The organism is Mycobacterium cookii, from assembly GCF_010727945.1.
Taxonomy (GTDB): domain Bacteria; phylum Actinomycetota; class Actinomycetes; order Mycobacteriales; family Mycobacteriaceae; genus Mycobacterium; species Mycobacterium cookii.
The window spans coordinates 3,203,052-3,656,346 of the sequence record NZ_AP022569.1 but is presented as its reverse complement, the minus strand read 5'-3'; the positions used below and the strand labels follow the sequence as shown (position 1 = coordinate 3,656,346).

The following is a 453,295-nucleotide window of genomic DNA, read 5'->3' as shown; positions in this document are numbered from 1 at the left end:
GCGGTCACGGTGACGGCCGGCGTCTCCCGAGCAGCGGTCAGGCCGTCCTTGGTGGCTGCGAATTCGAAACGGCGACCGTCGATTTCGATGCGGTAGGACGTGGAGCGATCCGATGCCCGGGCCGGGTCGAAGCCGAGCAGGATGCCCGCCAGGAAGCCGTTCAACGGGGTCAGTGCGCTGTCGCTGGGCTCGAGCAGAGCCAGTCCGAACGTGGCGACCGCCCGGATCACCGGCGGCACTTTGCGCCAGCCCTCTTCGCTCAGGGTGTAGACGGTGCGCGCTACCGGCGGAGGCAATTCGGTCCGGCAGATCAGCCCGGCTTCTTCGAGCTCGCGCAACCGGTCGGCGAGCAAGTTGGTGGCGATGCCCGGAAGTGCTGCGCGCATATCGCCGTAGCGGCGTGCGCCCCCGATGAGCTCGCGCAGGATCAGCAGCGTCCACCGCTCGCCGAGGACGTCGAGCCCGCGCGCAATCGGGCAGTTCTGGTGGTAACTCTTGCGACCGGCCACACCAGCGAGTCTAGCGTATCGACGTTTTAATAAAACTATTGCTTGATTTTCTTGTCTATCGAGTTTACGGTTCAGTCTATGAGCATCGACGTCCGCCGCACGGCGTTCCCTGGCCATCCGATCGCCGCTCTGGCCGTGATTTGCTTGAGCGTCTTCGTCATCAGCGTCGATGCCACCATCGTCAACGTCGCTCTGCCCACGCTGTCTCGCGATCTGAACGCTGACACCGCGCAGCTGCAATGGATTGTCGACGCCTACACGCTCGTCATGGCCGGCCTGCTGCTATCGGTGGGAAGCCTCAGCGACCGATATGGCCGGCGCGGATGGCTCAGCGGCGGACTTGCCGTGTTCGCCGTGACTTCCGCCGTTGCGGCGCAGGCACATTCGGCGGAATCCCTGATCGCGGCCCGCGCCGCGATGGGCGTTGGCGCCGCGGTGATCTTCCCGACCACGCTTGGCCTGATCACGAATATCTTCACCGATGCGGCCACGCGGGCCAAGGCGATCGGCGTGTGGGCGGCGATGGTCGGTGTCGGCGTTGCCGCCGGCCCGATCACCGGCGGCTGGCTGCTTGAGCACTTCGCCTGGGGCTCAATCTTTCTGGTGAACGTCCCGGTCGCCGCGACGGCCATCGTAGGCGGAGTGCTGTGCGTTCCTACATCGCGTGATCCGGCCGCACCGAAGGTCGACATACCCGGGCTGCTGCTGTCCTGCACTGGGGTGACCGCCCTTATTTACACGGTCATCGAAGCGCCGAATTGGGGATGGGGTAGCGCGCGAGCCGTGGCAGGCTTCGGCATCGCCGTGGTCGTTCTCGGCGCCTTCGCGCTCTGGGAGCGGCGCAGTTCGCACCCGATGCTCGACGTCTCAGTGTTCGCGAACCGGCGATTCTCCGGCGGCAGCCTGGCGGTGACGGCGGGCTTCCTCACGCTGTTCGGCTTCATCTTCGTCATCACCCAGTATTTCCAATTCATCAAGGGCTACAGCGCATTCGAGGCAGGTGTGCGACTGTTGCCGGTCGCGGTCTCTATCGCCGTCGCCAGCGTGCTGGGTCCGCGCATTGTCGAGCGAGTGGGCAGCACGGCGGTCGTCGCGGCGGGCTTGACCCTTTTCGCGGCTGGGCTGGCATGGGCATCCACCGCCGATGCAGCCACGCCGTACCTGCAGATCGCCGAACAGATGGTTCTGCTTGGCGGCGGCCTCGGCTTGACGACAGCGCCGGCGACCGAGGCGATCATGGGCTCACTGTCTGCCAGCAAGGCCGGGATCGGTTCGGCCGTCAACGACACCACCCGAGAGTTGGGCGGCACGCTGGGTGTCGCGATCGTCGGCAGCGTGTTCGCATCCGTCTACTCCGGCCGGCTCGGCGCGGCGGCGGCTCTGACGACGCTCCCGGCGGACGTCCGGTCCACGATGACAAGCTCGATGGCCGCCGCCTACCGCGTCATCGGACAGTTGCCCGCCGCCCAGGCGGCCAGTGTGCGCGGCGCCGTCGACCATGCGTTCCTCGGCGGCTTGCAGATCGGCTCCCTGGTCTGCGCCGCTATCGCGCTGGCCGCGGCCGTCGTGGTCGCGGTTGTGCTGCCTGCGCGAGCACACCGATCGGCGTCCGAGATCACCGAGCAGGCCCAGCCAGAGTCAGTCACCACGTAACAAGCTGCAGTACAACGCATTTCCCACAATCACAAGTCAAAGGAGCATCCCTCATGAGCGCACTGCCAACCATCTTGGTGACCGCTGCGGCGGGCAAGACAGGCCGCCATACTGCCCTATCGCTGCTGTCGCGTGGCTTTCCGGTTCGCGCGATGGTGCATCGCGACGACGCCCGATCGGCGGCGTTGCGGCAACGGGGAGCCGAAGTCGTCGTCGGGAACGTCAGCGACGTGAACGATGTCCGCGCCGCGCTGCACGGCGTGCAGCGTGCCTACTGGGCTGCCCCCGGGGTACCGAGCGCGCTGGAGGCCGCCACCCTCTTCGCCGCGATCGCCGAGGAGGAACGGCTGGAAGTTGTTGTGGCGATGAGTCAATGGCTGGCCGATCCCGGTCACCTGTCGGCACAGACCCGCGCCACGTGGCTTGCCGATCGGGTGTTCGACTGGATGCCGAGCGTCGGCGCGATCACCGTCAACCCCGGGTTCTTCGCGGAGAATTACACCTACACGCTGGACACGGTGGCGCAGTTCGGTGTGTTGACGGTTCCCTTCGGCGACGGGCTCAATGCCCCGCCGTCTAATGAGGACATTGCCGCCGTCGCGAGCGCGCTGCTCGCAGATCCCGGACCGCACCTGGGACTCAGCTACCGTCCCACCGGCCCAGAATTGATCAGCCCCAGCGATTACGCCGAGATACTCGGCCGAGTGTTCGGACGCACGATCCGATACGTCGACATTCCATTTACGTTGCTGGCCAAGTCGGCTCGTTCGATCGGTTTCGATGAGTACACCCTCAACCAGTTGCACTGGTACATCGACGAACTCAAACGCGGCACCTTCGCCGTTCATGCGCCGACCGATGTCGTGCAACGGCTCACCGGCCGGCCGCCTGAGGACATGGAGACGATCGCCCGCCGCTATCTCACGACCATGCCGGGCACCAAACGCGGACCCTCGGGAATGGCCCGCGCAATGCGCCTGCTCGCGAGATCGATCGTCGCCCCGGCTCCGAATCGCAAGCAATACCTGCGCACCTTCCAGGACGGCGCGGCCATCGGGACACTGTCGATCGACTCCGAGCAATGGCAGGCCACTCACGACCCCAGCCGGGCACTCAATGCGCAGCGGCCGCGGATCAGCGCGATGCCGGCGGTCGCACGATGACCGCCGCGCCAGCTGCCGGCGCCGCGGCGCAATACGCCACCGGGGGAGTACGTCAGCGCATCGAAGCCGCATTGCGCTCCACTGGAAAGGATTTGGCTACGCTGACGCCCGCCGACCTGGCAGCCGGTTTGGCCTCGTTCGAGCACTTCCACTCCCTCGGCCGTCTGGGCACCGTGGCGCTGCTGGAGGCCGCGCATGTCACAGCGGCCGACCGTGTTCTCGACGCCGGCAGCAGTATCGGAGGTACCTCCCGCCTGCTTGCCGCTGAACACGGCTGCCGCGTGACCGCGGTCGATTTCACGGCTGAGTACTGCGACACCGCGCGGTGGCTGAACGGCCTGGTAAACCTCAACGACCGCATTGACGTGATTGAAGCAGACGTCACCGATCTACCATTGCCGGACGCAAGCTTCGATCTGGTTGTCAGCCAACACGTTCAGATGAACATCGCGGACAAAACGCGACTGTACAGCGAAGCCCGCCGCGTTCTGCGCGCCGGCGGGCGTCTTGCGATCTGGGATGTCACCGCGGGATCCCGCCAGCCCCTCGTTTTCCCGGTGCCGTGGGCCGACGTCCCCGAACGCAGCCACCTCGTCACGTCCGATGAGCTCGCCACCGCGCTGCAGAATGCCGGATTCGCGCTGGAGGTGTGGAACGACCTGACCGAGTTCACCGTCGAGGCCATGGCCCCGATATTGGCGGCGCCCGTGGATCCGCTCGGGCTTCAACTGGTCGTCCCCGACATCAACACCAAGGTCGCAAACCTGCTCGCGAATGCCCGGGAAGACCGCGTGCGGCTGATCCAAGCCGTCGCGATCGCCGGGTAGCCAGTGTCGCGAGACGGCAGCCAGGGCTGCGATTTGCGCCCGATAACGACCCTCACTGCTGTTTCGCGCCACTTCAACGTCGACGGACCGCGATCCGTCCGCCGTCCTTCGGGGTGTAGGCCACACCGCGCGAATGATACTTCTCCCCCGGGGCATCTGTGGTTTCGATCGTGAAGTGGCGCAACACCGTTCGTAGCACCACGTCCATCTCCATGTTCGCGAACACCGCGCCCACACAACGCCGGGCGCCACCACCGTAAGGCAGCCAACCGAAGCTGGGCGGTTTGGTGCCGACGAAGCGCTGGGGGTCGAAACGATCCGGGTTCGCGAACAGCTCCGCGTCGGTGTGTAGCCGCGCGATGCTGACGATGATGCTGTACCCGTGCGGGATGGACCAGTCGCCGAGATCGAAGGCCGGCGCGTGGACGTGCCGGCCGGCGGCGTCGATGACCGTTCGTTGTCGCTGCACCTCGAGGATCGTGGCCTGACGCAGCTCGTTGTCGCCGGTTTCGGCCTCGGCCACCAACGCCGTCAGTACGTCAGGGTGCCGACTGAGCCGTTCGAATGCCCAGCCCAGCGTGGACGCCGTCGTCTCGTGTCCGGCCGCCAGCAGGGTGAGCAGTTCGTCGCCGATGTCCTTGCGCGACATAGCCGAACCGTCCTCGTACGTGCTGCGCAGCATCAGCGCAAGCACGTCGGTCCGATTCTCGAAGTCCGGGTCAGCTCGTTCGTTTGCGATCAGCGTGTCGACGATCGCATCGTAGCGCCGCCGGTACTCGACCAGCCGGCCCCACGGCGAATAACGACCAAATGTTCGAGAAGGGTTGGGTATCATAGCCATCCGCGATCCCAGCGTGACCCACGGCGGAATGATGCGGCGCAACTCGTCGAGCGCGGCACCCTCGGCGCCGAAGACCGCACGCAGGATCGCGTTGAGCGTGATGCGCATCGTCGACGGCAGGGTGGGAAACGCGGTGCCCTGCGGCCACTCGGCGATCTCGCGCAGCGTCTCCTCTTCGATGATCGACTCGTAATTCTTGATGCTCTTTCCGTGGAACGGCGGTGCCAGCAGCCTGCGCCGCTGCCGGTGTTCGTCGTTGTCCAGCGCGAACACCGACCCGGACCCGAGCAGTCTGCTCAGGTTCGGCTGAATGTTGCCGAGCACATCTGGCGCGGCGGTGAACACCTGCTTGGCCAGTTTCGGGTCGGCCACCACGACCAACGGGCCATAGATCGGCACATGCAGCGAGAATGCGTCGCCGTAGCGGTCCGCCATCTTGAACATGAACGGTCGCCTGCCGAACGCGAAAGCGGCACCCTGCAATGGTTTTGGAATCCGAGGTCCCGGGGGCAACGAGATGGCGGGCGGCGCCGGGGCGGCGGGCGTTTCGACGGTGCTCACAACTGTGCACTCCCAATTTCGATGCGGTACCGCGCCGTACCGCGACTCATTCCGGTACGGTACCGTCTGGTACCAAGTGCTGGCAAGGGTCGGACCGAAGGAGGCGCGGTGAAGGCGACCGTCGCTGACGATGCGGCTTCGAGCGCGCCTTCCGATGCCGACACGTTTCGGCAACGGCTGCTCGACGGGCTGGCCGCCTCGATCACCGAGCGGGGTTACCGCGCCAGCACCGTTGCCGACATCGTCCGGCACGCCCGCACCTCCAAGCGCACCTTCTACGACCAGTTCCCGAGCAAGGAACAGTGCTTCCTCGAACTCCTGCACGCCGACGTCGGGAAACTGGCCGAGAACATTCGTGACGCCGTCGATCGCGACGGCGACTGGCAGACCCAGATCCGTCAGGCCGTCGAGGCGTACGTCGACCACATCGACGCCCGGCCGGCGCTGACGCTCAGTTGGATCCGCGAGCTGCCCTCGCTGGACGCCGCGGCGCGGCCGTTCCAGCGACGCGGCATGCAGCTACTGACCAGCCTGCTGGTGAACCTCAGCGACAACCCGGGCTTTCAGAAGGCCGGCCTGCCGCCGCTGACTCGGCCCAAGGCGGTCATCCTGATCGGCGGTCTGCGTGAATTGACTGCTCTGGCAGTCGAAGACGGGCACAGCGTGCGCGACATCGTCGAACCCGCGGTCGAGGCATCGGTGGCGATGCTCGGGTACCGCCACTAGAGCGCGAGGAACGCCCGCAGCCGGTCGAGCACCAGATCGGGACGCTGCTCGACGATCCAATGGCCGACGCCGTCGACCAACTCGACGTCGAAATCACGGACATGCGAGGCATACCCGTCGATCAGGTCGGGCGTGAGCACCGGGTCTTGGGTGCCGCTCAGCCAGCGCACCGGGACATCGACGGGCACATCGTCGAATTCGCCTCGCAGCCAACGCATCATCTCGGTGCTCTGAAAAGTCCGGTACCACCGCGAGCCGGCGACGGCGTGGCCGGGTTGGCGCATGCACTCGACGTACAGTGCGACGTCGTCATCGGGAACCCGGAATCCGCCGCCCACCCACGACGCCAGCATCCTGAAATAGCGGGCCTTACGGTCGGCGATCAACCGCGGCCCGATGACCGGCAGCAGCATCGGAATCTGATACCAGAAACGCCAGATGTTACGGATCGCCGACAGATCGCGCTGCACGTAGGGCGCCGCGGTGTTCAACCCGAAAAAGCCGGTCACCTTCTCCGGATGGCGCAGCATCATGATGAATGCGACGGGCCCACCCCAGTCGTGCGCCACCAGTTTCACCGGGCCGACGCCCAACCGGTCGAGCACGGCCGCCAGGTCGTCGGCCATATCGTTCTTGAGGTATCGGGATCTTGGCGCCGAACTCCAGCCCGCACCGCGCAGGTCGGGGCAGAGCACCCGGTAGCCGTCGGCGGCCAGTGGGCCGATCAGTTCGTGCCATTCCCACCAGTTCTCCGGGAAGCCGTGCACCAGCATCACCGGCGGTCCCTCGGCGGGCCCGGCGTCGGCGACATGGATCGTCACCCCGCCACCCAGATCGACGAACTTGTGATCGACACCGTCCAGCGCGGGCAGAGGAACCATGGGTGCAAGGTAGCCGATGTGCCGTGCTTACGCGGCGACCCGCTCACGATCCTTCGGTGTGGTCTCGGCGCGATCCTTCGGCGGCAGCGCGAGTTTGACGATCTTGCGCACCACCGTGCCGAACTGCCGCAGCAGCGGGCCCTTGTTGTAGGGGATGCCGTAACGACGGCAGATCTCTTCGACCTCGCCGGCGATCTCGGAGTAGCGCTGAGCCGGGATGTCCGGGAACAGGTGGTGCTCGATCTGGTGCGACAAGTGACCCGAGAGGATGTGAAACAGCTTGCCGCCGGTCAGGTTCGCCGAGCCGAGGACCTGGCGGAAGTACCACATGCCGCGCGACTCACCCTGTGTCTCTTCGACGGTGAATTCCTGTGTGCCGTCGGGGAAGTGGCCGCAGAAGATGATCATGTAGGACCACACGTTGCGCATCAGGTTGGCGGTCAGGTTGCCGCTGAAGACGAACGGCGCAAACGGCCCGGCCAGCAGCGGGAAGGCGACGTAGTCCTTCAGCACCTGCTTGCGGGTCTTCTGCCAGATCGCCTGTAGGACCTCCCGCTTGTCGGCCACCGAGATCTCGCCGGCGCGGATGCGCTCGGTCTCCAACTCGTGCAATGCGACGCCGTACTGGAACAGCACCATCAGCAGGAATGCATAGAGCGGGTTGCCGAGGAAGTAGGGGCTCCAGCGCTGGTCTTCGCTCATCCGCAAGATGCCGTAGCCGATGTCGCGGTCCATGCCCACGATGTTGGTGTGGGTGTGGTGCATGTAGTTGTGCGAGTGCCTCCACTGGTCGGCTGGGCAGGCGGTGTCCCATTCGAACTCGCCGCCGCGGATGGTCGGATCACGCATCCAGTCGTACTGGCCGTGCATGATGTTGTGGCCGATCTCCATGTTGTCCAGGATCTTCGAGATCCCCAACATTGCGGTTCCGGCCAACCACGCCGGCGGGAAGTACAGCAGGGCGCGGCCACCCACTTCGAGTGCGCGCTGCGCCTTGATGACGCGGCGGATGTAGTCGGCGTCGCGCTGGCCGAGGTCGGCCATAACACGTTCTTTGATGGCGTCGAGTTCGCGGCCGAATGCGTCGGCCTGCTCGGGTGTCAGAGTGATCTTGGTCTGTGTCATCGTGATGTCTCCTGTGTCTCTAGAGCGCAATGTCGACGTCGCCGACGGGAACGGACACGCAGATCTGCACGTCCTCGCCCGCGACGGTCGACACCGCACCGGTGGTCAGGCTGCGCACGACACCGCTGGTCTTGCGGCGGGTGCAGGTGTGGCAGATGCCCATCCGGCATCCGCTCTTTGGGTTGAGGCCTGCCGACTCGGCCTGCTCGAGCAGCGGGCGGCCATCGTCGACGACGTCAACGCTGCTGTCCGAGAACGTCACTCGCCCGCCGGACGGCTTGGCCGGCGACTCCAGTGCCGGCGCCACAAAGCTCTCCGAGTGCACATTGTCGCAATGCTCGCGGACCGCGTCGACCAAAGCTGTTGGACCACAGACGAACACGGCATCTGGTGTCGGCATCGCCGCCGCCAGGTGTTCGCGGCCGAACCGGCCGTCGAGGTCGCCGCCCGTCGACCGGGTGTAGCCGTGCAGCACCCGCACACCGGGCATCGCCGCGAGCTCGTCGCGGTAGGGCGCTTCGGCCCGGTTGCGTGCGTAGTGGACGAACGTGATCTCGCCGTCGTGGCCGTCCCGGACAAGGGTGCGCAGCATCGCCATGACGGGCGTGATCCCGCTGCCACCCGAGACGAACAGGATCCGTCGCGGCCGTTGCGCCGGCAGGGTGAAGTCGCCGCCGACCGCGCCGAGTCCGACCACCATGCCGCGCCGTGCCCGCTCGTACAGGAATGTCGAGACCAGGCCGCCGTCGTGGTGTCCGATCGTCAATTCGATCTGCGCGGAGCCTTCGGCGTTGGCCGGCGAGTAGCAGCGGGTGTGGCGGCGCCCGTCGATCTCGACGCTGACGTTGACGTACTGCCCCGCCTTGACGGTGCCGGTGAAGGCGTCGTTGGGCGCCAGGACGAGCGTGACACTGCGTGAGGTGTTGCGCCGCACGTCGACGACCTTGGCGCGGCCCTCGGCCAGCGTCCAGGTCGGTGCGACCAGCTCGGTGTACCGGTCGACGCCGTGCGGACCGGTCAGCAGGTTGACCAGGTCAGAACCTAGCACCCGCCGTTTCAAAGTTTGAGTGAACATGTGTACACAGTCCTCTGGTTTGCCCCAGTTCGTCAAGGGTTTTCCCAGCGCTGTGATAGCCTTCACACGGTGAACAGTCGTACTCCTAGCTCACATCCGCACCGATCGGGGCGCGGTCGCAGGAGCGAGGGCCCGTCCCGTGAGGAACGCAAAGAGGTGACCCGGCGGGCCATTGTCGCGGCGGCGCTCAAGCTGCTCGACGAACACAGTTTCAGTGGCCTGAGCCTGCGGGAGGTGACCCGGGAAGCCGGGATCGTCCCGGCGGCGTTCTACCGCCACTTCGAGTCGATGGAGGCCCTCGGGCTGGTCCTGATCGACGAGTCCTTTCGCACCCTGCGGGACATGTTGCGCGGCGCCCGCGCCGGCAAGCTCGACCCCAACCGGGTCATCGAGTCGTCGGTCGAGATCGTCGTCGCGAGCGTCACCGAAGGCCGCGAGCATTGGCGTTTCATCGGCCGCGAACGCTCCAGCGGCGTCACCGTGTTGCGTTACGCGATTCGGACCGAATTCCGGCTTCTCACGTCAGAGTTGGCCACCGACCTGGCCCGGTTCCCGGGGCTGAACGAGTGGAGCACCGACGACCTCAACATCCTGGCCACCCTGTTCGTCAACTCGATGATCGTCATCGCTGAGGCCCTCGAAGACGCGCAGAGCGCCGAGGCGATCGAGGAGATCCGGATCACCGCCGTCAAGCAACTGCGGATGATCGTCGTCGGCGTCACCGGTTGGCGTAGTAAGCCCTAGCCCTCGACGTTCTCCGCACACCGAATCAGCAGCTCGGCGATTTTCTGTCGGTCTCGCGACGAAATCCCTTGCAGCATGTCAGCTTCCACGCCGAAAACCGCGTCGTGCGCGGCATTGAGCCGGCGCGAGCCCAGACGGGTCAGTGCCAGCGACCGCGACCGACCGCGCGGCGGCGCGGCGGCGGTCTCGATCAGGCCGTCAGCGCGTAAGCCGGCCAACACGTCCTGCAGCGACTGCCGCGTCACGAAACACAGCCGCGCCAACTCCGCGGCCGAGGCATCCGGGTGTTCATGCAGTGCCCGCAGCGTCGAGTACTGCGCCATCGACAGACCGGTGGACTTCAGCGCGCTGTCGCATCGGCGGCGCAGGCCCTGCTGCACCCGTTTCACCAGATACCCGACCGAGCGTTCGGCGTCCGAGGGTTGCATGACAGGAACCTTACACCTATGGTTTGAGTCAGGAACCTGACAAAGGAGAACACCATGTCGACCATCACCGCGCACGCCGACCACGCCACGCTGATCAATGTCTTCACCGTGCAACCCGAGCGGGCACAGGAGCTCGCCGATCTGCTGACCGCGGCCACCGAGGACGTGATGCAGCACATCGACGGGTTCATCTCGGCGAACATTCACGTCAGCACCGACGGCACCCGCGTGGTCAACTACGCGCAGTGGCGCAGCGCCGAGGCGATGCAGGCAATGCAGCAGAACCCCGCCGCCCGCGAACACATGGCGCGCTGCGCGGAGGTGGCCGACGGCTTCGAGCCGCATCTCTACACGGTCGAGTCGGTGCATTCCGCGCCATGATGGAGCGATGGCCACCACGATGCGAGAGCTGCTCGGCAGCGCGCTGACCTCGCTGCGCTATGAGGCGTGCGAGAAACGTCTGCGGATTGACCTGGACGGCGAGCCGGTCGCCGACACCGTCAGCGGCCTGCTGGTGTGGGAGCCGCGGCGCCTGGTCCCGACGTACGCGGTGCCCGACTCCGACGTCACGGCGACGCTGGAATCTGCCGGCCGGATCGACGATCTGCCCGATTCATCGCTGCTGTTTCCGAACCAGCCGTTCGCCACGCATAGCTGCACCGGCGAGATGTTCGATGTGGTCGTCGGCGACGTGCGGCTCCCGTCGGCAGGGTTCCGGCCCGACCACCCCGATCTGGCCGGCTACGTGTCGTTCGATTTCAGCGCGTTCGACTGGCTCGAAGAAGACGAGCCGGTCGTCGCCCACCCGCATGATCCGTTCAAGCGCGTCGACATCCTGGCCAGCAGCCGACGGGTTCGCGTCGAGTGGGACGGCCGGCTACTGGCCGAGTCGACGCGTCCGCTGTTGTTGTTCGAGACGCTGCTGCCGGTGCGGTTCTATCTCCCGCGTGCTGACATCGTCGCCGACCTCGAACCGAGCGACACCATCAGCTACTGCGCCTACAAAGGGCGGGCGTCATACCTGTCGATCCCGGGCGGGCCCGCCGACGTGGCGTGGACCTACCCCGACCCGCTGCGCGAAGCCGAACCCATCCGGGACTACGTGTCGTTCTTCAACGAGCGGGTGGACATCGTCGTCGACGGTCATCGCCGCGAACGGCCGGTGACGCACTGGTCACCTGTCGACGTTGAACAGTGAGTCGCCGTCCTCGGGGGTTCCGTCGATCTGGCCGCGATGAACACGATCGGGTCGTTCGGCAGGTGGCCCGGCGTTGGGCAGCACGTCGGGTTCCTCGGCACTCAGTTTGTAGTCCAGCGATTCGCCCTCAAGCTCTTCGCGCGCTGTCATGCCGAACTTGTTGGCCTCGCTCCAGTCGTCAGGCGGGTCGACGACGATGTCGCCGTCGTCGTTGCGCACCTCGTCGGAATCGGTGGACTCGCTCGGGCTCAAGGTGTCGTCATCAGGCATAGCGGTTCGGTTCTCCTTTTCTTCGAACGCTAACCACTTACCGCGGCCTACGCCACATCGGCCACAGGGTGGGGCCGCCGTCGGGAATCACGATCTCGCCGGTGACTTCGAAACCGAATCGTTCGTAGTACGGCACGTTTTCCGCCTTGCTGGATTCCAGATAAGCGGGCGCGTGCTCGGCGTCGACGCGGTCGAGGCGAGAGCTCATCAGCGCCTGCCCGTAGCCTTTGCCGCGCACCGAGGGGTCGCTGCCGATCACCGCGAGATACCAGTGCGGCTCCTCCGGGTGCTGCGACTTCATCTGCTCGAGCAGTCCGCTGAGTTTGCGGCCGAACGACAGCCGCGGCCCGAACCCGACGATGAACGACGGCAGCATCATCACTTGTTCGCGCGTCGACTGCTTCCACCGGCCGGGCGGATCCCAGAGCGCGGCCGCGCCGATCGTGGACCCGTCGGTGGCCACCTCGACACCGCCGCCGGCGAGGTGGTGGTGTCGGGTGACGGTCGCGAAGAACTTCCGCAGGTGCGCTGCCCGGACTTTGTCGTCAGGCATGATCCACACCGACACCGGGTCGTCGTAGAAGGCGCGGCCGAGGGCGTGCGACAACTCGCTGACGTCGGCTTTGCGCCCGGGACGCGTTGTGATGGTCATCGGCCGCCAGAGTAGTAGCGTCGGAAGTCGTGTGGGACTTCGAAACGGACCCCGAGTACCAGGAGAAGCTGGACTGGGTCGAAGAGTTCATGGTCAACGAGCTCGAGCCACTCGACTTGGTGGCACTCGATCCCTACGACAAGCAGAACGCCGAGACGATGGCAACGCTGCGGCCGCTGCAGCAGCAGGTAAAGGATCACGGGCTGTGGGCGGCGCACCTCAAACCGGAGCTCGGTGGTCAGGGCTACGGCCAGGTGAAGCTGGCGCTGCTCAACGAAATACTGGGCCGGTCGCGGTGGGCCCCGTCGGTGTTCGGCTCGCAGGCCCCCGACTCCGGCAATGCCGAGATCCTGGCCCTGTTCGGGACCGACGACCAGAAGACACGTTATCTGCGGCCGCTGCTCGACGGCGAGATCACGTCCTGCTATTCGATGACCGAGCCGCAGGGCGGCTCGGATCCGGGCCTGTTCGTGACCCGCGCCGAGCGCGACGGCGACAGCTGGGTGATCAACGGCGAGAAGTGGTTTTCCACCAATGCCCGGCACGCGACGTTCTTCATCGTCATGGCCGTCACCAACCCCGACGCACGGACCCGCGACAAGATGTCGCTGTTCATCGTTCCCGCCGGCACACCGGGCCTCGAGATCATCCGCAACGTGGGAGTCGGCACGGAATCGAACGCCACCCACGGCTACGTGCGCTACGCCGATGTCCGAGTGCCGGCCGAGAACATCCTCGGCGGCGAGGGGCAGGCCTTCGCGATCGCGCAGACCCGGCTGGGCGGCGGCCGCATCCACCACGCCATGCGGACCATCGCGTTGGCGCGGCGGGCCTTCGACATGATGTGCGAGCGCGCGGTGTCGCGCCAGACCCGGATGGGCCCGTTGTCGAATTTCCAGATGACGCAGGAGAAGATCGCCGACAGCTGGATTCAGATCGAGCAGTTCCGGCTGTTGGTGCTGCGCACCGCCTGGCTGATCGACAAGCATCACGACTACCAAAAGGTGCGGCGCGACATCGCCGCGGTCAAGGTGGCGATGCCGCAGGTGCTGCACGACGTTGTGCAGCGGGCCATGCATCTGCACGGTGCGCTCGGTGTCTCCAACGAGATGCCGTTCGTCAAGATGATGATCGCCGCGGAGTCGCTGGGCATCGCCGACGGCGCGACCGAACTGCACAAGATGACCGTCGCCCGTCGTACGTTGCGTGAATATCAGCCGGTGTCAACGCCTTTCCCGTCGCAGCATCTGCCGACCCGGCGCGCTGCGGCGCAGGCCAGGCTGGCCGAACGCCTCGAGCACGCGGTCGCCGAGTTCTGACGGGCGCTCCTCAACGAGTGTTGTTGCGTTCCGGTGTCCAGGTCGCCGGCAGACGTTTGATGCCAGTCACAGCCCACGCCCGCCAAGGGGTCCAAAGGCGACCCGATCAGGGGACGAATGCCCCGACGGCGTCCTATTCACGCGGTTCTAGCGTCGAACGGCCTGCATTGGTTTACTCCCTCGGTCGCGTGGGGTAAACAACGGCGTTCCGGAGGCCGCAGAGGAGCCGCAGTGGAGATGTCGAGCGTGCACGACGCCGTCAGGAGATATGCCCGCGCAGTGCAGGAAGCTGACATCGGCGAACTGCGTCACATGACGTGTGGCGTTCTGCACGAACAATTCTCGATCGAGCAGACCTCGGTGCTGGCGGCCCAACTCGCGGCCGACAGATGTCAGCACGGCTCGATAAGCGTGAGCGATTTCCGGGATGTCCATGTGGACGCCGAGCGGTGGTGGATCACCGCGACGCTGAGCTTCGAATACGCGCCGCCGTTGGATGTGCGGTTCGGGTTGATCGAACAGCGAGGCCGGTGGCTGCTGGTGGGCGCAGACACCCAGACCCGTTACGCGAGAAGTCCGCTGTCCAGCGGACCATCCGTTGCGGCTCTTGCCGGTTGATATTCGAGCGAAGGGCTCAGGCCGCGACCGCCACGTAGACCGATAGATGCTCGCCGACGGCATGTGCGGCCGGCCAGTCACCGGCCCGGACAGCTTCCGCGAGATCGTCGACCAGCGGGCTGTCGGCGCCCAGTTCAGCCAGCCACGCCGACACGGTCGGACGAATTGCGTTGCCCGGCACGCAGACGGTGCGTCCCTCGTGCAGGCGATCCGTCACGTGATAGAGGATTGTCGGTGACAGCGCGGCGCGCCGATGCAGATAGTGCCCCAACGACCATGAATGTCTGCCTTCGCTCCGAGATGTCGAACCCATGATGGCCTCCTCGTCGAACGACGCTGCGTAGCCGATTCGACCATCCGTACGCACAGTGCCCCTAGAGTGCAAAGCCAATGCATCGGGGGCCTTTAGCGGTCGGGTCGACCTCGCCGAAGTCCCGGGTGTTCGGGGACTTTCGCCACCCGGAGGGACTTTCGGCCACCGCAGTTCGGGCCCTCATGCCCTCCCCCGGGCAGGCCGGCCACCTGCACCATTGAGCGTGCGAGGAAAGGGGTGTTCATGAAGGCTCAGGTTGGCGACTGGCTGGTTCTGAAAGGCACCACGGTCGATAAGCCCGACCAGCGTGGACTGATCACCGAAGTCCACTCCTCGGATGGTTCGCCGCCCTATGTGGTGCGGTGGCTCCAGACCGACCATGAAACGACGGTGTTTCCCGGCCCGGACGCCTTGGTCGTCAGCGCCGAGGAACAGAATGCGGCCGATGAGCGGGCGCGGCATCGATTCGGCGTCGTTCAGTCGGCTATCTCCCACACCCGATAAGCCGAAGATGGTGGCCGCCCACAGCTAGAAGACTGTGGACGGCCGCCTGGGTCCGAGCCTTCGTACTACTTGCTGGCAGCCTGGCCGGCACTGCGTACCACGTCGCGGAAAAATTCGATCTGCGTAGTGACGAGTTCCTCTGCCAACTCCAGCGCAGCGTCGATGACGGACTTACGCCGCGACTCTTCGTCAACCGCCGGAGTCACCTCGTCGACGAACTTGCGGACGGCCTCGATACCTCTCTTACGGCCGGCCTCAAGCGATCCGAGGACATCGTCGGAGAGTTCAGCCCAGCGTGGCTCGTTTTTCTGTGGCGCTTGCGTCATGATCTGTCTCCTTGTTCGATTGTGTTGACACCTCGACTTTATGACCGGGCCTTGGCTGCCACGAGTGCCTAAAGTCCTGCATGACAACACTGTTCGGCACTCATGAGGCTGCGTCACAACCACTGCCTGGTGACCTTCGGCGGGACGTAAGCCCCTACTACGACCTGCGAAATGGTCTTAGCGTCAGCCACCATGGCCACCCCTTCCGGCGACGGCGCGCGGCGACCCCAACAGCGGAGCCAGCCCGGTACGGCGTTGGATGGTGCGATCCGTCCGCTGCTGCGAACCGCTCGCTTCGTTGCTCAACCGTGGCTGAAATCCCCTTATGACCAATCGGATGAGCTTCCGATCGCCCGGCCTACGCTCGCGCTGGCGGGACAAGCTCTCCGCGACGAGGTCGTCCTGAGGGGACTGAAGGTACGCCGCCCCGTCAGTGCACCGCGCGCGTTCGCACGAATCAACCGCGAAGTGATCGCGGCATTGAAGTTCTACGAAGACAACGGATGGCTGGACAGCCCGCGAGGATTCTTCGCAAAGCCCCCCGCGCCTAAGGATGTCACCGTCAGCCAGGTGAAGGGAGGCCGGCACGACTTTCAGCGCATCGACTTTCGGAGCGGCTATGCACCGCGTCCGGGTGAGCCCGGTCGGGAGCGGTGGCTGGGGTATACCGCCAACGACCGCGAGTATGCACTGTTATTGCGGCATCCGGAGCCGCGACCGTGGCTGGTGTGCGTGCACGGAACTGAAATGGGCCGCGCGGCATTTGATCTCACGGCGTTTCGCGCTTGGCAGTTGCACGACGAATTCGGCCTGAACGTCGTCATGCCCGTCCTGCCGATGCACGGCCCTCGCGCCCGGGGACTACCGAAGGGAGCCGTATTTCCGGGTGAGGACATCCTCGATGACGTGCACGCGACGGCGCAGGCGGTCTGGGACATCCGGCGGCTGTTGGGCTGGATACGTTCGCAAGAGCCGCAGTCGCAGATCGGCTTGAACAGTCTGTCGCTGGGAGGCTACATCGCGGGTTTGGTCGCCAGCCTCGAGAGTGGTCTCACCTGTGCGATTCTCGGCGTGCCGGTAGCCGACGTGGTCGACGTGTTGTCGCACCATGCTGGTCTCGCCCACAACGATCCCCGCCGTCGCACGTTGGAATTGGCTGCGCCGCTGGGCCGAATGGTGTCGCCGCTGTCACTTACTCCCCTGGTGCCCCCGCTGGGCCGTTTCATCTATGCCGGCGTCGCCGATCGGCTGGTGCATCCACGCGAACAAGTGATCCGGCTCTGGGAGCATTGGGGCAGACCGCAGATCATGTGGTATCCCGGCGGCCACATCGGGTTCTTTCGCTCGCGACCGGTACAGGGATTTGTGCGTGATGCCCTGACGCAGTCCGGTCTGCTGGACTGTCCACCGGATCCGCGTGCGCGCCCTGCCTAACCGCTGACGCGGTCGACGTGGGCCAGGAAGTGGGTCAGCACCGCATCCGGTGCCTCGAGTTGCGGCCAGTGCCCGATGTCGTCGGCCAGCATCACGACATCGGCGTCGGGGATCACCTCGGCATAGCGACGGGCCATGTGCGCACCGGAGTTGGGGTCGATCGGTCCGTCGATCAGCCGCATCGGGACCTCGGTCTCCCGCATGGCCCGCACCCACCGATTCCGGTGCGTATACCGGTCTTTGATGAATCGGCCGACCTTGTGCAGCACCCGGCGACCGTCGTTGTAATCCAGGATCTGGTTGAACACACCCATCATGTGCGGCGTCGGTTTGGTATTGGGGCCGAACATCTCCCGGATCGTCGGCTCCAATACGCGGCGTGACAGGGCGCTGTTCTGCACCGGGCTGAGGATGTCGCCCAACGGGGTCGCCGACATCAGCTTCTGCGCGGCGCGCGGCGTGTAGGTCTCGACGAACATGCCGCCGTTGAGCCAGGTGATCGAATCGATGCGCAGCGCGCCATAGACGTGCTGGCGAAACTCGTGACGCGCCAACAGTTCCTGGCCCACCGAGTCGCCGATGTCGTGGGCCAGGATGTGTGCGTTGCCGATGCCGAGGTGATTCAGCAGCGCTTCGTGCATGTCGGCGTGGTCGTGCACCGAGTATTCGTAGGCGAACGGTTTCGCGGAGAAGCCCATCCCCATCATGTCCGGCGCTATGACGGTGAACCGCTGAGTCAGCGTCGGCCAGATCGGTTCCCAGTCAAAGGAATTGAACGGGTAACCGTGGATCAGCAACAGCGGCGGGCCACTGCCCTCCACCCGGTAGAAGATGTCGAAGCCGAGATAGTCGAAGTGCTGTCCGGCGTCCAGCCACGATGCCAGTTCGGCGTCCATGCGCTCGCCTAGGAGATGTAGCGAACGACGCTCTCAGCCACGCAGGCCGGTTTATCCGAGCCTTCGACCTCCACGGTGGTCGACACGGTCGCCTGCGTTGCACCGTTACCGAGGTCCTCGACGCCGACCAGTGTGCTCTTGGCGCGCACCCGCGAGCCGACGGGAACCGGCGCGGGGAAGCGAACCTTGTTGAGGCCGTAGTTGATTGCCAGCTTGATGCCTTTGACGGTGTACATCTGATGCTGTAGCCGCGGCAGCAGCGCCAGCGTCATGAATCCGTGGGCGATCGTCGTGCCGAACGGACCCTTGGCCGCCCGCTCAGGGTCGACGTGGATCCACTGGTGATCACCGGTCGCGTCGGCGAACAGGTTGACGTCTTCCTGGCTGATCGTCACCCAGTCGCTCTCGCCGATGGTTTGCCCCTGGATCGCGGAGAGGTCGGCGACTGATTCGAAGGTGCGCATTGATTGTCTCCTGTGTCTCGGCCCGACGGCGATGGGGGCCGCGCTGCTAAGCAGCATGCCACTGCGCCACCCCGGCCACGCCACCGGGATGTTTCGGCTGGAATCAAGCCCGGGTAACCACGCTTGATCAATCAATGGCACCGGAAGGAGCCGAGCATGGCTGACCCGAAGGGCCACAAGACCGAATCATCCGTTCACGACGACACCGATATGGCCTGGTCCCGCAAAGGGCGCGACCAGGACGGCAGCTACGTCGGGCGGACCATCGGCACCGACGACGCCCTCGACGTCGGCGAGACCGGCGCCGAAGCGCGCCGGATCGACAGCAGTAAGGACGAATAGCGGTCGGTCCGGGTGGAAGATGGCCGGGTGAAACTGCTGTTGATCGCCGACACCCACGTCCCGCGACGTGCGCGCGATCTGCCCGCTCAGGTCTGGGAGGAAGTGGCCGACGCCGACGTCGTCATCCACGCCGGCGACTGGGTTGTGCCTGACTTGCTCGACGACTTGACGACCAGGTCCGCGCGGCTTGTGGCGTGCTGGGGCAACAACGACGGGCCGGAACTGCGCTCACGCTTGCCCGAACGTGCCGACGTGGTCCTGGGCGGGCTGCACTTCAGCGTCGTCCACGAGACCGGCGGGTCGGCCGGCCGCGAGGCCCGGATGTCGCGCTGCTACCCCGACACCGATGTGCTGGTGTTCGGCCACAGCCACATCCCGTGGGACACCACGACCAGCACCGGTCTGCGACTGCTGAATCCCGGGTCGCCGACCGATCGCCGCAGGCAACCGTTCTGCACGTACATGACCGCACACGTCGTCGACGGCACCCTGACCGACGTCGTCTTGCATCGGCTCGGAAAGTAGCTCGCTGCTAGCCCAGGCATAGCGTCCACACATATTTAGCTCGTAAACAGAGACAAGTGGACACTCTCATCGACCCCGTCACCGAGTTGTCGCGCGTCGTCGGCAGATTCCGCCGTGAACTCCGCCGATCGGCCGGGCGTGGCTTCGACTCGGCACGGCTCACCGAGTCGCAGTCGGAGTTGCTCTGGCTGGTCGGCCGGCAACCGGGCATCTCGGTCAGCGCTGCCGCCGCGGAGTTGGGGCTGATGGCTAACACCGCCTCGACGCTGGTCTCCAAGCTGGTGGCCAGGGGCTTACTCGTCCGGACCGCCGGTGAAACCGATCGGCGTGTCGGCCGGTTGCGTCTCGCCGGGGCCGCCCAGCAGGTGGTCGATTCATCACGCGCGGCGCGGCGAGCGGTGCTCGCTGAGGTGATCAACGAACTCGACAGCGACCAGATCGACTCGCTGGCAAGGGGTTTGGCGGTCCTCGACACTATGACCCGACGATTACAGGAGCGACGACAATGAGCGGATCACTGCCGATGGCGGTCGACGGCCGGAACCTGACCCACCGCTACGGCAAGTTCACCGCCGTCGACGACGTGACGTTGCAGGTGCGGCCGGGCGAGACGATGGGGCTACTCGGCCCCAACGGCGCGGGCAAGACGACGGTGGTACGCATGCTGACCACGTTGACCCCGGTCCAGCACGGCGAGCTTCGCATCTTCGGCCTGGACGCCCGCGACCGAACCGTGGACATCCGCAGCAATATCGGTTATGTCCCCCAACAACTTTCGATCGAGCCTGCGTTGACGGGCCGGCAGAACGTGGCCTGGTTCGCGCGGCTGTACGGCGTGCCCCGAAGCCAGCGGTCAGAGCGGGTGGACGAGGCCCTCGACGCGATGGAGTTGCTCGACGTCGCCGACCGGCCGGCGGGCACGTATTCCGGCGGGATGGTGCGTCGCCTGGAGGTGGCGCAGGCGCTGGTGAACCGCCCGTCGCTGCTGGTGCTCGACGAGCCGACCGTGGGGCTGGATCCGATCGCACGCGACCGCGTGTGGGCCCAGGTGCTGAAGATGCAGGCCCTGTTCGGCATGACCGTGTTGCTGACCACTCACTACATGGAGGAGGCCGACGCGTTGTGCGACCGGGTGGCGCTCATGCATCACGGCACGCTGCGCGCGGTCGGAACGCCCGCAACGCTGAAGTCGACGGTGTCGCCGAGCGCGACGCTGGAAGATGTCTTCCGGCACTACGCCTCATCCGACTTGTCGAGTCAGGCCGAGGCGTCCGAGTCCTTCCGTGAAATCCGTTCCAGCAGAAAGGTTGCCAGTCGTGTCGGTTGACAGTGCCATAGCCTTGTCCTCCGCTCCGCGCGGCTGGCAGCGCTTCCCCTCGACATTCGGCCGGGTCGGTGCGTTCGCGATCGTCGAGATGCAGAAGCTGCGGCACGACCGCACCGAACTCGTCACCCGGATGGTGCAGCCCGCGCTCTGGCTGCTGATCTTCGGCACCACGTTCAGCAAGTTGCGCGTGATCAACACCGGGCCGGTGTCGTATCTGGCCTTCCTGGCCCCGGGGATCATCGCTCAGTCGGCGTTGTTCATCTCGATCTTTTATGGCATCCAGATCATCTGGGACCGCGACGCCGGTGTGCTGGCCAAGCTGATGGTGACACCGGCGCCCGCGTCGGCGTTGATCACCGGCAAGGCCTTCGCGGCGGGCGTCCGGTCGGTCGCCCAGGTCGTCGGGGTGCTGGCGCTGGCCTACGTCATGGGTATTGGTATGACGATCAACCCGCTGCGTATCGCGGCCGCGATGGCGATCGTCATGCTCGGCTCGGCGTTCTTCGCCTGCCTGTCGATGACGCTGGCCGGACTGGTGCGTAGCCGCGACCGGTTGATGGGAATCGGTCAGGCCATCACCATGCCGCTGTTCTTCGCGTCCAACGCGCTCTACCCGGTCGACGTGATGCCGTCCTGGCTACACGGGCTGAGCACGGTCAATCCGCTGAGCTACGAGGTCCACGCGCTGCGGGCGGCGCTGATCGGCACCCCGTTCAGCGCTCTGGACATCGTGGTGTTGCTGGCCGCGGCGCTGCTCGGAATTGCAACTGCGTCAATGCTTTTGCGACGCCTCGTCGCCTAGATCACGAATACATAACGCCCCCTGCCGAATTCGCCTCGGCAGGGGGCGTTTTCGATTCGTTATCGTCAGGTAACGCTGCGAGCCTCAATCGTTAGCGAACCGCGATCCCCCACCCCGAGGCGAGTCACAAGCGTGTGGTTCGTTCCGTGTTTGACTGCCACAGACAGCTATTCGACCGCATCGTGCGGCATATGAAAGTTGGGATGTGTAGGAGCTATGAAGTTCGCAGAGAAGTTCCGCGGTGCGGCAGGGAGTTTGCCGCGCCGGTTGGCAATCGCGATCATGGGCGCGGCGCTGCTGTCCGGCCTGGTCGGTGCTATCGGGGGCTCGGCGACCGTAGGGGCGTTCTCCAAAAAGGGTCTGCCCGTCGAGTATCTGCAAGTGCCGTCGGCGGCCATGGGCCGCAACATCAAGGTGCAGTTCCAGGGCGGCGGACCGCACGCGGTCTACCTGCTCGACGGGCTGCGCGCCCAAGAAGACTTCAACGGCTGGGACATCAACACCCCGGCGTTCGAGGAGTACTACCAGTCCGGCCTGTCGGTGATCATGCCGGTCGGTGGACAGTCCAGCTTCTACAGCGACTGGTACCAGCCGGCCTGCGGTAAAGCCGGCTGCCAGAGCTACAAGTGGGAGACGTTCGTCACCCGCGAGCTCCCGGCGTATCTGCAAGCCAACCGTGGCATCTCGCCGAACGGCAATGCCGCGGTGGGTCTTTCGATGTCCGGCGGTTCAGCGATGATCCTGGCCGCGTACTACCCGCAGCAGTTCTCCTACGCCGCGTCGCTGTCCGGCTTCCTGAACCCGTCAGAGGGTTGGTGGCCGACGCTGATCGGCCTGGCGATGGGCGATGCGGGCGGCTACAACGCCACCAACATGTGGGGCCCGACGAGCGACCCGGCATGGAAGCGCAACGACCCGATGGTGCAGATCCCCCGCCTGGTGCAGAACAACACCCGCATCTGGCTGTACTGCGGCAACGGAACTCCGAACGAACTCGGCGGCGACAGCATGCCGGCCAAGTTCCTGGAGCAGTTCACGCTGCGCACCAACGAGCAGTTCCGCGACAACTACACCGCGGCGGGCGGCCGAAACGGCACGTTCAACTTCCCGCCGAACGGAACGCATGACTGGGGTTACTGGAACCAGCAACTGGTCGCCATGAAGCCCGACATCCAGCGGACACTGAGCGCCGCTCAAGCCGCCACCTGATAGATCCCCCCAACACATCGGCAGCAGCGCACCCCCCGCGCTGCTGCCGATGTTCTTGTCCGGAGAGCTATTTCAGCAACGCGCGGCGGTCTTGATGAAAGTAGGTGTATGCGGTCGTTACCGCGCACACCGCAGAGGCCACGACCAGCATGCCGGTGCCGTTGACGACCAGGCTGATGGCACCACCCGCGGTGGCACCCAGGGTGAAGCTCGCGAACAACAGAAAGTAGCCGAGCCAGTCCGACAGCTCTCCCCCGGCGATGTGACGTTCGATGCCCTGGCCCATCTTCACCAGCGTGCCGGTCACATAACTGAGCGGCACCGACACTTCGCCGTCCTTGACGAACGAGGTGTTCAGCGCGCCAATACCGAAGGCCACCAGGAAGATCGGCGGGAAGTCCAACTCGTTCTGGTACCAGCCCAGGTCGAAGACGTCGACGACGGTCGCCGCAATGAGGCTGACCGTGGTCAGCACGGTCGGCCCGTGCGGGTGTGCCACCCAGAAGTGCCGCCTGCACACCGACGCCACCAACACGCCCGACACGAACGCGACGATCAGCAGGCCGGCGCTCACCGACAAGGTCACATCGTCGCGGAAGTAGCCCAGGGCCGCGCGCTGCGCGTTGCCGGTCATGAACGTGACGAAGTACCCCGCCGAGTGGGTGAAGGCGGTCGCGCCCAGGATGCCGGCCAACCCCGCCAGCACGTACGACAACCGCGCTTCACTGTCGAATGTCTCCCGAAGCATGGCTCAATGCTTGCACCGCAGCAAAGAAGACGGCAGGGCGGGGACAGCGATTCAGGCGAGACTCACATCAATTTGCTATCAACTTGGCGATCGATCGCAGCGGAATGGGCAACCACCCGGGCCGGTGCCGCGATTCGTAGCCGGCCTCATACACCGCCTTGTCCAATTCGTAGGCCGCCAAGATCAGCGCCGAATCCCGCGGATCGACACCGGATGCCGCGGCGTAGCCATCGCAGAACGCGGTTCGATTGCGCAGCACCCACTCTCGCGCACGCGCCGCGAGTTGCTTGTCGGCCGACTGATCCACCAGCGGCCCGAATGCGGCGTACTCGAATGACCGCAGCACGCCCGCCACGTCCCGTAGCGGCGAATCCGGCGCCCGCCGCTCCTCCAGCGGCTGACCCGGCTCGCCTTCGAAGTCGATCAGCAGCCAGGTCTCCGGTGTGCGCAGCACCTGACCCAGGTGCAGGTCCCCGTGCACTCGCTGCACGGTGACGGTCTCCTCAGCCAGCTTCTGGAAGCGCTCCTCGATGCTCGCCGCGTACTGCTCGAGCTCGGCAACCGCGCCGGTCGCCGCCGCCAACCGCGCCAGCATGGTGTCGACCGGGAACGGCGCCTGCGAGGTGCCCAGGGCGTCGGCGAGCCCGGCGTGCACGGACGCGACGGCCTCGCCCAGGCGGTAGGACTCGCCGGCGAAGTCGCCGCCGACCTCATAGGCATACAGATCACCCTCGGCGAACAGGTCGCGCACGCTGGCCGTGGCCATCGCCCAGCCTTCGGCCGCGTTGGCCTCGTATTCCGTCGCCATGCCAAGCGGGCTGCTGGTGGCAGCGTCCTGCGCGGTCAGCTCGTAGCCGCCCAGCAGCCGCGCCACATGCGGGTTCCCAGCCCGGCCCAGCACCCGGTTGAGCTCGATGTCGGGGTTGATACCCGGGCTGACCCGGCGGAAGACCTTCACGATGGCGTCACGCTCGAAGATCACGCTGGTGTTGCTCTGTTCGGCGTCCGACACCCGCGGATAGGCACCCACCGGCAGCGTCACGTCCGGCTCCTTGGCGAACGACACGTCGTCACGCGTCTCCGACGAGTCGATCAACGACAGCAGGAACGACGCCGCGGCCGGGTCGTACAGCGCGTCGTAGCCGACGCGGTCGCCGTCGGCTCCGATGGTCGCGACAGTGCTGTACTCGGCCGGCGGCTCGGAATCCCAGCCGACCAGCACCTGGTAGCGCTCGGTTGAGCCGTCGGTGTAGGCGACGTCCACCAGCGCCAGGTCCAGACCGTCGCGCAGCGCAACGACATGGCCCGCCTCGGCGGTGGCCAGCTCGCGGCTGCGGCCGGCATACCAGCGTTGCTGCGGCAGCCATTCCGACCACGGCAGATTCATTGCGACTCCTCGGCCCTGCACAGCTGGAACCAGTAGAACCCGTGGCCCGGCAGGGTCAGCAGGTAGGGCAGGTGCCCAATGGGCGGAAACTTGACTCGGCCGGTCAACTCGACCGGGACGTAGCCGTTCCAATGCTGCAGGTTGAGTTCGATGGGTTGCGGGAAACGCGACAGGTTGTTGACGCAGACCACCACGTCTCCGTCGGACACCCGGGCGTAGGCGAGCACCGACGGATTCGTCCCGCCCAACTCCTGGAACGACCCGATCGCGAAGGCGTCGTGTCGCCTGCGCACCATCAGCATGGTGCGAGTCCAGTTCAGCAGCGACGTTGAGGTGTCCATCTGCGCCTCGACGTTGACGGCCTGGTACCCGTAGACCGAGTCCTGGCTGGCCGGCAGATACAGCCGACCGGGATTGGCCTTGGAGAATCCGGCGTTACGGTCCGGGGTCCACTGCATGGGGGTACGCACGCCGTCGCGGTCGCCCAGCCAGATCACGTCGCCCATGCCGATCTCGTCGCCGTAGTACAGCACCGGCGACCCGGGCAGCGACAACAGCAGCGCGGTGAACAGCTCGATCTGGTTTCGGTCGTTGTCCAGCAGCGGAGCCAGCCGGCGCCGGATCCCGACGTTCGCCTTCATCCGCGGGTCTTTGGCGTACTCGGAGTACATGTAGTCACGCTCTTCGTCGCTGACCATCTCCAGCGTCAGCTCGTCGTGATTGCGCAGGAAGATCCCCCACTGCGCCATGTCCGGAATCTCCGGTGTCTGCCCGAGGATCTCCGAGATCGGGAACCGTGACTCGCGGCGGACGGCCATGAAGATGCGCGGCATCAGCGGAAAGTGGAATGCCATGTGACACTCGTCGCCGCCGGTGCTGGCATCGCCGAAATATTCGACGACGTCCGCCGGCCACTGGTTGGCCTCGGCCAGCAACACCCGGCCCGGGAACTCGTCATCGACCACTTTGCGGACGGTTTTGAGGAAGGCGTGCGTCTCCGGCAGGTTCTCGCAGTTGGTGCCCTCACGCTCGAACAGGTAGGGCACCGCGTCCAGCCGGAAACCGTCGATCCCGAGATCGAGCCAGAAGCGCAGCACGTCGATCATCGCTTCCTGCACGGCCGGGTTGTCATAGTTCAGGTCCGGTTGATGGGAGAAGAACCGATGCCAGTAGAACTGCCGGCGCACCGGGTCGAAGGTCCAGTTCGATTCTTCGGTGTCGACGAAGATGATGCGGGCGTCGGTGTACTTCTCGCTGGTGTCGCTCCAGACGTAGAAGTCGCCGTAAGGGCCGTCGGGGTCGTGCCGTGACTCCTGAAACCAGGGATGCGACTCCGACGTGTGGTTCATGACGAGGTCGGTGATGACCCGGATCCCGCGCTCGTGCGCCGCGTTCAGCAACGAGACGAAATCCTCCACAGTGCCGAATTCCGGTAGCACCTTGTAGAAGTCGCGGATGTCGTAGCCACCGTCGCGCAGCGGTGAGTCGTAGAACGGCGGCAGCCAGATGCAGTCGACGCCGAGCCACTGCAGATAATCCAGGCGCTCCATGAGCCCCCGCAGATCGCCCGATCCGTCCGCATTGCCGTCGACGAAGGCGCGGACGAGCACCTCGTAGAAAACCGCGTGTTTGAACCAGGTCGGGTCGGCGGGCAGTGACTTGGCGTCGCCGAATTCGTCGGCACTGGGATGTTCGACTACGCCGGCTTCGACGTGACTTCCCTCTGCTGGATCGTGCGCAACGGTGTCGTCTGAGTCGCTCGTCAAGTCCACGATTTTACACGTACCCTAGGCACACGATCGAAAACCTTGCCCGCCAAACGAATTGGCCACAGCATCGGTAGCTGCGGCGTTGGGATCAGCCCGGCGGACCGCCCGCCAAGGTCACGTTGGCGTCCCGTCCGCCCAGTCCCACGTTGACACTGTCGCCGGGGTGGTGCTGGTCGAGGATATTGGTCAGCGCGGTCGCGGAGTTGACCGGCTGACCGTTGATGGCGGTGATCACGTCACCGGGACTGATGCCGGCCCCGGCGGCCGGGCCGCCCGGAATCACCTGGCGAACAATGGCACCGCCGGGGGCGTCGTTGACGCCGACACCGAGGAACGCGGTCGGGCCGATGTGCACCGTCGGCGAGCCGCCACCGGACCTGATCTGCCCGGCGATGGCCATGGCCTCGTTGATCGGAATCGCGAAACCCTGACCGCGGCCCAGGTGGTAGTTCTGCGAGGCTGCGGTGTTCATGCCGATCACCTGGTTGGCGCTGTTGACGGTCGGTCCGCCGGAGTCCCCGGGTCGGATATTCGCATCGACCTGGATCAGGCCGTTCAGCGTCTCGGTGCTGCCGGTCAGCGCGTCGTTCGCCGACACGGTCTGGTTCAGTGCCGAGATGCGGCCCGGCTCGACGCTGGGCGCCCCGCCGGCACCGCCGGCGTTACCCAGTGACACCACCGGCTCGCCCACGCTGATTGAGTCGGAGTTGCCGATATTGGCGACCGGCAGTCCGCCGCCGGCAAGCTGCAGCACGGCGATGTCGTGCTGGCGGTCGTAGCCGATCACCGTGGCCGGATAAGTCTGGCCGGTGCCTATGGACCGCGCGGTGAGGTCGGTAGCACCAGCGACCACGTGATTGTTCGTCAGGACGACACCGCCCCCGTCGATCACGATGCCGGTGCCGGCGCCGATCGCGCTCTGGTAGCCCAGCTTGGCGTCGATGTCGACGATTTGCGGACCGACCTGGGCGGCGGCTGCTGCGGCGTCTCGTGGCGCCGGCGGTATCGAGGGTGATGCGTGCACGGGCGCCGTGGCCACCCCCAACGCCATTGCTGCCAGCAGACTGAGCAAGCGCAGCGACCGTCGCGGTACACGGCGGTGCGATCCGCTCATCCCGTCACCTCCCGGATAGGTTCCACCCGTATCGGGCTGGAATTGCCACAACATATTTACGTTGACGGCACAACTTTGTGTACTCAACCGTAGCTTGCGTTGTTCGAACGGGCATATCAACGTCGGGTTCTCGCCCGCTACCAGCCGTTAGGTAGCTTCATTAGCGTCCGGCCGGACGGCCACTCGACAGCAAAGGTGTCTTTTCCATGAGCGTGCTCGATTCTTTCCGACTGGACGACAAAGTCGTGGTGGTCACCGGCGCGTCGTCCGGGCTGGGCGTGTCATTCGCCCAGGCGTTCGCCGAGGCCGGCGCCGACGTCGTGCTGGGTGCACGCCGCGTCGACCGACTGGCCGAGACAGCCGGGCTCGTCGAGGCCGCCGGGCGCAAAGCGCTGACGGTCGCCACCGACGTCGCGGTGCCCGAGCAGTGCCAGGCCCTGGTGGATGCTGCGATGCAGACGTTCGGCCGGGTCGACGTACTGATCAACAATGCCGGCGTGGGGACCGCTCATCCGGCAACCCGTGAGACGCCCGAGCAGTTCCGCTCGGTGATCGACGTCAACCTCAACGGTGCGTACTGGGTGGCTCAGGCCTGCGGGCGCGTCATGCAACCGGGCAGCTCGATCATCAACGTCGCCAGCGTTCTCGGCATCACCACCGCAGGACTGCCGCAGGCGGCCTACAGCGCCAGCAAGGCGGGGATCATCGGGCTCACCCGCGATCTGGCACAGCAGTGGGGAGCGCGAAAAGGCATTCGGGTCAACGCATTGGCGCCGGGCTTTTTCAAGACCGAGATGACCGACGAATACAAGCCGGGATACCTGGAGAGCCAGGCGCATCGCCTGATCCTCGGCAGGCTGGGCGACGGACGTGAACTCGCCGCCACCGCGGTCTGGCTGGCGTCGGCGGCCGGCGGCTACGTCACCGGCCAGACCATCACCGTCGACGGCGGCCTCACCATCACCTGAGCCTCGTGACCGACTTCGACGCTACGACTCGCTTCGCGCAGGCACAGGTTGCCCGCCTGGCGACCGTCGCGCCCGACGGCGGGCCGCATCTGGTGCCGGTGGTGTTCGCCGTCGACGCCGAGATCGTCTACACCGCAGTCGACGCCAAGCCGAAAACAACCCGACGGTTGCGCCGGTTGGCCAATATCGCAGCCAACCCGCGGGTGAGTCTGCTGGTCGATCACTATGACCAGGACTGGACGCAGCTGTGGTGGGTTCGCGCCGACGGCATCGCCGAGATCCACTACGACGGCGCCGCGATGCAGCACGGACGCGACCTGCTCCGCGCGAAATACGCCCAGTACCAGTCTGTTTCGTTGGACGGTGCCGTCGTGGCGGTCACGGTCGGGCGGTGGATCAGCTGGCACGCCTGAGCATCGCCGCCATCGGCTCTTGTGCTCGGCGTCCGCCAGGAGAAAAGTGACCTGCATCACGTTCCCTGGGCATGAGGAGTGGCACGTCATGGCTGACAAATCCCACGGTTCGCAAGGCGCAGGAGCCGCACCCGCCGTAGCCGATCCGGCCGCCGTCCGGAACGTGGTCCTGGTGGGCCCGTCCGGCGGCGGCAAGACAACCCTGGTGGACGCGCTGCTGGTGGCTTCCGGCGTGTTGTCCCGGCCCGGCTGCATCGCCGACGGCACCACGGTCTGCGACCACGACGACGCCGAGATCCGCCAGCAGCGTTCGGTCAGTCTGGCGCTGGCGTCGCTGGCCCACGACGGCATCAAGGTCAACCTCGTCGACACTCCCGGCTACGCCGACTTCGTCGGGGAGCTGCGGGCCGGGTTGCGCGCGGCGGACTGCGCCTTGTTCGTGATCGCGGCCAACGAAGGCGTCGACGAACCGACGAAGTCGCTGTGGCAGGAGTGCAGCCAGGTGGGGATGCCGCGGGCGGTGGTGATCACCAAACTCGACCACGCCAGGGCCAACTACCAGGAAACGCTGACCGGGGCGCAGCATGCGTTCGGCGACAAGGTGTTACCGCTCTATCTGCCCGCAGACGACGGCCTGATCGGATTGTTGTCGCAGACGCACTATGTGTACGCCGACGGCAACCGGACCACCCGCACGCCGGACTCGTCGTACGCCGACCAGATCGAGGATGCCCGCGGCACGCTCATCGAGGGAATCATCGAGGAATCCGAAGACGAATCGTTGATGGAACGTTATCTCGGCGGCGAGAAGATCGATGAGGCGGTGTTGATCGACGACCTGGAGAAGGCGGTGGCGCGTGGCTCCTTCTTCCCGGTGATCCCGGTCTGCAGCAGCACCGGTGTCGGCACGCTGGAACTGCTCGAGGTCGCCACTCGCGGATTCCCGTCGCCGCGCGAACATCCACTGCCGGAAGTCTTCACACCGCAGGGCGCCGCCTTCACCAAAGTTGCCTGCGGCTCCGACTCACCGCTGCTGGCCGAGGTGGTGAAGACGACGTCCGACCCCTATGTGGGCCGGCTCAGTCTGGTCCGGGTGTTCTCCGGGACCATCATGCCCGACACGACAGTCCATGTGTCGGGCCATTTTTCGTCATTTTTCGGATCCAACGGCTCCAGTCATGCCGACCACGACGAGGACGAACGCATCGGGGCGCTGTCCTTTCCGCTGGGCAAGCAGCAGCGACCCGCATCCGTCGTGCTGCCCGGTGACATGTGCGCGATCGGCCGCCTGAGCCGGGCCGAAACCGGCGACACCCTGTCCGATAAAGCTCAACCGCTGGTGCTCAAGCCGTGGGTGATGCCGGAATCGCTGCTGCCGGTGGCGATTCAGGCGCACGCCAAGACCGACGAGGACAAGCTGTCGGTTGGGTTGGCCCGGCTTGCGGCCGAGGACCCGACTCTGCGGATCGAGCAGAACCCGGAGACCCACCAGGTGGTGCTGTGGTGCATGGGCGAAGCACACGCCGGTGTGGTGCTCGACGCGTTGACCAACCGCTACGGCGTCACCGTTGACACCGTCGAGCTGCGAGTGCCGCTGCGAGAAACATTCGGCGGCAAGGCGAAAGGCCATGGCCGGCACGTCAAGCAGTCCGGCGGGCACGGTCAGTATGCGGTCTGCGACATCGAGGTGGAACCGCTGCCGGAGGGGTCGGGATTCGAGTTCGTCGACAAGGTGGTCGGTGGCGCGGTGCCTCGTCAGTTCATCCCGAGCGTGGAAAAGGGGGTGCGCGCCCAGATGGAACGGGGCGTGCACGCCGGTTATCCGGTCGTCGACATCCGGGTGACGCTGCTTGACGGCAAGGCCCACAGCGTGGATTCGTCGGATTTCGCCTTTCAGATGGCCGGTTCGGCGGCGTTGAAGGAGGCGGCCGCAGCGGCGAAGATCAAGCTGCTCGAACCGATCGACGAAATCGCCGTGCTGATACCCGACGATCTGGTCGGCGCCGTGATGGGCGACCTGTCCGGACGCCGCGGCCGGGTGCTCGGGACCGACACCGCGGGCAACGATCGGACGCTGGTGAAATCCGAAGTGCCGCAGGTCGAATTGACCCGCTACGCGATCGACCTACGCTCGCTCTCCCATGGCGCGGCCTCGTTCACCCGCTCGTTCGCCAGATACGAGCCGATGCCGGAGTCCGCCGCATCCCGGGTGACGTCCGCCGACTGAAACTGCATCGTTGTTCGCTTGCCACACCAAACCCGATGCAAAGAATTCAGGGTCACACCCAGCCCGGGATCATGCCCTCTACCAGCTGAAGTGGTCATCATTTCGGCGAATTCATCACGACTTGGGCAATATTCAGTCAGTTTGCTGAAAGCTCGATAAGGTACATATTAGAGAAACAGAATGTGAGCGCTACCGGCTTGCATCATTTCGGAGGGTGAACACCGTGGGTAGAACGATGCGATGTGTGGGCCTCGCGGTATTGATAGGTGTCCTGGCCGTGGCGGCATCCGGCGCCCCAGGCGTGGCGGCAATCGCACCGCCGATAAACACCGACAGCGTCGCGTCGATCCAGCCGGCCAACGGCGCCGTTGTCGGCGTCGCCCACCCGGTTATCGTCACCTTCGCTGCGCCGGTCGGCGACCGGGCGGCGGCTGAGCGGGCGATCAAGATCGCTCCGCCGAACCACATGACCGGGCGATTCGAGTGGGTCGAGCCCAACGTGGTGCAGTGGAAGCCGGACGGCTACTGGCCGGCCCACAGCCACGTCGGCGTCCAGGTGCACGCGTTGTCAACGGGTTTCGGCACCGGCGACGAAGTGGTCGGCGTTGCCAGCATCTCCGCGCACACCTTCACCGTCAGCCAGAACGGCGAGGTGCTGCGCACGATGCCGGCGTCGATGGGCAAGCCCAGTCGCCCGACACCGATGGGCAACTACTCCGCACTGTCCAAAGAGCGCACGGTGGTGATGGATTCGCGCACCATCGGCATCCCGCTCGAGTCCTCGGACGGCTACAAGATCACCGCGCAGTACGCCGTGCGGGTGACGTGGAGCGGCGTGTATGTGCATTCGGCGCCATGGTCGGTGGACTCTCAGGGCTATGCGAACGTCAGCCACGGCTGCATCAATCTCAGCCCGGACAATGCCGCGTGGTACTTCGACACCGTCCACATCGGCGACCCCATCAACGTGGTGGCCTGACGTCCGATTCGTAAAGCCATCCGCGGAATACATCCGCGCGAGGCCGAGTTGCGGCGTGCATGACACCTTCACCGGCACGAGCGGTTCGTTTCGATCGATACGGCGGGCGTGACGTGTTGTACGTGGCCGAGATCGACCGACCGGTGCCCGGCGCCGGCGAGGTGCTCGTCGAGGTCCGGGCCGCCGGGATCAACCCGGGTGAGGCCGCCATCCGCAGCGGCGCGCTGCACGAGCAGTTCCCGACCGCCTTTCCCTCCGGCGAGGGCAGCGACCTGGCCGGTGTCGTCCTCGAGGTCGGTGACGGGGTCGACGAATTCGCCGTCGGCGACGAGGTACTCGGATTCAGCTTCCAGCGATCCAGCCACGCGACGCATACGAATGTCCCGGTCGATCAGCTGACTCGCAAACCGGCCGAACTGAGTTGGGAGACCGCGGGATCGCTGTACGTGGTCGGTGCGACGGCCTACGCCGCCGTTCGCGCCGTGGCCCCGCAGGCCGGCGAGACCGTCGCGGTGTCCGCGGCGGCCGGCGGCGTCGGAAGCCTGGTCGTGCAACTGTTGGCCCTGCGCGACGTGCGGGTACTGGGCATCGCATCGGCGGGCAACGCCGAGTGGCTGCGCGCCCACGGTGTCGTACCGGTCGAATACGGCGACGGGCTGGCCGACCGGCTGCGGCAGGCCGCGCCGGAGGGCATCGATGCGTTCATTGACTTGTTCGGACCGGACTACGTGCAACTGGCGGTCGATCTCGGCGTGCCACCCGACCGGATCAACACCATCATCTCCTTCGCGAAGGCCGCTGAAGTCGGCGCGAAGACCGAGGGCAGCGCGGAGGCCTCGACACCCGCCGTGCTCAGCGAGATCGCCGGGCTGATCGTTTCTGGCGCAGTCGATTTCGACGTCGCGGCGAGCTACCCGCTGGACCGCGTCGCCGACGCTTACGAAGAGCTCGAACAGCGGCACACCCACGGCAAGATCGTTTTGCTGCCCTGAAGGGAAGTGCCCGCGGGCGTTCATTAACGCCTAGGCTGGAGATCATGACCATCACATTGCAAGATCCACGGGTCGCCGACGTCCTGGACCGGATGTACGCCGCATCGCAGGCCCAGATGTCGCAGCTGCGTGAGCGGGCACCCGACATGTCCGCGGCACGGACCGTCAAAGAGCGCGCCGACGCGATGAGCGATTTCTACATCCCGGTGACGCCCGAAGCCGGTCGGCTGCTGTACTCCCTGGTGCGCGCTGCCCGTCCGGCGACCATCGTGGAATTCGGTATGTCCTTTGGTATTTCGGCGCTACACCTGGCGTCGGCAGTGCGCGACAACGGCACCGGCCGGGTAATCACCACCGAGATCAGCGAAACCAAGATCGCCGCCGCCAAGCAGACGTTCATCGATACCGGGCTCGACGACCTGATCACCGTGCTCGAAGGCGACGCCCTCGCCACGCTGGAAAGCCTGGACGGGCCAGTCGATTTCGTGTTGCTGGACGGGTGGAAAGAGCTGTACCTGCCGGTCATCAAGTTGCTGGAGGGCCGGCTCTCACCCGGCGCTCTGGTGGTCGCCGACAACGCCTCGACCGAGAGCATCGGGCCCTACCTCGATCACGTGCGCGACGTCGAGAATGGCTATGTGAGCGCCAATTTCGCCGTCCGGGAGAGCGACAGCATGGAGATCAGCAGCTACGCCGAAGCATAGTCACTTCGTGCGCAGCGACTGTTCGAGCCACGGCGTCAGCCACTTGACGCCTTCATCGGTGAGGTGGACGCCGTCGCTGCGGACCGGGATGTCGTCGACCTTGGCGGTGTAGACGCCGTCCGGGCAGAGCTTCTTCTTGAAGTCCAATATCTTGACGTCCGGACGGTTGCCAATGGTCCTGCCCAGCAACGTGTTCCATTCGTCGACCCGGTGCGGGTCGTCCTCGGGGTACAGGCTCCCGTTGGGTCGTTCACCGCGCCTGCTGTAGGGCAGGTTGGTGACGGTCAACGGCGCACCGCCGAAGCTGAGGATGTCCACTGCCCGCCGCAGTTCGCCGGCAATGTAGGAATCGAAGGCCGGGTCGCCGATGTGGGTCCACTTGCCTTCGTTGACCCGGTCCACCGTCTCCCAGCGACCGACGACCAACAGCACGGCGTCCGGTTGGTCGATGGCGACCTGCGATGCCCATCGGCCCGGCCACGATTCGCATTCGTTCTTCTGATCGAGGGTCTCGTCGAGGTAGCGGTAGGGGCCGCCGCGCACCAGGCTGCAGCCGATGACGGTGTGGTCGATGAATTGGAATCCCGGCGTCGCCGGCAGGAAGTGCATCAACGTCCAGCCGATCGAGTCGCCGAATACCGAGACGGTGAACGGCCGGTGCGGGTCTCGGTGCCCGACGGCGCCCGCGGGCCGCACGCCCTGCGGAGGTGACGGCGAGACGACCGCGACCGGCGACACGCCGGGAGGCAAGCTGCTGGCCAGTGGACCGCTGATCTTGGGGACCACGGGGACGACCAGCATCGTCACCGCGGCGGCGGTCGCCACGGTGGCACCGGCCAGCGGCAGCAGCGGCACCCGCACCGGACGCCATTTCCGGATCGGCTGTTCGATCGCCCACCACGACACCGTCGACACCGCCAGTGTGGCGGCGCACCGAACGGCGAACAGCGGCAGTCCCGACCAACCGGTCCGCTGGCCGTTGAGCACCAGGAAGATCGGCCAGTGCCACAGGTAGACGCCGTAGGAGATGGTGCCCAGCCACGCCAGCGGGCCCCAGGCCAGCACGGCGGCGACGGGACCACGCTGATCCAGCGCCACCGGGGCGATCACCAGCACCGCCGCGATCGCGACCACGATCAGCAGGCCGCCGCGGAACTCACCGGCGCTGCCGGTGGCGTAATGCGCGGCCGCCCCCAACATCGCCAGCCCGATGACCGGCAGTAGTCGGGCCACCCATTTCCCGGTCCGCGACCGGATCAGCGACCAGCCACGGTTCAGCGACGACCAATCGCCCACCAGCAACGCCGACGCCGCCGCACCCACCAGCAGCGCCTGGGCCCGGGTGTCGGTGCCGAAGTAGACCCGGTCGCGGGTGGCATCGGTGGCCAGCAGGATGGCGGCCGCGGCGGAGCCCGCCGCCCCCAGCGTGGCCAGCACGAACACTGTCAACCGGACGCCGCCCAGGGTGGCGCGGGTGTTCCGGCGACGCGCCCGCCTCGCCAACCCCACCGCCACCGCGACCAGCAGCAGCGGCCAGACCAGGTAGTACTGCTCCTCCACGCCGAGCGACCAGGCGTGCTGCAGCGGCGACGGCGGAGCACCCCGGGTGAAGTAGTCGGTCTTGTCGGCGACGAACATCCAGTTGGCCGCCCAGAAGAACGCGGCCACGGCGTCATCGCGCAACCGGGCGACGGCTTCGGGCGAGAAGAACTGCCGCCCGACGGCGACGGTCAGCACCATCAACACCAATGCCGGCAGCAGCCGCCGGGCCCGCCGAATCCAGAAGTTGGCCAGATCGATGCGGCCGGTGCGACCCAATTCGTCCAGCAGCAACGACGTGATCAGGAAACCGCTGAGCACGAAGAAGACGTCGACGCCGAGGAATCCCCCCGTCATGCCGGCCACGCCGCCGTGATCGGCGAGCACCAGCGCGACCGCCAAGGCGCGTACGCCGTCCAGTGCGCGGATCCCCGGACGTCGACCTGTGGTGTCAGATGTCCGGCGTGAGGTGGACCGAAATGCGGGCGGCGGGGCGATCCACCGTGGTCGCCGAGCAGAAGGAACCGGCGCGGGGAACGCCCCGGCCGGTTGACTGCTCACCTTCCCAGCGCTGCGACCAATGTCCTGGTCGGCGCCCATTTTGCCGGCGATACTGCGGTGCCCCTCCCTACTGATTTCACGGGTCAGTTTAGGGTCACAGCAGCCCCATCAGCCGCAGACACGGCGCGGCCGAAGCCGAAAGAATGCAGCCGCGAATCGGCTATGCCACTTCGGCTTTAGAGCCCGGCGAAATCGATGATGCCGCGAATGTTGCGGCCTTCACGCAGGTCAAGGAACGCCTCGTTGATCTGGTCCAGCTCGTAGTGGCGGGTCACCAGCTCGTCGAGCTTCAATGCACCCGCCTGATACATCGACAACAGCAACGGCACGCTCGTGCGCGGATTCATCCCGCCGTAGAGCGCACCCTTGAGTTGCTTGGACGACAGCACCATCTCCTGCAGGATCAGCGGAACCACCGGCTCGGTGTAGGGGGTGATGCCGGTGACCACGCAGGTTCCGCCCTTGCGAAGCAGCCGCATGGCCAACGGGATCAAGTCCGCGTGCAGAACACCAGGCGTCAAGATGACGCGGTCGGCCATCACGCCGGCGGTGATGTCGGTGACCACCGGTATCGCCTCCTGCGCAGAGACGGCGGTGTGCGTGGCGCCGAAGATCTTCGCCGAATCCCGCTTGGACTCAACCGGGTCCACCGCGACGACATACGTCGCGCCGGCCGCGCGCGCGCCTTGCAGCGCATTCATCCCGACACCACCGGTACCGATGACGACGACGGTGTCACCGGGCTCGGTGCCCGCCGACACCGTTGCGGAGCCCCAGCCGGTGCTGACGCCGCACGACACCAGCGAGGCCGCATGGAACGGGATCGCGTCGTCGATCTTGATGACCGACCGTTCGGTGAGCACCGCGTACTCCGCGAAGGTGCCGAGTTGACCGTAAGCCATCAGGTTTTCGTCGCCGAGATGACGACGACAGGTTCCGTCGGTGGGCATCTCCCTGGAGAACAAGCTTGCGCCGGCGTCGCAGATGTAGCTCTGACCGTTCACACAGAACCGGCAACTGCCGCAGGCCGGAATGAACGACATCGCCACGTGGTCCCCCGGCTGCAGCGTCGTCACGCCCGGGCCGACTTCTTCGACGACACCAGCGCCCTCGTGACCACCGAGCATCGGAAACCAGTCCGGCTCGGGGATACCGGTTGAGGCCCGCACCTCGGGGGTCGGCAACACGTCGCCGGTGACAAGGTGGTCATCGGAGTGGCAGATGCCGGCAACGACCATCCGCACCAGGACTTCACCGGCGTGCGGCGGATCGAGATCGACCTCGCGGATCTCCCAGTCCTGCCCGACCCCGCGCAGCACTGCAGCACGACACTTCATAGCGATCTCCCTTGGTGGCTGCGGCTATTCGGGCGCGTATCCCAATGTGCTCTTGACCTCTAAGTACTCCTGGAAGCCGGCCTCACTCCACTCCCGACCGTTGCCGCTGCGCTTGTAGCCGCCGAACGGCGCGTTCAGGTCGAAAGCATGGTTGATCGTCACCCACCCGGCCCGGATCTTGCGGGCAATGTCGCGAGCTTTCTCGAGGTCGGCCCCCGAAACGTAACCGGCCAAACCGTATTCGGTATCGTTGGCGATCTCGACGGCCTGGTCGAGATCGTCGTAACCGAGGATGCACAACACCGGCCCGAAGATCTCCTCGCGCGCAATCGTCATGTCGTTGGTGACGTTCGCGAAGACGGTCGGCTTGACGTAGTACCCGGTGTCCAACCCGGCGGGTCGTCCCGGACCGCCGGCGACCACGGTCGCGCCCTCGTCGATGCCTTTCTGGATCAGTCCCTGCACCTTGTCGAATTGGGCCTTCGACGCGACCGGCCCGATCGCGGTCGCATCGTCGCCACCAACCTTGACCTTCTGGGCGGCCTCGCGAGCGATCGTCATGGCTTCGTCCATACGCGAATTCGGGACCAGCATGCGTGATGGCGCGTTACAACTCTGCCCGGAGTTCGGCATCATGTTGGCCACACCGGCGCTGACACTCTGAGCAAAGCCACTGTCGTCGAGGACGATGTTGGGGCTCTTGCCGCCGAGTTCTTGGGTTACTCGCTTCACCGTCGAGGCGGCATTCTTGGCCACCTCGACACCGGCGCGGGTGGAGCCGGTGAACGACACCATGTCGATGTCGGGATGGCTCGCCAGCGCCACACCCACGCCCGCGCCGTCACCGTTGACGAGGTTGAACACCCCGGCCGGCACACCTGCGGCGTCCAGGATCTCGGCGAAGATGTAGGGCGAATACGGCGCAACTTCTGATGGTTTCAGGATCACGGTGCAACCGGTCGCCAACGCCGGGTAGACCTTGACCGCGACCTGGTTGATCGGCCAGTTCCAGGGCGTGATCAAACCGCAGACGCCGATCGGCTCTTTGGCGATCAGGGTCTGACCGTGGTGCTCCTCGAACGGAAAGTTCTTCAGCACGTCGATGGCCGTGTTGAGATGCGCGATCCCGAGAAAGACCTGCGGTCCGGCCGCCAACGAAGGCGGCGCCCCGATTTCCTCGGTGACCGCCTCGGCGAGATCGTCGGCGCGCTTCTGGTATTCGGCGAGGATGGCCTGCAGCAGGTCCAGGCGCTGCTCGCGGGTGCTTTGCGACCAACTCGCGAAGGCTCGCCGGGCGGCTTGGACCGCCAGGTCGACATCGGCCGCCGACCCCAGCGAGATCTTTCCGGATACCTGCTCGGTCACCGGGTTGTCGACGTCAAAAGTGTTGGGCCGCAACGGGTCGACCCACTGTCCGTCGATGTAGAACTTCAGGTATTCGCGCATTGGATCATCCTTCTCTTACTGGGTGCCTTCGGCGTACCAGGTCCGGAATCGGTCGTACTTGGGCATTTCCTCGGAGTTGGCCTTCGGGTCGATGCACACGTGCACCACCCCGACTTTGCCACTGGCGTAGGCGCGGGCGATCGCCGGGACGATCTCCTCTTCCTTCTCGACGTACTCACCGTGGCAACCGAAGCCCTCGGCGACCTTGTCCATCCGGACGTCCTTGCTCCAGTGCACACCGGGCTGCGGCGACGGCTGGGTGAAGGTGCGCTTGTACACACCCACCTCGAGGCCCCACTGGTGGTCCACGCCGACCACGCACACCAGCGGAAGATTCTGGCGCGCAGCGGTTTCCAGCTCGGCGATATGGAAAAGGAACGCCGAATCGCTGGTCAACAGCATCACCGGGCGCTTACCGCCCTCGGCCACCGATGCCCCGACCGCGTACGGCAGGCCGGTGCCGAGGTGGCCGAAGTTCTGGTTCCAGATGACGTCGCGCGGCTTGGACTGCGAATAGGTCCACTGGAAGATCACGGTCGCGCCGCCGTCGCGCACCAAGATGCCGTGCTCGAGTTCGTTGAACGCCTTGGTGGCCTCGACGACGTAGCGCGCCGGGTGGATCGGTGAGCGTCCGGACGGCGCCGATTCCGCCATGTCCGCAAGCTCTTTCGCATCCTTTTCGATCAGGACCTGCAGCGCGGGTGCGGGTTTGCGCGGAGCATCCTTGAGCGCCTCGACCAGCTGCGGCACCACACCGCGCAGATCGCCGACCAGCGCCACGTCGAACCGGCGGTTGACGCCGATGGCGGTCGGGTCCTGCTCCACGTACACCCATTTGCGGTTCGCGTCGTTGCCGGCCCAATGCTGGGTCCGGCCGTAGTGCATCGGCTCACCGAGTTCAGTACCCAGCGCAACGCACAGGTCGGATTCCTCGACTGCCTCGTTGGCGGCCGGTGAGAACAGGTAGGGGAACGTCCGCTCCTGCAATCCCGGAATGAACGAGGTCCCGCCGGAGGTCTGAATCACCGGGCAGGCCATCAGCTCGGCCAGCTCCTTGACCTCCTGTTGGGTACGTGAGGTGTGCACGCCGTGGCCCACCAGCAGGATCGGGCTCTTGGCCTCGCGGATCAGCTTGACCGCCTCGGCCACCTCGCGGGTACCGGCGCCCTGGCTGACCAGCCGGTAACTCGACGGGCTCGGCGCCTCGGCGACATCGAGCTCCTCGAGGATCACGTGCGACGGGAACTCGACGTAGGACGGCCCCGGAGTGCCGGACATCGCCCTGCGGATGGCCTCGTGGATGATCTCGTCGGTCTGGTCGGCGTACTCGATCGAGCTGCTGTACTTCACCGATGCGGCGAAAAGCGGTTCCTGCTGGACGAATTGGATACGGCCGCGCCGCACCCGGCGCTCGGTGACGCGGGCCCGCTGCCCACCGAGGAAGATCACCGGTGAGTTCTCGACGAGCGCGCACTGAATCGCCCCGGCGATATTGGCCATGCCCGGGCCGAGCGTGCCGATGCACAAGCCGGGCTTGCCCGTCATGCGTGACGCCGCCTCGGCCATGAATCCCGCGCTCAGTTCGTGATGCGGCGCCACCACCGACCACCCGCGAGCGTCGGCCTCTGCGAACATGTGCACGAAGTTCGGGTCCGGGATGCCGAACAGCGTGTTGACGCCCTCGGCCTCGAACAAGTCGAGTATGCGCTTGTAGACCGGAACGGCCATTGTTCGAAGCTCCTTCGTTAGCAATATATTTCGTTGGGTAAGCGCTATCCCGAGCCCGCCACACCGTCGACCGCCAGGCCCAGCTCGTCGAGGATCGCCGCGGTGTCTGCGCCGAGTTCCGGCGCCGGCCCTGCGACCCGGCCCGGCGTGTGCGAGAACCAGGTGGGTACGCCCGGGAAGCGCACCGGTCCGTACGGGGTATCCACCGTTTCGAACATGCCGACGGCGTTGAGGTGTGGATCGTCGAACAGCGCACCGGGCGTGTTCAACGGTGCGGCCGGTATCTCGAGTTCGCGCAGCAGATCCAGCCATTCCTGCGTCGAGCGTTGTTTCATCGTCTCGGCCAGCAGCCCGTAGATGATGTCTATCTGACCGGCACGCTGCGCGAGCGTGGCGTAGCTCTCGTTCGCCCACGGCGGGCGGACGGCGTCGACGAACGCATTCCAATGCTTGTCGTTGTAGATCAGCGCGGCGATGTGGCCGTCGCTGGTGCGGTAGGGACGCCGGTTGGGCGCCACGGTGCGCGGATACATCGCGGGTCCCAGGGGCGGGTCGAACAGTGCGCCGTTGGCGTGCTCGACGAGCATGAACGACGCCATGGTTTCGAACATGGCGACCTCGACTTCCTGGCCCTCCCCGGTGCGTTCACGGTGGAATAGCGCCATGGTCGTGGCATACAGCGCGGTGAGCCCGGTGACCTTGTCGGCGATGATCGTTCCGACGTAATCAGCTTCGCCGGTCAGTTGCTGTTGGACCGCCGGCAGGCCGCATTCGGCCTGGATGGTGTCGTCGTAGGCGGGTCGGTCGCGGTCGGGTCCACGGCGCCCGTATCCGTAGCAGTTGGTGTAGACGATCCCGGGGTTGATCGCCGCCACGTCGTCGTAGCCGAAGCCGAGTTTGGCGATGGCCCTGGCGCGCATCGAGTGGATGAACACGTCCGCGGTCTCGAGAAGTGCGCGCAGCGCCCGTGTTCCGGGGTCGGTCTGCAGGTCCAGCACCACGCTGCGCTTGCCGCGGTTGACGTTGACGAAAACGCCGCTCATGCCCGGCACCGGGCCGACCGAGACGTAACGCGTGTCATCACCTTGTGGCGGTTCGACTTTGATCACGTCAGCGCCCATGTCTGCCATGATCTGCGTGCAATACGGCCCCATCACCATCGCGGTGAGGTCGATCACCCGCACCCCGGCCAGCGGTCCGCTAGGCATGGTGGGCCTGTTGGGCGGCCATGCCGAAGCTGTACCGGATGTGGTCGTTGTGCCCGTCAGGCAAGACAGGAAAAACCAACGGCGCCTCGATGTTTCGAATCGAGTCGAGATGCTCACCCACGTCGTCGACTGTCCAGGACGGACGGTGCACACCGGGGCTCTCGGCGAAGACCGCCCGGGCCACCCGGCCCGCCAGCGCGATGAACATTTCGCCGCTCACCGAACAGGATTCGTGTGCCAGCCAGCCCACCACCGGTGCGACGAGCTCGGGGCCCATCGGCGGATAGGCCGACGTGTCGATCCCCTCGGCCATCCTGGTGACCGCGGCCGGCACGATCACGTTCGACTTCACGCCCTCGGCGGCGCCCTCGAGAGCTGCGACAGCCGAGAGCCCGATGATGCCGGCCTTGGCTGCCGCATAGTTGGCGACGCCGTGGTTGCCGTACAGGCCGCCGATCGACGAGGTCAGCACGATCCGCCCGTATCCGGCCGCACACATTACTGGAAATGACTGCCGCACAACGCTGAATGCGCCGCGCAAGTGCACGTCGAGCACCGCGTCGAAGTCGTCGTAGCTCATCTCCTTCAGCGTTCCCCGCCGCACGTTGCCGGCGTTGTGGATCAGGATGTCGATGCGGCCGTAGCGCTCGATCGCGGTCTGCACGATGGCCTCGGCGCCGTCGCGGGTGGCGACCGACGCGGTGCAGGCGACGGCTTCTCCCCCGGCTGCCCTGATCGCATCGACGACCTGCTCGGCCGGCCCGGCGTCGACCCCGTGGCCGGCCAGGCTGCCGCCGACGTCGTTGACGACGACCTTCGCTCCACGCTCGGCGAGCAGGCGGGCGTAAGCGCATCCCAGCCCGCGTCCGGCACCGGTCACCACGGCCACCCGGTCGTCAAACCGCAACTCGCTCACGAAAGCTCAAGGCCTTCCAGGTCACCCCTGGCGCGCCACTCGGCGATCAGGTCGCCGAAAGCGTAGAAGCCCGGCGAGTAGAAATCACCGAGGAACGCACCATTGTCTTTGGCGCCACCCTGACCCTCGTTGTTGTAATAGCCAGGGGTGCAGGACATCTCGAAGGCCGAGTTGTCGATTGCGAGTTCGGCGACCGCTGCGACCCAGCCGTCCTGACCCTCCTGACTGGGTTCGACGGTGGTCGCGCCGCGGTTCTGCGCCTCGGCGATGATGTAGGCGATGTGCTCGGCCTGTTGCTCGAACATCGCAGTGGTGTTGGCCGAGACGCCGCCCTGGATGAAGCCGGTGAAGAACTGGTTGGGGAATCCGCGGGTGGTCATGCCGTGCAGCGTCTGGTACCTGTCGTGCCAGTAGTCGAACAGCGACTGCCCGCCTCGGCCCTCGATGACGTCGACCGCGAAGCGCCGACTGATCTCCGTGGAGATCTCGAACCCGCTGGCGAATACGACGCAATTGACCTCGTACTCGACGCCGTTGGCGACAATGCCCTTCTCCGTCAGACGTTCCACGCCTTTGGATTCCGACACGTCCACCAACGTCACGTTGGACAGGTTGAACGCCGGCAGGTACGTCTCGCTCGAACACGGCCGCTTGCACATGAAGCGGTAGTACGGCTTGAGCGCCTCGGCGGTGTCGGGGTCGGCGACCAGGGCGGCCACCCGCCGCCGCAGCCGCTCCATGATCTTGTAGTCCTCTTCTTCCCGGATCAGCATCATCTGCTCGATCCCCAGCGAGGCGGGATCCGGGCTGGCGGCAATCCGGGCGGTCATGTTGCGGCCTAATTCGGTCCAGAAGTCGCACACCAGATCCGGTTCGCCGAAGACCACCCCGACAAACGGTGACCAGTTGTGGAAGTTACGCTTGCGCTCCTCCTGCCACCCGGGCTGCAGGGTCGCCGCCCAGGCTGGGTCGGTGGGCGTGTTGGCGCGCATGTCCACCGACGACGGGGTGCGCTGGAACACGAAGAGCTGCTGGGCATCCCGGCCGAGATGTGGCACCAACTGGACGCCGGTAGCCCCCGTGCCGACGAGTGCGACCCGCTTGTCGGCCAGCTTGTGCAGGCCGCCGCCGGCATCCCCGCCGGTGTAGTCGTAATCCCAGCGCGCGGAATGGAACGCGTGGCCGCCGGCGTCCAGGTACTCCTTGATACCGGGGATACCGGGCAACTTGGGCTTGTTGTACGAGCCCTGCGCCATCACCACGAACCGCGCGCGGATGTCGTCACCGCGGTTGGTGGTCAGCCGCCAGCGCTTGATCTCCTCGTCCCAGCGCATGGTCTCGACCTGGGTGGAGAAGATCGCGCCGTCGTAGAGGTCGAAGTGTTTGCCCATGGCCTGGCAGTGCGCGAAGATCTCGGCGCCGTCGGCGAACTTCTTGCTCGGCAAGAAGCTGAGTTCCTCGAGCATCGGGATGTAGCAGTAGGCATCGTTGTCGCACTGGATGCCCGGGAAGCGGTTCCAGTACCACACTCCGCCGAAGTCCCCGGCCATGTCGATGACCCGAACATCTTGCACGCCGGCCTTTTTCAGGTATGCGCCCGACAACAATCCGGCGAACCCGCCCCCGAGGACGACCACCTCGATGTCCTCGTCGATCGGGGCGCGGTCGGCCACCGGGGTGTACGGGTCTACCTCGTAGAGGTCGGCCAGGTCACCGTCGAGTTCGAGGTACTGCGCGCCGCCGTCCTTGCGGAGGCGCTTCTCGCGCTCCTGGGCGTACTTGGCCCGCATCGCGTCTATGTCGACGTCCTGCGGTACATCGGTGGGCCCGCAGGTGTCAGGCCGCCCATCCAACTGGGTCATCTGTCTCAAAGCTCCTGTGGTTCGCCGGTGCCCATGTATTTCGACAGTTGGTAGTGCAGGTTGACCGTGCTTCGTTCGCGGTAGGGGTTGGGCTTGGTGCCGGGGAAGCCGAGTGATTTCATGCCCTGCTGCACCGCGGCCATGTTGGAGAAGTCCTGCGGTAGTACTGAGCGCCACCGGGGATCACCCACCGGGGTGTATTCCCAATCCGTCTCGGGCTCTTCATCTTTCGGGTACAACTCGAATACCGAGACTTCGAAGATGCACTTGTCGGGGTTGTAGCTCGGGTCTGGCCGCGCGCCATAGCACAGCGCGCTGGTCAGGCCTTGGCCGATCTGGAAGTTCGGGAACACCTGCCACGCGGTGCCGGCCTGTCCGAGGATGTCGGCCGGGATCGTCGGCCAGATGACACCGCGTGCCTCATCGTCGCGGCGCGCCGACGCGAGCCAATGCTCGAGAACCTTGTCGGCCGGTGTGCCCTCGGGCAATTCGTCGACCAGTCGCTTGGCGGCGTTGACCAGCGTCTGGGTGGTGGTGGCGTTGGTTTCCTCCATCGTGTACACCTGCATCTGCGCGGTCGAGACGCGGGGATCGGCGCCTGTGCCGAGCCGGATCTTGGACTTGGTGGCTTCCAAGTCTTTTGGAGCGTCATAGCCGATGTTGCTGTGCTTGCCCTGCGCCTTGGCCCAGCCTTTGAATTCGCCGAACTTGTTGAACTCCGGGTGCGTCGTGAAAACGTGGTAGGTCTCGTTGAAGGCCTCCAGCGCCACTTTCCAATTGCAGTCGAAATTCAGCCATTTGCGCCACTTGAAGCGCATGTTTTCCAAACCGAACGGGTCGAGAATCTTTGCGGCCGGAAACAGATAGTCGGCCAGCGGCTCGCAGTCGGGATCCATGTTGATCCACAGCCAGCCGCCCCAGGTGTCGACGTTGACTGCCCGCAGGTGGGTGTTGTCGGGGTTCAGCGCTTCCCGCCAGTCCTGCTGTTCGCGAATATGCGTGCACGCACCATCCAGGCCGTAGGTCCAGCCGTGAAAGCCGCAGACGAACGACTTGCGAGCCCGGCCGCAGGCGTTCTTGGCACCGTCGGGGGTATCGATCAGTCGTCGGCCGCGGTGCATGCAGACGTTGTGGTGGGCCCGAAATTCGTTGTCGCCGCTGCGCACCACGATGATCGAGTCGTCGAGGATGTCGTAGGTCAGATAGCTGCCGACTTCCGGCAGTTCTTCCACCCGGCCCACGTGCTGCCACACCTTGCGCCACAGCCTGTCTCGCTCGGCGCGGGCGTAGTCCTCGGACAGATACGCCTCGACGCCGATCGTCACCGGTGCGGAAAGCTGCTCGGGCGCTTCGACTTTGATGTCGGTCATCACGGTCTCCTTATCGCCGCTCGGAAGGACTCGTCCTTGAGAAATAGCGAGGTGTTGTCGGCGTCCAGATGCGACCATTTGAGGTCCAGGCCGCCGTCCACCAGCAAGGTCTGCCCGGTGATGTAGCTGGACAGGTCCGACAGCAGGAACAGAATGGCGCCGGCGATCTCCTCCGGTCGGCCGCGCCGGCCCATCGCGATGGCGCGACGGTCGCGGTCGGCGTCCTCGCCGACGTAGGTCAGCGACGCCGGCGTCGCGGTCACCCCGGGCGCGACGGCATTGACCCGGATGTCGTCGAGCGCCAATTCGACGGCCATCGTGCGCGTCATCGCCGCGACCGCCGCTTTGGCCGTGCCGTAGGCGATGTGGAACGGCGCGGTGTTCATGCCGCTGATCGACGAGATCGACACGATCGACCCGCGGCGGTTGTGCGCCTTCAATTCCGCGGCGACGGCCTGGCTCATGAAGAACGCGGTTTCCAGATTCTGGGTGAACAGATCGCGCCAGTTGCTACGAGTCACCCGGGTCGAAGGCATCCAGGTTTCCGGCGCCGCCCCGCCCGCCACGTTGACCAGGCCGTGCAGGTCACCGTCCACCCGCTGGGCCTGCTCGATTGCGGTGGCGACACCGTCTTCGGTCGCGATGTCAGCGGCGACCGGAACGATCGACAGGCCCTGCTGCACGAGCGGGATGATGTGGTCGTCGAGGTTCTCCTTGGACCGGCTCACGGCGACAACCGTCGCGCCGGCTTCGGCGACCAGCCGCGTGACGGTGGTGCCGATGCCGCCACCCGCGGCGCCGGCCACGATGACCACGCGCCGCTCGAGACTGAGCAGGTTATCCGACGCCAAAATGTATTCGCCTAATTGTCCGGACAAAATAGCTGAATGTGCATAATTGAGAATATGATTCTCTGCAAATGGCTGAGCGTCAAGTGCCGTCGGTTCAGCTTTGCCTGCCTATTGTCTGGACCACGGGCGGTTGCTAACGTGAACCGCCGCGACGCCTAGGCCCGGAGGTCTACACCGATGTTGCTGCAAGAAGGCCGCGCAGGTGCGGCCTTTGACAAAGAGGATTCGACCCTCGCCGAAGGCTGGCGCGTGGAGCGGCTCACCCCGCCGAGCCGGCTGTTCGGCGCCAACGGCCTGCGCACCGGCCCCGACGGCCGGGTGTACATCGCACAGGTCACCGGTAGCCAGATCAGCGCGCTCGACGTCGACAGCGGCCGACTCGAGACCATCAGCCCCAAGGGCGGCGACATCATTGCCCCCGACGACGTGGCCTTCGGCCCGCACGGCGACCTCTACGCGACCGAGGTGATGGACGGCCGGGTCAGCGTCCGTGGCGCCGACGGCCGGACCCGGGTGCTACGCGGCGACGTACCGTCCGCCAACGGCATCACCGTCCATCACGGCCGGTTGTTCATCGGTGAATGCCGGGAGGGCGGAAGGCTTCTGGAGCTCGACCTGAACGGCGGCGAGCCGCGGGTGCTGCTGGACAATGTGCCGTCGCCCAACGCGATGGAGGTCGGCCCGGACGGCTTGCTGTACTTCCCGGTGATGGGTGCCAACGAGATCTGGCGCATCGGCCTGGACGGCGGGACGCCCGAGACGGTCGCCTCCGGTCTCGGCGTGCCCGATTCGGTGAAGTTCGACTCGGCGGGCCGCATCGTCTCGACTCAGGTGCATAGCGGACAGGTGTTGCGTATCGACCCCCGCAGCGGCGAGCAGACCGTGCTGGCCGATCTGACTGCGGGACTGGACAATTGCACGTTCGTCGGCGACCGCCTGTTCGTGTCGAACTTCACCGGCGAGATCACCGAGATCCTCGACGGCGGCGCGACCCGGACCGTGCTGCCGGGTGGACTGAACTGGCCGCTGGACCTGGCCGTCGGCTTCGACGGCAATCTCTACGTCGCCGACGGGACGTACTTCTACGTTCTGCTTCCCGATCGCTCGTTGCAAACGGTGGGCATGCTGTTCAGCCCGGGCTATCCGGGATTCCTCCGTGGCCTGGCCCCGGCAGGCCCGGACGAATTCGTCGTCACCACCTCGGGCGGACAGGTATCCCGGTACCGGCCGGCCAGGTGCGAAAGTGAGGTGTTGGCAGACGGATTCGACCAGCTGTACGGCGTGGCGATCGACGGCGACGGCACCATCGCGGCTGCCGAACTCGGAACGGGACGGGTGTTGTCCATCCGGCACGGGCAGGTCGACGTTGTCGCGACCGGACTGAATGATCCGGTCGGCGTGGCGGTCGCGCCCGACGGTGGCTGGTTGGTCTCGGAGGCCGGGGCCGGGCGGGTGGTCAGGCTCAAGGGATCCGGCGTCCACACCGTGGCCGCCGAATTGGTCCGCCCGCAAGGCATCCTGGTCGACGGGAGGCAGCTCTATGTCGTCGACGCCGACGCCAAGGCGTTGATCGCCGTCGACCTGGAAGACGGCAGCCGGCACACCATCGCCACCGGACTGCCGGTGGGCGCTCCACCCGGTGTCAATCCCAAACCGCTCAAGGGCATGCCGCCGTTCTCTGGGCCGCAGGGACCGTTCGCCGGTATCGCCGCCGGACCGGACGGCACCGTGTACGTGTCGGCCGATGGCGACGGCAGCGTGCTCGCATTTCGACGGGACGGCCACGATGGCTGACACCGAAACCACCGACCACCGTTACCTGCAGGTGGCGCGGACGCTGCGGAAAGAGATCGTCGACGGAGTGTACCCGGTGGGATCTCACCTTCCCACCGAACATCAACTGTGTGAACGCTTTTCGGTCAGCCGATACACCGTCCGGGAGGCGCTGCGGCGGCTGCGCGACGACAACCTCGTCGCATCCCGGCCACGGGCCGGCACGATGGTGGTGCCCCGGCCCTCCTCGGACTCCTACGTCCAAGACGTGGTGTCGATCAACGACTTGCTGGCCTTCGCGACCGGTGCGCGGTTCGCGATCGAATCCACCGGAATGGTCCGCATCACCAACGAACTGGCCACCCGAACCGGCCTGGGCAGCGGTGAAGAGTGGTTGGTGGTCAAGGGCTTTCGCCGGATCGAAGGCGCGGAATTCCCGGTGTGCCGGACCGAGTACTACATCAACCGGGCATTCGCGGCGGTCGGCCGACTACTGCCCCGGCACACCGGTCCGATCTTCCCGCTGATCGAAGACCTCTTCGGGTTGAGCATCGTCGGGGTGCGCCAGGAGATCGCAGCGGTGCTGGTGTCGACCGAACTGGCCGACCAGCTCAGCGTCGACGCCGGGACCCCGGCGCTCGAGGTGCACCGGACCTACAGCACCTCGGACTGCGAAGTGGCCCAGGTGACGATCAACACGCATCCCGCGGCACGTTTCCGTCACTCGATGACGATGCGACGGGTCCGCGGCTGACCTGCGATGAAACAAGCATGTCCAACACCAGACTGATCGGTGGGCGAAGAGTCCGCTGGGACGACGAGCGGGCCGCCGAAGCCTATGCGCGTGGCTGGTGGGTGCACGGCACCCTGGCGGAGTCGCTCGCCGAGGCCGCGCGGCACAGCCCGCAACGAACGGTCGTGATCGACGGCGACCATCACGTCGACTGCGAAAATCTGTACGCCCAGGCGACGGCGCTGGCCCAGGCGATGCTGAGCCGAATGCCCACCGGCAGCGTGGTGTCGTTCATGCTGCCCAATTGGCACGAGGCGGTCGTCGTCTACCTGGCGGCGACGATGGCCGGCATGGTGGTCAACCCCATCCTGCCGTCGCTGCGGGATCGTGAACTGCGCTTCATCCTCGATGACGCGAACACCCGAATGGTATTCGTGCCATCGGTTTTCGGGCGGCATGACTATGCGGCGATGCTGACCCGGGTCGTCGCCGAACTGGACTCTCCGCCCGAGGTCGTCGTGGTGCGCGGCGATGTGGCCGACGGCCATACCAGCTTCGGGTCCTTGATGCACGGCCCACCGGCCGAGCTGCCGACGCTCGATCCGGACGCGATTCGGATGATCCTGTACACCTCCGGGACCACGGGTCGGCCGAAAGGTGTTCTGCACAGCCATAATTCGTTACACGCGCTGATCTGCCAGCTTCGCGACCACTGGCAGGTGCAGCTCGGTGACCGGTTCCTGGTGCCATCGCCCATCGCGCATATCGGCGGCTCCATTTACGCATTCGAGTGCCCGCTGTTGCTCGGCACCTCCGCGGTGCTGATGGATCGCTGGAACGCCGACGACGCCGTCGAGCTCATCACCACCCACCGCTGCACTCATATCGCCGGCGCGACACCGTTCCTCGAGCAGCTACTCGCGGCCGCCGAACGCGCAGGCACCCGTCTGCCCGAACTCAAACTCTTCGTCTGTGGTGGGGCATCGGTGTCCCCGTCGCTGATCCGCCGGGCCGCAGGCTATTTCGAGCATGCCGCGGTGACCCGCGTTTACGGGTCGACCGAGGTCCCGGTGACGACGGTCGGCGCTCCGCTGGACGCTGACCACGCCGCCGACACCGACGGGCGGCCCGGGTTCGCGCAGGTCAGGTTGTGCGGGCCCGCCGGTGAGATCCACGCCCGCGGACCGCAGATGCTGGTCGGCTACCTGCATCCCGACGACGAAGACGAATCGTTCGACGCCGACGGATATTTCCGCACCGGCGACCTGGCCCGCTGGGTCGACGACGATTATCTCGTCGTCACCGGAAGGGCCAAAGACGTGATCATCCGCAACGGCGAGAACATCGCACCCAAGGAGATCGAAGACATCCTCATCGGCCACCCCGGTATCGCGGAGATCGCGATCGTCGGTCTGCCCGATGCCCGCACCGGGGAGCGGGCCTGCGCTGTGGTGGTACCCACCGACCAGTCGCATCCCGACGTCGAGAGCCTGCGCGGCTTCCTGCAAGACCGGGGCGTCGCCACCTTCAAAGCGCCTGAACAGGTTGTGGTTTGGCAGGCGCTGCCCAGAAACGACGCCGGCAAGGTGCTCAAGCACCAGATCCAGTCGGCCCTGACCAAAACGGACGGATGACATGCAGGTAGCGATCGTGACTGGCGCGAGCGGCGGTATCGGGTTCGGGTGCGCGACCAAGCTGGCCGAAGCAGGCATTGCGGTGCTGGCTACTGGCCGCAACGAGCAGCGACTGGCCGAGTTGGCTTCAGCCATCGGTGATCCCGACCGTGTCGAGACCATTGCGGTCGACGTGACGGCAGACGACGGGCCCGCCCGGATCGTGTCGGCGGCCGTCGAACGTTGGGGCCGGGTCGACTTCCTGATCAACAACGCCGGAGTGGGTAATCCGACCCCGCTGCACGGCACCGATGACGAGACCTTGGACTACTTCCTGAACGTGATGCTGCGCGCACCGTTTCGACTAGCGCGAGATGTATTGCCGCACATGAAGGCCGGCTCGGCGATCATCAACATCACGTCGACCTTCGCCGTCGTCGGCGGCCTGCGCGGCGGTCCGTATTCGGCGGCCAAAGGCGGACTCACGGCGCTCACCACGCACATCGCCTGCCAGTACGGCGCGCACGGGATCCGCTGCAACGCGGTCGCTCCCGGCGTGATCCAGACAGCGATGACCGAAGAGCGCCTGCAGGATCCGCGGTTTCGCCGGATGCAGATCGAGATGACTCCCCATCAGCGTCTGGGCACGGTCGACGACGTGGCCAGCACGGTCGCGTTCTTGTGTTCGCCGGGCGGCAGTTTCATCAACGGCCAGACCATCGTGGTCGACGGCGGCTGGAGCTCGACCAAGTATTTGTCGAACTTCGCCCTGAACTCGGAGTGGACGGCCAAGTGAATCTGTTCGCGCTGCTCGATCAGGCCGCGCGGCAGTTTCCCGACCGCGGCGCGGTGTATCACGGCCGGCATCGCTGCAGCACCTGGTCGGAACTGCGGGACCGCGCGCTGCGACTGGCGGGCGCCCTGCGCGGGCGGTACCCGGCCGGCGCACGCATCGCGATCGCCAGCGAGAACCGCCCAGAGATCGTCGAGCTGCTCTACGGGATCTGGGCCGCCGAATGCGTCGCGGTACCGATCAACTACAAGCTGCATCCGCGTGAGATGGCCCAGATCCTCGACGATGCGTCGGTGTCGCACGTCTTCGCGTCGCAGGCGATTGCCGACCAGCTGGACAGCGGCTATCCGGTGGAAAACGTTGAGGGAGAAGACTACTCACACTGGCTCACCGGCGCCCCGGTTGCAGCGCCGACCACCGACCCGTCGACGCTGGCCTGGCTGTTCTACACCAGCGGCACAACCGGCAGGTCGAAGGGCGCCATGCTCACGCACCGCAACCTGATGGCGATGACAGTGGCTCATCTCGCAGACATGGACAGCCCCGATGAGCGGTGCAGCCTGATTCACGCGGCGCCGATGTCGCACGGCTCGGGGCTTTACATCCCGGCCTACGTCGTGCGTGGCGCCCGCCAGGTGATCCCCGAGGGCGGCGGATTCGACCCGGCCGAATTCCTCGATCTTTGCGAGCATCATCCAGGCTCCAGCGCTTTCCTCGCGCCGACGATGGTGCAACGCGTCATCGCGACAGGCCGCCCGCGGCCGAGCGCACTGCAGACCATCGTCTACGGCGGCGGGCCGATGTATGTGGACAGCATCAAAAAGGCGCTCGCCGCGTTCGGTCCGGTGTTCACCCAGATCTACGGCCAGGGCGAGTCTCCGATGACGATCACCGGATTGCGCCGCGCGGATTACGACGACGCCGACGACGCGATCCTTGGGTCGGTCGGGCGGGCGCGGACGGGTATGGAAGTCGCCGTGCTGCGCGGCGACGACACACCGGCTGCGGTGGGCGAGATCGGCGAGATCGTTTGTCGCGGTGATGTTGTGATGTCTGGTTATTGGCGCAATCCGGTGGCCACTGGCGAGACGTTACGCGGCGGCTGGCTGCGAACCGGCGACATGGGCTCGTTCGACGCGCGCGGGTACCTGACGCTGCACGACCGTTCGAAGGATGTCGTGATCAGCGGCGGGTCCAACATCTATCCACGCGAGGTGGAGGAGGCCCTGCTCGAGCATCCCGCGGTGTCGGAAGCGTGCGTGGTCGGGGCACCCGACGCCGAGTGGGGCGAGATCGTCGTCGCCTTCATCGTCATCGGCGGAGCCGATGAGATCAGCACAGCCGATCTCGACGCTCATCTGCTGCAGCGGATTGCCCGCTTCAAACGCCCTAAGCGGTATCTGGCCGTGGACGACCTGCCGAAGAACAGCTACGGCAAGGTCCTGAAAAAGGATCTGCGTCAACGACTCTCGAAGTGACTGCGGATGCCGGCCAGCATCGCTGCGTGCGCCTTGACCGCTTCGCCCTCAGTCATCGGGGCGAGCAGTCGGGGGGCAGCGATCCGGATTCGTTCGGTGAGGCGAGTGCCTGAGTCGATCGGCTCGAACGACACGACACCGTTCAGCCGCACCCGCGGGAACTGCCGAGCCTCGGTGATCACGTCACCGTGCACCGGCACGTCGAGACTCGCCCGATAGCTGATCCCGATCGACAACGGCCCCAGCGGAATACGGTCACGCACGCGATAGGTCTGGTGATAACCGTCGGCGGTTTCCTCGCGCGCGATCGTCTGCACCGAAACCACCAGCGGGTGAACGACTTTGATGTTCTCCAGGTCGACATAGAAATCCCGGACCTGATCGGGCGGCGCCGGGATCTCCTCACTCAGCGTGTGTTCGGCGTGGGCGATCCAGAGGCTCACGAGCGGCCGCGGGCGAGCGATTCGAGGAACGCGTTGATGCGGCCGCGGGTGTCCTCCGATATCCAGCTGGCCCGCACGTCGGCGTCGGTCGCGGCGCCGGCATCGATCGCGGCGCGTACCGGCCGGTGCAGTTGCTTCTTGGTGGCCGCAAAGGCGGCCGGCGAGTATCGACCCAGCTCTGCGGCGATGGTCACCGCCCGGGCGACCACCTCGTCGCCGGGAACGACCGCGTCGAGCCACCCGCGGGCCAGCGCGGTATCCGCGTCGATCGTCTTGGCCTGCAGCGCCGCGCGACTCGCAGTGACCCCCATCGCGTCGCGGCAGATCTCCAGAGCGGCCACCGGAAACGGGACGCCGACGGCGAGCTCGGTGAGCCCGATCGTCCCGCCGGACATCAGTCGCACGTCGGCGCACATGGCCAGAACGCACCCGCCTGCGATCGCGTGCCCGTTGATCGCCGCGACCACCGGCGCCGGGTGGTCGTAGATCGCGAGAAAGGCCTCCGACAACGCGGTGACGAAGCGACCGGCGTAGTCGGTGCCGCCGTCGGCGAGGGCGCGCAGGTCGACACCGGCCGAGAAGCTACGGCCCGCACCGGTCAGGACGACCGGTCCCTCGACGCTGCGCATCGACGCGATGATGACTTCAAGCAGGTCCAGGTCGAGCGCGTTGACCGGTGCGTTGTCGAATCGGACGATCGTGACGCCGTCGGCTGTTTCGAGATCTGTCACGTCTCCTCCGATCCCCCACCCCGTTGCGGGTCTACGCTGGCGAAGAATAGCATTCTCGTTATCTGCAAATGCATGTCTCAGGGCTCGCGACGAAGGGGGCTCGGCCGCCGGTGACCGATACGCTGACCGTACAACGGCCGCAGGCCGGTGTGGCCGTGCTGAAGCTGAACCGGCCGAAGCAGCTCAACGCGATCAACGACGCGATGGTCGGCGAGCTCAGCTCGACACTTGCTGCCCTGGGAGCGGACGGCTCGGTCAACGCCGTCGTGCTGACCGGCGCGGGACGCGGATTCTGCTCGGGCATCGACATGCGCGACTTCGGCCCTCGCGTACCGGAGGCGACGGCGCCGGCGATCGAGCGCCTCCGGTTCCAGGAGACGATGGCCGCGCTGCCGCAGGCGATCCGCGTCATTCCGCAACCGGTGATCGCGGCGGTGAACGGACCCTGTGTCGGCGCGGGCCTGGCGCTGTGCCTGGCTGCCGACGTCAGAATCTGCTCGACCGCAGCGACATTCGGTAATGCAGCGATCCTGCTCGGCCTGTCCGGTGCGGAGATGGGGATGAGTTACTTCCTGCCGCGCATCGTCGGGACCAGCGTGGCCGCGGACTGGATGCTGACCGGCCGAACCGTCTCGGCCGAGGAAGCCGACCGCCGCGGACTGGTGAGCGAGCTGGTCGCTCCCGACGACCTTCTCGGCCGCGCCATCGAAATGGCCGCCCGGATAGCCGAACTCACGCCGCTCGGGGTGCAACTGACCAAACGCGCGCTGCAGATCAACGTCGACTCGGCCGGACTGGACGCAGCCCTGGAGCTGGAGAACCGCAACCAGGTGCTCAGCCATGCGACTGACGAAGCGGCAGCTCGTCGGCAATCGTGGTCGTCGTAACGACCAGTATCGAAAGGACGACCGTTGGCTTGGGACTTCTCGACCGACCCGCAATGGGCCGAACAACTCGCGTGGGTCGACGAGTTCGTCCGCTCGGAATGTGAACCGATCGACCTGATCGTCAAGGAATCTCACGACCTCAACGACCCGGTCCGCCAAGCGCTCATTCCTCCGCTGCAGGCCATCGTCAAGGAGCGCGGGTTGTGGGCGACGCACCTGGGCCCGCACCTGGGCGGGCCAGGCTACGGCCAGGTCAAATTGGCGTTGCTCAACGAGATTCTCGGCCGGTCGGAATGCGCGCCGATCGTATTCGGTTCCCAGGCACCGGATTCCGGCAACAGCGAGATCCTCGCCCACTACGGCACCCCGGAACTGAAGGCGCGCTATCTGGAGCCGCTGCTGGACAACCGGATCATCTCCTGCTTCTCGATGACCGAGCCGCAAGGCGGCGCCGATCCGAAGGTGTTCACCACGACCGCCACACCGGATGGCGACCACTGGGTGATCAACGGCGAAAAGTGGTATTCGTCGTTCGCATCGATGGCGTCGTTCATCATCGTGATGGCCATGACCGACCCCGAAGCGCCGCCTTATCAACGGTATTCGATGTTCGTCGTGCCTGGCGACACACCCGGTATCAACGTGCTGCGCGACGTCGGGCTCGGCTACCAGCCGCTCGGCGGTGGCCGGGAGGGCTACGTCCGCTACGAGAACGTGCGCGTGCCTGATGACCATATGCTCGGCCCGCGCGGCGGCGCGTTCGTGGTGGCGCAGACACGTCTCGGCGGCGGCCGTATCCACCACGCCATGCGGACGGTGGGCCTGGTGCGGCGCATCTTCGACATGCTCACCGAACGCGCGGTGTCGCGCTACACGCAGGGCGAGCTGCTCGCGAACAAGCAGATGGTGCAGGAGATGATCGCCGACTCGTGGATGGAGATCGAGGCGTTCCGGCTGCTGACCCTCCAAACCGCTTGGAAGATTGACAAATACAATGACTACAAGGCCGTCCGCGCCGACATCTCGGCAGTCAAGGCGATGATGCAGAAGGTGCTGCACGACGTGTCGTCGCGGGCGCTGCAACTGCATGGCTCGCTGGGGACGTCGCACGAGATGCCGTTCGTGCAGTATCTGACCGAGTCGTTCGTGCTGGGTCTGGCCGACGGGCCGACCGAGGTACACAAGGTCACCTTGGCGCGACAACTGCTGAAAGACTGCAAGCCCTCGCCTGGCCTGTTCCCGTCCGAGCACCTGCTGCGTCTTCGTCAAGCGGCCGAAGCCAAGTTCGCCGACCAGCTCGCGGGAATTCCGCGCAGCTAGCCGGGTACGTGCGCGGAGTTGCCGTTGCTACGACTGAACCGGGCAGCACGCTTACGGATACGGTGCCGCCGATCCCGAGTGCGACGCAACGCCGCGACCGGCCGCACCGACTCGGCATAGAACAGCTTCTTCGCCAGCTCGACCAGAATCAGATACACAAGGACAAACCCGGCCAGTGTCACGAAGAACGGCCACGGCAACGGGGTGAAACCCAATGTCCGAGCCACCGGTGAGATCGTCAGCACTACGCCGCAGGCGACCACGGTAAGGCTGGTCAACGTCAACCACGCGCTCGGTCGGCTGCGAAAGAACGGCACCTTACGGGTGCGGATGGCGAAAATGATCAACGTCTGCGTGGCAAGCGATTCCACGAACCAGCCGGTGCGGAATTCGGTGGGGCCGGCGTGCAGCACGCCGAGCATCAAACCGAAGGTCAGAAAATCGAACAGCGAACTGATCGGCCCGAACGTCAGCATGAACCGACGGATGAACGCGACGTCCCAATGCGACGGCGCCTGCAGCTGGTCGACGTCGACGTTGTCGGTGGGAATGGCCAGCTGTGAACTGTCGTAAAGCAGGTTGTTCAGCAGGATCTGGCTCGGCAGCATCGGCAGGAAAGGTAACAACGCCGAGGCGGCGGCTGCGCTGAACATGTTCCCGAAATTGCTGGAAGTGCCCATCAACACGTACTTGACGGTGTTGGCGAAGATGCGCCGGCCCGCGGCGACACCCGTGGCAAGCACACCCAGATCCTTTTCCAGGAGCACCACATCAGCCGCGTCTTTCGCGACGTCGGTCGCACTGTCTACCGAAATCCCCACATCGGCGGCATGCAATGCCAGCGCGTCGTTGACGCCGTCACCGAGGAATCCAACGGATCGCCCACCGCGGCGGGCTGATTCGACGAGGTGCGCTTTCTGCTCCGGCGAGATACGCGCGAAAATGGTGTGAATTTTCACGGCCTCGACGAACTCGTCGTCGCCGAGATTGTCCAACTCGGTACCGGTGATCGTGCCCTTCGATCGCAAACCCAGGTCAGTACAGACCTTTTCAGCGACCCGCGGGTTGTCCCCGGTCGCGATCTTCACCTCGATGCCCAGCGCGGCCAGATCATCAAGTGACTGGCGTGCAGCGATTTTGGGCTCGTCGGCGAAAACCAGGAAGCCGGCCAGGTCCAGGTTGGATTCGGCATCGGGCGTGATACTGGTCAACTCGGGCGCGGACCTCACTGCTACAGCCACCACCCGCCGCCCCGCGTCAAACAGGGCGTCGAGAGTTCCTGCTGCGTCGTCGCTCGACAGTCGGCATCGGGCCAGCACCTGTTCCGGAGCGCCTTTGACCACCAATACCCGATTCCCGTTGTCGTCGATCAGCGCCGACGTTGCCCGGCGATCGGGATCGAACGGCAAGAGGGCGCGGCGCACCGCCCCGCCTACCAGCGTGCGCGCTTGGGGCGCCGCCCACAGCGCGGTATCGAGCGGGTTGGCGCTGGCACCGCCGGATCGGAGATCGACGTCGGTGGCGAGCAACCCCAGTCGTTGGACGGATGAGTCGTGCGCGCCGGTGGGATCGACCGTGTCGATCAAACTGATTCGGCCCTGGGTGAGCGTGCCGGTCTTGTCCGTGATGAGGATGTCGATATCGCCGAGGTCCTCGATACACACCAACCGTTTGACCAATACCTTCAGCTTGGCAAGTTCGCGCGATCCGGTCGCGAGGCTGGCACTGACCACCGCGGGCAGCAGTTGCGGTGTGATGCCGACCGCAATAGCCAGCGAGAACAGCACCGAATCAATCACGGGCTTTCGCAACAACAAGTTGCTGGCCAAGATGATGACCACCAACGCGGCGGCCACCTGGAGAAGCAGGTAGGAAAATCGGCGCAAGCCCTGCTGAAATTCGGTCTCGGGCTGAGCCTGTCCGAGACCTGCTGCGATGCGACCGAATTCAGCTTGTCTGCCGGTGGCGTACACCACTCCGAGACCCTCGCCGGCGCTGATGATCGTGCCCATGAACGCCACGCTGCTCGACTCGGCCAAGACCGTTCCCGCCGGCACCGGCTCGGGTGATTTCTCCGCGCCCATCGACTCGCCGGTCAGAATGCTTTCGTCGCATTCCAGGCCACTGACCTCGACGAGTCGCACGTCGGCAGGCACCGCCTCGCCCAGCGACAGCCGGATGACGTCTCCAGGTACCAGATCGACGACGTCGAGCTTGACGAACCCTCCGTCACGGCGCACGACGGCACTGTGACGCATGGCCGAATGCAGCGCGGCAGCGGCTTTCTCGGCCCGGTACTCGTTGACAAAGCCCAGCGCGACGCTCGCCGCGAGTATCACACCGATGATGAGCGCCTGCATGCCGTCGCCGAGGAAGAACGACACGATCGCCGTACCGGCAAGCAGGATGAGCACCGCGTTGCGCAATTGACGCCCCAGCACGGCAATCGCACTGACGTGGTGGGTGCTGACCGCATTGTGGCCGTATCGCGAGATACGTTCAGCCGCATCGGAACTGGAGAGCCCGTCGGTCGAGGTGGCCAGCCAGCCCATCACCTCTTCGACAGCAGCCGCCGCAACTCTGGGCGCGGTCAACACTGGGGCGTCAGATGTGACGCCGGTCCCCGTGATCATCAGAATTCCGGGATCCACAGATGGCGAGCGGGCGTGCTAGCGAGGATCACTCAGCCATCGTGGTACAGAATGACGCGCGCGCCGTAGGGGAAAAAGGCCCCATCGCCTGCATCGACGATCGAGTGGTGACACCTGGCCCTAGCCCACGCCGAGAAAGCCCGCGAAGCTAGCGATCGACCCACTGCCGGAACGAATGGTACGGCCAGTGGCCAACGTGCGGAGTGCAGATTGCTAGCCCGGATATCGCGGCTCGTCGACCTTGCCTTGGTCACGTCCACGGTAGGCGCTTTGGCGGCCGGCGGGATCGCCTGGCTGGCAGGGTCGCCGGCCGTTGCCGATCGATGCTGGATCGCGGGCACGGCGATCGCGGTGCCCGCTGCCCTGACGTGGGCGGCGCTGGCGATGCGCGCCGGTCGGGTCGGAGTTGACCTCATTGCGGTGTTGTCGTTGATCGGGACGCTGCTCGTGCACGAATATCTTGCCGGTGCGTTGATCGGCGTGATGCTCGCCGGTGGCCGGGCGCTCGAGGCGGCGGCCGAGCACCGTGCATCTCGTGATCTGCGTGCGCTGCTCGAGCACGCGCCTCGGGTCGCGCGCCGTCGCACCGGGTCGGAGCTGTGTCTGATCCCGCTGGACGAAGTCTGCGTCGACGACCTCTTGGTCGTCGGCCCCGGCGAGGTGGTTCCGGTGGACGGACACATTGTCGGCACGGCCGCGGTGCTGGACGAATCCGTTCTGACCGGGGAGCCGCTGCAAGTCGACCGCGCCGCCGGCGAGCCGGTACGCAGCGGAGTCGTCAACGCGGGTAACGCATTCGAGCTGCGAGCTACCGCAGTCGCTGCCGCCAGCACCTACGCCCAGATCGTGCGACTGGCCGCGCAGGCCGGAGCAGAGAACGCCCCGGTGGTGCGACTGGCTGATCGGTACGCGGCCTGGTTCTTGCCCGTGACGCTGTTGGTGGCCGGTGCCGCGTGGCTGGCGAGCGGGTCACCGGTGCGCGCGGTCGCGGTGCTCGTGGTGGCGACTCCGTGCCCGCTGCTGCTCGCCGCCCCGGTGGCGATAGTCTCTGGGTTGTCGCGCGCGTCCCGCCACAATGTGCTGATCCGCGGCGGTGGCGCATTGGAAACCCTCGGCCGCGCAACGACCCTGGTGATGGACAAGACAGGGACACTGACGGTGGGGTGCCCGGTGGTGATCGACGTGACGTCCGCACCTGACCGCGATGCCGCGGAGGTTCTGCGCCTGGCTGCCTCGGCGGACCAAAGCTCGTCACACGTGCTGGCCCAAGCGATCGTCACCGAGGCACGCACGCGCGGACTGCAACTGTCGCTGCCTGCAGATGTCACCGAGGAGACCGGGCGCGGCGTCACGGCCACCGTCGACGATCACAGCATCCGGGTCGGCAAGTTCGCGGACGCCGCTGCCGACCTCGGTTGGGCTCGCGCCGCCGTCAACCGCGCACGGTTGGACAACGCCGCAATCGCATGGGTAGTCGTCGACGGGCATCCGGCCGGTACCGTGCTGCTGTGCGACCCACTGCGGCGCGACGCGTCGCGCACCTTGCGCCGGCTACGGGCCGCCGGCTTGGACCGGTTGGTCATGCTCACCGGCGATCGCAGCGAGCCCGCGAAAGAGGTTGCGACGGTGTTGGGGATCGACGAGGTGTACGCCGAACAGGACCCGGCCGACAAGGTCGCAGCGGTGCGGTCCGAGAAGGAGCGCGGGATCACAGTGATGGTCGGCGATGGTGTGAACGACGCGCCGGCGTTGGCCGCGGCCCATGTCGGCGTGGCCATGGGCGCGCGCGGTGCCACTGCTTCGTCCGAAGCCGCCGACATCGTCTTGACCACCGGTCAACTGGAGCGACTGGCCGACGCGATGAACATCGCACGCTGGTCGCGGCATATCGCCGTGCAAAGTGCGACTGTCGGAATGGGTCTGTCGCTGGTGGCGATGACCGTGGCCTCGATCGGATGGCTGCCACCCGCGCCGGGAGCTCTGCTGCAGGAGGGCATCGATGTTGCGGTGATCCTCAACGCCTTGCGTGCTCTTCGCGGTAATCCGGGCGATACGGTCGATCTTCCCGCGCATACCGAACAGATGTTGCGGCGCTTCGATGCCGAGCACGATGAAATGCGCGACGCCGTCGGTACATTGCGCGCCGCGGCAGACCGGTTGGCCACCGCGTCCGATCTGGTTGCCCTGCAAGCGGTTGAACGCGTACACGCATTGCTCACGCATCGGATTCTTCCGCATGAACAGGCTGAGGAGACGCAGCTGTACCCGGCGTTGGCGTTCCCGCTCGGCAGCCGGGAAGCCACCGCGACCATGAGCAGAACCCACGCGGAGATCCACCGTCTCAGCAGCCGGATCGGCGCGCACGTGTCGCTTGCCAAAGAGCGCGGGGCGATCGACGCAGACCAGGTGGGCGACCTGCTCGCGTGCCTGTACGGCCTGTATGCCTTGCTGCGCTTGCACTTTGTACAGGAAGAGGAGAACTACTTCACCCTGGCCGAAGCCGAAACGCACAGCGCAGCAAAGACTTAGTCGAAGTTCAGCGCAGCCATCCGATTTCGCGCAGAAACGGTTGGGTGTGGGCGATCCGCCCAGTCATCGATTTCGGGTCGGCGGTGACCAAGGTCAGCGCGGTCTGCGTGATGAGCTCGATGTCTTCGGTGTCGGTCTTGGCCAGGTCGAGGGCACCGGCACCCTCGGTGGCCACCGGGTTGGACGGGGCTGCGGCGTTGACCGCGATGCCGTCGTCATAGAGTTCTGCCGCAAAGCTTTTCGTGAGCCTGTTCAGCGCTGCCTTGACGGTGCCGTAGACACCGAAACCGGCGGTCCGGTCGAACTCGGAGAACGGCGGTCCGTCGGGCAGATCGCCGCCGACCGAGGTCACGTTGAGGACCCAGCCGCGGCCGCGTTCGCGCATCGCCGGAATCGCCAACTGCGTCAGATGCATCGGCGCCAGCACGTGCATCTCGATCATCAGCCGTGCCCGCCGGTCCGGGAACTCATCGAGCGGACGCAGGAACGTCACCGCGGCGTTGTTCACCAGAATGTCTGGCGCACCCGCGCGTTCGATCAACTCCGCGAAGAGTTGCTCCCGGTCTTCGGGCTTCGATAGATCAGCCTGAATGGCGATCGCAGCGCCGCCGGCCGCGGTGATCTCGTCGAGTGTCTGCTGGAGCGATCCGTGGTACTTGGGATCGGGTTCCATGGTGCGGGCAGTCAGGCCGACCGTCGCGCCCTCGCCAGCCAGTCGCCGGGCGATCGCCTTGCCCAATCCGCGGCTTGCGCCGGTCACCAACGCAACCTTGCCGTCACACGCTCCTGGCAACTTCGCTCGCCTCCTCGACGTTGAGAACGCCTTCTCCATTGAAGAGAATCGGGTTATCCGCCGCCCGGGAGTATAAGCCTGTGACGTGAGGCTGAGACATCCCTGAGGTCGTGTGCAGATCGACCGGACGGGCCGGGGCTTGGCGCAGGCCGAGACGGTCCGTCTCAATCCATTCGTGAGATGCGAACACGGCGCCAATTTCCATTGATAACCGATTTAAAGTTTGCTGCAAGGTTCCTGGCAGTCCCCTGAAAGCCTGAGAATTTCAAAAGATTTTCCTTTCAAAAAGGACTTACCCGTGAGTAATGTGCGTCACGTTACTCGGGGGTAATGAACACACGTAGAAGGAGCAGTACAGATGCATCGTCGCTTGTACCTAGCCGGAGTGGCAGCCACTGGAGGGCTGTTGAGCTCGGCATTCTTGCAGGTGGCCGTCGCCGCCGCTGACGTCGGCGCCGACGGCGCGGACGCTTTCACGATCGGCAGCTACACGTTCGACCCCTTCACCTCACCTGGCGTCGAGGGCTGGGACCCGGTCAGCCCGCTCAGCGCCGCCCCGCCGTTGCTGACGCTCGGCGGCGGGACCGTCCTCGGCATCTTGCCCCTCGCACAGCAAAACCTCGAAGTGTTCGATCCAACCAGCAGAGCGGATCTCGGAAGCATTCAGGGCAACGAGACCGTGACGAGTCTGTTCGGTCTGACCAACGCCGAGTTCACGGTGGCCAGTGGCACCCCGGCTGACGGCGCAACCGCGGCGCTACCTACCGACGGCTCGGTGTACGACGTATTCAACCTGGGCCACGGATACGAGAACGTGTACACCGCGATCCCAGGAGTCGACGGTGCCAAAGACACCGTCACGGACACCTTTGTGACGCCGTTGGGCAGCTACAACCTGGACTCGCTGTTCGGCAACATCGACGCGGCAGCACTGATGCAGCCCGGGGATGCCTTCACTGGCCTCGAGGTTGGCAACATCAGCGGCGCTGCGGACGCATTCAGCATCGGCGGCTTCACGCTCGACCCGCAGTTGGCGGCGGGTGGCGAAGGCTTCGACGGAGTTACGCCGCTTGCCACCTCTCCGCCGCTGCTGGAGATCGGCGGCTCGTCAATCGGCAATCCCGACAACCCCGGCAATGACTTCGCCACCCAGAGTTTCGACGTCTTGAGCGGTGGTTCGAGCAGCACGGAGCTCGGAACGATCACGACCGGTGAAGACGTCACGAACCTGTTGGGCTTCACCAACACTCAGCTCGTCGTCACGGGTGCGACAGCAGCCGAGGGTGGCAGTGCATCGGATCTGCCGACGGTGGGATCGGTCTACGACGCGTTCAACCTCGGGCACGGCTTCGAGAATGTCTACACCGCGATCCCGGGTGTCGACGGCGCGAAGGACACCGTCACCGACACGCTGGTGACGCCGTTCGGCAACGTCAACCTCGACTCGCTGTTCGGCAACATCGACGCCGCCGCACCGCTGAACCCGGGCGACGCCTTCACGGGTCTGGCCGACACCAGCGTCGGCGCCGATGCGTTCAGCATCGGCAGCACCACCTTCGACCCGATCACCACAGCCGGGACCGAGGGCTACGACACCGTCTTCCCGATCATCGGAGCACCGCCGATATTGGAGATCGGTGGTGGCACACCCAATTTGGACGGCTTTACGCTCCCGCTTGCGCCGCAGGACTTCAACGTCTACGACAGCACCGGGACCGAGGTCGGCAGCATCGTCGGCAACGAGGATGTGACCGAACTGTTGGGTCTCACCAACACGGAGTTCACTGTCGCAAGTGTGACCGGCACATCGGCGGATCTGCCCACAGTGGGTTCGGTGTACGACGTCCTCAACCTCGGTGGGCTCGAGAACGTCTACACCGCGATCCCGGGCGTGGCCGGAGCCGCGGACACCGTCACCGACACATTGGTGACGCCGTGGGGCAATCTCGACCTGAGTTCGCTGTTCGGTGGGATCGACGCCGTCTCGGCACTGAACCCGGGCGATGCTTTCACCGGCGGTCTCGAGGCGTTGACCTCCGCGGCCTCTGCTGTCGACCCGCTGTCGTTCCTCGGTCTGTAATCCCGGCGGACCGAAACCCGAACGGCCCAGGCCCTTTCCGGCCTGGGTCGTTCGGCGTCAGGCCGGCGCCTCCGCTGGAAATGATCGTCGCCGTTCATCTGTTGCAGGCTCTGACCCGCAAACAGATCGAGGCGATCGGGCGGCGCGTAGCGCGCGCCGCCGCCATCACCGGCTGATCCGCAGGTCACGTGAACAGTTTGTTACATGGGCTAAATACTTGTTATGCTAACTAAGTAACGTCCCGACTTACCGAAGGAGCACGCACATGCCGCGCACCGATAACGACACCTGGGACCTCGCGACCAGTGTTGGAGCAACCGCCACGATGGTCGCCGCGGCCCGGGCAGTCGCCACCAAGGCCGACAACCCGCTGATCAACGACCAGTTCGCCGAACCGCTCGTGCGGGCCGTCGGCGTCGACTTCCTCACTCGCTGGGCCTCTGGCAACCTCGATATCGCCGATGTCGACGACGACGGGTCGCACTGGAAACTGCAGCAGATGCCGGACGCGATGGCCGCCCGCACCCGTTTCTTCGACGCGTTCTTCGCCGACGCGACAAAGGCCGGCATCCGCCAGGCCGTCATTCTGGCCGCCGGTCTCGACGCCCGGGCCTACCGGCTGGACTGGCCGACCGGCATGACCGTCTTCGAGGTCGACCAGCCCGAGGTGATCGCGTTCAAGACCGAGACCCTCGCCGACTTGGGCGCGGCCCCGACCACCGAACGCCGCACGGTCGCCATCGACCTGCGTTACGACTGGCCGGCCGCGTTGACCGAAGCCGGCTTCGACCGCAGCCAGCCCACCGCATGGATCGCCGAGGGACTACTCGGCTACCTCCCGCCCGAAGCGCAGGACCGCCTGCTGGACAACGTCGCTGCCCTCAGCGCCCACGGCAGCCGGCTGGCCACCGAGGCCATCCCGGACATGGCTGACGTCGATCATGACCAGGCGCGGGAAATGATGCGCAAGGCCACCGAGAAGTGGCGAGCCCACGGCTTCGACCTGGACTTCCACGAACTCGGTTACCAGGGCGACCGCAACGACGTCGCCGCCTACCTGGACACGCTGGGCTGGACGTCGGTCGGCAAGCCGATGAGCCGCCTGCTGGCCGACTACGGACTCCCGCCGGTCCCGCAGGGCAACGACTCGGTGTCGATGGCCGACACGATCTACTACACCTCGACAAAATGACGCAGGCGCCGCAGCGTCGCGGCTTCAACGACTTCGTCACGCGGTTCTGGGGTGTAGCCGCACCGGCCTACAACCTGCCGGTTCTCCAACAGTGGGTGTACCGCCCGGCGCACGACGAGGTGGTCGCGCAATTGCGCGACCACCAGTCTGCGCGGGTAGTCGACATCGCCTGTGGCACAGGGATTTTGGCTGATCGAATCGAACGCGAGCTACACCCCGCGCAGGTGTACGGAGTGGACATGTCCGAGGGCATGCTCAACCAGGCCCGCTCCCGGTCGACGGCGGTGCAGTGGCTTCGCGGCCCCGCCGAGCAGCTGCCCTTCAACGACGGGGCGCTGGACGCCGTCGTGACGACGTCGGCGTTTCACTTCTTCGACCAGCCCGCGGCGCTGCGCGAATTTCACCGCGTGCTGGCACCGGGCGGTCTGGCCGCGGTGTCGACGCTCAGTGCGCGGCATTCGTTGCTGCAGGGCCCGTCGAGCACCAAGTGGAAGCCGTCGCACAATCCATCGCCGGCCGAGATGCGACGGCTGTTCGAGGACGCCGGGTTCACCCTCGCGCAGCAGCACCGGGTCCGGCGGCCGCTGTGGACGCGGGCGATCTCGGACCTGATCACGGTCGGCATCAAGGGCTGACGAACTCGTCCCAGTGGTCGACGTTGACGACCTCGCTCAGCGGTCGGCGACGCACTGGCCCGTGCCGCCCTTTGGGCCAGCCGACCACGACATGCCCGGCCAGCATCCAGTCGTCGGGAACACCGACCGCATCGCGGAGTAACTGCTCACCGCCATAGGCGCGCCAACTGGTCAGGCATGCGCCCAGCCCCTGCGCGCGGGCGGCCAGCAGGAAATTCTGCATCGCCGGAAAGATCGACCCACCGAGCAGCAGCTCGGACGCCGTCGGAAAGTACTTCTGCGCGAACAGGACTGACGTGAATTCACCGGCCCGGTCGTGCAGTTCATAGGTGGCCCGATTGGTGCGGGCGCGCCTGCTGTTGTCGTCGTCGGCGGGTCGGCTCATCCCGTAGACGGGTTCGATCACCTCCAAAGCACGGTCAGCCGCCTTGGCCACCACGGCTCGCTGCTCCGCCGACCGCAGCACGACGAAGCGCCATGCCTGAGCGTTGGCTCCCGACGGCGCCCACATCGCCGCTTGCAGGCACCGTTCCAGCGTGGCGTCGTCGACGGGCTGGTCGGTGAACCGCCGAATGGTTCGCGCGGTCGACATCGCTTCCCAGACATCGGTGGTCGGTCCCGGCATGGCTACTTCCTTCCAGTCCCTGCTGGATTCCTGTCCGGAAGAGAACCTACTGCCGACGGTTATCGCGGCGGCCGCTGGTCGTTGGGATCGTTCGGATCAGGCTCACCGAACCAGCGCGACGGCTCACGCTCGCCGTAGCTGTCGTGCCAGTCCCACCATTCGTACGGCGGGCTCTGTGGATAGCCCTCGGGCGAGTCCTCCCAAAGTTCCTGCCGCCCCAGCGGCGTCATATCCAGAAAGCTCCAGGTGTTGCCCAGCACCTCGTCGCCTCGTTGGTTGATGAAGTAGGTGCGGAACACCCGGTCGCCGTCGTGGATGAACACGTTGGTGCCGTGCCATTCATCGACGCCGAAATCCACGTCGAAACTGTCGGTGATCGTGTACCACGGCATCTGCCAGCCCATTCGCTCCTTCAGCCGTTCGATGCCCGGCTGCGGCGCGCGCGAGGCGAACACCAACGTGGTGTCGCGGGCGTTGAGGTGGGCCAGGTTGCCGATGTGATCGGCGATCATCGAGCAGCCGCGACAGCCGTGATCGGGCCAGCCGTCGATGTCGGGTCCGACGAAGGCCCGATAGACGATCAGCTGCCGACGGCCCTGAAACAGGCCCAGCAGGTCGACCTTTCCGTCGGGTCCGTCGAACTGGTACTCCGTGTCCACGGGCAGCCATGGCATCCGCCGTCGCTGGGCGGCCAGAGCGTCGTGGGCGCGCATCACCTCCTTTTCCTTCACCAGCAGTTGCTGGTGGGCGGCCGCCCAGTCCTGGGCCGACACGATCGGGGGTGTGTGCATGGTGTTGTCCGCCTTTCGATTTCAGTTGTTCGCGGCCAGCGCCGACAGGCCTGCCGCGGTGAGGAGGTAGGAGCCGTGATCGCGGTGCCGACCCGTGGCGAGCTCCAGTACCGACCGGCCGACCTGCTCTGCGGTGAGCGCGGGCCCGCCGGCCTTGACGAACGTCTCGACATCGACGCCCTGCCGGCCGGCGTAGGCGGCCACCGCTGCCGCGCCGAGATCCGTCGCCGGTGTCAACCGCGGCAGCACCGAGGTGAAGCTGATCCCCAGCCCGGCCCGCTGCGACTCGATCTCGGCATAGTCGGCGATGAACTTGACGGCCGCCTTGGCGCCCGCGTAGCCGCCGCTGAGCGGCGAGCCGTTGACGGCGGCCCCGCTGGACATCGCGATCACCGAACTGCCCGGCGCGAGCGGGCGCCGCAACGCCAGCCGGCTCCAGTGAAATGCCTGCGCGACATCCACGTTCCAGGTCTGGCTGAAGCTTTCCCACGTCTGCTCCTGCAGCGGCCTCATCGTGGGGCTCGCCCCGGCGCACAGCACCAGCGTGCGCGGCCGGTGCTCGTCGATGAGCCGACCGGCCACGTCCGGGTCGGCAGCGTCGGCGGCCACCGGGCTGAACGCGTCGCCGAGCTCGTCGCGCAGCTCATCGAGTTGCGGCCTGCCGCGGGCGACGCCGACGACGTGCGCACCGGCGGCCACCAGCGCCCGCGCGATGCCGCGGCCGAACCCGCGGCTGACTCCGGTGACGATCGCCGTCGCACCCGCCAGCGTGTCGGTGTGGTTCTCAATCGGTTGTTCAACAGTCATAGTGAGTTCGATACGTCGAGCGGCCGGAATTCATCGCTGCGCCACCGATGAATTTCCCGGGCCGGATGTCTCTATATCGACGAAGGGTGCACACCCGCGACAGGAGAGCAACCGTGCCGGCCCCGGAGGAATTCATCGAGCAGGCAGCGCCGTTTCGCGGCGAGTTGATCGCGCACTGCTACCGCATGCTCGGCTCGGTGCACGATGCCGAGGATCTCGTGCAGGAGACCTATCTGCGCGGCTGGCGGGGCTATTCGGCGTTCGAGGAACGCGCCGCGTTGCGAACGTGGCTGTATCGGATCGCCACCACCGCGTGCCTTCGCGCACTGGAGAACCGGGCCCACCGGGTGCTGCCCGCCGGGCTGGGTGCCGGTTCCGACGATCCGGACGCCGACCTCGACGCACACCACGGGAACCATCACTGGCTCGAGCCGCTGCCGGACACGTTGTCACCGGAGGCCGCCGTCAGCACGCGCCACAGCGTGCGGCTCGCGGTGGCCACCGCGCTGCAGGAACTTCCGGCGCGTCAACGCGCGGTGCTGATCCTGCGCGACGTCGTGCAGTTCAACGCGGCCGAGGTCGCGGAGTTGCTCGAAACCACTCCCGCTGCGGTCAACAGCGCGCTCCAGCGAGCGCGAGCGCGCCTCGCCGAGGTGGCACCGAATGAAGAGGACGCGGCCGAACCCGGTGACGCGGATCTGCGCGAGTTGGTCGACCGCTATTGCGCGGCCTTCGAGAACGCCGACCTCGCGGCGCTCACCGCGCTGCTACAAGACGACGTGCGACTCGAGATGCCGCCGCTGCCGGTGTGGTTCACCGGACGCGACGCGGTCACCCGCTTCCTCGCCCGCCGCGCTTTCGCCGATCCCGGCGACATGGTGCTCGTCCCGACCGCGGCCAACGGGCAGCCGGCTGTCGCGGAATACCGTCGCGCCGCCGACGGCGTCATGCGGGCGCACTCGATCCACGTCCTCGATGCCGGCCCGACGGGAATCGCCCACATGGTCGTCTTTCTTGATCCGACGCTGTTTGCCGTCTTCGGTCTGCCGCCACGCCGATGACGTGTCTCGGACCGATTCCGCCAGCACCGTCGGCAGTATCTGCTTAGCTTTAGCGCGGGGGACGACCGCCGCACAAAGGAGCCAGTGTGTCCCTGTCAGAATTCCTGCCGCGTCGAGTGGTCACGGGAGTGATCGGCGCCGGGGTGATCTCCGGCGCTCTGTTGGCCGGCACCGCCGGCCAAGCCGCGGCCGATCCGCCGACCCGGCCGCCCAACTGCTCAGCTGCCGACGTCGCCGGTGTGGCGGCCAGCGTTGCCACCACGCTCTCGGCCTACCTGTTCACCCACCCCGACGTGAACGGGTTCTACACCGGTCTTGAGGATCAGCCCAAAGACCAGATCGGCACCGATGTGCAGAACTACTTCGGCGCCAACCCGCAAGAGCAAGCCGACCTCGAGAACATTCGTCAGCCGATGGCCGACATCAGGGAGCGTTGCCACTGGACACCGTTGCTCGGACAGGCCACCCCGTGACCCCGCGACTCGTCGAGATGCGCTCGTGGTTCGCGGCCGTCGCCGCAACAACCGCGGTTCTGTGCGTGCCGGTCGTGCAGTCCCCCGGCGTTGCCAACGCCGACGTGTGCGCGAGCGTGGGCAGGCGCGTTTCGGTGAGCGGGTGCACCAACGTCGCCGACACCGTCAACGCCTACGCCCCGCCGCCGGCCGCCTATGCGCCGCTGCCGCAGGATTTTCCACCTCCACCTCCACCGCCTCCGGTCAGCGTCTGCGTTGGCGCCGGCAGGCGGATCCATGTGAGCGGGTGCACCTAGACCCGTATCGCTCACGCACGGCTGGGCGCGGGCGTAACACGTACGCTCGTGTGATGACGCCGCCGCGGTCGTCCAGGGCTGTTTGACGCCCGATGACCACCCCGGCCGGCGATGCTGTCTCGGCGCGCGGCCGAACGGGTAGTCGGATCGCGGCGCTTCTCTGCGGCTGAAACCAGCGGTGTGCGAGCGGGTGACACAACTCGACGTTGTGAAGGGTAGGTAATGAGGGTTCCTGGTGTGACCGCCGTGGTCGGCGGGATGACCGGCGGAGCGGTGCAGGTGTTGCAAGCCGGGGTGCAGGGTGTGGCGTCGGTGGCCGACACCGTGCAGGAGCTGACCGGCCCGGTGCTGGACTCGGTGAGTCAGTCGACGTCTCGCCTGCTCGGCGGCCGCCATTCGACAAACGGTAGCCGAGACGGGGCCTCGGCAACCGTGCGCTGGCAGAGCGGTCGACGGGTGCACATGGACCTCGACCCGTTGCTGCCGTTCCCACGCTGGCACGAGCATGCGGCCGTGGTCGAAGAGCCGGTCCGCCAGATTCCCGGCGTGTCCAGCGCGCACGTCGAAGGCGCGCTGGGCCGACTGGTCGTCGAGATCGACGACGACGTCGACGACGACGACGTGTTGGAACGCGTACGCACGGTGGTGAACTCGGCCGCCGCCGACCTGGTCGCCGCGGGCCCGGAGCTGCAACTGCACATCGCGCCGTTCGCCGACCCCGGTAATCCGCTGGCGCTGCTGGTGCCGCTCACCGCGGCAGCGTTCGACATACTCGCGGTCGGCGCCGCGGTCACCGGCTGGGTGGTCCGGCTGCCGGCTGCGCCGAAGACGACCCGGGCCGCCGCCGCGTTGCTCAAAGATCAGCCCCGGGTGGTCGGCGTGCTGGAGTCCCGACTCGGTCGAGTCGGCACCGACCTCGCCCTGGCCGCCTCGTCGGCAGCAGCCAACGGCTTGACCCAAGCGGTCGGCACACCGCTGCTCAATCTCGTCGAGCGGGTCCTGCAGATCAGCGAAGCCGAAGCTCATCGCCGTCGCTGGCGGGACCGCGAGCCGGAGCTGGCCTCACCCAACCGGCCGCAAGCGCCGGTGGTGCCGGTCATCTCGTCGGCCGGCGCCAAATCGCAGGCCGCCCGGCACCATTGGGCGGCCGCCGCGGCGGGCGAAGCGTCACACGTGGTCGTCGACGGAGCCATCGACGCCGCCCTCGACTCCGAGAAGGGGTCGATGGCCGGGCCGGTCGAGGAGTACGTCGACCAGGCGGCGAATGGTTCGCTGATCGCCGCCGCGAGCGCCATGGTGGCCGGCGGCGGCGCCGAAGACGCCGCGGGCGCCGTGCTGGCCGGCGTGCCGAAGGCCGCACACATGGGACGTCAGTCGTTCGCCGCGGTGCTGGGCCGCGGGCTCGCCGAGGACGGGCAGATGGTCCTCGACCCCGGTGCGCTGCGTCGGCTGGACCGGGTCAAAGTCGTCGTGATCGACGGCGCCGCGCTGCGCGGCGACCACCGGGCCGTGCTGAAGTCCCGCGGCGACGTTCCGGGCTGGGACGACGACCGCGTCTACGAGGTCGCCGATGCGCTGCTGCACGCCGAGGAGCCGCCCGAACCCGACCCCGACGAGTTGCCGGCCAACACCGCGCGGTTGCGCTGGTTACGCGCAGCCGGGCCGTCCGCCGCGCCCGCGCAGGGCCTCGAGCACGCCGACCTCGTCGTCGACGGCGAGACCGTCGGCCATGTCGAAGTCGGCTGGGAGGTCGACCCCTTCGCGGTTCCGCTGCTGCAGATCGCCAACCGCACCGGCGCCCGCGTCGTGCTGCGGCACGTCGCCGGAACCCAGGACTTGGCTGCCAGCGTCGCGGCGAGTCATCCCAGCGGTACTCCCCTGCTCAAATTGGTCCGCGATCTGCGCGCCGACCGTGGGCCGGTGCTGCTGATCACCGCGCTGCACCGCGACTTCGCCTCGACCGACACATTGGCCGCGCTGGCCATCGCCGACGTCGGGGTCGCGCTGGACGATCCGAAAGCCGCCACGCCGTGGAGCGCGGACATCATCACCGGCACCGACCTGGCCGCGGCCGTTCGGATCCTGTCCGCGCTGCCGGCCGCGCGCCAGGCCAGTGAGTCATCGGTCAATCTCGCCAAGGGCGGGACCACGCTGGCCGGACTGTTGCTGGTGACCGGCGACCCGACCGTCACCAACCCACTTGCTGTGCGCCGCTGGTTGAATCCCGTCAACGCGGCGGCCGCGAGCGCCCTGGTGTCCGGCGCGTTCTCCGCCAACAAGGTGCTACGTCAACCCGATCCCACGCCGCAACCGCTGACCGCGTGGCACGCGCTCGACCCGGAGATCGTCTACTCGCGGCTGGCGGGCCGGACCCGACCGCTGTCCGCCGTCGAAACCGCACCGGCCTGGCGGCGAGTTCTGGAAGACCTGTCCTACAGCCCGTTGGTCTCGCCGATGCGCGGGCCTGCCCGTCGGGCCGGCAGACTGCTGTCTGCCACCAAGACTGAGCTCTCCGATCCGCTCACCCCGATCTTGGCCGTCGGCGCCGCGGCGTCGGCGATCATGGGCAGCAATGTCGACGCACTGCTGGTCGCCGGTGTCATGGCGGTCAACGCGCTGACCGGCGGAGCGCAGCGGTTGCGAGCCGACGCCGCGGCCGCCGAGCTGTTTGCCGAGCAGGACCAGGTTGCCCGCCGCGTCGTCGTCCCGACCGTCGCGACATCGCGACGCCGGCTGGACGCGGCCCGTCGCACCGAACGCACCGTAACGGTGGCGGCAAGTTCGCTGCGGCCCGGCGACGTCATCGACCTGGCTGCGCCGGACGTGGTGCCCGCCGACGCGCGTCTGCTGGTAGCCGAGGATCTCGAGGTGGACGAGTCGCTGCTGACCGGCGAGTCGTTGCCCGTCGACAAGCAAGTGGATCCCGTTGCGGCCGCCGACACCGAGCGCGCCAGCATGCTGTTCGAAGGCAGCACGATCGTCGCGGGTCATGCCCGGGCAATCGTGGTGGCCACGGGCGTGGGAACCGCCGCACAGCGGGCGATATCCGCGGTCATCGACGTCGAATCCTCCGCCGGGGTGCAGGCGCGGTTGCGTGAGCTGACCGCCAAGGTGCTTCCGCTGACGCTGGCAGGCGGGGCGGCGGTGACGGGTCTGGCGTTGCTGCGTCGCGCGACACTGCGACAAGCGGTTGCCGACGGCGTCGCCATCGCCGTGGCCGCCGTGCCGGAAGGTCTGCCGCTGGTGGCGACACTGTCCCAGCTGGCCGCCGCGCAGCGGCTGTCGACGCGCGGCGTGCTGGTCCGCGCGCCTCGCACCATCGAGGCGCTGGGCCGCGTCGACACCGTGTGCTTCGACAAGACCGGCACGCTCACCGAGAACCGCCTGCGCCTGCGCCTGGTGGTACCGGCGGCAACTCCGCCCAACGGTCCGTTTCCCGGCGTCGACGACCCGGCGGCCGAGCAGGTGCTGCGCGCCGCCGCACGCGCGTCCGCTCAGCCGCACGAGGCTCAGGGCCACGCGCATGCCACCGACGAGGCGATCCTCACCGCGGCCGCATCGGTCAACGGCGACAACGATCCGGACTGGACCATGCTCGCCGAGGTCCCGTTCGAGTCGAGCCGTGGGTTCGCCGCTGCGGTCGGGACTCTCAACACGAATGGCACCGGGCCGCTGTTGTTGCTCAAGGGTGCACCCGAGGTCGTCTTGCCCCGCTGCAAGTTCGCCGACCCGCAGGTCGACCTCGACCATGCGGAGTCGCTGGTTCGCAATCTGGCCGAACAGGGACTGCGGGTGCTGGCCGTGGCGAAGCGCACCTGGAATCGCGCCACCGACGACGACGACACCGATGCCGACGCCGTCGACGCCGCCGCGCAGGATCTCGAACTGATCGGCTACGTCGGGCTGGCCGACACCGCACGACCGTCCGCGCGCCCGCTGATCGAGGCGCTCGAAGACGCCGGCCGCAATGTCGTGCTGATCACCGGCGATCACCCGGTGACAGCGCGGGCGATCGCGCGCCAGCTGGGCCTGCCCGACGACGCGCGGGTGCTCACCGGCGCCGAGCTGGCCGGCCTCGACGAGGACGCGTCGGCCAAGGTCGCCGCCGACGTCCAGGTCTTCGCCCGGGTGAGCCCGGAACAGAAGGTTCAGATCGTCGCGGCGCTGCAGCGTTGTGGACGGGTGACGGCCATGGTCGGCGACGGGGCCAACGACGCCGCCGCGATCCGGATGGCCGATGTGGGCATCGGGGTGAGCGGCCGCGGATCGTCGGCCGCTCGCGGCGCCGCCGACATCGTGCTGACCGACGACGACTTGGGCGTGCTGCTCGACACCCTGGTCGAAGGCCGCAGCATGTGGGCTGGCGTGCGTGACGCGGTGACGATCCTGGTCGGCGGAAATGTCGGCGAAGTCCTGTTCACCATCATCGGGACCGCTCTGGGGAGTGGGCGCGCGCCGGTCGGCACCAGGCAGCTGCTGCTGGTCAACCTGCTCACCGATATGTTCCCGGCGCTCGCCGTCGCGGTGACCCCGCAGTTCGAAGAACCCGACGCCGACGAATACGACACCGAGGAAGAAGCGCTCGAGGCGCGGCGTGCCTATCAGCGATCAGTGCTGACCGCGCCGACGCCGTCGCTCGACGTCCAGCTGATGCGCCAGATCGTGACGCGGGGAGCTGTCACGGCCGCCGGCGCGACCGCGGCCTGGGCAGTCGGACGCTGGACGCCGGGCACCGAACGACGGACGTCGACAATGGGCTTGACCGCGCTGGTGACGACGCAGCTGGCGCAGACGCTGCTGGACCGGCGGCACAGTCCGTTGGTCGTGGCGACCGCGCTGGGCAGCTCCGCGGTGCTGGTGGCCATCGTCCAAACGCCGGGCGTCAGCCACTTCTTCGGATGCACGCCGCTTGGCCCAGTCGCCTGGACGGGTGTGGTCGGGGCGACCGCGGCGGCAACCGGGCTCTCGGTGCTGGCGCCCAATTTCGTGGCGAAAACGGCGGGCATCGTGCAGCCCGAGCTCGCCGAGGCCACGGCGGACGGCTAATAAACCAGCAAATTCACGTTTTGGCCATCTAGCGGTGGGCACTCCCAGCAAGATCAATCCGTACGAGGTTGCTCGACGCCGAAGGAAGTCCGATGAGCCAGACCAGCACCCCGACTAAGGCCGCCAATCTCGCGCAGCTGTTCCTGCAGCGCGTCGAGAAGTCAGGCGACAACGAGGCTTTCCGCATTCCGGAGAAAGGTGACTGGAAGTCGGTCACCTGGAAGCAGGCGGCCGAACGCGTCGAGACATTGGCCGCCGGTCTGCTGTCGCTCGGCATCGAACCCGAGGATCGAATCGGCATCGCCTCGACTACCCGGCTCGAGTGGATCCTGGCCGACCTGGCGATCTTGTGCGCCGGTGCGGCAACGACGACCGTCTACCCCAGCACCAACGCCGAAGACACCGCCTACATCCTCGCCGACTCCGCGTCGAAGATCGTCTTCGCCGAAGACGACACCCAGCTCAAGAAGCTCACCGAGAAGCGCAGCGAGCTGCCGGATCTGACCAAGGTCGTGCTGTTCGACGGCAGCTCGGACGACGACTGGGTCATCACCCTGGACGACCTCGCCGATCAGGGCGCGAAGTATCTGGCCGAGCACCCGTCGTGCGTCCGAAACGTCGCCGACGAGATCCAACCCGAGCACTTGGCGACGCTGATCTACACCTCGGGGACCACCGGCAAGCCGAAAGGTGTGCGGCTGCGTCACGCAGCCTGGTTGTACACCGGCGGCGTGATCGCCGACATGGGACTGCTCCGCGATGACGATCTGCAACTGCTGTGGCTGCCGCTGGCGCATGCCTTCGGAAAGGTGCTGATCTCCGCTCAGGTGGCCTGCGGCTTCGCCAGCGCGATCGACGGACGCGTCGACAAGATCGTCGAGAACACCGGGGTGGTGAAGCCGACGTTCATGGGGGCGGCCCCGCGGATCTTCGAGAAGGCCTACTCCAAGATCATCACGCAGCAGAAAGGTGCGAAGGCCGTGCTGTTCGGCTGGGCCTTCGCGGTGGGCAAGGAGGTCGCCCGTCGCCGCCGCGAGGGCAAATTCGTATGGCCACACTTGATCTGGCAACAGAAGCTTTTCGACCGCCTGGTGTTCGCCAAGATCCGTGACGTGTTCGGTGGGCGGATCCGGTTCTTCGTGTCTGGCTCCGCGCCGCTCAATCGCGACATCGCCGAATGGTTCGAAGCCGCCGGCGTGCTGATCCTGGAGGGCTACGGGCTGACCGAGTCGTCCGGTGCGGGCTTCATCAACCGGCCGGACAATTACAAGCTCGGCAGCGTCGGCCTGCCCTTCGAGGGCACCGAAGTCCGCATCAGCGACGCCGGCGAAGTCCAGTTCCGTAGCGACTGCGTGATGGCCGGCTACCACCACCTCGACGACGCCACCGGTGAGGCGCTGAAGGACGGTTGGCTGGCCACCGGAGATCAGGGCAAGCTCGACGACAACGGCTTCCTGACGATCACCGGCCGGATCAAGGAACTGTTCAAGTTGTCCAACGGCAAATACGTTGCGCCGCCGGCCATCGAGGCGAAGTTCGCGACGCTGTGCCCGTACGCCAGCCAGTTCATGGTGTTCGGCGAGGGCCGCAACTTCGCCGCCGCCTTGGTCACGCTGGACGAGGACTCGATCAGCGGGTGGGCCAAAGACCATGGCTTGGGCGACAAGCCGTATGAGGAGCTCACCAAATCCGATGCCGTGCACGAGATGCTCGACGAATGCATTCAGAAGCTGAACTCCAGCCTGAATCGCTGGGAGACGATCAAGAAGTGGGCTGTGCTCGACCACGACCTCACCGTCGACGGAGGCCAGCTGACGCCGTCGCTCAAGGTGAAGCGCGGAGTCGTCGCTGAGCAAAACAAGGAGACCTTGGATGGCTTCTACTCCTGACCCTGTCGCCGAGCACTCGGCACAGATCCCGGACGCCGCCAACGCGGCCCTGCCCGGACACCTGCTACGCGCGCTGGAATGGCGCACCGGAATGGAATACGTTTCCGCCCGGCTGGCGATGCGACGCATCGCCGGCTGGCCGCAGGGCGACGGCCATCCCGTCCTGGTTCTGCCGGGATTCCTGGCCGGCCCGTCGTCGACTCAGCTACTCCGTGATGTGCTGCGCCAGTTGAACTATCGCGTCTACGACTGGGGGCTGGGCCGCAACATGGGCTACCGGGCGAGCATGAGGCAGTCGTTGCCCGCGCGGTTGCACCACATCCGGGAGCGGGCCGACGGGAAGAGGGTCAGCATCATCGGCTGGAGCGCCGGCGGAATCTACGCGCGGGAGTTGGCGCGTGCCTTTCCCGACGACGTCCGGTCGGTGATCACGCTGGGCTCCCCGTTCCGGGGCAACCACGAGGCCAGCACCGCATGGCGGGTCTGGCGTCTGGTCAACCGCGGAGACGACGCCAGCGAGGCCATCGCCGAACAAGCGCTGAGTCGACGAGCCCGCCCGCTGTCGGTGCCGACCACCTGCATCTACAGCAAGTCCGACGGCATCGTGGCCTGGCAGTGCTGCACCAGCCTGCCGGCCGCCGAGACGGAGAACGTCGAAGTACGCAGCAGCCACCTCGGATACGGCCACAACGTGCACACGCTGTCGGTGATCGCCGACCGGCTGGCTCAGCCGGAGGGCGGCTGGCGGCCGTTTCGTCGCTGAGACCGCCTTGGGCCGGATGTCGGGACGGCGAATCACGCTGGGCCAACCGGTGAACGGCGTGCGAAAACCGCTCTTGGTGAACCGGTTTGGCGCGTCGTCGTTTGCCCGGCCGATCCGTGCTACGTCATGATCGGTGGCATGGCCGACATCGACTTCTCGCTGCTCGACGTGCCGCGGCCAGAGCCGGTGGACGACCCGGAGGCCTATCTGCGCGCCGCGGTCGCCTGGCACTTCGGTGAACAGACGGGCAGCACGTTCTGGTTGCGGGCGGCCCGCACGCTGGATTTCGACCCGCTGACCGACGTCACCACCGTCGCCGACTTGCGGCTGTTCCCCAACCTACTGAGCGAACTGCGCACTGTGCCCGTCGCGGATCTGATCCCCCGCGGTTACGGGTCGCCGCCACCGGTACCGCAGATCTTCGAGTCCGGTGGCACCACAGGCGCACCGAAAAGGACTGTGCAGCTGCCGGATTGGGTCGAGCAGATCGTCGAATGGCAGACCGAGGACTTCGCCACCGGCGGCTTCCTGCCCGGTCGTGAATTCCTGTGCATGATGCCGAGCGGGCCGCACGGCGTGGGCTTCTTCTCCCGGCTGGTCTCGCAACGGCTCGGTTCGGCTTTCCACGCCATTGACCTGGATCCGCGCTGGGTGAAGAAGCTGACCGCTCGCAACGCCGCAGCCGAGGTCGCGGCCTATGTCGACCACGTCGTCGAACAGGCCGTCCACGTGCTGCAGACGCAGCGCGTGGCGAATCTGCACACCACCCCGCCGCTGTTGGAGGCCATGGCACGCAATGACGCCGTGGTCGAGTTGATCAACGAGAAGGTCGGCTACATGCTGCTCAGCGGCGCGCACGTCGACCTCGACACGTTGGACCTGTTCGGTGCGATCTTCCCGCGCACGACGATCACCATGGCGTTCGGCAGCACCATGATCATGTCGCAGGCAACCACCCGCCGAGGTGATGACGACTCGTTTGTCTTCGACCCGCGCAGCCCCTACGCGACCTTCTGGGTGGTGGACCCGGACACCGGCGAGGACGTGCCGTACGGGCAGCGCGGGCAGGTGGTGATGAATCACATCAGCAAGGGCATGTTCATCCCGAACAATCTGGAGCGGGACAGCGCAATTCGGATACCGGGGCCCGCGGGACAGATTGGCGATTCGGTGAGCGAGGTGCGGCCCGTCGCCGCCTTCGAAGGCGAGCCGGTCATCGAAGGCGTCTACTGACATGCTCGACGTCGACGCGCTCGGTCCCCAGGGCACGTACCGGACCCGCAACCGTGAGCCGGTGGCGACCATGGCCGGCGACGTCGTCGCCGAGCTCAGCATCGCGCCGCCGCTGTACGTATCGCGGGCGCTGCGCGCTCAACGCAGCGTGCGCGCGCTGCCGGTGCACGAGCGGGAAGCCGCGCTGGCCAAGGCCGCTGACATCTTCGCCACCGGGGTGATCGCCGGGTTGGACTTCGAGGGCTACGCCGCGCTGGCCAGCCGGATTTCCGGCGTGCCGATCTCGGTGACCCGCGCCGGGGCCCGCAGCGTCATCAGCGGTGTCGGCGCTGCGTTCGACGCGGTGGGGCCGGCGCGGCCGACCGGCGCGGTGCAGGACTGGCGCGATGAGCGCACTCGCCAGGGTGCCGCGGTGTGGGCGCGGCGGGGCGAGGTGTTCGCGGTGCTCGCGTCCGGCAACGGCCCTGGGGTGCACGGGCTTTGGCCGCAGGCGCTGGCGCTGGGCTACCGGGTCGCGGTCCGCCCGTCACGCCGTGAACCGCTCACGGCGCACCGGCTGGTACATGCGTTGCGGCAGGCCGGTTTTCGGCCGGAGGACGCGGTGTACCTGCCCACCGATCATCGCGGCGCCGACGAGATGATCCGCTCGGCCGACCTCGCGATGGTCTACGGCGGTCAGAGCGTGATCGACAAGTACGCCCACGACCCGACGGTGTTCGTCAACGGACCGGGCCGGGCAAAGATCCTGATCACCGCCGACCGGGACTGGCGGGAGCACCTCGACGTCATCGTCGACTCGATCGCCGACCTGGGTGGCGTCGCGTGCGTCAACACCACCGCCGTGCTGTTCGAGGGCGATCCTGCTCCGCTGGCCGAGGCGATCGCGGCACGATTGTCCAGCATCGCGGTTCGCCCGGCCGACCACGACGACGCCGTGCTGCCCACCCAGACCCTCAGCGCCGCAACCGCTTTGGCCAAGCAGCTGGCCGTCGCCGCCGAGGGCACCACGGCGCTGCTCGGCGCCGATCAGGTCGTTGCCCCGCTGAGCGACAACTGCGCCGCGCTGCGCCCGGCCGTGCATCTGCTGAGCGGGCCGGACGTCGCCAAGCTCAATGTCGAGCTGCCGTTCCCCTGTGTCTGGGTGGCGCCGTGGACACGTGGCGACGGGATGGCGCCGCTACGGCAATCGCTGGTGCTCGGCGCGATCACCGGGAACGACAACCTGATCGACGACCTGCTGGCCGAACCGACCATCGCCAACGTCTACCGCGGCGGTCATCCGACGCACCACACGGCCCCTGACATCCCGCACGACGGCTTTCTCGCCGACTTCCTGATGCGCAACAAAGGCTTCATCCGCGACTGAATTCCGCTCTACGGTCGGCGCTTTGCCGCGGCGACCATCTTCTCGTTGTAGACGGGATAGATGTCGTCATAGGCCCCGTCGCGCTCGGCGAACCGAAATCCCCTGGCGCGCTTGACCACGATCTCGTCGGCCTGGGGCTCGGTTTCCAGCAGCGTCATGGTCTCGCTGATGTATTCATCAAGCGGCATGCCCTCGAACCCGCGCTGACCCTGCAGCGCCGTCTGCACTTGCGGCGGGATGAGTTCGATCACCTGGACAGCGCTGTCGCGCAACTGAAAACGCAGCGACTGCGTATAGGAGTGCAGCGCTGCCTTGCTGGCGCAATAGGTCGGGACGGGGGCGGTCGGCATGAAGGCCAATGCCGACGTGACATTGAGGATCGCCGCGTGCGGCTTGCCGAGCAGCTGATGCAGCACCGCCGCAGTGAGCCGAATGGGTCCGAGTAAATTGATCGCGATCGTCAGCTCCGCCGTTCCGGGGCCGCCGCTGGTGATGTCCTCGACCCGCTGGATACCGGCGTTGTTGACCAAGACGTTGACGTCGGGATGGTGGTCTTTCAGCTCGATGGCGAATCGCCGGATGTCGCCGGCATCGCCCTGATCCAGCGACATGTACTCGATGCCCGGGTTGGCCTGCGAGACCTCCTTCAGCAGTTCGAGGCGCCGGCCCGCGATGACGACCTTGTTGCCCAACCTGTGGAAGGCCTCAGCCAGGCCGCGGCCGATCCCGGTGCCTCCTCCGGTGACCAGAACGATGTTGCCGGTCAACTGCATGGCGCTGTTTCCTCTCCGTCGCTGTCTGATACCTGCATACTCGCGCCACCGGGGTCGCCGCGCGACTACCACCGAGAAGAACCGGCAAACGTGTCGGGCCGCTGAACTAGCCTGTACCCGTGGCGCAGTTTCCGCGGACTCGCTACGCCAGCTGCAGCGAGGTTGACATCGCCTACCAGGTGCTCGGCGATGGGCCGACCGATCTGCTGGTGCTGCCCGGGCCGTCCATTCCGATCGACACCATCGATGCCGAGCCGTCGATGTACCGCTTTCACCGCCGCCTGGCGTCCTTCAGCCGGGTGATCCGGTTGGACCAGCGCGGCATCGGGCTGTCGTCGCGGGTGCCATCCCTGGACATGATCGGGCCCAAGTTCTGGGCGAAGGACGCCGTTTCGGTCATGGACGCGGTCGGGTCTGAGCGGGCGACGATCCTGGCCCCCTACTTCGCGTCGATGACGGGACTGGTCCTGGCGGCCGACTACCCCGAACGGGTGAACAGCCTGGTGGTCGTCAACGGGGCGGCCCGCACCCTGCGCGCCGACGACTATCCGATGGGATACGAGATCGCCGAGGCCGATCCCTATGCCACCGTCGCGATGGAGCCCGATGCCGTCGACCAGGGCGTCGACATCCTCGGCGTGATCGCGCCGAGCGTCGCGGGCGACGAGGCCTTCCGATCCTGGTGGGACATGGCCGGCAACCGCGCCGCCTCACCCAGCATGGCCCGCGCGGTCATCGAGACGGTGCGCCAGGCCGACGTGCGCGACACCTTGACCCGCATCACCGCGCCGACGCTGATCATGCACCGCGACAATCCGGATTTCACACCGATCGCCAACGGCCGGTATCTCGCCGAACACATCGCCGGATCACGCTTCGTCGAACTGCCGGGCCACGACGCACTGTACTGGGTCGGCGACACCGCGCCGATGCTCGACGAGATCGAGGAGTTCATCACAGGTGTACGCGGCGGATTCGGCGCCGAACGGGTGTTGACCACGATCATGTTCACCGACATCGTCGGCTCGACAGAGCGTGCCGCGATCCTGGGCGATGACCGATGGCGCGACCTGCTCGACAACCACGACCGCATCGTCCGCAATGAACTCGAGCGATTCAGCGGACGCGAAGTCAACACGGCCGGTGACGGATTCGTCGCCACCTTCATCAGCCCGAGCGCGGCGATCGCCTGCGCCGACGCCATCGTCGACGCGGTCCGCGTGCTCGGTATCGAGGTGCGGGTCGGCATTCACGCCGGCGAGGTCGAGGTACGTCACGGCGGGTCGAAAGAAGACGTCGCCGGGATGGCGGTGCACATCGGTGCACGCGTTGCTGCCATCGCGGGCGCCGGTGAAGTGCTGGTGTCGTCGACGGTCCGCGACATCGTCACCGGCTCACGACACCGGTTCACCGACCGCGGTGAGTACGCGCTCAAGGGTGTGCCGGGTAGTTGGCCGCTGTGTGCGCTCGTCCGGGAGCACTCGGCCGTCAAGCAGTAGGACGGCAGCATCACCGACGAGTCGGCATTGTCATTCGTCGACGCTGATGGCGCGCTCAGGACAGTTCGCAATCGCCGTCAGCGCTTTGTCCTGCCATTCCGGTGGGATGTGCTCGACAAGAACGACCGCCTTCGCGTCGTCGTCAACGTCGAAGATCTCTGGGTATGCCAAGGCGCAGCGGCTGTGACCCTGGCAAGCGTCGACGTCTATCCGTAGTTGCATCGTTCACCCTCCGCGGCAGCCGAATCACATTGCATCTCGAGCGGCCCTTAGTCGATACCCGTGAGCCGAGTGCCGACCACAGATTCGGCGATGAGCGTCTCGATCGCCGTTTCATCCAACCCGAGCAGTTCCGTCAAGATGGTCTCGTTGTGCTCTCCGACGGTGGGCGCCGGGGACCGGCACCATCGATCGACACTGCGGAATCGGAATGGAATGGTCGGCACCTGATGCCGACCGACGATCGAGTGATCCACCTCTTCGAAGTAGCCGCGCGCGACCAACTGCGGATGTCGAGGGCTGAGCCGCGCGTCGTACAGCGGTGAGGCAGGAACTCCGGAAGCCGACAGCACGGCCGCAGCCTCGGTGCAGTCTTGGCCAGATGCCCACTGCTCCAGCTCCTTATCGATCAAATCGTGTGCACTCCAACGCCCTTCGTGTGTATCGAGCGAGCGGTCCGCTGCCCAGCCCGGCTGACCTAACGCTGCCTTCAAAGCCGCCCACTGCTCGTCGGATGCGACGGAGACAGCCAACCACTGCTCGTCACCGCGACACGGGTACAGACCCTGCGGCGCCGCGTCCCTGCTCCGGTTGCCCAACCGCGACAGTATGGTGCCGTAGGCGGTGTACTCGATGGCTTGCTCAGCGGCAGCGTTCAATGCCGCCTCCACCATGGACACTTCGATGAATGAGCCGCGACCGGTCTGCGCGCGCCGGCTCAGGCCGACAAGCATCGCGAAGGCGGAATGCATACCTGCCAACGGATCACATGGGCCACGCGGGATCCGCGGTTGGTCGTTTTCATGGCCCGTCACCCAAGCCATGCCGGTCATCTGCTCCATGGTCTGGGCGAAACCGACGTTGTTCCGCCATGGACCGTCCAGACCGAAGGCGGGCATGCGGGTCATTATCAGCCGCGGGTTGACAGCCCTCAATGCTTCCCAGGTGATGCCGAAATTCTCGAAGACGCGTGGTGAAAAATTCTCCACCACCAGATCGACGTGCTCGACAAGCCGGAAGAACAAGTCCCGGCCTTTCTCAGATGAAAGGTCGAGCGTCAAACCCTTCTTGTTGGTGTTGGTGGCCAGGAACATGGCCGAGCGTTCCCACCAGTTGGGTTGTTGGATGAATGCTGCGGCCGTCATGCGCGCGCCATCCGGATGCTGAATTGACTCGAGGTGAATTACGTCGGCGCCCAGTGCGGCAAGGATGTGGCTGGACGAGGGCCCAGCCCACCAGGCGGTCGCGTCGATGATCCGGATGCCCGCCAAAGGGAGGCTCTCAGTTGCCTGAGTCACCTTCGCTTTCCTTGGGCCCGTGGGAATTTGGGAAGCATTGAGCTCGCCGAGGCGCGGTGCCCGCTTGGGCCGACTGCCCGGCCTCGTCCCGTCGATTCGATAGGGCGGTAGCGGATGGGTGAATGAGCCGTCGGCGCTGACGCTCCAGACGCCACGGGCGTTGAAATGCGGGTGGTCCAGAACGGTCCGGCCATTGTTGACCTGCGCGACCGGAATCCGAAGTGACGACGCGAGTTCGACGATCTCTTCAGTGGTGTGGCGGGTGGTCCAGCCACGCACGATCTTGTTCCATTCCTCCATTCGCTCGAATCGGGTCGGAGCAAGAGCCCAGGCCGCATCCTGCTCGAGCAGATCGTCGCGCTCGATCATCAACAAGAAGGATTCGAACTGCTGTCGGGTATTGGTGTTGAAACCAACCCAGCCGTCGGCCGTCGGCTCGATCGAGGGCAGTTCGGTCATCCGCGCCGGGCCCGGTATCGGTGGACTGCCGGCGAGTGCGTAATACAGGTCGATGAAGCCGCTGGCGCTGAGATGGCACGCTTCCATCAGCGAACAGTCGATGATCTCGCCACGGCCTCCTTCGCGGGTTCGAAATAGCGCAGCCAGCGCACCGACAGCCGCGTAGCTTCCGAGGACCCACTCGAAGACGCGGCCGCCGGCTTGCAGTGGCGGTTGATCCGGCCGGGCCCGCAGACCCATGGTTCCGCTTTCCGCCTGCAACGTGAACTCCGTGGCGGGCTTGTCGCGATACGGACCGGTCAGGCCGAACGGTGACAGCACGACAATCACCAGATGGGGTGAGCGGCGCAGAAATTCGTCATGATCGATCGGGCCGCAGGCTCCGGCATCGATCACGATGTCAGCTCCGGCAATCAGATCATCGACATGCGATTCTCCGTAAACCCCTACCGCCGAGCGTTTTCCGGCGTTCAGAAATGTGAACAGAGCCCCGTCGTCGTCCGCGTGCCGTCCCGTCCCCCTTCGACGCAGCCGATCGCCCTGCGGCGACTCGACCTTGATCACCTCGGCGCCAACGTCTGCGAACAGCTTGCCGCAGTACGGTCCGGCAATCTCGTCGGCGATCTCGACGATCCGCACCCCTTGCAGGATGTTCATTCAGATCACTCCGTCGCGGTGCAATTGCGCGAGTTCCGCCTCGTCACAGCCGCCCAGCTTCGTGAGTACCTCGTCCGTGTCCGACCCGACGTCTGGCGGACGCGCGGCGGCGAATGGACGTTCCGGCTTGGACTTGATCGGCGTTGCGATGAGACGCAACGGTGGCCGGTCCGTTGCGGGGGATTCGTACACCATGCCGCGCGCTCGGACGTGTTCGTCGTCAAGCAGGTCGTCGCTGTCGAATGCCGGAGCACCGGCGATATCGGTGGCGATGAAAAATTCAGTCCACTCACGACGACTGCGGCTCTTGAAGATTGCGGTGAGCTCACCGCGCAGGCGTTCATCGGCGTGCGGATCTTCGCCCAGGCGTACGCGGCCGGGCTCGTATAGATCCATCCTGTCCAAAGCTTCGCAGAATCGCTGCCAGAACTTATCTTCCAACGCGTTGAAAACCACGTAGTTGCCATCGCCGGTCTCGTAGTACTGATAGCGCAGCGAAGCGAACGCACCGTCCGAGTAGCCGAACAGGTCGTTGGCGCGAGCCGTCAGTTGCTGAAAGTTCCATGCGATCGCCGCGTCGACTTGAGCGATCTCGACGTACTGCGCTCGCCCGTCGCGGCGTGCGCTGTGCAGTGCAGCCAGCACCGCCATCGCGGCGTAGAGCGGACCGGCCAACACCCCCGTCGTGCCGGTGGCACCCGCCGAGAGGCGCGGGGTGCCGTCGGCTTGGATCTGCGGCGGGTTCAGGCCGGCAAAGCAGTCAAAGGAGAGTCCATGTGTTGGAAGCTTCGCGTACGGGCCGTAGCTGCCCATCCCGTTGAGACTGCAGTAGACAATGGTCGGGTTGAGTTCGACGACGTCGTCGTAGCCAATGCCGAGCCGTTCGGCGGCGCCCGCCCGCAACCCGTCGATCACCACCGTGGCTTGCGCGGCAAGGCGGCGAAAGATCGCAATACCCTTGTCCGACTTCAAGTTCAGCGTGACGCTCTTCTTGCCGCGGTTCCACTGCAGGTTTTGTACATTATCGGTCGGGAAGAGCCCCCCACGAAAGCCGCCGCCCCCCGGTTGTTCGATCTTGATCACCTCGGCGCCCAGATCGGCGAGATGTCCGCCGAGCGCGTCGGGCGAGAAAAGTGATACCTCGAGCACTCGAACATCGTGAAGCACGGCGGTCGACCTTTCAGAGTTCCGATGCCGGTGTGAACTGGAATATCACATCACCGAGATCGACTTGATCTCGGTGAACTCCTCGAAGCCCCAGCGGCCCTGCTCGCGCCCGAGACCGCTGTGCTTGAACCCACCGAATGGACCCCCGCCGTTGAACATTCCCCGCGCGGGCACCGACCAGCCTGGGCCCTGGCCGTTGCCCGGATTGGGACCGGGATCGGGCGGGCCGCCGCCACAGCACTGGACGATGATTGTGCCGGTACGGATTTGGCGTGCGACGTTGAAGCCGCGCGCGGCATTGCGTGTCATGACCAGCCCTGCGAGGCCGAAATCAGAGTCGTTGGCGATCCGCACCGCCTCGTCTTGACTTTGGTAGGTCTGCACGGTCAGAACCGGGCCGAATACCTCTTCCTGGCAGATCCGCATGTCATTGCGGCAGTTGACGAACGCCGTCGGCTCGTAGAAGAAGCCCTTGCTCAGATGTGGGGGCCGCTTGCCGCCCACCACCAGCGTGGCTCCTTCGTCCAGCGCCGATTGCACATAGCCCTCGACTCGCTGCCGCTGCTGTTCACGGATCAGCGGGCCCACCACGGTAGCCGGGTCGCGGGGATCACCGATCGTGAGGTTCGGCGCCATCGCCTTCACACCGTCGATGTAGGAATCGAGCAGGCGCTCCGGTAACAACAAGCGCGACGCGGCAACACAAGCCTGCCCCGAATGCATGAGCACCTGTCCGAAACCGATTCCGGCGACGTCGGATTCGGTCACGTCGTCAAGTACGATGTGAGCACTCTTGCCGCCCAGTTCCAATTGGGCCCGCTTCATCGTCCGCGCCGAAACCTCACGGATGCGCTTCCCGGTCGCAGTCGACCCGGTGAAAGCGATCATGTCGACAAGGGGGTTGGTCGACAACTCCTCCCCGACATCACCGCCACCCACCACCACGTTGAAGACACCCGCCGGTATGCCGGCTTCTTCGCCTATGCGGGCGAGTTCCAGTGCATTCATCGGCGTCCACGGGTGTGGTTTCAAGACCACGGTGCAGCCGACCGCCAGCGCCGGCAGGCACTTTTGCAGGTTGATCGAGAAAGGGAAATTGAACGGTGTGATCACGCCGACCACTCCGACGGGCTCACGCACGACGACAGTGCCGCCGAGCCCGGTCGGTGACACAGTGGGTCCTCCCGGAGTCTCCACCCACGTGACGTCATGTTCGGCGAAATCGCTGTAATAGTGCGACGCTTCGATCGCGCCACCCACCTGGAGAAAATCGGTGAGGAAGCCCACCGAGCCGATCTCAGAGACGATGAGCTCACGAAGCTCGTCGTGCCGCTGCTCCATGATGTCGCTGAAACGCTTCAGGATTCTGGCGCGTTCGCGCACTGACATCCACGGCCAAGGACCTTCGTCGAACGCCCGGCGCGCGGCTTCGATGGCCATGACCGCTTGCTTGGCGCCACCGTCGAACACACGACCAACCACCTCCTCGGTGGCCGGGTCGATCACCTCGATCCGGCTTCTGGCGTTGTCACTGGTCCAGCGGCCGTCAATGAAGTTCTCGTACTCGCGGATTGCCACGCTGTTCCCTTCGTTCAATGCGTAGCGCGGCTGCCGCTACTTTGCGACCGGGTACGGAGCAGGTTCGAAGTTGAAGACCCGCCGCGCATTGCCTTGCAGCACCTTGTACTTGTCCGCATCCGATCTACCCTCGAGACTCTTGAGAGCGGCCTCTAACGAGTGCGGCCACAAGCTGTCGGTGTGCGGGTAGTCGGTTTCGATCATCACGTTCTCGACGCCGATGTAATCGAGGTTGACAGCCCCGAATTCGTCCTCGATGAAGCAGCCGTAGATGTGATCGCGGAACAACTGCCGAGGCGACTCCGGGAAGATGGCCGGGTCCGCGGCGACTGCGCTCATTCGCATCGTTGCCGGGTCGACCGTCCAATTGTTGGCGCGCAGATAGCGATACTCGGAGGCGACATGCTCCGCGCGTTCGAGCAGGTACGGAATCCACCCGATGCCGCCCTCGGCCAGGACGATCTTGAGGTCCGGGAACTTCTGCAACTTGCCCGAGAACAGCCAATCCGTCGTGGAGTGTGCCAAGTTCAGACCGATGTTGACCGACTGCACACCGAATGGCGCATCCGGTGACGTGTTCGGGCTGACTGACGACGACCCGATGTGCGTGCAGAGCGGCATCTTCGTTTCGTTCGCTGCCGCGAAGAATCCGTCCCATTCCCCCGAGTGGATCGACGGGAAACCCAGCGCGTGGACATTCTCGGAAAAGGCGATCGCCTTCGCACCTTTGGCTGCACACCGGTGCACTTCGGCGACGGCCAGTGCGGTGTCCCACAGCGGGACGATGATCATCGGGATGTAACGACCCGGCGCCGCCCCACACCACTCGTCGATGATGTAGTCGTTGTATGCCTTGAGGCATTTCAGACCAAGTTCCCGGTCCTGAACTTGCGAAAATACCTGTCCGCAAAAGCGTGGAAAGAACGGGAAGTTCAACCCGGCGATGACGTGATCCTGGTCCATGTCCGGGATTCGGGCTTTCGGGTCGTAATAGACCTTCGGCAGATCGTCGTAGTTGACCGATAGCGGAGAGTAATCGTCGGGCTGCTGGTGGGCGGCCACCAAGATGCCCATGACGGTTGCACGGTGTCTTTCGTAGACCCACGTGTCAACACCGTCAATGCGTTCGACGTGGGGTACCCGGTCGCGATCAGCGGCAGACGCGCGGTCGACCCACACGTTCGGGGGCTCGATGATGTGGTCGTCGACGGAGATGAGCCATTGCAAATCTTGTTCCACGGATGCTCCCTAGACAGCAATTGTGTGATCGTGTGCCTGCTGCGCGTCGGGCCCGTGGGCCGAACGCGTGTCATCGCTCCCAGTCCCAAACACCTCGGACACTATGAGCGACCATCGAGCTTGTCAAGTAACACTTGATAACTTTCGATCAGCTTATCGAGTGCCACTTGACGGCTCTTTTCGCGGCATCTATCGTGCGAAAACACGGTTCTCGGCTGCATCTTTCGGCCAGAGCCCGACGCGCAGCAGGAAGACCGCGCATCGAAGCCGCGACGCCGATGTGGTGGTCGCATCGAGAGAAGGACGACGCGCCAGTGCCCAAGTCACTCGAGGACCACGCCGAGAACTTCGATCTCCGCCATGAGGACTTCAACGATCCGGAGTTCTTGTACGAGGTGTATTCGCACATGCGCGACAAAGCGGCTGTCGCGCACACCGACTTTCCGTTCCTCGTCGCACGCGATGACGGCGCCTGGGTCGCACTGCGCTACGACGAGTGCTACGAGGTGCTACGAAATTGGGAAACCTTCTCCAGCAGTCCTTCTGGAGACGCTGCGCAGCAACTCCCCGGGGATGTCGTGATCGCCCTCGATCCTCCGCGACAACAGCAGTTACGGAAAGTGCTCAACCCCTACTTCTCCCCCGGCAGGATGAAGCAGCTGCAACCGCAGATCCGGGCCGAGACCGACGCTCTGATCGACACCTTCATCGAGGATGGTCGCGGCGATCTGGCGATGGTCGCATGGCAACAACCCGGCATCGTCTTCTTCAAGTACGTCCTGGGCATGCCGGTCGGTGATGTCCTCCTGTGCATCGAGTTGACGGACACCGCGCTCAACGGGGCCACCGAAGAGATCCGCATGACGGCGTGGGGCGGGCTCTTCGAGCACATCACCAACGCTGTCACGACCCGGATGAAGGAGGGCCCAAAAGACGACTTGATCGACGTGCTGCTGTCAGCCGAAATCGACGGTACCAAGCTGGAATTCCTGAGCGTCGTGTCGAATGCCATGCTGCTGGTTCAAGCCGGCTTGGAAACCACCGCCAGCGCAATGTCATTCGCGTTGCACTACCTCGGGACGCATCCCGCGGAACGCGACCGATTGATCCGCCAACCCGAGATCATGCCGACCGCGATCGAGGAGTTCATTCGATTCGCCGGATCCATACACGGCATCCCCCGCACGGTGACCAAGGAAGTCGAGCTCGGCGGCCAGAGGCTTTGCCCGGGCGAATCGGTGGTGGTCAACTACGCCTCGGGCAACCGCGACAGTCGCGAGTTCCCGGATGCAGACAAGTGCATCCTCGACCGTGAAACCAACCGCCATCTTGGATTCGGCGCCGGTGTCCACCGCTGCCTGGGGTCGAACCTCGCCCGGCTTGAGTTCCGTATCGGTGTGGAGCAAGTGCTTAGCCGCATGCCCGATTACACGGCATCAGATGCCGAGTCGGTCTTTCACGGAAATTCCGTGACTCGCGGGTTCCGTGAGATTCCGGTGGTGTTCACGCCCGGACCGCGGGTCACGCTGGATTAGGCGTCACTTTCGTTGCCGCTCAATGCTCGTGGATGATCACGCCGCGAATGTTCCGGCCCGCGAGCATATCGTCGTAGGCGTCGTTGATATCGGCGAGCTTGTATTCGGTGGTGACCGTTTCATCCAGTAGCAGCTTGCCCTCTCGATAAAGGCTGAGCAGACGCGGGATGTCGGAACGCGGATTGGCTTCGCCGTAAAGGCTTCCCAGCAGTCGCTTCTGAAAGAGCGTCACCATCGCGACCATCGACATCGGCAGCGTCGCCGTCATGTCGAGCATCGAGCCCAGCGCGGTGATCACAACAGCGCCGTTCTTGCTGACGATGTTGAGCGCGTCGACAATCATCGGGGCTTCCACCAGTCCGACGGTCACAATCGCGGAGTCGGCCATCACTCCGCGAGTCGCGTCCGCGACCAGCGCCGTCGCCTCGGGCATCGACGTGGCGAAGTGAGTGGCGCCGAACTGAGAAACGATGTCGCGCTTCGACTCTGCGATGTCCACGGCGATGATCTTCTCGGCCCCGGCCAAGCGCGCACCCTGGATCGCGCCACTGCCGATACCGCCGCATCCGATCACCACGACGGTGTCACCCGGTCTGACTCCCGCGGTGTTCACCGCCGAGCCCCAGCCGGTGGTCACGCCGCAGCCGACAAGACAGGCCCGGCTCAACGGGATGTCCTCGTCGATCTTGACCACCGACGCCTCCGGCACCGTTCCGTATTGCGCAAAGGCGCCCAGCCAGGCCAGCGCACCGATGTCACGGCCCTTGGCGTGACGGCGGAAACCGCCGTCCAATTGCTCGCCGGTCGCCATTTGAGCACCGAGGTCACAGAGATTTTGGTGACCGGTCGAGCACCAACGACAACGACCGCACGCCGGCAGGAACAAGCCCACCACATGATCGCCGACGTTCAGGTTCCGCACGCCGGGTCCGACCTCTTGAACGATGCCGGCTCCCTCGTGCCCGCCGACCAACGGGAGCGCCAGAGGAAGGTCTCCCTCGCGGACGTGGTGATCGGAATGGCAGAGCCCGGTCGCCTCGAAGGAAATGAGCACTTCGCCTTCTTGTGGGCCGTCGAGGTCGATCTCTTCGACGCTCCACTCTTGGTGGATGTCCCACACCACCGCCGCATTCATCTTCATTGTCGACGCATTTAACGACGTCGCGAGAATGATGTCAAGCGTCACTTGATACGGATCGGCCCGGCGAACGTAGGGGAGCCGCGTTACGGCCGCAGGCTGCGCCGTCGCGTTACTGTGTCCCAATGGCCACAAGCCGCGCCAAGCGTGTCCGAGATAAGGACGGCAAACAGCGCGCCCTCGTGGAGGCGGCGGCTGAAGTATTTGCCGAACAGGGCTTTGACGCGGCAGTGACGAAGGAAATCGCTCGACGCGCCGGCTGCTCGGAGTCGATGCTCTTTCACTATTTTCGTGACAAGCAAGGCATCTTCGAACAAGTTGTCTCGCGTCAGATCGCGGAAGGTGTGACCGAAGCAGAGGACAAAGTCTTGGAGTCCCTGCCGGACGAATTCGTCGAATTCGTCCGGCAGCTGTTTTTGACGCGCCTTACGGTCCACCAGCAAAATGGCACGGTGCCGGGCTGGGACATCGCCGGGCGTGCCCTATCTGACCCCGCCTTCTCCCTTCGCGTCATGCGTCCGAATCACGATCAACGTGTGTCGGTGATCGCCGAGGGCGTTGCCCATTACCAGCATCTCGGCCAAGTCTCCCCGCACGTCGACCCAGCTACTCTGGCCGAACTGCTCGCTAATTTCACGATCTTCACCGCGACCGTCGGTCCACGTTGGTTCGGCACTTCTGAGCGCGAGATTCGCGCGCAAATAGAACTCGGCGCGCAAATCTTCGCCGAAGGGGTACGCAGCCCGGCGGCAGCTGGTGGAAATACCTCCCGTTCCAGTCGTAGTCGTCGTTCACGCTTGCGATCGACCACGTGAGCCGTTGGTGAATCGGCGCGGCGCCACCACAGCTTCACAGCTGGGTCACAACTGACGTCACTAGGCTCGGTGACATGCCAGCGCGACTGAACCTGTTCACTAATCGCCAGCGCGCCAACTCATTTGGCAGCGCGGCCCACAATTACGACGCCTTCCGCCCGCGTTACCCCGACCAGTTGATCGACGACGTGTTGGCTTCCGAAGCTCACCGTGTCCTCGAGGTGGGTGCCGGCACCGGCATCGCCTCGATGCAGCTCATCGAGCGAGGCGCCGACCTGCTTGCGGTCGAGCCCGATGCCCGCATGGCCGCGGTCGCCCAAGCCAAGGGCATCCCGGTCGAGATCGCGACATTCGAGGAGTGGGAGCCCGCGGGCCGCCAGTTCGATCGGGTCGTGTTCGCCGCATCCTTCCACTGGGTCGATCCGGCCGCAGCACTGCCGAAGATCAGCGAAATCCTCAACGACGGCGGACGATTGGCGCTGATCTGGAATCGGCTGCGACCCACCAACCCGACCCGTGCCGAATTCGAGTCGATCTACCGGGACTACATGGACGTCGAAACCCACAGGGGCGACGGCAATCCCGACGAGGTCGTCGAGCTGATCGCTGACGCGGGCTTCACCGTCACCCAGCGGCGCTATCCGCACGACGTGCACTACACCGCACAGCAGTGGGTCGATATCGCCTTCACGTTCTCCAACCAACTGATACTCGCCGAAGACAAAGCAGCGCAGTTGCGCGCGCGGTTGCTCGAGCGCATCGGATCCGCGGGCGTTTCAGTCGGCGGCGATGCGGTGGCGATTCTCGCCACACCGGTGTAGCCGACTACACCGTCAACGTTGTCCCGGTCTCTCGCTCGCCGAACTCGACAACCCTTGCGGCGGTGTCATAATCGCAGGCCAATGGCGACCGTCCGATCAGCACGGGGCCGCCTTTCAGCCCGAAGCGGCCGTCGACACCGACATAACTGCCGGGCGGAATCGGCTCGCTGATGCAGTACAGCGTGGGCGCGGCGCCCTCTTCGATGTCGTTGCCGAACCTGCCGGCCAACGTCGTCACCGCCCGGTGAAACCCGCCCATCAGCGGCGTGCTCGACACGTTGGAGAGATTCGACGAGACCCAGCCCGGATGCGTGAGTTGGGTGGAGATTGGGGATTTCGCGGCCCGCAGCCGGCGATCCAGCTCGAGGCCCCACAGCATCACCGCAAGTTTGGAACGCGCATACGCGGGATAGGCGGCCCACCGGTTCGATCGCAGATGCATGTCGTCGAGCCGCAGCGTCGCCGATTTGTGGGCGTCGGATCCGACGTTGATGATCTGCGAGCGGATGCGTCCCAACAGCAGATTGGTCAGCGCGAACGGGCCCAAAAAGTTTGTGCCGATGGTCATTTCGAAGCCATCGACGGTTTCGGTTCGACGCTGACTGAGTCCCCCGGCATTGTTGATCAGGATGTCGACGTCGCCGTCGAGGAGGTCAGGGAATGCGCGTACTGATGCCAGATCGGCGAGGTCGAGTTTGACGATCGAGGTGGAGCCGCCGATCTCGGCAGCCCGCTTGGCGCCCAACTCCGTGTTGCGGACGGCCAAGATCACGTGTGCACCCGCGTGGGCAAGCAGACGTGCGGTGCCCAACCCCACCCCGTTGGTCGCTCCGGTCACGATGATGCGCTTGCCGGTCAAGTTACCGAGTCTGCTCGGCGACCAGGATGTCGTCACCGTCTGAGACTAGCGTCGCCTATCAGCATTCACCGGCCCGATGGGAAGAGGGCTCGCACGCCATCGGGAATCGGCGCGACCGCGTCGGGCCCGCGGATCGCCGCTTGCAGCAGATAGCCGGGCAGCACGCAGAGCAGAGTCGTGGCCAGCACGTCAGGGGCGAGTTTCACACCGTTCGACGACGCCCGCGCGGTCTCGGCCAACTCTTGACCTGCCGCGTCAAACGAGTCGCGTAACCGGGCCGCCAGCACCGGGTTGCGCAGGGCTTCCGACCACACCACCAGCGCGATCGCCGCGAAGCCGTCCTCGGCGTGGCGTTTACTCGCGAACTCCAGCGCAGCGGCCAGCGCCTCGCCCAGATCGGCGCCTCCGGCGACCGACTCTCGGACGATCGCGACGATCTGGTCCAGATTCTCCTCGGCGATCGCGACGATCATCTCGTCCTTACTGGCGAAGTACCGATACACCGCACCAGAGGACATTCCTGCCTCGCGGACCAGATCCTGCATGGATGTCTGGTGAAAGCCGTCGCGCACAAAGCAGCGTCGAGCGGCGGCCAGAATGTGGGCCCGTCGCGCGTCGCGGTATTGCGCTGAAACCCTGGGCACGTCGAGAGCTTAACTAAAAAGCACGAACGTTCGCTATTGACAGGCGGACGCCTTCCGATGCACGCTGGCGTGAAGGAAAAGTGAACGATCATTCTCTTAAGGAGGCCGGCACATGTCCGACTTCGGCACATTCGGTCGCTACACCGAGACTCCAGCTGACCGCATGCCCGCTGAGATGAGATCCGCCTACGACTTCACCCGCGAGCTACGCGGACTGGTCCCCGGGCCGCACAAGATCTGGCTGGCCAACCCGCGCCTGTCCCGGACGATCGCGCCGACCGGCGCCTACTTCCAGACCGACTCGACGTTGACCAAGGCCGAGATCGAGATCGTCACCAACCTGACCACCGGGCGCTGGGCCACGCCCTACGCCAACTACGAGCACGAAAAGATCGGCGTGCAACAGGGCGGCCTGGCGCCAGAGACGGTCGAGGCGTTGATCGCCGGGCGCCCGGCCACGTTCGACGATCCGCGTCAACAAATCGTGTACGAACTCGCCGCCACCCTCGTCACTCCCCGTTTCGTGCCGCTGGGGCTGTATCGACGCGCCAAGGCCCTGATCGGCGATGCCGGCATCGTCGACGTCACCGTCCTGATCGGATGGTTCACCGCGGTGTCGATGACGCTGGCGGCCTTCGACGTTCCGGCCAACGCCCAAGGACTGGACCAATGATGCACGGCGACAACACCATTCACGCGAAGGAGGATCCGTCATGCCAATGCCCGCAATTCCCGACGTCACGGTGACACCGGTCGCCTATTTCGATGAGAAGTACTTCCTGGAGAACCTCGCCGTGCGCCGTGACGGCTCGGTGTTGGTCACTGCGGTGCTGCAAAAGCAGCTGTGGTGTGTCCCTGGCCCGGAACCGCACGCCGATGTCGCTCCGGTGCTGGTGCACACGTTCGAACACATGGTGTCCGGCATCCTCGAGATCGAACCCGACGTGTTCATCGTCTGCGTCACCGACGCCTACGCCAGTCAACGATCTCATCTGGCGCGCATCGATCTGACCCGCTGGACGCCCGGCGAGCCCGTGACGCCCGAAAGTATTTATGCCTTCGACGATCTCGCGACAGGGCTGAACGGCAGCTGCTTGATCGGGCCCGGTGTGATGCTGGTTGCCGACAGTTTCGGCGGTCTCCTCTGGCGCATCGATGTGGGGCCGGGCGGCAGAACCGCCACAGCGCGGGTCTGGCTGGCTGACGACACGATGGCCATGGACCCCGACAGCGGCGTGCCCTGGCCGCCGCAGCCAGGTGTCAACGGTGTGCGATTCGGCGCACAAAGCGGATACGTGTTCTACACCTCAACCGCGCAGCAGGTTTTCATGCGCGTCGCGGTCGACCCGACGACGCTGGAGCCGGCGGGTCACCCCGAGTTCGTCGCCGCGATCGACAACGCGGACGACTTCTGTGTCGACGAAGATGCCGGTTTCGCCTACGTCACCCGGCATCGCGCGAACACGATCGACCGGGTGCCACTCGAACCCCGGCACGGCAGCGAGGTCCGCCACATCGCAGGAGACCCGTTCGACCAAGCCCTCGTCGGCCCGTCCAGCGCGGCGTGGCGTCGCCGTCCCGGCGACACCGGCCGGGTCGCCTACGTCACGACCGACGGTGGCACCACAGCCCCACCCGACGGGGTCATCCGCAAAGCCGCACTGCTGCGCCTCGAACTGCAACCGCCGGTCGCCTGACCTGCGACGGGTGAAATCATCCGACCCCTCGGCGTAGGCTTCCAGCACCGGGCCACTCCACTACGCGTCACGGTGTGGGCATCGTAAACAATTGCAGAACAACGTATTTCGTCGAAGGAACACAGATGACCGATCTGAGCACGATGTTGCCGCCCGCGCTTCGTAAGGCGCTGGACCTACTCACCGACCCACCGGCGGAACCGGATGTCAGCAAGGGCTACCTCGACCTGCTCAACACGCCGGAAGATGACGACGTCGCCAAGAACACCGGCGTCATCCAGGCAGCGTGGGCATCGACCATCGGATCTTTCTTCTACGACAACGTTCAGGCGCTGAGTCGCCGGTTCATCGCGGCGTGGCAACTGCCCATCGACTGGCTGAGCATCCCGCCGGGCGGCACCGCCCTCGACGTTGGCTGCGGTCCCGGTTCGATCACCGCGCAACTGGCTCGCGCGGTCGGACCTGACGGGCTGGCGCTGGGCGTCGACATCTCCGAGCCGATGCTGGCGCGCGCCGTAAACTCCGCGGCCGGATCGCAGGTCGGCTTCTTACGGGCGGACGCGCAACGACTCCCGTTGCGCGACCAGACCGTCGACGCCGCGGTGTCGATCGCTGTGCTGCAACTGATTCCCGATCCGGCGGCGACGCTGGCCGAGATCGCCCGCGTACTGCGGCCCGGCGGACGCCTGGCGGTGATGGTGCCGACGCTGCGCCCGCCGATCGACCTCGGGATCAAGCTGCCCACCGGCGGGGCTCATCTGTTCAGCGAAGACGAGATCGGCGACATCCTCGAGGACCACGGCTTCGTCAGCGTGCGGACCAAAAGCATCGGGCAGTTGCAATGGGTGCGCGGCAAGCTGGGCTGACGCTCGTCAGATCGACGGGTGGTTTTCCCGGACCCCGCCGTACATCCCACGCCGGACGATCAGCGGCATGACGATCCGTTGCACCGACCACGACGGTAAGCGGAACGCCTGACCCGTCGGCAGGAAGACCTCCAGGCCGTTGCGCTGTATCCCCAGCAACGAACCCCAGCGTCGGCCCGGGGCTTTGTAGCTGCGCAACGGCTTGCCGTCGAACTGAGCGCGAATGTTTCTGGCCACCAAGGCATCTCCGCGGTTGCGCGCGGAACTGCGCAGCGGGTCGGTCGCCGCGACGTCACCGGCCGCGAACACGCCCGGATGGCCGGGCACCTCGAGCTCAGGCGTCACGCGCACGAAGCCGTGCTCGTCCAGCACGTCGGCGGGTAGCCAATCGGTGTTGGGTTGTACCCGCCCTACGGCCCAGAGCACGGCCTCGGCGGTCGCCGGGGGTTGTCCGGTGGTCCATTGCACGGGACCGCTGGTGATCTCGTCACCCGCGAAGCCGTCCTCGACCGCGGCGCGATGCCCCGGGTGCAGGCCCACCCCGAGGTCGCGCAGCCGGCCGCTGATCCGCTGCCAGGTCTTCGGGTGATAGCCGACGAGGGCCCGCTCGCCGGGGAAGTACAGGTCGATTCGCTTGTCCGGCCAGGTGGTTGCCATGTTGGCGGCACTGCTGACCGCTGCCGCTCCGCCGCCCACGACGATCACCGACCGGACGGCGGCCAATCGGCCATGTGCGGCACCGAGATCGCCGCCGATGTCAGCGGCCGATTGCAGGGTCGGCCGACGCCAGAAGCCGTTGCTGACCCCGGTGGAGACGACCAGCGCGTCGTAGCCCTCGGTGAACGTCGAGCCGTCGTCGAGCCGGCCGGAGACGGTCTTGGCGGCCAGGTCGACGCCGGTCAGGGCGCCCTGAATGATCCGCACCCGGTCCAGGCGGCGAAATCTGTCGAACGGGATCCAGTAGTCGCGAGCCCAGTCGCGAGGTCGGGACAACCGGACGCCGAGTTCCTGGCCGCTGACCAGGCCCGGCTTGACCGAGATGCCGACAACATCGGCGTGCCGCGCGAGCCGCATCGCGGCGAGGATGCCGACGTCCCCGAGCCCGGCGACCACGACGCGCTTGCGGGTCATGTCGTCGCCGTGTCCACCGGGGTGAACCCGAATGATGTTAAGGGACAGGGCTTTTGGTCAGACTGAGGCATTGTGGATGACGACGGTGCGATCATCTCGACCTCCTCACCGCCAAACTGTAACACGTTCTAGTTTGCCGTTCGTGGACGGACAATTGCGCCGGATGCTTCCGATATCGAACACAAGCTGATTAGAATCCCGCGTGTGATGACCCCGTCGACCCCCTGGGGGCACGAACGTGGGCATCTACCGCGGCGGCTGCAGATTCGCAATCAGGTCGTCGGTCGCCGGCAGGCACGCCGGCTGAGTCGGCGCTTCGCACGGGTCGGCGTGACAACCCCTCCCGATCGGCTCCAGATGATGCTGGCGGGTTCGCCGGCCGCTCACGCCGAGATGGCCGATTTCAATTTCGGGTTGATCGCGACGCGACTCAAGCGTGAACAATTCAGCGCGCGGGTCCAGCGGATGAAGCGGCGCGGCACTCGCTCGCTGCTATTTCTGGGCCTGGTCCTGGTCACGCTGAACTTCCTGTTCTGCATGGCGTGGGCCTTGTTCAGCCTGACCCTCGAGGCTGCCCCGCTCTAATCGTCGAGGTTCGGGAAACGTCGCGGCCGCGAGTTGCACGATCTCCTCGCGATCGGCGACCAAGATGAACCCCGCCTGGATCGCCGCGTCCAGTGACGCGGTGAAGCGCCCCAGATAATCCGCGGCCCCGCCCGGGTAGAGCCGACGCACGGTCGCGGCATCGAAGGGCTCGCCGGAACCGAAGATCGACGACATCGTGGTCTCCTCGCCCCCGACGCCAGAGGTCCGGGCCAGTGGCACATCGACCCACGGCGTCCGGACCCCGCCCAACGCGAGCCCGTGCTCGTCGAAAACTGGCTCACCGTCCTGCAATTCGATGGGTGCGCCGCTGGGCGGTAGCCAGCCGGTGCGCACCCAGTCGCGCAGCTGCGACAGCGCAGCCTGCAGCACATAGTGGTGCTGCGGCGCGAAGTTGATGCAGTGATCCAGTTGCTGACCCATCAGCAGGTCGGTCGGCGCATAGGCGGCGACGATGTCGGCCAACGCCGCGAACCCGCTGTCGATCGGCGCCACCTGAATCGTGTAGTTGTCCGCATGTGCCGTGCCGGCGATCTCCCACACCCGAAGCCGTTGGGTGTCAGGCTGTCTCGCGCCGTGGTAGCCCGGGCGCCGGGCGCCGAACAGGTCGGTCTCGGTGATGATCGTGAAGACCGGAACACGTAGATCGGGGCGGAACCTGATGGCCGGCGAGGTGGGATCTTCCAGCGCGCCGAATATCGAACCGCCGTCCAGTGGGGCGGCGGGCCCGAATCGCGAGTGCACCAGGAAGCCTTCGTAGACCTGCGCGAGCGGGTCGACGGCGTTGATGTAGGTCGTCAGGAACAAAGCCGACTGCGACTCGCCCACCGCGATGAGGTGCTCGACCTCCAGGTCGCTCAACACATCTCGGACGAGTTGCCCGGCGAGTGAGAAGATGTCATAGGAGTAGCCGTCGCCAGGATGGTGCAATGGCGAATATCGTTGCTTGTCTTGACTTTTCAGTGACATATCGATGCCCATGAGATTCGCGCCGCCTTCGACGCCGACGCGTTGGGCAGACACCGCCACGTAGCCGTAGCCCGCGCGCATCATCTCGCGATGCGCCATCATCCACACCGCGGGTGCATCGATGCCGCCGCTGACGTTGAGCCACTCGACGAGCACGGTCCCGTTGAACCGGGCGCGATCGGCAGGTGTCAACACGACGATCCGGGTGGTGAAGTCGGCCGTGTCCGAGGGTGTGACGGTCCAGCGGCCGTCCGGGCCGAGCTCGGTGACCGGGCTGTACGACGAAGCCGTTCCGGAGACGAAGAACTCCTCGGCGGCGTAGCCCACGTCGGCCATATCGAACGCGCCCAACAGGAGTGCGGGTTTCCCGGGCATCGGCGTGAACGCCGGCAGAGCGTCACCGATCGGCACGTGCGCATCCTATCGCCGCTGTGGAACAGTGGCGGCCAACCGGTGCCGGACGCCGGCACCGTTCGCGACCTCTTCCCGTCGCTGTCGCCGGTCGCCGAGGTGAATTGCGTCACCGTGCGGGCCCCGTGGCTCGACGCCGGCGGCGACGGATGGCGGGTACCCCGCCGGAATCGCGTCATCGGATTCGTTGGCGCCAACCTGATGAAATTCGGTCCACTGCTCGGCGAACTGCTCGCTCACGCCGTGCTGAACGATGAGCTGCCCGCCGACGACACCGGATTAAATGCGTTGCGATCGCCGCTCGACCGGGAATAACTTCCCAGGCGTCGTCGTCGTGTCAGATCGCGACCTCCAAGCAGAAAGGCAGCCCATGAACCGGCCGACCAGCCTGCTGCGCGAGCCGCAACCGGCCTCGGCCGCACCTCGGGTGAACGTCGAGTTCGGTGCCGTTCTGGCTGTCCTGCTGGCGACCGGATGGGTGGCCAACCATTTCGTGGCGCTGATGCCCGCGATCAGCGATCGGCAACACCTCAGCACTGCCACGCTCGACGCGATCTTCGGCATCTATGCGGTCGGACTGCTACCCGGCCTGCTGTTGGGTGGTCGCGCCTCGGACGCGCTCGGGCGGCGCGCGGTGGCTCTGACCGGTTCGGCGACCGCGGCCGCCGGAACGGTCGCGATGCTGCTCTCTCAGCAGCCCGACGTGTTGACGGTCGGACGGTTGACCGTCGGCATCGGTGTGGGTCTGACGATGAGTTCGGGCACCGCGTGGGCGTCGGACCTGAAAGGCCCCGCCGGGGCGGCCACCGCGGGGGCGGTGTTGATCGTGGGCTTCGCGGTCGGACCATTCGCCGGCGGGCTGATCACCGGCGCCGGTGAGCCCGGCGTTCAGATGTCCTTCGCCGTTGCCGCCGTTCTGGTCCTGGCCGCGATGACCGTCGCGGTCCTGGCCACGCGGCGCTCACCGACAGCCGTTGCGGACGAGTCTCGCGGCCCCGCGCAAGAGACCGCGTCGCGTCAGGGCATCACCCGGGCGTTGAGTTGGGCCCTGCCCCTGGCGCCGTGGGTATTCGCCTCGGCAACACTGGGATTCGTCACCATCCCGGCTCGGGTCCACACCGGGCTGGCCGCGCCGGTGGCCGCCGGGTTGGCCGCCCTGACCGTCAACGGCGCGAGTGGGGTCATCCAGATCATCGCCCGTGCGGCCAACTGGGGACCGCGCGCCGGCACCACCGGCGCCGTGCTGGCGGCACTGAGCTACGCGCTGATCGCGGTCGCTCCGCCCACCATGACGCTCGCGATGAGCCTGCCGCTCCTGCTGATCCTTGGCTGTGCATCCGGCCTTTCGCTACGCGAAGGTTTGATCGACCTGGAAGCTGCTGCGCCGCAACATGTCCGGGGAACGCTGACCGGGGTGTTCTACTCGGTCACCTACATCGGGTTCGGCTTGCCGCTGCTGTTGACCACCGGAGGATCCGACGTCACGATGCTCGTGCTCGGGATAATGGCCATCCTGGCATCGGTCGCGGCGGTCAGCCGAACGATGCGACTACGCCGAGACAGTCACCGGCAGAACTGAATCGGGACGCCCCGAATCAGGCGGCCACCACCTTGCGGGTCCGAACACCGGCAACCGGAATGGGGTCGTTACCCACCACGCTCAGCCCGGCCAGGCGTCGCCACGACCGGATCGCGTTGCGGGTGACCTCCACGATCCGCGCGGCCCCGGCATCGTCGTTCGCCAGCCGGTGTGCGCGCAGGGCATTACCGGTCACCGCATCCAGGGTGTCCCAGTCGTCGGTCTCGACGAGCGCGGTGGACTGGCAGGCCGCCCGCACCGCATACAATTCGGCGCCTTCGGAGGTCTCACCGGCTGCGCGCGCCGCGTGAGCGGCCTTGTCCCACTGCGCGATTGGTGGCATGTCGCCGGGCGCGAGTCGCCGATGCAGCTCGGCGATTTCGGTGATCGCCTCGGCCGCCGCGCCCGCGGCGTATCGAACGACGCCCCACGGCGGGCTGATCAACAGCTTGGTGACCCAGATGTGCATGACCGCGTCGGCGACGTCGGCGGTGCCCACCGTCAGCCAACCGAGGTCGAGTACGAGCAGGCTGTCGGCCGGGGTGAGGTAACCGTCGGGACCGGCCAGCAGGTCGTTGCACAACTGCACAAACGACGCGAGCGGGCGGGCGGAGGTAGCGGGAAAATCGGTGATCTGTTCGTCGCCGTTGATGTAGGAGATCACGTTCATCGCGCACCCCTTGCCCGAGCCCGGCTGGTGCGAGCCCCTGGCCAGTCGCAGCGGGTTGGTGATGCGGTCGAGGTCCATCGAAAAGCAGACTATGACTAAAGGAGTCGGCTCCCGAGGTCCGACACGGCCTTACAATTCGCCGGAGAAGTCGGCGGTGATCCAGCGGTCGGGGCGAATGGTGAACAGCACGCTCTGTTGTCCCTCGAGGCTCTTGACGAAGGCGCGCCCGCCGTCCTCGCCCAGGTACCGGATCGCGATGTCCTCGCGCACGTTCAGCGGCGTCGGCGTGGTGGTGTCGACGACAGTGCCCTCGACGACGACATACTGATACGGTGGCTCCTCGCGCTGGACGACCAGGCTCACCGCGCCGGCCTGCTCGATCAGCCTGGCCTTGCGTGACGACGCCCCGGTGCTGATCAGGATGTTGCCGCCAGGTGTGTAGCCGTACCAGATCGGGACGCTGGCCGGCGGGCGGTCGCCGGCGGCAACTGACAACACGCCGACATGTAAATCCGCGAGGAACTCCTGGCGTTGGGTCTCCGAAAATGCGGTCATGTCGGGGCGCAACCAACGAACCGCCGCCGAGTATTCCCGTTGTCAGCGCAGTTCTTCGGTCCGCACCCCGTAGCGATCCTGATATGCCCGCACCCGGTCACGGACTTCTGCGGCGTCCAGACCGGTGTCCGACCAGGTGTAGCGACCGCGTCCGCCGTCGCCGGGATTCGCGGCCAGGAAATCTCGCATCTTCGTGGCGGCCTCCGAACTCAGTTCGCGGCCGAGCGATGTGTAGATGGCTTTGATCGTGGCCCACGGGTCACTCATGAAGTCGGAGAACTGGACGTCGATCACGCGGTCCGCCGGGACGGCGCCGCTGTCGCGCAGCGCCATCGCACGATCGAGGCCGACCACGATCTCCTCGTAGGACTGAGCCGCACACTCGGCGATGCTCGATTCGTCGCTACCCATCCGCCGCAGGTGGTGCGTCAGCGCGGCGATCGACGAGATGACGTTGAGCGGGTCGCGGTGTGTCTGCACGATCAGCGCGTCCGGGTACACAGCCAGCAGGGCGTCGAGCTGCCACAGGTGCGCCGGCGATTTCAGCAGCCATTGGCCTGGAACACCGGACTGCAAGTGCTGCAGGAAGATTCGGTGATACCGGTAGGCGCCGGAATGGTCGGCGTCGTACAGCAGCCAGCGGTAGTAGTTCGGCAGCCGGTACTGCACCGAGAAGATCATGCTGGTGAACTCGCTGGCGGTGATGCGGACGCACTCCTGACCGACCAGCGCCCCCATCGGGTGAAACGCCAGAAATCCCGGGATGATCTGCTCCGAGAGCTCAATGCTGGCCTGCGTCTGGGCAATTCGCGGATCGCTGTGATAGGTCTCGGGCTGCGGCACCGGGCAGGGCGCGTCGACCTCCCATGTCAACGGCGCGCGCAGTTGCGGGTCCTGGGCCAGCAGGTCGTAGAGAATCGTTGTGCCGGTGCGGGGTTGGCCGACGATGAAGATCGGTGCGGTGACCGGCTGCTCGGCGATCTCCGGGTGCTGCCGGCGCCAGGCGATCACCTCGAGCCGGTTCTTCAGGGCACGGATCATGTCGAGGTACGCGATCTCGACGCCGATCGCCGACAGCCGGGCCTCGCTGACAAGGTCGTCGGTGACGCGTGTCAAGCCAGGCTGCCAGCCGTCGTCGCCGAAGTCGTCGCTGCCGGCTTGCGCGCAGGCAGCGGCGACCAGCGCGTCCGGCTCGAATCGCTCGCCGAGGGTCACGCCGGCTCCTCACTGCGCCGGACTGTCGCCGTCACGGCGGGGGGTTCGGGGTTCTCCAACCAGCGCAGCACCACGAATCCGCGCTCGCGGCCGCCGGTGTCGAGCCAGTGGCCAAATCCGAAGTCGGACGCCGAGATAGCGACGCGCACGAGCCCGTCATCGTCGGGCCGCACCGCGCGGTTGGTCACCGAGCTCCGCCGGCGACGCGGCTCCAGACACTCATGCCAGATGCTTTCCAGCGTGACATTCCAGTATCGGGTGTCGGGTGGTCGCAGCTCGAGCACCAGGGCTTGATCACGTTCGAGCCGGAAGGTGCCCATCATGTAAAGGTTGTCCGGGGTGGTGTCGGCAGCACCCAGATCCGCGGCCTCGGCCGTCAGCAACGTGTTGGGCTTGTCGAGAAGCTCCGGTTTGATCGTGCGGTGCAACGTGACGAGCTTCATCAGGGTCCACGCCATCGCGGTGAACTGCTCGGCGAGCTCGTCGTCGGAGAGCGGCAGCAACGGGTCGGGATCGAAGACCTCGATACGCATCGTCGCCAGCTCCTCGGCACTGCGATCACCGATGTATTCGCGGACGACGACCGACGACGCATCCTCGGGAATCTGCACCCACTGCGCGCCGTAGAGCTCGGCGGGTTCAGCGGCCGAGAGCACAAGGTCGAATTCGCCCGCCCTGAGCGCTAATTCGACGTCGCTGAGGTATGCCGCCATCCGCCGCGGCGTCAGTCCGGTGCCGGCCAGAACCTGGAAGCCGAGATAGGCGCTGGTGCCGCGGGTACCGGTGATCCGATAGTGCCGATCGCCGCGGATCATCGCCAGGTAGTAGTTGCCGTCGGGGTTCGGGCCACCGATCATCCGGTTCGGCGAGCACATGTCGAAGAACGCCGGGCGGCTGAGGTCGGCCTCGACCGACAACTGCGCGCACAGCGACGAGACCCGGGCGATGACTCGCAGCCCTTCGAGGAGTTCCCGCTCGGATTCGGCGTCCTCGGTCACGATCCGGGTGACGTCGGCGACCATCTGCTGGTAGAACTGCCACGCGGCGCGGCTCCTCGGCGCGATCTCGCCGGGCGGTTCCGACGCATGAGTCATAGCCACTACTTCCAGGCGAAGACGGGTTGTTCCAGCTCGTCGACCGGATCGTGGCGGCCTTCCAGGCCGAGCCAGCGAAGCTGCAGCAGCACGGCACCGGTCGGGGCATGAATGAGGTCGTTGCCCAACGGTATTTGGACCACTTGGCGTGGGCTTTCCGGAATGGTGATGAATCGCGGCGAATCCGCCCGCTGCAGCTGGTGCAGTCCCACCCGGTAGACCGCGACCACCTCGGCGGGCGCGGGTTGAGGGTCGAGCCGTCCGCCGCCCCAGATCACCACCGGGGTGATGACGTAACCCGACCGCGTCGGATAGTCGTCGAGCAGGCCCAGCACCGCCGTGTCGGTCAGTTTGACGCCGACCTCCTCGTCCAGTTCTCGAAGCGCCGCGGCGACCGCATCCTCACCCGGATCCAGGCGCCCACCCGGAAGGGCCCACTGCGCGGGGTGCGAGTTGAGCCGAGAGGTTCTGCGACACAACAGGAATGCTGCACCGCCGGACACGTCGACCATGCGGCCGTCGAGCGACGCCGGCATCGGGCGGCCGGCAATCCGGTCGTCCACCGGCGCCGGGTCGATCCTGTCCTCCCCGACCTCCGAATCGACGAGCAGCACTGCGACGGCTGCATGGCGCTTCGTCGGATCGGCCACGACACGACGGTCATGACCGGCCAGATGGTCGCGGATCCGCTCGCGCAGTGCCTCGTCGTAGAGGATGGTCATCACCCGAACCTAAGCCGATGGGACGCCGGTCTTCGACGACCGGTCGGCGTGACCTATTCAACTCGCCCGGCGCTGTCCCATCAAGAGCAAGCTAGGTACAGTCGTCTATATCCAGCGATCGGGCGGACCCGGTGTTCCTGTCGATCGGTCACCGAAGGCAACCGCGAGGCGGACGTGAGAACGACGACGCAGTCAGCCGCAACGGTTGTGGTGGTATCCACCGCGGCATTCCTGGCCGGCCTTGACCTGTTCATCGTGAACATCGCCTTCCCCGATATCCGCCACGCGTTCGGCACGGCCGACTTCGGAGCGATGTCGTGGATCCTGAACGCCTACACGCTCGTCTTCGCGGCGTTGCTGAACCCGGCCGGCCGACTCGGCGACCGATACGGCCACCGCAGGATTTTTCTGTGCGGGCTGGTCGTGTTCACGCTGGGCTCGGCGGCATGCGGGCTGTCCGGATCCTTCGTCGGGTTGGTCGCGGCGCGTGCCGTTCAGGCGGTGGGCGCCGCGATGCTGATGCCGAGTTCGCTCGCGTTGCTGCTGGCCGCCGTCCCGGCTGCACGGCGTGCCGTTGCCGTCAGCACCTGGTCGGCTGTCGCCGCGATGGCGGCCGCGCTCGGGCCTCCGGTCGGCGGTTTCCTGGTCGAGTTGTCGTGGCGGTGGATATTTTTCGTCAATGTGCCGGTCGGGCTGGCTGCGCTGGTCGCCGGATGGCTGGTGCTCGCCAAGACCGCGGGCACCGGCACCGGCATTCCCGATCTGTTCGGCGCACTGAGCCTGATTGTGGGTGTCGCGGCGTTGGTCTGGGCGCTGATCGAACTGCCGGTGATGGGTTGGAACTCGCCGACGGTATCGGGTGCCGCCGTCGGCGCCGGTGGCGCAGTCGCGCTGGCAGTATGGCGTTCGCTGCGCCATCCGTCGCCTGCCCTCGACCTGGCCGCGATGCGGGTGACGCCGATGTGGTCGAGTTGCGTTGCGCTGTTGATGTTTTCAGCGGCACACGGCGCGATGCTGCTGGGCGGCGTCATGCTGCTGACCACCGTGTGGGGTCAGACGCCCGCGATCGCCGGCTTGTGCCTGTCGCCAGGCCCGATCGTCGTCGTGGTCGTTTCGCTGTCGCTGGCCGGACGGCTGATCGACCGACTCGGCATCGGCGTGGTCGCCGCGACGGGCGCAGCGCTCTACGCGATCGGGATCGTGATCTGGTTGTGCACCATAGGGCCGGTGCCGCACTACTTCGCCGACTATCTGCCGGCCCAGCTGTTCACCGGGACGGGTGTGGGTTTGGTGATGCCGAGCCTGTCCGCGGTGACCGGTGTGGCGCTTCCGTCGTACCGGTGGGGGGCCGGGTCGGCGGTGACGAATACCGCGCGGCAGTTGGGCATGGTGGTGGGCACGACCGCGCTGACCATGCTGTACCAGCCCAGTATCGATCTCGCCGCGATCCGGCGCGGGTGGATATTCGTCACCGCCGCAGCGGGCGGCGCAGCGCTCATCGCGACGGTTCTGGCGGTTTGGTGGAGAGGTGCAACTGCGGATTCGCGTGAGGTCGCTGAAGTCCAATACGTTGGCAGCAGTGCTGATTAACTTGGACGGCCGGGAGCGGAGCACTCAGAGGAGGTTGTGAGTCGGATGGCTGACATCACCATGTTGATCCTCGCCGACCATGACTGGTTTCGCGAGCAGTTCGCCCAGCTGGATTTTCTGCAGGGCCAGACACCGGTCAACCAGCGTGCGCTGGAACGGGTTTGGCGTCCGCTTGCCGACAAGCTAGACGTACATGCCTTCATCGAAGAGAAGATCTTCTACCCGCAATTGTTGCAGCGCGGCACCGACGATCCGGAGGGCGAAACGCTCGACGCCATCGGGGATCACAACGAGATACGTGACGGCGTGCGTGACGCGAACGCCGCGGGAGTGGGGACCGAGGAGTGGTGGGCGGCGGTCGGCCGAACCCGCCTCGCCAACGACGATCACATGGGCGAAGAAGAGCGAGAAGGCTTGGCGGACTTTCGCCGCCACGCCCCGGCCGGTCTGCGCGAAGCACTCGGGCGCCAGTACAGCGAGTTCATGGCCCAGCACCCGACGACGCGTGGACTGCCGATCGTCGACCGCGACCCGCAGAGCTACGTCGAGGACAACCAAACCGGCACGCGTCCCGCGCGCACGGACTTCTCCCTCGGCATCGGCAGCCTCAAAGGAAAGTAAAGGCCCGTGCGGCCTGGTCTCCCAGGCCGCAGGGCCAGTTACTCGATAAGGGGATCAGCCGTGGCCGGAGCCGCAGCCGACGCCCGGAAGGCATCCGGTACCGCCGGGCAGGCCACCCGGACCCGCGAACTGGCCACCGGACCCGCAGCCGACGCCCGGGACGCAGCCCTGTCCGCCCGGCCCGCCGCCGGGACCCTGGTCAACGCCACCGGAACCGCAGGTGCCGTTCGAACAGCCGCCGCCGCCCGGGTCCAGCTTGACGATCACGTGAGTGGGTGCCGAGCCCGTGAGAGTACCCACAGACGCCTCAGCTGCCGCAACCGGCATCACTGCGATCGCTGCAGCCACAGCACCACCAACGACAAACGGTTTCATGATCTTGAATTTCTCTAACATGGGCCGAAAAATACCCACTTCCACATACGTTCAAAACATCATTCCGGCGACTTTTTTGCGCCCGGATTTCAGTGTGGGTGGCTGACAACGTTGATGACGTTGCCGTCCGGCGCACGCACGAAGAACCGCCGTAGGCCCCACGCCTCGGCGCGTAGCGGATGCACGATCTCGTACCCCAGTTCCCGCGCCTCGGCGTACGCGCCGTCGATGTCGTCGGTGCAGACCGAAATCACCGAATCTTCGGCGGCGGTCAGATCACGGGTCACCAGTTGCACACTCGCCTGGGCGTCGGGTGAGGAGCAGCGTGCCACCCAGCCCAGGTTGAATTCCTCGTTACTCAACCCGAGGTAGCCGGCGTAGAAGCCCTTGGCTGCTTCGATATCCGCGACCCGGAGGTTGGCGAATACTTTCGTGGCTTGCATAGATTTCTCCTTCGGATAGCCGCCGCGGTACCGGCTTGGCAACCAGACACCCACGCTAACGGCCGAACAACGGTTTAATCTGGCGGCCGTGAGCGGCAAACGAGTACCCGGCGGGGTGGTGCACAAGCTGCCGACCGATCTGCGTGAGGCGCTGGTGGCTGACGCGGCCGCGCTCGCCGCCTGGAAGGACATCACGCCGCTGGCCCGCAATGAGTTCATCTGCTGGGTGGAGGACGCCAAGCAGAAGGCAACCCGCAGCCGGCGCATTCGGCGGACCCGGGAAGAGCTCGAGGAAGGCAAGCGGCGACCGTGCTGCTGGCCGGGCTGCAAGCACCGCGATCGCACCGGCAGCTAAGGCCTGGATCAGGCGACCCGATGCCGCTAGGCAGGACATGATGTCGGCATGACGACCGACATCCGCGTGCTGGACAGCGAAGCTGACCTGATCGCCGCGGCCAACGTGTTTCGCACCGCGATGGTCGGTTTCCCGCCGCTGGCCGATCTGTCGCCCGGCCAGATCACCACACTTCTCGAGCCCGGTCGCACCTTTGGTGCATTCGTCGACGGGCAACTGGTGGGCACCGCCGACGCCGTGACGAGCGGACTGACGCTGCCCGGCGGCTCGATCGTGGGGCACGCCGCGGTGACCCACATCGGTGTTCTGCCCACATTCACCCGACAGGGAGTCGCGACCGACCTCGTCCGTCATCAGCTCCGTGACATCGCCGCCCGCGGTGAGGTGGTGGCGTCGCTGCGGGCCTCGGAAGCGACCATCTACGAACGGTACGGCTACGGCGTCGCGAGCTCATCGCAGAGCGTCGAGGTCCAGACAGCGCGCGCAGCACTTCGTCCGGGCGTCGGAACGGGCGGTCCGGTCCGCCTGTTGGACACCGCTCGCGCGTGGGACGTGCTGCCGCGCATCTGCGCCGACAACCGCCCGTCGCGCCCCGGAACCGTCGGCCGCGCCGACGTGTGGTGGCAAGCACTGCGGATGCGCACCGAATCATCAACGGGGCCATGGTATGTGGCGGTGCACGGTGAGCCTGGTTCGGAATCCGGCTTTCTGCGCTACCGCCCCATCGACACCGGGACCTGGTTCGTGAGCGACCAACGCACCGTCGTCGTCGAGGATTTCTTCGCACCGACCACCGAGGCGTACCTCGGGTTGCTGCGATTCCTGCTCGGGCTCGATCTCATTGACCGAGTGGTGTTTTGGATGCTGCCGGTCGACGACCCGCTGCCGTTGCTACTTCTCGACCGCCGCGCCGCGCGTGTCACCGCCGTGCACGACGAGACCTGGCTCCGCGTCATCGACGTCGAGAAGGCATTGACGGCTCGCCGATACGCCGGCAGCGGCGCCGTCACGATCGCCGTCAATGACACACTGCTGCCGACCAATTCGATCAGCATGGCCATTAAGGCGGACGGCGCCGAGCGGACCGACCGCCGTCCCGACATCCAGGTCGGCGTCGAAGGACTCGGGACCGTTCTACTCGGCGGTGCAACGTGGCGCAGCCTGGCTGTCGCCGGACTGGCCCGCGCCGGTGACCCGGCGGCCTACGACCTGGCCGACCAATTGTTCGCCGTGCGGGATGCGCCGTACGCAGGCTTCTACTTCTGAGCGCGGCGACTGACGGCGTAGACAATTGTGCCGACGAGAAAGACGCCGGCACCGAGAATCACCGCACTGAGCGGCAACGCGAAGGCGACGACCAGACAGCCCGCGAGGCCCAGCGTCGGGACAAGGCGTCCGCCGAGCGTCCAGGCCGCGGCGTTGGCGATCGCGTAGTACACCAGAACCGCAAACGACGAGAACCCGATCGCACCGGCCAGGTCGACGGTTCCGGCCACTGCGGCTACCACCAGGCCGACGGTGGCCTCGGCGAGCACCGGCGTCTTGTATTTCGCATTGACTGCCGAAAGCTGCTGCGGCAGATAGTGATCGCGCGCCATCGCGAACACCGTGCGTGACACACCCAGCAGCAACGAGAGCAGCGAGCCCAGTGCTGCCAGCACGGCCAGCACCCGCACGGCGGGCACAAAGCCGGTGACGCCCGCAGCCCGGACCAGGTCGGCGATCGGCGCCACCGAATGGGCCAGTCCGGAAGAGCCCAGCACCGCGAGCGCCGCAACCGCGACGGTCGCGTAGACGACCAGAGCGATACCCAGTGCGAGCGGAATGGCACGCGGGATGGTGCGGGCCGGGTCGCGCACTTCTTCACCCAGCGTCGCGATTCGCGCATAGCCCGCGAACGCGAAGAACAGTAGACCCGCCGCTTGCAGCACACCGTGGATGCTTGCACCGGTGACGGCGAACCGGCCGAAGTCAGCGCTTGGAGCCGTCAGCCCCAGTCCCGCCGCCGTCGCCAGTCCAGCAAGGACGACGCCCACGATGATTCGGGTGACGAGCGCCGACTTGTGAACGCCGCTGCAGTTCACCGCGGTCAGGGTGACTACCGCCGCGACCGCGATCGCGTGGGCGTGAGTGGGCCAGGCGTAGCTGCCCACGATCAAAGCCGTTGCCGCGCAAGAGGCCGTCTTGCCGACGACGAAACCCCAACCCGCGAGATATCCCCAGAACGCGCCGAGCCGTTCACGTCCGTAGACATAGGCGCCGCCGGATTCGGGGTACTGGGCCGCACACCGCGCCGTCGACGTCGCGTTCATATACGCCACCACCGCCGCAGCCGCCAGCCCGATGAGCAGGCCCGTCCCGGCGGCGCCGGCGGCCGGCGTCAGTGCGGCGAAGATGCCCGCGCCGATCATCGAACCCAGACCGATCACCACCGCGTCGGTAACGCCGAGACGGCGATCCAAATGCGGGTGGTCGGTCATCGGACACCGAGCATGCCGGCCAGTTCACTTGCCGAATACTGGCCCGGCCCAGCCTCATTGCTCACCGCGGTACGGGCCGCGCGTGCCAACGCGGTGTTGAGTGGCGCCGCGATGCCGTGCCGGTGTGCGATCCGGACTATCTCGCCGTTGAAGAAGTCGGTCTCCACGTTGCCGGTGTTGCGAGCCAGCGACTGCCACGTCGAGTTGCTTGCGCCGGTGTCATGGCCCGGCACCGACCGCGGGGTCGGACCGTCGGCCCGGGCCGCATTGGATATCTCGAATGAGACGAATTCTATTCCAGTGCAACGCAAGACATGTTCGCCCTCGGCGCGGACCGCTTTGGCGATGTCACTGAGGTCGGCGCCCTGCGCCGACAACGCGCCTAGAGCGTTGGCCAGATTGCTCAGCAGCTTGTTGTACTTCCAGGGAGCGACGTCGTCGACAACACGCACCTGGATCCCCGCCGAGCTCCACGCCTCCGTCACATCCTGCAGTAGATCGGTGTCGGCGGGTGTGCGTAGCGACGCCGGCCACCGTCCGATTTGAAACTGCCCGACCGTCGGCCACGACCGCACGATCACTTCGCCGGGTTCGAGGTGCACGGCGGGCATCCAGACGCAGACGCCGAACACCTGCCGGAAATAACGCAGCGCTTTCTCTTCTGCCGCAACGCCGTTGAGGGCGGTCAGTGCCGGCAGCAGCTCGCCCGCGGTACCGACCACACCCTCGGAGCCATGGACCGGCTGGTCCACCCACTCCTGCAACGCCGCGTCGATCTGCTGGGTCTTGGTGGTGAACACCAAGACGTCGCGCTCGGTCAGCGTCAGCATCTCGGGTCCGGATACCGCCGTGACCGGCGTGTGGAAGGAACCGTCCGGCGTGGTCAGCGTCAGGCCCTTGGCCGACAGGGTCTCGGCGTGGCGACCCCGGGCCACCAACACCGTGGCGATCCCGGCCCTGGCCAGCACCCCGCCAACCGTGCCCCCGATGGCGCCCGCACCGACAATCACGTACCGCCGGTTGGAAGTCATTGCCCGAGAGTACGGCCGCCAACTGGACGAGAGTTAAACCAGGTAGTAATAGCTCTTGGCGTCCCCGTTGGCGGCGACGGCAACCGCGGGGACGGCGTCGCCGGATTCATCGAAGCCGCGCAGGGCGTGGGCGTAGCGGACCGCCTTGAGCGTCGCGGAGAACTCCACTTCCTCTTCGGGGAAGACCCGCTCGGACGGGAACCACTTGTCGAATCCGACGTTTGTCAGCAGGGTCCACAGATCGGCTTGGACACCCGCGAGCAGGACGGTCACGCCGCGGTCGGTTTCCTCCCGCACGAATTTCTCGATCCGCTGGATGACGACAGCATCCGGGTGACGCACGCGTTTGACCCGCAGCACCAGGTACTTGATGTCGTCCTGCTTGATGCGTTCGCTGAGCGCCTCGAGGTATTTCTCGAGTTCCGGTGCGGCACCGAAGAACAGCTCACCCTCGAAGTCGTAGATGAGCGTCCACGGGTCGGACGGATCGGACGGCACCCGCTCACGGACCACCCGTTCGGGCGCCACCACCAATTCTCGCGCCTTGAGCTTGGCCGCCCGTGGCACGAACAGCAGGATCGACAGCGCGACGCCGAGGAGCACCGCGGTGTCCAGATCGACCAGCACGCCGACGAGTGCGGTGAGGATCACCAGCCCCGCGTCGTAGCGTGACGCCCTGATCGCGTAGCCCAATCGCTTGACGTCGATCAGTCGTGCGGCGGTGATCAGCAGCAGCCCGGCCAGCGCGGCGCGCGGCATGTAATGGAACAGCGGCGCGAACAGCAACACGGCGATCGCCACACCGATCGAGGCGATGACCCCGGAGAACCGGGTCACCGCGCCGGCCTGGAAGTTGATCGGGGAGCGCGTCACCGAGCCCGAGCCGGGCACGGCCTGGAAGAAGCCGCCGGTGAGGTTCGCCAGGCCCTCCGCGATGATCTGCCGGTTGTAGTCGATCTTCTGACCGCTCTGGTAGGCAATGGCTTTGGCGATCGACAAGGCCTCGAGCAAACCGATGAATGCGATGGCCAGCGCCCCCGGGGCCAGCTGAGTCACTTCGTTGAGTTGCACCGACGGGATGTGCGGCAGTGGCAGACCTCGCGGGATTTTCGCGGTCAGGGTGACCGCGGTCTTGCCCGTGTGATCTTCGGTCGACCAACCGGCGAAATACGCGATCAGGGCACCGATGATCAGCACCGCCAGCAGGTCCACCTGCGGCAGCCCGAAGCGTTTCACCAACCGGCGCAACAGGATCGCGAGCACGACGGTGGCGACGCTGATGATCAGCGCGCGGTAGTTGAACGCCTCACCGTGGAACAGCGTGAGATACGTGCGTTTCAGCACCGACTGGTGGCCGTTGCCCTGGTCCTTCACGCCCAGCGCGTTGCCGAGTTGGCCCAACCCGATCAGGATGGCGGCCGCCAGCAGAAAGCCGAGAATCACCGATTCGGAGATGTATCGAGTCAGGTCGCCGAGCTTGAACACCGCGATCAGAATCTGGAAGGCACCGACCAGCACCCCGAGCAGAAACAAGGCCTCGAACAAGACCGTCCGGTTCTCCGGGTCCAGGAAGGCCAATGAGCTGAACACCAGGAGCGAGATCGCACTCGTCGGGCCGTTGACTAAGTGCGACGACGAGCCGAACACCGAAGCGACGAAGGTCACCACGATCGCCGAGTAGACGCCGAATTTCGGGTCGACACCAGCGACCAGCGCGTAGGTAATGCCTTGCGGCAGCGAGACCGCGGCGACCGTGAGTCCGGCGATCAGGTCTCGGCGCGCCTTATCGCCGTCGTAGTTCAGGCTTTTCGCTTTGTCCACAATGCTCATCGCGTCTTGGCCTTTCACCGCGAGTATGCCGACGCGACTCTGGCCGGAGCCGAGGACACCACGTCGTAGATGCCGTTACTGCCGAAGAACTTCTCCTGCGCGTCGTACCAGCTCTTGGCGACCGCGGTGACGGGGAACAGATTGATCGGCGGCAGCCGATCCGCATGCTTGGCCAGGATGTCCGGCTTGATCGGACGGTAGCCGTATTGGGCGACGGTTTCCTGGGCGGCGTCGCTGTAGAGGAACTCCAGATACGACTTGGCGTAGGACGCAAGCTTTTTGTCTTTGAGGTTGGCGTCGACCCAGGCGACGGCCGGCTCGGCCAGGATGCTGACTGGCGGATAGACGATCTGGAACTCGTCCTTGTTCTCCGCGACTTCACGCAGGGCTTCGTTCTCCCAAGTCAGATGCACGTCGCCGATCTTTTCCACCGCATAGGAAATGGCGGCGCCGCGCGATCCGGTGTCGGCGACCTTGACGTGGCTGAGCAGCGACCTGACGTAGTCGGCAGCCGCCTGCTCGCTGCCGCCCCGCGTCGTCACCGAACCCCAGGCCGCGAGGACGCTCAGCTTTCCGTTACCCGATGTGCGGGGATTCGGTGACACGATCTCGACGCCATCTTTGATGAGGTCGGGCCAGTCGTGGATCCTCAGTGGGTTGTCCTTGTGGACGACGAACACGATCGTCGAGGTGTAGGGGACGGAGTGGTTCGGCAGCCGCTTTTGCCAGTCGGATGCGATGAGCCCGCGCTTGCGGAGCGCGTCGACATCGCTCGGTAAGGCCAGCGAAACCACGTCGGCCTTCTCATGGCCCTTGATGACTTCGGAAGCCTGCCGCCCCGAACCGCCATGGGACTGTTTGACTTCCACCGTGACGCCGGTCTGCTTGCGGAACTGGTCGACGAATGTCTTGTCGATCGCCGCGTACAGCTCCCGGGTCGGGTCGTAGGAGACGTTGAGGATCTGGTTGGGCGAATTGTCGTGGTGCAGATTGTGGACGGCGATCAGACTTGCCGCCCCGAGGATCGCGACGATCCCGAGGATGTTCAACCGCGATACCGTAAACGGCAGTCTGCCGCGGCGCTTTTCCGGCTGCGCGGGCTCCGTCATAGCCGCCTCCTGGTGTCGGAATCTGGGAGTTGCCGGTCACCGGCGATGGACTGCATTAGCCGCTGGTTCGTTCTGACCAGCTATTCGGATTTGGAGCGTATCGACCGCGCTGCTGAAAGACAGCTGTGTAAATCAGCATGATTGCAATAAGCCCGCCGAACCGCCCCGACCAGCAGATACGGCTAGATCTTGGTCGGCACGTAGCCCATCAACCCGCCGTCGACGACGAACTCCGACGCGGTTGCGTACGACGACTCGTCGCTGACGAGAAACACGACGAAGTTCGCGATCTCAGCCGGTGACGCGCCGCGACGCATCGGAATCGGCGTCATGAATTCTTTGGTCACGCCTTCGCTCAACGGCGTGTGCACCAGGCCGGGATGAATCGAATTGACCCGAATGTTGTAGCGCGCCAACTCGACCGCGGCGGATTTGGTGATGCCGCGCAGCCCGAATTTCGCTGCCACGTAGGAGTGCAGATTGGCGCTGCCCGCCAACCCCTCGACCGACGACACGTTGACGATGGATCCGCAGCCGGCAGCGATCATCGGCTCGATGACCGCACGCATCCCGAGATAGGCCCCGGTGAGGTTGACGTCCAAGACACGCTGCCAATCCGACAGCGACGAACCTCGCAGCGGCCCGAGTTTGACGATTCCGGCGTTGTTCACCAATCCGTCGAGCCGGCCGAACCTCTCCAGCGTGGCGGCGACAGCCTGGTCCCACAGCGCCGGATCGGTCACGTCGAGGTGCACGAACAGTGCTGCCTCGCCGAGCTTTTCGGCGACTGCCCCACCGGCGTCGTCGAGAATGTCGCCGATCACCACGCGTGCACCCTCGGCCACCAGCGCCTCGGCATGGGCCTCGCCCATACCTCGCGCTCCGCCGGTGATCAGGACCACCTTGCCTGCGACCCGCGCCATGGCCGGCTACCGTACGCCCACCGCGGCACGCAGCTGCTCCAGCATGCGGTCGTCGTCGTAGCCGGGGATCAGGTAGTGGCACAACGAAAGTCGCACCAGAGCCTGCGCGACGGTCTCCGGGTCGGGGACTTGCTTGGCCAGGACCGGGACCACCAGGTCAACCAGCACCGGCAGCGACGTGGTCATCTGTTCGAGCACCAGGCTCGGCTCGATCTCGATCAGGCCCCGCATCTGGTACGAGGTGTAGAAGTCGACCAGGAAATCCAGCAGCGCGTCGACACGGTCGCGGCCGCGTCGGCCGGCGATCGCCCGATCCAGGTCGTGACGCAGCAGCTCCAGCTCGAATTCGCTGAATGCCGAGAGTAATTCGTCTTTCGACTTGAACGACTTGTACAACGTCGGACGCGAAATCCCGGCCTGCGCCGCGACATCGGAGAGGTTCAGTTTGCCGTAGCCATGGCGGCACAGCACTTTGAACGTGGCCCGCAGGATGCGGTCGCGCATCGGGTCGTCTATCGCGTCGGGATCAGGCATTTACACCCTTTACTTGATTTGTAAGCGATGTTAACGTCGCGCCATGCCGTCTGTACACCCCTTGGGCACCACCGATTACAGCGACGTCGACTTCTTCAGCGATCCAGGACTGGTCGCCGATCCGTACCCGTTCTACGACTACCTGCGGACGAAGTGCCCGGTCACCCCGGTGCCCCGCAGCGGCGTCGTCGCGGTCACCGGCTATGCCGAGTTGACCGAGGCGTCATGACCGCCACCGACGACATCCAAAGCTGGATCGACAAATCCGCATTGACCGAACTGGTCGCCAGGTTGTCGGCCGCGGTCGACCGGGCCGACAAAGATGGGATCGTGGACTGCTACGCGCCGCAGTCCTACGACGACCACGGCGCCTTCAAGGGATCGGGTTCGGAGTTCGCCGAGATGATCTGCGCGCCGACCGGCCGGGCTCAGCAGTTGACCATGCACCACCTGCTCGGCCAGTCCGTGTTCGATGTTTACAGCGACGAAGCCTGGGGCGAAACGTTTTTCGTGATGCATGCGCTGATCGCCGGCCAGGTCGCTGTCGGGTACGGCCGCTACATCGACTACTTTCGGCGTATGCAGGGCGCGTGGAAGCTCGCCTACCGGCGGGTGGTTCCGGATGTCACGATTCCCGGTGACGACGCCAACCTGTACTGGCGTCCGAGCCGAGACCACACCGATCCACGCTACGACCGCCTGACCGCGCCGCCGACTCGGTGACGGGCTGACTGATCAGTCCTGATCTCGGCCGCGGCGCCGCGCGAGCAGATAGCGCACCGGCCGCAATTGTTGGTCGTCGCGTCCCGGCGCCCACAGGCCGATCACCACAGCACTGACGGCGATCACGATGCCCAGTACCAACAGCGACGAATGCATCGCGTCGATGAATGCCACCTTGCTGACCTCGGACAGCCGGCCACCCGCGGGTCCCAGTCGCCGCGCGACCTCGAGCGCCTGGGCCAGTGACGTGGAGGCGGCGTCGCCGACCGATTTCGGAAATCCGATCAGGTTGGGAGCCAACGTCTTCGCGTACCGCCCGGCCAACATCGACCCGGCGAGCGCGATGCCGAGCGCGGCGCCGATTTCGCGGCTGGCGTCGTTGACCGCTGAGGCCACCCCCTGCTTCTCGTCGGGAGCGGTGGTCATGATCACCGAGGTCGTCGGTGCGGTGCACAATCCGATGCCGACGCTCATCACCAGCATCGGCCAGGCTGCCCGCCAATAGGGTGAGCCCACTTCGATGCCGAGCATGCATAGCGAGCCGGTCGCGATCAGCAGGAGCCCGCTGAAAACCACTGCGCGCAAGCCGAGTCGGGGCAGGTACCAGAACGAGAGCACGGACAGCAGCAGCATCGGACCCATGATCGGCGTCAGCGCAATCGCCGTCTTGTTGGGGCTGTAGCCGAGGATCATCTGCATGTACTGCATGAGCAGGAACATGTAGCCGAACATCGACAGGAAGAACACCGTGATCGTGGCCGCGCCGGTCGCGAATGCGGGCACCGCAAACAGCCGGACATCCAACAGCGGATAACGTTGCCGCACTTCGACAAATCCGAATGCCAAAGCCAGCAGCAGCCCGACGCCGATGCTGGTCATCACCAGTGGGTGTGTCCAGCCGCGCACCGGCGCCTCGAGGATGCCGAAGACCAGCGTCGCCACCGCACCGCCAATGACCAACGCGCCGAACCAGTCCAACGGCTTCGCATCGGCGTCCCGCGAACTCGCGATGGTCAGGGTCAGGATGAAGATGGCCAGCGCCGCGACCGTGAAAGCCCAGAAGATCGAATGCCACGACCAGAAATTCAGCAGGCCACCGGATCCGAGCATTCCGATGATGGCACCCGATCCGGCGACGCCGGCCCAGATGCCGACTGCCTTGTTCCGCTCCTCTTTCGAGTACGCGGCGGTGATCAACGACAGCGTGGCGGGCATGACGAGCGCCGCGCCCGCTCCGGCGGCGCCGCGGGAGAAGATGACGACCGAGGGGTCGGACAGCATTGCCGGTATCAGAGACGCCGCACCGAATACGGCGAGACCCACGAGCATCGCGCCGCGCCGACCGTAACGGTCACCCAGCGCGCCGGCCGGCAGCAGCAGGCAGGCCAGGACCAAGGTGTAGCTGTCCACAATCCAGGTGAGCTGGGTCTGGTTGGCCGACGTTGCCATGGCGATGTCGGGAAGCGCCGTGTTCAGCGCCACCATCGACGAGATCACCAGCAGCACGCCGAAGCACGCCACCGTGAGTAACCAGAGCCGGGCCCGTTGTGACAAGCCGGAAAGAGCGAAGTCGCTGTCTTGGCCCGGCTGGATCAATGCATTGACCACCCGCCACCCCCTTCAGCGTTATAGCCGCACCGTCAGACCCCCACTTCATACGAGACTAACAGTCTTGTTTCTCGCGGGCACGGCGCGATTATGTCGGCGCCGGCCCGACCAGCAGCTGCGTGATCACCGGGGCTGCCCAGCGGCTGAGCTCTTCGCGGCTCAGGCTGGCCACCGGCGGATTCACCAGGACATACCGGGTGATCGCAAGGCCGATGACGAACGCACCCATCAGTCCGATCCGCTGCACGGGATGGTCCGGCGTCGCGGTGATCAGCTTGGGCGCGACCTGCTGCGAGAACACCTGCCTCAGGGTGTCGGCCGCCAGCGGGCTGGTCATCGCGGCCCGCAGCAGGGCCAAGAACGTCTCGTCCTCTTCCCACACCGCGAAGAATCGCGGCAGCAGAATCCCGGCGACGTCCCCGGGATCGACACCGGCGAGATCAGGCAGGTCGATCGCGAAATCCGCTGCGGCCGCGAACAGGTCCTGCTTGCTGCCGAAGTACCGGATCACCAATGCCGCATCCACCCCGACATCGGCGGCAACCGCCCGCAGCGTCGTCCGCTCGTAGCCGTCGGATCCGAAGCGTCGACGCGCCGCCGTCAGGATGTCGGCGCGGGTTTGTGCGGCGTTGCGCGGCCGGGTGACCGTCACGACGGCGCCGGCCCGACCAGTAACTGCCGAAACACCGGCGCCGCCCACTGCCGAAGTTCGTCGCGGCTCAACTCAGCCGCTGGGAGATTTCCCAGCACCGATCGGGTGGCGGCCAGGCCGATGACGAAAGCGTCGGTCAGGGCGATCCGCTGCTGATCGTGGTCGGGGGTCGCGGCCTTCAGGGTCGGCGCGACATGGGTAGCCAGCGTCTCGTTCAGTGTGTCGGCGGCGACCCTGCTCGTCATCGCGGCTTGCAGCAGCGCCATGAACGAGTGGTCTTCTTCCCACACGGCGAAGTACCTCGGCAACAGCATGTCCGCGATCTCGTCGGGTTCGGCGTCGGTGAGATCGGGCAATTCGATGGTGAATTCGGTGGCGGTCGCGAACAGGTCCTGCTTACTGCCGAAGTAGCGGATCACCAGCGCCGCATCCACCCCGACGTCTGTCGCGATCGCACGCAGCGTCGTGCGGTCATAGCCGTCTCCGGCGAATCTGCGGCGCGCGGCGGCCAGGATGTCCGCCCTGGTCTGCGCCGCGTTGCGGGGTCTTTTGGTCATCGCCACTACACGATATGTCATCACCCGTTGACTAGGCCAACCGCCGCGCGTATCTTTAAGTCACCGATTGTTGACAAAAGTCATCGTTCGTTGAGTTAACTGCAGCGGGAGGCATCGATGAACCGGAAAGGCCTCGAGACCGTGACATGTTGTGAGGCCTCAAGATTTAGTCACCGATGTCAGCAGCGGCAATGGAGCCGGCACGCCACGTCGTCCACGAAAGGTGAGTTACATGGGGGTTCCTATGAGCCGCAAGAAGTTTCGGGCCCACAAAGCCGGCAGCGTAATAGCAGGCGTGCAGGGCGCGTTGCCCGAGCATCGCTATGCCCAGCACGAGATCACCGAGACGCTTGCCGCGCTTCCGGCGTTCGAGGGGTATGCCGACGCGCTGCGCAAGTTCCACGCCAGCTCCAAGGTCGACAGTCGCTATCTGGTGCTGCCACTAGAGCAATACGCGTCGCTCACCGACTTCGGCGACGCGAACAACGTCTGGATCGAGAACGCGGTCGAGCTCGGATGCGCGGCGCTGTCCGCTGCGCTGGACGAGGCGGGGCTGCGGCCAGAGGACGTCGATGTCATTTACTCCACGACCGTTACCGGCCTTGCGGTGCCCTCGCTGGAGGCCCGCATCGCAACCCGGATGGGACTTCGTCCCGATGTGCGACGGGTGCCGATGTTTGGCCTCGGCTGCGTGGCAGGTGCCGCCGGCATCGGACGACTCAACGACTACCTGCGCGGTGCGCCCGACGACGTGGCGGTGCTGCTGTCGGTCGAACTGTGCTCGCTCACTTTCCCGGCGACCGGTCCGTCGTTGGCGTCACTGGTCGGCACCGCGCTGTTCGGTGACGGCGCCGCGGCGGTCGTCGCGGTCGGCGAACGTCGCGCCGAGCGGATTGGCGCCCGCGGACCCGAAGTCCTCGGCTCACGCAGCCATCTCTACCCCGACTCCCAGGACACCATGGGTTGGCGGATCGGCTCCACCGGCTTCGGGCTCATCCTCTCGCCGGACGTGGCCACCGTCGTCGAGAAGTATCTCGGCGACGACGTGTCCGGCTTGCTGGCCGCGTACGGCCTCGGTATCGACGACGTCGCCGCATGGGTGAGCCATCCGGGCGGGCCCAAGGTGATCGAGACCATCGTGTCGTCGCTCGGATTACCCGATGACGCACTGGAATTGACCTGGCGGTCGTTGAGTGAGGTCGGCAACCTGTCGTCGTCGTCGGTGCTGCACGTCTTCCGCGACACGATCGCCAAGCAACCGCCGAGCGGCAGCCCGGGGATCATGCTTGCGATGGGGCCCGGCTTCTGCTCCGAGCTCGTCATGCTGCGCTGGCGGTGAGTCGGCCATGACCTGGTATGCGCTCTTGATCGCCGCGGTCGCGATCGAGCGGCTGATCGAAGTACGCGTCGCCGAACGTCACCGAGTCGTCAGCAAGTCACACGGTGGAGTGGAATTCGGCTCCGGACACTACCCGGCGATGGTGTTGTTGCACACGGTCCTGCTGGTTGGATGCCTGGCTGAGTCAATCCTGTTGCACCGCAACTTTATACCAGCTCTCGGCTGGCCGATGTTTGCCATCGTGGTTGCGGCGCAAGCGCTGCGGTGGTGGTGCATCACCACCTTGGGCTACCAATGGAACACCCGCGTGATCGTGATCCCGGGCGCGCCCCGTGTCACCGGTGGCCCGTACCGGTTGATACCGCATCCGAACTATGTCGCGGTGATCGCCGAAGGTCTCGCATTGCCGCTGGTGCACAGCGCGTGGATCACTGCGGTGGTGTTCTCGGCCCTCAACGCGTGGCTGCTGAGCACGCGGGTCAAAGTCGAGAACACGGCACTGGCGGGCCTGACATGATCGACCTCCTCGTCGTCGGCGGCGGCCCCGCAGGGCTGGCGACTGCGATTCACGGGGTTCGGGCCGGGCTGGAAGTCGTTGTCGCCGAACGGCGTCAGGGTGTGATCGATAAAGCCTGTGGCGAAGGGCTGATGCCGCATACGCTGCGCCATCTGGACCGACTTGGGGTGCATCCGCACGGCAAGCCGATCCGGGGGATCAGCTATCGCGATGGATCGCGGCACGTCGATGCGCAGTTCAAGCATGGCGCCGGCCGCGGCGTGCGCCGGACGGTGCTGCACGGTGCATTGCTCGACGCCGCCGTGGAAGCCGGCGTGCAGATCTGTCACCACGAGGTACGCGAAATCACCCAAGACTGCGACAGTGTGCGCGCCGGACGGTGGCAAGCGCGGTACCTCGCCGCGGCCGATGGGCTGCACTCCCCTATCCGTCGTTCCCTGGGCCTGGAGCAACCGAGCCCGGGGAACCGCCGGTGGGGCATCAGCCGCCACGTGCAGACCGAGCCGTGGTCGGATCACGTCGAGGTGTACTGGGCGCCGGGAGCCGAGGCCTACGTGACTCCGGTCGCCAACGACTGTGTCGGCATAGCGCTGCTCACCTCGCAACGGGGCGGATTCGGTTGCCGCTTAGCCGAATTCCCCGCCCTTCGGGATCGCATCGACGGCTGCGCGCACGAGCCCGACCGTGCGGCCGGCCCGCTGCGACAGAAAGTGTCGCATCGCACGGCCGGCCGGGTGCTGCTCGTCGGCGACGCTGCCGGTTACGTCGACGCGCTCACCGGTGAGGGTCTCGGCCTGGCGTTCGGTGCGGCCGAGGCGGCGGTGGACTGCGTGCTCGCCGAGCGTCCGGCAGATTACGACCGGCAATGGCGCCAGCTGACTCGGCGCTATCGGATGCTGACTGCGGCGTTGCTGCAAGCGAGCGCCTACGGGCCTGCCCGGTCGCGCATCGTGCCAGCCGCGGCGGCCATGCCTGCCGTCTTCGCCGGCGTCGTGAATCTGCTTGCGCAGTAAGGCTTACGGATGCGTTACAAGATACGTCTCGTTCTTGAGTCCGCTGGAGAGCTCGTCGACGTCGAACGGACGCCTGAGTCGAGCGTTGAACGTCTCCGGGTCGACTAGCAAACCGATCTCCGCGGTCTGGCGCGCGAAAAGTCTCGCGATGAAGGGATAGACCCGACGCATCACTGCTCGCTCCGCCGGGGTGCAACGCGATGCGCAGTAGCCGACATGACCAATCTCGTCGGTGAGGATTTCGCTGTAGAGCATCTCGATTCGGTTCGCGACTTCGGGCTCATCGGCGAACAATTCAACCCCCACCCGGCGCAGTTCGTCGAACAGCACACAGCCCGCCATCTCTGACGCCCCGACGAACGCGAAACCAAGTCGCTGCGGGATGAAGACTGCCATCTTGACGAACTGGCGCATCACGAACGGCGGCGGCACTACCTGGAACGTCAGATCGAACATGTCCAATACGTATGCGAGCAAACGAGTGTGGTAATGCTCTTCGAGTTCGAGATAGACCCGCTCCGGTGGCACGCTGTCGTCGCTGTTGTGCCCGTAGGTCTCCCCGAGACCGACACCGAACCGCTCCGCCTGGTTCAACTTGGCCGTGGCCAACAAGAACAGCATCTTGCCGTCTAAGCCCGGCTCGGGTAACCGGCGATGAAGATTCCGCGTGAAGGCTCTCCTGTCGGCTGGGCTTTTCGACCGGACAGGATCGGAAACCAGGCCGTCGAAGAACTCCTCGCGATTGGCCAGACGCCGGTTGAGCAGGTCGGCTTCTCCGTCACGTTTCTGCAGATACTCTCGATATCCTTCGATTGTGTTGGTGCTCATCGTTTCTCCAATCCCTTGACAACTGTTCTGACGTAGCGGCTCAAGAGCGCATCCGGCGTGCCGGAATCGTGCGCCCCGGTGGCAAGCAGCGCGAAAAGTCCGGTCAAGACGAAAACCGCGATCTCAGCCGGGTCTGCGTCGCCCACGACCCGGCCCGCCTGTTGGGCTTCAGCGAGTACGCCGATCAGGAATTCCGCCAACGGGTGCCGAGCCAACTCAGACTCGACGGGTCGTGTCGACGAGAAGTGCAGTGCCAGCATTTCTCGGAATACCCGTACGCCCAAGCGGTGTTTAGCCGCACTCACACGCTGCACAAGCGTGGACAACATCGTCTCCACGTCGTCGGCCTCGGCCCTCAGTGCGGTGAGCTCCTCGACGATCTTGACTTCTTCGTTTCGCTCCAATTCGACCAGCACATGCTCTTTGGTCGGGAAGTGAAAATAGAACGTTCCCCGGACCACCCCAGCAGCTTTCGCGATGGCGCTGACGTCGGCGCCGGCTAAACCTGATCGCGCTATCTCGGTCAGCGCAACGTCGAACAGACGCGCTCGGGTCTGGAGCCGTTGCGCCTCTCGCCCACCGCCGACCGAGGTTCCGCGCTCTTCGACGGCCTGTCGCGTTGCCATGGATGGACGATACGACGTTGACTGACGACCGTCAATGACGACTGTCAGTAAGCGCCGCGACTCAAGACGAGCAGCGCGCCGGTTAGAGCCTCCTCCTCGAGAAGCGCTCCGATTCGAGAACTTTGACGCTCGGACACTTGCCATGCCTCGGTGTCGCCGTACCGCTCGTTGAGCTCTCTGTCGATCTCGTCCATCTGCTCGGTCCACGTTGCGGGCATTTCGGGCAGGTTGGCGGTGCTCAGCCACTGCTCCAACCGCAGCGACGCCCGCTCCACCATGCCCAGCAGTCGGCTCGACCTCGGAAAGTGATTACCCTCGGATTCGCTGCTCGACATGTCTCGCTGCGCAACAAAGACGAGCAGTCCGATCCGTCCGCCCGGGCGCACCGCGCGACGCAACTCATCGAGCAACTCTTGCTGTTGTGGCGTCGTGCACAACACGCCGAGCGCCCAGGCCGCGTCGACACTCGAGTCCGCTATCGGCAGTGTCGACCCCGCAGCCTGCAGCACTGGGTAGTCGAACAATCTCGTCGCGGCCCGGCACGCTCCCGGTTCGGGCTCGACCAGGACCGGCAGCGTGCCGCGTGATCGTGCGGCGTACGCGGCCGGACCTCCGACACCCGCACCGCAGTCCAGCAATGTGGCGCCCGGTGCCAACTGCATCCCGTCGATGAGCCAATCCAGCGCTGCCGGGCTGCCGCTGCCTCGACAGCCGGCCGGCACGTAGTAATCCGGGCCGAGGTCCATGGCTACCTGCGCGGTCCACTCGGCGACGGTGTCGAATTCAGCGTCCATCGCGTCGCTCATGTGCGCCCCTCCTCCTCGTCGCGTTGCCCCGCATCCTTGCCGGCGCGTCTCATGTGCGCCGCACCTCCTCCCGTATCCGGCGACCGACCTCTGCCTTGATCTCGGCGCCGAAACGCCCGCCCGCCGCCGACGCCAACCCCGACACGTTGACGCCGTCGACACCGTCGATGGCCAACAGCGCCCGCGCCTCGACGAGGGCCGCCTCGATCCCGGCTGCCACCGGATCGCTCGCATGCAGGACCATTTCCGTCGCAGCCGGGTCGAGTTCGAGGCCGGGCAGACCCTGCAAGACCGCCGCCGACATCTCGTCGGTGAACACCGCGACGGCAGCGATCACCGGAATCGCCAGACCCGCCGACCGCGCCGTCGCCATGAATCCGGCGATCGTGTCCGGGAACGGCACGTGGTTGAGCACGGCCAGGCCGGCACCGGCGCGTTGCTTTTCCACCAATCGGGCAGGACGCGCGTGCACCGGCGGCGCGGTCGGTGTTTCCGGCACTGCCGGGATGACACCGACCGAGGCGGCCAGGGCGACCAGGCGCGGGCCGTCCAAGTCGAAGGTTTGCGTCACTTCCGGGCGGACGTCGTAGCCACGACCGTCCCCGGTCACGCACAACACCGTGCCGACGCCGACGCTGCGAAGGCCGCGCAGTTCCTGCTCCAGCACGACCCGGTTGCGGTCCCGGCAGGACAGCGTTATCCACGGCACAACACCCGCGTCGAGCAGAAACGATCCCATCAGCGTGGGCGGGAAGTCCGGCCTGTTTTGATGCTCGCCGACCAGCACCGCGTCGCATCCGGGGGCCAGAACGGCGGCAGTGGCGGCGACGTCGTCGCGATTGAAAGGTAGGCAGCTGAAGTCGGTGAGCACTAACGGCGCGCGGGCAGGCCGCGTCGCAGGCCGATCTCCCGACCACGCCACGACGTCGCTGAATGTGCACGGACCCGGACGCATCTCGCATTGCCCGTCGGGTCGCACCCCGCCGCACGGCCCGAATTGCATGCGCTTAGGACAATCCAGACCAGCCGACATAACATGTTCCTCGCTTACGCGTGCTTGGAGGCGGGTACCCGGCAAATTGCCTGTGCAAGCAACCTCAATCCGCGACGCGCACGGCACCGAATCACCAGATGGCGCGATAGCCCGCCCGTCACAACTACGCTGGTCCTCATTCAGACATCGTTAGGAACGAACAGTGAGTAACACCTCAGGCGCAACGCCCACCTCGACACCTACCGCCGAGTCCAAGTGGCTGTCCAAGTCCGCGGCGCAAACGCGTGGTTCGGACAAGAAAGAAGTGCAGTTCCACTACGACATCTCCAACGATTTCTTCCGGTTGTGGCAGGACCCGTCCCAGACCTACAGCTGCGCGTACTTCGAGCGCGACGACATGACGCTGGAAGAGGCGCAGCGGGCCAAAGTCGACCTGTCGCTCGGCAAGCTCGGCCTGAAGCCCGGCATGACGCTGCTCGACATCGGCTGTGGCTGGGGCTCCACGATCATGCGCGCGGTCGAGAAATACGACGTCAACGTCATCGGGCTCACGTTGTCGGAAAATCAGAAGCAGCACATCGAAGACCACTGGTTCGCGAATTCGACCAGCAAGCGCAACATGGAAGTGCGTCTGCAGCCCTGGGAGGAGTTCGACGAGCCGGTCGACCGGGTGGTTTCGATCGGTGCTTTCGAACATTTCGGCTTCAACAAGTACGACGACTACTTCAAGAAGACGTTCAACTTGATGCCCGAAGACGGGGTGATGATGCTGCACACGATCATCATTCCGAGCGACGAGGAGATCAAAGAGCGTCAGCTGCCACTGAAAATGTCGACGGTGCGGTTCATCAAATTCATCATGGACGAGATCTATCCCGGCGGTCGTCTGCCGCTGGCCGCCCAAGTCGAAGACGCCGCGGTCAAGGCCGGCTACTCGGTGACGCTGAAACAGAAGCTGCGCCCGCATTACGCCCGGACCCTGGACACCTGGGCGAGCAATCTGGAGTCGAAGAAGGACGAGGCGATCGCGGTCACGTCCGAGGAGATTTACGAGCGATTCCTGCGCTACCTCACCGGTTGCGCCGATCTGTTCCGTGACGGTTACACCGATGTCTGCCAGTTCACCTGCGAGAAGGCGCCCGCTTAGCTGAATCTGAGTGACTGCGTTATAAAGTTCGTGTACAACAGATCCACTCTGGCGACACGGACAGAGCGACCCGAAAGGTCAATTTTGATGGCGGACAACGGGTCGGGCGACTCGACGCAACTGCGGCCGGCTTACGAAGACGTCCAAGCCCACTACGACCTCTCCAACGAATTCTTCGGGCTGTTTCAGGATCCGACGCGCACCTACAGCTCCGCGTACTACGAACGCGACGACATGACGCTCGAAGAGGCCCAGATCGCCAAGATCGACCTCGCGCTCGGCAAACTGGGCCTGCAGCCTGGGATGACGCTGCTCGACGTCGGCTGCGGCTGGGCCTCGGTGATGAAGCGCGCCATCGAAAAGTACGACGTGAACGTCGTCGGGCTGACGCTGAGCAAGAACCAGCGCGCTCTGGGCCAGCAGATACTCGACCAGGTCGACACCGACCGCTCCCGTCAGGTGCGGCTGCTCGGCTGGGAGGAGTTCGACGAGCCCGTCGACCGCATCGTCAGCATCGAAGCGTTCGAGGCGTTCCCCAAATCGCGCTACAAGGCATTCTTCGACACCTGCTACCGCGTCATGCCGAGCGACGGCCGGATGGTTTTGCAGACGATCATGGGGCACCCGCTGAAGCGCTGGCCGGAGATGGGCATTCCGATCACCATGAGCGACCTCCGGTTCATGCGGTTCATCGCCGCGGAGATCTTCCCCGGCGGCGCGGTGCCGTCCGATGAAGACGTCGTCGAATATTCGCGGAATGCCGGCTTTTCGGTGGAAGAACTGCAGAAGATCACCCCGCACTATGTCCGCACCCTCGACACCTGGGCGCAGAAGCTGGAAGCCGCTCGCGAGGAAGCCATCGCGGTCACCTCGCAGGAGGTCTACGACCGCTACATGCGTTACCTGCTCGGGTGCTCAGACTTCTTCCAGCGCAACATCTCCGAGGTCGGACAGTTCACGCTGGTCAAGAACTAGTCGATCAGACCTGATTGAATCCACCGTCGGCATCGACGGTGGATCCGGTGCTGAAGCTGGATAGGCCGCTCGCGAAAAACACTGCGGCGGCGGCGATTTCGCGAGGATCAGCGAAGCGGCCCAGCGGTATGGTCGCGGTGCGCCCGGCGCGGAAATCTTCGATCGAGGCATTGGGATCGGTTTGCGCAGCGAGCTTGTCGCTGCCCGGGGTGGCGGTGGATCCGGCGACGACGACGTTGACCCGGATGTTGCGGTCGGCCAGTTCGTTGGCCCACGCCCGTGCGAGCGAACGCACGGCGGCTTTGGTTGCGGCGTAGATACTCAGCCCCGGGCGACCACGGTCGGCGGTGGAGGAGCCGATCAGAACGATCGAGGCGCCGTCGTTGAGCAGCGAGAGCGCCTTCTGCACCGTGTACACCACACCCTTGACGTTGGTGGTCAGCAGCGCGTCGAGGTCGTCGTCGGTGATCTCGCCGAGCCGCGCGACCCTGGTCGAGCCGGCGTTGGCGACGACGGTGTCCAGGCCCCGGCCGGCTGCGGCCACCTCGGCGTAGAGCCGGTCGAGGTCACCCGGTATGCCCACGTCGCCTCGCACGGCGACGGCGCGTGGACCCAATCGTGCGGCAGCGGAATCAAGTTCGGCTTGCCGTCGACCGGTGATGAACACCTGCTCGGCCCCTTCAGCGATGAAGCGCTCGGCGGTGGCCAGTCCGATACCGGAATTGGCGCCGGTCACGACGGCGGTCTTGTGGTCAAGCAGTCCCATCGCGGCCTCCTGGTGACGTCGCGCAGATCGTCGATATTCTCCGACAGAGCCAACTGGGCATTGGTTTAGTTAACGGGGTTATTCTGACGAACATGACCGCGACATCCGATGTTATGACGCTGCACGGGCGCTCGACGGACGGTGATCGGTCGCTCACCCACGAATGGTGCCCGATCGAACGCGCACTCGAAGACATCGGAACCCATTCCGCGTTGCTGCTCCTTCGCGAAGCGTTTTACGGTACAAGGCGCTTCGAAGATCTGGCCCGCCTGGCCGGTATCACCGAACAGATGGCGGCGATACGACTCAAACAACTCGTCGAAGCCGGCATCTTGACCAAGCAGCCCTACAAGACGCCCGGCCAGCGGACTCGCTACGAGTACGTGCTGACCGGGCGTGGCCGCGAGCTCTTCCCCGTGATCGTCAGCCTGATCGAGTTCGGGCTGCTGCTACAGGGCGACACCAAGCGGCTGGACCTGATTCACGCCGACGGATGCGGCGCGGCCATCGTTTCGCAGGTCCAGTGCGCCCACGGTCACGTCGTCCCGCTGGCTCAAACGGAAGCGCGAATCAAACGCCGCCGGCGCTGACTAGGCGACCAGCGGTTTCGGCGTATCCACAATCGAGTAGTCGCTGGCGTCCCCGGACACGCTCCGGCTGTGTTCACCGTGCACACTCACCGGAATGTCACCCGCAAGGGTGATCCGGTGCATAGCGCGACGTTGCTTGCCGTAGTCCGATACCGCGTAGTGTTGCGTCGCGCGGTTGTCCCAGATCGCGACATCGCCGAGCTCCCAGTTCCACCGAATCGTGTTCTCCAGCCAGGTGATCCGGTCTTGGAAGATCTGGAACAACGCGCGCGACTCGGCCCCGTTGACGCCCAGGATGGCCTTGACGAAGTTGCCCAGCAGCAGTGCCCGCTCACCGGTCTCCGGGTGCACCCGCACGACCGGATGGTGCGTCTCGTAGTGGGTGGAGTGAAATTCGTTGGCGTGCTTAGCCATCGCTTCGGGGTTGGCCTCGATCGCAGCCAGCTTGGCGGGGTCGACCTGCGCATAGTCGAAGGCGTTGTTGTGCATCGCCCACAAGCCATCGGCAAGCTGCTGTAGGGGCTGTGGGAGCTGCTGGTACGCGGCCACCGTGGACGCCCAGGTCGTCGTGCCGCCGTAGGCCGGCAACTCGACAGCGCGCAGGATGGACGCTTTCGGCGGACGATCGACGAAGGTGACGTCGGTGTGCCACTGGTTGGCTCCGCCACCCGCGATGGACTCGAGACGCATCACCTTGCTGCCGTCGAACTTCAGCGTCGGGTGCGGAGTCGTGGGCACACCCAGGCTTTCGGCGAGGGCGTAGTGGGATTCGTCGTCGAGATGCTGCTGGCCGCGGATGAATACCACCTTGTGGGTGTTCACGGCGGTGTTGATCGCGGCCGCCGTCTCGGTGTCGAGCTCACCGAGTCGCACTCCGTCGATGCGCGCGCCGATGTTCTCGCCCAGCTTCACCACGCGGAACTCGTTGGTCACTGCTACTCCTTGTTGTCGTTGTCGAGTGTAGGCAACTGTCTACACCACGGATATCCGCTACTGTACACACATGACTACACCGGGCGCAACGGTTACGAGCACGTCGAAACCAATGGGGAAGGACGAGGTGATCGCAGCCGTCCTGGAGGCGGCGAGCGAGCTGTTCGCCGAGAAGGGCCCGGCCGCGACGTCCATCCGCGAGGTCGCGGCCCGAGCCGGCGTGAATCATGGCCTGCTACATCGCCACTTCGGGAGCAAGCACCAGCTCCTGGCCGCGACGTTGCAACATCTGGCCGACTCGACCGCGGCGCTTCGCGAGTCCGGTGCCCCGCCGGAGCAATTGGAAACCGCCTACGAGCTGCAAGCGCGGGTCATGGTGCGCTCGACACTCGATGGATTCGCCGTCGAAGAACTCCAGCAGCGCTTTCCCGGCATGGAAGCGTTCCTGGATGTGGTGCGGGCCGATCACAGCGACGAGCGGACGGCGCGACTACTGGCAGCCCACGGGATGGCGCTTCAAGTCGGGTGGGCGCTGCTCGGCCCTACGCTGCGGGTCGCCTTCGGACTGCAAGACCTCGACGACGCCGACATCCGCGCGGCGGTCGCCGAGCAGGTCGCGAAAATTGTTGCGAGTCAATAGTCCTCAGCGCGGCCGATGCGCCCGCATTCCTGCACCGGACCGCTCTCGAACTCCGATGTCGCTCTGTTACCTGCCCGTGGCCGGTATGTGCCCGTTGCTGGGCTACCTTTACGACTCGACGATCGCGGTCTTTCGTCGCTGTGGCGGTGCGGGACCCAAAAGCGATGACCGGCAAGGAGTTCTATGGATTTCGAGGGCGCTCACGCCCGCGACCTGATGTCGCTGGTCCACCGGGCACTGCGCAGTGACGACGTCGACAAAGGCTCGCTGTGCACGGCGGCGATCAAGGTCATCGACAACCCTCCGCGCGATGGCGTCTTACGCAGCCTCGCCGACCATGTCTGCCAATCGGTATTCGACTGGGCGTGTTTCGACGGCTCGCCGGCCCGATTGGAGGGCGTCGTCAAAGGCTACGAGACGGCGGCGGTGGCGCTCAAAGCACTTCAGGTCGAGCACGGACTCGGCACGCTGCGCCACTAGCTACGTCAAGGTCGCCGTCAGGTAGCCCGAGCCGCTGCCGAAGGCGGCCAACTCGTCGTCGGGCGGCTCGAATCCGTTGGCGGCGTATACCTCTGCGGTGGTTTGCGTGTTGACGCGCCAACCGCGCGCCCCGAGGTAGTCGGCGGCGGTATTACGGTCACCGGTGTAGAACAGCTCGGCGAGGTTGATGTCGGAGCCGATGCGTCTCGACCGCTCGGTGAGTCGCTCGGCCCAATCCGGCGGAACGTCGCGCATGTCCATGTGTTCGGTCGCGATCCGGCTGCCCGGCGCTGACAGGGCCGCAACGTTGTCGAAGAGACGGTCCTGCGCTTCCGGTGGCAGGTAGACGAGCAGACCCTCGGCGCTCCAAGCCGTCGGCTGCCGGGTGTCGAATCCGGCCGCGAGCAGTGCCGTCGGCCAGTCGTCGCGCAAATCGATTGCCACCGTTCGCCGTTGGGCCGTGGGTTCAGCACCCAGGTCCGCCAGAGTCCGCGTCTTGAATGCGATCACCTGAGGCTGGTCGATCTCGTAGACGACCGTCTCGGCTCCCCAGGGCAGCCGGTAAGCCCGGGTGTCCAAACCTGACGCCAGAATCACGGCCTGCCGGATGCCCGACTCGGCCGCGTGCACGAAGAAGTCGTCGAAGAAGCGGGTACGCACGGCGATCTGCTCCCTCATCGCACGACGATTCGGCAGCGGGTCGTCAGGCTGTCCGGCCTCGGCGTCGATCAACTTCACGAAAGTGTCGATGCCGACCGCGCGGACAAGCGGATCCGCCCACGGATCGTTCAGCAGGGCATCCGGATTCTGCGATGCGATCGCTCGTGACGCGGCGACCGCGGTAGCGGTCGCGCCGACACTTGACGCCAGATCCCAGGTGTCGTTATCCGAACGAGTCATCAGCCTGAACCTCCGTTACCCCAAGACTTACTTAGCCTAATTAAGTTTATCACGGACCCGCGGCCCGATTCGTGGCCGGCAAGGCCCTGCGCTGCGTCCGCGGTGTTAGAGCCCTAATCTGTCTCTTATGCCGACGCAGAGCACCCGTCCAATGGTCCGTGCCGGGATACGGGCACTGCTGAAACTGCTGATGACATGCCTGCTGCTCGCGGGCTCTCTGGTTTCGACTTCCGCGGTCGGCGGTGCCGCCGACGGCGAACCGTGCCCCGACGTCGCGGTCATCTTCGCCCGTGGCACCCTCGAGCCGCCGGGTGTCGGCGCCACCGGACAGGCCTTCACCGACGCCCTCAACGGCCGCTTGGGCAACACCCCCGCCGCGATTTATCCGGTCGACTATCCGGCTTCGCTCGACTTCAACCAAGCGGGCGCGGGCGTGGCTGACGCGGCCAACAGAGTCCTCGGCATCGTCAATACCTGCCCCGCGACCAAGATCGTCGTCGGCGGCTACTCGCAGGGTGCTGCGATCGCGGCCTACATCACCGCCGACAGCGTCCCGCCAGGCTACGACTTGCCGGCCGGCATCACCGGACCGTTGCCGGCGAATGTCGCCAACCACGTCGCCGCTGTCACCCTGTTCGGGAAGCCCTCGAGTGGCTTCCTCAACCTGGTGGACCACAACGCTCCGCCGATCAACATCGGGCCCAGGTATGTCAGCAAGACCATCGACCTGTGTGCGCCCCAAGATCCCGTCTGCACCAGCGGCGGCGGGTTCAGCCGCGCCGCACACAGCGCATACAAGTCCAACGGCATGACGGATCAGGCAGCGGACTTCGCTGCGAAAGCGGTCGGGCGCTGACTCAGGCGCCGAACGCAGGTCCGTCGAAACGCTCCCGAACGGCAAGCTCGGCGAGGGGCCGGCGACGCAGTTTGGTGACCCGGCGTGCCGGCTCGCCGAGCGGGACCACTGCGGCCACCGCATACGAATCGGGAATTCCCAGAAGGCTTTTGACGCGCGGTTCCTCGGCGACCGCCATGGTCGTCAACACCCCGCCGAACCCTTCATTGCGGGCCGCTAGCAACACGTTCCACACGAGCGGATAAACGGACGCCCCCGGCGTCACCGCGACGCGGTCGAGGTCCTGGTCCACCGCGGCGACCACCGCCAGATCCACACAGAACACCAGCACCACCGGGGCGTCGCGGAACGGCGCCGACATCTGCTCGGGCGGCTCCGTTGCCGCGATCGTCGACGCGTCCACGCCGGGCGGCTGCAGAGGATTCCACGGTGATTCGCCGTTGGCGACTTGCGCGGCGTAGCGGCGTGCGGCCGGTAACGCCAGTTCCGCCAGTGCTGCCCGCGAATCCGCATCGCGTACGATCACCACCCGGGTACCTTGCCTGTTGCCGCCGGACGGCGCGAAGCGGGCATTGTCCAGAATTCGGCCGACGACGTCGTCGGGAAGTGGTCCGTGGGTGAATTGACGGACCGCGGGCGTCGATCGCATCACGTCGTAGAGTTCCATGCTCACCAGAGTGCCGCATGGGACGAGGTGGCGTAGATCACTCGGCCGCCCCGGAATCGCGGGGTATCCCTGCCACTTGTAGCTGGCAGTACAGCGAACGCAACAGAACGAGGACGGGGAGTCACGTCATGAGCAGACCGCCGGTAGCCCGACGGGGCACCCTGATGAGCCGGGTCACCCGGTCCACGATCGTCGCCACGTTCGCTCTGGCCGCATTCTTCACCGGCGGTCTTGTTCCAGCCGCCTCAGCGAATGCGGCAGGCGACTCATGCGCCAACGTTGAGGTCGTATTCGCCCGCGGCACCCTGGAAGCGCCCGGTGTCGGCGCGACGGGCCAGGCTTTCGTCGACGCGCTCAACCCCAGGCTGCAAGGCAAGTCCGTCGACGTCTACGGGGTCGACTACCCGGCATCGCTCGACTTCGGTCGCGCCACCGACGGAATCGCCGACGCGAGCAACAGGATTCAGTCGATCGCGGCGAATTGCCCGGCGACCAAGATCGTGTTGGGCGGCTATTCACAGGGCGCCGCCGTGGCCGGCTACACGACCGCAAGCTCGGTGCCCGCCGGATTCGCCCTTCCCGCAAGCATTTCCGGGCCGATGCCCCCGGCCGTCGCCTCGCACGTCGCGGCAGTGGTCCTATTCGGAACGCCCGACGAATGGTTCCTCGGTCTCGCCGATCACAATGCACCCCCGATCAGCATCGGACCGCTCTACGGCGCAAAGACCCTTCAGCTGTGCGCGGCCGGTGACCCGGTCTGCTTCCCCGGTGGCACGGATCGCGGCGCCCACTCGTCATACAAAGTCAACGGAATGGCCGGGCAGGCAGCGGACTTCGTCGCACACCAGCTGGGCGTCACAGCTCCTGCGGCGCCGGTGCTGCAGGCTGCGGCCGTGGTCGGCCCCGACCAGGCGGCGGGCTGAGACCGCCACACGCTCGTGGTTGATGCTGTTCCGGTGAACTGGGTCTCCCGGGATGGCCGCGACTGGCAAATCGGCGCGGCAGCGGACGTCGCGTGGATCGATGCAGGTACCTCGGTAGGGACGACGATCACCTCGGGCATTCCACCCGTCTTCGACGACTACGCAACCGTCGTCCTGCCCGAAAACCCCTCAGAGCAAGAGCGCCACGATCACGCGTTGATCTCGTTGCTTCGAAGGAGCGGGTCTTCGCAGCGGTGGTGGCTGGGATACCTCGAAACCGGCGGCAGCGACATCGTTTTCCCCGAGGCGCCCAGAGTGCGCCTGTACCCGGGTTGGCCGTACGTATTGGTGCTGGCCGGACCCGAGCATGCCGCCAGCTGGCGCCTGCTACCGGACCTGATGTTCCCGACGGACCGATCCTGGTTGGTCTCCACGCTGTGGGACGACACCTGGTCCTGTGTCGGAGGGCCGGTCTCGTTGGTGGACTCGCTGCTGAGCCATCCGGATCTCGGGCCGCGGGTGCGACGAGTGGGTGTCGACGAGAACACCACACCGCCTGGGCATCAAGCGATCTGACCGACAACTAGGCGGCTACGTCCACCGGATAGAGGCTGTACGTTCCCTGAAATCCCTTGAGTTCCGCCTCGCGAGGTTCGCTGAACTCGATGCCGGACGCACCGTCGACGGCCTCGCGCACCGACTCGCTGACCAGGATCTCGCCACCGTCAGCCTGCCCGGTAATCCGCGCGGCCAGAGCGACATTGCGTCCGAACAGGTCGTCGCCGCGCCTGACCGAGGGCCCCAGGTGCATCCCGATCCGCACTTTGATTCCCTCCCAGCGATCGGCGTCGTCGAGCGCCTGTTGTATTTCGACAGCGCACCGGACGGCTTGGCCCGCATCGGCGAAAGCGATCATGAACCCGTCGCCCTGACTCTTGATCACGTGACCGCCGTGATCGGCGACGTGTTTTTGGACGAGGCGGTTGTGCCGCTCCAAGATCTTCAGCCACCCCCGATCGCCCAGCGTTTCGTTGCGCAGGGTGGAGTCCTCGATATCGGAGAAGGCGACCACGACGTCGCCGTCGGCCGTCAGCCGGGCAAGGTCGGGACGTTCGACTTGAGCCCACCCCGCGAGCTCTTCGACGGAGTTACGGACCGTGGCGCCAATGCCTTTCGAGATCAACGAGTCGGCGGTCTTGAACGCGGTCCGGATTGCCAACGGTGCGACACCGCGACGCCGACGTCGTCGACCGGTCTCGAGCCTTTTCTTGCGCTCCAACTGGATTCGGGTGTTCTTCAACTGTCGACGCGAGACGATCAGCAGAACTGCCAGCGCGATGATCCCGCCGAGCTCGAGCGCGGCCGCGGCTCCGAGCAATTCGGACGACGTCATGGTGTGGCTACCGTCATCGGCTGATTATCGCCGATCCGGCACATGGACTTTTCGCACGGCATCCAATGAGAAGTCGACACACGCCTGGTGATATTTCACGCGAAGCTTTTTGATAGCGCAACAGCTGCGTTACGGATACCGTCGTTCGCGGCTCACACAGCGTGACAGCGCTACTGGCGACGAGGCGCCGATGCCGGGATGCCGGATCTACCGGCTGGAAATGGGGAGGGAGACGCAAGGGTGAAGGCGTGGCTGTGGGACGGCGCGGCAGGGATCGAGCACATCCGCCTAGAGGAGACGCCAGATCCCGTCCCAGGCGATGGTGAAGTGATTCTGAAAGTCGACTATGCCGCCTTGAACCCGGCCGACCGCATGATGGCGGAGAGGCGATATCCATACCCGGTGTATCCGCCGGCCCCGCACGTCCTGGGACGCGACCGTATCGGGACGGTCGTGAGAATCGGTGCAGGCGTCGACGACGTTCGCGTCGGAGACCAGCGTGTGCTTCTACGCAGCCAGGTGGGGCTGTTCCGGTGGGGGATGTTTGCCGAGCAGGTCTCTGTGCCGGCGAACGTCTTGGCTGAGCTCCCGCCCGGTTGGACCCCAGAGCAGTGCGCGGGTGCGGCGGTGGTCTATCTGTCGGCATACCGCGCGCTCACCATGTGGGAGCCACTCGAGCCTGAGTCGGTAGTGCTGGTAACCGGTGGATCAGGGGGAGTGGGCGTCGCCACCGTACAACTCGCCACTGCGATGGGACACACGGTTATCGCGCTGTCGCGCAGTCCCGAAAAGCAACAGCGCCTCGCCGAGCTGGGAGCGACCTTCACGTTGAATCCCGAGGACCCCCACTGGCCTGACCGCGCAAAGGAGCTCGTGGGCCCGCGAGGCGTGAAGCTGGCTGTCGACACCATCGGAGGCACGCAGCTACCCGCCGTCATCGAAACCATGGGCGACCACGGAAGACTCAGCCTGGTAGGACAACTCGGCGGTGTCGTCCCCAATTTCGACACTGGAACGTTGTTTTCGCGCTGGCTGAAGATCGGCGCCATGGCGTTGAGCATGTACACGCCCGAACAACATCGCGGGGCGTGGCACGACACGACCTGCTCGACATCTTGGCACGATCGGATGCACGACCACTCGTCGACCGCGTATTCCCATTCGATCCGCTTTACGGCAAGCCTTCGACCACCTCACCAGCGGGCCGATGGGCAAGGTGGTGCTCAGGGTGCAGCCTTGAGCACACGAAGCAACGGACGCGGCAAAGAAATGTTCTCAGGGGCGGCGGAGCGTCACAATGCTGACGTCGTCGTGGGTGTTCTCCGACATCACCGTCCTGATCCAGGATACCGATGCATCACTTACCCGCCCGATGGCGTCGGCCAAGCGGTCCATGTTGTCGTCGATCGACTCGCCGCGGCGCTCGACCAGTCCGTCGGAGTAGATCACCAAACCATGCCCGGGCTCCAGCTCGAGGAGCTCGTCGACGTTCGCGCTGACCTGACGCACCTGGAAGTCCGACTCACGTACGACCGCGAGCACACCGCGCGGCTGGATGCTGCCGGGGATATGGATCGGTTCGCGAGCACAGTTGTCGAGATCGATGGGCGTGCCGACCGGGACGAGGTCATCGGTGCGCTCGGGCTGCGAGTGTTCACGGGTCACCCGGTCACAGCCTCCTAGGCGCGGTAGGCCGCGAGGTTGCAGGCGAGCTCGTCGAACAGCGCCTGGTTCAATCGGAAGGCCAGCTTGACTTCGTTCACCACCTGCTCGACTTGCTCGGGCTGCAAGGTGAGGTCATCGAGGTGAGCGCGGTATGAGTCCTTGTAACGTTTCGCGTGTATCGGAAAGTCGTAGAACATCAAACCGACACCGCCCAGGTTATACACGCGGTCCAGCGCGCGGCGGATGACTCGGCCACCGGACAGGTCCCCTAGGTAGCGGGTGTAGTGGTGGGCCAGCAATTCGCCGCCTTCGACGCCCTCGAGTCGGCTCTGATAAGCCTCTGCCGCAGGCGAATTGGTGCCAGGTGGCATGCCATCGGCCCAGTGGCGCAGATCCGCATCGATGGCCGGCAGTCGTTCGAGGGCCGGGTCGTAGACGACCGCGACCAGTGGGTCGTCACGGTGCGAACGTATGGCACTCTCCAATGCGGCGTAGACCACCCGCAAACGCAGCAGGTAATCGACGTAGGCGTCTTTGACGAGGTTGCCGCTGAGCAGTTCGGCGATGAACGGCGACTGCTCGGCCGCTTCATGCTCGTCACGGGAGCCCGCACGCATCGCGGCGGACAATGGCCGAACCGACTTGGTCACAACAGAAGCTTGCATCAACGTGCTCCACGCGTCGCGTTCACGGTGACAGACACTTTTACATTTGGCCGATTCGGACAGTCTGGCAGACCGTGGCCGGCAATTGCTTGAGCAATTTCCGCGCCGCGGAAATAAACCTTCGTGTTCTTTTCGTTAGGCAGGTTTAGTTCCGCCGTGACCCGGCAAATCACATTGATGTAAGTAACACCAGTCGCACATGACTCACAGGAGCCTGAAAAGGACACCCGCCCATGAATACAGTCCTCTACTTCAGTCCTGGTGGCCCCGTCTATGAAACCCGTGCCTACAGCAAATCCGATATTGCCGAACTCGTTCAGAACTACGGACTCGAAAGCCTGACCAGTGCTGATCGACAGTTCGACTTCTGGTTCACGCCTTCGACCCGGCACTGCCAGCGCACGGTCAACCGCAGCGCCACTGAGACGCTGTTGTCGACGACCGGCTTCACCGCCAAGACGGTGCCGTTGCTCCGCGGCGGCGTCGTACTCGCCACCCACGACTCTGACGGCGACCTCGACGGCCTCAGCTGGCAACAGCTCGACCGCCTGATCACGCTGAGCTCCACGATCACCCGTCGCGATGACCGGGTGCTCAACCGTCGCATCGGGCGTGACGAACGACGCCAGCAGCGCACCCTGGACGCACACGAAGCGCCGGTACCCACCCGCGCGGGAGCCCAGCACGCGGCCCGGCACTGACAGCCTTCCTCGGCTATTGGGACAGACCGAAGACGTCGAAACGGTCGAATTGACCGCCGAGTAGCGTCGCTGCACGTGCGGTCGATTCCCGTGATCTGTTTGACCGGCCACCTCGGCGCCGGCAAGACGAGTCTGCTCAACCACGTGCTGAGTGCCCCGGGAGCCCGGATCGGTGTGATCGTCAACGACTTCGGTGAGTTGAATGTCGATGCGATGCTGGTGTCGGGGCAAATCGACGAGCCCGTTTCCATCGCCGGTGGCTGCATCTGCTGCTTGCCCGATGACGGCGGCATCGACGAGGCGCTGGCCAAGCTCGCCGATGCGCGGCTCGACCTGGATGCCGTGATCGTGGAGACGAGCGGTTTGGCCGATCCCGTCGCCGTCGTCCGGATGATCGGATTCAGCGAAGTGACCGGCGTGCGATTCGGCGGGCTTGTCGATGTCATCGATGCCACAACACATTTCGACACCATCGACGTCGGTGAGGTGGTACCGGCCCGCTACGGCGCGGCATCTCTGGTGGTCGTCAACAAGCTCGATCAACTACCGGGCGGCGACCGGACCGTCGTGGTCGACCGTGTCAAACAACGGGTGCGAGAACGCAATTCGCGCGCGAGTGTGGTTGGGACCGTTGGCGGGAGAATCGACCCCGGACTGCTCTACGACATAGCTGAATCCCGTGACGTGATCGGCCAGCTCTCGCTACGCGAACTGTTCGTCGAGGCCGCCGACCACGCTCATTTGCACGCCGACTCCGTGTCGGCGACCAGCGACGGTGAAATCGACCCAGGGGCGCTCCTCGACCTGCTCGAGGATCCGCCGTCAGGGGTGTACCGGCTCAAAGGAGCTGTCGTGATGCGCTACGGCTCCGCCGCACCCACCTTTGCCGTCAACCTGGTCGGTACGTCAATCCACATCGCGAACGCACCCGCTGGGGCGTCTGCCAATTGTCTGGTTGCGATCGGGATGGATCTCGACACCGAGGCAGTTAGCGAACGACTCGCCACCGTGCTGCGACCCACCGTCGAACCGGCGACACTCGCCAATGCTCACCGACTCCGGCAGTATCGCCGGCGCAGCCTTTAGGAAACGATGCAGCCATGACGATTCAACCCTTGCAGGTATACCTCTATCGTGTTGGACGACATCGGGTGTCGGCTCGCCGGCCGACGTGACGATCAGCGGACCGCGGCGGCGCGGCTCCAGGCCGATCGGCGCAGCAGACGTAGCCCGTTGAGCCCCACGATCACGGTCGAGCCCTCGTGCCCGGCAACGCCGAGCGGCAGCGGCAAGGTGCCGACGAGATCCCAAATGACCAGCATCCCAATGAAGGTGGCAGCGATCGTCAGGTTTGCGATCACGACCCTGCGCGCTCGCCGCGACAGCGCGACGACGGCGGGAATCGTCGTCAGGTCGTCGCGCACGACGACGGCATCGGCGGTTTGCAACGTGAGATCCGATCCCGCACCGCCCATCGCGATGCCGATGTGCGCGGCTGCCAGTGCGGGAGCATCGTTGATGCCGTCACCGATCACAGCCAGCCGTTGACCGCCGGCCTGTAACTGCTGTACCGCGGCGACTTTGTCGTCGGGGAGCAGACCGGCACGGACATCGGCGATGCCGACCTGCGCGGCGAGTTGGTCGGCGGTTGCCTGGTTGTCACCGGTCAGCAAAACCGGTGCCGCGCGGGTCAACCGGCGTGCGGCGCTGACGGCGGCCGCGGCTTCGGGGCGCAACTGGTCGGTGATGGCCAGCACCCCGACCGCCCGGTGATCGCGGGTGACGACCACCGCGGTGTAGCCGCGATCTTGCATCGCCGTCACCGCGGCAGTAGCGGTGGCGTCGAGGTCGGCCAGCAGGGCGTGCGGAGACCCGACGCCGATGAGCCGGCCGTCGACGCGGGCGGTGACGCCCCGGCCCGGGTGGGCTGCGAACTCGTCGACATCGGGCACGGCCAAACCCTTTGTGCGTGCGGCGTTCACGATCGCCGACGCAAGCGGATGTTCGCTGGGGTGCTCGGCCGCAGCTGCCAGGGCCAGCAGTTCGTCATCGCCGAGACCCGTTTCAAGACAGTGAATTTCGGCGACACCGGGTGTCCCCCGGGTCAGCGTGCCGGTCTTGTCGAATGCGAACTGGGTGGTCGCCCCGAGTCGTTCCATGACCACCGCCGACTTGGCGAGCACACCGTGGCGGCCGGCGTTGGCGATCGCGGCCAGCAGCGGCGGCATCGTGGCAAGGACCACGGCGCACGGCGAGGCCACGATCATGAATGTCATCGCGCGCAACAACGCTGGCTGCAGCAACTCCCCCGCAAGCAGTGGGATGGCGAACACCGCAATGGTGGCGGCGACCATGCCGATCGAATAGCGCTGTTCGACCTTCTCGATGAACAGTTGCGTGCGGGCCTTGGTGCGGCTGGCCGTTTCCACCAACGTCGCGATGCGGGCCACGACGGAGTCCTCGGCGCGCCGGTCCACTCGAATCCGCAGGGAGCCAGTGCCATTGAGGGTTCCCGCGAATACCTCGTCGCCAGAAATCTTGTCGACCGGCAGCGGCTCACCGGTGATCGTGGCCTGATCCACCTCGCTGGCACCGGCGATCACGGTGGCGTCGGCCCCGATCCGCTCTCCGGGCCGCACCACCACGACATCGCCGACAGCCAGATCGGCGCTGTTGACCATTTCCTCGCTGCCGTCGGCGCGGACGCGGGCCACCGTTTCGGGTGCCAGGTCGAGCAGTCCGCGTACGGAGTCTTCGGTGCGTGCGGTCGCCAACGCCTCCAACGCGCCGGACGTCGAGAAGATCACGATCAGCAGTGCGCCATCGGTGATCTGCCCGATCGCCGCCGCGCCGATCGCCGCCGCGACCATCAGCAGGTCGACGTCCAAGGTCTTGTCCCGGAGCGCCTGCAAGCCGGCCAGGCCCGGCTCCCAGCCGCCGGCTGCGTAGCAGCCCCAGTACAGCGTCCACCACAGCCAATGCGGACCGCCCGCCAGCTGCGCCGCCAAGCCGGCCAGAAACAACGCCAGAGCGATTGCCGCCCAACGCATTTCCGCGAGCGCGAACAGCTTGGTGTGCCGGACAGGCGCAACCGCGGGGGCAAGCGGGGAACGGCTCGGCGCTGTGGTCGGCGCGACCATGAATGACCTCCGGACGATGAGCTGCCGACGATACCAGATCGTATGAATACGTCTTCATGCGTCGACGGTTCGGGTATTCTGCCTGCTTATGGGACATGGAGTCGAGGGCCGAGATCGCCCCGCGGCCCGGCTTGATACCGATGCCGTAGCCCATATCGCCAACACGCTGCAGGCCTTGGCAACTCCGAGTCGACTGCTGATCCTGACCGAACTGAGGCAGGGTCCGCTGGCGGTGACCGAGCTGGCCGACACGATCGGCATGGAGCAGTCTGCGGTGTCCCATCAGCTTCGGTTGCTGCGCAACCTCGGGCTGGTCACCGGCACCCGGTCGGGCCGCAGCATCGTCTACGCCCTTTACGACAACCACGTCGCCCAACTGCTCGACGAGGCGATCTTTCACAGCGAGCATCTGCGACTGGGACTGACGGATCGTTCTCAAACCGCAGGGTAATCGGTAATTTACCGAAATATAGTGAACACTTGTACACTCGCCGTAGTACCTCAACTGATCGGAGCGCAACGTGGCGGAGTACAAAACCATCGTCGTCGGCACCGACGGCTCGGAGACCTCTCTTCGCGCAGTCGACAAAGCAGCGGCGATCGCCGCGGAGGCGAACGCGAAATTGATTGTGGCGTCGGCGTATGTGCCGACGGATTCGCATTCAGCCGGGACGGACCCCGATCAACTCTCCGGCGAGGGCTACCGGACCGAGGGAAACGCGCCGCTGTACGCGATGTTGCGCGATGCGGGTGCGAGGGCCAAGGACGCCGGTGCCCACGATGTCGAGGAGAAGGCGGTCGAAGGTGCTCCGGTGGACGCGCTGATCAGCCTGGCCGAACAGGTTGGCGCCGATCTCATCGTCGTCGGCGACGTCGGGCTGAACTCGGTGGTCGGACGGCTGGTCGGATCCGTTCCGCGAGCCGTCCGTAACCGCGCGAAGACCGAGGTTCTGGTCGTCGAGACGAAACAGTAGTCAGGCCGGGTGCGCGGCGAACCAGTCGAGCAACAGATCGGCGAGCTTGTCGGGTTCCACGTCCGGTATCCAGTGCGAGACGCCGTGCAGGATCTCGAACCGGTATTCCCCGCTGACGTACCGAGCGGTGTCGTGAGCTGCTTTCGGCAGTAGCGCGATGTCCCGGTCGCTCCACACGTACAGCGTTGGGACAGCGACCTTTCCGGTGCTGGCTCGTGGATTGGACAGTGGCAGTGCGCGATACCAGTTGATCGCCGCCGTCAGCGCGCCGGGCTCGCTCATGGCCTGCCCGTCGCGCTGCGCCGCCGCCGGCGTCTGACCTCCTCGCCTCAGCACTTCAGCCACCACCGCGCCGCGTCGGCGCGACAGCAGCCACTCCGGCAAGCGCGGCAACTGGAACAAGTACATGTACCAGGACGCCAGGCCCTGGCGACTGGTGACGAACGACTTGAGGAACGCGGCGGGATGCGGCACCGATACCGGCGAGACCGTCGCAATCCGTTCGGGCATCGCGGCCGCGACGGCCCACGCGACGGCGGCACCCCAGTCGTGTCCGACCAAGTGCACCCGCCGCGCGCCGCTGGCATCGATCAACGCGCCGACGTCCGCGACCAACTCGGTCATGCGGTAGTCGCGACGACGGGCGGGCCGCGCTCCCGATGAGTAGCCCCGTTGGTTGGGCGCCAGGCAACGGAATCCCTGTGCCGTCAGCCGGTCGATGACGCCGTCCCAGCTGTCATTGTGTTGTGGGAAGCCGTGCAGCAGCACCACGACCGGCCCGTCGGGCGGTCCGGCATCGCGGACATCGAAGACGAGGTCGTCGCGTCGGTATTGCTCCATACGTCAGGCCTCCCGGCTACAGGTTCGCGGCGGTGCGCCTCTGATACCCAAGCACGTCGCCACGAGCGAGCGCTAGGGTGGTCGTGGCGCAAGGCGAGGAGCGCAGGTGGGTCGACGCAGGCTGGTACTGATCGCGCTGGGCGTGCTGGTCGTCGCGTTCGCCGCAGTCATGCTGTCGCGCAACCACTCTCCCGACTCGGCGCCGAGCGGTGGCGACGGCGGGACGACATGTCCGATCAGCAGCCTGCCGCCCGAAGTGGTCGACACCGTGCGGCGTATCCACGCCGGCGGTCCGTTCCCGTTTCCACACAGCGACGGAGCGGTGTTCGGCAACCGCGAGGGGCATCTGCCCAAGCAGCGCAGAGGGTACTACCACGAGTACACCGTGGTCACGTCGCGCGCTCGGGATCGGTCAGTCCGGCGAATCGTCACTGGCGGAACCCCGTTGACCGATCCGGCGCAGTACTTCTATACCGGCGACCACTATGACTCTTTCTGTCTGGTCACTGACGCGGGAAGGCAACGATGACGCGAGATCCAGCCGACAGCCCGCCCGTGATCTTCCGAATCGACGGCCGAAAGATCAGATCCGTCAACGACTTCTACCGCGAGATCGGATCGGCCGTCAACGGGCCCGGCGGATACTTCGGACGCAATCTCGACGCGCTCGCCGACTGCCTGCGAGGCGGATTCGGCACTCCTGAACATCGGCCTTTCGAATTCGAATGGCAGCACAGCGCGCTGTCGCGGCGCTCCCTCGGCGCGGTACGCCGCGGGCAGAACTCGTTGTTCGAGGCGATACAGGACGTTTTCGACGACGCCGGTGTACCGCTGAAGCTCACGTGAGTTCGGCCGCTGTTGTCAGGCAAGAGACAAGAACAGCTTTTCCAGCTCGTCTTCGGTCAGAGGTGGTGGTGTGCCCGACTCGGCGCTGGTGATGCAGTGCCGCATGCCGGAGGCGACGATTTTGAAGCCCGCCCGGTCCAAGGCGCGGGATACCGCCGCCAGTTGGGTGACGACGTCTCTGCAGTCGCGGCCTTGTTCGATCATGGAGATCACGCCGGCAAGCTGACCTTGCGCACGGCGCAGTCTGCTGAGCACGGCGTCCATGCGGTCGGCGTCATCGATCATCGGTCCTCCAGCGGAATAGGTTGTCTGCCATTCTACCCCCGGGGGTATCGCGGTGGCGGTGTTGCATCTCAGTGGCGCCCCGCGGTGACCGCGTCGCGGGTGTGACCGGCCTTCGGCAGCGGGCGTGTCGGCGGAGGCGGTGTGACGGGTCGGCCGCCCTGCTCGGCCGGCCGCGGCCTTACCCGCTGAGGCCACCAGAACCAACGCCCAAGCAGCGCGGCGATCGACGGCGTCATCAGTGAGCGCACGATGAGCGTGTCAAACAACAGGCCCAGCCCTATCGTGCTGCCCGCCTGACCAATTGAGCGCAAGTCACTGGCGACCATGGACATCATGGTGAACGCGAACACCAGGCCCGCTGCGGTGACGACTCCGCCGGTCTCGCCCATCGAGCGGATGATGCCGGTCTTCAAGCCCGCGCCGATCTCTTCCTGGAACCTGGACACCAGCAGCAAGTTGTAGTCGGACCCGACAGCGAGCAGGATGATCAACCCGAACACCGGCGCGATCCAGTTCAACTCCAAGCCAAAGAGATGCTGCCACACCAGCACTGACAGCCCGAAAGCAGCGCCGAGCGATAGCAGCACCGTCCCGACGATCACCATCGATGCGACCAGAGCGCGAGTGATGATCACCATCACGGCGAAAATCAATGTCAGCGCCGCGATTCCCACGATCAACAGGTCGTAGTGGGAGCCTGACTCGATGTCGCGGTAGATTGCCGCCGTTCCCGCGAGGTAGAACTTGGCATCGGTCAGCGTCGTTCCCTTGACCGCTTGATGCGCCGCGTTCAACTCGGGCATGACCGCGGAAATGCCCGCCGGCGTCGCCGGATCGGTGTCGTGAATGACGATGAAGCGGGCAGCCTTACCGTCTGGCGACAGGAAAAGCTTCAGACCGCGCTCAAAGTCAGCATTCTTGAAGGCTTCTGGTGGCAGGTAGAAGTAATCGCCGCTTCTTGACGCGTCGAACGCCTGGCCAATGGCGCTGGCGGTGTCGGTCATTTGCCCCATCTGGGTGACCAGTCCCGAGAAGCTGCTGTGCATGGTCAGCAGCGTGTCCTGCATGGACTTTGCGACAGCGATCATCGGCGAGAACTGAGCGACCATCTGGGGCATGATCGCGTCGATGTTGTTCGTGTCGCTGATCAGCGTGCTCATGTTGTCGCTGAACTTGTCCACACCGTCGGTCGCCTCGAACACCGACCTGGCCGCCCAGCAGACCGGGATGTTGGCGCAGTGTTGCTCCCAGTACAGGTAGCTACGGAACGGTCGGGCGAAATCGTCGAAGTCCGCCAGGTGATCCCGCATCTCGTCCAGCGTAGATTGCATTGCGTGCATATCGCCGATCGTGCGGTGCGTCGCAGTGCCGATCTCCCCCACAAGATCTCGCATCCGCTGCATCGAACCGATCATGACGCCGAGGTCGTTGCTCATCGTGAGCATGTCGGCGGTCCGGTCCTTCATGAATCGGAGGTTTTCCTGGATCGGAATCGACTGCGCACTGATCTGGAAGGGTATCGACGTGTGCTCGATCGGGCCGCCCAGGGGCCTAGTGATGCTCTGCACCATGGCGATTCCCGGTGCGCGAAAGACCTCCTTGGCCAGCCGGTCCAGGATGATCATGTCGGCACTGTTCCGCATGTCGTGGTCCGTTTCGACCATGAGGATGTCGGGATTCATTGTGGCGGCGCTGAAATGACGCTCTGCGGCCGCGTAGCCGACGTTCGACGGCAGGCTGCGCGGGATGTAATAGCGGTCGTTGTAGCTGATCTTCATCGTCGGCACGATGAGGATGCCGACGATGGCGCTGGCCAGTGACGCTGCGAAAACCGCACCGGGCCAGCGCACGGTGGCGGCACCCAGGCGGCGCCACCCGCGCGTCTTGATCATCCGCCTCGGTTCGAGCAATCCAAAGCGAGTCGCGACGGCGACGACGGCCGGCGCCGCGGTCAGCGCGCCCGCGACGACGACGATGAGCCCCAAAGCTGATGGGATGCCGAGTGCTTTGAAATAGGACAGCCGAGCGAAATGGAGACAGAAGGTGGCTCCGGCGATGGTCAGGCCTGAGCCCAAGATGATGTGAAAGGTCCCGCGAAACATCGTGTAGTACGCGGTTTCTCGATCCTGACCAGCTTTACGCGCTTCCTGATAGCGACCGATGAGGAATATCGCATAATCGGTTCCCGCCGCGATCGCCAGCGATGACAGCATGGCGACGACGAACGTCGAGAACCCGAGGAGACGCTGACTCCCGAGAAGTGCGACTAACCCTCTGGCCGTTCCCATCTCGAACCCGACCATCACCAGAATCAGCAGCATCGTGCTAACCGAACGATAAGCGATGAAGAGCATGATCATGATGACCAGGCCCGTGACGCCCATCATGGTGAACATGCTTTTGTCGGCGGCCTCGTTCATGTCCGTGGTGAGCGCCGCAGGCCCGGTGACGTACGCCTTCAGACCTGACGGTGGTGGCGATCGGTCGACGATCTTGCGGACGGCGTCGACGGACTTGTTGCCCGCCGTGCTGCCCTGGTTGCCGGCCAAATTGAGCTGGACGTAAGCGGCTTTGCCGTCGCGGCTCTGGACTCCGGCGGCGGTGAGCGGATCTCCCCACACGTTCTGGACATGCTGTATGTGCTCAGGGTCGGCTTCCAGCTTTTTCACCAAGCTGTCGTAATAGTGGTGGGCCTCCTCGGAAAGCTTCTCGTCGCTTTCCAGGACGATCATCGCGATGCTGTCGGAGTCCGATTCGTGGAACTTCTCACCGATGTGCTTCGCGGCGATCATCGCCGGCGCGTCCTGCGGAGACATCGTCACCGCGTGGTTCCTCGCGACCGACTCAATCGGCGGCACAAGCACATTCAATGCAACCGTCAGCAGGAGCCACGCCACGATAATCGGCACGGCGAAGGTGCGGACGAACCGCGTGAATCTCGGGCGGTCGGCGTCGGCGTTCATCCGGCTTTCACCAGACAGGATGTTTGCGCGTTGCGGCCGGTTGCCGATTGCGCGTCCCTGATCACCCCGTCCACAGTGATCCGGCAGGCAATGTTGTCGCTATTGCCCTGTGCCACAACGCTCGCGAGCACGGCAGGTGCCATCGTCGTGATGGTGAAGGTCCATGGCAGACCGGTGAAGTCGGCCTGTTGCGGTTGGGCACTCTTGTCCACGTAACTCACGCTTCCCACTGTGCTGCCGGGGCCATCGACTTCGTATGTCACCTGCTTGCGATGGGACGGTTGAAGCGGTTCGGCGCTACCACCGGTCGCGTGGAAAATCTTCTCCGAGCCGAAGGCGCCGCGGAGCCGGCCGACCGCGACACCACCGAGGACAACCGCCACCACGACGACGAGCGGTACCCACCCGCGTCTGAGAAAGGTCAACATCCAAGTTTCCTCACTGATGGCCTCGTCGTTGTCGCTTCTACTTCACGCTCGGATCGGTCGACCAGACAGGGTCATTCGGCCCTTTGCCCGGGTGACGTTCGCAGCACGTTGACCGCCAATGTACCCTAGGGGGTATGGTATGTCATCAGCGAGGTGTTGTTGGGAAGGTAATTGCACCCCCGACGAGTCGATGGTGAATCCTTGTTCGATACTGAGGATTTGAAGATTCAAGGAGTAGAGATGGCTGGCATGGAGTCGCTGGATCGGCGCGACGACGCGGTGACGTTATGGCTGGACCCGGTCTGCCCGTTCTCCTGGAACACCGCTCGCTGGTTGACGGCCGCGGCCGAGAAGGTCGGGTTCGATATCGAGCTACGCCTGATGAACCTGGCGATCCTCAACGAGGGACGCCAGCTGCCGCCACCTCAGCAGGCCCGCATGGACGATTCCCAGAAGGTCGGCCGGCTGATGGCCGCCCTGCGCGACGAGGTCGGCATGGTCGCGTTGGCCAAGGCCTACTTCGCCTTCGGCGAGCTTTACTTCGACCGCTCGGCGGCAATCGACGACGATCTGGTTGACCAGGTGGTCAAGGCAGTGGGTGCACGCCGGACCACCGCGGCAGCGTTGGCCGATGCCTCGCTGGACGCGGCGGTGCGACAAGCCCACCAGCTCAGCCAGAACGCGCTGGGCGACATCGGCGGCAGCCCGCTGATCACGATCGGCGGGCGCACGATCTTCGGCCCCGTGTTCAGCTCGGTGCCCGACCCCGACCGGACACTGACGGTATTCGACGCGGTCACGACCCTGGTCCTCACGCCTCAATTCAGCCAGCTCCAGCGCCCCCGAACCCACGCGTAAGCGAATAGCCGCGCCTCCGATCGCGGCCAGACGGCGGCGGTAACTCCGATTGGCCCCTGTAGTAGTCTTGGGCCTGTTCACGATGTGCGCTGGTTCAGCCGACAGCCTCACGCGCAGTTAGCTAGTGAGGATGTGGCCCGCTATGGCTCAACGAGAACACGCACACAACGGATTGATGGTCGTCGAGCAGGATGCCGGCGTTGCCGTGGTGCTTTCAGCTGCCGGCACGATCGACATGGTCACGGCCCCGCAGTTTCAAGTGCACGTGGACTCGGTTCTATCCCGTGAACCCTCGGCCCTCATCATCGATTTGTCGCGCGTTGAATTTCTAGGCTCCGCCGGCATCGGGGTGCTGATAAACGTGCACAACAACGCCGGAGACATGGCCTACGCGGTGGCAGCAGACGGGCCCGCCACGAGTCGGCCGCTGCACCTATTGGGTATCGGTGATCTGATCCACATTTATCCTTCTGTGGCCGATGCCATTCGCGAGTTGGGCTTAGCCGCGGGAGAGACCGGGTAGCCACCGACGGTGAGCGAGGAGGCGATCGCCAGCACAGCTGGCACCTGTACCCACAGCGGATACGCGGACGGTGACACGGTGGTCGAGTTCCGCGAGCGACTCCGCGCCTGGTTAGAAGATTCCGTCGATCTCGATCCGGAACGTGTGTGCGACATCGTGTTAGCGACCGACGAAGCGCTGACCAACGTGGTGGACCACGCTTACCAGGGGATCGGCCGCACCGGCGTGGTGACCCTCGATCTGTCGTACGACGCCGATGAGGCCGTCATCAACATTCGCGTCACCGATCGGGGCCATTGGCTCGAGCCCACCCCCACCCCGATCACTGCCATCCGCGGGCGGGGTTTGATTTTGATGCAGGCGCTGGCCGACAGTTGCACCGTCGATGGGCGTGCCGACGGCACATCGGTCTCGCTGATCTTCCGGAACTGCCCTGCCCTGGAACACTTGTCGTCCCGGTTCGGATGACGCCGGACAGCGGCAATAACTCCGACGGCAGGCAACCAGCCGCACTGTCGGACCTCGACGGTCTGCGCGCTCTCGGCGAGACGGAGTTCACCGCACTCGACGTGCTGTGCCGGTCGCTGCACGTCACGAATGCCGATCTCGAAGGCACATTGCTGGCGATTCTCAACGCGGCGACCGCCGCCATCAGCGGTGCAGACCAGGCCGGACTGAACTTGTTTGCCGGTGGCCGATTCGAACCGCAAGCGACTGTCGGAAGCGCGCCACCCGCACTGGACGCCCTACAGCAGCACACCGGCAGCGGGCCGTGCATCGACGCCTCCCGAGACCAAGTGCGCATCCACATCGACGACTGCGCGACCGATCAGCGGTGGCCGAAATTCGCGGCGGAGGCGGTGCGCCTGGGCATTCACGCCATGCTGTGCGTCCCGCTGTGGGTTGACGACCGCCGACTCGGCTCGCTAAGCCTCTACGCCCGCGCAACGGGTGCATTCGACGACGCTGCCAAGCGACTGGCCGACCTCTACGCGACGCATGGAGCGCTGGCGTTACTGGAAGCCCAACGCGCGGACCAGTTCCAGCGCGCGATCGACAGCCGCGATGTCATCGGGCAGGCCAAAGGCGTGCGCATGGAACGTCACCGGGTGACCGCCGATCAAGCGTTCACCCTGCTCAAAGGGGCCTCACAAAAACTCAACCTGAAAGTTACCGAGGTCGCGCGAAGCCTTGCCGCGACCGGCGAATTCCCCCGCGTCCATGGCGCAACGCCCAGCCCCTGAGCCCGAGAACCGTTTCCGAAGCAACCGAAGCGGGTACAAGTTGGACGCATCACGCCAGCCCCGCGGGTGACCCACGCATCGAAATGCCGGAGTACTGCCATGCCCCCCGCACACGATTCAGATCTCACCGTCGCTGCACGTGCCGACACCCGAACAGATAGCGCGTCGATCGCACGGCCGTTCAGCCACCGCGAGGACGGGACCGACGAGTCGACCTGGCTGCTCGATGCTCGCTGGGACACTGTTGCCCGGCTTGGGTTTGATTCACTACTCGAGCATTACCCGCACGTCCTGCTCCTTGCGCCTCACCCCGACGACGAAACTCTGGCCCTGGGTGCCACCCTGGCCGACCTGACGGACAAAGCCGAAACAGTGACCGTCGTCGTCGCGACCTACGGCGGCAGCGGATCAGGCTCGACGGAGCGCCGCGTCGAAGGAGAGCAGGCGCTTGCGGCCCTGGGTTCGCACATCAAGACAATCTGGTGGAATCTTCCTGACGGGCTCCTGCGCAATGCAATTGACGAGATGGTCGACCGGTTGGTGGAGCTCGTCGACGCTAAAACCCTGCTTTTTGCCCCGGTGGAATGCGATGGGCACGCAGATCATGAGGCGGTAGCCGCAGCGGCCGAGGCGGCGGCGCGCGAACGGGAAGCGGCGCTGCTTTATTACCCGGTGTGGCTGTGGCACTGGGCAACACCGGACGATATCGAGTGGCCGCGAGTACGCACCATCGCGCCCTCTCTACAGGCGCTCAAGTCTAAAGCGGCCGCATTAGACTGCTACACAAGCCAACTCACCGCGCCTGACGGCTATCCGATCATCGGACCAGCGCTTCGCGACCGGGCTCGACGGGTCATCGAGACTGTTCTCGTACCCGTGCCGCACGATCTCGCCGCGCGCGCCGAGGGCCACATCGCCGCGGTCCGCTCGCGGGCGCAGATCGCCGCCCCCTTCGACACCATGCTCGACCACGGTGTCACCGACCCCTGGCGCCTCGACGAGTCGGAATACGAAAAGCGGCGACTGGCAATAACACTCGCCTGCCTGGGGCGCACCCGATACTCAAGCGCATTGGAAATCGGTTGTTCCACCGGCCAACTCTCCGCATTACTTCGCGACCGCGTCTCCGACGTCGTCGGGCTGGACGCCAGCGAGATGGCGCTCGACGTCGCGCGAGAACGTACCTCGGCGGTGCGGTGGGTCCTGGGTGCGGCGCCGATCGACATTCCCGACGCGGACTTCGACCTGATCGTGCTCTCCGAAGTCGCCTACTTTCTCGACGGACCCGAGCTCCTGGCCACGCTTCGCGGCGTCCGTCGCCGGTTGCGCCCCCATGGCGAGATCCTCATCGCCAACTGGAGCGCTCCGACCGAGAACATCCCGCTCGACGGGCCCACCGTCAACGCTCAGGCCGCCGCGATATTCGACCTGCCACTGCGGGCCCGCTATCACGACGTCGACCTGACGATCCAGGTGTGGGGCGAGCCTGTTTCGGTGTATCGCGAAGGCGCGGACAGCGCATGACCTCCCTGCGCCGCATCACGGTCGTGGTGCCGGCCCGTAACGAGCAAGCACATGTCGCCGCGTGCCTGGACAGCCTCCGGACGTCGGCGAACCAACTGCGGCGCGAATACCCCGGCATCTCGTGTGATGTCGTGGTCGTCCTCGACTGCTGCACGGATCAGACCGGCACGCTCGCCGACGGTCGCGGTGTGCGCACCATCGTCAGCACGATCGGCCGCGTCGGCGCCGCGCGCCACCTCGGCGCGCTCGACGCGGTCGCAAAAACCCGGCGCGCGGGACTCCCCGACGACGCCGTGTGGCTGGCTAACACCGATGCCGACACCACTGTGCCTCCCAATTGGCTCGCCGCCCAGGTGCAGTTCGCCGACGCAGGCTTCGATGCAGTGATCGGCACAGTCACGCCGGACGGACTCGATCGGCCGACGGCTCGGCTCTGGCAGCAACGACATCGACTCGCTGAAGGGCACGATCACGTACACGGAGCCAACTTGGGAATCCGCGCGGACCTGTATATGACCGTCGGCGGGTTCGCCGCTGTGTCTCTGCACGAGGACCTCGATCTGGTGAACCGCGTGAAGGCTCATACCCGGCGCTGGACCACGACGCACCGGACGAATGTGCGGACGTCTGCCCGTAAGAACTCGCGAGTCGAAGGTGGATTCGCCAGCTACGTGGCAGATCTCGGGTCGGAGGGCTCATCGTGCGCATAGCCGTGTACGTCGAAGCCAGGCCGAACTCGCGGCAACTCTCACGCCAGTTATGACTTCGCGGTGAGCGAGCGTCGCCTCAGCTTTTTGATCGGTCCGGACAATGCGGTAGCCCAGAATGACGACTCCTCCAGTGGCCGGCGAGGAATCGACTCTGAGAGTGCAATCGAAGGCATGGCCGAATCCGAAACGGTCGGCTCACGTTCGCCACCGGTTCGGCCGGCGTCTGCGGGCGATACGTCGTCGCGAACAGAACCGTGGCCCAGCGCCGCGTCGGCCGAAAGGTGAACGGCCAGCGCGTCGCTGAGTTCGCAAACCTCGACGATCCGCCTGATACCTCGCCGTGCGCGGTAGCTGCGGCAGCTTCGCTGAGCAGCAGCCGCCAAGTGGAATCGTTGCGAGCATCGACCTCGCCGCCCGCGTACACGATGATCGCGGACTCACAGCGTTGGACGAGCGCCCTCAGGGTGCTGTGCGGGGCACCGAGTTCGCGGATGAGCTGTGGACTCAGGCTGACTTGAGTGGCCATGACACTCCTCCCCGCGCTCAAGCCGCATGGTCCGTAACTAGTACACATATCGGCGCTCGGCTAAACGACATTTCGCTCGATACCTTTGGGCTAACGTCGCCGACAGGGAAGCGCCCGGCCGCTGGGAGGGATCGGATGAAGCACCGCCCACACCGGGCCGCCGGGCGACCAGTACGCAACCTCAGCCGAATCGGCACCGCATTCATGTTGGCCTGCCTCGGCCCAGTTTCCGCCGGATGCGCCCACACCGTTATGGAAGGGCGCGCGGCCTCGATGCTGTATGACCCCGACCGGGTCGGTGGTCTGGCGGCCACCCATGGTTTGAGTGGAGTGCGCCCCGATGCCCCCGCACCGCAGGGCGTCGTCGAGGGCACCGACGGCGGCGGCGTCGATCGGCTTGCATTGTTGGCAGTCAACGACATTCAAGACTTCTGGGCGTCGACCTATCCTCAGTCGTTTCCCGGGAACTACACCCCGGTCTCGGCCATCAGGTCCTACGACTCGACGAATCCGACGAGCGGCCGCGTGTGCGGGAAGACCGTCGTCTATGGCGATCCCAACGCGTCGTACTGCCGACGCGATGACTCGATATCGTGGGACCGCGGCTCTCTCATCCCCAACGCGCGCAAGTACTTCGGAGACGTCGCGGTGGCCGGCGTGCTTGCGCACGAATTCGGTCATGCCGTGCAGACCAGAGCGCACAGCGTCCACGTGCTGACCCGCACCATCGTCCGTGAGCAGCAGGCTGACTGCTTCGCGGGGGTCTACCTGCACTGGGTGGCCCAGGGCAACTCGACGCGCTTCGCGTTGAACACCACCGATGGCCTCGACCATGTGCTCGCCGGTGGCATCACTCTGCGCGACCCCACAGATGAATCCGAAAATGCGCCTGGCGCACACGGTTCCGCGCTCGACCGGGTCGGCGCTTTTCAGGAGGGATTCGACGGCGACGCCGCCACCTGCGCGGCCATCGACCATGACGAGATCGCGCGCCGCCACGTGGGCCTTCCTCCCGGGCTGCAGAATTACTCGTCGGGCGACTCCGATCGCGGCGAGATGGCGATCACCGGGGATTCATTGGCGCTGTTGATGGAAACCCTCGGTCAGATCTTCCACCCCGACAGGGCTCCGACGCTGGCGGTGGCCGGCAACATCGCGTGTGCCGACGCCCGACCCAGCCCGCCGGCGTCGTACTGCCCGGCCACCGACACCATCAACGTCGACCTTCCCGGCCTGCAGGCGATCGGCGCCTACACCGACAGCAAGAACCGTGAACTGCTGCAGGGCGACGACACCGCGTTCTCCGTCGTCACATCCCGGTATATGCTCGCAGTCCAACGCCGACAAGGTGTTTCGCTGACCGGTGAACGCGCGGCGCTGCGCACCGCATGCCTGACCGGGGTGGCCCAACGCAACATGGCCGCCCCCGTTCCGCTGCCCTCCGGTCGCACACTGGTGCTCACTGCCGGCGACCTCGACGAGGCGATATCCGGTTTGCTCACCGACCATCTCGTCGCCAGCGACACCAACGGCGACAGCGTGCCCGCCGGATTCACCCGCATCGTCGCGTTCCGCTCCGGCCTGGTCGGCAACGCCGCTCAGTGCTACGGGAACTTCCCGTGAACGATCCGCGGCAGCCGGGCCCCGGACGCGAACCCCGCCCGGACGCGCCCTGGTATCGGCGCCGTCCCACTTCGGACGACGAAACCGGCGCCCTGCCGCGACCGATCCCCCCGCCGCCGTATCGCCGGCCTCCCGCCGGTAACCGCCCGCCACCACCGGCAGACATTCCCTGGTACCTGCAGCGTCCGCAACGCCCACCGCCACCGGTCGCTCACCAAAAGCCCACTGCCCCCGCAAAAGAGAAGGGTACCGCCGATCGCAGGACGGTTCTGCCCTGGCTGCTGATCGGTGCCGGCGCTCTCGCCTTGCTGATCGGGGCCGCCGTCGTGGTGGGCCGGCACGGGGCTACCGGGGGCAGGTTCCTCGACGTGGCCAAGGTGCAGACCGGCGTCCTGCAGACGCTGTCGGATCCCGCCAGCGGCTACGGCGCCAACACCGTCACCGACGTCAGCTGCAACAACGGCCACGACCCCAGCGCCGACAAGGGGACAACGTTCACCTGCGAAGCCGTGGTCAACGGCACCCAACGGCATGTCACGGTCGTCGTGTCAGACGACCAAGGGACCTACGAAATCGACGGTCCGCGTTAGCATTACGTACCCCGGCCGGTGCTTTGCTGCAGGTCCTCGATCAAGTCGGACGCCTCGGCCTTCGTCAGGTCGTCAGGGACTTCACGGCCCGCCTCCTGGCCCAGGGTGTGCAGGTAACTTCGCTGCGGTCCGGTCATGGGCTCGTCACCGGTAACCCAGTCGGCAGTGTCCTTTTCCGCCGTCTCATGCGGTGCTTGTTGCACGTTGTCGCTCATGTCGCGATCACCTCCGACCGCGGAGTAGCCGTCGCACACTTGTTCGAAACATCAAATCGTCTCGTGCTCGCCGGAAATGAGTACTGCACTACTCACGCAATTCTCCCGACAGCGGCAGACACTATGTTTAGCCCGCGACGAGGTCGGGCCTTCGATTAACGGGAGCGAACATGCTGATCGCGATTCTCAACCAGTCGACACTGGTGTCGAACGATGACGCCGCCACGATGACCCAGGCGATCGCCGCCCAGGTCAAACTGGACGTTGCCCCGCTCTGGGATCGAGCTCCCGCGGCGGTGATCTTCTACACCAACCCCCAGGACGTACCCGCTGCGGCGCACGGGATCGCCTTGGTCGACACCATCAAAGACCAACCCCAGGGGGTGCTCGGATTCCACACCGAGGACCAAGGCGGGAAATTGTGGGGCGTGGTCGCGGCCAAACCGGAGCTGGACAACGGCGGCAAGCCGACGACTGAAGATTGGAGCGTCTCCAGCGTTCTGTCGCATGAGGTGCTCGAGATGTTCATCGACCCGAACTGCAACCTGTGGGCCAACGACAGCGCTGGCAAGTCGTACAGCTTCGAGGTGTGCGACCCGGTCGAGGCGCCGACCTACGCGGTCAGCGGCGTCTCGGTCTCCAACTTCGTCACGCCGGCCTGGTTCGATCCGCTGTCGGATCACGCCACCGCGCAATACGACAAACTCGGCAAGCTGCACGCACCGTTCAGCATTCTCAAAGGCGGCTACGTCGTGTACGAATCCGCCGGTGCCGAGCACCAGAAGTACGGCGACGAATTCCCGACGTGGCGTAAGAAAATGAAGTCGGGCAAGCTGGCCCGCACGCAGCGCCGGCTCAAGCAGGCCGAGGCTTTGTTCGCGCACGCAACGGCGTGACGAGGACGCGACGATGAACGCGCCGCAGCCCGCTGATTCCGACGACTGTTCTCAGCCCGCGGTCGAGCTACGGCTCGCGGTTGCGTTTACCGGGGGCGTGAGCCTTGCGGTCTGGATGGGCGGAATGGCCCGGGAGATGAACCTGCTGGTGGCTGCCAGTCGGTCACGACGGGAGCGGGTCGCCGATACCTCCGCGCAGGGCGGCAAGGTGCGCGAGCTGTATGCGGACCTGCTCACGTTGCTCAACGTCGACGTCGGCATCGATGTCATTTCCGGCACGAGCGCCGGCGGCATCAACGCCGTCATCCTGGGGCTGGCGAACGTCCAAGGCTTCGACCTCGATGGCCTGCGCGAATTGTGGTTCAAAGAAGGAGCTTTGGGCACGCTGTTGCGGGATCCGTCGGACAAGAATCCCGCCTCGCTGCTCTACGGCGACAACGTGCTGCTGAAAGGGCTTCGCGAAGGCTTGGACGCGCTCGCGAGCAGGTGGCCGAAGAACTCCGCGCCGGAGAAGGACCCGACGCGTGTGTTCATCACCACCACGCTGCTGACGGGCAAGGCCAGCACATTCACAGACGAGTACGGCACGCTGATCAGCGACACCGACCATCACGGGCTGTTCAGCTTCACCAGCGCACAGCTGACGGCGAAAAATGTTGCAGCGCTTGCGCTTGCGGCGCGCTGCAGTGCGTCCTTTCCGCTGGCATTCGAACCCGGTTTCATCCCGATCGGCACCGACGGCGGCAACAGCCACCCGAACATGGCCGATTTCGCGGGCATCAAATCTGCGCAATTCGCGGCCGACGGGGGCCTGCTGGCCAACCGCCCGCTCGGCCCGGCGCTGCAGGCGGTATTCGACCGCCCCGCCAATCGTGAGGTGCGACGGGTACTCGCGTTCGTGGTGCCGACGGTCAGCAGCGGCGCGCAGCCATCGTCGCCACCCACCCTGGCCGATGCGCCCGACCTTGCGGGAGCGTTGGCGGCAGACGTCGGTGCGGTGCTGGCGCAGACAATTTCCGGTGACCTGACTTCGATCGCGGCGCACAACCAACGGGTGCGCGCCCGCAGCGACGCCCGGCAGCAGCTCGCGCTCCTGGGCACGCAGATGCAACTCCTGGTACCGACGAAACCTCGTCTCGGCGAACTGTTTTACCGCCGCTATCGCGAGTGTCGCGCCGCCAGCATCGCGCGGGCCGCGTCGGATGACGTCATGACGCGGATGACGACGGGCCAAGGAGCACCCGACGATCGCCAGGTCGGCTTGGGCACCGACGCTGACGAGGCCCTCAAGGCAGCCAACGCAGAAGCAGAGAATGTTCTGGCGTCCGAACTGCCGGAGGTAGGCCGGTACGACCAGATGAACGCGGCGGGCCGGGAAGCGCTCGACGAGGGCAGGGCGACGGTTCTCGCGCTACTGACCCGTACCTACCAGCTGCTGCCGTCCGCAGAGGGCAAGCGGGCGCTCGGACGACTCCGGGCGCGGGTGAGCGACGCGATGCCGCAGCGCGCAGCGCCGACTCGCGAGGACGCGGCATCTGACACCGTTCCCGGACTCGACACGCTCAGGACCGAGGCGGCCTCGGCCGCGGCTGGGCTGCTGGGTGCCGACATGGCGACCACGCGCCAGCCGTGGCAGGACCTCGCCACCGTCGTGATCGACCTGCGTGGTCTGCTGCCGCAGCGCGATGCGTCCGCGCCGGCCCCGGACAGCACACCGGTCTCGGCCGGCGAATACGTCTGGGATGTCATCGATTACCTGGCCGGGTCGCCCGGCGACTCGGCGGACCTCGTCGCGGCCAGGCTGTTCGATCTGCATGTCGCGCGATACGCCTTGCAGCCGGACGAGGTTCTCGCCGATCAAGCGCTCGAGCTGGTCCAGATGAGCTCGGACACCCGCACCAACCTGGATCCCAGAAAGCTGGCCCAGGAGAAGCTCACCGGCATGGCGTTGCACCATTTCGGCGCGTTCTACAAAGCATCGTGGCGGGCGAACGACTGGATGTGGGGGCGGATCGACGGCGCAGGGTGGCTGGTGCATTTGCTGCTCGACCCGCGGCGGCTCCGCCAGCTCGCGTCCGAGTCCGACGACCCGACGTCATTCGGCAAGAATCTACGGCTCAACCTCGAGCAGATCGCCGGTGGTGTCGCGCCGCCCGGCATTTGGGAGCGGGCCAAGCCTGCGAAGGCCGCCGAGATGGAGTTCCTCACCGACACCACCGTGACGCTGCCCAAAAGCCTTCCGCTGACTGCGATGTGGGTCGCGGCCGGCATCCAGCGGCTCATCGCCGGCGAGGAACTCATGCACGTCGTCGACCAGATTGCCAGGGACAAGGACGACGGCGCCGACGAAGATGCGGCCGGCGACTTCGTTTCTGCCTACCACGGCGCGGTGGGCAACGCGGGCGGCGTCGTGCCGGAAACGAAGGTCGACGAGGTTCTGCGCGCCTGCCAAATACCCGCGGAGAAGATCACCAGCGAGACGGACAGCCGCCAGTTCGCTCAGACTGTCACCCGCGCCGCGGCTGTCGCGACGAAGATGGTCGACCTGGGCAACACCACCCCCGTGTCCCTTCGCCCGGTGCTCACCACCGCGCGCACCGTCACCTCACTCGCCTACCGGGTCAGCACCGTCGGCCCCGCGGCGCGGCGCCCATTTTTCGCGGGGCTGTTTCTCATCGCGCTCGGCGTGCTCGCCAGCACCAGCACCATCCACGTCCTCGACGTCGCCGGCCTGTTGGCGGTGCTGGTCGGAGTGCTGCTTGTTGCGGTGAGCAATGCCAACCGGATCACGCTGGCCCTGGCGATCGTCACCACTGCGCTGGGCGTGGCGCTGGCAACGGCCGCGTACATGCCCCTCCTGCGCGATCACCTGTTCCCGTGGTTGCAGAACGATGTCGTCCCCAACCTTGCGAGACACCCGGCTCAATGGGCGATGGTCGTGACATTCGTGCTGCTGCCCCCGATATGGACCGTCGTCTTGATCATCGAAACGATGATCAAGAAATCGAGGGTGCGCAAGACCGCAGCCGCAGGCAGGGCACGTTAGCTGGGTATAGCGTACTATATTCAGGGTGACGTCTCAGCTGCCCCGCCGTCTTGCCGATCACCCGACGGTGCGGAAGGTGATCGCCGACCGGGCCGATCGACCTCCGCGACCCGACGTGCTCGATGCGGACTGGCTCCGGGATATCTGCCTGGCAGCCGGCGCCGACGACGTCGCGTTTGCGGCGGTGGACAACCCCGATCTGGCATCTGAGATGCCTCACGTCGAACAGGCGCTGCCCGGTACACGCAGCTATATCTCGCTGGTGGTCAAGATGAATCGCGAGAACGTCCGATCGACGGCTCGCAGCGTGGCGAACCAGGAGTTTCACCGCAGCGGCGAAATCCTCAACGAGGCCGCGCACCGCATCACCCGCACCTTGGAAGACCGCGGCTATCGCGCGCTGAATCCGTCGGCCACCTTCCCGATGGAGATGGATCGCTTCCCGGGCCGGATCTGGGTGGTGGCCCACAAACCGGTCGCCGTGGCTGCCGGCCTCGGCGTTATGGGCATACACCGCAACGTCATTCATCCGCGATTCGGAAACTTTGTCCTGCTGGGCACGATTCTCGTCGACGCTGCGATCAGCTCCTACGGGCAGCCGCTGGACTATTCGCCGTGTCTGGAGTGCAAGCTCTGTGTCGCTGCGTGTCCCGTCGGCGCGATCGGCAAAGACGGCGAGTTCGACTTCGTGTCGTGCTCGACCCACAACTACCGCGAGTTCATGGGTGGCTTCACCGACTGGGTGCAAACCATCGCGGACAGTTCTGATGCACAAGATTTCCGCACGCGCGTCAGCGACGCAGAGAACGCGTCGATGTGGCAGAGCCTGTCCTTCAAGCCCAATTACAAAGCGGCCTACTGTCTTGCGGTGTGTCCGGCCGGTGAAGACGTCATCGAGCCGTACCTCGACGACCGCAAGGCTTTCATGGACCAGGTCTTGAAGCCCCTTCTGGACAAGCGCGAAACGTTGTACGTCCTGCCGAATTCGCCCGCGAAAGCGCACGCCGAGAAGCGCTTTCCGCACAAGACGGTCAAGGTTGTCGACGGCGGAATGAGGCGGTAGACCCGGGAGCCGCGCCGAGCGTCGATCAGCAAATAACGGCATTTACATCACGACGGGCCGAGCACGTCGCTATCGTCATGGCTCCGGCACGGTGCTGGCATCTCTGTCGGGCAGCATCAGGCAACCGAAGGGACGCCAGGACAAATGACCGATCTGTCGCCTGCTGAGGATTACGCCGCCGATGCCGGTCCGCAGGCCACCAGCCACCGGCGGGCCAGGATCCCGGATGCGAAGCCAAACGGGTGGACGGCCGCTGCGCTGACGCTCGCGGTACTCGCCACCGCGCTGGCCATCGCCGCATGGTTCAATCCCCTGCACCGCCCACCGCACTTCTCCGGCCAGCAGACCGCAGATGCGAAATCCGCTGTCTGCCAGGCCTACACCGTCGTCTGTCAAAGCGTGATCACCAACACCCACCTCGGCAATCCAGCTCCGAATGATCCCGTCGGAGAACTCGCTATCGCCGTCAACGCCCGGCTGGCGCTGCTCGGTGGCGGTGCCTTCCTCACCAACCGGCTTGCGGCGCAACCCGCCACACCCGCTGACCTGTCCACGGCCATCACCGCAATGATCAGCACCCTCGAAGAACTCGGGAACGGCTACCTGGCCGGCACCGGCTCCACCCTCGACCCGCTCCGCCACACCCTCGACGATCAGATGACCGAACTGAATCGTCTCTGCTCCTAACACCGCGTCGGGGGCTAAGACCTGCATTCAAGTGCTGTGACCTCCCGTCCAGAGCTGAAGAGCGCACGCGTCGCAGACGAAAACCTCACGTGCCGTGGGTAAGTCAACTATGTGCCGACCATGGGGATGGGATATCTTGCGGACTCTTGCTCGCTTTGGTTCGGCTTCGACATATCCGTCACGGCCAGAAGCTACGCGCAATTTACCGGCATCCTCGCGGGCTTTGCCTTTGTCGTCGCACTGCTCGTCCAGAGCGCGGCGGTGTCGTTCAAGGAAGGTATGGAAGTGCCGTTCGCCGGCACACCCAATCCGGAATGATCCGGACAGGCGGCAGGCCTGGCCGACGTGGTCCGCGAAGGTGGTGTAGGCATCACCGCGAAGGGTGGTGCCTGCACCGTTTCTGTATCTCATTGGCACAGTTGATAATTCGGTTTGCCTCGAAGCGCGGAGCAAAATGCCGACGTACTGTCCAAAAGGAGTCCAATCATGACGATCACCGACCCGCTGAATCAGCAACTTGTGCCCGCGAGCGAAGATCGCGTCGCGCGGTCGCTGGCACTGCGCACGCAGATCACCGGAGCTGATTCGTTTGTTGCCAGCCCGAACCAGATCGACAACGGCGACGAAGCTCTCTACGCCGACAAATCCGGCACCTACAGCAAAGGCGTACTTCAGGAGGGGATCGGGCTGGTCGACCTCGCCGCGTACAGCTCCTTCAAACACGCGTTGAGCAGCGGTGCCCCAGAAGATTTCGACAAGATCGTCCTCGGCGGTCCGCGCACACTGAACGGCCCGCAGGGTGGCCTGGCCTTCTACCTCGACTGCGAAGACGCCAGTCAATTCGCCGTGCCGCCGGCGCCGGCGCTCGCGAGCGAGGCGTACGCAACCGAGTTGGTCGAGTTGTACTGGGCATCGCTGCTGCGCGACGTTGCCTTCACCGATTACCCGTCCAACCCCACGGTGGCCAAGGCCGCCGCCGAACTGTCGGCGATGCCCAGCTACGCGGGACCACGTGACTCCAGCGGTCAGGTGACCCCGCAACTGCTTTTCCGCGGCGTCTTCGCCGGCGACACGACCGGGCCGTACATGTCTCAATTCCTGCTGCAGCCGACCGCGCTGGGCTCGTTGCCGATCGTGCAGAAGTACCAGACGAACAAAGCCAGCACCGGCCCCACCTCAGGCGCGGATTTCATGCTCTCCCCGTCGGAATTCCTGCAAGTGCAAAACGGCCAGCCGACCGGTAAAAGCCTCACCAACCTCCCACAGCCGCGGTACCTGCACGATGGTCGCGGACTCGCCGCCTACACTCACGGCGACGTGCTCTACCAGGCATACTTCATCGCCTACCTGGTGCTCAGCACGATCAACAACGGCGGATCGGTGCCGCTGAATCCCGGCAACCCCTATGTCGGCAACACGACTCAAAATGGCTTCGCCACGTTCGGGCCACCCGACATCGCAGCCACGCTGGCCGCCGTTGCCAACGAGGCACTCAAGGCGGTCTGGTACCAGAAGTGGTGGGTGCACCTGCGTCACCGTCCGGAGTCTGGCGGCGCGATCGTCCACCTCCAGAAGACCGGCCAGGGCGGGTCCATCCAAGGCCACGTCAGCGACACGGTGCTCAATTCCCAGGCAGTGGCCAGCAGCTTCGCCGCGAACAACAGTTACTTTCTGTCGCAAGCCTTTCCCGAAGGATCCCCGACGCATCCCGCCTACCCGACCGGACATGGCACGGTCGCGGGCGCGTGCATCACGGTGCTGAAATTCTTCTTCGACGGCGGCGCCACGATCACCAACCCGGTGGTCCCGGCATCCGACGGGAAATCGACAACGGCGTACGTCCCGCCGCCGGGTGAGGCGGCGCTGACTGTCAACGGCGAGCTGCACAAACTCGCCAACAACATCAGCTTCGGGCACGGGATCCACGCCGGAATCCATTGGCGCAGCGACACCGAGGAGTCGATCAGGTTCGGCGAGGCCGTCGCCCTGAGTTATCTGCGCGACCGCGCCCACACCTACAACGAACCCTTCAGCATTTCGCTCACCAAGGTGGACGGCTCGACCGCGACCATCTCGAACCAGTAAGCCAAAGGCGGGGGCTTCCCGACACCTCGCAGTCGGGAAGCCCCCGCCTTTCCCACAACCCGGGTCAGAACATGTTGGTCAGATACAGCTCCAGAGACTGGAATACGCTCTCGAGCAGTCCGCTGCCGGCGGCCCCGTGCTCGAATACTGCACTGAGCCATGCGTCAGCGTTGTTGATGTTGTCGGAGATATCGACAAGCGTCAGTTCACCATTCGTCGACACGGTCGCATTCGCGAGCTCTGCCGGAGTCAATCCCAAGTACTCCACGTGCTGGATGAACAGATGCGAGATCGTGCTCAGCAGTCCGCCGGACTCAAAGTCCTGCTGGAAGTTGGCGACCCCATCACTGTTGAGCGTGTAGATCGTCGTCGGGTACAGATCCGTCGGCGTCAGATTGCCCAGGACGCCGTCGAAGCCGAGGTCGGTGAGTAGCTTGTCCGTCAGGGTCGATCCGAAGATGGAGTCCAGGTCGGGAACAAGATTGGGCCATATCCCGGTGCCTTCGAGGGAGGGGTCACCGATGAACACGAAGTGCAGGTCGTTCAGCGGTATACCGTAATCGTGAAGCTGGGTCATGGCGATCGACTCGGCGGTGGCGCTTTGCGAGTATCCGAAGATTGTCAGCGGGTGCTCGGCGTCGAAAGCGCCTGGGTTCGCGTTGAATTCGTTCTCCACCGCAAGGGTGACGTCGTCGGCGGCGGTCAGACTGCTCGGGCCCTGTTGGATCAGTTCCGGCGTCGTCAGCACCTGCAGCGGCGCCGCGCACGGGTCTGTCCCGACCATGTCGCACACCGTCGAGGACATTGCGCCACCGTCGAACCCCAGAGCGTTCAGATACAGATTCTCGGCGGCCTGCGCGAAGGCGAGTGACGGCGTCGGCTCGGTCGTTCCGCCGAGGATGATCGCGGTGTCGCTCCCGGCCAGCGGATCGCCGAGGGGCAGCAGGGTGTCGTCAGCGTGGGCGGCTTGGATGCTCAACGCACTCGCCGCGCCGGCGATCATGGCCCCGACGGCGACTTTCGCGGGCATCTTGGGTCCGTTCACAGTCGCACTCCCTTGCTGTCAACCGACGTGACACGCGTCACCGCACCTCTTCTTATCCGAAGTTAATGGCGGATACAAGGAATTCTCAGTCTCGGACTAAACGGCCCACCGCATGTGGGCGCTCGGCACCTCGCGTAGCTAGGCCTTGAATCGGCCTGCGAACGCCCGCAGCGGCAGGTCGGCGCTTGTCAGAAGTCCCGGCGGTGCGTCGACGACGGACTTGATGGCGTTGAGGGCCGGCAGGCCGGTGACGGTCATGCCGATGGAGGCGAAGTTGTCCGGATTGGACAGGTCGACGCCGGGCTTGGGGAAGATCATGTGCTTGTTGTAGACACACGGATCGCCCTGGATCTGAGTGATGTAGCAGCCCTTGATGTTCCAACTGGGATCGGTGTGCGGCGTCATCTGCCATTCCAGGTGCGTCTCCACCTTGGGCACGCCGTCGACGATGCCCTGGTACTTGATGTAGTTACCGCCCAGCGAGCCTTTGGGCATCTGGTACCAGCCCAGGTCGACGTCTTTGGTGCACGCGCCGAGCTCGTAGCTGAACTTCACCTCGTCGAGTTCGAGGTCGAAGCAGTCGGCCATCATCAGCACGCTGTCGGCGAAGACGCGGGTGTACTTCTCCAGCCTGCCCGGGATGCTCGGGTCGTCCACCGGCAGGCCATAGCCGACCTCGATCCAGGTGTCCTTGCTGTGGTGACAGGACACGTCGACCGATTCGAGGGTCATGACGTGCTCGATCTCGGCGACGTCGGCGGAGCACACGATGCCGAGGATCTGGTTCAGGCCGGGGTTCATACCGGTGCCGTAGAAGCTGGACTGACCGTTGTCACAGGCTTCGGCCAGCAGTTGTGACACCGGCTTGCCGGACGGGTGGGGGTGGTTCGTGTCGCGGTGCCAGCCGGTGATCCAGTCGGCTGTCGTGACGATATTGATCCCGGCCTCAAGGACTTTCACGTAGAGGTCCTCGTCGGGAAAGACGCCGTGGAACGTGAGCACATCGGGCTTGGCCGCGATGATCTCGTCGACGGTCCCGGTGGCTGTTACCCCGATCGCCGGCAGCCCGACGATGTCGCCGGCGTCACGGCCGATCTTCTCCGGCGAATAGCAGTGCAGCCCAACGAGTTCCAGATCGGTGCGGTTGCCGAGGCGCTTGATCATCTCGGAGCCCACGTTGCCGGTGGCTACCTGGAAGACGCGGACGGGAGCATTCATTCGATCGGCCTTTCGGTTGGGGTTGCCGTGTCAGCGGGCTTCGGTGGTCGCGGAATGCAGGTCGGCGGCGCTGCCGCCCCGGCCGTCGGGGTAGAACTGGCGAGCCCACTCGCGAATTGCGGTGAAACCTTCGAACTCCGAGGACGATAAAGCCGGCGGGTCCGAATAGCGTTGATGCGACCAGATCTCGATGTCTTGCCGGAACTGCCGGATCACCTCTTGGCCGAACTCCTGCGCCTTCATCTCGTGCCGCGGGGCGTCCTTGCCGGGAGTGCGGCCGATGTACACGGTGAACCGGACATCCGAGGTGTGCTCGTCGACCGGCGTGACCGCCGAGATGGTCCGGTTGTCGACCATGCCGGAACTCTTCGTCACCGCAATGCCCAGGCCGCCGTTGATGGCCTCCACGCCGCTGTCGACGTCGTCGATCGATTGATTCTCGTCACCCTCGAAGGTGATGGTGAAGTCGACATAGGACACCGGCTGTGAAAAATCGTGCCGCGTGAACACCGGCACGATCGGCGTCTTGTGCACGAATTTGAAGTGAGCGACGTCAACGCCGTTCTCCAGCACGTATTGCGGGTGCAGTTCCAATCCCGGCTCATACAGGCTCTGCCGAGGGTAGTAGTCCGCGAGACTGCTGCCGTCTTCGAAGCTCGTGAAGACGTCAGGAACGTCGAACAGCGGCTCACGGCCGTCGACGTCGTGCCAGATGTAGACCGATTCGTTGCGCTCGACCACCGGATAGGTGCGCATCTTGCGTCCACGGTTGGGCCGTTTCTCGTAGGGAATGCAGACGTTTCGGCCTTCGTGGCTCCACCGCCAACCGTGGAACGCGCACTCGATGACTTCGCCCGCGACGTGACCGCCGAAACCCAGATGGGCGCCGAGATGTTCGCAATAGGCGTCCATCACCGTCAGCCGTCCCGACTGCGCCCGCCAGGCCACCATCTCTTGGCCGAAGTAGTGCACCTTGTGCACGTCGCCGACGGCGATCTCATCGGACCACGCGATCTGGAACCAGCCGGTCGGCTTCATCGACAGCGGCGGTTTCGCCATCTGAACTCCTCGGGAGTGGCGCACGGGAAGACGTTCAACCGGAAAGCATAGTGGGATCAATGAAAAAATCATAGAAGGTTCTGTGTATCTTGTAGCATCGGCAGGATGACCGACGCGGGCGTTGCGCCGCAGCGCACCAACCGGCGCGGCGATGCCAGCCGGGAGAACATGTTGGAAGCCGCCCTGAAGGCCCTGGCTACCGGCGATCCCGGCGCGGTGTCGGCCAACCGGATTGCCAAGCAGATCGGCGCCACCTGGGGTGTCGTCCAGTACCAGTTCGGCGACGCCGACGGCTTGTGGGCCGCTGTGCTGCACCGCACCGCCGAGCACCGAGCCGATGTCTTCGAACAGACCGATGCTTCGGCGCCATTGCGGCAACGCGTCGCGGACATCATCGACACCCTCTACGACGGGTTGACGGCGACCGACTCCAAGGCGATCGAAAACCTGCGTGCCGCGCTGCCCCGCGACCCTTCCGAACTCGAACGCCTCTACCCGCGCACAGCGGCCGAGCTCCAGTCCTGGGGACGGGGGTGGCTGGCGACGTGTCAAAACGCCTTCGCCGGATTGCGCGTCGATCCCGCACGAGTGCGGGAAGTGGCGACATTCATACCGGGTGCGATGCGCGGGATTACCTCAGAGCGTCAGATCGGTAGCTACTTCGATCTGGACATGGCGCGGCGCGGGCTGACCAACGCGATCGTGGCCTACCTTGAAGCGTCCGATTCGGATGGCTGACGAGCTGCGCGTCGTCCAGTGGACCACCGGCAATGTCGCCGTCGAGGTGGTCAAGGCGATAATGCGGCGCCCCGATATCGAACTCGTTGGGGCGTATGCGTATTCGGCCGACAAAGTCGGCGTGGACATCGGGCGGTTGTGCGACATCGGTCGGGATCTAGGGGTCTGCGCCACCAATAACGTCGACGCGCTGCTGGCGCTCCATCCCGACTGCGTCATCTATACGCCGCTGCATTTCGGCGTCGACGAGGTGCAACGCATCCTGCGGGCCGGCGTCAACATCGTCACCAGTGCGGAGTTCCTGACCGGGCGGAACCTGTCCGAGGGCGATCGGGCCGCCGTCGACGGCGCGGCAAAGGACGGCGGCGCAACGATTTTCGGTAGTGGGATGAACCCGGGCTTCGCACAGTTGGTGGCGGCGATAGCAAGCGGGGTTTCCACCGATGTTCGCCACGCGTCGCTGACCGAATCCGTCGACGTCTCACAGTTTATCGGGGACGCGAACTTCCAGTCCGTCGGCTGGGGTCGCCCGAAAGACGATCCCGGGCACGCCGACGATGTCCGCCGCGGGACGGCGGTGTTCGCAGAAGCCGTCGACGTTCTCGCCCGCATGATGCATGTCGACCTCGAGAAGATCGGGTGCGACGTTGCGTTCGCCTATGCCACCGAAGACGTTGTCGCTGACGGAGTTTCGATCCTGGCCGGGCATGTCGGTGGCATGGACGTGAAATGGTACGGCACTGTCGGCGACCAAGAGGTCCTCACGGTGCAGCAACGCTGGGTTGCCTGCCAGACATTGGAGCCGCCATGGCGGATCGAACATGGTTACCGGGTGGAGATCGTCGGGGATCCGAATGTCTACGTGAAGGTCGACCTGATGCCAACCGCAGCAGATCTCGCCGACTTGACTGCTGACCGGATGCGCGGCATCGGACTTCGTATCACCGCCGCTCCGCTGGTCAATGCCATTCCGGCGGTATGCGCGGCGCGCCCGGGAATCGTGACTTACGCCGAGTTGCCGACGGTCGCGGCCCGTATATTCGCGCGCTGAAAGGCTGCGGATCAGCTCACTTTGCGTTGTCGAGGTCCACACTGTCGGCGAAGACCAGGCCACCGGCGTCGAGCTGCACCGCCCATCGCCGGCTGGGTTCAGCGATCCGGACGTCGCCGACGGTCACCGCTCGGCCGGGCGTATCGCCGAAGTCCTCAACGATGACGCCGGCGCGCTGTTGACCGTCGACGGCTTTCACCCGTACCCGTTGGCCCACCGACCAGTCGCCACGTTTCGCCACGTCCCGAGCGTAGTCGGCATCGATCCATTGACACCGAATAATCTTTACAAGAGCCGCAATTGATACCGACCGTTGATGTCTCCGATATCATCGCCGAGTTAGGTCTGTTGGCTAGGCGAGACCCGCCGCAAGGGCGCGAATTACGCTGCGGCTCAGCGATGGTCGCACACGAGGCACCGTGTTGCGCCCTGAAGGAACGACCTGCCGCCACGTCGGGGCAGGTCGTTCCGGGGCGCATCAGCCAGTCATGAACTCCTGATAGGCCGACTCTAGATTCGGCGGCAGCGCAGTCACATTGCACTGCCGTTCGGTGTCGCCGATCGGGGCCAAAACACCGCGCAGGTCGTAGTACTCACTGGCATGCGCGGTGAAATAGCTGCGCAAATCAGCTTCCGCCTGGGGGCGAGGCTGGCCATAGGCATTCATCACGACCTGGTTGGCGCCAGGGTGCGCGGCGAGATAGTGCTGCGCCGCGTCGGTCGCCGAGGACACGGTCGTATTCACGCCGGCCGGGCTGCAGTCAGGTGCCGCGAACACAGGCGGTGCCGCTAAGATTCCAATTCCCACGGCTCCGCCGAGAAGGCCTGCGCCGATACCGGCGATGCGTCGGCGCGCGCGAGGGCCACTAATTTTCATCATCAGGGTTGTCCTTCGATTCGATCTGAATTGACGGCGGGAACACTGCTCGTCCCTGATTCCAACGTACCGAAGCGGCATGGGCACCGAGGTGCGAAAATCTCAGTACGCAAACCCATCTGGAGGTATCGGGCCGGATCAATAGGCAGTTTTGTGTGCGTTGCACGACAAATCCGGGGCCTATTCATTGGGATTCGCCACAAATGCCACGGAACGCCGTGACCGCATTACGACCTCATTGTGATGCAGCCGTGACCTGCCGAAGTGAAGCACGGCTCGGATGCCGACATCCCGCGCCACGAAGCGGCGGATCGAGCCGCCCTACGGCCGTCGATGGATCGGCGGGGTATCGAATCGAACTCGGCCAGCGAGGCTACACCATTAACAGCAGTCACATTGTTAACATCACGCGGTGCATGACTCGTCGGCGACTGCCAGCGTCCGGCTGTCACGTCCGGTTTCCCGACGTGACGCACTGCGCTCCGCCGCCGCTCTGTCGGCGTTGGCCGGACTGGGTGCGGCATCGGTAAGTGCGGCCACCCCCGCTGCGGCGGCCGCTCCTACCCTGATCGACTTCGCCATGCACCAGATTCCGGCCCAGGACATCCGGGCCGCGGGGCACTCCGGCGTGGTCAACTACGTCTCGCTGTCGCGTCCCGGCTCGTCGTTCGGTGCCAAGCCGATCACCCGCCCCTACGCCGAATCGCTCACTGCCGCTGGGCTGGTGATCGTCAGCAACTACCAATACGGCAAGCCGGGTGGCTCAGCACCGTCGGACTTCACCCGCGGATTCAACGGCGGCGTCGCCGACGCTCACACCGCCTGGCAGCTGCACACCGCTGCAGGTGGCGGCCAGAGTGCGCCGATCTTCTTCACCGTCGACGACGACATCAACCGCGACACCTGGAACAACGTTGCGCTGCAATGGTTTCGCGGAATCAACTCGGTGCTCGGAGTGCAGCGCACCGGCGTCTACGGGGGTATCAACGTCTGCCAGTGGGCCGCCGCCGATGGCGTCATCGGGAATTCGCGCACGGCCGGGCACCGGTGGGCCTGGCAGACGCGGTCGTGGTCGCACGGCCAGGTCGACCCTGCCGCGGTTCTTTACCAGCGCATCGTGAGCACGGCGTCGACTCCGGGACCCATAGTCGGGGGGCAGGAAGTCGACGTCAACGACGTTCTGGCCCAAGACTGCGGCCAGTGGAACTTACATCCGTGATGGCGACGTCGCCAGTTCCATCAGCCGCGTCTCGCTGATCTTGTCAAGCAACTCGCGGGGGTCTTCGAAGACGTCGATGGCCCCGGCATGTCGAAGCTCGTCACGCCCGGCGCCGCCGGTGAGCACACCGATGCACGGTACTTCGGCACGAACGCACGCCTCGACGTCCCAGACGGCATCTCCGATGAACACCGCTTGTTCGGCGGTGACACCGGCTCGCTCAAGCGCGACCTCCACGATGTCCGGCTGCGGCTTCGCCGTGTCGACATCGCCTGAGTTCGTGACGTGAGCCACCACGTCGTCGCAGTCCAGCACTTCGCGCAGCAGCGCGAGCTCACTTTCGGGCGCCGAGCTCGCGAGCACCACTTGGAGCCCGAGCTCGGTTACGTGACGCAGCAACGCCCGCGCGCCGGGCAGCGGTCGCAAAAAGCCCGCGACGTCGCGGTAGTGCTGGCCATGCAATTCCGATAGCCGCTCCTGCATTTCGCTGTCGACGCCACCGGACAGGTCGTTCACCAGTGTCGATCCATCCATCCCGATACTGCGATGGATGCGCCAGGCGTCGACGGGAACGTTTTGCTCGGCGAAAGCTCGCTGCCAGGCGTACACATGCAGGTAGTTCGAGTCGACCAACGTTCCGTCGACGTCGAATAGCACCGCTGGAGCACCTGTTTTCGTAGCCATCCACAGCCTTTACCCGATAATGACGTTGCTCACTCGGGCAGTCGCAATCAGCGCTGGCGCCGTTCGGCAGTGAGGTCCTGTGTCGCCGGCCCTTCGAGGAGGGTGCCGTCCGGGGCGAAGCGCGATCCGTGCAATGGGCATTCCCAGGCCTTGTCGGCGTCGTTCCAGTTCACGATTCCGCCAAGGTGCGGGCACACGGGCGAGACGCGGTGCTCGGCACCGTCGACCCGGCATCGGGCTTCGAGACGCCAAGGGGGGCCGCTCACGACACCGCCCTCGTCCTCGTTGGGGTTCCGACGGCCCAAACGAGTCGACGGCGTGATCCACCCTCTCGTCAGAGTGAATCCGACCTCCAGGTTGGATTTCATCGCTGTGCGCAGGCCGAAAATTTCATGCGGGCTCCAGCTCGCGAACGCACTCGACCAATCCATCCGCCCGCCGAGCACGCGGCTCGACAGCGCCAGCGCAGCAGCGGCACCGTTCGTCATGCCCCATTTGTTGAAACCCGTTGCAACGTAGATGCTTTCGCTGCCCGGCAGGATGGGGCCAACATAAGGCAGATCATCGATCGGCGTGTAGTCCTGTGCTGACCAGAAATGGGTTTGGTTTGCTCCCGGGTAGTGTGTGCGCGCCCACGCCGACAGTTCCTCCAGCGCTACCGAGGGGCTCTTCTCGCGGCCGACGGTGTGGCCCGCGCCGCCCAAGATCAAGCGCTCCCCGTCGGCAACGGGCGCGTAGCGCACCGACCGAGTGGGCGAGTCGGTCGAAATCATCATCGGACGGGTGATATTGCCGGGGACTTCAAAGGCGAAGCAGTAAGACCGGCTCGGCTTGACGCGGGCGAAATAGCCGCCGCGGTCGAGTATGGGAATCCCGGTGGCGAGAACCAATTGCTCGGCTTCGAATTCCACATCCTCGTGTGCCGCGTTGTTGACGTGGACGCGAAGCCGCTTACCGTGGCTCGAGACCCGGCGGACACGGGCGTGTTCGACCAACCGTCCACCGTGGCCGAGCAGCTCAACGACCAATGCGTCCAACAACGACATCGGATCAAATTGCGCCTGCCCGGCCAGGCGCACGCCACCCTGATAGGGAAACGGGACGTCGGCGTCGTCTTCCCATGTTGCAGGTAAGCCCGCCGCGTGGCATGCGTTCAGCTCGGCGCGCACGGACGACACGCCATCGCTGGACTGCGCATAGGTATACGCATCCTCACGCTGTACCGCTACACCTTGCGATGCACAGTAATTGAGCAGCCAACTCTGCCCTTCGCGATTCCCGTCTACGTAGGCACGCGTCACGCTTCTGCCGTGCTTGGACAGGATCTTCGAAAGGTGGCTGCCCTGCAGCAAACTGACCTTTCCGGTGGTATTCCCGGTGGCGCAGGCGCCGACCGTGCGCGCCTCCAACACCAACACGTCCTTGCCGGCGCGAGCAAACAGAACCGCGGTCATCAATCCGGTGATCCCCGCACCGACGACGACGATATCGGCACGTTGTGGATCCGCGTCAAGGTCAGTTGCAGCCCAAGGCTGTTCGACGCGGTCGCTGAGCCATAGGGAAGTCACGGCACAGGTGGTACCCCGGCAATTCCGTCGGGAAACGGACGGCGGGTCCCATCGTGTGGACGGCAGGCACCGCTGTTTCGCCGCCGCAGCAGGCAGCGTCGTCGAGGACGTGGTCGACGGGTTACCAACGTGCGCGGAAGGGTATACCGCGCCATTGTTCGCCTTGAGGGGGCCTGGCAGATGAACGGAAGCGATATGACGGAACCCGTAAATGAAGACCCGCTCAGTCGGGCTGACGAGCTGAAGAGCATCGTCGATGACCTCGATGAGAAGGTTGCCAATGAACGCGAAGCGGAGGGTGTTCCCGGCAAACCCAGCGACAGGGAAGACGCTGCTCCCGTCCGGGTGTCGGAAGACGAGCCGCCCGATTAGCGCTCGCGTCTCCGCAGGGGCTCCGGCCGGGCGGTGGCAGCGGTGGTCGCGCCCACACTGAAATCATTACGGCCGGTTTGGATTTCGGTCCCCATGGGAGGCGAGAAATGTGTCGATGCGTAGGGTAGTCGCTTGTCCGCAGCGATTGACAACTTGGCGTTCGGGGCGTTTTCTGGAGAGTGCTGACAACACAGCCGGCCTGGGACCGCTGCCGCCGCCTGATCTGAGTCCGCGGCACGGAACGCGCAACAGCACCGCCCAGATTGAGCCTTGATGCTCACGGAGGTCGCTGTGTATGCCGTGCGCGAAACCTGGTGCGCCGAAGGTCCCGGACGACATGGTCGCTGCGCTTCCGAAGCGGTCCTGCCCAATCGCCAGCTAAGGGACGACATCTAGAGGAATGGCCGTGGCGATTACCGACATCAGGGCTTACGCCCACCTCACCCAGGCCGACGTCGAGGAATTGAGTCGCGAGCTCGACGCAATCAGGGCCGATATCGAGGAGTCGAGGGGCGAGCGAGACGCGCACTACATACTTCAGGCAATCCGGCTGCAGCGGGCGTTGGCGGCGGGTAGCCGACTCGTGTTATGGGCAAGCAGGAAGCGCCTTGGCTGGATTCTGGGCACGGCGATGCTCGCCGTCGCGAAGAGCATCGAGAACATGGAACTCGGGCACAACATCGGCCACGGTCAATGGGATTGGATGAATGACCCCGAGATCCACTCCACCACCTGGGAATGGGACATGGCGGGAGTTTCGTCGCAGTGGCGCTACTCCCACAATTACCGCCATCACATGTTCGCCAACGTCGTCGGCGTGGATGACGATCTCGGATTCGGCGTCCTGCGGGTAACCCGCGATCAGCCCTGGAATCCGGGTCATCTAGTGCAGTTACTGCGAATGCTGGTGTTGGCCATAGGTTTCGAATGGGGCATCGCACGCCATGGCCTGCACTCCGAACGAGCCCGTGTCACAACAGATGCAGCGAAGTCGCTGCAGACGAAAGCCTTATACCGCAAGATCGCCCGCCAAACCGGCAAGGATTACCTCGTCTTTCCGCTACTCAGCTGGCGGGGCTGGCGACGTACGATGGCGGCAAACTTCACCGCCAACGTGGCTCGCAATCTTTGGACGTATCTGGTCATCTTCTGTGGCCACTTTCCCGACGGAGCCGAAAAGTTCACTCCCGATGTGCTGGATGGCGAGACGAAGCCCGACTGGTATCTCCGGCAGATGCTCGGGTCGGCGAACTTCCGCGCGGGGCCGCTGCTGGCATTCATGAGTGGCAACCTGTGCTACCAGATCGAACACCACCTGTTCCCGGACCTGCCCAGCAACCGTTATGCCGCAATGTCGACGCGCATCAGAGCTTTGTGCGAGAAGTACGACCTGCCTTACGCCACCGGATCGCTGACCCGGCAGTATCTGCAGACGGTCCGGACCGTCCTCAAGCTCTCCGTCCCCAATCAATTCCTCCTCACGACCCGCCACGACGCGCAGACCGCCGTGGCGCCGAGGCAGTAGCACCCCACCGCGCACCAGCCGCTCGATCGCGGCGCCACGCGACAAAGAACTAGTCGGCTTGGGCGCTGTGGAAGACTGTCTCGACGAAGCGACTGGAGGGACATATATGTCGGGCTGGACGAGAGCAAGCCTTTCCGCCGCTCTACGGGCAGTCGGGGTGGTTTCGGTATTCGGCTGGGTGCTGATGCTGGGCGCAGGTACGGCGCTGGCGGATCCGCCTCCCGGCGATCCAGGGGGTCCCGGTCCGGGGCAGGACCCGACACCGTTCACCGGCACGGCACCTTTCGGGCCGCCGAGACTCGTTCCTGCCAACGGCGCGACGGTGGGTGTGGGCCAGCCGATCATCATCAACTTCCCGGGGCTCGTCGACGATGCCGGTGCAGCCGAAAACGCCGTCCACATCTCGTCGGTCCCGCCGGTTCCCGGCAAGTTCTACTGGATGAAGCCCACGCAGCTGCGGTGGCGCCCGCTGAGCTTCTGGCCCGCGCACACCGCCGTGACCGTCGACGCGGGTGGCACAGTCTCCAACTTCCAAACCGGCGACACCCTGGTGGCCACGGCCGACGACGCCACACACCAGCTGACCGTCACCCGCAACGGGGCCGTGGAGAAGACCATTCCCATGTCGATGGGAATGGCGTCCGGCGGCCACCAGACCCCGAACGGCACCTACTACGTGCAAGAGAAGCTGCCGACGGTCGTGATGGATTCCTCGACCTACGGCGTTCCGGTCAGCTCGACGTACGGCTACAAGACGACGGTCGAGCTGGCCGTCCGGTTCGACGACAGCGGCGACTTCGTCCACAGCGCTCCCTGGTCGGTGGATGACCAGGGCAAGCGCGACGTCAGTCATGGCTGCATCAACATCAGCCCGACCAACGCGAAATGGTTCTTCGACAACTTCAACGCCGGCGATCCCATCGTGGTGGTCAACTCCGGGGGCGGCACCTACTCAAGGCACGACGGCTCGAACGACTGGCAGCTCTAAGCTCGCGGCGCTGCGAGGAGATTCCCTGCTCAGTTCGACCAGGGGTACGCAAACAACGGCCCGGTGACTTCCGATGTCAGGAACCACACCGTTGCGCACAAGATCAGGAGCCAGATCAGCCGACCGAGGAGTCGGAACTGGTTCGCCGACACCAGCTCGTACCGAATGACGCTGCTCAGGCCTTTCAGATCGCCGGCAGTCAGGAACACTTTTCCCGTTCCAACCCTCAGCATGTAGCCGCGGGTCCCGTCCGGCCGATCCACGCGGAGGAGAAGGAGCCGGTCCCCGTCGCTGTCTCGCAGGCCGATGAGACTGGTTAGCTCAGGTTGTCGCACGGCGTTCCCCTTACGTTGGGTTGGGACTTCCTGCGCTTTGGGACGCTAACCCTACTCGCCGTGATGATTGGGCACAATACTATCTCTCACAAGCGATTTCGTACTGCTTCGAAACCGGTCAAGCCGCATCCATCCGGCGGGCATCTCGTGCAAACGACGTGCGCTGAATTAGAGTGTCGGCATGGTGAGCACGACTGCGCCGCAGTTGGAGCCGGTGAAGTCGTTCCGGTTCGACTGGGCCGAATGTGCCGGAGCCGTAGGTGATCTCGGTGTCCTGGTGCCGATTGCCGTGGCGTTGATCGTGAAGAACGGCCTGACTCCGACCGCGGTGCTGTTGCCGGCCGGACTGTTGTATGTCGTCGCCGGCCTGGTCTATCGACTTCCGGTGCCGGTCCAACCGCTGAAGGCATTCGGTGCGATCGCGATCGCACATGGCTTCGGCGCCGACGACATCGCCGCGGGCGCGCTGCTGATGGGGATGATTTTTGTCGTGCTCGGCGCGTCGGGGCTGTTGGATCGGGTCGCGAAAGTGTTCCCGCATCCGATCATCCGCGGCATTCAGCTGTCCGTGGGGCTGCTCTTTTGCCAGCTGGCGTGGCGGCTGGTGTCCGCGACACCCAAAGCCTTTGCCGATCATCGACATTCATTCTGGTGGCTGGCGGGTGCCACGCTTGTCGTCATCCTGGTGGCGTTGGTCTTTCGGCATCGCGAGATCGCCCTGCTCCTCGTTCTCGTGGCCGTGGTCGCGATGGCGCTGACGTTTCACGGTTCGGTGACGTTCGGTCCGTCGGCGGTGCATACCCCGCATCTGAGCCGGGCCGCATTCGCCGCGGCTGCAGTCGCATTGGTGCTCCCCCAGGTGCCGTTGTCCTTCGCCAATTCGTGTCTGGCCACCGCCGACACCGCGCGCACATACTTCGGGGATGCCGCCTACCGGGTTCGTCCCGGGCGGCTGGCCATCACGATCGGCGTAGCCAACCTGTTCGCCGGTGGCATCAGCGGAATGCCGGTGTGCCACGGCGCCGGCGGCATGACCGCACACCGCGCCTTCGGCGCCCGCAGCGGCGGCGCACCGGTCATGCTCGGCGGTGTGGTGATCGCGCTCGCGCTGGCGTTGGGGGCGACGATGACCACGGCGCTGTCCGGCTTTCCGGTGCCCATCCTGGCGGGTCTGCTGATGGTCGCCGGCCTGTTGCACATCACGCTGCTGAAAGACCTACGCCACCTCGCGCATTGGGCGCTGGCGGTCGCGGTCGGCATCGTCGGCTTCCTGAGCAACCTGGCCGTCGCCCTGGTGGGCGCGCTGGCGGTCTGGTGGCTGGTCCGCGCTATCGGGTTGAGGCGCGCCAACCGCACTGCCGCTTAAGGCCGGTGGTCGTGGCCCGCGATCTGGTCGAGAGCATGGGCAAGCACGTCGGTGAGCACCCCCAGGCCGTCGCGCACACCACCCGGTGACCCCGGCAAGTTGACCACCAGCGTGCGCCCGGCCACCCCGCAGACACCGCGGGACAGCACCGACGTCGGAACCTTCGGCAGGCCGGACCGCCGGATCGCGTCGGCCAGGCCCGGGATTTCGTAGTCGAGCAATGCCGCCGTCTGCGCGGGGGTGGCGTCCGTCGGCGAGATGCCGGTTCCGCCGGAGGTGATCACCAGGTCGACACCATCGGCGATCGCCGCACGCAACGCGTCGCCGACCGGGTCACCATCGCTGACCACGACTGGTTCAGTCGACGAGAACCCTTGCCGTTCAATCCATTCGACTATCAGCGGCCCGCACCGGTCCTCGTAGGCCCCGGCCGATGCGCGAGTCGACGCGACGATGACACGCGCAGACCGGCGTACCGTCATCGCACCCACGACCCGTGGCGGCCGCCGTCCTTGCGCAACACCCTGACGTCGTCGATGCGCGCCGCCGGATCCACCGCTTTGACCATGTCGTAGAGCGTCAGCGCCGCCACACTCACCGCGGTCAGTGCCTCCATCTCAACCCCGGTGCGATCGGTGCTGCGCACCGTCGCGGTGATGTCGACATCTGTTTCGCCGATGGTGAATTCGACTTCGACGCCGGTTAATTCCAGCTGGTGGCATAGCGGGATGAGCTCGCTGGTGCGTTTGGCCGCCAGAATCCCCGCGACGCGCGCGGTGGCCAGCGCGTCACCTTTGGCCAGTCCACCCGTCGAGATCAACTGCACCACCTCCGCGGTGGTGCGAAGCGTGCCCGCGGCAACCGCGGTGCGGTGCGAGGGCGTCTTGTCGGTGACGTCGACCATGCGAGCCGCACCGTGATCGTCGATGTGCGAGAGCGGACCGGATTCAGCCACGGGTGTCATTCTGTCAGGTGTCTAGCGCAGGTCCCAGATCTCGATGTGATCGCCGGCCGGTATCTGGGTGACGTCGACCGGGAAGTCCAGCAGGCAGTTCGACGACGCCAGCCACCGCAGGTGGTGCGACCCCGGTGGGCCCTGACTCGCTACAGTGCCCGCGGCGTCATCGAAGATGCCGCGACGAAACTGCCGTTTGCCGGCCGGCGCGGTCAGTGTCTCGGTCAACACCGCGGACCGGCGCGGCCGCTCCGCATCGGGCAGCCTCATGGCGGAGCGCAGCGGCGGGCGGATGAACACCTCGAAGGACACCAGCACGCTGACCGGGTTGCCGGGCACCGTGACGATGGGTTTGCCGGCCACCCGCCCTGCGCCCTGCGGCATGCCCGGCTGCATCGCCACCTTGGCGAATTCGACGCCCTGATCACCGGTTCGGCCGAATGCGTCCTTGACGACTTCGTAGGCGCCGGCGCTGACGCCGCCGCTGGTGATGATCAGATCCGACTCGGCGGCGTAGCGGTCCAGCAACGCGGTGAACTCCGCGACGTCGTCGCTCGCAGTCGCCACGGCGACCACCTCGGCGCCGGCCTCGCGGATCGCGGCGGCCAGCATGACGGCGTTGGACTCGTAGATCTGGCCGGGCCGCAACGGTTTACCCGGGTCCACCAACTCAGAGCCGGTCGAAATCACCAGCACCCGTTGACGCGGAATCACGGTCAGCACAGGCAATCCCAACGCCGCGGCCAGCCCGATCACGGCCGGCGTGACGACCTGACCGGCCCGTAGCACCGTGGCGCCTGTGGTGACATCCTCGCCGGCGCGGCGGATATAGCCGCCCTCGGCGCTGGGCGCGGTGATGCTCACGACGTCGGTTCGCCCGTCGGTTGCCTCCACGGCCACCACCGCGGTCGCCCCGTCCGGGATCGGCGCGCCGGTCATGATCCGATGCGCCGTCTTTGGCTCGAGGATTAGAATGTCGCTGCAGCCGGCCGGAATATCCTCGGCCACAGTCAGTTTCACGGGTGACGCAGCTGTGGCCGCGACGACGTCCTCGGCGCGCACTGCGTAACCATCCATCGCGGAGTTGTCGAAGACCGGCAAGTCGAGGGTCGCTGTCACGTCCTCGGCCAGCACAAGACCCTCGGCATCGGCGAGCGCGAGCGTGCGGGCGGGTCGGGCCGTGATCAGCTCGGCGACAATGCGTTGATGTTCCTCAACAGACCGCATGGTGTTCGTCAATATAGTGGGTGGCGATGACGCTGGTAGTGCGTGCCGTGCTGACGGATCAACCGATTGTGCTCGCCGAGCACCAAGACCTGGTGAGCCATCCGGCCGCGGGGGCCGTGGTCGGGTTTGTCGGGATGATCCGCGACCACGACCACGGACGCGAGGTGCTCCGGCTGGAATACTCGGCCCACCCGTCGGCGCCCGACGTTCTTGCCGCGGTGGTGGCCGAGGTCGCCGGACAATCCGCCGGGGTGCGTGCGGTTGCTGCGAGTCACCGGGTCGGTGTGCTGGAGATCGGCGAGGCCGCGCTGGTGGTTGCGGTCGCCGCCGACCATCGCCAAGCGGCGTTCTCCACCTGCGCGGACCTGGTCGACGCGATCAAGGCACGGCTGCCGGTGTGGAAGCGGCAGTTCTTCGCCGACGGCACCGACGAGTGGGTCAACTGCGCTTGACCTAGCCGCCGGCAAACGGGGGGAGGACGTCGACGGTGTCGCCGGCCGTCAGCGATTGGCCGCGGTCCAGAACCGCTATCCCGTCCAGCAGGAACGAGCACTGCGAAAGCACCCGTGCCAAATCCCCGTCGCGGTCACCCAACCCGGTCACAAGATCGTCGACCGTGGCGCCCGACCGCATGGTCAGCTGCTCGGAGTCGGATCCTACGGCAGCGCGTGCTGCCGCGAAATACCTGACCGTGATGCCGATTTCGCTCGTCACGTCAACCGCCGATCGCGCTCATCGGGCGACGCGGCTGGACGAAGTCCGGGTCGTTGATGCCGTGGCCCGCCGGCTTCCCCCACATCGCTGTCCGCCAGGCGGCCTCGACTGCGGCGTCGTTCGCGTCGCCGCGCAACAGTCCCCGAAGATCGGTCTCCTCGTTGGCGAACAAACAGCTGCGCAGCTGCCCATCGGCGGTCAGCCGGACACGATTACAGGTCGAGCAGAACGGGTGCGACACCGACGCGATGAGACCCACCATCCCCGTCGAGCCCGTCGCGGTGTCGGTGATGCGCCACAGCTCAGCCGGTGACGCGCCGCGCGCCACGGGATCAGGCTCCAGCGCGAAGCCGTGACGGCGCAACTGGGCCAGCACGTCGCCTGCCGTCACCGCGTCCGCACGCCGCCATTGGTGACCGGCATCCAGCGGCATCTGCTCGATGATGCGCAGCTGGAAGTCGTGGCGCAGGCAGTAGCGCATTAGCGGAACCACGTCGTCCAGGCCGGTACGCGGGTCCAGCACGGCATTCACCTTCACCGGCCGCAGACCCGCCCTGTCGGCGGCCTCCAAGCCGGACAGCACGTCGGCCAGCCGGTGGCGGCGGCTGATCGCCGCGAAACTCGTTTCGTCGACGCTGTCCAGCGACACGTTCACCCGATTCAACCCGGCCCGCGCCAGGGACGCCGCACGTTCGGCCAACAGAACGCCGTTGGTGGTCAGCGTGATTTCGGGTCGCGGCTGCAGCGTCGCAGTAAATGCCACCACGTCCTCTAAGTGCTTGGCCAGCAACGGTTCTCCGCCGGTGAAGCGCACCTTGGTGATGCCCAGCCGCGTCACGGCGATGCCGAGCAGCCTAACGATCTCGTCGGTCCGGAGCAGCTGCTCGGCCCCCAACCACGGCAGGCCGACGGCGGGCATGCAATACGTGCAGCGCAGATTGCAGCGGTCGGTCAGCGACACCCGCAGGTCGGTCGCGATCCGCCCGTAGCTGTCCACCAGAGGGCCGGTGGCGGGGGCATGCGACGATGGCGCACCGTCGATCCGATGCGGCACCGACGGCACCCCCAGCGTCGTGATCGTCATCGCAACTGCCAATCCCCTCACGCGGTCTCGTCCGGCCCATTATCCACGGAGTGCCCCTCGGTGGCTCGTCGTCGCCTCGTGCCTCGTGACGGGTGGCCCTCGTGTCGCCGCATACCGAAGATGACATCGCGCTACACCGTTAATCTGTTCGCGTCGTCCTGCGGGCTCGACAGCTACTTGCGGCGAAATCGGCCGCGACGGAATGCAACTCGTAGCGACCAACTAATCGTTGTGCAGAAACAGCGCCGCGAGTGCCCCCGCGACAGCGGTGCACGCCAGGATCATGGCGGCAACCGCTGTCCAGCCGCGGGCGTCGAACGCCACCCCTCCCAGCCATCCAATAGCGCTCGAACCGCCGTAGTAGAACAGGTTGTACAGCGACGAAGCTTGCGCCTTGCCGACCGGCGTTTGGCCGGTCCAGCCGGACGCGGTCGAGTGTGCGCCAAAGAAACCGGCCGTCGCGACCAGCAGTCCGCCAAGAACGGTGATCACGTTGTCGCTGAGAGTCATTGCGACACCGATCATCATGGCCACCACTGCGGCCAAGAGAACATGCTTGCGGCCGAGCCGGGCGGCCTCGGCGCCCGCCCGTGATGATGCCCAGGTGCCGGCCAGATAGGCCACGAATATCAGGTTCACCACCGAGGGCGCGAGGTTGAAGGGTGCGCCCAGCAGGTGGAAGCCCAAGAAGTTGTACAGCGCGACGAATCCGCCCATCAGGAGGAATCCCTGTGCGAACAGCACCAACTGGCGCGGTGTGCGCATGTTGAGTACAAGCCGATGGCCAAGGCTGCCTTCGGGATTGGCGTCGAGGCGCGATGCCGGAACAAATCCGCGCGGATCGGGTGCAAGCTTGACGAAGCCCATCGCCGCCATCCCGCAGATCACCGCGACCGTGAAGACACCGACACGCCAGCCGGCGACCTCGGCAACGGGTCCGGAAACCAGACGTCCAAGCAGTCCGCCGATTGTCGTTCCACCGACGAAGATGCCGGCCGCCCGGGCGGCGTGCACCGGATCGACCTCTTCGGTCAGGTACGCCACCGCGATGGCCGGCACACCGCCGACCATCAGACCCTCGACGAATCGGCCCGCGAGAAGTAGCGAGAACGCCGGGCTGAACGGCACCAACATCCCCACCAGCGTGGCGACACTGACCGAGATGGTGATCGCCTTCACTCGGCCAATGCGGTCGGCCAACGCCGACCAGGGGATGACGCCGATCGCCAGGCCCACTGTCGACGCGGAGACGACCAAGGCGGCTTTCGCCGCTCCGACGCCGAGACCCGTCGAGATCAACGGCAACACGGCCTGGGGCGAGTACAGCTGCGCGAATGTTGCGACGCCGGCGCAGAATAGCGCGGCGAGCAACCGCCCGTAGGCCGCGGATCCGCGGGTATGCCCGGTCCAGTCGTCCCCTTCCGATTGCTCGCCGGTCACAGACTGAACCGTAGGAAAGTGCGGAGTGCCGTGTCCACTGCGTGAGCCACAGATCACGCGTTCAAGTTGTCAGGCCGACCTCCTACACCGCCCGTGTCACTCACCACCACGTGAAGGAACCCCGATCGACGGATTCGATGCCGACGAAATTTCGTCCAGTTGCTCGACCGGTGCTACGTCGTGCTGGGTTGCTCTGTGGATCTCGTTCCCGCTGCGTGTTGTCCGATGAACTCGACCCCGGCCTGAATAGCGGGGCGGTGGCGCAGGATTCGGTAATGAGCTAATCGGCCGAGACCTCGCGTGGTCACTAATCGTGCGCCTTGCCATAACGTGGCCAGTCGCTCACTGGCAGCGTAAGGGCTGTCCGGGTCGTCGGGGTCATGGATGAGAAGCAATGGCGGGTAGTTGGCTCGTCGACCGATCCGCGTCATGTTCGTCTCTTCTAGCGGCATGTCGATCCGTTTTTCCAGACGACGGTGCAGACCCGCGAGGATCCGGCGGCCGAAGTTGTGGCGCGCGGCGAACAGGTCGAGGTAGAGCGGAAAATCACCCATGGGCGCTAAGAAGACCAGGCGCCCTACGGGTGCGCCCTGCGCCGCCGCCAACGCAGTCGCGTTCGCACCGAGCGAGTGCGCCACCACCGCGTAGGCGCGTCCATGGGTCTCGATCATGGCCGCGATCGCGTCGGCGCACTCAGTGGCCGTGGTACGCCCGGGCGCGAGCGCGCCCGGATCGGATTCGTTATGGCTGGGCAGGTCGAACGCAACGACCCGATACCCCGCCTCCACCAGCGGTTTGACGAACACCGCCAAGTGCGCGCGCTGGCCGCCCCAACCGTGTACCAGATATATCGGCGGCCCCTCGCCCCATTCCTCACCGGCGACTCGGTGCCCATCCCAATACGCTTCAATCGGCCTGCCCGGCGACACACCCGGCGGCATGCGCAGACTCGACTCGAGAACCGGTGGGGTGCACCACAACTCGACCGCCCACCGCGATCCAAGAAAGGGTGCCGACCGCTCGAGCAGCCAAAAAAGTCGGCGCACTCGGTCAGCGACCGGGGGCAGGACTCCGGAGCCGACGACATCGAGCGGGGGAACCTCGCCCGCCTGTGCTTGCCCCGACACCGGTCCTTCCGTCATGAACCGCGATCGTAGTGTGGGCCGGCCCGGATCAGGGCGTGAGGATGACCTTGACGGCACCGTCCTGCTTTTTCTGGAAAATGTCATAGCCGTGCGGTGCCTGGTCCAGCGGCAGGGTGTGGGTGGCAAAGGTGTCGACGCCGAGCGGGTCGTCGTCAGTGAGCAGCGGCATGATGTCGTCGACCCATTTCTTGACGTTGGCCTGCCCCATCCGCAGCCGAATCTGTTTGTCGAACAAGGTGAGCATCGGCAGGGGGTCGGCCATACCTCCATAAACACCGATCAGGGAAATGGTGCCGCCGCGGCGCACGATGTCGATCGCTGCGTAGAACGCGTCGAGGCGGTCCAGCCCGGCTTTTTGCATCATAGGCTGGGCGACGGCGTCGGGTAGCAGGCCGGTGACTTGCTGCGCGAGTTTGGCCACCGGCGATCCGTGCGCTTCCATCCCTACCGCGTCGATGACGGCGTCGGTGCCGCGCCCATCGGTCATCGCGCGGATGGTGTCGCCGAGGTCGCTGCCGTTATCGAGGTTGAGAACCTCAACGCCGCGGCCTGCCGCGCGGGCGAGGCGCTCGGGCACCCGGTCGACGGCGATCACACGGTAGCCCAAATGGGTGGCGATCCGGGCGGCCATGTCGCCGATCGGACCCAGGCCGAGCACGGTGACCGAGCCGCCCTCGGGAAGGCCGGCGTAGGCCACTGACTGCCAGGCGGTGGGCAGTACGTCGGACAGGTAGACGAACCGCGAGTCCGGGGGGCCGTCGGGAACCTTGATGTGGGTGAAGTGCGCCTGGGGCACCCGTAGTAGTTCGGCCTGTCCGCCGGGCACCTCGCCGTAAAGCTGGGAATAGCCGAACAGCGCTGCACCCATGCCCTGGTCGCGGACCTGCGTGGTCTCACACTGGGTGAACAGCTGCTGATTGCACATAAAGCAACTGCCACAAGAGATTTGGAACGGGATCACGACGCGGTCGCCGACCGCAAGGTTGGTCACGGCATCGCCCACTTCGCGGACAATGCCCATCGGTTCGTGGCCGAGGATGTCGCCGGCGGTCATGAATGCGCCGAGCGTTTCGTAGAGATGCAGGTCGGATCCGCAGATGTTGGTCGAGGTCACCTCGATGATCGCATCGGTCGGTTCTTCGATTTTCGGATCGGGCACGGTCTCGACGCGGACGTCGCGTTTACCGTGCCAGGTGACGGCCTTCATTTGGGTCTCCTTCAGTGGCGTTTCCGCCTGTGCCGGTCAGTCTGCTCCGCGTCAGAACTCACCCGGGGGCTGGTGGGCGCGCTTCGTGCACCGACGTGGTCATCGGAGATGTACCCGTGGAGTAGGGCGAGAAACACGTCGACTGATCAAAATTCGTCGCGGCCGCTGCATAATTCGCTGGGAATACGTCCGGGCCAGCGTGTCGGGCGGGCCTGCCGGTGCGGCGTCAGAGACTCACGTCGCCGCGCGACTGGGCGTAGCCGCGGTTTCGTCCTTCTCGGTTTGGGCGTCGGATCGTCGAACGTAGGCGGCGTCGCGCACGGCATCCTCGGTTTCCAGCGCTGCGCCCAGTGCGCCGCCGATCATTGCTAATGAGCAGGTAAACCACGCGAGGTCGACATAGTCCCGCAGTGAGGGCGGGTGGCTGACCGCGTTGGTGAAGACCTGCGGCACGACAAACCAAAACGCCGCGAGCAGCGCCAGCAGATACAGCACCGCATACAGCGCAGCGACTCCGATGGCGACCGTGCACACGGTCGCGATGTTGAACAGCAGCACCTGTTTTCGCACGGCAGCCGCGGCGTCGTGCTCCCACAGATCCGCCCCGACGATCAGCGTCGCCGCGGTCGCGCCGATCGACAGCAGCGCAGTTCCGGCGAGCCGCCACCATCCATATGCGTCGGACAGTCGCCATACATCGGAGGTGACCAGGCCGATCACACCGACGGCTACCGCCCCGGTCAGGGCGCGCGAGAGCCGCAGGGACAGTTTCCAGGGCTGGTTGGCCGCCACCATTCCGCTGAGCAGCACCAGGTTGCCGGTCAGCACGCGTGCGGTGAAAGCGAACGCTCCGCTGGCGGTGTCGGTCCCCAACTCGCGGACCCGTTGGATCGATAGCCGCCGCGGAGTCCCGCGCACGCCGTGCGAATCTGCGCTGTGGCCGTGCGATCCGATGAGTCGTTCCAGCAGTCGCACGATCGGTTCGCGGATTCGTTGCCGGGCGCCGACGACACCGAAAGCCGGGACCGACACGATCGCGACGTTTTGCACCGGGTTGGCGTGGGCGACGACGGGGCGTCGGTGAACGTGCAGCGGGAGGTCGGTCAGACACACCACCACATCCCAGCCGCGATCCAGCAGTAATCGCCGGGCCGCGTTGACGATTGCGGCATCTGTGGCCGGCGGTTTCACCAGGCGCGTTTCGACGACCTCGACGCGCCAAGTGGCACCGGGCAGCCGCCGGTCGAGTTCGTCGCTCAGTCCGGAGTCGGCCAGTTCGCGAGCCAGCAGGAATGCGGTGCCCGGTGCCCCTACGAGGCCCAGGACGATATGCGGGTCGGTGTCGGCACGCGGAGCCTCTGTCGTCGTCGTCATGGTGTCATCGTCACATCTGCGGCGCGAAGGAGTGGCTTCTCATCCGCCGGTGTTAGCGGCGTTACACACGGCCGGCCGGCGGTCACCGTGTCGCGTCGGGAGGGCAAACCGCATCGCGTCGGAGGCTTTAATGCACTGTGCTGCAACGTTTTTGATGCTCGGCTGGCCGTGCGAGACCCTGCAGGGTCGGCGGCACCGTGCGGAGGCGGCGCAGGCATATCGTCATCGATATCGGTGCGGTCAACGACTGGCCGCGGCATTCGCGCGCCGCCGTGCTGACATTCGCGCGCCGGGTATAGCGCCGCATCGATGACATCGGCACCTGACGTTTGGCGACGACGCCGATGGGTTATTAATCGCGGGTCCACGCTTGAGCAAGCACAACAGAAGGAGTGATGTGATGAGTACACGGCGGCTGGTTCTTCTGGGCGGCGTCATTCTCTTGGCCGCCGGCGTGATCGGGTTGTTTGTCCCGGTGTCGATCTCCGGCGGTGTCGGGTGCGGCAGCGCGGTGCACTCCGACCTGTCGGCGGCGCGCGAGCAGGACAACCGCAATGTCGGCAACTCGCCGGTCGTGCAGCAGATCCCCATTGCTAACCAACTCGCCCCCAAGAGCGAATTCGTCGCATCGTGCAACTCAGCTTTGGGCACCCGCCGGCTATGGACGATTCCGCTGGCTCTGGTCGGCCTGGCCGGCACCGGGTGGGCGGTTGCGCAGCGGCGGGAGAAAGTCGCCGGTGGCATCTGAGCCGCACGCGCTTAGGGGCCTCGCGTCAGGGTGATGCGAGGCCCCGTCGGTCGGCGCCGCCGCCGCGGAGCTAACCGCCTGCGAAATTCGGACCGCCGATATACCCCTGGGCCTCGTGGACGTCGAGGCTGATGTCGCACGGTGAAATTTGGTATCATCAAATGCGTTGCCGCACAACATACTCTAGCCTACTGCCGCGTTCCACGAGACTACTTCCTACGAACGTCGCTGCCACACAGTGCATTCCAAGCAGACCTGCGCAACGACGAGCCAGGTGCCGATGAACGGATAGTCACACGCGTACGCATCCCGGCGGTCGCCACGAGGATGGCCCTGACGCTCCCGATCGGATGGGCCTCGCCCGGTGCGACGGCCGGCTCCATCGGCGGTCGGCGGGGGCGGACGGGCCGGGTAGCGCGCTGCCGTTGAGCATGTTCAAAATTTCTTCGTTTCCTACTTGCACTCGCTGCGACCGAGTGCTAAATAAAAATCTGTGCCAATTGGCACAGATAACCCAGTTGGCGACGCATAGATGGCACGAGGGAAAGGACAGACGGAGGTGGCCACCATGCTGATGCGTACCGACCCATTCCGCGAGTTGGACCGCTTCACCCAGCAGGTGCTGGGGACCGCCGCACGGCCAGCGGTCATGCCGATGGATGCCTGGCGCGAGGGCGACCAATTCCATGTCGAATTCGACCTTCCGGGAGTGAATCCGGACTCGCTGGATCTCGACATCGAGAACAACGTGGTGACTGTGCGCGCCGAACGCGCACCGGTGGACCCGTCCCGAGAAATGCTGGCCGCTGAACGGCCCCGCGGGGTGTTTTCCCGTCAGCTGGTGCTGGGCAGCAACCTCGACACCGGCCGGATCACTGCGGACTACTGCGACGGGGTGTTGCGGCTGGTGATCCCGGTGGCCGAGAAGGCCAAGCCCCGCAAGATCACCGTGAACCGCTCCGACGCAGGGCAGGTCATCGACGACACCAGGGTGATCACTGAGAACGGCGACCCGGTCCGCGACTTCACTGCCGCTAAGGAGCCGGTCAGCGTCTGAGCGGCCACGACGCCCGACGGTCCGCGCCGGTACCCCGGGTGACCGGGCTGCTTGTCTCTCCGCAGCCCGGTCACCCCGACCCGCGATCGGCCGAACCCCCGTCGACGGTGGATGCGATCCCGCGGCTGTGCCTCACACATGGATGGTCGGTGTGCTGACAGTGAAAGGAGGTAGCTATGACGCAGTGCAACACGATGGCGGCGCCGGCACCGCCTGGCACCATCGAGCCAGATGCTCTGGCCACGACCCTGGGCATGGATGACCCGTTAGTGGTGCTGGCGCTGATCGCCGAAGTCGACGCCATCTTCTGCGCCGCTGAGGCTTCCCTCTGTCAGCCGCCGGCACCACCAGCGGCCGGATGTGCCCGTTGTGGGCCCCGGCGTGCTGGTCGGGCTTTGCATCGCGCAGCACGACGACAGCACCGACAACCGGCGCGGCGGGTCGACCCGATGCAGCGCAGCCCTCCGCGCAACGGGAAACCCGTGGAACTCGACCACCGCAATGACCAGCAACACATGGAAGCGAGGTGATGGCATCACCACCGTGACGGCCGGGCCGGCCCGCCAACCGGGTCACACCATGGGCGCTCCTACGCGCAGGGCGCGCCGATGCCCAACCTAGGCAACACTTCCCATGGCGGGCGGCCCGCCACCCAACCAGCGATGGATGTGCGCTCGCGTTTAGCGGCGGCGCTCTTCGCTTGGGGATCGGCATGCCCGGCCGGATATTCGGCGCGCGATCTAACTCGACGAGATAAACGGCAAGTTGCCAGCCGAAGCAAGCCGCCACGTTAAACACTCATTTCCTCGACTTCTCAGGACGCGCCCGACACGGACGTTGGGTCTTCGGCGGCCGAATCGCCCAGCCAGGTAGGCGTTGCGCTGGACTACGACGGCGGACGGCACCGCGATTTCGTCGAGATAGCACTATTTCTCCTCGCGGGTTTTACGAAAGTCACAGCCATGCAACCATTTTCGCTTGTTCGATGCATTGGACGCGATCACTCATGCTGTCAAGGAACGCGACGGGCAGTGTTGCGTCTTACTGACGGGCCGTCGCGCGTCGGGGCCTGAGATCCTCGATGCGGTCGAGGACCTCATCGAGTGCCGTTTCCAAAGGAGCGGGGTCGCGGCGAACCTGCGCGAGCATGATGCCGCCTTCGACCGCGGCCAACAACGCGGTCGCCAGGCGGTCGGGGTTGGCCTTGCGGCGCAGATCGCCCCGGCCCCACATGGCCTGTAGACCCTTGCGGATCGCCGCTTCCCACTGGTCGAATCCACCAGCGAGGTCAGCCCGACACTCTGGGAAGCGTTCGGCCAGTTCCCCGACCAGCGACCCGACCGGGCATCCGCCTTCGCAGTTCTGCTGGCGATATGTGTCAACGATGAAGTCTCGCCAGGCTCGCAACCCCTCCATGCTGTCCAACCCCCCGAGCGTTGCCAGGAGCGCGTGGATGCGGTGGGCGATGACGGCCCTGATCAGGGCTTCCTTGTCCCCGAAGTAGTAATACACCTGCGAAGGACCAACGCCCGCGGCCTTCTGGACGTCGCCAAGACTCGTGCCCGCGACACCGCGGTCGTACATCAGTTGCGCTGCGGTCGCCACGATCCGATCCCGCGTGGCGCGTCCCTTGGGGGTGAGCCGTTGCGGCTCGGTGACCGATTCGTTCGCTGCCATCACTTGGCCAGGTCTGGCGAGATCCGCCGCTGCGGGCCCGCTGACCTGATCCCCCTTTCCGATTCATCTGATCCTGTCCGCCGTTCCGCGCGGACCTGCTCGCGGCAACCCGGAAGTCAGAACAGCTTCACGGCGATATCTTTTTGCAGTATACACTACATAAAGCAGTTGCGCTTGCCTGCCGTTGCTACGGCGTCGCTTCGCCGTTAGGCGCGTCTCGTTCTTGCTGATAAGCATCGAAATAGACTCCACCGCAGCGTCATAAAGATGAGGAGCGGCCATCTATGCCAGACGACCCGACATTTGACATCGGCGAACTTAAGCGTGATTATGTAGCATATGCTACAAATTTAATGCGCTGATGAAGCTCCCGGTACAGAAGTGACGAAGCCGAGTGACCAGCTCGTGCCGGCGCGAAGTCTCTATCGAAAGGAAATCACAGCATGGCTGCGAGGTCGTTCAAGGCGGTTCTGATCACCGGTGCCAACGTGGGGCTCGGCAAGGAGGTGGCGCGGCAACTCGCTCTTGCCGGCGATTTCGACAGGATCTACCTGGGGTGTCGCAACACCGACAGCGGGCGGTCCGCGGCCGCCGAGCTGGAACGCCTCACGGGCAGGTCCATCTTCACGGTCATTCGAATGGACCTGACCGATTTGGACTCAGTGAGGTCAGCGCTGAGCGCGTTGGATGGCGCACTGCATTCGGTGGTCATGAACGCCGGCGGCACCGGCGGCCCAACACCGCAGGCGCTCACCGCGGATGGCGTCACGCATCTCTTCGGTTCCAACGTACTGGGCCACGTTGTCCTGCTGGAGAATCTCATCGACGCCGGGGCACTAACCAACACCGCGGTACTGGTGGGTAGCGAAGCCGCGCGCGGTGTTCGCATGATGCGGATGCCGCGGCCGACGTTCGCGGACCACTCGGTGGAGGAGTTCGTTAGCGTCATCGACGGTTCGTTCTTCGAGCAGCGGAAATACAACACGTTTCTCGCTTACGGACAGGTGAAATACCTTGGTGCGTTGTGGATGTCGGCACTGGCGCGAAAGCATCCCGGCCTGCGGCTGCTCACTGTGAGCCCGGGCAACACCGCGGGGACGGACGCATTGCGCGACATGGGCCTGCTCACTCGGACCTTGATGAATCATCTTCTGTTGCCCTACGTCCTTCCCGCACTGGGGGTCGGACACCAGCTGGAGAAGGGCGCCCAGCGACTGGTCGATGGGGTCACCGACGAACAGTTGCGCAGCGGCGTGTTCTACGCCAGCCGACCGGGCGCCGTCACCGGGCCCCTCGTGGATCAGTCGGAGATCGTCGCCGACTTCCGTGACCCCGCAATACAACAACATGCCGACCAAGCCATTCATCGCTTCGCGAAGAACCCACGCTCACACCAAGAACCGCCTCCTCGCGCTATCGGTGCGGATGGCGCGTCGTCTGGTCGCACTGAAAGAGGGTTGTCATGACCAGCGCCGATACCGTCACCCTGCAAGAAGCAGCATCGCTGTCCAGCCACGAGCGCGGCCTGGTGGTGGTGTCGACGTTGCGCGCCAACGGCACGATCCAGTCGTCGCTGGTCAACGCCGGCGTCCTGGCCTATCCCGCTACCGGGGAGACCATCTTGGCCTTGGTCGCGTCAGCTCCTGTCAAGCTGGCGAACCTGCGGGCTCGACCCCAGATCACGGCCACCTTCCGCAACGGTTGGCAATGGGCGGCGGTCGAAGGGCGCGCCGAGCTCGCCGGACCCGACAACCCCCAACCCTGGCTGGACGCCGAAGGGCTGCGGCTTTTGCTACGCGCGATTTTCACCGCAGCCGGCGGTGAACACGACGACTGGGCCGAGTACGACCGGGCGATGGCCGAACAGCGCCGGGCGGCGGTGTCGTGGACGTGCGTGCTACGACGGTCGGACGATAGGTGACTAGCTGCACCCGATCGCGACCGCGACTGCCGAAATGCCATCGCCACCTCGTGTCGATGCCTACCGCAGACTATCGGCGTCCGGCCTACCGGCGGACATTTCTGCTGAGCGCGACGATCGCCTGGGTCAGCGTTGAGCGGTCTGCGTTGAGCGTCCCGTTGATCCAGCTCGTGACGGCGTCGGTGACACCGGAGACGATAATTCGTGTCATCAGTTGATGTTTCAGGCTTGCAACTGCTCCGGTGTCGTCGTCGCGGGCGATCAGGTCGGTGAATGCGACGATGGCCTCGTCCCGGCGTTCCTGCAGGGTGGGTATCGCGGGGGCCTCGGCGTAGAGCCGGGCGCGTCGTGGGTCGTCGCACAGTGTCGTAACGAACACTGCGGTGACGGTTTCTGCTCGGGCGTCGGGATCGACGCTATCGATGGCGTCGCGGATCTTGCCGATCAACTCGAAGAACATCTCGTCCAGCACGGCCAGAAGTATCGCCTCGCGGCTGGCGAAGCTTTCGTAGAAGTAGCGCTTGGTCAGCTTCGCCCGGGCTGAGACGGATTCTGCCGTCACAGCCGGGGTGCCTCCGGCCCCGATGAGATCGAGACAGGCCTCGATCAGCACGCGACGTCGTTGCTGTCGCCGGGCGTCGGCAGAGACGCCCCGGTAGCTGCGCTTGACGTCGCTCACCACCACATCTTGACACGGTCGTGGGTCACATACTATGTTGACACGGGTACGTATCAGATTACGTCGGAAGATGAGACGAACCACGATGGTTGCCAGGACGCACGACGCCACCTTGTTGATCAGGGATCCAAGCCAGATCAGCGATGGGTGGCTCGGTGAGGTCCTTGCCGTCGACGATCCGACCATCCTGTCGGTCGAACGCATCGGCACCGGGCAGATGAGCCAGAGTCACCGCGTACGTTTCCGCGCGTCCGCCGGCTCGGGATCGGTGATTGTCAAACTTGCCAGCGACAATGCGAGCAGCCGCTCCACCGGTGTGGGCATGGGCGCCTACTACCGCGAGGTTACGTTTTACCGCAACGTTCCCGACGGGTTCGACGGCCCGCTGGCGCGCTGTCATCTCGCGGTGTTCGACGAGTCGGCGGGCTGGTTCACCCTGGTGTTGGAGGACATCGCCGACGCGACGGTGGGCGACCAGATCCGCGGATGTTTTAACCAGCAAGCGCAGCTGGCCATCGGCGCGCTTGCCCAGCTACATGCGCCGGCCTTCAACGACGCCGCCGAGGGTTTGCGTGACTACCTCAACCAACCCAACCCGCTGAACCAGGCAGCGTTGTCGGTGTTGCACGCCGACGTCTGCCGCGCCTTCGTCTCCGTTCTCGACGGCTGGGCCGCCGACCGTCGCACCCCACTGGGACTGATCCACGGCGACTACCGACTAGACAACCTGCTGTTCACCGCTGATTCCTGCACGGTCGTCGACTGGCAGACGGTGTCGTGGGGGCCGGTGATGCACGACCTGGCCTACTTTGTGGGCAGCTCTCTGATCGTGGCGGACCGACGCGCCCACGAGCACGACCTAGTGCGGTTCTACTACGACGAGCTCGTCCGCCGCGGTGTCACCAACTTCAGCTGGGATCAGTGTTGGGCTGAGTATCGACGGCAGAGTTTCGCGTGTCTGGTGATCACCATCGCGGCCGGTGTCGTGGTCGAGCGCACCGACCGTGGGGACGACATGTTCGCCACGGTGCTGGCCCGGGTGTGTCAGCAGATCCTGGATCTCGACGCGCTGAGCCTATTACCTGCAGCCAGCTCGCCGCCGGCCGCGCTGCGCCCAGAACCGGCCGACGAGGGCCGCCACACACCGGGTTCAGAGGCGTTGTGGAACGAAAGCTGGTACTTCGACGCCGTCGACGCCACTGAAACGCTCGGCGTCTACGTGCGACTCGGGCTGCAGCCCAACCTGGGAGCCTGCTTCTTCGCGGCATCCATCGTCCGGCCGGGCCAACCCACCCTGATGGTGGTCGACGAGCGGGCTCCACTACCCGCCGATGGCGGCTCCGTCGAGATCGTTCACACGGAATCCCTTCGAGCAGTACAGCATTGCGTCGAGCCGATGACGCGATTCCACGTCACACTCGACGCCACCGCGCAGGCATTCGCCGACCACGCGGCGCCGCTGCGCGACGAGACCGGTGAACCGGTCCCGGTGTCGATCGACCTCACCTGGGAAACCGACGGCGTCCCGTACCAGTGGCGCGTCTCGACCCGCTACGAAATCCCTTGCCGGGTCACCGGTGCCATCCGTATCGGTGATCAGCAATTCGCGTTCGCGGGCCCCGGGCAGCGCGACCATTCCTGGGGATCACGGGACTGGTGGGCCAACGACTGGATGTGGAGCGCCTTCCACCTTGACGACGGCACCCACACCCACGCCGTCACCGTTCCCGGCATGCCCGGTGGCCGGGCCGTCGGCTACACCCAGCGCGGCGACACACTTACCGAAGTCCAGACCGGAGCATCCACCGAGACAGCCGGCACTGACGGGTTAATCAGTGCCGCACAGGTTCTCACCCAACCCGAACATCTCGTCCTCGACGTGCAGAGGCGCCCGACGGGCGCATCACGCACTTCCATCGCGCCATGGCCCGCGTCCGCGCCGAGGATGGACGTAGCGGTATCGGTTGGATCGAATGGAACCGCAACCAAGCTCGCGCCTGTAGACCCTCCCCGATCAATAGCGGGATGACTGCGATCGACTGTGCAACAACACAATTTACCCACCACGCAGGCTTTGCACTTGGTTATTCAGCGAACTCCGCTTGACGCTTGCCCATACCATCGGCCGACCCGACATGGCCACCGGCAGCCGCGACGCCACCGGTCTGCAGCGCGAGATCCACAGCGCCGAAGTCTTCGCCGCACTTAGTGAATGGCTATCGGGAATCGCCACCAAAGAGGTCGTCGCCCTTTTCGGTGGACGGGTCCCGATTGGGCCGGTCAACACCGTCGCCGACATCTACGCCAATCCCCACGTGGCAGCCCGGGAGATGCTCGTGCAAGTCGAACAGCCCGGCAGCAACCGGCCCATCGCCCTCGCCGGCCAACCCATCAAATTCACCGACACCCCAGCCGGCGTCGACCGACGCGCACCCCTGCTCGGCGAACACAGCCTCGACGAATTCCTCAGCCGATGGAGCGGGCCGCACCTGGAGGCTCCCCAAAGCTAATTGCGTTAAACCTGCACCGCCGCAGATGAATTCGTGTGGGGTGGTCGCGCGCTGGGTGTCATTGCCTCTGGGGAAGCTTTGCGATGTCCTCGTCGGTGCGATCGCCGTGGATTTGGATGCTGGCCAGTTCTGCCTCGATTCGGCTGAACTGCTCGTCGGTGAGCTCGACCTCGGCGGCCCCGAGATTTTCTTGGATTCTGTCGAGTTGACGTGATCCGAGGATGGGGACGATGAAGTCGTTTTTGTGCAGCATCCACGCCAGGGAGATCTGGGCGGGGGTGGCCCCGTTCTCCTGGGCGAAGCCGGTGATGAGATCCAGCAGGGGCTGGTTGGCTGCGATGTTGCGGGGATCGAAGCGGGTGATCACCCGTCGCACGTCGTCGCCGACGTATTCGGTGTCGGCTTCGACTTTTCCGGAGAGAAAGCCACTGGCCAGCGGGCTGAACGGAACAAACCCGATGCCTAGTTCCTCGCAGGCGGGAATGACGTCTTTCTCGAATCTCCTTTCCATGATGGAATATTCGCTTTGCACCGCGGTCAGCGGCGTGACGGCATGCGCGCGGCGTACCTCATCCTCAGTAGCTTGCGATTGACCCCAACCCCAGGATCTTGCCCTCGCCGATAAGCTCACCCATGCACGCCGCCACGTCTTCGACGGGGATGTCCTTGTTGACCCGGTGCTGGTAGTAGAGCTCGACGTGATCGGTGCCCAGCCTGGAAAGCGACGCTTCGAGGTGTTCGCGGATCTGGCGCGACAGGTCGTTGCGGGTCATGTCGTCACCGGTTTTGGTGATGAACAGCTTGGTGGCGATGACGACCTCGTCCTGCATCGGTGCCAGGGCTTGTCCCACAAGTTGTTCGTTGGCGCCGTGGCCGTAGCGCTCGGCGGTGTCGAAGAACGTGCAGCCGATGTCGTGGGCCTGCCGGATCAGCGTGACCGCCGCGCGTTGTCCGGGCCGGGGCCATAGCCGTGACTGAACCCCATACAGCCCAGGCCTACCGCCGAAACCTCAAGGTGGGCAAGTTTTCTCATTCTCATGTAAACGTGCAATTGGTGGGCAGCAGCAAAATGACTGGCCAGAGCAAGGATGCCCCCAGCCATAACGCGGGGTCGCCGAGGTGTCCGGGAACCGCAGTGCCCCAACTATTTTGCAACGCTTGAATTGTATCGGGATGGGTGGTGGCCCAAGCCATGCCGATCACCACGTGCGGGATAAGCAGCCATAACGCGATCTCGATGAGTGCGGCCACGCTGAGCGGTCTGGCCAGCATCCGCCGCAACCTGTCCATGGACACACGGAACTCCTGTCGACCTCAGTCAGATCAGCGCCGCGCCGCGCGCCACCCGCCGGCGCACGTCACCCAACAGCACCCAGCTACCGCCCTGGCGCAGGAACGGCGGCAGGAAACGATTCACGAACGACACCAGCAGGAAGAGCAGCTCGAAGCGGCGTTGCTGGCGCGGACTCCACGACAAACCGAGCGCGTCACGAAAAACCGGCGCCAAAAATCCCGTGGTCAGAAACCGCAGCAACCGCCGAAACGGCAACCGCAGCAACGGATTGATCATTTTCAGGTCGATCAAATCCTGAAGATAGCCACGCACCGTGTCATCCATGCTCACGCTCAGACAGGCCTGATTCCAGTAGTCATCGAACTCCGCGCGGGTCGGCGGCCACTGGTCTTCGCGGACCTGCAAGGTGGTGCCCAGCGTCCAGGCCGACCGGTAGAACACCTCCGACTGCTCGGCCGTCATCGGTCCGCGCAACATCCGATACGAGTCCTCGAGACCCACGAACAAACACGCCGCCACCCACATCTGCAGGTTGCGGTCAAAAGCGTTGTAGGACAACGGACTCGATGGTGTCGACTTCACCTGACGGTGCGCGGTGTCGACCGCCTCCCGGTAGGCGCGGCGGTCATCCTCATCACCGAACACCGCGACAGCCAGGTACTGAAATGTGGTTCGGGCGCGCTTCCACGGATGTTTGAGCAGGTTGCCGGAGTCGACCTTCGACTCGACTACACCGTGCCCGACGCCGGGTTGCGACAGCTGCATGATCACGTTGGCCGCGCCGGCGGCAAACGACCAGAAGTCCATCGCGTCGGCCACGCTAACGGGCCGTTCATTCCAGCGTGCCGCCCCGTACCGGACGCTGATCCGGGTCCCGGTGGTGGGCAGCGCGTCAGCGTCGATCCGCTTATGGGATGTCGTCATCGCGTTCCCTCGAGGCCGTCCGGTTCTCGCCGGTGAAAACGGCGGCTGCGGTCGAGTGGAGCGTCTCACACTAAGCGCCGCCACGCAATTATGTAAACGGTTATTCTTCGTCGGGAGGCCACACGCGGGGAGCGGTCGGAGGGGATGGCGGGCACAGTGATCTGCATCGTGATGCGAATACGTGGCCGCCCTACGTCCGTCATCGATTCAAGATCGGGGGCTGAAGTGATCAATAATTCGCCACATACCTGCAAGCAGACACTCCGCGCGCCGAGCCGAGGCCAAGACGCGCCACCGTTGCCGTCACTGTGAGCCGGGTCGGCGGTTAGCGTGAGCGCTATGACAGGTGGCGAGCCGGCGCGGGTGCCGGCAGCCATCCGGCGCCGGCCCAAAGATCGCAAAGCGCAGATCGCGCGCGCCTCAGCCGATGCCTTCAGCGCGCAGGGCTATCACGCGGTCAGTATGGAAGACATCGCCTCGCGGGTCGGCATCTCCTCCTCGGCCCTCTACCGGCACTCACCCAGCAAGTACGACTTGTTCCGCGAGGCGATGTTGTCGTTGAGCGGACAGCTCGTTGCGGCCACCGCCTTCGCGGAGGACTTCACCGCCGGGGAGTCCGCGTCGGTGCTGTCGGAGCTGATCACCTCGCTGGTAGCCATCACGATGGACAACCGCACCGCAGGCGGACTGTATCGCTGGGAACGCCGATACCTGCGACCAGGCGACAAAGACGCCCTCAAGCGCGATCTCGACCTGGTCAACCGCCGACTGCAGCGACCGCTGGCCGCTCAACGCCCCAAGCTCAGCACCGCTCAACTGTCGACATTGTCGGCCGCCACGCTTTCGGTCATCGGCAGCATCACCGACCACTCGACCCCGTTGGCCTCCGGCGAGGTCCGTAACTTCATGTCCCAGATGGCCGCCGACATCCTGGCCGCCGACCTGCCCGCCAACCGCGCCAACCGCGGCCCGTATTACTCCCGCCCAGTTCTGACCGCGGCTGGCGGCACCTACGAGTTCGTCCTGCAAGAGTCGATGCGTCTGTTCTACGAGCGGGGATTCCGCGACACCGGCATGGAAGACATCGCCGCCGCCGTCGACATGCAGCCATCAGGGCTCTACCGCTACTTCCCGGGCAAAGCCGACATGCTGGTTGCCTCCTACCGCCGCGCCGCCGACCGCACCTCCGGAGACGTCGCCACCATCGTCGCCCGCCACCCCGAACCCGAAGATGCGCTGGCCGCCTTGATCACCGCGTATGTCACCCGGTCCTTCAATTACCCCGAAATTGCCTACGTCTACTACACCGAGCGCTATCACGTTCCTGACCACGAGCTCGTCATGCTTGACGCGATACAGCAGTCCACCGCCGACGCCTGGGTCCGCCTGGTCACCGCCACGCGCCCCGAAATGACCGCTGCCCGAGCCCGATACGCCGTTTACGCCGCCTACGCCGTCATCGTCGACCTCGGGCGCGTCGTCCGCCGCGCTGACAGCGCCGGCGTCCGCGCCACCGCGCGGCGACTCACCGAAGTCGCTCTCCTCGGCCGCCCCGCCCGCACCGGAACCACCGCGCGCCGCGGCCGATAACAACCAACACCGCGGCCCTCATCCGCGTTGCCCACACCGCCAGCGATCCCAATCGATACGCGCCACCACCGATCAACTGCAGACGATCGACAGCGCAATCGACAGCGCCCGACCAAATCTGCGAACACTCGTGACAACGGTCCGAATAGTGATTAACTTAAGTCGGCTTGACTCACGACGATGTGGCCGCTAGAACACTTAATGAGATCCGGTGGCGCCAGCTGCGTCTAGAACCGTCGTGCACAACACCTGGTGCTGGTCACGGCGGATCGGACGACGACGGGAGTGTGGGTTGCTCGCCAAACTTCGACAAATACTCAGCTACGAACTCACTGTGGCGGAATGGATCGGACTTGGACTGGTCTTGGGGACCCCGTACCTGATCATCGGGCTGATCTGGTCATCGACCCACACCGACCATTTGCACTCCATGCGCGGCGCCGACCTGATCGTGTCCTTCCTGGGTTCGATCGTCTCCTGGCCCGTTTTGCTGTTCTCCAACGTCTGCATGACATGACCTCGCGCGAACCCCTCATCGGCCGGACCGCCGGCGTGATCGGCCTCTGCGCCACCATCATCGCCGTCGCCCTGCTGGTGATGAGCTTCCCGGTATCGCTGAACACCTACGACCGCTGGGGCTTTACCATCGTGTGCGGCAACGCATTCAAGCTCGATACCAGCCAAGCAGCACTCGCCGAACACCCCGGCCCCGCGATCGGGGAAACCCACACCTACGTCGAGCAGTGCCGCCACGCAGTTGCGCTGCGACGCCTGTGGACCATTCCCCCGGTGGCCGTGGCCGGGACAATCCTGTGCACCTACGCCTGCGCCGCCGTGCTCAACAACGACCGGCGACTGCAACGCCGCAGGTCGCCCGCATCCGCGCTGACCACCTCGCCGGATGCGGCAACCTGCCACTCCGATACCGAGCGCCGCCCACAACCCTCAATGACGGCGCGCGGCGACGACACCCTGCTCGACTAAGACACGAGGGCTGCACCGACGAGTTCTTCGTCGAAGTAGGGGGCGTAACCCTCGGCGGACTTGACGAAGAAGGTGACGCCGGCATCGGCGGCGCCGCGGAACACGGCGATCATCGCGTCGCGTCACCGGGGTTGGGTCCGTAACACTGCCCTCGACAAGAGGATCGGAGCGGTTGTGCCATGCGTCGATCCGGGGAAACGGGGGTTCGTGAGTGCACGATCGTCGTGAGTTCGGTGATCACACGGGCACGATGGGGACGTAGTCGAACGCCATGTAGCCGTGCGCAACGAACGGCAGTCGCGCCAGATGTGCCTTGACGTCGTCCAGATCGGTGCCGTGCACGATCCCGACGAGGCCTTGCCCGTCGGTGCGGACGTAAGCGGCGGAGACGACGCCTTCGGCGCGTAATTCGTTGAGCGCCTGCTTCTCTTCGGCTTGATAGGCCTCGGCTTCGGCGGTAAGTCCGGGTGCGGCGGTGACGAAGAAGTCCATGAGAATGCTCCAGGATGGTCGGTGTTGGGGTTGGTTGCTGTCAGCTGATCTTGTTGAGCTTGCGCATCTGCTGGTCGAACGCCCCGGCGGGCAGGATGCGCTTCATGGTCGCGGCCAGGCGGGCCTGCGAGCCTGCGGTGTAGCGCAGTTTGGGCTTCTTGTCGGTAGCTGCGGCGACGATGACCTTGGCGACGACAGCGTTATCCTCGCCGTTCTCGACGGCATCGGTGATGAGGTTCTCGGCGACCTTGCGGCGGGCGTCGTAGGTGTGCAGTGGTGCCGCGATCTGCAGACTGTTGACATCGAATCCGGTTTTAGTCCAGGCCGGTTCGACGGTCACGACGCGAATGCCGTATTCGCGGACCTCATGATCCAGCGACCACGAGTACCCCTCGTTGGCGTGCTTGGAGGCCGAGTAAATCGCCATGAACGGCATCGGAATGAAGCCGACGACCGACGACAGGTTTACGATTCGGCCGCCGCCTTGGGCGCGCATATGCGGCAGGACCGCCTTGATCATGCGGATGGTGCCGAACACGTTGATCTCGAAGGCGGCGTGATCCTGGGCCAGCGAGGTCTCCTCGGCGGCTCCGGCGGATCCGACGCCGGCGTTGTTCACCAGGACGTCGATGCGTCCGAAACGCGTGAGCATCTGCTCCACCGCGGCTGCCACCGAATCGTCCTTCGACACGTCGAGTGGGACGAACGTCACCTTGCCGTAGGGCGCCGAGCCTTCGACGTGGCGGCTGGTGCCGACCACCTCGTATCCCGCGTCGACGAGTTCCAGGGCAGCCGCCTTGCCGATACCGGAGGCGGCGCCTGTCACAAGTGCTACTGGTCGATGTGATGCCATGATCATTTCCTTTGTGTGAGTGTGCTTTTCGATGTCGTGGTGCCGTGTTGGAGGGTGGTCAGCTCTGCTGGCTGGCCACACCGAGGTAGTGCCCGAGATTGCGTTCGAGTTCCTCAGCACCGATCAGCCGCGCGCGGTATTCCGCCGGGCCTGACAGCAGGTTCAGGCGCGGTCTTTTTGGAGTCAATGTTTAAGATGGAACCGGTTGCGCACCTGCTGGTTTCGCTCATCCGTCGAAGGGCCGATGCCGCAAGGTTGTGTTCCGACACGGCGATCTTGCATCCGTGCCGGGACTGCCAGGACCCGCCTGCGGCTGACGTTCTCGCTGGCGCGTTTCGTCAAGAACGAGAGTCTTCAACGGGAACCCTTCGAATGCCGCACGCGCAGCGTCGATCGACTAATCCATAACGGCCGGATATAGATCCTGACCGACCGCTCGAGTTTGGTTCGCGCGATGAAGGCCCTGCCGCGAGCGTCCGAATGTGTGCGGTCGGGAAGGCGTGGACGTTTACCCGCCGCGGTCCTGGCGAAAAGGAGCGCGGGCAAGGTCGTCATGACTGGCCAACGGGTGATCGGTGACCGGTGTCGGGAAGAGTCGTGCAGCGTTGCCGCGTTCGATGGCATGGCGCTCGCCGGGGGTCAGGTCGAGCGACTCGAACCCGGCGACGTTCTGTTGTACCGCGATGTCTGGCGCGAAGGGCCAGTCGCAGGCGAACAGCACGTGCTCCAGGCTGGATACTGCGCGCAGCGCGCCGATGGCGTTGGGGTGCGCGGAGATCGCCAAGTCGTAGTAGAAGTTCGCGATGTGGGCGATGGTGTCGTCCATGGACGTGGGTGACGGGTTGGAGCCGTAGAAGGCGCTCATCGACTGCACCCGGGTCGCCACCATCGGTAGTGCCCCGCCGGCGTGGGCAAGGATGAAGCTGACGTCGGGGCAACGCCGAATCGTCCCGGAGTACATCAGATCTATCGCGGCGCGGGTGGTGTCGAACGGCCACTCTGCCACGGGGGCCATTCTGACCTGTCCGTAGGCGGGGTCGGTCGGGTGGACGAAGACGACGGCCTTGCGCCGGTTCAGCTCGTCGAAGATGGGAGCGAAACTCTCGTGTCCCAAGTAGGTTCCACCGACGTTCGACATCATGCAGACGCCTTCCATCTCGAGTTCGTCCAGGCAGTAGTCGATTTCTGCGAGGGTCGCCGCAACGTCCAACATGGGCAGTGTCGCGAAGTTGCCGAAGCGGCCGGGATTGTCGCGGGCGACCTCGGCGGCGGCGTCGTTGAGCGTTCTGGCCATGGCGACGCTGTCCGCAGGTTCGAGAAAGTTGACGCTAGGGGTCGAGACCGACATGACGCCCACTGCGACGCGGTATCTGTGCATGTAGTCCAGCGCGGCCTCGACGCTCCACCGGTCCGTGGTGATGTGGCCGCCGGACTGTCTGACGCGTTCGGTGTAGAACGCCGGAGAAAAGTGGAACTGGACATCGATGCGCCCGAGGCGTTCTGTCGGTGCGGTCACGCGGGCTCTCCCCTGTCTCGGATGCGGTCTTGCGTTGCGATATACGCTATCGTATCGTATCGTATATCCGAGACAACGCACCGTCAGAGAGGCGATCGTGACAGAACCTCAGCAGGTCACCGATTGGGACGCGATCTATCAACAGAAGTTTGATGGTCTCGAGGGGCCACCGGGATGGAACATCGGTGAGCCGCAACCCGAGCTGGCCGAACTCATGCGCCAAGGCAAGTTCCGCAGCGACGTGCTCGACGCCGGCTGCGGCTTTGCCGAGGCATCGCTGCATCTAGCCCAGCAGGGCTACACGGTGGTAGGTGTGGATCTCACCCCGACCGCGGTCGCTGCAGCCACCCAAGCCGCGGCCGAACGTGGCCTGACCACCGCCACCTACGTCCAGGCCGATATCACGACGCTCACCGGCTACGACGGACGCTTCTCGACGGTCATGGACAGCACGTTGTTCCACTCCCTGCCCGTGGAACTGCGCGACGCCTACCTGAAGGCAATACACCGGGCAGCGGCGCCGGGCGCGTCGCTGTTCATTCTGGTGTTCGCCCACGGCACATTTCCGGTGTCCCTGGAGCAAGGACCCAAGGCCGTCACCGAAGAGGAGCTACGCCAGGCCGTGCAGAGGTACTGGGTCATCGACGAGATCCGACCGGCCTTCATCCACGCCCACGTGCCCCGGGGACTGCCCATGCCTGACCATGTCGCCCTTGACGACACAGGTCGCGCCAAAATACCGGCCTGGCTGCTGACCGGCCACAAAGCGGCATGACCAAGCCGTCGCCCCGGCACTCGACACCTTTCACCGAAGAAACCCGTCGCCGCCCGGACCGTGACTACCCACACGATGCGAGACCCTAGGAACATGCAGACAACCCAGACCCGAACCGGCCGGCCACGCGACGCCGCACGCCACGACGCGATCCTGCGGGCCACCCAGGATCTGCTCGCCGACGTCGGCTACGACCGCCTGAGCATCGAATCGGTCGCCGCCCACTGCGGCGTCGGCAAAACCACCATCTACCGGCGCTGGCCCGACAAAGCCGCCCTGGTCGCCGACGCCGTCGCCGTCGCGTCGACCCACCTCGGTCCGAAAATCCCCGACACCGGAGTCCTCCGCGACGACATGATCCTGTTTGGCGCCGGCTGGCACTCACCTGACAGCCGCCGCGACGGGATCGTCGCCGGTCTCCTGACCGCCATGCGTCATCACCCCGAACTTCAGACCGCCGTCGATGACGCCCTCGCCCGACCCGGCCAGCAGGCTTTTCGACTCATGGTGCAACGCGCCGTCGAACGCGGGGACATCCCCGACCCACCCGACACCGACCTCATTGCAGAAGTGCTGCCCGCCATGGTCTTCCATCAGATCACCGCACTCAACGCCCCCGTCGACCGGGACTTCATCATCGCCGTCATCGACCACCTCGTCCTCCCCGCACTGCGCGGCTAAAGAAACGGGAACGTGGAGTTGTCGAACAGGTTCATTGACCCGAACAGGGCGCCGTCCTGGAACATGGCGCCGAACAGGGAGCGGATGTCGTAGAGCTCTTTGGCCGAGCACTCGGTGATGCCGGTGCCGTCGACCATGATCGAGCCGCGCTCGGGGCGCAGCAGGCCGATCAGCGACGTCAAGAAAACGGACTTACCGGTACCTGAGGGGCCCAGCGGCCCGCTGACCTCTCCCTCGGGAATGTCCATCGTGACGTCTTCCCAGATTCGCTAGGCACTGAAGGACTTCGTCAGCCCATCAACCTGAATACCGATACCCATGGGAAATCCTCCCGTCTTGCAGTCGATGCGGTTGGACCCTGGCCGGGTGCATTGGTCGGCGGCCGCAGCAAGACTTGGCCGGGCCGCTTGTCTTCGCTGCTGTTTCGCCACCGCTACTGCGGCGGTGGCTGGTAGCCCACCGCTGAATTGCGCCCCTGCCAATCTGTTCGGGCACAACAGCTTGACCGCGATGGAGACTAGTTCGCCGCGAACATAAGACGGCAGCCAACGCCGATAACGATCAGACACGTCGACCGTATCGTGATACTCAGGCAGTCGCGGACGTGCCTCCATCGACGGTGAGAACTGCACCGGTTGTGCCTGGGGAGGCGGCGAGATAAAGGGCGGCTTCGGCCACGTCCTCGGGAGTGCCCTCATGGGGAAGGGGGCGGTCGTTGCGCATTCTGGTACGCGTTTTGTCCACGAATTTGTCGACGGCCTCCTCGCTGAGACCTAAGCCTTGTACTGAAGATGCCAGGATAGGCGTTGGAATCCCCCCGGGTGCAATGCAATTGACGCTGATTCCTTTGGGTCCCAGCTCAGTTGCCACGCTCTTGCTGAAGTGGATGACCGCGGCTTTGGAGGCGCGGTAGGTCATGACGCCGCCGCCGGCCTGCAACCCTCCGATAGAGGCAATGTTGATGATGGCGCCGCCGCCATGGGTGCTCATGTAGCGCGCAGATTCCCGGGTACCCAACATGACCCCGAAGAGGTTGACTGCCATGACTTTTGAAAAGTCTGCGAGATCGTCCTCGAGAAAGCTCCTGTGCATTCTGGTGGAGATCCCGGCATTGTTGACCATCACATCCAGGCCACCAAGGCGTTCAGTTGTCTCCAGGATCAGAGTGCTCACATTGTCGGCGTTGGCTACGTCGGCGTGGCTATAGTGCGCCCGCGGCCCGCAGGAGTGCGCCAGGTCCTGTCCGAGTTTGTCGTTGACGTCCGCGATGACTACCTCGGCGCCGGCTTTGATGAAGCCTTCGACAATTCCGCGGCCGAGACCCGAGGCTCCGCCGGTCACGATCGCCACCTGGCCGGCCAGTGACGGGCTCATTGGTGCCTCCGTTCCGGATATTGACCAAAACTGCGTGAAAGTCATGGGCCGATCAAGCCGCACAGCACCACATCTCAGTGGCAAGTATCAGGTACTTGACATTAGGTCGGTCGGAGGCGGGGGTCAATACGCGGCCGCTTACCGGACTCATCAGGGAGTTCGGTCGCCCGCTGCCACCACTGCGCATCGTACGAACGCCCGTCACTGTGCAGCGCTCGCACGTCGGCAAGTGAGGCATGTTTGTCGAGAAACGCTCGCGTCGTGGTGATGAACAGCTGGGCGTCGGAGGACGACCCAGTCACCGTCGCCCCTGCGCGGGTTCCTCGTTCTGTATGCCGAAGGTGTTGACCGCCAACGCAAGCAGCAAGTAACCCCCAATGATGAAGGTCAGATCCATGCATTGCTGATGGGTGAGGTTGTCGCAGAGCTGGTCCCAGGTGTGCTGATTGATAGTGGCGTCGGTAGTGAGATCGTCGACAGCCTGGATGACCAGTTGGTCGGTGCTGTCGGCACAGTGGCCAGATCGGATGCCGTCGATGTCGGCGGTCGTCAGCCCGGCACGCGCTGCCAGCGGCACGTGATGCGTCCACAGATAGTCGCAGTTACTCCGGTAGACAACGCGCAGCACCGCCACTTCGCGTGTCCGCGGGGACAGCGTCGATGCGGTAAGCAGGTACGCGTTGAACGGAAGGTAGGCCGCGGTCAGCGCGGGGTGGCGCAGCATGGTCGACAGGACGTTGCCGGCGCCGCGGACGTTGGCCCGTTCGGCCGGGATCAGCGAGGACAGCGCTGCGCGAGACTCGTCGTCCCACTCAACGTCTGGCAGCGGAGTCAGGCGAAGCGGGTGGATCACGCGGTGGTTTCACCCACGAATGTCAGATAGCGCTGGACGGGAGGCGGTTGCAACTGGACAACGTCGGGTCGGGACATCTGACCGGCTTGCAGCGCGGCTTTGAGGTTCGCTCGGGCGGTCTCGACATCGGTGTCGATCTCGTAGAGCGTGATGAAGGATTCACCGTCGTCGGCGTGCCAGCGTCGCGCCGAAACGAACCCATCGACGCTGAGCATCTCGGGGATGTGCGTGCTCTCGTGCCACGCGTGATAGTCGTCGACCTGCTCGGGTGAGGCGGGTTTGCTTTCGACGAACAGCAGTGCTTTGGCCATGGCTTCTTCCCTCTACTGGATCGGTTCGTCACCGAGAACAGTGGTGCGCAGCATCTCGCGTTGTGAGTCGGGGTCGTAAGGGGCGGCGCGATGCAGCACGCCTTGGTTGTCCCAGATAACGGTGTCGCCAACCGACCAGGAATGGCTGTAGACCCTGTCCGGCAAGGTGGCTCGCACCAGCAGCTCATCGAGTAGCGCACGGCCGTGCTCGAGATCCACGCCGACCACGTAATCGGCGGAAGCGCCGAGCACCAAGGACTTTCGACCGCTTCGATGGGTCCACACCAGCGGGTGCTCATGGGTACGCCGCGCACGCCAGCGCTCTACTTGCTCCGGCGTGGGGTCGGGGTATACCCGCCGCTGCGATGCCTCCAACGAATGGACCACACGCAATGCCCCCAAGCGCTCCTTCTCCTGCTCGGTGAGTGCGTCGTAAGCTGCATAGGAGTTGGCGAATTCGGTTTCGCCGCCCCATTCGGCAACCTGAACTGCTGAGAGCACCGTCGCCTTTTGCGGGCATTCCTCACCCAGTGGCGTGCAGCCGTCGATATGCCAGTCGAACGTCGCTTTCAGGTAGGCCGCGGAGGCGTTCTTCGACTTGTCCAGGGTGATCGGGTAGATGCCCGCCACCGGGTGGTGTCCGTCAGAGGAATGGTCGATCTCGCCGAGGCGCCGGCAGAAGTCGACTTGGGCTTCCGGATCGAGTCGCAGGCCGCGGAACACCAGAACTCCGTTGTGCTCCAACGCATCCAGCACGGCCGCGCCGACCAAATCGTCACCTCCGAGCCCGGCTGGGTCCAAGCCGTGAACTTCGGCTCCGACGGAGTCGGTGAGTTTCGTGATAGTGAGCAGGCTCATGAACACTCCTTTTCGGAAGCCAGCGGATTGATCACGGGATTGGTTCGCCAGTACGGATCATGACCGCGTCGGCGGCGTCGACCGGGGCGGGCTGGTGCATGATTTCCACCGCCATGGCCACCATGATCAGCGAGTAGATGAGGTGCAGCAGGTGCAGCGCGTCGTCGGGTAAGTCGTCGAGCGGGAACTTGTCGCAATACTCGATCGCTTCTTCCAGGCGCGGGAAGAACGCGTCGTAGAAGTCGTGCAGTTCAGGCATCGACGCGTTGACACGGGCGTTCCATCGCTCGGTTTCTGTTGCCAGACACCAGGTCTGGGCGTAGCTTTCGAATTCGGCGAACGCGCTCGGCAGCCGGGTTTCTCCCACGGTCATACTCCTACCGGGGCCTGGGTGCGGCGGTACGCCTCGACCCAGTCGACGACCACCTTGTGCAGGTGGCGCACCAGGATCTCTTGATCGTTGAGTGGAAAGTCGTCGACGATCCCGTATTCCAGCGCTGCCTGAGTTCCGCCGAGCATGCCCGCGTCCTGCAGTGCGAACTCCTTGAGCACCACCGAGGCGACTTCGTGCTCCACGCGTTCTCGTACGGTGCGGGCAGGCGAGAAGAATGTGTAGGCCTCGAAACGGTGGGTGTTGTGCGATGTGGGCCAGTATCGGTACAGCAGATACCAGCCGCCGTAGATGAGGATTTCGGTGTTGGGGAAGATCTGGAAATTACTGATTCCCCAGGGCTCGATGTTGCCGGGGTTGAGCCCGTCCGGAAGCTCACCGATATCGGGGGTACGCCACGGTCCGACCAGTCCACTGCGGGTAGCCTGCTCGATCGGATACATGTATTCGGGGGGCAGCAGCCAGCGGCGCGTACCGGCGGTGGATACCAGTCGGTGCGGGCCGTCGAGTTGGAAATGGCCGCAGGTGAATCCGGCGTTGGGTTCACGTACCTCTGCGGGCACTTGCTGGGAGTGCAGCGAGGGGACGTGGTAGTACTCCTGGAAGGCGTCGGCGAAGATCTTCCAATTGCTGTTGTTGTGCGCTACCCATTCGTAGCGTTCAGTCAGTTTCGCAAAGGGGTAGTCATCAAGCCCGGTGATCATCGGGCCCAAAAAGTCGCGCAGGCTCTGGTCCGGCTCGGGGTCGAAGTTGATGAATATGAAGCCGTTCCACACCTCGCAAGGCAACGGACGTAAGCCGTAGTCGGCCAGGTCAAGGTCGAAAAACTCCGACTGCTGCTGAACGAATTTCAGGGCACCCTGCAGGTCGTACCGCCAACCGTGATACTTACAGGTGAACTGGCGGCACGTGCCTCGGGTCTCTTCGCCAGGAAAGTCGTTCCACACCAACTTGTTTCCACGGTGCCGACATACGTTGTAAAAGGCGCGAACCCGTTCGTCTTTGCCCTTCACCAGGATCACCGACGTTCCGACAACTTCAATTTCTTTGGTGAGATAGCTGCCGGCCCGTGGAAGTTCCTCGACGCGCGCGACGTTCAGCCAGGCCTTCTTGAAGATTGCCTCGCGTTCAAGGTTGTAGAACTCCTGGGAGGTCGAATCCCTGAAGGAGATCGGGCCGGTGCCGAGCTCGGGGTAGTGCTCGGTCCAGGAACCTTCCGGGGGCCTTCCTGATCGTGTCATCGAAACCTCCAGTCGTCATCGGTCGTCACATCACCGCTCCCCCGTTGACGCCGAGGGTTTGGCCGGTGATGTAGCGGGCTTCCTCTGAGCACAAAAATCCCACTGCCGCCGCGATGTCGGCGCCGGTGCCCAGGTAGCCCAGTGGGATGTTGCTGGCAAGCTGCTCGTTGGAGGGTAGGTATCCGGCGGCCTGACCCTGGTGTTGCATCGGGGTTTCGATGCCTGAGGGTGGGATGTTGTTGACGGTGATTCCGTATGCGGCGTATTCGCGGGCCAACGACTTCGTCAAGGTGATCACCGCCCCCTTGGAAGCCGCGTAGTGCGCCGCGAAGGGGGATCCGCGCTGGGCGCTCGACGACGAGATCATCACGATCCGGCCCCACCGCGCGTCGACCATGTCGGGCAACGCAACCTGGCAACAGTGGAACGTGCCGGTCAGGTTGACATCGATCATGCGAGACCAGGATTCGGTGGTGATATCGGCGAACGGCGAGAATCCGAACATGCCGGCACTGGTCACCAAGATCGTTACCGGCCCCAGTTCGCTGCGCACCTTCGCGAAGGCCTGCTCAACCGCTGGCCGGTCGGTGACGTCAGCGCCTACCCCGAGCGCGGTCACGCCGTCGGCCCGCAGATCCTCGGTCACACGTTGTGCGGCGACCTCATTGGCGTCCAAGACCGCGACTTTTATCCCGCGCCGGCCTAGTTCGTGACACGTCGCCTCGCCCATGCCGGAGGCCCCGCCGGTCACCACCGCCACCTTGCTCATCAGTTGCGATCCATCGCGGTCAATACCTCCGGTCGGTCATTCATATTCCACCCGCACAGTGCAACTGGTGGGCAACGCCTGGCATGTCAGCACCCAGCCTTCGTCCACCTCATCCGGCTCGAGCGCATCGTTGTTGAGCATCCGGGCGCTGCCGTGGGTTATCCGAGCCATACACGTGGCGCACGAGCCGATTTCACAGGACGACGGTGCCTGCAGACCTGCCATGCGCGCCGTCTGCAGAATTGTGTCGCCGGCGGAGTACGGCGCTGCGGTGGTGCGCCCGTCGAGCTTGATCGTGATCTCGTCCGGCACGGCGCCGGCGGCGGCCGTTGCGACCGGTCCGTTACGTAAGGGCGTGGGCTCGTCACTCATCCCGGTCAGAGTATCAACTACTTGTGACTAATCTCAAGTACTAGATACTAGGTTCACCGGAACGGCGCTCACGCCAGCGAGCAGGGGGTTAACTCTCGACGTGATCGATGAAGAGTTCGTGGCCGGTGCCTTTTTCGACCACGCGGCCCAGTAGTTCGCGCAACGTCTGCTGCTCATCGGCGGTGAGGACCCCGAACACGTCCTGATGCGCTGAGATCGCCTCGCTGACAACGGTTTCAGCGACCTTGCGTCCTTCACCGGTGAGGTGCGCCCGCAAGATGCGTGCGTGCTGGGGATCTTGTTTGCGTTCGACGAAGCCGCGCTTCTCCAGCGCGGTGAGGGCGAGCTGCACACCTTGAGGGCTGATCAGTAGTCGCCGGGCCAATTCAGCACCGGAGAGGCCTGGTTCGTTGCTGAGTTGGCGCAACACACCGATCTGGGCGGTGCTCACACCGTGCATCTTCATCGCGTCGTTGATGGTAGTCAGCGAGTAGTAAAACGCCTGCTTGAGCAGCCAGAGGATGTTGTCGGTGAGTTCCAGACCCGCCTGCGTGTCCACTGTCTGCGGACTCCGCCTGCGGGATCGCTGATCAGCCACGACTCGACGTTATCGCACGTGGCGACATGTGGGGTGTCCGCGCTCTGTTCATGGGCATGCGGCGGGCGACTTGTGGATCTGCCCGTTCTTCATGACAAAGCGGACGTCGAGGGTGGCGGCGATGTCGGTGAAAGGATCGCCGGGCACGGCGATGATGTCGGCGAGGTAGCCCGGTGACAGCCGGCCCAACTCGTCGTCGGCCTCGACAAGCTCGGCGGCGACGATGGTCGCCGCCTTGATTGCCTGCGCCGGTGTCATACCGCGTGTCACCAGCGCGCCGAGCTCCTTGGCGTTCTGGCCGTGCGGGATGGCGGGAGCGTCCGTGCCGCACGCGATTCGTACGCCGGCCGCAATTGCCTTCGGCAACATGGCTTTTGCGCGCGGGAACACCTCCAGCGCTTTCTTGCGCAGTTCGGGTGCGATGCGGTCGATCGCCATGGCCTCGGTCAGATAGGTGGTCGACACCAGGAAGGTGCCGTGGTCGACCATCATCTGGATGGTGTCGTCGCTGGCAAGAAAACCGTGCTCGATGCAGTCGATGCCGGCCCGGATGCAGGCCCGGATGGCGCTGTCTCCGACCGCGTGGGCCGCGACGCGCACACCGGCGCGATGGGCCTCGTCGGCGATGGCGGCGAACTCGGCATCGGAGTACTGCTGCGCGCCCGGCGCAGTGCTGTGCGACATCACACCCCCGGAGGCGGACACCTTGATCAGCTTGGCGCCGTGCCGAACCTGGTACCGCACGCAGGCGATCACGTCCGGCACACCGTTGGCGATGCCCTCCCCCACCGACAGCGGCATGATGCCGGGTGCGAGCCGTTGAAACACCGTCGGGTCGAGGTGACCGCCGTAGGGGGTGACGGCGTGGCCGGCGGGATAGATCCGAGGCCCGACGTGCCAGCCTTGATCGATGGCACGCTGCAGCGCCACATCGAGCAGGTAGCCGCCGGTCTTGACCATCAACCCTAGATTGCGCACGGTGGTGAATCCGGCGTCGAGTGTGGTGCGCGCGTTGACCGCGCCGCGCAGCGTGCGGTAGGCCGGATCGTCTTGGACGCCGTGCATCGGCGACGGCAAACCCTCGGGGCCGCCGGGCCCGCCGATCAGCAGGTTGAGCTCCATGTCCATCAAACCCGGCAGCAACGTCAGGTCACCCAAATCGACGATAGTGGCCGAATCCGGCAGCGGCGCTTCGGGATTGATAGCCGCAATACATTCGTCCTCGACGACGACCACCGCCGGTGTACGGATCTCGCCGGTGACGACGTCGGCCCATCGCGCCGCCCGCAGAACCGTGACATCGCTCACGGAGCGGGCTCGGACACGCAGTTCAGGGTGGAGGCACCCGAGTCGGGCACCCGGGGCTGTTTCCAGCACTCCACCGGGAACGACACCATGATCATCGAGTACAGCAAATGCATCAGGTTCTCGACATCATCAGGTAGTTCGCTGAGAGGAAATTTGTCGCAGAACGCCAACGCCTCTTCGGCTCTCGGGGTGATCGCGTCATAGAACGCCTTCATCTCAACCATGGAGCTGGCCAGCCGCTTGGCATAGCGTTGCGGCTCACTGGGCAGACACCACTCCGTAAACGGCTCTAAGTCGGCGAACTCGACGGGAAGCATAGGTCACACCCCCGCCGTGGTCATCTGCCGGTACTGCTCAATCCAGGCCGCCGTCTCTTTGTGGAGATGACGGAGAAGGATCTCCTGATCGTTGAGGACGAAGGTGTCGATCACCCGCGATTCGATCATCGACTGCGTCGCTTCGAGAGTGTTCGCATCCTGCAGCCCGTATTCCTTGAAGGAGACTGCCGCCAACTCCTGAGCCACCCGCTCGCGCGGCGTGCGGGGCGCCGGGAAGTACAGCGTCCCTTCAAAGACGTGGCTGTTGTAGGACGTCGGCCAGTAGTGGTATGTCAGATACCAGCCCTGGCCCCAGAACAGGATGACGAAATTCGGGAACAGCTGAAACGAATCCAGGCCCCACGGATCACATTTCGCCGGGTTCAGCCCGTCGGGCATCGGCCCCAGATCAGGCTTGTCCCACGGGCCGAACAGCCCGCTCTGGCAGATGTCCTCGATTGGCTTGCGCATCTCGGCGGCCATCTCCCAGGCCCGCACCCCCGAGGTGCTGACCAGCCGGTGCGGCCCATCCAGCCGATAGTGCGGGGCTTCAAAACCCGCCTCGGCCGCGGCTTTTGAGTACGCGGTCGGTGACTGGTTCGCATGCAATACCGGTGCGTGGTAAAACTCCTGAAAGGCGTCCATGTAGAGCTTCCAGTTCGCTTTGACTTCCGATCGGTAGCACCAGCGCGAGGTCATCTGGTCGAAGGGATAGCCCTCCAGCGCGGTCACCATCGGCCCGAGGAATTCGCGCAATGACTGCTCGGGCCTCTTGGCGAAGTTGACAAAAATGAATCCCGCCCAGACATCGCAGTGCACCGGTACGAGGCCGTAGCGGCTCTTGTCGAGGTCGAAGAATTCGCCTTCCTGCTGCACAAACGTCAGGTTGCCGTCCAAGTCATAGCGCCAGGCGTGGTACTTGCAGGTGAACTGCCGGCACACACCGCGGGTCTCTTCCAGCGGCATGTCGTTCCACACCAACTTGTTGCCGCGATGCCGGCACACGTTGTGGAACGCCTTGACCTCACCTGATCCCGTGCGCACCAGAATGATTGACGTATTGACGACCTTCAGTTCCTTGGTGAAGTAACTACCCTTGCGGGGAAGCTGTTCAACACGACCGACATTCAGCCAGGCTCGTTTGAAGATGGCCTCGCGTTCGAGGTCGTGGATCTCGGGACTGATGGAGTCTTCATAGGACACCGGCGCCGTGCCGAGCTCGGGATAGTGCTCGGTCCAGCTGCCCTCCGCCGGCTTCGGGAAACGCGCCATGATCGCTCCTCGTGCAATCCGATTAGCAAGGACCTGCGGCAACCGGCACCGTGATCGACCGGCCCCTGCGACCCCATCGGAGCCGACGGTATATCGTCGGCACTTCAATAGCAAGTAGTTGATATTAGTCGATGACCGGGAGGTTCTGATGGCGTTGCAGACTCGGCGAGACGTCCTGTCAGTGATATCGCCGCACACCGAAAAGGTCATCGCCGAAGTCGATGCGGCAACCGTCGCGGACATCGACCGTGCTGTCGCCGCGGCACGCGCGGCCTTCGACTCCGCGGTTTGGGGCCGTAGCGAACCGGCCGAACGAATCGCCATGGTTCGGCGCCTGGCCGACACCTACGACCGCCGCCGCGACGAGATGGCTGGCATCATCAGCGCCGAGATGGGCGCCCCGATCAGCTTCGCCAAGCGCGCACACGTGGGACTGCGCCATGATGATCCGCGCGTTCTGCGACCTCGCCGAAGGTCATCAGTGGCAGCAGGACCGGCGCGGCTTCTTCGGGGCCGATGTGCGCGTCCGGAAAGAACCGGTCGGCGTCGTCGGCGCGGTCGTGCCGTGGAACATGCCTCAATTGCTCATCATCGCCAAGCTCGTGCCTGCTCTACTGGCCGGCTGCGCCGTCGTGTTGAAGCCTGCGCCCGAAAGCCCCTTGGATGCATTGCTTTTGAGCGAGATGATCACCGAAGCGGGCCTGCCTGCCGGGGTGGTGAGTGTCGTCGTCGGCGGCAGCAAGGTGGGTGCGGCCCTCGTCGCGCACCCGGGCGTGGACAGAGTCTCGTTCACCGGATCGACCGCGGCGGGCCGCGCCGTGGCAATGGCCTGCGCAGCCAACCTCACCAAGGTCAGCCTCGAACTCGGCGGGAAGTCCGCTGCGATCGTGCTCGAGGACGCGTCCCCTGAGAAAGTCGCCGCCGGAGTCCGATCGGCAAGCCTGTCCAACAGCGGGCAGATCTGCAACGCGCTCACCCGCGTCCTGGTACCTCAAGCGCGTCACGACGAATACGTCGACGCGTTAGCCGCCGAGATGTCGAATCTGCGGGTCGGCGACCCGAGCGACCCCGACACCCATCTCGGCCCCTTGGTGTCGCGGCGCCAACAGCAGCGCGTCCACGACTACATCCAGATCGGGGAACATGAAGGTGCGCAACGGATTGCCGGTGGCGCAGATATGCCCGACGGCCTCGACACCGGCTGGTATGTCCGGCCCACGTTGTTCGCCAGCGCCGACAACACCATGCGGATTGCGCGCGAAGAGATCTTCGGACCGGTCATCACCGTCATCCCCTACCGCGACGACGACGAGGCCATCGCGATCGCCAACGACTCCGACTACGGCCTGGCCGGCTCAGTCTGGTCCGATGACACCGAAAGGGCGTTGGCGATCGCGGCGCGCATTCGCACCGGAACCGTTGGTATCAACCAGGGCTACACCATGGACCCCTTCGCGCCGTTTGGCGGCGTCAAAGCCAGCGGCTACGGCCGCGAACTGGGCCCCGAGGGCATCGACAGTTACCTGGACACAAAGTCCATCGCGATCTTGAGCGAAGCATGACAGTGGTGACGGCCGCGACATTCGACGGCTGCGTCGCGGTCAAAACCGCACGAGGCGGGGCCGTTCGCCGCTGGCGTGCCACTGGGCCAAGCCGCCGCGAGGGTGCAGGCTGGCCCAGCCAGGGCGCCGCGTCACCGCCACTCGCGCCGGCGCCGGTATCTCCCGTCGCCCACGGGACCACGCGGTAGGACGAAGGTTCCATGTGTTCCCCGAGCCCGAAGATGCAATCGGGCCTTTTAGCAAGCTGGTGCCATTTGCTAATCTTCGCTGCATAAGTACTGGTTAAAGGTGTTTCGCCAGTCGGCCGCCCGTCTTTGTCACTGGGAAAGCGGGTGGGTCATGGTGTTATGGGGCGCAGGGTAATCGGCATCCCGTCGAGTGGCAGGGGCATCCCGCTGTATTCCCAGTGTGGTTGGTAGTCGGGTCGGGTGAGTTCCAACCGGTATCGCCGAAGCAGCCGGTGTAGGACCGTCTTGATCTCGAGTTGGCCGAACATCATGCCGATGCATTTGTGTGCGCCGCCGCCGAATGGTGAGAAGGCGTAGCGGTGACGTTTGTGCTCGCAGCGTGGCTCGGCGAACCGCTCGGGGTCGAATTCATCGGGGCTGGTCCACAATTCGGGTAACCGGTGGTTCATGCTGGGCCACACCACGATGGTGGTGTCTTTGGGGACGTAGTGCCCCAGGATGTCGGTGTCACGCACGGTGGATCGCACAGCCAGGGGTAGCGGCGATACCAGCCGCAGCGATTCGTTCATCACCAACTCGAGGGTTTCCAGCTTTTCCAGTGCCTCGATGTCCAGGGGTCCGTCGCCGAGGCGAGCTGACTCGTCTCGGGCACGTTGCTGCCAGTGTGGTTGCGCGGCAAGGTGATACGCCATGGTCGTCATGGTGGATGCCGAGGTGTCGTGTGCGGCCATCATGAGGAAGATCATGTGGTTGACGATGTCCTTGTCGGTGAATGCGTCGCCCTCATCGGTGGCGGCGTTGCACAGCACCGACAGCATGTCGGTGCTGGGTTCTTGTCGCCGTGCACCCTGTATCCGTGGGGTGAAGTACTCCTCGAGTAGCTTGCGGCCTTTCACGCCGCGCCACCATTTGAATGGTGGCAGGGGGAACCGGATCACCGCGCCGGGGGCTTGGACGGTGTCGACGAACGCTTGGTTGACCTTGGTGAGCTGTGCGCTGTCGGCTCCCGGGGGGTTGCCCATGAATACCACGGACGCGATATCGAGGGTCAGCTCCTTCACCGCAGGATGCAGCAGGAACCGACTATTGTGGGTGGGCCACTGCCCGACGACGTCGGTGGCGACGGTGTCGATGTGTTCGACATAGCCGGCCAGCCGGGTCCGCGTGAACGCCTGCTGCATGATCAACCGGTGCTGGTGGTGCTCCTGGAAATCGAGCAGCATGAGGCCGCGATTGAAGAAAGCTCCCACGACCGGCACCCAACCCTGCTGGGAGAAATCCTTGCTTTTGTTAGTGAAGACCTCCTGGGTGCCGTCTGGGCCCAGTACCGCAACAGCTTTCATGTACGGCGACCCGTACCAGCTAACCGGCCCGCGCTCGTTGTAGAGGGCCCGGGCAAAGTCAGGTCCGCTACGAAACTGCTCGATCATGTGGCCTAAGACCGGCAGACCGAAGTCGCCCATGACGGGTTTGAGCCCACTGCCCGCGGCGGCTCAGCGAAGGGCACCTGCTCCCGCGCCCGCGTCCGTAGCCGCTGCTCGATGTAGCCCAGACCCGGCAGTGTGCTGACGGTGGGAAGGCGGCGCTTTGCCCGAGCTATGAATTGTTCGGTGCTGCTGATTGTCGCCATGGAGATTCGGCTCCTTTGTCGGATCGTGGTCGACTGTTGTCGGTGACTTTCTGCGAACGGCGCGATCAGATAATGGTGGCGGCGCTGGCCGCGCTGCGTTCGTCGATATCGTTGTGCGCAAGCAGTTCTCGGCCAAGGTGTTGGGCGATGCGGTCGGTCCAGGACGCGTCGGCGATGAGGTGGCGGCGGGTGTGGCGGACCGCGATGAGGGTGGAGCGGGCTGAGGTGTCGTCGCGGGCGGCGTGTTCAAACAACAACGCCGACATGACCGTTCGGCACAGCAGCTGCGACAACCTGATGGCGTTGGCTTCAGCCGCGCCGGGCCCGGCTTCCGCGATCTGGGTGACGCGCCGTGCCAGGTGGTTGCGGGCGATCTGAACGGCATGCAGTTCGGGGACCGCCCAGCCCGCGGTGTGGTGCTCGGCGGTGGACAGGGCGTCGTCGATGCGGGTCAGTACGTCGTGGTGGGCGCCTTCGCGGCCGATGGCGCGCAGCACGTCGAGGGCGAGGATGTGTTCGGTGCCTTCCCAGATGGGGTTGGCCTGGGCGTCACGTAGCTGTCGGGCCAGCCCGAAGTCGTTGCTGTAGCCGTTGCCGCCGTGCAGTTCGAGTGCTTGCGCGGCCGCGGACACACCGAGTCGGCACAGATGCGATTTGGTTGCGGGGATCAGCATGCGCGGCACGCCGTGTCCTGTCGGGTAGCGATCGGAGTTGCATTCGAAGCCAAGTGCGGTGGCGGCTTCCACGTCGACGAGCAGATCGACGAGTTGTTCACGGATAATCGGAAGATCGATCAGTAAGCGTTCCTTGACTTTCCAGTGATGCGTTTGGATCGCCGATTCCAGCAGGCCGCGGCGGGCGGTGCCCAGGCCCATCATCGCCACGCCCTGTCGGCAGGCGTTGGTGACGTCCATGGCGTCGCGCAGGCCGGTAGCGCCGGCGTCCTGCAGGCGTAGCGGCCATCCGATGGATCGGTCGAATTCGATCTCACCGGTCGGGCAGCTTCGGGTGCCGAGCTTGTCTTTGAGTTTGCGGACCCGGATGTTCAGGGTGCCGTCCTCGCGGCGCCGCGGCACCAGGAACAGGCTCACCGGTGCGTCGGGGGCATTGCGCGCCATCACCACCATGACGTCGGCGTCGGCGTCGGAACAAAACCATTTCTCGCCGGTGATCTCGACCAGGCCGTCACCGATGTCATGCGCCCGGGTATGGACGGTGTTGTTGAGATCCGAACCGCCGCCACGTTCGGTCAGAAACAGCCCGCCGACGAAGGCGTCGGGGTCTTCGGTACTTAATCCCGCCACGTACATGTCGCGCAAGGCAACTGGCCCGTACTGGCCGATGAGGCGGGCGACGATCGGGTTGATCCCCAGGTTCAGGGTCAGACCGGTGTCGGCGCCCAGCCCCCCTCACAGTTGCGCTGGCGATAGGTGTCGACGACTAAATCTCGCCAGGCGCGCAGCCCTTCCATGCTGTCCAGCCCCCGAAGCGTTGCCAGCACAGCGTGCAGGCGGTGGGCAATGACCGCCCTGACCAGGGATTCCTTGTCCTCGAAGTAGTGATACACCTGCGAGGGGCCAACCCCGGCCGCTTTGTGGACGTCGACCAGACTGGTGCCGGCGACACCGTGGTGATACATCAGTTGCGCTGCTGTTGCCACGATCCGCTCCCGGGTCGCCCGCCCTTTGGGGGTGAGCCGGTGCGGCTCGGCGACTGATTCGCTTGCTGTTATCACTGTGCCCAGGTTTGGCTCCCGCCCTCCCGATCCCCCTTTCCGATTCATCTGATCGCCTCGCGTGCACTAGCCGGAAAGACCGCCGCCACCGGCCAGCTCGCGCGGGCCAGTTGGTCGGCGCACGCGTCTTGGCTGCCACCTGCCCGCCCGAGGTCTCGGGCTGATGGGGAGCTGGCCGCTACGCCCGGGCGCACAGGCGTAGCGGCCACCCCCCGGGTCCGCCGCCGCGGCGACTAGCTACTGGAAACGCTGCGGCGTGGGGTGAGCGCGGTCATCACCGACGCTTCTGGGGTGGTCGTCGTGGTGGGCGCGCAGGATGCGTTGGGTCTGCAGGTAGACCTGGTCCTGCAGGTGCTCGGTGCGGGACTTCTTGGAGGACTTCTTCTGCTTGGAGGGCGTGTGGTAGCCGCCGGTGACGGTGGCCAGGCCGGGGTCGGTCATGATCCGGATGACCCCGGCGGAGCCTTTGCTGGCGTGGCCGTAGAGCGGTGAACCCAGCTTCATCATCAGCCCGAAGGTTCCGCCAGCCTTGGCGCCGAAACCGCTGTTCACGCTGCCGGGGCTGACCGCGTTGACCGTGACCCCGTGACCGTCGAGCCGGCGAGCCAAGGCGTAGGTGTAGAGCAGGTTGGTCAACTTCGCATTGAAGTAGGCCTGAGTCTGGGAGTACCTGCCCGGATAGGACCAGTCGGTCTCAACTTTGCCGCGCCCCTCGATCAGCGCGGTCATGTTGGCTACCCGCGACGGTCTTCCCAAGGCGCCGGCACCGGCCTGCAACAGGTCCAGGAGTGCATCGGTCAAGGCGGCGACCGCCACGTGGTTGATGGCCATGGTCATCTCGAAGCCATCGGGGGACAGCCGCCGCTCGTTGAACCCGGCGCCGGCGTTGTTGACCAGACCGTGGATGCCGTGGGGGGCTGCGGCTCGGGCGACGTCTGCCAGCTGCTGGGCGCCGGCGATTGAGCTCAGATCGGCGGCGACCGGGATGAACGTGCCCGCTCCGTTGCCGTCGACTGTGAGGCTGCCGACGCTGGCGCCCGCCGCTTGTTGGGTGCGGCCGTGGGTCAGGACGGTGGCTCCCTCGTCACCGAGAAGGCGGGCGGTCTCATACCCGATGCCACCCTTGGTGGTGCCGGTGACCAGGACGGTCTGGCCCTGCATCCGGCCGCTGGGCGAGGGGTTCTTGCTCATTGAAGTCTCCTAATCGTGTGAGGTTTTAGCGTGAAATTGCGGGCGTTGCGCCCGGGATCATGGCGCGGCCGGTCGACCCGGGATCGGCTCGACGCCACCAGTGAGGACCGCGGGGGCGGCCGCGTGCAGCGCGATGTAGGCGACGGCGAATTGCGGTGATGTCCCGGCCGCCTCCGCCTGCCTCCCGATGGTCGAACTCCGAGTAGTCATGCAACCGCCTCCCTGCCAGGTTGGAATGACTACTTCACAAAACCGCATAATGTTTGGAATGTCAACACCAGAATCAGGGGGCCCTCCCGCGATGAGTACTCGCACAGGCTGCACCACCCCGGAACGCATCCTGACCGCCCGTATCACGTGGTAAACCATATGATCTGCAGCGATATTGTCAGCGATTCCGCCTGATGCACGCTGGTGGACGTCTACATGGCCTTAACGGCGCTAGTCTCTCGTTACTGAATTGAGCACTCTAGAAAAATAGGATTTCTTTGGAACTTACATACCAAAGAAGGCTATTCTTGTGAGATGATCACGCGCAAGGGCCAAGCCACCCGTGACCGCATCCTGGCCGAGGCCGCGGCCCTGATGTTCCAGCAGGGAGTAGCTGGCACCAGCTTCGAGGATCTCCAGGCCGCCGCCGGGGTCAGCGCGTCGCAGATCTACCACTACTTCGGCGACAAACACTCCCTCACGTGCGCCGTCATCGGGTATTGGAGCGACGCGAACCTCGGGTTTCATAAACCCCTGCTCGCCCACCTCGACGACATCGACGCATTGCGCGCCTGGGCCCAGGCGATCGTCGCCAGCGCGCGGGCCAACGACTTTCGCGGAGGATGCCCGTTGGGTTCGTTGGCAAGCGAGCTCGCCGACAGAGACGACGTCGCACGAAACGACGTCGTGGTCGGTTACCGGCGATGGCAGGGCGCCATCCGTGATGGCCTGGGAGCGATGAAGGCCCGCGGCGCACTCGTCGAAAGCGCCGACGTCGACCAACTAGCCATGGCATTGCTGGCCGCCCTGCAGGGCGGCCTGCTGCTGGCCAAGACCTTCCGCGACGGCGAGCCACTGAGGACCGCACTGAACACGACCATCGATCACATCGCCTCCTTCGCCACGCCGCAACGGCGCAGCTGAGGCGCCGTGCAAGGCCTTGAATGGGCTTTCGATCAGCTGCCGCCTGCGGCGCGCCTAGATCGTCGTTCTGGTCGCGCTTGTTGTGGGCGCACGCGCGTCGTCTGATGCGCTGATCAGGACTGGGCTATCGCCAGCGCGATATCCAGGGTGGTCTCTATTGTTCGATTCTGTTGCGCGTCATAGCGATACGAGTTCAAGGTTCCTTACCAAGTACCAACCAGTGACGGCCGGCCGGCTATCCGCACGATGCCCGGCCAACGCCATATCCAGCGGTCCTACGCCGTGAAAAGCGCTGTGACAACCAGCGGGCCGTTGGTCACGAATCTCATTGCGGTGCTCGGCAGCTGCGTTCCCGTGATGAACAGAAGCAGTGCCACGATGCCCACCATCAGGTAGGCACCCAGCTTGGCGCGATTCGAAGGACTCCTTGCACTATCTTCGATCTCCGGTAATTTGCACGCGCTTTCACGAGACTAGATCTCAGATTAACGTGGGCAGAAATTGTTGTGCAACAGTAATTTTCGTCTAGAAGTTGACCGCCGGCTACACCGATAAAGGCGGGGCGTTCTAAGAACCAGGGGCCCACCGACTCCCGCCTATTTGCGTCGCGCGTCTCACTCGGTTGTCCAATTGGACACGCAGTGGACATTTCATTTGAGAATTGGACACGGGATTTGAGAACCTACACTCACCGCGCCATGTTGGCGAAGCGCGACAGGTGCAGCTGGTGAGCGACGGTCACCGTCTTGGTCGGGCCGTTGCGGTGCTTGGCCAGAATCAAGTCCGCCTCGCCACCGCGAGGATCATCGCGCTCGAAGGCATCGGGCCGGTTCAGCAGGATGACCATGTCCGCATCTTGTTCGAGGCTGTTATGGGCTGAAATGCCTTGTGCCACAAAGTTATTCGTGCCAGGGACAGTTCCATCATAAACATCTTGTTCGCCTATGCTGCTGATCTCCACAATCTTGTCCCAAAATACATGGCTAGTAGCCAATGCATGGATTTCGCGGTCCTCCAGCATCGCGGCGACGCTGTGCAACCGCGGCCGACCTGGTGCAAATCTGCGTGTCGCACCAGCAAAGGATGCGTTAAGCGAAGCCGAGAGTTCGCGGTGCGTGATTCCTTTGGCAGCCAGCGCTTCTCCGATTTTGATCCACACCTCTTTCGGTACTGTGTCAGAGCCTGGACGACCGCTGCGAGTGTCCAGCTTGGCAAGAACCTCTCGCGCAGCGGCCCCTCGAATGCCGTGCACACCGACGCTTCGTAGGAACCTGCTCTGGTTCTCTGCCCTGTCGATATACAGATGCCAGCAATCACGGTAGCCAGACTTCGGCACGCGCGCTATCCGCGAGCATACGCCGAGACGCAGTAGCAGCTGCATGACATCGTCGACTAGTTGCCGGCTCGTAGACGCGTAGTAGATCTGTGCGTGGTCAGACGACTGATTCCAGAGCACCGATCCATCGGTCGCCCAGAGATGCCGCAGGAATAGCGCTACCTGATCGTTCGGCAATGCGAAAACTGTCTGCGGCACGAACTTTTCGTAGCTCCGCAACCCGAACAGCCCGAGCTTGTCCAGCCATGCGGCGATCGGATTACGTCGACCATGCGTCAACCGATACGGAGCGGGCAACCGCAGCGTAGTAACCCTGGCGGCGGGGTAGTCATCACGCACCGCAGTCACTCCGAAATACGCCGCCGAAACGGCCACCGCAGCGAGGTTGGCCTCGTCGATCGACGCATACCGGATCGGCTGCTTCTTCACACACGAGCCGTCGCCGATCATGTGCGCCAGCAGAACGACCTCGGAGTCGGCCATCCGCTGTGTGCCAACCGGCTCCGGAATCCGGCGCGGCACCGCCAGCCGGTCGCCAATCGTCAACTCTTCCAACGGTGTCCACCCGTCAAGCGTCCTGAACGGATGATTGCCGGTGGCCTCGACTTCGCGCCCAGAAGCCAAGCGCAGCCGGAACACCTCCTTGCGGCCGCTCGGGAACACGTTCGTCATCGGCCGGGCCACCGTTCGCAGCTGCTCGTCCAGCGACCACACCAGGGGCCGCTCACCCGTGCGCATCAGCTCGCCGAACGTCACTTCGGCACCGGTGTCGGCCCGCAGGATCCGCGTCGCAGCGGTCAGGCATCCCGATTCACGAAGGTCCGACAGCATCGGTTTCTTGTCGGTGCGTTGCTCGGGACCACGGTTGAGCTGGCTGATCGCGATCACCGGAACCTCAAGCTCCTTGGCCAAAAGCTTGAGATGCCTTGAGAATTCAGACACTTCGAGCTGCCGTGACTCGACCTTCTTGCCCGATGACATCAGCTGCAGGTAGTCCACGACGACCAGGCGCAGATCGGCTTTCTGCTTCAGCCGACGCGCCTTGGCGCGGATCTCCATCATCGTCAGGTTCGGCGAATCGTCGATATACAGTGGCGCCTCGCTGATTTCGCTCATCCGCCGCGCCAGCCGTGTCCAGTCGTCGTCGCTCATTCGGCCCGACCGCATATCGCCGAGTTTGATCTTGGCCTCGGCGGACAGCAGCCGCATCACGATCTCGGACTTGCTCATTTCCAGCGAGAAGATGACGCTGGCCATCCGGTGCTTGATCGAGCACGACCGCATGAAATCGAGACCCAGCGTCGAGTTGTGCGTCGGCACCATGCCGCGGCCGGCCAGATACAGGTGCGAGGCGTTGTCGACCTGCACACACCGCACCGGAACGCTCGTGACCGGGCGAACTTTGTCGACTTGCAACACCGGAGCCATCACAGTGGTCGCGCCCGAACGCCCCGCGGAAGGCACGACGGATCCCGCAGCGGAGATAGTATCCAGGCCGCTAATTAATTGGCCCGTTGTGCGGATGCCAAACGCCGTCGGCCACGGGTGCTCAGCGTCAGCGACGATCACCGTGCCATCGGAGAACTCCACCTCGTAGCATGGCCGGCCCAGCATGATCTCGGTCGCGGCCACGACGCGCGTCGGACGTCCGTCTGGGCCCATCAATTCATCGCCGACGGCGACGTCGCCCATGGTCGTCCAGCCGGTCGGCGTCGGCAGCGGGGTATCCAGCGCCAGCGCCTTGCCCACGCCAGGCCTGGCCGCGACGATGATCATCTGCCCGGGGTGCAGCCCATTGGTGACCTCGTCGAGTTCCGTGAACCCGGTCGGCACACCACGCGCCAGACCGCCGTTGGAGGCGATGGCGTCGATCTCGTCCATCGTCGGCTGCAGCAGGTCTTCCAGCGGCACGAAGTCCTCGGACAGCCGCCGCTCGGTGACCTCGTACATCTCGGCCTGCGCGCGGTCGACCACCTCGGCGACGTCGGCGCCGTCAGCGCCGGCGTAGCCGTACTGCACCACCCGGGTCCCGGCCTCGACCAGCCGTCGCAGCAGCGCCTTCTCCGCGACGATCCCGGCGTAGTAGCCGGCGTTGGCCGCGGTCGGCACCGTCGAGATCAGCGTGTGCAGATAGGGCGCCCCGCCGATTCGGCGCAGCAGCCCGCGGCGATCCAACTCCGCGGCCACCGTCACCGCGTCGGCCGGCTCGCCGCGGCCGTAAAGATCCAGGATGGCGTCGTAGACGTTCTGGTGCGCCGGGCGGTAGAAGTCGCTGGGCCGCACCCGCTCCAGGACATCGGCGATGGCGTCCTTACTCAGCAGCATGCCGCCCAGCACCGACTGCTCGGCGGCGAGGTCCTGCGGCGGTTGACGCCCGTAGTCCTCGCTGGGGACGTCCGCTCCGGCACGACCCAAATCGTCTACTACGGCCACTGAATCTCCCGCCTCCTCCGCACGATGATCGAACGCGCATTCGAAACCGGCGACCTGACGTTAGGTCATGCCACCGACACCGCTCGACTCAGCCCGACCGCCCGAGTGGCCCCCGTCTAAACGGGGGGACCCCCCACCCCGGGCGCATCGTCGGCCTTCGCCCTCGTGACCAACTCGAGCCCACAGTCGGCGGGACTCCCACCGCGGGCCGCGCTGTCGGTCTTCGAACGCCGGCATCACCTCACGACGGGTCGACGTTAAAGGTTGCTGGCGAGGACAACAAACGGTGTTGTTCATAGACCTGTGCATCGTGTGTGCATATCCATCCGCGCCCGTGTTGAGGGGTTGTGGAGAACTTGTGGAGCAATATGCGACTTTGCAACATCACTGCAGATAAGCGCACCACACAGCTGCGGATTTTGTGTGGATGGGAATCTCTACGGCGTGTCGTGACTGGTAGCCACTTCGGGCGTGTTGCGTTTCAGCCAATGATTAACCGCGTTAACGGACGGTAACGTTCGCTATATCTGACCGACGCGGGCGAGTTCGCCACAGCGTCAACCGTGCTTTCTGCCCCGGTCCGGGCCGGTGACGGCTGAACCGGGGTAGGGTGTCGAACCTCTAGCCTTCGGCGACGACGTCGAGCGCGACCTGCACGTCGACCTCGGGGTGCACATGCAGCATGATGGGGTGGCTGCCGACGGCCTTGATGTGGCCCTTGGGCAACCGGACGACCCGTTTGTCGAGGTTGGGCCCGCCGGCCTTGCGGATCGCGGTGACGACGGCACCGGCGGTCACCGAGCCGAACAGCTTGCCCGAATCGCCTGCGGTCTTCACCGGCAGCGCAACCGAACCCAGCGCCTCCAGCGCGGTCTTGATTTCGTTGGCGTGCTCGCGGTCGCGGACCTGCTTGGACTCGCGGGCGCGACGGATGTCGGCCACCTGCTTCTCAGCACCGCGGGAGGCGACGATGGCCAGGCCGCGCGGCAGCAGGAAGTTACGGCCGTAGCCGTCTTTGACTTCAACGGTGTCGCCGACGGACCCGAGGTGGTCGACGTCGGCGGTCAAAATGAGCTTCATTGTTTCGCTGATTCCGTTCTGCGCTTAGCGGTTACCGCGACGCGGAGGTGAAGGGCAGCAATGCCACCTCGCGGGCGTTCTTGACCGCGATCGCAACGTCGCGCTGGTGCTGCACGCAGTTACCGGTCACCCGGCGGGCGCGGATCTTGCCCCGCTCGCTGATGTAGGTGCGCAGCAGCTGGGTGTCCTTGTAGTCGATCGGCTGGCCCTTCTTGGAGCAGAAGATGCACTTGCGGGTCTTGATCGGCTTCTCCGGCGCCGGGCGCCGCTTGTTACTGGACTTGGCCATGTCTGTCTCTTTCGTTCTGTCGTAAAAAGTTGGTTAGAAGGGTGGCTCGTCGTCGCCGCCGCCGAACGAGCCCGATGCCGGGGCACTGCCCCACGGGTCGTCGCCGCCGGCTGCTGGTGCTGCGCCGCCGCCGCTCGGGGCCGACTGACGGGATCCGCCGCCACCACCGAAACCGCCGCCGCCACCGCCGCTGCGGCTGGCCTTGTTGACCTTCGCGGTGGCGTACTTCAGGCTCGGGCCGATCTCGTCGACCTCGAGCTCGACCACGGTGCGCTTCTCGCCCTCACGGGTTTCGAACGAACGCTGCTTGAGCCGTCCGCTGACGATCACCCGCGAGCCACGGGTCAGGCTCTCGGCCACGTTCTCGGCGGCCTCGCGCCAGATGTTGCAGCGGAGGAACAGCGCTTCGCCGTCCTTCCACTCGTTGGTCTGGCGGTCGAACATGCGCGGCGTCGACGCGACGGTGAAGTTCGCGACGGCCGCGCCCGACGGTGTGAAACGCAGTTCGGGGTCGGCGGTCAGATTTCCGATGACCGTGATGACGGTGTCACCAGCCACTGTGAACTCCTCAGTCCTTCTGGGCACGCCGGAAGCGGCGCATGATCATGAGCGGTGTCTCGCTGAGCCTACGCAACGGCTCCGACGCGACGCGGTCAATCGTCAACAGGTCAGTCAGTGCTTGTCGGTGCGCATCACCTTGGTGCGCAGCACCGACTCGTTCAGGCTGAGCTGGCGGTCGAGCTCGGACACCGTCGCGGGCGCGGCCTTCAGATCGATCACCGCGTAAATGCCCTCGGCGTGCTTGGCGATCTCGTAGGCCAGCCGGCGCTTGCCCCAGATGTCGACCTTCTCCACCGATCCGCCGTCCTTGCGGACAACGTTGAGAAAGGTCTCCAACGAGGGAGCCACGGTGCGCTCGTCGAGAGTGGGGTCGAGGATGACCATCAATTCGTATGGACGCATGGGAACCTCATCACCTCCTATGGTCGTGTGCGGCCACGGGGTCCCCGTGGCAGGAGGGTCGCCTGCGTCGGCAACCGCCATAGGTTACCGGACGGGGGCCGAGCTGACGAAATCCGCTTCGGGCGCATCGGCGGCGACCGGCTGCTGACGGCGGCCCGGGCGCAGCAACGGCGGCAGCCAGCTCGGCGGTGCGTCGGGTGCACGGTCGAATTCCCCGCCCGCCGGATCGTCGACCCGGCCGCCCCAGCGGACCAGATCCTCCTCGGGCCGATAGATCTGGCGGACCACCAGCGCGCACAACCCCAGCACCGCGAGGTCGCGCAGCAGCACCGTCGCGGTGAACCACTGCTCGGGCAACCCGCGATCGGGCACGCTGTACAGGTAGTACATCCGCGGCACCCACACCAGCGCGTCGATCGTCATCCAGGCCAGCAGAATCCGGCGGTGCGGCAACGCCAACACCGCCAGCGGTACCAGCCACAGCGAAAACTGCGGGCTCCACACCTTGTTGGTCAGCAGAAACGCCACCACCACCAGGAACGCCAGCTGCGCCACCCGCGGGCGCCGGGGAGCGGTCAGCGCGACGAAACCGATTGCCGCACAGCACACCACGAACAAAACCAGCACGACGGCGTTCAGATGCTCAGGCGGCTGCCAGAAACCGAGGTTGGTGTCGAAACCCCGCCAGCCGGTAAAGGATCTGACCACGTTGTACAGCGAATCCATGTCCTCGCCGCGGCGCGCGTTGAGCCGGAAAAATTCCGACCAACCCCGCGGAAACAACACCAGCACAGGCAGATTCACCAGCAGCCAGGTCAGCCCCGTCGTCGCCGCAGCGCGAGCCACGCCGCGCAGCCGCCCGGCTCTGATGCCCAGCACCAGCAGCGGACCCAACAGCAGCAGCGGATACAGCTTGGCCGCGGTGCCCAGGCCGATCAGCACCCCTGCGAGCACCGGCCGTCGTCGCGCCCATGCCAGCAGGCCGCCGATCGCCAAAGCCGTTGCCAGCGAATCGAAATTGGTGAAGATTTGAAAGATCACCAACGGTGACGCGGCCACCAGCGCGGCGTCCCAGACGCGGCGCCCGGCCAGGCCGGCGGTGGCCCACACGGTCGCCAACCAGGCCAGTGCCAGCCCGAGCGCGGCGATGTCGAAGAACACCACCACCTCGGCAACGACGGGTAGCGGGATCAGCTTGCTGAATGTGGTGTAGGTCTTGGCCAGCGACATCGCGACGTATTGGTAGACGCCGGTGAGGACCGGATATTCCATGTAGCGCACGGCGGGCAGGCCGTCATAACGGGTCTGCGGTTTGCCGCTGCCGTCCTTCTCGATCCAGCTGGACTTGTACGGAAACTTGCCCTGACTCAACAACTCCGCGCCGTACAGCGGCACGGTGTCGGAATAGCACAGTTCGTAATAGGCCCGCTGGTTCTCCCAGTTGGCGACCCGCTGGTCGGGCGGCCCCGTCCCGATGGTCTGCAGGCACGGCGCCTTCGTCGACCACCCCAACGCCAGGAACACCAGCGCGATCATGAACATCACCCGCACGGGCGTGAACACGGCCGTGCGGCCGATGAGCGCGTGCCGGCCCACCGGGCCGCCCACGACACCGGACAGCGCTGCGCCGAGAAAGTCGGTGCGGCTCGGGCAATCCCGGTCATCCGCCGACCGGAGATCGGCGGCCAGCCGCCGCGGCGAAATGGCGGCGCGGTCGGTCACGGCGGCGGTGCAGGTGCAGGTGCCGGCTCGGGCCCTCCCGGCGGCGCGGGCGGCGGACCGACGGGAACCGTGGTGGGCGGTCCGATCGGGATGGTGATGCCCGGCGCGATCTCCATCGTGGGCTGGATGACGGTCATCGGGGGTGGTGCAGGTGGTGGTGGTGGCGCGGCGGGGACGCCGGCGGATCCGCCGATTTCGGTGGGCTTGGGAAACGACTCGATGGACGTGCCCTTGAGGGCCCCATCCATCGTCGCCTTCCAGATGTCGGATGGCAGACCCGATCCATAGATCGCGCCTCCCCACTTGCTCACCAGCGGAATGTCACCTCGCGTGGTGCCCACCCACACCGCGGTCGCCAGCGACGGCGTGTAGCCGACCATCCAGGCGTCCTTGTCGGCGTCGGTGTCACCCAGCTGCGTGGTGCCCGTCTTGGCCGCCGACGGCCGGCCGCCGGCCAGATTGTGTCCGCGCGAGTACCCCGCGATCGGCTGCATCGCCGAAGTCACGTTGTCAGCGACGTCCTTGGGGATGCGCTGCTCGCCGTTGTTGTCCGAGCTGCCGGCGTCGAACAGCACGCGGCCTTCGGCGTTGACCACCTTCTGCACAAAGTGCGGGCGGTGGTACACCCCGGAGTCGGCCAGCGTGGCGTAGGCCGAGGCCATGTCGATCGCCCGGGTTTGATACTGGCCCAACACGATTCCGTTGTTGGGTGGGCCGCCCTTGCCGTCTTCGGACAACGTGTGCGCCACGCCCGGGAAGCTGGTCGCGATGCCCGCCTGGTGTGCGGCCTGAGCGACGTCCTCGGGGCCGTTCTTCAGCTTGAGCATCAGCCGGTAGTAGGAGGTGTTCAACGACCGCTTCAGCGCCTCGGCGATGTTGCAGACCCCGCAGCCTTCGCCCTCCACGTTGGTGATCTTGATGCCGTTGACGGTCAGCGGCGAGCTGTCCACCTGGTAGCCCAGCCCGATGCCCTGCTCGAGCGCGGCGATCAACGCAAACACCTTGAACGACGATCCGGTCTGCAGCCCAGCCTGGGCGAAGTCGAACCCGTTGGCGTCGGACCCGCCGTAGTAGGCCTTCACCGCGCCGTTGTGCGGGTCGATCGACACGACCGCGGTGCGCATGTCGGGGTTCTGGCCCTCCATGTACTTCGACACCGCGGACTCGGTGGCCTTCTGCGCCGTCGTGTCGATCGTGGTCGTGATCTGCAGCCCTTGGGTGTTCAGCGTCTGCTCGTCGATGTTGAACAGGTCCATCAATTCGCGGGTCACCTGACGTTGGATCAACCCGTTGGGGCCCGTCGTCTGGTTGCGCGCGCGGGCCTGCTCGGGCGGCACCGTCGGCGGAAACTGCTGTGCCGAGCGGTCCGTCGGTGAGAGGGCCTTGTCGTCGACCATGCCGTCGAGCACCCAGTTCCACCGCTCGGTGGCACCTTCCAGGTTCACCGCGGGGTCCAGCGTCGACGGCCGCTGGATCAGCGCCGCCAGCAGCGCGCCGTCGGCGATGGTGAGCTGCTCGACCGGCTTGCCGAAGTAGGCCTGCGAGGCCGCCGAGATGCCGTAGGCACCGCGGCCGAAATAGATGATGTTCAGATACGCCTGCAGCACATCGTCTTTGGACCACTCCCCCGACATCTTGGTGGCGATGACGAGTTCCTTGGCTTTGCGGACGAGTCCGCCGACTCCGGCGCGCTGCGCTCCCACCAACGCGTTCTTGACGTACTGCTGGGTGATCGTCGAACCGCCCTGGGTGTCGCCGCCGAAGAGGTTGTTCTTGAACGCCCGCGCGAATCCGCTGAAGGAGAAGCCGGGGTTGGAGTAGAAGTTGCGGTCCTCGGCCGCGATCACCGCCTGACGCACATGCACCGGTACCTGGTCGATGTTGACGTCGACCCGATTGCCTTCGGGCGGAACGATTTTCGCCAGCTCGGAGCCGTCGCTGGCCAGGATGGTCGAGACCTGATTGGTGCGGATGTCGCCGGGCTTGGGGATGTCGACGATGAAGTAGGCCATCGCAAACGTGACGATCGGCAACAGCAGCAGCACCACGGCGCTGACGTAGAGGCCGCGACGGACCCAACGCCAGTTGATGTGCTCGAGCCGACTCCAGTCGATCCGTTGCAGCCAGCCCCAGTCCGGCAGCGGTGGCTTGCCGCTCGGCGGACGCCCACCGGGCGGGCTGCCTGCCGCGTGCTGGCGACGGGGCGGCGGTGCGGCAGGGGGAGGCTGACGCGGCCCGCGGTCGTCGCGGTCCGCGCCGCGGGGGGTGGGCCGGCCGTCCAGCGCGGCCTTGACCGCTTCGATCGGATCGCGCAGATGATGCGGCACGTCGTCGCGGTCACGCACCGGCGGCAGGATCGTGGTCAGCCGATCGTCGGGCGGGATCGGGGGTCGCTTCCGCGGGCCACCGGGTTTCGGGCCGCCAGCAGCCCCTGACGAACGATCAGCGGCTGACTGGTCTTGCGGCCCTTCGCTATTCACTGGCCGTGCGGGCGCCATCGCGCGCCGTCCGTGTGCTGCGCGGCTTCCGCGGCGGACGAGCCGTCCGGGCCGCGCCGAGCACATACGACTTGACCAGATGATTCCAGCTGCAAGTGCGGCATACCTCCACCACGTGTACGGCGAACTCCTCGAATCGGGTCGCCAGCATGACCAACTCTTCGGCGGTGCGCGCAGAGCCGGACACGGCGCCCAGGTGCTCGCCGAACACCCACGACACCAGCGTCAGCTGCTCCTTGCGGCAGATCGGGCACATCACCGAGCTGGCCTTGCCGTGGTACTTCGCGGCCCGGAGCAAATAGGGGTTGGCGTCGCAGACCTCGGACACCCCCGTCCGGCCCGAGTACACCTCGGCCAGCAGCGAGCGACGTCGAAGGGCGTAGTCCACCACCTGTCGCTGCAATCGCACGATGACCAGAGTACGTCCGCCCGGCCGGTGTCGAGATGTAGGTCGGTTACGTTTCCGACGCGCGCGGCGTGAGCAGCAGCGTCGCCGTCAGACTGCGGTCGGGCTATGAAGCACTGACGTCACCGAGCCGGGGCAGGAACGCCGATCGAACGGGCTCGGTCGAGCGTCCGGCCGCGTCGAGCAGCCCGCGCTGGGCCAGCAGAGGTCGCACACCCTCGCCGAAGATGTAGGCCTCCTCGAGGTGTGGGTAGCCGGACAGGATGAAGTGGTCCAGGCCCAGCGCGGCGTACTCGGCGATGCGATCGGCTACCTCCTGGTGCGAACCGACCAGCGCGGTGCCCGCGCCGCCGCGCACCAGGCCGACGCCGGACCACAGGTTGGGATAGATCTCCAGCTGACGGGCGTCCGCACCGGCCGCGAAATCCTCACCGCCGCCGTGCAATTGGCGCATCCTGCGCTGGCCCACCGATTCCGAGCGGGCCAGCGACTGCTGGGCGGCGGCCACGGTCTCCGGGCTGAGCCCGCTCAGCAGCCGCTGGGCCTCTGCCCACGCCTGCTCGCTGGTATCGCGAGAGATGACGTGCAGCCGGATGCCGTAGCTCAATTGCCGGCCCTGCGCCGCGGCAAGGCCACGGATCCAGTCCAGCTTCTCCTTGACCTGTTCGGGGCGCTCACCCCAGGTGAGGTACGTGTCGGCGTAGCGGGCCGCGACCTCGCCGGCCTCCGGCGACGAGCCGCCGAAGAACACCGGCGGCAGCGGATCGGGGTGGCGCGCCAAGCTGCCTTGCTCGACCTGCAGGTGCTCACCGGTCACGCTGACCGGCTGCTCGGACGTCCACAACCGCCGGACGATGTCGAGGAACTCTCCGCAGCGGGCGTAGCGGGCCTCTTTCGGCAGGAAGTCGCCGAACGCTCGCTGCTCGCTGCTCTCGCCGCCGGTGACCACGTTGAGCAGCAGCCGGCCCTGCGACTGCCACTGGAAGGTGGTCGCCATCTGCGCGGCAAGAGTCGGGCTGACCAACCCAGGCCGGAACGCAACGAGATACTTCAGCGTCTCGGTGCTGTTGATCAGCATCGCGGTGGTCAGCCAGGCGTCTTCGCACCAGAGTCCGGTGGGCGTGAGCACCGCTTCGAAGCCGTTGATCTCGGCGGCCTGGGCGAGCTGGGTGAGATATCTCAGGTCGGCGGGCCGGTCGCCGCGCATGTTGCTGCCGTGGCCGCCGGCGATCAGGTCGCGCGAGTCGCCGTAGGTGGGAAGAAACCAGTGAAAGTGAATTGGCACGTTGTCTGGTTATGCCTGCGGGATGCCGACACGAACAGGCTTGCAACCAGGGTGATTCCAACTCGACGGGCTTCGGTGTATTCGTCCTGACACTGCGGCCACGGCCGGCTGAACGTAGGGTAGACGCCAACTGGAGTGATCGCTAATATATCGGGGCGATACTATGGCGCGAGACTGTTAGCCGACATAGCAGCGTTGCACAAAACCGAGCAAAGGAGGTGACTCGATGCTGGAACTCGCCATCCTGGGACTTCTGCTCGAGTCGCCTATGCATGGTTACGAGCTGCGCAAGCGGTTGACCGGTCTGCTCGGAGCATTTCGGGCCTTCTCGTACGGGTCGCTCTATCCCGCGTTGCGCCGGATGCAGTCCGACGGCCTGATCGCCGAGAACGCCGCCCCGACCGGAACGCCGGTGCGTCGCGCTCGACGGGTGTATGAACTGACCGACTCGGGCCGGCTGCGTTTCAGCGAGCTGGTGGCCGACACCGGCCCGCACAACTACACCGACGACGGCTTCGGCGTGCACCTGGCATTTTTCAACCGCACACCGGCCGAAGCGCGGATGCGCATCCTGGAGGGCCGTCGCCGCCAGGTCGAAGAACGTCGCGAAGGTCTGCGTGAAGCAATTGCGCGGGCCAGTAATTCGCTGGACCGCTACACCCGGCAGCTCCATCAGCTCGGGCTGGAATCCAGTGAGCGCGAAGTCAACTGGCTCAATGAACTGATCGCGGCCGAACGTGTAGCGCAACGCGGCGCTGAGCAGGCCTAGAGCCAGGCACCCCACCACATCCACTGCACGGATATCGAGTAAAGGAGAACGCCCAATGAGTGAGCAGAACGCGCCCCAGGCGTCCACCGAGGTACGAGTCGCCATCGTCGGCGTCGGGAACTGCGCTTCCTCACTGGTCCAGGGCGTCCAGTACTACTACGACGCGGACGAGAACAGCGCCGTGCCGGGCCTCATGCACGTGAAGTTCGGTCAGTACCACGTCCGCGACGTCAAGTTCGTCGCAGCGTTCGACGTGGACGCCAAGAAGGTCGGCTTCGACCTGTCCGAGGCGATCTTCGCGTCGGAGAACAACACCATCAAGATCGCCGACGTGCCGCCGACCAATGTGACGGTGCAGCGCGGCCCGACCCTGGACGGCATCGGCAAGTACTACGCCGAGACCATCGAGATCTCCGACACCGAGGCCGTCGACGTGGTCAAGGCGCTCAAAGACGCCAGGGTCGACGTGCTGGTCTCCTACCTTCCGGTGGGCTCCGAAGAGGCCGACAAGTTCTACGCCCAGTGCGCGCTCGACGCCAACGTGGCATTCGTCAACGCGCTGCCGGTATTCATCGCGTCCGACCCGGTGTGGGCCAAGAAGTTCACCGATGCCGGCGTGCCGATCGTCGGCGACGACATCAAGAGCCAGGTCGGTGCCACGATCACGCACCGGGTGATGGCCAAGCTGTTCGAAGACCGAGGGGTACAGCTCGACCGCACCATGCAGCTCAACGTCGGCGGCAACATGGATTTCCTCAACATGCTCGAGCGTGAGCGGCTGGAGTCCAAGAAGATCTCCAAGACGCAGGCCGTGACGTCGAACGTGCAGCGCGAGTTCAAGACCAAGGACGTGCACATCGGCCCGTCCGACCACGTCGGCTGGCTCGACGACCGCAAGTGGGCCTACGTCCGGCTCGAGGGCCGCGCGTTCGGCGACGTGCCGCTGAACCTGGAGTACAAGCTCGAGGTGTGGGACTCGCCGAACTCCGCCGGCGTCATCATCGACGCGGTGCGGGCGGCCAAGATCGCCAAGGACCGTGGCATCGGTGGACCGGTGGTGCCCGCGTCGGCGTACCTGATGAAGAGCCCGCCCAAGCAGCTGCCCGACGACATCGCGCGGGCGCAGCTGGAAGAGTTCATCAGCGAGGGCTGATCTTGTGCGAACCGGCCCGTCACCGACATGGTGGCGGGCCGGTTCGGCTTTGTGGGATGTGTCGACGTGCCCACCTCCGAGCGACAAATTCGGCGGAGACAGTGCCGGGGAAGCGCGTTGTCGCTGTGAGGTGGGCACATCGACACATGGTCGCCAGATGTTCGATTCCATCAACACGGCGCTGTGCAGGTGCTTAGCATCATCTTTCGATGAAGGTTCAGCCCGCCGCATTTCTGCGCACCAGCCTGCCGTTGGATCTGACTCGGCTCGATGAACTGGACGGCGGCCGCTATCACTCGATCTGGCTGCCCGACCACATGGTCAGCTTCTGGCCGGACTCGATCTGGACTCCCGAATTCACCGATCTGGCCAGCGCGTCGCCGTCACCGCATCGCCACCTCGACGGGCTTGCAGTCGCGGCCGCTGCGGCGGCACTGACCAAGAACGTCCCGCTGGTCTCCGCCGTCGTCGACACCGTCCGCCGCCATCCGGCCATGCTGGCCCAGACCGCGCTGACCATCGATCACCTCGCCCGCGGCCGATTCATCCTCGGCCTCGGCAGCGGCGAGAGCGAGAACACCCTGCCGTACGGCTTCGACTTCGCCCGACCGGTCAGCCGCTTCGAGGAAGCCCTGCAAGTGATTCGGCTGCTCTGGGACAGCGACGGCCCGGTCGACTTCGACGGCCGGTTCTACACACTGCACCACGCCCGGCTGGACACCGAGCCGTGCGACGGGCACCTGCCGCCGATCTGGATCGGCGCCAGCGGCCCGCGGATGCTCGACATCGCCGGTCGATACGCCGACGGCTGGTGGCCGGCCGGGGCGTGGACCCCGGAGCACTACGCCGCCATGCTCGGCCAGGTGCGGGCATCGGCCGAACGCGCCGGCCGCGATCCGATGGCGATAACACCGTGCTTCATCCAGGTGTGTTTCATCGGCAAGGACGACGCGGCGCTGGCCGACATCCTGCAGGCTCCGCTGGTCAAGGCGTTCCTGTTACAGGTATCCGCAGAAACATTGCGCGACTTCGGTTTCGAACATCCAATGGGCCCGTCCTGGCGTGGATTTCACGACATCGACCCCGCGGTGCTGACCCGCGAGCGGATCGTCGAGTTCCTGGCCAAGGTGCAACCCGAGATGCTGCTCGCCCTGGTCCCGCACGGCACGCCCAAGCAGGTCGCGACGACGATCAAGTCGTTCGTCGACGCCGGTCTGCGCGTACCGAAGATCCTCGATTACGGCGCGATGGCCGGCCTCGACCACGCCGCAGCGTCGGCAGCCAATGTCCTTGCGGCCGAGGATGAATTGCTGCGGCTGTGCGGAGATCTTCGGTGACTCTCGACGCCGCGGAGTTGCTGGCCGCCGCGACCGCGGAAACCGGTTTGGCTGATTTCGGCGACGCGACACTGCCGGAGCGCTTCGCGGTGGCCGTCGAACATCTCAACGCCCTCGGCATGGACGACGCCGGCGTCGCCGCGGCGGCGCAGGTGTGCCGGTGGCTGCTGACCTCACGACTGGTGTTCATCGAAGACCGCAACGCCTATCCGATCGCCGACGAAGTGATCGAGGCACCGATGTTCGTCACCGGCGAACCCCGTTCGGGCACAACGCTGATGCACGCGCTGATGGCGGTCGACCCGGACGCGCGGGCGCTGCGGTTCTGGGAGGTGATGTACCCGTCGCCGCCGCCCGGCGTGGCCGGTTCGGACGACCGGCGACGCGAGCAGGCCGACGCCGACTGGCGCGAGATCAACGCCAAACTGCCGAAGTGGTTGCACAGCCATCCCTACAACGACATGCTCGGCGACGGCCTGCCCGAAGACGAGCGCACCTGGGCGTTCGATTTCCGGGTGATGACGCCGACGGCGTGGTGGCGGGTGCCGATGCAGTCGCTGGTCGGCGGCCTGGCCAGCGACGCCAAGGCGCAATACTGGCTGCACAAAGCCATGCTGCAGCAGTTGCAATACCATCGGCCGCGAAAGTACTGGGTACTTAAGGGTTTTCACGGCTTCCGGCTTGCGGAGATGTTCGAGGCGTACCCCGATGCGGGGTTGGTGTGGTTACACCGCGACCCGGTGCAGGTCGCCGCGTCGCGCACGATGATGATGGCCGACATCGCCGAAGGCATCGTGGGGCCGGTCGACCTGCACGCCGAGGCCAAGAAGCACCTGGAGATGACCCGCGCCAGCATCGCCAACACCATGACCAATCCGATGGTCGACGATCCGCGGATCCTGCATGTCCGCTACGCCGACTTCATCGCCGATCAGGTCGCCACGGTGCGGCGCTACTACGAGTTCGCAGGCCGGGAGCTGACGGCGAAAGCCGAGGCGGCGATGCGCGATTATCTGGCCACCAACCGCGGCGACCGGCACGGCAAGTTCCGCTACTCCACCCAACTGCTCACCGACATCGGCGAAGACCTCGACGCGCTGCACGAGGAATTCCGGCCTTTCCGTGAGCGATTCGGCGTCGAGATCGAGAATAGGGCGTGACCCACCAACGCTTGTCGGTGCACAACGTCACCTTCTACGGTGCCACGCTGCCCGAGCTGCAGAAGTACTGGACGGATCTGGGTGTGCGCCGGTTGAGCATCCTCGATAGCCAGCTGCTGGACCCCGAATTCCCAAAATTATTGCAGCACAACGACTATACGGTCGAGGCGGTGTATCACCTGTTCAGCGGCGCAACCGCGCTGGAGCCGGTCATCGACGCAGCGGCAGACGCCGGGGCCGGCACCGTGTACATGCTGACCGGTGGGCGAGGTGACCGCTCCTGGCGGCAAGCCGCCGAGCGATTCTGCGAGATGATCGCGCCGTGTCGGCAGCGTGCGGCCGATGCAGGCGTGGCGCTGGCGATCGAAAACGCCTCCAGCCTGTACGCCGACCTGCACATCGCCCACACGCTGCGCGACACCATCACACTGGCCGAGATGACTGGGCTCGATATCTGCATCGACATCTTCCACTGCTGGGCCGAAGGAGAGCTCGACGTCCTGCTGCAGCAGGCGCTGCCGCGGACCCGGCTGATCCAACTGAGCGACTACGTGCTGGGTGACCGGGCACTGCCGGGCCGCGCAGTCCCCGGCGACGGCGCCATCCCGATCGAAGCGATCATCAGGCAAGCGTTGGCCGGCGGATACGCCCACGGGTTCGACCTGGAGTTGATCGGCCCGCGCATCGACGAGGAAGGGCACCTCGAATCCGCCCGGCGCGCATGCGAAGTCGTGGGTTCGATGCTCGACAGATTGGGCGGTTGAGCGATGGCATTCGGCGACTGCCCCGACGACGCCGCCCTCGAGTCGGCGTGGACGGCGTTCTGCGCACAGCTACAGAGCGCCGGGGCGCAGGTGTTCAAAGACGCCAACGCCGCCACCGCCCTGCAGCGCGTCGACGCGCTGCGGTTTCTCACCCAAAACGTTGGCCAGGCTTTCGATTTGGCGCTGGAGACCCGCGACACCCGCTACCCGGCGTTGCACGCATTCTGCGGCCCGACCCGCAAACTCGGCGGCGACTGTGGTGATTTCACCTACCAGCAGGCCTGGATCGACGGGCAGTCGACGTACCGGCTGACCGGCAGCCGCGGCACCGCCCGCTTCTTCAACGTGACCGTTCAGGGAGCACGCACCCCCGGCCCCGGCGTGCTGCACGAACCTTTCGGCGACACACCGGAAGCCAACATCTCCGGCGAGCGGCTCGACGTCGGCGCCGACGGCCAGTTCGAGCTGTACATCGGCGGCGCACAGCGCGGTCCGAATTGGCTGCCGACCACCGTTGATTCGCGAAAACTGTTCATCCGGCAGGGATTCGACCGCTGGGACGAACTGCCGGCGCAGATCCGGATCGAGCGCGTCGACATGTCGACGCCCAAGCCGCTGCCCACCGCCGAGGTCATGATCGAGGCGATCGGCTGGGCGGGCGACTTCGTCACCGGCCTGATGTCGGACTGGCCGGAGTTCCCGTTCAGCTACGGCGGTGTGGACGCCGCGCACCCGAACACTTTTCCGCGCGTCGACACCACCGGCGCCGACGCCAAGCGGGGCCGGGCCGCGGCGAACATGTACTGGGAGCTGGGCCCTGACCAGGCGCTGATCGTCGAGTTCGACGCCCACGACGGCCTGTGGATGCTGACCAACATGGGCGTCTTCTTCAACAGCATGGACTACCTCTACCGGCCGGTGAGCTACACGCCGAGCCGGGCCAGCACCGACGCCGACGGGCGCGTCCGCTTGGTTATGGCGCACCGTGATCCCGGCGTGCGCAACTGGTTGGACACCCAAGGCTTCGAGCGCGGCAACCTGACCTACCGGCACATGCTGGAAGGTCAGCCTGCGGTGCTCAGCACCCGTCTGGTCGGTTACGGCGAACTGCTCGGCGCCCTGCCCGCGGACACCGCCACGGTCACCGAAGCCGAGCGAGCCGCCGAGATGTGGCAACGATTCCGGGGCATTCGCCGCCGGTACGTCCTCTAATGTCGGAGGCCATGAGCGATATCTCCCACGACGAACTGGTTGGGCTGTCCGAGTTCGCGCTGCTGCCCGAGAATGCCGAGCAGGCCGGCGTCACCGGCCCGCTACCCACCGTGCGCCGGGTCGAGGCGGACGGCGTCAGCGCGCTGCAGTGGGGCGACGACGCGCCGCGGGTGGTGTTCTTCCACGGCGGCGGGCAGAACGCGCACACCTGGGACACCGTGATCGTGGGCCTGGGCGTCCCCGCGCTGGCGGTCGACCTGCCCGGCCACGGGCATTCGGCGTGGCGCGAAGACGGCAACTACTCGCCGCAGAACAACGCCGCAGCGGTGGCCCCGGTGCTGAGCGACCTCGCGCCGGACGCCGACTTGATCGTCGGTATGTCGCTGGGCGGGCTGACCGCGATCGGCCTGGGTGCCGTTGCGCCGCAACTGGTCCGCGAGCTGGTGCTGGTCGACGTCACCCCGTCGGCGCTGCGCAGGCACTCCGAGCTGACCAAGGAGCAGCAGGGCACCGTGGCGCTGATGCAGGGCGACCGGGAGTTCCCCAGCTTCGCCGCGATGGTCGAGCTCACCACCGCCGCGGCCCCGCACCGCGATCCGAAATCGCTGCGCCGCGGCGTGTTTCACAACTCCCGCCAGCTGGACAATGGCGCGTGGACGTGGCGCTGGGACACCATCCGGGAGTTTCCCGACTTCGACAGCCTCTGGGATGACGTCGCGGGACTGTCTGCACCGATCACGCTGGTGCGCGGCGGCACCTCGGGCTTCGTCACCGACGAGGACGCCGCCGAACTCGGCCAGCGCGCAACGCAATTCCGCGGTGTGCATGTCGTCGAGAACTCCGGCCACTCCGTGCAAAGCGACCAGCCCCTGGTGCTGATCGACCTGCTACGCGGAGTGCTCGACGGCGATTGAACCGCCTACTCCGGCCAGCTGTTCCCGAGAATGTTGTCGACGAAGTTGTCCCGGGTGAACGTCGGGTCGAAGCGCTCCAGAACGTCGGCGTTGCAGGTGCCGAATGTGGTCTGCGGGCGGTGCTTCATCCCGTCGTTGAATGCCGCCAGGATCTGCTGTTTGAAGTCGGGCCGCGGGTGGGCGGCGGTGACGGCGTCCAGCGCCTCGGGCGGCAGGTCGTCACGGCCGATGCCGAGCACATCGGTCTCGACGCCGGCCGTCACCAAGGCCGTCTCCGGTGCCAGGAATTCGGGCACACCGGGCGTGGTGTGCAGCGCGATACCCAGCCACACCTTGTCGACGTCGGCCTGCTCGACACCGTGCTCCAGCAGGAAGTCGCGCGCGGCGTTGGCGCCGTCGACCTCGAAGCGCAGCGTCGAGTCGCGGTAGCGCTCCGTCAGGCCGATGTCGTGGAACATCGCCCCGGCGTACAGCAATTCCGGATCCGGCTGCAGTCCACGGCGGCGACCCTGCAAGGCCCCGAAGATGAACACTCGTCGCGAATGGTTGAACAATAGGTCGTCTTCGGCGTCCCGGATGTGCGCAGTTATAGCCCTGACCAGCGCAGTGTCGGGAATGGCGATGCCAGCGATGCTGTCGGACATATGTTGCTCAGCCTATCCCCGCGCCTACGGTAGAGGCCATGACTTCTTCCGGCCGGCCGATCCGCATCGGCGTTCAGTTGCAGCCCCAGCACACCACTGACTACAAGAACCTGCGTGACGCCGTCCGCCGCTGCGAGGACATCGGCGTCGACATCGCCTTCAACTGGGACCACTTCTTTCCGCTCTACGGCGATCCCGACGGTGCGCACTACGAATGCTGGACCATGCTCGGCGCCTGGGCCGAGCAGACCTCGCGCATCGAGATCGGCGCACTGGTCACGTGCAACTCCTACCGCAATCCCGAACTGCTGGCCGACATGGCCCGCACCGTCGACCACATCTCCGGCGGACGGCTGATCCTGGGCATCGGGTCGGGCTGGAAGGAGAAGGACTACGACGAGTACGGCTACGAGTTCGGCACGGTCGGGAGCCGGCTCGACGACCTGGGCGAGGCGCTGCCGCGGATCAATTCGCGGCTGGCCAAGCTGAACCCGGCGCCGACCCGCGACATCCCGCTACTGATCGGCGGCAAGGGCCCGAAGAAGACGCTGCGGCTGGTCGCCGAGCACGCCGACATCTGGCACGGGTTCACCTCGGTCGACAGCTACCCGCACGCCGCCGAGGTGCTGGCCGGACACTGCGCCGCGGTCGGTCGCGACCCGGGAGAGATCGAGCGGTCCGCCGGCGTCAAGGAAGGCGACGAGTTGATTCCCAGCGCCGAAGGCCTGACCGCGCTGGGCGTCACGCTGCTGACCGTCGGCGTCAACGGCCCCGACTACGACCTGAGCAACGCCGAAGCACTATGCCGATGGCGTGGTCGGGGATGAGAGTCCGCTCGTCGCAACTGATCGCGCTGCTCGCCACCGTGCTGCTGACCTATTGTCTGGCTCCGATGGCGCCGGCGGCGGCCGACAACCACATGTGCAAGCCGTCGGGCATAGCGGGCGCGATGGCCCTGCCGGAGAAGCTGGTCACCGCCAGCCCGCCGGAGGAACGCGATTACACGACGGCCGACGTCGAGCCGTTGAGTTCGGTGAACATCGACGCGCTCGGTTTGCGCACGCCGCGAACGCTGACCATCGGCACCCAGCCGGGCGGTCCCCCGACCAGCTGCCTCAACAGCACGGGCCGCTACACCGGCTATGACAACGAGCTGCTGCGCGCGATCGCCGCCAAGCTCGGACTGAACGTCGTCTTCGCCGGCACCGAATTCGCCGGCCTGCTCGCACAAGTGGCGACCGGACGTTTCGACGTCGCGTCGTCGTCGATCGTCGCCACCGAATCGCGCCGCCGCACAGTCGGATTCACCAACGGCTACGACTTCGGTTACCTGTCTTTGATCGTGCCGTCCGGCTCGCCGCTGCACGGCTTCGACCAGCTCGGCGCGGGCCAGCGGATCGGCGTTATTCAGGGCACCGTCGAAGAGGCCTACGCCGTCGAAACCGTGCATGTGCAGCCAGTGAAATTCCCCGACTTCACCACCCTGTACACCTGCCTGAAGAACCACCAGATCGACGCGTGGGTGGCGCCGGCCATGGAGGCGGCCAAAGTGATGCGGCCCGGCGACCGCGCCACCGTCGCCGGATACACCTACAGCCCGGGCAGTTTCATCGCCTTCCCGGTCGCCAAGGACAACCAGCCGCTGATCGATGCGCTGAACGCCGGCTTGGACGCCGTCATCGCCGACGGCACCTGGTCGCAGCTGTACACCGACTGGGTTCCACGGCCCTTGCCGCAGGGTTGGAAGCCGGGATCGAAAGCGGCGCCGACGCCGCACCTACCGGATTTCGCGGCGATCGCCGAACGCAACCACCGCGAGGCGCCCGGGGCCGCACCGCCGAAATCCACGTTGGCCCAGCTGCGGGACCAGTTCTTCGACTGGGACCTCTACAAGCAAGCCATCCCGGCCATGTTGACGACGGGCCTGCCGAACACGCTGATCCTCACTGTGTCGTCCGCCGTCATCGGGCTGGTGGTGGGCATGGCGCTTGCGGTAGCAGGGATTTCGCAATCGCGCTGGCTGCGCTGGCCGGCGCGGATCTACACCGACATGTTCCGTGGCCTGCCCGAAGTGGTCATCATCCTCGTGATCGGGCTTGGATTCGGGCCGATCGTCGGAGGGTTGACGCACAACAACCCGTATCCGCTGGGCATCGCGGCGTTGGGGCTGACTGCGGCCGCCTACATCGGCGAGATCTTCCGCTCCGGCATTCAAAGCGTGGAAACCGGGCAGCTGGAGGCCGCCCGGGCGTTGGGTCTGAGTTACCGGACCGCGATGCGACTGGTGGTGATCCCGCAGGGCATCCGCCGGGTGCTGCCCGCGCTGGTCAACCAGGTCATCGCGCTGCTCAAGGCCTCGGCGCTGGTGTACTTCCTCGGCCTGATCGCGGGCCAGCGCGAGCTGTTCCAGGTCGGTCGCGACCTGAACGCGCAAACCGGCAGCCTGTCACCGTTGGTCGCGGCGGGCGCGTTCTACTTGATGCTGACCATCCCGCTGACCCATCTGGTCAACTATGTCGACGATCGGCTTCGCCATGGCCGGCCCGCGCGCGACGTCGACCCGCTCGCCACCGCCCAGGAGATCATGTGACAACGCCGCAGCCAGTGTCGTTGGCAGGCAACGACATTCACCTGTCCTTCGGAGACAACCCGGTGCTGTGCGGCGTCGACATCGAGGTACCCGCGGGCCACACGGTCGCGGTCATCGGCCCGTCCGGCTCCGGCAAGTCGACGTTGTTACGCACGTTGAACCGGTTGTACGAGCCCGACAGCGGGGACGTCCTGCTCGGCGGACGCTCGGTGCTCGGCGACGATCCCAATCGGCTTCGGCAGCGGATCGGCATGGTGTTCCAACACTTCAACCTTTATCCACATCTGAGCGTGCTGCACAACGTGATGCTGGCGCCGCGCAAGCTCAAACGGCTGTCCGGCGAAGAGGCCTGCGAGTTGGCGTTGGCACAGCTGGATCGGGTCGGCATGAAGCACAAAGCGAACTGCCGCCCGGGCGCGCTGTCCGGCGGTCAGCAGCAAAGAGTCGCGGTCGCACGCGCACTGGCAATGACGCCGCAAGTCATGCTGTTCGACGAAGCGACCTCTGCGCTGGATCCCGAACTGGTCAAAGGCATCCTGGCGTTGATCGCCGATCTGGGCTCGGAAGGCATGACGATGCTGGTGGTCACCCATGAAATGGGTTTCGCCAGGTCCACATCCGACGCCGTGGTCTTCATGGATCACGGCAAAGTGTTGGAAACCGGCCCGCCCGCGCAGATATTCGAGGCCGCGCGCACCGAGCGGCTGCAGCGCTTCTTGTCACAGGTACTTTGATCCCGACAGCCATTAATGGGCCGCGGCGAGAGCGACAGGTTAGACTAGCGAACTATGGCGGAGACTGAAGCCACCGTGCCCGAGCTCACGGAGCTGGCGGAGGGACTTCACCGCACGCTTTCCAAGCTGTTCTCCATCCTGCGGCGCGGCGATCCCAGCGCGGGAGCGGCCCAGGCCAGCGACCTCACCCTGGCGCAGCTGTCGATCCTGGTCACCCTGCTGGACCGGGGACCGATCCGGATGACCGATCTCGCCGCACACGAACGCGTCCGCACACCCACCACCACGGTGGCGATTCGACGGCTAGAGAAGATCGGCCTGGTCAAGCGCTCCCGCGACCCGTCGGATCTACGTGCCGTGCTCGTCGACATCACCCCGCGGGGGTTGGCCGTTCACCGCGAATCGCTGAGCAACCGGATCAGCGCACTGGTCGCGCTGCTCAGTCAGCTCAGCACGCCCGAGCTGGATTCGCTGACGAAGGCGCTGGCGCCGCTGGAGCACCTGGCCGCCAGCGAGTCGGTGGCCAGCCCGGCCGCCGCGGCCAATGGGGACGCGACCCCGTAAATCCTTGCTGCCCTAGACTGCTGGGGCCGACCCGCTGCGCCCGGCTGCACCGGGCTTGCGATCGGCCCTAGAGTTCAGGCATGCACACCGCGCTCATTACCGGTGCCAGCCGTGGGATCGGCGCTGCCATCGCCGCGGCCTTGGCGCCGACGCACACATTGGTGCTGGCCGGACGGCCCTCGCCGGCATTGCAGCAGACCGCCGAACGGCTCGGCGCCACGACGCTGCCGCTGGATGTCACCGACACCGACGCGATCCCATCCACCACGGCCGCGATCGGTGAGCTCGACGTGCTGGTGCACAACGCCGGCGTCTTCCTGCCGGGACCGGTCGCCGAGTCGACCGTCGAAGACTGGCGTACCACGTTCGACGTGAATGTGGTTGGCGCAGTGGCAGTTACGCTGGCGCTGCTACCGGCCCTGCGCCGGGCCGGCGGCCAGGTCGTCTTCGTCAACTCCGGCACCGGCCGCAAGGCGTCGGCGACCATGGCGTCGTACTCGGCGAGCAAGTTCGCGCTCCGCGCGTTCGCCGATTCGCTGCGCGAGAGCGAACCGGACCTTCGTGTCACGACGGTGTACCCCGGCCGCGTCGACACCGACATGCAGCGGGCGCTGGTGTCCTTCGAAGGCGGCGAGTACGACGCTTCGAAGTTTTTGAAGCCAGAAACCGTTGCCGCAGCGGTCGCGCAGGCCGTGGCCACGCCACCCGACGGCCATCTGCATGAAGTCGTCCTCAGGCCCCGTGGCTAAACAACCCGCACGCTGACGATGCGGGCCCTCGGCCCGAGGAGGAGGCGGGCTAGACAACCAAGTTGACGAGTCGCCCCGCGACCACGATGACCTTCTTAGGCGTGGCGCCGGCCAACGATGTCTGCACCTTTTCGTCGGCCAGCGCGGCGGCCTCCACGGCGTCGGCATCGGCGTCGGCGGCCACCGTAATCCGGCCCCGCACTTTGCCATTCACCTGCACCGGATACTCGACGGTGTCCTCGACCAGGTAGTCGGGATCGGCGACCGGGAAGGGTCCGTGCGCCAGCGGCGTCGTACTGCCCAGCCGCTGCCACAACTCTTCGGCCAAGTGCGGCGCCACCGGCGCCACCATCAAGATCAACGGCTCGACCGCCGCGCGCGGGACAGCGTCGCGGTGCTGCTTGGTGAGGTGGTTGGTGTATTCGATCAGCTTGGCCACCGCGGTGTTGTTGCGCAGTGCCGCATAGTCTTCGGCGACACCGGCGATGGTCTTGTGCAGCAGCCGCAGAGTCTCGGTGTCGAGATCTGAGCCGTCGGTGGCCCGCAGTTCGCCGGAGTCCTCGTCGATCACGAGCCGCCACACCCGCTGCAGAAACCGGTGCGCCCCAACCACGTCCTTGGTTGCCCAGGGGCGCGACGCCTCCAGCGGGCCCATCGACATTTCGTACACCCGCAGCGTGTCGGCGCCGTAGTCGTCGCACATCTCGTCCGGTGAGATCGAATTCTTCAGGCTCTTACCGATTTTGCCGAACTCCTGAAAGACCTCGACTTCGCCGTTCGAACCCGGGTGGAAAAACTTGCCGTCGCGTTCGACGACGTCAGCGGCCGTGACGTAGGACCCGCGGGCGTCGGTGTAGGCGAACGCCTGGATGTAGCCCTGGTTGACCAGCCGGCGGAAGGGCTCGCGGGAGCTGACATGGCCGAGGTCGTAGAGCACCTTGTGCCAGAACCGCGAGTACAGCAGGTGCAGCACCGCATGCTCGGCGCCGCCGACGTAAAGGTCGACACCGCCCGGGTCGTCGGGACCGTGCTCGGCAGGCCGCGGGCCCATCCAGTAGGCCTCGTTCTCCTTGGCGCAGAACCGTTCTGTGTTGTGCGGGTCGGTGTAGCGCAGCTCGTACCACGAGCTGGCCGCCCACTGCGGCATGACGTTGGTATCGCGGGTGTAGGGCTTCAGGCCGTCGCCAAGGTCCAGCTCGACGTGCACCCAGTCGGTGGCCTTGGCCAGCGGCGGCGAGGGCTCACTGCCGGCGTCGTCGGGGTCGAACAGCACCGGCGAGTAATCCGGGACGTCCGGCAACTCAACCGGCAGCGCGGCGTCATCCAGTGCGTGGGCGCGTTCGTCGCTGTCGTAGACGATCGGAAACGGCTCACCCCAGTACCGTTGCCGCGCGAAAAGCCAGTCCCGCAGTTTGTATTCGATGCGCGCCGTACCGCGGCCGTCGGCCTCCAGCCGTGCGGTGATGGCTTCCTTGGCGGACGCGACGCTCAACCCGTTGAGATAGTCCGAGTTCACCAGGGCGCCGTCGCCGGTGTGGGCCGCCTGCGAAATATCGCCGCCGGCAATGACTTCGACGATCGGCAGGCCGAACTCGCGGGCGAACTCCCAGTCCCGTTGGTCGTGGCCGGGTACGGCCATGATCGCCCCGGTGCCGTAGCCGGCCAGCACGTAGTCGGCGATGAAGATCGGCACCCGTTCGCCGTTGGCCGGGTTGACCGCGTAACTGCCCAAGAAGACGCCGGTCTTGGTCTTGTTCTCCTGACGCTCCAGGTCGGACTTTGCCGCGATGGCCTGCCGGTAGGCGGCGACGGCCTGTGCGGGTGTGGCGGCGTCCAGGGTCCAGCGCGGGTCGACCCCGTCCGGCCAACTCGACGTGACCAGATCGTCGACCAGATCGTGTTCGGGCGACAGCACCAGATACGTTGCGCCGAACAAGGTGTCCGGCCGGGTGGTGAACACCTCGATCTCGCCCGCCGATGCGGAGAACATCGCGGCCGCGCCGGAAGACCGGCCGATCCAGTTGCGCTGCATGGTCTTGACCTTCTCCGGCCAGTCCAGCACGTCGAGGTCGTCGAGCAACCGGTCGGAGTAGGCGGTGATCCGCATCATCCACTGCCGCAGTCGTTTCCGGAAAACCGGGAAGTTGCCGCGCTCGCTGCGGCCGTCGGCGGTGACTTCCTCGTTGGCCAGCACGGTGCCCAGCCCCGGACACCAGTTGACCATCGAGTCGGACCGGTAGACCAGGCGGTGCGCGTCGATCACGTCGGCGCGCTGTCCCGCCGGCAACGCCGACCAATCGCGGCCGTCATCCAATGTGCGTGCGCCGGAGTCGAATTCGGCGATCAGCTCGGCGATCGGGCGGGCCTTGTTCGCGGCGGTGTCGAACCACGCGTTGTAGATCTGCAGGAAGATCCACTGCGTCCACTTGTAGAACTCGACGTCGGTGGTGGAGAAGCTTCGCCGGTTGTCGTGGCCGAAACCCAACCGGCCCAACTGCCGCCGGAAGTTGACGATGTTGGCCTCGGTGCGGGTGCGCGGATGGGTGCCGGTCTGTACCGCATACTGTTCGGCGGGCAGGCCGAACGCGTCGAACCCCAATGCGTGCAGCACATTACGGCCCGTCATCCGGTAGTAGCGAGCGTAGACATCGGTGGCGATGTAGCCCAGCGGATGACCGACGTGCAATCCCTCACCCGACGGATACGGGAACATGTCCTGCACGAACATCTTGTCGTCAGGCAGTGGCGAGCCGTCCGTCGGCGCCAGCGAGCCGACCGGGTTGGGCACGTTGAACGTTCCCCAGCGCGTCCAGTTGTCCTGCCAGGTGCGTTCGATGCGGCCGGCCAGGTCCGCGGTGTAGCGAAACCGCGGCGCGTCGGCCTGCCCTTCGGCGGCCTGGCCGGCTGCGGCGGTCGGGGAGTCGGTCACGTCCAACAGGTTATAAGGGCCGAGTCGAGCGACCCGCCGACCACCGACGGTCTCGGTTGCATTGCAGACCGATCAGGGCTTGGTCCCAGGTGTGTTCCAGGTCGATTCCGGTGCTGGTAGCCGTGACTTCGTCCTGGTTACAGTCGCTTTCTGCGACGTCACGCTCTACCGACCCGCGCGATGTGAAAGGACCGACTCTCATGAAGCAGACAGCCTCTAGCTGGCGAGTAACGGTCGCGGGTCTCGCCGTCGGCGCGTGCGGTGTGTTGGGCCTGGCGAGCCCGGCCGCGTCGGCCGATCCGGTCTTCCCGCCCCGGCCCATCCCCGCGCCGATCCCGGCCCCCGCCCCACAGGCCGTCGCGCTGAACCCCGGGGCCCTCGCCAACCCCATGCCGGCTCCGGCGCCGCAGGCCGCACCCGCGGTGGCCCCGGCAGCACCCCCGCCGCAGGCCGCGCCGCCCGCCCCGCCGCCTCCGCCGGAACTCGCACCGGCCGCCGCCGGGACATTGCGTGAGTTCTTCGGCAGCAAGGGCGTCAAGATGGAGCCGCAGAAGGCGCCCGGCTTCAACGCGCTGGACCTGGTCTTGCCGATGCCGCCCGGGTGGACGCAGGTTCCCGACCCGAACGTCCCGGACGCGTTCGTGGTGACCGCCAACCGTCGCAGCAATAGCTTCTACAAATCCAACGCTCAGCTGGTGGTGTACCGGCTGGTCGGCGACTTCGACCCGCATGAGGCCATCACCCACGGCTACATCGACAGCCAGCAACAGCCGGCGTGGCGCACCACCAACGCCTCGCTGGCCGATTTCAACGGCTCGCCGTCATCGATCATCGAGGGCACCTACCGGCAGGACCAGATGACGGTCAACACCTCTCGGCGCCACGTCATCGTGACCTCCGGGCCGGACAAATACCTGGTGTCGCTGGCAGTGACGACCGACGCCTCCCAGGCCGTCGCCGAGGCGCCCTCCACCGACGGCATCATCAACGGGTTCCGCGCGGGCCCGCCGGGATCCACCCAGCCCGCAGCCCCGCCGCCAGCAGCCGCCCCGCCTCCCGCGCCACCGGCAGCCGTCGCTCCGCCGCAGGCGCTGGCGCACTAGATCGCACCCGCCGCCAAGCGGCGGCCGGACGGGTTTCGTATTGTGGCCCCATGCTCATCGCAGGAGTGCTCTGTGTCTGCGTGGCCGTCCTGATGGCCGTGCTCGGCTTCTGGTCGCTGGCACGCCCCACAACGGACCAGGTCACCGACACCGCCATGCTGGTGATGCGCTCGGTAGCACCGCCGCAGCTGGCCGCCGCGGTCATGCTGGCCGCCGGTGGAGCCGTCGCGCTGGCCGGACATCACAGCACCGCTCTGCCGGTCGTCGTCGTCTGCATCATCGGCGCGATCGGCACGGTCGCCGCCGGGTCGTGGCAGACCGCGCGGTTCGCGCTGCGCCAGGAGGAGGCCGCCGCCGCGAGCTGTGCTGGTAGCTGCGCGGCCTGCACGCTCAGCTGCCATTGAAGTTGTCCCTGAGGCGCCTGTCGGCGCTGCCGATCGATACCTTCCTGCTTGCCATGGCGGCGACGGTCGCGCTCGCTGCTCTCTTCCCTGCCCGCGGGAGCGCTGCGGCCGCAATGTCGGTTGCCGCCAAAGTCGTTATCGCCGTACTGTTCTGGCTATACGGTGCCCGGTTATCGCCGCAGCAGGCCTGGCACGGCGTCAAGCGCTGGCAGCTGCACCTGCTGGTATTGGCCACCACCTTTGTGGTGTTCCCGGTTCTCGGCCTGGCTGCCCGCGGCCTGGTTCCCTGGCTGCTGAACCTCGACTTGTACAACGGGCTGCTGTTCCTGTGCCTGGTCCCGTCGACAGTGCAATCCTCGATCGCGTTCACTTCGATTGCGCGGGGCAATGTTTCGGCTGCGCTGGTCAGCGCGTCCCTGTCCAACATCATCGGGGTGGCGCTGACCCCGCTGTTGGTCGTGCTGCTGATGAACACCAGCGGCGGGGCCAAGATGGACGCCTCGGCGATCCGCGACGTCGGGCTGCAACTGCTGCTGCCCTTCGTGCTGGGTCAACTGATGCGGCGTTGGATCGCCGACTGGATTGCCAGGCACGCCGTGTTGACGAAGGCCGTCGACCGCGGCTCGATCCTGCTGGTCGTCTACACCGCGTTCTCGATGGGTGTGGTCGAACACATCTGGCGCAGCGTCGATCCGTGGCAACTGGTCACGGTGGCCGTGGTCAACAGCGTGCTGCTGGCCGTGGTGCTGCTCTTCACCTGGCTGATCGGTCGACTCGTCGGCCTGGACCGCGGGGATAGCATCGTGCTGCTGTTCTGCGGGTCGAAGAAGAGCCTGGCGTCGGGTCTGCCGATGGCGCTGGTGTTCTTTCCCGCCGCCACCGTCGGCGTGATCATGTTGCCGCTGATGATCTTTCACCAGATCCAACTGATTGTGTGCTCGGTGATCGCCAGCAGGCTGGCCCGCGACGAGCTACCCGAAGAGGCGCCGGTCGACTAGTTGCGGCTTACGTCGATCGGGTGGGTGGCCAGCATCGACAGCGGCTGCGGCTGACGTCGCAGCACGCGGCCCCACAAATCCACCCGCGGCTCGACCAGAACGTCAGATGGCAACGCCGACAACACAATCCAATCGTCGCGCTCGATCTCGCCTTCCAGCTGGCCGATCGTCCAACCGGAATAGCCGGCGAAAATCCGCACGCCTTCGACCACCGGGGCGATCGACTCCGGGTCGGCGTCCAGATCGACCATCACCATCCGGCCGGCCACGTGGCGCAGGCCGGGAACACCGTCGGGTTCGGCGCCGACCCGCAGCACCGCCAGGCACAGCGCCGCGTCCCGCTTGACCGGCCCGCCGATGAACATGGTCTTGGGTTTGGCCGCCAGCTTGGCCCACTGCGGCAACACGTTGTACACCGCGGTCTCGCTGGCACGGTTCAGCACCACGCCCAACGTGCCGCCGTCGTTGTGTTCGACGATGTAAATCACGCTGCGGCGGAAGGTCGGTTCGAGCAGATCCGTGTTGGCCAGAAGCAACGTTCCCGCGCGCACACGGTGTGCGGCGGGGGCAATGTAGTCCTCCGGGTCTTCGGGCTGCGGCACCCTTCCATCATGGCATCCGACTCCGACCGCCGTGGTGAACCAGAAGCGCGCATCGAAGAATTTGTACTGTTGTTAACAGCGTCCGCTGGCCGGCCGACGTTTGCCGGGCTCCAGGGGAAGTAGGTCCAGTGACTCATCCGCACGCACCCGCCGTTGTCTGGCGCGCGGTGCGGGGTCTGCCCGACTTTTGGCGGTTGCTGGAACTGCGGGCGGCCAGCCAATTCGGCGACGGGCTGTTCCAGGCGGGACTGGCCGGGGCGCTGCTGTTCAACCCCGAGCGGGCCTCCCGGCCGCTGGAGATCGCCGGCGCGTTCGCGGTGCTGTTCCTGCCGTATTCGCTACTGGGTCCGTTCGCCGGGGCGCTGATGGACCGCTGGGACCGGCGGCTGGTGCTGATCGCTTCCAATGTGGGCCGGGTGGCGTCGGTCGCGGTGGTGGGGATCTGCCTGGCGTTTGGTGTCCGCGACTTGTTGGTGCTGTGCGGGGCGCTGGTGGTCAACGGGCTCGCCCGGTTCGTCTCGTCGGGTCTGTCGGCTGCGCTGCCGCATGTGGTGCCGCGTGAGCAGGTCGTGACGATGAACTCGACCGCCTCGGCGACCGGCGCGATCGCGGCGTTCCTCGGTGCCAACTTCATGCTCGTGCCGCGGGCGTTCGTCGGCTCCGGCGACCGCGGATCGGCGTCGATCATCCTGCTGGTCATCGTTCCGCTGCTGATTTCGCTGGTGTTGTCACTGCGGTTCCCCGCGCACGTGCTGGGTCCCGACGACACCCGGCAGGCGATCCACGGCTCGGTCCTCTACGCCGTCGTCACCGGCTGGATGCACGGCGTGCGGACCGTGCTGGACCGTCCCACCGTGGCGGCGACGCTGTCCGGGTTGGCCGCGCATCGGATGGTGTTCGGCATCAACTCGCTGCTGGTGCTGTTGCTGGTGCGTCATCGCGACAACGCCGCAGTCTCCGCGTTCGGTAACGCCGTGCTGTTCGTCGCGGCGGCCGGCATCGGATCATTTCTGGCGAACCTGGTCACGCCGGCCACCGTGCGCCGCTGGGGTCGCTACGCCACCGCCAACGGAGCGCTGGCGCTCGCAGCGGCCATCGAGGTCACCGGGGTCGGCCTGCAGCTGTGGGTGTTGGTGACGTGCGGCTTCCTGCTTGGCGGCGTCGGCCAGGTACTGAAGTTGTGCGCGGACACCGCGATTCAGGTCGACGTGGACGATGCGCTGCGCGGACACGTGTTCGCCGTACAGGATTCGCTGTTCTGGGTCGCTTTCATCGGAGCGATCACGCTGGCGGCGTTCGTCATTCCCGCCGACGGCCGTTCGCCTGTCCTGATCGCCGCCGGCGCCGTGGTCTACCTGTGCGGGATGGCTGCGCACAGTGTCGTCGGGCGGCGCGGCGCGAATCGCTAAGGTACACGGATGGCCGACCTGCAGCAGATCGTCGAGGACCTGCGCGCGGAAAGCGACGAGCTCGATGCGCTGGTGGCACCGCTAGCCGACGACCGCTGGACCACCCCGACGCCCGCCGCCGGCTGGAGCATCGCCCACCAGATCGGGCATCTGCTGTGGACCGACCGCGTCGCCCTGCTCGCGGTGACCGACGAGGCGGCGTTCGCCGACGTGGTGCAGACCGCGGGTGCTGACCCGCTCGGCTTCGTCGACACCGCGGCCGACGAACTCGCCGCTGTCGCGCCCGGCGAGTTGCTCGCCGATTGGCGACGAACCCGGGCACGGCTGCACGATGCGCTGTTGACCGTCTCCGACGGTCGCAAGTTGCCGTGGTTCGGACCGCCGATGAGCGCGTCCTCGATGGCGACGGCGCGGCTGATGGAGACCTGGGCGCACGGGCTCGACGTGGCCGACGCGCTCGGCGTGGCCCGGCCCCCCACCGCCCGGCTGCGCTCGATCGCGCATATCGGTGTGCGCACCCGGGATTTCGCGTTCGTAGTCAACGGCCTGCAACCGCCGAGGGAGACGTTCCGGGTGGAGTTGCGGGCGCCGGACGGCGACCTGTGGTCGTGGGGTCCCGACGATGCGGCGCAACGCGTCACCGGCTCGGCCGAGGACTTCTGCTGTCTGGTCACGCAGCGTCGTCCGTTGCGCGAGTTGGACATCAAGGCCGACGGCGACGACGCGGCGCGTTGGCTGCCTATAGCGCAGGCCTTCGCCGGTCCGCCCGGCTCGGGCCGTTAGCCGTTCGATGTCTGACGCACTTGTCGTGTTGCCGCGGGAGCTGACCGAGGGGCTCAGCGACGACGTCCGCACTGCTCCCCCGCCCCCTGCGCCGGTGCTGGCCGAGCCCTACGCGCTGCGACTCGTAGACCCGGACGCCGACGCCGAGATGATCTCGCGGTGGATGAACATGCCGCATCTGGTCGAGGCGTGGGAGTCTGACTGGCCGCCGTCGCGGTGGCGGGATTATCTGCGCGCTCAGCTCGGCGGCACCTACTCGCGCCCATACATCGGCAGCATGCACGGCGAAGACGGCGGATATGTCGAGGTGTACCGCGCCGCAAAGGATTCCATTGCGAACCGGTATGACGCCGACCCGTATGACGTCGGGCTGCACGCGGCCATCGCCGAGCTGTCGATCGTCAACAAAGGGCTGGGCCCATTCCTTTTGCCCCGCATCGTCGCCAGCGTCTTCGAGGTCGAACCCCGTTGCCGCCGAATCATGTTCGACCCCGACCATCGCAACACCGCGGCGCGACGGCTGTGCGAATACGCCGGGTGCACGTTCCTTGGCGAGCACGACATGAGCAACCGCCGGATGGCGTTGTACGCACTGCCCCGCACTCCGGCCGATGTCCCGGAGGCGCGCTAACTCGGACTGGCGCCCACCAGGGCCGGCTTCATGTCGCGCCACCACCGGCGCAGCGGGTCACGTGGTCGCGGTCGCCAGGTTGCGTTTGACTTCCAGGCGGCGCAGCTTGCCCGACGAGGTGCGTGGCAGCGAACCGGGCCGGACGAACACCACGTTGGCCGGCACGATGCCGCATTCGGAGGCGACTTTGGCGACCAGCTCGCGGCGGGCGCCGGCTTCGTCGGGGCCGCGGAATTCGGCGGTGATCACCAGACCGGGCCGGGTCGAGTCGTCGTCGGTGCCCACCGCGACGACGGCTCCCTCACGGACACCGCGTATTTCGGCGGCGACCCGTTCGATCTCGGCAGGGAAGACGTTGCGGCCCGCGATGGTGATGATCTCTTTGGCCCGCCCGCAGACGACCAGCCCGTCGTCGGTGAGGTAGCCGAGGTCGCCGGTCGGAAACCAGGCGCCGGGCTCCAGCGGGGTGTCGCCGAGGTAGCCCGACATCATCGAGGTACCGCGGATCTCGATCTCGCCGACGTCGCGGTCGGGCAGCTCGGCGGGACGCTCGGCGACCGCGCCGATGCGAACTTCCATCCCGGGGATCGGCGAGCCGAGCACGGCGTGCCGTCGCGGTCCCGAATCTGTTGCCGGAGAAGTGATCTCGTCATACAGCAGGCCGGTGCCCGGGGCGGGGATGGTGACCGCGCAGGTGGATTCGGCCAGCCCGTAGGACGGGGCGAGTGCCCCGGCGTCAAACCCGAACGCGCTCAACGCGTTCGCGAACCGCTCCATCGCCGTACAGTCGACGGGTTCGCCGCCGTTGATCGACACTCGCACCCGGCCCAGGTCGACGTCGGATACCAGCCGCGCGTACTTACCGATCATGCTGTAGGCCATATTCGGCGCTGCGGTCAGTGTCATCCCGCTTTCGCTGAGCCACCGCAGCCACCGGAATGGCGACGCGGTGAACGCCGCGGTCGGCGCCAGCCAGACCGGCGTCCCGGCCAGCGCACCGCTGAGCAGAAAGGTCAGGCCCATGTCGTGATACAGCGGCAGCCAGGTGCATCCGCCGTCGACGGCGGGGTCGACGTCGAATCGGGTGAGCAGACCGTTCATGTTGTTCAGCACCGCTTCGGCGGAAAGCTGTGCGGTGCGGGGGCTTCCGGTCGAACCCGCGGTGCCCTGCAGGACCGCGGGCGCGCCTGCGGCGGCATCGACGGGTACCAACGTGGTCGAGAGCTCTTTACGCGCAACGGCACTCACGTCGAGCACCGCCGGGCCGTCGGCCCCGCGCAGCAGATCGAGTTCGGCGCCGTGGCTGAACACCGTGTCCACCCTCAGCCCGGCGAACCGCGTCAGCGTCGCGTGCGCCCACTGCTGCGGGTCGGCGCCGCGGACCGGTCCGGGCAGAATCGACACGCTGCGCCCGGCCAGCCAGGCTCCCTGGACGGCCGCGACGACGTCCGCGGTGGGCTCGCCGACCAGACCGACCGCGCCGGGCCGTGGCTCGTCGAGGATGCGTGCGGCGACGCTCTCGGCGCGGGCCTGCACCTGCGGCCACGGGTGCCGTATCCAGCCGTCGGCTTCCCGGTCGAAGACGACGAGGTCGTGGGCTGACGAGCGCATCGCCCCCGACAGGGCGGTGGCCAGCACGCTCACTGGCCGACCGGGACCTTTGCCCGGATGACGTCTTCCAAATCGCCGACGGTGTCGCAGCCCAGCAACTCTTGTTCGGACACCACGACTCCGAGTTTGTCCTCGATCGCCACCATGCCCACCGCGAACGCCACCGAGTCCAGGCCCACGTCGTCCACCAGCCGCGAATCCGGGGTCACCCGGCTGGTGTCGATGTTGAGGTCGTCGCGCAGGATCGCGGTCAGCGCGGCGCTTACCGAGTCAGGGTGTGACTCCTCGACGTTCATGGGCCGTGACAGTACCGGGCCACCGGAACGGACGGGGACCTACGTTTTGGGCGTGACGGGGCCGGCGGCGTCGGCGGCGCCGTCGCCATCGGTGTCGGTGAGCTTGAGGTCCCACCGACCGTCGCCGTCGGTGTCCACGTAGCCGGTCACCCCGTTGTCGGCAGAGGTGATGACGCGGTCGGCCAGCCCGTCGCCGTCGCTGTCGAGCAAACGCGCGCCGGCGCCGAACTCGGTCGGCGGGCCGCCGGTGTGCTCGACGCCGTCGAGGCCGAACCAGCGCAGCGCGGGCCCGGCCCGGGCGGGGACTTCGGCGGTCACCGTCCAGGTGCCCGAGCCGTCGTCGGTGAAGTAGCTTTCCCCGGCGCCGTGCACGTCGAGCACGGCATGATCGGCGACGCCGTCGCCGTCCAGGTCGGCCAGCGCATCGTCGGCCAGGCCGTCTCCGTCGAAGTCCAGGCTGACCGCGTCCAATCGGCCGTCACCGTTGAGGTCGAGATCCGGTGCGCGGGTCCACATCGACGCCGCCCCGTCGCCGTTGCTCAGGCAATACTCCATGCCAGTGCGACGCGCTGCGACCGCTATCGGTTCCCGCGGGCTTGCCACCAGGACAGCAGCTCGGCGGTCGCCTCCTCGTGGGTCAGCGGGCCGCGATCCAGCCGCAGCTCCTTGAGGTGACGCCAGGCCTCCCCCACCTGAGGGCCCGCCGGAATGCCCAGCAACTGCATGATCTCGTTGCCGTCCAGATCCGGGCGCACCCGCTGCAGGTCTTCCTTGGCGGCCAGTTCGGCGATGCGCGCCTCGAGGTCGTCGTAGTTGGCCTGCAAACGTGCCGCCCGCCGCCTGTTGCGGGTGGTGCAGTCCGCGCGGACCAGCTTGTGCAGCTGCGGAAGCAGCGGGCCGGCGTCGGTGACGTAGCGGCGCACCGCAGAGTCGGTCCACTTGCCGTCGCCGTAGCCGTGGAACCGAAGATGCAGGTACACCAGTTGCGAGACGTCGTCGACGATATGTCTCGAATACTTCAAGGCGCGCAGGCGTTTTCGGACCATCTTGGCGCCGACGACCTCGTGGTGATGGAAGCTGACCCCGCCGTCGGGTTCGTGCTTTCGGGTGGCCGGCTTGCCGATGTCGTGCAGCAGCGCCGCCCAGCGCAGCACCAGGTCGGGCCCCTCGTCCTCCAAGGCGATGGCCTGTCGCAGCACCGTCAACGAATGCTGGTAGACGTCCTTGTGCTGGTGATGCTCGTCGATCGCCATCTGCATGCCGCCGACGTCGGGCAGCACCACGTCGCCCATCCCGGTCTGCACCATCAGGTCGATGCCGGCGACCGGGTTGTCGCCCAGCAGCAGCTTGTCCAGCTCGACGGCGACTCGCTCGACGGTGATCCTGCCGAGTTCGGCCGCCATGTCCTCGATCGCGGTCCGCACCCGCGGGGCGACGGCGAAACCGAGTTGCGAGACGAACCGCGCTGCCCGCAGCATCCGAAGCGGGTCGTCGCCGAACGAATCGGCGGGCTTGGCGGGCGTGTCCAGCACCCCGGCCCGCACCGCGGCCAAGCCGCCCAGGGGGTCGACGAATTCGGCCGCGCCGGTGGCGGCGACGCGCACTGCCATCGCGTTCACGGTGAAATCCCGACGCACCAGGTCGTCGTCGAGCGAGTCGCCGAAGGCCACCTGCGGATTGCGGGACACCCGGTCGTAGCGATCGGCCCGGAAGGTGGTGATCTCGAGGCGACGGTGGTCCTTCTCGGCGCCGACGGTGCCGAACTCGATCCCGGTGTCCCACAACGCGTCGGCCCACGGCCGCAGCAGTTTCTGCACCTGCTCGGGGCGTGCGTCGGTGGCGAAATCCAGGTCCCCGGTGTCGAGTCGGCCCAGCACCGCGTCGCGCACCGAGCCGCCGACCAGGTAGAGCTGGTGGCCGGCCGTCGCGAACAGCGAGCCGAGCCCGCTCAGGACGTCGGCGTGCCTGTGCAAGGCGACCGCGGCGGCGGCCAGCAGCTCCGCATCGTCAGTGGGTTCCGGCACGGAAGCAGCGTAGTCGGGCGACGATGCGTCCGCCCGCGGCCGTTGAGGAGCCCGACCATCGAAATCAGTCGGGCGACGATGCGTCCGCCCGCGGCCGTTGAGGAGCCCGACCATCCGGCCGGCCGCGGCCGCTGAGGTCTCGGACGTGTCACTACCGGCGAGTGCGGCTAGTGCGTATGAGCACGCCAGCTACTATCGCTTGGGTGTCCGACGGCGAAAAATCGCAACCGCGTCGGCGTCGGGGGAGGCGCCGCGGTCGGCGCTCAGCGGGATCGAGCGAAAGCCAAACCACCGGCAAAGAGATAGCCGCCGGCGGCACGCCCGCCAACGCCGCCAAGCCCGGCCAACGCCGTCGCGGGCCGGAGCGGCTGCGCACGGTGCACGAGACGTCGGCGGGCGGGCTGGTGATCGACGGCCTCGACGGTCCGCGTGAAGAGCAGGTCGCCGCGCTGATCGGCCGCGTCGACCGGCGCGGCCGGATGCTGTGGTCGCTGCCCAAGGGCCACATCGAACTCGGCGAGACGGCCGAGGAGACCGCGATCCGCGAGGTCGCCGAGGAGACCGGGATTCAAGGCAGCGTGTTGGCCGCACTGGGCCGCATCGACTACTGGTTCGTCACAGACGGACGCCGGGTGCACAAGACCGTGCACCACTATCTGATGCGCTGCTCGGGCGGAGAGCTGTCCGACGAGGATCTCGAGGTCGCCGAGGTGGCGTGGGTGCCGATCCCCGAACTGCCGTCGCGGCTGGCCTACGCCGACGAGCGCAAGCTCGCCGAGGTGGCTGACGAGCTGATCGGCAAGCTGCAGACCGACGGCCCGGCGGCGCTGCCACCGCTGCCGCCCAGTTCTCCGCGGCGCCGGCCGCAGACCCACTCGCGCACCCGAATTCGCCGGCCCGACGAATCTGTGCGCGGCCGCCAGAACGGTCGCGGTTCAGGCCCGTGACGAGGTCCCGGCTCCGGCGGGCCGCTTTGCTGCGCCTCGTCGCGGTGGCCGGCATCCTGACTGTTTCAGGGGTCGCGCCGCATGCCGCAGCGGGCGAGCCCGGCGCAACGCCGTTCGTCCAGGTGCGCATTGATCAGGTGACCCCGCAAGTCGCCACGACGACCAGCGAGCCGGTGGTGACCGTCAAGGGCACCGTCACCAACATCGGCGACCGACCGGTCCGTGAGGTGATGGTCCGGCTCGAGCACGCCGCGGCGGTGACCGCGTCGATCGGCTTGCGCACCAACCTCGACGGCGACACCGACCAGTACGAGGCCGCCGAGGATTTCGTGACGGTGGCGCCGGAACTGAAGCGCGGTCAGAAGATCGGCTTCTCGTTGTCGGCCCCGATGCGATCGGCGGCCAAGCATTCGCTCGACATCTCCGCGCCCGGCGTCTACCCGATGCTGGTCAACGTCAACGGGACCCCCGACTACGGTGCACCGGCGCGGTTGGACAACGCCCGCTTCCTGCTGCCCGTGGTTGGGGTGCCGCCCGATCCGCAGGGCGTGGCCGGTGACGCGCTGGCCGTCGTCGCACCCGACACCTCCAAACCGGTGCCGGTGACCATGCTGTGGCCGCTGGCCGACAAGCCCCGGTTGGCGCCCGGTGTGCCGGGCGGGACCATCCCGGTGCGCCTCACGGACGACGAACTGGCGACATCGCTGGCCGGCGGCGGCCGACTCGACGTGCTGCTGTCCGCCGCCGAGTTCACCACCAACCGCGACGTCGACCCCGACGGCGCGATCGGCCGCGCGCTGTGCCTGGCCATCGACCCCGACCTGTTGGTCACCGTCAACGCGATGATGGCGGGTTACGTCGTCTCCGACTCCCCCAGCGGCCCCGCCCAGCTGCCGGGCACCCCCACCCATCCGGGCACCGGGCAGGCGGCGGCGCTGAACTGGTTGAACCGGCTGCGCGCCCTGGCGCACCGGATGTGCGTCGCGCCGCTGCCCTACGCCCAGGCCGACCTGGACGCCGTGCAGCGCATCGGCGACGTCGGACTCACCGCGACCGCCACCGGCGGGGCCGCCGACATCGTCGACCAGATCCTCGGCGTCGCCGCGGTCCGCGGCGCCACCCTGATCCCCGACGGCTCGCTGACGCAGCGGGCCGTGGACCTGTTGAGCGCCAACAACAGCACCGTGGTGATCGCCGCCGCGGACTCCTCGACCGGCGACTCGAACACCCCGACACCGCCGACCGCCGACACCACACCGCGACGGCTGTCGCCGCAGGTGGTGCTGGCGCCGTTCGACCCTGCCGTCGGCGCCGCATTCGGGGCGACCGGCTCGGACCCCGTCGCGCCCCCCTACCTGAACGCCGCCCTGGCGATCCGGCTGCAGCACGACTCCGAGATCGCCCGCCGCCAGGACGCGTTGGGCTCGATGCTGTGGCGAGCGCTGCAGCCCAAAGCGCTGCCGCGCAACCAGATTCTGCTGCCTCCTACCAGCTGGAAGCTCAGCTCCGACGACGCTGGCGCCATCCTGACCACGCTGGCGACAGCGATCCGGTCCGGCCTGGCCGTGCCACGGCCGCTGCCCGCGCTGATCGCCGACGCCTCCGCCGTCCCGCCGGTCAACGGCACCAAGCAGCCCGATATCGAAGCCGCCGGCGCGCGCGGCCGGTTCACCGACGCCGTCATCGCCAAGATCTCCGCCGAGGTGGGCCGGCTCTCCGGGCTCAGCGTGGCGCTGACCACCGACATCCGCACCGGCCTCACCGGTGTCAACTACACCGCGCCGCTGCGGGAAGACACGCTGCGCGCCATCAGCCAGGCCAACGGGCCCGATACCCGCAACGGGCTGGCTCAGCAACGGCTACAGGTCGTCGGCGACGCGATCAACGACCTGTTCGGCGCCGTCACCATCGTCAAACCGGCCGGCTCCTACACCCTGGCCACCGAACACAGTCCGCTGCCGCTGGCCCTGCACAACGGGCTGGCCGTGCCGATCCGGGTGCGGCTGTCCATCGACGCGCCGCCCGGCATGACGGTGACCGACCTCGGCGAGATGGAGCTGCCGCCGGGATACCTGCCGCTGCGGGTCCCGATCGAGGTGAACTTCACCCAGCGGGTCGCGATCGACGTCGCCCTGCACACTCCGGCCGGGGTGCCGCTGGGCGAGCCGGTGCGGTTGTCAGTGCACTCCAACGCATACGGCAAGGTGCTGTTCGCGATCACGATGAGCGCCGGCGCGGTGCTGTTTGCGCTCGCGGGGCGTCGGCTTTGGCACCGCTTCCGCGGCCAGCCGGACCCCGCCGACCTCGACCGCCCGGATCCGTCCGACGCCGACGACTACGTGAACGACGAGCAGCGGGCATGAACCCCGCCGGCCGGTCCGCACCGCACGGCGGCGCTACCCGCCAGAAACCCCGCTCGAAGCGCAGCCCGGGCCCTCCCACCGGCCCGCTGCCGCCGACCGGGCACGTCCCGTCGCAGGGCACGTCGCCGCAGCCGCGTCCCGAGCTGTCCGACGCCGCCTTGGTGTCGCGGTCGTGGGGAATGGCGTTGGCGACCCTGGTCAGCCGCGTCACCGGATTCGCCCGGATCGTGGTGCTGGCCGCGATCCTGGGCGCCGCGTTGTCCAGCGCGTTCTCGGTGGCCAACCAGCTGCCGAATCTGGTCGCCGCGCTGGTGCTCGAGGCCACGTTCACCGCGATCTTCGTACCCGTGCTCGCCCGCGCCGAGCAGGACGACGCCGACGGCGGCGCGGCGTTCATGCGCCGGCTGGTGACGCTGGCGACCGCAGTGCTGCTGGCCGCCACCCTGCTGTCGGTGGCCGCCGCACCGTTACTGGTACAGCTGATGCTGGGCCGCAGCCCTCAGGTGAACGAGCCGCTGACCACGGCGTTCGCCTACCTGCTCCTTCCGCAGGTGATCTTCTACGGCCTGTCCTCGGTGTTCATGGCAATCCTGAACACCCGCAACGTGTTCGGGCCACCGGCCTGGGCGCCGGTGATCAACAATGTCGTCGCGATCGCGACACTAGGCGCCTACCTGCTCGCACCGGGTGAGCTGTCGGTGGACCCGGTGAAAATGGGCAACGCCAAGCTGCTGGTGCTGGGGATCGGCACGACGCTGGGCGTGTTCGCGCAGACCGCCGTCCTGCTGGTCGCCATCCGGCGCCAACGCATCAGCCTGCGCCCGCTGTGGGGAATCGACGACCGCCTCAAGCGCTTCGGCACGATGGCCGCCGCCATGGTGTTCTACGTGCTGATCAGCCAGATCGGTCTGATCGTCACCAACCAGATCGCCAGCACCGCGGCCGCGTCCGGTCCGGCGATCTACAACTACACCTGGCTGGTGTTGATGCTGCCGTTCGGCATGATCGGCGTGACCGTGCTGACGGTGGTGATGCCGCGGCTGAGCCGCAACGCCGCCGCCGACGACACCGCCGCGGTGCTCGCCGACCTGTCGCTGGCTATTCGGTTGACGATGATCACGCTGATCCCTGTTGTCGCGTTCATGACCGTCGGCGGGTCGGCGATGGGCAGCGCGCTGTTCGCCTACGGCCACTTCGGCGACGTCGACGCCGGCTACCTGGGCTCGGCGATCGCTTTATCGGCGTTCACGCTGCTCCCCTACGCGGTGGTGTTGCTGCAGTTGCGGGTCTTCTATGCCCGCGAGCAGCCCTGGATACCGATCGTGATCATCGTCATCATCACGGCCGTCAAGATCGCCGCGTCGCTGGTCGCGCCGCACGTCACCGACAAGCCCGAGCTGGTCGCGGGTTACCTGGGACTGGCCAACGGCCTGGGTTTCCTGGCCGGCGCGATCGCCGGCTACATCCTGCTGCGCAAGGCGCTACGGCCGCCGGGCGGTCATCTGATCGGCGTGCCGGAGTTGCGGACCATCCTGGTGACGATCACCGCGTCGCTGCTCGCCGGATTGATCGCCTACGTGGTGGACGTGTTGTTGGGCATGCAGCGGCTGACCGCCTACGGGGGCGGCGCCGGCTCGCTGCTGCGGCTGTTCGTGCTCGCGGTGATCATGCTGCCGATCCTGGCCGTCGTCATGGTCCGCGGGCAGGTGCCGGAGGCGCAGGCGGCGTGGGCCGTCCTCCGCCGCTGGATCGGCGCGACGCCGGCCCGCGGTAAGGCCGCCCCGCCGCCCGCTTCCGGCAGGTCAGCACCCGTTGCCGCAGGCAACCCAATGGGCAGCGATCAGCTGTTGCGCTCCAGTAACGTCACGTACCCTGAGCACAGGAATTCGTCCGATCGGGCGGACTATCCGGCACGGGAGCCCGTTCGGCACGGGCGTCCCGAGCACTTGACCGGGGAGGGGCTGAGGAGAGGACCGGGGATGACCGACGGCCCATCGGACAGCACGTCAGCCAAGGCTGCCCCCGACCCTTTTTCGTCGTCCGTTGCCGACGAATTCCACCCCGACGTCCCCACCGATCTGCACGTCGGCACCGTCGCGGCTCCGGAGGATCCGACTCCGCCCAATGGCGGACCGTCCCCCGATCCACCGCGCGGTGACGCCGTCGCGGCATCGCCAGGCCCCTCCGACGAACAGCACCTGGTTCCCGGCGCGAGCATCGCCCGCGGTCGTTATCGATTGTTGGTATTCCATGGCGGGGCGCCGCACCTGCAGTTCTGGCAGGCGCTGGACACCGCGCTGAACCGACAGGTGGCGTTGACGTTCGTGGACCCGGACGGCGCGCTGTCCGACGAGTACGTCCGCGAAATCCTTTCTCGCACGATGCGCTTGAGCCGCCTCGACAAGCTCGGCATCGCCCGGGTGCTCGACGTCGTGCATACCGGCACCGGTGGCTTGGTGGTCTCGGAGTGGGTTCGCGGTGGGTCGTTGCAGGAAGTGGCCGAGACGTCGCCGTCGGCGGTGGGCGCAGCACGCGCGATGCAGACCCTGGCCGCTGCGGCCGAAAGTGCCCACCACGCCGGCGTCGCGCTGTCGATCGACCATCCCAGCCGAGTACGGGTCAGCATCGAAGGCGACGTGGTGCTGGCGTTTCCCGCGACGATCCCGGACGCCAACCCCGAAGACGACATCCGCGGTATCGGCGCTGCGCTGTACGCCCTGCTGGTCAACCGGTGGCCGCTGCCCGAATCCGGCGAGCCCAGCGGCATGGACCCGGCCCCGCGAGGTCCCGGCGGTCAGCCCGTCGAACCGAGTTCCCTCGACGGCGACATCCCCTTCCAGATCTCCGCAGCGGCCACCCACTCCTTGCACGGTGACGGCGGAATACGCAGCGCGGCAACCCTTTTGAACCTGCTGCAGCAGGCGACGGCGGTAGCCGATCGTACCGAGCTGCTAAGCCCCGTCGCCGAGGAGACGCCGCCGCCGACGTCCGCACCGCCGGTCCGGACGCCCTCGCCGTTATTCGAGGAAGAGCAGGCCCACCTGCGCAGGCGCCGCGCCGTGACCATCGGGATCGGTGTGGGGGCCGCCGTGATCGTCGTCGCGCTGGTAGTCCTGGCTTCGGTGCTCAGCCGCATTTTCGGCGACGTCGGTGGCTTGGACAAAGACCAGCTGGGCCTGAATGGGCCGTCGGCGAGCTCGACCGCCAGTCCAGCGGCGGCCGGCAGCGTCGTCAAACCGGTTGGCGTCACGGTGTTCTCGCCCGGCCAGGAACCCGACAATCCGGGTCAGGCCCGCCAGGCGATCGACGGCAACCCGGCGACCGCGTGGGACACCGATACCTATCACGACGCCGTTCCGTTCCCCGCTTTCAAGAGCGGTGTCGGCCTGCTGCTGCAGCTGCCCCAACCCACCGTGGTCGGCACCGTGAGCGTCGACGTCCCCAGCACCGGAACCAAGATCCAGATCCGCTCGGCGGCGACGGCCTCACCGGGCAAGCTCGACGACACCACCGCACTGGGCCAGCCTGTCGCAATGCATCCGGGCCACAACACCATTGCGGTCAACGCATCGTCACCGACGTCCTACCTGCTGGTGTGGATCCCGACGCTGGGCACCACCAACGGGCAAAGCCGCACCAGCATCTCCGAACTCACCGTGCAGGCCAAGTCGTAACAGGGTGAAGTGCCGGGTCAACGGGGATTGGTTAATGTCCGGCCGTGGCAGAACAACGCAGCGACGCAGAACTGCTGGCTGCTCATGTCGCGGGCGACCGCTACGCCTTCGAGCAGCTCTTCTATCGCCACCACCGACACCTGCACCGGCTCGCCCGGTTGACCAGTGGTAGCGCCGAGGACGCCGAAGACGCTCTGCAAGAGGCGATGGTGTCCGCGCATCGCGGCGCCGGCTCGTTCCGCCACGACGCCGCGGTCAGCAGCTGGTTGCATCGCATCGTGGTGAATGCGTGCCTGGATCGGCTGCGGCGGAACAAGATCCATCCCACCGTCGCGCTCGACGACGTGTACCCGGTGTCGGACCGGACCGCACAGGTCGAGACGGCCATCGCGGTGCAGCGGGCACTGATGCACCTGCCCGTCGAGCAGCGCGCAGCGGTGGTGGCGGTCGACATGCACGGCTACTCGGTTGCCGACACCGCCCGGATGCTCGGTGTGGCCGAAGGCACCGTCAAGAGCCGCTGCGCCCGCGCGCGGGCGCGACTCGCCGCGATACTGGGCCATCTACACAGCGACACGCGTCGCCCGGCTGGCTAGCCCGTCATTCCCGCCCGAACCGGCTGCGCGGCACGGCGGTTGGGCTTCTGGCGTCGCACCACCACATCGGCGGCGTCACTGGAGTGGCACGTCGCCGCACCAGTCTCCTTGGCTCGGTACATCGCGGCGTCGGCGGCGCGCAACATCTCTGCGGCGCAGCGCTGCTCGTCGGGTTGCACCGCGACGACGCCGATGCTGGCGCTGACGTGGGCGCGGATCGTCGGCGCGCAGGGGCCTTCATCGCGGATGCGGATCGGCTTGCGCAGCGCCGTATGTAACCGCCGGACAAGGGCATTGACTTTAACGCGCTGTATCGGAGCGGCCAACAACGCGACGAACTCGTCGCCGCCGACCCGGCCGACGATGTCGTCGGGGCCCAACGCTGCCCGGAGCCGCTGCGACGCCACCTCGAGAACCGTATCGCCGGCGTGGTGGCCCAGCTCGTCATTGATGACTTTGAACTTGTCGAGATCGATGAAAAGGACTGCACCCCAGCGATATTCGGCAGACCCGATCGCATCGTTGATCAACGCCACCAGGTGGGCGCGGTTGGGCAACCCGGTCAGGACATCGTGGGTGGCCTGGTACGCCAGCTGCTGATGGGCATTGTGTTGCTCGGTGATGTCGACGATCGACATCAACACCGACGACCGCTCCGGATCGGCGGGGTCCAGCAGCGACCAGTTGATCGACACCCAGATCCGTTCACCGTCGCTCAGTCGATCGAGGCCGTAGATGCATCCTCGGCGCGGAGAGCGCTTGAGGGTCTCCATGACCGGGCGCTCGTCCCAGCTGAGCAGCCGACCGTTCGCGTCGTATACCGACACCTCCGCCACTTTCGCGAACTCGACGATATCGACGCCCGCCACCGGCGCGCCGAAAATACGCAGCGTCGCCGGGTTGACCGATTCCACCGTGCCGTCTGCCGTGATGACGACGACACCTTCTTGCAGCGACGCCACCACCATCTGGCACTGCCGCTCAGCGCGCCGCAGCGCCGTCTGATTCGCGCACGACACCACAAATCCGTCGTCCATCCTGGACACCGAGACCCGCACCGTCAGCTCCGATCCGTCACCGACCCGGTGCGTAGTGTGTACCACTCCTCCGCTCGCGACGATCGCCGCCAGGTCGAGATCGGCCCCCAGGACCCCGCCGATCGGCAGGCCCAACGCGTCGACAGCCGGCCGCCGGTAGATCACCTCCGCCGCCGGATTCCAGCTGGTCACATACCCGGAGGTGGTGGTGGAGATGATGGCGTCGCTGACGTGGGCCACCAAAGCGGCCTGGAAGCGCAGATTCGCCTCGGTGGCTTTCTGCATCGTGAGGTCCCGGAAGACCACCTTGTGCGCGGGCCGGCCCTCCCACCGCGTCCGGATCGCCAGCGCCTCTACCGCACGGGTGGCGCCGTCGAGCGTGACGATCATCATCTCCAGGGGTGGGGTCCTGTCGCCGTACTCCCGCCGTGACGCTATGTGCTGACGCACCGCGGCCAGGGAGTCCGGATGAACGAAGTCGGTGATCTTGCGCCCGAGCAGCTGGTCTGCCGACCGCGCCGCCATGTTGCGCACCAAGGTCTCGTTGACGTAGACGTAGCGACCGTCGACGTGCACACAAATGGCGACCGGGCTGTGATCGACCAGCAATTGATACTGCTGTCCGCCCGCGCCGGCGATAGCCAGTTCGGCCGGAGTATGACGCTGCGTGTGGTCGATCTGTTTCAGGGCGCTTACCGTCACCGCGTTCTCCTGACGTGGTCTGCCAGAGTTGTCCCGCGTCGGCGCGGCAGTGGGGGTCCGATATCCCCACGCCGCTCAGTTCGCCCCTTAACTGAAAATTCCTCAGCTTCGTCTGAGTCTAAACTCAACGGCTCATTTTCGTAGGCTCAGCGGGTGATCCTCATGGAATATTCATCCAAAATGTCGGACACTGGGGCTAATGGGCGACGACCGGTACGATGATTCGGCGCCGAGCGTGGACGCCCTCGCCGACCTGCAGGCCGGTCTGGTCGATGACGATACTGCCGCTCAGCTGCGTAAACGAGTCCGCAGCGATCCGGATGCCCAGAACACCATGCGCGCGCTGAACCGGGTCCGTCGTGATGTCGCCGCGCTGGGCTCCGATCCGTCGTCGGCACCCGAGGTCGACCCCGCTGCCGTCGACCGGATCCGGGCCACGCTGGGTAAACAGCACGCCGTACACCGCGGCGGCCTGCCCCGCTCGGCGCGGTTGGCCGTCGCGGCGACCGGGCTGGCGGCGGTCGCCGTCGCAATCTGGCTGGGCACCAGGGCGCTGATCACGGCCCCGGAGTCGACGCCGAGCCGGCCTACCACCATCGAACACATCACCGTGTCACGACCGCCCGCGGCGATCCCGCTGTCGGATCAGCAGATCCTCGCCCTGCTCGACATCCGCCCGGACTTCGGGGCGCTGACCGATCCACACCGTCGCGCCTCGTGCCTGACCGGGTTGGGGTATCCGGCCGACGCCCGTCCGCTGGGCGCGCGGCCCGTCGACATCGGCGGTCGACCGGCGATCCTGTTGCTGTTACCGGGCGACACGCCCGGCGCCGTCTCGGCGCTTGCGGTGACCCCGACCTGCAGTTCCGCCGACACCGGCCTGTTGGCTGACAGGATTGTGCTCCGGCCGTAGTGTTCGCGGGAACAGCACCGCCTACCCTGGCGTTCTAGCGCTGCGAAGGCATCGACAAGGCACGAAAGGCTCGTATGACCCCGTCATCCACTGTCCACGATGTGATCATCATCGGCTCCGGACCTGCGGGGTACACCGCAGCGCTGTACGCCGCGCGTGCGCAGCTCGCACCGGTGGTGTTCGAAGGCACGTCCTTCGGTGGAGCCTTGATGACCACGACTGAGGTTGAGAACTACCCCGGTTTCCGCGAGGGCATCCTGGGGCCCGAGTTGATGGAGCAGATGCGCGAGCAGGCGCTGCGGTTCGGCGCCGATCTGCGGATGGACGACGTGGAATCGGTGTCGCTGGACGGCCCCGTCAAATCAGTCACCACCGCCGAAGGCGAGACGCTGCGGGCCCGCGCCGTCATCCTGGCGATGGGTGCCGCCGCGCGCTACCTGCATGTGCCCGGTGAGCAGGACCTCCTGGGCCGCGGCGTGAGCTCCTGTGCCACCTGCGACGGCTTCTTCTTCCGCGACCAGGACATCGCTGTGATCGGCGGCGGCGACTCGGCGATGGAAGAGGCCACCTTCCTGACCAAGTTCGCGCGCAGCGTCACACTTGTACACCGCCGCAACGAGTTTCGCGCCTCCAAGATCATGCTCGAGCGGGCGCAGGCCAACGAAAAGATCACCTTCGTCACCAACAGCGTGGTGGAAGCCGTCGAAGGCGACACCACCGTGACCGGCCTGCGGCTGAAGAACACCAAGACCGGCAAGGTGTCCACCCTGCCGGTGACCGGCGTGTTCGTCGCCATCGGCCACGACCCGCGCTCCGAACTGGTGCGCGACGCGGTGGATCTCGACGAGGACGGCTACGTGCGGGTCACCGGCAACACGACCTATACCTCCGTCGACGGCGTGTTTGCCGCCGGCGACCTCGTCGACCACACCTACCGGCAAGCCGTCACCGCCGCAGGCACCGGCTGTTCAGCGGCCATCGACGCCGAACGCTGGCTGGCCGAACACGCCGAACCGGCCGAACGGACCCAGACTCAACCCGCCGGATCTCCGGCGACGGCGACACTCTGATTGGAGTACCAACGATGACACACACCGAGTCCACCGGCGCACCCGTGGATGTCTCCGACGCCTCCTTCGACAGCGACGTGCTGTCCAGCAATACGCCTGTGCTGGTTGACTTTTGGGCAACCTGGTGCGGGCCCTGCAAGATGATCGCACCGGTGCTGACCGAGATCGCCGCCGACTCGGCAGGCCAGTTGACCGTCGCGAAACTCGACGTCGACGCCAATCCCGAGACGGCCCGCAACTTCGACGTGGTGTCGATCCCGACGCTGATCTTGTTCAAGGACGGCAAACCGGTCAAACGGATCGTCGGCGCCAAGGGCAAGGCGGCGTTGTTGCGAGAGCTTTCCGACGCTGTTCCCGGCCTGGCGTAGTTCGCTGTAGATCGGCGCGGTTTGCCTGGCGTTTTCCGGAAATCGTTGAGCGTCTGAGACAATAGCGCCGAGCCTGTCAAAGAAGCGGCAGGGTTCTCCCACCGGCTCACCGGAGGCCTTGGAATGTCGAAACCGCATCGCGGCGCTGGTGAAGCGTTGCGCTGCGGTGACCGCAGTGCCGCAGTCACCGAGATCCGGGCTTCGCTGACCGCGCTTGGGCATCTGGACGGCGCCGACGCCGATCTGAACACCGGACGACACGTCGCGCTCGATGTGTTCGACGCCGAACTCGACCACGCGGTACGCGCGTTTCAGCAGCACCGCGGTCTGCTGGTGGACGGCGTCGTCGGCGAAGCCACCTACCGCGCGCTAAAAGAGGCGTCCTACCGGCTGGGCGCCCGGACGCTGAATCACCAGTTCGGTGCACCGATGTACGGCGACGACGTCGCCACGCTGCAAGCCCGGTTGCAGGATCTCGGTTTCTACACCGGCCTGGTCGACGGGTATTTCGGCCTGCAGACCCACAACGGCCTGATGTCGTATCAGCGCGAGTACGGCTTGTACGCCGACGGTATCTGCGGCCCGGAAACGTTGCGCTCCTTGTACTTTCTCAGTTCCCGGGTTACCGGCGGTTCGTTGCACGCGATCCGCGAAGAGGAACTCGTCCGCCGGTCGGGCCCGAAACTGTCGGGTAAGCGGATCATCATCGATCCGGGTCGCGGCGGCACCGACCACGGTCTGATCGCGCACGGGTCCGCCGGGCCGATAAGCGAGTCAGACATCTTGTGGGACTTGGCAAGTCGGCTCGAGGGCCGGATGACGGCGATCGGCATGGAGACGTTCCTGTCCCGGCCGACCAACCGCAGCCCGTCCGATGCCGAACGCGCCGCGACCGCCAACGCCGTCGGCGCCGACCTGATGATCAGCCTGCGCTGTGAAACACAGGCCAGTCCGTCGCCCAACGGGGTGGCCTCCTTCCACTTCGGCAACTCGCACGGCTCGGTATCCACCATCGGCCGCAACCTGGCCGACTTCATTCAGCGAGAAGTGGTGGCGCGCACCGGTTTACGCGACTGTCGCACGCATGGCCGTACCTGGGATCTGCTGCGGTTGACCCGGATGCCCACGGTCCAGGTCGACGTCGGCTACATCACCAACCCGCGGGATCGAGAGTTGCTGATCACCACGCAGACCCGCGACGCGATCGCCGAGGGCATCCTCGCGGCGGTCAAACGGCTGTATCTGCTCGGCAAGAACGACCGGCCCACCGGGACGTTCACCTTCGCCGAATTGCTGGCGCACGAGTTGGCGGTCGAACAGGCCGGCCGGCTCAGCGGCTCCTAGCCGACGATCCCGCCGGAGATCCCGCGGCGACGGGCTGCTGCAGCGCCGCCACCTCCAGCAGCCGCTCCAACGCCGCTTCGACTTCGGCTTTCCAGCCCAAACCCTTGTCGAGTTCCAGCCGCAGCCGCGGAAAGTACGGATGTGGCGCCACCACAACGAATCCCACGTCGAGCAGGAAGTCCGCGGCGATCACGCAGTGCTCCGCCGAACAGTCCCCGAGCACCTCGAGCACTGGTTGCAGGTCCGGCTCGGCCGACGGCGCGTTGATCAGCTCCGTGACGCTGTCGGTGCGGCCGAACGCCTCCAGCGCGCGCACGCCGCGACGAACCAGCTCATCGACGACCCGCGCGACAAGGCTGTAGGGCAACTCGTCGGCGCCGGGCCCCGGCTCCACCCGCATCGAGGTCAGCAGCACGGCGTCAGCCGACACCGGCGCGGTCGGAAAGCGGTGTGCCCGCGGGACCGTGCGCGGCGGCGCGTAGAACGCGTAACCCAGGCAGGCCGGTTCGCTGTGCGCAGACTCGGGTGGCGGCGCCGTGGCCAACAGGCCGCACGATCCCCACTCCAGCATGACCATCGACAGCCACGCTTCTTTCTCGAACTCCGGATCGGCGAGTTGGTCGTCGTGGCCGAGGGTCGCGGGGTCCACTTCCCAAAAGACACAGCGGCGGGCATGCTTCGGGAGCTGGTCGAAAGCTTCGAGCCGCAACGGTGTGATTCGAGCGGTCACTGGACTCCTGGGCCTCCGAGCGGTGCGGCCGTCGGAACCCGCAAGATTGTTGTGGGTCCGGCTTCCCCGCGAGCGGGTGGTACCCCCACCCCGCAGCCGAGCGTACCCCCCGGACGGGGCCGACCGCGATACCCGCGCGACCGCGCTTCGGGCCTGCCATCGGACGGTCCCGCGGCGATTTCTGGCCCGGCGGCGGCCCGGATCGGTGCTCTTATCGCCTCGGCGATGAAAATGCCTGGCGCACAGATGGATTCGGCTGGACGGGGCATCTCAGAACGGCCCGATGTCGCGGAATGTCACAGTGACGTAACAGTCCGGTATGGGCGGTCAGCGCTTCGACGAGTTCATCAAGTCAACGATGCGTTGCAGATCGTCCACCGAACCGAACTCGACCACGATCTTGCCCTTGCGCTTGCCGAGGCTGACCGTGACGCGGGTGTCGAACGCGCTGGAGAGCCGCTCGGCGACATCCTGTAGTCCGGGCATGCTGATCGGCTTACGTCGTGGCGCCGCCGGCTGGCTCGGCTCGCTTCGATTGGCGAGCGTGACGGCCTCCTCTGTCGCCCGGACCGACAGTCCCTCAGCGACGATCCGCGCGGCCAGCGCCTCTTGCGCCTCGGCGCCGCCCTCCAGCGACAGCAACGCCCGGGCATGCCCGGCGGACAGCACGCCCGCCGCGACCCGGCGCTGCACGGCGATCGGCAGGCGCAGCAAGCGGATCATGTTGGTGATTAACGGACGCGATCGGCCGATGCGTGCTGCTAGTTCGTCGTGGGTGACGTCGAACTCGTCGAGCAGCTGCTGATACGCCGCCGCCTCTTCTAAAGGATTCAGTTGCGCTCGATGGATGTTTTCCAGCAGGGCATCGCGCAACAGGTTGTCTTCGGCCGTCTCCCGGACAATCGCGGGAATGGCGGTCAGGCCCGCGGTCTGGGCGGCGCGCCACCGCCGCTCCCCCATCACGAGTTGGTAGCGCGGTCCGCCCGACGCCGCGTCCAGCGCGCGAACGACGATCGGCTGCATGAGGCCGAACTCGCGGATCGAGTGCACGAGTTCGGAGAGGGCTTCCTCGTCGAACACCTGCCGCGGTTGGCGCGGATTCGGCTCGATGAGGCCGGGGTCGATCTCGCGGTACACCGCGCCGATGTCGGTCGGGACGCCGGCGGGTGTGGGTCCGCCGAACATCACGTCGGCGGCCGCGGCGCCGAGCCGCGGTCCCTGCGGCGTCGGGTCCTCGCCCGCATCGGCCGGCCCGGTCGGAATCAGCGATGCGAGGCCTCGGCCGAGGCCGCCTTTTCTCCGCGACGGTTGGCTCATTGTTGCGCCCCCTCATTCGGTCGGCCACGCTCGGCGAGTTCACGGCTGGCGTCGAGGTAGCTCATCGCGCCGCGGGAACCGGGATCGTAATCGATGATGGTCATGCTGTAGCCGGGTGCTTCGGAGACTTTGACGCTGCGCGGGATCACGGTGCGCAACACCTTGGGCCCGAAATAGCGGCGGACTTCGTCGGCCACCTGGTCGGCGAGCTTGGTCCGTCCGTCGTACATCGTGAGGATGACGGTGCTGACACTCAGCCCGGGGTTCAGGTGGGCCTTCACCATCTCGATGTTGTTCATCAACTGCGACACCCCCTCCAGCGCGTAGTACTCGCACTGGATTGGGATGAGCACTTCCGGTGCTGCGACCAACGCGTTGATGGTCAGCAGTCCGAGCGATGGCGGGCAATCGATGAAGACGTAGTCGAAGTCGACGCGATCGAGTTCGGCCAGCGCCGTGCGCAACCGGTTCTCGCGCGCCACCATGCTGACCAATTCGATCTCGGCGCCGGCCAGATCGATGGTCGACGGCACGCAGAACAGTCGCTCGCTGTGCGGGCTCTGCCGCATCGCTTCCTTCAGCGAGATCTCGCCGAGCAGGACTTCGTATGACGACGGCGTCCCGGAGTGGCGTTCGGTGATGCCCAGCGCGGTGCTCGCGTTGCCCTGCGGATCGAGATCAATGACGAGGGTCTTGAGCCCTTGGACGGCAAGCGCCGCCGCAAGGTTCACCGCCGTGGTGGTTTTGCCCACGCCGCCCTTCTGGTTGGCAATGGTGAAGAGGCGGCGCTCGGCCGGACGGCTCAGCGGCTGGTAGCTCTTGGACAAGACTTGCATCGCGCGCTCCGCAGCGGCTCCTATCGGGGTATCGAGCTCCGATGTTTCACGTGAAACATGGTCTCCGGCCGGAGGGCCGAACGGGTTGTCTGGGGCACTCATAGGCTCTCCCTGTTCGACCGTCTGCGTGACGAGCCCCGGTCCGCTTCCCCGCGCCGCGCCAACACCACCGTTGTCGGTGGGGACAGATAGCTCACGCCACATTCCACCACCCTGGCATCTGTCGCACCTAACCGGTCCAGTACACGCCGGTGCTCCCGCAGCTCGTCGCGCGCACGCTCCCCTTTGATCGCGAGCATCCGGCCGCCGGGCCGGAGCAACGGCAGCGACCACCGCGCCAGCTTGTCGAGCGAGGCCACCGCCCGTGAGGTCACTGCGTCGCATCCGCCGGCGGTCTCGCGGACCGCCGCGTCTTCCGCTCGGCCACGCACCACCTCAACATCGAGCCCGAGTTCGGCGACGGCCATGCTGAGGAAATCCACTCGGCGCGACAACGACTCGACCAGAACGACACGGAGCCTCGGCCGTGCGATCGCCAACGGGATGCCCGGCAGGCCGGCACCACTACCGATGTCGGCGACGCGCTCCCCCGGCTCGATCAGTTCCGCGACTGCGCCGCAATTCAGCAGATGCCGCTCCCAGATCCGGTCCACCTCGCGCGGCCCCAGCAGCCCCCACTCGACGCCGGCACCCGCGAGCAACTCGGCGTAGCGCTGCGCCGAGCTCAGCCGGTCGCCGAAGATCGCCGCTGCCGCCTCCGGCGGAGGGGGTAGCTCTGCCGCCGGGCGGTCGCGGGAATCGACATGTTTCACGTGAAACATTCCTCCCGTTCGTGCCCGCTGGTGCGCCGCCGGAACTACACCGGTGTAACTCCGTCAGTCGACGAGGACGACGACCCGGCGCGAGGGCTCGACGCCCTCGCTCTCGCTGTGCACACCGTTCACGGCTGCGACGGCGTCGTGCACGATCTTGCGCTCGAACGGGGTCATAGGCGACAGCTCCTCGCGCTCACCGCTCTCCAGCACCCGTCGGGCCACCTTGTCGCCCAACGCCGCCAGCTCATCGCGGCGGCGGCGGCGCCAGCTCGCGATATCCAGCATCAAGCGACTGCGCACTCCGGTCTTCTGGTGGACCGCGAGGCGGGTCAGCTCCTGCAGCGCGTCGAGCACCTCGCCCTTGCGGCCGACCAGCTTGGCGAGGTCGTCGCTGCCGTCGATGCTGACGATCGCCCGGCTGCCCTCGACGTCGAGGTCGATGTCGCCGTCGAAGTCAAGCAGGTCCAGCAGTTCTTCCAAGTAGTCGCCGGCGATCTCGCCCTCGGCAACCAACCGCTCTTCGAGGTCGCCCTCCGGCTCACCGTTCTCCGCCGCCGTCGTCTCGGCGGTGTCCGATGGTGACTCCTCGGCGGTCACCTCAAGTGCCTCGTGTCCGTTGGTATCGACGTCTGTCATGCCTGTCTTTCCCTTCCCGTCGCCCGGGTCCTCGCCCGGCTAAGTCTGTTGTCCGGTCCCGCCGGACCGATGGTCAGCGCCCGCGCTTCTTGGGCTTGGCGCCCGGCCGCGGCGCGCGGCTATCCGACCCGTTGTCCGTCGTCGCTTCACCGCTTCCGATCGCCGCCGGACTGTTCGTACTCTTTGCGGATCGTTTGGGCTTGGCACCCGGTGGCGGCGCGTTGGCCGCGCGCCGTTCGATGGCTTCGCGCTTCTTTTCTTCTTCTTCTTTCTCGAGCATGCCGAACACGTAGTGCTGCTGGCCGAATGTCCAGATGTTGTTCGAGAACCAGTAGAAGATGATCGCCAGCGGCAGGAACGGTCCGCCGACCACGACCCCGAGCGGGAACACGTAGAGCGAGAGCTTGTTCATCATCGCGGTCTGCGGGTTGGCCGCGGCCTCCGGACTCTGCCGGGCCACCGACGCCCGGCTGTTGAAGTAGGTGGCCACGCCGGCCAGGATCATCACCGGCACACCGACGGCCACGACGGACAGCCGGCTGAAGTGAGTGAACGCCTCGAGGCTCGATCCGCGCTGCACCATGCTCGCGCCAAGCGGAGCACCGAAGAAGTTGGCGTCCAAGAAGTGCGCGACATCGGTGGCCGAGAAGACGTAGTTACCCAATTCGCGGTTGCGCTCCGGCGACAGACCCAGCTGCCCGATCCCGGTGCTGGTCCGGTTGAAGCACCGCAGCACGTGATAGAGACCGAGGAACACCGGGATCTGCGCGAGCATCGGCAGACAGCCCAGGACCGGATTGAACCCATGTTCGCGCTGCAGCTTCTGCATCTCCAGCGCCAGCCGCTGCCGGTCCTTGCCGTACTTCTTCTGCAGTGCCTTGATCTGCGGCTGCAGCTCCTGCATCTGCCGGGTGGTCCGGATCTGGCGAACGAACGGGCTGTACAGAATCGCGCGCAGGGTGAACACCAGGAACATCACCGACAGCGTCCACGCAAAGAAGTTCGTCGGGCCCAGGAACGACGCGAACGCCTTGTACCAGAGCCACATGATCGCCGAGACCGGGTAATAGAAGTAGTCCAGGCTGAACGGATCAAAAGACAACAGAATCACTCTCCCCTAGCGTCGCTGGGGTTTCCCAGACTTGGATCCCGGCTCCCCGGCGCTCCGGTACCGGATCCCATCCTCCCCGATGCCACGGCCCGCACTTGGCCAGCCGGACGGCGGCCAGCCAACTCCCGCGCAGCAACCCGTACTCCGCCAGCGCGTCCACCGCGTATTGGCTGCAGGTCGGGGTGAACCGGCACGTCGGCAATCGCAGCGGCGAAATCATGTGCCGGTAAAGCTGAATGAGGTAGATCAACGAGCGCACCACCGCGGTCTCCACGACACGTAAGCGCCGCGTCACCGCCTGGACCCCGGCTTCTGCACCCGTCGCAAGCCGGCTCGCAATTCCTCGGCCAACCGAACGGAGCCGACGTCGCGGCCGCTGGGCAATGCGCGGATCACCAATCGCTCCGACGGACGCAGGCCGTCAAGGACGTCGCGGGCGGCGTGGCGCAATCGTCGCGACATCTGATGCCGTTGCACTGCCGATCCGACCGACCTGGAGACGATCAGACCCACCCTGGGTGCATCCGCCGTCGCGTCATCGCCGCGGTGGACGTAGATCACCATGTCCGGCTGCACGGCTCGAGCCCCGTGCTTCACCGTGACATCGAAATCCGTTGACCGCGTCATACGGTTTCGTGCGGAAAGCACCGCTGTCACACCGAAATTGGAATCAGGCAGTCAGCGAGCGACGTCCCTTACGACGCCGGTCCGACACGATTGCCCGGCCGGCCCGGGTGCGCATCCGCAGCCGGAATCCGTGCACGCGGGCTCGGCGCCGGTTGTTCGGCTGGAAGGTCCGCTTGCCCTTTGCCACGACTCTCTCCTCGTTACATCTGGCATCGTGCGCCGCCCGGTCGCCGTGCCGGTGTGGTCGCGCTTGCCCTCACGTAGCCCCGTTGGGCTTTGTGTCTCGGTGGTAACCGGCGCGGCCCCCGGGCGTGATGCTCGGATCGCAGCCGTATCGCCGACTTTCGGGCGACTGTACGAGGGTACTGACCGCTGTTCGCCGGGTCAAACCTGGCTTGCGTGAGCCGCCGCCGAACGCCGATCCTTAACTGATGTCACACCCGCACCCGGTCCGGCGAGCAATCTCACGAATTGCCTTGCCAATGTTGCAGAACGGTTGGCGTCCGCCGGGAAAGCTGTTAATTTCGGGCAGTGCCGTTCCAGACCGAAGCGGCGCTCGACAACGAAGCGAGGATGGCAGACCGGTTCCTCACCAACTGACTCTTGTTGGCTGTCTCACGAACCGGTCCCGCGTGCCGTCGGGGGCAACCTGCGGCGCGGTGGTGGCTGTCCTGTCCACACGTGTGGATAACCATGTGGACAGTTCGTCGTCGCCAACAACGGTTGCACTTCGAAGTCGTAGCAGGGGGACCCGTCGGTGACCGAGGACCCCGGATCAAGCTTCGCATCGGTCTGGAGCGCGGTCGTCTCGGAACTCAACGGCGAAATCTCTCCCGACGGCCCCACCACCAACGGCGAGCAGTACGCTGCGCCGCTGACTCCCCAACAACGCGCGTGGCTCAACCTCGTCCAGCCGCTGCAGATCGTCGAAGGCTTCGCTCTGCTGTCGGTGCCGAGCAGCTTCGTCCAGAACGAGATCGAACGACACCTGCGCACCCAGATCACCGAGGCGTTGAGTCGCCGGCTCGGGCAACAGATCGAACTCGGTGTCCGCATCTCGGCGATGGCTGCCGACGAACCCGACGACGGCACCGCTTCCGGGTTGGAGGAACAACTCGCCGACTTCGACGAGGTCGACGACGACAGCGAAGCCCTGGCGAGCGCCCACCAGAACTGGCCGTCGTATTTCTCCGAACGCCCGCACAGCACCGCAGCGGATGCGGCCGCCGGCCTGAGCCTGAACCGGCGCTACACCTTCGACACGTTCGTCATCGGTGCGTCCAATCGGTTCGCCCACGCCGCGGCCCTGGCGATCGCCGAGGCACCGGCCCGGGCCTACAACCCGCTTTTCATCTGGGGTGAATCCGGTCTCGGCAAGACCCATCTGCTGCACGCGGCCGGCAACTACGCGCAGCGGCTGTTCCCGGGGATGCGGGTGAAGTATGTATCCACCGAGGAGTTCACCAACGACTTCATCAACTCGCTGCGCGACGACCGCAAGGTGGCGTTCAAGCGCAGCTACCGCGACGTCGATGTGCTCCTGGTCGATGACATTCAATTCATCGAAGGCAAAGAAGGTATCCAGGAGGAGTTCTTCCACACCTTCAATACGCTGCACAACGCCAACAAGCAGATCGTCATCTCCTCCGACCGGCCGCCCAAACAGCTGGCCACCCTCGAGGACCGGTTACGCACTCGCTTCGAGTGGGGACTGATCACCGACGTTCAGCCGCCGGAGCTCGAAACCCGAATCGCGATCCTGCGCAAGAAAGCTCAGATGGAACGACTCAACGTTCCCGATGATGTGCTCGAGCTGATCGCCAGCAGCATCGAACGCAACATCCGCGAACTGGAAGGCGCGCTCATCCGAGTGACCGCGTTCGCCTCGCTCAACAAAGCACCGATCGACAAAGCCCTGGCCGAGATCGTGTTGCGTGATCTGATCGCCGACGCCAGCACCATGCAGATCAGTGCCGCGACGATCATGGCCGCCACCGCGGAATACTTCGACACCACGGTCGAGGAGCTGCGTGGCCCAGGAAAAACGCGGGCCCTGGCTCAATCGCGACAGATCGCCATGTATCTCTGCCGCGAACTCACCGACCTGTCGCTGCCCAAGATCGGGCAGGCATTCGGTAGGGATCACACCACCGTGATGTATGCGCAGAAGAAGATCCTGTCCGAGATGGCCGAGCGCCGTGAGGTCTTCGATCACGTCAAAGAACTCACCACTCGCATCCGACAGCGCTCCAAGCGCTGATCCCGCACAAAATTTTCTGAAGAACTTCTGTCCCTCTTCACCACACGTGTCACACAATCGGCTGTGGATACCCTTGTGCGGAAACTGCTCACACATCTGCGGTCGACGACCCCGTCAGTGCACAGCCGCTGCCGATCCCCATCCGCTGCACACGAACCACACAAGCCGTCGTCCGATCATCCACACCCGGGCCGGCCCTTCGAACAGCGCAGACTTCCAGCTATCCCCAATGTGCACAGGCCCTAATACTGTTATTGAAATCTCTACATAGTTTCTTCTTCAGAAAAGGGCCCTGGGGAAGCGGCGTTCCACACCCTCGTCGAGGCGTCCGAAACACCCGAGTGTCACTGATTTCGATTAGCTTTCAAGTTGGCGTCCGACGCTCTAACGTTGTGGTTCGACTTCCGTTTCGGTCGTCGGAACGGTTTACGGGCACGGGCGTCCATCGGCGGTACCACCGCACTTCACTGGGTGAGGCCGCCGACGTTGGCCTTGCTGTTCGGGGTGATGAAGGGACGCAATGGACGTGGCGACGACCACAGTCGGCTTGACCGACTTGAAGTTTCGCTTGGTGCGGGACGACTTCGCCGAGGCGGTGGCGTGGGTGGCGCGAACGCTGCCGGCCAGGCCCACGGTGCCGGTACTGGCCGGCGTGCTGCTGACCGGCTCAGATGACGGCCTGACGATCTCCGGTTTCGACTACGAAGTCTCCGCCGAAGTTCGGTTGGCAGCCGAAATCGCCTCTCCTGGAACCGCTTTGGTGTCAGGGCGGTTGTTGTCTGACATCACCCGGGCGTTGCCGAACAAGCCCGTCGACGTGCACGTCGAAGGGACCAGGGTGTCGATTGCGTGCGGAAACGCGAAGTTCTCGTTGCCGACGATGGCCGTCGAGGATTACCCGACGCTGCCGACGCTGCCCGACGAGACGGGCGCCTTGTCCTCGGAGGTGTTCTCCGAAGCGATCGGCCAGGTCGCCGTCGCCGCCGGCCGCGACGACACGCTGCCGATGCTGACCGGGATTCGAGTCGAAATATCCGGTGAATCGGTCGTTTTGGCTGCCACCGACCGGTTCCGGTTGGCGGTTCGCGAGCTGACCTGGTCGGCGGCCGCACCCGATGTCGAGGCCGCCGTGCTGGTGCCGGCCAAGACCCTGTCCGAGGCGGCCAAGAGCGGGACCGACGGCGCCGAAGTCCACCTGTCGCTGGGAGCCGGGCCCGCCGTGGGCAAGGACGGACTGCTCGGAATCAGTGGCAATGGCAAGCGCAGCACAACCCGGTTGCTGGACGCGGAGTTCCCCAAGTTCCGCCAACTGCTGCCCACCGAGCACACGGCGGTGGCCACCATCGGGGTGGCCGAGCTGACCGAGGCGATCAAGCGCGTGGCGCTGGTGGCCGACCGCGGCGCTCAGGTCCGGATGGAATTCTCCGGCGACGTGCTGCGGCTGTCGGCCGGCGCCGACGACGTGGGTCGGGCCGAAGAGGAAGTCCCGGTGGAATTCGCCGGCGAGCCCCTCACGATCGCGTTCAACCCGACGTATCTCACCGACGGGTTGGGCTCGTTGCACTCTGGCCGGGTGTCGTTCGGGTTCACCACGCCCAGCCGTCCGGCGGTGTTGCGGCCGGCCACCGATGACGACGCGCAGGCCAGTGGTAGCGGACCGTTCCCGGCGGCGGAGACGGATTACGTGTATCTGCTGATGCCGGTTCGTCTGCCCGGTTAGCGGTTAGGTGTACGTCCGCCACCTGGGCTTACAGGATTTCCGCTCGTGGGCGAACGTCGAACTCGAGTTGACGCCCGGGCGAACGGTGTTTATCGGGTCAAACGGCTTCGGTAAAACGAATCTTGTTGAGGCGCTGTGGTATTCGTCGACGTTGGGGTCGCACCGGGTCGCCACGGACGCCCCGCTGATCCGAGTGGGCGCGCAGCGCGCGGTGGTCTCGACCATCGTCGTCAACGAGGGCCGGGAATGCGCGGTCGATTTGGAGATCGCGGCAGGCCGGGCCAATAAGGCGCGGCTGAACCGCTCCCCGGTCCGCAGCCCCCGCGAGGTGCTCGGGGTGCTGCGGGCGGTGCTGTTCGCCCCCGAGGACTTGGCACTGGTCCGGGGAGACCCCTCGGATCGCCGGCGGTATCTCGACGACCTGGCTGCGGTTCGCCGCCCGCGGGTCGCCGGCATCCGGGCGGACTACGACAAAGTTCTGCGCCAGCGCGCGGCCTTGCTGAAATCCGCTTCAGGAGCGCGTTTTCGGGGAGACCGTGGCGCGCTGGAGACCCTCGATGTGTGGGACGGGCACCTGGCCACACATGGAGCCGAGTTGATGGCCGCACGGATGAACCTGGTCAACGAGCTGGCCCCGGAACTGCAGAAGAGTTACCAAGTGTTGGCGCCGGCGTCGCGGCCGGCGTCGATCGGTTACCACGCCGGCATCGACATCGAATCCGAGCACCCGGAGGTGGAGGTGCTCCGGGAAGCGCTGCTGGCGAAGATGGCCGCGCGACGCGACGCCGAACTCGAGCGCGGCGTGTGTCTCGTCGGTCCCCACCGCGACGACCTGGAACTGCGGCTCGGCGAGCAACCCGCGAAAGCCTTTGCGAGCCATGGCGAATCGTGGTCGATGGCACTCGCCTTGCGGCTGGCGTCGTACGAATTGTTGCGAGCCGACGGCAGCGATCCGGTGCTCATACTCGACGACGTGTTCGCCGAACTCGACACCGCGCGGCGAGAGGCGCTGGCCGCGGCCGCTGCATCGGCAGAACAGGTCTTGGTGACCGCCGCCGTTCTCGACGACATCCCGCGTGACTGGGATGCCACACTTGTGCGTATCACCCTGAACGACGACGACAGCGGACCGACATCGGCGGTGCAATCGTGACGGACCAGGACAACGACAAGACCGAACCGCCCGAGCAGTTGGGCGGGCTGAGCGGCATGGATCTGGTTCGGCGCGTTCTGGAGGAAGCCCGCGGCGCCGCGCGCACGCAAGGCAAAGACGTCGGGCGCGGCCGCCGGCTGCCGCCCGCCCGCCGGGTCGCCGGCGCGGGCTCCCGGCGGCGCTGGTCTGGCCCCGGCCCGGATTCGCGTGATCCGCAGCCGCTGGGTGGTGCCGCCCGCGAATTGGCGAAGAAACAAGGGTGGACCCCCCGCGTCGCCGAGGGTGCAGTGTTCGGCCGATGGCCGACGGTGGTCGGTGCCAACATCGCCGAGCACGCAACCCCGACCGCGCTGCGGGACGGGGTGCTGAGCGTATCGGCGGAATCGACGGCCTGGGCCACCCAGCTGCGGATGATCCAGGCGCAGGTGTTGGCGAAAATCGCGGCCGAGGTCGGCGACGGAGTGGTGACAAGTCTGAAGATCACCGGTCCGGTCGCTCCGTCGTGGCGCAAAGGCCGCTTGCACATCGCCGGACGAGGGCCGCGCGACACGTACGGATGACCCGCTCCGGGAGATCCGCTGAGGGCCGTCACAAGGACGCAAATCGCTTTGTCAAGCGTCTGGACGCAGCCAATAGCAAAAAATTCCGCACACGGCGCAGATAGCTGTGCAGAAACGCCCGCGCAGAATCGGTGCTGGGCCGTCTTGACGGTAGACTGACCGAGAACCAGCGCACAGTCATCGGACTGCCTGCGCGTGCACCCCAAGGAGAGCCTTCCGACCGTGGCTGCCCAGAAGAAAAATCCGAAAGAGTACGGCGCCGATTCCATCACCATCCTGGAGGGGCTGGAAGCGGTCCGTAAACGCCCGGGTATGTACATCGGCTCCACCGGCGAACGCGGATTGCACCACCTGATCTGGGAGGTGGTCGACAACGCGGTGGACGAAGCCATGGCCGGCTACGCCAACACCGTCGACGTGAAGATCCTGGAGAACGGCGGCGTCCAGGTCACCGACAACGGCCGCGGCATCCCGGTGGCCATGCACGCCACCGGCGTCCCCACCGTCGACGTCGTGATGACCCAGCTGCATGCCGGCGGAAAGTTCGGCGGCGACGACGGCGCTTACGCGGTGTCGGGCGGTCTGCACGGTGTGGGTGTCTCGGTGGTCAACGCGTTGTCCACCCGGCTCGAAGTGGAGATCTCCCGCGACGGATCTGAGTGGTACCAGACCTATGACCGGTCGGTACCGGGCACGCTGAAGCAAGGCGACAAGACCAAGAAGACCGGCACAACGGTCCGCTTCTGGGCGGACCCGGGCATTTTCGAAACCACGAACTACGACTTCGAGACCGTGGCCCGCCGGCTGCAGGAGATGGCATTCCTCAACAAGGGGCTGACCATCAACCTCAGCGACGAACGGGTGACCAAGGACGAGGTCGTCGACGAGGTCGTCAGCGACACCGCCGAAGCGCCGAAATCCGCGGAGGAAAAAGCCGCCGAATCCGTTGCGCCACACAAGGTCAAGCACCGCACCTTCCATTACCCCGGCGGCCTGGTCGATTTCGTCAAGCACATCAACCGGACCAAGAACCCGATCCACTCCAGCATCGTCGACTTCTCCGGGAAAGGTCCCGGCCACGAAGTCGAGATCGCCATGCAGTGGAACGGCGGCTACTCGGAGTCGGTGCATACCTTTGCCAACACCATCAACACCCACGAGGGCGGCACCCACGAAGAGGGTTTCCGTGCGGCGCTGACGACGGTGGTGAACAAGTACGCCAAAGACAAGAAGCTGCTGAAGGACAAAGACCCCAACCTGACCGGTGACGACATCCGCGAGGGGCTGGCCGCGGTCATCTCGGTGAAGGTGAGCGAGCCGCAGTTCGAAGGTCAGACCAAGACGAAACTGGGCAACACCGAGGTCAAGTCGTTCGTGCAGAAGATCTGCAACGAGCAGTTGTCGCACTGGTTCGAGTCCAACCCCGCCGATGCCAAGACGGTGCTGAACAAGGCGGTGTCGTCCGCACAGGCTCGCATCGCTGCCCGCAAAGCCCGAGAGTTGGTGCGACGCAAGAGCGCAACGGACATCGGTGGGCTCCCGGGCAAGCTCGCGGATTGCCGCTCCACCGACCCGCGTAAGTCGGAACTGTATGTGGTGGAGGGTGATTCGGCCGGTGGCTCGGCAAAGAGTGGCCGCGACTCGATGTTCCAGGCGATCCTGCCGTTGCGCGGCAAGATCATCAACGTCGAGAAGGCCCGCATCGACCGCGTCTTGAAGAACACCGAAGTCCAGGCGATCATCACCGCCCTGGGCACCGGGATCCACGACGAGTTCGACCTTGCGAAGCTGCGCTATCACAAAATCGTCCTGATGGCCGACGCCGACGTGGACGGCCAGCACATCTCGACACTCTTGCTGACCCTGTTGTTCCGGTTCATGCGGCCGCTCATCGAGAACGGCCACGTGTTCCTGGCGCAGCCGCCGCTGTACAAGCTGAAGTGGCAGCGCAGCGAACCGGAGTTCGCCTACTCCGACCGGGAACGTGACGGTCTGCTGGAGGCGGGCCGGGCGGCCGGCCGAAAGATCAACGCCGAGGACGGTATTCAGCGGTACAAGGGTCTCGGCGAGATGGACGCCAAGGAGTTGTGGGAGACCACGATGGATCCGTCTGTGCGGGTGCTGCGTCAGATCACGCTCGACGACGCCGCCGCGGCCGATGAGCTGTTCTCCATTCTGATGGGCGAGGACGTCGAGGCCCGCCGTAGCTTCATCACCCGTAACGCCAAAGACGTTCGCTTCCTGGATGTTTAGAAAATCGGGGCGGTTAGCTCCGACGACCGAAGGAATACATGACTGACACGACGTTGCCGCCGAGCGACGAAGCCGGCGACCGCATCGAACCGGTAGATATTCAGCACGAGATGCAGCGCAGCTACATCGACTACGCGATGAGCGTGATCGTGGGCCGCGCGCTGCCGGAGGTACGCGACGGCCTCAAACCGGTGCACCGCCGGGTGCTGTACGCGATGTTCGACTCAGGTTTCCGGCCGGATCGAGGTCACGCGAAATCCGCACGCTCCGTTGCCGAGACGATGGGTAACTACCACCCGCACGGTGACTCGTCGATCTACGACACTTTGGTCCGGATGGCGCAGCCGTGGTCGCTGCGCTACCCGCTGGTCGACGGGCAGGGCAACTTCGGCTCGCCGGGCAACGACCCCCCAGCCGCCATGAGGTACACCGAGGCACGGCTGACTCCGCTCGCGATGGAGATGCTACGTGAAATCGACGAGGAGACAGTCGATTTCATCCCCAACTACGACGGTCGGGTACAAGAGCCGACGGTGCTGCCGAGCCGGTTCCCCAACCTGCTGGCCAACGGTTCCGGCGGTATCGCGGTCGGAATGGCCACCAACATTCCGCCGCACAACCTGCGCGAACTCGCCGAGGCCGTCTACTGGTGCCTGGAGAACCACGAAGCCGACGAGGAAGCCACGCTGGCCGCGGTCTGCCAGCGGGTCAAGGGCCCCGACTTCCCGACGCACGGTCTGATCGTCGGCTCACAAGGGATCAATGACGCCTACACCACCGGCCGAGGTTCGATCCGGATGCGCGGAGTCGTTGAGGTAGAAGAGGATTCGCGCGGCCGCACGTCGCTGGTCATCACCGAGTTGCCGTATCAGGTCAACCACGACAACTTCATCACCTCGATCGCCGAGCAGGTTCGCGACGGCAAGCTGGCCGGCATCTCCAACATCGAGGACCAGAGCAGCGACCGGGTCGGCCTGCGCATCGTGGTGGAGATCAAGCGCGACGCCGTCGCCAAGGTGGTGCTGAACAACCTCTACAAGCACACTCAGCTGCAGACAAGCTTCGGCGCCAACATGCTGTCGATCGTCGACGGCGTGCCGCGCACTCTGCGTCTGGACCAGATGATCCGCTACTACGTCGCGCATCAACTCGACGTGATCATCCGGCGCACCACCTACCGGTTGCGTAAAGCCAACGAGCGGGCCCACATCCTGCGCGGTCTGGTGAAAGCCCTTGACGCCCTTGATGAAGTGATCGCGTTGATCCGCGCGTCGGAAACCGTCGACATCGCCCGGGCCGGGCTGATCGAGCTCCTCGACATCGACGAGATCCAGGCGCAGGCCATCCTCGACATGCAGCTGCGACGGCTGGCCGCACTGGAACGCCAACGCATCATCGACGACCTGGCCAAGATCGAAGCCGAGATCGCCGACCTGGAAGACATCCTGGCCAAGCCGGAGCGTCAGCGCGGGATCGTGCACGACGAGCTCAAGGAGCTCGTCGACAAGCACGGCGACGATCGGCGCACCCGGATCATCGCCGCCGACGGCGACGTCAACGACGAAGACCTGATCGCCCGCGAGGACGTCGTCGTCACGATCACCGAGACCGGCTACGCCAAGCGCACCAAGACCGACCTGTACCGCAGCCAGAAGCGCGGCGGCAAGGGCGTCCAGGGCGCCGGGCTCAAGCAGGACGACATCGTGCGGCACTTCTTCGTCTGCTCGACGCACGACTGGATTCTGTTCTTCACCACTCAGGGCCGGGTGTACCGCGCCAAGGCCTACGACCTGCCGGAGGCGTCGCGGATCGCGCGCGGCCAGCACGTCGCCAACCTGCTGGCCTTCCAGCCCGAGGAGCGTATTGCGCAGGTCATCCAGATCAAGAGCTACGAGGACGCGCCGTATCTGGTGCTCGCCACCCGCAACGGCCTGGTCAAGAAGACCAAGCTGACCGACTTCGACTCGAACCGGTCGGGCGGCATCGTGGCGGTCAACCTGCGCGACGGCGACGAGCTGGTCGGTGCGGTGCTCTGCTCCGCCGAGGAGGATCTGCTGCTGGTCTCGGCCAACGGCCAGTCGATCCGGTTCTCCGCGACCGACGACGCGCTGCGGCCGATGGGCCGGGCCACCTCGGGTGTGCAGGGCATGCGGTTCAACACAGACGACTACCTGCTGTCGCTGAATGTGGTCCGCGAGGGCACATATCTGCTGGTCGCGACGGCCGGCGGCTATGCCAAGCGGACCGCGATCGAGGAGTACACGGCGCAGGGCCGCGGCGGTAAGGGCATCTTGACGATTCAGTACGACACCCGTCGTGGCAAGCTCGTGGGAGCGCTGATCGTCGACGACGACAGCGAGGTGTTCGCGATCACCTCCGGCGGCGGAGTGATCCGGACGATGGCCAAGCAGGTCCGCAAGGCCGGCCGGCAGACCAAGGGTGTTCGGTTGATGAACTTGGGTGAGGGCGACACACTGTTAGCCATCGCCCGCAACGCCGAAGAGGCCGAGGCAGCCGACGCGGACGCCGAGCCTGAGGCCTAAGCGACCGCCTCGGCGGCCGAATGCACAGTGAGGAGCTGAGGGTGACTTCACCGAACGAGCCGGGCTACGCCGGCCCGGGCGACACCCCGAACGGGAACGGCTCGGTCGAGCGGACCGCTGAGAGCGCCGCGACGCCGCGGAAGCGCAGCGCTCCCCGGCCGTCGCAACCACCGAAGCGTCAGGCGGACGGGCCCGCACCGCGGCCGGCTGCCCGGCCCGCAGCCAGCCCCAACGCTGAGGCCCGGTTGAACCGGTTCATCTCTGGCTCCGCGGCACCGGGCCCGGCGAAGTCGCCGGCACCCGAGGCCGAGGAGAACGACGCCTACCCCAGCGAGTTGCCCGACCTGTCCGGGCCCATTCCCCGTGCGGCACAACGCAAACCGGCGGTGGACGAGTCGGCGGACCTGCCGACGTCGCGGGTACGGACCCAGGTTTCGTCGCGCCCGGTCGGCCCGCTGCGCGCCAGCATGCAGATCCGGCACATCGATCCATGGAGCACCTTGAAGGTGTCACTGATTCTGTCGGTGGCGTTGTTCTTCGTCTGGATGATCGCCGTGGCGTTCCTGTATCTGGTGCTCGGCGGTATGGGTGTGTGGAGCAAGCTCAACAGCAACGTCGGGGATCTGTTGAACAACACCGGAGGCAGCGCCGAGCTGGTGTCGGCCGGGACGATCTTCGGCGGCGCGTTCCTGATCGGGCTGGTGAACATCGTCTTGCTCACCGCCGCGGCCACCATCGGCGCGTTCATCTACAACCTGACGACCGACCTGATCGGCGGTGTCGAGGTGACGCTGGCCGACCGCGACTAGCGGTTTGGGAGCAGGCCGCCCGGTGCGGTAATCTCGCTCGGTCGTACCTGCGTACGGGCCTATAGCTCAGGCGGTTAGAGCGCTTCGCTGATAACGAAGAGGTCGGAGGTTCGAGTCCTCCTAGGCCCACAACCATGTGTTCGCCAAGACGTTTCGTGAGACTGGTGTTACCGCTGGCAGCGATCGCTGTGCTGGCGGTGGTGGTCCGGTCTCGGCGCGGCGTCGAGGTCTGGCATGTGGCCGCCGATCAGAGCACTGGTCGACACGAGGGGCCTTAGCTCAGTTGGTAGAGCGCTGCCTTTGCAAGGCAGATGTCAGGAGTTCGAATCTCCTAGGCTCCACACACTTTGAGGACCTGCTCGCGCAGGCCGGTGGTGGCGGTTTCCATCAATCCCTTCGCGCCCCTCTTGACCAGGAATCCGGGCACCGGGACAGCAAGGTCGACGGTCAGCTCGAACCGCACCCGGGTCGCATCGCCATCGGGGGTGAAGGTGTAGCGGCCCTGCTGGCCGCGTTGCTGCTTGGACTTTGCCAGAGTCCAGCTGACACCGTCGTCGTGCACGGTGTAGTCCAGCTCCTGCTCATCGCTGATGCCGGCGACCTTCACGATTTGTTTGGACTTGGTCGGCCGACCCTGCTCGTCGCGCTCGATGACCTCGACCTTTTTGTGCGACGAGGACCATGACGGCAGGGAATCGAGGTCCAACAGCACGTCCATGATCTGCTGCGGCGTCGCCTCGATCAGTACCTCGCGCGACTCGGTGACAGCCACTAGATCCGCGGTTCCACCTCGACGCTCGGCGGCAGCTGCGACGGCTCCTGCTGCCGGGAGCGGCGGACGATCGAGAACGCGACGGCTCCCCCGGCGACGACAACCGTGGCCGCACCGACGAGTACCCAGGGCCGCGGCCCGCGGCGTCGCGAACGCCGGGCCTGCTGCAGCGCTTCGGGCAGACCGCTGACAACGTCCTGGGCGGCGGCCAGCTCCTGCACGAGCGCCTCCTGCGCGTTGCGCAGATCGCGGGCCAGCTGTCCCTCGCGGTAGCGGCGGCGCAGGCTCGAGGCGCCGCTCTGCGCCGAGTGCACGCCGAGACCGACGAGCCCGCGGGTCACGTCCACCGGCCCGACCGCGGTGTTCGCCAGGCCGCGGTTCAGCCGCTGCCGGGGGGTCAGTCGGGTGTCGTTCTCAGCGCTCATCTCTCGCCCTTCCCGGCCCTGCCGCAAGACCGTGCTCCGAAGCTTTCAGACTGCCACACGGTGTTCGGGCACCGGATGTCCGGCGGGCCGGACCGTGATGGCAGACTGTGATCCCGTGACTACCAGCCCGATTCAGACTGCCACTGCCACGCTGCACACCAACCGCGGCGACATCAAGATCGCGTTGTTCGGAAACCACGCCCCCAAGACCGTGGCGAACTTCGTGGGCCTGGCCCAAGGCACCAAGGAGTATTCGACCGAGAACGCCTCCGGAGGTAGCTCCGGCCCGTTCTACGACGGCGCGGTGTTCCACCGGGTGATCAACGGCTTCATGATCCAGGGTGGCGACCCCACCGGGACCGGGCGCGGCGGGCCGGGCTACAAGTTCGCCGACGAGTTCCATCCCGAGCTGCAGTTCGACAAGCCCTACCTGTTGGCGATGGCCAACGCGGGCCCGGGCACCAACGGCTCACAGTTCTTCATCACCGTCGGCAAGACCCCGCACCTCAACCGCAAGCACACCATCTTCGGTGAGGTCGCCGACGCGGACTCACAGCACGTGGTCGACGCCATTGCCACCACCGCCACCGGCCCGGGCGACCGGCCGACCGAGCCCGTGGTGATCGAGTCGATCACCATCTCCTGACGGCTGCCCGGCTTAGCGGCCGCGAAACAGACGCCAGGGCTGTCGTCTTCGCCAATCCACGACCCTGGCGTCCGGTTCGCGCGACCGCGTCGACTCAGGACCCGGCGTAGCCGGCAGCGGTCAGCGCGTCGAGCACGTCCAGCGGATCAGTGCCGAGGTCCCAGCGCGAGAAGATGTAGAACTGGTCACCGGCGGCGTCGACCTCGAGCAGACGCGTTTTGCGTCCGATCCGCCGAAATTCGGTGATCCGAATGATCTTGATGTCGGCTCGTCGCAGCAGATGCGACCGCAGCACCCCACCGACCAGCAGGCCGTCGGGCGTGATTGCCAGCTTTGGGCGTGCGCGCCAGGTAATTCCCGCAAACAAGATCAATCCGACCCCGGCGATGCCGAGCAAAAGCCGGCCGGGCGTGTCTGTGACGACGGTCACACATGAGATAGCCATCACAACGCCCACAAGCCCGCAAGCTGCGATCCCGGCCGAAGGCGGCGCCCACTGAGTTTGCTGCATGGATTTCCTAAGGGGTCTACCACTGTCGATGGAGTTATCCACAAGCGCTATGCACAATGGGGATGAATCACACGCGTGTGATCTACCGTCCCTGTCGTTGCCGGCCCAGCAATGCCGCGTCCCGGAATCGGGCTCGATAGAGCGATGACGCCACTACCGCCACCGCATCGTGAGCAACAGGCCGCTGATCATGAAAGCAAACGCGACGGCGTAGTTCCACGGCCCGAGTTCGGCCATCCAATTGAGGAACGACGGGGCGTCGGTACCGGTGGCGGCCAACTGGAACACCATCAGCCAGACCAGACCAAACAGCATCAGGCCGCAGAACAGCGCCACGAACCACACACTCGACGGGCCGGCCTTGACCTTGACCGGGGTGCGGCTCACCGCGCTGACGGTGAAGTCGCTCTTCTTACGGACTTTGGATTTCGGCATGTCTGACTCGGGGATCCCTCGGCGATTACGGTATTCATCAGCAGGTGCAACGACGAGCGTAACGCACGTACCAGCGAGGAATGGAGAGCCAGTGGCGATACGGATCTCCCGGTTGATGCCGGCACGGCGTCGCCCCGAGGAGGGACCGCGCCCGTCGCTGTGGCGCGTGGGCGTTCCGGTGGTGTGTCTGCTGGCTGGGCTGCTGCTCGGAGCGACCCACGGGGTGTCCCGGGGCGGCGAGATCCGGCGCAGCGATGCGCCGCGGCTGGTGGATCTCGTGCGCGGCGAGCAGGCCGAGGTCGGCCGGTTGAACGCCGAACGGGACCGCTTGGCCACCACCATCGACTCGACGCACGGTCGGTCCGCGAACGCTGCGTTGGCGGCGATGCTGCGGCGGTCCGCGGAGTTGGGAGCCGACGCGGGGCTGGATGCCGTGCACGGGCCCGGGCTGGTGGCGACGCTGACCGATGCGCAGCGCGACGCGAACGGCCGCTTCCCGCGCGACGCCTCGCCCGACGACCTCGTCGTGCATCAGCAGGACATCCAAGCCGTGCTCAACGCGCTGTGGACCGCCGGCGCCGAGGCGATCCAGCTACAGGATCAGCGCATCATTGCCACCTCGGCACCGCGCTGTGTGGGCAATACGCTGCTGCTGAACGGGCGAACGTACAGTCCGCCCTACACCGTCACCGCGATCGGGGATGCCACCGCCATGCAGGCATCGTTGGCCGCCGCTCCCCTGGTGGTGCTCTACAAGCAGTACGTGGTCCGCTTCGGCCTGGGCTATTCCGAGCAGGTGCGGTCCGATGTCCGCGTCGCCGGCTTCACCGGACCGGTGCGGATGCATTCCGCCCAGCCCGCCGGTCCCATCAGCTACTAAAGCACCGGTAACCTGTGACGATGCAGATCTTGGTCGTCGACAACTACGACAGCTTCGTCTTCAACCTGGTGCAGTACCTCGGCCAGTTAGGCGTGGCGGCGCAGGTGTGGCGTAACGACGACGACCGGTTGTCCGACGCGGCCGCCGTCGCCGACGAGGTCGACGGGATCCTGCTCAGCCCCGGCCCGGGCACCCCGGAGCGTGCCGGAGCGTCGATCGATCTGGTGCGGGCCTGCGCGGAGTCACGCACCCCGCTGCTCGGCGTATGCCTCGGACATCAGGCCATCGGGGTGGCGTTCGGCGGGACGGTCGATCGGGCCCCCGAACTTCTGCACGGTAAGACCAGCAGCGTGTTCCACACCAATACCGGTGTGCTGCAAGGACTTCCAGACCCGTTCACCGCGACCCGGTATCACTCGCTGACCATCCTGCCCGAGACGTTGCCCGCCGAGTTGGAGGTCACTGCCCACACCAGCAGCGGCGTGATCATGGGCGTGCGGCACCGGGACTTGCCGATCCACGGCGTGCAGTTCCACCCGGAGTCGATCCTCACCGAGGGCGGTCACCGGATGCTGGCCAACTGGCTGGCCGACTGTGGCCAGCCTCGCGACGAGGCGCTGGTGCACCGGCTAGAGACCGAGGTCGCCGACAGCCTGTCCGCAGTGCGTGGCTACGACTCGGCTATTGACCGAACTTCAGCGTGATGCTGCCGTCTTTGTTTGCGCCCTGACCGGCCGACGGGCTCTGGAACACCACGCGGTTGTGTTGCGAGCCGCCGGCGTCGACGTCGGCGCCCCGGTCCAGCCCACCGGTCCAGCCCAGCGCGCGCAGTCGCGGCTCGGCGTCGGTCCAGAACATTCCGGTGACGTCCGGCATCACGAACTGGTTGCCCTTGGACACCTGCAACTCGATCACGGTGTCGACCGGAACGTTGGCTCCGGCAGGCGGATTGGTGCCGATGACGGACCCGGCCGGACGGGGGCTGTCCAGCGCGGCCTGAGCGAACTTGGAGAATCCGTAGACCGTCAAGTTCTTCTGAGCCTCATCGGCGGTCTGTCCGGCGACATCGGGCACCTGCTTGCTGGACGGGCCGGAACCGACGATCACGGCGATCTCGTTGGTGATCGCCGACGTCTGGTTGGCGGGCGGGTTGGTGCCGATGACGCGGTCTTTCATCTCCGGCGTGGACGGCGAGTTGACCTGTTTGAAGCGGCCGAACCCGGCGGACTTGAGCTTCTTGACCGCCGAGGCGTAGCTCAGCGACGACACGTCCGGCACCTCGCGCTGCTCGGGGCCAGTGGACACGTTGACGGTGATGAGTTCGCCGGCGCCGACTTTGGAGTTGGCACCCGGGTCGGTGCCGATGACGTGGTCGGGCAGGACGGTCGAGTCGGGCTTCTGCAACGTGCGGGTTTTGAAGCCGTGGTTCTGCAATGCGGCGATCGCGTCGGCCGACGCCTGGTTACGCACGTCAGGAACCTGGACGTTGCGCATGCCGCCGCCGAAGGTGTTGATCACGAGGGTGACCACCACCGTCAACACCGCCAGCGCCGCCACCGCGATCACCCAGCGGCTGATCGAGCCGGGGCTTCGTTCGCGGATGAAGTCGAGTTGCTGGCGCGGCAGCGCATCGGTCTGCGTACCGGTGGAGTCGTGCGAATGCGGCGCGGCCATCAGCGACGAACGGTCGGCGTCGGTGAGAATCTTCGGCGCCTCCGGCGGCTCCCCGTTGTGCACCCGGACCAGATCGGTGCGCATCTCGGCGGCGGTCTGGTAGCGGTTCTCGGGATTCTTGGCCAGCGCCTTGAGCACGACGGCGTCGAGGTCCGCGGAGATGCCCTCGTGCCGGCGCGACGGCGGAACCGGGTCTTCCCGGACATGCTGATAGGCCACCGCGACCGGTGAGTCGCCGACGAAAGGTGGCTCGCCGGTAAGGATTTCGTAGAGTACGCAGCCCAGAGAGTAGACATCGGAGCGGGCATCGACGGTGTCGCCGCGGGCCTGCTCGGGCGAAAGGTATTGTGCGGTACCGATTACCGCGGCGGTCTGGGTGACGCTGTTGCCGCTGTCGGAGAGCGCCCGCGCGATACCGAAGTCCATCACCTTGACCGCGTTGGTGCTGCTGATCATGATGTTGGCCGGCTTGACGTCACGGTGGATGATGCCGTGCTGGTGCGAGAAGTTCAGCGCCTGGCAGGCGTCGGCGATGATCTCGATGGCCCGGGTGGGCGGCATCGGCCCGTCACCGTGGACGATGTCGCGCAGCGTCACACCGTTGACGTATTCCATGACGATGTAGGGCAGCGGGCCGGCGGTAGTTTCGGCTTCGCCGGTGTCGTAGACCGCGACGATCGCCGGGTGATTGAGTGCGGCGGCGTTCTGCGCCTCGCGCCGGAACCGCAGATAGAAACTCGGGTCACGAGCCAGGTCGGCTCGCAGCACCTTGACCGCCACGTCCCGGTGCAGGCGGACATCCCGGGCCAGGTGGACTTCGGACATGCCGCCGAAGCCCAGAATTTCGCCCAGTTCGTAGCGGTCGGACAGGTGCTGCGGGGTGGTCATCGTGGTGTCTCGTGTCGGGGCATCGGCGCGCAATAGATCGTCAGCGCGGACGCCCGCCTGGGTGTGGGCAGCGTGCATTGCCCTCCAGGATGACCCGAGGACCCCCGATTCGTCCAATTAGTTGGATGCGCCGGAGCCGATTCCGACTTGCTGGGAGGGCTTCCGGTGTCGGTCACGGTCGGTGCGGGCGATTGCTGCTGGGAATTGCTTTTGTGGTCCATCACGATCACGACGGCGATGATGATCGCCAACACCCCGAGAACGCCGGCCGCCCACAGCAGCGCCCGCTGCCCGGAGGAAAAGGTGCGGCGGGGCGGCGGCGTGCGGTGTCCACCGGTGGTAGGCCGGGAGCGCCTGGCCGCGGGTGCGCGGGTGGTGGCGGCGGCTGCGGCCCGCGTCGGCGGACCTGACGGAATGGCCGCTGGGGTGGCGCGCCCGCTCGCGGGCGCTCCGCTGGGTCGCGGCGGCCGACGACCGGCCCGCACCGCGGCGACGGCGTCGGCGAACGGTCCCCCGCTGCGGTACCGCGCGCCGGGATTCTTGACCAGGGTGATCTCGATCAGCTCGCGCACATTGGGCGGCAGATCGGACGGCAGCGGCGGCGGGGGTTCTTTGATGTGCTTCATCGCGACCGTCAACGCGCCGTCGCCGGTGAACGGACGCTTGCCCGAAACTGCCTCGTAGCCAACCACTCCCAATGCGTAGACATCGCTGGCCGGAGACGCGTCGTGGCCCAGGGCCTGTTCGGGCGCGATGTACTGCGCGGTGCCCATCACCATGCCGGTCTGGGTCACCGGGGCGGCGTCGACCGCCTTGGCGATGCCGAAGTCGGTGATCTTCACCTGACCGGTCGGGGTGATGAGGATGTTGCCTGGCTTCACGTCACGGTGAACCAAACCGGCGGCGTGCGCGACCTGCAGCGCGCGGCCGGTCTGCTCGAGCATGTCCAGGGTGTGCCGCAGCGACAGCCGGCCGGTGCGTTTGAGCACCGAGTTGAGCGGCTCGCCGTTGACCAACTCCATCACCAGATAAGCGGTGCGGCCCTCGCCGTCCATTTGCGTCTCGCCGTAGTCGTGGACGCTGGCGATGCCGGGATGGTTGAGCATCGCGGTGGTACGCGCCTCGGCGCGGAACCGTTCGATGAACTCGGGGTCCTGGGAGAACTCCTGCTTGAGCACCTTGACCGCGACGCGCCGACCCAGCCTGCTGTCGACGGCCTCCCAGACCTGCCCCATGCCGCCGGTGGCAATCAGGCGCTGCAGGCGGTAGCGGCCAGACAGCGTCACACCTACTCGCGGGCTCATGGTCCTCCCTGCAGCGCGGCCTCGATGACGGCGCGCCCGATCGGTGCGGCCAGCGCACCGCCTGTCGCGGACAGTCGATCGGCGCCATCCTCCACGAGCACGGCCACGGCCACTTTCGGGGACTGCGCGGGCGCAAACGCGATGTACCACGCGTGCGGCGGAGTATGGCGCGGGTCGGTGCCGTGCTCTGCGGTACCAGTCTTGGATGCGATCTGCACGCCGGGGATCGCCCCTTTCTGCTGTGTGACGTTCTCGGCGCCGACCATCAACTCAGTTAGCTTAGCCGCGACCTGCGGGGACACCGCACGGCGTTGTTGGCGCGGCGCGGTGGTGCTGATGTTCGCCAAGTCGGGACCCTGCAGGCTGTCGACCAGGTAGGGCTGCATCGTGATGCCGGCATTGGCGATGGTAGCGGCAATGACAGCATTCTCCAGCGGGGTCAGCGCCACATCCTTCTGCCCGATGCTCGTCATGCCCAGCGCCGCGGCGTCGGGAATCGGGCCGACGGTGGATTCGGCGACCTGCAGCGGGGTCGGATCGGGCACCGTGTCCAGGCCGAACGACCGTGCGGCGCTGCGCAGCGCGTCGGCGCCGGTGAGCATGCCCAACTGGACGAAGGCGGTGTTGCACGACCGTGCGAACGCCTCGCGCAGCGTGACGGTTTCTGCGTCGACGCAGGGGGCGCCGCCATAGTTCTCCAGGCTGGCGGTGCTGTCCGGCAGCGCGAACTTCGCCGCGGCGGTCAACTCGTCGTCCTCGGTGGCGCCGTTCTGCAACGCCGCCGCGGTGGTGATCACCTTGAACGTCGACCCGGGCGGATAGGTCTCGGACAGCGCGCGGTTGGTCAGCGGCGAGCGCGGGTCGTCGCGCAGTCGCTGCCAGGTCTGTGCCTGCTGTTCGGGGTCGTGCGACGCGAGCAGGTTGACGTCGTAGGACGGCGAGGACACCATCGCCAGGATCTTTCCGGTCGACGGTTCCAGTGCCACGACCGCGCCGCGGCACGGCCCGTTGCACCCCTGCTGCATCGCATCCCAGCCGGCCTGCTGGATACGCGGGCTGATGGTGGTGTCCACAGTGCCGCCGCGGGGATCGCGGCCGGTGAAGAAGTCGGCCAGCCGGCGGCCGAACAGCCGCTGATCGGATCCGTTGAGCAGCGGATCCTCGGCCCGCTCCAGGCCGGAGCTGGAATAGCGCAGCGAATAGAAGCCGGTGATCGGGGCGTACACCGCGGCGTTGGGATACACCCGCAGGAAACGGAACCGGCTATCGGTGGCCACCGAGTAGGCCAGCAACTGGCCGCTCGCGGTGATCTGGCCGCGCTGCCGGGAGTACTCGTCGAGCAGCACCCGTTGGTTGCGCGGGTCGGACCGCAGCCCGTCGGCGGTGAAGACCTGGGTGAGGGTGGCGTTGAGCAGCAGCAGCACGATCAGCGCCATCACGCTCATCGAAATGCGACGCAGGGAGGTGTTCATACCCGCTCGATCACCTCGGTGTTCGTCGTCGCGATCGGTGCGGTGTTACCCGATCGGGGCCGGAACGGGCGGCGGGCCGCATGCGAGATGCGCACCAGGATCGCCAGCAGCACATAGTTCGCCAGCAACGACGAGCCACCGTAGGACATCCACGGCGTGGTCAGACCGGTCAGCGGAATGAGATTGGTGACGCCGCCGACCACGATGAACAACTGGATGGCCAGCGTGGACGCCAGACCCGCGGCCAGCAGTTTGCCGAAGCTGTCACGCACCGCGATCGCGGTGCGCATCCCGCGCACGATCACAATGGTGTACAGCATGAGAATGCCTGCCAGCCCAACTAATCCAAGCTCCTCGCCGAACGCGGCGGTGATGAAGTCGGTCGCCGCGGCGGGCACGGTGTCCGGTTGCCCGTTGCCCAGGCCGGTGCCGAAGACGCCTCCGGTGGCGAAGCTGAACAGCGACTGCACAATCTGATAGCCGGCACCGTCGGGGTCGGCGAACGGGTCGAGCCAGGTCTGTACGCGGACCCGCAGGTGGTCGAAAATATGGTACGCCGCAATGCTTCCCAGCGTGAACAGCACCAACCCGATGACCACCCAGCTGAACCGCTGAGTCGCCAGGTACACCACCACCAAGAACGACGCGTACAGCAAAAGCGAAGTGCCCAAATCTTTTTCGAAGACCATCACGCCGATCGAGGCCACCCAGGCGCCCAGCAGTGGGGCAAGGTCACGCGGCCGCGGCAGATCCATGCCGAGCACATGCTTGCCCGCGCTGGTGAACAGGCCGCGTTTGGCCACCAACACTGCGGCGAAAAAAATCAGCAGCAGGATCTTGGAGAACTCGGCGGGCTGAATCGAGAAGCCCGGCAACCGAATCCAGATCTTCGCGCCGTTCTGCTCGGACAGCGACCGCGGCAGCAGCGCCGGTATCGCCAGGAAGACCAGTCCGGTCAGCCCGCAGACGTATCCGTACCGCGCAAGTTGTCGATGGTCTTTCAACGCGATCACCACGAAGGAGAAGGCGCCGACGCCGACCAGCGTCCACAGAATCTGCGGATTGGTGACCGCGCGGCCACTCCCCTCGGCGAGCCGCTCGTCGAGGTCGAGGCGATGAATCATCACCAGGCCCAACCCGTTGAGCAGCGCCACGATCGGCAGCAGCAGCGGATCCGCGTACGGCGCATAGCGTCTGATGGCCAGATGCGCGACACCGAACACTGCCAGAAATCCCGCCGTGTAGTCGAGCAGAGCCCAGCCGACGCTGCGTTCCTGATTGGCCTGCACGATGGCAAAAGCAGCCGCGGTGATCACCGTGGCGAACCCCAGCAGCAACAACTCGGCATTACGCCGGTTGGGCAACGGAGGCGTGACGGTGACCGGTGCCTGCGGCTGCGTGGTCATTCCGGAGTCCGGCAGGTGGTTCCCGGCTGGGGCGGCGGCGGGGAGAGTGCGGTGACAGTCGGCGCGGTGGACGTCGGTGACGAGCTTGCCTGCGGCTCTTCGGAAACCGAGGTCTCCGCAGTCGGTCCGGGGGTCGGTGTCGCGGTGGGCGGCGATTGGGCGCGGGCCAGCGGGCACAGCGGCAACAACGATTCGGCGGCCAGTCGGCGCAGCTGCGCGTCGGCCTGGTCGAGTGTGCCGGCCGGCAGCCCGGCGGCCACCTGCGCGCGTGCGGACTCGGCCAGATCGGACAGCTTCATCAGCTGGCAACCGCTGGCGGTCTGCCCGTAGCGGATGACCGACAACTGGTTGCGGCTGTTCAGACAACCCTGCGAGAACGGTTGGTGCAACGGCATGCCCAGGATCGACACCTGGATGCCCTGCATGATCGACACCGCGCCGTTGAAGCCGGCGACGTAGTAGTAACTGCGCACGACGGTCCGGCCGACGGCCAGCGCCGCGAGCACCAACAGGATGGCGAGGGTGACGCCGATCAGGATCCGTCGCCGCGACCGCTGCGGCGGCGGAGGTGTTTCGAACTGCGGCACAACGCGTTTGGTGACCTCTTTGCGCGGCGTCAGCGCCGAGGCCCGGCTCGCAGCGGTGCTGGGCCGGGTCATCTGGTCTTGCCCATCAGAGTCGCCGGAGACCGCGCCGGCGATGATCGGCTGGGTGGGCCCGTAGTCGTTGTCGACGACGTCGGCGACCACCACGGTGACGTTGTCGGGTCCGCCGCCGCGCAACGCCAATTCGATGAGCCGGTCGGCACTTTCGGTGACGTCAGGAATTTTCAGCGCGTCCTGGATGGTCTCGTCGCTTACTGGGTCGGAGAGCCCGTCGGAGCACAGCAGGTAGCGATCGCCGAGCCGGACCTCCCGCATCGTCAGGGTCGGCTCGACCTCGTGGCCCGTCAGCGCGCGCATGATCAGCGACCGCTGCGGGTGGCTGTGCGCCTCTTCCTTGGTGATCCGCCCTTCGTCGACCAACGTCTGGACGAACGTGTCGTCTTTGGTGATCTGCGTCAGCTCGCCGTCGCGCAGCAGATAGCCCCGCGAGTCGCCGATGTGCACCATCCCAATCCGGTTGCCCGCGAACAGGATTGCGGTCAGCGTGGTGCCCATCCCCTCAAGGTCGGGCTCCATCTCGACCTGCGCGGCGATGGCCGAGTTGCCGGAGTGCACCGCGGACTCGAGCTTGGCCAGCAGGTCGCCGCCGGGCTCGTCGTCGTCCAGGTGGGCCAATGCGGCAATGACCAACTGCGAAGCCACTTCACCGGCGGCGTGGCCACCCATCCCGTCGGCCAGCGCCAGCAATCGCGCACCGGCATAGACTGAGTCTTCGTTGTTGGATCGCACCAAGCCGACATCGCTGCGCGCCGCATAGCGCATAACCAAAGTCACGGGCGCAACTCCTCGATCCCGGCTACGCCGGCATCATCGTCGTTAGCGCGGGTCACGGGCGCAACTCCTCGATCCCGGCTACGCCGGCATCATCGTCGTTAGCGCGGGTCACGGGCGCAACTCGATCACCGTTTTGCCGATACTCACCGGCGTGCCAATGGGAACCCGTACCGCCGTCGTCACCTTCGCCCTGTCAAGGTATGTGCCGTTGGTCGATCCTAGATCCTCGACGTACCATTCCGTGCCTCGCTGCGAGAGCCGCGCGTGCCGCGTCGACGCATAGTCGTCGGTCAGGACCAACGTGGAGTCGTCGGCGCGCCCGATCAGCACCGGCTGGCCGCTGAGCGTGATACGTGCACCGACCAACGCCCCTTCGGTCACAACGAGATAGCGCGCTTCGCTGCGCCGTTCCCGCGACGGCAGCAGCGTCCCGCGCAACGTCAATCCGCGTCGCACCATGACCGCACCGGTCGGCGCGTAGATGTCAGTGCGCAGGATTCGCAACACCGACCAGATGAACAACCACAGCAGCATCAGGAAGCCGGCACGCGTCAGCTGCAGTAGTAGTCCCTGCATCTGGCGTCCCTTTCGGTCCTGCTGCCACGGGCCACGTGCCCGGATCTAGCTACGTCACGATACTTGGACGGCGGTCAACGCGTGGTGAAGCTGAACGCTTGGCGACCTACGGGCTCAATGGATGTGGACGACGATCTCCGAGTGTCCGAGCCGGATCACGTCGCCGTCGGCCAACTGCCATTCCTGCACCGGCGCGTTGTTGACGGTGGTGCCGTTGGTCGAGTTCAGGTCGGACAGCAGCGCGACGTGACCGTCCCACCGGATCTCCAGGTGCCGGCGCGAGACACCGGTGTCCGGCAGCCGGAATTGCGCGTCCTGGCCGCGGCCGATGACGTTGGCACCCTCCCGCAACTGGTACGTGCGCCCGCTGCCGTCGTCGAGCTGCAGAGTGACAGCGGAGCCGCCCGACGGGTAGCCGCCCTGTCCGTAGCCGCCGCCGTAGCCCGCCTCGGCGGGCTGGCCGTAGTCGTAGTCGCCGCCGCGGCCGGGCTCGGCGTATCCGCCGGCGGCCGGCGCCGCGTAGTTCTGCGCGGGGGCCTCACCGTAACGGCCGTAGTCGGGTTGCTGCCCGTAGTCCTGCCGGCCGTAGCCCTGGTCGGGGTAGCCGCCCTGGTCGTAGCCGCGTTGCTCGGGCGCGCCGTAGCCGCCCTCGTCGGGGCGGGCCGGGCCGCGGCCGTATTCGCCGTATTCGCCATAACCCTGGCCGCCCGGCTGGCCGTAGCCGCCCTGGCGGTAGCCCGGGTCGTAGCCTTGGCCGCCACCGCGCTGGTCGGGGTAGGCGGGTCGGTCGTAGCCGCCTTGCTCGGGGTAGCCGCCACGTTGGTCGGGGTAGCCGCCGCGCTGGTCGTAGCCGCCTTGCTCGGGGTAGCCGCCGCGCTGGTCGTAGCCGCCTTGCTCGGGGTAGCCGCCGCGCTGGTCGTAGCCGCCTTGCTCGGGGTAGCCGCCGCGCTGGTCGTAGCCGCCTTGCTCGGGGTAGCCGCCGCGCTGGTCGTAGCCGCCTTGCTCGGGATAGCCGCCCGGCTCCGGCGGATACGGACTACGCGCCTCGGGCGCCGCGTGCGGGTCGTCCTGCGGCGGCGCGTAGGGATCGTCGTAGTAGTCGTCGCCGGGCCGGCCCTGCCCCGGGCCGCCGCGGTAGCTCGAATTCTCGGTCATCGCTGGTACTCCTGGTTCTGCGCTGAACGCACGGTCTGATTGTGGCGGGGCGAGCTCGCCGGCTGTTCGCCGGGGCTCGACATCGGGGTTGACAGCACCGCGGGTGCGGAGCTGGCCGGTGTGCAGGTTCGCCGACTGCTCGAACCGGACGACCACGTCACCATATGTTTGCCACCCCTGTTCGCCGATGTATCCCGCCAACTGCTTGGCGAAAGCGTCCGAAGTGAGGTCCGGGTCGGCGCCCACTTTCTGGTAGTCGTGCATACCGAGGGTAATGATGTATTCGTTGGGAGCCAAAAGGCGATTGCCGGTGATCGGGCGAATTCCCTCGGCGGCTTCACGGCGCAGCATCGTTTCGAGCTCTTGGGCAACGATCGATCCGCCGAACATTCGGGCGAACGCATCGCCGACGGACACTTCGAGTTTGCGCTCGATGCGTTGAACTAGCCCTTTCTGGCTGCCCATGTTCAAACGCTCAGTCCTTCGGTTTCTCGGCTGCACGGCGGACGGTTCTCCGGCGTGTCGCGGCACGCGTGTCGTACCCCAGAATGCTATCGGCCCAGCACAGCGCAGCGGCACCTACAGAACTCTGAGAATCGCGCCGATTCCATTCAGGGCGGGGGCTCGATGGGCGTCGGCACGGTTGGGGACGGCGGCCAGCACAGTGATAGGCTCCACCGGTTGTTTAGGGCGAGTGGCGGAATGGCAGACGCGCTGGCTTCAGGTGCCAGTGTCCTTCGGGACGTGGGGGTTCAAGTCCCCCTTCGCCCACAGAATTGAGTGGAATCGGCCGCCGGCAGCTTCTACCGGCTGTGCCGGGGGCACATTGCGGCGATGCTGACTCCGACGAAAAACCCCGCGTGGTAGCCGTCGAGGCTGCTCCGCGTCATTACGTCGTTCGCGACGTCGCTTGCCTGCCGCCCCTGGTCGAGTTCGCTGCAGACCTCGTGGGCGGCGGAGAGCGCGGCTTGCGGCGACCCGTAGGTGATGCCCTTCGAGGTCAGGGCGTTCACGAAGTTGCTGTCGTCTGCGTCCGCGTGAGCGGTGGGAATGGCCTCGGCCACCACGCCGAGCAGTGCGACTGCCAGGACAAGCCCGGCCAGTAGCGATCGCGGAGGGCTGGACGAATGCCGTTCTCGTGCAACGACCGTGGTGGGTGCCTGTGCGAAGTGGGTTGTCATATCAGCCTCCGATCTGCGATGAGTAGTTGTTGGGTGCTGCGTTGTCTGATCAGGTCAAGATGAGGACGAGGCCGGCGGCGAAGACGAGGTAGAGCAGCGCGCTGAAGGCAAGCCGCGTCGGCGTGAGTTTGCGGTCGCGAATCGTGGTCAGCAGGTAGGCGATGGCGACGATGGTGATCGCAGCGGACCACAGCAGGGCGTGGTCGAGCCGCCAGTCGGTGAACAGCAGGCCCAGCCCGCTGGGGACGGTGGCTTGAATCATCATCGCGCCCGAGATATTGGCAAGCGCGAGTTGGGTTTTGCCCTGCCGGACCCAGATGATCGCGTTCATGATCTCGGGCAATTCGGTAGCAATCGGGGACAACAGCAGCGCGGTCACCGCGCCCGACAGTCCGAGCATCGGACCGATGGCGTCAAGTTGGTGGACGAACAGTTGTGAGGACACGAAGATGACCGCCAACGCACCCAGTAGCTGGGTCAGCACGGCCACAGTGGCCGGCCGGGCGGCGCGTCGTTGCAGCTTGAGCGGCTCGAGTTCTTCGTCGGCGTCACAGGCCTGCCCGCCGCGAATCTCGCGCCAGACGTAGATGGCGTAGGCCGCGAAGAACCACAACCCCAGCCACGGCTTCAGCGCAAAGGCCACCAGACCCAGCGCGACCTTGACGACGAACACGGCCATGAACCAGCGTTGGTCGCGAGCGAGCCGCTCGATCTGAGACGTCGTCGCCCAGGCCGGGTCCTGGGCGTCGGCCTCGACCACGGAGCGTTCGACGAGGAGTGCGGCCCCGACGCCGACCAAGACCTTCTCGCGGCGTCGCAGCAGGAGCATGGCGCCGGTCACCCCGTAAGCGACGGTTGCCAGCACCAAGGGACCGCCCATTGCCGCGCCGACGCCGATATTGCGGACCTCGGCGGTAGGGCCGGTGGTGACTGCGACGAGGGTGACCACCGATTCTGGGAGTGCTGTCCCGAAGGCGGCCAGCACGGTGCCGACGGCCATCGAGCCAAGGTTGAGTCGCCGCCCGAGCCATTCCACGGCGTTGACGAACCACTCGCAGGAGAGATAGATCGCGACCGCGCAGGCGATCAGGATCACGATGTGCGCCATGTGAGTCCCACCCTTCTCACTTCGCGGGAGCGAATGGTGAATCGCTCGCTACGACCGCAGAACATGCTGCACTTATTTCGATAGTTTCGCAAATGTTAAAATGTTTCGATTGAGCGAAGTGTGACGTGGGGAACACGCCAGAATGGATGCCGCTATGGCGCAACAAAAAGATCGGCTGACCGAAACCTCGAATCGAGGGCCCATTGCCTGAGCCGACCAGGCCGCAACTCGATTCTGCAGCCAGCACATTCGCGTTGCTGAGCAATGCGGCCCGCCTGCATGTATTGTGGCTGGCCGCCCAGGACAGCCTCGACGTCACGGCGCTGGCCGAGCGCACCGGTCTCGGGGTGGCAACGATGAGCCAGCATCTGACCAAGTTGCGTCTGGCCGGCCTGATCAGCGCCCGCCGTGAGGGACGGCGCCACATCTACACGGTCGACGACCCGCACGTCCTGACATTGATCCAGCAGATCTTCGCCCACGTCGCGCCCGACGGCGGCCTCGCACCGGACCCGCCGCTGAATCGTTGAGCCGGCCGTGTTGGCCGATGCCGATCACCGTGACGGTTGATGGCTGCCGGGATGGGCTATTACATGGGCTACGCCCGCGCCGGCTGCACCGTCATTGCTACCGCCGCCGACCGGTCCGTGCCTGAAGCCATCCGCACCATCGCGCAACAGCCTGGGCGCCGAATTGTGCTGCGCGCGCGACGACAACGAGTCGATACCAACGTGGTGTCGAGCTTGGTGGACAGACCGGTGGTGCTAGTTACTCCTCGCGCATCGCGCCCGATCTGGAATACCCGCTGGGGTATACCCATTGTATAGAGCATGACTACACATGGCCACTACCACGATGTCCTCAACGACCTCAATCCACAGCACCGGGACTTGCGGCAGATGATCCCTGACGTGTACCGGGGATTCGGGGAGATGAGCAACGCCGCATTCGCTTCGGGCGCTATGGACAAGAAATACAAAGAGCTGATCGCGATGGTCATCGGCGTCGTCGCCGGATGTGATGGATGTATCGCATCGCATGCTCGCGGAGCGGCTCGCGCCGGCGCGTCCAAGCAGGAGGCCGCCGAAGCCATCGGCGTCAGCATTCTGATGCACGGTGGTCCCGCCACCATCTACGGTGCCCGTGCCTACACCGCATTCTGCGAATTCGCCGATGCCGCTGCTGGCGACGCGCAATAGGACCCCGATTGCGGCAACTCAGACCAGACACGCCGTCACTTACTTATCGTCGACGGAAGAGCACTACGGTATCCGTAAAGAATTTCACTGCAACCGATTTCGAATCCGCGATCAACGACAACGCAATCGTGCTCGAGGCTCGCGCTGGCGACGGCCTGGCCGAGCAGTAACCGGCCAGACGCCATGGGTCGTCTCGCCCCGGAAAAAGCAAGCGCGCCTCGTGAGGATCGGCCGCCGGTAGCGACCAGGTATTGGCCGATGTGTGTCTCGCGTGTGACCGCGTTGTCATGGTGATCGACGACGCTGATCAGCATGACGGTCCTGGCCGGAGTCGCCGCTCTGTTGATGGCAGCCGGGTTGGGCTATTACATGGGCCGGCGCCAGGCCGTGGCGCCGCCAACCTGGAAACAGCGAACGAGCCGCATTGCGCTGAGCAGGGCGGCGTTCGACCTTCTAGTGGCGTTGACGGCCCGCCGGGTTCGGCGCAGCCCGATGGCCACGCTCGCGGCGGCCCTCGTTGAGCGGGCGCGCACCTAGAGAACGGATCACATGGCTGCATTGCACGGCAAGGTCGCACTGGTGACCGGCGCTTCGTCGGGCCTCGGGGCTGAAACGGCCAGACTGTTCTCCCGCAAGGGCGCAACGGTTTTCGGTATCGGTCGTGACGCCGGACGGCTGGTCGAGGTGTTCTCCGACGTGGACGGTGGCGAGTACGCGTCGGTCGACGTCTCGTCGCCGCAAGCCTGCCGGGGCGCGGTCGAGCAGTGTGTCCGCGATTTCGGCGGGCTCGACGTCCTGGTCAACGTCGCGGGCCGACACCAGATGCGCCGAACCGAGTCGATGAGCGACGACGACTGGGCGCAAGACCTCGCAGTCAACCTGAGCGGGCCGTTCTCCCTGATCCGCGCCGCACTGCCGCATCTGCTGGCGCGCGGCGGCAACATCGTCAACGTCAGTTCGATCGCCGGCGTCGAAGGCCAGGCGTATTCGGCCGGCTATTGCGCGGCCAAGCACGGGCTCGTCGGCCTCACTCGCGCGCTGGCCGTCGAGTACACCGCCGATCGCCTACGGGTCAACGCGGTCTGCCCGGGCGGCATGCTCACCCCGCAGATCGAGCAGTTCAGCCCGCCGGACAACCCGAACTACGACCTGATTCTGCGCACGGCCTCCCCCCGGGGCATGATGCAGCCCGTCGACGTCGCGCAGGTGATCGCGTTTCTCGCCAGCGACGCCGCGGCCGCCGTGCACGGCGCCGTCTACCGCGTCGACAACGGCAAGGGCGCCGGATAGTGCCTGTGGTATCACTTTGGTATCATCTTGCATGATGGGAATGACTCTGCGGCCCAGCGACGAGCAGGCAGAAGCGTTGCGCCGGCAAGCCGCCGACGAGGGCCGGTCGATGCAAGCCGTCGCGTTGTCGGCCATCGATGAGTACATCGCCCGCCGCGCGCACACCGCCAAAGTCGCCGACGCCCTGCAGCGCGTGGTGCGTGAAGAGGCCCGGGTTCTGGAGCGCCTCAAGGACGCATGACCGAGTATCTGGATCTCGACGACCTGCTCGAGATCGCCCGCGCGGCGGCCGTCGGCGACGACGTCGCAGTCGGGGACTATGGCTTGCTGGAATCAGCTCTGGCGAGGCCGCGGGCGTCGGTGTTCGGGCAAGACGCGTACCCGGATCTGCACCGTAAGGCCGCTGCGTTGCTGCACTCCCTCGCCCGTAATCACGCCCTGATCGACGGAAACAAACGACTCGCCTGGACTGCCTGCAGGACGTTTCTGGCCATCAATGACCACTGGATCACCGGTCCGGAAGACGACCGGTTCAACCTCGTCATCCAGGTCGCAACCGGCGCGATGTCCGACCTCGACGGAATCGCCGGACAACTACGAACGTGGAGCCACCGGGAAGGCTGAGTCAGACGCGCACGTTGCGATAGGAACGACAACGTAGAGGGAGACGCGAGTGAAGGTTCGCTTCGGCATCAGCCTGGGCTTCAACTCACCACCCGGCGAGCTGGCCGGCGTCGTCGACCACTTGGAGAGCAGCGGGGTCGACTCGCTGTGGTTCTCCGAACTGGTCTACTCCCCCGCGATCGATCCGGTCGTCGGCATGGCGTACGCGCTCGCCCGCACCGAGCACCTCAAGGTCGGCACCTCGGTCGCCGTGCTGCCGGGCCGCCATCCGGTGCTGGTGGCCAAGCAGTTGGCATCGCTGGCCGCCGTCGCACCCAAGCGGGTGCTGCCGGTGTTCGGGCTGCGCTCGGCGATTCCGGCCGAGCGTGAGGTGTTCACGGTTCCCGACGGCGAGCGCGCGGCGGTGTTCGACGAGTCGCTGCGGGTGCTGCGTGCGGCGCTGGTCGACGAGTCGGCGAGCTACCACGGTCGCTACTTCACGGTGACCGCCGCGGCGGTGATGCCGAGACCCACTCCCCCGCTGGACATCTGGCTGGGCGGCTCGGCCCCGGCGGCGTTTCGGCGGATCGGTGCACTGGCCGACGGTTGGCTGGGCAGTTTTCTGACGCCCGCCGAGGCAGGCGCGGGCCGCGAGGCGATCGAGCGGGCGGCCGAGGAAGCCGGCCGGGCAATCGAACCCGATCACTTCGGCATCTCGTTGGCGGTCGGCGACGGCGACCTGCCCGACGAGTTGGCGGCGGCAGTTCGCAAACGTCGTCCAGACGTCGATCCCGCGGAGCTGATCGCCGCCGACTGGGGTCAGCTGCATCGCCAGCTCGACGGCTATCTGGAGGCCGGCTTGACGAAATTCGTTATCCGGCAAGCGGGTACAGCGCCGGTGGACAAGTTCATCGACCGGTTCGTCGCCGAGCTGAGCCATCGGCAGAACTAGAGCGTCTCGACCCACTGCAGGACGTCCGGCCGGACCGGATCGGTGATGTCGCGGAACTCGGGGTGCTTCTTGATGAACACGGCCACCGTCGGGCAGACCGCGACGACTCGCTTGCCATCGGCGCGGGTGGCCTCCAAGGCCTCGTGGATGAGGATGGTGGCCAGCCCGCGTCCGCCGAAGCGTTCGTCGACCTCGGTGTGATAGAAAACCCGCTGCTCACCCCTGTCGGCAACGGCGGCCAGGCCGACCGTCTCGCCGTCGACGGCGATGGTGTACTTACCGTCCTCGGCCGTGACGGTCGCTTCAGCGCCGGTTTTATCGGTACTCATTTGCGCCACTCCTCAACGCCGGTTTCACCGGCGTCATCGTCGTCGGCGGTAGCCATTTGCGCCACTCCTCAACGCCGGTTTCACCGGCGTCATCGTCGTCGGCGGTAGCCATAACTACTCATTTTCGCGGCGGCCGCAACACCTGCATAGCAACCCGCATCAGCGGAGCGGGAACCCGGTCCTTGGCGGCAAGTGCCGCGTCGGCCACCCGCCCGCGCAGCAGCGTGCCGCGGCCGAACACCCGGTTCAGCGGGCCACCGGACGGCTCGAGCTCGACGTGCAGCGGCGGAGCGCCTTCGTTGGCACCCAGCGCGCTGGCGATGACGATGCGCTGGATCTCGCTGGTACCTTCAAAGATGGTGTACAGCTTGGCATCTCGATACCACTTCTCCACAGGGTGGTCGTTGATGTAGCCCCAGCCGCCGAGCGTCTGAATGGCCCGCTCGGTGGCGCGCACCGCGACCTCGCTGGCGGCCATCTTCGACATCGAGCCTTCGCCGCGCTCGAACGCGATCCCCTGCGCGGCCATCCACGATGCCCGCCAGGTCAGCAGCCGGGCCGCGTCGATCTGAGTGGCGATCTCGGCGAGCGGGAACGCGATGCCCTGGTTGTCGATGATCGGCCCGCCGAACGCCTCGCGCTGGGTGGCATAGGTGGTGGCGTATTCCAACGCCGCGCGGGCGATGCCGATCGCCTGGGCGGCCACCATCGGGCGGGTCTGCTCGAAGGTGCCCAATGTGGCTGAGCCGGAACGCTTTCCCCCGGCGACTACTTCGCGGGCCTTCTCGAGTTTGTGCTCGAGCTTCTCCTGTCCGCCCAACAAGTTCTCCGCCGGAACCCGGACTCCGTTGAACTTGAGCTCGGCGGTGTGCGAGGCCCGGCAGCCGAGTTTGTCGAGCTTGCGCACCAGCTCCAGCCCTGGGGTGCCGCCCGGGACGATGAACAACGCCTGCCCGCGGTGCCCGAGCTCCTCGTCGACGACGGCGTTGACCACATGCACGTCGGCGATCCCGCCGTTTCCGATCCACATTTTGTGGCCGTCGATGACCCAGTCGCTGCCGTCGCGACGGGCCGTGGTCCGCAGGTTGCGGACGTCGCTGCCGCCCTCGGGCTCGGAGATGGCCAGCGCCGCGAGCTTGAGGTCACCCGGAGTCCCGAAGCATTGCGGCGCCCACTCCAGCATCTGCTCGGGAGACGCGGCCTGCCCGATCGCCGACAGCGCCAGCGCCGGCATCACGATGGCCAAACCGATTCCGGCGCAACCCCAGAACAGCTCTTCCATGAACATCGGCAGCGACAACCCGGTCGGATCGCCGATCAGATCGCGGTAGAACAGCGGGCTGTAGAAGCCGCGCTGGGCGGCCTCCTCGAGCACCGGCCACGGGAACTCTTGCTTCTGGTCGAAGTCCAGTGCCACCGGCCGGATCATCGACTCGGCGAACTCGTGGGCGCGCCGGGCAAGGTCGTGCTGTGCAGCCGTCGGCGTCAGGTCGAAAGTCACGCGGCCTCCCTTTCGGTTGACCTCGTTATTACCCGGTGTCGGGTGATTCAACCCACCGGCAAGAGTCAGGCGGCCGACCGCGGGCGTACGGGCAGGTGGAACACCGTGGCGGTCACGGGTGCGGCGTCGCCTTCGCGGCGCGCCAGCAAGGCGGCGTTGTCCGGCAGTTGCCGAGGGCTGATCTCCCCCGCGGCTATCCGGCGCAGCGTGTCATGGGCGGCGGCCAGTTGTTCGCGCTTGCGGTACTGCCCGCCGGGCAGCTTGATTCCCGCCCACACGCCGTATTCCTCGCGGTTCTCCACCGCGTACCGCGCGCACAGCCGCTGTTGCGCCAGCGGGCAACGTCGCAGGCACTGCAGCCGCGCCTCGGTGGCGGACTGCTCGTATGCACGTGCCTTGGCAGCGCCGTCGCCGCCGTCGTCGTCGGCGTAGCCGAACCACAATTCCGGGTTGACAGAGCACGGGTGCCCCATGGTGCGCCTCCTCAGATCAAAACGTATGCGGAATCGTATACAGACGACCGCCCGATTGGCAAGAGAAACGATACAAAAACATATATACGCAGTTGAACGGATACGGCTGTGTACTATCCGGATATGGCCGGAGCGCTGCGGTGAGCCGTGAATCGGCCGGCGCGGTGATCCGCGAATTGCGTGAGTCGCGCGACTGGTCCCTGGCGGACTTCGCCTCGGCGACCGGCGTCAGCGTCATGGGACTCAGCTACTTGGAGCGCGGAGCCCGCAAACCGCACAAAGGCACAGTTCAGAAGGTAGAAAACGGGCTCGGCCTGCCGCCCGGCACGTACTCGCGACTGGTGGTCGCCGCAGACGCCGCCGCCGAACTCGAGCGCCTGACCGCAGGCTCCGCACCCGAGCCGCCGCCACGGATTACCGGGCCGATCGTCGTAGACCGGCACACCGACACCCACATGTTCGAGGAGCACGCCGAGGTCCATCTCGACGCGCTGAACTCATTGATAGCCCGACTGCCTGCGGAGACATCAAACGAATATGAGACGTATATTCTTTCCGTGATCAGTCAGTGCGTGAAGGTCGAGATGCTGGCCGCCAACTCGTGGCGGGTGGCGATCAATGCGGACGAGGCGTCGGCAGCACGGCTGATGCGTCAGCTCGAAGCCCTGGAGGCAACGCGCGGCGCGCTGCTGGACCGCATGGCGACGAGCCTGAGCGCTCGCTTCAATCAGGCCTGCGCACAGTCGTCGCTACCCGAACCCGTGATCGCTGCCTTGCTCGGGGTGACCGTCGCGGAGATGTGGGACATCCGCAACACCGGCGTCATCCCGCCGGGAGCCCTCCCCCGCGTGCGGGCGTTCGCCGACCGCGTCGACCAGACCGATGGAGAACAACAGTGAGCGGAAGTGACGTGGCGGCGCTGAGCCGCGCCCACCAGCTGTTCGCCGGCAGCCCCGCAGACGTGGCGCTGGATGCGCCCCCGCCGCGATACGACGCGCTACTGCAGCGGTCCGCAGCACTCAATAGTGCTGGGGGACAGCAGCTTTATAAATCGATGGTCGACCGCAGCCGGGATGCTCTACACTCCGCGGCGGCGACCGATGGCACTATCACGGCCACCATCGCCGAGGCGCGGCGCGACCACGCCGTCGCGCACGCGCTGACGAAGAGCGTTCTCGACGAGGCCCGCGCCGACACGGCGATCGCGGACAATCCGATCGCGCAGCGCGAAGCGATCCGCCGCCGGGTCGCGCGATTGCACGCGCAGCAGGCGCACGTGCTGGCCGCCCGCCGCAAAGCCCGACGGCACCGCTCGCGGTGGCATCCGGTGAGCTATCGCATGTTCGGCCATGCGATGCCGGGCAGCCGCGCCGGCATCGCCGTGCGCGCCGCGTTGTCCCGGCTGGGCCGGCCCTACGTGTGGGGGGCCACCGGACCGGACCAGTTCGACTGTTCCGGGCTGACCCAGTGGTCGTACGCTCGCGCGGGAATTCATTTGGACCGCACCACATATCAGCAGATCTACGACGGTGTCCCGGTCCCACGGTCGCAGGTCCGACCCGGTGATCTGGTCTTTCCCAGCGCGGGGCATGTGCAGTTGGCCATCGGTCACAACCTCGTTGTCGAAGCGCCGCATTCCGGTGCGACGGTGCGGATCAGCCCGCTGGGTGCCGGCGTGCAGATCCGGCGCCCGCTGGGGTGACGGTGATGGTTGGCGAGCGCGAACCCGGTGAGTACGGTCAACCCATGACGGGGCAGGGCGGGTTGTCGATCGACGCGATAGGGGATCGGCAGACCGCGCTGTCCGCCCGTCACGCAGCGGCGGCCGACGCCGACCGCATCCTCACCGGGGCACTTGCCAGCGCGCACGCGGCGACCGTTGAGGGCGTCCGACGCCTGGACGCGATCGCCGCCGAGATCGACGGCGCGGTAAGCAATCAGGCGGCTTTGGGCATCGACACCGCGGTCGGTGCGCGCGAGTTCCAGAAGTTTCTGGTCGCCAAGCAACGCGAAATCTTGGCGGTGGTCGCGCAGGCCCACGAGCTCGACGCCGCGAAGAAGGCCGTGCTGGACGGGCTCGGCGAACACTACGGCGTAGCGGCCGACTGACACCCTCGGCTTGTACACACCCGTGAATTGTCGACCGCGCAGCGCCTCGCTACTGTCCCGATCATGTTCGGGCAGAACAGCGTTGGCGATGCCTGACGACGTCGTCGGCGACGGCCATCAGGAAGGCGACGCGGCCGACGCGATCAGGAATGCCGAAGTCGCTCTGGCACACCAGAACTCGACGACAGCTCAAGTCGACCTGCAAGTGGTCACGGCGGTGCTCAGCGCGCACCAGAAAGCTGCTGCCGGCAAGGACGCGTTGACCAGGCTGCAGCGCGACATCGAGGGCGCGGTGGTCACGCGGTCCGATCTGGACACCCCGGCCGGCGCGCGCGACTTCCAGCGCTTCCTGATCGGCAAGCTCAGGGACATCCGCGCCGTCGTCGCCGGCGCGAGCCTCGACGACACGTCGAATTCGGCGTTGATGGCCGCCTGGACGTCGCTGTACAACGCCGGTCAACCCGGCGACGGTGACGACGCGGGCAAGTCCCCGCCCGCAGCAGCCGGAGCGCAAACAGGTTCGGCTGCAACAGAACCCGAGCTGGAGCCGTATCTCGACGACGAGCCGCTGGCCGACGACGTGCCGACCCAAACCGCGCCTTCGGCGGCGCCCACTCCCGCGCAGACGCCGAGTCTGCCCGCGTTCGGCGGGGGAGGGCTTCCCGGCGGCGCGACGATGCCGGGGTTGGGGTCGCCCGGGGGCTTCGCGCTACCCGGGCCGTTGTCGGCCAGCGACGCGTCGCCCAAAGACGACGCACTACGCGAATCCGACGAACCCGAGGACCCGTCCGATGGGGACGGCCACGACGAGACCGAACCGGTGGCGCGACCCGCACACTCTGGCCCGACCACCGTGACGCTGCCCGACGGCGAGACGCTGACCGCAGCCAGCCCGCAGCTCGCGGCGGCGATCGAGGCGGCGGCGGCCGGGACGCCCATCGCGGAAGCCTTTCAGCACGAGGGGATCACGATCCCGCCGCCGGGAACGGCGGTCTCCGATCCGGTGGATCCCGCGCACCTCGCGCCCGGCGACATCGGGATGTTCACCGACCGGCACGCGCTGGCCCTCGGCGAAAGCAGGGCCCTGGTCAACGGCCAGATTCAGCACATCTCGACCGTGACCGGACCCGGGTTCCTAGGCTGGGAACACCCTCCGGTGCCGGTGAGCGCGCCGGACAAGACCGACCCACCGGCACCCACCAGGCCGGCCAGCGCCGACCGAACCGAACCAGCGTAGGAAACATCCGGCGCCCGCCGGCACAGGAACAAGGAGAAAGCGGATGGCAGACCGAATCCACGTGGTACCCGCCCACCTGCGTGAAGCCGCCGGCCACCACCAGGAGACGTCGGAGTATCTGCGGACCATGCCGTCGTCGCATCAGGCCATCCAGCAGAGCCTGGATTCGCTGGGCCCGATCTTCGGTGAGTTGCGCGAGGCGGGCCGCGCACTGCTGGAGCAGCGGCGACTCTGCTACGAGCAACAGGCCGACCACCACGCGGAGATCGCCGGCCACCTGACAAAATCGGCCGGCATGTGGGAGCAGCACGAGTCGGAGGCGGCCCAGCAGATCGAGCGGATCTCCGACGACGATCGATGACTGAGGCCGACCCCGCGTTCGACACCGTGCATCCGAGCGGGCACATCCTGGTCCGCTCCTGCCGCGGCGGCTACATGCACAGCGTCACGCTGAGCGAGGCCGCGATGGAGACCGATGTCGAAAGCCTGACCGAGGGAATCCTGTTGACCGCCGACGTCTCCTACCTCAAGGCGGTGATGGAAGTGCGCGGCGAGATCGTCGCGGCCGGCTACACCCCGTCAGCCGAGGTTCCCACCGCAGAGGATCTCGACGTGGCGATCGAAAGGCTTGTCGCGCACGAACTGCCGCGGCGAGACGACACGGAATAGCGGATCTAGCGGATCCAGGTCTGGACGGCGTCTCGATCGGGAGCGATGTCGGTGGGCGGCTCGACAGGGTTGGCGCCGAACAACTCTCGCGCCCGGTCCAGTAGCGCACGCACTTCATTCAGTTGCTGTTGCAGTCCCGAATCAGCCACCCGCTCACGGTACTCAGACGGCATAATTCGCACAATTCACCGCGCAGCGGGGCGGTCTTGCAGCAGAGTCGCGGCGCCGACGATGACGGTAGGCTTGGCCAGTGGCGATCTTCGGTCGGAATACGGCGCGTCAGCGCCTCCGAAGAGCTGCCCGAGAATCGCTGAAGATTCCTGCTTTCAGCTCTCCCGTCGACTGCACCCCTTGGGTGACCGGTGGTCTTTGGCCTGCGGAATTGTCGACGGTGACGGCGGATACCGCGCCGCTTGTCAAATATCTGAAAACGGATTTACAGCGAATCGTCAATTCGGCAAACGAAGAACTCAAGAGTATTCGGCGGGCCGGTTTGGACGATTCGACACGGCAGACCGAAGAAACGCGCGTCATCAGCGATGCGCGCGCATTCGCGGTCAGGCGGGTCGAATCGACAGTTCGTCATCTCCACAACGTGAAGACGAAATCGCCGGCGCAACCCGTGAACGGCGCCGCCGACGTCGAAAAGCCCCCCCAATTCACACTCGCTCCGCCCACACCGTCGCCCGAGACGTCCGCGGCGCCAGCGGAGTCCGAAGCCGTGCTGGAGTCCGACAGCTGGGAAACGGCCGCCCTGCAACCGGAATCCTTGCAGCCGGAATCCCTGCAGACGGAGGCATTTCAGGCGCCGAGCCCGTTCGACTCCGACGACACCGAGGTCCTTGAGGAGCTGGCGAACTTACTTCAGGAGATCTCGCCCACCACAGCCGCTCCGGTCGAGCCGGCGGCCAGGCCAGAACCACCAGAACCGCCCGCCCCGCCGCCGGTGTCGATGTTCGAACCCCCCATCCCGCAACCCGCTTCAGCGCACCCGGCGCCGCAGATGCCTGCGGAGTTGGAACACGAACGGCTGGAACGGCTGCTCAAATTCGTGGCCCGGCAGGAACCGGGATTGCGGTGGGCTGTCGGTCTTCGTGAGGACCGCACCACATTGCTGGTGACCGACCTCGCGCACGGCTGGATCCCGCCTGGAATCACGCTGCCCGCCGAAGTCCACCTGCTGGAGCCGGCCCGCCGGAAAGGCACCGCGAAGTCGCTGCTCGGCGAGACGACGCTGGCGGCGACCTACGCACCCGGCGACCCGCTGGGCTGGGCTGCCGACTACGAGGTCACCGACACCTCATCGCAGCCCCGCGAGCTCCCCGAGGTCGACGACCTGGGCTGGCTGTTGAGCGAGGCGACCCACTGGCGCGACGGGCTGCCGCGGCTGGTCAACACACTGGCGAAGGCGGGTGCTGCGGGAACGGGCATCGTCGATGCTGAACTCGACATTTTGCGGGTTTACCTGGACACGTCGCGATACCAACTGCTGGCGCAGTATCCCGATGTCGACGCCGGGCTACTGCTGAACTGCCTCCTGCTGGCGGCGACCGAAGGTATTGCCGCCCGGAACCGGCTGAACGCCAATTACCATTTCGCGTGGTTTCAGGTGCTCAACGCGCCGCTGGCGAGCGGGTGGAAGACCGGAGCGTGAAAGTCGGCGGTTCTCGACCATGCGGTCGATGAATTGACGTCGGTCGGCGGCGGTCGAGATACTGTCACGATGCCGGGGCCGGGCAGTCGTGCGCAGCTGAGCGATAAGGATCTCGTCGAATCCGTTCTGCGTGAACTCAGCGAGGCCGCCGACAAGTGGGAAGCTCTCGTCGGGCAGGCCGAGACGATCACCTACAGCGTCGATCTGGGCGATATTCACGCGGTGGCGAACTCCGACGGCCGCCTCCTCGAATTGGCGTTGCACCCGACCGTGATGGCCGGCTACACCCACGGCGAATTGGCCGACCGGCTGAACCTCGCGGTCGCCGCGTTGCGTGAGGAAGCCGAGGCCGAAAACCGGGCACGCTATGGCGGGACACTGCGGTGATGTCAGATCGACTGTCCCGCGACGTATTTGGGCAGCTGGCGGCTGCGCTTGAACCGCCGAAAGGATATCGGCCTTGCCACTGAATCTGTCCAACCGAGACCAGAACTCCGGGCACCTCTTCTACAACCGCAGGTTGAAGGCCGCAATCACCCGGTTCTCGGTGCGGATGAAGCATGACGACCGCAAGCAGCAAGCGGCAGTGGCACTGTCGATGGTGTTCGTCCTCATCGGGATCGGCTGGATGGCGTTGCTGCACATCATGAAACCGGCCGGTCTGGTGGGCCAGTCTTCGATCATCGGGAACCGGGACACCGGCGCGGTCTACGCGAAGATCAACGGACGGCTGCACCCCGCACTCAACCTCACCTCAGCGCGGTTGGCCGTCGGCAACGCCAGCGCGCCCACCTGGGTGAAGGCCTCCGAGATCGCCAAGTACCCGACCGGCCCGATGATCGGCATCCCCGGCGTGCCCGACAGTCTGCCGGTCACCCCGAATTCGGTCTCCGCGTGGGCAGTGTGCGACACCGCGCCCACCCGCGGTTCCGGCCTGCCACCACTGGTCACGTCGATCGCAGGAGAGCTCTCGACGGGTGGCCGCGCGGCACCGATGGAGCGCTCGCAAGCCATCCTGGTCACGCACAAGGGCGCGACGTACGTGATCTGGGGCGGTCAGCGGTCGCTGATCGACCCCAGCGATCGATCGGTCACCTTCAACCTGGGCCTCGATCCCGGCCTGACCTATCCGATCGAGATCTCCAACGCGCTGTTCGACGCCATGCCCTCGACCGAACCCCTTGTCGTCCCTGCGATTCCGGAGCTGGGCACGCCGTCACGGTGGCTACCTGGCGCGGTGGTCGGTACCGTGCTGCAGACGCAGGATGCCAACGGCACCGTCACCGGGTTCTATGCGCTGCTGCCCGACGGCGTGCAGAAGATCACCAGCTTCGTCGCCGATCTGCTGCGCACCGCGACGGCGCAGGGCTCCGCCACACCGACCCTCATCTCCCCGGACAAACTGATCCACATCCCGGTCGTCGACATTCTCAACGTCGGGTATTACCCGTCCGGAAAGCTGAATTTCATTGACACAGCCACTAATCCGGTGACCTGTGTGGCGTGGCAGAAGGAGTCCACCGATCCGCAGGCGTCGATTAGCGTGGTGAGCGGACGCGGTCTGCCGGTGCCGGTCAGCATGGACCCCCGGCTGGTCCGGCTGGTCCGCGACGATCGTCAGCCGGAGTCGGTCGAGGCCGACCAGGCTCTGGTGTTACCGGACGCCGCGAACTTCGTCGCCACGACCAGCGGCGTCGCCACATCGGACAGCCGGGAGAGCCTGTATTGGCTATCGCCACAAGGCGTTCGGTTCGGCGTGCAATGGGATCGCAAGACGCTGGAGCCGTTGGGGCTGGACGCCGGCAGCGCCGTCCAGGCGCCGTGGCCGATTGTGCGCACCTTCGCGGCCGGGCCGGCCATCAGCCACGACAGCGCCCTGCTGGCGCGCGACACCATCACCGGTGGCGGCGCCGTCGCGCCCGTCCCGGAAGCCAACCCACAGGCCGGAGGCTAGGCATGTCAAAGCGTGGATTCGTCAGGGGTGCGCGCAAGCCGGCGCCGCTGGTTCCGCCCGTGCGGGTGGCCGTCGCCCCGCCGTTGGCGCTACCGGAACGCGAGCCGCGCAACATCCTGTTGATGATCGCGCTGCCGGCGCTGCTGGTCGGCATCATCGGCACCTTGGTGGTGATGTACACGTCGGGAGTCCGGTCGCTGCAATCGGGATTCTTCCCGATGATGGGCCTGGCCGGGTTCGGTGCGTTGATGTTCAGCGGACGCTTCGGGCGGGGCCGCCGGATCTCCTGGGGCGAACAGGAAAAGCAGCGGCGCATCTATCTGCGCCAACTCGACGAGGATCGCGAGGAAGTGCAGCGCGCCGCCCAAGACCAACGGCGCAGTCAACTCTTCGTGCACGGCGACCCGCAGCACCTCGACACCATCATCGGCGGGCCGCGGATGTGGGAGCGCCGCGTCGACGACTCGGACTTCCTGGACATCCGCCTCGGCATCGGCGTGCAGCAAGCCAGCGACTCCGCGGTCTCGCTGCAGTGGCCGGAGGTCCCGATCGGTGAAGAGCTCGAACCCGTGACCGGTGGTGCGCTGCGCGATTTCATCCTGGAGCAGAGCAAGATTCGCGGCATCGGCAAGGTGTTGAGCCTGCGATCCAAGCCCGGCTTCAGCTTCATCGGGCCCGATCCGGCCGAGTTGCACAACCTAGCCCGGTCGATACTGTGCTCATTGGCCGTCTATCACAGCCCGAGTGATCTGAAGTTGATGGTGGTCACTCGTCACCCGGAGCTGTGGTCGTGGCTGGTGTGGCTGCCGCACAATCAGCACGACGAGATGTTCGACGCATGTGGCTTGCGCCGCTTGCTGTTTGCGTCGCCGACCGAACTCGAAGAGGCGCTCGACGCCGAACTGCACCGCAAGGGCCGCGGGCCGTGGACGCCGCCGGTCGGGACCAGCCCGACGTCGATGCCGTCGCCGATGGAATCCTCAGGCCTGCGCCTCGGCCCGCACTGGGTGATCATCGACGACAACATCGGCACGCCCGAGCAGTGGGAGGGCGTGACCGGGCAGAAGGGTATGGCCGGGATCACGGTGCTGCGGTTGGCCACCCGGCCCGGCGTCGGTGTCGGCTTCGCCGAGGAAGACCAGCGGTTCGAGCTGCGCGAAGGCCGCTTGTACCACCGGGATTCGTTCTACGCCGTCGCCGACATGCTCGCCGAGAGCACCGCCTACCGGTACGCCCGGGCGCTGGCCCGGTGGTCGCCGATGAGCGCGGGGGAGTTGTCCGAAACCGACAGTCAGGCAGGCGAACTGCTGCGGGCGCTGGGCATCAACGACCCGCGCCAGCTCGACGTCGACCGGCTCTGGGCCGAGAGTCGCGGCCGCGGCGACGCGAAATGGGCGATGGTGCCGGTCGGGGTGAAGCCCGGTGGCGAATTGCAGTACGTCATCTTCCGCGCGAAAGACTTCGGCGGCTTCGGCTTTCACTCTGTGGTCGTCGGGACGTCGGGCTCCGGCAAGTCGGAGTTCTTCCTGTCGCTGTGCAACGGCATTGCCCTGACCCACTCGCCCGAGACGTTCATCGTGATCTTCGTCGACATGAAGTTCGAGTCCGCCGCGCAGGACCTGGCGGGCCTGCCGCACGTCGCCGGATCGCTGTCCAACCTCGGCAAGGACGACCGGCATCTGGCCGAGCGGATGCGTAAGGCGATCAACGGCGAAATCCACCGACGTTACCGGCTTTTCAAAGAGGCCGGCGCCCGCGACGCCAACGAATACGAGGAAATGCGGCTGGCCGGCCGTGATCTCGAGCCGGTGCCAATCCTGCTGGTCATCATCGACGAATACCTCGAGCTGTTCCACCACCACCAAGAGTGGATCCAGCTGGTCATCCACATCGGTCAGGAAGGCCGCGGCTGTAACGTCTTCTTCACCCTCGGCGGCCAGCGCCTGGACCTGTCGTCGCTCAGTAAAGCCAAGAGCAACATCGCCTTCCGCGTCGCGCTGCGCGCCGAGACCGCCGAGGACTCTCGCGACGTGATCGGCAACGACGCCGCGTTGCACCTGCCGTCAAAGGAAAACGGCTACGCGTTGCTCAAAGTCGGGCCGCGTGACCTAGAGCCGTTCCGGTGCTTCTACCTGTCGGCGCCCTACGTACTGCCCAAGAAGGCCACCAACGTCAACCGGACGGTCGATGTGAGCTTCTCCCAGCCGCGTCCGCTCACCTGGGAGTACCAGCCACTGAGCTCGGAAGACACTGCGGCGCTTGCGGTTGCCGAGGAGCCCGAGGAGCCCGACGAATTCCTGTTCCATTCCGACGGCTTCCGCAAGAAGAAGCTGCTGGACGTCATCCGCGATTCGCTGGTGGCGCATCCGGCCCGGCTACCGCATCAAATCTGGCTTCCCCCACTGGAAGTCAGTGAACCGGTGGACGCACTGGTCAGTTACTGGAGGGGCAAGCCCTGGCACGTCGACTACGGGCAGAACCCGGGCCTGATCTTCCCGCTCGGCATCGTCGATGTGCCCGAAGATCACACGCAGCTCGTCGAGGTGATCGACGCCGAGATGGACAACGTGATCGTCGTGGCCACCGCGCAGCGCGGAAAGAGCACCACGCTGATGACGCTGATGACGTCGGCGGCATTGATGTACCGCCCGGAGCGGGTGACCTTCTTCTGCATCGGCGCGGCGCTGTACCCGATGGAAGAGCTCCCGCACGTCGCCGGTGTCGTCAGCCTGAACGACACCGAAGGCGTGTCGCGCACCATCGCCACCATCGAGGGACTGATTCGCGCACGGGAAGCGTCGTTCAAGCACTACCAAATCGACATCTCCGAATTCCGCGAGCGACGGTTCGGCGCAGCGGGTGGCGGCGGAACCGATCCGGAGGACAAGTTCGGTGACGTCTTCCTGATCATCGACAACTACGGGGACCTCTACGAGAAGGACTTCGCGATGGGTGATCGCGCGATCGCCATCGCCCGGCAGGGGCTGTCCTACGGCGTGCACGTCATGACCAGTGCCAACGGGTGGTTCGTCGGCCAGAAGCAGGGCTTGCTCAACGTGTCGAATGCGCGGATCCAGCTGCGGCTGAGCAATCCTGACGAGTCGCAGATGGGCAGTTCGATGGAGCGCCGCAAGGCCGCGCGCAACACGCTGGACCGCCCGGGTTTCGGCCTCAATCGCGACGGCCACGAGCTGTTGGTGGGAGTCCCGGAGATCACCGGCACCAAAGGTGAGCGGGTGACGGCGCGCGGAATCGGTGCGGTGATCGCTGAGGTCACCGGCGCGGACAAGGTCGAGACGCTGTCTCGGTTGCCCGAGCGGATTGCGTTGGCCGAGATCATCGAGGTGTTCGAACGCTCCGCGGACGCGGCCGATCAGCTCAACATCCCGTTCGCGATCGGGGAGAGCGGGCTGCAGCCGGTGGCGCTGCCCGCTCGGGTGCTGCCCAACATGATCGTGATGGGTCGCCAGCTCTGCGGCAAGACCACCACGCTGGCGGCGATCGGTCAGGCGATCACCCAGCGCTTCACCCCGGAGCAGGCGCAGATCACCGTGATCGACCCCAAAACCACGCTGATCGGAAAGATCCGAGGACCGCACGTGCGCGCCTACGCCTACACCGCGGACGACATCGACGCGGTGATCGCTGAGCTGGTGGCCGAGCTGCGCGACCGGCTCCCACCGTCGGGTCTGACGCAGGAGGAACTGCTGAACCTGAAATCGTGGGAGGGCCCGCGCCAGTTCATCCTGATCGACGACGAACACGAGTTGCGTCCGCACAACCAGGTGGTGAAGCCCGCCGCGACCGCGCCGTTGTGGCCACTCATCGAGCGCAGCCGGCAGATCGGTCTGCATGTGATCGCTGCGCGCCTGCCCGGCAACTGGGCCGGTCAGGTCGTGATGAATCCGTTCCTGCAGAAGATGAATGGGTCCCGATCACCGATCTTGTTCATGGACAACGATCCGGCGAATGTCAAAGTCTTCGCCAGGATCAGCTCGCAGCAACTCCCGCCGGGGCGTGGCCTGTTGGTCACAACCGAGGGCGATATCGAAGGAGTGCTGGTGGGAACCCCGGAATCGGCCGAATAGCCGTCGCTGTGGACGCGTGTACGCACGAAGGGAAAACCCCTTAGAGTGGGGTAACTCCGCGGGGCGATGCTGCGGATCAGAACATGGGGAGACAGCATGTCGATGCTCGATGTGTCGCCGGAAGCCGTCAACGTCTCGTCCTTGACGGAGTCGGTGGTCACCGGAGAAATGGCCGCGACGACGGCGGCGGGGTCTGCGGCGCTCACCGGCGTCGTGCCGATGGCGGCCTCCGCCGACGACGCGGCGTTCGCCTCGGCGATGGCCGGTGCGGGCGGCGCCTACCTCGGAACGGCCGGGGCGCACTTCGGTCAGCGGGCCTCATATGCCACCGGGCAGAGCTTGTCGTCAGTCAGCTACGTGCTCCAAGAGCTGATCAGCGCCGCCAAATTCTCGTTCTGACCTCAGATGCCACTTGACCCGCGATGGGTCGCTGCGCCGCCTGAGATCGTCGCGCTGATCTTCGAGGGTGGTCCCGGCCCAGGATCAATCGTCGCCTACGCAAGCGTCATGGCCACCGAAGCGGCCAGCCATCAGATGGGCATGGCGGTGTCCGCCGCCAACATCGCGACGACCAGCGCGTCGTGGTCGGGCCTCGCCGGCACCGCCAACGTCGCCAGGGGCACCGCGCTCAACATGGGCGGCCTGGAGCCGTTGGCCGCGCACTGCGCCAAACACGTGATGCTCGCCCAAGCCGCCGTCGACGCCTACACGATGGCCGCGCCGTCGGTGATCCCGTCGGTGGCCTGCAACGCGAACCGCGATCTGTGGGGCCTGCTCAACGCCACGAACTGGTTCGGCCAGAACTTCCCGGGAATCGCGTCGCAGGACCTGCAGTATTTCGGCGACTACTGGCCGCAGAATTCCAGCGTCGGCGTGCTGTACGCGACCACTCTCGGTTCGATCGCCGCCGCGGCCGCCGTGCCGCCGCCGGCCGCCGCCGTTGACGCGGCCCCCGCCGGACTCGGGTCTGCGGCCAGCTTGGTGTCGCAGACGGCGAGCACCGCCGGGCAGGACGCCGCGCAGGCCCCGACCGCGGCCCAGGCGATGGGATCCGCCGGCTCCACGCCCGCCGAGGCGGGCAGCCAGATGAGCTCGATGCTCAGCCAGGGGCCCCAGATGCTGATGGGCGCTGTTCAGCCGCTGACTCAGGCCACGCAGGCTCCGATGCAGATGGCGCAGAGCGGGATGCAGCCGATGACCCAGATGATGGGAATGTTCATGCAGGGCAACGCTCCGGTCGCCGCGGAAACCGCTGGACTGGGCGCCCTGGGTGCCCCGTTGGGCGGCGGCGGAGCGGCTGCCGGCGGTCTCGGCGCGGGCGGGGGGAGTATCGGCGGCTTGGGCTCCAGCACCGCGGGCCTGACCAGCTTCACCCAACCGGCCAGCACCTTCGAGCCGGAGAGCGGCGGACGGCCCACCGGCCGGGCCGGGGTGCTCAATGCGGCGGATCTGAAGAGCCCGACCGTACGCGGGACGGGCGGTTCGGCGATGCCGATGTCACCCGCGGGCATGTTGGGGCGTGGCGAGGGTGGTTCGGATAAAGACAAGGACGACGTCACGCACGCACGAATAATTGTCGATGGCGACAAATTGGATTCCCAACGGAGGGACATTTAATACACGTCGCGCAGAACACGAAAGCCATTGATGCGAATGGGACAATTGGGACAATTTCATATTGAGATCGACCCCGATAAACGTGAAGTGACAGCTACCGGATAACGCATAGACTCTCGCTAATGCCCCGCCCGGGGCGCCGACATGAAGGAGAAGAAGTAGATGGCCGATTCAGGAGGATCGTTCCCCCGGATCCCGCAAGATGTTGCGCTGCAGGTCAAGGCAAAGATCGAGGACCTGATGGAGCATGCGACCATCGCCGCCAATCAGGGTCTGGCGGCTGTCGAGGAAATCGTCGCGGCCGGCGCGCACAGCGGTACCGCCGCAGTGGTGTCGCAGCAGAAAGCGATCGAGATCAACACCGACCTCACCCGAATCATCCACGGCTGCACCGAGTTGTCCCACAAGCTGGGTATCTCCGTCGCGCAATTCGCTCAGCACGACCACGACGCGAGCAGCCAGCTCCAGGCGATCACGCCGTCCTGATCATCAGCCATCGACTCACCAGTCCTCGAGGGATAGGAAACCGAAATGTCGGACCCGAACACAATCACTTATCAGGCCGGGGCGATCGAGCACGCGACCGGCACACTCGCGTCGGCGTCGGCGTCACTGGAGCAGTGCAAAGCCGACCTGACGAACGTCAACGCGCTGCTGGCCAGCCACATGGGCGGTCAGTACCACGCGGCCTACCAGGAAGCGATGCTCCACATCGAGCAGCCGCTGCAGCATCTGGCCGAGGTCGTGGGTATGCACGGGCAGGTGTTGAACTCCATCACCGCCGACGCGATGGCACTGGACGCGTCGCTCGCGGCAGGCTGACCTTAAGGCAGGCTGGGGCGCACGCGAAAGGGTGCGCCCCAGCGGCTTTCACGAGGATTATTCGTGCTGACCACCACCGTTGACGGCCTGTGGGTTCTGCAGATACTCACCGGAATTGAGACGATCGCCCCGGAGTTGGGTCTGCGCTCCATTCGTCCCAGCGTCGAGACGCGGCACGCGGCGTTGGCCCACCCGATCGTCGCCGAGTTGCGCGACGCGGGCGTCATCGACGAGTCGGCCACCGTCGACCCCGCCGTCGTCGAATGGCTGACCGTGTTGTCCCGCCGCGACGTCGCGCTGTTGGTCAGCGTGCGAACGCCGGACAACCGCGACAAGCCGAGCGGGGCGTTGCTGGCACGCTTCGCCGAGTGGTGGGTCGTCATCGAGCGATCGGAGGATGTCGTCCGAATCGCCGGCGCCGGCACATCAACCGCGGAGGGCGCGGCGAACGCCATCATCCGCAGCCAGATCGAGCGGCTGTGTGGGGCCAACATCCCCGCCCGGTTACGACCGGTCACACTGGACGCCGACGCACTGCGGGAAAAAGCGACCAGCCGGGATGCCCTGGACGCGTTTCTGCTGACCCAGCGACTGGACAACGATCAAGTGCAGATCCTCAAGATCGCCGCGGACCCGGAACGGTCGGCTCAGGCGGGGATCGTGGCGCTGCAGTCCGGCCAGGCGCTGGCCGGGGCGACGCGGACCCACGTCGAACAGAGCGCGGTGACCATCATCGACACCCCCGAGGGCCGACTCGTCGCCGAGCACGAGCACTCCGGTGGCAAACGGTGGATGATTCTCGCGCCGGGTACCGCGAGCAACATCGCCACCGCGGTGAACCGGATGATGCGGCGACTTCCCGCTAATGAGGAATGGTTTTCCTACCGAAAGGTTGTGTAAGTGAGGGATACGGCGCGCGTGTTAGCATCGGCCTCGTGACAAATCCGTGGGCACCGAATTCACCGGAACAACCGCGGCAAACGCCCAGATCAGCTGCAGGCTCGCGTTCTCAGCACCCGGACTCTGTTTCAGAGACTCTGCGCATATCGGATATGGTTGCTCCGCGCAAAATTCCGCCGGGATCCGGCTGGCGTAAATTCATTTACGGCGCGTCTTTTCAGACGATTAATCTTGGTGAATCACCCGCCGAGCGCCATTTGCGGGAATTGCAGGGTCGCATCCGCAGGCACATCCGCAAGCAGTATGTCATCGGGGTCGTCTCGGGCAAGGGCGGTGTCGGCAAGACCACGCTGACGGCGTGCATCGGCGCGATCTTCCGCGAGTGCCGACCGGAGAACGTCGTCGCCATCGACGCCGCACCCGGATTCGGCACCCTGGCCGGACGGATCGACGAGTCGCCCCCCGGCGACTACTCCGCGGTCTTGAACGACACCGACGTCCAGGGTTACGCCGACATCCGGGAACACTTGGGGCAGAACAGTTTAGGGCTGGACGTGCTGGCCGGTAACCGGGCGTCGGACCAGCCGCGTCCGCTGGTTCCGTCGATGTTCGCCGGGGTGCTGTCGCGGCTGCGCCGCACCCACAACGTGATCGTGGTGGACACCTCCGACGACCTCGAGCACCCGGTGATGAAGGCCGTTTTCGACGCCTGCGACACGCTGGTGTTCGTGTCGGGCCTGACCGCCGACACCTCGTTGCCGGTAACGCGGGCGATCGATTTGCTGCGGTCGATGGGCTATCACGAATTGGTGTCGCGGAGCATGGTCATTCTCAACGACAGCCGCAACAAGTACGATCCGGATGCGCGGGCATATCTCACCGAGCGTTTCAGCCAGTCCGGCGCGACGGTCGAATTCATGCCGTATGACCCGCATTTGGCCAAGGGTGGCATTATCGACACTCGTCACGAATTGCAGAAGAAAACACGGCTCCGGCTATTCGAGATCACTGCGGCGTTGGCGGACAAATACGTTCCGGACGCCGACAGGCCACGGTAATGGCAAAGGTCGCATTCCCCGCGCGATGCGCAGTTGCAGTGGTATGTGGCGAACACCTGGTCTCGCAGGTTTACCCGGCGTCGGTGCCGGTGGAGGTGTTCGTCGACAACATCGTCGAATTGCTCAACGATGAACTCAAACGGCGGGGCTTGACCGGGCTGGAATCCGGTATCGGCTACGAATTGCACAAAGCGAATGGCGTGCGGCTCGACGTCACGAAAACCCTGGACGAACTCGGCGTCGAAGACGGCGCCACCCTGGTGCTGGTGCCCGCGCAGGAGGGCGACTCGTTCGAACCGCAGTACGAGTCGTTGTCCACCGGCTTGGCCCGGATCGGCAAGAAGCTGTTCGAGTCGGTCACCGCCGCCACCGCGGCACACACCGCGCTGGCCATCCTGGCAATGATCGCCGCGTCGGTGCTTGCGGTGGCGATCCGCAACCGCACCGCGGGCGACTCGCTGGTGCCCAGCATCGTGACCGGCGTGCTCGGCCTGCTCGCCATCGGCGGTGCCGCGACGGTCGCGCGCTGGTGGCCGCATCGCGCCGACCTACTCGGCGGATTCGCCTGGCTGGCGGTGCCGCTGCTGGCGGTCAGCGTGGGCGCGGCCGCTCCGGGAGCCCTCGGCGCCGCGCACCTGTTCATCACCGTGCTGGCCGCCGCGATGCTGACCAGCGGGCTGGCGGCGACCACGCGACGCAACCTCAACGTGGCGGCGACGGTCGTGACGCTGTGCGGGATCGGCGGCGTGATCGCCGCGGCCCGGATGTGGCGCCCGGTGCCCGCCCAGTGGCTGGGCATGATCACCCTGGTCATCCTGCTGTTCCTGTTGACGTTGGCGCCGACGTTCGCGCTGTGGTCCGCGCGAATCCGGCCGCCCTACTTCGGCTCGGTGACGGGTCGCGATCTGTTCCGTCGCAGCGCCGGGCTGCCGGTCGACGCGGTGTCGCCGGTGGACGAGGCCGCCGAGGAAGAGCTGAGCCCGGACACCACGCCCCGGGGTGCGCAGATCGCGGCGGCCGCCGTCCGCGCCAACAACGTGCTGACCGGGATCTGCGTGGGCGCAAGCCTGGCGCTGCCCGCCGCGGTGTGGGCGACGCTGATGCCGGGCCATCACCGCAGCGGCCACGCGGTGGTGCTGGCCGGGCTGTTCGTTCTGATTTTCATCAGCCGCGGCCGCGCCTTCGCCGACAAGCGACAGGCCGTCGCGCTGGTCTGCGGGGCCGCCGCCGCAACCTGCGTCGGCGTCATCAAGTACGTGTGGCACGCGCCGCCGGCATCGTCGGCCGCGGTGCTGTGGGGAGCGCTGGTGCTGGCCGGGTTCGGCGCCGCGGGTCTGGTGGCGGCGCTGCTGGTGCCGATTACCCGGTTCACCCCGCTGGTGCGCATGATCGCCGAATGGCTGGAGATCGCGGCGATCATCGCCGCACTACCGCTGGCCGCGTGGATCGGGGGGCTGTTCAACTGGGTGCGCATGCGATGACGGCGCCGCGGCGGATCTCCGCGCTCATGCTCGTCGGCCTGCTGGTCGGTCTTCCCGCGACTTTTCCGGCCGCACAGGCGATTCCGCCGCCCGCGGTCGACCCCGGCCGGGTGCCTCCGGACGGCAAGCCCGCACCGGAGCAGCCGATGCGGCAGAGCAACATCTGCGCGCGCACGATCACGGTGGCCGATCCGAACGTAGCCGTCGTCGCGCCGGGCTTCACGTTGCTCAACGTCGCCAAGGCGTGGCAGTACTCGACCGGCAACGGGGTCCCGGTGGCGGTGATCGACACCGGGGTCAACCCGAGTCACCGGCTGCCAGTGGTCCCCGGCGGGGACTACATCATGGGTGGCGACGGTTTGATGGACTGCGACTCGCACGGCACCGTGGTGGCCTCACTCATTGGCGCTGCACCGCAAGGCATTCCGATGCCCGCCCCGATGCCGCTTGTGCCGGCGTTCCCGCCGCCGGCCGGACCGCCGCCCGTCGATGCCGGGCCGCCGCCGCCGGGCGGACCGCCGCCGCCGATCGCGCCACCGCCGCCCCCGTCGCCGGTGACGATCACCGAAACCAAGCCCGCGCCGCCGCCTCCGCCGCCACCGCCGCCCGACGAGCCGTCGAACGGGCCGGGTGACCCGACTCCGGCCGCGCCGGACGACCCCGAGGTGCCTCCGCTGCCGCCGGGGGCACCGGACGGCGTCGCCGGGGTGGCGCCGCACGCGCGCATCATCTCGATCCGTCAATCGTCGCGCGCTTTCGAACTGGAGAGGCCCGGCGGTGGCGACACCGAGGCCCGCAAGAAGGCCGGCACCGTCGCCACCCTGGCCAGCGCGATCGTCCACGCGGCGAACATGGGCGCCAAGGTGATCAACATCAGCGTCACCGCCTGCGTGTCGGCGGCAGATCCGTTGGACCAGGCCGCAATTGGGGCCGCCGTGTGGTACGCGGCAACCGTGAAGGACGCGGTTATCGTCGCCGCGGCCGGAAACGAGGGCGAGGACGAGTGCGCCCAGAACCCCGGCTTCGACCCGCTGGACACCGCCGATCCGCGCGACTGGCATCAGGTCAAGACGGTGTCCTCGCCGTCCTGGTTCTCCGACTACGTGCTGTCCGTCGGCGCCGTCGACAACACCGGCGCGCCGGTCAGCAAGAGCCTGTCCGGGCCGTGGGTGGCCGCGGCGGCGCCCGGGGTCGGGATCATGGGGTTGTCCCCGCAGACCGGGGGACCGGTGAATGCCTACCCGCCGCTGCGGCCCGGGGAAAAGAACATGCCGTTCTGGGGGACCAGCTTCTCGGCGGCCTACGTGAGCGGCGTGGCCGCGCTGGTGCGGGCCAAGTACCCCGGCCTGACCGCGCATCAGATCATCAACCGGATTCTGCAGACGGCGCACAACCCGCCGCGCGGCGTGGATAACCAGGTCGGCTACGGGGTGGTGGATCCCGTTGCGGCGCTGACATTCAACGTGCCGCCCGGAGATCGCCTCGCGCCCGGAGCGCAGAGCCGGGTGATCGTGCCCGCCGCTCCGCCGCCGCCGCCGGATCATCGCGCCCGCACCGTGGCGGTGGTGTTCGCCGGATTGGTGATCGCGGCGGTCGTGATCGCGTCGCTGGTTGCGCGGGCTCGGCGAGAACGATGACCGCCCCGGTGCGGCTGGCGGTAGTCGTCAGCGTCCTCGCCCTCGGTCTCTTCGGCTGGGCGGTAGCCGGGATCCCCGGCGCTGCAGTGGGTTTGGCGCTCGGGGTGGCGGCCGGGGTGATCCGCTGGTGGCGGCAACCGGGCTGGTCGTGGCTGATCCTGTGGCGCCAGCGTGGCCGGGCGATCACCTTGACCGAACCCATCACCGTCGCCAACGACCGCGCCGGTGGCGGCGTGCGTTACCAGGACGGCGTCGCGGTGGTGGCCGTGCAATTGCTCGGCAAGGCGCACCGGCCGACGCTGTTCACCGGGTCGACGGCGACCTACACCGACAACACCGTCGACGTCGCCGACCTGCTACCGCTGTTGCACCAGAGCCTCGGCTTGGCGGTCGAGTCGATGAGTGTGCTCACTGTCGGGGCCCGGCGGCGCAGCAGTGGTGACTATCCGCGGGTCTACGACACGTTGATCGGCACGCCGCCTTACGCCGGGCAGCGCGAGACCTGGCTGATCGTGCGGATCGCTGCGCTGCCGAATGCCGAAGCGCTGCAATGGCGTACCTCGGTGGGCACGGCGACGTTGGCCGCCGCGCAGCGGATCAGCGCGGCGCTGCGACAGCACGGCATTCGCGCCAAGGTGGCGACCGCCACCGACATCGTCGAGCTGGAGCGGCGGCTGGGATCGTCGGCGCTGAGCGCACACCACCAGCGGTGGCGCACTGCGCGGGGCGAGGGTGGCTGGCTGACCAGCTACTGGTATCGCCCCGCCGACATCTCCGCGGAGAGCCTGGAACACGTCTGGGCGTTGCGGGCCGACGGGATCATCCAGAACATCACCGTGTTCGGCGACGGCAGCATGACGGCGACGGTCACCGTGCGTACCGCACAGCCGCCGACGGCGCCGCCCAGCGTGATCTTCAAAACGTTGCCCGGCGAGCAGGCCCGCGCGATCGCGTCCAATCTCTGCGGCCCGATGCCGGCGTTGCACGGTGTGCGGCGCGGCGTGCTGGACCGGCCGCTGGTCATCCCGATCGGGCCGTCGGGCGTGCTGCTCGGCAAGGTCGACGCCGGTAACCGGCTGATGCTGCCGCTCGACGATCCGGGCGAATTCAGCCGGGTGCACATCGCCGCACAGGACGCGTTGGCGAAACGGATCGTGGTGCGGCTGGCCGGCGCCGGCGAACGCATCACCGTGCACACCCGCGATCATCAGCGCTGGGCCAGCGTGCGAATGCCCGACATCGCGGTGGGCAGTCAGGTCAGACCGATGGCCGGCACCACCGTCAGCGTGGTCGACGGGTCGATCACTCCGGCGCCGCGGCCGAATACCCTGATCTCGATCGGTGAGCCCGGAACGCCGTACCGGGGAACCGCGGATGTGTTGATCACGCAGATCGGGCCCGCGACCGTCGATGTGACGGCTGCCGGACAACTGCATACGGTTGAGGTCGAGTTGTTCCGCGCCGAGAATCGTTACATCTCGTCGGAGCCGACGAACCTGAGGACATCCGAGCTCGAATCAGTGGAATAGAGGATGACTTTTCACTGGTGTGCAGAGAGGAGCGGCGCATGACGAGCAGTGTCAACACGCCCGCCGCTCGCAAGCGGTTCGATCAGGCGATGGCGATGTTCGACCTCGACCAGTCGGCTGCCCTGCTGCGGTTCCGCGAGGCCACCGACATCGATCCGTCGATGGCAGACGCCTGGCTAGGCCGGATCGCCGCCGGTGACGAGGAACTGACCAGCCTGCAGCAGCTGTACGCCTACGGCGCGCGGCTGCACCGGGAGACCAATCGGCTCGGTGTCCGGTTGTCGGCGTCCATCAAAGCCGGTCCGTATCTTGCGATTTCGGTGACCGAGTCGTCGCACGCCGGCCTGGCCCTGGCGAGCGCACTCGTCGACGACGGCCAGTACGAGAAGGCTGAAGCGCTGCTGAAAGATCCTGCGCTGCTGGACACCTGGGAGAACCACCAGTGGCAGCAGTACGTGCGGGCATACCTGATGTTCGCCACGCAGCGCTGGCCCGACGTGATCTCGGTCGCGGCGACCGTCCTGCCGCCGCAGGCGATCATCATGTCGGCGGTCACCGCGGCCACCAACGCGCTGGCCGCGCACGCCGCGGCGCATCTCGGCCAGGCCCGGGTCGCGCTGGATTGGGCGGACCGGGTCGACCTGCGAGCCGGCAACGGCGGTGCAGCCGAGGCGCGGCGCCACCAGCTGACCGACACCGCGGTGACGGCGATCGATCCGAATGAATTCCCCTTGATCGCAGCTGATCTCGCCTATGTACGCGGGATGGCGCATCGCCAGCTCGACGAAGAGGATAAGGCCCAGATCTGGCTGTCGAAGGCGGCGATCAACGGGGCGTTGATCGCCGCGGCCAAAGACGCGCTGGCTGACCCGCAGCTGCAACTCGTCGTCACCGACGAGGAGACCATCAACACCCGCAGCAACAGGTGGGATGTCACGACCGAGCGCTCCGAGGGCGAGCGCCGCGAAGAGGAGAACGAGGAGCGGCGCGAAGAACTGCTCAGCGAGGGCCGCGCACTGCTCAACAACCAGGTCGGTTTGAGTGAGGTCAAGCGGGCGGTCGCCGAGATCGAGGATCAGATCGAGGTCCGCGCACTGCGGTTGGCAGCCGGCTTGCCGGTGACCAACCAAACCAACCACATGTTGCTCGTGGGTCCGCCTGGTACCGGTAAGACGACGACGGCCGAGGCGCTCGGGAAGATCTACGCCGGGCTGGGCATCGTGCGGCATCCGGAGATCATCGAAGTCAAGCGCGCCGATTTCTGCGGCGAGCACATCGGCGCCTCGGGCCCGAAAACCAATGAGCTGATTGCCCGTTCGCTGGGGCGCATCCTGTTCATGGACGAGTTCTACAGTCTGGTCGAACGCCATCACGACGGGCGACCGGACATGATCGGCATGGAGGCGGTCAACCAACTCCTCGTCGCGCTCGAGGTGCACAGGTTCGACTTCTGCTTCATCGGCGCCGGATACGAGAAGGAAGTCGACGAATTCCTCACCGTCAACCCGGGTTTGGCGGGCCGGTTCAACCGCAAGCTGCGGTTCGCGTCGTACGCGCCCGACGAACTGGTGGAGATCGCGGTGCGTTACGGCGAACCGCGCGCGACCGTCATCGAGCCGGCGGCCCGCGAAGCGCTGAACATGGCCTGCAAGACATTGCGGGCCTACCTGGCGCCGGACGGCCAGCACGGTATCGATGTGATGCAGAACGGTCGCTTCGCCCGCAATGTCGTGGAGCGCGCCGAGCGGGTGCGGGATTCCCGGGTGGCCGCTCAGCATCGCTCCGACAAGGGTTCGGTCACCGTCGAGGACCTGGAGACGCTGCGTACCCAGGACATCATCGCGGCGGTCACCGATGCGTGCGCGGAAAAGCACGTACCGCTGCAGCTTTGAGCTAGTGAGGCCCGATCGGATCGAACCGGAACACCGCGAGACGTCCCGCGAGCGCCTCGAATTCCTCTGAGGTTCCGTCGACGACCATCCCCGAACTCTTGGCGAATGCGACACCGACAGGCACCTCGACCGGAAAGGCCCGCAGTACCGGACGTGCCTGTGCCGCAGTCAGTTCCACGATCCGCACCGGCCGTGATCGGCGGCCCCTGCTGAGGGTGCCGGTCCCGGCGGCGCGGGCGTTGGCGGCCCAGTCCGCACCGGGATAGCCGGCCACCACATACAGGTCGCCGTCGAATCGGAACGGCGTCATCGGGGTGCTGCGCGGCTTACCGGACTTGCGGCCCGGCACGGTCAGCACCATCGCGGGCCCGGTGGGGATGCCGAGCTTCTGCACCGCCATCATGACCCTGTTCATCGGCTTGAGGTAACGCGGCGGGCGCGGATCGGACATGGCTGTTTTCCTTCCTATTTCGCGAACAGCTGACGGTGAGCGGAAACCCACTGGGCGAAGGTGGTCGCCGGCCGGCCGGTGATCTTCTCGACCTCCCCGGTGACCAGGGCGGGATTGTCGACGGAGTCGGCGAGCATGGCCGTGTACGCATCCGCGAAGTCGCCGCCCAGGCCGATGGCGATGAAGCGCTGCCGCACCACGTCGGGTGGGGCCTCGACGTAGCGCAGTGGCCGGCCCAGGACGGTGCCGATGACGTCGACCAGCTCGGTGTTGGTCAGGGCCTGCGGTCCGGTCAGCGGGATCTTCTGGCCGACAAGCTCGTCGGTGGACAACGCGTGCGCGGCCACCGCTGCGATATCGGCTTCGACGATCGGCGCGCTGGAGGCCGCGGCGTAGGGCCCGCCGACGACATCGCCGGCACGAATCTGCGCCGACCACATGCCGACGAAGTTCGTGGCGAACACCGTGGGCCGCAGGCTCACCCACTCCAGACCGGAGTCGACGCAGAGTTGCTCGACCTCTTTGTTGCGGTCGCCGCGAACCCGCGACGGTTGCCGGGAGAAGTCGTCGTCGGCGTTGATTGCCGACAGCGCAACCAGTTTGCGTACCCGGTGGCGTCGGGCCGACTCCACCACGTCGGACAGCTGCGGACCGAGCGCACGGGAATTCAGGAACACCGCCGACGCGCCGGGGAGCGCGTCGAGAACCGAGTCAGCCGCTTGCACGCCGTCGGGAAATTGACTCGCCGATGGTGTGCGGGTGACAGCCCGCACCGGGACACCCGCGGCGGCAAGCTGGGTGACGAGCGGGCGGCCGACGTTTCCGGTCGCACCGGTGACGACGATGGTCATGGGACCCTCCTGAGGTAAACACGCTTTTAGTCAAGGACGGTCCGAGAGGTGAGAAAGTTACACATCGGACCTTGTAACTTTTCGACCGACTAGATCGTCATGAATTCATGAGCAATGACCAGATCACCCAGGCCTGGCGACGGCATCGGCCCTACCTGGTCAATTTGGCGTACCAGATGCTCGGCGATGTCGGTGACGCCGAAGATGTTGCGCAAGAGGCGTTTCTGCGGCTGTCACGCACCGACCCCGCCGAGATCGACGACATCCGTGCGTGGCTGACCGTGGTGGCGGGCCGGCTCTGCCTGGATCAGGTGCGATCTGCGCGCGCCCGCTACGAGCGGCCCGACGATATCGGCTCAGAAGCCGCGGCGCTCAACCAATCCGGGCGTCCGGATCCGGCCGATCGAGTCACCCTCGACGACGAGGTCCGCACGGCGCTGCTGGAGGTGCTGCGCAGGCTCAGCCCCGGTGAGCGGGTGGCGTTCGTGTTGCACGACGTGTTCGGCGTCCCGTTCGACGCGATCGCCGAGACCGTCGGCCGCCCGGTCGGCACGTGCCGCCAGCTTGCCCGCCGCGCCCGGACGAAATTCACTCTCGCGCAGCCGAACCCAAGCGACGTGCCGGTCGCCGAACACCAGCTGGTCACCGAGAAGTTCATCACCGCCTGCGCCGACGGCGATCTGGCCGGCCTGGCCGCGGTGCTGGACCCGACGGTGTGGGGTGTCGGCACGGTGCTCGCCGATCCGGCACCGCCGCCGCAGATCAACTACGGGCCACACGACGTCGCGGTCAACCTGCTGCGTTACCTGGGGCCGGGGGTGACGGTGGTGAGCGGTCCCGTCGGCCAGCCGGTGCTGCTGGCGTTCGCCGAGCGACGGCTGTTCGCGGTCATCGTGCTGACCATCGACGGGCAACTGGTGACCAAGATCGAGGCCACCGCCGACCCGTCGCTGCGGTCGGGCTAGCGGCGCGGGCCGTCCGGGCGCGTTGCGAAGAACCCCGCGATCGTCGCGGCGATCTCGAGGAACTTGCGCCGGGTGCCGCGACCCAGCTCGCTGCGCACGTCAATGACGCCGCCCGGCCGCAGGTGCGGATCGAAGGGCACCTGCACGACCGTCTGCCCGCGGTTGACGAACTGGTGCGCCAGCACCGAACGAGTGCGATTGTCCGAGTGGCCGTCCGAGTCGTTGAGCACCACCACGGTGCGACGCAGCAGGCTGGTACGGCCATGGGCTGCCAGCCATTCCATCGTCTGGGCCGCTGCCGAGGCGCCGTCGGCCCAGGGCGAGGACACCACGATCAGCGCGTCCAGGTCGCTGAGCGCCTCCTGGGTGACCGGGGCGTCCATCGTGGAACCGCAGTCGATGATCGCGATTGTGAAATGCCGGTCGAGACGCGAGGTGGCCTCGCGGTACAGCGCAGGATCGAGCACCCGCCGCGGTCCTGCCGTCGGCTCGCCGGCCAGCACGTACAGGCCCGCGGAGTTACTGCCGACGCGGGTGCTCACGTCGGCGAACGATTGAAGGTTCTTGTCGGAGGCGAGTTCCCAATACGACCCGCTGGTCTGCGGGTCGATGCGGCTGCCGAGCCGGCCGAAAGCCGTGTCGGCGTCGACGGCGACCACCCGGTCCTGACGACGCAGCTCGGCGAAGATCGAGCCGACGCTGGCCGCGACTGTGGTTTTACCGACGCCGCCTTTGCCCAGCACGCCGACCTTGTAGTTGCCCCGCAGCGCCGAGCCGATCGCCGCCTCGTAGGCATCCTCCTGCTTTTCCGCGGCCGACGGCCCGGGGTTGACGACTCCGAACGTCGCCCGATAGACGGCGCGTCGCCAGCCGTATTTCGGGCCGGGGCGCTTCAGTTCGGCCGCGCTGCGCGGCGCGAAGTCGAGAGTGCTCCACGACGGCCGCTCGGCCGGTGGCGGGGGAGTGGGTGGCTGAGGGGGTGCCGGACGGGGGTTTGCGCCCTGTGGTCGGGGCGGCGGGCCCGTCGGCGCACCGTACGGCGCGGGCTGCGCCGGCCGCACCCGGTCACGCAGGAAGTCGTCGGATTCGCTCATGAACCGGCCGTAGAGCCTGTCGCGACGGTGAGCTGGGGCACGAAGGCATCGTAAGTCCGCCGCGAGCGGTCCACTGCCACGATGATTGATCGCGCAGGTCACAGCCCTCGGCACCGGAAAAACCCGGGCAACTTTTACGCAGCGGCCGGTGCCGTCCGGTCCAGGCCGGCTGCGGGCGGGTCACGTGGGCTCGGCGACGCCCGCTGCCACGGCTTATGGTGAGTTCGGTCACCCGCCGGACGCGATCGCTGTGAGCCGAGCGGCTTCTCGATAACGCGTTTGGCCGCAATCACAGCAAATTCGCGACCCGGCCGGCCCGGCTGTCCGGCCGATAGCGGCCCGATCAAAGCTCGCTGCGGCGCGCCCAAATGCCCTGCGGCACAGGCCGACCCGAGCAGCCGGGCAGCAGATCGTCGCTCGGCGCAGCGGCACCGGCGACCCTGAGGTTAGAATTGGTCAAGTTGGCATGTCAGGCGGGTTTTGTCATATCGTTTTACGACTTGTCGAAACCGGGAACTGGGCCACCGTTCAGCGCTGCACGGATGAATCCCCGACCGGATCATCGCCACCAGGCGAACACCACATTCGACAAGACCGATGGGGTCTAGCCCACAGCCTTCCGGGCGGCGCCAACGGAGCGGAGGCGATTCCGCGGCGGAAAGTTCTTCGGTGAAGGGTCAGGTGGGAATGGCGCCCCAACGTGTCGGGCTCTACAACCCCGCATTCGAGCATGACTCGTGCGGGGTGGCCATGGTCGTCGACATGCACGGCCGGCGCAGCCGCAACATTGTGGACAAGGCCATCACCGCGCTGGTCAACCTCGAGCATCGCGGCGCCCAGGGCGCCGAGCCGAACAGCGGCGACGGCGCCGGCATCTTGATCCAGGTTCCTGATGACTTCTTCCGTCAGGTCGTCGACTTCGAGCTACCCGAAGCCGGCAGCTACGCCACCGGCATCGCGTTCCTGCCACAGTCGTCCAAAGATGCGACGGCGGCGTGCGCCGCGGTGGAGAAGATCGTCGAGGCCGAGGGCCTGCAGGTGCTGGGCTGGCGCAACGTGCCCACCGACGAATCCTCGCTGGGCGCGTTGGCCCGTGACGCGATGCCCACCTTCCGGCAGATCTTCATCGCCGGCGCCGACGGCATGACGCTCGAGCGTCGCGCCTACGTCGTCCGCAAGCGTGCCGAGCACGAGCTCGGCACCAAGGGCCCCGGCCAAGACGGCCCCGGGCGTGAAACCGTTTATTTCCCAAGCCTTTCCGGTCAGACCATGGTCTACAAGGGCATGCTGACCACCCCGCAGCTCAAGGCGTTCTACCTCGACCTGCAAGACCAGCGACTGACCAGCGCGCTGGGCATCGTGCACTCGCGGTTCTCCACGAACACCTTCCCGTCGTGGCCGCTGGCCCACCCGTTCCGGCGCATCGCCCACAACGGCGAGATCAACACCGTCACCGGCAACGAGAACTGGATGCGGGCCCGCGAGGCGCTGATTGACACCGACGTGTTCGGCTCCCGCGACGACGTCGACAAGCTGTTCCCGATCTGTACCCCGGGCGCCTCGGACACCGCGCGTTTCGACGAGGCGCTGGAGTTGCTGCACCTGGGCGGCCGCAGCCTGCCGCACGCGGTGCTGATGATGATCCCCGAGGCCTGGGAACGCCACCCGTCGATGGATCCCGCGCGGCGGGCGTTCTACGAGTACCACGCATCGCTGATGGAGCCGTGGGACGGACCTGCGTCGATGACGTTCACCGACGGCACCGTGGTGGGTGCGGTGCTGGACCGCAACGGGCTGCGCCCGTCCCGCATCTGGGTCACCGAAGACGGCCTGGTGGTGATGGCCTCCGAGGTCGGTGTGCTCGACATCGAGCCGTCGAAGGTGGTGCGCCGGATGCGGCTGCAGCCCGGCCGGATGTTCCTGGTCGACATGGCGCAGGGCCGCATCGTGGCCGACGAGGAGATCAAGGCCGAGCTGGCCGCCGAGCAGCCGTACCAGGAGTGGCTGGACAAGGGTCTGATCCCGCTGGCCGAGCTGCCGCTGGGTGACTACGACCGGATGCTGCACCACCGGGTTGTGCTGCGGCAGTTGGTGTTCGGCTACACCTACGAAGAGCTGAACCTGCTGGTGGCGCCGATGGCGCGGACCGGCGCCGAGCCGATCGGCTCGATGGGCACCGACACCCCGGTCGCGGTGCTCTCGCAGCGGCCGCGGATGCTGTTCGACTACTTCCAGCAACTGTTCGCCCAGGTGACCAACCCGCCGCTGGACGCCATCCGCGAAGAGGTGGTGACCAGCCTGTCGGGCACCGTCGGGCCGGAGGGCGACCTGCTCAACCCCAATTCGGAATCATGTCGCCAGATCATGATGCCGCAGCCCATCCTGCGTAACCACGAGCTGGCCAAGCTGATCAACCTCGACCCCGACGTCGAGGTCAACGGCCGTCGGCATGGCTTGCGCTCCAAGGTTATTCGCTGCCTGTACCCGGTCGCCGAGAACGGCGCCGGCCTCAAGGCGGCCCTCGACGACGTGCGTGCGCAGACCTCGGCGGCGATCGCCGACGGCGCGCGGATCATCATCCTGTCCGACCGGGAATCCGACGAGCAGCTGGCGCCGATCCCGTCGCTGCTGGCGGTGTCGGCGGTGCACCACCACCTGGTCCGCGAACGCAGCCGCACCAAGGTCGGCCTGGTCGTCGAGTCGGGCGACGCCCGCGAGGTGCACCACATGGCCACGCTGATCGGATTCGGTGCGGCGGCGATCAACCCGTACATGGCGTTCGAGTCGATCGAGGTCATGCTGGACAAAGGTGTTTTCGGCGCCGCCGACGGGCTCGACCGCGAGAAGGCGCTGAACAACTACATCAAGGCCGCCGGCAAGGGTGTGCTGAAGGTGATGTCCAAGATGGGCATCTCGACGCTGGCCTCCTACACCGGCGCCCAGCTGTTCCAGGCCGTCGGCGTCGACGAAGACGTGCTCGGCGAGTACTTCACCGGATTGACCTGTCCCACCGGCGGAATCACCCTGGCCGACATCGCCGCCGACGTCGCGACCCGGCACGCCCTGGCGTTCCTGGACCGGCCCGACGAGCGCGCGCACCGCGAACTCGAGGTGGGCGGGGAATACCAGTGGCGCCGCGAAGGTGAATACCACCTGTTCAACCCCGACACGGTGTTCAAGCTGCAGCACTCCACCCGCACCGGTCAGTACGAAATCTTCAAGGAATACACCCGGCTGATCGACGACCAGAGTGAGCGGATGGCGTCGCTGCGCGGCCTGCTGAAATTCCGTGAGGGGCGCAAGCGGATCCCGCTCGACGACGTCGAGCCGGCCAGCGAGATCGTCAAGCGCTTCTCGACCGGCGCGATGAGCTACGGCTCGATCTCCGCCGAAGCGCACGAGACGCTGGCGATCGCGATGAACCGCCTCGGCGGCCGGTCGAACTGCGGCGAGGGCGGCGAGCACGTCAGCCGGTTCGACCGCGACCCGAACGGCGACTGGCGGCGCAGCGCGATCAAGCAGGTCGCCTCGGCGCGCTTCGGCGTCACCTCGCACTACCTAACCAACTGCACCGACATCCAGATCAAGATGGCTCAGGGCGCCAAACCCGGTGAGGGCGGCCAGCTTCCGGCCGGCAAGGTCTATCCGTGGATCGCCGAGGTGCGGCATTCGACTCCCGGCGTGGGCCTGATCTCTCCCCCGCCGCACCACGACATCTATTCGATCGAGGACCTCGCGCAGCTGATCCACGACCTGAAGAACGCCAACCCGTCCGCGCGGATCCACGTCAAGCTGGTCTCCGAGAACGGCGTCGGGACGGTTGCGGCCGGCGTCTCCAAAGCACACGCGGACGTGGTGCTGATCTCCGGACACGACGGCGGCACCGGCGCGACCCCACTGACGTCGATGAAGCACGCCGGCGCGCCGTGGGAGCTCGGCCTCGCCGAGACGCAGCAGACGTTGTTGCTCAACGGATTACGCGATCGGATCGTCGTCCAGGTCGACGGTCAGCTCAAGACCGGCCGTGACGTGATGATCGCGGCGCTGCTGGGCGCCGAGGAATTCGGCTTCGCGACGGCTCCGCTGGTGGTGTCCGGCTGCATCATGATGCGGGTCTGCCATCTCGACACCTGCCCGGTCGGCGTGGCCACCCAGAACCCGGTGCTACGCGAACGATTCACCGGCAAACCCGAATTCGTGGAGAACTTCTTCCTGTTCATCGCCGAAGAGGTCCGCGAGTACATGGCGCAGCTCGGCTTCCGCACCCTCAACGAGGCGGTGGGTCAGGTCGGGGCGCTGGACACCACGCTGGCCCGCGCGCACTGGAAGGCGCACAAGCTGGACTTGTCGCCGGTGCTGCACGAGCCGGATTCGGCCTTCATGAACCAGGATCTGTACAACAGCTCCAAGCAGGACCACGGTCTGGACAAGGCGCTGGATCAGCAGCTGATCGTGATGTGCCGCGAAGCGCTGGACTCCCAGAAGCCGGTCAGCTTCTCCACCACCATCGCCAACGTCAACCGGACAGTCGGCACCATGCTCGGCCATGAAGTGACGAAAGCCTATGGCGGCCAAGGGTTGCCGGACGGCACCATCGACATCACCTTCACCGGGTCGGCGGGCAACAGCTTCGGCGCGTTCGTCCCGCCGGGCATCACGTTGCGGGTGTACGGCGACGCCAACGACTACGTCGGCAAGGGTTTGTCCGGCGGACGAATCGTGGTGCGGCCACCGGACGACGCGCCGGAAGGCTATGTGGCCGAAGACAACATCATCGGCGGCAACGTGATCCTGTTCGGCGCCACCAGCGGCCAGGCGTTCCTGCGCGGGGTGGTCGGCGAGCGGTTCGCCGTGCGTAACTCCGGCGCGGAGGCGGTGGTCGAAGGCGTCGGCGATCACGGCTGCGAATACATGACCGGCGGCAAGGTCGTGATTCTCGGCGACACCGGCCGCAACTTCGCCGCGGGCATGTCCGGCGGCATCGCCTACGTCTACGACCCGGAGGACGCGTTGGAGGCCAATCTCAACTCCGAGATGGTGGAGATCGAGGCGCTCGACGAAGACGACCTCGAGTTCCTGCAGGGGATCATCCAGGCGCATGTCGACGCCACCGACTCCGCGATCGGGCAGCGGGTGCTGGCCGACTGGGATGGCGCGCAACAGCGTTTCGCCAAGGTGATGCCGCGCGACTACAAGCGGGTGTTGGAGGCGATCGCCGAGGCCGAGCGCACCGGCACTGACCCCGAACAGGCGATCATGGCGGCCGCCAGTGCCTGATCCCAAGGGCTTCCTCAAGTACACCCACCGGGAAACACCGCAGCGCCGTCCGGTGGACCTGCGGCTCAAAGACTGGCACGAGGTCTACGAAGACTTCCCGCACACGTCCTTGCAGCACCAGGCGACGCGGTGCATGGACTGTGGGATTCCGTTCTGCCACAACGGTTGTCCGCTGGGCAACCTGATCCCGGAGTGGAATGACCTGGTCCGCACCGATCGGTGGCGGGACGCGATCGAACGGCTGCACGCCACCAACAACTTCCCCGAGTTCACCGGCCGGCTCTGCCCGGCGCCGTGCGAATCGTCCTGTGTGCTGGGCATCAACCAGGATGCGGTGACGATCAAGCAGATCGAAGTCGAGATCATCGACAACGCCTTTGACGAAGGCTGGGTGGTTCCGCTGCCACCGGAAGCCGACCAGCACACCGGAAAGACCGTCGCGGTGATCGGCTCCGGCCCGGCCGGCCTGGCGGCCGCACAGCAACTGACCCGGGCCGGACACCGTGTGACGGTGTTCGAGCGGGCCGACCGGATCGGTGGGCTGCTGCGCTACGGCATCCCCGAGTTCAAGATGGAAAAGCGCCACCTGGACCGCCGGCTCGAGCAGATGAAGGCCGAGGGCACCGAGTTCCGCGCCGGCGTCGACGTCGGCGCGGACATCACCGCCGAGCAGCTGCGCTCGGAGTTCGACGCCGTGGTGCTGGCCGGCGGTGCGACCGCCTGGCGCGACCTGCCGATCACCGGCCGCGACCTGGACGGCATCCATCAGGCGATGGAGTACCTGCCGTGGGGCAACCGGGTGCAGGAGGGTGACGACGTATTGGGCGCCGACGGCGAGCCGCCGATCACCGCGAAGGACAAGAAGGTCATCATCATCGGCGGCGGCGACACCGGTGCCGACTGCCTGGGCACCGCGCACCGCCAGGGCGCGGCCAGCATCCACCAGCTCGAGATCATGCCGCGCCCCCCGGAGAGCCGTGCCCCGTCCACCCCGTGGCCCACCTACGCGCTGATGTTCCGGGTGTCGTCGGCGCACGAAGAGGGCGGCGAGCGGGTGTTCTCGGTGAACACCGAGGAGTTCGTCGGCCGGGACGGCCACGTCGCCGCGCTCAAGCTGCACGAGGTGACGATGCAGGACGGGAAGTTCGTCAAGACCGAGGGCACCGACTTCGAACTCGACGCCGACCTGGTGTTGCTGGCGATGGGATTCGTCGGGCCGGAGAAGCCGGGCCTGCTCACCGAGCTCGGTGTCGAGTTCACCGAGCGGGGCAACGTGGCGCGTGGCGCGAACTTCGAGACGTCGGTTCCGGGTGTCTTCGTGGCCGGCGACGCGGGTCGGGGCCAGTCGCTGATCGTCTGGGCGATCGCCGAGGGGCGCGCGGCCGCGGCGGCGGTGGATCGGTTCCTGATGGGGGAGACGGCGCTGCCCGCACCGATCGCCCCCACGGCGGCTCCGCAACGCTAGTCACATTCGTCACGTACGCAACATTTGATAAATGTTGCGGCGAGTCTTACACTATTTGCCAGCCGAAGGCTGTCTAATAGTTCGATACGGGCGTCGCGGGGTGTGGGGCCCGGTTGAGCTGATCGACCGCAGGAGTTAGCGCTGTGTATATGAACCCGATGACCCGCTCACGGGTCGGCCGAATCGCCTGGTCATGGTTCCGACACCCAGTCAAGAGCCGGGAATTCCCGGCAAAGCTCGAGCGCTTGGTGACCCCGGAAGACCTGCTGCGCTTCGGCGTTTGAGCCGACGCAAGCGTTCATCGGCTGCATGGCGCAGCTTTGCTGAACTTTGCGAGGTTGTGATCGCGGCGTGTCCGAAGCGCGATCACGTGATTTTGGGCTCCAAAGGGGCTTCGAGGGGTTACGAAGGGATATACACCGCCTGGTTGCAGAAGACCGCATCCGGCGTATTGATGTGATTGGCCGCCGCGACGACGGCGATTCTGGTGTCAAGGTCCGCGTCGCCGTACTCCTCAAGGCACAGCGAGGCCAGGGTATCGCCGGCCACGTGGCGCAGGCGGTTCAATCCCGGCTGAATCAGCACTTGACCGGCAGTCAACGAGCTGCCCGTGGGCAGGTTGTTGGCGAGTTCGATGATGACCGCGAGGTGATCGTCGCCGTACCAGCGGGCGGCCAGGCCCGGGAGGGTTTCGTCCGCGACGACGGTGTAGTGACCGACATTGGTGAGGTCGGGCATGTGCAGCCAGGTGCCCTGGTGGATCTCACGCTGGGCCACTCCGTTGACGATCTCCCAGATCAACTCGACATTGGAGTCCGTCGTGCCGTAGTAGTGCTGGGTGATCTCCTTTCGCGCCACGTTGGAATCAAGTGCGGTGACCTGATGCCGGTAGGTGACGTACGGGATCAGCAGCTGTTCTCCGACCTCGACCAGGTCTGGATCAGCGAGGTGATTCTGCAGTGCGATCACCGAGAACAGGTTGCCGTCTCCGTATTCACGTTGAGCGATGGTGAACAGGGTGTCGCCTTGTTGGACATCATAGTTCTTCGTTTCTTCCCAGATCCTTTCCAAGACAGAGCATTTGGCGGTGTCTTAGGGTGTGACGTACGAGCAGTTCTGTGCTCGGGTTCCATGGTGCGCCGAGCAGGCTGAGCTGGGCACGAGTAGTCCGCTACCCGAAAACAAAGCGCCAAGACCGGGCGCCGCGGATTCGACACGCGGCGCCCGGCGTTGGCGCACTGTTCAGCTGATGCGCTTCCCTCAGTCGCGCAACCCCGAGTCGCGGATCGCCTCGGCCAGCGGCTCCAGCACCCCCGGGTCATGCGGCACCGGGATGTACACGATGCCCAGATCGAGTCCCTCGGCGGCCAGCGCGGTCGCGTCGTCGATGACCTTCGCGTAGTTGAGATCGTCCTCCAGCCGCAGATGCGCCGAGGTCACGATCTCCTTCGGATCGCGCCCGATGTCGGCGCAGTGGGATTTCAGCACCTCGAGCTTGTGCGCGAACAGATCCGGCGGTCCGCCGGCGAAGTTCCAGTGTTGGGCATAGCGGGCGGTGATCCGCAGCGTGCGCTTTTCACCACTGCCTCCGATGCAGATCGGCGGGTGCGGACGCTGCGGGCCCTTGGGTTCGTTGCGGGCGTCTTTGAGCTGGTAGTAGGTGCCGTCGAAGTTGGTCGTCTCGTTGCTCAGCAGGCTGGTCAGCACTCCGCAAGCTTCTTCGAACCGGTCGAAGCGTTCTTTGATGCTGCCGAGCTCGATGCCGTAGGCGCCGGATTCCTCCTCGTTCCATCCGGCGCCGATGCCCAGCTCGAGCCGGCCGTCGGAGATGATGTCCAGCGCGGTGGCCATGTTGGCCAGCACCGCGGGATGGCGGTAGTGGATGCCGGTGACCAGAGTGCCCAGCCGCAGTCGCGTGGTCGCCTGGGCTAGTGCCGTCAACGTCGTCCAGCCCTCCAGACAGGGTCCGGCGCTGTCGCTGAAGATCGGGTAGAAGTGGTCGAAGGTCCACCCGGATTCGAAAACGTCGATATCGTCGGCGGTCTGCCAGACGGCGAGCATCTGTTTCCAGGTGGTGTTTTGGGGTGAGGTTTTGAACGCGAATCGCATTAATCCGACGGTAGTCCCGCTTCTCGACTCGTGCCGCAACGTGCTGCGCTACGACGTCAGGATGACCCTGCTGGCCGCCGGGCTGATCTTCCTGCTCGCATTGGTGCTCGGTGTGTGGAAGTACCGCCAGATGCTGGCGTCGCAGGATCATCGCGCGCATCCCTACGTCGACATCGCCCACCGCGCGGCGCTGCTGTATTCGTTCGCGACGCTGCTGGTCGCGGTCTTCGTGCAGTTCAGCGCTTGGCCGGCCTGGGTCAACTTGACCGCGGCGGCGTTCCTGGTGTTCTTCTTCGTCGCGGCCATCCTCAGCTATATCGCCCACGGTCTGCGGCGGGACACCGACAACCAGTTCGAAAAGCCGGACGGCGCACTGAAACTCGCGATGCTCGCGCTGATCGTCGCGGAGATCGGCGGCTTCGGGGTGATCTTCGCCGGCTTCGTCGTCGGCCAGTTGCTCTAGCGAGACGGGGCACACTGCGCCGCTCCTCCTCATCGCTGCGCTCTGCATCGTCGCCGGCGGGCACACTGCGCCGCTCCTCCTCATCGCTGCGCTCTGCATCGTCGCCGGCGGGCACACTGCGCCGCTCCTCCTCATCGCTGCGCTCTGCATCGTCGCCGGCGGGCACACTGCGCCGCTCCTCCTCATCGCTGCGCTCTGCATCGTCGCCGGCGGGCACACTGCGCCGCTCCTCCTCATCGCTGCGCTCTGCATCGTCGCCGGCGGGCACACTGCGCCGCTCCTCCTCATCGCTGCGCTCTGCATCGTCGCCGGCGGGCACACTGCGCCGCTCCTCCTCATCGCTGCGCTCTGCATCGTCGCCGGCGGGCACACTGCGCCGCTCCTCCTCATCGCTGCGCTCTGCATCGTCGCCGGCGGGCACACTGGAGAAATGGATCCGGTAGCCGCACTGCGTCAGATCGCCTACTACAAGGACCGGGCGCGCGAAGACACCCGTCGGGTGATGGCCTACCGCAACGCCGCCGACATCGTCGAGCGCCTCGACGACGCCGAACGCGAGCGGCACGGCCAGGCCAACAGCTGGCAGTCGCTGCCCGGTATCGGGCCGAAGACGGCCAAGGTGATCGCCCAGGCCTGGGCCGGCCGCGAACCCGATGCCCTGGCCGAATTATGTTCGGCCGCGCAGGATCTCGGCGGCGGTGAAATCCGGGCCGCGCTACGCGGCGACCTGCATCTGCACTCGAACTGGTCGGACGGTTCGGCGGACATCGAGGAAATGATGGCCACCGCGAAGGCGCTTGGTCACGAATACTGCGCGCTGACCGACCACTCGCCGCGCCTGACGATCGCCAACGGCTTGTCGCCGGAGCGGCTGCGCAAACAGCTCGACGTCATCGACACGCTGCGCGATCGGTTCGCGCCGATGCGCATCCTGACCGGCATCGAGGTGGACATCCTCGACGACGGCAGCCTCGACCAGGAGCCCGAGCTGCTGGACCGCCTCGACGTCGTGGTGGCCAGCGTGCACTCCAAGCTGTCGATGGACTCCGCGGCGATGACACGGCGAATGGTGCGCGCCGTCAGCGACGGGCACGCCGACGTGCTCGGGCACTGCACGGGACGGCTGGTCACCGGCAACCGCGGTATGCGGCCGGAGTCGACGTTCGACGCCGAGGCGGTGTTCACCGCCTGCCGCGACCACGGCACCGCCGTCGAGATCAACTCCCGGCCCGAACGACGCGACCCGCCCACCCGGCTGCTGAACCTCGCGCTGGAGATCGGCTGCGAGTTCAGCATCGACACCGACGCGCACGCGCCGGGCCAGTTGGACTTCCTCGGCTACGGCGCGCAGCGGGCGCTGGACGCGGGTGTGCCGGCCGAGCGGATCGTCAACACCTGGCCGGTGGAGAAGCTTTTGGCGTGGACGGCATCGGTCGGGTAGCGCCAACGCGGACTTGGCCTGTCGCCGAATCGACGCGTATGCGGCCCTGGCTAACACCTGGGCTGTCATCCTTGGCTTCGTGACCGACGCCAAACACGTCGTCTTGATTCACGGCTCCTTTGGTCGTGGGGAGCAGTTGGCTCCGGCCCGCGCTGCATTCGAAGAGCGTGGATACGCGGTGCACACCCCGACCCTGCGGTACCACGAACTGCCCAGGCGGGAAGGCGCGAAGAAGGTCGCGTCGCTAAGCCTTCGGGACTACGCCGACGACTTGGTGGCGTTCGTGAAATCACTGGATTCTCCGCCGCTTCTGGTAGGTCACTCGATGGGCGGTCTGCTGGCGCAGTTGGTCGCCGCGGGCGCCCGCCCGGCTGGCGTGGTAGCCGCGTGTCCCGCTCCCGTGGCGGGCACAACGGGTGGGACACTCACAAGCTTGCGCATGATGCTGCCGCACGTGCTGCGGCCTCGCTCCTGGAAAAAGCCATGGCGCCCTCCGACGTTCGAGCAATCTCGACGTTGGATCGCCAACACGCAGACCGAGGACAGCGCCCGAGAGATATATGACGGCTTCGTCTGCGAGTCCGGTCGCTATCTTTGGGAACTCCTCCTTGCAGTGCCGAGGCTTTCGAAGGCCACCGTTGTCGATTTCGCGGCGGTCACTGCCCCTGTGCTGGTGATAGGTGCCGAGTGTGACCGCATCGTGCCAACCCGAGTCGTGCGCCGGACCGCAGCCCGGTACCAGCACGGGGACTGCGTTCAGATCCCCCGCTCTGACCACATGGTGTTTTCTGGGACGGCTCTGCCGATCACTATGAGCTACATCGACAGCTGGATGGCGGAAAATCATGTCCTTGCAAATCGGGCTGGATGAACCGCGCCGTCATGGCATCGCTTCGGCCAAGGCGATATGCCCTTCGAAGCCAAGCTCTTTCGCTGTGTCGCGATAGCGATCCCGGAACTCGGCATAGCTCGCTGCGTCACCGCGAGCCCGCGCCAGAAGAGCCCGCATCCGCAGCAGCGCCACCTCGAATAGTACGAATCCCGGGTCGGTCGGCTCTGCCGCCAGTCGGTCGACCGTGGCCTGCGCCTCTGTGAGATCGGCGCTCGTGCCGCGCTGCAACAGGGATTCCACCAAGACCCGAACGGCCTCGCCAAGGGAAAGCGCGTCCCCCGCGTCGAAGGTGTAGTCGACGACCGCGCGTGCCAACTCGATGGCGCCGCCGATATCGCCGGTCCTGGCTTTCTCCTTGGCGATCTCGGTATCGACGGTCCGCACTACGTTTTCCGCATAGCCATGCCGCACGTTAGCTTCACGAAACTCGGCGAGCAGCGCAAAACCTGCGGCGCGTTGCGAACCGCCCTGATTGATGAGGACAAGGCCGCGACTGACCCGGGCGGCATCCACCTGGAAGTCATCGCCGGAATGCTCGGCCAGCTTCATCGCTTCGGCGGTGTCCCGGTCAGCCGCGGCGTCGGGGAGCACCGCCCCGGCATGGGCGGCGAAGCGGTACTTATACAGCGCAGGGGTGATGAAGGACTTCGGGTCGACGCTGCGGGCCATCGCGAACGCCTGGTCGAGGTCTTCCCTCCAGCCCGGAACGCCGAGGCAATATCGACAGTTGCCACGCATGAGGAATGCCATCGCCAACGGTGACCCGACGGGGCCCAGAGCGCCCTTGGTGGGATCGCCGTCGGCCAAATCGATGACGCGCTGGGCCAAGCGCAGACCTTCGGCTGCCTGTCCTGCGAACCACTTGGCGCTGCTCATGAGCAACATCAACGTCATCGGCGGATCAGCGAACGACGCGAGCAGCAGGTTGCACTCCGACGCAAGCCGCGCCGCTTCCCGATAGCGGTTATGGAATACCAGCGTCGTCATCAGGCCGCCCATGCCGATCGCCAGCGACACTGTGTCGCCAGCGGCATTGCAGAGGTCACGCAGTTCGTCGAAGCCGGTGTCGGCGATGCTGCCGGCGACCCGGACGGTGTTCATGCACAGCAGCGTCCGCGGGGCGATGCGCATCGACGTTCGGCCCGGGTCATCGGTGGGCAACCGGTCGGCCATCGTTCGGGCCCGTTCCCAGCTGTTGCGCGCGGCCCTGATATCGCGCAATTGTGCCCATGCCCCGGCGCGCATGTGCCAGCCGAAAGCAGCGCACAGGTCACCGGCGGCCTCGAGATGCTCGGCGATCAGCGCGGCGTTCTCTTCCAGCGAGTCCGGGTGGTGTTGTTGGATGGCGGTTGCCAGCCGCCGATGCAGTTCGGCGCGGTCGGACTTCAGCTGTGTTTCGTAGGCTACGGTCCGGATCAGTGGATGGTGGAAGGCGTACTCGGCGTGCGGGGTGAACCGCACCTGGTCGACAAGTTCGGCAGCAATCAGCTCGCCCAGCTCAGCCTTACCATCGAGCAACGCCAACTGCTCGGCGTCAAATCGCACCCCGATCACCGCGGCGGCACTCAGAGTCTGCTTGGCGGCGGGGGAGAGCCGGTCGATACGGGCGCCGATGGTGGCCTGCAGGGTCGCCGGCACGGCGGCATCGGCATGATCGGCCCGGCAGACATAATTACAACGGGCTCCGGTCAGCACACCCCGCTCGGCCAGATCGCGCACCATCTCTTCGACGAAAAACGGGTTACCCGAGACTCTTTCGGCGATCATTGTGGCCAACCCGCCAACCGAACGGTCCGGCCCGAGCAGCTGCGAGACCAACGCTGCAGTCTCCGAATCACTCAGCGGGCCAAGGGCGATGCTCTGCGCACCGGGCACCCCGCTCAACGTGCCCCGATATTCGGGGCGGTAGCTGATCAGCACCAGCGAGGGCGTCTGCGGGACCACCGTGACAAAGTTGGTCAACAGGGATTCGCTCACCCCGTCGATCCAGTGCAGGTCCTCGATGACATAGACCGCCGGGGCTTTTCGGGCCAGCGACGCGGCATTGACGAGCGCGGTCAACCGCCGCCGGCGGGCGTCCGGATCGATCTTGGCCAGCGCCACATCGGGGTCGGCGATCCCTAGCAGATCCTCCAACAGCAGCACGTCCTCGGGGTGGGCGGCGGGGAATTGACCCCGCACTCCCACGCGAGCGGCCGCGTTGTCGAGTCCGCGCACGCCGGTGGCAGCACGTAGTAACCGCGCCACGACGTAAAACGGGATATCGCTGGCGTGTGATTCGCAGAAGGCGGTAAAGACCTCGACACCCCGGGCGGCGGCCATTGCGGTGACCTCGCGCACCAGACGGCTCTTGCCGATGCCCGCTGACCCCATCACGCCGACCACCGCGCCGTGACCGCCGATGGCCCGCTCTAACAAGCCCTCGACCGCCGCCATCTCCCAGTGCCGCCCGACCAGAGTCGCCTCCGCACGCCCGCCGGCGCGATGCCCGTCGGTCATGCCCAACAGCCGACGAACGGGCACCGGTTCCTCGACACCCTTGACCCGGACCAACTCAGTCGCAGCCAGATGCGCCACACCCTGAATAAGTCGCACAGTCGAAGCACTCAGCATCACCCCGCCCGGGGGGGCAACCGACTCCATCCGCTGGGCCATCCCGACCGGCTCACCGACGGTGGCGTAGCCAAACTTGCCCGAACCCATCGCACCGGCGATCACCTCGCCGGAATTCAGCCCGACCCGCAACCGCAGATCGATACCGTCATGCTCGCGCACATCGACGGCGAGCCGCGTCGCCTCCTCCTGAAGGCCTAGGGCCGCCAGACAGCCCAGGACGGCGTGATCTTCCGCCGCTACCGGCGCGCCAAACACGGCCATGATCCCATCGCCGGTCCACTGTGTGATTGTGCTGCCGTATCGCTGCACCACAGCAGCACAGCGGTCGGAGAGGGCAGCCATGATCTCGCGCAACCGCTCCGCACCGACCGCCGCGGCGATGTCCATCGAATGCACCACATCGGCGAACAGCACCGTTACCTGCTTGTACTCAGCATGGGCGTCGTGTGCCGTGACCGGTGCACCGCAGTGGTTGCAGAACTTCGAGTTCGCCGGCAACTCAGTGCCGCACGACCTGCACACCAAGCCTGCCGCCGTCATCTCACCCGGCCAGCCCGCCGCCGTTCACAGCATTATGGTGGCACCGCGAGCCGGCCAACATGCGCGATATCGACGCCCTGCTGCTCTTCCCAGGGCGCGAGATTTCACGATTAAGTAGTACTGCCCAGGTCTGCCCGAAATTGCAGTGGTGCGTCACTGAGCTCCAGCTACTCAACGCGAGTGACTATTCCCAAAGCGCTTGGCGCCCCCGGTTTCAACCGGATCAACATTGGCGTTCGAGGGGTTTGTGATGTCGGGTCGAGAATTTCATCGGGTGGGCGCCGGCCTGTTGGTCACGGTCGGTCTGTGTGGGTTGACGGCGCTGCTGAACTCGACGGCCGCGCTCGCCGACACCGCCGATTCGCCGCTCGGAGACGGCGAGGCGCTAATTTTCGGCGCCACCCTGGTACCGACACCGCCGTCGCAATACGTGGATGCTGCCGACACTCTGTACCTGCAGCACCTCGGCTTCACCGGCACCGCGCAGTCCTCGTATACCCCCGAAGGGTCGTCGGCGTTGAACCCCGACACTCTCCCGTACGGTGCATCGCTGGACCAGGACCAAGCGATCATGGTGTCCGGTATCGAAAGCCAAATAGCCGGCGGAGGAGTGAGCGCCGAGAACCCCGTCGTAGTTTTCGGCTACTCGCAGAGTTCAGAAGCTTCCTCGCTGCTCATGCAGCAACTTCAAGCCGATGGTGTGCCCAGCGACGACGTGCATTTCGTGCTGGTCGGCGACCTCCTTAATCCCAACGGCGGCTTCATGAACACCTTCGATTTTCCGGCCGGTAATACCGCGGCTTTCACTGCGCTGGACGTCCCATTCGAACCAGCGACACCATCCGACCTCTATCCGACCGACATCTACACCCTCGAATACGACGGTTTCGCCGACTTCCCGCACTACACGACAAATCTGCTGTCGGACCTCAACGCCATGCTGGGGTTCTTTTTTGAGCACTTCACGTATCTGGATCTCGCGCCCGACCAGATCAACAACGCGATTCTGTTGCCGGGATCTGAGGCACTTACCGGGCAGGGGCTGACCGACTACTACATGATTCCCAACGACAACCTGCCGATCTTGGAGCCGCTGCTCTTGATCCCGCGAGTCGGACAGCCGCTCTATGATCTGCTGCAACCCGATACCCAAATCCTGGTGAACCTGGGCTACGGCAGCATTACGGAGGGCTGGAATCAAGGGCCCGCCAACGAGCCCACCACCTTCGGGCTATCCCCCCACATCGATCACACGCAACTTGCCGATGCACTGAGCAACGGCTGGCACCAAGGAGTCACCGCCGCCCTCAGCGACCTGCACAACCCGGGCAGCTACCAAGACCAGGTCGCCCCGCTGCAGCCATTCGCAGACGCGTTCTACACAATCGGCGCCGCCCCCCAAGACCCGTCGTTTACCGACGTCATAGATGGATTGCTCAAGTACGCCGGCTTCCCACTGTCCGACGTGACGCTCAGCTCGTCGCCGACCGACATCATGAACGACATCAGCAGCACGCTCTCATACGACGTTTCGTCGTTGACCCCCCTTGCAGACGCAATCAAAGACGCGGTCACCAGTCTCCCTACATGGGACGCGAACATATTCACGGATCAACTCGGCAGCGGTAACTTCATTGACGCGATTCTTGATCCGACGTCCGCCAACACGGCGTTGGTTCCATACGACCTCATAGTCGGTGCTGAAGTTCCGTTGTTTGCCGCCGTGGGCACCTTCATCAACCTTGCGGGCCTGTTCTCATAGCCGCACAGCGCGACTGAGTGCGTCGCCACGACCGCATCAGTCCGGCAGGTGCGGCACCTCCAAGCCGGGGTCTCGGCCGATCAGGACGCCGCGGGTGAGCGCTGACTTGCCGTAGCGGCGACGCACGCTGTCGACCGCCGCGTCGACGTCGGCCGGATCGGCTCGCGAGGTGAACGGCAGCATCAGCTGCTCAGTGCCAGCGCGGTCGATTTCCGAGACCGCGAACCCGACAAGTGTCAGCCCCCGCTCGGCGATCAGCGGCGCGGCTGCCGCGACGAGTTGTCGCGCGGTGCCGAGGATGGTCTGCGTCGAACAGGTGGCCCACGGCAGCGTGTGCGATCGGGTGGCCCGGCCGAAGTCGTTGAACCGCAACCGAAGCGTGACGGTCCGGCCGGTTCGCCCGGCGGCACGCATCCGGGTCGCGATGCGGTCGACCAGGCCGATCACCACCGCGTCGACCTCGGCCCGCGACATGGTGTTGCCGGCGCGGCCCAGCGCCCGCTGCGCTCCCACCGACCGGCGGCGCACCCCCGTGGTCACCCGTCGGCGATCGATGTTGCGGGACAGCGCAAACAACTGGCGGCCCATCGCGCCGCCCACCAGCGACGCCAGCATGGACTCGCTCAGCTCGGCCACGTCGGCGACGGATTCGATGCCGTGCGTGTGCAGTTTGTCGGCGGTCACCGCGCCGACGCCCCACAGCCGTCGCACCGGCAGCGGATGCAGAAACGCGAGCTCCCGGCTCGGGGGAACCAGCAGCAAGCCGTCGGGTTTGGCTTCTTGGCTGGCCACCTTGGCGAGGAATTTGGTCCGCGCGATACCCACCGTGATGGGCAGGCCGACCCGGTCGCGGACCTCGCTGCGCAGCCGGGCCGCGATCTGCACCGGTGTGCCGGAGACCCGGCGCAGCCCACCGACGTCGATGAACGCCTCGTCCACCGAGATGGCCTCCACTAGCGGCGAGGTGTCGTGGAAGACCTCGAAGACCGCGTCGCTGGCCTGCGTGTAGGCCGCCATCCGGGGCGGCACCACCACGGCCTGCGGGCACAGCCGCCGGGCCTGGGCGCCGCCCATCGCGGTGCGCACGCCGTACGCCTTCGCCTCGTAGCTCGCCGCCAGCACCACGCCGCCGCCGACGATCACCGGCCGGCCGCGCAGCCCGGGGTCGTCGCGCTGCTCGACCGACGCGTAGAACGAGTCGAGGTCCGCGTGCAGGATCGAGGCCTCGCTGGACACGAACATATGTTCGCATCCAGCACCGACTTGGGGCTAGACCTCGCGCCCGTAGATGCTGCTCATCCAGATGTGCACCAGCGTCTCGAGCACCCTTTCGCGGGGCACCGACGGGCGGTCGTCGGCGAAGGAGCTGAGCATCACCTTCTCGTTAAGCAGGTTCAGCGCCGCCGACAACTGGTCGGCCGGCAGCGTCACCGGGGCGGCGCCGCGGGCCCGCTCGGTCTCGATGACGGTGGCGATGTGGCCGACCCACTTCTGCATGAATCGCGACCACAGGTCGCGCAGGTCCTTATTGGTGCGGGCGGAATCGGCGGCCAGTACAACGGCGCGGTGCGACCCGAACGTCTCGACGAAGACGTTGATGCCGATGCGCCACAACCCCTTCAGGTCGGCGGGCGGATTGGCGACCATGTTCTCCAACGCGGAGTCGGCTTCGACGATCACTCGCTGAAACAGCGTGAGTAGCACGGCGTCTTTGGACGGGAAGTAGAAGTAGAACGTCGGGCGCGACAGGCCGGCGCCTTTGGCCAGGTCGTCGACCGAGATGTCGGCCAGCGGGCGCTGCTGGAGCAGCTGCTCGGCGGTGGTCAGAATGGCGACCTCGCGGTCGTCGCCGGACGGGCGCGCGGACCGGCGTGCCCTGGGTGCACGGCTTGAGCTGACGGTTGCCACGCGGGTTACTTTACACGGTGTTGAGTAATTCAACAGAGTGTTGACGCACTCAACACGGTGTTGATAGCGTGTCCGCCATGACTGAACACCTCGACGTTGTTGTCGTCGGCGCCGGCATCTCCGGCATCAGCGCGGCCTGGCATCTGCAGGACCGCTGCCCGTCCAAGAGCTACGCCGTCCTCGAGCGTCGCGACGACCTCGGCGGCACGTGGGACCTGTTCAAATACCCCGGGATTCGCTCCGACTCGGACATGTTCACGCTGGGCTTTCGCTTCAAGCCGTGGGAATCGTCGACGTCGATCGCCGACGGCGCCTCGATCAAGGCCTACATCAAGGAAGCCGCGGCGGAGAACGGCATCGACAAGCACATCCGTTACCGGCACAAGGTGCTCGCTGCCGAGTGGTCCGACGCGGAGGATCGCTGGACCCTCACCGTCGACAACGACGGTCAGCGCCAGGAGCTGACCTGCTCGTTCCTGTTCGCGTGCAGCGGCTACTACAACTACGACGAGGGCTACCTGCCGAAGTTCGAGGGCTACGACGACTTCGCGGGCACCATCATTCATCCGCAGCACTGGCCGGAGGATCTCGACTACGTCGGCAAGAAGATCGTGGTGATCGGCTCGGGCGCCACCGCGATCACGCTGATTCCGTCGCTGGTGAAATCGGGCGCCGGTCACGTGACGATGCTGCAGCGGTCGCCGTCCTACGTCGGCTCGCTGCCGCTGAGCGACCCGTTCGCCGAGCAGGCCAACAAGTGGCTGCCGACCAAGGCCGCGCACACCGCGAACCGGTGGAAGTGGATCGCGTTCAGCACCTTCCAGTACCAGTTCTCCCGCAAGTTCCCGCGCCAGATGCGCAAGACGCTGCTGACGATGGCCAAGCGCCGGCTGCCGCAGGGCTACGACGTCGAGAAGCACTTCGGCCCGAGCTACAACCCGTGGGATCAGCGACTGTGTCTGGCGCCCAACGGTGATCTGTTCAAGACCATTCGCAAAGGCCAGGCCGACGTCGTCACCGACACCATCGACCGCTTCACCAAGACCGGTATCAAGCTCGGCTCCGGCCAGGAGATCGAGGCCGACATCATCATCACCGCAACGGGTTTGAATCTGCAGCTGTTCGGCGGCGCCGAGATCCGGCGCAACGGAGAGCACGTCGAACTCAACGACACGATGGCCTACAAGGGCATGATGCTGACCGGTATGCCGAACATGGCGTTCACCATCGGCTACACCAACGCATCGTGGACGCTGAAGGCCGACCTGGTCTCCGAATTCGTCTGCCGCGTCATCAATTACATGGACGCCAACGGCTATGCCACCGTCGTGCCGCAGCACCCGGGCAATTCCGTCGACGAGCGTCCGCTGATGGACTTCACACCGGGATACGTGCTGCGCGCCCTGGACTACCTTCCGAAGGCCGGACACGTGTCGCCGTGGCGGCTCAAGCAGAACTACTTCATGGACCTGCAGCTGATCCGGCGCGGCAAGGTCGACGACGAAGCTTTGGCCTTCGCGAAAAAGGCTGCAGCGCTGGCGGTTTAGTTCGGCGACGATGCGCTCCGGCGGAGCGGAGCGAGGAGGAGCCGGACAATCGAGCCTTAGCCGTTAGCCGCGGTGACGACGACGATTCCGTCGTCGTCGCTGTAGGCGATGTCGCCGGGTACGAAATCCACCCCGCCGAAGCTGACTGTGACGTCACGCTCGCCGGCGCCGGTCTTGGCGCTCTTGCGCGGGTTGGTGCCGAGTGCCTTGATGCCGAGATCCATGTCACGCAGCGCCGCGGCGTCCCGCACTGCGCCGTGCACGATCAGTCCGGACCACTCGTTGGACCGGGCCAACTCGGCGATGAGGTCGCCGACCAGCGCGGTGTGCACCGAGCCGCCGCCGTCGATCACCAGCACGCCGCCGTCGCCGGGTGTCGACAGCACCGACTTCAGCAGCGCATTATCTTGTGCGCAGCGAACAGTGGTGATCGGACCGGCGAATTGCTTTCGCGCGCCGAACTGGCGGAATTGGACGTCGCAGCTGCGGACGTCGGGCCCGATGTCGTCGACGAGGTCGGCGGTGGGCCGGAATACCACGGTCACCCGGCCAACCTAGTCGTCGTCGTGACGCAGCCGGCGCACCAGCAGTATCGCCAGCAGGCTGATCGCGATCGCCACCGCCAGCGGCACCGGCGAGCGGCCGGCCGCTGACTCAGCCGGCACCTCGGGCAACGGGTTGCGGGCCGCCTCGACGGTCGACTTCGCATGTGCTGCAGCATCTTTGGCCGCCGCAGCGAGCTGACCATTGGTATCCGGTGCGGCGGGCGCGATCTTCTTGGCGGGCGCCTTCTTGGCGGGAGCTTTCTTCGCCGGAGCCTTCTTGGCTGCAGCTTTTTTGGCCGGGGGCGTCTTCGCGGCTTTCGCCGGAGCGGCTTTCTTGGCCGCCTTCTTTGCCGGGGTCTTCTTGGCCGGCTGCTCGGATTCGCCGACGGGCGGCGGCACCGGCGGGGCTGCGTCAGCGGGAGGCGCCGGCCGTTCAGCGTGGGGAGGCGGCGTTGAGGCGTCGGCGGGAGGCGGTGGCGCGGGGTCGGGGGTGTGGTCCGGTCGATCCTGCGGGTCTGCCATCCGCTTGCTCCTTTGAGGTTGTGTCCATCATGCCAGGGCCGACCCGACGGGCCGGCGGCCGCCGGGCGTCAGTGCCGGTTGCGGGTGGACCACCACGCACCGGCGCCGACTATCGCGAGCGTGCCGAGGACGAACGGCCAGATCGGGACGTCGTCGGGTGGGGCGTCCGACGTCCGCGCCGCGGGACCGGGCGTACCGGTGCCCGGGGCGGTCAGCTGAAACGACCACGCCCCGGCGACGACATGCCCGTCCGCCGAGGTCACCCGGTAATTGACGGTGTAATTGCCGGTCGGCCCAAGGGGTCGCACGCCGATGCTGACGACCGTGCCGCGTACTTGCGGCTCGCCCGCAGACCAGATGTTGCCGTCCGGGCCGACGACCGTTATCGCCGCGAACGTGGTCTGCAGGTCTTCGTTGAACGTTGCGCTGACCCGTGCCGGCCCGGTGCTGACGATGGCGTGATCGGCAGGGTCGGCCGACACCCGGGCGGCGTGTGCGCTCGCGGCGCCCGCCGTCAGCGTGACCGCGAAGCCGACGGCTGCCAGCATCAGGATGATGGCGACCAGGTGTGCGCGCCGATTCATGTCCGCCGCCCGATCAGCGCGGCACCGATCCCGACGGCGGCGAGCAGCAACGCCGCGCCGGCCAGCACGCGGGCGGTGTTGTCAGCCGCCGGCCGGCCCGGAGCGGCAGGCGTTGCCGTGGCGGTCGGCTGAACGGTGTGCTGAGTATGCGACGGCGCCCCCCCGGCGATCACCAGGGTCGGCGCCGGGTGTTCGGGTTCTGCTTGGCCGGCCGTCGACGGCTGATCCCATTTCACCACGGTCCCGTCCGCGTAGGTCTGGGTTGCCGGAAAGCTGACCGTGTCGGCATCGGGCAGCTTCGCCGATATACGGAAGACCCCGAATTCGCCCACCCCGATGCCGCCGTTGGGCGCCGCGGTCCACGTCACCGACCGGACAGGGCCTGAGCTGCCGTCGCGGTCGAGGTCAGCCGTCCAGCCGGGCTCGGCTTCGGTGCGGACCGCGGAGACATTGGTCAGGTCGACCGTCAGCGTGGTGGTGGCCGCGCCGGTCGTCGACTCGTTGGGGACCTGGAAGCTGACCAGCGCCACGCCGCCCCGAACGGCGTCGCCGCTGGTGGCTTCGACGTGGGCCGATGCGGTCGTGGCGGCGGGCCACAGGCAGAGCGCCGACGCGCCGATCGTTGCGATTGCGCTGCGCCAGAAAAACCGACGAGGGGATGACATTGTTGTTCGGAGCCTCCAGAGGTCAGGCCAGGCCGAGGCGCGCCATCAGGTCGGCGTCGATTTCGTCGAGCTGGCTCGAGATCGCGGCGTGGGCGCCGCGGCGGCGGGTGGCGGGCATGTTCTCCGCGGCGGTGATCGCCGCCGCGAGGTCGGTGAGCCGCGCGGACATCTCGGTGACGAACTGCTTGGTCTCGGGGTCCTTGGGCTTGTTCTCCTGCACGGTCCGCAGTGACTGTTCGGCTCCGGCGACGCGGGCCGACAACCGGCCGCCGTGCCCGGAGAATCGACCGATCTGAGCCAGCGGGACCCCGAGCCGGTCGGCGCGCCGCTGGTCGATCAGTCCGCGTGCCGCGATCGAAACCCGGTAGGCGACCGGCACCACGATCGGCGCGAGTAACCGCGACACCGTCAGCAGACGGCGAATCCGCGCCGGCGACAACAACTTGCCCTCGCGCACGGTTTTCAGTTGAGCCTCGGCGATCTTCAACGCGGTTTGGTCGCTGCCGCGCTGGGCCTTCAGTTGCTCGCGCAGATGCTTTGTCTCAGCGCGCTGCGCTGCCTTGAACCGGCGAACCTCGTTCTTGGCTGCCAGCTTGGCCTCGAGCTTGGCCCGGGCTTTGATCGCGCGGGCCTCGGCTCGACGCGTCGCACGGGTCTTTCGCTTGCCGAACAGGCCCATTCGCGCACTACCTCCATGGGTCTCGTCGACGATCGCGGTGCCTGTGCGGCAGCGATGGGCCAACCCTAACCGGGCCGACCGTGGCGGCTGCCGTCAGGCGTCCAGCTGCTCCTTGCGGCGCAGCTCGTCGACGCGGTGAACGATGTCTTCTTGCGCCTCCTGTGACAAGCCGCTCGCCCGCAGGGCGATGCGCCGGACACCCTCGTCGCGCATGACCAGCAACCACGAGAGCTCCTTGTCGAGCTTCTCGTAGTACTCGTCGTCGGTGAAGTACGCGGGCCTGATGCGGAAGAAGTTCGCCAGGGCGGCCATGGTTGCCGACGACGGGTTGGTGCGGTTGCCAGAGCGTAGCTGCGATAAATACGGAGCCGACATCGTGATTCCTTCAGCCTTGAGCGCCGCGATGACTTCAGCAGAAGTGTGCGGACCCCGTCCGGGCGGGTAGACCGTATCGAACAGACGGTTCAGGCGGGCGGAAAATGTCGTGCTCATCGATATGACCTCCACCGGGTTGGTAGACCGAGTAGCTCCGTTCAAGTATTTGCTGACCATCGTAGCCAGAGTTATCGTCGCAACCAAGTGCAAACTTGAGCCGAATTGTCGTCAGCGGGTGCCCGGGTTCGTCGCCGCGGTGAGCCGTCGCCCCAATAGCGCTGTGCAGCGAATACACATGATGTTCCAAGGGAATTGTGTGATGTTTCGCGGGTTCGGCGCATATTGGGGGCATCGGGCGGCCTCGCCGGGCCGACGCGGTGATGTCCGCGGCAACCTACGCGATCACGCGTGCGATCAGAGGTTCGATTTGCTGTCGAGCTGCAGGGACTACCGGCGCGGCCGCATTGGGCGGACGGCGCATGCTGTCGCCAAGCATCGGTCATCCGCTCAGCTGTCACCGGAGGCGACTGACTCGACGGCCGGGGCGGCGCATCGGCTCACGGCCGGCGCGGTGGGCCTCAGACGCGCGAATGCCTAGGCGGCAAGCAGCATCGCCAAGATAGCTGTATCGGGGTGGCTGATCGGGTCGACGCCTACGCGGCTGACCATCGACGTGATCGTGCCGTCGGCTTCGGCCTCCACCCACGCGGCCCGGTGCTCCAGCCCCAGATAGGGCAGACCGGGCAACAGCACGCAGCCCGACGCCGCGCCGTTGCACTCGGGCAGCGACGGCATCGTCTCGGAAGGCGGATGCAGCATCAACAGAGCGGGCGGCTGATGGTCGGCGAAATAGCCTGGCTTGATTGCTGATTCGCCTACTACCGGACCTTCTGCCAACACCAGGCCCACGGTGCCCGGCGCAGGAGCTTCCGGCAGTTCCTCGCGCACACCGAAAACCGTTGTGGTTTCCAGCAATCCGGGCAACGACGCCACCCTGACGGCGACCATCAGCAATTGCGCCCACTCTTTTGTCGAATCGGGCCACCGCCCGGAAACCACAAAGCCTTTCAGGGCACCACGAGAATGGAAGGGGGCCACTTCAATGGCCCGGCCTGAACCAGTATCCATGTCGCCCTCCCCTGTGGGTCGATCAGATCAGCATGCGGCAGCCTGGCAACGCCCGCAAGCTGACACGAGCAACCAACGGCGACAAAGCAAAAAAGAAACACCGTCGAAATAGAGTTCGGGGCGCCGCGCGAGTGGCGCGACGCCCCGAGACGAAGAAAGCCGAAGCTAGCCGGCGATGAGCCCCTGAGCCTTCGAAGTCGCAGTCCCGTAACGCGACTGGACGTCCTCCCAGTTGACGATGTTCCAAAACGCTTTGGCGAAGTCGGCCTTCACGTTCTTGTACTGCAAGTAGAACGCGTGCTCCCACATGTCGAGCACCAACAGCGGAACGATACCGAGGGGGAAATTGGTTTGGTGGTCGTAAACCTGGAATATCAACAGCTTCTGGCCGAGGCTGTCCCACCCGAGCGCGGCCCAACCCGAGCCCTGCACCGTGGTCGCAGCCGCAGTGAACTGCGCGCGGAACTTGTCGAACGATCCGAACGCCTCATCGATGGCGGCGGCGAGCTCACCGGTCGGCTTGTCACCGCCGTTGGGAGACAGGTTCTTCCACCACAAGCTGTGGTTGACGTGGCCGGCCAAGTTGAAAGCCAAGTTCTTCTCGTTCAACAGGATGGCCGACTGGTCGTCTTTCGCACGCGCTTCTTCGAGCTTGGCAACCGCATCGTTGGCGCCTTTGACGTACGTCGCGTGGTGCTTGTCGTGGTGAAGTTCGTTGATCTGGCCCGAAATATGGGGCTCCAACGCTCCGTAGTCCCAATCCAGGTCGGGCAAAGTGTATTCGGCCACGGGGTTCCTTCCTTCGAGGATCGTTGACGATCTGATCTGACGCTTCACTCGCAGGCTGTTAGCGAAGCGGCGGCTTTGGCGTAACTAACCCTGCTCCATCACCGCGCGCGCCGCAAGAACGAGTGTTTGGCGGGGTTACCCAATGGGGTGGGTTCAGAACCAGATGATGAAGGCGAGGACCGCCAGTAAGACCAGAGCGATGAGTCCGGCGCGAAGGCCGGCAAGCAAATAGGAGCGATTACACGTCGCCGACGTGGTGTACCAGCGCGACGTTGTCCGCGCCGACTGTGGTCCGATCGGTTGCGTTGTCATCGAGAAGCTCCGGCCTGCGTGTCCAACTAGGTCCCCCAGTGAGATGAGTCACAAAAGATCTCAGTGATCGCGATCATAACCTCTTATGTACCGCCTGAAAAATTGAGTCGATCGCGGCGCGTTGACCAGCATCTTGTTGCTGGCGATGTCCTTGTACGCATTGCTAATAAGACCGGGCGTGGGCTTGCCTCAACCGCTGGGGCCGGCTGTGACATCCCCCATAGAGGGGATGCGGACCTATGCCATGAGATCGCCTAAGGATTCGCTGAGGGCCGGCGTGGGCTGTCGATCACGGTCCGGTAACGGCCGGCATTTATCCACAGCGATGAGCGGCGTCCCGGTATTGACCGCGCGTCAAAGCGAACCGCGGTTGGACCGGGGCTGTGGATAAACCTGTGGAAACTGTGGATACCCGTTGGTAGCTGGACGCCAGTCGCAGCGCGGCCGGGGCGTGCGTGCCAAGATCGACCGCATGGATGGTGAATCGGCTGTGGCGCAGATCGGGGTCGCGGACTTGCCCGCCCAATTCGGGCCGTCGGCGGTGTTGCTGGATGTCCGGGAGGACGACGAGTGGAGTCGCGGGCACGCCGCCGAAGCCCAACACATCCCGATGGGCGACGTGCCGGCCCGGCTCGACGAGATCAGCCGGACCGCGACGCTCTACGTCGTGTGCAAGCTCGGCGGCCGCTCGGCCAAAGTCGCCGACTTCCTCGCCCGCAGCGGGTTCGAGCCGATCAACGTCAACGGCGGGATGACCGCCTGGGCCGAGGCCGGTCGTCCGGTCGTCACCGACGATGGCAGCCCGGGCAGCATCTAGGCTGATCTGATGATCCCCGCCGGTGACGATGCAGAGCGCAGCGATGTGGAGGAGCGGCGCAGATGATCCCCGCCGGTGACGATGCAGAGCGCAGCGATGTGGTGGGGGCACCTCCCGCTTGCGGGGGAGAGCGGCGCAGATGATCCCCGCCGGTGACGATGCAGAGCGCAGCGATGTGGTGGGGGCACCTCCCGCTTGCGGGGGAGAGCGGCGCAGATGATCCCCGCCGGTGACGATGCAGAGCGCAGCGATGTGGTGGGGGCACCTCCCGCTTGCGGGGGAGAGCGGCGCAGATGATCCCCGCCGGTGACGATGCAGAGCGCAGCGATGAGGAGGAGCGGCGCAGATGATCCAAGTGTGCTCCCAGTGCGGCACACGCTGGAATGTCCGTGACAAGCAGCGTGTGTGGTGTCCGCGCTGTAACGGGACGCTGCTGGCTCCGGCAACGACCACGCCGGCCGCACCCGCCGCGCGTACCGACGGTGCCTGGAGTGCCGGCCCGCGGACAGCGCCGCGACTACCACCCGGCTACCGCTGGATCGCGCTGCGTCCCGGCCCACCCCCACCCCCTCGCCGTCGTCGCCGCCCGCTCGGACCCACGCCGCGATACACCGCGATACCGCGCTGGGGTTTGCGCGACAGCGTCGGGGCCGAGGGCGCCGGGCCGGGTCGCGCGGCGCGGCCCGCGCCATCGGCCGACCGCGTTCGCACGACGTTCTTCGTCGCCGCGATCGCCCTGGGAACAGCGGCGCTGGTGCACGTGGTGCGCTATCTCCTGCTGGTCATCAACCGCAACACCTTGCTGAACTGGCTGGTGGCCGACGCGGCGGCGCTGCTGAGCGTGCTGGCCAGCCTGGCAGCGGTTGCCGCGGTGATGACCTGTGCCGCAGTGCTGACCCGGTGGATGATCGCCCGTCGCGCCGCGGCGTTCGAGCACCGCGGTACGCCGGAATCCCGCTCGCGGCGGGCGCTGTGGGTGGGCACCTTGCTGCCGCCGTCGTTCGCGATGGTGCTGGCCATCTCCGTGGCCGTGGTCCTGGCCACGTCGGACCGTCCGACCAGCTGGGCGCTGATGGCCGGCTGCGTCGCGCTCTGCTGTCTGCCGCTGCTTGCCACGGTGTGGGCGTTGGTCTACGTCATCGAGCTGGCCCGGACCGAGGATCACTACACCCGGTTGCGACCGGTGATCTGGAGTTGGTGGCTGCTGTGGTTGCTCAGCAGCATGACGTCGGTCTTCGCGACGGTGACCAGTGGCGCACAGGATTCGCAGGGTATCGCCAACAACACGGCGGCGATGATCGTGGCCTATCTGCTGGCTTTGGCGTCGGTGCTGGTGACGGCCAAGCTGTTCGAAGGGTTCGAGCGCAAGCCGGTCGAGCGGCCCGCACACCGCTGGGTGGTCGTCGAGGACGACGGCAAGGATCCGGCGGGATCTACTGCAGCGGTTGAGTTGGCGGGTGAAGAACCGGCAGCATAGGGATATGACAGGTGCCGGCGAGGTGGACTCGCGGCACCCGTTCGTCGTGGCCCATCGGGGGGCGTCGGCCTCCCTGCCCGAACACACCCTGGCCGCCTACGACTTGGCGCTGCGGGAAGGCGCCGACGGAGTTGAATGCGACGTTCGGCTGACCCGCGACGGACACCTGGTCTGCGTGCACGACCGCAAACTCGACCGGACATCCAGTGGCGCCGGCCTGGTCAGCGCGATGACGCTGGCCGAGCTCCGCGAACTGGATTTTGGTGCGTGGCATGGCAGTTGGCGCGCCGACGGCGCCCACGGTGACACCGGTCTGCTGACGCTGGACGCCCTCGTCGAGCTGGTGCTGGACTGGAAGCGGCCGGTGAAGATCTTCATCGAAACCAAGCACCCGGTCCGCTACGGCGCACTGGTGGAAAGCAAAGTGCTGGCGCTGCTGCATCGCTTCGGCATCGCTTCACCCGCTTCGGCCGACCGATCCCGGGCGGTGGTGATGTCGTTCTCCGCGGCCGCGCTGTGGCGGGTCCGCCGGGCGGCGCCGCTGCTGCCGACGGTGCTGCTCGGCAGGAGCCATCGGTTCCTCAGCAGCAGCGCGGCCAGCACCGTCGGCGCCACCGCGGTCGGGCCGTCGATCGGTGTTCTGCGCGAACATCCCGAACTCGTCGACCGGGCCGCAGCCCAGGGCCGCGCGCTGTACTGCTGGACCTGTGACGACTACGACGACGTCGGATTCTGCCGCGACATCGGGGTGGCCTGGCTGGCCACCAACTATCCCGGCCGCGTCAAAGCGTGGCTGGAAGACGGGCTGACCGGCGCCGACCCCCGCTAGAGTCGGCCGCCCGCGGCGGCTGGGGCGTCGGCCTCTGAGCGCGCCGAGTCGATCTCCCGGGCAACGAAGTTCTCCAGGTCGAACAGGTTCGCCCCGGCCCGATCGGCGACCCGCACCAGCGTGGTCATCAGCGCCATCTCCTCGACCTGCTCCTTGAGGAACCACTGCATGAACTGCTCGCCGAGGTAGTCGCCCTCGTCGCGGGCCACCGCGGCCAGCCTGCTGACCTGGTCGGTAACGGTGCGCTCCTGATCCAGCGCCAACGCCAGCGCGTCGCGCGGCGTATCGAATGAATTGCGGACCACGTCGACGGCGGGGATCTCGATCCGCACATCGCGGTCAAGCAGATACCGCACCAGCGTCATCGCGTGATTACGTTCTTCAACGGCCTGCGAATAAAAGTGTTTTGCGAGCTGACGAAGGTCCGCGCCGTCGAAGTAAACGGCTATCGCAATGTATTGCTGGGCATTGGTGAATTCGTGGTAGACCTGCTCTTGCAATAAAGCGTGAAATTTTGTTTTATGGGCATCGTGATCGTTCATGCCGACCACGCTACTGCAGCTCAGAGGTCTCGTCATCCAAGGTCGGCCTTACTGAGGCCAGCGTCGCCTAAGTAATGTAAGGCTATGTTGAATTAACACCGAGCGCCATTCCAAAGGTCATCGTGAATGGTCGCTACGACCCGCTGGAAATTGTGGACGGCACCGGCCGGTCGGCGGCCATTGCGTCGAATAGCGCGGCGGCCTTCTCGTGGTCCCACACCACCACCGACCCGGCGTCGCTGTTGGTGAACTCACCGATCGGCACGGTCAAGGTGGCGGTCGACCCGACCAGCGACCAAGCCAGCCGGGCCAGATCCCAGACGTGGTCGTTGTGGTCGACGGTCAACGCGCCGGCCGCCGCCCGCGGCACCGAGTACCACCGCCACGGGTTGAGCCAGGTCGCCGGGCTGGTCGCCCGATGCAGCAGCGCCGACATGAACTGCCGCTGGTCGACCATCCGGTCCAGATCGGCCCGCGGCGTGGCCCTGCTGCGGACGTAACCCAGCGCGTCGCCGCCACCCAGCTTCTGGCAACCGGCGCGCAGGTTGATGCCGGCCAGTGGATCGTCGATCGGTGCGGTCGGACAGACGGTGACCCCACCCATGGCGTCGACCAGGGCGGCGAACCCGCTGAACCCGATTTCGGCGTAGTGGTCAAGCCGCAGCCCGGTGGCCTGCTCGACCGTCTCCGCCAGCAGCGGCGCGCCACCCATCGCGAACGCCGCGTTGATCTTGTCGCGGCCATAGCCGGGGATCGGCACGTAGGAGTCACGCGGAATCGACACCATGGTCGCCGCAGTTCCCGACCCGACGGCCGGAATGTGCACCAGCAGAATGGTGTCGGTCCGGCCGTTGCCGGTGTCGCCGCCGGTTGCCAGTGCCTCCTGCTGCTCGACGCTGAGGCCCCGCCTGCTGTCCGAGCCGACCAGCAGCCAGGTGCTGCCGTGCCCGGACGCCGGACGACCGGGGTAATCGGTCAGCACCGTCTGGCGATGCATGGCGGACTCAAACCACAACGCGCCGCCGAGAATGCCCGCGCAAGCCAGCGCCACCGCGATCACCAGGCTCAACGCCAACACCTTCGCCCACGCCCGTCGAGGGCGCGGCGCCCGGCGTGCTCGCCCCGGCGACACCGGTCGCGGCGGTGGCGTCGTGTGCGGCGGCGGGGGCCGGCGCCGCCTGGCGCTGGCATCCTCGTCGTACATCGTCATCGCAGCCAGCCCAGGTGGCCGGCCAGCAGCGCGTAGCCGACGAACGCCACGGTGTCGATCAGGCCGTGCGCGATCACCAGCGGCCAGAGCCGGCCGGTGCGCCGCCACGCGTACCCGAACACCAGGCCCATCGCGATGTTGCCCAGCCCGGCGCCGAAGCCTTGGTAGAGGTGGTAGGCGCCGCGCAGCAGGGCCGACCACGCCAGCGCCGCCCGGGAGCCGACACCCAGCTGATCCAGGCGGGTCAACAGATACCCGACGACGATGATCTCCTCGGCCCAGCCGTCGGCGAAGGCGGTCAGCGTCAGCATCGGAACCCGCCACCAGGTGTCGCCCAGACCGGACGGGATCACCGAGGCGTTGATTCCCAGCGCCCGCGCTGCGAGGTAGAGACCGAGCCCGGGCAGGCCGATCAGCGCGGCCAGGCCGAGGCCGCCGAGCAGGTCGGGCCGCCACCGCAGCCGGCCCAACGGCGTCGATCCGGAACGCCACAGCAGATACAACCCGAGCGCACCCCAGGAGATCAGCTGGACGACGACCGTCGCGTTGAGGCCGAGGTCGATCAGGTCGAAGTGGGACCGCCGCGGGTTGAGCGGAATCTTCTGCGTGCTCAGGTTGCGCAGGACGGAGTCGGTGAGCTGCAGCAGCGCCTCGACCGCGCTCAGGCCGAACGTCACGCTCAGCACGATCACGACCTCGAGGCGCAGCGAACGGCGGTCGGTCGCAAGACCGTCGACGTCACCGGAGGGCGCGATCACCCCGACACGGTAACCGGCTCAGTTGCCGCGGGCTCGCAGGCCGTTCACGAACGGGCAGCCCATCAGCACGCGGATCGCCTGGCTCAGGCCGGGGACGTCGTCGACCGGCTTGTGGAACGGCAGCCGGATGTCTCGATCGCCGTCCGCGCTTTCCACTCGCAGGCGCATGCCATAGCGGTCCACGCCGAGCGGGCGAACATCTCCGCGGCGCAGCCGGGCCGGCAGCCGGGCGGCCAGCCGCGCCACCACGTCACGGTGAGCACTGTCCAGATGCCGGATCCAGCACGATTCGAACCCGCAGAACGGGTCGGGCTGCGCGGCCAGTAGCGCCGCCGCGTCGACGGCCTCAGCACCCGTCGCGTCGGTCACCACGACCGACTCGATCTCCAGCCGTGCCAGCAGGTAACGGGTGTCGCCGGGGCGAACCGGGCCGGAATTAGGAGTCTGTACTTGCAGCAGCGCGGGGTGCGGGTGCTCCTCGGCGATCAGGTCGAGCAGTTCGCGCACCGACGACTGCGGCACCCGGTGCAGCCCTCCCCGGATCCACACCAGTGAGCGGATTGGCTCGCGCAGCGGCAGCGGCGCGTAGTCGGCCAATTCCAGCACCGCCTGCGCCCCGTCGTTCAGCGGGGCATCGAGCGGAGCCCCGACGGCGAACGAGCCGTCGGCGACCAGGTGGTGCAGCGGCGTGGTGAGCGGCTCTGCCTGTTCGACCGCGAGCAGCGCGCCGCCGGCCCGGACGCACGTGCTGCGGATCCGCTCGGCCGTTGTGGGCGCCGGGCAGTGGGCGAGTGTCATCGTGGACCGTCCTGGCTCGTGGGTTAGTGAGGTAAGCCTAACTTAACTACCGACAATCGGACGGCGCAAGATGTTCGACCCGATAAGGTTTTCGGCGTGGCAAGCATCGCGTATCTCGGTCCGGCGGGGACCTTCACCGAAGCGGCGTTGCTGCAGATGATCGACGCCGGTCTGGTGCCGCGGCACACCGCCGACGAATGTCGGCCGCTGCCGGTGGACAGCACACCGGCCGCGCTGGACGCCGTCCGCGACGGCGTGGCCGACTTCGCGTGCGTGCCCATCGAGAACTCGATCGACGGGTCGGTGACGCCGACGCTGGACGGCCTGGCGAGTGGATCCCCGGTGCAGGTGTTCGCGGAGCTGACGCTGGACGTCGCGTTCAACATCGTCGTGGCGCCCGGCCGGACGGCCGCCGACGTGCGGACCGTGGCCGCCTTCCCGGTGGCCGCCGCGCAGGTTCGCCAATGGCTGGCCGCGCATCTGCCCGAGGCCGAGCTGCAGCCCGCCATCTCCAACGCCGATGCCGCCCAGCAGGTGGCCGATGGGCACGTCGACGCCGCGGTCAGCTCGCCGCTGGCCGGCACCCAGCGCGGACTGGCGACGCTGGCCGAGGGTGTGGTCGACGAAGACAATGCGCGTACCCGCTTCCTGCTGGTCGGGCGACCGGCGCCGCCGCCGGCCCGCACGGGCGCCGACCGGACGTCGGTGGTGCTGCGGATCGACAATGCGCCGAGCGCGCTGGTCACCGCGCTGGCTGAGTTCGGGATGCGCGGCATCGACCTGACCCGGATCGAATCCCGGCCCACCAGAACCGAATTGGGCACCTATGTGTTCTTCCTGGACTGCGTCGGCCATATCGACGACGACGCTGTCGCCGAGGCACTCAAAGCACTGCATCGGCGTTGTACCGACGTGCGCTATCTGGGTTCCTGGCCGACTGGAGACATCGCCGGCGCGCCGCCGCCGGAATCGGACGACGCGGCGCGTTGGCTGTCCGGCCTGCGCGGAGGGTCGGCGCCATGAGCGGTCGGCTGGTGTTGATGCGGCACGGACAATCCCACGCCAACGTCGACAAACGGCTCGACACCCGCCCGCCGGGGGCGGAACTGACCGAGTTGGGCCGCAATCAGGCGCGCACCTTTGCCCGCGATGCGACGGCGGTGCCGGGTTTGTTGCTGCATTCGGTGGCCACCCGCGCGGCTCAGACGGCGGCAGAGGTCAGCGCCGAGTTCGGCATGCTGGCCCGGGAAGTCACCGGCATCCACGAGGTGCAGGTCGGCGATCTGGAAAACCGCAACGACCAAGAGGCGGTCGACGAGTTCGAGGCAACCTACCGGCGCTGGCTGGAGGGGGACCGGGATGCGTCGATGCCCGGCGGGGAAAGCGCCAACCAGGTCCTCGATCGCTACCTACCGGTGCTGGATGAGCTGCGAGTGCGCTACCTCGACGACGCGAACTGGACCAGCGACATCATCGTCGTCAGCCACGGGGCGGCGATCCGGTTGACGGGTGCCGTATTGGCCGAACTCGACAGCGCATTCGCGCTCGAACACCACCTCGCCAACACCGAGGCCGTCATCTTGACGCCGGCCGCCGGCGGACGTTGGGGCTGCGAGCAGTGGGGGGCTCGGATGCCGCCGTTCGACGCGTCTTCGCCGCCCGAGTCGGTCGCCGACCCGATGGGCTGAGTCAGATTGCGCGTGCGGCCGGGGCGTCGACCTGAGCGCAGTCACAGCCGACCGCGTCACAGTCCAACACGAACGCATGCAGTAGTAGCTCCGGGCCGGGGCAGTCCGCGTCGGTGCATTCCGAGCGGTGCAGCCGGTGCCGAATGACCGCGCCGTGACAGTGCTCCAACCCTGCCAGGCATTCGCGGCAGCGGGTGTTCATCTCGCAGTCATAGCACCGCGCGCGGGCAGATTCGGTTTGCCGCGCCGCAGGCGGAACGAGCTAGGTCTGATGGCTCGCTCCTCCTCATCGCGCTGCGCGCTCTGCATCGTCGCCGAGCTAAGCCCAGCCCAACTCGTGCAACCGGTCGTCGTCGATGCCGAAGTGGTGGGCGATCTCGTGGATCACCGTGATCTTGACCTCCTCGACCACCTGCTCGTCGCAATCGCAGATGTCCAACAGCGCGTCACGGTAGATCGTGATGGTGTCCGGCAGCGAGCCGCCGTAGTGCGAATCGCGTTCGGTCAGCGCCACACCCTCGTACAGCCCGAGCAGCTCGTCGTCGTCGGGATCGCGGTCGGCGACCAGCACCACCACGTTGTCCATCACCGCGGCGAGCTTTGCCGGGATCAGGTCGAGCGCGTCGGACACCAGCTCGTCGAACCGTTGCGGATCCATCCGCACGGCCATGGCGCTACTGCCCCGGCGGCGGAGGTTCCGGCGCGGCCGGGGGTGGCGCGAACGGGTTGGGCGCCTCGGGCGCCGGGGGCGGCGCTTCGGGCGCCGGCGCCTGGGCCGGAGGGGCGGGCTGCTGGCCGGGCAGGTGCTGGTCGCCCTGCCGTTGGCTGCTCGATCCGCTCGATCCGCTCGACGAACTGGAGGATCCCGACGAGCCCGACGAACCCGACGAGCTGGACGAGCCGTTGGAGCCGGTCGACGCCGCGCCGCCGCCGGGAGTCGGGCCGAGCGGAATCGGCGGCAGGTTCAACCGTTCCTGCGGGATGTCCGGCGGCGGAACCGGCGGTTGACCGTTGATCTTCAGCGGCCCCTTGGCGCTGTTGAGCAGCGTGGCCCAGCCGCCGTTGCCCAGCGTCGCCCCGATACTGCAGGCCACCTGCCGGCTGCCGGCCGACCAGCTGGGCACCGACAGCGTGCTGTAGATCAGCGTCAAGGTCGTGCTGCGCAACTGCACCGGCATGAGATAGGCGTCGGTGAGTTTGGTGCACGAGTCTTTGATGAAGGCGTCCTGCTCGGGCTCCGGCGGCAATCCCTCGGGGAACCTGGCGAGCAGGTTGACCGTGCCGGTGACCTCCATCGCGTGCGGCGCGGCGCAGTCGACGGGAATGTCGGTGGGCTGGTTGGTCGACGGGTCGATGCCCAGGCACGTGCCGTCCGGCCACACCTTGGACTGGTCGACGTCGGCAACTTTGCCCTTGAAGGCGATCTGTTCGTTGCCCGCGCCGGGCAGCTGCACGCCGCACAGCATCCGTCGCTCGCCGAACTGTCGCCACGCTTTGTCGCCGGACCACAACATGCTGATGATGAATTTGCTGTTGGGGTCGAACTTGGCGCCCAGGTAGCGCCGCACCGCCGACTCGCACTGCTCTTGGCTGATCTGCTCGATGCGGGTGGCCGACGGCGGCGGGGCCGATGGCCCGTATTCCGAACCCGGGAACGTGCGCATGTCGATCGACTCGGCGACCTCGAACCGATGCTCGTCTTTGCAGTCGACGATGTTGGCGGCTTCGGGCATCCGATCCGGCCACATCAGGCAGTTGCCGGTGGCGGCGCGGTCGAAGGCGTCGTTGCCTTTCGACCCGGTGGGCGGCACCGGGTCGATGTAGCCGGCGAGGCGCCCCGGACCGCCGCCGATCGGCAGCGCGGTGACGAGTCCAGCGATCAGCAGGCCGCCCAGCGCGGTCAGCAGCAACGCGCGACGGGTCGCCGAAGCTTGCAGGGTGCCCTGCAAACTGTTCAGCCACGCGACTCGCGGGTGCCGGCGTGTGGGCCGCTCGTCCCGCTCGGATTCATGCCACATCGGCTCCATTCTGACAGGGATTGCATACCCCGTGACAGCTGATGCGCAAGTTACTTCATGTGGTTATCGCTGGTGGACACCGCACGCGTAGGGTTCTAGCCCGTGATCGACCTGAAATTGCTCCGGGAAAACCCCGACGCCGTTCGCCAATCACAGCAAAGCCGAGGCGAAGACCCGTCCCTGGTCGACGCCCTGTTGACCGCAGACACGACGCGCCGGAAGGCGATCGCGGCGGCAGATTCACTGCGCGCCGACCAGAAGTCCGCGAGCAAGAAGGTCGGCGCGGCATCACCCGACGAGCGCCCCGCGTTGCTGCAGCACGCACGCGAGCTGGCGGACCAGGTCAAGAGCGCCGAGGCCGAGCAGGCCAACGCGGAGGCGGCGTTCACCGCCGCGCACATGGCGATCTCGAACGTGATCATCGACGGTGTGCCCGCCGGCGGCGAGGACGACTACGCCGTGCTCGACGTCGTCGGCGAACCGGCTGCGATCGACGACCCCAAAGACCACCTCGAGCTGGGCGAGACGCTCGGCCTGATCGACATGGAACGCGGCGCCAAGGTGTCGGGTTCGCGGTTCTACTTCCTGACCGGCCAGGGTGCGCTGCTGCAACTGGGGCTGCTGCAGATGGCAATCCGGCTGGCGGCCGACAACGGGTTCGTGCCGATCATCCCGCCGGTACTGGTCCGCCCGGAGGTGATGTCGGGGACCGGCTTCCTCGGCGCGCACGCCGACGAGGTCTACCGGGTGGAGGCCGACGACCTGTACCTGGTCGGCACCTCCGAGGTGCCGCTGGCCGGCTATCACGCCGACGAGATTTTGGACCTGTCCGGGGGGCCGCGCCGCTACGCCGGCTGGTCGTCGTGCTTCCGTCGGGAGGCGGGCAGCTACGGCAAGGACACCCGCGGCATCATCCGGGTGCACCAATTCGACAAGGTCGAGGCTTTCGTCTACTGCGACCCGGCCGATGCCGAGGCCGAACACGAGCGGCTGCTGGGCTGGCAGCGCGAGATGCTGGCCCGCATCGAGGTGCCCTACCGGGTCATCGACGTGGCCGCGGGCGATCTCGGCTCGTCGGCGGCCCGCAAGTTCGACTGCGAGGCGTGGGTGCCTACCCAGCAGGCCTACCGGGAGCTGACCTCGACGTCAAACTGCACCACCTTCCAGGCCCGTCGGCTGGCCACCCGCTACCGGGATCCGGCCGGCAAGCCGCAGATCGCCGCAACGCTGAACGGCACGCTGGCCACCACCCGCTGGTTGGTGGCCATCCTGGAGAACCACCAGCGACCCGACGGCAGTGTGCGCATTCCCGCGGCGCTGGTCCCATACGTCGGCGCCGAGGTACTCGAGCCGGCATAGCCGGGCTTTGCAGTCACCGGGGGCAGCAAAGTCAAGAGGTTGGTTCTATTGCTGATCTATCATCAGCTGACTGAGCCCTGCATACGTGGTTGGGGCAACCGCGTCGGAGGTGTAAGAGCGCGATGGGTTGGCTCAGTCTGTGGTGGCATCAATCCGATCACTATGACCGGCTGAGCGCGCACTTGGCGGCCCGCGGAATGGACACCCTGACCCGCGGCACCATCTCTTTCATCGCCGGCAGCCTGGCGGTGGTCGCACTCGCGACGAGCTGGGCCCCCGGCGGACCCCGCGACGATATCGCGTCGGCATGCACACTGGCGGCGGCCGCCGGCGCCTCGGCCGGCGCGCTGTTGTGGGCGCTGCGCTGGCCGACCCGCAACATGGCAATACTGTTTGCGCTGCTGTCCAACGTCAGCATTGCGCTGGTCGCGCTGTCGCAAAGCGATCCGCTGATCGGGATGATGGCCTGTACCACGTTCGCGACCATGGCCAGCTACATCGCGCTGTTTCACACCCCACCGCTGATGGCCTACAACTTCGTCGTCGCCAGCGGGATCGGCGCATTTGAAGGCATGCGCATGGCGGAGAAGTCCACGATCGTGACCGCCGCCGCCGCCTACGCACTGTTGCTCCTGCTCAACCTGGCGGTGCCCTTCGGCATTCAGGTGGTCGTGCACGTCCTCGGCGCCGACGCCGTACACGCCGAACGTGACCAGCTCACCGGACTGCTGACCCGACGCGCCTTCCACCGGCGAGCCAAAGCGCGCCTCGAGCAGGGCGGCAAGCAGTCGGCCCATGTCGTCATCAGCGTGATCGACCTGGACTCCTTCAAGCAACTCAACGACAGTTACGGGCACAGCACCGGCGACGACGCTCTGGTCTCGGTGGCCCGGGCGCTGCGCGACACCAACGACGACGGTGCGGTCATCTGCCGCTCGGGCGGCGAAGAATTCGTGATCGCCGACATCTGGCAGCCCGACGAAGTGAACCGCAAGGCCCAGCAACTCTGCGACGTCATCGCCGCCCTGCCCTTCGGTATCACGGCCAGCATCGGCACAGCGGGCATTCGCCCGGCCTACCCGGCCGACGAGAGCGACGCGTTGCTCATCGAGTTGATCGCGGCCGCCGATGCCGCCATGTACACCGCGAAGCGGCGCGGGGGAAACCAAGCGCGCCACCATGATTGGCCGCTCCCGGCACCGCGGGATGGACTGGCCGACGGCGAAACCGGTTACCGCAGCGACGGAATCAGCGCCTAAGCGTCGACCGTCGCCGGTGCCTGTGCGCGGCGGTGTTGCCGCTCGATGGTCGCGAAGTAGAAGGCGAACGCGAACGCGAAGCTGGTGAACAGGCTGGAGACGAAGTACAACCACGGCCGCCGCAGTCCGCGGCGGTATCCGTCGACGATCGTGAACAGCGGCAGCAGAACGACATTGGCGATCGTGTAATCCTGGCTCGCCGAACTGGCCGCCGGGTTGGTGAACATCAGCCGAATGTATTCGGCCCAACTGCCGTGCTGACCCCACAGCGGATTGGTCGATCCCTGCGAATACTCCTGCACGAACCGGATATTGAAGTACCAGCCCAGCACCACCGACGCGATGCCGATGACGTAGTACAAAGCTTCCAGCGGCGAGACCAACGGCCCGCCGGCAGCCCTGGAGAAGACCTGACGGTTCGACGCGACGATCCAGGAGATGACGGCGATGCCGAGGACGGCGTGGGTGAGAAGGGAGACCATCGCCGCAGTCTCGCCCCGCACCCAAAGTTTTGTCAATAATGACGAAACGTATTTTTGCGGTAACTTACCCCCATGATCCGGCCGGCCCAGACAGCGCGCAGCGAGCGCACGCGTGAGGCACTGCGCCAGGCGGCAATGGTCCGCTTTCTGGCCCAGGGGGTCGAAGACACCTCCGCCGAGCAGATCGCCGGCGATGCCGGAGTCTCGTTGCGGACTTTCTATCGGCACTTCTCCTCGAAACACGACCTGCTGTTCGCCGACTACACCGGACTGCATTGGTTTCGAACCGCGCTGAATGACAGGCCGGTCACCGAATCGATCATCGACTCGGTGCAGGCCGCGATCTTCGCTTTTCCGTATGACGTTGACGCCGTTGCCAAGATCGCCGCGCTGCGCGACGACGAACTCGATCCCGGCCGTATCGTCCGGCATATCCGGGACGTGCAGGCAGATTTCGCCGATGCTATCCAGGCCCTGATGCAGCGCCGTAGCTGTACGGTCGACCCGTCGGCGGATGACCGGGTGCGGTTCGCGGTGACGGCGCGCTGCATCGCGGCCGCGGTATTCGGCGCGATGGAGGTCTGGATGCTCGGCGCGGATCGATCGCTGAGCGCGTTGGCGCGGGTCTGTCACGTCGCGTTGGAGTCGCTGCGAGCCGGCATCACTGACGCATGGGTAGACCAAGTTTCGTCATAATTGACAAAACAGGCCAACCGTGCCAGCCTGCGCAGGCAGAGCGGCAGGCTGGAGAGGTGGGAGCAGATGACCGACTATGACGCGATCGTGATCGGTGCCGGACACAACGGGCTGGCCGCCGCGGTGCTGCTGCAGAAGGCGGGACTGCGCACGCTGTGCCTGGAATCCAAGCTCTACGCCGGTGGAATGGCCTCCACCGTCGAGCTTTTCGACGGGTATCAGTTCGAGATCGCCGGCTCGGTGCAGTTCCCGACCGCACCGGTGGTCCGCGAGGAACTGGGGCTGGACACCCTGCCGGCCATCGACCTGGAGGTGATGTCGGTCGCGCTGCGCGGTGTCGGCGATGACCCGATGGTCCAGTACAGCGACCCGATCAAGCTGTTCACTCATCTCAACGAGGTACACGGCGCCGACGCCGTCAACGGCATGGCCGGGCTGATGGCCTGGGCGCAGGCGCCGACGCGGGCGCTGGGCCGATTCGACGCCGGTGCGCCGCCCAAGACGCTGGATGAGATGTATGCCTGCGCGACAAACGAATTCGAGCGCTCGGCGATCGACGACATGCTGTTCGGATCGGTCACCGACGTGTTGGATCGTTACCTGCCCGACCGGGAGAAGCACGGCGCGCTGCGCGGTTCGATGACGGTACTAGCCGTCAACACCCTCTACCGCGGGCCGGCCACCCCGGGCAGCGCGGCGGCGCTGGCGTTCGGACTCGGCGTGCCCGACGGGGACTTCATCCAGATGAAGAAGCTGCGCGGCGGCATCGGCGCGCTGACGGCACATCTGGCCGAGACGCTCGAGCGCGAGGGCGGCGAGGTCCGGTTGCGCACCAAGGTGACCGAAATCCTGGTCGCCGACGGCCGGGTGAGCGGCGTGCGCACCGAGGCGGGCGAGACGATCGCCGCGCCGATCGTCATCTCGGCGATCGCGCCCGACCTGACCGTCAACGAGCTGGTCGACCCGGCGGCGCTGACCGCCGACATCCGCGAACGTTACGCGCGGATCGACCACCGCGGCAGCTACATCCAGATGCACTTCGCACTCGACGAAGCGCCGCAGTTCGGCGCGCCCTACGAGGCCCTCAACGACCCGAGCATGCAGGCGTCGATCGGCATCTTCAGCACGCCGGAAGACGTGCAACAGCAGTGGGAGGACTGCCGGCGCGGAATCGTGCCCGCCGACCCGACCGTCGTGTTCCAGGTGCCCTCGCAGAACGATCCCGACCTGGCGCCTGCCGGTAAGCACGCCGCATCGGCGTTCGCACTGTGGTTTCCGATCGAAGGCGACGTCGATTACGGCGCGGCGAAGGTCGAGATGGGCCAGCGGGTGATCGACAAGATCACCCGGCTGGCGCCGAACTTCGAACGCAGCATCAGCAGGCACACCACCTTCACGCCCAAGCACATGGGCGTGATGTTCGGCGCGCCCGGCGGCGACTACTGCCACGGCCTGTTCCACGCGAATCAGGTCGGCCCGAACCGGCCCGGTCCCAAAGGCTTTCTTGGACAACCTCTCCCGGTGGACGGGTTGTATCTGGCCAGCACCGGATGTCATGGCGGCCCGGGCATCACGTTCATCCCCGGCTACAACGCCGCACAGGCGGCGCTGGCCGACGCGGGTCGCTAGTCGCGCGCGTCGAGCAGCCGATCCAGCACGGCGGTGAACTCGTCGGCATCGGCCGGCGTGAACGCCGGTCTGGGCCGGGTGCCCGGCACGTCCAGCGTGACCAAGGTCGACCGCAGGGGCCGGCGGATGTCCAGCGGCAACCAGCGGCGCAGGTCCGAGCTGCCCCAGAGCCGGAATCGGTGCAGCAACAGCCCCAGCGGCTCGGCCCGGTATCCGCGAACCTTGTCCAGCAGGATGATCTTCGACGTACCCGACGGAAAGTGGTAGCGGCGCAACGTAATTGCCTCGCGGTCCAACTGGACCAGGCCGTCGTCGTAGGAATCGCTCATGCCCGTGTGCTCCGAAGCTCATGACCGCGGGCGGTGAGGCAGCGGCCGTTCTCCAGGTTCCACTGCCAGCCGTGCAGGTTGCAGGTCAGGGTGTTGCCCTCCACCACGCCGAACTTGGACAGGTCGGCCTTCAGGTGCGGGCAGCGGCGCTGAATTTCCCAGCCGTCCAGGGTGACCGACGTCGCGTCGTCGTGCGTCTCGGCGAACCAGCCGTCGGCGTAGGCGATCCGCTCACCGGTCAGGCATTTGAAGAAGGTGTAGAGGTATTCGTTGTAGCCGCCGACCCGCCAGGCCCGGAATCGGGTGGACAGGAAGATGGTGTTGACCCAGTCCGGCTCGTTGTCGCGCAGCACGGTGCGCACCAGCTCTGGCGCGATGGCAAAGCCGTAACGAAACTTCTCGTCCGGAATCGCCTCTCGCACAGTACGTTTCGGGAAGTCGAGGACGACCTGTTCCGGCCCCATGACCAGCTCGACGGGGTAGCCGATGCCGTCGCAGATCTCGTCGCTGGCCAGCATGATCGGCTCGAAGGTGGCCCGCAGCGGTTCCAGCAGCGATTCGCCGGTCGCGGGCGCCCAAGCCGCTTTCTCGGCCGCCAGCACCGGCTGCATACGGTCGGCGTAGTCGGCGATATAGGCCGCCTTACCGGTGGTGAAGATGGCCTCCACGTCATCGGTGGGCAGCGGATGCTGCAGTGAGTTCAGTTGTGCGCCAGAGAATTCCGCCGTCGACCCGGGCATCATCAACAGGCCGCGGTCGTGGCCGTTGCTGCGCATCTGGTCGAGGAACACCATCTGGTCGGGGAAGATGTTGGCCGGATCGCCGTGGTCGTCGTTGAGATCACGCAACTCGGGGTCCAGAAAACACGGGGGGCCGGCTGACGGAATCACCCACGTCGCGCCCACCTGTGCGATGTACTGCCGGGCCCGGTCCATCCCGCGCTGTCGCTTCTGGACCCCGAAAGCCTCCTTGGCCCGTGCCGGCATGTCGTAGACCATCGGGTACCAGATCGCGCCGGAGTACTGCAGCATGTGCACGTCGACATGACCGAACTCGGATGCCAGTCGATCCAGGTCGACCGGGCGGGCATCGTTCATGTTGAACGCCGTCGTCGCGCCGTCCGACACCGCCAGCGCTGAATCGCCGAGCGGACCGTCGGCCGGCGCGCGTAGCGCGATGATCATGATGTCCAGATCGCCCTTGGGCCCGCTGACGGTGTGTTTCACCGAATCGGTGGTTTCGAAGAAGCGGTGGAAGCCCAGCAGTTGCAGCTCGTTCCTCAAGTCGGGCACCGGGAAATCCGGCAGCAGGACGACCGCGTCTTTGTTGACGTGCTCGGTCAACAGCTTGGGGTCGAAGTGATCCTTGTGCAGGTGCGAGACATAGAGATAGTCGCAGTCGCCCAGGCTTGCCCAGTCCAGGCCGCTGTTGTCTGGGAAGGGAAACCACGACGCGAAGTAGGCGGGGTTGACCCAGGGGTCGCAGAGGATGCTGCCGGCCGGGGTATCGATCTGGAAGCCGGCGTGGCCGATGCTGGTGACCTGCACTGACACCCTTTGGTCGGTGGTTTCTGACGCCCCGAGCCTAGCGGTGATCGCAAGCCCGGCGAAGCCGGGCGCAGCGGGTCGCCGCGCGACAACCTAGCGGTGATCGCAAGCCCGGCGAAGCCGGGCGCAGCGGGTCGCCGCGCGACAACCTAGCGGTGATCGCAAGCCTGGCGAAGCCGGGCGCAGCGGGTCGCCGCGCGACAACCTAGCGGGTCGCCGGAGCGCCCGGACATTTCGGTGGACCGACTCGTCGCGCCGCCACAGACCGGAACACTAGGGTTGATGACCGTGGAACCGGTATACGGAACGGTCATCGCACTCGTGCGGACGGTGTGGCGGGTGCAGGGTTTGCGTTTCACGGTCATCGGCGCAGAGAACGTGCCGGACACCGGCGGCGCCGTCGTCGCCATCAACCACACCGGCTACCTGGACTTCACCTTCGCCGGGCTGCCCACCTTCAAGCGGGGCAACCGCAAAGTGCGGTTCATGGCCAAGCAGGAGGTCTTCGACAACAAGATCACCGGCCCGATCATGCGCGGTTGCCGGCACATCCCGGTGGACCGTGCCAGCGGTGCTGCGTCGTACGACGCGGCGGTGGAACGGCTCAGGGCCGGCGAGCTGGTCGGCGTGTACCCAGAGGCGACGATCAGCCGCAGCTTCGAGATCAAGGAGTTCAAGTCCGGCGCCGCCCGGATGGCGATCGAGGCCGGTGTGCCGATCATCCCGCACATCGTCTGGGGCGCCCAACGAATCTGGACCAAAGACCATCCCAAGAAATTGTGGCGTCCCAAGGTGCCGATCACGGTGGCGGTCGGCGAGCCGATCCAGCCGACGCTGCCGGCGGCCGAACTGACCACGCTGCTGCACTCGCGGATGCAGCATCTGCTGGAAAAGGTGCAGGACTCCTATGGTCCGTATCCGGCCGGCGAGTACTGGGTGCCGCACCGGCTCGGTGGCGGCGCCCCCACGCTGGCCGAGGCCGCTCAGCTCGACGCCGAGGAGGCCAGCCGCCGGGCCGCCGCCAGGGCGGCCCGTGAGGCCGGCCCCGCCGAGTAGCGGCCATGGAGCCGGTTTTCCGCGCGCTCGAGATCACGGCCAAAGCGCTGGTTGCGGCGACCGGCACGACGATCACCTACCGGGGTCTCGAGCACATCCCGCGCACCGGCGGCGCGGTGGTCCCGATCAACCACACCAGCTATGTCGACTGGCTGCCCGCCGCGCTCGCCCTGAATCGTCGCGGCCGCCGGGTCCGCTACATGATCAAGGCCGAGATGCAGCAGGTGAGGATCGTCAACTTTCTGATCAGGCACACCAAGACTGTCCCGGTCGATCGCGGCTCGGGCGCCAAGGCCTACACCGAGGCCGTCCGGTTGCTGCGGGCCGGCGAGATAGTCGGCCTGATGCCCGAGGCGACGATCAGCCGCAGCTTCGAGCTCAAGGACTTCAAGACCGGGGCGGCCCGGATGGCGCTGGATGCCCAGGTGCCGATCGTCCCGCTGATCGTCTGGGGTGCGCAACGGATCTGGACCAAAGACCATCCGCGAAATGTGGGCCGCGCGAAGATTCCGGTGATCGTGGCAGCGGGCCGACCGCTGGCGCCCGACGGTGACGTCGAAGATCTGGATGGTGCGATTCGCGACGAGATGACTGCGTGGTTGCATCGCGTTCAGGACGAATATCCGCACCCTGAGGGGGCCTTCTGGGTGCCGCGGCGGCTCGGTGGCAGCGCACCTACGGTGGCGGAGGCAAAAATTATTGAGGAAACTGAAAGGGCCGAGCGGGCCCGTAAGCGGGCGAAGCACGGTCCGTGAACCCGGGAACAGCTAACGGCGTGTCCGTGTTCAGGGAGGTTGAGTTGAAGACAAGGAGCAACGGGCATGCCGGAGCCGTTCTACAGGTTCGGAGAGTGGGTGGTGCCGCCGGTCGTCGCGCTCAACGGAACCAAGTTCACGTTCAAGGGTCTGGAGAACATCCCCGAGCGCGGCGGTGCCGTGCTCGCCCAGAACCACACCAGCTATCTGGACTGGCTTCCGCCGTTGTTCGCCGCCCGGGAACGCGGTCGGCGGATGTACTTCATGATCAAGGCCGAGATGGCCGACGTGAAAGCCGTCAACTTCGTCATCAAGCAAGCCAGGCTCATTCCGGTGGACCGCAATCAGGGGCACGACGCGTTCGAGCTCGCCGTGCAACGGCTGCGTGAGGGCGAACTGATCGGGATGCATCCCGAGGCCACCATCAGCCGCAGCTACGAACTTCGCGACTTCAAGACGGGCGCCGCGCGGATGGCGCTGGATGCCCAGGTGCCGATCGTCCCGATGATCGTGTGGGGCGCCCAGCGCATCTGGCCGAAGGACCATCCGAAGAAGGTGTTCCGCAACAAGATTCCGATCACGGTGGCCGCCGGTCGCCCGCTGCCGCCGCGCGGAAGCGCAGAGGAACTCAACGCCGCGTTGCGGCGGGAGATGAACTCGTTGCTCTACCAAGTACAGGAGTCCTACCCGCATCCGGCGGGGGAATACTGGGTGCCACGTCGCTTGGGCGGCAGCGCGCCGAACCGGGAAGACTCCCAGAAGCTGCGCGCCGCAGAATTGCTCGAGCGGATGCGTCAAGAAGAGGAGCGGCGACGGTGACACGGGGCAGATCGGGCACAGTGGCCCGCACATGACGCTGCCCGCGCTGATCGCCTGCGATGTCGACGGCACCCTGATCAACGACGACGAGCGGATCACACCGCGCACCCGTGACGCCGTGTGCGCAGCCGTCGAAGCCGGGACCCAGTTCGTGCTGGCCACCGGCCGCCCTCCGCGCTGGATACCGCAAGTGGTCGACGAGCTCGGATTTGCGCCAATGGCGGTGTGCGCCAACGGCGCGGTGATCTACAACCCCGCGACCGATCAGGTGCTGTCTGCGACGACCCTGTCGGTCGACGCGCTGGGCGAACTGGCGGAGATCGCGAATCGCGTGATCCCGGGCGTCGGCCTGGCGGTCGAACGGGTAGGGCGCACTGCGCACGACACCGCCACCCCGCAGTTCGTCAGCTCACCGGGCTACGAGCACGCCTGGCTCAACCCGGATAACACCGAGGTGTCGATCGAAGACCTGCTCAGCGCGCCCGCCGTGAAGCTGCTCGTCCGCAAGGCCGGTGCGCGCAGCGCCGACATGGCCGCCGAGCTCGCCAAGCATGTCGGCATCGAGGGCGACATCACCTACTCGACCAACAACGGGCTGGTCGAGATCGTGCCGGTGGGCATCGACAAGGGCACCGGCATCGCCGAGATCGCCCGTCCCCGGGGCATCGCCGACGAGGACTGGATTGCGTTCGGGGACATGCCCAATGACGTGCCGATGCTGCTTCGTGCCGGCCACGGGGTGGCGATGGGTAACGCACACCCCGACACGATCGCCGCGGCCGACGAGGTCACCACAACCAACACCGACGACGGCGTGGCCCGTGTCCTGGAACGCTGGTGGCTTTAGCGGGGCAACCGGAGCGGGTTTCAGGCAGCCGGGGCTACCGGCGAGAACCGCTCGAGCTGAACCGGTGGACCGGTCGCGGGCGGCGGCGGTAACTCCTCGACGATGCCGTCGATGACCCGGCTGACCCGGCCGCTGAGCCGGTCCAGGTTCAGCGTCCCGTGTTGGAAGTTCTGCTTGACCCACTGCGGTTCTTGGATTTCGGCGCTGGTCGGCAGGCCCAGGGCGCCCCGCTCGTAGCCGAGCGAGGCCCACGCGTCGTAGATGGCGCCGGTCACCGGTTGCGGGCCCGTGCTCGGCGACCAGTACATGGCACCTTTGTCGAAGGTGGCGTAGCGCGCTTCGTCTGCCCCGGTCGCCTCGGGGGAAGTCGGGGCGCCCAGCAGGCTGCTCGGGCCGCCGATCGCCTGCCAGCGGTCGTAGATTGCGCCGCCCTGCAGCGCCATTGCCAGGTCTTCGGGCCGCGGTGGACCGCTGAAATGCGCTGCGGTATCTCGGATCTCGTCGAGCAAACCCCAGGCGACATTGCCGGGGCAGTCGGTGGCGCCGACGTCGCGGTGGCTGAAGATGGTCGGCACAGTCGCCACGGCGTTGAACGGGAAGTTGGTGTTCTCGCCGCCGGCCGACTCCAGGGCGACGGTGCCTCTGGGGTCGATGTGGTCGAGTCCCAGCCGCCAACCGAGCAGCCGGCCGAGGGTTTGCAACTGGATCGGGGTCGGCGGGGTGTCGTCGAAGTTGCCGATCATCGCCACCCCCCAGCTGTCCCTGTTGAAGCCGCCGGTGTGGTCGCCCTGCACCGGCCCGATCAGCGCGCCGGCCCTGCCCTCGAAGACCTGGCCGTACTTGTCGACCAGCGCGTTGTAGGCGATGTCGCACCAGCCCAGGATCTGGGTGTGATACGCGTAAATCGACTGCACGATCGCCGCGGAGTCCTGCGGCTGGTAGTCGTTGCTCTCCGCCGTGTGGTGGACGACGGCCGCGCGGATGGGCTGGTCGAACGGCCGGTTTCCGCAGTGCACCGCCTCGTCGGCGCCCCACCGTGCCCGGGCGATGATGTTGGGCGCCTGACCCGCAGCGATGACCGCAGTGGGCGGCGTCCACTGGGTGTCGGCGGGTGCCTGCGGCGGCGAGATCAAGATCGCCGAAATGTTCTGCGCCAGCGGCTGTTCCGCGGTGACGGGGAGGTAGCCCAGGCCCCGGTCAGGGGTGCGCTTCGGCGAGGTGGTCTGCGGCGCTCCGGCCGGGCGGTGCACAGCGATCTGCACCGTCGTGGTCTTGCCGACGAACACCGGATCGGTGCCGTGCGAGCCGCGGCCACCTGAGCTGAGCAGCTTTTCGGTCTCGTACCATGGGCCCCAGGAGCCGTCGCGGTGCCGGGCCCGGATTTGCGCGGAGGTGTCGGTGAGGTCGCCGCCAGTCAGCGCAACCATGGAAAACGGTGCGGCTTGGCTGATTTCGCGGACTGTGACCCCGCCGCCGAGGCCGACCAGTGGCTGCTGGGTCAGCTGCGCATCGCCGGGCCGGGCCGCCTCGCGCTGTCCGGTGCCGCTGTTGGCCGCCAACGGCAGGATGACGATGGTCGCCGCGATGGCGGTGAACAACATCGTCGGCGCGGGGCGGCGGGACGGCACGCACCGATGTTACGTATGTGTCTAGTGGTGCAAATGATTCGACACGCTACTTAAGTGAACAAAGTGATCTTGGCACGGCAACGGCACCGCAGAGCTTGGGGGCTGTGGGGGAGCAGCGTCCCACTTCTGCGGTGCCGTTCGGGTGGCAATCCCAAGAAGCCGAGTCGCGCCTACGGAATCGGCGCCGGCACGGGTGGCGGCGGGATCGGGGCGGCCGCGCCGTGTGCGGCTTGTTGCAGCTGCGGCAGGATCATGCCCTTGAGCAGGTCGATCGCCTGACCGGCGCCGAGCTGGTTGGCCGCACTCATCACGTCGCTGACCAGTCCGCCGCTGGGTGCCGGCGCTGCGCCGACCGACGGGTCTCCGAGGATCGGGTAGGTGCCACCGGCGCCCGGGTCGAGCCCGATCGGGTCGCTGATCGGCAATTCGCTCGGGCTGGCTCCCGCACCGCCGAAGCCGGTCGGGCTGGTCAACCCGGGTGTCAGGCCGCCCGGGCTGCTCAGGCCGGGATTGGCCAGCGACGGGTCGGTGAGTCCCGGCGTCGCCCCGGGCGTCAGTCCGGGCGTCGTGCCGGGGGTGGCCAGGCCGGGCGTGCTGAGGCCGGGGGTCGCACCCGGTGTCAGACCGGGGGTGGTCAGACCCGGCGAGGTCAGGCCCGGCGAGGTCAGGCCCGGCGAGGTCAGGCCCGGCGAGGTCAGGCCGGGGCTGGTAAGACCGGGCGAGGTCAGGCCGGTGCCGCCGAAGCCCGGCAGCGAGGTGCTGTCGGGGGTGGTCGCACCGGTCAGGGCCGGGATCGGTGGAAGCGTCACCCCGAACTGGGACAACCCCTGCGACAGCGCGCCCATCAGTTCACCGGGCAGGTCGGTCATCGATGCAGCGCGGACGAACTCGTGGTGCTCGGGCGCCGGCTTGATGTCGGCCACCACACTGGAAACGGCGATATAAGCAAACGGACTCGCGACCGCCAGAGCGGCGAACGCGCTCGTGGCTGTCGAGAGCCTGCGTCGACGTCGGTTCGGCACGGAAGTCTCCTCAATCTGGACTATGCGGTCTCGTTTTCGTGGGCGCCGGGGGCGCTCACGGTGTCCGATAGGTGGTTCCTCGGGCACACGACCGATGGTACTTACGTGAATGTTGTTACTGGAGTGACGAGATCGAATCGTGAGGCAATCGCGACCTTCGTCACCGAAATGCGTTCGACCATCAGGCACAACGCAGGTATCTGCACCTCTTATTCAGAAGACCCCCGCGCAACGCCGCCGCCAAGCGGGCTGCGGTCTCGTAGTCCGATACCCTAGGCAACCGATGACTTTCCTTTCCGGTCGCTTCGACCTCTTCGTCGTCGGCTCTGGATTCTTCGGCCTGACGGTTGCCGAGCGCGTGGCTACTCAGCTCGGCAAGCGGGTGCTGGTCGTGGAACGGCGGTCGCACCTCGGCGGCAACGCCTACTCCGAGGCGGAGCCGCAGACCGGCATCGAGGTGCACAAGTACGGCGCGCACCTGTTCCACACCTCGAACAAGCGGGTGTGGGACTACGTGCGACAGTTCACCGACTTCACCGGCTACCAGCATCGGGTTTTCGCCATGCACGACGGCCAGGCCTACCAGTTCCCGATGGGCCTGGGCCTGGTGTCGCAGTTCTTCGGCCGCTACTTCACGCCCACCGAGGCCAGGGCGCTGATCGCCGAACAGGCCGCGGAGATCGACACGGCCGACGCGCAGAACCTCGAGGAGAAGGCGATCTCACTGATCGGCCGCCCGCTCTACGAGGCTTTCGTCAAGCACTACACCGCCAAGCAGTGGCAGACCGATCCCAAAGAGCTGCCCGCGGCCAACATCACCCGGCTGCCGGTGCGCTACACCTTCGACAACCGCTACTTCAACGACACCTATGAGGGCCTGCCGGTCGACGGCTATACCGCGTGGTTGCAGAACATGGCCGCAGACGACCGCATCGAGGTCAGGCTGGACACCGACTGGTTCGACGTCCGCGATGAACTGCGCGCTGCCAGTCCGGACGCTCCGGTGGTCTACACCGGTCCGCTGGACCGCTACTTCGACTACGCCGACGGCCGCTTAGGCTGGCGCACTTTGGATTTCGAGCTCGAAGTTTTGAGCGACTGCGGTGATTTCCAGGGCACCCCGGTGATGAACTACAACGACCCCGATGTGCCGTTCACCCGAATCCACGAGTTCCGGCATTTCCACCCGGAGCGCGAATATCCGACCGACAAGACGGTGATCGTGCGGGAGTTCTCCCGCTTCGCCGAGAACGACGACGAGCCCTACTACCCGATCAACACCGAGGCCGACCGCGCTTTGCTGGCTGCCTACCGGACCCGGGCCAAAGACGAAACCGCCTCGGCGAAGGTACTTTTCGGCGGACGGCTCGGCACCTACCAGTATCTCGACATGCACATGGCTATCGCCAGCGCGCTGAACATGTTCGACAACACCTTGGCGCCGCACCTGCGTGACGGTGCGCCGCTGGCCCAGGACGAAAGCAGCACAGAAAGCACCCGCGGATGACCAAGCCCACCGTCGACGACGTAAGCCCGGCCGCCTCCGAACAACCCAGCAAGGCCGTGAGCCTGCTGTCGCGTGTCATCCTGCCCCGCCCGGGGGAGCCGCTCGACGTGCGCAAGCTCTACCTGGAGGAGTCGACCACCAATTCCCGTCGTGCACATGCGACCAACCGCACGTCGTTGCAGATCTTCGCGGAATCCGAAGTGTCGTTCGCCACGTACTTCAACGCGTTCCCGGCCAGTTACTGGCGTCGGTGGTCGACGTGCAAGTCGGTGGTGCTGCGGGCCGAGCTGACCGGCGCCGGCCGCGTCGACATCTACCGCACCAAGGCCACCGGCGCGCGGATCTTCGTCGAGGGCCGGCAGTTCGCCGGTTCGGCGGATCAGCCGACAACGGTCGAGTTCGAGGTTTCGCTGCAGCCCTTCGAGGACGGCGGCTGGATCTGGTTCGACATCACCACCGACAGCGACGTGACGCTGCACGGCGCCGGTTGGTACTCCGCTGATCCAGCGCCGGGCGTCGCCAACGTCGCCGTTGGTATCCCGACCTTCAACCGGCCGAACGACTGCGTCAACGCATTGCGGGACCTGACTTCAGATCCCTTGGTGGACAAGGTGATCGGTGCGGTGATCGTCACCGACCAGGGCACGTCGAAAGTGCGCGACCACCCCGACTTCGCTGCTGCCGCCGCAGCGCTGGGCGACCGGCTGTCGATCCACAACCAGCCCAACCTCGGCGGCTCCGGCGGATACAGCCGAGTCATGTACGAGGCGCTGAAGAACACCGACTGCCAGCAGATCCTGTTCATGGACGACGACATCGCGCTGGAGCCGGACACCGTGCTGCGGATCCTCGCGCTGCATCGCTTCGCGAAGACGCCGATGCTGGTCGGCGGCCAGATGCTCAACCTGCAGGAGCCGTCGCACCTGCACATCATGGGTGAGATCGTCGACCGCGGGAACTTCATGTGGACGTCGGCCCCCTACACCGAATACGACCACGACTTCTCCGAATTGCCGTTGAACGACAACAACCCTCGCAGCAACCTGCTACACCGGCGCATCGACGTCGACTACAACGGCTGGTGGACGTGCATGATCCCGCGGCGCGTCGCCGAGGAGCTCGGCCAGCCGTTGCCGCTGTTCATCAAATGGGACGACGCCGATTACGGGCTGCGCGCCGCGGAACACGGGTATCCGACCGCGACCCTGCCCGGCGCCGCGATCTGGCACATGGCCTGGAGCGACAAGGACGACGCGATCGACTGGCAGGCCTATTTCCACCTGCGCAACCGCCTGGTGGTGGCGGCCATGCACTGGGACGGCGATGTCACCGGCCTGGTCCGCAGCCATCTCAAGGCGACGCTGAAACACCTTTCCTGCCTTGAGTATTCGACCGTCGCCATCCAGAACCGGGCGATCGACGACTTCCTGGCCGGGCCGGAGCACATCTTCTCGATACTGGAATCGGCACTGCCGGACGTCCATCGGATGCGTCAGGAATTCCCGGACGCGGTGGTGCTGCCGTCGTCCAACGAATTGCCCGCGCCCTCGGAGCGCAACCACGAGATGAAGCCGCCGGTGAACCCGTTCGTCATCGGGTACCGGTTGGTCCGCGGCACCTTGCATCAGCTGAAAACGGCTGACCCCGAACATCATCGGCGCCCTCAGCTCAACGTGCCCACCCAGGACGCCCGCTGGTTCCGGCTGAGCACGCTGGACGGCGCCACTGTGACGACGGCCGACGGCCGTGGCGCGGTCTACCGGCAGCGCGACCGGGCGAAGATGTTCGCGTTGCTGTGGCAGTCGTTGCGGCGGCAGCGGCAACTGCTCCGGCGCTTCGACGACATGCGCCGCGTTTACCGCGAGGCGCTGCCGGTGCTGTCCAGCACGGAGAAATGGGAAACGGTGCTGCTACCGGCCCACGACAACGCCCAAAACAACGTGGCTGGCAATGGCCGACATCACGGCTGAATCAGCGCCGCCGAGCGGCGAAGTCGCCGCTCTGGTGGCGGTTCAGTCCGCATTGGCCGGTCGTCCCGGAGCGCTCACAGCGGCGCGGGCGCTGTCCCACTTCGGCGAGCACAGCCTCGGCTGGCTGGCGGTGTCGGCGATCGGCGCCGCCGCGCAACCGTCGCGTCGTCGCGAATGGCTGGTCGCCGGCGGCGGCGCATTCACCGCGCACGCCGCGGCCGTCGTCATCAAGCGGTTGGTCAAACGCCGCCGGCCGCATCATCCCGCGGTGGCGGTCAATGTGGGCACCCCGAGCAGCCTGAGTTTCCCGTCGGCGCACGCGACGTCGACCACCGCGGCGGCCGTGCTGCTGGCCCGGGCCACCGGTTTGCCGCTGCCGATCCTGCTGGTGCCGCCGATGGCGCTGTCCCGGGTGCTGCTCGGCGTGCACTATCCCAGCGACGTGGCGACCGGCGTGGCGGTTGGCGCTGCCGTCGCAGCGGTCGTCGCCCGAGTCGACGACCTGACTGTGCACCGCAGTAGCGGTGCCAATGCGGAGGAGCGGCGCCATGAGTGAAGTAGAGGCCGCCAAAGTGGTCGGATCGCCGACCAACCTGATGGTCGGCGTGGTCAAGGCCATGCGTCCCCGCCAGTGGGTGAAGAACATCCTGGTGGCGGCGGCCCCGCTGGCCGGGTGGGGCACCGACGTGCACTACAACGGCCGCGTGATCGAGCAGGTCGTGGTGGCCTTCGTGGTGTTCAGTCTGGGCGCGTCGTCGATCTACCTGGTCAACGACGTCCGCGACGTCGAGGCCGACCGCGCGCACCCCACCAAGCGCAACCGCCCGATCGCCGCGGGCGTGGTGCCCGAGTGGCTGGCCTACGTGCTGGCGGCGGTGCTCGGGGCGGTGTCGCTGGGCGTGGCGTGGTGGCTGACCCCGAACCTGGCGCTGGTGATGGCCGTTTACATCGGCATGCAGCTGGGGTACTGCTTCGGCCTCAAACACCAAGCGGTGATCGACATCAGCATCGTCTCGTCGGCGTACCTGATCCGCGCGATCGCCGGCGGCGCTGCCACCAATACCCATCTGTCGCAATGGTTTTTGCTGACCATGGCGTTCGGCTCGTTGTTCATGGCAGCCGGTAAGCGTTACGCCGAGTTGCAACTGGCCGAGCGCACCGGGGCCAACATCCGCAAGTCGCTGGAGAGCTACACCAGCACCTATCTGCGTTTCGTCTGGACGATGTCGGCGACTGCGGTGGTGGTCTGCTACGGGCTGTGGGCCTTCGAGCGCGACCACGGCCGGGCCGGCTGGTTCGCGGTGTCGATGGTGCCGTTCACCATCGCGATACTCCGGTATGCAGTGGACGTCGACGGCGGTCTGGCCGGCGAGCCCGAGGACATCGCGCTACGCGACCGCGTGCTGCAGGTGTTGTTCTTGGCCTGGATCGGGACCCTGGGTGTCGCAATCTATCTCAGCTGACCCGGCCGCGAAGGGTCCGTCGCGCTGGCCGGTGATCGGGCTCTTCGACCGGCCCGCATTCCCGTACGACAGGACCGTCCGGGTGAGCCTGTGGGCCGGTGTGGTCGTCGTCGCGGTGCTGTTCGGCTGGGGTGCCTGGCAGCGGCGCTGGATCGCCGACGACGGGCTGATCGTGTTGCGTACGGTCCGAAACCTGTTGGCCGGCAACGGCCCGGTGTTCAACATGGGCGAGCGGGTCGAGGCGAACACATCGGTGGTGTGGACATATCTGGTGTATGCCGCGGGCTGGCTGACCTGGCCGATGCGCCTGGAGTACGTCGCGCTGGTGCTGGCTCTCGCCTTGAGTCTGGCGGGACTTGCGCTGCTGATGCTGGGCACCGGGCGGTTGTTCGCACCCAGCCTGCTGGGTCGTCGCGCGATCATGCTGCCCGCCGGCGCTCTGGTCTACCTGGCGGTGCCGCCCGCTCGCGACTTCGCCACGTCCGGCCTGGAGAGCGGCCTGGTGATGGCCTATCTCGGTCTGCTGTGGTGGATGATGGTCTGCTGGTCGCAGGCCGGGCGGGGGCGGCCGGCCGGGCCGGTGTTCATCGTTGCGCTGGCGTTTGTGGCCGGGTGCAGTGTGCTGGTGCGTCCGGAGTTGGCGCTGATCGGCGGCCTGGCGCTGATCATGATGCTGATCGTGGCGCAGGGCTGGCGGCAACGGCTGACGATCGTGCTGGCCGGCGGCTTGTTGCCGGTGGGCTATGAGATCTTCCGGATGGGCTACTACGGGCTGCTGTTCCCGGGCACCGCGCTGGCCAAGGACGCGGGCGGCGACAAGTGGTCGCAGGGCTTGATCTATCTGTCCAATTTCAACGGGCCCTACGTGCTGTGGGTCCCGGTGTTCCTGCTGGCGGTTCTGGGTTTGGTGCAGTGGGCGTCCGCAGCCCGGCCCAAGGCCACCGGCTCGCCGGGGTCAGCACGCGGGACGCTGGCCCGCACTACGCAGAGCTCGACGGCTGTCGTGGTGTTCATCCTCGTCAGCGGGCTGCTGCAGGCGCTGTATTGGATACGGCAGGGCGGCGATTTCATGCACGGCCGGGTCTTGCTGGCCCCGCTGTTGTGTCTGCTCGCACCGGTGGCCGTGATGCCGGTCGTGGTTCCGGACGGCACCGGGCTGCCCCGCGAGGCCGGCTACTGGTTGGCCGGCGGGGTGAGCGCCCTGTGGATGGTCGTCGCGGGCTGGGCGCTGTTTGCGGCCAACTCGGCCGGCCTGGGCGACGACGCGACCCGGGTCACCTACTCCGGCATCGTCGACGAGCGCCGGTTCTACGCGCAGGCGACCGGCCACGCGCACCCGTTGACCGCCGCCGACTACCTGGACTACCCGCGGATGCGGGCGGTGCTGGTGGCGCTCAACAACACTCCCGAGGGTGCGCTGCTGTTGCCGTCCGGCAACTACGACCAATGGGATCTCGTGCCACCGATTCCACCCAACCCGCCGCCGCCCGCCTCGCAGCAGGGACCGCACACCGTGTTCTTCACCAACCTGGGCATGGTCGGCATGAACGTCGGGCTGCATGTCCGGGTGATCGACCAGATCGGTCTGGCCAACCCGATTGCGGCGCACACCGCCCGGCTGCAGCACGGCCGCATCGGTCATGACAAAAACCTCTTCCCGGACTGGGTGATCGCCGATGGGCCGTGGGTCAAGTGGTATCCGGGCATCCCGGGCTACCTCGACCAGAAATTCGTCCAGCAGGCCGAGGCGGCGCTGAAATGCGAGGGCACCCAGCAGGTGCTCAACTCGGTGCGCGCGCCGATGAGCATCCACCGGTTCGTGTCGAACTTCCTGCATTCCTATGAGTTCACCAAGTACCGGATCGACCGGGTTCCACGCTACGAACTCATCCGCTGCGGCCTGGCTGTGCCGGAGTCGGGCGGTGCCCCCTACACCGGCCTGCCGGCCACCGGGCCCTGAGCCGCCGGCGTTGTGACGCAGAATTTTTGCCGGCCGTTCGAGCGGGCTCGCGCCGAGGAACCCGGTCGGTTCCCAGCAACATCGGATATGTATTCTTACCGGCGAAATACCGCTCGTCGGCACATTCACAATGCGGTGATCTGCGGCCGAGCGCAGCGCATCTGACCGCGGCCGGAGGCGGGGCTGGGGACCCAGTGGGTGGCGAAGCCACTCCACAACATGTGGTTCACTACAGAAGCACAGCTGCGCGCTCAGCGACGATGCGAGCCAAGCAGCGGCTCAAGCAGAAGCTGGCAATAGGGCGATGCAGTCCGACCCACAATGTTGGGCCCGACAATGAATGAGGAAGCAAGAATGAGGCTTGTTGACAGGTTTCGCGGTGTGGCAAGTAAGTTGCCGCGCCGGCTCGCGATCGGGGCCGCCAGCGCGGCTCTGTTGCCGGGCCTGATCGGGGTCGTGGGCCAGACCGCGGACGCTGGCGCGTTCTCCCGGCCGGGTCTGCCCGTCGAGTACCTGCAGGTTCCGTCGGCGGCCATGGGTCGCGACATCAAGGTCCAATTCCAGAGTGGTGGCGCCAACTCGCCGGCCGTCTACCTGCTCGACGGCCTGCGCGCGCAGGACGACTTCAACGGCTGGGACATCAACACCCCCGCGTTCGAGTGGTACCTACAGTCCGGTCTGTCGCTCGTGATGCCGGTGGGCGGCCAGTCCAGCTGGTACACCGACTGGTACAAGCCGGCTTGCGGCAAAGCCGGTTGCCAGACCTACAAGTGGGAGACCTTCCTCACCAGCGAACTCCCCGCCTTCCTGGCCTCCAAGGGCGTCAAGCAGACCGGTAGCGCCGCTGTCGGCCTGTCGATGGCCGGTGCCTCGGCGCTGAACCTGGCCAACTACCACCCCGCGCAGTTCATCGAGGTCGGTTCGTTCTCCGGTCTGATGGACCCCTCGCAGGGCATGGGACCGTCGCTGATCGGTCTGGCCATGGGTGACGCCGGCGGCTACAAGCCCGCCGACATGTGGGGCCCGAAGGAAGACCCGGCCTGGGCGCGCAACGACCCGCTGCTGAACGTCGGCAAGACCGTCGCCAACGGCACCCGCCTGTGGATGTACTGCGGTAACGGCAAGCCGTCTGAGCTTGGTGGCGACAACCTGCCGGCCAAGTTCCTCGAGGGCTTCGTGCGGACCAGCAACATCAAGTTCCAGGATGCGTACAAAGCCGCCGGCGGCAACAACGCGGTGTTCAACTTCGACGCCAACGGCACGCACGACTGGCCGTACTGGGGCTCGCAGCTGCACGCGATGCTGCCCGACCTGCAGTCGCACCTCGGTGCTACTCCGGGCGCAGGCCCCGGCCCGGGCGGTGCCCCGGCTGCCGCTGCGGCCGGTCAGCACACCTGACAGTCGAATAGTTAATACGCCGGACGGCGACGACCTCACGGGGTCGTCGCCGTTCGCCGTTTCCGGCGTCGGCGTCCAGCGGGGTGTGATTAGCTACTTTGCGGAATGGGGGCAATCTGCGGCCCCGTGGTGGTCGAGCGACGAGCGAGGTCAGTATGAGAGGTCTGTCGATGCTGCTAAGGCTTCTGTGCGCGGCCGTGTTGACGGTCGGAGTCCTTGTCGCGGGACACGGCGGGTCGGCGCGTGCCGCGGGCTACGAGTCGCTGATGGTTCCGTCGGGGGCGATGGGCCGCGACATCCCGGTGGCCTTCCTGCACGGCGGTCCGCACGCCGTGTACCTGCTGGACGCGTTCAACGCCGCGCCGGACGTCAGCAACTGGGTGACGGCGGGCAATGCGATGAACACCCTCGCGGGCAAGGGCATCTCGGTGGTCGCACCGGCCGGCGGTGCGTTCAGCATGTACACCAACTGGGAGCGCGACGGCAGCAAGCAATGGGAGACGTTCCTGACCAGTGAGCTGCCCGACTGGCTGGCCGCCAACAAGGGTCTGGCCCCCGGCGGGCACGCGGCCGTCGGGGCCTCGCAGGGCGGCTATGCGGCGATGGCGTTGGCCACCTTCCACCCGGATCGCTTCGGTTACGCCGGCTCACTGTCGGGTTTCCTGTACCCGTCGAACACCACGACCAACGGCGCGATCCTGGCCGGCATGCAGCAATTCGGCGGCGTCGACGGCAACGGCATGTGGGGCGCTCCGCAGCTGGGCCGGTGGAAATGGCACGACCCTGACGTGCACGCGGGGCTGTTGGCGCAGAACAACTCCCGGATCTGGGTCTGGAGCCCGACCACCATGGCCGGCGACGTCCCCGCGATGATCGGCCAGGCCGGCGAGGCGATGGGCAACGCCCGATTCTTCTACCAGGAGTACCGCAACGTCGGTGGCCACAACGGGCACTTCGATTTCCCCGGCGGCGGCGACAACGGCTGGGGCTCGTGGAGCGCTCAGCTGGGTGCGATGTCGGGGGACATCGTCGGCGCGATCCGCTAACAGCCGGCCGGGCACGGTGCCGCCGCCCGGTACCGTGAAGCAAGCACGACGGTCGCTCGGTGGCGGGTCGGCTGTGCAACTCACCGACTCTGCTAGCAGGAGACCATGGCTGTGAATTCCCGGCGGAAACGCCGTCGTCGCATCTTGGCGTTGATCGCCGCCGTCTCGATGGCGCTGGTCGTCGGGCTGGTGATCTTCGCGGTGGTCGGCATCCTGCGGCAGCGGCAGGCCCCGCCGAGCGCGGTGCCGCCGAGCATCGTGCCGCCGACCAGCAGTGCGGCCTACCCGCACAAGCCGCGACCGGCATCCCAGGACTCCAGCTGTCCCGACGTGCAACTCCTCGCGGTTCCGGGCACCTGGGAGTCGTCGCTGCAGGACAATCCGCTCAACCCGGTCGAGTTCCCGAAGGCATTGCTGCTCAACGTCACCCGTCCGATCAGCGAGCAGTTCAAATCCAGCCGGGTCGAGACGTACACCGTTCCGTACACCGCCCAGTTCCACAACCCGCTGAGCGGCGACCCGCAGATCTCGTACGACGACAGCCGGGCCGAGGGCACCCGCGCCGCGGTCAAGGCGCTGACCGACATGAACACCAAATGCCCGCTGACCAGCTACGTGCTGGTGGGCTTCTCGCAGGGCGCGGTGATCGCCGGGGACATCGCCAGCGACATCGGTAACGGCCGCGGACCCGTCGACGACGACCTGGTGCTCGGCGTGACGTTGATCGCCGACGGGCGCCGCCAGCAGGGCGTGGGCGCGGACATCGGGCCCAACCCGCCCGGCGAGGGCGCCGAGATCATCCTGCACGAGGTGCCGGTGTTGGCGAACCTCGGCTTGACGATGACCGGCGCGCGGCCGGGCGGTTTCGGAACGCTCAACGCCAAGACCAACGAGATCTGCGGGCCCGGCGATCTGATCTGCGCCGCTCCACCCGAAGCGTTCAGCCTGGCGAACCTGCCCCGCACGCTGGACATCCTGGCCGGCGGCGCCGGTCAACCGGTGCATGCGCTGTACGCCACCACCCAGTTCTGGAGTCTGGACGGCCAGCCTGCCACCGAATGGGCATTGAATTGGGCGCACGGCGTGATCGACAGCGCACCCCACCCCAAACACGGCTGACGCGACCGGGCACGTTGGTACGGCCCTGCGTCACAGGTCACAGTTGCGATACGCGGTACTTTCAGATTTGGTGCGTGGCGCACCGCCCACTAACATTAAGAGCAATTTAAGAGCAACTATGGTCGGCTTACCGCGTCGATGCGTCGCGCAGCGCTCGCAGAACGACCCGAGGCCGATGACACCGTCGGTGAGGCTCACACAGACTTAGCCCAAGCAGCGTGGTGAAGGAGAGAACGGCATGGCCTACCACAACCCGTTCATCGTCAACGGCCGGATCAAGTTCCCGGAGAACACCAACGTGGTCAAGCACGTCGAGAAGTGGGCGAAGATACGTGGCGACCGGCTGGCCTACCGGTTCCTGGACTACTCCACCGAACGCGACGGCATCACCCGCGACATCTCCTGGTCAGACTTCGGCGCCCGCAACCGTGCCCTGGGCGCCCGGCTGCAGCAGGTCACCAAGCCGGGCGACCGGATCGCCATCCTGTGCCCGCAGAACCTCGACTACATCGTCGCCTTCTTCGGCATCCTGTATGCCGGACGCATCGGGGTGCCGCTGTTCGATCCCTCCGAGCCCGGCCACGTCGGCCGGCTGCACGCCGTGCTCGACGACTGTGAGCCGGCGGCGATTTTGACCACCAGCACCGCCGCCGAAGGCGTCCGCAAGTTCTTCCGCAGCCGCCCGGCGAAAGACCGGCCGCGTGTCATCGCGGTCGACGCCGTGCCCGACGAGGTCGCGTCCACCTGGGAACCCGAGCAGATCGACGCCCTCTCCGTCGCCTATCTGCAGTACACCTCCGGTTCCACCCGGACCCCGACCGGCGTCGAGGTCACCCAGCTCAACCTGGCCACCAACTGCACGCAGGTACTGACCGCCCTGGAAGGCACCGAAGGCGACCGCGGCGTCACCTGGCTGCCGTTCTTCCACGACATGGGCTTGATCACGATCATGCTGGGCCCGATGTTGGGCCAGCACAACACCTTTATGACGCCCGCTGCCTTCGTGCGCCGGCCGAGTCGCTGGATGCGCGCGCTGGCCGGCGTCGCGGGCGATGACGGTCCCACGTATTCACTGGCGCCGAACTTCGCGTACGAGCACGCCGCGGTGCGGGGTCTGCCGCGCGAGGACGAGCCGCCATTGGATCTGTCCAATGTCAAGGCGCTGCTCAACGGCAGCGAGCCGATCTCGGTCGCATCGATGCGCAAGTTCACCGACGCGTTCGGTCCGCTCGGTCTGGACAAGAACGTGATCAAGCCGTGCTACGGCCTGGCCGAGGCGACGCTGTTCGTGTCGATCACCCCGATGAATGAGGGGCCCACCGTCGTCCACGTCGACCGGGACGCATTGAACAAGCACGAATTCGTCGAGGTGGCTTCCGATACGCCGACCGCCGTCACGCAGGTGTCGGCCGGCAAGATCGGTGTCGACGAATGGGCGGTGATCGTCGACGCCGACACGGCCACCGAATTGCCCGACGGGCAGATCGGCGAGATCTGGCTGCACGGGCCGAACATGGGTCTGGGCTACTGGAATCGCGAAGCCGAGTCGACGGAGGTCTTCCGCAATCTGCTCAAGTCGCGCACCAACCCGTCGCACGCCGAAGGCGCTGCGGAGGACGGGACCTGGGTGCGGACCGGCGACTACGGCACCTATTACAAGGGCAACCTGTACATCACCGGCAGGGTCAAAGACCTCGTGATCGTCGACGGCCGCAACCACTACCCGCAGGACCTGGAGTACTCGGCGCAGGAAGCCAGCCGGGCCCTGCGCACCGGTTACGTGGCCGCCTTCTCGGTGCCGACCAACCAGCTGCCCGCGTCGGTGTTCGACAACCCGCACGCCGGTCTGAAGTTCGACAAGGACGACACCTCAGAACAGTTGGTGATCGTCGCCGAGCGTGCGCCAGGTGCGCACAAGCTCGACTACCAGCCGATCGCTGACGACATCCGCGCCGCGATCGCCGTCCGGCACGGGGTGACCGTCCGCGACGTGCTGCTCGTGCAGTCCGGCTCGGTGCCACGAACCTCCAGCGGCAAGATCGGCCGTCGCGCCTGCCGCGCCGCCTACATCGACGGCAGCCTGCGCAGCGGCACGACAGGCCCGAACGCCTACCCCGACCAGGCTGACTGATTGCGAATATGACTGACACCCTCGATACCGAAGCTTCGACCGACGAGTCGACGGTCAAGCCCGCTCGTACCGACATGACCATTGCCGAGGTGCGGCAGTGGCTGCGCAACTGGGTCGGCACTGCCACCGGTCAGGCGCCCGAATCGGTCGACGAGTCCACGCCGATGGTGGAGCTGGGGCTGTCATCCCGGGATGCGGTGGCGATGGCCGCCGACATCGAGGACCGCACCGGAGTCACGGTGTCGATCGCCGCCGCCTTCGAGCACCCGACGATCGAATCGTTGGCCACCTGGATCGTCGAGGGTGACCCGGAGGTCGAGGCCGGTGGCACCGACGACGCCGACTGGACGCGCAAAGGTCCGATCGAGCGGGTCGACATTGCCGTGGTGGGTCTGGCCACCCGGCTGCCCGGCGACCTGAACAGCGCCGACGAGACCTGGCACGCGCTGCTGGAGGGTCGCGACGCGATCACCGACCTGCCTGAGGGCCGGTGGTCGGAGTTCATGGAAGAGCCGCGGCTGGCCGAGCGGATCAAGAAGGCCCGCACCCGCGGCGGCTACCTGAGCGACATCAAGGGCTTCGACTCCGAGTTCTTCGCGCTGTCGAAGACCGAGGCCGACAACATCGATCCGCAACAGCGGATGGCGCTCGAGCTGACCTGGGAGGCGCTCGAGCACGCCCGCATCCCGGCGTCGAGCCTGCGCGGTGAATCGGTCGGCGTCTTCGTGGGCACCTCGGTCAACGACTACAGCTTCCTGGCGATGTCCGATCCCACCGTAGCCCACCCGTATGCCATCACCGGCACGGCGAGTTCGATTGTGGCCAACCGGGTTTCGTACTTTTTCGACTTCCACGGACCGTCCGTCGCGGTGGACACCGCCTGTTCGAGTTCGTTGGTGGCGACGCACCAGGCGATTCAGGCGCTGCGCAGCGGTGAGTGCGATGCGGCCGTTGCCGGTGGTGTCAACGCGCTGATCACCCCCGCGGTGACGCTCGGTTTCGACGAGATCGGCCAGGTGCTGTCACCGGACGGCCGGATCAAGTCGTTCTCCGCCGACGCCGACGGCTACACCCGATCCGAGGGTGGCGCGATGCTGGTGCTCAAGCGGGTCGACGACGCCCGCCGCGACGGCGACCAGATCCTCGCGGTGATCGCCGGCAGCGCCGTCAACCACGACGGCCGGTCCAACGGTCTGATCGCACCCAACCCGGACGCCCAGGCCGATGTGCTGCGTCGGGCTTACCAGGACGCCGGCATCAACCCACGCACCGTCGACTACATCGAGGCGCACGGCACCGGAACGGTGCTCGGCGACCCGATCGAAGCTCAGGCGCTGGGACGGGTCATCGGCCGCGGCCGTCCCGCCGACCAGCCGGCGCTGCTGGGTGCGATCAAAACCAATGTGGGACACATGGAGTCGGCCGCCGGTGCGGCCAGCCTGGCCAAGATGGTGCTGTCGCTGCAGCACGATAAGCTGCCGCCGTCGATCAACTACATCGGTCCCAACCCCTACATCGATTTCGACGCGTCGCATCTGCGAGTGCTCGATCACGTCGCCGACTGGCCCCGCTACAGCGGGTACGCCGTTGCCGGGGTGTCCAGCTTCGGCTTCGGCGGCGCGAATGCGCACGTCGTGTTGCGTGAGGTGCTGCCCCGCGACGTCGTCGAGCGCGAACCCGAGGTGGTAGAGGTAACCGCCGCACCCGCTGCACCCGACGAGGAACAGCACGTCGAGCACGTTGGGGGGATGCGCTTCGACGAGTACGGCGAATTCATCGAAGACGACCACTCGGCCGGCGCGGAAGACTCCTACGAGCTGCCCGGCATCACCGACGAAGCGATCCGCCTCAAAGAGATCGCCTTGGAAGAGCTTGCCGGCCAAGAGCTTCCGGCGCCGCTGATCCCGCTGCCGGTGTCGGCGTTCCTGACTTCCCGCAAGCGCGCCGCCGCCGCCGAGTTGGCCGACTGGATGGAAAGCCCTGAGGGCCAAGCGTCTTCGCTGGAGTCGATCGGCCGGGCGCTGTCGCGACGTAACCACGGCCGTTCTCGCGCCGTGGTGCTGGCCCACGACCACGACGAGGCCATCAAGGGCCTGCGCGCGATCGCCGACGGCAAGCAGAAGCCGAACGTGTTCAGCGTCGACGGGCCGGTGACCAACGGGCCGGTGTGGGCGATGGCCGGTTTCGGCGCGCAGCACCGCAAGATGGGCAAGAACCTGTATCTGCGCGACGAGATCTTCGCCGAGTGGATCGAGAAGGTCGACGCGCTGATCCAGGACGAGCGCGGCTACTCGATTCTCGAGCTGATCCTCGACGACTCGCACGACTACGGCATCGAAACCAGCAACGTCGTCATCTTCGCGATCCAGATCGCGCTGGGCGAGGTGCTCCGCGCGCACGGCGCCAAACCCACTGCGGTGATTGGCCAGTCGCTGGGTGAGCCCGCGTCGGCGTACTTCTCCGGCGGGCTGTCCCTGGCCGACGCCACCCGGGTGATCTGCTCGCGCTCACACCTGATGGGTGAGGGCGAGTCGATGCTGTTCGGTGAATACATCCGGTTCATGGCGCTGGTCGAATACTCTGCCGACGAACTCAAGACGGTGTTTGCCGACTTCCCCGGCTTGGAGGTGTGCGTCTACGCCGCGCCGAGTCAGACCGTCATCGGCGGTCCGCCGGATCAGATCGACGCGATCGTCGCACGTTGTGAGGCCGAGGGCCGCTTCGCGCGCAAACTTCAGACCAAGGGCGCCGGCCACACTTCGCAGATGGATCCGCTGCTGGGCGAGTTCTCCGCTGAGCTGCAAGGCATTTCGCCGATGAGCCCGAACATCGGCATCTTCTCGACGGTGCACGAAGGCAGCTACGTCCGGCCGGGCGGCGAGCCTATTCACGACGTCGCCTACTGGCTCAAAGGCATGCGGCATTCGGTGTACTTCACCCACGGCGTGCGCAACGCCGTCGACAGCGGCTACACCACGTTCCTGGAACTGGCGCCCAACCCGGTCGCGCTCATGCAGATCGGTTTGACCACCGCCGCCGCGGGATTGCCCGACGCACAACTGATCGCGACGCTGGCCCGCAAGCAGGACGACGTCGAGGCGATGACGTCGGCGATGGCGCAGCTGTTCGTGCTGGGGCACGACCTCGACATCCGCACACTCTTCACCCGGGCAAGCGGGCCGGACGACTACGCGAACGTGCCGCCGACCCGCTTTCGCCGCAAGGAACACTGGCTGGACGCGCACTTCTCCGGCGACGGGTCGGTGCTGATGCCCGGCACCCACGTGGCGATGCCCGACGGCCGGCATGTCTGGGAATACGCCCCGCGCAGCGAGACCGACCTGGCGGCGCTGGTGAAAGCCGCTGCGACACAGGTTCTTCCGGATGCGGTGCTGACGGCTTCCGAGCAGCGCGCGGTGCCGGGCGACAACGCCCGGCTGGTGACGACGCTGACCCGGCACCCCGGTGGCGCTTCGGTGCAGGTGCACGCACGCATCGACGAGTCCTTCACTTTGGTGTATGACGCGCTGGTGTCGCGCGCCGGGCAGGCCGCGGTGTTGCCGACGGCCGTGGGTGCGGGCGCGGCGATCGCCGCACCGGCCACCGCCGCGCCGGTCGTCGAACCGGCAGTTGACGAGTCGGACAAGGCCGTCGCGGTGACCGACAGTCTGACCGCTCGTCAGATGGGCGGCCTGGGTCGGTGGTCGCCGGATTCCGGTGAGACAGTGCGTGATCGGCTGGCCGCGATCGTGTCGATGGCAATGGGCTACGAGCCCGAGGACCTGCCCTGGGAGGTCCCGCTGATCGAGCTGGGGCTGGACTCGATGATGGCGGTGCGGATCAAGAACCGCGTCGAGTACGACTTCGACTTGCCGCCGATTCAGCTGCAGGCGGTCCGCGACGCCAACCTCTTCAACGTCGAGCAACTCATCCTGTACGCGATCGAGCACCGCGACGAGGTGCAGGATCTGCACGAGCACCAGAAGACGCAGACTGCGGAGGAGATCGCCAAGGAGCAGGCGGCGATGCTGGCCGGCGCGACACCGGTTTCGGTGACCGCACCGGCGGCACCGGAAGCTCCGGCTGCCGAGGCGCCGGTTCCGCCGCCGCCGACCAACCCCGCTGGGCCGTCAAGCCCGGAATCCGCCACGAAGGGACCGGCTTTGGCCGCCGCGGCGGAGGTACTCAACCAGCAGGCCGTCGCCGATGCTCTCGGTTCCGATGTGCCACCGCGTGATGCCGCCGAGCGGGTCACGTTCGCGACGTGGGCGATCGTTACCGGCAAGTCGCCGGGCGGCATCTTCAACGCGCTGCCCAAGCTCGACGACGCCGCCGTCGCCAAGTTGGCGCAGCGGCTGTCCGAGCGGGTGGACGGTGAGATCAGCGTCGACGACGTGAGGGCCGCGACGACCATCGAGGAGCTCGCGACCACGGTGCGCGAATTCCTGGAGGCCGGTCAGATCGACGGCTTCGTGCGCACCATCCGGGCCAGGCCCGAAGGCTCAACCAAGCCACCGGTTTTCGTGTTCCACGCCGCGGGCGGGTCGACAGTGGTCTACGAGCCACTGCTGAACCGGCTGCCGGCCGACGTCCCGATGTACGGTTTCGAGCGCGTCGAGGGAACCATCGAAGAACGCGCCGCCGTTTATGTGCCGAAGCTGCGCGAGTTGCAGGGCAACGGTCCGTTCATCCTGGCCGGCTGGTCGTTGGGTGGGGCACTGGCCTACGCCTGTGCGATCGGGCTCAAGCAGCAGGGCTGCGACGTCCCGTTCGTCGGGTTGATCGACGCGGTGATGCCCGGCGAGCCGATCCTGCAGACCAAGGAGGAGACGCGCAAGCGGTGGGACCGTTACGCGCGGTTCGCCGAGCGGACCTTCAACGTCCAGGTACCGGAAATCCCGTACGAGCACCTCGAAACGCTCGACGACGAAGGTCAGGTCAGGTTCGTCCTCGACGCGATCAGCCAGAGCGGGGTGCAGATCCCCGGCGGGATCATCGAGCACCAGCGCACGTCCTACCTGGACCAGCGCGCGATCGACACCGCCGAGTACCAGCCCTACGACGGGCATGTCACCTTGTACATGGCCGACCGTTACCACGACGATGCGGTCACGTTCGAGCCCGCCTACGCCACCCGCAAACCGGACGGCGGATGGGGCGAGTACGTTTCCGATCTGGAGGTCGTGGCGATCGGTGGCGAGCACATCCAGGCCATCGACGAGCCGATCATCGCGAAGGTCGGTGCGCACATGACCCAGGCGCTCAACAAGATTGTCGGCGAGCAGAAAGAGGCCTAAGTGACCACCAAGACCACCGCCGAGCTGCTGGCTGAACTCCGCGAAAAGCTGGAGCTGGCAAAGGAACCTGGTGATCCGAAGGCCATCGCACGCCGCGACAAGAAGGGCATCCCCAGCGCCCGCTCCCGGATCCATGACTTGGTCGACCCGGGCAGCTTCCTGGAGATCGGCGCGCTGGCGCGCACGCCGGGTGACCCGAACGCGCTTTTCGGCGACGGGTGTGTGACGGGTCGAGCGATGATCAACGGCCGGCCCGTCGGTGTGTTCTCCCACGATCAGACGGTGTTCCAGGGCTCGGTCGGTGAGATGTTCGGCCGCAAGGTCGCCGCGCTGATGGAGTGGTGCGCCATGGTCGCCTGCCCGATCATCGGCATCAACGATTCCGCCGGCGCGCGCATCCAGGACGCGGTCACGTCACTGGCCTGGTACGCCGAGTTGGGCCGCCGCGGCGATCTGTTGAGCGGCTTGGCACCGCAGATATCCCTGATCTTTGGCAAATGTGCTGGGGGAGCGGTCTATTCGCCGATCCAGACCGATCTGGTGGTCGCGGTGCGCGGCCAGGGCTACATGTTCGTCACCGGCCCGGACGTCATCAAGGACGTGACCGGTGAGGACGTCACCCTCGACGAGCTCGGCGGCGCCGACGCGCAGGCCCGCTACGGCAACATCCACCAGGTGGTCGAGTCCGAGGCGGCCGCATTCCAATACGTGCGCGATTTCTTGTCGTTCGTGCCGTCCAACTGCTTCGACCCGGCACCGGTGGTCAACCCCGGGCTGGAACCGGAGATCACGCCGAGCGATCTGGAACTCGACTCGATCGTGCCGGACTCAGACAACACTGCATACGACATGCACGAGATCCTGCTGCGGATCTTCGACGACGGCGACTTCCTCGACGTCGCGGCGCAGGCCGGGCAGTCCATCATCACCGGATTCGCACGAGTCGACGGCCGGCCGGTCGGCGTGGTGGCCAACCAGCCGGGCTACATGTCGGGCGCGATCGACAACGAAGCCTCCGATAAGGCGGCCCGGTTCGTCCGGTTCTGCGACGCGTTCTATGTGCCGCTGGTGTTCGTGGTCGACACGCCCGGCTTCCTGCCCGGAGTCGAGCAGGAGAAGGGCGGAATCATCAAGCGCGGCGGGCGATTCCTGTACGCGGTCGTCGAGGCCGATGTGCCCAAGGTGACGATCACCATCCGCAAGTCTTACGGCGGCGCCTACGCGGTCATGGGATCCAAGCAGCTGACCGCTGACCTCAACTTCGCCTGGCCCACCGCGCGCATCGCGGTGATCGGCGCCGACGGCGCTGCGCAATTGCTGATGAAGCGATTCCCCGACCCGACCACGCCTGAGGCGCAGCAGATCAAGCGCGACTTCATCGAGGGCTACAACCTGAATATGGCCACGCCGTGGATCGCCGCCGAACGTGGCTTCATCGACGCGGTCATCGAGCCGCACGAGACCCGGCTGTTGCTGCGTCGATCGCTGCACTTGTTGCGGGACAAGCAATTACACGGACGGGTCCTTCGCAAGCACGGCCTGCTGCCGGTTTAACCGGGCCTTAGACCGGCGCGATGAAGTCTGACGTGTAGTACTCGGCCGGGCTTTGCGAAGTCGGGCTCGGCCGTTGGATGAACAGCCACACCCCGGTTGTGCCGGACCGCAGGCTGTCCTGCACGGTGGGGGACGCCTGGCCCACGCCATCGGCGTTGACACCAGTAACCGCGACGCCCGGACCCGGGACGTTGCACGGCGACGTCGCCGCGTGCGGCATCTGGATCAACGCGACGTCGAAGTGCGCGCCCGGCGTGCCGGGCTCGGAGATCTGCACATCCGCGGCGACCGTGCCGCCGCTGACGCGGATTACCGCCGAGGCCGAGGCACGGCTTTGCGCCGCGCCGCCGGGAAGCGGGCTGAAGTCGCATGCGCGGAGCAGGCTGCGAAGCGGGACGGTCGTAGCAGCCGAAGCCGGAATAGCGGCTGCACCAACGAAATTCACCGCCAGGGTCGTCGCGAAAACTGCAGGAATGGCGCGACGGGTCAACGCGGGAATCGTTACTGACATTTTGTCAATTATCCGCGCTGAAACTCCTCCTGATGATGTTTGAGTAGGAGAGATCCCTTACACCTAGGGTGCAGTTGTGACGCACGGCACTGCCGCGGCCCGGGTTACTCGGCTTTGGAGCCTTTTTGGACTTTCGCGCAGGCCTCGGTGGATTCGGAAAGTTCTTTCTTCGTCTTCGCCGCCTCGTCGGCCAGCTCGTCGATGGATTCGTCGCCTTCTTCAGCGCGCACGCTGCTCTCCTTCGGTCGATGGGATGACCCTCGGCTACCCGGCATCGCGGACGTCGAACCACGACTGCGTCGGCGGCGCTACGGCAACTGCCCATGCAGATCGTCGGGAGTCGCGGTCAGGGACCGGTGCTCACCGCCGGCTGCGTCGCCCAGCCCGACGTCGGATCGTGCTGACGCCACAGTACGAACTGGGCGGCAATGACGAAGGCCATTGCCGCCCAGTAAAACTCGTTAATTACTCAGCTGCCTTCTGGCGGGCTTCGGCAGCCTTCTCAGCGGCGCGTGAAGCTTCGGCTTCGGCCTCTTTCTTGGCCACGTCGCGCTGAGCCTTCGCCTTGTCCTGCTGAGCGCGGCCTTCCTCGCGCAGACCATCACGGTTGGTGACGATGCCGATGATCTCCTTGGCCTTGCCCTTGACGTCCTCGACGACGCCCAAGATTGCTTCTTCAGGTCCACTGCGACTCATGGTGCTCCTTTCGGATTGGGGATAGCAGTCTGTTACCCCGCGACACCCCGTTCCGAACGTAATTGGGCGCGCATCACCTGTGACCGTCGTCACGCCGCGCGGAAGACGGGCTACGGCTTGATTGCCCGTCTTCTCCTCAGGCCGCTGGGCGGCCTGCATCGTCGACGGGCTACGGCTTGATGCGGATCTTGCCCGGCGAATACCAGCCGAAATGATTCGCCGTCCCGAGGTCCAGCTGGGCCGGCGGCGCGTCGACCAGTGTGTCGAACTTACGCAGTGAACCCCAATCACGGGCCCAGTCGTGCGACAGATAGGTGGCCATCACGTGTGCGCGCAGCAGCAGATCGGTGATCCCCAGCAGCCCGCCGTTGACGCCGTCCTCCCAGGTGTCGGTGTCCATCTTCTTCGCCGTGTAATCCGGCGTGATGCGGAACTTCGGGATGTCGGTGACGCCGTTGGAATGCAGCATCGGCTGCTGGCACGGGAACGCCAGCCCGACCGCCCAGTCCATCAGCACCGGTTGCGTCGACCCGAGATACTCCTGCACCGAGCGCAGTTCGGGCACCCGCGGCGGCGTCAGCGCGATCCAGTCCTCCGGGGTCAGGGACAGGTCCTCGGCCACGACCCGGACCGCGACCGCGTCGGCGGGGATCCTGGACCGGGGGAACCGCAGGTTGCGCCACGCCTTGGGCTGCTCGCCGTACAGATCGTCGGGCACCAGCCGGCCGGCCGGCAGCACCGCACCGCCCGGGCCGGCCGTTCCGTATTCCAGCACGACCGTCTGGCCGTCGGTGTGGTGGTGCAGCACGCTGTTGCCGGCGATCTTGCCCGCAGCGGTCACCACGACCAGCGGATGCCCGTCGTCGGCGTGGGGCAGCTGGTACCAGGCCGACGTCAGCTTGCTCTGCTGCTGTGCGCCGGTGGTGTAACTGCCGGCTACCGGAACCCGTTGCGGGTCAAGGCCGTACGGCAGGGGCACCGTCGAGCCGTTGACACCGGGCTTCTTGAGCTTCGTCGGCGCATCCCAGTCGTAGTCGGTGCCCGGCTGGTTGGGGTGCATCACGATCGCTTCGGCGACGGTGTGCGGCGGCACCCCGTTGGGGGTGAAGCCGACCGGGTCGACGCCGCCCAGTGCGCCGAGACTGCCGTAGTCGCCGGGCAGGGCGGGCATGAAGCCGGCATTGGTGTCCGGTTCGACCAGCACATAGTCGGCCAGACCGCAGCCACCGCTGAACGCCTGAACGTTGGACAAGCCGTTGGAGAAGGTGGGGTATTGGCGCACGATGCCGATCACCATCGATGCGATAAACACCAGCGCCATGAAACCGGCCGCGATGGGCACCGGCGCCGCGGTCAGCGCGCGGGCCACGCGTCCCTCGCCGTGGTCGCGGGAGGCGAAGTGCAGCCACACCGCGTACAGCGCCGTCAGCACGAACAAGGCGAAAAAGACTGCGCTGACGCTGATTCCGCCGATCTTTGGCATCGCCGCGTTGAACGGCACGCCGTAGCTGGACACGTACCACCAGCCGTTGGTGGTGGCGAAGCACAGCGCCAGCAGGAACAGCACCGCGGCCAGGAACGCCATCCGGTTGCGCGACCAGCGCAGCACCGCCGGCGACACCAGCACCGTGGTCAGTGCCGCCATCGCCGCGCCCACCGCCGCGAACAGGCCGAAGTGGTGCACCCACTTGGTCGGGGTGAACATCAGGAAGAACATCGTGCCGAAGATGACACCCATCAGCCGCCACGCCGGTCCGCGGGCGACTCCGCGAACTCGCTTGCGTCGCAACATGATGAACATCGCGGTAAACAGACACAGGGCGGTGATCAGGAAGCCGAACCGCCGCGACAGCGAGCCGTCGACGGTGGGCAGGATCAGGTAGTAGTAGCGCAGGTTCTCGGTGTACCAGGCCTGGCTGGGCCCGATCGCCGTGCGAATCCTGGTGGCTTCCAACACCGTTGCCAGAGTCTGGTCGGCGAACACCACCGTCAGGATGACCGTGGCGGCGGCCAGCATCGGCGCCACCAGCGGCCAGGTGCCGACCACGCGGTGCCGGCGCACCAGGATCCGCAGGATCGGACGACCACCGGCCACCAACGCGCCCACCGCGATCAAACCGGTGGGCTGCACGCCGAGCGTGAACGCGGCGGTGATCACCGCCAGCGCCGCCGGAGTCATCCGGCTGTAGCGCATCGACCGCTCGATCAACACGTAGGTGATCAACGAACCGACCGCGATGATGGGCTCGGGCCGCAGGCCGTTGTCGAACGGCATCCACGCGGTGAGAAGCACCAGCCCCGCCGCCCAGTTGGCGGCCTTGCTGCGGGTCACCGCGGGACCCAGTCGGGGCAGCACTTCGCGGGACAGCAGCAACCAGCACACCAGCCCGGCGACCAAGTCCGGCAACCGAATCCACAGGCTCTGGTCGCTGACGTGCGTCATCAGCGCCAGCAGGTTGTAGTACCAGCCGAACGGGTCTTCCGGGCTGCCGAACCAGCGGAAGTAGTTCGACATGTAACCGGCGCGGTCGGCGACCCGGGCCATACCCAGGATGTAGCCGTCGTCGGACGAGTTGGCCCCGATCACCCACCAGAGCACGAACCCGAACGTCACCGTCGCGTCGGCGAGGGTGAAGGTGCGCCAGTTCGCCGGGATGAGCCGGCGCATGCGGTGTCCGTCCAACTGGTCCAACCGCCACAGAGCGACCAGCGCGACGATCGTCGCGATGATCGCGCCGACAATGGCAAAGAGTTTCAAAAATGTTGGCGTGGTGGAGAATCGGGTGTCGATGGTGGCCGACAGCTGCAGGCCCGGCGGTGCCGGTCCGGTCAGATCGGTGAACACCCCGACGATCTGCGGGCGCAGGTTGGGGTCGGGGTAGCCGCTGCGTAACGGTTTGCCGGACGGATCTTTGAGCCCGACGAAGGTGGCATACGTTCCGGCCGACGTGGACGTGATGTCGATGCGTTCGCACTGTCCGGATTCCACCTGATCGCGGGGCACCGACAAGATCACCACGTTGCGGTCGGTGACGTCGACGCGTTGCTTGCCGACCACGACGAACAGCGCGTTGAGGTTGGCGTCCTTACCCTGCTTGGGCGCGGTGCCCAGCACGATCCCACCCGTCGGCGGCACGCCGCGCACCACCTGGCACGGCACCGTGGCGTGCAAGTCGACTGGGGTCAGCGAAATCAGCGGCGCGGTGACGCTTTTGAGTTGGCCCTGCTGCGGCCAGTTCAGCTGTGCGGTGGTCTGCACGACGGGCAGCAGGGGGGTGGCGACCGACAGGAAGAAGCCGATCAGCCCGGCGATAGTGGCGACCCAGCGGGTCACCTTCACGTTGCCATCCTCGGTGGGTGTGCTCACGGCAGCGCTCGAATCGGTCCTTGACGGCTCCAGCCGTACACGGTGGTGACGCCTTGTTGGATCTGCGCGTCAGGCGCGACGTCCCGCGAGAACCAGCGGTGGTACTGCTCCACCTGTCCCCAGTCCCGGTACCAGTCGCCGTTCAGGTAGGTCGGGATGGTGGACGTCCACTGCAGTGCCTGGGTGAACAGGAACGGCCCGCCGGACTTCGACGCCTGCCACAGGTTCGACGACGCCGAGGTCTGCTTGTGGTCGGGCTGGATGCGGTAGTCGGGCAGCTCCGCGACGCCGAGGTGCTCGGAAAACGGCCGCTGGCAAGGGAAATTGGCGGCGGTCGCGATGTCCATCAGGACCGGCTGCTGCGACCCGAGGAGCTGCTGCAGGGTCTTGGTCACCGGCACCCGCGGCGGGGTGAAGGCAAACCACTGGTCTTCGCTCAGGTTGGGGTCGTAGGCGACGATGCGGGCCACGTTGGCCTCCGGCGGTGCCCAGCTCAGCGGGAAGCGCAGATTGCGCCAGGCGGGCTGTGGTCCGATGTCGATCGGGAACATCAGCCCGAGCGCCGCGACGCTGCCGTCGGGTTTGGCGATACCCCACTGCAGCCGCAGCGACTGGCCGTACATGAAGTCGCCGTCCTCTTTGTACGACCAGATGGCACCTGCGGCGGCGACCACCACGAGCGGCCGGTCGGCAGTCCTCGGCGGCAGCTGATACCACGCCGAGGTGGCGGTGGCGGCTTGGGAGTTTTCGCCGTAGCTGCCGATCACCGGGGTGCGGGCCGGGTCGAGGCCGAACGGCAGCGCGGCATCCGAACCGTTGACTCCGACCGGGCCTTTGCCGCCGGCGGTGCCCGCGGAGTCGGTGATCGACGCGTTCGGCTTGTTGGGCGACGCATCGGAGTTCACCACGCCCGGCTTGGTCACCACGGGGTCGGACTGCAGGTTTTCGCCGACGCCCTTCGGTGTGAAGCCGACCGGGTTGGCGCCGCCGAGCGGGCCGGCCGGGCCGAAGTTCTGGCCCGGAACCGGTTGCAGCAGGCCGGCATTGGGGTCGGGTTCGGCCAGCACGTCGTCGGCCATCGCGCAGCTGGTCGGCGATAGGCCGGAGGCCAGTGCAGCGAAGTTCGCCTTGCCGGTGGTGTACATCGGGTAGCGCAGCACGGCGCCCTTGCCCAGCGACGCGACCTCGCCGAACACCATGATCGCCGCGACCACCAGCAGCGGCGTCGACGCCAGCACGCGATTTCGTCGGCTGTCCTTGACCTCGGTGTGCCCGGCGTAGTCCATCCGGAAGTGCTGCCAGGCGGCCAGCAGACCGGTCGCGATCGACAACGCCAGGAACATCGACGTCACCGGGTGGCTGGCGATGACCGGCTGGATGTCGAACCACGGGACGCCGTAGTTGTTGACGTAGAACCAGCCGTTGATGCCCGATGTCGCCCACGCCAGCATGAACAGCAGCGCGGTGATGTAGAGCGTCAGGTTGCGGCGATTGTGCAGGCCGACCCGCGCGCAGACGAACGCGGTGACCGCGCCGAGCGCGCCCGCCAACCCGGCGAAGGCGCCGAACTGGATCGCCCACTTGGTGGGCGTGAAATGCAGTAGCAGCAGCCCGATCGCGGCCGTGCCGATCAACCGCCAGGCCGGGCCGCTGGCCAGCCCCGGCACCCGGCCGCGTCGCAGCAGCACCACCAGCACGCCGAACAGGCACAGCAGCAGGATCAGCACGGCGAACCGCCGCGTCATCGACCCTTCGGCGTTGCTCTCGACGGTGAGGAAGTAGTAGCGCAGGAACTCCTGGTACCAGGCGATCGTCGGGCCGACCTTGTACTTGATCCGCGCCGACTCGGCGACGGTGGCCAGCGTCTGCGAGCGGAACACCACCAGCAGGATCGCCGACAGCGCCGCGGCCAGCACCGCCAGCGGAGCCAGCAATCCGTCGGTGGCGCGGCGCCGCGCGATGATCTGCGCGATGGCCCGGGCGCCGGTGAGCAGCGCGGCCACCGCGATCAGTCCCTGGGGCGCCAGCGTCGCGGTCAGCGTCGCCACGATGATCGCCAGCGCCGCGGGGACCAGCCTGCGGGTGGCGATCGAGGTCTCGACCAGCACCCAGGTCACGATCACGCCCAACGCGATCAGCGGCTCGGGGCGCAGGCCGTTGTTGAACGGCAACCAGGCGGCCAGGAATACCGCGCCCGCCGTCCACACCGCGACCCGGTTGCTGCCCAGGCCGCCCCGTCCGGGGCCGAGCCGTCGCAGCATGTAGCGGCTGATGATCAGCCAGCACCCTATGCCGGCCAGCGTCGCGGGCAGCCGCATCCACACGCCTGCCGTGCTCACCGACGCCAACTGGGCCAGCACCGACTGATACCAGTCGAACGGCGCCTCGGTGGTCCCGAAATACCGGTAGTAGTTGGCCACGTATCCGGCCTGTCCGGACACCCGGGCCATCGTGAGGTTGTAGCCGTCGTCCGACGAGGTCGCGCCGATGACGTGCCACAGCAACAGCGTCGAGACGACGCCGGCGTCAGCCAGCCAGGTCGCGGTCCCCACGCGTAACCACGCCCTCAGACTGCGCGGCGTGCGTCGTCCCGACCGCCGGTCGAGCACCGCCAGCGCGACGATCGAGGCCAGCACGCTCAGCCCGCCCAGCGCCATCACCGCGCGTTTGATGAGTGTGGGCGCGACGATGAACCGGGTGTCGACGTCGATGCGGGCCGACAGGCCCGGCTGCGCGGGCACGGTCAGCTCGGTGAAGATGCCGCCGACGGCGGGCTTCTTCTCCGGCGCCAATCTGCCTGCGGCGCCGGGGATTCCGACGAAGTCCGCGGCGGCGACCCCGGCGTCGGCCCAGATGTGCAGGGCGCTGCACTTGCCGTCGGCGACGGCGGGGCGGGCCGCGACGGCGGCGACCGAGTCGCGGAATGCGACGACGACGGTGTCTTTGTTGGCCCGGACGAACAGCCCGGCCTTGCCCGTCTCGAAGCCGTTGGCCGGCAGCGTCGAGACCACCAGCCCGCCGTCGGCGGGCAGCGTCGCGATCGCACTGCACGGGATGGTGATGTCCAGCGCCCGCGGGGCCCCGGACACCAGCGCCGCGGTGATGTCGGAGACGTGCCCGTCCGCGTTGACGCCCTGCGGCCACAGGATCGTCGCCGTCGTCTGCTTCACCGGAAGCAACGGGACGACGGCGCAGAGCAGCGCTCCGAGGATTCCCGCGACGATGGCGATCAGTCGCGCTAGCCGATACGGCGATCGCGCACTGTCGTCATGGGGCACGAGGCACGATCGTATGCGACGTCACTAAGTGCTTTGGCGACGCTCGCCGTAAGAATCGACCCGCGCTTGATTCACATCGAATTCATCAGAAATCGGCCCGCGACGGTGCAGGTCAGTGCGCCGGACAAACCATTTCACCCCGCCCGACGAGGCGTAACGCACCATTAATCGCGGTTCGACTCCCGTGTTAAAACGTGGTTAAGTGCCCAACGGTGGTGAACGTGACGGAGCAAAAAACACGCACCACCGGCCATTGGCGGGAGTTGTGGAGTTCCCCCTATCTGCGGACGTCGGCAGTGGTCGCCGGGGGCGTGGTGTTGTATTCCACCAACGAGTTCCTGACGATCAGCATGCTGCCCAGCACGATCAACGAGATCGGCGGCGAGCGGATTTATTCGTGGGTGACGACTCTTTATCTCGTCGGGTCGGTGGTCGCTGCAGCGACGGTAAATACGATGCTGCACCGCGTCGGCGCGGCTATCTCCTATCTATTGGGGTTCGCCGTGTTGGGCGTAGGCAGCCTGGTCTGCGCTGCGGCACCGAACATGGAGGTGCTGCTCGGCGGGCGCTTACTGCAGGGCCTGGCCGGCGGGTTGCTGTGCGGTCTGAGCTTCGCGGTGATCAACGCGGTGCTGCCGCGCTATCTATGGAGCCGCGGGTCGGCCATGGTGGCCTCCACGTGGGGCGTCGGCGCCCTGCTCGGCCCGGCGCTAGGCGGATTGTTCGCACAGTTCGGCGCCTGGCGGTGGGCTTTCGGCCTGCTGGCCATGCTCAGTGTCGGGATGGCGATTCTGGCCCCCGGCGCGCTGACCGCGGACGGTGCCGACGAGGACACCGAGCACGCTGCCGCGCGGGTCCCGGTCCCGTCGGTGGTCCTGCTGGGCGCCGCGGCTCTCGCGGTCAGCGTGGCATCGCTGCCGCACAACACGCTGGCGACGGCCGCCCTGCTGACCCTCGGAGCGCTGCTGATCGGGGTGTTCCTGGTCGTCGATCGCAAGATGCCCACGGCGGTCCTGCCGGCCAGCGTCTACGGCGTCGGCCCGCTGAAGTGGGTCTATCTGACGCTGGGGCTGCTGGTCGCGGCGACCAAGGTCGACCTGTACGTGCCGCTGTTCGGTCAGCGGCTGGCACACCTGGGGCCGATCATGGCCGGGCTGTTGGGCGCCGCGCTGTCGATGGGCTGGACGATCAGCGGCCTGGGCAGTGGATCGCTGAACAGGAACAAGACGATCGTCGGCGTGGTGATCGCGGCTCCGGTGGTCATGGCGCTCGGGTTGGCGCTGGCCGGGGTGGCGCACGTGCAGGATGCGACCGCGTGGATCATCGTCGGATGCGCGCTGGCGCTGCTGGCGGTCGGCGTCGGTATCGGCGCCGCCTGGCCGCATCTGTCGGCGTGGGCGATGAGTGACGTCGACGATCCCGCCGAGGGCGGGGCGGCCGCGACCGCGATCAACTCGGTGCAGCTGATTTTCGGCGCGTTCGGCGCCGGCCTGGCCGGTGTGGTGGTGAACATCGTCGACGGCGGCGGGGTCGAGGCGGCCCGGGTGGCGTTCGCCGTTTTCGCGGTGCTGGCGTTGAGCGCATGCTTCACCGCGTTCCGGGCCGGTCGCCGGCAACTGACGTACTAGCTACGCCGAAGCGGGGCGGGGCTCCACAAACCACTGCGGGTGGCCGAACCAAGATCGAGCCGGGCGGGCTGTTCGTTGGGGTAATACGGCGTCAGCTGCTGCAGCGCCCCCCAGTCCCGGGACCAGTCGTCCTTCAGATAGCTCGAGACGGTGTTGGCGCGCAGCAGCAGCTCGCTGATCCCCAGCGGCCCGCCGCCGTTGTGGTCCATCACCGGCGAGTTGGCCTCGGCGCCGAACCGGTCGGGCAGAATCCGCCATTTGGGCACCTCGACGACGCCGTTGAGATGCCCGAATGGCCGCTGGCACGGAAATGCCAGTCCGACAAGCCAATCGAGAAATACCGGCTGGGTCGAGCCGACCACGTCCTGCAGGGTGTCCAGTCGCGGGATACGCGGCGGCGTCACCGCGATCCAGTGCTGCGGCGCCAGGTCGTCATCGGTCACGACCACCCGGATCTGGGTGGCGTCACGGGGCACCGCGGCCAGCGGCGCGCGTAGGTTGCGCCACGCGGGCGATGCCCCGACGTCGGCGAATCCCGTTGCGCCGCCGGGCTTGTTGGCCGCCGCCTGCTCATCGGTGGCCCACTGCACCTGCACTTCGCCGGGGTTGAAGCGGCCCGCCGCCGACAGCACCAGCAGCGGACCGGCCTGATCGCGGGCAGCATGGTCGGGCAGCCGGTACCAGGCAGAGCGCAGCTGTGACGGGACCTGTGGCCCCGAACGCCAGCTCCCCAACACCGGCGTGCGTGCCGGGTCCAGGTTGTAGGGCAGCCGCGCCCGTGAGCCGTTGATGCCCGGCGCGGGCGTCGTGCCGCCCTCGGTGCCGGCTTCGCTGCCGGTGGTCAGGCCGTCGTCGTAGGCGAAGCTGCGGTCACCCGGCCGCTCCATCACCGGGTCCGCCGAGACATTGGCGGGAATCCCGTTGGGGTCGAACCCTTCCTCGTAGCCGGCGTCCAGAGCGTCCTTGACCGGCACGCTGACCGGCTGCAGCATTCCGGCGTTGGGATCCTGCTCGACCAGCACGTCATTGGCCAGTCCGCAGGTCCGACCGGTCAGCGCTTGCAGGTTGGACCGGCCGACCGACCACGCCGGATACTGTTCCGTCATGCCCAGTGTCAGCGACAGGACCTCGAAGAAGACCAGCGCCCAGGCGGCAATTCCCAACGGCGAGCTGATGATTCGGGCGAACCGGGACTGACTGGGCGGCCCGGCGTCGTCGCCGTTGTTGACGAAGTGGAACCAGGCGGCCAGCAACAGCACCAGCACCGTCAAACCCAGGGCGACGGTGGTGAAGCCGAAATGCCACTGCGGGAACGCATTTGACCAGGGCACGCCGAAGTTCGACACGTACCACCAACCGTTGACGCTGGCCAGCGACAACGCCACCATGAACAGCACCACCGCTGCGAACATGGTCCGGTTGCGGCGCGAGCGCATGGCAGCTGAGGTCACCGCGACCGCGGCCAGCGCCCCCAGCGAGCCGGCCAGCCCGGCGAACACACCGAAGTGGTGCGTCCACTTGGTGGGGGTGAACATCATCGCGATGAACGAGATGATCGTGATGCCGACGATGCGACGGCTCGGCCCGGCCGCGGTGCCCGGAATCCGGCCCTTGCGCAGCGACATGGCGACCGACACCGCCAGCGCGACCAGCAGCGCCAATAAAGCGAACCGGCGCGCGACCGAGCCGTCGGGGCTGGCCATGAACAACCGCTCGTAGCGCAAGTGTTCGTCGAACCAACTCAGGCTAGGGCCCAGCGCGCGCTTGAGCGCGGTCGCCTGCAACTCACCGGCCAGGGTCTGGTCGCGGAAGATCAGGATGCCGGTCACGGTGACCGCGGCCAGGATGGGCGCCAGCAACGGCAGCACGCCGAACTGTCGTGAGCGGCGGTGCACGATGGTGCGCAACGGGCCGATCGCCACCAGCAGCGCGCCAATCGAGGCGATACCGGTGGGCCCGGAGAACAGTGTCAGCGCCCCGATGATGCAGGCGACCGCGACCGGCAGCAACCGACTGGTCGCCACCGCGCGCTCCACCGAACACCAGGTCAGCAGGATGCCCACCGCGATGATCGGCTCCGGCCGCAGCCCGTTGTCAAGCGGCAGCCACACCGCCAGGAACATGCCCGCCGCCGTCCACGCCGCCGCTCTGCTGGTCTTGACCGCATGCCCCAGCCGCGGAATGACTTCCCGGCTCGTCACCCACCAGCAGGCCAGCGCCATGATCAGGGTGGGCAGCCGCATCCAGATGCTGGCGGTCGTGACGTGGGCCCACAGCGCCAGCAGGTCGTAGTACCAGCCGAACGGCGCCTCCGGGGTGCCCAGCCAGCGGTAGTAGTTGGCCATGTAGCCGGCATGCTCGGAGACCCGCGCCATGGTCAGGATGTAGCCGTCGTCGGCGGTGTTGGCGCCGACGAAGTGCCACCACACCAGCACCAGCGTGACCAGGCCGTCCAGCCCGGTGACCGACCACCAGCGCGACGGCAGGAAGCGTCGGTGCCGGGTGCCGTCGGAGGTGTCCAGAACGTGCAGCGCGATCAGTGCGGCGATGGTCGACGCCACCCCGAGCAGCATCGCGGCCATCTTCAGCGTGGTCGGCGAGCTGCTGTAGCGGGTATCGACGGTCGCGGAGAACGTTAGACCGGGCGGGGCCGGTCCGCTCAGATCGGTGAACACCCCGACGATCTGCGGGCGAAAGTCGTAGCCGCTCTTTTCGCCCCGCAGCGGTGAGCCGGGATGTTCGGCATTGGGTCCCTGGGTGAGACCGACGAATTCTCCGGTGACCCGGTCGGCGTGCGCGGTGAACACCACTTTCTGGCAGGCGCCGCTGAGCACCTGGCTCAGTGGCGCGACGACGACCGGCACATTGCGCACGATCAGCACCAGGTCATCGTTGATCCGCTCCATCAGCAGGCCGCGGTCCACCGCCTTCGGCGCCTGCTTGGGCACTGTCGAGAGCAACACCGTCTTGCCGTTTCCGGTCAGACCGGCGGCGGCCTGGCACGGAACGCTGATGTTGAGGTCGGTGGCTACGTAGCCGATCAGTGGGGCTTCGACGCTGCTGAACACGCCGTTCTGCGGCCAGTTCAGCTGAGCGGTGGTCTGTTTGACCGGAAGCAGCGGCGTCGCGAGCGCCAGCAGGGCGCCGAGCAGACCGGCGACCACGGCGACGAGGCGGGCGGTCCGGTACTTCGCGCCATCGTCGCCGGTCGTGTTCACGAAGCTTGATGCTAATTGCTCCCGGCGGGTCGCCTCGGTGGCCATCAGGGTTTACGGACGGCCAGCACGAAGGGGCCGATCTTGGTCACGGTGAACCGCGGGTCGGCGAACATCGAGGCGTTCAGTTCGACCGTGTAGCGGCGCACATTGGGCTGGTTGGGATAGACGTCTTCGGCTAGCCGCAGCGTGTAGGTGCTGGACTCGCCGGCCGAGCCGCCGTGCCGCATCAGGAACACGGTCGGCGGCGCCCACGGCAGCGTGTCGAGGGCGTGGACGAACGTGTCGGGGGTCTTGAGCTTCGACCAGCTCTTGATCGCCGCCGCCCGGTTGTCGAACTGCGCGAGGGGGTTGGCGTAGTGCGACGTCAAGCCCTGGAAGCCGTAGTACGGGTAGTAGGACAGGAAGCTGTAGTCGGCCGTCAGCACCACGGTCTCGTCGCGCGGTTTACCGGTCGCCCGGGTGATCGCGGTGTCGATCTCGCTGTAGAACTTCTCCGAGCTCGGCGGACGGCGATCGCCGCGTTGGCCGTGGCCGTCGGTGTCGGTGTAGGCGATGGTGAGGTCGGGCCGCAGCACGTCGGGGATGTCCTGGCTGAACGCGATCGCCCCGGCCAGCCCGATCGACGCCGCGACCGGCAGCACGGCACGACCCCAGGCTTGCTCGCGGCCACGGGCTTTCACGGCAAGCGTCAGCTCGACGAAGCCGAAGACGCCGGCAGTGGCCAGCAGCACGGTGAGCGTCGGCTGCAGCCGGAAGGACAGCAGCGTGGTGCGGGCCAGTGTCGCCAGCATCGACAGCAGCGACCACAGGTAGACAGCCAGCACACCCATCGCCAGGCCGGCGGCTCGCACCGACGAGCGGGCCCGGATGACCAGCCACACCGTGCCGAGCATGCACAGCGCGCCGAGCAGGGTGAACTGCAGCATCGGGAAGGTCAACTCGGCGCCGTCGGCGGGTAGGTAGTGGGAGGCGCTGCCGGTGTTGCTGACCGGGTCGCGCATCGCCCGCAGCACGAACGGCAGCCAGGTGATCGCGCCGATCGCGGCCGCGATCACAGCGAGCACCGCCAGCCGGACCAGCGGATCGAGCGCCGCCCTGACGCCGTCTCGCCGGCGGGAGGCCAGCAGCCCCGCGGCCATCAGCGTCACGGCGAACGCGCTGTAGAGGAACAGCAGCGTGTAGAAGGTCGCCGCGACGCCCAGGAAGATCCCGGCGCCGACCACCGCCGCCCAGCCGCCGGACCGGATGCCGCTGCGCAGACCCGACCACGTCAGGATCAGCGCCGGCGGCAGCAACACGGTGATCATCGCGGAGTAGGGCTCCGGCGAGCTGTAGGCCAGCGACACGGCGGCCGTCGCGATGGTGACCAGCACCGCGTACTCGAAGCGGATCATCCGCCACCACAACACCAGCGCCACCGCGACCGCGATCGTGATCGAGGTGATCGACCACGGCTTGCAGATCTCCCAGCCCGTCGTATGGGTCAGCGCCGCGACGCGGCCGCCGAGCCAGAACCAGCCGGGCGGATAGAACGGCGGCAGGCCGAGGTAGGTCATGTCGTGCAGCGCCGCGCTGTCGGTCAGACGGGTCAGGTATTCGGTGCGAAACTGCTGATCGACCGAGATGCCGAACAGGTAGAGCTTGGTGGCGCCCAGCGGCATGCCGAGCGTCACCACGGAGAACGCGGAGACGAACGCCAGCGCCAACAGCCTTGCCGCCCAACGCCGACCACGTCGCCAGGTCCAACCGGCGACCAGCAAACCGACGATGCAGCCGACCTGGCCGACCGTGGTCAGTGCGTGCAGTTGATTCGACGACGGGAAGGCCGGCCACTGCACGCCCGCGATCGCGACGAGCGAGATCACCGACACCACCGCAGCGATCGCGGCCGCGACCACCATGTGGCCGACGGTGGCCAGTGCGTTGCGCATCTAAATGGGCAGTCTGCGGAAGATCGGCCGCGGGATGTGCCGCAGCACCATCATCACGTAGCGGAAAGCTCCTGGCGCCCAGACGAGTTCCTTGCCCTTGGCCGCCGAGGTGACCGCCAGGTCGGCGATGTACTCCTTGTCGACGGTGAAAGGTGCTTCCTTGGCGCCGGTGGACTTCCAGTGCTCGATCGTCGTGGTCGTCCGCACCTGACCCGGCCGGATGACCAGAACGCGAACACCGCTGGGCCGCAACGCCTCTCCGAGCCCAAGGTAGAAGCCGTCCAGACCGGCTTTGGTCGACCCGTAGACGAAGTTGGACCGGCGGACCCGCTCACCGGCCGCCGAACTCATCGCGATGATCTGTCCGAAGCCCTGCGCGCCCATCTTCTCACCCAGCAGGACGCCGACGGAAACCGCTGCGGTGTAGTTGATCTGGGCAATCTGGACGGCCTTGCGCTGGTCATGCCACAGCTCCTCGGCGTTGCCGAGCAGGCCGAACGCGACAATCGCCACATCGACATCGCCGCCGGCGAAAGCCGCATCGATGACTTTCGGGTGGCTGTCGGTGTCGACGCCGTCGAAGTCGATCCACTCGACGGACTTGGCACCGGCCGCCTTCAACTGCGCGACGGCCTTGTCCTTGCCGGGATGGTTGGGCAAGTCGGCCAGTAGAATCCGCGCGTGCGCGTTCTGCAGGTAGCGCTCGCAGATCGCCAGCCCGATCTCAGAGGTGCCGCCCAGCAGCAGGATGGTCTGGGGATTTCCAACGGCGTCAAGCACCATTTACAGCAGCTCCAAACGTCGGGCCATGTCCGAGACGAAGACCCCAGTGGGATCGACTTTGCGGCGCAACGCAATCCACTCGTCGATCCGCGGGTACATGGCGTGGAAGTTGTCGGCGCTCACCCGGGAGTCTTTCGCCGTGTACACCCGGCCGCCGAATTCCATCACCCGGGCGTCGAGTTCGTTCAGGAACGCATTGATGCCGGGCTTGTTGGGGAAATCCATCGCCACATTCCAGCCGGCCATCGGGAAACTCAGCGGTGCCCGGTTGCCCGGACCGAAAAGCTTGAACACGTTCAGCGCCGAGTAATGGCCCTGAGTCTGGATCCACCGGATGATGGCCTTGAACTCTTCCATGGCATTCGGCGGCACCAGGAACTGATGCTGCGCGAAACCTGCTGGTCCGTAAGCATTGTTCCACCCGCTGACCAGGTCGAGCATGTGGTAGAACTGCGACAGATTCTGGATCTTGCCGGTGTACGTCCCGCCCAGGCGGTAGTAGACCTCGCCGATCGCCATGAACGACAGCTTGTTCATCGCGCTGATCGGGAAGACGTTGGGCACCGTAAGTAGTTGCGGCGCATCGAATTTCAGCGGGTTCTTGGCCAGCTTCGGCGGCAGCTGATCGAGCGTGGCCAGGCTGCCCCGGCTGATCGACGCCCGGCCGAGTTTCGGCGGCGGACTGATCAGGTCGAACCAGGCGCTGGAATAGGTGTACTTGTCCTCGCTGCCGTCGAGGTGGACGGCGACGGTCTCGTCGAGGTCTTTGGTCGCGACGCCGTCGGCGATGAAGTACGCCGTCTCGGTCGGCGTCATCGCGATGGTGGCCCGCAGCACGATGCCGGTCAGGCCGTTGCCGCCGACGGTGGCCCAGAACAAATCGGCCTCGTCACCTTCGGGGGTGAGGTGGCGGATCTGCCCGTCGGCGGTCAACAGTTCCATCGAGACGACGTGATTGCCGAAGCTGCCCGCGCTGTGGTGGTTCTTGCCGTGGATGTCGCAGGCGATCGCGCCACCGACGGTGACCTGCCGGGTGCCCGGCAGCACCGGCACCCACAGGCCGAACGGCAGCGCGGCCTTCATCAGCTGATCTAGGCTCACCCCGGCGTCCACGTCGGCCAGTCGGGTGGCCGAGTCGATCGAGTGGATGTTGTGCAGCGGCGTCATGTCGATCACCAGACCGCCGCCGTTTTGGGCGTTGTCGCCGTAGGAGCGGCCCAGCCCGCGGGCGATCACGCCCCGGCTCTTCGACTGCCCCGCGCCGCCGTCGGCAACCTGGGCGACCGCCTTGGCGATCACCTCGGGGTCGGGTGTGGACAACACGTCCGCCACCGACGGTGCGGTCCGGCCGAAACCCGTCAGCGGGGTTTTGGTGGTCGGAATGTCACTGCTCAACATCGTCAAAAAGGGTACCTGTCTACAACGGCCGGTCAGCGCAGCCGGAAGATCACCGAGCGCTGAACGACGAAGTTGATCACCGTCGCGGTGCCCTGGGCGATGACGAATGCGGCCGGTATCCGCCAGGGCTCGTTGGCGAACTGGAGGTAGAAGACGTAGTTGATGCCAACCTGCACGCAGTAGGTCAGGGCGTACAGCACACAGACCGCGATGAACCGGGCCTTGCTGGGAGGTGCCCGAAACGTCCACCGCCGGTTGATCAAATAGGCGGTCGTCGTGCCCGCGATGAAGCTGAGCGATTTGGCGACGTTGACCTGTAGCCCGGCCCGCAGCAGCAACACGTACAGCCCGAAGTCGACGACCGCCGACAGTCCGCCGGTGACGATGAACCGCCACGCCTGCGTCTTGAGGGGCAGCTGGGTATTCGCCGCGATCTCAGCCATCGGCGAAAAGTCTACGGGCGCTTAAGACGGGTACTTCACGTCCAGCAACTCGACCTGCTGTTCGCCCTGCGGCGTGCTGTATTTGACCTTGTCGCCGGCCTTCCGGCCGACCAGGGCGAGGCCCAGCGGGCTGCTCGCGGTCAACGCCTCGGACTCCCCGTCGAGGGAGGCCTCTTCGATCACCGAGATCACCTGCATCGTGACCACGTCGCCGTCGGAGAACCGAAGCTTCACCTCAGTGCCGAACGGCAGCTCGTCGCCGTTGGACGGCGCCGGTCCGGCGTGCAGCAGCCGGTCGAGCTCGGCCACCCGCTCGTCGAGGCCGACCAGTTCGTCGGCGCGCTGGATCGCGTCGGCGGCGTCGGCGTGATCGCTGACGGCACCGCGGTCGTTCCGCACCTCGGCTTCCAGCCGATCCCGTCGTTCTTGTAAACGGGCCAGCTCGGCAGCGACGCGCTCGCGTGCCTCACCGGTGAGCCCCGAGGGCTCGACGTTTTTACTCAATTCGGATCAACCTGTCCTAGTGGCAGCTGCCGCCAATATATTCCTCCGCAGCGCGGCGCATGAACGTACATCGACGAGCCCTCAAGGAACGCGCTTTCTAAATACACACATGTTGAGTTATCTGAGATATACATGTGTCTAATATAAACGGGTCGATCGCCACCTGTTGGCATATTTCAGATCGGAGCGTCCGTGCGATAGTTTGCCGTCCCGCACGCGAAACATGTTCCGTTCCAGCCTGTTTGCAGTGATCAGATATCGATGGGTTAGCTGCTGACTCCTTGCGTCAACGACTTCCAAAATAAGTTTCGATTAACTTGTGATTTCCCCCACGCGGCCGAGCTTAAGAGATACCTTAAGCACAACTGAGAACGGCACTCAGACACTTCGGGCGGGAATTCGGGCGGGAATCAGAAGCGGAGGCTTCTTCATGGCTGGAAAACACAGCAAAGGAAATCGTCAATCAGCAACGGCCAAGGCGCGCCGTCGTGCGCGTGTCGCCGGCGTGGGCGGAAGCGCCGGAGCGTTCCTCGCGTTCGGGCTGAGCCCGCTAGTGGGCGCGCCCTCGGCCAAGGCCGACGTGTTCGACGACATCTTCGATTTGGCGATCGGCTCGGCCACCAACTCGGCGTTGACGGCAGTCAACCCGGCGGAATTCCTGGACCCTGCAGTGTTGACCGGCCTGCTGGGGGACCTCAGCACGCCCGCCGGATGGGAGACCTTGCTCGCCGATTTCGCCAACCCCAGCAGCTTTGATGCCGTGTCCGCGAGCAGCACTGCGCTGTCCGACGCCGGCTCGGCGGCGTCGGTGGCTGATTCTTCCTCGAACACTTTCCTGCAGGGCCTTGAGCAATCCTGGATCAACAGCGCGTTCGGCCAGCAGTTCGACACCTCGCTCAACGCGTGGGCTGAGCAGGCCAACCCCGCCGCATTTTCCGCCGCTGACTCCTGCGGCCTGATCTGCAACGGCGCCGAAGGGACCGCGCTCAGCCCCGATGGACAAGACGGCGGGCTGTTCTTCGGTAACGGCGGCGACGGCTTCAGCTACACCGACGCAACTGACCCGACCGGCGCAGCAATGAACGGCGGGGACGGCGGTAGTGCGTTCTACTTCGGTAACGGCGGCGAAGGCGGGACCGGGTTCGACGGCGGCAGCGGCGGCGACGGCGGCAGCGGCGGGCTCTATTACGGCAACGGTGGTGACGGCGGTGATGGTGGTGCGGCTACCGCAATGCACGCCGCCGGTGTAGGTGGCAACGGCGGCGACGCCGGAACATACGCATTCTTTGCGCATGGCGGCGCGGGCGGGGACGGCGGAACCGGCCTGACCGGCACGGCGGGCATGGCTGGCAACCCCGCCGGAGCGCTTAACGGCGGCGACGGCGGTACCGGCGGCAACGGTGGCACCGGTGGATTCTTCGGCGCGGGCGGCGCCGCCGGTAACGGCGGGGTCGGCGGCGAGGGTGGAGTCGGCGGCAACGGCGCGGTCGGCACTGGCGACCTCGGCAACGGCGGCACCGGTGGCACGGGTGGCACTGGTGGCGATGCCGGTGACGCGGGCAAGGCCGGCATCTTCGGAGTCGCGGGCGCTCATGGACTAGACGGCAATGGCGGTAGCGGCGGTGCCGGCGGTGACGGTGCCGCGAGTGGCACCGGTGCCACTGGAGGTGCCGGCGGCGAAGGCGGTGCGGGCGGTACGGGCACCGCGACCGCGGCCGGGCACGGCGGCGGTGGTGGTGGTGGCGGCGGCTACGCCGAGATTTCCAGCAGCACCGGCGGTGTCCTGAATGGCACCAACACGGCGACCGGCGGTGCTGGCGGTGCCGGCGGGGTCGGTGACACCGCCAAAGCAGGTGGCGATGGCGGAACGGGCGGCTATGCCAGCATCTCCGCCACCGGTACCGGCGCAGTCACGAACGCCACTGCGACCGGCGGGGTCGGCGGCGCCGGCGGCGCGGATGGTGGCACTGGCGGTGACGGCGGACACGCCATCGTCGAGGCCTACGGCGCGACAAGCACCGCTACCGGGACGGCGACAGGCGGTGCCGGCGGCGCGGGCATCACTGGCGGCCAGGGCGGCGACGGCGGTAACGGCAACATCTGGGGCGGATACAACGGCACCGCGCTCGGCTACGGCACCGCCAGCGGTTCGGCCAGCGGCACCGCGGTCGGCGGTGTTGGCGGCACCGGCACCGGCACCGGCAGCACGGGCGGCGACGGTGGCAACGCCTACGTCGTGGCAACCAGTGGGTACGGCCACGCGGCCGTCGCCAGCGGCGTCGCTCACGGCGGAATCGGCGGTGCAGGCAGCACCGGTGGCACCGGCGGGCCGGTGGCACCGGCGAGGTCAACGCCGGAGACGGCGGTGCCTTCAGCGGTGGCACTGCCACTGGCGGAAGCGGGACCGGCGGCAACGGGGGCGCCGGCTTCGATGGCGCGACCGGCGGCCACGGTGGTACCGGCGGCGTCTTCGGCGAATACGGTTCCGTCACCACCGGCAGCACCGCCATCGGCGGCGTCGGCGGCGCCAGCGGCACCGGCACGGACGCCGGAAATGGCGGCAACGGGGGTTACGGCTATGTGTTATCGGCCAACCAGGTTTCCGGCGGCAGCGCCATCGGCGGTGCCGGCGGGGTCGGCGGAAATGGCGGCACCGGTGGTGCTGAAGGCGGGGTCGGCGGCGACGGCGGCAACTCGCACCTGTGGGCGGGCACCGACAACACCGCCACCGGCGGTGCCGGCGGTGCCGGTGGGGCTGGCGGCGCGGGCGGTGCCGGCCACGATGGTGGCGCAGGTGGGGCTGGCGGGAACAGTTCTGCCGGTACAGGGGCCGACTTCGGTCCGGCCACTTTGATCACCAACAGCGACGCAACCGGCGGCGCGGGCGGCGCCGGCGGTGCCGGCACCGACAGTGCGGCCGGCGCGGCTGGTGGCACCGGCGGAGTGGCCACTCTGGACTCCAGTGGCGGCTCCACCATCAGTGGCAGCACCGCGACCGGTGGTGCCGGTGGGGCGGGAGGCACTGGCAGCAGCGCCGTCGGCGGCAATGGCAACTACGCCACCATCGACGCATCCAATGGCGGTGCCGTCACTAACGCGACCGCCGTGGGCGGGGCTGGTGGGGCGGGCGGCGTCGCCGCCGGCAGCGCGACCGGGCAGGGCGGCAACGGCGGCTACGGCTACATCGATGCGTCGGGTACGGGCACCTCGGCCACCGGCACCGCGACCGGCGGGGCCGGCGGGGCGGGCGGTACCGCGGGCGGCGAAGGTGGAGCCGGTGGCTCCGGCCAGATCTTCGCCGGCGATGGCAGCGCTCACAGTGGCACTGTCACCGGCGCCACCACCGCCGCCACCGGCGGCGTCGGCGGCGCGGGCACCAGCGGCGGCGTCGGCGGGGCGGGCGGCAACGGCTACGTCGAAGCCATCGGTCCCAACAGCAGCGCTAGCGGCACCGGCGTTGGTGGTGCAGGTGGTTCGGCCACCGGCGCGGGCGCCGTGGGCGGGCACGGCGCCAACGGTGAAATCGACGGCGGCTTCGGCGACCAGGGCGCGACAACCGGCATCGCCTCGGGTAGCGCCACCGGCGGTGCTGGCGGCGACGCCCTCGCGGCCGGCACGACGGGCGGTAACGGTGGCGAGGCCGCCATCGTTGCCGAGGACCCAACCGCACCCGGCGACACGCCCACCGCTACCGGTACTGCCATCGGTGGAGCAGGCGGTGACAGCGGCACGGGAGCTGGCGCCGGCGACGGTGGCAGCAACTCGCTCACCAGTGCCACCGGCAACGCCGGTCAGGCCTGGGTGCAGGCCATCGGCAATGCTCACGTCTTCGGCAACGCAGTCGGTGGGGCTGGCGGCGACGGCGGTAACGGCGGAGTTGCTGACGGCGGCGCCGGTGGCGCAGGTGGCTTCGGCCATGTCATCGGCACCGGTACGCAGACCATCACTGCGGGTACTACCGGCACCGGCGGCGCCGGTGGGGCAGGCGGCGACGGCGCAACTGCTACCGGCGGTCATGGCGGAGCAGGCGGCCTGGGCCAGAACCTCGGCGACCTTTCCGGCAAGGGCGGCGACGGTGGAGTCGGTGGCGCCGGCGGCCTCACTGCCGGCGGTAACGGTGGCCCAGGTCTGCCCGGTGTGGGCACGACGGGCGCTAACGGGGCGGCTGGTACACCCGGCTAAAGCCCGCAAATCGAGTCAGAAACCGCGGCCCAGGCAAACCTGGGCCGCGGTTTTCGTTTAGATGCTGTTCGAGCCTGTCAGCAGCCGTCAGATTCGACGGCCCCGCCGCCCGCGCCGTCCGCGGATGACGTCCTTCGCCGTTTCGCCGATGTCTTTCACATCAGCCTTGAACTGATCACCCACACCGCGACTTTCGAGCTTGCGGTCGCCGGTCACGCGGCCGATCGATTCCTTCGCTCTCCCACGGACACGCTGCAGCTTGTTTCTGAGCTTGTTGGTCGCACTCATCGCACGTCCTCCTTAGGTCGTGCGCGTGAATACCCGCAGGGAGATCAAGGCAACCGGCCCGGAGTTAAACCCAGTACGCCACGCGGGCGCGGTACTGCCGCATCGCGACGGCGGCCATCACCCAACCCACGATGGTCAGCGCCGTCACCACCGCCCAGTGCCGCAGCTCCTGATGCGCTCCGAGCAGCGGGGCCCGGACGATGTCCAGGTAGTGCAGCAGCGGATTGAGTTCGACGATCTTCGCCCACGGCCCCGCGCCCTGCTGTCTCAGTGTCTCGTCGTTCCAGATGATCGGCGTCATGAAGAACAGCAGCTGCACGACCGAGAACAGCAGCGGCCCGATGTCGCGGTAGCGCGTCGCCAGGATGCCAAAACACAACGACACCCAGACGCAGTTGAGCACGATCAGGCCCAGCGCCGGGATCACCGAAAGATCGGCCCAGGACCACGATTTCGGATAGATGATCGCGATGATCAGATAGATGACGATGTTGTGCCCGAACAGGATCATCTGCCGCCACACCAGCCGGTAGACGTGCACGCTCAGCGGGGTCGGCAGCTGTTTGATCAATCCCTCGTTGGCGACGAACACCTCGGCGCCTTCCAGGATGGACGCGTTGATCAGATTCCAGATGATCAGCCCGAGCGTGACATAAGGCAGGTGCACCGACAGCTGGAGGTGAAACAGCTTGGAGTACAGGCCGCCCATCGCGACGGCGGTGGTTCCGGTGGCGATGGTGATCCAGAACGGGCCGAGCACCGAGCGCCGGTAGCGCTGTTTGATGTCCTGCCAACCGAGATGCCACCAGAGTTCGCGTCGACGGTAGCCGTCGACCAGGTCGCCCCACGCCTTGGCCATCGTCTTCGACTGCGCCGCAGCATCAATGAGGGTCATGACGGCCTCTCGAACTGTTCTCGGCGCCCCAGCCGGCGCAGCCGCAGCCACTCCAGCAAACCCTTCGGGTCGCGGCGCGACACCAGGAAGAACCAGCCGAACCGCAGCCACTCCTGGACCAGCAATTTGCGCAGACCCGGCTGCGCCATCAGGTAGCCGCGGTTGCGGTAGGTGAAATACCGCTTGGTGGCGTCGTCGGGATATTGCGTATGCATCCGGCCACCGAGGATCGGTTTGAACTCGGCCGAACCGCACGGATGCAGGTAGCTGGTGTCCAAGCAGGTCCCGAACGGCAGCCCGGACCGGACCAGCCGTCGGTGCATCTCGACCTCGTCGCCGCGGACGAACAGCCTCAGGTCCGGAACGCCGATCGATTCGAATGCCGACGCCCGGAACAGCGCACCGTTGAACAGCGACGCGATTCCGGGCAGCAGGTCCTGGCCCGGCTCGGTGCGCAGTTCGTCGACGCGGCGACGCCAGACCAGACCGCGGCGTAACGGGAACGCCAGCAGTTGGGGGTCGTCGGCATTGCACACCATCGGCGACACCTCGGCCAGTCGGTGGTTGTTCGCGCACGCCAGCAGCGTCGCCAGTACCTGGCCGTCGTGCGGATGACCGTCGTCGTCGGCCAGCCACACCCAGTCGGCGCCCAGTGCCAGTGCGTGCAGGATGCCGAGCGCGAAACCTCCTGCGCCGCCGAGGTTTCGGCGTGACGGCAGATATGTGGTGCGGACCGGCTGGCCGGCAACCAGATCCCGAACGCGGTCGTCGTGATCGTTGTCGACGACGATCAGGTGGTCCGGCAGCCGACTCTGGGTGCTCAGCACATCCAGCGACTTGGCCAGTTCGTCGGGGCGCCGGTGGGTGACGACGACGGCGCACACCATTGCCGATGGATCAGTCATGTGCTGGCGCTTGGGTTTCCGCGAGCACTTCGCGGACGTGCCGTGCGGCGTCTTCGCCCTCGTAGGCCCGCACGACGTCCTCGATGCCGCCGGTCAGCTTGATGACGCCGTGGTCGATCCACATCGCGGTCTTGCACAGCCGGGCCAGGAATTCGTTGGAATGGCTTGCGAACACCAGGATTCCGGACCGCTCGACCAGCTGCTGCAACCGCGACTGTGCCTTCTTGAGGAACTCGGCGTCGACGGCGCCGATGCCTTCGTCGAGCAGCAGGATCTCCGGGTCGATGCTGGTGACCACACCCATCGCCAACCTCACCCGCATGCCGGTGGAGTAGGTCCGCAGCGGCATCGACAGGTAGTCGCCCAGCTCGGTGAACTCCGCGATCTCGTCGACCTTGGCCAGCATCTGTTTACGGGTCTGGCCGAGGAAGAGCCCGCGGATGACGATGTTCTCGTAGCCGGAGATCTCCGGATCCATGCCGACGCCGAGGTCGAACACCGGCGCGACCCGGCCGGTGACTTTGGCCCAGCCTCGGGTCGGCTCGTAGATGCCCGAAAGTAGCCGCAGCAGAGTCGATTTCCCGGCGCCGTTGTGGCCGACCAGCCCGACGCGGTCGCCTAATTCCAACGACATCGTGATGTCCCGCAACGCCTCGATCACCACCACGTTGGACGCGTTGCGACCGATCGCGCCACCGGCCTTACCCAGGAAGGCTTTCTTCAGCGACCGCGACTTGGCGTCGAAGATCGGAAACTCGACCCACGCGTCGCGGGTTTCGATATGAGGTGGGACCGGGCTCGTCATTGCTGCCTACAGGTATTGCCCAGTGCCCGAACCGGGGTGGCCGGTTCGCCCGATTCCCGGTGGCAGACCACGTTGTTCGCGCATCTGCTCGAGCTGCGCGCGGGCGGCCATCTGCTGGGCGAACAGTGCGGTCTGGATTCCGTGGAACAGTCCTTCCAGCCATCCGACCAGCTGCGCCTGGGCGATACGCAGTTCGGCGTCCGACGGCACGGCACCTTCGGTGAACGGCAGTGTCAGTCGCTCGAGCTCGTCGCGGAGTTCCGGCGCGAGGCCGTCTTCGAGTTCCCGGATGCTGGTCGCGTGGATTTCGCGCAGCCGGCTGCGGCTGGCGTCGTCGAGCGGAGCGGCGCGCACCTCCTCGAGCAGTTGCTTGATCATGGTGCCGATCCGCATCACCTTGGCCGGCTGCTCGACCAGGTCGGTCAGCGACCGGTCGCCGTCATCGTCCTGTGCGGTCGCCATGATGCGCGGGTCCAGGCCGCCGATGACCTCGATGCTGTCGTCGTCGTTGCCGATACTCAAGACCAGTCACTCTCCTCAGGAGGCTAAGAGGGGCTACGAGGGGCCTCGCCATTCGTAGATCCAGGCCGCGCCGTTGTCGTAGATCTTCGCCCACCGCTTCGATCGGTCTATCGACACTAGTCCGTCAGGCACCTTGAACCCGCGCACCGTGGGCGCGCTGGTCAGCACATAGCGAATATTGAGCGCCCGTACCGCATCGGCGCCCCGCGGATCGGAGTCGACGTCGGCATAAGCCCAGAAGTTGAACCGGTAGTAGCCGGGCCCCATCTGCTGCGGGAAGTCGTAGTGCGTCCACAGCGGGTGCAGGTCGGCGACCGCGTACATCCAGGCGGTGCCGTCGACGTTGGAGTTGCCGATCAGCGTGGTGTGCGCGCCGGGCAGCGTGGCCAGGTGTGCCATCGCGTCGAGGTCCTGCTGGTTGATCATCACCGAGTCGTACTTGTCGCCGAACAGCACCAGATGCCGGTAGAGGTACTGCCGCCCGGCGAGCACGGTGGTGATCACCAGCATCGCCGCCGTCACCGAAACCCACACGGGCGCGGGCAGAGTGATGACCCGTCTGGCCAACGCGACGGCGCCGACGACCAACGCGAACACCGCGATGGCGGCCATCGGCGTCGCCAGCATCGTCACCACCGCCGACAGCCGCCGCGGGTCGTTGTAGAAGAACTGGCTGAACTGTTCGATCGCGGTCCCGAGCGGATTACGGAACGGCGCACCGGAGTAGATCGTCGCCACGGTCAGCACCAGCCAGAGCGCGGGCGGCCACCAGATCTTCTTGTAGAGCAGGATCGCCATGCCGATACCGCTGAGCGCGACCAAGCCGTACTGCGTCGGGAAGTCGTTGAGATGGCGGGTGTGCAGCAACAGCGCGTCGATCACGCCCTGCTTGACGGACTTGAAGCTGGGGAATGCGTGGCCGGCGATGATGCCTGCCTGCTGGGCCACCCCGATGAACTGCGGCGCCAAGATCACCCCGGCTGGCACCGCCGCCGCGGCCAGCGTCACCAGGTCGGCGATCCGCCCGCGCACCGGATGCCAACACGCCTCCAGCAACCACCAGGCTCCGGCGAACAGGATGACGATGAACCCGCCACTGAGATGCACCGAGAAAATGCCGACCAGGGCCAGCACCGCCAACGGGACTCGGTCGCGATGCCGCAGCGTCGACGCGGTCAGCGCGAACGTCGGTATCGCCACGCCGTAAGCCGCAAGGTTGGGCATCGCCGCGGTGCCGAATTCGACGTAAGGCACCGACGTGAACGACGCGGACAGCGCGGCCGCGGTGGCCGCCACCCCGGCAACGTGGGGCGTGCGCGGCCGCAGCAGGAACCAACTCAGCATCGCCGCGCTGGTCGGAAACAGCCAGACCGCGGCCGCCACTGAGGTCAGGGTGTAACCGGTGGTGGGTGCGGCGCCGGTGAGCTGACAGAACACCGCGGTCAGCGCGTGGAACACCGACGGGTAGTACAGCGGGTGGTGGGTCTCGACGTTGCGCAGCTCGCCCATATGGGTCGACGACGCCTGGCCAGTGTCGAGGATGAAGCGCACCTCGTTGGCGTGCCACACCGCGTCCCAGGTGCTCGGGATGGATTGCCAATGCACGATGCCGCGATAGGCCGCCCACATGATCAGCAGCGCGCCCAGGCCGATCCCAGCCACCACGATCAGCGCTTGCCGGCGATCGATCCCGCGCGCTTCAGCTTCCTGGTCGCGGTAGCGGGCGAGCAGCGGCTGCAAAGCGGCCACCACGACGCACACCGCAGCCAGCGCGGCGAGCGCTGTCCAACCGTTCCACGGGATTCCGACCGCGCCGAACGGGATGATCGCCAGGGCCACCACGCCGTAGGTCAACGCGGGGCCGACGGCGACGGCGACCGGCCAGGTTAGCTGTGCGATCCGCGCGACGATTGCCCCCGGCGCGATCAGCAAAAACAATGCGATCAGCGTTCCGAACCAGATCCCCACCCGACTAGTATTGCTGGCCGGGTGACCTGGCTCGGGAGGGCGGGGACCTATCCGGGTGCCCGCTACCGACACGATTTGGCTTATTGCGCAGAGCTCTAAGGTGGCTGGTATGGCTTACGACGTCGCCCGAGTGCGGGGATTACACCCGCTGCTCGGGGACGGTTGGGTGCATCTCGATGCGCCGTCCGGGATGCTGATCCCCGACTCGGTCTCGACCACCGTCTCGACCGCTTTCCGCGGGTCGTTCCCCAGTACCGCCGGCCCTCATCCGTCGGCCAAGCGGAGTGCGGCGGTGCTGGAGGCTGCCCGGCAGGCCGCGGCTGATCTGGTCAACGCCGACCCGCGCGGAGTGGTGCTGGGCGCCGACCGCGCGGTGTTGCTGGCGTCGCTGGCCGACGCGTCGTCGACCCGTGCCGGGCTGGGCTACGAGATGATCGTCACCCGGCTAGACGACGAGGCGAACATCGCGCCGTGGCTGCGCGCAGCAAACCGATTCGGCGCCAAGGTGAAGTGGGCCGAGGTCGACATCGAGACCGGCGATCTGCCGTCGTGGCAGTGGGAGAGCCTGATCGGGTCGGCGACTCGACTGGTCGCGGTGACGTCGGCGTCGGGAACGCTGGGCACAGTCACCGATCTACGCCCGGTCACCAAGCTGGTGCACGACGTGGGCGGGTTTGTCGTCGTCGACCATTCCGCGGCCGCGCCGTATCGCTTGATCGACATCGACGAGATCGATGCCGACGTGGTGGCGATCAACGCCGTCGGCTGGGGCGGTCCGCCGGTGGGCGCGTTGGTGTTCCGCGACCCCGCGATGATCAACACCTTTGCGTCGGTCTCGACCAACCCCTATGCGACCGGGCCGGCCCGTCTCGAGGTCGGCGTGCACCAGTTCGGCCTGCTCGGCGGCTTCGTCGCCAGCATCGAGTACCTCGCCTCGCTTGACGAGTCGGCCCGCGGGACACGACGCGAAAGACTGGCCACCTCACTGCAATCCGCGACGTCCTATATGGACGGGATCTTCGACTACCTGATGGGCTCGCTACGCTCGCTGCCGCTGGTGGTGGTAATCGCCCGGCCGGAGGCCCGGATACCGGTGGTGAGCTTCGCCGTCCACGAGGTGCCGGCGGAGCGGGTGGTGCAACGGTTGGCGGACAACGGGATTCTCGCGATTTCCAACGCCAACTCGCGAGTGCTCGACGTGATCGGGGTCAACGACGTCGGCGGCGCGGTGACGGTCGGCCTCTCGCACTACTCGACGATGGCCGAAGTGGACCAGTTGGTCCGCGCGTTGGCGTCGCTGGGCTGATCTGCCCGGCCGTCCGGGCGTTCGCAGCCCAGCGCCCGGCAGGCCGGGCGCGCCCGACGCGGCTAGACCGTCAAGACGATCTTTCCCGTCACCTCTCCAGACGACAGCAGACGGTGCGCCTCGGCGGCGTCCTGAATCGGCAGGCGCGCCCCGATGACCGGCCGCACCCGTCCGTCAGCAATCATGGGCCACACTGAGCGCGTGACCTCCGCGACCACCTCGCTCTTGCTGCTCGGCCCGGTGGTCGGCCGGCCGCGCAGCGTGGTGCCGATGACGTGAGCCCGTTTGCTGAGCAGCTTCGCGATATTGAGTTCGCCCTTGATCCCACCCTGCATTCCGATGATGACCAACCGACCGTCGCTGGCCAACGCATCGATGTTGCGGTCCAGATACGCCGCCCCCATGATGTCGAAAATCACGTTGGCGCCCGCGCCGTCCGTAGCTTCCTTCACCTTTTCGACGAAGTCCTCGTCGCGGTAGTTGATCAAGATCTCGGCGCCCAGTTCGCGACACGTTTCCAGCTTGGCCGCCGACCCCGCGGTGACGGCGACCCGGGCGCCGAGCGTGCGAGCGATCTGGATGGCGTGGGTGCCGATGCCGCTGGCGCCGCCGTGCATCAACAGGACCTGGCCCTCGCTCAGGTTCGCCGTCATCACCAGGTTCGACCAGACCGTGCAGGCCACTTCTGGCAAACCCGCGGCATCCGGCAGATCGACCCCGCCCGGTATCGGCATGAGTTGGCCCGCGGGCACCGCGACGTACTCGGCGTAGCCACCGCCCGCCAGCAGCGCGCAGACTTCCTGCCCGGGCGACCAGTCGCCGGCGTCGGCGCCCACCTCCGCGACGACCCCGGAGACCTCCATGCCGAGCAGTTCGCTGGCCCCGGGCGGCGGCGGATACAGCCCGGCGGCCTGCAGCAGGTCGGCCCGGTTGACGCCGGCGGCGCTGACTTTGACGAGCACCTCGCCGCGGCCCGGAGCGACATCCGGGACGTGTTGCCAGGAAAGTTGATCGGCGGATTCGACGACGATGGCGTACATGCCCGCCAACCTACTACCAGCGGATTTCGGGCTGTTCGAAAGGCGATGTGTCGCATAGCATGACGTGATGGCCGCCCTCATTGCCGGCCGGACAGCCAGCGAGATGCCCGGGCTGGATATCGCCGAGCAGAAGTCTTGGCAGAACTACCTTGATTCGACCCTGCGGTTGTTCGCGACGCTCAATCGTCAACTCAGCGACGTTCACCAACTGTCGCTGTCCGATGTCAGGGTCCTCGATTTGTTGGACAGCTCGCCGGCCGGGTGCGCCCGGATGGGTGATCTCGCCGAGGCGCTGGCGTCGCTGCCCAGTCGCCTGACTCGACAGATCCGTCGCCTCGAAGGTCAGGGGCTGGTGCGCCGCGAGGCGAGCCAGGCCGATCGCCGCGGTGTCGTCGCCACCATCACCGACGATGGGCGGGCGGCGGCGCGGCAGGCCATGGTGACCTACTCCCAGGCCGTCCGGACGCACTTCCTGGCCCAGTTGTCCCGCTCGCAGATCGCTGCGATGGGGGAGAACTGCCGTCGGATCAGCGCCGCGCTGAAGGTCTCCCATTAACCGAACCGCTACCCTTGTCCGCGGTGGCGTGGCAGAGCGGCCTAATGCACTCGCCTTGAAAGCGAGAGACGGCTAAAACCGTCCGGGGGTTCAAATCCCTCCGCCACCGCCCTGTCGGCCGGGCGGAATCTCCGTGGTGATGCGGTCCATCAACGCCCGGTATCGCTTGACCTCGGGATCGCTGCCGGGCTTACCGCTGCTCACCAGGCCGCCGGACAGTTGACGCTCCGGGTCGGCCCAGATCGCGCAGTTGGTCAGGCCGAGATGGCCGAACGCTGCCGGCGCGTTGCGGCCGAACGGGCCCCACTTCGTCGTGCCCAGCTGGAAGCCGGTGCCCCAGCGGGCCGGTTGCAGACCCATCGCGAAGTCAGGCCGTAGGCGTCGGCTTTCCCGCACCGCGCCGTGCAGCGTGTCCGGGCTCATCACCCGGACGCCGTCGAGTTCGCCTCCGCGGCGCCATATTTCAGCGAACCGAGACATCTCGTCGGCGTTCGAGATGGTGTTCGACGACGGGATCACGGTCTTGAGGAACAGCGGCGTGTTGGTCACCGGGATGATCTGGTGCACCGTCCCGCCGATCGCCTTGCGGAACAACGCCGCGATCGGGGCGGGCAATTGCTTGCCGGTCGCGTGGCTGGGCGCCACCAGGGGGATGTCTGGTTCGGCGACGCCGAAGTTGGTCCAGCGGAACCCCAGCGGGTCGAGGATCTCGGTGGCCAGAATCTCGCGCAGGTCCTTGCCGGCGGCGGCATAGATGATCTCGCGCATCAGCGGACCCCAGGTGAGTGCGTGGTAGATGTGCACCAACCCCGGGCGGTACACCGGCCGCAGATTGCCGAGTTGCTCCTGCGCGTACTGATGGTCGTCCGCTCGCTTGAGATCCGACTTCGGACCATTCGGGAACGGGACGCCCGCGCTGTGCGTCATCACGTGCCGGATCGTGGTGCGGTCCTTGCCGTGGCTGGTGTAGGTCGGCAGATATGTGCAGACGCGGTCGTCGAGTGAGAACTGCCCGCGCTCGACGAGCATGTGCACGACGGTCGCGGTGATCGCCTTGGCGGTCGAGTAGACGCAGAACGGCGTATCGGTCCGCACCGGGATCTTCTCGGCGTCCGGCGGGTCTGTCGGCGCGTTGCCCCAGCCGTGCCCGATCGCGCGGTTGAGCACGACCTTGCCGTTGTGGCGTAGGCACAGCTGGATCGCCGGATGCAGTCCCGCTTGGTACCAGTGCCGGGCGGCCTGCCAGATCCGTTCGACGGCCGCGGGGTCGATCTCGGAGTGGTCTTCGTCGCCGACCGCGGTGACGGCGTCGAGGTCGGCCGCGACGCGGATTCTGCCCTGCAGATCGTGCTGGCCGCTCATGCACACCCCTCTCGCGACGGTTTCCCTTGGCGAGGGTACGTGCGGCGGCTACGGGGGAGTTATCCACAGTCTCAGCTTTATCCACAGGTGGGCGTTGACGACGGTGTCGGCGTCGTTTGCCCGCGGTACTATTCGAACATGTATTCGAGTAGCCGAAAGGACATCGTGAAGTGCTGGGACGCACTGCACGATGCGGTGTCCGACGTGCTCGAACTGTCCTACGACGCGCTCACCACGCCCGAATGTTTGGCGTTGCTGGAACGCCAAGAACACGAGGCACGACGCCTGCCGGCGGCGGGCCACCCTGCGATCAACAAGCTTGCCAGGGAAGCCGGCGAAACCGAGCTGGGCGGCAGGCTGACCCATGCGCTGGCCAACCGGCTTCGGATCACCAGAGCTGAAGCATCGCGACGTGTCCACGAAGCCGCCGACCTCGGTGAGCGCACGGCGGTCACCGGCGAACCGTTGCCGCCGCAACTGGAGGCCACGGCGGCAGGCCAGCGCGACGGCCAGTTGGGCGCCGGTCACGTCGCGGTGATCCGCAGCTTTTTGCACCGGCTGCCGGACTTCGTCGACCTCGAAACGCGTCAGGTAGCCGAGGCGCAGCTGGCACGGCTGGGCACCCAGCACCGTCCGGACGAGCTGAGCAAGCTGGCCGACAAGCTCACCGACTGCCTGAACCCCGACGGCAACTTCACCGACGAGGACCGATCACGGCGGCGCGGCATCACCATCGGACCGCAGGGCGCCGACGGCATGAGTCCGATCACCGGATACCTGACTCCCGAAGCCCGCGCGACCGTCGACGCCGTTTTCGCCAAGCTGGCTGCGCCGATCGAGAACGACAGCCGGAGCGCCGCTCAACGCAATCACGACGCGCTCAGTGCGGCCGGCCGTCTGCTGCTGGAGTCCGGAAAGCTCGGTCAGCACAACGGTTTACCGGCCACCATCATCGTCACGACGACGCTGCGGGAATTGGAGTCCGGCTGTGGCCGCGGCCTGACGGGTGGCGGCACGCTGTTGCCGATGTCCGACGTCATCCGGCTGGCCGGCAACGCCCACCACTACCTCGCGATCTTCGACAAGGGCCGGGCGCTGGCGCTGTATCACACCAAACGGCTGGCCTCTCCGGCACAGCGAATTGTGCTGTACGCCAAAGATCGTGGCTGTTCGTTCCCCGGTTGCGAGATCCCCGGCTACCACTCAGAGGCGCATCACTGCGACCCGTATGCGAGGTGCGGCACCTCCGACGTCAACGACATGACCTTCGGATGCGGCGGTCATCACCCGCTTGCCGAGCAGGGCTGGACAACGCGAAAGAACCAGCGAGGCGAAACCGAGTGGATCCCACCTGCGCATCTGGACCATGGCCAGCCGCGGACAAACACGTTCCATCACCCCGAGAAGCTGCTACAGGACGATGACGAAGATCCGTGACGCCGCGAAGGCCGGATTGCGCGCCTCCTCCTCAGGCCGCCGCGCGGCCTGCATCGTCACCGCGCTAGGCCTGAATTGCGCGCCTCCTCCTCAGGCCGCCGCGCGGCCTGCATCGTCACCGCGCTAGGCCTGAATTGCGCGCCTCCTCCTCAGGCCGCTGCGCGGCCTGCATCGTCACCGCGCTAGGCCCGGTCGCCCTCGGTGTCGTCGAAGAACTGCCAGTTGCCGTCGACGTCCACTTCCATCCGCCAGCCGAGCTCGGAGTTGTCGGCCTTGGCGTCGACGAACCAGGCGTGCGCGTCCTCGGCGCTGGCAATGTCTTTGGTGTCGACGACGTCGCCGTGCGGGTTGAGTACTCGATAGGTAGCCATCCACGGGGACTACCCGTTGGAGGCGTACCGAATCGTCCTAGTCGCCAGTGAACTTCGGCGCTCGCTTGGCGAAGGTCGCCGCCACTCCCTCGGACAGATCCTTCGACGGCAGGAAGGCGGCGTTCCACGCCGCGACGTAACGCAAACTGGCCGACACCGCCGAAATCCGTTGCTGGTCAAGAACATCCTTGACGCCGCGGACGGTCAGCGGCGGGTTGGCGGCGATCTCAGCGGCGGTGGCATGAGCACCGGCCAACGCGGCGTCGGCGTCGGCGAACACGTCGTTGACCAAGCCGATTTTCTCGGCACGCTCGGCGTCGATGTTCTTGCCGGTCAGCGCGAGTTCCCGCAAGTGCCCGTCGGACAGGATCAGCGGCAGCCGGGCGAGGCTGCCCATGTCGGCGACCATCGCCAGCTTGACCTCACGCACCGAGAACTTCGCGTCGGCGCTGGCATAGCGGATGTCGACCGCGGAAATCAGGTCGACGCCGCCGCCGATGCACCAACCGTGTACCGACGCGATCGTCGGCGTGCGGCAGTCCGCGACCGCGTTGATCGCTTCCTGCATGCGCAGCACCTCGAGGTGGAACTCGGCGCGGGGTCGGGCCGACTCATTCGGTGCCAACACCGGCGCCAGCGTCCCGCCCATCGCCGGCACGTCCAGGCCGTAGCTGAAATTGCTGCCCGACCCGGTGAGCACGATGGCACGCACGTCACGATCGGCGTCCAGCTTGGCGAATACCTCGGGCATTTCGGACCAGAAAGCCGGCCCCAACGCGTTGCCTTTGCCCGGCCCGATCAACGTCACCTGGGCGACGTGATCCTTGTGTTCGATGGTGACGGACTCGTATGGCTCACCCATGACGAGACCGTACCGTGGATTGCATGCCTTCCGACCTGCGCCCCGGACCCGACTCGCCTCCCGCCGACGAACTTCGCGCCGCCGAGGCGGCGCTGGGAGTGCTGCAACACATCGTGCATCCGATCTCGCCCGACGACCACTCGCGCCAGACCGGCAGCGAGGGCTTCGACGTGGGCCAATTGACCGATCACCTGGTCGAGACGATCACGTCGATCGGCGAAGCGCTCGACGCCGAGCTTCCGTCACGCGATGCCGACGACACCGCCGAGCGTCAGATCATCGCCGTCGGCCGTCCGACGCTGGACGCCTTTCACGCCCGCCACGGCTTGGACGGCACCGTCACCTGGCACGGCAACGAACTGCCGGTGCACACTCTGGCGGGCGTGCTGGCATTCGGTCTGCTCGTGCACGGATGGGACTACACGGTGGCCACCGGACACCCGGCGGACGTACCGGATTCGCTGGCGGAATACGTGCTGGGCGTTGCCGAGAAGATCATCACGCCCGAGCGCCGCGCTAAAGGGGAGTTCGGTGCCGCCGTCGAGATCGACGACCATGCACCGGGTATCGACCGCCTGGTTGCGTTCACCGGCCGCGATCCGGGCCCGAAGAGCTAGACGCGCTCGAGGTAGAAGTAGAAGTACCGGCCGTTCTCGACGACGCCCTTGCCGTTCATGATGCCCATCACCGCGTCGTCGTCGATCACTTTGAAGTGATCGTGGACGGGTTGGCCGTCGTACACCATCGTGGCGGTGACTTCGCCGCGGAATTCCTCGAGCCACAGGCTCGCTTCACCCTTGCCCATCTTGACGTTGGAAAACCGGTTCCCATCGTCGTCGAGGCAGACCAGTGGCTGCACGTCGGCCACCGAGTTGAATGTTTTGCCGAACCAGCGCGCCTTCTCCAGTTGGCCGTTCATCCGGTGGCCGGTGACGAATTCGCCGCCCTTCCATTCGCCCAACATGCCGTCGATGCTGGCCGGCGTAAGGCTCGCCCAGTAGTCGTCGAGTTCGGCGTCATCGATAGCGCCCGCGTGTTGCTTGAACTCGGTGAACTTCTTGCGGGCCAGCGTCTCACTCATCGCGATCTCCTTCGATCAGATCCAGTTCTCGGCAAACGACAGCAGGGCGTCGTTCTCTTCCGGCGCACCGATGGTCACCCGGACGCCGTCGCTGCCGTACGGCCGGACGACGATCCGCGCGTCGGCGGCCTTCTCGACGAAGTCCAGAGTGCGGGATCCCAGCGGCAACCAGACGAAATTCGCCTGCGACGGCGGCAGGGTGAATCCCGTGCCACGCAGCGCGTGGCTCACCCGGGTGCGCTCTGCGACCACGGCGTCGGTGCGGGCGAGCAGCTCGTCTGCGGCGTCCAGCGACGCGATCGCCGCGGCCTGCGAGACGCTCGTCGCGGTGAACGGCACGTAAGCCTTGTCCAGGGCGGTGATCAACTCCGGATGGCCGGCCGCGTAGCCCACTCGCAGGCCGGCCAGGCCGTACGCCTTCGAAAACGTCCGCAGCACAACGACATTGGGGTAGCTACGCACCAGGGCCAGGCTGTCGGGCAGCAGGCCGTCGCGGATGTACTCGACGTAGGCCTCGTCGATTGCGATCAGGACGTGCGATGGCACCGCCTCGACGAACCGCGTCAACGCGTCCGGGTCGACCACCGTCGAGGTGGGGTTGTTGGGGTTGCAGACGAATATCAGCCGGGTCCGGTCGGTGACCGCGGCGAGCATCGCCTGCAGGTCGAAGGTGTGGTCGGACAGCGGCACCTGGACCTCGGTGGCCCCGGCGAGGCGGACCTGCAGCGGGTAGATCTCGAAGCTGCGCCAGCCGAACAGCACCTCGTCGCCGGCGGTGGCGCTGATCTGGATGAGTTGCTGGCACAGGCTCACCGATCCACAGCCGACCGCGATGTGCTCGGGCCCCCAGCCGCCGGCGCTGCCGACCCGGCCGGAGTTAAGGTGCTTCGCCAGAGCCGATTTGAGGTCGGCGCAGCCGTTGTCCGGGTAGCGGTTCACGGCATCGGTGGCGCACTCGATGGCCGCGCGGACGCTCGGCAGCGGGCCGAAGACGGTCTCGTTGCTGGCCAGTTTGATGGCACCCGGCACCGTCTTGCCCGGTACGTACGCCGGCAGCTCGGCCATTTCCGGGCGCAGGCGAGCAGTCATTTCGACAGCATATGTCCGGCCTGTGTACGCTGTGCTCCGCGGCGGTTCCGGCGGTCGGCTCCTGGCGGCGGTCCGGTACCCTCGGGAAGTTCGAGGAGGCGTGCCAGAGCGGCCGAATGGGACTCACTGCTAATGAGTTGTCCCCCTTACCGGGGACCGGAGGTTCAAATCCTCTCGCCTCCGCCAGCGTGGGGATCGCAAGCGCGGCGTAAGCCGGGCGAAATGGGTCACCACAGCAGTACGAGAGACAACTGAACACATGCGCCCGTAGCTCAACGGATAGAGCATCTGACTACGGATCAGAAGGTTAGGGGTTCGAATCCCTTCGGGCGCGCCACATATCGTCGGCTAGACCGCCTCAGTGTCGAACTGCCTGGTTTTCCCTCGCGACAGCCGCTTGATCGAATCGACCGCGCGCACGTCGACGTCCGTACTCGGCCCGCCGTGCCGACCGAGCACGTCGCTCAGTTCCGTCCGCAGTTGCTGGAGGTCGGTCGAACCGTCGGTCACCACGGACACATCGACTCCGCCGTGGTTTTGGTCGATGAAGAAGTTCACGACGCCGGGGGTGGCCACGACCGTCTGTTCGAGATCCGCGCGCGGCACCACGGCACCACCGTCGTACTTGAACACGCCGTCGATCCGGCCGTTGACCGACAAGATGCGTCGATGAGCGCAACCGCACGGGCATGGCTCGTCGGTCATCGTCACCGCGTCGGTCAGGTCGTAGCGGATCAGCGGCTGCACCGGGTTGAACAGGTTGGTCAGCAGCATCCGAGCCGCGGGCTGCCCATAGGGCACGACGTTGCCGTCGGCGTCCGCCGGCTCGAGGATCACCAGATCGTCGGCGACGTGCATGCCTTCGCCGACGCCGCACGGAAACGCGTAGGTGCCTTCTGAGCAGCCCCAGAACTCCGAAGCCTCGATCCCCCACGCGGACCGCACGGCCTCGCGGACCGGCTCGGTGCACAGCTCCCCAGCGACGCTGACCCAGGTCGGCTTGATGGTCAGCCGCCCAAGCCTGGCCTCTTGCGCCAGCTCCCAGATCAGGCTCGGCCAACCCTGCAGGGCCTCCACACCAGGACGGATGTTGTTGAGACGGTCGACCATCGCGCCCAGGGGCAGTGTGGCGTCGAAGCAGTGCGACGTGGGCCCGCCGCCCTCGAAGCTGCTGAAGGCGTAGAACGCGCCCGATTCATGCCTGGCGCTGCAACTGAAGCACTGGGCCAAAACCGCCGCCGGGTCTTCGCCGCGTCGCCCGGTCCACCGCGAGCCCTGCATCACGAACGTGATGAACGAGTCCCAGCCGTAGACGTGGTAGGCCTCGGTCCCGGCGTATCCCGAGCTGACGATCGCCCGGTACTCGTCGTCGATGTAGCGGTCGCCGTCCAGCGAACTGATGTGTTCGCTGATGCGGGCGCGGGTCAACCCGGGGACGGTGAGAATCCGGTCGAACTCTGTCATCATCTCGGTCTTGGTCAGGATCGGCAGTGACGGGAGGTCGGCCTCGGTGAAGTTGGCCAGGTCGTGGCCTGCCAGTCGTTCCCGCCAGAACGGCGAGTGCTCGGCGGCGTGCACCAGCAGCTCCCGAAGGCGCCGTTCGCGTTCGGCGGCGAGACGTGCTGCGTCCCAACGCAGCCGGCGCACCCCCTTCATGTAGGCGTCCTGCAATTCGGCACGTTGGCGCCGGACCAGTTCGGAGTAGATTCCGCCCGGCGTCGGGGTGGGGAGCATCGTCTGCATAGACCGATAGTACTATAAAACGGCGATTTACATACTAATGGTAGCAAAAGCGTGTGCCAGTAGTCAGGCAGGTTTGCGACTCTTCGGCGCCGGCAAGCCGGCTTTCCCCACAGCGTCAGCCGACTGGACGGGTTACCACCAGACCCAACGCGTACGGCGTGGCGCCGACGGACTCGCAACCGATCGACGGCAGGATCATCTCGTCCAGGACGCACCGTTCGTCGCGGTCCACCGCTTCGTCGAGGTAGATGACATCCCCCGGTCGTAGGTGAGCATTGATCGCCTCCCAGGCAAAGACGGTCGGTTCGTAGATGTCCATGTCGAACAGCACCAGCCATTGCGCATCGCGCGCGGCGGGCAGGTCCACCGCGCCCAGAGTGTCCTGGACGTCGCCGACGTGCCAACGTACGCGCTCATCGTCGATCGCCGGCGGCTGACCACCGGCATCGAACATGCCCTGCGGATATTCACGCCAGGCGCGTGGCAGCCCCGTGAAACGGTCGAACCCGTGCCAGACCACGTCGTCGCGACCGCCCAATCGGCACAACCACCAGTTGGTCGCATAGCCCCAGGCGACACCGAACTCGAGCACCACAAGACGACGGTTTGGGTCCAGCCTCTGCGCGAGCCGTTCCCACAGCGTTTCGCGCCGCCCGAAAACCGTTGGCCGAGCACCGAACACACGCACCTGCCAATCGACGAAGTCGGCGATCTGTGCGGCGTTGATGGTCTTGGTACGAAGCGTCGAGGAAGCTCCGAACAGGCGTGCCACGCTTGGCGCCAGCTTGATCCAGAAGTTGTACTGGCTCGCGTCGGGGAAGGCCGATGAACTTCTCCTTCGCATACGCAAGGTCCTCTCAGAGAGCAACGACACTGGCGGCTCGGGCCCCTTCGTTCGGCGGGGTCAAGCCAGCCTCCTTGAGCAGGCGTTTCTCATCGACCTTGCTGGAAGAAGTCAAGGGCAAGCTGGCCACCAGGAAGAACTGATCGGGCAACATGGTCTCGGGGAGCCGTTGGCTCGCGGCCTGGCGGACGCCGACAGGGGTGAGTTCGCGGTCGGTCACCACAAATGCGGCGATCCCCAGATCGCCCTCCAGGTCGAAGGTCGTGCACGCCGCGGATGCGATCCCCTCGGTGCTGCCGAGCGCCTCGGTCACCTCGACCAGTGACAGCCGCACACCATGGCGCTTGATGACGCGGTCCGAACGGCCGACGTAGACGTAATTGCCCCGGTCGTCGCGGTAAACCAGATCGCCGGTGCGGTAGACGGTGGCTCCCTCGACCACGTCGGTTCGCAGCACGGCCGCGCTGTGGCCCGGGTCGTTCAGGTATCCGGCCATCAGCTGCCGCCCGCTGATGTGCAGCTCGCCGACGACGCCGGGGCCGTCCACCGGACTTCCGTGTTCGTCGACGAGGTGGAACGAGCTGCCGGCGTGCGGCTGGCCGATCGGTACCAGCCCGGCGTCGAGCAGCTCCGGCGTCAGGTCGAGATGAGCGACCGCGATGGTCGTCTCGGTCGGCCCGTACCGGTTGACCACCCGCAGGCCTGGACTGGCGGCCCACACCGCCCGGATGTCGGCAGTGGACGGCGCTTCACCACCCAGGGCCATCACGCGCAATGGGGTGTCGGCCAGACGATCGAGCCGGCCGCTGGACCGAAGCAGCCGCAGGTAACTGGGAGAGAAGCTGGTCGCAGTGATGCCCTCGCGGGCGACAATCGAGAAGAACCGGCGTGGAAACAGCAAAGCTTCCCGGTCGGGGATGACGAGTGGGACTCCGCGCACGAGCGGAGGAAAGATCGCCGAAAAGGACCCGTCGAAGTGCACGGGCGAAACGCAGAGCGCTCGGTCGTCCGGGGTGAGCCCGACCGCGTCGGCGCATGCTTCGGCCGCGGTGAAAAAGGCGTCCGAGGTGATCTGGACGCCTTTGGGAACTCCGGTCGTGCCCGAGGTGTAGATGATGTACGCAATCCGGCCCGTCACGGGTAGTGGCGGGGGACCGCCTGCCGCGCTCAAGGCCGAAAGGCTGGTCCACACCGTGCCGGCTGGGAGTCCCGATGGCCGCGTCTGACCCGCGGTAATCACCTGTGCGGGTCGGCAGTCGGCGACGATCTGCGCGCGGCGGACGTCAGGGTCGGTGATCGCCAGCGGAACGAACGTGGCCCCCGCCCACAGACAGCCCACCGCCGCCACCACGAAGTCCACCGAGTTGCCGATCAGCAGAGCAACCCGATCGCCGGGCCTGACGCCTTTCTGATGCAGGCCGGCAGCCACTCGGCGCGCTGCGGCGCGCAGTTCGCCGCGGGTCAATGCGCGGTTCAGGTCCTTGACGGCGGGCTGGTTCGGGTCTCGGTTTACGTAGTCCAGCACAGCGCCGAGCACGCAGGTGTTCGTCACGTGCGGCTCAGCTGCCCGCGAGTCGGGCGACCACCGGCGCGAAGGACTCCATCGCCTCGGCGCCGATGACGATGTTGGTGAAGCCCCACCGCTCGCGGCGCTTGAGAAGCCGCTCACACAACTCGTCCTCGGTGCCGATCAGGACGATCGGGAGTTCGAGCGCATCCTCGCCCGGAAAGCCGAGCATCGTTGCGGTGCGAGCGGCCGCGCGCTGGCTGGCGACGACTCTGGTGGCGAAGGCCACGATCTGCAGCTCGATGGCGTTGAAGCGGTCACCGGCCCCGTCGCGCACCCATGACAGGCAGCGATCGAAATGCTCGAAGGAGGCCTGGCTCGCCAGATCGCCGCCCTTTACGCCCGACGCCAGGCTGGTGTTGACGCCCACGGTGTCCGCGTGTTCGGCCGCGACGGTGAGTATTCGTTTGCTTCCGCCTCCGACGATGACGCGGGGCGGCAAAGCCGGGCGAGGATCGCAGCGGGCGTCCTGCACCGTGTAATAGGTCCCGGTGTACGTCGACTTCCCTTCGGACCACAGCGTCTTCATGACCGCGAGGCTCTCGGCCAGCCGGTCCACGCGGACAGCGGGTTTGTCGTACGCGATGCCCGCTTGTTCGTAATCGCTCCGCAGCCAGCCCGCGCCGAAACCCACCTCGACCCGTTCTTCGGCCGCCAAGCCGAGCGTGGCGATCTCCTTGGCCACGACGACCGGGTTGCGGAGGTCGTTGTTCAACACACCGAAGCCCACGTGGAGGGTCGAGGTCGCCTCGGCCGCCACGGTTGCGGCGACCAGGGGCCCGAACTGGGCGTCGAGGTGGTCAGAGATGTACAGGGTCGAGTAGCCGAGTGACTCGGCCATCCGCGCCTGGTCTCGCCAAGCCGACATGGTGGGCGTGACCTCGGCGAGTACGCCGAATCGAAACGGGAGTGTTGAGGGCATCGTCCTTACCTCCATGGCTTGGCATCAAAGCTAACTCATTACCGACCAATAGTCATTGAAATATCCTTATATCATCCCTTATAGTGCTTTCCATGCCAACAGCAGTACGTACAGTCGGTTCGGACTGCGCGCCCGCAGATGTCGCGGAAGTGCTCAAAGAAGACGGGTGCGTCGTCATCGCCGACCTCGCATCCGCCGAAACGATGGACCAGATCAGGGCCGAGATCGCGCCGTACCTGGCCGTGACATGTGGAGGCAACACCGACTTCCTCGGGGAGGTCACGCAACGAACCGGCGCGCTGATCGCCCGTTCACCGAGCGCTCGCCCACTGATCGCCCACCGGACGATCATCGACACGCTCGATCTGGTGTTGGGCGACCACGCCAGCACCTTCCAGATCGACCTGACCCAGCTGGTGACCATCGGACCCGGTGAGCCGGCGCAGATGATTCATCGGGACCAGTGGGCGTTCGACCGCTACCGGTTCCCGATGGGTTTCGAAGCCGAAGTGGGCACCATGTGGGCTGTCACCGACTTCACCGAGGAGATGGGCGCCACCCGGATGGTGGTAGGCAGCCACCGGTGGGAGGACGACCCCGACGACGTCGACTTCGAGCTGTCCGCCCCAGCGATCATGACCAAGGGGTCAGTGCTGATGTATACGGGCTCGATATTCCATGGCGGAGGTGCCAACACGACCGAAGTCAGCCGGATCGGGATGAACGTGGGCTACTCGCTCGGGTGGTTGCGGCAGGAGGAGAACCAGTATCTCGCCTGCCCGCCCGAGATCGCCCGGACCCTTCCCGAAGGTCTGCTCCGGCTGATGGGTTACCAGCGCGGTTCCTACTCCATCGGCTACGTCGACGACATGCGTGAACCGCTGGACTGGCTGTACGACAGCCCGGCGTACATCTCCGACTTCTACGGTTATCGCCGCGTGGCCCGCAAGCGGCTCAGGGCGACCGGGACCTACGTCCCACCCGCGGCACCCGACACCAATTAACAGGTTGAACCACAACAGAAATACGAGGGAATACGTGATGCTGGACCAGATTCGCGACGTTTTATCTGCGCACGGCCGGATGGCAATTGATCCACGCGAGGTGGACGATCAGGCCGATCTCTACGAACTCGGCCTGACGTCGCATGCGTCGGTCGATGTGATGCTTGCGCTCGAGGATGCCTTCGACATCGAGTTCCCGGAGGAAGTGCTCAAGAAGTCCACCTTTGCCTCGATCCACAACATCGCGCAGGTCGTCGAAGGTCTGGTCAAAGCGCCTGCATGATGCCACGTGCACGAGCCGTCAACCCACCGAAACCGGCTCCGCCGAGCGTCTTTCCGAGCGAGATCGACGGGCGCCGGGTCCGTGTCGGGTGCGACATCGTCGCCATGGAGGATGTCGAGGGTTCGCTGGCGGCGTTCGGGGACCGTTACCTCCGCAAGATCTTCACGCCGAGCGAAATCGACGACTGCCGGGGCCGCAACCGGGTGCACAGCCTGGCGGCCCGGTTCGCGGCCAAGGAAGCGGTGATCAAAGCGTTCGCCGAGCCCGAGATGCCTTTTCCCTGGCGGGAAATGGAGGTGACGCGGGACGGTCCCTTGCCTCGGCTTCGTCTGAGCGGAGCGCTCGCCGAGCGGGCACGAGGCCAAGGCTGGCTCAGCTCGTCGTTGTCGCTTTCGCACGCCGACTGCCACGCAATGGCCGTCCTCCTTGTGGTCTGCGGCCCGGTCGTGTCCAGCGCCAACGGCCCTCGCTGATTTTGCGGGTTACCCCGCCCGAACCTCACGCGCGCTGATTTCGTCTGGGCACCAGAGGATTTCGCGATCCTCGGCCGTAGCGGCGTCCATTGCCGGCAGCACCGCATTGCGGATCGCGGCCAATATCATTGGGTGATGGGCGCCATGGTCGCCGGTCGGTATGGCGATCCGCCGCGGCGGCTGTGGTGTCTCTTGCAGACGGTCGAGGGCCCCCTGGCCACCTCGGGCAAGGAAATGCTCCGTATCTTCTGGCGCGGCGATCAGCGTCAGGTCGGTGCCACGACGGACGAGCGTCGTCAGCACACTTTCCGGCAGGTAGACCAATCCGATCCAGCTCAACACGTGCAGCACGGAGCGCGGGAGATGGTTGTGCATAAAGCTTTTCGTCGCCCCTCTGGCTGGGGCGAGAGGCGCCCTGAGGCGCGCTGTCCAGGATCCGAGGTGGGAGCCGCCGGTGTCACGAGGCGCGTTTGCTCTTAGCGCTTTCCTCCGAATGTCCCACTGCGACAGCCAGTTAGGGGTGATGCGCCAACTCCACGCCACCAGGTTGACCAGGATCGCCGACCGCGCGCCGACGTTGCGGACGACCTGCGCGGCGTACCACGAGCCCGAGCAGATACCGACGAGCTCGAGTTCGGCGACGTCGTGGCATGCATGTCTGGCCACCGCGATCGCGTCGGTGATGTCGGCCTTGGTGAACACGAAGCGGTACGGATCGCGGTGGATCCGGCCTGACAAGCCCATACCCGCGGGGTCCCAACGCATCGCCTGTGCCCCGCTTGCCGCAATGCGACGCGACAATTCGACCCACTCTCGCGCGGGTCCGACGTGAAAGTCCTTGGCGGTCACGAAGAACAGCACGGTTCTTGCGGGTGCGGCACTGCGGCGTCGGGGCAGCGTCCGGATGGCGAACAGGCCGTTGGGCCCGATTCGTTCGATGCGCTCGATGACGTCGACCCCGTCGGGGCCGTCGGCGGGCATCGTCACCGTGTCCAGGTATTGCGGTACGGCGCGATGGG

At 66.3% G+C, this 453,295-nt stretch carries 430 protein-coding genes, 6 tRNA genes and 14 pseudogenes (2 of these 450 only partly in view); 225 read left to right on the top strand and 225 right to left on the bottom strand.

The window, feature by feature from the left end; all coding sequences use genetic code 11:
* A protein-coding gene (locus G6N27_RS17265) for a winged helix-turn-helix transcriptional regulator (RefSeq protein ID WP_232064644.1) crosses the window boundary here: on the bottom strand, positions 1–509 show its 5' portion. Its footprint begins 169 nt before the window's first position; 509 of the gene's 678 nt are visible here — the first part of the coding sequence; it begins with the start codon at positions 507–509; the stop codon falls past the left edge of the window.
* A gap of 78 nt (positions 510–587) precedes the next feature.
* Here G6N27_RS17265 and G6N27_RS17260 point away from each other — a divergent pair, with 78 nt between their 5' ends.
* The 3 genes from G6N27_RS17260 to G6N27_RS17250 are packed head-to-tail and all read left to right on the top strand — an operon-like array spanning position 588 to position 4,152.
* Positions 588–2,162, top strand: a complete 1,575-nt coding sequence (locus G6N27_RS17260) for a DHA2 family efflux MFS transporter permease subunit (protein ID WP_163778124.1) — start codon at positions 588–590, stop codon at positions 2,160–2,162.
* A gap of 53 nt (positions 2,163–2,215) precedes the next feature.
* Positions 2,216–3,325 (top strand): NmrA family NAD(P)-binding protein, encoded by a 1,110-nt coding sequence (locus G6N27_RS17255; RefSeq protein WP_163778122.1) that lies wholly within the window; start codon positions 2,216–2,218, stop codon positions 3,323–3,325.
* Positions 3,322–4,152 (top strand): class I SAM-dependent methyltransferase, encoded by an 831-nt coding sequence (locus G6N27_RS17250; protein WP_163778120.1) that lies wholly within the window; start codon positions 3,322–3,324, stop codon positions 4,150–4,152. The genes G6N27_RS17255 and G6N27_RS17250 overlap by 4 nt, the downstream gene beginning before the upstream one ends.
* A 73-nt stretch (positions 4,153–4,225) precedes the next feature.
* Here G6N27_RS17250 and G6N27_RS17245 read toward each other — a convergent pair whose 3' ends face one another.
* Positions 4,226–5,554, bottom strand: a complete 1,329-nt coding sequence (locus G6N27_RS17245) for a cytochrome P450 (RefSeq protein ID WP_163778117.1) — start codon at positions 5,552–5,554, stop codon at positions 4,226–4,228.
* Positions 5,555–5,662: 108 nt separating this feature from the next.
* On the opposite strand from G6N27_RS17245, the gene G6N27_RS17240 reads away from it, so the two are divergent.
* Positions 5,663–6,280 carry a TetR/AcrR family transcriptional regulator gene (locus G6N27_RS17240; protein ID WP_232064643.1) on the top strand — a complete coding sequence of 206 codons (618 nt, stop codon included), beginning with the start codon at positions 5,663–5,665 and terminating at the stop codon, positions 6,278–6,280.
* Here the strand turns inward: G6N27_RS17240 and G6N27_RS17235 are convergent.
* From G6N27_RS17235 to G6N27_RS17225, 3 genes are read right to left on the bottom strand one after another with little or no spacing between them, the layout of a single operon-like run.
* Positions 6,277–7,161, bottom strand: coding sequence for an alpha/beta fold hydrolase (locus G6N27_RS17235; RefSeq protein WP_163778113.1), 885 nt, complete (start codon positions 7,159–7,161; stop codon positions 6,277–6,279). The two genes, G6N27_RS17240 and G6N27_RS17235, sit on opposite strands and share 4 nt — an antisense overlap.
* A 27-nt stretch (positions 7,162–7,188) precedes the next feature.
* A complete protein-coding gene (locus G6N27_RS17230; protein ID WP_163778110.1) occupies positions 7,189–8,286 on the bottom strand; it encodes a fatty acid desaturase family protein in 1,098 nt (365 codons plus the stop codon).
* 19 nt (positions 8,287–8,305) lie between these two features.
* Positions 8,306–9,361, bottom strand: a complete 1,056-nt coding sequence (locus tag G6N27_RS17225; protein ID WP_163778107.1) for a ferredoxin reductase — start codon at positions 9,359–9,361, stop codon at positions 8,306–8,308.
* Positions 9,362–9,430: 69 nt separating this feature from the next.
* Between G6N27_RS17225 and G6N27_RS17220 the strand changes: the two genes are divergently transcribed.
* Positions 9,431–10,105, top strand: coding sequence for a TetR family transcriptional regulator (locus G6N27_RS17220; RefSeq protein ID WP_163778104.1), 675 nt, complete (start codon positions 9,431–9,433; stop codon positions 10,103–10,105).
* Here the strand turns inward: G6N27_RS17220 and G6N27_RS17215 are convergent.
* Positions 10,102–10,533: a MarR family winged helix-turn-helix transcriptional regulator gene (locus G6N27_RS17215; protein WP_163778101.1), complete on the bottom strand. Its 432-nt coding sequence runs from the start codon at positions 10,531–10,533 to the stop codon at positions 10,102–10,104. The two genes, G6N27_RS17220 and G6N27_RS17215, sit on opposite strands and share 4 nt — an antisense overlap.
* 54 nt (positions 10,534–10,587) lie before the next feature.
* Between G6N27_RS17215 and G6N27_RS17210 the strand changes: the two genes are divergently transcribed.
* Together G6N27_RS17210 and G6N27_RS17205 are read left to right on the top strand one after the other, a co-directional pair.
* Complete coding sequence (locus tag G6N27_RS17210; RefSeq protein WP_163778098.1) at positions 10,588–10,914, top strand: antibiotic biosynthesis monooxygenase family protein; 327 nt, start codon at positions 10,588–10,590, stop codon at positions 10,912–10,914.
* 7 nt (positions 10,915–10,921) lie between these two features.
* Positions 10,922–11,731, top strand: a complete 810-nt coding sequence (locus G6N27_RS17205; protein WP_163778094.1) for a DUF427 domain-containing protein — start codon at positions 10,922–10,924, stop codon at positions 11,729–11,731.
* On the opposite strand, the gene G6N27_RS17200 is transcribed toward G6N27_RS17205, so the two are convergent.
* Both G6N27_RS17200 and G6N27_RS17195 read right to left on the bottom strand, forming a co-directional pair.
* Positions 11,708–12,001 carry a hypothetical protein gene (locus G6N27_RS17200; protein WP_163778091.1) on the bottom strand — a complete coding sequence of 98 codons (294 nt, stop codon included), beginning with the start codon at positions 11,999–12,001 and terminating at the stop codon, positions 11,708–11,710. The genes G6N27_RS17205 and G6N27_RS17200 overlap by 24 nt on opposite strands.
* 37 nt (positions 12,002–12,038) lie before the next feature.
* Positions 12,039–12,653, bottom strand: a complete 615-nt coding sequence (locus G6N27_RS17195) for a GNAT family N-acetyltransferase (protein ID WP_163778088.1) — start codon at positions 12,651–12,653, stop codon at positions 12,039–12,041.
* Between the two features lie 29 nt (positions 12,654–12,682).
* On the opposite strand from G6N27_RS17195, the gene G6N27_RS17190 reads away from it, so the two are divergent.
* Both G6N27_RS17190 and G6N27_RS17185 read left to right on the top strand, forming a co-directional pair.
* Positions 12,683–13,972 (top strand): acyl-CoA dehydrogenase family protein, encoded by a 1,290-nt coding sequence (locus tag G6N27_RS17190; RefSeq protein WP_163778085.1) that lies wholly within the window; start codon positions 12,683–12,685, stop codon positions 13,970–13,972.
* Between the two features lie 237 nt (positions 13,973–14,209).
* Entirely contained in the window at positions 14,210–14,590 is a 381-nt protein-coding gene (locus G6N27_RS17185) for an Rv0361 family membrane protein (protein WP_443677583.1), read from the top strand.
* 16 nt (positions 14,591–14,606) lie between these two features.
* Here the strand turns inward: G6N27_RS17185 and G6N27_RS17180 are convergent, their stop codons facing one another.
* Entirely contained in the window at positions 14,607–14,903 is a 297-nt protein-coding gene (locus G6N27_RS17180; protein ID WP_232064641.1) for a hypothetical protein, read from the bottom strand.
* A gap of 243 nt (positions 14,904–15,146) precedes the next feature.
* On the opposite strand from G6N27_RS17180, the gene G6N27_RS17175 reads away from it, so the two are divergent.
* Positions 15,147–15,407 (top strand): DUF1918 domain-containing protein, encoded by a 261-nt coding sequence (locus G6N27_RS17175; protein ID WP_163778079.1) that lies wholly within the window; start codon positions 15,147–15,149, stop codon positions 15,405–15,407.
* A 65-nt stretch (positions 15,408–15,472) separates the two neighbouring features.
* Here the strand turns inward: G6N27_RS17175 and G6N27_RS17170 are convergent, their stop codons facing one another.
* Positions 15,473–15,733 (bottom strand): hypothetical protein, encoded by a 261-nt coding sequence (locus G6N27_RS17170; protein WP_163778076.1) that lies wholly within the window; start codon positions 15,731–15,733, stop codon positions 15,473–15,475.
* A gap of 192 nt (positions 15,734–15,925) precedes the next feature.
* Between G6N27_RS17170 and G6N27_RS17165 the strand changes: the two genes are divergently transcribed.
* Positions 15,926–17,167: an alpha/beta hydrolase family protein gene (locus G6N27_RS17165; RefSeq protein WP_232064639.1), complete on the top strand. Its 1,242-nt coding sequence runs from the start codon at positions 15,926–15,928 to the stop codon at positions 17,165–17,167.
* Here G6N27_RS17165 and G6N27_RS17160 read toward each other — a convergent pair.
* Both G6N27_RS17160 and G6N27_RS17155 read right to left on the bottom strand, forming a co-directional pair.
* Complete coding sequence (locus G6N27_RS17160; RefSeq protein WP_163778074.1) at positions 17,164–18,063, bottom strand: alpha/beta fold hydrolase; 900 nt, start codon at positions 18,061–18,063, stop codon at positions 17,164–17,166. The two genes, G6N27_RS17165 and G6N27_RS17160, sit on opposite strands and share 4 nt — an antisense overlap.
* 8 nt (positions 18,064–18,071) lie before the next feature.
* Positions 18,072–18,527 carry a MaoC family dehydratase gene (locus tag G6N27_RS17155; protein WP_163778071.1) on the bottom strand — a complete coding sequence of 152 codons (456 nt, stop codon included), beginning with the start codon at positions 18,525–18,527 and terminating at the stop codon, positions 18,072–18,074.
* 156 nt (positions 18,528–18,683) lie between these two features.
* Here G6N27_RS17155 and G6N27_RS17150 point away from each other — a divergent pair, with 156 nt between their 5' ends.
* The 6 genes from G6N27_RS17150 to G6N27_RS17125 all read left to right on the top strand — a co-directional run bounded on the left by G6N27_RS17150 (position 18,684) and on the right by G6N27_RS17125 (position 22,732).
* The gene (locus G6N27_RS17150) at positions 18,684–18,869 is read left to right on the top strand and encodes a hypothetical protein (RefSeq protein ID WP_163778068.1); all 186 of its coding nucleotides are present in this window, start codon (positions 18,684–18,686) and stop codon (positions 18,867–18,869) included.
* A gap of 27 nt (positions 18,870–18,896) precedes the next feature.
* Positions 18,897–19,394, top strand: a complete 498-nt coding sequence (locus tag G6N27_RS17145) for a metallophosphoesterase family protein (protein ID WP_163778066.1) — start codon at positions 18,897–18,899, stop codon at positions 19,392–19,394.
* Positions 19,395–19,450: 56 nt separating this feature from the next.
* The gene (locus tag G6N27_RS17140; RefSeq protein WP_163778064.1) at positions 19,451–19,903 is read left to right on the top strand and encodes a MarR family winged helix-turn-helix transcriptional regulator; all 453 of its coding nucleotides are present in this window, start codon (positions 19,451–19,453) and stop codon (positions 19,901–19,903) included.
* Positions 19,900–20,721, top strand: coding sequence for an ATP-binding cassette domain-containing protein (locus tag G6N27_RS17135; RefSeq protein ID WP_163778062.1), 822 nt, complete (start codon positions 19,900–19,902; stop codon positions 20,719–20,721). Before G6N27_RS17140 ends, G6N27_RS17135 begins: the two co-directional genes overlap by 4 nt.
* The gene (locus tag G6N27_RS17130; protein WP_163778060.1) at positions 20,711–21,523 is read left to right on the top strand and encodes an ABC transporter permease; all 813 of its coding nucleotides are present in this window, start codon (positions 20,711–20,713) and stop codon (positions 21,521–21,523) included. The genes G6N27_RS17135 and G6N27_RS17130 overlap by 11 nt, the downstream gene beginning before the upstream one ends.
* A 216-nt stretch (positions 21,524–21,739) precedes the next feature.
* A complete protein-coding gene (locus tag G6N27_RS17125) occupies positions 21,740–22,732 on the top strand; it encodes an esterase family protein (protein WP_163778058.1) in 993 nt (330 codons plus the stop codon).
* Positions 22,733–22,799: 67 nt separating this feature from the next.
* On the opposite strand, the gene G6N27_RS17120 is transcribed toward G6N27_RS17125, so the two are convergent.
* The 4 genes from G6N27_RS17120 to G6N27_RS17105 form a co-directional block, all read right to left on the bottom strand.
* Positions 22,800–23,480, bottom strand: a complete 681-nt coding sequence (locus G6N27_RS17120) for a YoaK family protein (protein WP_163778056.1) — start codon at positions 23,478–23,480, stop codon at positions 22,800–22,802.
* 67 nt (positions 23,481–23,547) lie between these two features.
* Positions 23,548–24,867, bottom strand: a complete 1,320-nt coding sequence (locus G6N27_RS17115; RefSeq protein WP_163778054.1) for a maltokinase N-terminal cap-like domain-containing protein — start codon at positions 24,865–24,867, stop codon at positions 23,548–23,550.
* Positions 24,864–26,633, bottom strand: a complete 1,770-nt coding sequence (gene treS, locus G6N27_RS17110; protein ID WP_276044612.1) for a maltose alpha-D-glucosyltransferase — start codon at positions 26,631–26,633, stop codon at positions 24,864–24,866. Before treS ends, G6N27_RS17115 begins: the two co-directional genes overlap by 4 nt.
* 91 nt (positions 26,634–26,724) lie before the next feature.
* Positions 26,725–27,750 (bottom strand): S1C family serine protease, encoded by a 1,026-nt coding sequence (locus G6N27_RS17105; protein ID WP_163778048.1) that lies wholly within the window; start codon positions 27,748–27,750, stop codon positions 26,725–26,727.
* Between the two features lie 206 nt (positions 27,751–27,956).
* Between G6N27_RS17105 and G6N27_RS17100 the strand changes: the two genes are divergently transcribed.
* The 6 genes from G6N27_RS17100 to G6N27_RS17075 all read left to right on the top strand — a co-directional run bounded on the left by G6N27_RS17100 (position 27,957) and on the right by G6N27_RS17075 (position 34,033).
* Positions 27,957–28,718 carry an SDR family NAD(P)-dependent oxidoreductase gene (locus tag G6N27_RS17100; RefSeq protein ID WP_163778045.1) on the top strand — a complete coding sequence of 254 codons (762 nt, stop codon included), beginning with the start codon at positions 27,957–27,959 and terminating at the stop codon, positions 28,716–28,718.
* A 5-nt stretch (positions 28,719–28,723) separates the two neighbouring features.
* Complete coding sequence (locus G6N27_RS17095; protein ID WP_163778042.1) at positions 28,724–29,131, top strand: TIGR03668 family PPOX class F420-dependent oxidoreductase; 408 nt, start codon at positions 28,724–28,726, stop codon at positions 29,129–29,131.
* Between the two features lie 88 nt (positions 29,132–29,219).
* Complete coding sequence (locus tag G6N27_RS17090) at positions 29,220–31,358, top strand: elongation factor G-like protein EF-G2 (RefSeq protein WP_163778039.1); 2,139 nt, start codon at positions 29,220–29,222, stop codon at positions 31,356–31,358.
* A 235-nt stretch (positions 31,359–31,593) separates the two neighbouring features.
* Positions 31,594–32,337, top strand: a complete 744-nt coding sequence (locus G6N27_RS17085; RefSeq protein WP_163781934.1) for a L,D-transpeptidase — start codon at positions 31,594–31,596, stop codon at positions 32,335–32,337.
* 59 nt (positions 32,338–32,396) lie between these two features.
* Entirely contained in the window at positions 32,397–33,329 is a 933-nt protein-coding gene (locus G6N27_RS17080) for an NADP-dependent oxidoreductase (RefSeq protein ID WP_163778036.1), read from the top strand.
* A gap of 44 nt (positions 33,330–33,373) precedes the next feature.
* Positions 33,374–34,033: an O-methyltransferase gene (locus tag G6N27_RS17075; RefSeq protein ID WP_163778033.1), complete on the top strand. Its 660-nt coding sequence runs from the start codon at positions 33,374–33,376 to the stop codon at positions 34,031–34,033.
* Here G6N27_RS17075 and G6N27_RS17070 read toward each other — a convergent pair whose 3' ends face one another.
* The 9 genes from G6N27_RS17070 to G6N27_RS17030 all read right to left on the bottom strand — a co-directional run bounded on the left by G6N27_RS17070 (position 34,034) and on the right by G6N27_RS17030 (position 46,851).
* Entirely contained in the window at positions 34,034–36,070 is a 2,037-nt protein-coding gene (locus tag G6N27_RS17070) for an acyltransferase family protein (RefSeq protein ID WP_232065118.1), read from the bottom strand. It lies immediately after the preceding gene.
* 239 nt (positions 36,071–36,309) lie between these two features.
* Positions 36,310–37,470: an NDMA-dependent alcohol dehydrogenase gene (locus G6N27_RS17065; RefSeq protein ID WP_264072721.1), complete on the bottom strand. Its 1,161-nt coding sequence runs from the start codon at positions 37,468–37,470 to the stop codon at positions 36,310–36,312.
* Positions 37,471–37,494: 24 nt separating this feature from the next.
* On the bottom strand, positions 37,495–38,916 hold the full coding sequence (locus tag G6N27_RS17060) for an aldehyde dehydrogenase family protein (RefSeq protein ID WP_163778027.1): 1,422 nt from the start codon (positions 38,914–38,916) through the stop codon (positions 37,495–37,497).
* Positions 38,917–38,931: 15 nt separating this feature from the next.
* A complete protein-coding gene (locus G6N27_RS17055; RefSeq protein WP_163778024.1) occupies positions 38,932–40,644 on the bottom strand; it encodes a thiamine pyrophosphate-binding protein in 1,713 nt (570 codons plus the stop codon).
* Between the two features lie 44 nt (positions 40,645–40,688).
* Positions 40,689–41,852 (bottom strand): CaiB/BaiF CoA transferase family protein, encoded by a 1,164-nt coding sequence (locus tag G6N27_RS17050; RefSeq protein ID WP_170308176.1) that lies wholly within the window; start codon positions 41,850–41,852, stop codon positions 40,689–40,691.
* Positions 41,845–42,741: an SDR family NAD(P)-dependent oxidoreductase gene (locus tag G6N27_RS17045; protein WP_179963404.1), complete on the bottom strand. Its 897-nt coding sequence runs from the start codon at positions 42,739–42,741 to the stop codon at positions 41,845–41,847. The genes G6N27_RS17050 and G6N27_RS17045 overlap by 8 nt, the downstream gene beginning before the upstream one ends.
* A gap of 23 nt (positions 42,742–42,764) precedes the next feature.
* The gene (locus tag G6N27_RS17040) at positions 42,765–44,630 is read right to left on the bottom strand and encodes a flavin-containing monooxygenase (protein ID WP_163778018.1); all 1,866 of its coding nucleotides are present in this window, start codon (positions 44,628–44,630) and stop codon (positions 42,765–42,767) included.
* Between the two features lie 5 nt (positions 44,631–44,635).
* A complete protein-coding gene (locus G6N27_RS17035) occupies positions 44,636–46,000 on the bottom strand; it encodes an aromatic ring-hydroxylating oxygenase subunit alpha (protein ID WP_163778016.1) in 1,365 nt (454 codons plus the stop codon).
* A complete protein-coding gene (locus G6N27_RS17030; protein ID WP_163778013.1) occupies positions 46,000–46,851 on the bottom strand; it encodes an SDR family NAD(P)-dependent oxidoreductase in 852 nt (283 codons plus the stop codon). Before G6N27_RS17030 ends, G6N27_RS17035 begins: the two co-directional genes overlap by 1 nt.
* Before the next feature lie 177 nt (positions 46,852–47,028).
* On the opposite strand from G6N27_RS17030, the gene G6N27_RS17025 reads away from it, so the two are divergent.
* The 5 genes from G6N27_RS17025 to G6N27_RS17005 are packed head-to-tail and all read left to right on the top strand — an operon-like array spanning position 47,029 to position 53,241.
* Positions 47,029–48,645: an SMP-30/gluconolactonase/LRE family protein gene (locus tag G6N27_RS17025; RefSeq protein WP_163778009.1), complete on the top strand. Its 1,617-nt coding sequence runs from the start codon at positions 47,029–47,031 to the stop codon at positions 48,643–48,645.
* Positions 48,638–49,378: a GntR family transcriptional regulator gene (locus G6N27_RS17020; RefSeq protein ID WP_163778006.1), complete on the top strand. Its 741-nt coding sequence runs from the start codon at positions 48,638–48,640 to the stop codon at positions 49,376–49,378. The genes G6N27_RS17025 and G6N27_RS17020 overlap by 8 nt, the downstream gene beginning before the upstream one ends.
* Positions 49,379–49,395: 17 nt before the next feature.
* Positions 49,396–50,991 carry an AMP-binding protein gene (locus tag G6N27_RS17015; RefSeq protein ID WP_163778003.1) on the top strand — a complete coding sequence of 532 codons (1,596 nt, stop codon included), beginning with the start codon at positions 49,396–49,398 and terminating at the stop codon, positions 50,989–50,991.
* Between the two features lies 1 nt (position 50,992).
* Positions 50,993–51,766, top strand: a complete 774-nt coding sequence (locus G6N27_RS17010; RefSeq protein ID WP_163778000.1) for an SDR family NAD(P)-dependent oxidoreductase — start codon at positions 50,993–50,995, stop codon at positions 51,764–51,766.
* On the top strand, positions 51,763–53,241 hold the full coding sequence (locus tag G6N27_RS17005) for an AMP-binding protein (protein WP_163777997.1): 1,479 nt from the start codon (positions 51,763–51,765) through the stop codon (positions 53,239–53,241). Before G6N27_RS17010 ends, G6N27_RS17005 begins: the two co-directional genes overlap by 4 nt.
* On the opposite strand, the gene G6N27_RS17000 is transcribed toward G6N27_RS17005, so the two are convergent.
* Positions 53,223–53,705: an SRPBCC family protein gene (locus G6N27_RS17000; RefSeq protein ID WP_179963403.1), complete on the bottom strand. Its 483-nt coding sequence runs from the start codon at positions 53,703–53,705 to the stop codon at positions 53,223–53,225. The genes G6N27_RS17005 and G6N27_RS17000 overlap by 19 nt on opposite strands.
* Positions 53,681–54,415, bottom strand: coding sequence for an enoyl-CoA hydratase/isomerase family protein (locus G6N27_RS16995; protein WP_163777991.1), 735 nt, complete (start codon positions 54,413–54,415; stop codon positions 53,681–53,683). The genes G6N27_RS17000 and G6N27_RS16995 overlap by 25 nt, the downstream gene beginning before the upstream one ends.
* A 110-nt stretch (positions 54,416–54,525) precedes the next feature.
* On the opposite strand from G6N27_RS16995, the gene G6N27_RS16990 reads away from it, so the two are divergent.
* A complete protein-coding gene (locus G6N27_RS16990; RefSeq protein ID WP_163777988.1) occupies positions 54,526–55,302 on the top strand; it encodes an enoyl-CoA hydratase/isomerase family protein in 777 nt (258 codons plus the stop codon).
* A 24-nt stretch (positions 55,303–55,326) separates the two neighbouring features.
* The gene (locus G6N27_RS16985) at positions 55,327–56,622 is read left to right on the top strand and encodes an acyl-CoA dehydrogenase family protein (RefSeq protein WP_163777985.1); all 1,296 of its coding nucleotides are present in this window, start codon (positions 55,327–55,329) and stop codon (positions 56,620–56,622) included.
* On the opposite strand, the gene mgtA is transcribed toward G6N27_RS16985, so the two are convergent.
* Positions 56,619–59,255 (bottom strand): magnesium-translocating P-type ATPase, encoded by a 2,637-nt coding sequence (gene mgtA, locus G6N27_RS16980; RefSeq protein ID WP_163777982.1) that lies wholly within the window; start codon positions 59,253–59,255, stop codon positions 56,619–56,621. The two genes, G6N27_RS16985 and mgtA, sit on opposite strands and share 4 nt — an antisense overlap.
* A 228-nt stretch (positions 59,256–59,483) precedes the next feature.
* Between mgtA and G6N27_RS16975 the strand changes: the two genes are divergently transcribed.
* Positions 59,484–61,802, top strand: a complete 2,319-nt coding sequence (locus G6N27_RS16975; protein ID WP_276044613.1) for a heavy metal translocating P-type ATPase — start codon at positions 59,484–59,486, stop codon at positions 61,800–61,802.
* Between the two features lie 7 nt (positions 61,803–61,809).
* On the opposite strand, the gene G6N27_RS16970 is transcribed toward G6N27_RS16975, so the two are convergent.
* Positions 61,810–62,634 (bottom strand): SDR family NAD(P)-dependent oxidoreductase, encoded by an 825-nt coding sequence (locus G6N27_RS16970; protein WP_163777979.1) that lies wholly within the window; start codon positions 62,632–62,634, stop codon positions 61,810–61,812.
* 319 nt (positions 62,635–62,953) lie between these two features.
* Between G6N27_RS16970 and G6N27_RS16965 the strand changes: the two genes are divergently transcribed.
* From G6N27_RS16965 to G6N27_RS16955, 3 genes are all read left to right on the top strand, one after another.
* A complete protein-coding gene (locus G6N27_RS16965) occupies positions 62,954–64,675 on the top strand; it encodes a hypothetical protein (RefSeq protein ID WP_163777976.1) in 1,722 nt (573 codons plus the stop codon).
* A 265-nt stretch (positions 64,676–64,940) separates the two neighbouring features.
* Positions 64,941–65,867 (top strand): class I SAM-dependent methyltransferase, encoded by a 927-nt coding sequence (locus G6N27_RS16960; RefSeq protein ID WP_163777974.1) that lies wholly within the window; start codon positions 64,941–64,943, stop codon positions 65,865–65,867.
* Positions 65,864–66,502, top strand: a complete 639-nt coding sequence (locus G6N27_RS16955) for a class I SAM-dependent methyltransferase (protein WP_163777971.1) — start codon at positions 65,864–65,866, stop codon at positions 66,500–66,502. The genes G6N27_RS16960 and G6N27_RS16955 overlap by 4 nt, the downstream gene beginning before the upstream one ends.
* Here G6N27_RS16955 and G6N27_RS16950 read toward each other — a convergent pair.
* Genes G6N27_RS16950 through G6N27_RS16940 form a run of 3 tightly spaced genes read right to left on the bottom strand, consistent with a single transcriptional unit; the run spans position 66,492 to position 68,725 of the window.
* Positions 66,492–67,127 carry a nitroreductase family protein gene (locus G6N27_RS16950; protein WP_163777968.1) on the bottom strand — a complete coding sequence of 212 codons (636 nt, stop codon included), beginning with the start codon at positions 67,125–67,127 and terminating at the stop codon, positions 66,492–66,494. The genes G6N27_RS16955 and G6N27_RS16950 overlap by 11 nt on opposite strands.
* A gap of 59 nt (positions 67,128–67,186) precedes the next feature.
* Positions 67,187–67,918, bottom strand: coding sequence for a DUF899 domain-containing protein (locus G6N27_RS16945; RefSeq protein ID WP_163777965.1), 732 nt, complete (start codon positions 67,916–67,918; stop codon positions 67,187–67,189).
* 21 nt (positions 67,919–67,939) lie between these two features.
* Positions 67,940–68,725: an SDR family oxidoreductase gene (locus tag G6N27_RS16940; protein ID WP_163777962.1), complete on the bottom strand. Its 786-nt coding sequence runs from the start codon at positions 68,723–68,725 to the stop codon at positions 67,940–67,942.
* 113 nt (positions 68,726–68,838) lie between these two features.
* Here G6N27_RS16940 and G6N27_RS16935 point away from each other — a divergent pair, with 113 nt between their 5' ends.
* From G6N27_RS16935 to G6N27_RS16900, 8 genes are all read left to right on the top strand, one after another.
* The gene (locus G6N27_RS16935) at positions 68,839–69,786 is read left to right on the top strand and encodes a sigma-70 family RNA polymerase sigma factor (RefSeq protein WP_163777959.1); all 948 of its coding nucleotides are present in this window, start codon (positions 68,839–68,841) and stop codon (positions 69,784–69,786) included.
* Between the two features lie 86 nt (positions 69,787–69,872).
* A complete protein-coding gene (locus G6N27_RS16930) occupies positions 69,873–70,259 on the top strand; it encodes a heme-binding protein (RefSeq protein WP_163777956.1) in 387 nt (128 codons plus the stop codon).
* Between the two features lie 17 nt (positions 70,260–70,276).
* The gene (locus G6N27_RS16925) at positions 70,277–70,555 is read left to right on the top strand and encodes a hypothetical protein (RefSeq protein WP_163781926.1); all 279 of its coding nucleotides are present in this window, start codon (positions 70,277–70,279) and stop codon (positions 70,553–70,555) included.
* 222 nt (positions 70,556–70,777) lie between these two features.
* On the top strand, positions 70,778–75,601 hold the full coding sequence (locus tag G6N27_RS16920) for a cation-translocating P-type ATPase (RefSeq protein ID WP_163777953.1): 4,824 nt from the start codon (positions 70,778–70,780) through the stop codon (positions 75,599–75,601).
* Positions 75,602–75,693: 92 nt separating this feature from the next.
* A complete protein-coding gene (locus tag G6N27_RS16915; protein ID WP_163777950.1) occupies positions 75,694–77,490 on the top strand; it encodes an AMP-dependent synthetase/ligase in 1,797 nt (598 codons plus the stop codon).
* Positions 77,474–78,253 (top strand): lipase family alpha/beta hydrolase, encoded by a 780-nt coding sequence (locus G6N27_RS16910; RefSeq protein WP_163777947.1) that lies wholly within the window; start codon positions 77,474–77,476, stop codon positions 78,251–78,253. The genes G6N27_RS16915 and G6N27_RS16910 overlap by 17 nt, the downstream gene beginning before the upstream one ends.
* 138 nt (positions 78,254–78,391) lie before the next feature.
* Complete coding sequence (locus G6N27_RS16905) at positions 78,392–79,486, top strand: acyl-CoA synthetase family protein (RefSeq protein ID WP_163777944.1); 1,095 nt, start codon at positions 78,392–78,394, stop codon at positions 79,484–79,486.
* A gap of 1 nt (position 79,487) precedes the next feature.
* A complete protein-coding gene (locus G6N27_RS16900; RefSeq protein ID WP_163777941.1) occupies positions 79,488–80,852 on the top strand; it encodes an aldehyde dehydrogenase family protein in 1,365 nt (454 codons plus the stop codon).
* Positions 80,853–80,860: 8 nt separating this feature from the next.
* Here the strand turns inward: G6N27_RS16900 and G6N27_RS16895 are convergent, their stop codons facing one another.
* A complete protein-coding gene (locus G6N27_RS16895; RefSeq protein ID WP_163777938.1) occupies positions 80,861–81,625 on the bottom strand; it encodes an SDR family oxidoreductase in 765 nt (254 codons plus the stop codon).
* Between the two features lie 119 nt (positions 81,626–81,744).
* Between G6N27_RS16895 and G6N27_RS16890 the strand changes: the two genes are divergently transcribed.
* Complete coding sequence (locus G6N27_RS16890) at positions 81,745–83,124, top strand: adenylate/guanylate cyclase domain-containing protein (protein ID WP_163777935.1); 1,380 nt, start codon at positions 81,745–81,747, stop codon at positions 83,122–83,124.
* A gap of 30 nt (positions 83,125–83,154) precedes the next feature.
* On the opposite strand, the gene G6N27_RS16885 is transcribed toward G6N27_RS16890, so the two are convergent.
* From G6N27_RS16885 to G6N27_RS16865, 5 genes are all read right to left on the bottom strand, one after another.
* Positions 83,155–83,346 carry a ferredoxin gene (locus G6N27_RS16885; protein ID WP_163777931.1) on the bottom strand — a complete coding sequence of 64 codons (192 nt, stop codon included), beginning with the start codon at positions 83,344–83,346 and terminating at the stop codon, positions 83,155–83,157.
* A gap of 47 nt (positions 83,347–83,393) precedes the next feature.
* Positions 83,394–85,757, bottom strand: a complete 2,364-nt coding sequence (locus tag G6N27_RS16880) for a CaiB/BaiF CoA transferase family protein (protein WP_163777928.1) — start codon at positions 85,755–85,757, stop codon at positions 83,394–83,396.
* Positions 85,758–86,906: a CaiB/BaiF CoA transferase family protein gene (locus G6N27_RS16875; protein WP_232064637.1), complete on the bottom strand. Its 1,149-nt coding sequence runs from the start codon at positions 86,904–86,906 to the stop codon at positions 85,758–85,760.
* Positions 86,907–86,969: 63 nt separating this feature from the next.
* Positions 86,970–88,502, bottom strand: coding sequence for an aldehyde dehydrogenase family protein (locus G6N27_RS16870; RefSeq protein WP_163777922.1), 1,533 nt, complete (start codon positions 88,500–88,502; stop codon positions 86,970–86,972).
* Between the two features lie 36 nt (positions 88,503–88,538).
* A complete protein-coding gene (locus tag G6N27_RS16865; protein ID WP_163777918.1) occupies positions 88,539–89,741 on the bottom strand; it encodes an amidohydrolase family protein in 1,203 nt (400 codons plus the stop codon).
* A 314-nt stretch (positions 89,742–90,055) separates the two neighbouring features.
* Here G6N27_RS16865 and G6N27_RS16860 point away from each other — a divergent pair, with 314 nt between their 5' ends.
* Entirely contained in the window at positions 90,056–91,276 is a 1,221-nt protein-coding gene (locus tag G6N27_RS16860; protein ID WP_163777916.1) for a cytochrome P450, read from the top strand.
* 19 nt (positions 91,277–91,295) lie between these two features.
* Here G6N27_RS16860 and G6N27_RS16855 read toward each other — a convergent pair whose 3' ends face one another.
* The gene (locus G6N27_RS16855) at positions 91,296–92,417 is read right to left on the bottom strand and encodes an NDMA-dependent alcohol dehydrogenase (protein ID WP_163777913.1); all 1,122 of its coding nucleotides are present in this window, start codon (positions 92,415–92,417) and stop codon (positions 91,296–91,298) included.
* 122 nt (positions 92,418–92,539) lie between these two features.
* Here G6N27_RS16855 and G6N27_RS16850 point away from each other — a divergent pair, with 122 nt between their 5' ends.
* Positions 92,540–93,229, top strand: a complete 690-nt coding sequence (locus tag G6N27_RS16850) for a TetR/AcrR family transcriptional regulator (protein ID WP_163777910.1) — start codon at positions 92,540–92,542, stop codon at positions 93,227–93,229.
* 74 nt (positions 93,230–93,303) lie between these two features.
* On the top strand, positions 93,304–94,050 hold the full coding sequence (locus G6N27_RS16845; RefSeq protein ID WP_163777907.1) for a class I SAM-dependent methyltransferase: 747 nt from the start codon (positions 93,304–93,306) through the stop codon (positions 94,048–94,050).
* Positions 94,051–94,054: 4 nt separating this feature from the next.
* Here G6N27_RS16845 and G6N27_RS16840 read toward each other — a convergent pair whose 3' ends face one another.
* Together G6N27_RS16840 and G6N27_RS16835 are read right to left on the bottom strand one after the other, a co-directional pair.
* Positions 94,055–94,945, bottom strand: a complete 891-nt coding sequence (locus G6N27_RS16840; RefSeq protein ID WP_163777903.1) for an SDR family NAD(P)-dependent oxidoreductase — start codon at positions 94,943–94,945, stop codon at positions 94,055–94,057.
* 29 nt (positions 94,946–94,974) lie between these two features.
* Entirely contained in the window at positions 94,975–95,553 is a 579-nt protein-coding gene (locus G6N27_RS16835; RefSeq protein ID WP_163777901.1) for a TetR/AcrR family transcriptional regulator, read from the bottom strand.
* A gap of 112 nt (positions 95,554–95,665) precedes the next feature.
* Here G6N27_RS16835 and G6N27_RS16830 point away from each other — a divergent pair, with 112 nt between their 5' ends.
* The 3 genes from G6N27_RS16830 to G6N27_RS16820 all read left to right on the top strand — a co-directional run bounded on the left by G6N27_RS16830 (position 95,666) and on the right by G6N27_RS16820 (position 98,116).
* Positions 95,666–96,226 (top strand): carboxymuconolactone decarboxylase family protein, encoded by a 561-nt coding sequence (locus G6N27_RS16830; RefSeq protein WP_163777899.1) that lies wholly within the window; start codon positions 95,666–95,668, stop codon positions 96,224–96,226.
* Between the two features lie 40 nt (positions 96,227–96,266).
* Positions 96,267–97,250 (top strand): SMP-30/gluconolactonase/LRE family protein, encoded by a 984-nt coding sequence (locus tag G6N27_RS16825; RefSeq protein ID WP_163777897.1) that lies wholly within the window; start codon positions 96,267–96,269, stop codon positions 97,248–97,250.
* 125 nt (positions 97,251–97,375) lie between these two features.
* Complete coding sequence (locus G6N27_RS16820) at positions 97,376–98,116, top strand: methyltransferase domain-containing protein (RefSeq protein WP_163777896.1); 741 nt, start codon at positions 97,376–97,378, stop codon at positions 98,114–98,116.
* 6 nt (positions 98,117–98,122) lie between these two features.
* Here the strand turns inward: G6N27_RS16820 and G6N27_RS16815 are convergent, their stop codons facing one another.
* On the bottom strand, positions 98,123–99,247 hold the full coding sequence (locus G6N27_RS16815) for an FAD-dependent oxidoreductase (RefSeq protein WP_163777894.1): 1,125 nt from the start codon (positions 99,245–99,247) through the stop codon (positions 98,123–98,125).
* A 207-nt stretch (positions 99,248–99,454) separates the two neighbouring features.
* On the opposite strand from G6N27_RS16815, the gene G6N27_RS25365 reads away from it, so the two are divergent.
* Entirely contained in the window at positions 99,455–99,832 is a 378-nt protein-coding gene (locus G6N27_RS25365; protein ID WP_232065117.1) for a hypothetical protein, read from the top strand.
* A 12-nt stretch (positions 99,833–99,844) separates the two neighbouring features.
* Here the strand turns inward: G6N27_RS25365 and G6N27_RS16805 are convergent.
* Positions 99,845–101,194 (bottom strand): annotated as a pseudogene (locus G6N27_RS16805) (alpha/beta hydrolase domain-containing protein); the annotation flags it as partial.
* A gap of 51 nt (positions 101,195–101,245) precedes the next feature.
* Between G6N27_RS16805 and G6N27_RS16800 the strand changes: the two are divergent.
* Together G6N27_RS16800 and G6N27_RS16795 are read left to right on the top strand one after the other, a co-directional pair.
* A pseudogene (locus G6N27_RS16800) lies at positions 101,246–101,545 on the top strand (hypothetical protein); the annotation flags it as partial.
* A gap of 55 nt (positions 101,546–101,600) precedes the next feature.
* A complete protein-coding gene (locus G6N27_RS16795; protein ID WP_163777892.1) occupies positions 101,601–102,809 on the top strand; it encodes an MFS transporter in 1,209 nt (402 codons plus the stop codon).
* Between the two features lie 16 nt (positions 102,810–102,825).
* On the opposite strand, the gene G6N27_RS16790 is transcribed toward G6N27_RS16795, so the two are convergent.
* The 5 genes from G6N27_RS16790 to G6N27_RS16770 are packed head-to-tail and all read right to left on the bottom strand — an operon-like array spanning position 102,826 to position 107,065.
* Positions 102,826–103,557, bottom strand: coding sequence for a hypothetical protein (locus G6N27_RS16790; protein ID WP_163777890.1), 732 nt, complete (start codon positions 103,555–103,557; stop codon positions 102,826–102,828).
* A gap of 51 nt (positions 103,558–103,608) precedes the next feature.
* Positions 103,609–104,034, bottom strand: coding sequence for a pyridoxamine 5'-phosphate oxidase family protein (locus G6N27_RS16785; RefSeq protein ID WP_163777887.1), 426 nt, complete (start codon positions 104,032–104,034; stop codon positions 103,609–103,611).
* A 42-nt stretch (positions 104,035–104,076) separates the two neighbouring features.
* Positions 104,077–105,249, bottom strand: a complete 1,173-nt coding sequence (locus G6N27_RS16780; protein ID WP_163777884.1) for a sulfotransferase family protein — start codon at positions 105,247–105,249, stop codon at positions 104,077–104,079.
* Positions 105,246–106,343 (bottom strand): DUF1214 domain-containing protein, encoded by a 1,098-nt coding sequence (locus tag G6N27_RS16775; RefSeq protein WP_232064633.1) that lies wholly within the window; start codon positions 106,341–106,343, stop codon positions 105,246–105,248. The genes G6N27_RS16780 and G6N27_RS16775 overlap by 4 nt, the downstream gene beginning before the upstream one ends.
* A gap of 5 nt (positions 106,344–106,348) precedes the next feature.
* The gene (locus tag G6N27_RS16770) at positions 106,349–107,065 is read right to left on the bottom strand and encodes an NUDIX hydrolase (RefSeq protein WP_163777881.1); all 717 of its coding nucleotides are present in this window, start codon (positions 107,063–107,065) and stop codon (positions 106,349–106,351) included.
* Between the two features lie 174 nt (positions 107,066–107,239).
* Here G6N27_RS16770 and G6N27_RS16765 point away from each other — a divergent pair, with 174 nt between their 5' ends.
* Together G6N27_RS16765 and G6N27_RS16760 are read left to right on the top strand one after the other, a co-directional pair.
* Positions 107,240–108,655, top strand: a complete 1,416-nt coding sequence (locus tag G6N27_RS16765; protein WP_232064631.1) for an MFS transporter — start codon at positions 107,240–107,242, stop codon at positions 108,653–108,655.
* Positions 108,656–108,700: 45 nt separating this feature from the next.
* Complete coding sequence (locus G6N27_RS16760) at positions 108,701–109,276, top strand: hemerythrin domain-containing protein (protein ID WP_163777879.1); 576 nt, start codon at positions 108,701–108,703, stop codon at positions 109,274–109,276.
* Positions 109,277–109,330: 54 nt separating this feature from the next.
* Here G6N27_RS16760 and G6N27_RS16755 read toward each other — a convergent pair whose 3' ends face one another.
* Together G6N27_RS16755 and G6N27_RS16750 are read right to left on the bottom strand one after the other, a co-directional pair.
* Entirely contained in the window at positions 109,331–109,651 is a 321-nt protein-coding gene (locus tag G6N27_RS16755) for a PE-PGRS family protein (protein WP_163781918.1), read from the bottom strand.
* 89 nt (positions 109,652–109,740) lie between these two features.
* Entirely contained in the window at positions 109,741–110,094 is a 354-nt protein-coding gene (locus tag G6N27_RS16750) for a VOC family protein (protein ID WP_163777876.1), read from the bottom strand.
* A gap of 88 nt (positions 110,095–110,182) precedes the next feature.
* Between G6N27_RS16750 and G6N27_RS16745 the strand changes: the two genes are divergently transcribed.
* Positions 110,183–110,449: a YdeI/OmpD-associated family protein gene (locus G6N27_RS16745; RefSeq protein WP_163777873.1), complete on the top strand. Its 267-nt coding sequence runs from the start codon at positions 110,183–110,185 to the stop codon at positions 110,447–110,449.
* 48 nt (positions 110,450–110,497) lie between these two features.
* Positions 110,498–111,715, top strand: coding sequence for a GNAT family N-acetyltransferase (locus G6N27_RS16740; protein ID WP_163777869.1), 1,218 nt, complete (start codon positions 110,498–110,500; stop codon positions 111,713–111,715).
* Here the strand turns inward: G6N27_RS16740 and G6N27_RS16735 are convergent.
* The 6 genes from G6N27_RS16735 to G6N27_RS16710 form a co-directional block, all read right to left on the bottom strand.
* A complete protein-coding gene (locus tag G6N27_RS16735; RefSeq protein ID WP_163777866.1) occupies positions 111,706–112,929 on the bottom strand; it encodes an APC family permease in 1,224 nt (407 codons plus the stop codon). The two genes, G6N27_RS16740 and G6N27_RS16735, sit on opposite strands and share 10 nt — an antisense overlap.
* Positions 112,926–113,960 carry a ketopantoate reductase family protein gene (locus G6N27_RS16730; RefSeq protein ID WP_163777863.1) on the bottom strand — a complete coding sequence of 345 codons (1,035 nt, stop codon included), beginning with the start codon at positions 113,958–113,960 and terminating at the stop codon, positions 112,926–112,928. The genes G6N27_RS16735 and G6N27_RS16730 overlap by 4 nt, the downstream gene beginning before the upstream one ends.
* A gap of 33 nt (positions 113,961–113,993) precedes the next feature.
* Positions 113,994–115,790, bottom strand: coding sequence for a SulP family inorganic anion transporter (locus G6N27_RS16725; RefSeq protein ID WP_163777860.1), 1,797 nt, complete (start codon positions 115,788–115,790; stop codon positions 113,994–113,996).
* Positions 115,791–115,804: 14 nt separating this feature from the next.
* The gene (locus G6N27_RS16720) at positions 115,805–116,899 is read right to left on the bottom strand and encodes a sulfate ABC transporter substrate-binding protein (protein ID WP_163777857.1); all 1,095 of its coding nucleotides are present in this window, start codon (positions 116,897–116,899) and stop codon (positions 115,805–115,807) included.
* Positions 116,900–117,081: 182 nt separating this feature from the next.
* On the bottom strand, positions 117,082–117,822 hold the full coding sequence (locus G6N27_RS16715; protein WP_163777854.1) for a glucose 1-dehydrogenase: 741 nt from the start codon (positions 117,820–117,822) through the stop codon (positions 117,082–117,084).
* A 6-nt stretch (positions 117,823–117,828) separates the two neighbouring features.
* Positions 117,829–118,356, bottom strand: a complete 528-nt coding sequence (locus G6N27_RS16710; RefSeq protein WP_163777851.1) for a TetR/AcrR family transcriptional regulator — start codon at positions 118,354–118,356, stop codon at positions 117,829–117,831.
* Between the two features lie 43 nt (positions 118,357–118,399).
* Here G6N27_RS16710 and G6N27_RS16705 point away from each other — a divergent pair, with 43 nt between their 5' ends.
* Both G6N27_RS16705 and G6N27_RS16700 read left to right on the top strand, forming a co-directional pair.
* A complete protein-coding gene (locus G6N27_RS16705) occupies positions 118,400–118,585 on the top strand; it encodes a hypothetical protein (RefSeq protein WP_163777848.1) in 186 nt (61 codons plus the stop codon).
* Positions 118,582–119,079, top strand: a complete 498-nt coding sequence (locus G6N27_RS16700) for a nuclear transport factor 2 family protein (protein WP_163777845.1) — start codon at positions 118,582–118,584, stop codon at positions 119,077–119,079. The genes G6N27_RS16705 and G6N27_RS16700 overlap by 4 nt, the downstream gene beginning before the upstream one ends.
* Before the next feature lie 12 nt (positions 119,080–119,091).
* Here the strand turns inward: G6N27_RS16700 and G6N27_RS16695 are convergent, their stop codons facing one another.
* The 3 genes from G6N27_RS16695 to G6N27_RS16685 form a co-directional block, all read right to left on the bottom strand.
* Complete coding sequence (locus G6N27_RS16695) at positions 119,092–120,687, bottom strand: MFS transporter (RefSeq protein ID WP_163777842.1); 1,596 nt, start codon at positions 120,685–120,687, stop codon at positions 119,092–119,094.
* 88 nt (positions 120,688–120,775) lie between these two features.
* Positions 120,776–121,339, bottom strand: a complete 564-nt coding sequence (locus G6N27_RS16690) for a TetR/AcrR family transcriptional regulator (protein WP_163777839.1) — start codon at positions 121,337–121,339, stop codon at positions 120,776–120,778.
* Positions 121,336–121,896: a TetR/AcrR family transcriptional regulator gene (locus G6N27_RS16685; RefSeq protein WP_163777835.1), complete on the bottom strand. Its 561-nt coding sequence runs from the start codon at positions 121,894–121,896 to the stop codon at positions 121,336–121,338. The genes G6N27_RS16690 and G6N27_RS16685 overlap by 4 nt, the downstream gene beginning before the upstream one ends.
* A 232-nt stretch (positions 121,897–122,128) precedes the next feature.
* Between G6N27_RS16685 and G6N27_RS16680 the strand changes: the two genes are divergently transcribed.
* Genes G6N27_RS16680 through G6N27_RS16670 form a run of 3 tightly spaced genes read left to right on the top strand, consistent with a single transcriptional unit; the run spans position 122,129 to position 124,765 of the window.
* Positions 122,129–123,235: a type III polyketide synthase gene (locus tag G6N27_RS16680; RefSeq protein WP_232064630.1), complete on the top strand. Its 1,107-nt coding sequence runs from the start codon at positions 122,129–122,131 to the stop codon at positions 123,233–123,235.
* Positions 123,236–123,242: 7 nt separating this feature from the next.
* Positions 123,243–123,752, top strand: coding sequence for an isoprenylcysteine carboxyl methyltransferase family protein (locus tag G6N27_RS16675; protein ID WP_163777832.1), 510 nt, complete (start codon positions 123,243–123,245; stop codon positions 123,750–123,752).
* Positions 123,749–124,765, top strand: coding sequence for an NAD(P)/FAD-dependent oxidoreductase (locus tag G6N27_RS16670; protein WP_163777829.1), 1,017 nt, complete (start codon positions 123,749–123,751; stop codon positions 124,763–124,765). The genes G6N27_RS16675 and G6N27_RS16670 overlap by 4 nt, the downstream gene beginning before the upstream one ends.
* 3 nt (positions 124,766–124,768) lie before the next feature.
* On the opposite strand, the gene G6N27_RS16665 is transcribed toward G6N27_RS16670, so the two are convergent.
* Genes G6N27_RS16665 through G6N27_RS16650 form a run of 4 tightly spaced genes read right to left on the bottom strand, consistent with a single transcriptional unit; the run spans position 124,769 to position 128,028 of the window.
* A complete protein-coding gene (locus tag G6N27_RS16665) occupies positions 124,769–125,593 on the bottom strand; it encodes a hypothetical protein (RefSeq protein ID WP_163777826.1) in 825 nt (274 codons plus the stop codon).
* Positions 125,590–126,219 carry a TetR/AcrR family transcriptional regulator gene (locus G6N27_RS16660; RefSeq protein WP_163777823.1) on the bottom strand — a complete coding sequence of 210 codons (630 nt, stop codon included), beginning with the start codon at positions 126,217–126,219 and terminating at the stop codon, positions 125,590–125,592. The genes G6N27_RS16665 and G6N27_RS16660 overlap by 4 nt, the downstream gene beginning before the upstream one ends.
* 44 nt (positions 126,220–126,263) lie before the next feature.
* Complete coding sequence (locus tag G6N27_RS16655; RefSeq protein WP_163777820.1) at positions 126,264–127,025, bottom strand: class I SAM-dependent methyltransferase; 762 nt, start codon at positions 127,023–127,025, stop codon at positions 126,264–126,266.
* A 49-nt stretch (positions 127,026–127,074) separates the two neighbouring features.
* The gene (locus G6N27_RS16650; RefSeq protein ID WP_232064628.1) at positions 127,075–128,028 is read right to left on the bottom strand and encodes a methylenetetrahydrofolate reductase; all 954 of its coding nucleotides are present in this window, start codon (positions 128,026–128,028) and stop codon (positions 127,075–127,077) included.
* Between the two features lie 193 nt (positions 128,029–128,221).
* On the opposite strand from G6N27_RS16650, the gene G6N27_RS16645 reads away from it, so the two are divergent.
* Together G6N27_RS16645 and G6N27_RS16640 are read left to right on the top strand one after the other, a co-directional pair.
* Positions 128,222–129,166: a cyclopropane mycolic acid synthase family methyltransferase gene (locus G6N27_RS16645; protein ID WP_163777814.1), complete on the top strand. Its 945-nt coding sequence runs from the start codon at positions 128,222–128,224 to the stop codon at positions 129,164–129,166.
* Between the two features lie 87 nt (positions 129,167–129,253).
* Positions 129,254–130,141, top strand: a complete 888-nt coding sequence (locus G6N27_RS16640) for a cyclopropane mycolic acid synthase family methyltransferase (RefSeq protein ID WP_163777810.1) — start codon at positions 129,254–129,256, stop codon at positions 130,139–130,141.
* A gap of 4 nt (positions 130,142–130,145) precedes the next feature.
* Here G6N27_RS16640 and G6N27_RS16635 read toward each other — a convergent pair whose 3' ends face one another.
* On the bottom strand, positions 130,146–130,907 hold the full coding sequence (locus G6N27_RS16635) for an SDR family NAD(P)-dependent oxidoreductase (protein ID WP_163777807.1): 762 nt from the start codon (positions 130,905–130,907) through the stop codon (positions 130,146–130,148).
* 92 nt (positions 130,908–130,999) lie between these two features.
* On the opposite strand from G6N27_RS16635, the gene G6N27_RS16630 reads away from it, so the two are divergent.
* Positions 131,000–131,497: a winged helix-turn-helix transcriptional regulator gene (locus G6N27_RS16630; protein ID WP_232064621.1), complete on the top strand. Its 498-nt coding sequence runs from the start codon at positions 131,000–131,002 to the stop codon at positions 131,495–131,497.
* Here the strand turns inward: G6N27_RS16630 and G6N27_RS16625 are convergent, their stop codons facing one another.
* Positions 131,498–132,430: a TauD/TfdA dioxygenase family protein gene (locus G6N27_RS16625; RefSeq protein ID WP_163777804.1), complete on the bottom strand. Its 933-nt coding sequence runs from the start codon at positions 132,428–132,430 to the stop codon at positions 131,498–131,500.
* Positions 132,431–132,500: 70 nt separating this feature from the next.
* Here G6N27_RS16625 and G6N27_RS16620 point away from each other — a divergent pair, with 70 nt between their 5' ends.
* Both G6N27_RS16620 and G6N27_RS16615 read left to right on the top strand, forming a co-directional pair.
* Positions 132,501–133,070 (top strand): TetR/AcrR family transcriptional regulator, encoded by a 570-nt coding sequence (locus tag G6N27_RS16620; protein ID WP_163777800.1) that lies wholly within the window; start codon positions 132,501–132,503, stop codon positions 133,068–133,070.
* Between the two features lie 183 nt (positions 133,071–133,253).
* Entirely contained in the window at positions 133,254–133,550 is a 297-nt protein-coding gene (locus G6N27_RS16615) for a hypothetical protein (protein WP_163777797.1), read from the top strand.
* Here the strand turns inward: G6N27_RS16615 and G6N27_RS16610 are convergent, their stop codons facing one another.
* Positions 133,551–134,450 carry a class I SAM-dependent methyltransferase gene (locus G6N27_RS16610; RefSeq protein WP_163777794.1) on the bottom strand — a complete coding sequence of 300 codons (900 nt, stop codon included), beginning with the start codon at positions 134,448–134,450 and terminating at the stop codon, positions 133,551–133,553.
* 151 nt (positions 134,451–134,601) lie between these two features.
* Between G6N27_RS16610 and G6N27_RS16605 the strand changes: the two genes are divergently transcribed.
* A complete protein-coding gene (locus G6N27_RS16605; RefSeq protein ID WP_372512986.1) occupies positions 134,602–135,306 on the top strand; it encodes a cutinase family protein in 705 nt (234 codons plus the stop codon).
* 1 nt (position 135,307) lies between these two features.
* Here G6N27_RS16605 and G6N27_RS16600 read toward each other — a convergent pair whose 3' ends face one another.
* Entirely contained in the window at positions 135,308–135,973 is a 666-nt protein-coding gene (locus G6N27_RS16600; protein WP_163777791.1) for a nitroreductase family protein, read from the bottom strand.
* 128 nt (positions 135,974–136,101) lie between these two features.
* Between G6N27_RS16600 and G6N27_RS16595 the strand changes: the two genes are divergently transcribed.
* Positions 136,102–136,896, top strand: a complete 795-nt coding sequence (locus tag G6N27_RS16595) for a cutinase family protein (RefSeq protein WP_232064619.1) — start codon at positions 136,102–136,104, stop codon at positions 136,894–136,896.
* Between the two features lie 33 nt (positions 136,897–136,929).
* A complete protein-coding gene (locus G6N27_RS16590; protein WP_163777788.1) occupies positions 136,930–137,472 on the top strand; it encodes a hypothetical protein in 543 nt (180 codons plus the stop codon).
* A gap of 7 nt (positions 137,473–137,479) precedes the next feature.
* Here the strand turns inward: G6N27_RS16590 and G6N27_RS16585 are convergent, their stop codons facing one another.
* Positions 137,480–138,289 (bottom strand): adenylate/guanylate cyclase domain-containing protein, encoded by an 810-nt coding sequence (locus G6N27_RS16585; protein WP_163777785.1) that lies wholly within the window; start codon positions 138,287–138,289, stop codon positions 137,480–137,482.
* Positions 138,290–138,487: 198 nt separating this feature from the next.
* Here G6N27_RS16585 and G6N27_RS25360 point away from each other — a divergent pair.
* Positions 138,488–139,270 (top strand): annotated as a pseudogene (locus G6N27_RS25360) (quinone oxidoreductase family protein); the annotation flags it as partial.
* Positions 139,271–139,564: 294 nt separating this feature from the next.
* Here G6N27_RS25360 and G6N27_RS25720 read toward each other — a convergent pair.
* From G6N27_RS25720 to G6N27_RS16575, 3 genes and pseudogenes are all read right to left on the bottom strand, one after another.
* Entirely contained in the window at positions 139,565–139,759 is a 195-nt protein-coding gene (locus G6N27_RS25720) for a SpoIIE family protein phosphatase (protein WP_408632616.1), read from the bottom strand.
* Between the two features lie 3 nt (positions 139,760–139,762).
* Positions 139,763–139,954, bottom strand: a pseudogene (locus tag G6N27_RS25715) (hypothetical protein); the annotation flags it as partial.
* 14 nt (positions 139,955–139,968) lie between these two features.
* Positions 139,969–140,619: a biliverdin-producing heme oxygenase gene (locus tag G6N27_RS16575; protein WP_163777780.1), complete on the bottom strand. Its 651-nt coding sequence runs from the start codon at positions 140,617–140,619 to the stop codon at positions 139,969–139,971.
* 233 nt (positions 140,620–140,852) lie between these two features.
* On the opposite strand from G6N27_RS16575, the gene G6N27_RS16570 reads away from it, so the two are divergent.
* Together G6N27_RS16570 and G6N27_RS16565 are read left to right on the top strand one after the other, a co-directional pair.
* Positions 140,853–141,320: a hypothetical protein gene (locus G6N27_RS16570; protein ID WP_163777777.1), complete on the top strand. Its 468-nt coding sequence runs from the start codon at positions 140,853–140,855 to the stop codon at positions 141,318–141,320.
* Between the two features lie 75 nt (positions 141,321–141,395).
* Positions 141,396–142,406: a CobW family GTP-binding protein gene (locus G6N27_RS16565; protein WP_163777773.1), complete on the top strand. Its 1,011-nt coding sequence runs from the start codon at positions 141,396–141,398 to the stop codon at positions 142,404–142,406.
* Positions 142,407–142,498: 92 nt separating this feature from the next.
* On the opposite strand, the gene G6N27_RS16560 is transcribed toward G6N27_RS16565, so the two are convergent.
* Positions 142,499–144,460 carry a heavy metal translocating P-type ATPase gene (locus G6N27_RS16560; RefSeq protein WP_163777769.1) on the bottom strand — a complete coding sequence of 654 codons (1,962 nt, stop codon included), beginning with the start codon at positions 144,458–144,460 and terminating at the stop codon, positions 142,499–142,501.
* Between the two features lie 88 nt (positions 144,461–144,548).
* Here G6N27_RS16560 and G6N27_RS16555 point away from each other — a divergent pair, with 88 nt between their 5' ends.
* Together G6N27_RS16555 and G6N27_RS16550 are read left to right on the top strand one after the other, a co-directional pair.
* Positions 144,549–144,911 (top strand): ArsR/SmtB family transcription factor, encoded by a 363-nt coding sequence (locus G6N27_RS16555; RefSeq protein WP_163777766.1) that lies wholly within the window; start codon positions 144,549–144,551, stop codon positions 144,909–144,911.
* 70 nt (positions 144,912–144,981) lie between these two features.
* Positions 144,982–145,434 (top strand): universal stress protein, encoded by a 453-nt coding sequence (locus tag G6N27_RS16550; protein ID WP_163777763.1) that lies wholly within the window; start codon positions 144,982–144,984, stop codon positions 145,432–145,434.
* Here the strand turns inward: G6N27_RS16550 and G6N27_RS16545 are convergent, their stop codons facing one another.
* Positions 145,435–146,274, bottom strand: coding sequence for an alpha/beta fold hydrolase (locus G6N27_RS16545; protein WP_163777760.1), 840 nt, complete (start codon positions 146,272–146,274; stop codon positions 145,435–145,437). It abuts the gene before it with no gap.
* A 169-nt stretch (positions 146,275–146,443) separates the two neighbouring features.
* Here G6N27_RS16545 and G6N27_RS16540 point away from each other — a divergent pair, with 169 nt between their 5' ends.
* Together G6N27_RS16540 and G6N27_RS16535 are read left to right on the top strand one after the other, a co-directional pair.
* Positions 146,444–146,803: a ribonuclease domain-containing protein gene (locus G6N27_RS16540; protein ID WP_163781909.1), complete on the top strand. Its 360-nt coding sequence runs from the start codon at positions 146,444–146,446 to the stop codon at positions 146,801–146,803.
* Positions 146,800–147,120: a barstar family protein gene (locus G6N27_RS16535; RefSeq protein WP_163777757.1), complete on the top strand. Its 321-nt coding sequence runs from the start codon at positions 146,800–146,802 to the stop codon at positions 147,118–147,120. Before G6N27_RS16540 ends, G6N27_RS16535 begins: the two co-directional genes overlap by 4 nt.
* Before the next feature lie 15 nt (positions 147,121–147,135).
* On the opposite strand, the gene G6N27_RS16530 is transcribed toward G6N27_RS16535, so the two are convergent.
* From G6N27_RS16530 to G6N27_RS16520, 3 genes are all read right to left on the bottom strand, one after another.
* Positions 147,136–147,405, bottom strand: coding sequence for a metal-sensitive transcriptional regulator (locus G6N27_RS16530; protein WP_163777754.1), 270 nt, complete (start codon positions 147,403–147,405; stop codon positions 147,136–147,138).
* A gap of 68 nt (positions 147,406–147,473) precedes the next feature.
* On the bottom strand, positions 147,474–150,368 hold the full coding sequence (locus G6N27_RS16525; RefSeq protein ID WP_163777751.1) for an MMPL/RND family transporter: 2,895 nt from the start codon (positions 150,366–150,368) through the stop codon (positions 147,474–147,476).
* On the bottom strand, positions 150,365–150,796 hold the full coding sequence (locus G6N27_RS16520; RefSeq protein ID WP_163777748.1) for an MmpS family transport accessory protein: 432 nt from the start codon (positions 150,794–150,796) through the stop codon (positions 150,365–150,367). Before G6N27_RS16520 ends, G6N27_RS16525 begins: the two co-directional genes overlap by 4 nt.
* A gap of 240 nt (positions 150,797–151,036) precedes the next feature.
* Between G6N27_RS16520 and G6N27_RS16515 the strand changes: the two genes are divergently transcribed.
* The 8 genes from G6N27_RS16515 (at position 151,037) to G6N27_RS16480 (ending at position 158,394) form a co-directional block, all read left to right on the top strand.
* Positions 151,037–151,654: a mycothiol-dependent nitroreductase Rv2466c family protein gene (locus tag G6N27_RS16515; RefSeq protein WP_163777745.1), complete on the top strand. Its 618-nt coding sequence runs from the start codon at positions 151,037–151,039 to the stop codon at positions 151,652–151,654.
* A gap of 142 nt (positions 151,655–151,796) precedes the next feature.
* Entirely contained in the window at positions 151,797–152,177 is a 381-nt protein-coding gene (locus G6N27_RS16510; protein WP_232064618.1) for an STAS domain-containing protein, read from the top strand.
* Between the two features lie 9 nt (positions 152,178–152,186).
* The gene (locus G6N27_RS16505) at positions 152,187–152,645 is read left to right on the top strand and encodes an ATP-binding protein (protein ID WP_163777742.1); all 459 of its coding nucleotides are present in this window, start codon (positions 152,187–152,189) and stop codon (positions 152,643–152,645) included.
* Positions 152,642–153,421 (top strand): GAF and ANTAR domain-containing protein, encoded by a 780-nt coding sequence (locus G6N27_RS16500; RefSeq protein WP_163777740.1) that lies wholly within the window; start codon positions 152,642–152,644, stop codon positions 153,419–153,421. Before G6N27_RS16505 ends, G6N27_RS16500 begins: the two co-directional genes overlap by 4 nt.
* A 99-nt stretch (positions 153,422–153,520) precedes the next feature.
* Entirely contained in the window at positions 153,521–154,945 is a 1,425-nt protein-coding gene (locus tag G6N27_RS16495; RefSeq protein ID WP_163777737.1) for a PIG-L family deacetylase, read from the top strand.
* Entirely contained in the window at positions 154,942–155,655 is a 714-nt protein-coding gene (locus tag G6N27_RS16490; protein WP_163777734.1) for a glycosyltransferase, read from the top strand. Before G6N27_RS16495 ends, G6N27_RS16490 begins: the two co-directional genes overlap by 4 nt.
* Positions 155,656–156,316: 661 nt before the next feature.
* Positions 156,317–157,804, top strand: a complete 1,488-nt coding sequence (locus G6N27_RS16485) for a neutral zinc metallopeptidase (RefSeq protein WP_232064617.1) — start codon at positions 156,317–156,319, stop codon at positions 157,802–157,804.
* Positions 157,801–158,394 carry a DUF4333 domain-containing protein gene (locus G6N27_RS16480; RefSeq protein ID WP_163777731.1) on the top strand — a complete coding sequence of 198 codons (594 nt, stop codon included), beginning with the start codon at positions 157,801–157,803 and terminating at the stop codon, positions 158,392–158,394. The genes G6N27_RS16485 and G6N27_RS16480 overlap by 4 nt, the downstream gene beginning before the upstream one ends.
* 2 nt (positions 158,395–158,396) lie before the next feature.
* Here G6N27_RS16480 and G6N27_RS16475 read toward each other — a convergent pair whose 3' ends face one another.
* Positions 158,397–158,609: a DUF3072 domain-containing protein gene (locus G6N27_RS16475; RefSeq protein WP_163777728.1), complete on the bottom strand. Its 213-nt coding sequence runs from the start codon at positions 158,607–158,609 to the stop codon at positions 158,397–158,399.
* A gap of 170 nt (positions 158,610–158,779) precedes the next feature.
* Between G6N27_RS16475 and G6N27_RS16470 the strand changes: the two genes are divergently transcribed.
* From G6N27_RS16470 to G6N27_RS16445, 6 genes are all read left to right on the top strand, one after another.
* The gene (locus tag G6N27_RS16470; RefSeq protein ID WP_163777726.1) at positions 158,780–159,505 is read left to right on the top strand and encodes a hypothetical protein; all 726 of its coding nucleotides are present in this window, start codon (positions 158,780–158,782) and stop codon (positions 159,503–159,505) included.
* Between the two features lie 13 nt (positions 159,506–159,518).
* Positions 159,519–162,551, top strand: a complete 3,033-nt coding sequence (locus tag G6N27_RS16465) for a patatin-like protein (RefSeq protein WP_163777723.1) — start codon at positions 159,519–159,521, stop codon at positions 162,549–162,551.
* 25 nt (positions 162,552–162,576) lie between these two features.
* Positions 162,577–163,614 (top strand): epoxyqueuosine reductase, encoded by a 1,038-nt coding sequence (locus G6N27_RS16460; RefSeq protein ID WP_163777721.1) that lies wholly within the window; start codon positions 162,577–162,579, stop codon positions 163,612–163,614.
* A gap of 144 nt (positions 163,615–163,758) precedes the next feature.
* Positions 163,759–164,301, top strand: coding sequence for a hypothetical protein (locus tag G6N27_RS16455; protein ID WP_163777717.1), 543 nt, complete (start codon positions 163,759–163,761; stop codon positions 164,299–164,301).
* Positions 164,302–164,421: 120 nt separating this feature from the next.
* Entirely contained in the window at positions 164,422–164,619 is a 198-nt protein-coding gene (locus tag G6N27_RS16450) for a hypothetical protein (RefSeq protein WP_163777714.1), read from the top strand.
* Positions 164,620–164,787: 168 nt separating this feature from the next.
* Positions 164,788–166,386 (top strand): vanadium-dependent haloperoxidase, encoded by a 1,599-nt coding sequence (locus G6N27_RS16445; protein WP_163777711.1) that lies wholly within the window; start codon positions 164,788–164,790, stop codon positions 166,384–166,386.
* 64 nt (positions 166,387–166,450) lie between these two features.
* Here the strand turns inward: G6N27_RS16445 and G6N27_RS16440 are convergent, their stop codons facing one another.
* The 3 genes from G6N27_RS16440 to G6N27_RS16430 form a co-directional block, all read right to left on the bottom strand.
* Positions 166,451–167,431 carry a PE-PPE domain-containing protein gene (locus G6N27_RS16440; protein ID WP_232064614.1) on the bottom strand — a complete coding sequence of 327 codons (981 nt, stop codon included), beginning with the start codon at positions 167,429–167,431 and terminating at the stop codon, positions 166,451–166,453.
* A gap of 138 nt (positions 167,432–167,569) precedes the next feature.
* Positions 167,570–168,649, bottom strand: a complete 1,080-nt coding sequence (locus tag G6N27_RS16435) for an NAD(P)H-dependent amine dehydrogenase family protein (RefSeq protein WP_163777707.1) — start codon at positions 168,647–168,649, stop codon at positions 167,570–167,572.
* A 30-nt stretch (positions 168,650–168,679) separates the two neighbouring features.
* Entirely contained in the window at positions 168,680–169,708 is a 1,029-nt protein-coding gene (locus G6N27_RS16430; RefSeq protein ID WP_163777703.1) for a Rieske 2Fe-2S domain-containing protein, read from the bottom strand.
* A gap of 105 nt (positions 169,709–169,813) precedes the next feature.
* Between G6N27_RS16430 and G6N27_RS16425 the strand changes: the two genes are divergently transcribed.
* Positions 169,814–170,446, top strand: a complete 633-nt coding sequence (locus tag G6N27_RS16425; protein ID WP_163777700.1) for a TetR/AcrR family transcriptional regulator — start codon at positions 169,814–169,816, stop codon at positions 170,444–170,446.
* Complete coding sequence (locus G6N27_RS16420; RefSeq protein WP_163777697.1) at positions 170,439–171,497, top strand: NAD(P)H-dependent amine dehydrogenase family protein; 1,059 nt, start codon at positions 170,439–170,441, stop codon at positions 171,495–171,497. Before G6N27_RS16425 ends, G6N27_RS16420 begins: the two co-directional genes overlap by 8 nt.
* A gap of 16 nt (positions 171,498–171,513) precedes the next feature.
* Here G6N27_RS16420 and G6N27_RS16415 read toward each other — a convergent pair whose 3' ends face one another.
* On the bottom strand, positions 171,514–171,738 hold the full coding sequence (locus G6N27_RS16415; protein WP_232064613.1) for a hypothetical protein: 225 nt from the start codon (positions 171,736–171,738) through the stop codon (positions 171,514–171,516).
* A 237-nt stretch (positions 171,739–171,975) separates the two neighbouring features.
* On the bottom strand, positions 171,976–172,374 hold the full coding sequence (locus tag G6N27_RS16410) for a heme-binding protein (RefSeq protein ID WP_163781898.1): 399 nt from the start codon (positions 172,372–172,374) through the stop codon (positions 171,976–171,978).
* 412 nt (positions 172,375–172,786) lie between these two features.
* Between G6N27_RS16410 and G6N27_RS16405 the strand changes: the two genes are divergently transcribed.
* Positions 172,787–173,593, top strand: a complete 807-nt coding sequence (locus G6N27_RS16405) for a DUF1906 domain-containing protein (protein ID WP_163777693.1) — start codon at positions 172,787–172,789, stop codon at positions 173,591–173,593.
* On the opposite strand, the gene G6N27_RS16400 is transcribed toward G6N27_RS16405, so the two are convergent.
* Together G6N27_RS16400 and G6N27_RS16395 are read right to left on the bottom strand one after the other, a co-directional pair.
* Positions 173,582–174,277 carry an HAD family hydrolase gene (locus tag G6N27_RS16400; RefSeq protein ID WP_163777690.1) on the bottom strand — a complete coding sequence of 232 codons (696 nt, stop codon included), beginning with the start codon at positions 174,275–174,277 and terminating at the stop codon, positions 173,582–173,584. The two genes, G6N27_RS16405 and G6N27_RS16400, sit on opposite strands and share 12 nt — an antisense overlap.
* 47 nt (positions 174,278–174,324) lie before the next feature.
* Positions 174,325–175,845 (bottom strand): FAD-dependent oxidoreductase, encoded by a 1,521-nt coding sequence (locus G6N27_RS16395; RefSeq protein WP_163777687.1) that lies wholly within the window; start codon positions 175,843–175,845, stop codon positions 174,325–174,327.
* Positions 175,846–176,040: 195 nt separating this feature from the next.
* On the opposite strand from G6N27_RS16395, the gene G6N27_RS25095 reads away from it, so the two are divergent.
* The 3 genes from G6N27_RS25095 (at position 176,041) to G6N27_RS16385 (ending at position 178,730) form a co-directional block, all read left to right on the top strand.
* On the top strand, positions 176,041–176,217 hold the full coding sequence (locus tag G6N27_RS25095) for a hypothetical protein (RefSeq protein WP_170308175.1): 177 nt from the start codon (positions 176,041–176,043) through the stop codon (positions 176,215–176,217).
* A 406-nt stretch (positions 176,218–176,623) separates the two neighbouring features.
* The gene (locus G6N27_RS16390; protein WP_163777684.1) at positions 176,624–177,742 is read left to right on the top strand and encodes a fatty acid desaturase family protein; all 1,119 of its coding nucleotides are present in this window, start codon (positions 176,624–176,626) and stop codon (positions 177,740–177,742) included.
* A gap of 106 nt (positions 177,743–177,848) precedes the next feature.
* A complete protein-coding gene (locus tag G6N27_RS16385) occupies positions 177,849–178,730 on the top strand; it encodes a L,D-transpeptidase (protein WP_163777682.1) in 882 nt (293 codons plus the stop codon).
* A gap of 29 nt (positions 178,731–178,759) precedes the next feature.
* On the opposite strand, the gene G6N27_RS16380 is transcribed toward G6N27_RS16385, so the two are convergent.
* Complete coding sequence (locus G6N27_RS16380; RefSeq protein ID WP_163777679.1) at positions 178,760–178,993, bottom strand: hypothetical protein; 234 nt, start codon at positions 178,991–178,993, stop codon at positions 178,760–178,762.
* A 253-nt stretch (positions 178,994–179,246) separates the two neighbouring features.
* Between G6N27_RS16380 and G6N27_RS16375 the strand changes: the two genes are divergently transcribed.
* Positions 179,247–180,431 carry a putative sulfate/molybdate transporter gene (locus G6N27_RS16375; protein WP_163777676.1) on the top strand — a complete coding sequence of 395 codons (1,185 nt, stop codon included), beginning with the start codon at positions 179,247–179,249 and terminating at the stop codon, positions 180,429–180,431.
* Here G6N27_RS16375 and G6N27_RS16370 read toward each other — a convergent pair.
* From G6N27_RS16370 to moeA, 3 genes are read right to left on the bottom strand one after another with little or no spacing between them, the layout of a single operon-like run.
* On the bottom strand, positions 180,428–180,913 hold the full coding sequence (locus G6N27_RS16370) for a MogA/MoaB family molybdenum cofactor biosynthesis protein (RefSeq protein ID WP_163777672.1): 486 nt from the start codon (positions 180,911–180,913) through the stop codon (positions 180,428–180,430). The genes G6N27_RS16375 and G6N27_RS16370 overlap by 4 nt on opposite strands.
* A complete protein-coding gene (gene moaC / locus G6N27_RS16365) occupies positions 180,910–181,395 on the bottom strand; it encodes a cyclic pyranopterin monophosphate synthase MoaC (RefSeq protein ID WP_163777669.1) in 486 nt (161 codons plus the stop codon). The genes G6N27_RS16370 and moaC overlap by 4 nt, the downstream gene beginning before the upstream one ends.
* A gap of 12 nt (positions 181,396–181,407) precedes the next feature.
* Positions 181,408–182,613 carry a molybdopterin molybdotransferase MoeA gene (gene moeA / locus G6N27_RS16360; RefSeq protein WP_163777665.1) on the bottom strand — a complete coding sequence of 402 codons (1,206 nt, stop codon included), beginning with the start codon at positions 182,611–182,613 and terminating at the stop codon, positions 181,408–181,410.
* 26 nt (positions 182,614–182,639) lie between these two features.
* On the opposite strand from moeA, the gene G6N27_RS16355 reads away from it, so the two are divergent.
* A complete protein-coding gene (locus G6N27_RS16355; protein ID WP_163777662.1) occupies positions 182,640–183,065 on the top strand; it encodes a molybdenum cofactor biosynthesis protein MoaE in 426 nt (141 codons plus the stop codon).
* A 1-nt stretch (position 183,066) separates the two neighbouring features.
* On the opposite strand, the gene G6N27_RS16350 is transcribed toward G6N27_RS16355, so the two are convergent.
* The 6 genes from G6N27_RS16350 to G6N27_RS16325 form a co-directional block, all read right to left on the bottom strand.
* Positions 183,067–183,327 (bottom strand): MoaD/ThiS family protein, encoded by a 261-nt coding sequence (locus G6N27_RS16350; RefSeq protein ID WP_163777659.1) that lies wholly within the window; start codon positions 183,325–183,327, stop codon positions 183,067–183,069.
* A 1-nt stretch (position 183,328) separates the two neighbouring features.
* Complete coding sequence (moaA, locus tag G6N27_RS16345) at positions 183,329–184,411, bottom strand: GTP 3',8-cyclase MoaA (RefSeq protein ID WP_163777656.1); 1,083 nt, start codon at positions 184,409–184,411, stop codon at positions 183,329–183,331.
* A 222-nt stretch (positions 184,412–184,633) separates the two neighbouring features.
* Entirely contained in the window at positions 184,634–185,851 is a 1,218-nt protein-coding gene (locus G6N27_RS16340; protein WP_163777653.1) for an MFS transporter, read from the bottom strand.
* Between the two features lie 173 nt (positions 185,852–186,024).
* Positions 186,025–186,993, bottom strand: coding sequence for an alpha/beta fold hydrolase (locus G6N27_RS16335; RefSeq protein WP_163777650.1), 969 nt, complete (start codon positions 186,991–186,993; stop codon positions 186,025–186,027).
* Between the two features lie 31 nt (positions 186,994–187,024).
* Entirely contained in the window at positions 187,025–188,203 is a 1,179-nt protein-coding gene (locus G6N27_RS16330; RefSeq protein WP_163777648.1) for a zinc-dependent alcohol dehydrogenase, read from the bottom strand.
* A 234-nt stretch (positions 188,204–188,437) separates the two neighbouring features.
* Positions 188,438–189,577, bottom strand: coding sequence for a hypothetical protein (locus G6N27_RS16325; protein WP_163777646.1), 1,140 nt, complete (start codon positions 189,575–189,577; stop codon positions 188,438–188,440).
* Positions 189,578–189,977: 400 nt separating this feature from the next.
* Between G6N27_RS16325 and G6N27_RS16320 the strand changes: the two genes are divergently transcribed.
* The 3 genes from G6N27_RS16320 (at position 189,978) to G6N27_RS16310 (ending at position 191,912) form a co-directional block, all read left to right on the top strand.
* Positions 189,978–190,325 (top strand): aminopeptidase, encoded by a 348-nt coding sequence (locus G6N27_RS16320; RefSeq protein ID WP_163777644.1) that lies wholly within the window; start codon positions 189,978–189,980, stop codon positions 190,323–190,325.
* A gap of 568 nt (positions 190,326–190,893) precedes the next feature.
* Positions 190,894–191,382, top strand: coding sequence for an Hsp20/alpha crystallin family protein (locus G6N27_RS16315; protein WP_163781896.1), 489 nt, complete (start codon positions 190,894–190,896; stop codon positions 191,380–191,382).
* A 176-nt stretch (positions 191,383–191,558) separates the two neighbouring features.
* Entirely contained in the window at positions 191,559–191,912 is a 354-nt protein-coding gene (locus tag G6N27_RS16310) for a hypothetical protein (RefSeq protein WP_163777641.1), read from the top strand.
* A 511-nt stretch (positions 191,913–192,423) separates the two neighbouring features.
* On the opposite strand, the gene G6N27_RS16305 is transcribed toward G6N27_RS16310, so the two are convergent.
* Positions 192,424–193,059 carry a TetR/AcrR family transcriptional regulator gene (locus tag G6N27_RS16305; protein WP_163777639.1) on the bottom strand — a complete coding sequence of 212 codons (636 nt, stop codon included), beginning with the start codon at positions 193,057–193,059 and terminating at the stop codon, positions 192,424–192,426.
* Between the two features lie 443 nt (positions 193,060–193,502).
* Between G6N27_RS16305 and G6N27_RS16300 the strand changes: the two genes are divergently transcribed.
* Together G6N27_RS16300 and G6N27_RS16295 are read left to right on the top strand one after the other, a co-directional pair.
* Complete coding sequence (locus G6N27_RS16300) at positions 193,503–194,525, top strand: SDR family NAD(P)-dependent oxidoreductase (RefSeq protein WP_163777637.1); 1,023 nt, start codon at positions 193,503–193,505, stop codon at positions 194,523–194,525.
* Complete coding sequence (locus tag G6N27_RS16295; RefSeq protein WP_163777635.1) at positions 194,522–194,980, top strand: pyridoxamine 5'-phosphate oxidase family protein; 459 nt, start codon at positions 194,522–194,524, stop codon at positions 194,978–194,980. Before G6N27_RS16300 ends, G6N27_RS16295 begins: the two co-directional genes overlap by 4 nt.
* An 85-nt stretch (positions 194,981–195,065) precedes the next feature.
* Here G6N27_RS16295 and G6N27_RS16290 read toward each other — a convergent pair whose 3' ends face one another.
* Positions 195,066–195,659 (bottom strand): TetR/AcrR family transcriptional regulator, encoded by a 594-nt coding sequence (locus G6N27_RS16290; RefSeq protein WP_163777632.1) that lies wholly within the window; start codon positions 195,657–195,659, stop codon positions 195,066–195,068.
* A gap of 34 nt (positions 195,660–195,693) precedes the next feature.
* Here G6N27_RS16290 and G6N27_RS16285 point away from each other — a divergent pair.
* From G6N27_RS16285 to G6N27_RS16280, 3 genes and pseudogenes are all read left to right on the top strand, one after another.
* Positions 195,694–197,463 (top strand): annotated as a pseudogene (locus G6N27_RS16285) (phosphotransferase); the annotation flags it as partial.
* 119 nt (positions 197,464–197,582) lie between these two features.
* A complete protein-coding gene (locus tag G6N27_RS25775; protein WP_443677582.1) occupies positions 197,583–197,765 on the top strand; it encodes a hypothetical protein in 183 nt (60 codons plus the stop codon).
* Complete coding sequence (locus G6N27_RS16280) at positions 197,762–198,169, top strand: CoA transferase (RefSeq protein ID WP_232064611.1); 408 nt, start codon at positions 197,762–197,764, stop codon at positions 198,167–198,169. Before G6N27_RS25775 ends, G6N27_RS16280 begins: the two co-directional genes overlap by 4 nt.
* Before the next feature lie 58 nt (positions 198,170–198,227).
* Here the strand turns inward: G6N27_RS16280 and G6N27_RS16275 are convergent, their stop codons facing one another.
* From G6N27_RS16275 to G6N27_RS16265, 4 genes are all read right to left on the bottom strand, one after another.
* Entirely contained in the window at positions 198,228–198,800 is a 573-nt protein-coding gene (locus G6N27_RS16275) for an aldo/keto reductase (RefSeq protein WP_264072727.1), read from the bottom strand.
* Positions 198,745–199,080, bottom strand: a complete 336-nt coding sequence (locus G6N27_RS25545; protein ID WP_264072743.1) for an aldo/keto reductase — start codon at positions 199,078–199,080, stop codon at positions 198,745–198,747. The genes G6N27_RS16275 and G6N27_RS25545 overlap by 56 nt, the downstream gene beginning before the upstream one ends.
* 124 nt (positions 199,081–199,204) lie before the next feature.
* Positions 199,205–199,465 (bottom strand): hypothetical protein, encoded by a 261-nt coding sequence (locus G6N27_RS16270; protein ID WP_163777628.1) that lies wholly within the window; start codon positions 199,463–199,465, stop codon positions 199,205–199,207.
* 22 nt (positions 199,466–199,487) lie between these two features.
* Positions 199,488–200,387, bottom strand: a complete 900-nt coding sequence (locus tag G6N27_RS16265) for an oxygenase MpaB family protein (RefSeq protein ID WP_163777625.1) — start codon at positions 200,385–200,387, stop codon at positions 199,488–199,490.
* A gap of 375 nt (positions 200,388–200,762) precedes the next feature.
* On the opposite strand from G6N27_RS16265, the gene G6N27_RS16260 reads away from it, so the two are divergent.
* The 3 genes from G6N27_RS16260 to G6N27_RS16250 all read left to right on the top strand — a co-directional run bounded on the left by G6N27_RS16260 (position 200,763) and on the right by G6N27_RS16250 (position 202,961).
* Positions 200,763–201,977 carry a TetR/AcrR family transcriptional regulator gene (locus tag G6N27_RS16260; protein WP_179963401.1) on the top strand — a complete coding sequence of 405 codons (1,215 nt, stop codon included), beginning with the start codon at positions 200,763–200,765 and terminating at the stop codon, positions 201,975–201,977.
* A gap of 292 nt (positions 201,978–202,269) precedes the next feature.
* The gene (locus G6N27_RS16255) at positions 202,270–202,494 is read left to right on the top strand and encodes a hypothetical protein (protein WP_163777619.1); all 225 of its coding nucleotides are present in this window, start codon (positions 202,270–202,272) and stop codon (positions 202,492–202,494) included.
* The gene (locus G6N27_RS16250; protein ID WP_163777616.1) at positions 202,491–202,961 is read left to right on the top strand and encodes a hypothetical protein; all 471 of its coding nucleotides are present in this window, start codon (positions 202,491–202,493) and stop codon (positions 202,959–202,961) included. Before G6N27_RS16255 ends, G6N27_RS16250 begins: the two co-directional genes overlap by 4 nt.
* 237 nt (positions 202,962–203,198) lie before the next feature.
* On the opposite strand, the gene G6N27_RS16245 is transcribed toward G6N27_RS16250, so the two are convergent.
* The 4 genes from G6N27_RS16245 to G6N27_RS16235 all read right to left on the bottom strand — a co-directional run bounded on the left by G6N27_RS16245 (position 203,199) and on the right by G6N27_RS16235 (position 205,822).
* Positions 203,199–203,453 carry a hypothetical protein gene (locus G6N27_RS16245; protein ID WP_163777613.1) on the bottom strand — a complete coding sequence of 85 codons (255 nt, stop codon included), beginning with the start codon at positions 203,451–203,453 and terminating at the stop codon, positions 203,199–203,201.
* A gap of 40 nt (positions 203,454–203,493) precedes the next feature.
* A complete protein-coding gene (locus G6N27_RS16240) occupies positions 203,494–204,306 on the bottom strand; it encodes an oxidoreductase (RefSeq protein WP_163777610.1) in 813 nt (270 codons plus the stop codon).
* Between the two features lie 58 nt (positions 204,307–204,364).
* Positions 204,365–204,493, bottom strand: coding sequence for a hypothetical protein (locus G6N27_RS25540; protein ID WP_264072730.1), 129 nt, complete (start codon positions 204,491–204,493; stop codon positions 204,365–204,367).
* A 321-nt stretch (positions 204,494–204,814) separates the two neighbouring features.
* Positions 204,815–205,822: an amidohydrolase family protein gene (locus tag G6N27_RS16235; protein WP_163777607.1), complete on the bottom strand. Its 1,008-nt coding sequence runs from the start codon at positions 205,820–205,822 to the stop codon at positions 204,815–204,817.
* Positions 205,823–205,919: 97 nt separating this feature from the next.
* Between G6N27_RS16235 and G6N27_RS16230 the strand changes: the two genes are divergently transcribed.
* Positions 205,920–206,597: a class I SAM-dependent methyltransferase gene (locus G6N27_RS16230; protein ID WP_232064606.1), complete on the top strand. Its 678-nt coding sequence runs from the start codon at positions 205,920–205,922 to the stop codon at positions 206,595–206,597.
* A 93-nt stretch (positions 206,598–206,690) separates the two neighbouring features.
* Positions 206,691–207,278 carry a TetR/AcrR family transcriptional regulator gene (locus tag G6N27_RS16225; protein ID WP_163777602.1) on the top strand — a complete coding sequence of 196 codons (588 nt, stop codon included), beginning with the start codon at positions 206,691–206,693 and terminating at the stop codon, positions 207,276–207,278.
* 5 nt (positions 207,279–207,283) lie between these two features.
* Here G6N27_RS16225 and G6N27_RS16220 read toward each other — a convergent pair.
* The 13 genes and pseudogenes from G6N27_RS16220 to G6N27_RS16160 all read right to left on the bottom strand — a co-directional run.
* Positions 207,284–207,544 (bottom strand): annotated as a pseudogene (locus G6N27_RS16220) (ATP-binding cassette domain-containing protein); the annotation flags it as partial.
* A 322-nt stretch (positions 207,545–207,866) separates the two neighbouring features.
* Positions 207,867–208,652, bottom strand: a complete 786-nt coding sequence (locus G6N27_RS16215; RefSeq protein ID WP_163777598.1) for an SDR family NAD(P)-dependent oxidoreductase — start codon at positions 208,650–208,652, stop codon at positions 207,867–207,869.
* A 298-nt stretch (positions 208,653–208,950) separates the two neighbouring features.
* Positions 208,951–209,505: a carboxymuconolactone decarboxylase family protein gene (locus G6N27_RS16210; RefSeq protein ID WP_163777595.1), complete on the bottom strand. Its 555-nt coding sequence runs from the start codon at positions 209,503–209,505 to the stop codon at positions 208,951–208,953.
* Positions 209,502–209,816 carry a DUF4286 family protein gene (locus G6N27_RS16205; protein WP_163777592.1) on the bottom strand — a complete coding sequence of 105 codons (315 nt, stop codon included), beginning with the start codon at positions 209,814–209,816 and terminating at the stop codon, positions 209,502–209,504. The genes G6N27_RS16210 and G6N27_RS16205 overlap by 4 nt, the downstream gene beginning before the upstream one ends.
* 12 nt (positions 209,817–209,828) lie before the next feature.
* Positions 209,829–210,674, bottom strand: a complete 846-nt coding sequence (locus tag G6N27_RS16200) for a TauD/TfdA dioxygenase family protein (RefSeq protein ID WP_163777589.1) — start codon at positions 210,672–210,674, stop codon at positions 209,829–209,831.
* A 31-nt stretch (positions 210,675–210,705) separates the two neighbouring features.
* A complete protein-coding gene (locus G6N27_RS16195; protein ID WP_163777585.1) occupies positions 210,706–211,047 on the bottom strand; it encodes a hypothetical protein in 342 nt (113 codons plus the stop codon).
* On the bottom strand, positions 211,044–212,306 hold the full coding sequence (locus tag G6N27_RS16190) for an aromatic ring-hydroxylating oxygenase subunit alpha (RefSeq protein ID WP_163777582.1): 1,263 nt from the start codon (positions 212,304–212,306) through the stop codon (positions 211,044–211,046). Before G6N27_RS16190 ends, G6N27_RS16195 begins: the two co-directional genes overlap by 4 nt.
* A 25-nt stretch (positions 212,307–212,331) precedes the next feature.
* Positions 212,332–213,075, bottom strand: a complete 744-nt coding sequence (locus G6N27_RS16185) for an SDR family NAD(P)-dependent oxidoreductase (RefSeq protein WP_163777579.1) — start codon at positions 213,073–213,075, stop codon at positions 212,332–212,334.
* A gap of 36 nt (positions 213,076–213,111) precedes the next feature.
* A pseudogene (locus tag G6N27_RS16180) lies at positions 213,112–213,384 on the bottom strand (2Fe-2S iron-sulfur cluster-binding protein); the annotation flags it as partial.
* A 151-nt stretch (positions 213,385–213,535) separates the two neighbouring features.
* Positions 213,536–213,988, bottom strand: coding sequence for a MarR family winged helix-turn-helix transcriptional regulator (locus G6N27_RS16175; protein WP_163781892.1), 453 nt, complete (start codon positions 213,986–213,988; stop codon positions 213,536–213,538).
* Between the two features lie 105 nt (positions 213,989–214,093).
* Complete coding sequence (locus tag G6N27_RS16170; protein WP_163777575.1) at positions 214,094–215,353, bottom strand: metal-dependent hydrolase family protein; 1,260 nt, start codon at positions 215,351–215,353, stop codon at positions 214,094–214,096.
* Positions 215,350–215,670 carry a hypothetical protein gene (locus tag G6N27_RS16165; RefSeq protein WP_163777572.1) on the bottom strand — a complete coding sequence of 107 codons (321 nt, stop codon included), beginning with the start codon at positions 215,668–215,670 and terminating at the stop codon, positions 215,350–215,352. The genes G6N27_RS16170 and G6N27_RS16165 overlap by 4 nt, the downstream gene beginning before the upstream one ends.
* Positions 215,671–215,673: 3 nt before the next feature.
* Positions 215,674–216,942 carry an aromatic ring-hydroxylating oxygenase subunit alpha gene (locus tag G6N27_RS16160; RefSeq protein WP_163781890.1) on the bottom strand — a complete coding sequence of 423 codons (1,269 nt, stop codon included), beginning with the start codon at positions 216,940–216,942 and terminating at the stop codon, positions 215,674–215,676.
* 148 nt (positions 216,943–217,090) lie between these two features.
* On the opposite strand from G6N27_RS16160, the pseudogene G6N27_RS16155 reads away from it, so the two are divergent.
* Positions 217,091–218,504: pseudogene (locus G6N27_RS16155) on the top strand (aldehyde dehydrogenase).
* 337 nt (positions 218,505–218,841) lie between these two features.
* Here G6N27_RS16155 and G6N27_RS16150 read toward each other — a convergent pair.
* The 5 genes and pseudogenes from G6N27_RS16150 to G6N27_RS16130 all read right to left on the bottom strand — a co-directional run bounded on the left by G6N27_RS16150 (position 218,842) and on the right by G6N27_RS16130 (position 223,458).
* Positions 218,842–220,322, bottom strand: a pseudogene (locus G6N27_RS16150) (cytochrome P450).
* A gap of 65 nt (positions 220,323–220,387) precedes the next feature.
* On the bottom strand, positions 220,388–221,626 hold the full coding sequence (locus tag G6N27_RS16145) for an acyl-CoA dehydrogenase family protein (RefSeq protein ID WP_163777569.1): 1,239 nt from the start codon (positions 221,624–221,626) through the stop codon (positions 220,388–220,390).
* Positions 221,627–221,703: 77 nt separating this feature from the next.
* Complete coding sequence (locus G6N27_RS16140; RefSeq protein WP_232064604.1) at positions 221,704–221,982, bottom strand: TetR/AcrR family transcriptional regulator; 279 nt, start codon at positions 221,980–221,982, stop codon at positions 221,704–221,706.
* A gap of 312 nt (positions 221,983–222,294) precedes the next feature.
* Positions 222,295–223,248 (bottom strand): SDR family NAD(P)-dependent oxidoreductase, encoded by a 954-nt coding sequence (locus G6N27_RS16135; RefSeq protein WP_163777562.1) that lies wholly within the window; start codon positions 223,246–223,248, stop codon positions 222,295–222,297.
* Positions 223,249–223,305: 57 nt separating this feature from the next.
* On the bottom strand, positions 223,306–223,458 hold the full coding sequence (locus G6N27_RS16130; RefSeq protein WP_163777559.1) for a hypothetical protein: 153 nt from the start codon (positions 223,456–223,458) through the stop codon (positions 223,306–223,308).
* Positions 223,459–223,773: 315 nt separating this feature from the next.
* On the opposite strand from G6N27_RS16130, the gene G6N27_RS16125 reads away from it, so the two are divergent.
* Entirely contained in the window at positions 223,774–224,382 is a 609-nt protein-coding gene (locus G6N27_RS16125; protein ID WP_163777557.1) for a TetR/AcrR family transcriptional regulator, read from the top strand.
* A 688-nt stretch (positions 224,383–225,070) separates the two neighbouring features.
* On the opposite strand, the gene G6N27_RS16120 is transcribed toward G6N27_RS16125, so the two are convergent.
* From G6N27_RS16120 to G6N27_RS16080, 9 genes are all read right to left on the bottom strand, one after another.
* Positions 225,071–228,151, bottom strand: coding sequence for a replicative DNA helicase (locus G6N27_RS16120; RefSeq protein ID WP_163777554.1), 3,081 nt, complete (start codon positions 228,149–228,151; stop codon positions 225,071–225,073).
* A gap of 621 nt (positions 228,152–228,772) precedes the next feature.
* On the bottom strand, positions 228,773–229,231 hold the full coding sequence (gene rplI / locus G6N27_RS16115) for a 50S ribosomal protein L9 (protein WP_163777552.1): 459 nt from the start codon (positions 229,229–229,231) through the stop codon (positions 228,773–228,775).
* A 31-nt stretch (positions 229,232–229,262) separates the two neighbouring features.
* Positions 229,263–229,520, bottom strand: coding sequence for a 30S ribosomal protein S18 (gene rpsR, locus G6N27_RS16110; RefSeq protein WP_163777548.1), 258 nt, complete (start codon positions 229,518–229,520; stop codon positions 229,263–229,265).
* A gap of 33 nt (positions 229,521–229,553) precedes the next feature.
* Positions 229,554–230,078: a single-stranded DNA-binding protein gene (locus G6N27_RS16105; RefSeq protein ID WP_163777544.1), complete on the bottom strand. Its 525-nt coding sequence runs from the start codon at positions 230,076–230,078 to the stop codon at positions 229,554–229,556.
* Between the two features lie 114 nt (positions 230,079–230,192).
* Positions 230,193–230,483: a 30S ribosomal protein S6 gene (rpsF, locus tag G6N27_RS16100; protein WP_163777541.1), complete on the bottom strand. Its 291-nt coding sequence runs from the start codon at positions 230,481–230,483 to the stop codon at positions 230,193–230,195.
* 84 nt (positions 230,484–230,567) lie between these two features.
* The gene (locus tag G6N27_RS16095) at positions 230,568–232,205 is read right to left on the bottom strand and encodes a glycosyltransferase family 87 protein (RefSeq protein ID WP_163777539.1); all 1,638 of its coding nucleotides are present in this window, start codon (positions 232,203–232,205) and stop codon (positions 230,568–230,570) included.
* The gene (locus tag G6N27_RS16090; protein ID WP_276044617.1) at positions 232,202–234,703 is read right to left on the bottom strand and encodes a transglycosylase domain-containing protein; all 2,502 of its coding nucleotides are present in this window, start codon (positions 234,701–234,703) and stop codon (positions 232,202–232,204) included. Before G6N27_RS16090 ends, G6N27_RS16095 begins: the two co-directional genes overlap by 4 nt.
* A complete protein-coding gene (locus G6N27_RS16085) occupies positions 234,678–235,112 on the bottom strand; it encodes a DUF5318 family protein (RefSeq protein WP_163777533.1) in 435 nt (144 codons plus the stop codon). The genes G6N27_RS16090 and G6N27_RS16085 overlap by 26 nt, the downstream gene beginning before the upstream one ends.
* Before the next feature lie 103 nt (positions 235,113–235,215).
* Entirely contained in the window at positions 235,216–236,394 is a 1,179-nt protein-coding gene (locus G6N27_RS16080; protein WP_163777530.1) for an LLM class flavin-dependent oxidoreductase, read from the bottom strand.
* 226 nt (positions 236,395–236,620) lie between these two features.
* Between G6N27_RS16080 and G6N27_RS16075 the strand changes: the two genes are divergently transcribed.
* From G6N27_RS16075 to G6N27_RS16045, 7 genes are all read left to right on the top strand, one after another.
* Positions 236,621–237,163, top strand: a complete 543-nt coding sequence (locus G6N27_RS16075; RefSeq protein ID WP_163777527.1) for a PadR family transcriptional regulator — start codon at positions 236,621–236,623, stop codon at positions 237,161–237,163.
* A 55-nt stretch (positions 237,164–237,218) separates the two neighbouring features.
* Positions 237,219–238,316 carry an inositol-3-phosphate synthase gene (locus tag G6N27_RS16070; protein WP_163777524.1) on the top strand — a complete coding sequence of 366 codons (1,098 nt, stop codon included), beginning with the start codon at positions 237,219–237,221 and terminating at the stop codon, positions 238,314–238,316.
* Positions 238,317–238,525: 209 nt separating this feature from the next.
* Positions 238,526–239,653, top strand: coding sequence for an LLM class flavin-dependent oxidoreductase (locus G6N27_RS16065; protein WP_163777521.1), 1,128 nt, complete (start codon positions 238,526–238,528; stop codon positions 239,651–239,653).
* Positions 239,650–240,813: a sulfotransferase family protein gene (locus tag G6N27_RS16060; protein WP_163777518.1), complete on the top strand. Its 1,164-nt coding sequence runs from the start codon at positions 239,650–239,652 to the stop codon at positions 240,811–240,813. Before G6N27_RS16065 ends, G6N27_RS16060 begins: the two co-directional genes overlap by 4 nt.
* Positions 240,810–241,577: a sugar phosphate isomerase/epimerase family protein gene (locus G6N27_RS16055; protein ID WP_163777514.1), complete on the top strand. Its 768-nt coding sequence runs from the start codon at positions 240,810–240,812 to the stop codon at positions 241,575–241,577. The genes G6N27_RS16060 and G6N27_RS16055 overlap by 4 nt, the downstream gene beginning before the upstream one ends.
* A 3-nt stretch (positions 241,578–241,580) precedes the next feature.
* The gene (locus G6N27_RS16050) at positions 241,581–242,789 is read left to right on the top strand and encodes a DUF1214 domain-containing protein (protein WP_163777511.1); all 1,209 of its coding nucleotides are present in this window, start codon (positions 241,581–241,583) and stop codon (positions 242,787–242,789) included.
* An 11-nt stretch (positions 242,790–242,800) separates the two neighbouring features.
* The gene (locus G6N27_RS16045; RefSeq protein ID WP_163777507.1) at positions 242,801–243,703 is read left to right on the top strand and encodes an alpha/beta fold hydrolase; all 903 of its coding nucleotides are present in this window, start codon (positions 242,801–242,803) and stop codon (positions 243,701–243,703) included.
* A 5-nt stretch (positions 243,704–243,708) separates the two neighbouring features.
* Here the strand turns inward: G6N27_RS16045 and G6N27_RS16040 are convergent, their stop codons facing one another.
* Positions 243,709–244,347 carry an HD domain-containing protein gene (locus G6N27_RS16040; protein WP_163777506.1) on the bottom strand — a complete coding sequence of 213 codons (639 nt, stop codon included), beginning with the start codon at positions 244,345–244,347 and terminating at the stop codon, positions 243,709–243,711.
* 38 nt (positions 244,348–244,385) lie between these two features.
* On the opposite strand from G6N27_RS16040, the gene G6N27_RS16035 reads away from it, so the two are divergent.
* The 5 genes from G6N27_RS16035 (at position 244,386) to G6N27_RS16015 (ending at position 248,984) form a co-directional block, all read left to right on the top strand.
* On the top strand, positions 244,386–245,174 hold the full coding sequence (locus G6N27_RS16035; RefSeq protein ID WP_163777502.1) for an LLM class F420-dependent oxidoreductase: 789 nt from the start codon (positions 244,386–244,388) through the stop codon (positions 245,172–245,174).
* Entirely contained in the window at positions 245,171–246,937 is a 1,767-nt protein-coding gene (locus G6N27_RS16030) for an ABC transporter substrate-binding protein/permease (RefSeq protein ID WP_163777500.1), read from the top strand. The genes G6N27_RS16035 and G6N27_RS16030 overlap by 4 nt, the downstream gene beginning before the upstream one ends.
* Positions 246,934–247,671 carry an amino acid ABC transporter ATP-binding protein gene (locus G6N27_RS16025; protein ID WP_163777496.1) on the top strand — a complete coding sequence of 246 codons (738 nt, stop codon included), beginning with the start codon at positions 246,934–246,936 and terminating at the stop codon, positions 247,669–247,671. Before G6N27_RS16030 ends, G6N27_RS16025 begins: the two co-directional genes overlap by 4 nt.
* A gap of 54 nt (positions 247,672–247,725) precedes the next feature.
* On the top strand, positions 247,726–248,235 hold the full coding sequence (locus G6N27_RS16020) for a MarR family winged helix-turn-helix transcriptional regulator (RefSeq protein ID WP_163777493.1): 510 nt from the start codon (positions 247,726–247,728) through the stop codon (positions 248,233–248,235).
* 80 nt (positions 248,236–248,315) lie between these two features.
* Positions 248,316–248,984: an SDR family oxidoreductase gene (locus G6N27_RS16015; protein ID WP_163777490.1), complete on the top strand. Its 669-nt coding sequence runs from the start codon at positions 248,316–248,318 to the stop codon at positions 248,982–248,984.
* Positions 248,985–249,033: 49 nt separating this feature from the next.
* On the opposite strand, the gene leuS is transcribed toward G6N27_RS16015, so the two are convergent.
* On the bottom strand, positions 249,034–251,913 hold the full coding sequence (gene leuS / locus G6N27_RS16010; RefSeq protein ID WP_163777487.1) for a leucine--tRNA ligase: 2,880 nt from the start codon (positions 251,911–251,913) through the stop codon (positions 249,034–249,036).
* Between the two features lie 200 nt (positions 251,914–252,113).
* On the opposite strand from leuS, the gene G6N27_RS16005 reads away from it, so the two are divergent.
* From G6N27_RS16005 to G6N27_RS15995, 3 genes are read left to right on the top strand one after another with little or no spacing between them, the layout of a single operon-like run.
* Positions 252,114–253,016, top strand: a complete 903-nt coding sequence (locus G6N27_RS16005; RefSeq protein ID WP_163777484.1) for an LpqN/LpqT family lipoprotein — start codon at positions 252,114–252,116, stop codon at positions 253,014–253,016.
* A gap of 50 nt (positions 253,017–253,066) precedes the next feature.
* Positions 253,067–253,420 (top strand): hypothetical protein, encoded by a 354-nt coding sequence (locus G6N27_RS16000; RefSeq protein WP_163777480.1) that lies wholly within the window; start codon positions 253,067–253,069, stop codon positions 253,418–253,420.
* Positions 253,421–253,428: 8 nt separating this feature from the next.
* The gene (locus G6N27_RS15995) at positions 253,429–254,418 is read left to right on the top strand and encodes a bile acid:sodium symporter family protein (RefSeq protein WP_163781888.1); all 990 of its coding nucleotides are present in this window, start codon (positions 253,429–253,431) and stop codon (positions 254,416–254,418) included.
* On the opposite strand, the gene G6N27_RS15990 is transcribed toward G6N27_RS15995, so the two are convergent.
* Positions 254,415–255,020 carry a YqgE/AlgH family protein gene (locus G6N27_RS15990; RefSeq protein WP_163777477.1) on the bottom strand — a complete coding sequence of 202 codons (606 nt, stop codon included), beginning with the start codon at positions 255,018–255,020 and terminating at the stop codon, positions 254,415–254,417. The two genes, G6N27_RS15995 and G6N27_RS15990, sit on opposite strands and share 4 nt — an antisense overlap.
* A 128-nt stretch (positions 255,021–255,148) precedes the next feature.
* Here G6N27_RS15990 and G6N27_RS15985 point away from each other — a divergent pair, with 128 nt between their 5' ends.
* From G6N27_RS15985 to G6N27_RS15975, 3 genes are read left to right on the top strand one after another with little or no spacing between them, the layout of a single operon-like run.
* Positions 255,149–256,429, top strand: a complete 1,281-nt coding sequence (locus G6N27_RS15985; RefSeq protein WP_163777475.1) for an MFS transporter — start codon at positions 255,149–255,151, stop codon at positions 256,427–256,429.
* Positions 256,430–256,438: 9 nt separating this feature from the next.
* Positions 256,439–257,212: a TIGR03084 family metal-binding protein gene (locus G6N27_RS15980; protein ID WP_163777471.1), complete on the top strand. Its 774-nt coding sequence runs from the start codon at positions 256,439–256,441 to the stop codon at positions 257,210–257,212.
* A gap of 7 nt (positions 257,213–257,219) precedes the next feature.
* Positions 257,220–257,843, top strand: a complete 624-nt coding sequence (locus G6N27_RS15975) for a GNAT family N-acetyltransferase (RefSeq protein ID WP_163777467.1) — start codon at positions 257,220–257,222, stop codon at positions 257,841–257,843.
* Positions 257,844–257,900: 57 nt separating this feature from the next.
* On the opposite strand, the gene mbtM is transcribed toward G6N27_RS15975, so the two are convergent.
* Genes mbtM through G6N27_RS15955 form a run of 4 tightly spaced genes read right to left on the bottom strand, consistent with a single transcriptional unit; the run spans position 257,901 to position 261,774 of the window.
* The gene (mbtM, locus tag G6N27_RS15970; RefSeq protein WP_163777464.1) at positions 257,901–259,487 is read right to left on the bottom strand and encodes a long-chain-fatty acid--ACP ligase MbtM; all 1,587 of its coding nucleotides are present in this window, start codon (positions 259,485–259,487) and stop codon (positions 257,901–257,903) included.
* The gene (locus G6N27_RS15965) at positions 259,484–259,750 is read right to left on the bottom strand and encodes an acyl carrier protein (RefSeq protein WP_163777461.1); all 267 of its coding nucleotides are present in this window, start codon (positions 259,748–259,750) and stop codon (positions 259,484–259,486) included. Before G6N27_RS15965 ends, mbtM begins: the two co-directional genes overlap by 4 nt.
* A gap of 39 nt (positions 259,751–259,789) precedes the next feature.
* Positions 259,790–260,305, bottom strand: coding sequence for a pullulanase (locus tag G6N27_RS15960; RefSeq protein ID WP_163781887.1), 516 nt, complete (start codon positions 260,303–260,305; stop codon positions 259,790–259,792).
* A 23-nt stretch (positions 260,306–260,328) separates the two neighbouring features.
* Positions 260,329–261,774 carry a CCA tRNA nucleotidyltransferase gene (locus tag G6N27_RS15955; protein ID WP_163777458.1) on the bottom strand — a complete coding sequence of 482 codons (1,446 nt, stop codon included), beginning with the start codon at positions 261,772–261,774 and terminating at the stop codon, positions 260,329–260,331.
* Positions 261,775–261,977: 203 nt separating this feature from the next.
* Between G6N27_RS15955 and G6N27_RS15950 the strand changes: the two genes are divergently transcribed.
* Genes G6N27_RS15950 through sigM form a run of 4 tightly spaced genes read left to right on the top strand, consistent with a single transcriptional unit; the run spans position 261,978 to position 269,354 of the window.
* Entirely contained in the window at positions 261,978–262,721 is a 744-nt protein-coding gene (locus tag G6N27_RS15950; RefSeq protein ID WP_163777456.1) for an NUDIX hydrolase, read from the top strand.
* Complete coding sequence (locus G6N27_RS15945) at positions 262,718–265,084, top strand: hypothetical protein (protein ID WP_163777453.1); 2,367 nt, start codon at positions 262,718–262,720, stop codon at positions 265,082–265,084. The genes G6N27_RS15950 and G6N27_RS15945 overlap by 4 nt, the downstream gene beginning before the upstream one ends.
* Complete coding sequence (gene murJ, locus G6N27_RS15940) at positions 265,081–268,758, top strand: murein biosynthesis integral membrane protein MurJ (RefSeq protein WP_163777450.1); 3,678 nt, start codon at positions 265,081–265,083, stop codon at positions 268,756–268,758. Before G6N27_RS15945 ends, murJ begins: the two co-directional genes overlap by 4 nt.
* A gap of 44 nt (positions 268,759–268,802) precedes the next feature.
* Positions 268,803–269,354 (top strand): RNA polymerase sigma factor SigM, encoded by a 552-nt coding sequence (gene sigM, locus G6N27_RS15935; RefSeq protein ID WP_179963293.1) that lies wholly within the window; start codon positions 268,803–268,805, stop codon positions 269,352–269,354.
* On the opposite strand, the gene G6N27_RS15930 is transcribed toward sigM, so the two are convergent.
* Positions 269,351–271,093, bottom strand: coding sequence for a sensor domain-containing protein (locus tag G6N27_RS15930; protein ID WP_232064602.1), 1,743 nt, complete (start codon positions 271,091–271,093; stop codon positions 269,351–269,353). The two genes, sigM and G6N27_RS15930, sit on opposite strands and share 4 nt — an antisense overlap.
* A gap of 199 nt (positions 271,094–271,292) precedes the next feature.
* On the opposite strand from G6N27_RS15930, the gene G6N27_RS15925 reads away from it, so the two are divergent.
* The 4 genes from G6N27_RS15925 (at position 271,293) to G6N27_RS15910 (ending at position 274,788) form a co-directional block, all read left to right on the top strand.
* Positions 271,293–272,006, top strand: a complete 714-nt coding sequence (locus G6N27_RS15925) for a hypothetical protein (protein WP_163777447.1) — start codon at positions 271,293–271,295, stop codon at positions 272,004–272,006.
* A gap of 74 nt (positions 272,007–272,080) precedes the next feature.
* Positions 272,081–273,076: a thioredoxin-disulfide reductase gene (gene trxB, locus G6N27_RS15920; protein WP_163777442.1), complete on the top strand. Its 996-nt coding sequence runs from the start codon at positions 272,081–272,083 to the stop codon at positions 273,074–273,076.
* Positions 273,077–273,090: 14 nt separating this feature from the next.
* Positions 273,091–273,444, top strand: a complete 354-nt coding sequence (trxA, locus tag G6N27_RS15915; protein ID WP_163777440.1) for a thioredoxin — start codon at positions 273,091–273,093, stop codon at positions 273,442–273,444.
* A gap of 123 nt (positions 273,445–273,567) precedes the next feature.
* Complete coding sequence (locus G6N27_RS15910; RefSeq protein ID WP_163777438.1) at positions 273,568–274,788, top strand: N-acetylmuramoyl-L-alanine amidase; 1,221 nt, start codon at positions 273,568–273,570, stop codon at positions 274,786–274,788.
* Here the strand turns inward: G6N27_RS15910 and G6N27_RS15905 are convergent.
* The 9 genes from G6N27_RS15905 to rpmH form a co-directional block, all read right to left on the bottom strand.
* Positions 274,775–275,518, bottom strand: coding sequence for an acetyltransferase (locus G6N27_RS15905; protein ID WP_163777436.1), 744 nt, complete (start codon positions 275,516–275,518; stop codon positions 274,775–274,777). The two genes, G6N27_RS15910 and G6N27_RS15905, sit on opposite strands and share 14 nt — an antisense overlap.
* 327 nt (positions 275,519–275,845) lie before the next feature.
* Positions 275,846–276,835 (bottom strand): ParB/RepB/Spo0J family partition protein, encoded by a 990-nt coding sequence (locus tag G6N27_RS15900; RefSeq protein ID WP_163777407.1) that lies wholly within the window; start codon positions 276,833–276,835, stop codon positions 275,846–275,848.
* Positions 276,832–277,773, bottom strand: coding sequence for a ParA family protein (locus G6N27_RS15895; RefSeq protein WP_163777404.1), 942 nt, complete (start codon positions 277,771–277,773; stop codon positions 276,832–276,834). The genes G6N27_RS15900 and G6N27_RS15895 overlap by 4 nt, the downstream gene beginning before the upstream one ends.
* Positions 277,770–278,492: a 16S rRNA (guanine(527)-N(7))-methyltransferase RsmG gene (gene rsmG, locus G6N27_RS15890; RefSeq protein ID WP_163777402.1), complete on the bottom strand. Its 723-nt coding sequence runs from the start codon at positions 278,490–278,492 to the stop codon at positions 277,770–277,772. Before rsmG ends, G6N27_RS15895 begins: the two co-directional genes overlap by 4 nt.
* A 54-nt stretch (positions 278,493–278,546) precedes the next feature.
* Positions 278,547–279,122, bottom strand: a complete 576-nt coding sequence (locus tag G6N27_RS15885) for a Jag family protein (protein WP_163777400.1) — start codon at positions 279,120–279,122, stop codon at positions 278,547–278,549.
* A 73-nt stretch (positions 279,123–279,195) separates the two neighbouring features.
* Complete coding sequence (gene yidC / locus G6N27_RS15880; RefSeq protein WP_163781879.1) at positions 279,196–280,230, bottom strand: membrane protein insertase YidC; 1,035 nt, start codon at positions 280,228–280,230, stop codon at positions 279,196–279,198.
* Positions 280,214–280,528, bottom strand: a complete 315-nt coding sequence (gene yidD / locus G6N27_RS15875; protein WP_179963292.1) for a membrane protein insertion efficiency factor YidD — start codon at positions 280,526–280,528, stop codon at positions 280,214–280,216. Before yidD ends, yidC begins: the two co-directional genes overlap by 17 nt.
* The gene (gene rnpA / locus G6N27_RS15870) at positions 280,525–280,881 is read right to left on the bottom strand and encodes a ribonuclease P protein component (RefSeq protein ID WP_163781883.1); all 357 of its coding nucleotides are present in this window, start codon (positions 280,879–280,881) and stop codon (positions 280,525–280,527) included. Before rnpA ends, yidD begins: the two co-directional genes overlap by 4 nt.
* 22 nt (positions 280,882–280,903) lie before the next feature.
* Entirely contained in the window at positions 280,904–281,047 is a 144-nt protein-coding gene (gene rpmH / locus G6N27_RS15865; protein ID WP_014818477.1) for a 50S ribosomal protein L34, read from the bottom strand.
* 570 nt (positions 281,048–281,617) lie between these two features.
* Between rpmH and dnaA the strand changes: the two genes are divergently transcribed.
* The 9 genes from dnaA to G6N27_RS15820 all read left to right on the top strand — a co-directional run bounded on the left by dnaA (position 281,618) and on the right by G6N27_RS15820 (position 292,499).
* Positions 281,618–283,120 (top strand): chromosomal replication initiator protein DnaA, encoded by a 1,503-nt coding sequence (gene dnaA / locus G6N27_RS15860; RefSeq protein WP_163777397.1) that lies wholly within the window; start codon positions 281,618–281,620, stop codon positions 283,118–283,120.
* Positions 283,121–283,640: 520 nt separating this feature from the next.
* Positions 283,641–284,840, top strand: a complete 1,200-nt coding sequence (dnaN, locus tag G6N27_RS15855; protein WP_163777394.1) for a DNA polymerase III subunit beta — start codon at positions 283,641–283,643, stop codon at positions 284,838–284,840.
* A 7-nt stretch (positions 284,841–284,847) separates the two neighbouring features.
* Positions 284,848–285,993, top strand: a complete 1,146-nt coding sequence (recF, locus tag G6N27_RS15850; protein WP_163777392.1) for a DNA replication/repair protein RecF — start codon at positions 284,848–284,850, stop codon at positions 285,991–285,993.
* A 56-nt stretch (positions 285,994–286,049) separates the two neighbouring features.
* Positions 286,050–286,553 (top strand): DUF721 family protein, encoded by a 504-nt coding sequence (locus G6N27_RS15845; protein ID WP_232065108.1) that lies wholly within the window; start codon positions 286,050–286,052, stop codon positions 286,551–286,553.
* Positions 286,554–286,775: 222 nt separating this feature from the next.
* Positions 286,776–288,806 carry a DNA topoisomerase (ATP-hydrolyzing) subunit B gene (gyrB, locus tag G6N27_RS15840; RefSeq protein WP_163777387.1) on the top strand — a complete coding sequence of 677 codons (2,031 nt, stop codon included), beginning with the start codon at positions 286,776–286,778 and terminating at the stop codon, positions 288,804–288,806.
* A gap of 38 nt (positions 288,807–288,844) precedes the next feature.
* On the top strand, positions 288,845–291,349 hold the full coding sequence (gene gyrA / locus G6N27_RS15835) for a DNA gyrase subunit A (RefSeq protein ID WP_163777385.1): 2,505 nt from the start codon (positions 288,845–288,847) through the stop codon (positions 291,347–291,349).
* A gap of 41 nt (positions 291,350–291,390) precedes the next feature.
* On the top strand, positions 291,391–292,158 hold the full coding sequence (locus G6N27_RS15830) for a DUF3566 domain-containing protein (RefSeq protein WP_163777384.1): 768 nt from the start codon (positions 291,391–291,393) through the stop codon (positions 292,156–292,158).
* A 55-nt stretch (positions 292,159–292,213) separates the two neighbouring features.
* A tRNA-Ile gene (locus tag G6N27_RS15825) sits at positions 292,214–292,287 on the top strand.
* A gap of 139 nt (positions 292,288–292,426) precedes the next feature.
* Positions 292,427–292,499, top strand: a tRNA-Ala gene (locus G6N27_RS15820).
* On the opposite strand, the gene G6N27_RS15815 is transcribed toward G6N27_RS15820, so the two are convergent.
* Positions 292,490–292,930 carry an SRPBCC family protein gene (locus G6N27_RS15815; RefSeq protein ID WP_163777381.1) on the bottom strand — a complete coding sequence of 147 codons (441 nt, stop codon included), beginning with the start codon at positions 292,928–292,930 and terminating at the stop codon, positions 292,490–292,492. The genes G6N27_RS15820 and G6N27_RS15815 overlap by 10 nt on opposite strands.
* A complete protein-coding gene (gene cwsA / locus G6N27_RS15810; protein WP_163777358.1) occupies positions 292,930–293,355 on the bottom strand; it encodes a cell wall synthesis protein CwsA in 426 nt (141 codons plus the stop codon). Before cwsA ends, G6N27_RS15815 begins: the two co-directional genes overlap by 1 nt.
* Positions 293,356–293,452: 97 nt before the next feature.
* Here cwsA and G6N27_RS15805 point away from each other — a divergent pair, with 97 nt between their 5' ends.
* Positions 293,453–294,001 (top strand): peptidylprolyl isomerase, encoded by a 549-nt coding sequence (locus tag G6N27_RS15805; RefSeq protein ID WP_163777356.1) that lies wholly within the window; start codon positions 293,453–293,455, stop codon positions 293,999–294,001.
* Between the two features lie 94 nt (positions 294,002–294,095).
* Here the strand turns inward: G6N27_RS15805 and G6N27_RS15800 are convergent, their stop codons facing one another.
* Complete coding sequence (locus tag G6N27_RS15800) at positions 294,096–294,512, bottom strand: PH domain-containing protein (protein ID WP_163777353.1); 417 nt, start codon at positions 294,510–294,512, stop codon at positions 294,096–294,098.
* Between the two features lie 153 nt (positions 294,513–294,665).
* Positions 294,666–294,947, bottom strand: coding sequence for a cell division protein CrgA (crgA, locus tag G6N27_RS15795; RefSeq protein ID WP_163777351.1), 282 nt, complete (start codon positions 294,945–294,947; stop codon positions 294,666–294,668).
* A 115-nt stretch (positions 294,948–295,062) separates the two neighbouring features.
* Between crgA and G6N27_RS15790 the strand changes: the two genes are divergently transcribed.
* Both G6N27_RS15790 and G6N27_RS15785 read left to right on the top strand, forming a co-directional pair.
* Entirely contained in the window at positions 295,063–295,827 is a 765-nt protein-coding gene (locus tag G6N27_RS15790; protein WP_163781877.1) for a DUF881 domain-containing protein, read from the top strand.
* A gap of 20 nt (positions 295,828–295,847) precedes the next feature.
* Complete coding sequence (locus G6N27_RS15785; RefSeq protein ID WP_163777350.1) at positions 295,848–296,531, top strand: aminodeoxychorismate/anthranilate synthase component II; 684 nt, start codon at positions 295,848–295,850, stop codon at positions 296,529–296,531.
* On the opposite strand, the gene pknB is transcribed toward G6N27_RS15785, so the two are convergent.
* The 7 genes from pknB to G6N27_RS15750 all read right to left on the bottom strand — a co-directional run bounded on the left by pknB (position 296,509) and on the right by G6N27_RS15750 (position 306,206).
* Positions 296,509–298,389, bottom strand: coding sequence for a Stk1 family PASTA domain-containing Ser/Thr kinase (pknB, locus tag G6N27_RS15780; protein WP_163781875.1), 1,881 nt, complete (start codon positions 298,387–298,389; stop codon positions 296,509–296,511). The two genes, G6N27_RS15785 and pknB, sit on opposite strands and share 23 nt — an antisense overlap.
* A complete protein-coding gene (locus tag G6N27_RS15775; protein WP_163777347.1) occupies positions 298,386–299,693 on the bottom strand; it encodes a protein kinase domain-containing protein in 1,308 nt (435 codons plus the stop codon). The genes pknB and G6N27_RS15775 overlap by 4 nt, the downstream gene beginning before the upstream one ends.
* Complete coding sequence (gene pbpA, locus G6N27_RS15770) at positions 299,690–301,165, bottom strand: D,D-transpeptidase PbpA (RefSeq protein WP_163777345.1); 1,476 nt, start codon at positions 301,163–301,165, stop codon at positions 299,690–299,692. The genes G6N27_RS15775 and pbpA overlap by 4 nt, the downstream gene beginning before the upstream one ends.
* Positions 301,162–302,571 (bottom strand): FtsW/RodA/SpoVE family cell cycle protein, encoded by a 1,410-nt coding sequence (locus tag G6N27_RS15765; RefSeq protein ID WP_163777343.1) that lies wholly within the window; start codon positions 302,569–302,571, stop codon positions 301,162–301,164. Before G6N27_RS15765 ends, pbpA begins: the two co-directional genes overlap by 4 nt.
* Positions 302,568–304,010, bottom strand: a complete 1,443-nt coding sequence (locus tag G6N27_RS15760) for a PP2C family protein-serine/threonine phosphatase (RefSeq protein ID WP_232064600.1) — start codon at positions 304,008–304,010, stop codon at positions 302,568–302,570. Before G6N27_RS15760 ends, G6N27_RS15765 begins: the two co-directional genes overlap by 4 nt.
* A gap of 108 nt (positions 304,011–304,118) precedes the next feature.
* Positions 304,119–304,586 (bottom strand): FHA domain-containing protein FhaB/FipA, encoded by a 468-nt coding sequence (locus G6N27_RS15755; RefSeq protein WP_163777341.1) that lies wholly within the window; start codon positions 304,584–304,586, stop codon positions 304,119–304,121.
* 114 nt (positions 304,587–304,700) lie between these two features.
* Positions 304,701–306,206, bottom strand: coding sequence for a DUF3662 and FHA domain-containing protein (locus G6N27_RS15750; RefSeq protein WP_163777339.1), 1,506 nt, complete (start codon positions 306,204–306,206; stop codon positions 304,701–304,703).
* Between the two features lie 223 nt (positions 306,207–306,429).
* On the opposite strand from G6N27_RS15750, the gene G6N27_RS15745 reads away from it, so the two are divergent.
* Positions 306,430–306,512, top strand: a tRNA-Leu gene (locus tag G6N27_RS15745).
* Positions 306,513–306,544: 32 nt separating this feature from the next.
* Here the strand turns inward: G6N27_RS15745 and G6N27_RS15740 are convergent.
* Together G6N27_RS15740 and G6N27_RS15735 are read right to left on the bottom strand one after the other, a co-directional pair.
* Entirely contained in the window at positions 306,545–306,922 is a 378-nt protein-coding gene (locus G6N27_RS15740; RefSeq protein ID WP_163777338.1) for a DUF732 domain-containing protein, read from the bottom strand.
* A gap of 49 nt (positions 306,923–306,971) precedes the next feature.
* A complete protein-coding gene (locus G6N27_RS15735) occupies positions 306,972–308,030 on the bottom strand; it encodes a sodium:calcium antiporter (protein ID WP_163777335.1) in 1,059 nt (352 codons plus the stop codon).
* 203 nt (positions 308,031–308,233) lie between these two features.
* On the opposite strand from G6N27_RS15735, the gene G6N27_RS15730 reads away from it, so the two are divergent.
* The 7 genes from G6N27_RS15730 to G6N27_RS15700 all read left to right on the top strand — a co-directional run bounded on the left by G6N27_RS15730 (position 308,234) and on the right by G6N27_RS15700 (position 312,074).
* Positions 308,234–308,560 (top strand): ArsR/SmtB family transcription factor, encoded by a 327-nt coding sequence (locus G6N27_RS15730; protein ID WP_232064599.1) that lies wholly within the window; start codon positions 308,234–308,236, stop codon positions 308,558–308,560.
* A gap of 300 nt (positions 308,561–308,860) precedes the next feature.
* Complete coding sequence (locus G6N27_RS15725; RefSeq protein WP_163777333.1) at positions 308,861–309,229, top strand: carboxymuconolactone decarboxylase family protein; 369 nt, start codon at positions 308,861–308,863, stop codon at positions 309,227–309,229.
* Positions 309,230–309,541: 312 nt separating this feature from the next.
* On the top strand, positions 309,542–309,766 hold the full coding sequence (locus G6N27_RS15720) for a hypothetical protein (RefSeq protein ID WP_163777331.1): 225 nt from the start codon (positions 309,542–309,544) through the stop codon (positions 309,764–309,766).
* A gap of 12 nt (positions 309,767–309,778) precedes the next feature.
* On the top strand, positions 309,779–310,519 hold the full coding sequence (locus G6N27_RS15715) for an SDR family NAD(P)-dependent oxidoreductase (protein WP_163777329.1): 741 nt from the start codon (positions 309,779–309,781) through the stop codon (positions 310,517–310,519).
* A gap of 34 nt (positions 310,520–310,553) precedes the next feature.
* Positions 310,554–310,760, top strand: coding sequence for a CopG family transcriptional regulator (locus G6N27_RS15710; protein WP_163777327.1), 207 nt, complete (start codon positions 310,554–310,556; stop codon positions 310,758–310,760).
* On the top strand, positions 310,757–311,143 hold the full coding sequence (locus G6N27_RS15705; protein WP_163777325.1) for a type II toxin-antitoxin system death-on-curing family toxin: 387 nt from the start codon (positions 310,757–310,759) through the stop codon (positions 311,141–311,143). Before G6N27_RS15710 ends, G6N27_RS15705 begins: the two co-directional genes overlap by 4 nt.
* Positions 311,144–311,192: 49 nt before the next feature.
* A complete protein-coding gene (locus tag G6N27_RS15700) occupies positions 311,193–312,074 on the top strand; it encodes a TIGR03854 family LLM class F420-dependent oxidoreductase (protein ID WP_163777323.1) in 882 nt (293 codons plus the stop codon).
* Here G6N27_RS15700 and G6N27_RS15695 read toward each other — a convergent pair.
* The 4 genes from G6N27_RS15695 to G6N27_RS15685 form a co-directional block, all read right to left on the bottom strand.
* Positions 312,071–312,403, bottom strand: coding sequence for a GNAT family N-acetyltransferase (locus G6N27_RS15695; RefSeq protein WP_163777321.1), 333 nt, complete (start codon positions 312,401–312,403; stop codon positions 312,071–312,073). The two genes, G6N27_RS15700 and G6N27_RS15695, sit on opposite strands and share 4 nt — an antisense overlap.
* Complete coding sequence (locus tag G6N27_RS25535) at positions 312,390–312,515, bottom strand: hypothetical protein (protein WP_269474212.1); 126 nt, start codon at positions 312,513–312,515, stop codon at positions 312,390–312,392. Before G6N27_RS25535 ends, G6N27_RS15695 begins: the two co-directional genes overlap by 14 nt.
* Before the next feature lie 6 nt (positions 312,516–312,521).
* A complete protein-coding gene (locus tag G6N27_RS15690) occupies positions 312,522–313,904 on the bottom strand; it encodes an acyl-CoA dehydrogenase family protein (protein WP_163777319.1) in 1,383 nt (460 codons plus the stop codon).
* 65 nt (positions 313,905–313,969) lie between these two features.
* Entirely contained in the window at positions 313,970–314,377 is a 408-nt protein-coding gene (locus G6N27_RS15685) for a WhiB family transcriptional regulator (protein WP_163777317.1), read from the bottom strand.
* A 140-nt stretch (positions 314,378–314,517) separates the two neighbouring features.
* Here G6N27_RS15685 and G6N27_RS15680 point away from each other — a divergent pair, with 140 nt between their 5' ends.
* The 6 genes from G6N27_RS15680 (at position 314,518) to G6N27_RS15655 (ending at position 318,392) form a co-directional block, all read left to right on the top strand.
* Positions 314,518–315,276 carry a helix-turn-helix domain-containing protein gene (locus G6N27_RS15680; protein ID WP_163777315.1) on the top strand — a complete coding sequence of 253 codons (759 nt, stop codon included), beginning with the start codon at positions 314,518–314,520 and terminating at the stop codon, positions 315,274–315,276.
* Entirely contained in the window at positions 315,273–316,079 is an 807-nt protein-coding gene (locus G6N27_RS15675; protein WP_163777313.1) for a C40 family peptidase, read from the top strand. Before G6N27_RS15680 ends, G6N27_RS15675 begins: the two co-directional genes overlap by 4 nt.
* A gap of 44 nt (positions 316,080–316,123) precedes the next feature.
* Complete coding sequence (locus G6N27_RS15670; RefSeq protein ID WP_163777311.1) at positions 316,124–316,486, top strand: DUF4226 domain-containing protein; 363 nt, start codon at positions 316,124–316,126, stop codon at positions 316,484–316,486.
* Between the two features lie 88 nt (positions 316,487–316,574).
* Positions 316,575–317,723, top strand: coding sequence for a DUF4226 domain-containing protein (locus tag G6N27_RS15665; protein WP_163777309.1), 1,149 nt, complete (start codon positions 316,575–316,577; stop codon positions 317,721–317,723).
* A gap of 43 nt (positions 317,724–317,766) precedes the next feature.
* Positions 317,767–318,084, top strand: a complete 318-nt coding sequence (locus G6N27_RS15660; RefSeq protein WP_163777307.1) for an ESX-1 secretion-associated protein — start codon at positions 317,767–317,769, stop codon at positions 318,082–318,084.
* The gene (locus tag G6N27_RS15655; RefSeq protein WP_163777304.1) at positions 318,081–318,392 is read left to right on the top strand and encodes a DUF2694 family protein; all 312 of its coding nucleotides are present in this window, start codon (positions 318,081–318,083) and stop codon (positions 318,390–318,392) included. Before G6N27_RS15660 ends, G6N27_RS15655 begins: the two co-directional genes overlap by 4 nt.
* A gap of 5 nt (positions 318,393–318,397) precedes the next feature.
* On the opposite strand, the gene G6N27_RS25090 is transcribed toward G6N27_RS15655, so the two are convergent.
* Complete coding sequence (locus G6N27_RS25090; protein WP_170308174.1) at positions 318,398–318,541, bottom strand: hypothetical protein; 144 nt, start codon at positions 318,539–318,541, stop codon at positions 318,398–318,400.
* A 446-nt stretch (positions 318,542–318,987) separates the two neighbouring features.
* Between G6N27_RS25090 and G6N27_RS15650 the strand changes: the two genes are divergently transcribed.
* The 14 genes and pseudogenes from G6N27_RS15650 to eccA all read left to right on the top strand — a co-directional run bounded on the left by G6N27_RS15650 (position 318,988) and on the right by eccA (position 337,024).
* Positions 318,988–320,046, top strand: a complete 1,059-nt coding sequence (locus tag G6N27_RS15650) for a DUF5632 domain-containing protein (protein ID WP_372513071.1) — start codon at positions 318,988–318,990, stop codon at positions 320,044–320,046.
* A gap of 69 nt (positions 320,047–320,115) precedes the next feature.
* On the top strand, positions 320,116–320,433 hold the full coding sequence (locus G6N27_RS15645) for a DUF2710 family protein (RefSeq protein ID WP_163777300.1): 318 nt from the start codon (positions 320,116–320,118) through the stop codon (positions 320,431–320,433).
* A gap of 73 nt (positions 320,434–320,506) precedes the next feature.
* Positions 320,507–322,000 (top strand): type VII secretion protein EccB, encoded by a 1,494-nt coding sequence (gene eccB / locus G6N27_RS15640; RefSeq protein ID WP_163777299.1) that lies wholly within the window; start codon positions 320,507–320,509, stop codon positions 321,998–322,000.
* A 2-nt stretch (positions 322,001–322,002) separates the two neighbouring features.
* A complete protein-coding gene (gene eccCa / locus G6N27_RS15635) occupies positions 322,003–326,088 on the top strand; it encodes a type VII secretion protein EccCa (protein ID WP_163777297.1) in 4,086 nt (1,361 codons plus the stop codon).
* A 96-nt stretch (positions 326,089–326,184) separates the two neighbouring features.
* Positions 326,185–326,487, top strand: a complete 303-nt coding sequence (locus G6N27_RS15630) for a hypothetical protein (protein ID WP_163777294.1) — start codon at positions 326,185–326,187, stop codon at positions 326,485–326,487.
* A gap of 6 nt (positions 326,488–326,493) precedes the next feature.
* Positions 326,494–327,705 (top strand): PPE domain-containing protein, encoded by a 1,212-nt coding sequence (locus G6N27_RS15625; RefSeq protein ID WP_163777292.1) that lies wholly within the window; start codon positions 326,494–326,496, stop codon positions 327,703–327,705.
* A 162-nt stretch (positions 327,706–327,867) separates the two neighbouring features.
* A complete protein-coding gene (locus G6N27_RS15620; protein WP_163777290.1) occupies positions 327,868–328,191 on the top strand; it encodes a hypothetical protein in 324 nt (107 codons plus the stop codon).
* A gap of 45 nt (positions 328,192–328,236) precedes the next feature.
* Entirely contained in the window at positions 328,237–328,527 is a 291-nt protein-coding gene (locus G6N27_RS15615; RefSeq protein WP_163777288.1) for a hypothetical protein, read from the top strand.
* Positions 328,528–328,590: 63 nt separating this feature from the next.
* Positions 328,591–329,427 carry an ESX secretion-associated protein EspG gene (locus G6N27_RS15610; RefSeq protein ID WP_163777285.1) on the top strand — a complete coding sequence of 279 codons (837 nt, stop codon included), beginning with the start codon at positions 328,591–328,593 and terminating at the stop codon, positions 329,425–329,427.
* Between the two features lie 113 nt (positions 329,428–329,540).
* A pseudogene (locus G6N27_RS15605) lies at positions 329,541–330,485 on the top strand (MinD/ParA family ATP-binding protein); the annotation flags it as partial.
* Positions 330,485–331,966 carry a type VII secretion integral membrane protein EccD gene (gene eccD / locus G6N27_RS15600; protein ID WP_163777281.1) on the top strand — a complete coding sequence of 494 codons (1,482 nt, stop codon included), beginning with the start codon at positions 330,485–330,487 and terminating at the stop codon, positions 331,964–331,966. The pseudogene G6N27_RS15605 and the gene eccD, both read left to right, overlap by 1 nt.
* Positions 331,963–333,603: a type VII secretion-associated serine protease mycosin gene (gene mycP / locus G6N27_RS15595; protein ID WP_163777279.1), complete on the top strand. Its 1,641-nt coding sequence runs from the start codon at positions 331,963–331,965 to the stop codon at positions 333,601–333,603. The genes eccD and mycP overlap by 4 nt, the downstream gene beginning before the upstream one ends.
* Positions 333,600–335,132, top strand: a complete 1,533-nt coding sequence (gene eccE, locus G6N27_RS15590) for a type VII secretion protein EccE (protein WP_163777277.1) — start codon at positions 333,600–333,602, stop codon at positions 335,130–335,132. Before mycP ends, eccE begins: the two co-directional genes overlap by 4 nt.
* Positions 335,133–335,170: 38 nt before the next feature.
* Positions 335,171–337,024, top strand: a complete 1,854-nt coding sequence (eccA, locus tag G6N27_RS15585; protein ID WP_163777275.1) for a type VII secretion AAA-ATPase EccA — start codon at positions 335,171–335,173, stop codon at positions 337,022–337,024.
* 1 nt (position 337,025) lies between these two features.
* Here the strand turns inward: eccA and G6N27_RS15580 are convergent, their stop codons facing one another.
* Together G6N27_RS15580 and G6N27_RS15575 are read right to left on the bottom strand one after the other, a co-directional pair.
* Positions 337,026–337,475, bottom strand: coding sequence for a nitroreductase family deazaflavin-dependent oxidoreductase (locus G6N27_RS15580; RefSeq protein ID WP_163777273.1), 450 nt, complete (start codon positions 337,473–337,475; stop codon positions 337,026–337,028).
* A gap of 14 nt (positions 337,476–337,489) precedes the next feature.
* The gene (locus tag G6N27_RS15575; RefSeq protein ID WP_163777271.1) at positions 337,490–338,326 is read right to left on the bottom strand and encodes an NAD(P)H-binding protein; all 837 of its coding nucleotides are present in this window, start codon (positions 338,324–338,326) and stop codon (positions 337,490–337,492) included.
* Between the two features lie 107 nt (positions 338,327–338,433).
* Here G6N27_RS15575 and sigI point away from each other — a divergent pair, with 107 nt between their 5' ends.
* Positions 338,434–339,291, top strand: a complete 858-nt coding sequence (gene sigI / locus G6N27_RS15570; protein ID WP_163777269.1) for an RNA polymerase sigma factor SigI — start codon at positions 338,434–338,436, stop codon at positions 339,289–339,291.
* On the opposite strand, the gene G6N27_RS15565 is transcribed toward sigI, so the two are convergent.
* On the bottom strand, positions 339,288–340,385 hold the full coding sequence (locus G6N27_RS15565) for a MinD/ParA family ATP-binding protein (RefSeq protein ID WP_163777267.1): 1,098 nt from the start codon (positions 340,383–340,385) through the stop codon (positions 339,288–339,290). The genes sigI and G6N27_RS15565 overlap by 4 nt on opposite strands.
* Positions 340,386–341,072: 687 nt before the next feature.
* Between G6N27_RS15565 and gltB the strand changes: the two genes are divergently transcribed.
* Both gltB and G6N27_RS15555 read left to right on the top strand, forming a co-directional pair.
* Positions 341,073–345,662: a glutamate synthase large subunit gene (gene gltB / locus G6N27_RS15560; RefSeq protein WP_163781869.1), complete on the top strand. Its 4,590-nt coding sequence runs from the start codon at positions 341,073–341,075 to the stop codon at positions 345,660–345,662.
* The gene (locus G6N27_RS15555; protein ID WP_163777266.1) at positions 345,655–347,127 is read left to right on the top strand and encodes a glutamate synthase subunit beta; all 1,473 of its coding nucleotides are present in this window, start codon (positions 345,655–345,657) and stop codon (positions 347,125–347,127) included. The genes gltB and G6N27_RS15555 overlap by 8 nt, the downstream gene beginning before the upstream one ends.
* A gap of 402 nt (positions 347,128–347,529) precedes the next feature.
* Here G6N27_RS15555 and G6N27_RS15550 read toward each other — a convergent pair whose 3' ends face one another.
* Positions 347,530–348,198, bottom strand: a complete 669-nt coding sequence (locus G6N27_RS15550; protein ID WP_232064598.1) for a LysM peptidoglycan-binding domain-containing protein — start codon at positions 348,196–348,198, stop codon at positions 347,530–347,532.
* A 189-nt stretch (positions 348,199–348,387) separates the two neighbouring features.
* Positions 348,388–349,236 carry an LLM class F420-dependent oxidoreductase gene (locus tag G6N27_RS15545; protein WP_163777264.1) on the bottom strand — a complete coding sequence of 283 codons (849 nt, stop codon included), beginning with the start codon at positions 349,234–349,236 and terminating at the stop codon, positions 348,388–348,390.
* A 61-nt stretch (positions 349,237–349,297) separates the two neighbouring features.
* Here G6N27_RS15545 and G6N27_RS15540 point away from each other — a divergent pair, with 61 nt between their 5' ends.
* Entirely contained in the window at positions 349,298–349,699 is a 402-nt protein-coding gene (locus tag G6N27_RS15540; RefSeq protein ID WP_163781865.1) for a hypothetical protein, read from the top strand.
* A 129-nt stretch (positions 349,700–349,828) separates the two neighbouring features.
* Here the strand turns inward: G6N27_RS15540 and G6N27_RS25710 are convergent.
* Both G6N27_RS25710 and G6N27_RS25705 read right to left on the bottom strand, forming a co-directional pair.
* Positions 349,829–349,918, bottom strand: a pseudogene (locus tag G6N27_RS25710) (sirohydrochlorin chelatase); the annotation flags it as partial.
* Between the two features lie 114 nt (positions 349,919–350,032).
* Positions 350,033–350,122, bottom strand: a pseudogene (locus G6N27_RS25705) (sirohydrochlorin chelatase); the annotation flags it as partial.
* A 7-nt stretch (positions 350,123–350,129) separates the two neighbouring features.
* Between G6N27_RS25705 and G6N27_RS15530 the strand changes: the two are divergent.
* Together G6N27_RS15530 and G6N27_RS15525 are read left to right on the top strand one after the other, a co-directional pair.
* Positions 350,130–351,140 (top strand): PHP domain-containing protein, encoded by a 1,011-nt coding sequence (locus G6N27_RS15530; RefSeq protein ID WP_163777262.1) that lies wholly within the window; start codon positions 350,130–350,132, stop codon positions 351,138–351,140.
* A gap of 79 nt (positions 351,141–351,219) precedes the next feature.
* The gene (locus G6N27_RS15525) at positions 351,220–352,011 is read left to right on the top strand and encodes an alpha/beta hydrolase (protein WP_163777260.1); all 792 of its coding nucleotides are present in this window, start codon (positions 351,220–351,222) and stop codon (positions 352,009–352,011) included.
* A 9-nt stretch (positions 352,012–352,020) separates the two neighbouring features.
* Here G6N27_RS15525 and G6N27_RS15520 read toward each other — a convergent pair whose 3' ends face one another.
* The gene (locus G6N27_RS15520; RefSeq protein WP_163777258.1) at positions 352,021–355,188 is read right to left on the bottom strand and encodes an adenylate/guanylate cyclase domain-containing protein; all 3,168 of its coding nucleotides are present in this window, start codon (positions 355,186–355,188) and stop codon (positions 352,021–352,023) included.
* A 250-nt stretch (positions 355,189–355,438) separates the two neighbouring features.
* Between G6N27_RS15520 and G6N27_RS15515 the strand changes: the two genes are divergently transcribed.
* Positions 355,439–356,950 carry a PE-PPE domain-containing protein gene (locus G6N27_RS15515; protein ID WP_163777256.1) on the top strand — a complete coding sequence of 504 codons (1,512 nt, stop codon included), beginning with the start codon at positions 355,439–355,441 and terminating at the stop codon, positions 356,948–356,950.
* A 36-nt stretch (positions 356,951–356,986) separates the two neighbouring features.
* Here G6N27_RS15515 and dinB read toward each other — a convergent pair whose 3' ends face one another.
* Both dinB and G6N27_RS15505 read right to left on the bottom strand, forming a co-directional pair.
* Positions 356,987–358,192: a DNA polymerase IV gene (gene dinB, locus G6N27_RS15510; RefSeq protein ID WP_163777254.1), complete on the bottom strand. Its 1,206-nt coding sequence runs from the start codon at positions 358,190–358,192 to the stop codon at positions 356,987–356,989.
* Between the two features lie 27 nt (positions 358,193–358,219).
* Positions 358,220–358,858 (bottom strand): TetR/AcrR family transcriptional regulator, encoded by a 639-nt coding sequence (locus tag G6N27_RS15505; protein WP_163777252.1) that lies wholly within the window; start codon positions 358,856–358,858, stop codon positions 358,220–358,222.
* A 77-nt stretch (positions 358,859–358,935) separates the two neighbouring features.
* Here G6N27_RS15505 and G6N27_RS15500 point away from each other — a divergent pair, with 77 nt between their 5' ends.
* On the top strand, positions 358,936–360,405 hold the full coding sequence (locus tag G6N27_RS15500) for a flavin-containing monooxygenase (RefSeq protein WP_163777249.1): 1,470 nt from the start codon (positions 358,936–358,938) through the stop codon (positions 360,403–360,405).
* A 56-nt stretch (positions 360,406–360,461) separates the two neighbouring features.
* Here G6N27_RS15500 and rraA read toward each other — a convergent pair whose 3' ends face one another.
* From rraA to G6N27_RS15455, 9 genes and pseudogenes are all read right to left on the bottom strand, one after another.
* A complete protein-coding gene (rraA, locus tag G6N27_RS15495; RefSeq protein ID WP_163777247.1) occupies positions 360,462–360,950 on the bottom strand; it encodes a ribonuclease E activity regulator RraA in 489 nt (162 codons plus the stop codon).
* A gap of 231 nt (positions 360,951–361,181) precedes the next feature.
* Positions 361,182–361,325 (bottom strand): annotated as a pseudogene (locus G6N27_RS25700) (hypothetical protein); the annotation flags it as partial.
* Positions 361,326–361,540: 215 nt separating this feature from the next.
* Entirely contained in the window at positions 361,541–362,020 is a 480-nt protein-coding gene (locus tag G6N27_RS15485) for a copper resistance CopC family protein (RefSeq protein ID WP_232065107.1), read from the bottom strand.
* Between the two features lie 32 nt (positions 362,021–362,052).
* Positions 362,053–362,721: a YcnI family copper-binding membrane protein gene (locus G6N27_RS15480; protein WP_163777243.1), complete on the bottom strand. Its 669-nt coding sequence runs from the start codon at positions 362,719–362,721 to the stop codon at positions 362,053–362,055.
* A gap of 22 nt (positions 362,722–362,743) precedes the next feature.
* Positions 362,744–363,400 carry a DUF6474 family protein gene (locus tag G6N27_RS15475; protein WP_163777241.1) on the bottom strand — a complete coding sequence of 219 codons (657 nt, stop codon included), beginning with the start codon at positions 363,398–363,400 and terminating at the stop codon, positions 362,744–362,746.
* A gap of 93 nt (positions 363,401–363,493) precedes the next feature.
* The gene (locus G6N27_RS15470; RefSeq protein ID WP_163777239.1) at positions 363,494–363,892 is read right to left on the bottom strand and encodes a transcriptional regulator; all 399 of its coding nucleotides are present in this window, start codon (positions 363,890–363,892) and stop codon (positions 363,494–363,496) included.
* A 477-nt stretch (positions 363,893–364,369) separates the two neighbouring features.
* Positions 364,370–364,903 carry a peptidase gene (locus G6N27_RS15465; RefSeq protein WP_163777237.1) on the bottom strand — a complete coding sequence of 178 codons (534 nt, stop codon included), beginning with the start codon at positions 364,901–364,903 and terminating at the stop codon, positions 364,370–364,372.
* Between the two features lie 165 nt (positions 364,904–365,068).
* Positions 365,069–365,692 carry a superoxide dismutase gene (locus G6N27_RS15460; protein WP_163777235.1) on the bottom strand — a complete coding sequence of 208 codons (624 nt, stop codon included), beginning with the start codon at positions 365,690–365,692 and terminating at the stop codon, positions 365,069–365,071.
* Positions 365,693–365,845: 153 nt separating this feature from the next.
* Positions 365,846–366,004: a hypothetical protein gene (locus G6N27_RS15455; RefSeq protein WP_163774188.1), complete on the bottom strand. Its 159-nt coding sequence runs from the start codon at positions 366,002–366,004 to the stop codon at positions 365,846–365,848.
* Positions 366,005–366,476: 472 nt separating this feature from the next.
* Here G6N27_RS15455 and G6N27_RS15450 point away from each other — a divergent pair, with 472 nt between their 5' ends.
* The 4 genes and pseudogenes from G6N27_RS15450 (at position 366,477) to G6N27_RS15435 (ending at position 369,127) form a co-directional block, all read left to right on the top strand.
* Positions 366,477–366,821 (top strand): rhodanese-like domain-containing protein, encoded by a 345-nt coding sequence (locus G6N27_RS15450; protein WP_163777233.1) that lies wholly within the window; start codon positions 366,477–366,479, stop codon positions 366,819–366,821.
* A gap of 28 nt (positions 366,822–366,849) precedes the next feature.
* Positions 366,850–366,971: pseudogene (locus tag G6N27_RS25695) on the top strand (sirohydrochlorin chelatase); the annotation flags it as partial.
* A 196-nt stretch (positions 366,972–367,167) separates the two neighbouring features.
* Positions 367,168–368,298 carry a DUF4328 domain-containing protein gene (locus tag G6N27_RS15440; RefSeq protein WP_163777231.1) on the top strand — a complete coding sequence of 377 codons (1,131 nt, stop codon included), beginning with the start codon at positions 367,168–367,170 and terminating at the stop codon, positions 368,296–368,298.
* Between the two features lie 4 nt (positions 368,299–368,302).
* Complete coding sequence (locus tag G6N27_RS15435) at positions 368,303–369,127, top strand: glycerophosphodiester phosphodiesterase (RefSeq protein WP_163777229.1); 825 nt, start codon at positions 368,303–368,305, stop codon at positions 369,125–369,127.
* Here G6N27_RS15435 and G6N27_RS15430 read toward each other — a convergent pair.
* The 4 genes from G6N27_RS15430 to G6N27_RS15415 form a co-directional block, all read right to left on the bottom strand.
* Positions 369,124–369,669 carry a ferritin gene (locus G6N27_RS15430; RefSeq protein ID WP_163777227.1) on the bottom strand — a complete coding sequence of 182 codons (546 nt, stop codon included), beginning with the start codon at positions 369,667–369,669 and terminating at the stop codon, positions 369,124–369,126. The genes G6N27_RS15435 and G6N27_RS15430 overlap by 4 nt on opposite strands.
* 133 nt (positions 369,670–369,802) lie before the next feature.
* On the bottom strand, positions 369,803–370,744 hold the full coding sequence (locus tag G6N27_RS15425; RefSeq protein WP_372513024.1) for an LCP family protein: 942 nt from the start codon (positions 370,742–370,744) through the stop codon (positions 369,803–369,805).
* Positions 370,745–370,875: 131 nt separating this feature from the next.
* Positions 370,876–371,637, bottom strand: coding sequence for a CPBP family intramembrane glutamic endopeptidase (locus G6N27_RS15420; RefSeq protein WP_163777223.1), 762 nt, complete (start codon positions 371,635–371,637; stop codon positions 370,876–370,878).
* An 18-nt stretch (positions 371,638–371,655) separates the two neighbouring features.
* A complete protein-coding gene (locus G6N27_RS15415) occupies positions 371,656–372,435 on the bottom strand; it encodes a DUF2470 domain-containing protein (protein WP_163777221.1) in 780 nt (259 codons plus the stop codon).
* Between the two features lie 96 nt (positions 372,436–372,531).
* On the opposite strand from G6N27_RS15415, the gene pheA reads away from it, so the two are divergent.
* Together pheA and G6N27_RS15405 are read left to right on the top strand one after the other, a co-directional pair.
* The gene (gene pheA / locus G6N27_RS15410; RefSeq protein ID WP_163777219.1) at positions 372,532–373,458 is read left to right on the top strand and encodes a prephenate dehydratase; all 927 of its coding nucleotides are present in this window, start codon (positions 372,532–372,534) and stop codon (positions 373,456–373,458) included.
* Positions 373,455–374,123: a histidine phosphatase family protein gene (locus G6N27_RS15405; protein ID WP_163777217.1), complete on the top strand. Its 669-nt coding sequence runs from the start codon at positions 373,455–373,457 to the stop codon at positions 374,121–374,123. Before pheA ends, G6N27_RS15405 begins: the two co-directional genes overlap by 4 nt.
* Before the next feature lies 1 nt (position 374,124).
* Here G6N27_RS15405 and G6N27_RS15400 read toward each other — a convergent pair whose 3' ends face one another.
* From G6N27_RS15400 to G6N27_RS15390, 3 genes are all read right to left on the bottom strand, one after another.
* Positions 374,125–374,325: a hypothetical protein gene (locus G6N27_RS15400; protein WP_163777216.1), complete on the bottom strand. Its 201-nt coding sequence runs from the start codon at positions 374,323–374,325 to the stop codon at positions 374,125–374,127.
* Positions 374,326–374,442: 117 nt separating this feature from the next.
* Positions 374,443–374,793, bottom strand: coding sequence for a metallopeptidase family protein (locus tag G6N27_RS15395; RefSeq protein ID WP_163777213.1), 351 nt, complete (start codon positions 374,791–374,793; stop codon positions 374,443–374,445).
* Between the two features lie 4 nt (positions 374,794–374,797).
* Positions 374,798–376,150, bottom strand: coding sequence for a septum formation family protein (locus G6N27_RS15390; protein WP_163777211.1), 1,353 nt, complete (start codon positions 376,148–376,150; stop codon positions 374,798–374,800).
* A gap of 93 nt (positions 376,151–376,243) precedes the next feature.
* On the opposite strand from G6N27_RS15390, the gene serS reads away from it, so the two are divergent.
* Together serS and G6N27_RS15380 are read left to right on the top strand one after the other, a co-directional pair.
* Positions 376,244–377,500, top strand: a complete 1,257-nt coding sequence (gene serS, locus G6N27_RS15385) for a serine--tRNA ligase (RefSeq protein ID WP_163777209.1) — start codon at positions 376,244–376,246, stop codon at positions 377,498–377,500.
* A 122-nt stretch (positions 377,501–377,622) separates the two neighbouring features.
* Positions 377,623–378,759, top strand: coding sequence for a GGDEF domain-containing protein (locus tag G6N27_RS15380; RefSeq protein WP_163777208.1), 1,137 nt, complete (start codon positions 377,623–377,625; stop codon positions 378,757–378,759).
* Here the strand turns inward: G6N27_RS15380 and G6N27_RS15375 are convergent.
* Positions 378,756–379,241 (bottom strand): DUF2834 domain-containing protein, encoded by a 486-nt coding sequence (locus tag G6N27_RS15375; protein WP_163781861.1) that lies wholly within the window; start codon positions 379,239–379,241, stop codon positions 378,756–378,758. The genes G6N27_RS15380 and G6N27_RS15375 overlap by 4 nt on opposite strands.
* 72 nt (positions 379,242–379,313) lie before the next feature.
* Here G6N27_RS15375 and G6N27_RS15370 point away from each other — a divergent pair, with 72 nt between their 5' ends.
* Together G6N27_RS15370 and G6N27_RS15365 are read left to right on the top strand one after the other, a co-directional pair.
* Positions 379,314–379,937 carry a TetR/AcrR family transcriptional regulator gene (locus G6N27_RS15370; RefSeq protein WP_163777206.1) on the top strand — a complete coding sequence of 208 codons (624 nt, stop codon included), beginning with the start codon at positions 379,314–379,316 and terminating at the stop codon, positions 379,935–379,937.
* Positions 379,938–380,003: 66 nt separating this feature from the next.
* Positions 380,004–381,566 (top strand): phytoene desaturase family protein, encoded by a 1,563-nt coding sequence (locus tag G6N27_RS15365; RefSeq protein WP_163777204.1) that lies wholly within the window; start codon positions 380,004–380,006, stop codon positions 381,564–381,566.
* On the opposite strand, the gene G6N27_RS15360 is transcribed toward G6N27_RS15365, so the two are convergent.
* Together G6N27_RS15360 and G6N27_RS15355 are read right to left on the bottom strand one after the other, a co-directional pair.
* Positions 381,563–381,895 (bottom strand): hypothetical protein, encoded by a 333-nt coding sequence (locus G6N27_RS15360; RefSeq protein ID WP_163777202.1) that lies wholly within the window; start codon positions 381,893–381,895, stop codon positions 381,563–381,565. The two genes, G6N27_RS15365 and G6N27_RS15360, sit on opposite strands and share 4 nt — an antisense overlap.
* Positions 381,892–383,442, bottom strand: coding sequence for an MBL fold metallo-hydrolase (locus tag G6N27_RS15355; RefSeq protein WP_163781859.1), 1,551 nt, complete (start codon positions 383,440–383,442; stop codon positions 381,892–381,894). The genes G6N27_RS15360 and G6N27_RS15355 overlap by 4 nt, the downstream gene beginning before the upstream one ends.
* A 288-nt stretch (positions 383,443–383,730) precedes the next feature.
* Here G6N27_RS15355 and G6N27_RS15350 point away from each other — a divergent pair, with 288 nt between their 5' ends.
* The 4 genes from G6N27_RS15350 to G6N27_RS15335 all read left to right on the top strand — a co-directional run bounded on the left by G6N27_RS15350 (position 383,731) and on the right by G6N27_RS15335 (position 386,919).
* Positions 383,731–384,498, top strand: coding sequence for a lysophospholipid acyltransferase family protein (locus G6N27_RS15350; RefSeq protein WP_163781857.1), 768 nt, complete (start codon positions 383,731–383,733; stop codon positions 384,496–384,498).
* 5 nt (positions 384,499–384,503) lie between these two features.
* Positions 384,504–385,253 (top strand): lysophospholipid acyltransferase family protein, encoded by a 750-nt coding sequence (locus tag G6N27_RS15345; protein ID WP_163777201.1) that lies wholly within the window; start codon positions 384,504–384,506, stop codon positions 385,251–385,253.
* A 66-nt stretch (positions 385,254–385,319) separates the two neighbouring features.
* Positions 385,320–386,072: a lysophospholipid acyltransferase family protein gene (locus tag G6N27_RS15340; RefSeq protein WP_163777199.1), complete on the top strand. Its 753-nt coding sequence runs from the start codon at positions 385,320–385,322 to the stop codon at positions 386,070–386,072.
* Between the two features lie 31 nt (positions 386,073–386,103).
* Positions 386,104–386,919, top strand: a complete 816-nt coding sequence (locus G6N27_RS15335) for an HAD family hydrolase (RefSeq protein ID WP_163777197.1) — start codon at positions 386,104–386,106, stop codon at positions 386,917–386,919.
* A 20-nt stretch (positions 386,920–386,939) separates the two neighbouring features.
* Here the strand turns inward: G6N27_RS15335 and G6N27_RS15330 are convergent, their stop codons facing one another.
* Both G6N27_RS15330 and G6N27_RS15325 read right to left on the bottom strand, forming a co-directional pair.
* Entirely contained in the window at positions 386,940–388,547 is a 1,608-nt protein-coding gene (locus tag G6N27_RS15330; RefSeq protein ID WP_170308173.1) for an N-acetylmuramoyl-L-alanine amidase, read from the bottom strand.
* A 170-nt stretch (positions 388,548–388,717) separates the two neighbouring features.
* Positions 388,718–389,569, bottom strand: coding sequence for a hypothetical protein (locus G6N27_RS15325; protein WP_163777196.1), 852 nt, complete (start codon positions 389,567–389,569; stop codon positions 388,718–388,720).
* A 283-nt stretch (positions 389,570–389,852) separates the two neighbouring features.
* On the opposite strand from G6N27_RS15325, the gene glf reads away from it, so the two are divergent.
* The 11 genes from glf to G6N27_RS15270 all read left to right on the top strand — a co-directional run bounded on the left by glf (position 389,853) and on the right by G6N27_RS15270 (position 409,014).
* The gene (gene glf, locus G6N27_RS15320; RefSeq protein WP_163777195.1) at positions 389,853–391,076 is read left to right on the top strand and encodes a UDP-galactopyranose mutase; all 1,224 of its coding nucleotides are present in this window, start codon (positions 389,853–389,855) and stop codon (positions 391,074–391,076) included.
* Positions 391,073–393,046, top strand: coding sequence for a glycosyltransferase (locus G6N27_RS15315; protein WP_163777194.1), 1,974 nt, complete (start codon positions 391,073–391,075; stop codon positions 393,044–393,046). The genes glf and G6N27_RS15315 overlap by 4 nt, the downstream gene beginning before the upstream one ends.
* The gene (locus tag G6N27_RS15310; RefSeq protein ID WP_163777193.1) at positions 393,027–393,602 is read left to right on the top strand and encodes a phosphatase PAP2 family protein; all 576 of its coding nucleotides are present in this window, start codon (positions 393,027–393,029) and stop codon (positions 393,600–393,602) included. Before G6N27_RS15315 ends, G6N27_RS15310 begins: the two co-directional genes overlap by 20 nt.
* Positions 393,595–394,509, top strand: a complete 915-nt coding sequence (locus G6N27_RS15305; protein ID WP_163777192.1) for a decaprenyl-phosphate phosphoribosyltransferase — start codon at positions 393,595–393,597, stop codon at positions 394,507–394,509. The genes G6N27_RS15310 and G6N27_RS15305 overlap by 8 nt, the downstream gene beginning before the upstream one ends.
* On the top strand, positions 394,487–396,469 hold the full coding sequence (gene zomB / locus G6N27_RS15300; RefSeq protein WP_179963291.1) for a flagellar motor control protein ZomB: 1,983 nt from the start codon (positions 394,487–394,489) through the stop codon (positions 396,467–396,469). The genes G6N27_RS15305 and zomB overlap by 23 nt, the downstream gene beginning before the upstream one ends.
* 354 nt (positions 396,470–396,823) lie before the next feature.
* A complete protein-coding gene (locus tag G6N27_RS15295) occupies positions 396,824–397,867 on the top strand; it encodes an esterase family protein (RefSeq protein WP_163777191.1) in 1,044 nt (347 codons plus the stop codon).
* A gap of 155 nt (positions 397,868–398,022) precedes the next feature.
* Positions 398,023–398,913 (top strand): esterase family protein, encoded by an 891-nt coding sequence (locus tag G6N27_RS15290; protein WP_163777189.1) that lies wholly within the window; start codon positions 398,023–398,025, stop codon positions 398,911–398,913.
* A gap of 105 nt (positions 398,914–399,018) precedes the next feature.
* Positions 399,019–400,032 carry a carboxylesterase Culp6 gene (culp6, locus tag G6N27_RS15285; protein ID WP_163777187.1) on the top strand — a complete coding sequence of 338 codons (1,014 nt, stop codon included), beginning with the start codon at positions 399,019–399,021 and terminating at the stop codon, positions 400,030–400,032.
* Between the two features lie 238 nt (positions 400,033–400,270).
* Positions 400,271–402,163 carry a long-chain-fatty-acid--AMP ligase FadD32 gene (gene fadD32 / locus G6N27_RS15280; RefSeq protein ID WP_163777185.1) on the top strand — a complete coding sequence of 631 codons (1,893 nt, stop codon included), beginning with the start codon at positions 400,271–400,273 and terminating at the stop codon, positions 402,161–402,163.
* Between the two features lie 8 nt (positions 402,164–402,171).
* Positions 402,172–407,460, top strand: coding sequence for a polyketide synthase Pks13 (gene pks13 / locus G6N27_RS15275; protein WP_163777183.1), 5,289 nt, complete (start codon positions 402,172–402,174; stop codon positions 407,458–407,460).
* Positions 407,461–409,014, top strand: a complete 1,554-nt coding sequence (locus tag G6N27_RS15270; protein WP_163777181.1) for an acyl-CoA carboxylase subunit beta — start codon at positions 407,461–407,463, stop codon at positions 409,012–409,014.
* 7 nt (positions 409,015–409,021) lie between these two features.
* On the opposite strand, the gene G6N27_RS15265 is transcribed toward G6N27_RS15270, so the two are convergent.
* The 5 genes from G6N27_RS15265 to G6N27_RS15250 form a co-directional block, all read right to left on the bottom strand.
* A complete protein-coding gene (locus G6N27_RS15265; RefSeq protein WP_163777179.1) occupies positions 409,022–409,525 on the bottom strand; it encodes a hypothetical protein in 504 nt (167 codons plus the stop codon).
* A gap of 104 nt (positions 409,526–409,629) precedes the next feature.
* Positions 409,630–409,755, bottom strand: a complete 126-nt coding sequence (locus G6N27_RS25525) for a hypothetical protein (RefSeq protein WP_264072888.1) — start codon at positions 409,753–409,755, stop codon at positions 409,630–409,632.
* Positions 409,756–409,990: 235 nt separating this feature from the next.
* Complete coding sequence (gene mbp1, locus G6N27_RS15260) at positions 409,991–410,221, bottom strand: microaggregate-binding protein 1 (protein ID WP_163777177.1); 231 nt, start codon at positions 410,219–410,221, stop codon at positions 409,991–409,993.
* 169 nt (positions 410,222–410,390) lie between these two features.
* Positions 410,391–413,588, bottom strand: coding sequence for an arabinosyltransferase EmbB (gene embB / locus G6N27_RS15255; RefSeq protein WP_232064597.1), 3,198 nt, complete (start codon positions 413,586–413,588; stop codon positions 410,391–410,393).
* On the bottom strand, positions 413,585–416,866 hold the full coding sequence (locus tag G6N27_RS15250) for an arabinosyltransferase domain-containing protein (RefSeq protein ID WP_163777175.1): 3,282 nt from the start codon (positions 416,864–416,866) through the stop codon (positions 413,585–413,587). Before G6N27_RS15250 ends, embB begins: the two co-directional genes overlap by 4 nt.
* Positions 416,867–417,087: 221 nt before the next feature.
* Between G6N27_RS15250 and G6N27_RS15245 the strand changes: the two genes are divergently transcribed.
* Positions 417,088–418,494, top strand: coding sequence for an MFS transporter (locus G6N27_RS15245; RefSeq protein WP_163777173.1), 1,407 nt, complete (start codon positions 417,088–417,090; stop codon positions 418,492–418,494).
* On the opposite strand, the gene G6N27_RS15240 is transcribed toward G6N27_RS15245, so the two are convergent.
* From G6N27_RS15240 to G6N27_RS15215, 6 genes are read right to left on the bottom strand one after another with little or no spacing between them, the layout of a single operon-like run.
* Positions 418,491–421,757 (bottom strand): arabinosyltransferase domain-containing protein, encoded by a 3,267-nt coding sequence (locus tag G6N27_RS15240; protein ID WP_163777171.1) that lies wholly within the window; start codon positions 421,755–421,757, stop codon positions 418,491–418,493. The genes G6N27_RS15245 and G6N27_RS15240 overlap by 4 nt on opposite strands.
* Positions 421,757–423,643: a galactan 5-O-arabinofuranosyltransferase gene (locus tag G6N27_RS15235; protein WP_163777168.1), complete on the bottom strand. Its 1,887-nt coding sequence runs from the start codon at positions 423,641–423,643 to the stop codon at positions 421,757–421,759. Before G6N27_RS15235 ends, G6N27_RS15240 begins: the two co-directional genes overlap by 1 nt.
* Positions 423,644–424,426: a decaprenylphospho-beta-D-erythro-pentofuranosid-2-ulose 2-reductase gene (locus tag G6N27_RS15230; RefSeq protein ID WP_163777166.1), complete on the bottom strand. Its 783-nt coding sequence runs from the start codon at positions 424,424–424,426 to the stop codon at positions 423,644–423,646.
* On the bottom strand, positions 424,427–425,824 hold the full coding sequence (locus tag G6N27_RS15225; RefSeq protein WP_163777164.1) for an FAD-binding oxidoreductase: 1,398 nt from the start codon (positions 425,822–425,824) through the stop codon (positions 424,427–424,429).
* A gap of 32 nt (positions 425,825–425,856) precedes the next feature.
* Positions 425,857–426,267 carry a GtrA family protein gene (locus tag G6N27_RS15220; protein ID WP_163777162.1) on the bottom strand — a complete coding sequence of 137 codons (411 nt, stop codon included), beginning with the start codon at positions 426,265–426,267 and terminating at the stop codon, positions 425,857–425,859.
* 21 nt (positions 426,268–426,288) lie between these two features.
* Entirely contained in the window at positions 426,289–426,771 is a 483-nt protein-coding gene (locus tag G6N27_RS15215) for a GreA/GreB family elongation factor (RefSeq protein ID WP_163777160.1), read from the bottom strand.
* Positions 426,772–427,201: 430 nt separating this feature from the next.
* Between G6N27_RS15215 and G6N27_RS15210 the strand changes: the two genes are divergently transcribed.
* Together G6N27_RS15210 and G6N27_RS15205 are read left to right on the top strand one after the other, a co-directional pair.
* Positions 427,202–429,625 carry a PGRS repeat-containing protein gene (locus G6N27_RS15210; protein WP_163777158.1) on the top strand — a complete coding sequence of 808 codons (2,424 nt, stop codon included), beginning with the start codon at positions 427,202–427,204 and terminating at the stop codon, positions 429,623–429,625.
* Entirely contained in the window at positions 429,622–430,953 is a 1,332-nt protein-coding gene (locus G6N27_RS15205) for a hypothetical protein (protein WP_163777156.1), read from the top strand. Before G6N27_RS15210 ends, G6N27_RS15205 begins: the two co-directional genes overlap by 4 nt.
* An 87-nt stretch (positions 430,954–431,040) precedes the next feature.
* On the opposite strand, the gene G6N27_RS15200 is transcribed toward G6N27_RS15205, so the two are convergent.
* The 6 genes from G6N27_RS15200 to G6N27_RS15175 all read right to left on the bottom strand — a co-directional run bounded on the left by G6N27_RS15200 (position 431,041) and on the right by G6N27_RS15175 (position 436,336).
* On the bottom strand, positions 431,041–431,241 hold the full coding sequence (locus G6N27_RS15200) for a CsbD family protein (RefSeq protein ID WP_163777154.1): 201 nt from the start codon (positions 431,239–431,241) through the stop codon (positions 431,041–431,043).
* A 64-nt stretch (positions 431,242–431,305) separates the two neighbouring features.
* Positions 431,306–432,136 carry a galactan export ABC transporter permease subunit Wzm/RfbD gene (wzm, locus tag G6N27_RS15195; RefSeq protein ID WP_163777152.1) on the bottom strand — a complete coding sequence of 277 codons (831 nt, stop codon included), beginning with the start codon at positions 432,134–432,136 and terminating at the stop codon, positions 431,306–431,308.
* Positions 432,133–433,023 carry a galactofuranosyltransferase GlfT1 gene (glfT1, locus tag G6N27_RS15190; RefSeq protein WP_372513023.1) on the bottom strand — a complete coding sequence of 297 codons (891 nt, stop codon included), beginning with the start codon at positions 433,021–433,023 and terminating at the stop codon, positions 432,133–432,135. The genes wzm and glfT1 overlap by 4 nt, the downstream gene beginning before the upstream one ends.
* Positions 433,024–433,033: 10 nt before the next feature.
* Positions 433,034–433,846, bottom strand: coding sequence for a galactan export ABC transporter ATP-binding subunit Wzt/RfbE (gene wzt / locus G6N27_RS15185; protein ID WP_163777147.1), 813 nt, complete (start codon positions 433,844–433,846; stop codon positions 433,034–433,036).
* A 6-nt stretch (positions 433,847–433,852) separates the two neighbouring features.
* On the bottom strand, positions 433,853–434,308 hold the full coding sequence (locus G6N27_RS15180) for a bacterial proteasome activator family protein (RefSeq protein WP_276044904.1): 456 nt from the start codon (positions 434,306–434,308) through the stop codon (positions 433,853–433,855).
* A gap of 93 nt (positions 434,309–434,401) precedes the next feature.
* The gene (locus G6N27_RS15175; protein WP_163777143.1) at positions 434,402–436,336 is read right to left on the bottom strand and encodes a DUF6541 family protein; all 1,935 of its coding nucleotides are present in this window, start codon (positions 436,334–436,336) and stop codon (positions 434,402–434,404) included.
* Between the two features lie 109 nt (positions 436,337–436,445).
* On the opposite strand from G6N27_RS15175, the gene G6N27_RS15170 reads away from it, so the two are divergent.
* On the top strand, positions 436,446–437,642 hold the full coding sequence (locus tag G6N27_RS15170) for a cysteine desulfurase-like protein (RefSeq protein WP_163777141.1): 1,197 nt from the start codon (positions 436,446–436,448) through the stop codon (positions 437,640–437,642).
* A 62-nt stretch (positions 437,643–437,704) separates the two neighbouring features.
* Here G6N27_RS15170 and G6N27_RS15165 read toward each other — a convergent pair whose 3' ends face one another.
* Positions 437,705–438,682: an NAD(P)H-quinone oxidoreductase gene (locus tag G6N27_RS15165; RefSeq protein WP_197746507.1), complete on the bottom strand. Its 978-nt coding sequence runs from the start codon at positions 438,680–438,682 to the stop codon at positions 437,705–437,707.
* A gap of 67 nt (positions 438,683–438,749) precedes the next feature.
* Here G6N27_RS15165 and G6N27_RS15160 point away from each other — a divergent pair, with 67 nt between their 5' ends.
* Together G6N27_RS15160 and G6N27_RS15155 are read left to right on the top strand one after the other, a co-directional pair.
* On the top strand, positions 438,750–439,238 hold the full coding sequence (locus G6N27_RS15160; RefSeq protein WP_163777138.1) for a MarR family winged helix-turn-helix transcriptional regulator: 489 nt from the start codon (positions 438,750–438,752) through the stop codon (positions 439,236–439,238).
* A 22-nt stretch (positions 439,239–439,260) separates the two neighbouring features.
* Positions 439,261–439,347, top strand: a tRNA-Ser gene (locus G6N27_RS15155).
* Here G6N27_RS15155 and lipE read toward each other — a convergent pair.
* Positions 439,329–440,600, bottom strand: coding sequence for a lipase LipE (gene lipE, locus G6N27_RS15150; RefSeq protein WP_163777136.1), 1,272 nt, complete (start codon positions 440,598–440,600; stop codon positions 439,329–439,331). The genes G6N27_RS15155 and lipE overlap by 19 nt on opposite strands.
* A gap of 138 nt (positions 440,601–440,738) precedes the next feature.
* Here lipE and G6N27_RS15145 point away from each other — a divergent pair, with 138 nt between their 5' ends.
* Positions 440,739–442,037, top strand: coding sequence for an HNH endonuclease signature motif containing protein (locus G6N27_RS15145; protein ID WP_163777134.1), 1,299 nt, complete (start codon positions 440,739–440,741; stop codon positions 442,035–442,037).
* A gap of 182 nt (positions 442,038–442,219) precedes the next feature.
* On the opposite strand, the gene G6N27_RS15140 is transcribed toward G6N27_RS15145, so the two are convergent.
* Positions 442,220–442,408 carry a hypothetical protein gene (locus G6N27_RS15140; RefSeq protein WP_163777132.1) on the bottom strand — a complete coding sequence of 63 codons (189 nt, stop codon included), beginning with the start codon at positions 442,406–442,408 and terminating at the stop codon, positions 442,220–442,222.
* A 37-nt stretch (positions 442,409–442,445) separates the two neighbouring features.
* Positions 442,446–443,270, bottom strand: a complete 825-nt coding sequence (locus tag G6N27_RS15135) for a crotonase/enoyl-CoA hydratase family protein (RefSeq protein WP_163777130.1) — start codon at positions 443,268–443,270, stop codon at positions 442,446–442,448.
* A gap of 23 nt (positions 443,271–443,293) precedes the next feature.
* Between G6N27_RS15135 and G6N27_RS15130 the strand changes: the two genes are divergently transcribed.
* The gene (locus tag G6N27_RS15130; protein ID WP_163777128.1) at positions 443,294–443,887 is read left to right on the top strand and encodes a TIGR03086 family metal-binding protein; all 594 of its coding nucleotides are present in this window, start codon (positions 443,294–443,296) and stop codon (positions 443,885–443,887) included.
* Here G6N27_RS15130 and G6N27_RS15125 read toward each other — a convergent pair.
* Together G6N27_RS15125 and G6N27_RS15120 are read right to left on the bottom strand one after the other, a co-directional pair.
* On the bottom strand, positions 443,884–444,351 hold the full coding sequence (locus tag G6N27_RS15125; RefSeq protein WP_163777126.1) for a DUF4334 domain-containing protein: 468 nt from the start codon (positions 444,349–444,351) through the stop codon (positions 443,884–443,886). The two genes, G6N27_RS15130 and G6N27_RS15125, sit on opposite strands and share 4 nt — an antisense overlap.
* Before the next feature lie 15 nt (positions 444,352–444,366).
* A complete protein-coding gene (locus tag G6N27_RS15120) occupies positions 444,367–445,440 on the bottom strand; it encodes a pyridoxal phosphate-dependent aminotransferase (RefSeq protein WP_163777124.1) in 1,074 nt (357 codons plus the stop codon).
* A gap of 94 nt (positions 445,441–445,534) precedes the next feature.
* Between G6N27_RS15120 and G6N27_RS15115 the strand changes: the two genes are divergently transcribed.
* A tRNA-Ser gene (locus G6N27_RS15115) sits at positions 445,535–445,626 on the top strand.
* 75 nt (positions 445,627–445,701) lie between these two features.
* Positions 445,702–445,777 (top strand) — tRNA-Arg (locus G6N27_RS15110).
* A gap of 11 nt (positions 445,778–445,788) precedes the next feature.
* Here the strand turns inward: G6N27_RS15110 and G6N27_RS15105 are convergent.
* From G6N27_RS15105 to G6N27_RS15090, 4 genes are all read right to left on the bottom strand, one after another.
* On the bottom strand, positions 445,789–447,183 hold the full coding sequence (locus G6N27_RS15105; RefSeq protein WP_163777122.1) for a phenylacetate--CoA ligase family protein: 1,395 nt from the start codon (positions 447,181–447,183) through the stop codon (positions 445,789–445,791).
* 115 nt (positions 447,184–447,298) lie between these two features.
* The gene (locus G6N27_RS15100) at positions 447,299–448,027 is read right to left on the bottom strand and encodes a class I SAM-dependent methyltransferase (RefSeq protein WP_163777120.1); all 729 of its coding nucleotides are present in this window, start codon (positions 448,025–448,027) and stop codon (positions 447,299–447,301) included.
* Between the two features lie 13 nt (positions 448,028–448,040).
* Positions 448,041–449,579 carry an amino acid adenylation domain-containing protein gene (locus tag G6N27_RS15095; RefSeq protein WP_163777118.1) on the bottom strand — a complete coding sequence of 513 codons (1,539 nt, stop codon included), beginning with the start codon at positions 449,577–449,579 and terminating at the stop codon, positions 448,041–448,043.
* Between the two features lie 7 nt (positions 449,580–449,586).
* Positions 449,587–450,516, bottom strand: coding sequence for a TIGR03621 family F420-dependent LLM class oxidoreductase (locus G6N27_RS15090; protein ID WP_163777116.1), 930 nt, complete (start codon positions 450,514–450,516; stop codon positions 449,587–449,589).
* A 92-nt stretch (positions 450,517–450,608) separates the two neighbouring features.
* Here G6N27_RS15090 and G6N27_RS15085 point away from each other — a divergent pair, with 92 nt between their 5' ends.
* From G6N27_RS15085 to G6N27_RS15075, 3 genes are read left to right on the top strand one after another with little or no spacing between them, the layout of a single operon-like run.
* Entirely contained in the window at positions 450,609–451,520 is a 912-nt protein-coding gene (locus tag G6N27_RS15085; RefSeq protein ID WP_163777114.1) for a phytanoyl-CoA dioxygenase family protein, read from the top strand.
* A 37-nt stretch (positions 451,521–451,557) separates the two neighbouring features.
* Positions 451,558–451,803: an acyl carrier protein gene (locus tag G6N27_RS15080; RefSeq protein ID WP_163781849.1), complete on the top strand. Its 246-nt coding sequence runs from the start codon at positions 451,558–451,560 to the stop codon at positions 451,801–451,803.
* Positions 451,803–452,276, top strand: coding sequence for a holo-ACP synthase (locus tag G6N27_RS15075; RefSeq protein WP_163777112.1), 474 nt, complete (start codon positions 451,803–451,805; stop codon positions 452,274–452,276). The genes G6N27_RS15080 and G6N27_RS15075 overlap by 1 nt, the downstream gene beginning before the upstream one ends.
* Before the next feature lie 9 nt (positions 452,277–452,285).
* On the opposite strand, the gene G6N27_RS15070 is transcribed toward G6N27_RS15075, so the two are convergent.
* Positions 452,286–453,295, bottom strand: the 3' portion of a protein-coding gene (locus G6N27_RS15070; protein WP_163777110.1) for an alpha/beta hydrolase family protein. The gene runs 655 nt beyond the window's last position; only the last 1,010 of its 1,665 coding nucleotides appear in the window; its start codon lies off the right edge, out of view; the stop codon is at positions 452,286–452,288.

Excerpts from the sequence above, each read along its gene's own strand:
- G6N27_RS15765 (WP_163777343.1), bottom strand. The coding sequence starts at position 302,571 with ATGACCACGCAGCCGCAGGCACCGGTCACCGTCACGCCTCCGTTGCCC.
- G6N27_RS15695 (WP_163777321.1), bottom strand. The coding sequence starts at position 312,403 with ATGAGTACCGATAAAACCGGCGCTGAAGCGACCGTCACGGCCGAGGAC.
- G6N27_RS15380 (WP_163777208.1), top strand. The coding sequence starts at position 377,623 with ATGGGTTGGCTCAGTCTGTGGTGGCATCAATCCGATCACTATGACCGG.
- G6N27_RS15715 (WP_163777329.1), top strand. The coding sequence starts at position 309,779 with ATGGCTGCATTGCACGGCAAGGTCGCACTGGTGACCGGCGCTTCGTCG.
- G6N27_RS15785 (WP_163777350.1), top strand. The coding sequence starts at position 295,848 with ATGCAGATCTTGGTCGTCGACAACTACGACAGCTTCGTCTTCAACCTG.
- G6N27_RS17160 (WP_163778074.1), bottom strand. The coding sequence starts at position 18,063 with ATGGACGCCGAACTGGCATCGTGGCTGGACGCCGGACAGCACTTCGAC.
- G6N27_RS15925 (WP_163777447.1), top strand. The coding sequence starts at position 271,293 with ATGGGCGACGACCGGTACGATGATTCGGCGCCGAGCGTGGACGCCCTC.
- G6N27_RS15170 (WP_163777141.1), top strand. The coding sequence starts at position 436,446 with ATGGCTTACGACGTCGCCCGAGTGCGGGGATTACACCCGCTGCTCGGG.
- G6N27_RS17025 (WP_163778009.1), top strand. The coding sequence starts at position 47,029 with ATGTTGCTGCAAGAAGGCCGCGCAGGTGCGGCCTTTGACAAAGAGGAT.
- G6N27_RS16790 (WP_163777890.1), bottom strand. The coding sequence starts at position 103,557 with ATGGACCTCGACCGCATCACCAACCCGCTGCGACTGGCCAGGGGCTCG.
- G6N27_RS16710 (WP_163777851.1), bottom strand. The coding sequence starts at position 118,356 with ATGCCTGATCCCGACGCGATAGACGACCCGATGCGCGACCGCATCCTG.
- G6N27_RS15345 (WP_163777201.1), top strand. The coding sequence starts at position 384,504 with ATGGAGCCGGTTTTCCGCGCGCTCGAGATCACGGCCAAAGCGCTGGTT.
- G6N27_RS15900 (WP_163777407.1), bottom strand. The coding sequence starts at position 276,835 with ATGAGCCAACCGTCGCGGAGAAAAGGCGGCCTCGGCCGAGGCCTCGCA.
- G6N27_RS16070 (WP_163777524.1), top strand. The coding sequence starts at position 237,219 with ATGAGTGAGCAGAACGCGCCCCAGGCGTCCACCGAGGTACGAGTCGCC.
- G6N27_RS15740 (WP_163777338.1), bottom strand. The coding sequence starts at position 306,922 with ATGACAACCCACTTCGCACAGGCACCCACCACGGTCGTTGCACGAGAA.
- dnaN (WP_163777394.1), top strand. The coding sequence starts at position 283,641 with ATGGACGTGGCGACGACCACAGTCGGCTTGACCGACTTGAAGTTTCGC.
- G6N27_RS17055 (WP_163778024.1), bottom strand. The coding sequence starts at position 40,644 with ATGGCCGTTCCGGTCTACAAGCGCATACTCGACTTGTTCGAGGCCGAG.
- G6N27_RS17170 (WP_163778076.1), bottom strand. The coding sequence starts at position 15,733 with ATGACGCAAGCGCCACAGAAAAACGAGCCACGCTGGGCTGAACTCTCC.
- G6N27_RS16660 (WP_163777823.1), bottom strand. The coding sequence starts at position 126,219 with ATGGCAACGCGACAGGCCGTCGAAGAGCGCGGAACCTCGGTCGGCGGT.
- G6N27_RS15545 (WP_163777264.1), bottom strand. The coding sequence starts at position 349,236 with ATGCGATTCGCGTTCAAAACCTCACCCCAAAACACCACCTGGAAACAG.
- G6N27_RS17230 (WP_163778110.1), bottom strand. The coding sequence starts at position 8,286 with ATGACACAGACCAAGATCACTCTGACACCCGAGCAGGCCGACGCATTC.
- G6N27_RS16495 (WP_163777737.1), top strand. The coding sequence starts at position 153,521 with ATGCCCCCCGCACACGATTCAGATCTCACCGTCGCTGCACGTGCCGAC.
- rsmG (WP_163777402.1), bottom strand. The coding sequence starts at position 278,492 with ATGTTTCACGTGAAACATGTCGATTCCCGCGACCGCCCGGCGGCAGAG.
- G6N27_RS17035 (WP_163778016.1), bottom strand. The coding sequence starts at position 46,000 with ATGACCGACATCAAAGTCGAAGCGCCCGAGCAGCTTTCCGCACCGGTG.
- G6N27_RS17250 (WP_163778120.1), top strand. The coding sequence starts at position 3,322 with ATGACCGCCGCGCCAGCTGCCGGCGCCGCGGCGCAATACGCCACCGGG.
- G6N27_RS15240 (WP_163777171.1), bottom strand. The coding sequence starts at position 421,757 with ATGGCCACCGAGGCGACCCGCCGGGAGCAATTAGCATCAAGCTTCGTG.
- G6N27_RS15660 (WP_163777307.1), top strand. The coding sequence starts at position 317,767 with ATGGCAGACCGAATCCACGTGGTACCCGCCCACCTGCGTGAAGCCGCC.
- G6N27_RS15210 (WP_163777158.1), top strand. The coding sequence starts at position 427,202 with ATGGCTGGAAAACACAGCAAAGGAAATCGTCAATCAGCAACGGCCAAG.
- G6N27_RS16295 (WP_163777635.1), top strand. The coding sequence starts at position 194,522 with ATGACCAGCGCCGATACCGTCACCCTGCAAGAAGCAGCATCGCTGTCC.
- G6N27_RS16250 (WP_163777616.1), top strand. The coding sequence starts at position 202,491 with ATGACCTCGCGCGAACCCCTCATCGGCCGGACCGCCGGCGTGATCGGC.
- G6N27_RS15370 (WP_163777206.1), top strand. The coding sequence starts at position 379,314 with ATGATCCGGCCGGCCCAGACAGCGCGCAGCGAGCGCACGCGTGAGGCA.
- G6N27_RS15235 (WP_163777168.1), bottom strand. The coding sequence starts at position 423,643 with ATGCGCAACGCACTGGCCACCGTCGGCCACATGGTGGTCGCGGCCGCG.
- G6N27_RS15100 (WP_163777120.1), bottom strand. The coding sequence starts at position 448,027 with ATGCGAAGGAGAAGTTCATCGGCCTTCCCCGACGCGAGCCAGTACAAC.
- G6N27_RS16605 (WP_372512986.1), top strand. The coding sequence starts at position 134,602 with ATGGTCCGTGCCGGGATACGGGCACTGCTGAAACTGCTGATGACATGC.
- G6N27_RS15140 (WP_163777132.1), bottom strand. The coding sequence starts at position 442,408 with ATGGCTACCTATCGAGTACTCAACCCGCACGGCGACGTCGTCGACACC.
- G6N27_RS16915 (WP_163777950.1), top strand. The coding sequence starts at position 75,694 with ATGAGCCAGACCAGCACCCCGACTAAGGCCGCCAATCTCGCGCAGCTG.
- G6N27_RS15775 (WP_163777347.1), bottom strand. The coding sequence starts at position 299,693 with ATGAGCCCGCGAGTAGGTGTGACGCTGTCTGGCCGCTACCGCCTGCAG.
- pks13 (WP_163777183.1), top strand. The coding sequence starts at position 402,172 with ATGACTGACACCCTCGATACCGAAGCTTCGACCGACGAGTCGACGGTC.
- G6N27_RS17115 (WP_163778054.1), bottom strand. The coding sequence starts at position 24,867 with ATGAATCTGCCGTGGTCGGAATGGCTGCCGCAGCAACGCTGGTATGCC.
- G6N27_RS16075 (WP_163777527.1), top strand. The coding sequence starts at position 236,621 with ATGCTGGAACTCGCCATCCTGGGACTTCTGCTCGAGTCGCCTATGCAT.
- G6N27_RS16775 (WP_232064633.1), bottom strand. The coding sequence starts at position 106,343 with ATGACTCATGCGTCGGAACCGCCCGGCGAGATCGCGCCGAGGAGCCGC.
- G6N27_RS15335 (WP_163777197.1), top strand. The coding sequence starts at position 386,104 with ATGACGCTGCCCGCGCTGATCGCCTGCGATGTCGACGGCACCCTGATC.
- G6N27_RS15415 (WP_163777221.1), bottom strand. The coding sequence starts at position 372,435 with ATGACACTCGCCCACTGCCCGGCGCCCACAACGGCCGAGCGGATCCGC.
- G6N27_RS16670 (WP_163777829.1), top strand. The coding sequence starts at position 123,749 with ATGATCGACCTCCTCGTCGTCGGCGGCGGCCCCGCAGGGCTGGCGACT.
- G6N27_RS16615 (WP_163777797.1), top strand. The coding sequence starts at position 133,254 with ATGGATTTCGAGGGCGCTCACGCCCGCGACCTGATGTCGCTGGTCCAC.
- G6N27_RS15960 (WP_163781887.1), bottom strand. The coding sequence starts at position 260,305 with ATGGAGTATTGCCTGAGCAACGGCGACGGGGCGGCGTCGATGTGGACC.
- G6N27_RS16300 (WP_163777637.1), top strand. The coding sequence starts at position 193,503 with ATGGCTGCGAGGTCGTTCAAGGCGGTTCTGATCACCGGTGCCAACGTG.
- G6N27_RS16165 (WP_163777572.1), bottom strand. The coding sequence starts at position 215,670 with ATGCTTCCCGTCGAGTTCGCCGACTTAGAGCCGTTTACGGAGTGGTGT.
- G6N27_RS16820 (WP_163777896.1), top strand. The coding sequence starts at position 97,376 with ATGACCGATCTGAGCACGATGTTGCCGCCCGCGCTTCGTAAGGCGCTG.
- G6N27_RS17165 (WP_232064639.1), top strand. The coding sequence starts at position 15,926 with ATGGCCACCCCTTCCGGCGACGGCGCGCGGCGACCCCAACAGCGGAGC.
- G6N27_RS16560 (WP_163777769.1), bottom strand. The coding sequence starts at position 144,460 with ATGGTCGCGCCGACCACAGCGCCGAGCCGTTCCCCGCTTGCCCCCGCG.
- G6N27_RS15515 (WP_163777256.1), top strand. The coding sequence starts at position 355,439 with ATGTCGGGTCGAGAATTTCATCGGGTGGGCGCCGGCCTGTTGGTCACG.
- G6N27_RS16750 (WP_163777876.1), bottom strand. The coding sequence starts at position 110,094 with ATGCAAGCCACGAAAGTATTCGCCAACCTCCGGGTCGCGGATATCGAA.
- G6N27_RS16585 (WP_163777785.1), bottom strand. The coding sequence starts at position 138,289 with ATGACGTCGTCCGAATTGCTCGGAGCCGCGGCCGCGCTCGAGCTCGGC.
- G6N27_RS16500 (WP_163777740.1), top strand. The coding sequence starts at position 152,642 with ATGACGCCGGACAGCGGCAATAACTCCGACGGCAGGCAACCAGCCGCA.
- G6N27_RS17135 (WP_163778062.1), top strand. The coding sequence starts at position 19,900 with ATGAGCGGATCACTGCCGATGGCGGTCGACGGCCGGAACCTGACCCAC.
- G6N27_RS17120 (WP_163778056.1), bottom strand. The coding sequence starts at position 23,480 with ATGCTTCGGGAGACATTCGACAGTGAAGCGCGGTTGTCGTACGTGCTG.
- G6N27_RS15295 (WP_163777191.1), top strand. The coding sequence starts at position 396,824 with ATGAGGCTTGTTGACAGGTTTCGCGGTGTGGCAAGTAAGTTGCCGCGC.
- G6N27_RS15645 (WP_163777300.1), top strand. The coding sequence starts at position 320,116 with ATGCCGGGGCCGGGCAGTCGTGCGCAGCTGAGCGATAAGGATCTCGTC.
- sigI (WP_163777269.1), top strand. The coding sequence starts at position 338,434 with ATGAGCAATGACCAGATCACCCAGGCCTGGCGACGGCATCGGCCCTAC.
- rpsR (WP_163777548.1), bottom strand. The coding sequence starts at position 229,520 with ATGGCCAAGTCCAGTAACAAGCGGCGCCCGGCGCCGGAGAAGCCGATC.
- G6N27_RS15885 (WP_163777400.1), bottom strand. The coding sequence starts at position 279,122 with ATGACAGACGTCGATACCAACGGACACGAGGCACTTGAGGTGACCGCC.
- G6N27_RS17050 (WP_170308176.1), bottom strand. The coding sequence starts at position 41,852 with ATGCCTAGCGGACCGCTGGCCGGGGTGCGGGTGATCGACCTCACCGCG.
- G6N27_RS15540 (WP_163781865.1), top strand. The coding sequence starts at position 349,298 with ATGACCCTGCTGGCCGCCGGGCTGATCTTCCTGCTCGCATTGGTGCTC.
- mbp1 (WP_163777177.1), bottom strand. The coding sequence starts at position 410,221 with ATGAGTCGCAGTGGACCTGAAGAAGCAATCTTGGGCGTCGTCGAGGAC.
- G6N27_RS16045 (WP_163777507.1), top strand. The coding sequence starts at position 242,801 with ATGAGCGATATCTCCCACGACGAACTGGTTGGGCTGTCCGAGTTCGCG.
- G6N27_RS15665 (WP_163777309.1), top strand. The coding sequence starts at position 316,575 with ATGCCTGACGACGTCGTCGGCGACGGCCATCAGGAAGGCGACGCGGCC.
- G6N27_RS16030 (WP_163777500.1), top strand. The coding sequence starts at position 245,171 with ATGAGAGTCCGCTCGTCGCAACTGATCGCGCTGCTCGCCACCGTGCTG.
- mgtA (WP_163777982.1), bottom strand. The coding sequence starts at position 59,255 with ATGATCACGGGGACCGGCGTCACATCTGACGCCCCAGTGTTGACCGCG.
- G6N27_RS16015 (WP_163777490.1), top strand. The coding sequence starts at position 248,316 with ATGCACACCGCGCTCATTACCGGTGCCAGCCGTGGGATCGGCGCTGCC.
- G6N27_RS16520 (WP_163777748.1), bottom strand. The coding sequence starts at position 150,796 with ATGTTGACCTTTCTCAGACGCGGGTGGGTACCGCTCGTCGTCGTGGTG.
- rpsF (WP_163777541.1), bottom strand. The coding sequence starts at position 230,483 with ATGCGTCCATACGAATTGATGGTCATCCTCGACCCCACTCTCGACGAG.
- G6N27_RS16970 (WP_163777979.1), bottom strand. The coding sequence starts at position 62,634 with ATGGAGAAGGCGTTCTCAACGTCGAGGAGGCGAGCGAAGTTGCCAGGA.
- G6N27_RS15395 (WP_163777213.1), bottom strand. The coding sequence starts at position 374,793 with ATGGCCGTGCGGATGGATCCGCAACGGTTCGACGAGCTGGTGTCCGAC.
- G6N27_RS16430 (WP_163777703.1), bottom strand. The coding sequence starts at position 169,708 with ATGGCGAAACCGCCGCTGTCGATGAAGCCGACCGGCTGGTTCCAGATC.
- glfT1 (WP_372513023.1), bottom strand. The coding sequence starts at position 433,023 with ATGGTGTGCGCCGTCGTCGTCACCCACCGGCGCCCCGACGAACTGGCC.
- G6N27_RS15455 (WP_163774188.1), bottom strand. The coding sequence starts at position 366,004 with ATGACAACGCAACCGATCGGACCACAGTCGGCGCGGACAACGTCGCGC.
- eccE (WP_163777277.1), top strand. The coding sequence starts at position 333,600 with ATGACCGCCCCGGTGCGGCTGGCGGTAGTCGTCAGCGTCCTCGCCCTC.
- G6N27_RS16675 (WP_163777832.1), top strand. The coding sequence starts at position 123,243 with ATGACCTGGTATGCGCTCTTGATCGCCGCGGTCGCGATCGAGCGGCTG.
- G6N27_RS17060 (WP_163778027.1), bottom strand. The coding sequence starts at position 38,916 with ATGCGCGAATACCTGAAGTTCTACATCGACGGACAGTGGGTCGACCCG.
- G6N27_RS16855 (WP_163777913.1), bottom strand. The coding sequence starts at position 92,417 with ATGAAGATGAATGCGGCGGTGGTGTGGGACATCCACCAAGAGTGGAGC.
- G6N27_RS16770 (WP_163777881.1), bottom strand. The coding sequence starts at position 107,065 with ATGACCATCCTCTACGACGAGGCACTGCGCGAGCGGATCCGCGACCAT.
- G6N27_RS15290 (WP_163777189.1), top strand. The coding sequence starts at position 398,023 with ATGAGAGGTCTGTCGATGCTGCTAAGGCTTCTGTGCGCGGCCGTGTTG.
- G6N27_RS16225 (WP_163777602.1), top strand. The coding sequence starts at position 206,691 with ATGCAGACAACCCAGACCCGAACCGGCCGGCCACGCGACGCCGCACGC.
- G6N27_RS16965 (WP_163777976.1), top strand. The coding sequence starts at position 62,954 with ATGCATCGTCGCTTGTACCTAGCCGGAGTGGCAGCCACTGGAGGGCTG.
- G6N27_RS16815 (WP_163777894.1), bottom strand. The coding sequence starts at position 99,247 with ATGACCCGCAAGCGCGTCGTGGTCGCCGGGCTCGGGGACGTCGGCATC.
- G6N27_RS15360 (WP_163777202.1), bottom strand. The coding sequence starts at position 381,895 with ATGAGCGATTCCTACGACGACGGCCTGGTCCAGTTGGACCGCGAGGCA.
- G6N27_RS16525 (WP_163777751.1), bottom strand. The coding sequence starts at position 150,368 with ATGAACGCCGACGCCGACCGCCCGAGATTCACGCGGTTCGTCCGCACC.
- G6N27_RS17090 (WP_163778039.1), top strand. The coding sequence starts at position 29,220 with ATGGCTGACAAATCCCACGGTTCGCAAGGCGCAGGAGCCGCACCCGCC.
- G6N27_RS15080 (WP_163781849.1), top strand. The coding sequence starts at position 451,558 with ATGCTGGACCAGATTCGCGACGTTTTATCTGCGCACGGCCGGATGGCA.
- G6N27_RS15805 (WP_163777356.1), top strand. The coding sequence starts at position 293,453 with ATGGCAGACTGTGATCCCGTGACTACCAGCCCGATTCAGACTGCCACT.
- G6N27_RS16385 (WP_163777682.1), top strand. The coding sequence starts at position 177,849 with ATGTCGGGCTGGACGAGAGCAAGCCTTTCCGCCGCTCTACGGGCAGTC.
- G6N27_RS16600 (WP_163777791.1), bottom strand. The coding sequence starts at position 135,973 with ATGGAACTCTACGACGTGATGCGATCGACGCCCGCGGTCCGTCAATTC.
- G6N27_RS16920 (WP_163777953.1), top strand. The coding sequence starts at position 70,778 with ATGAGGGTTCCTGGTGTGACCGCCGTGGTCGGCGGGATGACCGGCGGA.
- mycP (WP_163777279.1), top strand. The coding sequence starts at position 331,963 with ATGACGGCGCCGCGGCGGATCTCCGCGCTCATGCTCGTCGGCCTGCTG.
- G6N27_RS16455 (WP_163777717.1), top strand. The coding sequence starts at position 163,759 with ATGACCGATCTGTCGCCTGCTGAGGATTACGCCGCCGATGCCGGTCCG.
- G6N27_RS15735 (WP_163777335.1), bottom strand. The coding sequence starts at position 308,030 with ATGGCGCACATCGTGATCCTGATCGCCTGCGCGGTCGCGATCTATCTC.
- G6N27_RS16650 (WP_232064628.1), bottom strand. The coding sequence starts at position 128,028 with ATGCAATTCGGGCCGTGCGGCGGGGTGCGACCCGACGGGCAATGCGAG.
- G6N27_RS16680 (WP_232064630.1), top strand. The coding sequence starts at position 122,129 with ATGGGGGTTCCTATGAGCCGCAAGAAGTTTCGGGCCCACAAAGCCGGC.
- G6N27_RS15800 (WP_163777353.1), bottom strand. The coding sequence starts at position 294,512 with ATGCAGCAAACTCAGTGGGCGCCGCCTTCGGCCGGGATCGCAGCTTGC.
- G6N27_RS16000 (WP_163777480.1), top strand. The coding sequence starts at position 253,067 with ATGCTCATCGCAGGAGTGCTCTGTGTCTGCGTGGCCGTCCTGATGGCC.
- G6N27_RS15565 (WP_163777267.1), bottom strand. The coding sequence starts at position 340,385 with ATGAGCGAATCCGACGACTTCCTGCGTGACCGGGTGCGGCCGGCGCAG.
- G6N27_RS16050 (WP_163777511.1), top strand. The coding sequence starts at position 241,581 with ATGGCATTCGGCGACTGCCCCGACGACGCCGCCCTCGAGTCGGCGTGG.
- G6N27_RS16435 (WP_163777707.1), bottom strand. The coding sequence starts at position 168,649 with ATGAATGCTCCCGTCCGCGTCTTCCAGGTAGCCACCGGCAACGTGGGC.
- G6N27_RS15470 (WP_163777239.1), bottom strand. The coding sequence starts at position 363,892 with ATGAGCACGACATTTTCCGCCCGCCTGAACCGTCTGTTCGATACGGTC.
- G6N27_RS15705 (WP_163777325.1), top strand. The coding sequence starts at position 310,757 with ATGACCGAGTATCTGGATCTCGACGACCTGCTCGAGATCGCCCGCGCG.
- G6N27_RS16760 (WP_163777879.1), top strand. The coding sequence starts at position 108,701 with ATGGCTGACATCACCATGTTGATCCTCGCCGACCATGACTGGTTTCGC.
- G6N27_RS16730 (WP_163777863.1), bottom strand. The coding sequence starts at position 113,960 with ATGACTTCCAACCGGCGGTACGTGATTGTCGGTGCGGGCGCCATCGGG.
- G6N27_RS16240 (WP_163777610.1), bottom strand. The coding sequence starts at position 204,306 with ATGGCATCACATCGACCAGTAGCACTTGTGACAGGCGCCGCCTCCGGT.
- G6N27_RS16955 (WP_163777971.1), top strand. The coding sequence starts at position 65,864 with ATGACGCAGGCGCCGCAGCGTCGCGGCTTCAACGACTTCGTCACGCGG.
- G6N27_RS16450 (WP_163777714.1), top strand. The coding sequence starts at position 164,422 with ATGGGGATGGGATATCTTGCGGACTCTTGCTCGCTTTGGTTCGGCTTC.
- G6N27_RS16375 (WP_163777676.1), top strand. The coding sequence starts at position 179,247 with ATGGTGAGCACGACTGCGCCGCAGTTGGAGCCGGTGAAGTCGTTCCGG.
- G6N27_RS15575 (WP_163777271.1), bottom strand. The coding sequence starts at position 338,326 with ATGACCATCGTCGTCACCGGTGCGACCGGAAACGTCGGCCGCCCGCTC.
- G6N27_RS16925 (WP_163781926.1), top strand. The coding sequence starts at position 70,277 with ATGCGCTCGTGGTTCGCGGCCGTCGCCGCAACAACCGCGGTTCTGTGC.
- G6N27_RS17015 (WP_163778003.1), top strand. The coding sequence starts at position 49,396 with ATGTCCAACACCAGACTGATCGGTGGGCGAAGAGTCCGCTGGGACGAC.
- moaC (WP_163777669.1), bottom strand. The coding sequence starts at position 181,395 with ATGACACCCGTGGCTGAATCCGGTCCGCTCTCGCACATCGACGATCAC.
- G6N27_RS15220 (WP_163777162.1), bottom strand. The coding sequence starts at position 426,267 with ATGGCTGAGATCGCGGCGAATACCCAGCTGCCCCTCAAGACGCAGGCG.
- G6N27_RS16685 (WP_163777835.1), bottom strand. The coding sequence starts at position 121,896 with ATGACCAAAAGACCCCGCAACGCGGCGCAGACCAGGGCGGACATCCTG.
- G6N27_RS16185 (WP_163777579.1), bottom strand. The coding sequence starts at position 213,075 with ATGAGCAAGGTGGCGGTGGTGACCGGCGGGGCCTCCGGCATGGGCGAG.
- G6N27_RS17150 (WP_163778068.1), top strand. The coding sequence starts at position 18,684 with ATGGCTGACCCGAAGGGCCACAAGACCGAATCATCCGTTCACGACGAC.
- G6N27_RS17225 (WP_163778107.1), bottom strand. The coding sequence starts at position 9,361 with ATGTTCACTCAAACTTTGAAACGGCGGGTGCTAGGTTCTGACCTGGTC.
- trxB (WP_163777442.1), top strand. The coding sequence starts at position 272,081 with ATGACCCCGTCATCCACTGTCCACGATGTGATCATCATCGGCTCCGGA.
- culp6 (WP_163777187.1), top strand. The coding sequence starts at position 399,019 with ATGGCTGTGAATTCCCGGCGGAAACGCCGTCGTCGCATCTTGGCGTTG.
- G6N27_RS16940 (WP_163777962.1), bottom strand. The coding sequence starts at position 68,725 with ATGACTGTTGAACAACCGATTGAGAACCACACCGACACGCTGGCGGGT.
- G6N27_RS16960 (WP_163777974.1), top strand. The coding sequence starts at position 64,941 with ATGCCGCGCACCGATAACGACACCTGGGACCTCGCGACCAGTGTTGGA.
- G6N27_RS16035 (WP_163777502.1), top strand. The coding sequence starts at position 244,386 with ATGACTTCTTCCGGCCGGCCGATCCGCATCGGCGTTCAGTTGCAGCCC.
- G6N27_RS16485 (WP_232064617.1), top strand. The coding sequence starts at position 156,317 with ATGAAGCACCGCCCACACCGGGCCGCCGGGCGACCAGTACGCAACCTC.
- G6N27_RS16530 (WP_163777754.1), bottom strand. The coding sequence starts at position 147,405 with ATGATCGATGACGCCGACCGCATGGACGCCGTGCTCAGCAGACTGCGC.
- G6N27_RS16195 (WP_163777585.1), bottom strand. The coding sequence starts at position 211,047 with ATGACCGTGGGAGAAACCCGGCTGCCGAGCGCGTTCGCCGAATTCGAA.
- moaA (WP_163777656.1), bottom strand. The coding sequence starts at position 184,411 with ATGACGATCACGACGCTGGGGGTGCCGTCGGTGCCGCATCGGATCGAC.
- G6N27_RS15750 (WP_163777339.1), bottom strand. The coding sequence starts at position 306,206 with ATGGGCAGCCAGAAAGGGCTAGTTCAACGCATCGAGCGCAAACTCGAA.
- G6N27_RS16190 (WP_163777582.1), bottom strand. The coding sequence starts at position 212,306 with ATGACACGATCAGGAAGGCCCCCGGAAGGTTCCTGGACCGAGCACTAC.
- G6N27_RS15145 (WP_163777134.1), top strand. The coding sequence starts at position 440,739 with ATGTATTCGAGTAGCCGAAAGGACATCGTGAAGTGCTGGGACGCACTG.
- moeA (WP_163777665.1), bottom strand. The coding sequence starts at position 182,613 with ATGCGGTCTGTTGAGGAACATCAACGCATTGTCGCCGAGCTGATCACG.
- G6N27_RS17180 (WP_232064641.1), bottom strand. The coding sequence starts at position 14,903 with ATGGGTTCGACATCTCGGAGCGAAGGCAGACATTCATGGTCGTTGGGG.
- G6N27_RS16715 (WP_163777854.1), bottom strand. The coding sequence starts at position 117,822 with ATGGCGCGGGTCGCAGGCAAGGTGGTCCTGATCACCGGCGGAGCGCGA.
- G6N27_RS16575 (WP_163777780.1), bottom strand. The coding sequence starts at position 140,619 with ATGCAAGCTTCTGTTGTGACCAAGTCGGTTCGGCCATTGTCCGCCGCG.
- G6N27_RS15390 (WP_163777211.1), bottom strand. The coding sequence starts at position 376,150 with ATGGAGCCGATGTGGCATGAATCCGAGCGGGACGAGCGGCCCACACGC.
- G6N27_RS16315 (WP_163781896.1), top strand. The coding sequence starts at position 190,894 with ATGCTGATGCGTACCGACCCATTCCGCGAGTTGGACCGCTTCACCCAG.
- G6N27_RS15135 (WP_163777130.1), bottom strand. The coding sequence starts at position 443,270 with ATGGGTGAGCCATACGAGTCCGTCACCATCGAACACAAGGATCACGTC.
- G6N27_RS15520 (WP_163777258.1), bottom strand. The coding sequence starts at position 355,188 with ATGACGGCGGCAGGCTTGGTGTGCAGGTCGTGCGGCACTGAGTTGCCG.
- G6N27_RS15670 (WP_163777311.1), top strand. The coding sequence starts at position 316,124 with ATGACGGGGCAGGGCGGGTTGTCGATCGACGCGATAGGGGATCGGCAG.
- G6N27_RS15105 (WP_163777122.1), bottom strand. The coding sequence starts at position 447,183 with ATGCAGACGATGCTCCCCACCCCGACGCCGGGCGGAATCTACTCCGAA.
- G6N27_RS15125 (WP_163777126.1), bottom strand. The coding sequence starts at position 444,351 with ATGAGTGAGACGCTGGCCCGCAAGAAGTTCACCGAGTTCAAGCAACAC.
- gyrA (WP_163777385.1), top strand. The coding sequence starts at position 288,845 with ATGACTGACACGACGTTGCCGCCGAGCGACGAAGCCGGCGACCGCATC.
- G6N27_RS17235 (WP_163778113.1), bottom strand. The coding sequence starts at position 7,161 with ATGGTTCCTCTGCCCGCGCTGGACGGTGTCGATCACAAGTTCGTCGAT.
- G6N27_RS15790 (WP_163781877.1), top strand. The coding sequence starts at position 295,063 with ATGCCGGCACGGCGTCGCCCCGAGGAGGGACCGCGCCCGTCGCTGTGG.
- G6N27_RS17155 (WP_163778071.1), bottom strand. The coding sequence starts at position 18,527 with ATGCGCACCTTCGAATCAGTCGCCGACCTCTCCGCGATCCAGGGGCAA.
- G6N27_RS15400 (WP_163777216.1), bottom strand. The coding sequence starts at position 374,325 with ATGAACACCCGCTGCCGCGAATGCCTGGCAGGGTTGGAGCACTGTCAC.
- G6N27_RS16845 (WP_163777907.1), top strand. The coding sequence starts at position 93,304 with ATGCCAGCGCGACTGAACCTGTTCACTAATCGCCAGCGCGCCAACTCA.
- G6N27_RS15720 (WP_163777331.1), top strand. The coding sequence starts at position 309,542 with ATGACGGTCCTGGCCGGAGTCGCCGCTCTGTTGATGGCAGCCGGGTTG.
- pknB (WP_163781875.1), bottom strand. The coding sequence starts at position 298,389 with ATGACCACCCCGCAGCACCTGTCCGACCGCTACGAACTGGGCGAAATT.
- G6N27_RS16305 (WP_163777639.1), bottom strand. The coding sequence starts at position 193,059 with ATGGCAGCGAACGAATCGGTCACCGAGCCGCAACGGCTCACCCCCAAG.
- G6N27_RS17205 (WP_163778094.1), top strand. The coding sequence starts at position 10,922 with ATGGCCACCACGATGCGAGAGCTGCTCGGCAGCGCGCTGACCTCGCTG.
- G6N27_RS16905 (WP_163777944.1), top strand. The coding sequence starts at position 78,392 with ATGGCCGACATCGACTTCTCGCTGCTCGACGTGCCGCGGCCAGAGCCG.
- G6N27_RS16635 (WP_163777807.1), bottom strand. The coding sequence starts at position 130,907 with ATGGGACTGCTTGACCACAAGACCGCCGTCGTGACCGGCGCCAATTCC.
- G6N27_RS16130 (WP_163777559.1), bottom strand. The coding sequence starts at position 223,458 with ATGACTACTCGGAGTTCGACCATCGGGAGGCAGGCGGAGGCGGCCGGG.
- cwsA (WP_163777358.1), bottom strand. The coding sequence starts at position 293,355 with ATGAGCGCTGAGAACGACACCCGACTGACCCCCCGGCAGCGGCTGAAC.
- G6N27_RS15315 (WP_163777194.1), top strand. The coding sequence starts at position 391,073 with ATGACCAAGCCCACCGTCGACGACGTAAGCCCGGCCGCCTCCGAACAA.
- G6N27_RS15225 (WP_163777164.1), bottom strand. The coding sequence starts at position 425,824 with ATGTTGAGCAGTGACATTCCGACCACCAAAACCCCGCTGACGGGTTTC.
- eccA (WP_163777275.1), top strand. The coding sequence starts at position 335,171 with ATGACGAGCAGTGTCAACACGCCCGCCGCTCGCAAGCGGTTCGATCAG.
- murJ (WP_163777450.1), top strand. The coding sequence starts at position 265,081 with ATGAACCCCGCCGGCCGGTCCGCACCGCACGGCGGCGCTACCCGCCAG.
- G6N27_RS16535 (WP_163777757.1), top strand. The coding sequence starts at position 146,800 with ATGACGCGAGATCCAGCCGACAGCCCGCCCGTGATCTTCCGAATCGAC.
- trxA (WP_163777440.1), top strand. The coding sequence starts at position 273,091 with ATGACACACACCGAGTCCACCGGCGCACCCGTGGATGTCTCCGACGCC.
- G6N27_RS16850 (WP_163777910.1), top strand. The coding sequence starts at position 92,540 with ATGGCCACAAGCCGCGCCAAGCGTGTCCGAGATAAGGACGGCAAACAG.
- G6N27_RS16735 (WP_163777866.1), bottom strand. The coding sequence starts at position 112,929 with ATGACCGACCACCCGCATTTGGATCGCCGTCTCGGCGTTACCGACGCG.
- G6N27_RS17010 (WP_163778000.1), top strand. The coding sequence starts at position 50,993 with ATGCAGGTAGCGATCGTGACTGGCGCGAGCGGCGGTATCGGGTTCGGG.
- G6N27_RS16610 (WP_163777794.1), bottom strand. The coding sequence starts at position 134,450 with ATGACTCGTTCGGATAACGACACCTGGGATCTGGCGTCAAGTGTCGGC.
- G6N27_RS15450 (WP_163777233.1), top strand. The coding sequence starts at position 366,477 with ATGGATGGTGAATCGGCTGTGGCGCAGATCGGGGTCGCGGACTTGCCC.
- G6N27_RS15910 (WP_163777438.1), top strand. The coding sequence starts at position 273,568 with ATGTCGAAACCGCATCGCGGCGCTGGTGAAGCGTTGCGCTGCGGTGAC.
- wzt (WP_163777147.1), bottom strand. The coding sequence starts at position 433,846 with ATGACGAGCCCGGTCCCACCTCATATCGAAACCCGCGACGCGTGGGTC.
- G6N27_RS16090 (WP_276044617.1), bottom strand. The coding sequence starts at position 234,703 with ATGGCGCCCGCACGGCCAGTGAATAGCGAAGGGCCGCAAGACCAGTCA.
- G6N27_RS15230 (WP_163777166.1), bottom strand. The coding sequence starts at position 424,426 with ATGGTGCTTGACGCCGTTGGAAATCCCCAGACCATCCTGCTGCTGGGC.
- G6N27_RS16215 (WP_163777598.1), bottom strand. The coding sequence starts at position 208,652 with ATGAGCCCGTCACTGGCCGGCCAGGTGGCGATCGTGACCGGCGGAGCC.
- G6N27_RS16490 (WP_163777734.1), top strand. The coding sequence starts at position 154,942 with ATGACCTCCCTGCGCCGCATCACGGTCGTGGTGCCGGCCCGTAACGAG.
- G6N27_RS15845 (WP_232065108.1), top strand. The coding sequence starts at position 286,050 with ATGGATCTGGTTCGGCGCGTTCTGGAGGAAGCCCGCGGCGCCGCGCGC.
- G6N27_RS15685 (WP_163777317.1), bottom strand. The coding sequence starts at position 314,377 with ATGGGGCACCCGTGCTCTGTCAACCCGGAATTGTGGTTCGGCTACGCC.
- G6N27_RS15200 (WP_163777154.1), bottom strand. The coding sequence starts at position 431,241 with ATGAGTGCGACCAACAAGCTCAGAAACAAGCTGCAGCGTGTCCGTGGG.
- G6N27_RS16945 (WP_163777965.1), bottom strand. The coding sequence starts at position 67,918 with ATGCACACACCCCCGATCGTGTCGGCCCAGGACTGGGCGGCCGCCCAC.
- G6N27_RS25095 (WP_170308175.1), top strand. The coding sequence starts at position 176,041 with ATGACGGAACCCGTAAATGAAGACCCGCTCAGTCGGGCTGACGAGCTG.
- G6N27_RS15440 (WP_163777231.1), top strand. The coding sequence starts at position 367,168 with ATGATCCAAGTGTGCTCCCAGTGCGGCACACGCTGGAATGTCCGTGAC.
- G6N27_RS17020 (WP_163778006.1), top strand. The coding sequence starts at position 48,638 with ATGGCTGACACCGAAACCACCGACCACCGTTACCTGCAGGTGGCGCGG.
- G6N27_RS15580 (WP_163777273.1), bottom strand. The coding sequence starts at position 337,475 with ATGTCCGATCCGCGCCCGCCGCGTTACCTCAAGCCGATGAACAGGGTC.
- G6N27_RS15530 (WP_163777262.1), top strand. The coding sequence starts at position 350,130 with ATGGATCCGGTAGCCGCACTGCGTCAGATCGCCTACTACAAGGACCGG.
- G6N27_RS15130 (WP_163777128.1), top strand. The coding sequence starts at position 443,294 with ATGCCTTCCGACCTGCGCCCCGGACCCGACTCGCCTCCCGCCGACGAA.
- lipE (WP_163777136.1), bottom strand. The coding sequence starts at position 440,600 with ATGAGCGGCCAGCACGATCTGCAGGGCAGAATCCGCGTCGCGGCCGAC.
- G6N27_RS15120 (WP_163777124.1), bottom strand. The coding sequence starts at position 445,440 with ATGACTGCTCGCCTGCGCCCGGAAATGGCCGAGCTGCCGGCGTACGTA.
- G6N27_RS16885 (WP_163777931.1), bottom strand. The coding sequence starts at position 83,346 with ATGCAACTACGGATAGACGTCGACGCTTGCCAGGGTCACAGCCGCTGC.
- G6N27_RS17065 (WP_264072721.1), bottom strand. The coding sequence starts at position 37,470 with ATGAAGTGTCGTGCTGCAGTGCTGCGCGGGGTCGGGCAGGACTGGGAG.
- G6N27_RS15980 (WP_163777471.1), top strand. The coding sequence starts at position 256,439 with ATGGCCGACCTGCAGCAGATCGTCGAGGACCTGCGCGCGGAAAGCGAC.
- G6N27_RS17040 (WP_163778018.1), bottom strand. The coding sequence starts at position 44,630 with ATGACCCAGTTGGATGGGCGGCCTGACACCTGCGGGCCCACCGATGTA.
- G6N27_RS15435 (WP_163777229.1), top strand. The coding sequence starts at position 368,303 with ATGACAGGTGCCGGCGAGGTGGACTCGCGGCACCCGTTCGTCGTGGCC.
- G6N27_RS25365 (WP_232065117.1), top strand. The coding sequence starts at position 99,455 with ATGACCCCGTCGACCCCCTGGGGGCACGAACGTGGGCATCTACCGCGG.
- G6N27_RS15265 (WP_163777179.1), bottom strand. The coding sequence starts at position 409,525 with ATGTCAGTAACGATTCCCGCGTTGACCCGTCGCGCCATTCCTGCAGTT.
- G6N27_RS16445 (WP_163777711.1), top strand. The coding sequence starts at position 164,788 with ATGACGATCACCGACCCGCTGAATCAGCAACTTGTGCCCGCGAGCGAA.
- G6N27_RS16205 (WP_163777592.1), bottom strand. The coding sequence starts at position 209,816 with ATGGCCAAAGCACTGCTGTTCGTCGAAAGCAAACCCGCCTCACCCGAG.
- G6N27_RS15160 (WP_163777138.1), top strand. The coding sequence starts at position 438,750 with ATGGCCGCCCTCATTGCCGGCCGGACAGCCAGCGAGATGCCCGGGCTG.
- G6N27_RS17215 (WP_163778101.1), bottom strand. The coding sequence starts at position 10,533 with ATGCAACCCTCGGACGCCGAACGCTCGGTCGGGTATCTGGTGAAACGG.
- G6N27_RS16785 (WP_163777887.1), bottom strand. The coding sequence starts at position 104,034 with ATGACCGCATTTTCGGAGACCCAACGCCAGGAGTTCCTCGCGGATTTA.
- G6N27_RS15975 (WP_163777467.1), top strand. The coding sequence starts at position 257,220 with ATGTCTGACGCACTTGTCGTGTTGCCGCGGGAGCTGACCGAGGGGCTC.
- rplI (WP_163777552.1), bottom strand. The coding sequence starts at position 229,231 with ATGAAGCTCATTTTGACCGCCGACGTCGACCACCTCGGGTCCGTCGGC.
- eccCa (WP_163777297.1), top strand. The coding sequence starts at position 322,003 with ATGTCAAAGCGTGGATTCGTCAGGGGTGCGCGCAAGCCGGCGCCGCTG.
- G6N27_RS16200 (WP_163777589.1), bottom strand. The coding sequence starts at position 210,674 with ATGAGCCTGCTCACTATCACGAAACTCACCGACTCCGTCGGAGCCGAA.
- G6N27_RS15965 (WP_163777461.1), bottom strand. The coding sequence starts at position 259,750 with ATGAACGTCGAGGAGTCACACCCTGACTCGGTAAGCGCCGCGCTGACC.
- G6N27_RS16910 (WP_163777947.1), top strand. The coding sequence starts at position 77,474 with ATGGCTTCTACTCCTGACCCTGTCGCCGAGCACTCGGCACAGATCCCG.
- G6N27_RS15340 (WP_163777199.1), top strand. The coding sequence starts at position 385,320 with ATGCCGGAGCCGTTCTACAGGTTCGGAGAGTGGGTGGTGCCGCCGGTC.
- G6N27_RS16705 (WP_163777848.1), top strand. The coding sequence starts at position 118,400 with ATGCCGTCTGTACACCCCTTGGGCACCACCGATTACAGCGACGTCGAC.
- crgA (WP_163777351.1), bottom strand. The coding sequence starts at position 294,947 with ATGCCGAAATCCAAAGTCCGTAAGAAGAGCGACTTCACCGTCAGCGCG.
- G6N27_RS16630 (WP_232064621.1), top strand. The coding sequence starts at position 131,000 with ATGACCGCGACATCCGATGTTATGACGCTGCACGGGCGCTCGACGGAC.
- G6N27_RS16620 (WP_163777800.1), top strand. The coding sequence starts at position 132,501 with ATGACTACACCGGGCGCAACGGTTACGAGCACGTCGAAACCAATGGGG.
- G6N27_RS15405 (WP_163777217.1), top strand. The coding sequence starts at position 373,455 with ATGAGCGGTCGGCTGGTGTTGATGCGGCACGGACAATCCCACGCCAAC.
- G6N27_RS16655 (WP_163777820.1), bottom strand. The coding sequence starts at position 127,025 with ATGAGCGACGCGATGGACGCTGAATTCGACACCGTCGCCGAGTGGACC.
- G6N27_RS15725 (WP_163777333.1), top strand. The coding sequence starts at position 308,861 with ATGACTACACATGGCCACTACCACGATGTCCTCAACGACCTCAATCCA.
- G6N27_RS16700 (WP_163777845.1), top strand. The coding sequence starts at position 118,582 with ATGACCGCCACCGACGACATCCAAAGCTGGATCGACAAATCCGCATTG.
- wzm (WP_163777152.1), bottom strand. The coding sequence starts at position 432,136 with ATGACCCTCATTGATGCTGCGGCGCAGTCGAAGACGATGGCCAAGGCG.
- G6N27_RS16135 (WP_163777562.1), bottom strand. The coding sequence starts at position 223,248 with ATGAGCAAGAACCCCTCGCCCAGCGGCCGGATGCAGGGCCAGACCGTC.
- G6N27_RS15480 (WP_163777243.1), bottom strand. The coding sequence starts at position 362,721 with ATGTCATCCCCTCGTCGGTTTTTCTGGCGCAGCGCAATCGCAACGATC.
- G6N27_RS16005 (WP_163777484.1), top strand. The coding sequence starts at position 252,114 with ATGAAGCAGACAGCCTCTAGCTGGCGAGTAACGGTCGCGGGTCTCGCC.
- G6N27_RS16020 (WP_163777493.1), top strand. The coding sequence starts at position 247,726 with ATGGCGGAGACTGAAGCCACCGTGCCCGAGCTCACGGAGCTGGCGGAG.
- G6N27_RS16370 (WP_163777672.1), bottom strand. The coding sequence starts at position 180,913 with ATGACGGTACGCCGGTCTGCGCGTGTCATCGTCGCGTCGACTCGCGCA.
- G6N27_RS16740 (WP_163777869.1), top strand. The coding sequence starts at position 110,498 with ATGACGACCGACATCCGCGTGCTGGACAGCGAAGCTGACCTGATCGCC.
- G6N27_RS16640 (WP_163777810.1), top strand. The coding sequence starts at position 129,254 with ATGGCGGACAACGGGTCGGGCGACTCGACGCAACTGCGGCCGGCTTAC.
- fadD32 (WP_163777185.1), top strand. The coding sequence starts at position 400,271 with ATGGCCTACCACAACCCGTTCATCGTCAACGGCCGGATCAAGTTCCCG.
- G6N27_RS15465 (WP_163777237.1), bottom strand. The coding sequence starts at position 364,903 with ATGGATACTGGTTCAGGCCGGGCCATTGAAGTGGCCCCCTTCCATTCT.
- G6N27_RS15180 (WP_276044904.1), bottom strand. The coding sequence starts at position 434,308 with ATGGCGACCGCACAGGACGATGACGGCGACCGGTCGCTGACCGACCTG.
- G6N27_RS16950 (WP_163777968.1), bottom strand. The coding sequence starts at position 67,127 with ATGCCGGGACCGACCACCGATGTCTGGGAAGCGATGTCGACCGCGCGA.
- G6N27_RS17085 (WP_163781934.1), top strand. The coding sequence starts at position 31,594 with ATGCGATGTGTGGGCCTCGCGGTATTGATAGGTGTCCTGGCCGTGGCG.
- G6N27_RS15485 (WP_232065107.1), bottom strand. The coding sequence starts at position 362,020 with ATGCTGGCAGCCGTCGGCTTCGCGGTCACGCTGACGGCGGGCGCCGCG.
- G6N27_RS16510 (WP_232064618.1), top strand. The coding sequence starts at position 151,797 with ATGGCTCAACGAGAACACGCACACAACGGATTGATGGTCGTCGAGCAG.
- G6N27_RS17260 (WP_163778124.1), top strand. The coding sequence starts at position 588 with ATGAGCATCGACGTCCGCCGCACGGCGTTCCCTGGCCATCCGATCGCC.
- G6N27_RS15615 (WP_163777288.1), top strand. The coding sequence starts at position 328,237 with ATGTCGGACCCGAACACAATCACTTATCAGGCCGGGGCGATCGAGCAC.
- G6N27_RS16470 (WP_163777726.1), top strand. The coding sequence starts at position 158,780 with ATGCTGATCGCGATTCTCAACCAGTCGACACTGGTGTCGAACGATGAC.
- G6N27_RS16555 (WP_163777766.1), top strand. The coding sequence starts at position 144,549 with ATGGGACATGGAGTCGAGGGCCGAGATCGCCCCGCGGCCCGGCTTGAT.
- G6N27_RS25535 (WP_269474212.1), bottom strand. The coding sequence starts at position 312,515 with ATGGCTACCGCCGACGACGATGACGCCGGTGAAACCGGCGTTGAGGAG.
- G6N27_RS16325 (WP_163777646.1), bottom strand. The coding sequence starts at position 189,577 with ATGACGACGACGACAGAGGCTCCGCGTGCCGACACCGACCCGCATATC.
- G6N27_RS16825 (WP_163777897.1), top strand. The coding sequence starts at position 96,267 with ATGCCAATGCCCGCAATTCCCGACGTCACGGTGACACCGGTCGCCTAT.
- G6N27_RS15310 (WP_163777193.1), top strand. The coding sequence starts at position 393,027 with ATGGCCGACATCACGGCTGAATCAGCGCCGCCGAGCGGCGAAGTCGCC.
- G6N27_RS16420 (WP_163777697.1), top strand. The coding sequence starts at position 170,439 with ATGGCTGACGAGCTGCGCGTCGTCCAGTGGACCACCGGCAATGTCGCC.
- G6N27_RS17255 (WP_163778122.1), top strand. The coding sequence starts at position 2,216 with ATGAGCGCACTGCCAACCATCTTGGTGACCGCTGCGGCGGGCAAGACA.
- glf (WP_163777195.1), top strand. The coding sequence starts at position 389,853 with ATGACTTTCCTTTCCGGTCGCTTCGACCTCTTCGTCGTCGGCTCTGGA.
- G6N27_RS16245 (WP_163777613.1), bottom strand. The coding sequence starts at position 203,453 with ATGGACTTCTTCGTCACCGCCGCACCCGGACTTACCGCCGAAGCCGAG.
- pbpA (WP_163777345.1), bottom strand. The coding sequence starts at position 301,165 with ATGAACACCTCCCTGCGTCGCATTTCGATGAGCGTGATGGCGCTGATC.
- G6N27_RS17195 (WP_163778088.1), bottom strand. The coding sequence starts at position 12,653 with ATGACCATCACAACGCGTCCCGGGCGCAAAGCCGACGTCAGCGAGTTG.
- G6N27_RS16895 (WP_163777938.1), bottom strand. The coding sequence starts at position 81,625 with ATGCAGTTGACCGGCAACATCGTTCTGGTCACCGGAGGAGGCACCGGG.
- G6N27_RS16830 (WP_163777899.1), top strand. The coding sequence starts at position 95,666 with ATGTCCGACTTCGGCACATTCGGTCGCTACACCGAGACTCCAGCTGAC.
- G6N27_RS17200 (WP_163778091.1), bottom strand. The coding sequence starts at position 12,001 with ATGCCTGATGACGACACCTTGAGCCCGAGCGAGTCCACCGATTCCGAC.
- G6N27_RS15075 (WP_163777112.1), top strand. The coding sequence starts at position 451,803 with ATGCCACGTGCACGAGCCGTCAACCCACCGAAACCGGCTCCGCCGAGC.
- G6N27_RS15365 (WP_163777204.1), top strand. The coding sequence starts at position 380,004 with ATGACCGACTATGACGCGATCGTGATCGGTGCCGGACACAACGGGCTG.
- eccD (WP_163777281.1), top strand. The coding sequence starts at position 330,485 with ATGGCAAAGGTCGCATTCCCCGCGCGATGCGCAGTTGCAGTGGTATGT.
- G6N27_RS17125 (WP_163778058.1), top strand. The coding sequence starts at position 21,740 with ATGAAGTTCGCAGAGAAGTTCCGCGGTGCGGCAGGGAGTTTGCCGCGC.
- G6N27_RS16545 (WP_163777760.1), bottom strand. The coding sequence starts at position 146,274 with ATGGAGCAATACCGACGCGACGACCTCGTCTTCGATGTCCGCGATGCC.
- G6N27_RS16720 (WP_163777857.1), bottom strand. The coding sequence starts at position 116,899 with ATGACGGAGCCCGCGCAGCCGGAAAAGCGCCGCGGCAGACTGCCGTTT.
- G6N27_RS15755 (WP_163777341.1), bottom strand. The coding sequence starts at position 304,586 with ATGCAGGGACTACTACTGCAGCTGACGCGTGCCGGCTTCCTGATGCTG.
- G6N27_RS15625 (WP_163777292.1), top strand. The coding sequence starts at position 326,494 with ATGCCACTTGACCCGCGATGGGTCGCTGCGCCGCCTGAGATCGTCGCG.
- G6N27_RS17075 (WP_163778033.1), top strand. The coding sequence starts at position 33,374 with ATGACCATCACATTGCAAGATCCACGGGTCGCCGACGTCCTGGACCGG.
- G6N27_RS16065 (WP_163777521.1), top strand. The coding sequence starts at position 238,526 with ATGAAGGTTCAGCCCGCCGCATTTCTGCGCACCAGCCTGCCGTTGGAT.
- G6N27_RS16265 (WP_163777625.1), bottom strand. The coding sequence starts at position 200,387 with ATGACGACATCCCATAAGCGGATCGACGCTGACGCGCTGCCCACCACC.
- G6N27_RS15085 (WP_163777114.1), top strand. The coding sequence starts at position 450,609 with ATGCCAACAGCAGTACGTACAGTCGGTTCGGACTGCGCGCCCGCAGAT.
- G6N27_RS16400 (WP_163777690.1), bottom strand. The coding sequence starts at position 174,277 with ATGGCTACGAAAACAGGTGCTCCAGCGGTGCTATTCGACGTCGACGGA.
- G6N27_RS17080 (WP_163778036.1), top strand. The coding sequence starts at position 32,397 with ATGACACCTTCACCGGCACGAGCGGTTCGTTTCGATCGATACGGCGGG.
- G6N27_RS16355 (WP_163777662.1), top strand. The coding sequence starts at position 182,640 with ATGACGCTGGTAGTGCGTGCCGTGCTGACGGATCAACCGATTGTGCTC.
- G6N27_RS15895 (WP_163777404.1), bottom strand. The coding sequence starts at position 277,773 with ATGAGTGCCCCAGACAACCCGTTCGGCCCTCCGGCCGGAGACCATGTT.
- G6N27_RS15305 (WP_163777192.1), top strand. The coding sequence starts at position 393,595 with ATGAGTGAAGTAGAGGCCGCCAAAGTGGTCGGATCGCCGACCAACCTG.
- G6N27_RS16335 (WP_163777650.1), bottom strand. The coding sequence starts at position 186,993 with ATGACGGAAGGACCGGTGTCGGGGCAAGCACAGGCGGGCGAGGTTCCC.
- G6N27_RS16725 (WP_163777860.1), bottom strand. The coding sequence starts at position 115,790 with ATGAGCATTGTGGACAAAGCGAAAAGCCTGAACTACGACGGCGATAAG.
- G6N27_RS15090 (WP_163777116.1), bottom strand. The coding sequence starts at position 450,516 with ATGCCCTCAACACTCCCGTTTCGATTCGGCGTACTCGCCGAGGTCACG.
- G6N27_RS15165 (WP_197746507.1), bottom strand. The coding sequence starts at position 438,682 with ATGTACGCCATCGTCGTCGAATCCGCCGATCAACTTTCCTGGCAACAC.
- dinB (WP_163777254.1), bottom strand. The coding sequence starts at position 358,192 with ATGTTCGTGTCCAGCGAGGCCTCGATCCTGCACGCGGACCTCGACTCG.
- G6N27_RS15375 (WP_163781861.1), bottom strand. The coding sequence starts at position 379,241 with ATGGTCTCCCTTCTCACCCACGCCGTCCTCGGCATCGCCGTCATCTCC.
- G6N27_RS16900 (WP_163777941.1), top strand. The coding sequence starts at position 79,488 with ATGCTCGACGTCGACGCGCTCGGTCCCCAGGGCACGTACCGGACCCGC.
- G6N27_RS16465 (WP_163777723.1), top strand. The coding sequence starts at position 159,519 with ATGAACGCGCCGCAGCCCGCTGATTCCGACGACTGTTCTCAGCCCGCG.
- G6N27_RS16125 (WP_163777557.1), top strand. The coding sequence starts at position 223,774 with ATGATCACGCGCAAGGGCCAAGCCACCCGTGACCGCATCCTGGCCGAG.
- G6N27_RS16040 (WP_163777506.1), bottom strand. The coding sequence starts at position 244,347 with ATGTCCGACAGCATCGCTGGCATCGCCATTCCCGACACTGCGCTGGTC.
- G6N27_RS16755 (WP_163781918.1), bottom strand. The coding sequence starts at position 109,651 with ATGAAACCGTTTGTCGTTGGTGGTGCTGTGGCTGCAGCGATCGCAGTG.
- G6N27_RS16570 (WP_163777777.1), top strand. The coding sequence starts at position 140,853 with ATGAATACAGTCCTCTACTTCAGTCCTGGTGGCCCCGTCTATGAAACC.
- G6N27_RS16330 (WP_163777648.1), bottom strand. The coding sequence starts at position 188,203 with ATGAAGGCCGTCACCTGGCACGGTAAACGCGACGTCCGCGTCGAGACC.
- G6N27_RS17105 (WP_163778048.1), bottom strand. The coding sequence starts at position 27,750 with ATGAGCGGATCGCACCGCCGTGTACCGCGACGGTCGCTGCGCTTGCTC.
- G6N27_RS25775 (WP_443677582.1), top strand. The coding sequence starts at position 197,583 with ATGGCCCGCGTCCGCGCCGAGGATGGACGTAGCGGTATCGGTTGGATC.
- G6N27_RS15500 (WP_163777249.1), top strand. The coding sequence starts at position 358,936 with ATGACTGAACACCTCGACGTTGTTGTCGTCGGCGCCGGCATCTCCGGC.
- G6N27_RS16795 (WP_163777892.1), top strand. The coding sequence starts at position 101,601 with ATGAACCGGCCGACCAGCCTGCTGCGCGAGCCGCAACCGGCCTCGGCC.
- G6N27_RS15430 (WP_163777227.1), bottom strand. The coding sequence starts at position 369,669 with ATGAACGATCACGATGCCCATAAAACAAAATTTCACGCTTTATTGCAA.
- G6N27_RS17100 (WP_163778045.1), top strand. The coding sequence starts at position 27,957 with ATGAGCGTGCTCGATTCTTTCCGACTGGACGACAAAGTCGTGGTGGTC.
- G6N27_RS15475 (WP_163777241.1), bottom strand. The coding sequence starts at position 363,400 with ATGGGCCTGTTCGGCAAGCGAAAGACCCGTGCGACGCGTCGAGCCGAG.
- G6N27_RS15630 (WP_163777294.1), top strand. The coding sequence starts at position 326,185 with ATGTCGATGCTCGATGTGTCGCCGGAAGCCGTCAACGTCTCGTCCTTG.
- G6N27_RS16320 (WP_163777644.1), top strand. The coding sequence starts at position 189,978 with ATGAGTACACGGCGGCTGGTTCTTCTGGGCGGCGTCATTCTCTTGGCC.
- G6N27_RS15655 (WP_163777304.1), top strand. The coding sequence starts at position 318,081 with ATGACTGAGGCCGACCCCGCGTTCGACACCGTGCATCCGAGCGGGCAC.
- G6N27_RS16410 (WP_163781898.1), bottom strand. The coding sequence starts at position 172,374 with ATGAAAATTAGTGGCCCTCGCGCGCGCCGACGCATCGCCGGTATCGGC.
- G6N27_RS15620 (WP_163777290.1), top strand. The coding sequence starts at position 327,868 with ATGGCCGATTCAGGAGGATCGTTCCCCCGGATCCCGCAAGATGTTGCG.
- G6N27_RS16595 (WP_232064619.1), top strand. The coding sequence starts at position 136,102 with ATGAGCAGACCGCCGGTAGCCCGACGGGGCACCCTGATGAGCCGGGTC.
- G6N27_RS16515 (WP_163777745.1), top strand. The coding sequence starts at position 151,037 with ATGGCTGGCATGGAGTCGCTGGATCGGCGCGACGACGCGGTGACGTTA.
- G6N27_RS15710 (WP_163777327.1), top strand. The coding sequence starts at position 310,554 with ATGGGAATGACTCTGCGGCCCAGCGACGAGCAGGCAGAAGCGTTGCGC.
- G6N27_RS16880 (WP_163777928.1), bottom strand. The coding sequence starts at position 85,757 with ATGAACATCCTGCAAGGGGTGCGGATCGTCGAGATCGCCGACGAGATT.
- G6N27_RS17185 (WP_443677583.1), top strand. The coding sequence starts at position 14,210 with ATGTCGAGCGTGCACGACGCCGTCAGGAGATATGCCCGCGCAGTGCAG.
- G6N27_RS17175 (WP_163778079.1), top strand. The coding sequence starts at position 15,147 with ATGAAGGCTCAGGTTGGCGACTGGCTGGTTCTGAAAGGCACCACGGTC.
- gltB (WP_163781869.1), top strand. The coding sequence starts at position 341,073 with ATGGCGCCCCAACGTGTCGGGCTCTACAACCCCGCATTCGAGCATGAC.
- G6N27_RS16310 (WP_163777641.1), top strand. The coding sequence starts at position 191,559 with ATGACGCAGTGCAACACGATGGCGGCGCCGGCACCGCCTGGCACCATC.
- G6N27_RS16475 (WP_163777728.1), bottom strand. The coding sequence starts at position 158,609 with ATGAGCGACAACGTGCAACAAGCACCGCATGAGACGGCGGAAAAGGAC.
- G6N27_RS16425 (WP_163777700.1), top strand. The coding sequence starts at position 169,814 with ATGACCGACGCGGGCGTTGCGCCGCAGCGCACCAACCGGCGCGGCGAT.
- G6N27_RS16160 (WP_163781890.1), bottom strand. The coding sequence starts at position 216,942 with ATGGCGCGTTTCCCGAAGCCGGCGGAGGGCAGCTGGACCGAGCACTAT.
- G6N27_RS17210 (WP_163778098.1), top strand. The coding sequence starts at position 10,588 with ATGTCGACCATCACCGCGCACGCCGACCACGCCACGCTGATCAATGTC.
- G6N27_RS16665 (WP_163777826.1), bottom strand. The coding sequence starts at position 125,593 with ATGAGCACCAACACAATCGAAGGATATCGAGAGTATCTGCAGAAACGT.
- G6N27_RS16540 (WP_163781909.1), top strand. The coding sequence starts at position 146,444 with ATGCTGTCGCGCAACCACTCTCCCGACTCGGCGCCGAGCGGTGGCGAC.